This is a genomic window from Flavobacterium arcticum, assembly GCF_003344925.1.
Classification (GTDB): Bacteria; Bacteroidota; Bacteroidia; order Flavobacteriales; family Flavobacteriaceae; genus Flavobacterium; species Flavobacterium arcticum.
In genome coordinates this window covers 1-430,000 of the sequence record NZ_CP031188.1, presented here as the reverse complement: position 1 = coordinate 430,000, position 430,000 = coordinate 1, and the positions used below count along the sequence as shown (strand labels likewise).

373 protein-coding genes, 8 tRNA genes and 2 pseudogenes (1 of these 383 cut by a window edge) are annotated in these 430,000 nt (G+C 34.9%); 228 read left to right on the top strand and 155 right to left on the bottom strand.

From position 1 onward, the window contains the following. On the top strand, nucleotides 1-3,089 hold the 3' portion of the coding sequence (locus tag DVK85_RS01905; RefSeq protein WP_114676817.1) for a T9SS type B sorting domain-containing protein. Its footprint begins 208 nt before the window's first position; 3,089 of the gene's 3,297 nt are visible here — the last part of the coding sequence; its start codon lies beyond the left edge, outside the window; its stop codon occupies nucleotides 3,087-3,089. Between the two features lie 115 nt (nucleotides 3,090-3,204). On the opposite strand, the gene DVK85_RS01900 is transcribed toward DVK85_RS01905, so the two are convergent. Then, a complete protein-coding gene (locus DVK85_RS01900; protein ID WP_114676816.1) occupies nucleotides 3,205-3,543 on the bottom strand; it encodes a helix-turn-helix domain-containing protein in 339 nt (112 codons plus the stop codon). A gap of 308 nt (nucleotides 3,544-3,851) precedes the next feature. On the opposite strand from DVK85_RS01900, the gene DVK85_RS01895 reads away from it, so the two are divergent. Continuing rightward, nucleotides 3,852-4,220 (top strand): hypothetical protein, encoded by a 369-nt coding sequence (locus DVK85_RS01895; protein ID WP_127960538.1) that lies wholly within the window; start codon nucleotides 3,852-3,854, stop codon nucleotides 4,218-4,220. 11 nt (nucleotides 4,221-4,231) lie between these two features. Here the strand turns inward: DVK85_RS01895 and DVK85_RS01890 are convergent, their stop codons facing one another. Beyond that, nucleotides 4,232-5,374: an acyl-CoA dehydrogenase gene (locus DVK85_RS01890; protein WP_114676814.1), complete on the bottom strand. Its 1,143-nt coding sequence runs from the start codon at nucleotides 5,372-5,374 to the stop codon at nucleotides 4,232-4,234. Nucleotides 5,375-5,461: 87 nt separating this feature from the next. Between DVK85_RS01890 and DVK85_RS01885 the strand changes: the two genes are divergently transcribed. Continuing rightward, nucleotides 5,462-6,553 (top strand): anhydro-N-acetylmuramic acid kinase, encoded by a 1,092-nt coding sequence (locus DVK85_RS01885; protein WP_114676813.1) that lies wholly within the window; start codon nucleotides 5,462-5,464, stop codon nucleotides 6,551-6,553. Here the strand turns inward: DVK85_RS01885 and DVK85_RS01880 are convergent. After that, nucleotides 6,531-7,211 carry a response regulator gene (locus tag DVK85_RS01880; RefSeq protein WP_114676812.1) on the bottom strand — a complete coding sequence of 227 codons (681 nt, stop codon included), beginning with the start codon at nucleotides 7,209-7,211 and terminating at the stop codon, nucleotides 6,531-6,533. The genes DVK85_RS01885 and DVK85_RS01880 overlap by 23 nt on opposite strands. A 103-nt stretch (nucleotides 7,212-7,314) precedes the next feature. Here DVK85_RS01880 and DVK85_RS01875 point away from each other — a divergent pair, with 103 nt between their 5' ends. The 7 genes from DVK85_RS01875 (at nucleotide 7,315) to DVK85_RS01845 (ending at nucleotide 13,942) form a co-directional block, all read left to right on the top strand. Further along, nucleotides 7,315-8,040: a LytR/AlgR family response regulator transcription factor gene (locus DVK85_RS01875; RefSeq protein ID WP_114676811.1), complete on the top strand. Its 726-nt coding sequence runs from the start codon at nucleotides 7,315-7,317 to the stop codon at nucleotides 8,038-8,040. A 195-nt stretch (nucleotides 8,041-8,235) separates the two neighbouring features. After that, nucleotides 8,236-8,418 (top strand): hypothetical protein, encoded by a 183-nt coding sequence (locus DVK85_RS01870; RefSeq protein WP_114676810.1) that lies wholly within the window; start codon nucleotides 8,236-8,238, stop codon nucleotides 8,416-8,418. A gap of 66 nt (nucleotides 8,419-8,484) precedes the next feature. Continuing rightward, on the top strand, nucleotides 8,485-10,521 hold the full coding sequence (locus tag DVK85_RS01865; protein ID WP_127960537.1) for a tetratricopeptide repeat-containing sensor histidine kinase: 2,037 nt from the start codon (nucleotides 8,485-8,487) through the stop codon (nucleotides 10,519-10,521). A gap of 69 nt (nucleotides 10,522-10,590) precedes the next feature. After that, a complete protein-coding gene (locus DVK85_RS01860; RefSeq protein ID WP_114676808.1) occupies nucleotides 10,591-11,817 on the top strand; it encodes a Glu/Leu/Phe/Val dehydrogenase dimerization domain-containing protein in 1,227 nt (408 codons plus the stop codon). Between the two features lie 64 nt (nucleotides 11,818-11,881). Then, the gene (locus DVK85_RS01855) at nucleotides 11,882-13,096 is read left to right on the top strand and encodes a bifunctional folylpolyglutamate synthase/dihydrofolate synthase (protein WP_114676807.1); all 1,215 of its coding nucleotides are present in this window, start codon (nucleotides 11,882-11,884) and stop codon (nucleotides 13,094-13,096) included. Nucleotides 13,097-13,189: 93 nt separating this feature from the next. Beyond that, a tRNA-Val gene (locus DVK85_RS01850) sits at nucleotides 13,190-13,264 on the top strand. 114 nt (nucleotides 13,265-13,378) lie between these two features. Further along, nucleotides 13,379-13,942, top strand: coding sequence for a DUF6642 family protein (locus tag DVK85_RS01845; protein WP_114678955.1), 564 nt, complete (start codon nucleotides 13,379-13,381; stop codon nucleotides 13,940-13,942). 85 nt (nucleotides 13,943-14,027) lie between these two features. Here the strand turns inward: DVK85_RS01845 and DVK85_RS01840 are convergent, their stop codons facing one another. Further along, nucleotides 14,028-15,311 carry a UDP-N-acetylmuramoyl-tripeptide--D-alanyl-D-alanine ligase gene (locus DVK85_RS01840; protein ID WP_114676806.1) on the bottom strand — a complete coding sequence of 428 codons (1,284 nt, stop codon included), beginning with the start codon at nucleotides 15,309-15,311 and terminating at the stop codon, nucleotides 14,028-14,030. A gap of 63 nt (nucleotides 15,312-15,374) precedes the next feature. After that, nucleotides 15,375-17,048: a gliding motility lipoprotein GldJ gene (gene gldJ, locus DVK85_RS01835; protein WP_114676805.1), complete on the bottom strand. Its 1,674-nt coding sequence runs from the start codon at nucleotides 17,046-17,048 to the stop codon at nucleotides 15,375-15,377. Between the two features lie 209 nt (nucleotides 17,049-17,257). On the opposite strand from gldJ, the gene porU reads away from it, so the two are divergent. From porU to DVK85_RS01785, 10 genes are all read left to right on the top strand, one after another. Beyond that, entirely contained in the window at nucleotides 17,258-21,091 is a 3,834-nt protein-coding gene (gene porU, locus DVK85_RS01830; RefSeq protein WP_114676804.1) for a type IX secretion system sortase PorU, read from the top strand. A 41-nt stretch (nucleotides 21,092-21,132) separates the two neighbouring features. Continuing rightward, entirely contained in the window at nucleotides 21,133-22,374 is a 1,242-nt protein-coding gene (gene porV / locus DVK85_RS01825) for a type IX secretion system outer membrane channel protein PorV (RefSeq protein ID WP_114676803.1), read from the top strand. 3 nt (nucleotides 22,375-22,377) lie between these two features. After that, entirely contained in the window at nucleotides 22,378-22,860 is a 483-nt protein-coding gene (cdd, locus tag DVK85_RS01820; RefSeq protein WP_114676802.1) for a cytidine deaminase, read from the top strand. Between the two features lie 201 nt (nucleotides 22,861-23,061). After that, a complete protein-coding gene (gene pdhA / locus DVK85_RS01815; RefSeq protein WP_114676801.1) occupies nucleotides 23,062-24,060 on the top strand; it encodes a pyruvate dehydrogenase (acetyl-transferring) E1 component subunit alpha in 999 nt (332 codons plus the stop codon). Between the two features lie 5 nt (nucleotides 24,061-24,065). Then, nucleotides 24,066-25,727: a pyruvate dehydrogenase complex dihydrolipoamide acetyltransferase gene (locus tag DVK85_RS01810; protein ID WP_114676800.1), complete on the top strand. Its 1,662-nt coding sequence runs from the start codon at nucleotides 24,066-24,068 to the stop codon at nucleotides 25,725-25,727. A gap of 165 nt (nucleotides 25,728-25,892) precedes the next feature. Next, the gene (locus DVK85_RS01805) at nucleotides 25,893-26,834 is read left to right on the top strand and encodes a M20/M25/M40 family metallo-hydrolase (protein WP_114676799.1); all 942 of its coding nucleotides are present in this window, start codon (nucleotides 25,893-25,895) and stop codon (nucleotides 26,832-26,834) included. Beyond that, nucleotides 26,834-27,511: an SDR family NAD(P)-dependent oxidoreductase gene (locus DVK85_RS01800; protein WP_114676798.1), complete on the top strand. Its 678-nt coding sequence runs from the start codon at nucleotides 26,834-26,836 to the stop codon at nucleotides 27,509-27,511. Before DVK85_RS01805 ends, DVK85_RS01800 begins: the two co-directional genes overlap by 1 nt. Nucleotides 27,512-27,526: 15 nt before the next feature. Further along, the gene (locus tag DVK85_RS01795; RefSeq protein WP_114676797.1) at nucleotides 27,527-28,123 is read left to right on the top strand and encodes a SprT-like domain-containing protein; all 597 of its coding nucleotides are present in this window, start codon (nucleotides 27,527-27,529) and stop codon (nucleotides 28,121-28,123) included. Nucleotides 28,124-28,201: 78 nt separating this feature from the next. Then, nucleotides 28,202-29,263 carry a mannose-1-phosphate guanylyltransferase gene (locus tag DVK85_RS01790; protein WP_114676796.1) on the top strand — a complete coding sequence of 354 codons (1,062 nt, stop codon included), beginning with the start codon at nucleotides 28,202-28,204 and terminating at the stop codon, nucleotides 29,261-29,263. Nucleotides 29,264-29,387: 124 nt separating this feature from the next. Then, nucleotides 29,388-33,164, top strand: a complete 3,777-nt coding sequence (locus DVK85_RS01785; protein ID WP_114676795.1) for a gliding motility-associated C-terminal domain-containing protein — start codon at nucleotides 29,388-29,390, stop codon at nucleotides 33,162-33,164. 12 nt (nucleotides 33,165-33,176) lie between these two features. On the opposite strand, the gene DVK85_RS01780 is transcribed toward DVK85_RS01785, so the two are convergent. The 3 genes from DVK85_RS01780 to DVK85_RS01770 all read right to left on the bottom strand — a co-directional run bounded on the left by DVK85_RS01780 (nucleotide 33,177) and on the right by DVK85_RS01770 (nucleotide 35,627). Beyond that, complete coding sequence (locus tag DVK85_RS01780) at nucleotides 33,177-33,959, bottom strand: ABC transporter ATP-binding protein (protein ID WP_114676794.1); 783 nt, start codon at nucleotides 33,957-33,959, stop codon at nucleotides 33,177-33,179. Further along, a complete protein-coding gene (locus DVK85_RS01775) occupies nucleotides 33,959-34,699 on the bottom strand; it encodes an MlaE family ABC transporter permease (RefSeq protein WP_205431335.1) in 741 nt (246 codons plus the stop codon). Before DVK85_RS01775 ends, DVK85_RS01780 begins: the two co-directional genes overlap by 1 nt. A gap of 79 nt (nucleotides 34,700-34,778) precedes the next feature. Continuing rightward, nucleotides 34,779-35,627: a glycosyltransferase family 2 protein gene (locus DVK85_RS01770; protein WP_114676792.1), complete on the bottom strand. Its 849-nt coding sequence runs from the start codon at nucleotides 35,625-35,627 to the stop codon at nucleotides 34,779-34,781. 61 nt (nucleotides 35,628-35,688) lie between these two features. Between DVK85_RS01770 and DVK85_RS01765 the strand changes: the two genes are divergently transcribed. Beyond that, the gene (locus tag DVK85_RS01765; protein ID WP_114676791.1) at nucleotides 35,689-36,573 is read left to right on the top strand and encodes a glycosyltransferase family 2 protein; all 885 of its coding nucleotides are present in this window, start codon (nucleotides 35,689-35,691) and stop codon (nucleotides 36,571-36,573) included. Continuing rightward, a complete protein-coding gene (locus tag DVK85_RS01760; RefSeq protein WP_114676790.1) occupies nucleotides 36,566-38,035 on the top strand; it encodes an oligosaccharide flippase family protein in 1,470 nt (489 codons plus the stop codon). The genes DVK85_RS01765 and DVK85_RS01760 overlap by 8 nt, the downstream gene beginning before the upstream one ends. Nucleotides 38,036-38,043: 8 nt before the next feature. Here DVK85_RS01760 and DVK85_RS01755 read toward each other — a convergent pair whose 3' ends face one another. The 3 genes from DVK85_RS01755 to gcvP all read right to left on the bottom strand — a co-directional run bounded on the left by DVK85_RS01755 (nucleotide 38,044) and on the right by gcvP (nucleotide 42,498). After that, nucleotides 38,044-39,102: a 3-oxoacyl-ACP synthase III family protein gene (locus DVK85_RS01755; protein WP_114676789.1), complete on the bottom strand. Its 1,059-nt coding sequence runs from the start codon at nucleotides 39,100-39,102 to the stop codon at nucleotides 38,044-38,046. Between the two features lie 124 nt (nucleotides 39,103-39,226). Further along, nucleotides 39,227-39,595, bottom strand: coding sequence for a group III truncated hemoglobin (locus tag DVK85_RS01750; protein ID WP_114676788.1), 369 nt, complete (start codon nucleotides 39,593-39,595; stop codon nucleotides 39,227-39,229). Nucleotides 39,596-39,648: 53 nt separating this feature from the next. Then, nucleotides 39,649-42,498 carry an aminomethyl-transferring glycine dehydrogenase gene (gcvP, locus tag DVK85_RS01745; protein ID WP_114676787.1) on the bottom strand — a complete coding sequence of 950 codons (2,850 nt, stop codon included), beginning with the start codon at nucleotides 42,496-42,498 and terminating at the stop codon, nucleotides 39,649-39,651. Nucleotides 42,499-42,633: 135 nt separating this feature from the next. Between gcvP and DVK85_RS01740 the strand changes: the two genes are divergently transcribed. Then, nucleotides 42,634-43,452, top strand: a complete 819-nt coding sequence (locus tag DVK85_RS01740; protein WP_114676786.1) for a UbiA prenyltransferase family protein — start codon at nucleotides 42,634-42,636, stop codon at nucleotides 43,450-43,452. Here the strand turns inward: DVK85_RS01740 and DVK85_RS01735 are convergent, their stop codons facing one another. The 8 genes from DVK85_RS01735 to alaS form a co-directional block, all read right to left on the bottom strand. Continuing rightward, nucleotides 43,453-44,355 carry a TIGR01777 family oxidoreductase gene (locus tag DVK85_RS01735; RefSeq protein ID WP_114676785.1) on the bottom strand — a complete coding sequence of 301 codons (903 nt, stop codon included), beginning with the start codon at nucleotides 44,353-44,355 and terminating at the stop codon, nucleotides 43,453-43,455. It lies immediately after the preceding gene. 458 nt (nucleotides 44,356-44,813) lie between these two features. Continuing rightward, on the bottom strand, nucleotides 44,814-44,972 hold the full coding sequence (locus tag DVK85_RS13530; protein WP_162845315.1) for a hypothetical protein: 159 nt from the start codon (nucleotides 44,970-44,972) through the stop codon (nucleotides 44,814-44,816). Nucleotides 44,973-44,981: 9 nt separating this feature from the next. Continuing rightward, nucleotides 44,982-45,851, bottom strand: coding sequence for an SAM-dependent methyltransferase (locus tag DVK85_RS01730; protein WP_114676784.1), 870 nt, complete (start codon nucleotides 45,849-45,851; stop codon nucleotides 44,982-44,984). A 2-nt stretch (nucleotides 45,852-45,853) separates the two neighbouring features. Next, nucleotides 45,854-46,285, bottom strand: a complete 432-nt coding sequence (locus DVK85_RS01725; RefSeq protein WP_114676783.1) for a hypothetical protein — start codon at nucleotides 46,283-46,285, stop codon at nucleotides 45,854-45,856. 4 nt (nucleotides 46,286-46,289) lie between these two features. Beyond that, nucleotides 46,290-46,598 (bottom strand): hypothetical protein, encoded by a 309-nt coding sequence (locus DVK85_RS01720; RefSeq protein ID WP_114676782.1) that lies wholly within the window; start codon nucleotides 46,596-46,598, stop codon nucleotides 46,290-46,292. A gap of 55 nt (nucleotides 46,599-46,653) precedes the next feature. Then, a complete protein-coding gene (locus tag DVK85_RS01715) occupies nucleotides 46,654-47,160 on the bottom strand; it encodes a GbsR/MarR family transcriptional regulator (RefSeq protein WP_114676781.1) in 507 nt (168 codons plus the stop codon). Between the two features lie 69 nt (nucleotides 47,161-47,229). Beyond that, nucleotides 47,230-48,186, bottom strand: a complete 957-nt coding sequence (locus DVK85_RS01710) for a GSCFA domain-containing protein (protein ID WP_114676780.1) — start codon at nucleotides 48,184-48,186, stop codon at nucleotides 47,230-47,232. Between the two features lies 1 nt (nucleotide 48,187). Further along, on the bottom strand, nucleotides 48,188-50,815 hold the full coding sequence (gene alaS, locus DVK85_RS01705; RefSeq protein WP_114676779.1) for an alanine--tRNA ligase: 2,628 nt from the start codon (nucleotides 50,813-50,815) through the stop codon (nucleotides 48,188-48,190). A 164-nt stretch (nucleotides 50,816-50,979) separates the two neighbouring features. Between alaS and DVK85_RS01700 the strand changes: the two genes are divergently transcribed. From DVK85_RS01700 to DVK85_RS01680, 5 genes are read left to right on the top strand one after another with little or no spacing between them, the layout of a single operon-like run. Beyond that, nucleotides 50,980-51,957 carry a M23 family metallopeptidase gene (locus DVK85_RS01700; RefSeq protein WP_114676778.1) on the top strand — a complete coding sequence of 326 codons (978 nt, stop codon included), beginning with the start codon at nucleotides 50,980-50,982 and terminating at the stop codon, nucleotides 51,955-51,957. After that, entirely contained in the window at nucleotides 51,957-52,286 is a 330-nt protein-coding gene (locus DVK85_RS01695) for a MerR family transcriptional regulator (protein WP_114676777.1), read from the top strand. Before DVK85_RS01700 ends, DVK85_RS01695 begins: the two co-directional genes overlap by 1 nt. Nucleotides 52,287-52,300: 14 nt before the next feature. Continuing rightward, nucleotides 52,301-52,888 (top strand): LemA family protein, encoded by a 588-nt coding sequence (locus tag DVK85_RS01690; protein WP_114676776.1) that lies wholly within the window; start codon nucleotides 52,301-52,303, stop codon nucleotides 52,886-52,888. A 3-nt stretch (nucleotides 52,889-52,891) separates the two neighbouring features. Further along, nucleotides 52,892-53,332, top strand: a complete 441-nt coding sequence (locus DVK85_RS01685) for a TPM domain-containing protein (RefSeq protein WP_114676775.1) — start codon at nucleotides 52,892-52,894, stop codon at nucleotides 53,330-53,332. Then, nucleotides 53,333-54,124, top strand: coding sequence for a TPM domain-containing protein (locus DVK85_RS01680; RefSeq protein WP_114676774.1), 792 nt, complete (start codon nucleotides 53,333-53,335; stop codon nucleotides 54,122-54,124). It abuts the gene before it with no gap. Nucleotides 54,125-54,206: 82 nt separating this feature from the next. Here the strand turns inward: DVK85_RS01680 and DVK85_RS01675 are convergent, their stop codons facing one another. From DVK85_RS01675 to DVK85_RS01655, 5 genes are all read right to left on the bottom strand, one after another. After that, nucleotides 54,207-54,590, bottom strand: a complete 384-nt coding sequence (locus DVK85_RS01675; protein ID WP_114676773.1) for a nuclear transport factor 2 family protein — start codon at nucleotides 54,588-54,590, stop codon at nucleotides 54,207-54,209. A gap of 14 nt (nucleotides 54,591-54,604) precedes the next feature. Then, nucleotides 54,605-57,385 (bottom strand): outer membrane beta-barrel protein, encoded by a 2,781-nt coding sequence (locus tag DVK85_RS01670; protein WP_114676772.1) that lies wholly within the window; start codon nucleotides 57,383-57,385, stop codon nucleotides 54,605-54,607. A gap of 65 nt (nucleotides 57,386-57,450) precedes the next feature. Further along, nucleotides 57,451-58,761 carry a ribosome biogenesis GTPase Der gene (der, locus tag DVK85_RS01665; RefSeq protein ID WP_114676771.1) on the bottom strand — a complete coding sequence of 437 codons (1,311 nt, stop codon included), beginning with the start codon at nucleotides 58,759-58,761 and terminating at the stop codon, nucleotides 57,451-57,453. A gap of 116 nt (nucleotides 58,762-58,877) precedes the next feature. After that, complete coding sequence (gene era / locus DVK85_RS01660) at nucleotides 58,878-59,762, bottom strand: GTPase Era (protein WP_114676770.1); 885 nt, start codon at nucleotides 59,760-59,762, stop codon at nucleotides 58,878-58,880. A 114-nt stretch (nucleotides 59,763-59,876) separates the two neighbouring features. Continuing rightward, nucleotides 59,877-60,644: a M90 family metallopeptidase gene (locus DVK85_RS01655; protein WP_114676769.1), complete on the bottom strand. Its 768-nt coding sequence runs from the start codon at nucleotides 60,642-60,644 to the stop codon at nucleotides 59,877-59,879. A 343-nt stretch (nucleotides 60,645-60,987) separates the two neighbouring features. Here DVK85_RS01655 and DVK85_RS01650 point away from each other — a divergent pair, with 343 nt between their 5' ends. The 3 genes and pseudogenes from DVK85_RS01650 (at nucleotide 60,988) to DVK85_RS01645 (ending at nucleotide 67,179) form a co-directional block, all read left to right on the top strand. Continuing rightward, complete coding sequence (locus DVK85_RS01650) at nucleotides 60,988-65,349, top strand: BspA family leucine-rich repeat surface protein (RefSeq protein ID WP_114676768.1); 4,362 nt, start codon at nucleotides 60,988-60,990, stop codon at nucleotides 65,347-65,349. Between the two features lie 555 nt (nucleotides 65,350-65,904). Continuing rightward, nucleotides 65,905-66,057 (top strand): annotated as a pseudogene (locus DVK85_RS13625) (Arm DNA-binding domain-containing protein); the annotation flags it as partial. 18 nt (nucleotides 66,058-66,075) lie between these two features. Beyond that, entirely contained in the window at nucleotides 66,076-67,179 is a 1,104-nt protein-coding gene (locus DVK85_RS01645; RefSeq protein WP_240339589.1) for a tyrosine-type recombinase/integrase, read from the top strand. A gap of 623 nt (nucleotides 67,180-67,802) precedes the next feature. Here the strand turns inward: DVK85_RS01645 and DVK85_RS01640 are convergent. The 10 genes from DVK85_RS01640 to DVK85_RS01590 form a co-directional block, all read right to left on the bottom strand. Continuing rightward, nucleotides 67,803-68,102 (bottom strand): hypothetical protein, encoded by a 300-nt coding sequence (locus tag DVK85_RS01640; RefSeq protein ID WP_114676767.1) that lies wholly within the window; start codon nucleotides 68,100-68,102, stop codon nucleotides 67,803-67,805. An 11-nt stretch (nucleotides 68,103-68,113) separates the two neighbouring features. Then, complete coding sequence (locus DVK85_RS13710; RefSeq protein ID WP_394338173.1) at nucleotides 68,114-68,266, bottom strand: zincin-like metallopeptidase toxin domain-containing protein; 153 nt, start codon at nucleotides 68,264-68,266, stop codon at nucleotides 68,114-68,116. Between the two features lie 41 nt (nucleotides 68,267-68,307). Further along, entirely contained in the window at nucleotides 68,308-68,463 is a 156-nt protein-coding gene (locus DVK85_RS13705; RefSeq protein ID WP_162845316.1) for a zincin-like metallopeptidase toxin domain-containing protein, read from the bottom strand. A gap of 340 nt (nucleotides 68,464-68,803) precedes the next feature. After that, entirely contained in the window at nucleotides 68,804-69,070 is a 267-nt protein-coding gene (locus tag DVK85_RS01625) for a hypothetical protein (RefSeq protein ID WP_114676765.1), read from the bottom strand. 7 nt (nucleotides 69,071-69,077) lie between these two features. After that, the gene (locus DVK85_RS01620; protein ID WP_114676764.1) at nucleotides 69,078-71,393 is read right to left on the bottom strand and encodes a zincin-like metallopeptidase toxin domain-containing protein; all 2,316 of its coding nucleotides are present in this window, start codon (nucleotides 71,391-71,393) and stop codon (nucleotides 69,078-69,080) included. Continuing rightward, nucleotides 71,386-71,736: a nucleotidyltransferase domain-containing protein gene (locus DVK85_RS01615; protein ID WP_114676763.1), complete on the bottom strand. Its 351-nt coding sequence runs from the start codon at nucleotides 71,734-71,736 to the stop codon at nucleotides 71,386-71,388. The genes DVK85_RS01620 and DVK85_RS01615 overlap by 8 nt, the downstream gene beginning before the upstream one ends. Further along, nucleotides 71,733-75,800 (bottom strand): hypothetical protein, encoded by a 4,068-nt coding sequence (locus DVK85_RS01610; RefSeq protein ID WP_114676762.1) that lies wholly within the window; start codon nucleotides 75,798-75,800, stop codon nucleotides 71,733-71,735. The genes DVK85_RS01615 and DVK85_RS01610 overlap by 4 nt, the downstream gene beginning before the upstream one ends. 1,908 nt (nucleotides 75,801-77,708) lie before the next feature. Beyond that, entirely contained in the window at nucleotides 77,709-78,656 is a 948-nt protein-coding gene (locus DVK85_RS01600; protein ID WP_114676760.1) for a hypothetical protein, read from the bottom strand. A gap of 148 nt (nucleotides 78,657-78,804) precedes the next feature. Further along, a complete protein-coding gene (locus DVK85_RS01595; protein WP_114676759.1) occupies nucleotides 78,805-79,014 on the bottom strand; it encodes a hypothetical protein in 210 nt (69 codons plus the stop codon). A gap of 16 nt (nucleotides 79,015-79,030) precedes the next feature. Then, entirely contained in the window at nucleotides 79,031-79,609 is a 579-nt protein-coding gene (locus tag DVK85_RS01590) for a tyrosine-type recombinase/integrase (protein WP_114676758.1), read from the bottom strand. Nucleotides 79,610-80,184: 575 nt separating this feature from the next. Here DVK85_RS01590 and DVK85_RS01585 point away from each other — a divergent pair. Continuing rightward, the gene (locus tag DVK85_RS01585) at nucleotides 80,185-80,631 is read left to right on the top strand and encodes a hypothetical protein (protein ID WP_127960535.1); all 447 of its coding nucleotides are present in this window, start codon (nucleotides 80,185-80,187) and stop codon (nucleotides 80,629-80,631) included. Here DVK85_RS01585 and DVK85_RS01580 read toward each other — a convergent pair. Then, a complete protein-coding gene (locus tag DVK85_RS01580; RefSeq protein ID WP_114676756.1) occupies nucleotides 80,614-81,369 on the bottom strand; it encodes a hypothetical protein in 756 nt (251 codons plus the stop codon). The two genes, DVK85_RS01585 and DVK85_RS01580, sit on opposite strands and share 18 nt — an antisense overlap. 289 nt (nucleotides 81,370-81,658) lie before the next feature. Here DVK85_RS01580 and DVK85_RS01575 point away from each other — a divergent pair, with 289 nt between their 5' ends. From DVK85_RS01575 to DVK85_RS13700, 9 genes are all read left to right on the top strand, one after another. Then, nucleotides 81,659-81,973 carry a hypothetical protein gene (locus DVK85_RS01575; protein WP_114676755.1) on the top strand — a complete coding sequence of 105 codons (315 nt, stop codon included), beginning with the start codon at nucleotides 81,659-81,661 and terminating at the stop codon, nucleotides 81,971-81,973. A 52-nt stretch (nucleotides 81,974-82,025) separates the two neighbouring features. Next, nucleotides 82,026-82,460, top strand: a complete 435-nt coding sequence (locus DVK85_RS01570) for a DUF7222 domain-containing protein (RefSeq protein ID WP_114676754.1) — start codon at nucleotides 82,026-82,028, stop codon at nucleotides 82,458-82,460. A 3-nt stretch (nucleotides 82,461-82,463) separates the two neighbouring features. Further along, nucleotides 82,464-82,931, top strand: coding sequence for a JAB domain-containing protein (locus DVK85_RS01565; RefSeq protein ID WP_114676753.1), 468 nt, complete (start codon nucleotides 82,464-82,466; stop codon nucleotides 82,929-82,931). 323 nt (nucleotides 82,932-83,254) lie between these two features. Then, nucleotides 83,255-83,524: a hypothetical protein gene (locus DVK85_RS01560; protein ID WP_127960534.1), complete on the top strand. Its 270-nt coding sequence runs from the start codon at nucleotides 83,255-83,257 to the stop codon at nucleotides 83,522-83,524. A 66-nt stretch (nucleotides 83,525-83,590) separates the two neighbouring features. Further along, on the top strand, nucleotides 83,591-84,496 hold the full coding sequence (locus tag DVK85_RS01555; RefSeq protein ID WP_114676751.1) for an ArdC family protein: 906 nt from the start codon (nucleotides 83,591-83,593) through the stop codon (nucleotides 84,494-84,496). Continuing rightward, a complete protein-coding gene (locus DVK85_RS01550) occupies nucleotides 84,489-85,040 on the top strand; it encodes an N-6 DNA methylase (protein ID WP_114676750.1) in 552 nt (183 codons plus the stop codon). The genes DVK85_RS01555 and DVK85_RS01550 overlap by 8 nt, the downstream gene beginning before the upstream one ends. 240 nt (nucleotides 85,041-85,280) lie before the next feature. After that, complete coding sequence (locus DVK85_RS01545; protein ID WP_114676749.1) at nucleotides 85,281-85,544, top strand: ribbon-helix-helix domain-containing protein; 264 nt, start codon at nucleotides 85,281-85,283, stop codon at nucleotides 85,542-85,544. After that, nucleotides 85,545-85,895: a type II toxin-antitoxin system RelE/ParE family toxin gene (locus DVK85_RS01540; protein WP_114676748.1), complete on the top strand. Its 351-nt coding sequence runs from the start codon at nucleotides 85,545-85,547 to the stop codon at nucleotides 85,893-85,895. A gap of 351 nt (nucleotides 85,896-86,246) precedes the next feature. Next, nucleotides 86,247-86,441: a helix-turn-helix transcriptional regulator gene (locus DVK85_RS13700; protein ID WP_114676747.1), complete on the top strand. Its 195-nt coding sequence runs from the start codon at nucleotides 86,247-86,249 to the stop codon at nucleotides 86,439-86,441. A gap of 5 nt (nucleotides 86,442-86,446) precedes the next feature. On the opposite strand, the gene DVK85_RS01530 is transcribed toward DVK85_RS13700, so the two are convergent. Then, on the bottom strand, nucleotides 86,447-87,640 hold the full coding sequence (locus tag DVK85_RS01530; protein WP_114676746.1) for a tyrosine-type recombinase/integrase: 1,194 nt from the start codon (nucleotides 87,638-87,640) through the stop codon (nucleotides 86,447-86,449). A gap of 859 nt (nucleotides 87,641-88,499) precedes the next feature. Beyond that, nucleotides 88,500-90,935, bottom strand: coding sequence for an ankyrin repeat domain-containing protein (locus tag DVK85_RS01520; protein ID WP_114676744.1), 2,436 nt, complete (start codon nucleotides 90,933-90,935; stop codon nucleotides 88,500-88,502). 213 nt (nucleotides 90,936-91,148) lie between these two features. Between DVK85_RS01520 and DVK85_RS01515 the strand changes: the two genes are divergently transcribed. The 14 genes from DVK85_RS01515 to DVK85_RS01450 all read left to right on the top strand — a co-directional run bounded on the left by DVK85_RS01515 (nucleotide 91,149) and on the right by DVK85_RS01450 (nucleotide 108,932). Next, complete coding sequence (locus DVK85_RS01515) at nucleotides 91,149-91,475, top strand: hypothetical protein (protein ID WP_127960533.1); 327 nt, start codon at nucleotides 91,149-91,151, stop codon at nucleotides 91,473-91,475. A gap of 7 nt (nucleotides 91,476-91,482) precedes the next feature. Next, nucleotides 91,483-91,788, top strand: coding sequence for a hypothetical protein (locus DVK85_RS01510; RefSeq protein ID WP_114676742.1), 306 nt, complete (start codon nucleotides 91,483-91,485; stop codon nucleotides 91,786-91,788). A gap of 8 nt (nucleotides 91,789-91,796) precedes the next feature. Next, complete coding sequence (locus DVK85_RS01505) at nucleotides 91,797-92,990, top strand: hypothetical protein (RefSeq protein ID WP_114676741.1); 1,194 nt, start codon at nucleotides 91,797-91,799, stop codon at nucleotides 92,988-92,990. 42 nt (nucleotides 92,991-93,032) lie between these two features. Then, a complete protein-coding gene (locus DVK85_RS01500) occupies nucleotides 93,033-93,752 on the top strand; it encodes a hypothetical protein (RefSeq protein WP_114676740.1) in 720 nt (239 codons plus the stop codon). A gap of 69 nt (nucleotides 93,753-93,821) precedes the next feature. Further along, nucleotides 93,822-94,310 (top strand): relaxase domain-containing protein, encoded by a 489-nt coding sequence (locus DVK85_RS01495; RefSeq protein ID WP_114676739.1) that lies wholly within the window; start codon nucleotides 93,822-93,824, stop codon nucleotides 94,308-94,310. After that, nucleotides 94,277-96,601, top strand: coding sequence for an AAA family ATPase (locus tag DVK85_RS01490; RefSeq protein ID WP_114676738.1), 2,325 nt, complete (start codon nucleotides 94,277-94,279; stop codon nucleotides 96,599-96,601). Before DVK85_RS01495 ends, DVK85_RS01490 begins: the two co-directional genes overlap by 34 nt. After that, complete coding sequence (locus DVK85_RS01485) at nucleotides 96,537-96,941, top strand: hypothetical protein (RefSeq protein ID WP_114676737.1); 405 nt, start codon at nucleotides 96,537-96,539, stop codon at nucleotides 96,939-96,941. The genes DVK85_RS01490 and DVK85_RS01485 overlap by 65 nt, the downstream gene beginning before the upstream one ends. 26 nt (nucleotides 96,942-96,967) lie before the next feature. Next, complete coding sequence (locus tag DVK85_RS01480) at nucleotides 96,968-97,435, top strand: hypothetical protein (protein WP_114676736.1); 468 nt, start codon at nucleotides 96,968-96,970, stop codon at nucleotides 97,433-97,435. 31 nt (nucleotides 97,436-97,466) lie between these two features. After that, nucleotides 97,467-97,736, top strand: a complete 270-nt coding sequence (locus DVK85_RS01475; protein ID WP_114676735.1) for a helix-turn-helix domain-containing protein — start codon at nucleotides 97,467-97,469, stop codon at nucleotides 97,734-97,736. Between the two features lie 29 nt (nucleotides 97,737-97,765). Further along, the gene (locus tag DVK85_RS01470) at nucleotides 97,766-99,286 is read left to right on the top strand and encodes a type IV secretory system conjugative DNA transfer family protein (protein WP_114676734.1); all 1,521 of its coding nucleotides are present in this window, start codon (nucleotides 97,766-97,768) and stop codon (nucleotides 99,284-99,286) included. 133 nt (nucleotides 99,287-99,419) lie between these two features. Beyond that, a complete protein-coding gene (locus DVK85_RS01465) occupies nucleotides 99,420-103,652 on the top strand; it encodes an NACHT domain-containing protein (protein ID WP_205431341.1) in 4,233 nt (1,410 codons plus the stop codon). Nucleotides 103,653-103,871: 219 nt separating this feature from the next. Continuing rightward, nucleotides 103,872-104,702 (top strand): Hachiman antiphage defense system protein HamA, encoded by an 831-nt coding sequence (locus tag DVK85_RS01460; RefSeq protein ID WP_114676733.1) that lies wholly within the window; start codon nucleotides 103,872-103,874, stop codon nucleotides 104,700-104,702. Beyond that, on the top strand, nucleotides 104,699-108,100 hold the full coding sequence (locus tag DVK85_RS01455; RefSeq protein WP_114676732.1) for a DEAD/DEAH box helicase: 3,402 nt from the start codon (nucleotides 104,699-104,701) through the stop codon (nucleotides 108,098-108,100). The genes DVK85_RS01460 and DVK85_RS01455 overlap by 4 nt, the downstream gene beginning before the upstream one ends. 19 nt (nucleotides 108,101-108,119) lie before the next feature. Next, a complete protein-coding gene (locus DVK85_RS01450; RefSeq protein WP_114676731.1) occupies nucleotides 108,120-108,932 on the top strand; it encodes a hypothetical protein in 813 nt (270 codons plus the stop codon). A 265-nt stretch (nucleotides 108,933-109,197) separates the two neighbouring features. On the opposite strand, the gene DVK85_RS01445 is transcribed toward DVK85_RS01450, so the two are convergent. The 9 genes from DVK85_RS01445 to DVK85_RS01405 form a co-directional block, all read right to left on the bottom strand. Then, nucleotides 109,198-110,145: a Wadjet anti-phage system protein JetD domain-containing protein gene (locus DVK85_RS01445; protein ID WP_114676730.1), complete on the bottom strand. Its 948-nt coding sequence runs from the start codon at nucleotides 110,143-110,145 to the stop codon at nucleotides 109,198-109,200. A 35-nt stretch (nucleotides 110,146-110,180) separates the two neighbouring features. Continuing rightward, nucleotides 110,181-113,432 carry a coiled-coil domain-containing protein gene (locus DVK85_RS01440; RefSeq protein WP_114676729.1) on the bottom strand — a complete coding sequence of 1,084 codons (3,252 nt, stop codon included), beginning with the start codon at nucleotides 113,430-113,432 and terminating at the stop codon, nucleotides 110,181-110,183. Beyond that, nucleotides 113,429-114,076, bottom strand: coding sequence for a condensin complex protein MksE (locus DVK85_RS01435; RefSeq protein WP_114676728.1), 648 nt, complete (start codon nucleotides 114,074-114,076; stop codon nucleotides 113,429-113,431). Before DVK85_RS01435 ends, DVK85_RS01440 begins: the two co-directional genes overlap by 4 nt. After that, the gene (locus tag DVK85_RS01430) at nucleotides 114,049-115,371 is read right to left on the bottom strand and encodes a hypothetical protein (protein WP_114676727.1); all 1,323 of its coding nucleotides are present in this window, start codon (nucleotides 115,369-115,371) and stop codon (nucleotides 114,049-114,051) included. Before DVK85_RS01430 ends, DVK85_RS01435 begins: the two co-directional genes overlap by 28 nt. 835 nt (nucleotides 115,372-116,206) lie before the next feature. Further along, nucleotides 116,207-117,937, bottom strand: coding sequence for an ATP-dependent nuclease (locus tag DVK85_RS01425; RefSeq protein ID WP_114676726.1), 1,731 nt, complete (start codon nucleotides 117,935-117,937; stop codon nucleotides 116,207-116,209). 22 nt (nucleotides 117,938-117,959) lie between these two features. Then, nucleotides 117,960-119,372, bottom strand: a complete 1,413-nt coding sequence (locus DVK85_RS01420; RefSeq protein WP_127960532.1) for a restriction endonuclease subunit S — start codon at nucleotides 119,370-119,372, stop codon at nucleotides 117,960-117,962. Beyond that, entirely contained in the window at nucleotides 119,372-121,693 is a 2,322-nt protein-coding gene (locus DVK85_RS01415; protein WP_114676724.1) for an N-6 DNA methylase, read from the bottom strand. Before DVK85_RS01415 ends, DVK85_RS01420 begins: the two co-directional genes overlap by 1 nt. A 104-nt stretch (nucleotides 121,694-121,797) precedes the next feature. Next, nucleotides 121,798-122,133 (bottom strand): hypothetical protein, encoded by a 336-nt coding sequence (locus DVK85_RS01410; RefSeq protein ID WP_114676723.1) that lies wholly within the window; start codon nucleotides 122,131-122,133, stop codon nucleotides 121,798-121,800. A 120-nt stretch (nucleotides 122,134-122,253) separates the two neighbouring features. Continuing rightward, nucleotides 122,254-122,619, bottom strand: coding sequence for a helix-turn-helix transcriptional regulator (locus tag DVK85_RS01405; RefSeq protein ID WP_114676722.1), 366 nt, complete (start codon nucleotides 122,617-122,619; stop codon nucleotides 122,254-122,256). A 92-nt stretch (nucleotides 122,620-122,711) separates the two neighbouring features. On the opposite strand from DVK85_RS01405, the gene DVK85_RS01400 reads away from it, so the two are divergent. From DVK85_RS01400 to DVK85_RS13525, 7 genes are all read left to right on the top strand, one after another. Then, complete coding sequence (locus DVK85_RS01400) at nucleotides 122,712-122,933, top strand: hypothetical protein (RefSeq protein ID WP_114676721.1); 222 nt, start codon at nucleotides 122,712-122,714, stop codon at nucleotides 122,931-122,933. A gap of 31 nt (nucleotides 122,934-122,964) precedes the next feature. Next, the gene (locus tag DVK85_RS01395) at nucleotides 122,965-123,183 is read left to right on the top strand and encodes a hypothetical protein (protein WP_114676720.1); all 219 of its coding nucleotides are present in this window, start codon (nucleotides 122,965-122,967) and stop codon (nucleotides 123,181-123,183) included. A gap of 356 nt (nucleotides 123,184-123,539) precedes the next feature. Further along, complete coding sequence (locus DVK85_RS01390; protein WP_114676719.1) at nucleotides 123,540-125,237, top strand: hypothetical protein; 1,698 nt, start codon at nucleotides 123,540-123,542, stop codon at nucleotides 125,235-125,237. Nucleotides 125,238-125,239: 2 nt separating this feature from the next. Beyond that, nucleotides 125,240-125,476 carry a hypothetical protein gene (locus DVK85_RS01385; RefSeq protein ID WP_114676718.1) on the top strand — a complete coding sequence of 79 codons (237 nt, stop codon included), beginning with the start codon at nucleotides 125,240-125,242 and terminating at the stop codon, nucleotides 125,474-125,476. Beyond that, nucleotides 125,473-125,817 (top strand): hypothetical protein, encoded by a 345-nt coding sequence (locus DVK85_RS01380; protein ID WP_114676717.1) that lies wholly within the window; start codon nucleotides 125,473-125,475, stop codon nucleotides 125,815-125,817. The genes DVK85_RS01385 and DVK85_RS01380 overlap by 4 nt, the downstream gene beginning before the upstream one ends. A 33-nt stretch (nucleotides 125,818-125,850) precedes the next feature. Further along, nucleotides 125,851-126,084: a hypothetical protein gene (locus tag DVK85_RS01375; RefSeq protein ID WP_114676716.1), complete on the top strand. Its 234-nt coding sequence runs from the start codon at nucleotides 125,851-125,853 to the stop codon at nucleotides 126,082-126,084. Nucleotides 126,085-126,088: 4 nt separating this feature from the next. Continuing rightward, nucleotides 126,089-126,244, top strand: coding sequence for a hypothetical protein (locus DVK85_RS13525; RefSeq protein WP_162845318.1), 156 nt, complete (start codon nucleotides 126,089-126,091; stop codon nucleotides 126,242-126,244). A gap of 20 nt (nucleotides 126,245-126,264) precedes the next feature. On the opposite strand, the gene DVK85_RS01365 is transcribed toward DVK85_RS13525, so the two are convergent. Continuing rightward, nucleotides 126,265-127,746 carry a glycosyltransferase family 32 protein gene (locus DVK85_RS01365; protein WP_114676714.1) on the bottom strand — a complete coding sequence of 494 codons (1,482 nt, stop codon included), beginning with the start codon at nucleotides 127,744-127,746 and terminating at the stop codon, nucleotides 126,265-126,267. A gap of 256 nt (nucleotides 127,747-128,002) precedes the next feature. On the opposite strand from DVK85_RS01365, the gene DVK85_RS01360 reads away from it, so the two are divergent. From DVK85_RS01360 to DVK85_RS13520, 23 genes are all read left to right on the top strand, one after another. Then, the gene (locus DVK85_RS01360) at nucleotides 128,003-129,448 is read left to right on the top strand and encodes a hypothetical protein (RefSeq protein WP_114676713.1); all 1,446 of its coding nucleotides are present in this window, start codon (nucleotides 128,003-128,005) and stop codon (nucleotides 129,446-129,448) included. After that, entirely contained in the window at nucleotides 129,445-130,383 is a 939-nt protein-coding gene (locus DVK85_RS01355; protein ID WP_114676712.1) for a hypothetical protein, read from the top strand. The genes DVK85_RS01360 and DVK85_RS01355 overlap by 4 nt, the downstream gene beginning before the upstream one ends. Before the next feature lie 24 nt (nucleotides 130,384-130,407). Beyond that, nucleotides 130,408-130,917, top strand: coding sequence for a hypothetical protein (locus tag DVK85_RS01350; RefSeq protein WP_114676711.1), 510 nt, complete (start codon nucleotides 130,408-130,410; stop codon nucleotides 130,915-130,917). A gap of 59 nt (nucleotides 130,918-130,976) precedes the next feature. Continuing rightward, nucleotides 130,977-131,549, top strand: coding sequence for a hypothetical protein (locus DVK85_RS01345; RefSeq protein WP_114676710.1), 573 nt, complete (start codon nucleotides 130,977-130,979; stop codon nucleotides 131,547-131,549). Nucleotides 131,550-131,625: 76 nt separating this feature from the next. After that, nucleotides 131,626-131,997, top strand: coding sequence for a hypothetical protein (locus DVK85_RS01340; protein ID WP_114676709.1), 372 nt, complete (start codon nucleotides 131,626-131,628; stop codon nucleotides 131,995-131,997). A gap of 3 nt (nucleotides 131,998-132,000) precedes the next feature. Continuing rightward, nucleotides 132,001-132,297 (top strand): hypothetical protein, encoded by a 297-nt coding sequence (locus DVK85_RS01335; protein ID WP_114676708.1) that lies wholly within the window; start codon nucleotides 132,001-132,003, stop codon nucleotides 132,295-132,297. Nucleotides 132,298-132,300: 3 nt separating this feature from the next. Next, the gene (locus tag DVK85_RS01330; protein WP_127960531.1) at nucleotides 132,301-133,089 is read left to right on the top strand and encodes a hypothetical protein; all 789 of its coding nucleotides are present in this window, start codon (nucleotides 132,301-132,303) and stop codon (nucleotides 133,087-133,089) included. Nucleotides 133,090-133,092: 3 nt separating this feature from the next. After that, nucleotides 133,093-133,299 (top strand): hypothetical protein, encoded by a 207-nt coding sequence (locus tag DVK85_RS01325; RefSeq protein ID WP_114676706.1) that lies wholly within the window; start codon nucleotides 133,093-133,095, stop codon nucleotides 133,297-133,299. A 6-nt stretch (nucleotides 133,300-133,305) separates the two neighbouring features. Beyond that, the gene (locus DVK85_RS01320) at nucleotides 133,306-133,812 is read left to right on the top strand and encodes a hypothetical protein (RefSeq protein WP_114676705.1); all 507 of its coding nucleotides are present in this window, start codon (nucleotides 133,306-133,308) and stop codon (nucleotides 133,810-133,812) included. 2 nt (nucleotides 133,813-133,814) lie between these two features. Beyond that, nucleotides 133,815-134,237 (top strand): hypothetical protein, encoded by a 423-nt coding sequence (locus tag DVK85_RS01315; protein ID WP_114676704.1) that lies wholly within the window; start codon nucleotides 133,815-133,817, stop codon nucleotides 134,235-134,237. 4 nt (nucleotides 134,238-134,241) lie between these two features. After that, nucleotides 134,242-134,667 (top strand): hypothetical protein, encoded by a 426-nt coding sequence (locus DVK85_RS01310; RefSeq protein WP_114676703.1) that lies wholly within the window; start codon nucleotides 134,242-134,244, stop codon nucleotides 134,665-134,667. Next, nucleotides 134,667-135,134 carry a structural protein gene (locus DVK85_RS01305; protein WP_114676702.1) on the top strand — a complete coding sequence of 156 codons (468 nt, stop codon included), beginning with the start codon at nucleotides 134,667-134,669 and terminating at the stop codon, nucleotides 135,132-135,134. Before DVK85_RS01310 ends, DVK85_RS01305 begins: the two co-directional genes overlap by 1 nt. Before the next feature lie 64 nt (nucleotides 135,135-135,198). After that, nucleotides 135,199-136,530 (top strand): hypothetical protein, encoded by a 1,332-nt coding sequence (locus tag DVK85_RS01300; RefSeq protein WP_127960530.1) that lies wholly within the window; start codon nucleotides 135,199-135,201, stop codon nucleotides 136,528-136,530. Then, nucleotides 136,530-137,339: a hypothetical protein gene (locus DVK85_RS01295; protein WP_114676700.1), complete on the top strand. Its 810-nt coding sequence runs from the start codon at nucleotides 136,530-136,532 to the stop codon at nucleotides 137,337-137,339. Before DVK85_RS01300 ends, DVK85_RS01295 begins: the two co-directional genes overlap by 1 nt. Continuing rightward, complete coding sequence (locus tag DVK85_RS01290) at nucleotides 137,336-137,653, top strand: hypothetical protein (RefSeq protein ID WP_114676699.1); 318 nt, start codon at nucleotides 137,336-137,338, stop codon at nucleotides 137,651-137,653. Before DVK85_RS01295 ends, DVK85_RS01290 begins: the two co-directional genes overlap by 4 nt. Nucleotides 137,654-137,655: 2 nt before the next feature. Continuing rightward, complete coding sequence (locus tag DVK85_RS01285; RefSeq protein ID WP_114676698.1) at nucleotides 137,656-137,907, top strand: hypothetical protein; 252 nt, start codon at nucleotides 137,656-137,658, stop codon at nucleotides 137,905-137,907. Then, nucleotides 137,873-138,487 carry a hypothetical protein gene (locus tag DVK85_RS01280; protein ID WP_114676697.1) on the top strand — a complete coding sequence of 205 codons (615 nt, stop codon included), beginning with the start codon at nucleotides 137,873-137,875 and terminating at the stop codon, nucleotides 138,485-138,487. The genes DVK85_RS01285 and DVK85_RS01280 overlap by 35 nt, the downstream gene beginning before the upstream one ends. Before the next feature lie 29 nt (nucleotides 138,488-138,516). Continuing rightward, nucleotides 138,517-138,948 (top strand): M23 family metallopeptidase, encoded by a 432-nt coding sequence (locus DVK85_RS01275; RefSeq protein WP_162845319.1) that lies wholly within the window; start codon nucleotides 138,517-138,519, stop codon nucleotides 138,946-138,948. Then, a complete protein-coding gene (locus DVK85_RS01270) occupies nucleotides 138,948-139,412 on the top strand; it encodes a hypothetical protein (RefSeq protein ID WP_114676695.1) in 465 nt (154 codons plus the stop codon). Before DVK85_RS01275 ends, DVK85_RS01270 begins: the two co-directional genes overlap by 1 nt. Nucleotides 139,413-139,414: 2 nt before the next feature. Next, nucleotides 139,415-141,661 carry a zincin-like metallopeptidase domain-containing protein gene (locus tag DVK85_RS01265; RefSeq protein WP_114676694.1) on the top strand — a complete coding sequence of 749 codons (2,247 nt, stop codon included), beginning with the start codon at nucleotides 139,415-139,417 and terminating at the stop codon, nucleotides 141,659-141,661. Between the two features lie 12 nt (nucleotides 141,662-141,673). Continuing rightward, a complete protein-coding gene (locus DVK85_RS01260; RefSeq protein ID WP_114676693.1) occupies nucleotides 141,674-142,054 on the top strand; it encodes a hypothetical protein in 381 nt (126 codons plus the stop codon). 17 nt (nucleotides 142,055-142,071) lie between these two features. After that, nucleotides 142,072-142,350 carry a hypothetical protein gene (locus DVK85_RS01255; RefSeq protein ID WP_114676692.1) on the top strand — a complete coding sequence of 93 codons (279 nt, stop codon included), beginning with the start codon at nucleotides 142,072-142,074 and terminating at the stop codon, nucleotides 142,348-142,350. Between the two features lie 10 nt (nucleotides 142,351-142,360). Then, complete coding sequence (locus DVK85_RS13520; protein WP_162845320.1) at nucleotides 142,361-142,522, top strand: hypothetical protein; 162 nt, start codon at nucleotides 142,361-142,363, stop codon at nucleotides 142,520-142,522. 35 nt (nucleotides 142,523-142,557) lie between these two features. Here DVK85_RS13520 and DVK85_RS01250 read toward each other — a convergent pair whose 3' ends face one another. Further along, entirely contained in the window at nucleotides 142,558-143,781 is a 1,224-nt protein-coding gene (locus DVK85_RS01250) for a tyrosine-type recombinase/integrase (RefSeq protein ID WP_114676691.1), read from the bottom strand. A gap of 57 nt (nucleotides 143,782-143,838) precedes the next feature. After that, a tRNA-Met gene (locus tag DVK85_RS01245) sits at nucleotides 143,839-143,911 on the bottom strand. 378 nt (nucleotides 143,912-144,289) lie between these two features. Between DVK85_RS01245 and DVK85_RS01240 the strand changes: the two genes are divergently transcribed. From DVK85_RS01240 to DVK85_RS01215, 6 genes are all read left to right on the top strand, one after another. Further along, nucleotides 144,290-144,736 (top strand): Vps62-related protein, encoded by a 447-nt coding sequence (locus tag DVK85_RS01240; RefSeq protein ID WP_114676690.1) that lies wholly within the window; start codon nucleotides 144,290-144,292, stop codon nucleotides 144,734-144,736. 580 nt (nucleotides 144,737-145,316) lie between these two features. Then, on the top strand, nucleotides 145,317-145,934 hold the full coding sequence (locus DVK85_RS01235) for a hypothetical protein (protein WP_114676689.1): 618 nt from the start codon (nucleotides 145,317-145,319) through the stop codon (nucleotides 145,932-145,934). Between the two features lie 4 nt (nucleotides 145,935-145,938). After that, entirely contained in the window at nucleotides 145,939-146,604 is a 666-nt protein-coding gene (locus DVK85_RS01230; RefSeq protein ID WP_114676688.1) for a hypothetical protein, read from the top strand. 101 nt (nucleotides 146,605-146,705) lie between these two features. After that, nucleotides 146,706-147,320: a hypothetical protein gene (locus DVK85_RS01225; RefSeq protein WP_114676687.1), complete on the top strand. Its 615-nt coding sequence runs from the start codon at nucleotides 146,706-146,708 to the stop codon at nucleotides 147,318-147,320. Between the two features lie 174 nt (nucleotides 147,321-147,494). Next, complete coding sequence (locus DVK85_RS01220; RefSeq protein ID WP_114676686.1) at nucleotides 147,495-148,268, top strand: sensor histidine kinase; 774 nt, start codon at nucleotides 147,495-147,497, stop codon at nucleotides 148,266-148,268. Further along, nucleotides 148,261-148,935 carry a response regulator transcription factor gene (locus DVK85_RS01215; RefSeq protein ID WP_114676685.1) on the top strand — a complete coding sequence of 225 codons (675 nt, stop codon included), beginning with the start codon at nucleotides 148,261-148,263 and terminating at the stop codon, nucleotides 148,933-148,935. The genes DVK85_RS01220 and DVK85_RS01215 overlap by 8 nt, the downstream gene beginning before the upstream one ends. A gap of 973 nt (nucleotides 148,936-149,908) precedes the next feature. Here DVK85_RS01215 and DVK85_RS01210 read toward each other — a convergent pair. From DVK85_RS01210 to DVK85_RS01160, 11 genes are all read right to left on the bottom strand, one after another. Next, nucleotides 149,909-150,709 (bottom strand): TIGR00266 family protein, encoded by an 801-nt coding sequence (locus DVK85_RS01210; RefSeq protein WP_114676684.1) that lies wholly within the window; start codon nucleotides 150,707-150,709, stop codon nucleotides 149,909-149,911. A gap of 70 nt (nucleotides 150,710-150,779) precedes the next feature. Continuing rightward, the gene (locus DVK85_RS01205; protein ID WP_114676683.1) at nucleotides 150,780-151,775 is read right to left on the bottom strand and encodes a sodium:calcium antiporter; all 996 of its coding nucleotides are present in this window, start codon (nucleotides 151,773-151,775) and stop codon (nucleotides 150,780-150,782) included. Nucleotides 151,776-151,908: 133 nt separating this feature from the next. Then, nucleotides 151,909-152,199, bottom strand: coding sequence for a SemiSWEET family sugar transporter (locus DVK85_RS01200; protein WP_114676682.1), 291 nt, complete (start codon nucleotides 152,197-152,199; stop codon nucleotides 151,909-151,911). Nucleotides 152,200-152,225: 26 nt separating this feature from the next. After that, nucleotides 152,226-153,317 (bottom strand): DUF748 domain-containing protein, encoded by a 1,092-nt coding sequence (locus tag DVK85_RS01195; RefSeq protein ID WP_114676681.1) that lies wholly within the window; start codon nucleotides 153,315-153,317, stop codon nucleotides 152,226-152,228. Nucleotides 153,318-153,392: 75 nt separating this feature from the next. Then, a complete protein-coding gene (locus DVK85_RS01190) occupies nucleotides 153,393-153,653 on the bottom strand; it encodes a hypothetical protein (RefSeq protein WP_114676680.1) in 261 nt (86 codons plus the stop codon). A 184-nt stretch (nucleotides 153,654-153,837) separates the two neighbouring features. Next, on the bottom strand, nucleotides 153,838-155,169 hold the full coding sequence (locus DVK85_RS01185) for a glycoside hydrolase 5 family protein (protein WP_114676679.1): 1,332 nt from the start codon (nucleotides 155,167-155,169) through the stop codon (nucleotides 153,838-153,840). 12 nt (nucleotides 155,170-155,181) lie between these two features. Further along, nucleotides 155,182-156,417, bottom strand: coding sequence for a glycoside hydrolase family 26 protein (locus DVK85_RS01180; protein WP_114676678.1), 1,236 nt, complete (start codon nucleotides 156,415-156,417; stop codon nucleotides 155,182-155,184). Between the two features lie 47 nt (nucleotides 156,418-156,464). Next, nucleotides 156,465-157,640 carry an AGE family epimerase/isomerase gene (locus DVK85_RS01175; protein WP_114676677.1) on the bottom strand — a complete coding sequence of 392 codons (1,176 nt, stop codon included), beginning with the start codon at nucleotides 157,638-157,640 and terminating at the stop codon, nucleotides 156,465-156,467. Then, nucleotides 157,640-158,833 (bottom strand): glycoside hydrolase family 130 protein, encoded by a 1,194-nt coding sequence (locus DVK85_RS01170; RefSeq protein ID WP_317048256.1) that lies wholly within the window; start codon nucleotides 158,831-158,833, stop codon nucleotides 157,640-157,642. Before DVK85_RS01170 ends, DVK85_RS01175 begins: the two co-directional genes overlap by 1 nt. A 38-nt stretch (nucleotides 158,834-158,871) precedes the next feature. Then, on the bottom strand, nucleotides 158,872-160,266 hold the full coding sequence (locus DVK85_RS01165) for an MFS transporter (protein ID WP_114676676.1): 1,395 nt from the start codon (nucleotides 160,264-160,266) through the stop codon (nucleotides 158,872-158,874). Nucleotides 160,267-160,271: 5 nt separating this feature from the next. Then, nucleotides 160,272-161,462 carry a glycoside hydrolase family 26 protein gene (locus DVK85_RS01160; protein ID WP_114676675.1) on the bottom strand — a complete coding sequence of 397 codons (1,191 nt, stop codon included), beginning with the start codon at nucleotides 161,460-161,462 and terminating at the stop codon, nucleotides 160,272-160,274. Nucleotides 161,463-161,651: 189 nt separating this feature from the next. Here DVK85_RS01160 and DVK85_RS01155 point away from each other — a divergent pair, with 189 nt between their 5' ends. From DVK85_RS01155 to DVK85_RS01130, 6 genes are all read left to right on the top strand, one after another. After that, nucleotides 161,652-162,527, top strand: coding sequence for an AraC family transcriptional regulator (locus DVK85_RS01155; protein WP_114676674.1), 876 nt, complete (start codon nucleotides 161,652-161,654; stop codon nucleotides 162,525-162,527). Between the two features lie 297 nt (nucleotides 162,528-162,824). Then, entirely contained in the window at nucleotides 162,825-166,019 is a 3,195-nt protein-coding gene (locus DVK85_RS01150; protein ID WP_114676673.1) for a SusC/RagA family TonB-linked outer membrane protein, read from the top strand. Between the two features lie 12 nt (nucleotides 166,020-166,031). Next, a complete protein-coding gene (locus DVK85_RS01145) occupies nucleotides 166,032-167,633 on the top strand; it encodes a RagB/SusD family nutrient uptake outer membrane protein (RefSeq protein ID WP_114676672.1) in 1,602 nt (533 codons plus the stop codon). A gap of 20 nt (nucleotides 167,634-167,653) precedes the next feature. Further along, the gene (locus DVK85_RS01140) at nucleotides 167,654-168,676 is read left to right on the top strand and encodes an IPT/TIG domain-containing protein (protein ID WP_114676671.1); all 1,023 of its coding nucleotides are present in this window, start codon (nucleotides 167,654-167,656) and stop codon (nucleotides 168,674-168,676) included. A 112-nt stretch (nucleotides 168,677-168,788) separates the two neighbouring features. Beyond that, nucleotides 168,789-170,030: a glycoside hydrolase family 27 protein gene (locus tag DVK85_RS01135; RefSeq protein ID WP_114676670.1), complete on the top strand. Its 1,242-nt coding sequence runs from the start codon at nucleotides 168,789-168,791 to the stop codon at nucleotides 170,028-170,030. A gap of 2 nt (nucleotides 170,031-170,032) precedes the next feature. Then, nucleotides 170,033-170,989, top strand: a complete 957-nt coding sequence (locus DVK85_RS01130; RefSeq protein ID WP_114676669.1) for a glycoside hydrolase family 5 protein — start codon at nucleotides 170,033-170,035, stop codon at nucleotides 170,987-170,989. 279 nt (nucleotides 170,990-171,268) lie between these two features. Here DVK85_RS01130 and bglX read toward each other — a convergent pair whose 3' ends face one another. From bglX to DVK85_RS01110, 4 genes are all read right to left on the bottom strand, one after another. Continuing rightward, the gene (gene bglX, locus DVK85_RS01125; RefSeq protein ID WP_114676668.1) at nucleotides 171,269-173,551 is read right to left on the bottom strand and encodes a beta-glucosidase BglX; all 2,283 of its coding nucleotides are present in this window, start codon (nucleotides 173,549-173,551) and stop codon (nucleotides 171,269-171,271) included. Nucleotides 173,552-173,555: 4 nt separating this feature from the next. Continuing rightward, entirely contained in the window at nucleotides 173,556-174,950 is a 1,395-nt protein-coding gene (locus DVK85_RS01120; protein ID WP_114676667.1) for a sialate O-acetylesterase, read from the bottom strand. Continuing rightward, on the bottom strand, nucleotides 174,940-176,037 hold the full coding sequence (locus tag DVK85_RS01115) for an SGNH/GDSL hydrolase family protein (RefSeq protein ID WP_114676666.1): 1,098 nt from the start codon (nucleotides 176,035-176,037) through the stop codon (nucleotides 174,940-174,942). The genes DVK85_RS01120 and DVK85_RS01115 overlap by 11 nt, the downstream gene beginning before the upstream one ends. Before the next feature lie 170 nt (nucleotides 176,038-176,207). Continuing rightward, the gene (locus DVK85_RS01110; protein ID WP_114676665.1) at nucleotides 176,208-176,468 is read right to left on the bottom strand and encodes a hypothetical protein; all 261 of its coding nucleotides are present in this window, start codon (nucleotides 176,466-176,468) and stop codon (nucleotides 176,208-176,210) included. A gap of 240 nt (nucleotides 176,469-176,708) precedes the next feature. Here DVK85_RS01110 and DVK85_RS01105 point away from each other — a divergent pair, with 240 nt between their 5' ends. Then, nucleotides 176,709-177,218: a hypothetical protein gene (locus DVK85_RS01105; RefSeq protein WP_114676664.1), complete on the top strand. Its 510-nt coding sequence runs from the start codon at nucleotides 176,709-176,711 to the stop codon at nucleotides 177,216-177,218. A gap of 100 nt (nucleotides 177,219-177,318) precedes the next feature. Then, on the top strand, nucleotides 177,319-178,188 hold the full coding sequence (locus DVK85_RS01100; RefSeq protein WP_114676663.1) for a hypothetical protein: 870 nt from the start codon (nucleotides 177,319-177,321) through the stop codon (nucleotides 178,186-178,188). Here the strand turns inward: DVK85_RS01100 and DVK85_RS01095 are convergent. Next, the gene (locus tag DVK85_RS01095) at nucleotides 178,171-181,896 is read right to left on the bottom strand and encodes a metallophosphoesterase (RefSeq protein WP_114676662.1); all 3,726 of its coding nucleotides are present in this window, start codon (nucleotides 181,894-181,896) and stop codon (nucleotides 178,171-178,173) included. The two genes, DVK85_RS01100 and DVK85_RS01095, sit on opposite strands and share 18 nt — an antisense overlap. A 26-nt stretch (nucleotides 181,897-181,922) precedes the next feature. Here DVK85_RS01095 and DVK85_RS01090 point away from each other — a divergent pair, with 26 nt between their 5' ends. Further along, on the top strand, nucleotides 181,923-183,110 hold the full coding sequence (locus tag DVK85_RS01090; RefSeq protein ID WP_114676661.1) for a Pycsar system effector family protein: 1,188 nt from the start codon (nucleotides 181,923-181,925) through the stop codon (nucleotides 183,108-183,110). Nucleotides 183,111-183,113: 3 nt separating this feature from the next. Here the strand turns inward: DVK85_RS01090 and DVK85_RS01085 are convergent, their stop codons facing one another. Beyond that, nucleotides 183,114-185,504, bottom strand: coding sequence for a GAF domain-containing protein (locus tag DVK85_RS01085; RefSeq protein WP_114676660.1), 2,391 nt, complete (start codon nucleotides 185,502-185,504; stop codon nucleotides 183,114-183,116). Nucleotides 185,505-185,845: 341 nt separating this feature from the next. On the opposite strand from DVK85_RS01085, the gene DVK85_RS01080 reads away from it, so the two are divergent. From DVK85_RS01080 to DVK85_RS01045, 8 genes are all read left to right on the top strand, one after another. Beyond that, nucleotides 185,846-188,230 carry a heavy metal translocating P-type ATPase gene (locus DVK85_RS01080; RefSeq protein WP_114676659.1) on the top strand — a complete coding sequence of 795 codons (2,385 nt, stop codon included), beginning with the start codon at nucleotides 185,846-185,848 and terminating at the stop codon, nucleotides 188,228-188,230. Between the two features lie 76 nt (nucleotides 188,231-188,306). Next, nucleotides 188,307-188,480, top strand: a complete 174-nt coding sequence (gene ccoS, locus DVK85_RS01075; protein ID WP_114676658.1) for a cbb3-type cytochrome oxidase assembly protein CcoS — start codon at nucleotides 188,307-188,309, stop codon at nucleotides 188,478-188,480. A gap of 11 nt (nucleotides 188,481-188,491) precedes the next feature. Then, nucleotides 188,492-190,696, top strand: coding sequence for a cytochrome-c oxidase, cbb3-type subunit I (ccoN, locus tag DVK85_RS01070; RefSeq protein WP_114676657.1), 2,205 nt, complete (start codon nucleotides 188,492-188,494; stop codon nucleotides 190,694-190,696). 6 nt (nucleotides 190,697-190,702) lie between these two features. Further along, a complete protein-coding gene (locus DVK85_RS01065; protein ID WP_114676656.1) occupies nucleotides 190,703-190,900 on the top strand; it encodes a CcoQ/FixQ family Cbb3-type cytochrome c oxidase assembly chaperone in 198 nt (65 codons plus the stop codon). 12 nt (nucleotides 190,901-190,912) lie between these two features. Next, complete coding sequence (locus DVK85_RS01060; protein WP_114676655.1) at nucleotides 190,913-191,878, top strand: cbb3-type cytochrome c oxidase N-terminal domain-containing protein; 966 nt, start codon at nucleotides 190,913-190,915, stop codon at nucleotides 191,876-191,878. Nucleotides 191,879-191,890: 12 nt separating this feature from the next. Next, complete coding sequence (gene ccoG, locus DVK85_RS01055; RefSeq protein WP_114676654.1) at nucleotides 191,891-193,309, top strand: cytochrome c oxidase accessory protein CcoG; 1,419 nt, start codon at nucleotides 191,891-191,893, stop codon at nucleotides 193,307-193,309. Nucleotides 193,310-193,321: 12 nt separating this feature from the next. After that, nucleotides 193,322-193,777: a FixH family protein gene (locus DVK85_RS01050; protein ID WP_317048251.1), complete on the top strand. Its 456-nt coding sequence runs from the start codon at nucleotides 193,322-193,324 to the stop codon at nucleotides 193,775-193,777. Between the two features lie 33 nt (nucleotides 193,778-193,810). Continuing rightward, the gene (locus DVK85_RS01045; protein ID WP_114676653.1) at nucleotides 193,811-194,524 is read left to right on the top strand and encodes a sulfite exporter TauE/SafE family protein; all 714 of its coding nucleotides are present in this window, start codon (nucleotides 193,811-193,813) and stop codon (nucleotides 194,522-194,524) included. 71 nt (nucleotides 194,525-194,595) lie between these two features. Here the strand turns inward: DVK85_RS01045 and hemN are convergent, their stop codons facing one another. Beyond that, complete coding sequence (hemN, locus tag DVK85_RS01040) at nucleotides 194,596-195,960, bottom strand: oxygen-independent coproporphyrinogen III oxidase (protein ID WP_114678950.1); 1,365 nt, start codon at nucleotides 195,958-195,960, stop codon at nucleotides 194,596-194,598. A gap of 115 nt (nucleotides 195,961-196,075) precedes the next feature. Here hemN and DVK85_RS01035 point away from each other — a divergent pair, with 115 nt between their 5' ends. Beyond that, nucleotides 196,076-196,462: a rhodanese-like domain-containing protein gene (locus tag DVK85_RS01035; protein ID WP_114676652.1), complete on the top strand. Its 387-nt coding sequence runs from the start codon at nucleotides 196,076-196,078 to the stop codon at nucleotides 196,460-196,462. Nucleotides 196,463-196,546: 84 nt separating this feature from the next. Here DVK85_RS01035 and DVK85_RS01030 read toward each other — a convergent pair whose 3' ends face one another. Next, nucleotides 196,547-196,822, bottom strand: a complete 276-nt coding sequence (locus DVK85_RS01030; RefSeq protein ID WP_114676651.1) for a GNAT family N-acetyltransferase — start codon at nucleotides 196,820-196,822, stop codon at nucleotides 196,547-196,549. A gap of 5 nt (nucleotides 196,823-196,827) precedes the next feature. Beyond that, nucleotides 196,828-197,724 (bottom strand): pirin family protein, encoded by an 897-nt coding sequence (locus tag DVK85_RS01025; protein WP_114676650.1) that lies wholly within the window; start codon nucleotides 197,722-197,724, stop codon nucleotides 196,828-196,830. Between the two features lie 232 nt (nucleotides 197,725-197,956). Here DVK85_RS01025 and DVK85_RS01020 point away from each other — a divergent pair, with 232 nt between their 5' ends. Together DVK85_RS01020 and DVK85_RS01015 are read left to right on the top strand one after the other, a co-directional pair. After that, entirely contained in the window at nucleotides 197,957-198,787 is an 831-nt protein-coding gene (locus DVK85_RS01020) for a hypothetical protein (RefSeq protein ID WP_114676649.1), read from the top strand. A 2-nt stretch (nucleotides 198,788-198,789) separates the two neighbouring features. Then, nucleotides 198,790-200,073, top strand: coding sequence for a flippase (locus tag DVK85_RS01015; RefSeq protein WP_114676648.1), 1,284 nt, complete (start codon nucleotides 198,790-198,792; stop codon nucleotides 200,071-200,073). Between the two features lie 87 nt (nucleotides 200,074-200,160). Here the strand turns inward: DVK85_RS01015 and DVK85_RS01010 are convergent, their stop codons facing one another. The 9 genes from DVK85_RS01010 to DVK85_RS00970 form a co-directional block, all read right to left on the bottom strand. Further along, a complete protein-coding gene (locus DVK85_RS01010; protein ID WP_114678949.1) occupies nucleotides 200,161-202,593 on the bottom strand; it encodes a DUF4114 domain-containing protein in 2,433 nt (810 codons plus the stop codon). 118 nt (nucleotides 202,594-202,711) lie between these two features. After that, entirely contained in the window at nucleotides 202,712-203,446 is a 735-nt protein-coding gene (locus DVK85_RS01005) for a LytR/AlgR family response regulator transcription factor (RefSeq protein ID WP_114676647.1), read from the bottom strand. A gap of 14 nt (nucleotides 203,447-203,460) precedes the next feature. Further along, on the bottom strand, nucleotides 203,461-203,778 hold the full coding sequence (locus DVK85_RS01000; protein ID WP_114676646.1) for an Hpt domain-containing protein: 318 nt from the start codon (nucleotides 203,776-203,778) through the stop codon (nucleotides 203,461-203,463). Continuing rightward, entirely contained in the window at nucleotides 203,765-204,808 is a 1,044-nt protein-coding gene (locus tag DVK85_RS00995; RefSeq protein ID WP_114676645.1) for a sensor histidine kinase, read from the bottom strand. The genes DVK85_RS01000 and DVK85_RS00995 overlap by 14 nt, the downstream gene beginning before the upstream one ends. Continuing rightward, nucleotides 204,809-205,942: an FIST signal transduction protein gene (locus tag DVK85_RS00990; protein ID WP_114676644.1), complete on the bottom strand. Its 1,134-nt coding sequence runs from the start codon at nucleotides 205,940-205,942 to the stop codon at nucleotides 204,809-204,811. It lies immediately after the preceding gene. 4 nt (nucleotides 205,943-205,946) lie between these two features. Next, a complete protein-coding gene (locus DVK85_RS00985; protein ID WP_114676643.1) occupies nucleotides 205,947-207,872 on the bottom strand; it encodes a PAS domain-containing protein in 1,926 nt (641 codons plus the stop codon). Between the two features lies 1 nt (nucleotide 207,873). Then, on the bottom strand, nucleotides 207,874-208,413 hold the full coding sequence (locus DVK85_RS00980) for a heme NO-binding domain-containing protein (RefSeq protein WP_114676642.1): 540 nt from the start codon (nucleotides 208,411-208,413) through the stop codon (nucleotides 207,874-207,876). A gap of 22 nt (nucleotides 208,414-208,435) precedes the next feature. After that, a complete protein-coding gene (locus tag DVK85_RS00975) occupies nucleotides 208,436-208,849 on the bottom strand; it encodes a response regulator (protein ID WP_114676641.1) in 414 nt (137 codons plus the stop codon). Between the two features lie 140 nt (nucleotides 208,850-208,989). Then, a complete protein-coding gene (locus DVK85_RS00970) occupies nucleotides 208,990-211,062 on the bottom strand; it encodes a tetratricopeptide repeat protein (RefSeq protein ID WP_114676640.1) in 2,073 nt (690 codons plus the stop codon). 327 nt (nucleotides 211,063-211,389) lie between these two features. On the opposite strand from DVK85_RS00970, the gene DVK85_RS00965 reads away from it, so the two are divergent. Both DVK85_RS00965 and DVK85_RS00960 read left to right on the top strand, forming a co-directional pair. Beyond that, nucleotides 211,390-212,652 (top strand): MATE family efflux transporter, encoded by a 1,263-nt coding sequence (locus DVK85_RS00965; protein WP_114676639.1) that lies wholly within the window; start codon nucleotides 211,390-211,392, stop codon nucleotides 212,650-212,652. Nucleotides 212,653-212,733: 81 nt separating this feature from the next. Then, on the top strand, nucleotides 212,734-213,936 hold the full coding sequence (locus DVK85_RS00960; RefSeq protein WP_114676638.1) for a glycosyltransferase: 1,203 nt from the start codon (nucleotides 212,734-212,736) through the stop codon (nucleotides 213,934-213,936). Here the strand turns inward: DVK85_RS00960 and DVK85_RS00955 are convergent. Genes DVK85_RS00955 through DVK85_RS00945 form a run of 3 tightly spaced genes read right to left on the bottom strand, consistent with a single transcriptional unit; the run spans nucleotide 213,919 to nucleotide 219,777 of the window. Next, a complete protein-coding gene (locus DVK85_RS00955; RefSeq protein ID WP_114676637.1) occupies nucleotides 213,919-215,469 on the bottom strand; it encodes a glycoside hydrolase family 2 TIM barrel-domain containing protein in 1,551 nt (516 codons plus the stop codon). The genes DVK85_RS00960 and DVK85_RS00955 overlap by 18 nt on opposite strands. Continuing rightward, nucleotides 215,456-216,688, bottom strand: a complete 1,233-nt coding sequence (locus DVK85_RS00950; RefSeq protein ID WP_114676636.1) for a hypothetical protein — start codon at nucleotides 216,686-216,688, stop codon at nucleotides 215,456-215,458. Before DVK85_RS00950 ends, DVK85_RS00955 begins: the two co-directional genes overlap by 14 nt. Next, a complete protein-coding gene (locus DVK85_RS00945) occupies nucleotides 216,688-219,777 on the bottom strand; it encodes a hypothetical protein (protein WP_114676635.1) in 3,090 nt (1,029 codons plus the stop codon). The genes DVK85_RS00950 and DVK85_RS00945 overlap by 1 nt, the downstream gene beginning before the upstream one ends. 175 nt (nucleotides 219,778-219,952) lie before the next feature. Between DVK85_RS00945 and DVK85_RS00940 the strand changes: the two genes are divergently transcribed. From DVK85_RS00940 to hemL, 4 genes are all read left to right on the top strand, one after another. Beyond that, nucleotides 219,953-221,134 carry a glycosyltransferase gene (locus DVK85_RS00940; RefSeq protein ID WP_114676634.1) on the top strand — a complete coding sequence of 394 codons (1,182 nt, stop codon included), beginning with the start codon at nucleotides 219,953-219,955 and terminating at the stop codon, nucleotides 221,132-221,134. Between the two features lie 212 nt (nucleotides 221,135-221,346). After that, nucleotides 221,347-222,246: a 1-aminocyclopropane-1-carboxylate deaminase/D-cysteine desulfhydrase gene (locus DVK85_RS00935; protein WP_114676633.1), complete on the top strand. Its 900-nt coding sequence runs from the start codon at nucleotides 221,347-221,349 to the stop codon at nucleotides 222,244-222,246. Beyond that, nucleotides 222,243-223,109, top strand: a complete 867-nt coding sequence (locus DVK85_RS00930) for a glucosaminidase domain-containing protein (protein WP_114676632.1) — start codon at nucleotides 222,243-222,245, stop codon at nucleotides 223,107-223,109. The genes DVK85_RS00935 and DVK85_RS00930 overlap by 4 nt, the downstream gene beginning before the upstream one ends. Before the next feature lies 1 nt (nucleotide 223,110). After that, complete coding sequence (gene hemL / locus DVK85_RS00925) at nucleotides 223,111-224,400, top strand: glutamate-1-semialdehyde 2,1-aminomutase (RefSeq protein WP_114676631.1); 1,290 nt, start codon at nucleotides 223,111-223,113, stop codon at nucleotides 224,398-224,400. A 46-nt stretch (nucleotides 224,401-224,446) separates the two neighbouring features. On the opposite strand, the gene DVK85_RS00920 is transcribed toward hemL, so the two are convergent. Further along, on the bottom strand, nucleotides 224,447-224,809 hold the full coding sequence (locus DVK85_RS00920) for a hypothetical protein (protein ID WP_114676630.1): 363 nt from the start codon (nucleotides 224,807-224,809) through the stop codon (nucleotides 224,447-224,449). A gap of 80 nt (nucleotides 224,810-224,889) precedes the next feature. Continuing rightward, nucleotides 224,890-225,321 carry a Spy/CpxP family protein refolding chaperone gene (locus tag DVK85_RS00915; RefSeq protein WP_114676629.1) on the bottom strand — a complete coding sequence of 144 codons (432 nt, stop codon included), beginning with the start codon at nucleotides 225,319-225,321 and terminating at the stop codon, nucleotides 224,890-224,892. An 89-nt stretch (nucleotides 225,322-225,410) separates the two neighbouring features. Between DVK85_RS00915 and DVK85_RS00910 the strand changes: the two genes are divergently transcribed. The 4 genes from DVK85_RS00910 (at nucleotide 225,411) to DVK85_RS00895 (ending at nucleotide 228,813) form a co-directional block, all read left to right on the top strand. Beyond that, nucleotides 225,411-225,797: a hypothetical protein gene (locus DVK85_RS00910; protein WP_240339590.1), complete on the top strand. Its 387-nt coding sequence runs from the start codon at nucleotides 225,411-225,413 to the stop codon at nucleotides 225,795-225,797. Between the two features lie 143 nt (nucleotides 225,798-225,940). Beyond that, entirely contained in the window at nucleotides 225,941-226,765 is an 825-nt protein-coding gene (locus DVK85_RS00905; RefSeq protein ID WP_114676628.1) for an MbnP family protein, read from the top strand. Between the two features lie 53 nt (nucleotides 226,766-226,818). After that, nucleotides 226,819-227,868, top strand: coding sequence for a cytochrome-c peroxidase (locus DVK85_RS00900; protein WP_114676627.1), 1,050 nt, complete (start codon nucleotides 226,819-226,821; stop codon nucleotides 227,866-227,868). A gap of 6 nt (nucleotides 227,869-227,874) precedes the next feature. Beyond that, complete coding sequence (locus tag DVK85_RS00895; protein WP_114676626.1) at nucleotides 227,875-228,813, top strand: transporter family protein; 939 nt, start codon at nucleotides 227,875-227,877, stop codon at nucleotides 228,811-228,813. Nucleotides 228,814-228,899: 86 nt separating this feature from the next. Here the strand turns inward: DVK85_RS00895 and DVK85_RS00890 are convergent, their stop codons facing one another. Together DVK85_RS00890 and DVK85_RS00885 are read right to left on the bottom strand one after the other, a co-directional pair. Beyond that, entirely contained in the window at nucleotides 228,900-229,196 is a 297-nt protein-coding gene (locus DVK85_RS00890) for a putative quinol monooxygenase (RefSeq protein WP_114676625.1), read from the bottom strand. Between the two features lie 6 nt (nucleotides 229,197-229,202). Then, nucleotides 229,203-229,802 carry a nitroreductase family protein gene (locus DVK85_RS00885; protein WP_162845321.1) on the bottom strand — a complete coding sequence of 200 codons (600 nt, stop codon included), beginning with the start codon at nucleotides 229,800-229,802 and terminating at the stop codon, nucleotides 229,203-229,205. 115 nt (nucleotides 229,803-229,917) lie between these two features. Between DVK85_RS00885 and DVK85_RS00880 the strand changes: the two genes are divergently transcribed. Then, nucleotides 229,918-230,271: a winged helix-turn-helix transcriptional regulator gene (locus tag DVK85_RS00880; RefSeq protein WP_114676624.1), complete on the top strand. Its 354-nt coding sequence runs from the start codon at nucleotides 229,918-229,920 to the stop codon at nucleotides 230,269-230,271. Between the two features lie 125 nt (nucleotides 230,272-230,396). Here the strand turns inward: DVK85_RS00880 and lysS are convergent, their stop codons facing one another. Beyond that, a complete protein-coding gene (gene lysS / locus DVK85_RS00875) occupies nucleotides 230,397-232,091 on the bottom strand; it encodes a lysine--tRNA ligase (protein ID WP_114676623.1) in 1,695 nt (564 codons plus the stop codon). A 135-nt stretch (nucleotides 232,092-232,226) separates the two neighbouring features. Between lysS and lipB the strand changes: the two genes are divergently transcribed. Next, nucleotides 232,227-232,940 (top strand): lipoyl(octanoyl) transferase LipB, encoded by a 714-nt coding sequence (gene lipB / locus DVK85_RS00870; RefSeq protein ID WP_114676622.1) that lies wholly within the window; start codon nucleotides 232,227-232,229, stop codon nucleotides 232,938-232,940. Nucleotides 232,941-232,960: 20 nt separating this feature from the next. On the opposite strand, the gene DVK85_RS00865 is transcribed toward lipB, so the two are convergent. After that, nucleotides 232,961-233,578: a ribonuclease HII gene (locus DVK85_RS00865; RefSeq protein WP_114676621.1), complete on the bottom strand. Its 618-nt coding sequence runs from the start codon at nucleotides 233,576-233,578 to the stop codon at nucleotides 232,961-232,963. Between the two features lie 171 nt (nucleotides 233,579-233,749). Here DVK85_RS00865 and DVK85_RS00860 point away from each other — a divergent pair, with 171 nt between their 5' ends. From DVK85_RS00860 to DVK85_RS00715, 30 genes are all read left to right on the top strand, one after another. Then, entirely contained in the window at nucleotides 233,750-235,633 is a 1,884-nt protein-coding gene (locus tag DVK85_RS00860) for a S8 family serine peptidase (protein WP_114676620.1), read from the top strand. Nucleotides 235,634-235,832: 199 nt separating this feature from the next. Further along, the gene (locus tag DVK85_RS00855) at nucleotides 235,833-238,910 is read left to right on the top strand and encodes a SusC/RagA family TonB-linked outer membrane protein (protein WP_114676619.1); all 3,078 of its coding nucleotides are present in this window, start codon (nucleotides 235,833-235,835) and stop codon (nucleotides 238,908-238,910) included. 10 nt (nucleotides 238,911-238,920) lie between these two features. Beyond that, complete coding sequence (locus DVK85_RS00850) at nucleotides 238,921-240,435, top strand: RagB/SusD family nutrient uptake outer membrane protein (protein WP_162845322.1); 1,515 nt, start codon at nucleotides 238,921-238,923, stop codon at nucleotides 240,433-240,435. Between the two features lie 11 nt (nucleotides 240,436-240,446). Next, nucleotides 240,447-241,304, top strand: a complete 858-nt coding sequence (locus DVK85_RS00845; protein ID WP_114676617.1) for a hypothetical protein — start codon at nucleotides 240,447-240,449, stop codon at nucleotides 241,302-241,304. Between the two features lie 27 nt (nucleotides 241,305-241,331). Continuing rightward, nucleotides 241,332-242,192, top strand: coding sequence for a hypothetical protein (locus DVK85_RS00840; protein ID WP_114676616.1), 861 nt, complete (start codon nucleotides 241,332-241,334; stop codon nucleotides 242,190-242,192). Nucleotides 242,193-242,302: 110 nt separating this feature from the next. Continuing rightward, complete coding sequence (locus DVK85_RS00835; RefSeq protein ID WP_114676615.1) at nucleotides 242,303-244,261, top strand: putative porin; 1,959 nt, start codon at nucleotides 242,303-242,305, stop codon at nucleotides 244,259-244,261. 85 nt (nucleotides 244,262-244,346) lie between these two features. Further along, entirely contained in the window at nucleotides 244,347-245,708 is a 1,362-nt protein-coding gene (locus DVK85_RS00830) for a pyridoxal-phosphate dependent enzyme (RefSeq protein ID WP_114676614.1), read from the top strand. 51 nt (nucleotides 245,709-245,759) lie between these two features. After that, complete coding sequence (locus tag DVK85_RS00825) at nucleotides 245,760-246,272, top strand: 3'-5' exonuclease (RefSeq protein WP_114676613.1); 513 nt, start codon at nucleotides 245,760-245,762, stop codon at nucleotides 246,270-246,272. Between the two features lie 53 nt (nucleotides 246,273-246,325). Continuing rightward, nucleotides 246,326-247,594 carry a DUF2851 family protein gene (locus DVK85_RS00820; protein ID WP_114676612.1) on the top strand — a complete coding sequence of 423 codons (1,269 nt, stop codon included), beginning with the start codon at nucleotides 246,326-246,328 and terminating at the stop codon, nucleotides 247,592-247,594. 71 nt (nucleotides 247,595-247,665) lie between these two features. Then, the gene (locus DVK85_RS00815; protein WP_114676611.1) at nucleotides 247,666-247,893 is read left to right on the top strand and encodes a PspC domain-containing protein; all 228 of its coding nucleotides are present in this window, start codon (nucleotides 247,666-247,668) and stop codon (nucleotides 247,891-247,893) included. Nucleotides 247,894-247,904: 11 nt separating this feature from the next. Next, a complete protein-coding gene (locus DVK85_RS00810; RefSeq protein ID WP_114676610.1) occupies nucleotides 247,905-249,206 on the top strand; it encodes a helix-hairpin-helix domain-containing protein in 1,302 nt (433 codons plus the stop codon). 16 nt (nucleotides 249,207-249,222) lie between these two features. Next, the gene (locus DVK85_RS00805; protein ID WP_114676609.1) at nucleotides 249,223-250,365 is read left to right on the top strand and encodes an acyl-CoA dehydrogenase family protein; all 1,143 of its coding nucleotides are present in this window, start codon (nucleotides 249,223-249,225) and stop codon (nucleotides 250,363-250,365) included. 163 nt (nucleotides 250,366-250,528) lie between these two features. Continuing rightward, nucleotides 250,529-251,893 (top strand): alpha-amylase, encoded by a 1,365-nt coding sequence (locus DVK85_RS00800; protein WP_114676608.1) that lies wholly within the window; start codon nucleotides 250,529-250,531, stop codon nucleotides 251,891-251,893. A 70-nt stretch (nucleotides 251,894-251,963) separates the two neighbouring features. Next, entirely contained in the window at nucleotides 251,964-252,158 is a 195-nt protein-coding gene (gene rpsU / locus DVK85_RS00795; RefSeq protein WP_114676607.1) for a 30S ribosomal protein S21, read from the top strand. Nucleotides 252,159-252,232: 74 nt separating this feature from the next. Beyond that, nucleotides 252,233-253,135, top strand: a complete 903-nt coding sequence (locus DVK85_RS00790; RefSeq protein ID WP_114676606.1) for a tyrosine-type recombinase/integrase — start codon at nucleotides 252,233-252,235, stop codon at nucleotides 253,133-253,135. A 26-nt stretch (nucleotides 253,136-253,161) separates the two neighbouring features. After that, a complete protein-coding gene (gene hpf, locus DVK85_RS00785) occupies nucleotides 253,162-253,464 on the top strand; it encodes a ribosome hibernation-promoting factor, HPF/YfiA family (protein WP_114676605.1) in 303 nt (100 codons plus the stop codon). Nucleotides 253,465-253,558: 94 nt separating this feature from the next. Then, a tRNA-Thr gene (locus DVK85_RS00780) sits at nucleotides 253,559-253,632 on the top strand. Nucleotides 253,633-253,667: 35 nt separating this feature from the next. Continuing rightward, nucleotides 253,668-253,748: transfer RNA gene (locus tag DVK85_RS00775), tRNA-Tyr, on the top strand. A 32-nt stretch (nucleotides 253,749-253,780) separates the two neighbouring features. After that, nucleotides 253,781-253,852 (top strand) — tRNA-Thr (locus DVK85_RS00770). A gap of 55 nt (nucleotides 253,853-253,907) precedes the next feature. Further along, nucleotides 253,908-255,095: an elongation factor Tu gene (gene tuf, locus DVK85_RS00765; RefSeq protein ID WP_114676604.1), complete on the top strand. Its 1,188-nt coding sequence runs from the start codon at nucleotides 253,908-253,910 to the stop codon at nucleotides 255,093-255,095. A gap of 72 nt (nucleotides 255,096-255,167) precedes the next feature. Further along, nucleotides 255,168-255,238 (top strand) — tRNA-Trp (locus DVK85_RS00760). A gap of 16 nt (nucleotides 255,239-255,254) precedes the next feature. After that, on the top strand, nucleotides 255,255-255,449 hold the full coding sequence (secE, locus tag DVK85_RS00755) for a preprotein translocase subunit SecE (protein WP_114676603.1): 195 nt from the start codon (nucleotides 255,255-255,257) through the stop codon (nucleotides 255,447-255,449). 10 nt (nucleotides 255,450-255,459) lie between these two features. Next, nucleotides 255,460-256,011 (top strand): transcription termination/antitermination protein NusG, encoded by a 552-nt coding sequence (gene nusG, locus DVK85_RS00750; RefSeq protein WP_114676602.1) that lies wholly within the window; start codon nucleotides 255,460-255,462, stop codon nucleotides 256,009-256,011. Between the two features lie 65 nt (nucleotides 256,012-256,076). Next, nucleotides 256,077-256,514 carry a 50S ribosomal protein L11 gene (gene rplK / locus DVK85_RS00745; RefSeq protein WP_114676601.1) on the top strand — a complete coding sequence of 146 codons (438 nt, stop codon included), beginning with the start codon at nucleotides 256,077-256,079 and terminating at the stop codon, nucleotides 256,512-256,514. A 21-nt stretch (nucleotides 256,515-256,535) separates the two neighbouring features. Continuing rightward, a complete protein-coding gene (gene rplA / locus DVK85_RS00740) occupies nucleotides 256,536-257,225 on the top strand; it encodes a 50S ribosomal protein L1 (protein ID WP_114676600.1) in 690 nt (229 codons plus the stop codon). A gap of 22 nt (nucleotides 257,226-257,247) precedes the next feature. After that, nucleotides 257,248-257,769 (top strand): 50S ribosomal protein L10, encoded by a 522-nt coding sequence (gene rplJ / locus DVK85_RS00735; protein WP_114676599.1) that lies wholly within the window; start codon nucleotides 257,248-257,250, stop codon nucleotides 257,767-257,769. A 61-nt stretch (nucleotides 257,770-257,830) separates the two neighbouring features. Further along, nucleotides 257,831-258,208, top strand: coding sequence for a 50S ribosomal protein L7/L12 (rplL, locus tag DVK85_RS00730; RefSeq protein ID WP_114676598.1), 378 nt, complete (start codon nucleotides 257,831-257,833; stop codon nucleotides 258,206-258,208). A 127-nt stretch (nucleotides 258,209-258,335) separates the two neighbouring features. Continuing rightward, the gene (rpoB, locus tag DVK85_RS00725) at nucleotides 258,336-262,148 is read left to right on the top strand and encodes a DNA-directed RNA polymerase subunit beta (RefSeq protein WP_114676597.1); all 3,813 of its coding nucleotides are present in this window, start codon (nucleotides 258,336-258,338) and stop codon (nucleotides 262,146-262,148) included. A gap of 75 nt (nucleotides 262,149-262,223) precedes the next feature. Then, a complete protein-coding gene (gene rpoC / locus DVK85_RS00720) occupies nucleotides 262,224-266,525 on the top strand; it encodes a DNA-directed RNA polymerase subunit beta' (RefSeq protein WP_114676596.1) in 4,302 nt (1,433 codons plus the stop codon). 13 nt (nucleotides 266,526-266,538) lie between these two features. Beyond that, on the top strand, nucleotides 266,539-266,850 hold the full coding sequence (locus DVK85_RS00715) for a DUF3467 domain-containing protein (protein WP_114676595.1): 312 nt from the start codon (nucleotides 266,539-266,541) through the stop codon (nucleotides 266,848-266,850). A 40-nt stretch (nucleotides 266,851-266,890) separates the two neighbouring features. On the opposite strand, the gene DVK85_RS00710 is transcribed toward DVK85_RS00715, so the two are convergent. Next, nucleotides 266,891-268,321 carry a DUF4041 domain-containing protein gene (locus tag DVK85_RS00710; RefSeq protein ID WP_162845323.1) on the bottom strand — a complete coding sequence of 477 codons (1,431 nt, stop codon included), beginning with the start codon at nucleotides 268,319-268,321 and terminating at the stop codon, nucleotides 266,891-266,893. Between the two features lie 138 nt (nucleotides 268,322-268,459). On the opposite strand from DVK85_RS00710, the gene mutL reads away from it, so the two are divergent. From mutL to DVK85_RS00690, 4 genes are read left to right on the top strand one after another with little or no spacing between them, the layout of a single operon-like run. Continuing rightward, nucleotides 268,460-270,331, top strand: coding sequence for a DNA mismatch repair endonuclease MutL (gene mutL / locus DVK85_RS00705; RefSeq protein WP_114676593.1), 1,872 nt, complete (start codon nucleotides 268,460-268,462; stop codon nucleotides 270,329-270,331). Continuing rightward, entirely contained in the window at nucleotides 270,328-271,077 is a 750-nt protein-coding gene (locus DVK85_RS00700; RefSeq protein WP_114676592.1) for a rhomboid family intramembrane serine protease, read from the top strand. The genes mutL and DVK85_RS00700 overlap by 4 nt, the downstream gene beginning before the upstream one ends. A gap of 4 nt (nucleotides 271,078-271,081) precedes the next feature. Then, nucleotides 271,082-271,984, top strand: a complete 903-nt coding sequence (locus DVK85_RS00695) for a rhomboid family intramembrane serine protease (RefSeq protein ID WP_114676591.1) — start codon at nucleotides 271,082-271,084, stop codon at nucleotides 271,982-271,984. Between the two features lie 33 nt (nucleotides 271,985-272,017). Continuing rightward, nucleotides 272,018-273,061 carry an endonuclease/exonuclease/phosphatase family protein gene (locus DVK85_RS00690; protein WP_114676590.1) on the top strand — a complete coding sequence of 348 codons (1,044 nt, stop codon included), beginning with the start codon at nucleotides 272,018-272,020 and terminating at the stop codon, nucleotides 273,059-273,061. 13 nt (nucleotides 273,062-273,074) lie between these two features. Here DVK85_RS00690 and DVK85_RS00685 read toward each other — a convergent pair whose 3' ends face one another. The 8 genes from DVK85_RS00685 to DVK85_RS00650 form a co-directional block, all read right to left on the bottom strand. Continuing rightward, the gene (locus DVK85_RS00685) at nucleotides 273,075-273,686 is read right to left on the bottom strand and encodes a WbqC family protein (protein WP_114676589.1); all 612 of its coding nucleotides are present in this window, start codon (nucleotides 273,684-273,686) and stop codon (nucleotides 273,075-273,077) included. A 58-nt stretch (nucleotides 273,687-273,744) separates the two neighbouring features. Next, entirely contained in the window at nucleotides 273,745-275,301 is a 1,557-nt protein-coding gene (gene lepB, locus DVK85_RS00680) for a signal peptidase I (RefSeq protein WP_114676588.1), read from the bottom strand. Nucleotides 275,302-275,350: 49 nt separating this feature from the next. Further along, entirely contained in the window at nucleotides 275,351-276,049 is a 699-nt protein-coding gene (gene dapB, locus DVK85_RS00675) for a 4-hydroxy-tetrahydrodipicolinate reductase (protein WP_114676587.1), read from the bottom strand. Nucleotides 276,050-276,055: 6 nt separating this feature from the next. Further along, nucleotides 276,056-276,628, bottom strand: a complete 573-nt coding sequence (locus DVK85_RS00670) for a DUF5683 domain-containing protein (RefSeq protein ID WP_114676586.1) — start codon at nucleotides 276,626-276,628, stop codon at nucleotides 276,056-276,058. Beyond that, nucleotides 276,628-277,530 (bottom strand): ParB/RepB/Spo0J family partition protein, encoded by a 903-nt coding sequence (locus DVK85_RS00665; protein ID WP_114676585.1) that lies wholly within the window; start codon nucleotides 277,528-277,530, stop codon nucleotides 276,628-276,630. Before DVK85_RS00665 ends, DVK85_RS00670 begins: the two co-directional genes overlap by 1 nt. Further along, complete coding sequence (locus tag DVK85_RS00660) at nucleotides 277,527-278,303, bottom strand: ParA family protein (RefSeq protein ID WP_114676584.1); 777 nt, start codon at nucleotides 278,301-278,303, stop codon at nucleotides 277,527-277,529. The genes DVK85_RS00665 and DVK85_RS00660 overlap by 4 nt, the downstream gene beginning before the upstream one ends. Nucleotides 278,304-278,437: 134 nt before the next feature. Then, nucleotides 278,438-279,712 carry a T9SS type A sorting domain-containing protein gene (locus DVK85_RS00655; RefSeq protein WP_114676583.1) on the bottom strand — a complete coding sequence of 425 codons (1,275 nt, stop codon included), beginning with the start codon at nucleotides 279,710-279,712 and terminating at the stop codon, nucleotides 278,438-278,440. Between the two features lie 142 nt (nucleotides 279,713-279,854). After that, nucleotides 279,855-280,736 carry an SDR family oxidoreductase gene (locus DVK85_RS00650; RefSeq protein ID WP_114676582.1) on the bottom strand — a complete coding sequence of 294 codons (882 nt, stop codon included), beginning with the start codon at nucleotides 280,734-280,736 and terminating at the stop codon, nucleotides 279,855-279,857. 127 nt (nucleotides 280,737-280,863) lie between these two features. Here DVK85_RS00650 and DVK85_RS00645 point away from each other — a divergent pair, with 127 nt between their 5' ends. Next, entirely contained in the window at nucleotides 280,864-281,376 is a 513-nt protein-coding gene (locus DVK85_RS00645) for a hypothetical protein (RefSeq protein ID WP_114676581.1), read from the top strand. A gap of 75 nt (nucleotides 281,377-281,451) precedes the next feature. On the opposite strand, the gene DVK85_RS00640 is transcribed toward DVK85_RS00645, so the two are convergent. From DVK85_RS00640 to udk, 10 genes are all read right to left on the bottom strand, one after another. Continuing rightward, nucleotides 281,452-281,525, bottom strand: a tRNA-Pro gene (locus tag DVK85_RS00640). Between the two features lie 74 nt (nucleotides 281,526-281,599). Continuing rightward, a complete protein-coding gene (locus DVK85_RS00635; RefSeq protein WP_114676580.1) occupies nucleotides 281,600-282,058 on the bottom strand; it encodes a GyrI-like domain-containing protein in 459 nt (152 codons plus the stop codon). Nucleotides 282,059-282,123: 65 nt separating this feature from the next. After that, complete coding sequence (locus DVK85_RS00630) at nucleotides 282,124-282,240, bottom strand: 30S ribosomal protein THX (RefSeq protein WP_114676579.1); 117 nt, start codon at nucleotides 282,238-282,240, stop codon at nucleotides 282,124-282,126. A gap of 66 nt (nucleotides 282,241-282,306) precedes the next feature. Then, nucleotides 282,307-284,814 carry a cation-translocating P-type ATPase gene (locus DVK85_RS00625; RefSeq protein ID WP_114676578.1) on the bottom strand — a complete coding sequence of 836 codons (2,508 nt, stop codon included), beginning with the start codon at nucleotides 284,812-284,814 and terminating at the stop codon, nucleotides 282,307-282,309. Between the two features lie 61 nt (nucleotides 284,815-284,875). Next, entirely contained in the window at nucleotides 284,876-285,505 is a 630-nt protein-coding gene (locus DVK85_RS00620; RefSeq protein ID WP_114676577.1) for a carbonic anhydrase, read from the bottom strand. A 15-nt stretch (nucleotides 285,506-285,520) separates the two neighbouring features. Then, the gene (locus DVK85_RS00615) at nucleotides 285,521-286,633 is read right to left on the bottom strand and encodes an acyltransferase family protein (RefSeq protein ID WP_114676576.1); all 1,113 of its coding nucleotides are present in this window, start codon (nucleotides 286,631-286,633) and stop codon (nucleotides 285,521-285,523) included. Nucleotides 286,634-286,705: 72 nt separating this feature from the next. Further along, complete coding sequence (gene scpA, locus DVK85_RS00610) at nucleotides 286,706-288,844, bottom strand: methylmalonyl-CoA mutase (protein WP_114676575.1); 2,139 nt, start codon at nucleotides 288,842-288,844, stop codon at nucleotides 286,706-286,708. Between the two features lie 17 nt (nucleotides 288,845-288,861). Beyond that, nucleotides 288,862-290,238 carry a methylmalonyl-CoA mutase subunit beta gene (locus DVK85_RS00605; protein ID WP_114676574.1) on the bottom strand — a complete coding sequence of 459 codons (1,377 nt, stop codon included), beginning with the start codon at nucleotides 290,236-290,238 and terminating at the stop codon, nucleotides 288,862-288,864. 13 nt (nucleotides 290,239-290,251) lie between these two features. After that, a complete protein-coding gene (locus tag DVK85_RS00600) occupies nucleotides 290,252-290,605 on the bottom strand; it encodes an FtsB family cell division protein (protein WP_114676573.1) in 354 nt (117 codons plus the stop codon). Between the two features lie 48 nt (nucleotides 290,606-290,653). Further along, the gene (gene udk, locus DVK85_RS00595; protein WP_114676572.1) at nucleotides 290,654-291,262 is read right to left on the bottom strand and encodes a uridine kinase; all 609 of its coding nucleotides are present in this window, start codon (nucleotides 291,260-291,262) and stop codon (nucleotides 290,654-290,656) included. Nucleotides 291,263-291,516: 254 nt separating this feature from the next. On the opposite strand from udk, the gene DVK85_RS00590 reads away from it, so the two are divergent. The 4 genes from DVK85_RS00590 to DVK85_RS00575 all read left to right on the top strand — a co-directional run bounded on the left by DVK85_RS00590 (nucleotide 291,517) and on the right by DVK85_RS00575 (nucleotide 299,943). Further along, entirely contained in the window at nucleotides 291,517-292,641 is a 1,125-nt protein-coding gene (locus tag DVK85_RS00590) for a helix-turn-helix domain-containing protein (RefSeq protein ID WP_114676571.1), read from the top strand. Between the two features lie 87 nt (nucleotides 292,642-292,728). After that, the gene (locus DVK85_RS00585; RefSeq protein WP_114676570.1) at nucleotides 292,729-293,277 is read left to right on the top strand and encodes a DUF3575 domain-containing protein; all 549 of its coding nucleotides are present in this window, start codon (nucleotides 292,729-292,731) and stop codon (nucleotides 293,275-293,277) included. Nucleotides 293,278-293,515: 238 nt separating this feature from the next. Then, a complete protein-coding gene (locus tag DVK85_RS00580) occupies nucleotides 293,516-295,051 on the top strand; it encodes an alpha-amylase family glycosyl hydrolase (RefSeq protein ID WP_114676569.1) in 1,536 nt (511 codons plus the stop codon). 119 nt (nucleotides 295,052-295,170) lie between these two features. Beyond that, on the top strand, nucleotides 295,171-299,943 hold the full coding sequence (locus DVK85_RS00575) for an Ig-like domain-containing protein (RefSeq protein ID WP_114676568.1): 4,773 nt from the start codon (nucleotides 295,171-295,173) through the stop codon (nucleotides 299,941-299,943). An 86-nt stretch (nucleotides 299,944-300,029) separates the two neighbouring features. Here DVK85_RS00575 and DVK85_RS00570 read toward each other — a convergent pair whose 3' ends face one another. Beyond that, nucleotides 300,030-301,619 (bottom strand): peptide chain release factor 3, encoded by a 1,590-nt coding sequence (locus DVK85_RS00570; RefSeq protein ID WP_114676567.1) that lies wholly within the window; start codon nucleotides 301,617-301,619, stop codon nucleotides 300,030-300,032. A gap of 186 nt (nucleotides 301,620-301,805) precedes the next feature. Here DVK85_RS00570 and DVK85_RS00565 point away from each other — a divergent pair, with 186 nt between their 5' ends. The 8 genes from DVK85_RS00565 (at nucleotide 301,806) to DVK85_RS00530 (ending at nucleotide 313,291) form a co-directional block, all read left to right on the top strand. Then, nucleotides 301,806-302,738 carry a PorP/SprF family type IX secretion system membrane protein gene (locus DVK85_RS00565; RefSeq protein WP_114676566.1) on the top strand — a complete coding sequence of 311 codons (933 nt, stop codon included), beginning with the start codon at nucleotides 301,806-301,808 and terminating at the stop codon, nucleotides 302,736-302,738. Between the two features lie 11 nt (nucleotides 302,739-302,749). Further along, on the top strand, nucleotides 302,750-304,681 hold the full coding sequence (locus DVK85_RS00560) for an OmpA family protein (RefSeq protein WP_114676565.1): 1,932 nt from the start codon (nucleotides 302,750-302,752) through the stop codon (nucleotides 304,679-304,681). Nucleotides 304,682-304,854: 173 nt separating this feature from the next. Beyond that, nucleotides 304,855-306,828, top strand: a complete 1,974-nt coding sequence (locus DVK85_RS00555) for a peptidylprolyl isomerase (protein WP_114676564.1) — start codon at nucleotides 304,855-304,857, stop codon at nucleotides 306,826-306,828. A 1-nt stretch (nucleotide 306,829) separates the two neighbouring features. Next, nucleotides 306,830-307,684, top strand: coding sequence for a hypothetical protein (locus tag DVK85_RS00550; protein WP_114676563.1), 855 nt, complete (start codon nucleotides 306,830-306,832; stop codon nucleotides 307,682-307,684). Continuing rightward, a complete protein-coding gene (locus tag DVK85_RS00545) occupies nucleotides 307,668-309,083 on the top strand; it encodes a peptidylprolyl isomerase (protein WP_114678947.1) in 1,416 nt (471 codons plus the stop codon). Before DVK85_RS00550 ends, DVK85_RS00545 begins: the two co-directional genes overlap by 17 nt. A 106-nt stretch (nucleotides 309,084-309,189) precedes the next feature. Further along, nucleotides 309,190-310,143 (top strand): AAA family ATPase, encoded by a 954-nt coding sequence (locus DVK85_RS00540; protein ID WP_114676562.1) that lies wholly within the window; start codon nucleotides 309,190-309,192, stop codon nucleotides 310,141-310,143. A gap of 175 nt (nucleotides 310,144-310,318) precedes the next feature. Then, the gene (locus DVK85_RS00535) at nucleotides 310,319-310,708 is read left to right on the top strand and encodes a hypothetical protein (RefSeq protein ID WP_114676561.1); all 390 of its coding nucleotides are present in this window, start codon (nucleotides 310,319-310,321) and stop codon (nucleotides 310,706-310,708) included. A gap of 315 nt (nucleotides 310,709-311,023) precedes the next feature. Then, nucleotides 311,024-313,291 carry an aconitate hydratase gene (locus DVK85_RS00530; protein ID WP_114676560.1) on the top strand — a complete coding sequence of 756 codons (2,268 nt, stop codon included), beginning with the start codon at nucleotides 311,024-311,026 and terminating at the stop codon, nucleotides 313,289-313,291. 216 nt (nucleotides 313,292-313,507) lie between these two features. On the opposite strand, the gene DVK85_RS00525 is transcribed toward DVK85_RS00530, so the two are convergent. Continuing rightward, nucleotides 313,508-314,956: a glyceraldehyde-3-phosphate dehydrogenase gene (locus DVK85_RS00525; protein WP_114676559.1), complete on the bottom strand. Its 1,449-nt coding sequence runs from the start codon at nucleotides 314,954-314,956 to the stop codon at nucleotides 313,508-313,510. A gap of 297 nt (nucleotides 314,957-315,253) precedes the next feature. Between DVK85_RS00525 and DVK85_RS00520 the strand changes: the two genes are divergently transcribed. Continuing rightward, nucleotides 315,254-318,202 carry a T9SS type A sorting domain-containing protein gene (locus DVK85_RS00520; RefSeq protein WP_162845309.1) on the top strand — a complete coding sequence of 983 codons (2,949 nt, stop codon included), beginning with the start codon at nucleotides 315,254-315,256 and terminating at the stop codon, nucleotides 318,200-318,202. A gap of 34 nt (nucleotides 318,203-318,236) precedes the next feature. On the opposite strand, the gene DVK85_RS00515 is transcribed toward DVK85_RS00520, so the two are convergent. Beyond that, nucleotides 318,237-318,602 (bottom strand): hypothetical protein, encoded by a 366-nt coding sequence (locus DVK85_RS00515; protein WP_114676557.1) that lies wholly within the window; start codon nucleotides 318,600-318,602, stop codon nucleotides 318,237-318,239. Between the two features lie 163 nt (nucleotides 318,603-318,765). After that, complete coding sequence (locus DVK85_RS00510) at nucleotides 318,766-320,154, bottom strand: S1C family serine protease (protein WP_114676556.1); 1,389 nt, start codon at nucleotides 320,152-320,154, stop codon at nucleotides 318,766-318,768. Between the two features lie 122 nt (nucleotides 320,155-320,276). On the opposite strand from DVK85_RS00510, the gene dapF reads away from it, so the two are divergent. The 4 genes from dapF (at nucleotide 320,277) to DVK85_RS00490 (ending at nucleotide 323,559) form a co-directional block, all read left to right on the top strand. Next, nucleotides 320,277-321,059, top strand: coding sequence for a diaminopimelate epimerase (gene dapF / locus DVK85_RS00505; RefSeq protein WP_114676555.1), 783 nt, complete (start codon nucleotides 320,277-320,279; stop codon nucleotides 321,057-321,059). Further along, a complete protein-coding gene (locus DVK85_RS00500) occupies nucleotides 321,053-321,583 on the top strand; it encodes a GNAT family N-acetyltransferase (protein ID WP_114676554.1) in 531 nt (176 codons plus the stop codon). Before dapF ends, DVK85_RS00500 begins: the two co-directional genes overlap by 7 nt. A gap of 12 nt (nucleotides 321,584-321,595) precedes the next feature. Continuing rightward, a complete protein-coding gene (mltG, locus tag DVK85_RS00495; RefSeq protein WP_114676553.1) occupies nucleotides 321,596-322,636 on the top strand; it encodes an endolytic transglycosylase MltG in 1,041 nt (346 codons plus the stop codon). 275 nt (nucleotides 322,637-322,911) lie between these two features. Next, nucleotides 322,912-323,559, top strand: coding sequence for a peptidoglycan-binding protein LysM (locus DVK85_RS00490; protein WP_114676552.1), 648 nt, complete (start codon nucleotides 322,912-322,914; stop codon nucleotides 323,557-323,559). 35 nt (nucleotides 323,560-323,594) lie between these two features. Here the strand turns inward: DVK85_RS00490 and DVK85_RS00485 are convergent, their stop codons facing one another. Further along, entirely contained in the window at nucleotides 323,595-323,993 is a 399-nt protein-coding gene (locus DVK85_RS00485) for a hypothetical protein (protein WP_114676551.1), read from the bottom strand. Between the two features lie 349 nt (nucleotides 323,994-324,342). Between DVK85_RS00485 and DVK85_RS00480 the strand changes: the two genes are divergently transcribed. The 5 genes from DVK85_RS00480 to DVK85_RS00460 all read left to right on the top strand — a co-directional run bounded on the left by DVK85_RS00480 (nucleotide 324,343) and on the right by DVK85_RS00460 (nucleotide 343,176). After that, a complete protein-coding gene (locus tag DVK85_RS00480; protein WP_114676550.1) occupies nucleotides 324,343-326,802 on the top strand; it encodes a T9SS sorting signal type C domain-containing protein in 2,460 nt (819 codons plus the stop codon). Between the two features lie 248 nt (nucleotides 326,803-327,050). Next, nucleotides 327,051-330,293, top strand: coding sequence for a T9SS sorting signal type C domain-containing protein (locus DVK85_RS00475; protein WP_114676549.1), 3,243 nt, complete (start codon nucleotides 327,051-327,053; stop codon nucleotides 330,291-330,293). A gap of 446 nt (nucleotides 330,294-330,739) precedes the next feature. Next, nucleotides 330,740-335,326 (top strand): T9SS-dependent choice-of-anchor J family protein, encoded by a 4,587-nt coding sequence (locus tag DVK85_RS00470; protein WP_114676548.1) that lies wholly within the window; start codon nucleotides 330,740-330,742, stop codon nucleotides 335,324-335,326. A gap of 266 nt (nucleotides 335,327-335,592) precedes the next feature. Continuing rightward, nucleotides 335,593-338,223, top strand: coding sequence for a T9SS sorting signal type C domain-containing protein (locus DVK85_RS00465; protein ID WP_114676547.1), 2,631 nt, complete (start codon nucleotides 335,593-335,595; stop codon nucleotides 338,221-338,223). A 168-nt stretch (nucleotides 338,224-338,391) separates the two neighbouring features. Next, the gene (locus tag DVK85_RS00460) at nucleotides 338,392-343,176 is read left to right on the top strand and encodes a T9SS type B sorting domain-containing protein (RefSeq protein WP_114676546.1); all 4,785 of its coding nucleotides are present in this window, start codon (nucleotides 338,392-338,394) and stop codon (nucleotides 343,174-343,176) included. A gap of 23 nt (nucleotides 343,177-343,199) precedes the next feature. Here DVK85_RS00460 and DVK85_RS00455 read toward each other — a convergent pair whose 3' ends face one another. The 3 genes from DVK85_RS00455 to DVK85_RS00445 form a co-directional block, all read right to left on the bottom strand. Further along, nucleotides 343,200-343,934, bottom strand: a complete 735-nt coding sequence (locus tag DVK85_RS00455) for a DUF434 domain-containing protein (protein WP_114676545.1) — start codon at nucleotides 343,932-343,934, stop codon at nucleotides 343,200-343,202. Between the two features lie 240 nt (nucleotides 343,935-344,174). Beyond that, nucleotides 344,175-345,017, bottom strand: a complete 843-nt coding sequence (locus DVK85_RS00450) for a DUF5694 domain-containing protein (RefSeq protein ID WP_240339580.1) — start codon at nucleotides 345,015-345,017, stop codon at nucleotides 344,175-344,177. A gap of 314 nt (nucleotides 345,018-345,331) precedes the next feature. Beyond that, nucleotides 345,332-345,406 (bottom strand) — tRNA-Pro (locus DVK85_RS00445). A 176-nt stretch (nucleotides 345,407-345,582) separates the two neighbouring features. On the opposite strand from DVK85_RS00445, the gene trxB reads away from it, so the two are divergent. After that, entirely contained in the window at nucleotides 345,583-346,539 is a 957-nt protein-coding gene (gene trxB / locus DVK85_RS00440; protein WP_114676544.1) for a thioredoxin-disulfide reductase, read from the top strand. Between the two features lie 68 nt (nucleotides 346,540-346,607). Here the strand turns inward: trxB and DVK85_RS00435 are convergent, their stop codons facing one another. The 6 genes from DVK85_RS00435 to DVK85_RS00410 form a co-directional block, all read right to left on the bottom strand. Continuing rightward, complete coding sequence (locus DVK85_RS00435; protein ID WP_114676543.1) at nucleotides 346,608-347,438, bottom strand: GIN domain-containing protein; 831 nt, start codon at nucleotides 347,436-347,438, stop codon at nucleotides 346,608-346,610. Nucleotides 347,439-347,555: 117 nt separating this feature from the next. Then, nucleotides 347,556-348,314: a head GIN domain-containing protein gene (locus DVK85_RS00430; protein WP_114676542.1), complete on the bottom strand. Its 759-nt coding sequence runs from the start codon at nucleotides 348,312-348,314 to the stop codon at nucleotides 347,556-347,558. 26 nt (nucleotides 348,315-348,340) lie between these two features. After that, nucleotides 348,341-350,107 (bottom strand): PspC domain-containing protein, encoded by a 1,767-nt coding sequence (locus tag DVK85_RS00425; protein ID WP_114676541.1) that lies wholly within the window; start codon nucleotides 350,105-350,107, stop codon nucleotides 348,341-348,343. Between the two features lie 2 nt (nucleotides 350,108-350,109). Beyond that, the gene (locus DVK85_RS00420) at nucleotides 350,110-350,442 is read right to left on the bottom strand and encodes a PadR family transcriptional regulator (protein WP_114678945.1); all 333 of its coding nucleotides are present in this window, start codon (nucleotides 350,440-350,442) and stop codon (nucleotides 350,110-350,112) included. A gap of 61 nt (nucleotides 350,443-350,503) precedes the next feature. Then, nucleotides 350,504-351,253 (bottom strand): GIN domain-containing protein, encoded by a 750-nt coding sequence (locus DVK85_RS00415; protein ID WP_114676540.1) that lies wholly within the window; start codon nucleotides 351,251-351,253, stop codon nucleotides 350,504-350,506. 84 nt (nucleotides 351,254-351,337) lie between these two features. Continuing rightward, the gene (locus DVK85_RS00410) at nucleotides 351,338-351,790 is read right to left on the bottom strand and encodes a DUF4870 domain-containing protein (RefSeq protein WP_114676539.1); all 453 of its coding nucleotides are present in this window, start codon (nucleotides 351,788-351,790) and stop codon (nucleotides 351,338-351,340) included. 158 nt (nucleotides 351,791-351,948) lie between these two features. On the opposite strand from DVK85_RS00410, the gene DVK85_RS00405 reads away from it, so the two are divergent. From DVK85_RS00405 to DVK85_RS00360, 10 genes are all read left to right on the top strand, one after another. After that, nucleotides 351,949-352,401, top strand: coding sequence for a DUF4442 domain-containing protein (locus DVK85_RS00405; RefSeq protein WP_114676538.1), 453 nt, complete (start codon nucleotides 351,949-351,951; stop codon nucleotides 352,399-352,401). Nucleotides 352,402-352,494: 93 nt separating this feature from the next. Then, complete coding sequence (locus DVK85_RS00400; RefSeq protein WP_114676537.1) at nucleotides 352,495-353,406, top strand: TIGR01777 family oxidoreductase; 912 nt, start codon at nucleotides 352,495-352,497, stop codon at nucleotides 353,404-353,406. 285 nt (nucleotides 353,407-353,691) lie between these two features. Further along, the gene (locus tag DVK85_RS00395; RefSeq protein ID WP_394338158.1) at nucleotides 353,692-354,255 is read left to right on the top strand and encodes a nucleotide exchange factor GrpE; all 564 of its coding nucleotides are present in this window, start codon (nucleotides 353,692-353,694) and stop codon (nucleotides 354,253-354,255) included. A 34-nt stretch (nucleotides 354,256-354,289) separates the two neighbouring features. Beyond that, the gene (dnaJ, locus tag DVK85_RS00390; RefSeq protein WP_114676535.1) at nucleotides 354,290-355,420 is read left to right on the top strand and encodes a molecular chaperone DnaJ; all 1,131 of its coding nucleotides are present in this window, start codon (nucleotides 354,290-354,292) and stop codon (nucleotides 355,418-355,420) included. 185 nt (nucleotides 355,421-355,605) lie between these two features. Then, nucleotides 355,606-356,532, top strand: coding sequence for an ABC transporter ATP-binding protein (locus DVK85_RS00385; RefSeq protein ID WP_114676534.1), 927 nt, complete (start codon nucleotides 355,606-355,608; stop codon nucleotides 356,530-356,532). 1 nt (nucleotide 356,533) lies between these two features. Beyond that, the gene (locus DVK85_RS00380; protein ID WP_114676533.1) at nucleotides 356,534-357,832 is read left to right on the top strand and encodes an ABC transporter permease; all 1,299 of its coding nucleotides are present in this window, start codon (nucleotides 356,534-356,536) and stop codon (nucleotides 357,830-357,832) included. 78 nt (nucleotides 357,833-357,910) lie between these two features. Further along, nucleotides 357,911-359,074, top strand: a complete 1,164-nt coding sequence (locus DVK85_RS00375; RefSeq protein ID WP_114676532.1) for a sigma-54-dependent transcriptional regulator — start codon at nucleotides 357,911-357,913, stop codon at nucleotides 359,072-359,074. Between the two features lie 25 nt (nucleotides 359,075-359,099). After that, nucleotides 359,100-359,747: a DEAD/DEAH box helicase gene (locus DVK85_RS00370; RefSeq protein WP_114676531.1), complete on the top strand. Its 648-nt coding sequence runs from the start codon at nucleotides 359,100-359,102 to the stop codon at nucleotides 359,745-359,747. 23 nt (nucleotides 359,748-359,770) lie between these two features. Next, a complete protein-coding gene (locus DVK85_RS00365; RefSeq protein ID WP_114676530.1) occupies nucleotides 359,771-359,974 on the top strand; it encodes a putative signal transducing protein in 204 nt (67 codons plus the stop codon). Nucleotides 359,975-359,987: 13 nt separating this feature from the next. After that, nucleotides 359,988-360,503, top strand: a complete 516-nt coding sequence (locus DVK85_RS00360) for a GNAT family N-acetyltransferase (protein WP_240339581.1) — start codon at nucleotides 359,988-359,990, stop codon at nucleotides 360,501-360,503. Between the two features lie 7 nt (nucleotides 360,504-360,510). Here DVK85_RS00360 and DVK85_RS00355 read toward each other — a convergent pair whose 3' ends face one another. Both DVK85_RS00355 and DVK85_RS13490 read right to left on the bottom strand, forming a co-directional pair. After that, the gene (locus DVK85_RS00355) at nucleotides 360,511-360,702 is read right to left on the bottom strand and encodes a hypothetical protein (protein ID WP_114676528.1); all 192 of its coding nucleotides are present in this window, start codon (nucleotides 360,700-360,702) and stop codon (nucleotides 360,511-360,513) included. 1 nt (nucleotide 360,703) lies between these two features. After that, nucleotides 360,704-360,898 carry a hypothetical protein gene (locus tag DVK85_RS13490; protein WP_127960527.1) on the bottom strand — a complete coding sequence of 65 codons (195 nt, stop codon included), beginning with the start codon at nucleotides 360,896-360,898 and terminating at the stop codon, nucleotides 360,704-360,706. Nucleotides 360,899-361,014: 116 nt separating this feature from the next. Between DVK85_RS13490 and DVK85_RS00350 the strand changes: the two genes are divergently transcribed. Next, nucleotides 361,015-362,646 carry an ABC-F family ATP-binding cassette domain-containing protein gene (locus tag DVK85_RS00350; RefSeq protein ID WP_114676527.1) on the top strand — a complete coding sequence of 544 codons (1,632 nt, stop codon included), beginning with the start codon at nucleotides 361,015-361,017 and terminating at the stop codon, nucleotides 362,644-362,646. Between the two features lie 75 nt (nucleotides 362,647-362,721). On the opposite strand, the gene DVK85_RS00345 is transcribed toward DVK85_RS00350, so the two are convergent. The 5 genes and pseudogenes from DVK85_RS00345 to DVK85_RS00330 form a co-directional block, all read right to left on the bottom strand. Further along, nucleotides 362,722-363,675: a hypothetical protein gene (locus DVK85_RS00345; protein WP_114676526.1), complete on the bottom strand. Its 954-nt coding sequence runs from the start codon at nucleotides 363,673-363,675 to the stop codon at nucleotides 362,722-362,724. Nucleotides 363,676-363,839: 164 nt separating this feature from the next. Then, nucleotides 363,840-365,933 (bottom strand): YfbK domain-containing protein, encoded by a 2,094-nt coding sequence (locus DVK85_RS13690; RefSeq protein ID WP_449403990.1) that lies wholly within the window; start codon nucleotides 365,931-365,933, stop codon nucleotides 363,840-363,842. 198 nt (nucleotides 365,934-366,131) lie between these two features. Then, nucleotides 366,132-366,488: pseudogene (locus DVK85_RS13735) on the bottom strand (carboxypeptidase-like regulatory domain-containing protein); the annotation flags it as partial. A 388-nt stretch (nucleotides 366,489-366,876) separates the two neighbouring features. After that, entirely contained in the window at nucleotides 366,877-367,389 is a 513-nt protein-coding gene (locus DVK85_RS00335) for an RNA polymerase sigma factor (protein ID WP_114678944.1), read from the bottom strand. A gap of 176 nt (nucleotides 367,390-367,565) precedes the next feature. Then, the gene (locus tag DVK85_RS00330) at nucleotides 367,566-368,408 is read right to left on the bottom strand and encodes a DUF6929 family protein (protein ID WP_114676524.1); all 843 of its coding nucleotides are present in this window, start codon (nucleotides 368,406-368,408) and stop codon (nucleotides 367,566-367,568) included. Between the two features lie 73 nt (nucleotides 368,409-368,481). Between DVK85_RS00330 and DVK85_RS00325 the strand changes: the two genes are divergently transcribed. Beyond that, nucleotides 368,482-369,366, top strand: coding sequence for a PPK2 family polyphosphate kinase (locus DVK85_RS00325; protein WP_114676523.1), 885 nt, complete (start codon nucleotides 368,482-368,484; stop codon nucleotides 369,364-369,366). A gap of 109 nt (nucleotides 369,367-369,475) precedes the next feature. Here DVK85_RS00325 and DVK85_RS00320 read toward each other — a convergent pair whose 3' ends face one another. Further along, nucleotides 369,476-370,009 (bottom strand): hypothetical protein, encoded by a 534-nt coding sequence (locus DVK85_RS00320; RefSeq protein WP_114676522.1) that lies wholly within the window; start codon nucleotides 370,007-370,009, stop codon nucleotides 369,476-369,478. Nucleotides 370,010-370,208: 199 nt separating this feature from the next. Here DVK85_RS00320 and DVK85_RS00315 point away from each other — a divergent pair, with 199 nt between their 5' ends. Then, on the top strand, nucleotides 370,209-371,585 hold the full coding sequence (locus DVK85_RS00315; protein ID WP_114676521.1) for an MATE family efflux transporter: 1,377 nt from the start codon (nucleotides 370,209-370,211) through the stop codon (nucleotides 371,583-371,585). A gap of 42 nt (nucleotides 371,586-371,627) precedes the next feature. Beyond that, the gene (locus tag DVK85_RS00310) at nucleotides 371,628-371,858 is read left to right on the top strand and encodes a hypothetical protein (protein ID WP_114676520.1); all 231 of its coding nucleotides are present in this window, start codon (nucleotides 371,628-371,630) and stop codon (nucleotides 371,856-371,858) included. Between the two features lie 126 nt (nucleotides 371,859-371,984). Here DVK85_RS00310 and meaB read toward each other — a convergent pair whose 3' ends face one another. Further along, complete coding sequence (gene meaB / locus DVK85_RS00305) at nucleotides 371,985-373,073, bottom strand: methylmalonyl Co-A mutase-associated GTPase MeaB (RefSeq protein ID WP_114676519.1); 1,089 nt, start codon at nucleotides 373,071-373,073, stop codon at nucleotides 371,985-371,987. A gap of 197 nt (nucleotides 373,074-373,270) precedes the next feature. On the opposite strand from meaB, the gene DVK85_RS00300 reads away from it, so the two are divergent. The 3 genes from DVK85_RS00300 to DVK85_RS00290 all read left to right on the top strand — a co-directional run bounded on the left by DVK85_RS00300 (nucleotide 373,271) and on the right by DVK85_RS00290 (nucleotide 376,427). Beyond that, complete coding sequence (locus DVK85_RS00300; protein WP_114676518.1) at nucleotides 373,271-374,182, top strand: AEC family transporter; 912 nt, start codon at nucleotides 373,271-373,273, stop codon at nucleotides 374,180-374,182. A gap of 330 nt (nucleotides 374,183-374,512) precedes the next feature. After that, nucleotides 374,513-374,947 carry a DoxX family protein gene (locus tag DVK85_RS00295; protein ID WP_317048245.1) on the top strand — a complete coding sequence of 145 codons (435 nt, stop codon included), beginning with the start codon at nucleotides 374,513-374,515 and terminating at the stop codon, nucleotides 374,945-374,947. 70 nt (nucleotides 374,948-375,017) lie between these two features. Beyond that, nucleotides 375,018-376,427, top strand: coding sequence for an FAD-binding oxidoreductase (locus tag DVK85_RS00290; protein WP_162845310.1), 1,410 nt, complete (start codon nucleotides 375,018-375,020; stop codon nucleotides 376,425-376,427). A gap of 2 nt (nucleotides 376,428-376,429) precedes the next feature. Here DVK85_RS00290 and DVK85_RS00285 read toward each other — a convergent pair whose 3' ends face one another. The 5 genes from DVK85_RS00285 to DVK85_RS00260 all read right to left on the bottom strand — a co-directional run bounded on the left by DVK85_RS00285 (nucleotide 376,430) and on the right by DVK85_RS00260 (nucleotide 383,202). Beyond that, nucleotides 376,430-377,671, bottom strand: a complete 1,242-nt coding sequence (locus DVK85_RS00285; protein ID WP_114676516.1) for a cation:proton antiporter — start codon at nucleotides 377,669-377,671, stop codon at nucleotides 376,430-376,432. A gap of 383 nt (nucleotides 377,672-378,054) precedes the next feature. Next, nucleotides 378,055-381,423 (bottom strand): preprotein translocase subunit SecA, encoded by a 3,369-nt coding sequence (gene secA / locus DVK85_RS00275; RefSeq protein ID WP_114676514.1) that lies wholly within the window; start codon nucleotides 381,421-381,423, stop codon nucleotides 378,055-378,057. Between the two features lie 96 nt (nucleotides 381,424-381,519). After that, nucleotides 381,520-381,741 carry a DUF2795 domain-containing protein gene (locus tag DVK85_RS00270; RefSeq protein ID WP_002986941.1) on the bottom strand — a complete coding sequence of 74 codons (222 nt, stop codon included), beginning with the start codon at nucleotides 381,739-381,741 and terminating at the stop codon, nucleotides 381,520-381,522. Nucleotides 381,742-381,882: 141 nt separating this feature from the next. Next, a complete protein-coding gene (locus DVK85_RS00265) occupies nucleotides 381,883-382,455 on the bottom strand; it encodes a cob(I)yrinic acid a,c-diamide adenosyltransferase (RefSeq protein WP_114676513.1) in 573 nt (190 codons plus the stop codon). A 45-nt stretch (nucleotides 382,456-382,500) separates the two neighbouring features. After that, entirely contained in the window at nucleotides 382,501-383,202 is a 702-nt protein-coding gene (locus tag DVK85_RS00260) for an ABC transporter ATP-binding protein (protein ID WP_114676512.1), read from the bottom strand. 280 nt (nucleotides 383,203-383,482) lie between these two features. Here DVK85_RS00260 and DVK85_RS00255 point away from each other — a divergent pair, with 280 nt between their 5' ends. Next, the gene (locus DVK85_RS00255; RefSeq protein WP_114676511.1) at nucleotides 383,483-384,145 is read left to right on the top strand and encodes a hypothetical protein; all 663 of its coding nucleotides are present in this window, start codon (nucleotides 383,483-383,485) and stop codon (nucleotides 384,143-384,145) included. Between the two features lie 68 nt (nucleotides 384,146-384,213). Here the strand turns inward: DVK85_RS00255 and DVK85_RS00250 are convergent, their stop codons facing one another. Both DVK85_RS00250 and DVK85_RS00245 read right to left on the bottom strand, forming a co-directional pair. Next, nucleotides 384,214-384,846, bottom strand: coding sequence for a hypothetical protein (locus tag DVK85_RS00250; protein ID WP_114676510.1), 633 nt, complete (start codon nucleotides 384,844-384,846; stop codon nucleotides 384,214-384,216). A gap of 21 nt (nucleotides 384,847-384,867) precedes the next feature. After that, entirely contained in the window at nucleotides 384,868-386,742 is a 1,875-nt protein-coding gene (locus tag DVK85_RS00245) for an ABC-F family ATP-binding cassette domain-containing protein (protein ID WP_114676509.1), read from the bottom strand. 174 nt (nucleotides 386,743-386,916) lie between these two features. On the opposite strand from DVK85_RS00245, the gene DVK85_RS00240 reads away from it, so the two are divergent. The 14 genes from DVK85_RS00240 (at nucleotide 386,917) to DVK85_RS00175 (ending at nucleotide 399,480) form a co-directional block, all read left to right on the top strand. Further along, a complete protein-coding gene (locus DVK85_RS00240) occupies nucleotides 386,917-387,354 on the top strand; it encodes an Hsp20/alpha crystallin family protein (RefSeq protein WP_114676508.1) in 438 nt (145 codons plus the stop codon). A 105-nt stretch (nucleotides 387,355-387,459) separates the two neighbouring features. Beyond that, complete coding sequence (locus DVK85_RS00235) at nucleotides 387,460-388,614, top strand: glycosyltransferase family 2 protein (protein WP_114676507.1); 1,155 nt, start codon at nucleotides 387,460-387,462, stop codon at nucleotides 388,612-388,614. A gap of 106 nt (nucleotides 388,615-388,720) precedes the next feature. Continuing rightward, the gene (locus tag DVK85_RS00230) at nucleotides 388,721-390,028 is read left to right on the top strand and encodes a dihydrolipoamide acetyltransferase family protein (protein ID WP_114676506.1); all 1,308 of its coding nucleotides are present in this window, start codon (nucleotides 388,721-388,723) and stop codon (nucleotides 390,026-390,028) included. 368 nt (nucleotides 390,029-390,396) lie between these two features. Then, nucleotides 390,397-392,655: a lectin-like domain-containing protein gene (locus DVK85_RS00225; protein WP_162845311.1), complete on the top strand. Its 2,259-nt coding sequence runs from the start codon at nucleotides 390,397-390,399 to the stop codon at nucleotides 392,653-392,655. 61 nt (nucleotides 392,656-392,716) lie between these two features. Further along, nucleotides 392,717-393,376, top strand: coding sequence for a M15 family metallopeptidase (locus DVK85_RS00220; protein WP_114676504.1), 660 nt, complete (start codon nucleotides 392,717-392,719; stop codon nucleotides 393,374-393,376). A gap of 98 nt (nucleotides 393,377-393,474) precedes the next feature. Then, a complete protein-coding gene (locus tag DVK85_RS00215) occupies nucleotides 393,475-394,251 on the top strand; it encodes a 3'-5' exonuclease (RefSeq protein WP_114676503.1) in 777 nt (258 codons plus the stop codon). A gap of 19 nt (nucleotides 394,252-394,270) precedes the next feature. Then, nucleotides 394,271-394,882, top strand: a complete 612-nt coding sequence (locus tag DVK85_RS00210; protein ID WP_114676502.1) for a fumarylacetoacetate hydrolase family protein — start codon at nucleotides 394,271-394,273, stop codon at nucleotides 394,880-394,882. A gap of 71 nt (nucleotides 394,883-394,953) precedes the next feature. Beyond that, on the top strand, nucleotides 394,954-395,226 hold the full coding sequence (locus DVK85_RS00205) for a histidine kinase (RefSeq protein WP_317048244.1): 273 nt from the start codon (nucleotides 394,954-394,956) through the stop codon (nucleotides 395,224-395,226). 7 nt (nucleotides 395,227-395,233) lie between these two features. Beyond that, nucleotides 395,234-396,481: a CinA family nicotinamide mononucleotide deamidase-related protein gene (locus tag DVK85_RS00200; RefSeq protein ID WP_114676500.1), complete on the top strand. Its 1,248-nt coding sequence runs from the start codon at nucleotides 395,234-395,236 to the stop codon at nucleotides 396,479-396,481. Between the two features lie 79 nt (nucleotides 396,482-396,560). After that, nucleotides 396,561-396,797, top strand: a complete 237-nt coding sequence (gene rpmB, locus DVK85_RS00195; RefSeq protein ID WP_114676499.1) for a 50S ribosomal protein L28 — start codon at nucleotides 396,561-396,563, stop codon at nucleotides 396,795-396,797. A 28-nt stretch (nucleotides 396,798-396,825) separates the two neighbouring features. Then, nucleotides 396,826-397,008, top strand: coding sequence for a 50S ribosomal protein L33 (gene rpmG, locus DVK85_RS00190; RefSeq protein WP_011963553.1), 183 nt, complete (start codon nucleotides 396,826-396,828; stop codon nucleotides 397,006-397,008). 7 nt (nucleotides 397,009-397,015) lie between these two features. Continuing rightward, on the top strand, nucleotides 397,016-397,168 hold the full coding sequence (locus DVK85_RS00185) for a DUF4295 domain-containing protein (RefSeq protein ID WP_114676498.1): 153 nt from the start codon (nucleotides 397,016-397,018) through the stop codon (nucleotides 397,166-397,168). A gap of 96 nt (nucleotides 397,169-397,264) precedes the next feature. After that, nucleotides 397,265-398,218: a signal recognition particle-docking protein FtsY gene (gene ftsY / locus DVK85_RS00180; RefSeq protein ID WP_114676497.1), complete on the top strand. Its 954-nt coding sequence runs from the start codon at nucleotides 397,265-397,267 to the stop codon at nucleotides 398,216-398,218. A 23-nt stretch (nucleotides 398,219-398,241) separates the two neighbouring features. Further along, nucleotides 398,242-399,480, top strand: a complete 1,239-nt coding sequence (locus tag DVK85_RS00175) for a hypothetical protein (protein WP_114676496.1) — start codon at nucleotides 398,242-398,244, stop codon at nucleotides 399,478-399,480. A 60-nt stretch (nucleotides 399,481-399,540) separates the two neighbouring features. On the opposite strand, the gene DVK85_RS00170 is transcribed toward DVK85_RS00175, so the two are convergent. Further along, complete coding sequence (locus DVK85_RS00170) at nucleotides 399,541-400,611, bottom strand: serine hydrolase domain-containing protein (protein ID WP_114676495.1); 1,071 nt, start codon at nucleotides 400,609-400,611, stop codon at nucleotides 399,541-399,543. Nucleotides 400,612-400,730: 119 nt separating this feature from the next. Here DVK85_RS00170 and DVK85_RS00165 point away from each other — a divergent pair, with 119 nt between their 5' ends. Together DVK85_RS00165 and DVK85_RS00160 are read left to right on the top strand one after the other, a co-directional pair. Then, the gene (locus DVK85_RS00165; RefSeq protein ID WP_114676494.1) at nucleotides 400,731-401,147 is read left to right on the top strand and encodes a lipocalin family protein; all 417 of its coding nucleotides are present in this window, start codon (nucleotides 400,731-400,733) and stop codon (nucleotides 401,145-401,147) included. After that, the gene (locus DVK85_RS00160; protein ID WP_114676493.1) at nucleotides 401,147-401,443 is read left to right on the top strand and encodes a DUF721 domain-containing protein; all 297 of its coding nucleotides are present in this window, start codon (nucleotides 401,147-401,149) and stop codon (nucleotides 401,441-401,443) included. Before DVK85_RS00165 ends, DVK85_RS00160 begins: the two co-directional genes overlap by 1 nt. A 54-nt stretch (nucleotides 401,444-401,497) precedes the next feature. On the opposite strand, the gene DVK85_RS00155 is transcribed toward DVK85_RS00160, so the two are convergent. From DVK85_RS00155 to DVK85_RS00140, 4 genes are all read right to left on the bottom strand, one after another. Continuing rightward, a complete protein-coding gene (locus DVK85_RS00155) occupies nucleotides 401,498-401,917 on the bottom strand; it encodes a nucleoside-diphosphate kinase (RefSeq protein WP_114676492.1) in 420 nt (139 codons plus the stop codon). 91 nt (nucleotides 401,918-402,008) lie between these two features. Next, nucleotides 402,009-403,598, bottom strand: coding sequence for a bacillithiol biosynthesis cysteine-adding enzyme BshC (gene bshC, locus DVK85_RS00150; RefSeq protein ID WP_114676491.1), 1,590 nt, complete (start codon nucleotides 403,596-403,598; stop codon nucleotides 402,009-402,011). 73 nt (nucleotides 403,599-403,671) lie between these two features. After that, nucleotides 403,672-404,517: an alpha/beta hydrolase gene (locus DVK85_RS00145; RefSeq protein WP_114676490.1), complete on the bottom strand. Its 846-nt coding sequence runs from the start codon at nucleotides 404,515-404,517 to the stop codon at nucleotides 403,672-403,674. A gap of 42 nt (nucleotides 404,518-404,559) precedes the next feature. Next, the gene (locus tag DVK85_RS00140; protein WP_114676489.1) at nucleotides 404,560-405,339 is read right to left on the bottom strand and encodes a zinc ribbon domain-containing protein; all 780 of its coding nucleotides are present in this window, start codon (nucleotides 405,337-405,339) and stop codon (nucleotides 404,560-404,562) included. Between the two features lie 170 nt (nucleotides 405,340-405,509). Between DVK85_RS00140 and DVK85_RS00135 the strand changes: the two genes are divergently transcribed. Further along, on the top strand, nucleotides 405,510-406,043 hold the full coding sequence (locus DVK85_RS00135; protein WP_114676488.1) for a DUF6584 family protein: 534 nt from the start codon (nucleotides 405,510-405,512) through the stop codon (nucleotides 406,041-406,043). A 1-nt stretch (nucleotide 406,044) separates the two neighbouring features. Here the strand turns inward: DVK85_RS00135 and DVK85_RS00130 are convergent, their stop codons facing one another. Next, on the bottom strand, nucleotides 406,045-407,139 hold the full coding sequence (locus tag DVK85_RS00130) for a Nif3-like dinuclear metal center hexameric protein (RefSeq protein ID WP_114676487.1): 1,095 nt from the start codon (nucleotides 407,137-407,139) through the stop codon (nucleotides 406,045-406,047). Nucleotides 407,140-407,291: 152 nt separating this feature from the next. Between DVK85_RS00130 and DVK85_RS00125 the strand changes: the two genes are divergently transcribed. From DVK85_RS00125 to DVK85_RS00115, 3 genes are all read left to right on the top strand, one after another. Continuing rightward, on the top strand, nucleotides 407,292-407,717 hold the full coding sequence (locus DVK85_RS00125; protein WP_114676486.1) for a lipocalin family protein: 426 nt from the start codon (nucleotides 407,292-407,294) through the stop codon (nucleotides 407,715-407,717). A 95-nt stretch (nucleotides 407,718-407,812) separates the two neighbouring features. Then, nucleotides 407,813-408,838, top strand: coding sequence for a tetraacyldisaccharide 4'-kinase (gene lpxK, locus DVK85_RS00120; protein WP_114676485.1), 1,026 nt, complete (start codon nucleotides 407,813-407,815; stop codon nucleotides 408,836-408,838). Then, on the top strand, nucleotides 408,810-409,622 hold the full coding sequence (locus DVK85_RS00115) for a purine-nucleoside phosphorylase (RefSeq protein ID WP_114676484.1): 813 nt from the start codon (nucleotides 408,810-408,812) through the stop codon (nucleotides 409,620-409,622). The genes lpxK and DVK85_RS00115 overlap by 29 nt, the downstream gene beginning before the upstream one ends. On the opposite strand, the gene gap is transcribed toward DVK85_RS00115, so the two are convergent. From gap to recF, 8 genes are all read right to left on the bottom strand, one after another. Continuing rightward, a complete protein-coding gene (gap, locus tag DVK85_RS00110; RefSeq protein ID WP_114676483.1) occupies nucleotides 409,619-410,662 on the bottom strand; it encodes a type I glyceraldehyde-3-phosphate dehydrogenase in 1,044 nt (347 codons plus the stop codon). The two genes, DVK85_RS00115 and gap, sit on opposite strands and share 4 nt — an antisense overlap. A 141-nt stretch (nucleotides 410,663-410,803) precedes the next feature. After that, nucleotides 410,804-411,694 (bottom strand): lipoyl synthase, encoded by an 891-nt coding sequence (gene lipA / locus DVK85_RS00105; RefSeq protein ID WP_114676482.1) that lies wholly within the window; start codon nucleotides 411,692-411,694, stop codon nucleotides 410,804-410,806. A 102-nt stretch (nucleotides 411,695-411,796) separates the two neighbouring features. After that, nucleotides 411,797-412,660 carry an energy transducer TonB gene (locus DVK85_RS00100; RefSeq protein WP_114676481.1) on the bottom strand — a complete coding sequence of 288 codons (864 nt, stop codon included), beginning with the start codon at nucleotides 412,658-412,660 and terminating at the stop codon, nucleotides 411,797-411,799. A 163-nt stretch (nucleotides 412,661-412,823) separates the two neighbouring features. Then, nucleotides 412,824-413,399 carry an RNA polymerase sigma factor gene (locus DVK85_RS00095; RefSeq protein WP_114676480.1) on the bottom strand — a complete coding sequence of 192 codons (576 nt, stop codon included), beginning with the start codon at nucleotides 413,397-413,399 and terminating at the stop codon, nucleotides 412,824-412,826. Continuing rightward, the gene (locus DVK85_RS00090; protein WP_114676479.1) at nucleotides 413,390-414,496 is read right to left on the bottom strand and encodes a glycosyltransferase; all 1,107 of its coding nucleotides are present in this window, start codon (nucleotides 414,494-414,496) and stop codon (nucleotides 413,390-413,392) included. Before DVK85_RS00090 ends, DVK85_RS00095 begins: the two co-directional genes overlap by 10 nt. Nucleotides 414,497-414,565: 69 nt before the next feature. Further along, complete coding sequence (murB, locus tag DVK85_RS00085; protein ID WP_114676478.1) at nucleotides 414,566-415,579, bottom strand: UDP-N-acetylmuramate dehydrogenase; 1,014 nt, start codon at nucleotides 415,577-415,579, stop codon at nucleotides 414,566-414,568. Nucleotides 415,580-415,613: 34 nt separating this feature from the next. Next, entirely contained in the window at nucleotides 415,614-416,285 is a 672-nt protein-coding gene (locus DVK85_RS00080) for a DUF2461 domain-containing protein (RefSeq protein WP_114676477.1), read from the bottom strand. A gap of 46 nt (nucleotides 416,286-416,331) precedes the next feature. Next, nucleotides 416,332-417,411 (bottom strand): DNA replication/repair protein RecF, encoded by a 1,080-nt coding sequence (gene recF, locus DVK85_RS00075; protein WP_114676476.1) that lies wholly within the window; start codon nucleotides 417,409-417,411, stop codon nucleotides 416,332-416,334. A 145-nt stretch (nucleotides 417,412-417,556) separates the two neighbouring features. Here recF and DVK85_RS00070 point away from each other — a divergent pair, with 145 nt between their 5' ends. The 3 genes from DVK85_RS00070 (at nucleotide 417,557) to DVK85_RS00060 (ending at nucleotide 420,338) form a co-directional block, all read left to right on the top strand. Beyond that, nucleotides 417,557-418,336: a tetratricopeptide repeat protein gene (locus tag DVK85_RS00070; protein WP_114676475.1), complete on the top strand. Its 780-nt coding sequence runs from the start codon at nucleotides 417,557-417,559 to the stop codon at nucleotides 418,334-418,336. A 1-nt stretch (nucleotide 418,337) separates the two neighbouring features. Next, on the top strand, nucleotides 418,338-418,829 hold the full coding sequence (gene ribH / locus DVK85_RS00065; protein WP_114676474.1) for a 6,7-dimethyl-8-ribityllumazine synthase: 492 nt from the start codon (nucleotides 418,338-418,340) through the stop codon (nucleotides 418,827-418,829). Nucleotides 418,830-418,985: 156 nt separating this feature from the next. Next, a complete protein-coding gene (locus tag DVK85_RS00060) occupies nucleotides 418,986-420,338 on the top strand; it encodes a TIGR00341 family protein (protein WP_114676473.1) in 1,353 nt (450 codons plus the stop codon). Here the strand turns inward: DVK85_RS00060 and nhaA are convergent. Further along, on the bottom strand, nucleotides 420,335-421,531 hold the full coding sequence (gene nhaA, locus DVK85_RS00055; RefSeq protein ID WP_114676472.1) for a Na+/H+ antiporter NhaA: 1,197 nt from the start codon (nucleotides 421,529-421,531) through the stop codon (nucleotides 420,335-420,337). The two genes, DVK85_RS00060 and nhaA, sit on opposite strands and share 4 nt — an antisense overlap. A gap of 143 nt (nucleotides 421,532-421,674) precedes the next feature. On the opposite strand from nhaA, the gene DVK85_RS00050 reads away from it, so the two are divergent. Beyond that, a complete protein-coding gene (locus tag DVK85_RS00050) occupies nucleotides 421,675-422,130 on the top strand; it encodes a GNAT family N-acetyltransferase (protein ID WP_114676471.1) in 456 nt (151 codons plus the stop codon). Beyond that, the gene (locus tag DVK85_RS00045) at nucleotides 422,130-423,233 is read left to right on the top strand and encodes an alanine racemase (protein WP_114676470.1); all 1,104 of its coding nucleotides are present in this window, start codon (nucleotides 422,130-422,132) and stop codon (nucleotides 423,231-423,233) included. Before DVK85_RS00050 ends, DVK85_RS00045 begins: the two co-directional genes overlap by 1 nt. On the opposite strand, the gene DVK85_RS00040 is transcribed toward DVK85_RS00045, so the two are convergent. Further along, a complete protein-coding gene (locus tag DVK85_RS00040) occupies nucleotides 423,223-424,767 on the bottom strand; it encodes a SulP family inorganic anion transporter (RefSeq protein WP_114676469.1) in 1,545 nt (514 codons plus the stop codon). The two genes, DVK85_RS00045 and DVK85_RS00040, sit on opposite strands and share 11 nt — an antisense overlap. Nucleotides 424,768-425,008: 241 nt before the next feature. Here DVK85_RS00040 and DVK85_RS00035 point away from each other — a divergent pair, with 241 nt between their 5' ends. The 4 genes from DVK85_RS00035 to arsB are packed head-to-tail and all read left to right on the top strand — an operon-like array spanning nucleotide 425,009 to nucleotide 427,356. Further along, the gene (locus DVK85_RS00035) at nucleotides 425,009-425,341 is read left to right on the top strand and encodes an ArsR/SmtB family transcription factor (RefSeq protein WP_114676468.1); all 333 of its coding nucleotides are present in this window, start codon (nucleotides 425,009-425,011) and stop codon (nucleotides 425,339-425,341) included. Between the two features lie 20 nt (nucleotides 425,342-425,361). Further along, on the top strand, nucleotides 425,362-425,832 hold the full coding sequence (locus DVK85_RS00030) for a DUF6428 family protein (RefSeq protein ID WP_114676467.1): 471 nt from the start codon (nucleotides 425,362-425,364) through the stop codon (nucleotides 425,830-425,832). A 34-nt stretch (nucleotides 425,833-425,866) separates the two neighbouring features. Further along, entirely contained in the window at nucleotides 425,867-426,283 is a 417-nt protein-coding gene (locus DVK85_RS00025) for an arsenate reductase ArsC (RefSeq protein ID WP_114676466.1), read from the top strand. Then, nucleotides 426,283-427,356, top strand: coding sequence for an ACR3 family arsenite efflux transporter (gene arsB, locus DVK85_RS00020; protein ID WP_114676465.1), 1,074 nt, complete (start codon nucleotides 426,283-426,285; stop codon nucleotides 427,354-427,356). Before DVK85_RS00025 ends, arsB begins: the two co-directional genes overlap by 1 nt. Before the next feature lie 14 nt (nucleotides 427,357-427,370). On the opposite strand, the gene DVK85_RS00015 is transcribed toward arsB, so the two are convergent. From DVK85_RS00015 to dnaA, 3 genes are read right to left on the bottom strand one after another with little or no spacing between them, the layout of a single operon-like run. Further along, complete coding sequence (locus DVK85_RS00015; protein WP_114676464.1) at nucleotides 427,371-428,090, bottom strand: SAM-dependent methyltransferase; 720 nt, start codon at nucleotides 428,088-428,090, stop codon at nucleotides 427,371-427,373. Beyond that, complete coding sequence (locus DVK85_RS00010; protein ID WP_114676463.1) at nucleotides 428,090-428,554, bottom strand: low molecular weight protein-tyrosine-phosphatase; 465 nt, start codon at nucleotides 428,552-428,554, stop codon at nucleotides 428,090-428,092. Before DVK85_RS00010 ends, DVK85_RS00015 begins: the two co-directional genes overlap by 1 nt. Beyond that, nucleotides 428,554-429,981: a chromosomal replication initiator protein DnaA gene (gene dnaA / locus DVK85_RS00005; RefSeq protein WP_114676462.1), complete on the bottom strand. Its 1,428-nt coding sequence runs from the start codon at nucleotides 429,979-429,981 to the stop codon at nucleotides 428,554-428,556. The genes DVK85_RS00010 and dnaA overlap by 1 nt, the downstream gene beginning before the upstream one ends. Between the last annotated feature and the right edge of the window lie 19 nt (nucleotides 429,982-430,000).

The following is a 430,000-nucleotide window of genomic DNA, read 5'->3' as shown; positions in this document are numbered from 1 at the left end:
CAGTTACTAATTCTTTTTCGGTTTCTAATCTTGATTCAGGTACTTATACCGTTATAGCAGTACAGTCTTTTAATGGTGAATCAAACTTAGAAGAAGCTATTGTGACTATTAATAATATCATAGAGCCTTTGCAGTATGATATAAATTCCGTTAATCAAAATTGTTCCGTAGGTGGTCAAATAGAAATTATTACGACTAATGGTACGGCTGCAGAGTATGAAATTATATCTGGTCCTGAAACGAGACCTCTCCAAACGTCTACTATTTTTGAAGGTTTAGCTCCAGGTACTTATAATATACGTGTTTTTGATATTTGCGGGCAGGGTGTAGTGACTACTTATACATTAATACTACAACCCGCAAGCCCCACAATATCTATACCTACCTATGACGAGTCAATTACTACTGATTGTGATTCTGTTATTATAACTAATACTATTACTTATCCAGATGGAATTGTTATCAGTTATCCATTAACTATTATTTATACTATATATCCTCCAAATGGAATTCCTGAGATTATACAAACTCAGGTGTATAATGAAGGTGTTCCAAATATGTTAGAATTGATTAATGAGTTTCAGTTATATGATGGTACACCGTATACTTATGATATTTCTATAACGAATGGTTGCGACATAGCGTATGGAAACTCAGGTATGGCAGTTAACCCTCAGCCTACACTAGCTTATACTATTGAGGAAATGGATTGTGGTACTAAGTATTTTATTTTAGATGCAGGTCATTATAGTCCTCCTTTTACATTGTTATTTGATGTAGTTCCTGAGAATGATGTTTTTAATCCTATTTTATTTAATCCAGAACATCCTGGACCATTTGATGATAATAATGCTATAAATGGTATTGTGGCTTATGGTGATATAAATACACCTGTCCCTGAGGGGAACTATTCTGTAGTTTTAATAGATGCTTGTGGTCGTACATCTGCTGTAGCTTTTGAGGTTGCAAATAATCTTCCTAATCCTACTGTTATTGGTAGAAATAATGGTTGCTTTTCAGATTTAGGTAGAATTATAGCTTTTATAGGTGAAAGAGATGTGGTTTCGGCAGAAATATTGGACGCGCCTCTTGCTTATGTAGAAACACTTAATGAGACTGAGTCATTACCACAAGATGTATCTTCTTTTATTAACAGTAATGGAAGATTAAATTTAACTAACCTTCCTCTAGGTACTTATTTAATTCGAATAATTGATGAATGCGGACAGGTTTATGAGAAAGAAGTAACAATTCCGCCATTTGTAGAGCAAGATTTTACCATAAGTACATTAATTGATTGTACTATAGGCTTAGGCTCTATAGAAATGTCGAGTGGTAACGGTGCATTAACATCTGTTATGTTACTATCTGCTCCTATGGGATATGAAGGTACTATTCCTTCAGATTTATCTGCAAGTATAGATTCGGGAGATTTATATTTAGATAATTTACCCGAAGGTAATTATACATTTCAAGGTATTGATATTTGTGGTCTTCAAAGAGAGCTAACCGTTACGGTAGAGGGGTATCAACCATCGGATAATCCATTTACTTTTATACCAAATTGTGGTTCTTTTGATATAATGATGACTGATGATGCTGTATCTTCTGGAGAACCTACTTATTGGCTGCAAAAGTTATTAAATGCAGATACAAATGAATGGGGACACCCTGATACAGCTGTTATATATCCAGACGATAGTATACCCACTGAAGATAACTCATTATCATTGCCTAATAATACTACAATATTCAATCTAACTTTTTCGGGAGATTTTAGAATTATTAAAGCTTTTGAAAGTTTTGGTAATGGAAATGAAGTAAAAAACTGCCTAGAAGTACTTGGTACATTTAATTATCTTAATCAACCAAGAATTAATGGTTTGTATAAACTATCATGTACTATTAATCCGGATGATATTTATATAGATGCAGATGGTATAGCTCCGCTTCATTATAGAATAGAGAACTCGGTAACTAATGAAGTCATTCTTGATAATGGTACAAACAATATATTTTCTAATCTTGCATCAGGTACTTATCAATTTGCGATAGAAGATGATTGTGGGAATATATCGCGCTTAACACAAAATATTGATGTATTACCTGATTTGGTAGTTGCCAATGAACCTAATTATGTTTTTGATTGCTTTGATGTTAATAATGAAATAGGTATCTCTCATGATTTTGATTTATCAGAATTGAATAGCATTATTCTAGGAGATCAGAATGAGAGCTTATATATACTTACTTACCATATTTCTCAAGCAGATGCAGATGCAGGAGTTAATGCATTACCAGAGTTATATACAGCAACTCAGTTGGCAACTACTATTTACGCCCGTCTTATTCATAATTATATATCTATTTGTTATGATGTTGTTTCTTTTCAATTATTACTTGCCCCAAATCCTGTATTACAATTACAGGAAACATATTATTTATGTGACGAAGATGCTATAGTGACATTATTTGCAGGAAACGGATATGATAGTTATTTATGGTCAACAGGTGAAACTTCATCTTCTATTACAGTAAGTGAACTCGGAAACTATACGGTTACTGTTACACAAGGATCATGTGATGCGAGTGGCGAGATTACAGTAGCATTATCATCTGTTCCAACTGTAATAGATATTGATACAGAGGACTGGACGTATAATAATAATACAATTATAGTATCTGTAATAGGCGATGGAGAGTATGAATATTCTATAGATGGTTTTTTATATCAAAATGAAAATGTTTTTACAGGTCTTGAGGCAGGAGTGTATACTGTTTACATTCGAGATATAAATGGTTGTGGTGTAGTAGAAGAGCAAGTAGTACTATTATACTATCCGAAGTTTTTTACTCCTAATGGCGATGGTATAAATGAGACTTGGAGAATACCTTTTTCTTTTTTCGAACCTGAATTAGATGTGTTTATATACGATAGGTATGGTAAACTTATTACGGGCTTTGATGCACAAAGCCAAGGGTGGGATGGCACATATAATGGTAAAAGATTACCTTCTACTGATTATTGGTTTGTGGTGAACCGTCAGGATGGAAGGGTACATAAGGGGCATTTTTCTTTACTTCGTTAATAGGCTCTTTACTATTTAGATAGTAACAATTTTTAAACACATAAAGCCCTGCTATTAAAAAATAGCAGGGCTTTATAAAGTTATACAGTTTTGTGTTGTATAAGATGTAGTAGAATTAGTTTTTTACAATTACCCTAAGAAAGTTTATTTCTTCTTTAAGATGTTGTATCTCTGCTCTAAGACTTTCTACAAGTATATCATATACTTCTTTGTTAGTACTACTAAGGTTTGCATTACTTTCTGTAATGTTGTTTTCTGTTTCATTAAAAACATAAGAGATATTTGTGTTTAATATTCTTACTATTTTTAAGAGTTTAACAACATTAAGCCTGCGGTCATCTTTTTCAAGTCTTCCGTAATTACTTTGCGTTACATCTAGTTGCAACGCCATTGCTTCTTGCGTGATGCCCTTCTCTTCTCTTAGCTTTTTTATTTTTTGCCCAATTACATTCATAATTTATTTAGTTTTAGATGTGTATTAATTTAAAAAATAATTAATTGTTAAGATTATAATTAAATAATTAATCTTAAATTTGAATAATTAATTGACTTATTATAAAGAATATAAGCTCTTTTTTAATTCGTTTTTTAATTACTTATTGAATTTCTATCGTAAAAGTAGCAAAGTGTAAATAATTACCGGGGGGCAGATTATTTTTTTCGACATACAGCTGTTTTTTTTCGATTAAAAACAAATAAATAATAGCTATATAATTATTTTTTAATAATTATTTTTTAAATCTTAAAAAAATGACAACTCTTATGAAGATTTGGATTTATGACAATCAATTAGGGTATTTTGATTTGTTAAAAAACAATACCCCCCAAAACTGTCAACTACAACACTTTAATGTGAATAATTGTAGTGAAGAAGATTCGAAAGATGGAGCAGACTCTCTAGTCTTTTTTCTTAATGATGAGCTAGAGTTATTGGACTATATGAAACTGCAACGCCCTGGTATGAAAACAATACTTTGTTCTCCGCTAGAAAGCGGTGCTATACTACAAAGAGATGGCGACTTTATACATATAGATGTAAACTTAAATAAAAATGATTTAGTAAACTCTATCCTTAAGCTAATTACTCCTATAAATTTAGCTTCGGAAGAGATACAAAAAAAGCCGGTATAACCGGCTTTTAATTATTGAGAGATAATAGATCTCGATATTACTATTTTCTGTATTTCAGATGTTCCCTCATATATCTGAGTTATTTTAGCATCACGCATTAAACGCTCAACATGGTATTCTTTAACATATCCGTTACCACCATGTATTTGTACAGCCTCTATAGTGGTGTCCATAGCTACTTGCGATGCATATAATTTTGCCATAGCTCCGCTGATGTCATAGTTATTATGGTTGTCTTTATCCCATGCTGCTTTAATACAAAGGTGACGAGCAGCCTCAATACTTACAGCCATATCAGCTAGTTTAAAAGCTATAGCTTGGTGGTTACATATCTCTGTGCCAAAAGCTTTACGCTCTTTAGAGTATTTAAGGGCTAATTCATAAGCTCCTGAGGCAATACCCAAAGCTTGTGAAGCAATACCAATTCTACCACCAGAAAGAGTTTTCATGGCAAATTTAAAACCAAACCCATCTTCGCCTATACGGTTTTCTTTAGGTACTTTAACATCAGTAAACATTAATGAGTGTGTATCAGAACCTCTAATACCTAGTTTTTGTTCTTTAGCGCCAATTTCAAAGCCTGGCATACCTTTTTCTATTATAAGGGCATTAATTCCTTTATGTTTTTTTTCAACATCGGTTTGTGCTATTACAAGATAAACATCGGCAGTATTACCGTTAGTTATCCAGTTTTTAGTACCGTTAAGTAAGTAATGGTCACCCTTGTCTATAGCAGTTGTTTTTTGTGATGTAGCATCACTTCCTGCTTCTGGTTCAGAAAGGCAGAAAGCTCCTATAATTTCGCCAGTAGCAAGACGTGTAAGGTATTTTTGTTTTTGTTCTTCTGTACCAAATGTTTGTAGTCCCCAGCAAACAAGTGAATTGTTTACAGACATAACTACTGAAGCTGAAGCATCTATTTTAGAAATTTCTTCCATAGCAAGTACATAAGATATAGTATCTAGCCCACTACCACCATATTTAGGGTCAACCATCATTCCTAAAAAGCCAAGCTCCCCCATTTTCTTTATTTGTTCAGTAGGGAAAGTTTGTGTTTCATCTCTTTCTATAACACCCGGCAGTAATTCTGTTTGTGCAAAATCTCTAGCTGCCTGCTGTATCATCAGGTGTTCTTCAGTAAGTTTAAAATCCATAAGTATCTAGCTTTGTTTTTTGTTTTATTGTGCTCAAATGTAATTATTAATTGCCAAATTTTCAACTAGAATAAGTAATTTTAGCCCATGAATAAGCAAAACTATAACGTTTTAGGGATTATGTCGGGTACATCACTCGACGGAGTCGATTTGGCGCATATTTCTTTGATCAAAGAAGGGGCACAATGGAGTTATGTAATACACGAATCGCAAACTGTTCCCTACAGCTCAGCATGGGTAAGGAGGTTGCAAGTAGCAATAGATTTTGATACTGATGCTTTGAAAATGCTTAATCAAGATTATACTGTTCTACTTACAGGAGTTATAAATGATTTTATAACTAAAAATAATATTAACAATCTTGATGCAGTTTGCTCGCACGGGCATACTATATTGCATCAGCCTAAAAATGGTGTTACATTGCAAATAGGAAATCTTCCATTTATAGCTAATATGGTAAGAAATACTGTGATTTACGATTTTAGAGTGCAAGATGTTGCTATGGGAGGGCAGGGAGCGCCCCTTGTACCTATAGGTGACAGGTTATTGTTTAGTGAATATGATTTTTGCCTTAATTTAGGTGGTTTTTCTAATATTTCTTTTGAGGAAGATGATGATAGAGTAGCATATGATATTTGCCCTGTAAATATAGTATTGAATTATTATGCAGGTATTTTAGGGTATGCTTATGATGATGGTGGTGCTATAGCAGCAACAGGTAGGGTAGTGCCCGAATTATTAGAATTACTCAATAATCTTGATTATTATAAAATGCCCTATCCTAAGTCATTAGGGTTTGAGTATGTAAAAGAGGTAGTATTACCTATTATGGAGCATAGCAATGGTGCTATAAAAGATAAGCTGTGCACATTTGCTACTCATAGTGCTGCTCAAATAGCGAAAGCGATTTTGAATAAAAAAGCAAATGGTAGTTTATTAGTAACAGGTGGCGGAGCTTATAATGATTTTCTAATTAATAAGCTTAAATATTTTTTACCATCTACAACTATTACTATACCAGACGATAAAACAATACAGTATAAAGAGGCATTAGTATTTGCCTTGCTAGGTGTTCTTAAATTGCGGAATGAAGTTAATGTTTTATGTAGTGTAACAGGAGCTAAAAGTAATCACAGTTCGGGTATTGTTATACAGCCTACAATACGCCCATTTTCTTAATGGCTTCTATAAGTTCATAATCATCACCACTTTTTCCTTGTAATAACATGTTTTTCATGCGCGCTTTTCTTTTCTCTATAGTACTTAATGATAATGGCACATAGTTGGGTATGTTTTTGGTAAGTATCCCTTCAGAGAGGCGCATGAGTATTTGCTTATCATAATTGTCAAGGTTGTAATTATCAAAAACTTGATCTTTTATTGATTTTACAATTTTATTACTAAAGTAAGTTTCATTGTTTTCAAAAATAACTTTAAAAGCATTAAGAAACTCATCAATATCAATGTCGCTTTTACATAATATACCCTTTGGGTTTATTTCTTTAATAAGCCTATCTACTAGCGTAGCTTCACTATGCATAGTAAGTATTATAATGGTACACTCAGGAATTGTGTTTTTAATGAGCATACCCAAGTCGAACCCTGAAAATATATTTTTATCAGGATATGGTGGTAAACTCAAATCTAAATATGCAATATCAAAAGGACTATTTTTGTTTGCAGATTCTACTATAAGTTTATATGCGTCTTCACAATTCAATGCTTTTGTGAAAACTAAATTATACCCTTCAAACTTTTCTTCAGATAGCACATTTGCATATCCGTTAACCGTCATAGGGTGATCATCAACGATTAAAATATTTAAATCTTTTATCATGAAATTAAGATATATACAAAATTAACAAAAATTACGGGAAAACCGTAAAATAGACAAAATGATTATTTTTAAATTGCCGAAATAATTTGCCTAGATTTTTTAGATGCAATATTCGTACCTAATTATAGATGATAATGACAATAATGTAAAGGAAATTTTATCTTCATTCGAAGGTTTCCCTGAATATTACTGTGCAGGTATAGCAACTAATAAAGATGAAGCTATAAATAAAATATTAGAACTTGAACCTCAAATTGTTTTTATAGAAGTAGCTTCAAAAAAAAGAGGTAGTAAATTATCTTTATCTATTATAAGCGACTTATATCAATTTTTAGATATATTGCCTTATTTTGTGGTACTTACTAGTACCCCAAAATATGCTTTTGATGCTATAAAAGCTGGAGTTTCAGATTATTTATTGAAGCCACTTAGCACAATGGAGTTGCGAAAAACATTATTGAAGTTCCAGAAAACAAATCCTGTAATAGCCAATAATACAATTTGTATACGCTCTTATGGTGATTATCAATTTATTTCATTGCATGATATTGTTTATTTAAAAGCAGATAATAATACTACCGATTTCTATTTGCAAAATGGGAGGAAACTTACTGCTTATAAAACATTAAAACATTATGAAGCAAACTTACCTTTATTCTTTTTCCGTATTCATAATAGTTATATTGTAAACAGTAATTACATTTCGCGTATTAATACAGGAAAATCATTATGCTACCTAAATCATAGTGATGTTTCTATATCGTTTTCCAAAACCTTTAAGGAAAATGTTGATGCTATAATAAAAAAAATAGCACCTGAATATTTGTAATATAACTAATTACCCTTAAAATCGGTCGAGTTACTCACAGACTCATGCACTTTACCAAACGTATTGTAAATCATTATGCTACGGTGTTTTTTGCACCTATTTTTGTATCAGAAATAATCGGAATAACGATTGTTTTTCTAAAGAAATTAATTTAAAAGAAATACACATCCTTACAATTAAAAAAATTTGATTATCATGAAAAAAAATCTTCTTATCTTAGGTTTAGTAGCATTTTTAGGTCTAACCGCTACATCTTGTTCTACTGATGACAGCGATATGAATACAGAAACTCAGGCTGATGGTATACCTTTTCCAAATACTGGTACCCCTGTTGATAATGGAGATAAAGATCTTCCATTACCTCCTATGAAGCCATAATTATAAAGTTAACATAAAATATAGTATTTTTGAGGGCATTAGTATAAAACTAATGCCCTCAAAAATTTGAATATACTTCGTGAAATAGTCCTTGTTTTTAGTCTACTGTTTTTAGTTACATCTTGTAATTCGCCGAATGATAGGATGTTGTCTAAAACCAAGGCGGGTGAATACCTTGATAAGTCTGATGATGCTATATTAGGATCTGATGAGCGTCAGAAATATGTTGACTCTGCATACTCTAAGCTACAGTCGAGTAATCTAAACGATTCTGTTGCTCGATATCTATATACTCGAACAATAGCAGCTTACTATAACTTAGATTTATATGATAAATCACTTTCGGTAAGTAAAGATGTGCTTAGGATGGCAACAGAAGCAAATGATACTTTGGGTATGGCAAATACTATGTATAGAATAGGATATACATACTATACTAAAGCCAATAATGATACTGCTTTTTATTATTATGATCAGGCCGAAAAACTCTATTTAAATCTTAATGAGCCAGGAACACTAGGAGAAATTATTTTATATAAAGCTTATATTTATTATAGTATTGGCGAGTATCTCTTATGCGAAGTAGAGGCTGTTAAAGCATTAGAATTGCTTAAAAAAGATAATAAAACAGTACATATATATAATTGTCATAACCTTATTGCGGCAGCCCTAGAAGAACAGAGTGATACAGAAGAAGCTTTAAGGTATTATAATGATGCTTTAAAATATCTTGATAATTTTAAAAATGAAGGCTATTCAGATGCTAGTATTGAGTTATATAAAGCTTCATGTTATAACAATATGGGAGGGGTCTATGTTGAAGAGAAGAATTATAAAAAGGCCATAAGTATTTATAATGATGCTTTAAAAATTAATGATTTAAAAAACAGAACAACCTCCTTGTATGCCAAGCTTTTAAATAACTTGGCTTATGCTAAGTTTAAAGCAGGTGACGATTTTATGCTTCCTGAGTTGTTTTATGAATCATTACATATTAGAGATAGTATTAACAATCAGTCTGGAATAGTAGCAAGTAATATTCATCTCGGTGAATATTTTGCTTCAAAACAAGATACTGTACAGGCTTTAAAGTATCTTAATGCTGCCTATAGTACTGCTAAAGATATTAAAAGTCATTTTGATATACTTAACAGCTTAAAGCTACTTGCGGAGCTGGATAAAGATCAGAGTCTTTATTATTCTAATCGATATATTACTGTAAATGATAGTTTACAAACTAAGGCTCGTGCTAATAGGGAAAAATATGCTAGGATAGAATATGAAACAAACAAGCTCCAAGATGAAAAAGAAGCCCTAGTTAAAAAGAATAGTTTTATAATAGGGGTATCTGCTATAGTATTATTATTTGTAGCTGCTATTTTTATCATTTACTATCTAAATTCTAAAAACAAAGAATTATTACTTGTACAAGAACAACAAAAAGCAAATGAAGAGGTCTATCATTTAATGAATGAGCAGCAAACTAAAATAGATATTGCTCGTAAAGATGAAAAGAACAGGATAGCTATGGAGTTGCATGATGGTATACTTAATAATATTTATGCAGTACGACTTAATTTAGAATTCATCAATAAAAAATCTGATGATGAGTCTATATTGAAGAGAAAAGAGTTTATAAAAGAGCTGCAAACTGTAGAAACAGAGATACGAGCAGTATCGCATGATCTTAATAAAAATGCTATGTTGCAGCAAGAGAAGAGTTTTGAGAGTATACTAGAGTATATGATATCTAGTCAAAAAAACTCATTTAATACTATATTTGAGCCAGAAATAGCCAGAAATATAGATTGGGATTCGTTATCTAATATACTTAAAGTTAATATATATAGGGTTATACAAGAGGCGCTTCAAAACATAAATAAGTACTCTAAAGCTGATTATGCAAAAGTAACTGTAAATAAAGACAGAGATAATATAGTTATTATAGTAACTGATAACGGTGTTGGGTTTGACACACAATCTACAAAGGGAGGTATAGGTCTTAAAAATCTTAATAAACGTGCATTAGCATTGAATGGTAATATAGAAATTACCTCACAGCCTGGTGATGGGTCAATAATTAAAGTTACATTTCCTATCTAATACAAAAAAATACGATATTCTCATTTATATGTTTTATATATTTGTGTCGATTTAAAAAATACACAACAAATGAAAGATTTATTAAACAAATTCGAAAATAAAGAACCTGAAATAGTATTTAACTGGAAAGACAGCGAAACCGAAGCTGAAGGCTGGACAGTAATAAACTCTCTTCGTGGTGGTGCAGCCGGTGGCGGTACTCGTATGCGAAAAGGTCTTGATATGAATGAGGTACTTTCGCTTGCTAAAACTATGGAGGTAAAGTTTAGTGTTTCTGGTCCTGCAATAGGTGGTGCTAAATCAGGAATAAACTTTGACCCTGCCGACCCTCGTAAAAAAGGGGTGTTACAACGTTGGTATAAAGCTGTTTCTCCATTGTTAAAAAGTTATTATGGAACAGGAGGCGACCTTAATGTAGATGAAATACACGAGGTTATCCCGATGACAGAAGAGTGTGGTGTGTGGCACCCACAAGAAGGTGTTTTTAACGGACACTTTAAGCCTACCGAAGCTGATAAAATAAATAGAATAGGTCAATTACGTCAAGGAGTTGTTAAGGTTATAGAAAACCCAACTTTTTCTCCAGATGTTGATAAAAAATATACCATTGCCGATATGATTACAGGTTATGGTGTTGCAGAGGCGGTTCGTCATTTCTATACTATATATGGAGGTGATGTAAAAGGTAAAAAAGCTATTGTACAGGGCTTTGGTAACGTAGGTTCGGCAGCGGCATTCTATCTTGCAGAGATGGGGGCAAAAGTTGTAGGTATTATAGACCGCGATGGTGGTGTAATGAATAAAGACGGTTTTACATTTGAAGAAATAAGAACTCTTTTCCTTAATAAAGATGGTAACAAGTTAGTTGCCGAAAATATGATTCCGTTTGAAACGATAAACAAAGAAATTTGGAATATTGGAGCAGACATATTTGTACCATGTGCAGCATCAAGACTGGTAACTAAAGATCAAATTGATAATATGATTGCTTCAGGACTTGAAGTAATATCTTGTGGTGCTAATGTGCCTTTTGCAGATAAAGAAATCTTCTTTGGTTCTATTATGGAAGCTACAGATAGTAAAGTGAGTTTAATTCCTGACTTTATTTCAAACTGTGGTATGGCACGAGTATTTGCTTACTTTATGGAGAAAAAAGTAAGTATGACAGATGAAGCTGTATTTAAAGATACGTCTGAAACGATACAAAGAGCAATACAAAATGTACATGCACAAAATAGTTCTAAAACTAATATAAGTCATACGGCTTTTGAAATTGCATTAAAACAACTAGTGTAATTATAGAAATAGAATAAAAAAATAGTAATTTTAATGGCAGATGGTATTCTGCCATTTTTTTGTTATGAACTATAAAGAAACTACAGCATGGATGTTTAATAAACTCCCCATGTACCAGCAACAAGGCGCTTTTGCTTATAAAAAAGATCTTACTAATACGCTATTGTTGGCAGATCATTTAGGCAACCCAGAACGCAAAATAAAAACTATTCATATAGCAGGGACTAATGGTAAAGGCTCTGTGTCAAATATGCTTGCATCGGTATTACAAGAAGCAGGCTACAAAACAGGATTATACACCTCGCCCCATTTAAAAGATTTTAGAGAACGCATCAAGATAAATGGGCAAGATATACCTGAAGAGTATGTATGTCGCTTTATAGACGAAAATAAACCTTTTTTTGAGGCGCAACAGTTAAGTTTTTTTGAGATGACCGTTGGACTTGCTTTTGACTATTTTGTGAAAGAGGAGGTAGATATTGCGGTTATAGAAACAGGAATGGGAGGTAGGCTCGACTCTACCAATATTATTAAGCCATTAGTGTCGGTAATAACTAATATAGGGTTAGATCATACCCAGTTTTTAGGTACTACAGAGGTGGCTATAGCTGGGGAGAAAGCAGGTATTGTTAAAGAGGATATTTCAGTAGTTATAGGCGAATATACAAATGATACTAAACCTGTTTTTGAAAAAGTGGCTCATACAAACAATGCACCTATTTATTTTGTACAAGATGAGATTCATGAGTTGTACCCTTCCGATTTATTAGGTAGTTATCAGGAGCAAAACCAAAAAACAGTTTTACAAACTCTTACTGTATTACAAAAGCATTTAGAAATTTCAGAACAAGCTATTAAAGAAGGATTGCTTAATGTTGTTGCTAATACTGGTTTCATGGGTAGATGGCAACAGGTGCACACTAATCCAGTAGCTATTTGCGATACTGCACATAATAAACATGGGTTAACGTTAGTAATGCAACAAGTACAACGGCAGCAATTTGATGTTTTAAGAATTGTTTTTGGGGTAGTAAATGATAAAGACTTAGCAGAGATATTACCACTATTGCCTAAAAAAGCGCAGTATTATTTTTGTAAGCCTAATGTGCCAAGAGGTCTCACTGCCGAAGAACTACAAGCCGAAGCACACCTTTTTGGGTTAGAAGGAAGAGTATATCATTCTGTAACAAATGCTTATGATGCTGCGTTGTCTGATTCGGCTGCGACTGATTTTATTTATGTGGGTGGAAGTACGTTTGTAGTAGCAGAAATTTTATAATTTTTTAAAATTATGTTTGCAAATATCAAAAACTAACCTATATTTGCACTCGCAATAACAAACAAGATTACTCTTGAAAGTTAAGCGGCATAAGGGCAATTAGCTCAGTTGGTTCAGAGCATCTCGTTTACACCGAGAGGGTCGGGGGTTCGAATCCCTCATTGCCCACAAAAAAACTTCTTAATTTTTTAAGGAGTTTTTTTTATGCCTATACTTTTCCTGTTACTTTTGTTGTTTTTAATTTCTTCTACAATATATAGTATAGAAACAAAACATAATTGTATGGATTATGACAAATTTATTTTCTGCCTCGAAGCTGTAAATGATGTAGAGAAAGAAAGTGCAACTGATGTGCTAGAACATTTAGAACAATTAGCTTTTCAGCAGCATATTGATAGTATTTATAAAACATGCGATACTATAGAGGGGCTAGAAGAAAGCTTGAATGCATTGCTCTATGATGATCATAATTTTAAGAATTATGAAATTATCTATTTAATAATGCAAGGTGAGGAAAATAATATTTGTCTTAATGGGTATTATTATAGTTTAGAAGAAATTGCTGAGCTATTTGATGGTAAAATGCGTGGTAAAGTTATACATTTTGCTAATGCTAAAATATTAGATTTGACGGAGGACGAAGCGCAATATTTTTTAGATATAACAGGAGCACGCGCTATTTCGGGTTATGGCGAAGCAGCATATCATAAAGTAACGAGTACTGCTCTAGATAAACTTTTCTTTAGCTTGTGTCAGGATGAAGATGATGTAATAGAAATTGTAGAGGAGTTACACCAAAAACAATATGCGTTATGCAAATTGCTTGATTTTAGGTTGTACTATTAATGCTACAAGTATTTTTATTAGGTTTTATATATTTTATTATGAAACTTCAATAGACATCTATTTTATATTACTTATGAGTGAGTGTCTATAAAACTTCTAAAACTCTTTCTAGTGCCATGCCTCGAGATCCTTTTATAAGGAGAGTGTTGTTTTGGATATTTTTGTTTGCGAACTTCTTACTGAAGGTGTCAAAGCTTTCAAAAAAGTGTATGTTTTCTTTTTCAATTTTATTGGCAAAAAAGGCTTTACCTACAAAGTAAATGGCTACAGTATCTACATTTGCTAGCAAATTAATTATTTTTTTATGCTCTTCCATGCTTTCGATGCCAAGCTCGAACATGTCGCCAAGTACAGCAGTTTTGTTCTTGCCTTCAAGCTGTAAAAAATTGTTTATAGCAGCGCTCATACTGCTTGGGTTCGCGTTATAGGCATCGAGGATTATTTTATTGCTGTTTTTGTCAATTAATTGGGATCTATTATTGTTTGGTGTATAACCTTCAAGAGCCTTTTTTATTTTTGAATCGCTAACTTTAAAATAAGAGCCTATAGCAATTGCTGCGCTTATATTTGGTGCATTATAGCTGCCTATAAGGTTAGTTTGTATCTCTTGAGAGTTGTATACAACTTTTACCATAGGGGTTGCTGTTACGGCTTTAATATTAACGTCCCCGTTGGGGTTATTTATAGCAAATGTATATCGAGAAATAGTTGCTGTTTTCTCTTTCTGAATTGTATCATCAAGATTTACAAATGCAGTTTTTGTATTATTTTTAAGGTAAGTATAGAGTTCGCTTTTACCTTTTATTACACCTTCATATCCGCCAAAACCTTCAAGATGTGCCTTCCCAAAATTAGTGATATACCCGAAATTTGGTTCGGCTATAGAGCAAAGGAATTCTATTTCTTTTTGATGGTTAGCTCCCATTTCTACAATACCTATCTCGGTTTCTTTGGTGAAAGAGAGTATTGTGAGTGGTACACCAATATGATTGTTGAGGTTTCCTACGGTTGCTCTAGTGTTATACTTTGCCGAAAGTACAGTGTTGATAAGCTCTTTAGTGGTTGTTTTTCCGTTACTACCTGTTAGTGCAATAACGGGTAGTCCTAGGGTTTTTCTGTGAAAATTAGCTAGCTCTTGTAATGCGGTAAGAGAGTTCTCTACAAGTAGTATTCTTTCGTTAGTTTTATATTCAGGGTCATCAACTACGGCATATTTTGCTCCTTTTACTAAAGCTTCTTCTGCAAAAGTATTAGCATTAAAATTATCTCCTTTAAGAGCGATAAACAAGGTGTCAGGTTCAATTTTACGAGTGTCTGTAGCGACAGAGGTACATTGATTGAAATAACTGTAGAGTTGTGCTATATCCATATATAAAAAAAATAAAGCCCTAAGATAGGGCTTTATTAAATATTTGTTATGCTGAAATTATGTTTAATTTCTAGCTGTTTTTCTGCTAGATTTTGGTCCTACTTTAGACATTGCACATCTAAATCCAATGTAATCTGTAGCCATATCTTGTGGGAAATATCTTCTTTGTGAAGGATCTAACCAGTAAGCTCTATCTCTCCATGAACCACCTTTAAATACTCTTACATTATCATTTACAAGTGTAGTTCTAGTAGATGAATCGTCCCATTCACGCTCCATGTTGCCAATACTATCAGCGCCTACATAATGCTTAGGAGAGTCATACATTTTTTTGTTATCATCAAGTCCGTCTTCCTCATTTGCATCATAACTAAAGTATCTAGATGATTGTACATCACCATCTCTATAGTTTCTGTTATCACTTCTAGTATAGTTTTGTCTTAAGAAAACATCATCAGCTGTGATTTTCTCTTGAGCAATTTGACCTGGTAGGTTTCTGTATTGTATACGTCCGTTACTTAGCGTGTCATATTCTATAGTTTCGGCAGTTACAATTTCGGCTCTTCCGTCGTCGCCAATTTTGTTTTTCATGTATACGTTACCTCTGTAGTAGTTGAAGTCGTTACCTTCATCATCTACTATTGGGCGATATACATCGGCAACCCATTCTGCTACGTTACCAGCCATGTCATAAAGACCAAAGTCGTTTGGTGGGTAACTTTTAACAGGTGCAGTAATATCTGCATTGTCATCACTCCATCCAGCAATTCCACCGTAATCACCTTTACCTTGTTTAAAGTTGGCAAGTTGGTCACCTTTGGTTTGTCTTTTACCATTACGGGTATACTGACCTCTCCAAGGGTATTTTTTATTACCTCTGTATAAGTTATACTCACGGTTACCTACAAGGGCAATCGCTGCATACTCCCATTCTGCCTCAGTAGGAAGTCTGTATTCTGGTAAAATTAAACCAGAAGTTCTTTGTGCATAAACGTTTTTAGCTTCTTCGTTTCCTGCTAGTCTATTTCTTTGACCTTTGTAAACGATTTCTTCATTACCGCCATAACTTTTACTTGGACTTTCAAGGTAAGCTTCTGTGCTAAATGTACTTTCAGCAGTAACATCAAGTACTTTGGCATCTCTTTTAAGATATCCTTCTCTTTCAAGTACCGATTCGTTTACACGGTCTGTTCTCCATTTACTAAACTCTACAGCCTGTATCCAGTTAACACCTACTACAGGATAATCACCATAAGCAGGGTGTCTTAGGTAGTTGTTAGTCATTGTTTCGTTGTAGCCAAGTGCACTTCTCCATACTAATGTATCAGGCAAAGCTCCAACATAAATGTTTTTATAGTTTTCTTCACTCGGAGGGTATACTCTTTTTAACCAGTCAAGGTATTCCATGTACATTACATTGGTTACCTCAGTTTCATCCATGTAGAAAGATTGTACGTGTTGTTGGGTTGGGGTGTTGTTCCAATCGTGCATAACATCATCAGATACCCTACCCATCGTAAATGTTCCTCCTTCAACTTCGACCAATCCTGGGGCAGTTTCCTGCTGCTTGTAATTAGAGTTGTGCTGGAATCCACCTTTCTTATCATTGATTTTCCAACCTGTAGCAGAAGAAGTGTTCCCGCTACCGCCAGATCCTTTTTTACTACAACCAGTAAAACCAACTGTTACGGCTACAGCCATAAACAATTTTAAAGCAGTGTTCTTGTTAATTCTCATCTTTGTGTAGGTAATAAATTTCGTGGCGCAATATAATAATTAACCATTAAACCGCAACACGATTTTAATATTTTTAATAAAATTCCAAATTTATGTTATATCTGTCTTTCTAAAACGGGCTTTTTAAAGTAATATTGCATTCTACTACGCTAAAAATAAATTTAGCTTTTTTTGTAATATATTTTTTCTATTCGCGTTCTCTCAAAGTGATGAAATACCGATTATTTTTATACATATTATTATATAGTTTATTTTCTATCCCTTCTTTCGGACAGCAAAGTGGTGTTTTTACTTTGGAGTGGAAAGATAATGTACCATCATTTGTGGGGGATGTGCCTGTAGTATTACCAGAATTCCAATCGGAATATATGTATTATGATGCAGATAATAGACAGCTTTATTTTTCAACTAATATACCTGTTACTGCAGCGGTAGATCCAAATTCACTACGAATTACCAATATTGTTTACGAAAGTATTACGTCAGCTCAGTTGGGAGATCTTTCTTCGGGAAAACAAAGTAATGCTCCTAATGCTAAAATCGCACCCATAAAATCTCGTGATGACTGGTATGCTCACCTTAAATTATCACCTATTATTAAGGAAGGTTCAGGTTATAAACGTATTAAGTCTTTTTCATACTCTTTTAGATTAGATGCGCAACAACGAATAATAAAAAGCACTAACGATTTTACTTCAATATCTAACTCGGTACTTGCTTCAGGTGCATGGTATCGTTTTTATGTAAAAAAATCAGGAGTTTATAAAATTACTAAAGGTTTTTTAAAGCAATTGGGTTTTGATACAAATACCGATCCTCGAAATATAAAAATTTATGGTAATGGTGGACGAATGTTGCCATTGCTTAACGAAGTAGAGTACCCTGCTGATCTTGCCGAAAATGCGATACGATTTGTAGGAGAAGAAGACGGGAGTTTTGATAATAGCGACTATATATTATTTTATGCCGAGGGTGTAGATAACTGGAATACAGATAGTCGTACACATAATAATATGTTTGCAGATAAATCATATTACTATGTTACATCATACGGAGGTGTAGGTAAAAGAATTGCTGCAATGCCTGAGCCTGTGGGGGCGCCCGATATTACCACTGTTAGTTTTGATGATTATGTATATCATGAGGAAGACTTGGTTAGTATTGCTAGGCTGGGCAGAAAATGGCATGGTGAGCAATTTAATATTGAAAACGTACAGGATTTTGAGTTTCAAATACCCGATGTGGTTGCTACTACCGATGCTACAATAATAGTGAGTGCTGCAGCTGCTTCTATAAACCCTACTAGTATGGGGGTTAAAGTAAACGGGCAAGATGTAGGTAGTTTAACTTTTCAGTCGCAAGGTCAGTATGACTCTGGTTATGACGGTTACCTTAGTACTACATTTACGCCTTCTAGCAGTATGACGGTTTCATTAAATTACAATAATGGAGGTGTGCCAACCTCTAATGCATGGCTTGATTATATTATAATAAAAGCCAAAAGAAACCTAAAAGGTACTAACGACCAGTTTAGGTTTACATATAATGATGCTGCTAGTAATATAGGGGTTATAGAATATCAATTTTCTAGTGCATCTAGTATTGATGCTGTATGGGATATTACCGATATATATAATGTTGCTAAAGTAGCAGATAACGATGCTTCGCAGTTTTCGTTTAAAGCAACTATGGGGGAGGCTCGAAAATATATTACAGTAGTATCTTCAGATTATTATACACCATCAAGAGATTCAAATGCCCGTGTTGCTAATCAAAATTTAAAAGGAACAATATTCAATAATTCACAAGGACAGTTTCAGGATGTTGATTATCTTATTGTAGCGCCAGAGTTTTTGCTTTCGCAGGCAGAATCTTTAGCTAATATACATAGAACGCAATCAGGCTTAAATGTAAAAGTTATAACACTCGATAAAATTTATGAAGAGTTTTCTTCTGGTAAGCAAGATATTGGCGCAATTAGAAATTTTGTAAAGTATATATATAACAATGCGTCGTCTAGCGAAAATAAGATAAAGTATGTTAATCTTTTCGGAGATGCCTCATTCGATTTTAAAGATAGAATACCAAACAATACTAATATAGTTCCTATTTATCATGATTTTTCTCCTACAGATACTGGGAGGGGTAACTATAGTATAGTGACAACCTATGTGTCTGATGATTTTTTTGTGATGATGGATGCAGGAGAGGGAGCAGGAGATGGGGCTGCTGATATTGCTGCAGGGCGTATGGTGGTGAGCACAACAAGCCAAGCAGAAGAAATGGTAAATAAAATCACCGAATATCTAAGCGAGGAAGCCTATGGTAGATGGCGAAATGAGTATCTTATGATTGCTGATGATGCCGATGCAACAAGCGATGTTGATTTTGTGCCAGATCAAGAAGATCTAGTGGCGACTATTGTGGCTAATAGACCTTTTATTAATATGCGAAAGGTATACATAGATTCGTATGTTCAGCAAGCATCATCTGGAGGTGAGCGTTATCCTGATGCTAAGGAGCAAATAATACGCTCTATAAACTATGGTACACTAGTAGTTAATTATCTAGGACATGGTAGTGAGAACGGTATGGCGAGTGAGCGACTTTTAGAGGCAGATGATGCAAAAGCGTTTACTAATAGGTTTAAATACCCTTTATTTATAACAGCTACTTGCGATCTTACTAGGTTCGATAATCCTTATCGCCCTACAGCAGGAGAGGAAATATTTTGGAATCCTGCGGGTGGCGCTATTGCAATGATGACTACAACACGTGCTATTTTTATATCGGCGGCTATTAGTTTTAATACTACGCTTGCTTCTAAGCTCTATGCTTTTGAGGATGGTGAATATCCTTCTATGGCAGAGGCGTTGCGACAAGCAAAGTCAAATCAGGAAACCTATAGGTTAATAGCATTTGTAGGAGACCCCGCATTAAAACTTGCTGTGGCAGAGCCAGAAATTGTACTTACTAAAATAAACGATATACCTGTTGCAGATGTTACTGAGCCTATAAAGTCGTTAGAATATGTAAAGCTTACAGGTAATGTTACTACCGAAGGAGGTAGTGTTATAGCCAATTATAATGGCGAGATTGAAGTGACTGTTTTTGATAAAGATATTAAGAGAGAGACCTTAAATAACGATGGGCTGCTTGATGTTATAACAGAATTTAATACACTTGGTGAAACAGTTTTTCGCGGTAGTGCAACCGTTACAAACGGACAGTTTGAAGTTGGTTTTGTAGTGCCAAGAGATATTCGTATACCTATAGGTAGTGGGCGTGTTAGTTTTTATGCAAAACGCAATAATTTATTTCAAGATCAAACAGGATACGATAATGATATACAAATTGGAGGTATTAACACTGATGCAGCCGAAGATAGAACAGCGCCTACTGTAAGGCTTTATATGAATGATGAATCATTTGTGTCGGGAGGTATAACTAATGATTCGCCAATATTACTTGCATATCTTCAAGACGAACACGGAATTAACACGGCGAGTGGTATTGGTCATGATATTATAGGGGTGCTCGATGGTGATGAGACCAATCCGTTTTTGATGAATGACTATTATGAAGCTAATTTAGACGATTATACTAAAGGAGAAGTTCGTTTTCCTTTTTCTGATCTCGAAAAAGGTTTACATACTTTAACCTTTAAAGCATGGGATGTGTATAATAACCTTGTTACTGCCGATATACAATTTGTAGTAGCAGGAGATGATGCGTTAGAGTTAGAACATGTGCTTAATTACCCTAATCCGTTTGTGAGTTATACCGAGTTTTGGTTTAATCATAATAGACCTTTTGAACCGCTCGATGTACAAGTACAAGTGTTTACGGTTACAGGTAAAGTGGTAAGAACAATAAACAGAACTGTAATTACGGATGGTTTTTTGTGTAGAGAAATAACATGGGACGGACGCGACGATTTTGGCGATAAAATAGGTAAGGGAGTTTATATATATAAACTCACTGTTAAGTCGACAACAACAAACAAAACAGCTCATAAATATGAAAAGATTGTATTGCTATAAAAAACACTATATTTGTTACCTTTAAATTTTTAAAAATAGAAATGAAAAAGATTATTTTATTTGCTTTGTGCCTGTTAGGAGTTCAGCTTGCAAAAGCCCAAAACAATAACAGAGCCATTACTACAGGAGTGCCATTTTTATTAATAGCTGCCGATGCAAGAGCTGCTGGTATGGCAGACCAAGGGGTGGCAACATCTACGGATACTTATTCTCAGCAATGGAATCCTGCGAAATATGCTTTTGCTCTCGATGGTCAAGGTGTAGGTGTGAGTTATACACCATACCTTACAGAGATAGCAGGCGATATATCGTTAGCGCAGGTTAATTATTATAATAGATATAGCGAAAGAAGTGCATTTGCAGGTAGCTTTCGTTATTTTGGGCTAGGGGATATAGAGCTTAGACAATCTCCAGATGATCCTGGGGTAATAAGAACTCCAAATGAGTTAGCGGTCGATTTGTCTTATTCACTTAAACTGAGTGAGCGTTTCTCTATGGCTGTAGCAGGTCGTTTTATAAGTTCAAACTTAAGAATACCTGAGGCTTCTGGTGGTGGTGATGCTAGTGCGGCAAATACATTTGCTTTTGATGTAGCAGGTTTCTACCAGTCTGAAGAGATAGCATATACTGATTTTAACGGTCGTTGGAGAGCAGGTTTTAACTTCCAGAATATGGGACCAAAAATCAACTATAATAACGATGAAGATACTAACAGTAGTAATTCAAATTACTTGCCTGCTAATATGAGGCTTGGTGCTGGTTTCGATTTTATATTTGATGAATATAATAAAGTAGCTGTTAATTTAGAGCTAACAAAACTATTAGTGCCAACACCACCTGCAACAGTAGCGCCTGTATATGTAGATTTAGATGGGAATGGTGAAATTGACAATAATGAGATTGATACAGCAGAAGACATAGCTGATCAACAATATAGTGATGATTTATTAGATTATAATAAAACAAGCTGGGTATCGGGTATTTTTGAATCATTTGGTGATGCACCCGATGGTTTTAGAGAAGAGCTTAAAGAGATTACTTATTCGTTAGGTGCTGAATATACATATCAAGACTCTTTTGCATTTCGTTTAGGTTATTTTAATGAAGATGATGCAAAAGGAGCGCGTAAATTCTTTTCACTGGGAGCAGGTTTTAAATATACAGTAATAAAAGTAGATTTATCATACCTTTTCTCAGCGTCAAAAGTAAGAAACCCGCTAGAAAACACATTGCGTTTTTCGCTAACGTTTAACTTTGGTGATAACACATACGACGAATATTAATAAATGGAAAATATTAGTATAATTTCAACCTTTACAGCATTCAACTCAATTAATGAGCTTCCTGAAGATGTAAAGATGTTAATGCAACAAGCAGTTGCAATACGGCAAAAATCATACGCACCATACTCTAAGTTTCATGTAGGTGCCGCATTGTTGTTAGATAACGGAGAAATTGTATTAGGTTCTAATCAGGAAAATGCAGCCTACCCATCAGGGCTTTGTGCCGAGCGTGTAGCTGTTTTTTATGCAGGAGCCATGTATCCTGATGCTAAGATTTTAAAAATTGCAATCTCGGCAGCTTCAGAAGAAAAAAAAGTTGAAGACCCTATACCACCTTGTGGTGCGTGCAGGCAGTCTATAGCAGAATATGAAATGAAACAAGATACTCCTATTGAGATTTATTTTATGGGAGAAGTAGGGAAAGTCTATAAGTCAGATTCGCTCAAAAATCTACTTCCAATGGTTTTTGAAAGTAAATATTTGTAAAAACAAAAAAAAAGGATTTCAACGAAATCCTTTTTTTTGTTTTTCTTTCATCTAAAGTGCTATAAAAATAGAAAATACTTCATTTTATTTTTTTAGTTATAAAACGTAAGTGTTATTTTTGCGTTTCGCAAATTTGTGTGAGGAAACTTTTTGCGGCGTAAGTAAATTTTTTAAAATCACATTAGTAACAATTATTCAGAAATGAAAGAAATTACAAAAGAAGTTTATCTGAAGTGGTACGAGGATATGCAGTTTTGGAGAAAGTTTGAAGACAAACTTGCAGCTTTGTACATTCAGCAGAAAGTTAGAGGTTTCCTTCACTTATATAATGGTCAGGAAGCTGTACTTGCAGGTGCATTACATGCCATGGACCTTTCTAAAGATAAAATAATAACAGCTTACCGTAACCATGTACAACCTATAGGTATGGGTGTAGACCCACGTAGGGTTATGGCAGAGCTTTTAGGTAAAGCAACAGGAACATCGCAAGGACTTGGTGGCTCTATGCACATATTCTCTAAAGAACACGGTTTTTATGGTGGTCACGGTATCGTGGGTGCTCAAATTCCTGTGGGTGCAGGTATAGCATTTGCCGACAAGTATTTTGAAACAGGTGGTGTTACCTTAACCTATTTTGGTGATGGTGCAGCACGTCAGGGATCATTACATGAAGCCTTTAATATGGCTATGTTATGGAAACTTCCTGTGGTGTTTATAGTAGAAAATAATGGTTATGCAATGGGTACATCTGTAGAGCGTACGGCTAATCATACAGATATATGGAAGCTAGGACTTGGTTATGAAATGCCATGTGGTCCTGTTGATGCTATGAACCCAATAAAAGTAGCTGAGGCAATGCACGAAGCTATTGAAAGAGCTAGAAAAGGAGAAGGTCCTACTTTTCTTGAAATGAAAACATATCGTTATAGAGGTCACTCTATGAGTGATGCGCAACATTACCGTACTAAAGATGAGGTAGAAGAGTACAAGAAAATAGATCCTATCACTCAGGTGCTTGATGTTATTAAAGAAAATAACTATGCTACAGATGAAGAGATTCAGGCAATAGATGACAGAGTAAGAGCTTTAGTAAGCGAGTGCGAACAGTTTGCAGAAGAGTCTCCATATCCAGACCCTAGCGTAATGTATGACGTTGTTTACTCTCAAGAAAATTATCCATTTTTACCACATAAACTATAATAATCATGGCAAAAATTATAAACATGCCCCGCCTAAGCGATACTATGGAAGAAGGCACTGTAGCTACGTGGCTTAAAAGTGTGGGTGATACAGTAAATGAAGGCGATATTCTTGCAGAGATAGAAACAGATAAAGCTACTATGGAGTTTGAAGCATTTGATGCGGGAACTCTATTATACATAGGGGTTAAAGAAGGAGATAGTGCTCCTGTAGATTCTGTTCTTGCTATTATAGGTAAAGAAGGCGAAGATTACCAAGCATTACTTGACGGGAAAGGCGATACATCATCTGATGAATCAAAAGAAGAAAAACCTGCTCAGGAAGAGAAAAAAGAAGACAAGCCTACTGCTGATAAAAAAGCACCATCAAAATTACCAGAAGGTGTAATAGTAGTTACTATGCCCCGCCTTAGTGATACTATGGAAGAAGGTACAGTTGCTACTTGGTTGAAAAAAGTTGGAGATAAAGTTGATGAAGGCGATATACTTGCAGAGATAGAGACTGATAAAGCTACAATGGAGTTTGAGTCGTTTAATGCAGGTACACTTTTATATATTGGTGTGCAAGAAGGTGAAAGTGCTCCTGTAGATACTATTTTAGCTATTATAGGTCCAGAGGGAACAGATGTTAGTGGTGTAGCTGAAAACTACAGTAAAGACGGTGGTGATGCTTCTGATTCTTCTTCTGAAGAAAGCAAAAAAAAATCAGACAGCACTACAAGTACTAATGAAGAGCCTAAAGAAGCTGATACACAAAATGTAACTACTGATAATGATGGAGGTAGAATCTTTGCTTCGCCATTAGCGCGTAAAATAGCAGAAGAAAAAGGTATCAATCTTAGCAATGTAAAAGGTACGGGCGAAAATGGTCGTATCGTTAAGAAAGATATTGAAAATTATACGCCACAAGCTGCACAGCCTGCACAACAGCAAGCTACTTCACAACAAGCAGAATCGGGAGTGAAACCATTTGTACCTGCCGGAGAAGAAAGTACAGAAGAGGTTAAAAACTCACAAATGCGTAAAGCAATAGCGCGTAGCTTGGGTAATTCTAAGTTTACAGCACCAGAATATAGCCTTACTATAGAGCTAGATATGGATGCTGCTATCGCATCGCGAGGTGTTATAAATGCATTGCCAGATACTAAGGTATCGTTTAACGATATGGTTATCAAGGCAAGTGCTATGGCATTGCGCAAACATCCGCAGATAAATACACAATGGAAAGAAGATGTTACTGTATATAATAAACATATTAGTATTGGTGTAGCGGTAGCAGTAGATGAAGGGTTGGTAGTACCAGTGCTTAAATTTACTGACCACATGAGTCTGTCTCAAATAGGAGCTAACGTTAAAGATCTTGCTGGTAAAGCAAGAAACAAGAAACTACAGCCTAAAGAAATGGAAGGTAGTACCTTTACAGTATCTAACCTTGGTATGTTTGGTATAACAGAATTTACTTCTATTATAAATCAGCCTAACTCGGCTATACTATCGGTAGGTGCTATTGTACAAAAACCAGTAGTTAAAAACGGAGAAATTGTAGTAGGTAACACTATGACAGTTACACTTACTTGCGATCACCGTACTGTAGATGGTGCTACAGGTGCGCAGTTTTTACAAACACTAAAACAATATATTGAGAATCCTGTTACTATGCTTGCTTAATACTTAAGTAGTATTCATGCAGAAATAGGTTAATGGGTTTATGTTATATTATAATCCCGATTGCAATTTGCAATCGGGATTTTTCTTTTTTATATGTCTAGATGCTTTGTCATGACAAGGAGATGTGGTTTTATTTTCCTATTTTAGCTACACAAAAGATATACTATGAAAAGAAGACTACTTTTATTGTTTATTGCCCTTGGTTGTATAACTACATCATTTGCTCAAAAAGAAAACTATACCGTTAGTGAGCAGCAAATTGCTAAAACGTTAAAGTTTTTATCTTCGGATGAGTTACAAGGGCGAGATAGCGGTAGTGAAGGTTTAGAGAAAGCAGCTCTTTTTTTAGAAGATATTTTTAAAAAGAATAGTGTAGAGCCTTACTTTACTACCTACAGGGATACACTTTCTAACTTTGATAAGCCAGCCTATAATATTGTAGGCTATCTTGAGGGTAACGACCCAAAACTAAAAGATGAATATATAATTATTGGCGCGCATTACGACCATATTGGTATTGCTGGTACTATGCAAGATGATGATGCGGTGTACAATGGTGCCGATGATAATGCATCGGGTACTACGGCGGTTACTGAGTTAGTAAACTATTTTGCCAAAACAAAAGCTAATAAACGCAGTATCTTATTTTGTTTTTTCTCAGCAGAAGAAAAAGGATTACTGGGGAGCTATCACCTTGCAGCCAAGTTAAAACAGGCAAATTTTATTCCTTATGTAATGTTGAATTTTGAAATGGTAGGTGTGCCGTTGGGAATGGATATAGAGGCTTATGTTACAGGGTATAGCCGCTCTAACATAACAGAGAAAATGAATGAATATGTGGGGGCAAAATTATTTGGTTATACTGATTTTGCAGTAAAGTATCAGCTTTTTAAAGCATCAGATAATTATCCCTTTTATTTAGAAATGGATGTGCCGGCACATACTATATGTACTACTAATATGAATACGTTTAAATATTACCATCACCTTGACGATGAGTTCGAGAATATGGATACGGCACATATGGCAAGTTTTATCCAAACTATGTTGCCAGTAGTTACAAAAATGGTAAATGCTAACACACACGAAATAGTCCTTAAAAAATAATGAAGAACATAATAATAACAGGAACGAGCAGGGGTATGGGCTACGAAATGGCTTTGCAGTTTGCCGATGCTGGACATCAAGTGCTAGCGTTGTCGCGTAAAGTACCTCAAGTATTGCAAGCGCATAAAAATATTACCTGTCTTAGTATTGATATTTCGCTCGCTGCTGATTTAGAGCAAGTAAGTGATTTTGTAAGGACTACTTGGTATAAAGTAGATGTATTATTACACAATGCAGGTGCTTTATTATTAAAACCTTTTGGTGAAATAACAGCCGATGAGTTTGAGTATATCTATAAAGTTAATGTGTTTGGCGTAGCAGCTTTAAACCGTGCAGTATTGCCTTATATGAAAGCAGGTAGCCATGTGGTTACTATAAGTAGTATGGGCGGCATACAGGGCTCTATGAAATTTGCAGGATTATCGGCTTATAGTTCAAGTAAAGGTGCTGTTATAACGCTTTCAGAGCTTTTGGCAGAAGAGTATAAAGAAAAAGGTATTGCCTTTAATGTATTGGCACTAGGTGCTGTAAATACCGAGATGTTGCAAGAAGCATTCCCAGGGTATGAAGCACCACTTTCGGCAAAGGACATGGCAGATTATATTTGCAATTTTGCCCTTACAGGAAATAGATATTATAATGGTAAAGTGTTGCAGGTATCATCTAGCACACCTTAGAGAATTAATTGTATTTTGAAGCATATTATAGCCCCATATTTACCCGAACACGCCGTTGATGATATTTTTGAGATGATTAAGCGCTATGGCGTTAATCTTAAAATAGTTAATGAAAGGGTTACAAGACATGGCGATTATAGGAAAGATGCGCGAGGTTACCATCAAATAACAGTAAACGCAAACCTTAATAAATATCGCTTTTTAATAACACTAGTACATGAGATAGCGCATCTTGCCGCTTTTGAAAAGTATGGACGCAATATAAAGCCACATGGGCAGGAGTGGAAACTCACATTTCAGCAATTGATGGTGCCATATATACGTCCTGAAATTTTCCCAAATCAATTATTACCATTGCTTGCAAGACACTTTAGAAACCCGAAAGCAAGTAGTGATACTGATGCGACATTGTCTATTGCATTGAAGCAATTCGATGAAAAGTCGGAAAAGAATTATATCTTTGAGATACCGTATGGTAGCAATTTTCGTATCCATAACGGGAAAATTTTTAAAAAAGGCGCGCAACGAGTAAAACGTTTTGAGTGTCTAGAAGTAAGTACGGGTAAAATTTATTTATTTAGCCCAAATGCAGAGGTAGAGTTACTGCCTTAATTATGCTAAAGAGAGAAAAATCCGTTTTTAGCTGGATGGATTTATAAAATCTTTACTAACATTTTTAATGACTAAGCGATGAAAGATAATTATTATGCAGTAATAATGGCTGGTGGTGTAGGATCAAGGTTTTGGCCTGTAAGTACAGAGCAATTTCCTAAACAGTTTCATGATATGCTAGGAACGGGCGAAACACTTATTCAAAAAACATTTAGCAGACTGGCTAAACTTATACCGCACGAAAATATATTTATTCTTACTAATGAGAAGTATAATGATTTAGTATTAGAGCAACTACCTCAGGTAAAGCAAGATCAGGTAGTACTAGAACCTGCTATGCGAAATACTGCTCCATGTATATTATATGCATCATTAAAAATAAAAAAACTAAACCCCGACGCGGTTATGGTGGTGGCACCCAGTGACCACTGGATAGAGAATGAAGATGCTTTTGTAGATAACCTTAGTCATTCTTTTGATTATGCCGAGAAGGAAAATGTATTGATGACACTAGGTATACAGCCTACTTTTCCTAATACAGGTTATGGGTATATAGAGTATAATAAAACAGATATTAATGCTATAAAAAAAGTATTGCATTTTAGAGAAAAGCCAGATTATGAAACGGCTAAAACATTTTTGAGTAGTGGTAATTTCCTTTGGAATGCAGGAATTTTTATATGGAGTGTAAAATCGGTAACGACTGCTTTTCAAAAATTTCAACCTTCAATGTATGCTCTTTTTGAAAGCGGATATGATACTTATAATGCTCAGGGAGAAGAAGCTTTTATAGATGAAAACTATGTAAAAGCAGATAATATATCTATAGATTATGCAGTTATGGAAAGTGCCGATAATGTATATGTAATACCTGCCACTTTTGGTTGGAACGATTTAGGTACATGGGGTTCGCTTTATGATAAACTTGACAAAGATGAAAATAGCAATGCTGTAGTTAATGCTAAGGTTTTTATGGAGAATACCACGAATAATATTATTCGTACAGATAAGGGGAAAACAGTAGTAATAGACGGTCTTGATAATTTTATAGTAGTAGATAGAGGTGATATACTTTTAATTTATCCTAAAGATAAAGAGCAAGAAATAAAAAAGTTTATGACTATTGTTCCTAAACAATAATGTTATAAAAAGTATGGTTGCGAGGTAGGGTATAGCTTGTTTTAAATGTTTATGTTAATTAGTCTATGATCTTATAGCATGATTAACATATATATTTATCTTTATCAGGCTAAAAAAAACCTATATGATTAACCACCTACCAATTAATAAAACAATATCAGTATTGATATTGTTTTTCTGTACATTGCTTTCTTATGGGCAACTTCCCGATTTTACGTTAACAGTTGCACCTACTCCACAAACTTGTTTGGGTAATGGTACACTAACATTTACTATTACAGGTAACGATCCAGCTGCCTCTATAGACTATGCGGTATATTTACTGCCAAACACCACTACACCCGTAACGATTGTTACTGCTAATACTGCTACTGGGCTTTCGGCAGGAAATTATCTTGTGGTAGCAACGCAGTCACTTGGTGCATTATCAAACACCAGTTCGGCAAATGTTACTATTATTAACCAAGTAATTCCGCTTACTTATAACCTTGCAGTAGTAAAAGTTAAGTGTGGTAATGATGGAGAAATTACGGTTAATGTAGCTACTGGTAATGCAGTGTCTTATGAAATATTAACAGGGCCCGTAACTGTACCACAACAAACTTCAAATGTTTTTAATAATTTACCTATTGGGCTTTACACTATTAGGGCTTACAATAATTGTGGTGAAGCCGTAGTAAATACCACTCAAGTAATTCAGGAAAATACAGGTATAACAATTAATGCTCCTGTATTTATAGGTGGTGAGTTACCTGATTGTAATACTATAACTGTTGGTAATACATATGAAGTCTCTACAAGTGGTAATAATATTTTTTGGCCACTTTCATTTCAATATACTGTATACCCACCAAGTGGAGGTACACCCACAATAGTTACAGGAACTGCATTAGGCGGTAGTATTACAGCACCCAATGCAAAATATACTAATATACCTTTTTATCATGATCAAGAATATTATTACGATTTAACGATAACAGATGCTTGTGGAAATGTTTTTACTAGGAATAATAATATTGTTGATCAAAAATTTCAGTTTAACGATCAGGTAAATAATTTTGGGTGTAATGATAATTCACTAACTATAGAACCTTCAAATTTTGTGGGTCCTATTACAGTTGAATTTGTTTCATTTCCTGATGGTTTTATTCCGGAAGATTATAACATTAATCACCCTGATTTTAATGGTAGCGCAGTATATTTTTTAGATGACAATCCTGTTCCAGAAGGGAGCTATACTGTAACGGTAAATGACGCATGTGGAAGAAGCTATACAGCAGATTTTGATATTACACCACCAGAGCTACAACCTCAGGTAACTGTAACAGCGATATGTGGCTCTGATGTAGGTGGTGTAGAAATAGAAATTAATACTAGAGCAATAACCAGTGTACTAATAACTAATGCCCCTGTAGATTATGCAGGTATTATTCCAGACGATGTTAGTGATTTGGTAAATATGTTAGGCATCTTTACGATGGCAAATTTACCTTTGGGCGATTATACATTTGAAATAATTGATTCTTGTGGTGATGAATATACAGAAGATGTCGCCGTTGAAGTTACGGGAGGAAGCCCTGATATTACCGTGTTGCAACGTCCTGGTTGCGAGGAAGATTTCGGTTCAATACGTCTTAATGCTGCGGGTGATTTTGAAAGCGTAATTATAACAGCTGGTCCTGCCGAATATAGTGATACATATCCTGTAGATATGTCAGAGAATATTACGGGTAATGGTAGTTTTTATATGAATTCGTTGCCTGCTGGCAGCTATGAGTTTACTACCAATGATGTATGCGGTATAGAACGTATTAAGATGGTAAATGTAGAAGGGTATGCTTTACAAATTAATGAGGTAGAAATAATACCTTATTGCGGTTCTTTTCAATTAGATATAGATCATTTTAGTAATGGTAATTATGTACAGTCGTTTTGGTTACAACGTTATGATGAGGCTACCGATACTTGGGGAGACCCAGTTACGGGATCGCCATATACTTCTGGCTTGCCTAATAATACTAATGCTGATTTTATTAATATAAACCTTGATCCTGACGAATCACCCTTTTATTCTACAATAGGCGATTTTCGTATAGTAAAAGCTTTTTATACTTATGCTAATGGTAGTTCGGTTAATAGTTTTTGTTTCTCTGTTATAGATACTTTTACTTTTACAGGTGCGCCTGTTATAACAGATGTGTTTAGCTTTCCTTGTGCAGGCGGACTTACAGAAGTAGCTGTAGCTGTAGAGGGGGTAGCACCTTTTACATATAAAATTACATCTAAAGATGGTGAGCCTTTTTTAATTGATAATGGTGACTCTAATGTGTTTTCGAGCATAGAGGCTGCTTACTATAATTTTCAAGTAACAGATGATTGTGGTAACATAGTTAATTCTCAGTTTAATATAAACGCTACAGATCCTATTACTGTTTCGGCTTCAGGATTTTGTGAGGGCGAAGAAAGTATACTTACGGTACAGCTTTTCTCATTTCTTAATTATGAATGGTATAAAGGGTCAGATCCTGATACTATACTTAGTACTACAAATAGTTTGACATTTGTTGATTTTGACTCAGCAATAAATTCGGGCACATATTATGTTTCTATAACGACTACTACCGAGAGTTCGTGTATGAACCAAGTGTTAGAATATGAAGTTATGCCCAATGTTATGCCTAATGCAGGAGAAGATGTAAATAGTGTTTTATGTAACGAAGCAAACACAATTAATCTTACAGACTATCTTACTACGCCACATGATAATGATGGTGTATGGGAAGATATTGATGCAAGCGGTGCGCTTACAGGGAATATACTTGATACAAATGGTTTAACAGCGGGAACATACAGCTTTAAATATACTGTAAATGGGCTTTGCGATCTTACTGATGAGGCTACTGTAACACTTACAATAAACGATATACCAGTAGCTCCTGTTGTAACTTCGGTAAATGCAGTTTGTGAAGGCGAAAATATACAGTTTTCAATCACTACACCACAGGCAGGTGTTACTTACCAATGGACAGGACCTGATAATTTTACGGCTACAGAGGCTAATCCGCTTATTACAAGTGCAGGGGTAATGGCTACAGGAGTTTATAGTGTTACTGCAATAGCAAATGATTGTATATCGCCTGCTACTACAGTTAATGTAACAGTTAACGCAATACCTGATTTTGAAATACAGGGCGAAACAGCTTTATGCGAAGGGCAGAGCACAATAATAGGTGTTGCTCCGCAAAATTTTGATATAGGAGATGTAACTTACGAATGGTATTATGAAAATGAACTACTACTTGATGTTAACAGTAGCGATATTGAGATTTTTGAAATAGGAACTTATGAAGTTTTAGTAAATAATAATGGTTGCGAAACATCAGAAATGGTAAATATTACTGCAAATACAGCAGGATTTATAGTAGAGCTCGAAGCAGGATGTGACGATTTTGAATATATTATTTCTATATCTAATATTGATGAGATGAATGGCTCTCTGTTTCAATGGACAGGTCCAAATGGTTATAGCTATGCGGGTGAAGAGGCAGTGATAACAAATCTTGAAGGTGGTGAGTATTTTATAACAGTTACTAACCCAGAGGGCTGTAGCGTGTCGGCTTCTATAATGATAGAAAATACGGGATGCATTATACCAAGGGGTATTTCGCCTAATGACGATGGGTATAACCAAACGTTTGATTTGTCTAATCTAGATGTAAGAGATTTGCAAATATTTAACAGGTATGGACTACAGGTATATGAAAAACAAAATTATATAAATGAATGGTACGGTCAGAGCGACAAAGGTGACTTACCTACAGGTACATATTTTTATGTAGTGACATTGTCAGCTGGTAAAAGAGTAACAGGCTGGGTATATTTACAAAGAGAAATACATTAATTATAGGGTTAGTTATCTATTTTCCTCCTCGTCTTCTTCGGCGAGGAGATTTTCTCTTACCTTTTTAAACAACTCAGACGAGTAAACAAACTCTACTATAGATTTGTTTCGGGTTTCAAGTATTTCTTCTTTATTACCTTCCCATTCTTTAAGACCGTTTTGCAGGTAAATGATTTTTTCGCCTATTTGCAAAACAGAGTTCATATCATGGGTGTTAATAATAGTAGTTATATCATATTCTCTAGTAATTTCCTGTATCAACTCGTCAATAACAATAGAAGTTTCAGGATCAAGACCAGAGTTAGGCTCATCACAAAACAAGTATTTAGGGTTGTTTACTATAGCTCTTGCTATAGCTACCCTTTTTTGCATACCTCCTGATAACTCAGCGGGAAATTTTTTATTAGCATCTTTAAGGTTTACTCTATCGAGTACTTCATTTACTCGTTCCTTAATTTCGGCATTTTTATTCTTGGTAAACATTTTTAACGGGAAAGCTACATTCTCTTCTACCGTCATAGAGTCGAACAGTGCACTTCCCTGAAACACCATACCTATCTCTGTACGCAAGGTTCTTTTTTCATCTGCGCTTAGTTTAGAATAGATTCTTCCATCAAAAGATATAGTACCTGAGTCTTGCTTGTGTATACCTAGCAATGTTTTAATCATTACGGTTTTACCCGATCCACTTCGCCCGATGATGAGGTTTGTTTTCCCAGTTTCAAAAACGGTAGATATACCCTTTAATACTTTTGTGTCTCCAAACGATTTTTCTATGTTTTTTATCTCTATCATTAGCTTAAAAGTAATTGGGTAATAATAAAATTGACCAAAATAATAACTACACTAGTCCATACAAAGGATGTAGTACTGGCTTTACCAACTTCGAGTGCGCCACCCTTCATGTAAAATCCATGAAATGATGGTATTGTTGCCAGTATCATACCAAAAAGGAATGTTTTTAAAAAAGCATAAAAAACATGAAAGGGTACAAAATCGGTTTGAATACCTGTAATAAACTCGTCAAACCCTATAAACCCACCATATACGCCCGCCATAAGCCCCCCAAATATGCCAAGGAACATAGATATTGCAATAACAAAAGGGTATAGTGAAAGGGCTACTATTTTAGGAAAAATAAGATAGTTTATTGCATTAACACCCATTACTTCAAGGGCATCTATTTGCTCGGTTACCCGCATAGTACCTATACTCGATGTAATGTATGAACCTGCACGTCCTGCCATAATTATAGAAATAAATGTAGGTGCAAATTCAAGGATTACTGATTGTCTTGTAGCAAATGCTATAAGTTGTTTTGGTATAAGCGGATTGGTTAAATTAAGTGCTGTTTGTATGGCTACAACCCCACCTATAAAGAAAGATATAAAAGCGACAATACCTAAAGAGCCGATTATAAGATCGTCTATTTCTTTAAATATCAGGGGCTTCATAACCCTCCATTTAGTAGGCTTATTAAATACTTCTTTTATCATTAAGAAGTACAATCCAATTTGGTGTAAAGCTTTTATCATTAAAATTAAAATATCTGCTAAAGTACCTAATTAAGGGCACTTTTCAGTAACTGTTAATAGTTTTTTAATACTTGGTATGCTATAGTAACTTGTCTTTTATTTTCTTCCATCGGTAGTTTCTTATAAAACTAGCCTGTTCTTTGGTTACTAATAATGCTTTGCGTTCACTTTTGGCTTTCAGGAAACCATTAATATAATCGATAAAAAGCAAAGGTTTTTTTTTGCGCATAGCCAGTTTAGCTCCTGCAATAGCAGTTATTATAAACCCGTACCCAAGTGTGTAAAATGCCTCACCTTGTTTATATCGAGATGCCTTGGTATAGCTAGCTCCTGTAGGTTTTAAATGTTTTACTTTAAGATTGTTTATTGTTATTATATCCCATCCGTAAAATTTTGCCAAGAGCTCATCAACAGTGTCCCACCCCATAGCAGGTTTTAGTTTGCCTATTTGCAAAAAACAATTTTTTCTATAAGCTTTAAAAGCACCTCTAACGTGGTCTTTATTAGTAAGGTTTTCTAATATCCATTTGCCATTATTTTCTATATAGGCAAATCCGCCTACTATTCCTGCTTTATTGTTTTTAGCGAAAGTATCGAGTATTGTCTCAAAATAATTAGAGGGTAATATCAGGTCGGCATCCAGTTTTACAATCACATCATAGTTTTCATTTACAGTAGTATAACCAGTCATGAATGCTTCTATGACTTTGCTGCCCGGCATATGTGAAGCGTCAGAAGATTTATTTACTAGTGATAACCATTGGTGTTTTGTACAAAATGATTCAACAATTTCTGCTGTGTTATCAGTAGAATTATCATTTACTACCACGGCTTTTGCAGGTAATACAGTTTGCTGTACAAGCGATTGCAGCATAGTACTTATATATGCAGCTTCGTTATAAGCGGGTATGATAACGTAATATTTCATATTTGTGCAGAAATGGATGCAAATATGGCTATTTTTGTGCTATTAGAAAAACCGTACAGCCTTGAATAAGAAAGTTTTTGTAGTTATTGTTACTTATAATGGTGCGCATTGGGTAGATAGGAATATAAGTTCTTTACTCCAGTCTGATTACCCTGTTACTATTATAGTTATTGATAATTGTTCAACTGACAATACTGTTGCTTTATTAGATAAATATGAAGAGGTTAGTTTAATACAAGCTAATGAGAACTTAGGTTTTGGCAAGGGTAATAATATTGGTATTCAAAAGGCTTTAGCGCAGGGTGCAGATTATGTTTTTCTACTTAATCAGGATGCATGGGTTTTTAACAATACCATTAGTAGCCTTATCGCTAAAATGGAGAAAGATTCAAAGCTGGGTATTTTAAGCCCTATGCATTATAGTGGTAACGGTAAAAGTTATGATACGGCTTTTAGTACTTATTTGTCCAGATCTTATTCTGATTTACAATATATAAATTCAGTTGCAGTACCTTTTGTAAATGCGGCAGCCTGGATGATGAGTAGGAAGTGTATAGAACGAGTTGGTTTTTTCGAACCGCTATTCGGACATTATGGAGAAGATAGAAACTACTGCGACCGTGTAAAATATCATGGCTTTTTGATAGGTATAGACCTTGATGCTAAAATAATACATGATAGAGTAATAACAAGAAACCTAAAAAAGGACATAATACAGTCGAAGTACAAAATATTAGCTACACTGCTCGATATTAATCACAGTTTTTCCAAAAGTCGTTTATTGGCATTGAAAGAAGTTGTAGGCTTGCCAAAATATTTTAGCAAATTTTATGGTGTTAACGGGGCTATAAATTTGTTTTTAAAATTGATAACCTATTATTTTAATAATATATTTAACTCCAGTAAAATAAAAAAAGCTCGACGAAAATCAGCCGTAAATGGATAAAAAAGCATCATCAAAACAGGTATTGTTGTTTACGCTTATCAATTATATTGGTACAGCTATTGGCATAGTGTCTGTATTGTTTATTTACCCTAATAATAAAGCTTTTCTGGGTACGGTGCGTTATATTGATAATATAGCACAACTGTTATACCCTATAATGGTACTTGGGGCTTCGCAGGCGCTAATAAAATTTTACCCTTCGCTTGATGAGAACCTTCGTAAAAAACTGTTTAATTACAGTATTTTTTCTATTTTATTTATAAGTGTTGTTGTACTGATTGCAATACCATTATTTGTAAATATTTCTAGTTTTGATAATGCTCAAATACTCTATTTTGCATTCCCTGTTGCTGTTTCTCTTGCTTTTATAGAGCTTTTTAAAAGACAAGCTCAGGATATGCAGAAAATTGCAGTGCCTACACTTTATGAGAAACTGATTCCTAAAATTGTACTCCCTATACTTTTTTTGTTATTAATCAATGATATTTTAGAGGTTTACACTTCGTTATACTTTTATATTTCAGGCTATCTTCTCGTTTTAGTTTTAACAGCAATATATCTGTTTAAAAGGTTTAAACCAGGGATTAACTATGAGTTTAAGACGCTTTTTGAACAAATACCGCGTAAAGATTATTTACGTTATAGCCTGTATGCTTTTGCAGGTAGCCTTGGTTCATTACTGGCATTCCGTATAGATGGTATAGTAATACCAGAACTCATTTCGATGGAAGCAAATGGTAGTTTTAGTATTGGGGTAACGCTTGCTAGTACGCTGCAAATACCAGCTATAGGTATGTTTGCTATATATGCGCCTATAGTATCAGGTTATTTGAAAAATAATAATATACAGGAACTTAACATGAAATATAAAGAAGTAGCACGCCTATTGTTTTTTATTGGTGCTGTTTTATATAGTTGTATATTTCTAGGTGTTAACGATTTATTTTCACTTTTACCTACAGGCGATAGTTTACAAGCATCTTTGCCAATTATTCTTATTCTTGGTTTTAGTGTACTTATTAATATGGCTACAGGTTTTAATTCTGAAATTATTACGTATTCAAGCTATTATAGGTTTAACCTGATTGCAGTAGTATTACTTACCGTTTTAAATGTGTCACTAAACCTGTGGTTTATATATTATACAAACTTAGGTATAGCTGGCGTGGCTTATGCTTCACTTATAGCAATGACGATATTTAATATTGCTAAACTATGGTTTATTTATAAAAAGTTTGGGTTATTACCCTTTGATAGGGCTTTTTTAAAATTGGCTGTAATATTCTTATTGTCAGGAGTTATAATATTTTTATTGCCTAATACAGGTTCAAATTTTATTAACCTCATTTATAAAGTAGGACTTTCTTTATTGATGAATGTAATGGTTATATATAAATTAAGGCTCGTCTACCAAGTAAATATATGGATAGACAAAGCCTTAAAAATTATTAAGCTAAAATAAGTTAACTGTTATACTCTATAGGTAATAGCATTAATATTCATTCCTCCACCAACTGAAGCAAATAATACTACATCACCTTTATTAAGTTCTTGATGCTCAACTTCGCCTTTTGTTAGTAGGTCATATAGTGTAGGTATTGTTGCTACACTGCTATTTCCTAATTTTTGTATGCACATAGGCATAACCCCTTCTGGCGGAGCTTGGTTGTATAGTTTATAAAAGCGCTGAATAATGGCTTCATCCATTTTTTCATTTGCTTGGTGTATAATTACTTTCTTAAGATCTTTAATGTCGATGCCACTCTTGTCCAAGCACTCTTTCATGGCTAGAGGTACTTGGCTTAGTGCAAATTCATATATTTTTCTGCCATGCATTTTTATATAGCGTACATCTGAATCATGGTCTTGATTATAAGATTTTCCGAAAAATAAGAAATAGGCTTCTTCGTGGGTGAATGATGCGGTTTCGTGTGCTAGTATGCCGCCTTCATCATTAGTAGCTTCTATTACAGTAGCACCTGCACCATCAGAATATATCATGCTATCGCGGTCATGCGGATCTACTACACGTGATAAAGTTTCTGCACCAACAACTAAGCATCGTTTTGCCATGCCAGCTTTTATGTAAGCTTGTGCTTGTATAACGCCTTCTATCCATCCAGGGCATCCAAAAAGAATATCATAAGCTACACATTTAGAGTTTTTAATGCCTAAACTATGTTTCACTCGTGCAGCAATGCTTGGTAACATATCCGATTGTATAGCTCCTTCTTTTACATCGCCAAAGTTATGGGCGAGTATTATATAATCTAACGATTCTTTGTCGATACCAGCATCTGCAATTGCTTTCTCTGCGGCAAAAAATGCAATATCCGAAGTTACAAGTTCAGTCTCTACATAACGACGTTCTTCAATGCCTGTTATTTTTTTAAACTTACTAGTTATAACGTCGTTAGTGTATTGTAGTGGGCTACCATTTTCTTCGAGGAATACATGTGCTGCAAAGTCCTTATTGGTAACGGCGCGGTTGGGAATATAACTTCCACACCCCGTAATCTTTATGTTCATGTTATCCTATTTTTAGAGCTAATATACTGAAATAAAAAGAAATGTTAAAGAAACAAAGCTATGCATGCATACGAATTGTTGTATTCTTTTTTTTAGGGTATTTTTTTAAGAAATAAGTAGTATTTTAATTAAATATCTTTATTTTCATAACCGATGCTATAGATAGTGCTCTTGTTTTTATTTTCTCGGCATTGGTTCCAGAGAAAAGAGTATCTGCTGTATTGTTAAAATGGCTCAACCATATTTCAAAATGTAAGTCGGTAATGGTTTCTTTATCATTCAGTTCGTGGTGTATCTGTAAAACATTTTTGCGATATATACCTTTATGAAATAAAGTCTGTTCCCAAAAATCAGTGAGGTGGGGCAGATGCTCTTCAAGGTTTATTTTGGCAACATCAGTAAACATATAGCTTATAGCAGAGTCTGTAAGCAATCTGTTATAAAACTCTCGCATAAAAAGTTCAATATCGGCTCTTGTTTCTATATCTTTCATTTTAAAATTTATTTGGAGTATAAATAAAAATGGCTGCATTAGCAGCCATTTTCTTAATTTTCCATATAAGCCTCTATAGGCGCGCAAGAACATATTAAGTTTCTGTCGCCATAGGCATCATCAACTCTTCTTACGGCAGGCCAAAATTTATTATCAGCAATATAATCTAGCGGAAATGCTGCTTTCTCTCTGGTATAAGGTAGTAACCATTCGTCAGCAGTAAGCATTGCTAGTGTGTGCGGTGCATTTTTAAGCACGTTGTTTTTATCATCAGCATCAACTTCTTCAATTTCTTTTCTGATGGCTATCATAGCATCACAAAAACGATCAAGTTCCTCTACGTTTTCACTCTCAGTAGGCTCTATCATTAGTGTTCCTGCTACTGGGAAAGATACCGTAGGAGCATGGAAACCATAATCCATTAAACGTTTTGCAATATCAGTAACCTCAATACCTTTTTGTTTAAAAGGTCGGCACTCAATAATCATTTCGTGAGCAGCTCTACCCATTTCACCAGTATATAGTGTTTGGTAATGACCTTTTAGCTTTTCTTTTATGTAATTGGCGTTTAATATCGCATATTTAGTCGAATCGGTAAGTCCTTCTTCGCCAAGCATAGTGATATAGCCATAAGATATAAGGCAAACTAATGCCGAGCCCCATGGCGCACCTGATATAGCTGTAATGGCATTGCTACCGCCAGTAGGTACTATTGGGTTAGTTGGTAAAAACGGAACTAAATGTTCTGCTACACAAATAGGACCAACACCTGGACCACCACCACCGTGAGGTATAGCAAATGTTTTGTGCAGGTTAAGGTGACAAACGTCAGCACCAATGGTTGCAGGGTTAGTAAGCCCAACCTGAGCATTCATGTTAGCACCATCCATATATACTTGTCCGCCGTTATCATGAATTATTTTAGTAATCTCTTTAATGGATGCTTCATATACACCATGTGTAGATGGGTAAGTAACCATAAGGCAAGACAGTCTGTCTTTGTATTGTTCTGCTTTAGATCTAAGATCTTCTACATCAATATTACCATTTTCAGAAGTTTTAGTAACTACTACTTTCATTCCAGCCATAATAGCTGAAGCAGGGTTAGTACCGTGTGCCGATGCTGGTATTAAAGCAATATCTCTATGGTCATCACCATTAGACTGATGGTAAGCACGAATAACCATAAGTCCTGCATACTCACCTTGCGCTCCAGAGTTTGGTTGCAGTGTAGTACCTGCAAAACCAGTAATAACATTGAGTTGCTCTTCTAGTTTTTTAAGCATTATTTGGTAACCTTCTGCCTGCTCCATTGGGGCAAACGGGTGAATGCTGTTCCAGTAAGGTAAACTCAATGGTAACATCTCGGTAGCAGCATTCAGTTTCATAGTACAAGACCCTAAAGATATCATCGAGTGGTTTAAGGCAAGGTCACGACGCTCTAATTTCTTGATGTAACGCATTAAAGCAGTTTCTGAATGGTATTTGTTAAATACTTCATGTTGCAAGAAGTCGCTTGTACGTTGTATTTCGTGAGGTATTGTACTCTCGCCAGATAGCTCTGTTATAGGGTCAATTTCTCTACCTATTGCTTCGGCAAATATTTGTACAATATTATTAATGTCTTTTAGAGAGGTTGTTTCATTAAATGAAATTGAAACCGTTTCTCTGTCGATATAATAAAAGTTAATCGATTCTGCTTCGGCAGCAGCCTGTACTTTAGCTACATCGGTTTTAACAACAATAGTGTCAAAGAACGATGAGTTTGCTTGATATACACCAAGCTCGTTAAGTGCTTCGGCTGTAGTTACTGCCGAGCGGTGTATTTTATTAGCAATATATCGTAACCCTTTAGGACCATGATATACAGCATACATACCTGCCATAACAGCAAGTAGCACTTGTGCTGTACATATATTTGAAGTTGCTTTTTCACGCTTAATATGTTGTTCACGTGTTTGCAGTGCCATACGTAATGCACGATTACCATTAGCATCTACGGTTACCCCAATAATTCTACCTGGCATACTACGTTTGTATTCTTCCTTAGTAGCAAAGTAAGCAGCATGAGGGCCTCCGTAGCCCATAGGGATACCAAAACGTTGTGTAGTACCTACTACCACATCCGCACCAAGCTCTCCCGGAGGAACTAGTTTTACAAGACTCAATATATCGGCAGCTACGGCTATTTTTATATTGTTTTCTTTTGCTTTAGTAATAAAACTAGCATAGTCATATACTTGTCCGAATTTGCCTGGATATTGTAATAAAGCTCCGAAAAATTCATCTGAAAAATCAAACTCTTCATGATTACCTACAACAAGTTCTACACCAATAGGAATAGAGCGTGTTTCTAATACCGAAAGGGTTTGTGGAAGTATCTCCTCAGATACAAAAAATTTATTTACGTTGTTTTTCTTTTGCTCGCGTGTGCGAACATCAAAAAGTAGTGCCATAGCCTCGGCAGCAGATGTACTTTCGTCAAGTAACGATGCATTGGCTATTTCCATACCAGTAAGCTCTATTATAGTAGTCTGGAAGTTAAGTAATGCTTCAAGACGACCTTGTGCTATCTCTGCTTGGTATGGTGTGTAGGCAGTGTACCAACCTGGGTTTTCTAGTATGTTTCTTTGGATAGGTCCTGGCACTATGGTAGCGTGGTAGCCTAAACCAATGTATGATTTGTATATTTTGTTTTTAGCTCCCAACTCCCTAATGTGATTCATATACTCATATTCGGTCATAGCAGGATCTAACTGTAATGGCTCTTTTAGGCGAATATCATCTGGTAGTGTTTCGTATATCAGTTGTTCCATAGATTCTGTACCTATGGTTTTCAACATATGCTGCAAGTCATTTTCTCTTGGGCCAATGTGTCTTAAAGCAAAAGCATCTGTTCTCATGTATATTTTATGCGTTGTTTTTTAGTGGCACAAAAGTAATTATTTATATCCGAATTAAAATGCTTTTTTAAGCTCGATTTTGTGAATTTTTCATCTTAAACGTATTACTTTTAGCAGATTGATTATTTTTGCTGAATGAAGGCACTCAAGGCGATATTTCATTTTTACATACACGGTAGCATACATGTTGCTTTTTCAGTATTGTCATTATTGCTCATGACCTTGCATATGTTTCATATACCTTTTGATGTGCCTATGCCAGCTTTTGCTTTTTTTGGTACTATAACGGGGTATAATTTTGTGAAATACGAAAGCCTTTTCCGTAATAAGAGGCATATTACCCCCGAAATAAAAGCTATTGCTATAATGAGCTCTTTAACGTTATTAGCCGCAGGTGCTAGTTTTTTGTTTTTGGAACGTAAAACCCAACTTGTTAGTCTTATATTTTTTGCACTTACGTTGCTTTATACCGTGCCTTTTTTTCCGAAAAAGAAAAATATGCGCAACTGGGTGGGTATTAAAATTTATATGGTTGCACTGTGCTGGGCAGGTATTACTACATTATTGCCTTTGTTTGATGCAGGAATAGCAGTATCGACTGATGTGGTGCTTAAATTTATTCAGCGTTTTTTATTGGTTATTATTCTAATACTTATTTTTGAGATTATTGACTCTAAAGACGATGATCCTGAGCTTATGACTGTTCCTCAAAAAATAGGAGTACAGAAAACAAAATGGTTAAACCTTGCTCTATTATTACCATTTTTTTGTTTAGAATTTTTTAAAAGCGATATAGATTTAAAACAACTAGGGGCAAATATTACGCTTGTAATAGCTACCGCATTATTTACTATTTTTGCTACTCCTAACCGACCGAAATACTATACACTTTTTTGGGTAGAAAGCATCCCGATATTTTGGTTGGGGTTAGTACTTTTGGTATCAACTTTTTAATTAAAGGTCTTTCAAAGCATTTTCTAAATTTTCATATTTAAATGTAAAGCCCTCTTCTTGTAATCGGGCAGGTATTACGTTTCGGCTTTTTAATACGAGTTCAGTTTCTGTGCCTACAATTGCTGCGCCTATTTTAAGCAATGTTTTACTGATAGGGATAGCTATTGGCATACTAACCCTGTGTTGTAATGTTTTCATAAAATCTTTATTTCGCACAGGAGCTGGAGATACAATGTTTATTTTGCCTTCCAGTTCTTTTTCGATTATAAATGCTACGGCACGGGCAAAATCCAGTTCGTGAATCCAGCTTACAAACTGCCTGCCGTTACCCTGCTTGCCGCCAAAACCAAGTTGTGTTAACTTTTTCAGCATGGGGTAAGCTCCGCCATTTTTACCTAAAACAATAGAAGTACGTAATGCCGTTTTTTTAGTTTTCGGAGTTTCTGTCTGAAAAAAAGTGCGTTCCCACATTTTTGCTACATTCATAGAAAAGTCAAAACCAATGTCGCCTGTTGTTTCATCCATTTGTTTGTCGAGGCTGTGGCGGTAGATGGTGGCAGTAGATGAGTTTAACCAATGTTTTGGCGGATTGATACATTGTAAAACAGCTTTGTTGAGTACCGCTGTGCTGTCAATACGCGATGTTATAATTTTGTTTTTGTTACTTTCATTATACCTACAATCGACTGATTTTCCTGCAAGGTTAATGAGTACATCAGCGTCTTCCAGCTCCGTTTCCCAACCTGTCATGGTTTTGGCATCCCAGTTTACATAGTATATATTGTTTTCTTTACGTGATTTGCCACGTGTAAGAATTACTATTTCGTCCGTTTTATCTTTAAAATGGGTGATGAGTACTTTACCTAAAAAACCTGTGCCTGCTGCTATAATTAGTTTTTTCATGATTAGATTTTTTTGAAGCTTTTATTAATGATGTACGTAAGATATACAAAATAGCATGCTGTAGATATGGGATATATAAACAATAAAACTAGCGATAAAAATTGAAAACCAAAGTTGTCATAGTGCCTAGACGTGTATACGAGAGATAAACATAATAAGACATTAAGCCAGTAAATAATCAACAGTTTTTTTGTTTTTGAAATTAGTTTTTTACGGTAAAAAAGACTTATAATTATAGCTGGAATTAATTGTAATGCTCCTAAAAATAGTTGAGCGTACATTCCGTAGATAAAATATATAACGGTGCAATATAGTATTAAAGTAATACCTAAAGCGAGTGAATTGATTATGTGAAGTATTTTCATACAGTTAAGATAATTATTGAGTTGTATATTACAACACTCTATAGAGTTTCCGCTAAGGTTAATTAATATATCAGTCCCTTCAAGCTCTTTTTGTCAATTACTACTAGGAATCCAGTTAATATATTTTATGGTATTTAGTGTTTCTGTTTTACCAGTAGTAAATACTACAATTTCGTGAGTAATGCTTTTAAATTGATTGATGAGTATTTTGCCCCAGAAATTAGTTTCTGTAGCGATGGCTATTTTTGTCATGATTATAATTTATTTGGTACAGGTAATAATATAGTATCCGAAATTGTTCATTTGTATTCCAGATAACAGAGCGTAGAATGAACCTTTAAGATTTTGGATACTCTGTTTACCTATTTCTTGATTTTTAAGGATTTTTTTTAATAAAAAGCCTGAAATAACAAAGGGAACATGTAATACAGAAGGTGCAACACGTAAAGAAATATCTTCAATAATAATGTCTTTAAACCCGATTCTTTCGAGTGTTCGCTTGACCTCGGGTATATTGCCTAGTTTTTCAAGACTCCAGCCGTTACATAGCCCTTTATAACAATAACTACCACCTGGGCACAAGTTTTTTATCTCTTTTTTAAGGAAGGCGTCGGTTATTACCATTTTTCCTCCATTTTTCAATATCCTGTAAGCTTCTTTAAAAGATGCTTCGCTGTGCCCTGCATGACAAAAGCTTTCTATCGCCATTGCACTATCAAAGGTATTATCAGAAAAAGTAGTATTATTGTAATCTTCTTTAAGAATGAGACCATTTAGCCCAGTAAGTCTTTTGTTACCTTCTGTAGCCTGAAATTCTGATAGCGTTACGCCAAGTACACGTAATTCTTTATTTCTTTCAAGTCCATACTTCATGGTGCCACCCATACCACAACCTAAGTCACAAATCAATTTTGAATCTCCTATTCGCTTATACACTTGCCTGTTCATTTCATTTAGCATGGTGTCGCGCATAAACGGATTGTTTCGTGAGGGATTATAATAACCAAAATGCATATTAAAGTCGCGACTCCAAAATTCATAGTCTTCTGTTGCTTCATTATAAAGTTCTGCTGTTCTATGATTATTATCTTCGTGTAATGTTTCGCTAAATAATCGTTGTAATGTAGCCATGGTTATATTATTTTTAAATTATTTAATAGTAATAAAGTATATATTGTGGCAAAGAATATAAAAAGGATATTCATACAATAGCTACCTATTTTAAAATGTAGTTTTTGTGGTATTTGATACATGGGATAATATGCTATTTGAGTCGCCACTTTACCCACCCAGTATGCTCCAATTAAACCTGTTAAAGCAACAGCAAGCGGTGTTTGGTTTTTCAGTTCTTCGGGTAACCATAAAGCAATGAGACCAAAGCTGAAATTGAGCCCTTGTATGTAGCGACCATAGGTTTTTGCAATTTCTTGGTTTAGAGGTTTTAGTTGCTTTACATCGTTATACCAATCAAATACTTGATGCCTAATATAAGGGTAGATAAGTGCAGTAAATATCTGACCAATACCTCCTGCTATTATGACGTAGTTAGGGATAGTTAAGTTCATAGTTTTACTCTTTAAATTTGTAGTTAAGTATTACTGTATAATATATTGCAATGAACGTTGGCATAGCCCATATCCATTGCCATTCGGTAAATGCCAACATCAGGAAAAATGATATTGTAAGTAACCAATAAATTCCTAATAACTTACTTTTATAACCCTTGTCTATAGTTAGCCAGATTGTCGCAGTAAGAACCTGAACCAAACCTGTTAACATCATAAAAAGTATAGCGATTGCCCATAGTTCTCCCCACAAGAAACCTAACAGTCCTAAAGCGAGAGGAAAGCTAACAAAGAAATTATTAAGTTTTTTCATTTTTATTGATTATTTTAAACTTTCAGTAATATTTGAAATATATAATTAAATTTTTTTACTTCATTATTTTCATGACTAACCTGCCTATCCAGTTCTCTTTCATTTCGGTAACTTTCTCTATCATATTGTCGGCTTTTAGTACAAAGTCATATAATTTTTCGGTTTGTGCAGTAAAATGTTTTGCTTCTGCAGATGTGTCGTTTTTTACTCCTGTAGACACATCTTTTAGGACTCTTAATGCAGGTTTGATTTCTCTTTTACTACGTTCTTGTGCTATTTTTACAGCAAGTTCATCAAGGTCTTTTTCTGCAATGAAAAACTCTTTCCGTTCGCCTGCTTTATATTCTTTAAATACAATACCCCAGTCCATTAGCGCACGTAAATTCATACTGGCATTACCACGCGATATTTGTAATTCGTCCATAATGTCTTCCATAGAAAGTGCATCAGGAGCTACCATAAGCAAGGCATGTATTTGTGCCATAGTTTTATTAATACCCCATTGCGAGCCAAGTGCCCCCCATGTTTGTATAAACTTATTTTTTGCTTCGCTGAATTCCATAGTTCAAAGATAGAATAATATTTTCAAACTTTCAATAAACATTGAAAGTTTATTTTTTTAAAAAACATATTAGAACGTGATGTAAGGATACTGAGCTTGCAATTTATTAATACGTTGTTGTAGTTTTTCCAAAAACTTTTTGTGTTGTTCAGCTTCGGAGTTAAAAGAACGATGGTTTAATCCTTTTTGTATGGCGTTAACCTCTTTCATTGTAGGATAAGCATTCTCTGCGATATATGTTTCGGTAAAGCGTTCCCAAATATAATCTATCGCTACGTTATTAGGGTGAATCATATCAGGTGCATAAAACCTATAGTCCCGCAATTCGTCCATCATAATTTCATACGAAGGGAAGTAGCCAGTATTTAGTTTGTAGTTTTCAGTATTCAGGGCTTCATGCAAAGCAGCTATAAGGTTTGCTTTACTCCATTGGTTTTCGATAAAACCATCTTTACTATGACGAACAGGAGAAACGGTAAATGTAAATTGCAACTTGGGGTTTACTTCCTGTAGCATATTTATAATGCGTTGTAAGCTTTGTTGTATAATAGTAATAGATAATAACTCTTTTCTAAACTCTTTTTGCGGTACTTTGTGACAGTTGGCTACAATATTTCCAGACTGATTATGGCTATATACCCAAGCTGTACCCAGTGTAATGATGAGGTGTGAGGCTTGTAGTAATGCTGTACCTGTATTGGTAACAGCAGCGTTTAGGTTATCAAGAAGCTTATCTTTATCAGGATCACTCAGGTCGCTATGCGCATCAAAACAATGCCAACGCTCATTGTGGTAAAAAATATCCGTTTCAGTAAATTGCTTTTGCTGTATACCATAGCTAATAAACTTTTCGATAGCTAACGGATGAAACAATATACCGAAAGGGTTAATAGTATTCCTGAATTTAAAATAATTCAGCTTTTCTCCCATGTTTACTGCAAAGCAAGAACCCAAAGACACTACCTGAGAGTTATAATCAATGGGTCGATTACTTTTCTTGATAGGTATTTGGGTTCTAAATTGCATTTTATTGTATATAGTTTTTAGCTGCTGCTAATGCTTCGTTTATACCGCTTACATTTTTTCCGCCAGCTGTAGCAAAAAATGGCTGTCCGCCACCGCCTCCCTGAATGTGTTTACCTAGTTCGCGTACCACCTGCCCAGCATTGAGTCCTCTTTCGGCAACCAGCTCTTTAGATATGTAGCATGTAAGCATTGGTTTGTTATCTTGTGCTGTGGCAAGTACCAAAAATAAATTGTCACCTAAATTACCCAACTCATAAGCTAAATCTTTTGCGCCTGTAGCATCAAGATCTACTTGTTTTGCAAGGAATTTTATACCGTTTATCTCTTCAATATCTCCTGCTAGTTCCCCTTTTAGGTTCTTAGCTTTGTCTTTTAATAATGCTTCCACTTGTTTTTTAAGCTTTGCATTTTCATCTTGTAAAGATGCTACAGCTTTTAGTGTATCTTGTGGATTTTTAAGTGCCGATTTTACCTCTGCAAGTGTTTTTTCTTGATTAGCAAAATAGGTTTTTACTGCTTCATTTGTAATTGCTTCTATACGGCGTATGCCTGCTGCAACAGCTCCTTCGTTTACAATTTTAAAGTACCATATATCAGCAGTATTCGTTACATGAATACCACCACAAAGCTCCATGCTTTCGCCAAATTTTATTGCACGTACATTATCGCCATATTTCTCGCCAAATAGTGCCATAGCACCTTCCTCTATAGCCTGAGCGAAAGGAATGCTCCTACGTTCTACTAATGGTAATTGTTCTTGTATTCTTGCGTTTACAAAGTCTTCTACTTGCTGTAATTCCTCATCGGTAACTTTAGAGAAATGTGAAAAATCAAAACGCAGGTAGTTAGGACTAACTAATGAACCTTTTTGCTCTACGTGTGTACCCAAAATAGTGCGTAATGCTAAGTGCAGTAGGTGGGTAGCGGAGTGGTTACTTGCCGAATCGCTCCTTAGCTTTTCATTTACTTTTGCTGTAAATGTTGCTCCTGTATTTTCAGGTGATTTTTTAGTAATATGTAGTATAAGATTGTTTTCCTTTTTGGTGTCTAGTACCTCAATAGTTTCATTCGCTGAGGTTAATGTCCCTTTATCGCCAACTTGTCCTCCACCTTCGGGATAGAATGGCGTGTTGTCTAAAACGATTTGGTATAGTGTACCATCTTTTTTAGACTCGACCTTTCTAAAACGAGTGATTTTTACATCGTTTTCTAGTTGGTCATATCCTACAAAAGTTTCAGTATTTCCTTCTATAATTATATTCCAATCGCCAGCAGCTACTTGACTAGCAGCACGCGAACGATCTTTTTGTTTTTTCAGTTCAGCATCAAACTCTACCTTGTTATAACTGAACCCTTTTTCTTTCAAGATTAAGGCTGTAAGGTCTTCAGGGAAACCGAAAGTATCATATAATTCGAATACTTTAGCTCCTGATACTTCTTTACCTTTAGTTTCAGAAACTACATTTTCAAGTAATTGCAACCCTTGATCTAGTGTACGAAGGAAAGAAGCCTCTTCTTCTTTAATGACATTAGTAACCAAGCCCTGCTGCGATTTTATTTCTGGGAAAAATTCGCCCATTTGCTCGCTTAGTATTGCTACAAGTTCATTGATAAAAGGCTCTTTCTTGTCAAGGAAAGTAAAACCATAACGAATGGCACGTCTTAATATTCTACGAATAACATATCCCGCTCCTGTATTACTTGGTAACTGACCATCGGCAATAGCAAAAGCCACTGCACGAACGTGATCTACAATTACACGTATCGCGATATTGGTTTTCTCCTCGGTGTCATTACTAGCTTTAACGGTATATTTTTTACCCGTAAGTTGTTCTACTTTTTGGATTAGCGGTGTAAATACATCAGTGTCGTAATTAGACTGCACGTTTTGTAATACCATACAAAGTCTTTCAAAGCCCATACCGGTATCTACGTGTTGCGAAGGTAATTTTTCTAACGATTTGTCAGCTTTACGGTTAAATTCCATAAATACGTTATTCCAAATCTCTACTACTTGTGGGTGATCTTCGTTTATCAAGTCTTTACCTGCAACTTCCGCTTTTTCCTCAGCAGAACGGATATCCACATGAATTTCCGAGCAAGGTCCGCAAGGCCCTTGCTCGCCCATTTCCCAAAAGTTATCTTTTTTGTTACCCATTAATATACGGTCTTCATCTATCAGTTCTTTCCATATATCATAAGCCTCTTGGTCAAAAGGCACATTGTCTTCTTTGCTGCCTTCAAATACGGTTACATATAAGATATCTTTTGGTATTTTATATACTTCTGTAAGTAGTTCCCAAGCCCAGTTGATAGCATCTTTTTTAAAGTAATCGCCAAAACTCCAGTTACCAAGCATTTCGAACATAGTGTGATGGTAGGTGTCAAAACCTACATCTTCTAAGTCATTGTGCTTACCCGAAACGCGAAGGCATTTTTGAGTGTCGGTTATACGGTTGCTTTTAGGTATGGCATTGCCTAAAAAGTACTCTTTAAACTGCGCCATGCCCGAGTTGTTGAACATAAGCGTAGGATCGTCTTTGGTTACTATAGGTGCCGATGGGACTATTAAATGTCCTTTTGCTTCAAAAAAATCTAAAAACTGTTTCCTTATATCCCGAGATTTCATATTAGGGTATGATTTTATTTATTTTGTCAATATTAAACGTGCCTGAAAGTCTTAAAACTGAAAAAAAGTTACAAAAAACCGTAACAATCACTAACTTTGTACGTCTATTAGTTTTCGCTCTACAGGCAACTGTATATAGTGCAAAAATAGAATAAATTAGCAATATGTCGAAGGTAAAATATTATTACGATTCAGAAACACTTGCCTATCATAAAATAAAGGCTAAAAAGGGCAAGAAAATTGGCTTTATGCTTTTGTTTTTGGTAGCCTCTGCTTTGTTTGGTTTCTTGTGTTTTATAGTATTGCTTAATACCCCTTTTTTCGAAACTCCTAAAGATAAACTACAGGCGCGCGAAATTGAAAATTTAAGAATACGCTATGAGTCATTAAATCGTAAGATGGATCAAGTAGATGAGGTGCTGGCAAGTATAGCAGAGCGTGACAACAACTTATATCGCACCTACTTTAATACATCTCCCATACCCGAAGAGCAGCGTAAAGCAGGGTTTGGTGGGATAAACCGTTATAAAGAACTGGAAGGTTACAATAATTCTGATATAATTATTACTACTACAAAACGACTCGATGTAATATCTAAAGAGCTTGTAGTACAGTCTAAATCGCTTGGCGAAATCGCTAAACTAGCAAAAGATAAAGAAAAATTACTTGCAGCTATACCAGCAATACAGCCCGTAAAGAATGAAGATTTACGTCACGTAGCGTCAGGTTTTGGGTATAGGAGTGACCCATTTACTAAAATACGTAAATTTCATGCTGGGATGGACTTCTCTGCTAAAACAGGAACGCCTATTTATGCTACAGGTGATGGTGTAGTAAGACGAGCCGACAATAGAGCCTCTGGTTATGGTAATCATATAGTAATAAAACACGGTTATGGCTACGAAACACTATATGCTCACCTTAGTAAATATAAAGCAAGAGTAGGGCAAAAGGTAAAGCGTGGCGATATTATAGGCTATGTAGGTAGTACAGGAAGATCGGAAGCGCCGCACTTACATTATGAAGTGCATAAAGGCGGAAAGGCGATTAATCCTATTAATTTTTATTATGGTACTATTTCGGCTAAAGAATATGTTTTAATTTCTAAATTAGCTAACCAAGAAAACCAATCGCTAGACTAATGCATTTAGACCTTCCTGAAAAACGATATTATAGTATAGGCGAACTCGCAAAAGCATTTGATGTAAATGCTTCGCTCATTCGTTTTTGGGATAAAGAGTTTGATATTCTTAAACCAAAGAAGAATGCTAAGGGTAACAGGATGTTTACACCAGATGATGTGAAAAATTTACAGTTAATATATCATTTAGTAAAAGAGCGCGGTTTTACACTAGAAGGTGCCAAAGTGCACCTGAAAGAAGGACAAAAGAAAACAATGGATAAATTCGAGATAATTCGTAAATTAGAAACTGTAAAAACAACATTAATCAATATTAAAAACGAACTTTAAAAAGACAAATGAATATGAAAAAATGGATCATTCCCGTAGTAATTATTGTAATTCTCCTTATTTGGTCAGTATCATCCTATAACGGATTAGTAGGGGTGCGAGCTGATGCTAAAACAGCATGGGCAGATGTAGAGAGTAGCTACCAACGCAGAAACGACCTTATTGGCAATCTTGTAAATACTGTAAAAGGAGCTGCTGATTTTGAAAGAGGTACACTTACTGATGTTATAGAAGCACGATCTAAAGCAACTTCTGTAAATATAGATCCTACTAATATTACCCCAGAACAATTAGCGCAGTTTCAACAGGCGCAAGGTAATGTGTCGAGCGCATTATCAAGATTATTGGTAACAGTAGAGCGTTATCCAGACCTTAAAGCAAACCAAAACTTCCTTGCACTGCAATCGCAAATTGAAGGTACAGAGAACAGAATAAATGTAGCGCGTGATCGTTATAACGAAGCTGTAAATAAGTATGACAAGAAGAAACATACTTTTCCTACGGTAATTTTTGCTAGTATTTTTGGTTTCGAAGATATGGCACGTTTTAAAGCAGATGAAGGTGCAGAGAAAGCACCAGAAGTAAAATTTGATTTTAACTAAGATATGTCAAAAAACAAAGAATTTTTAACTCCCCAAGAAGAAAAAGAAGTAGTAGCAGCTATTGCTACTGCCGAGACGAATACCTCGGGAGAGATAAGAGTACATATTGAAAACCATACCGAAAAACCTCCACTCGAAAGAGCTCAGGAGGTTTTTCAACTTTTAGAAATGGATAAAACTGCTGCTCGTAATGGAGTGTTGTTTTATGTAGGTGTTACCGACAAAACTTTTGCTATTGTTGGCGACGAGGGCATTGATAAAGTTGTAGAAGATGGTTTTTGGAATAGTACTAAAGATGCTGTGATTTCTCAGTTTAAAACAGGTAAGTTTAAAGATGGACTTGTAAATGGTATACTAAAAGCAGGAGAGCGATTGAAAAAATATTTTCCGTATGATAATGAAGGTGATGTAAACGAATTACCAGATGAAATTTCTAAAAGCTAAATGAAAAAAATAAAAAATATACAGCAGTATTTATTACTATCATTATTATTCGTTTGTTTTTCAGCATTAGGGCAAACGGTAAATATTCCTGAAAAGCCATCTGAGCAAACCAGTTATTACGATTATGGTACTAATATCTTAAATGAAAGCGAAAAAAAGGCGATAGAACAAAAGCTGATTAACTATGCCGATACTACTTCTACTCAAATAGTTGTAGTAGCTGTAAAAACTACAGGAGGCGAAGCTACATGGAAGTATGCTTTTGATATAGCAGATACTTGGGGTATAGGGCAAGAAGGTAAAGATAATGGGATATTATTGCTTATTGCTGTAGACGATAGGAATATGTTTATAACTACGGGTAAAGGGACTGAGCATCTTATGACTGATGCTGTTTCTAAACTTATTATTGAAAATGATATTAAGCCTGGGTTTAAAGCTGGAGATTATTATGCAGGTATAGATAAGGGAACTACTGCTATAATGAAGGTAATGCAGGGCGAGTATAAAGGCGAAAGAAAGAAGGATAAAGGTTTCCCTTTTGGGGCAATAGTATTTTTTATTATTCTTATCATATTTATTATATCATCTATTTCTAAACGTGGCGGCGGTGGTCGTGGCGGAAGAGGAGGAGGCTCTACACTTGCTGATATTCTTATACTAAGTAGTCTAGGTAGTAGTGGTGGTTTTGGCGGTCATTCTAGAGGCGGTGGCGGCTTTGGCGGCGGCGGTTTCGGAGGAGGCTTCGGCGGCGGCGGTTTTGGCGGCGGTGGAGCAGGCGGAAGCTGGTAATTTAGTATAATAACAAACATATATAAAACAAAGGCAGTTTACTTATAAGTAAACTGCCTTTGTTTTTATGCTATATTTATGATTAATACATTGTATTACCGTTTTTAGACGATTTTGGTATTTGTTGTATAGCATCCCAATGTTCTATAATTTTTCCGTTAGTATCAAACCTAAAAAAATCCATGGTAATATACTGGTCATTATCAGGCCAAGTTTGGTGCGTGTGTAATGCTACTAAATCATCTTCGGCTATGCAACGTACAAATTCAATAGATTTGTTAGGGTATTCTGTCTGCATCCGATTGAAATAATCAATAAAGCCATCAAATCCATTTTCAACATCAGGATTATGCTGAATGTACTCGTTGCCCACATAAAGCTCAACGGCTTTTTTCGGGTTGCCTTCATACGCCATTTTATAAAAAGCAATGGCATTTTGTTTGTTTTGATCTAAGTTATTTGTCATTATCATCTTAGATTTTAGAAGTACCAAAAACGTCTTCCTTCATTTTCTTTTTTCTTACCACCAAATTTTTCGATTTTATAAGTAAGAGAGAACATCATATAGCGTTTAAGTACAGTGTTTTGCTGATCGTAAACAGATGTAGGTGTTATGTTTCTAGAAGTACCTAAGTTTTGGTTAAGTACGTCATAGACTTTTACTTTAAAGAGTAACTTGTCATTAAGGAAGTTGTAACCAAGGCTGGTATTCCAAAGGTAGAAATCTTTTTTAAACCCATCGCCTAAGTTGGAGTTGTAGTTGTACCCAAAGTCGTTACCAAATACAAAATGATTTGGCCAGCGCGATGTGGTTTCTAGGTTAAACCTATGGGTGCTATAGCTTGCGCCATCTATAGTATAGTTGGTGTAATTAGTTTCGTTATAACTAAAGTTATATGATGGGTTAATGGTAAGTATATCGCCATACTCCCAAGTAAAGTTTACACGTGGTGAAAGCCGTATGCTATGTGCTTCATAAGATTCACTATTTGTAAATCCTTTGTCTAAGTTGAGACCTCCACTAAACCCAATATTGTATCTAAATTTATGTTCTTCTCTTTTTACTGATTTGCTCCAGTAACCCCCAAACCAAACGTTATATGTTCCTGATACATTAGTATAAGTAGTGTTACGCTTGGCTGTATTACTAATTTCGGTGGTAGAGACTACTCTACTATCATAAACGTTACCGCCTCCATAAAAATTATAACCAGAACGTGTGGCATAATCAAAGTTTCTATAACTAGCATAAAAGTAATGACTTTTATTCGGGTCTAAATCAGGGTTTCCCGTTTGAGTATAGAGTGCATTGCTTACATCTTCTATAGGTAATACTTGACTGGCTTGAGGGAAGTCTACATTATAGTTATAGAATATATAAGTCGACTTTGATTTTGTGAATCTATAGCTTAAATATCCATCTATAGACGGTAATATGTATTGTTTGTTTACTTTATAATCAACCTCTCTATAACTTCCTTTATTATTAAAGTTTGTAATACTTGTACCTCCTGATATTGCCATACTGTACTTACTCTTGTTAATCTCTATTCCTACTGCTGGAGTGACATTATATGTATTAGAAGCCAAATAATTGGTAAGCGAATCATTTAGTCGTGTATATGCATTTGTTGTTGCGTCAAAGTTAAAGCCATCACGATTTCCTATATTACGTTCTATACCATAATTTAACTGTGTTACAAGCTTTAACGAATCAGTAATAGGTTCGGCATATTCTACAGCTATACCATACTTGTCTGTGGTTTGTTTATTATAACGTACTTGGTCTCTATTATCGTTAGTAGTGTCGCCCGTTTCATTATCATAAAAAGTAGTTATAGATTTATTAAATGCTGCGCCATCATCTACTACATTTTCGTTTTCTAACGATAGGTTAAAATAACGTCCTTTTTTATTAAAAGATTTATTATAATCTAGCGAACTGCTAAAATTTTTATTATCGCTATCGCTAAAAGTAGCGCCTTCACTTTCGTTAAGTAATATATTATCTTGGTCACGTGTTGATTGTTGTGATGTGTTTTTTGCTTTTGAATTTGATACAGCAAATTTCGGGTCGAAATAAATGGTAGAAGTAGAGTCTATTTTAAACTCAAACTGTGTGTTAAAGTTGTGGTTATATTGTTCGTTATCAGTACTCGATGACGACTCGGTAATTAAACTGTTTTCGGTATTACCATCATTATTTGTAAGGTAAGTAATTTGTTTTGTTCTGTTTTCATTTTCAGTATCAGCAGTAGTATAAAAGTAGCTTATGTTAGAATCTAGGTTCTCAATCCATTCATCGGCATAATTAACGCCTAACATATTTGAAGTTGTAATACCACTACCATTATTTCTTATGCCACTCACAATACTATAGCTGTCATTACGCCCACCGCCCATACTATCGAATATTTCGTTCATAGAGAAACCAGTAGAGTTAATATTATTGCTAGATGCAAGTACACTTATTTTACGTTTATCTTTAAAATAGTTAATAAGACCGCTACTTTCATACCTCTCGTCAGTACCATAGCCCACCATAAATTTACCAAAGAGACCTTTGTTTTTATCTTTGTCTATTGTAAGGTTTATACTAGCATTATTACCGCTTGCAGCCTGTCCTGTAAGTTCTTCTTTTTTAGTTTTAGTATCGGTTACTTGTACTTTGTCTATAATTTCGGCAGGAAGGTTTTGCAAAGCAACTTTTCCATCCTTATCAAAAAAGGGTTTCCCGTTTACTAATATTTGGTTTACCTCTTTACCATTTACTGTTATTTTCCCATCAGAGTCTATTTCTACTCCAGGGAGTTGTTTAATTAAGGCTTGTACATTGGCATCGGGTAATACCTTAAATGACGAAGCATTAAACTCTAGCGTGTCCGATTTTACTCTTATAGGTGGTACTTCACTTTCTATTACTACTTCACTCAGCTCAGTAGATAAATCTGTCATTTTTAGTGTACCAAAGTCTTTGTCTTCGGCTATACTTTCTAGCCTTTGTTTGTAATCAGTAAACCCGACAAACGATATTTTTAAATCTATAGGCTCATCTTTAACTCTTGCTCTCATTTCCCAGTTACCATTCTTATCAGAAAGCGTGTAGTTGATAACGGTTGTATCTTTTACAGAGGTTAGGTAAATGGTAGCCGATTCTAGTGGTAAATTATCAGGATCGCTTACTTTTCCTGTAAGTGTTACGTTTTGGCTGAAGCATAAAGTGGTGAATAATAATAGCAGTAAGGATAAGCCTTTTTGCATAAATGTATCATTTAGTTGGTTAGATAGTAAGGATATACCTATAAACCGCTAAATAACTTTTTTTGTTATTTCTGACGGAAATATATATCTATCGGTACACCCGAAAGATTATATATGTCTCTCATTTTATTTTCAAGATAGCGTTTGTAAGGTTCCTTTACATACTGTGGCAGGTTGCAAAAGAATACAAACTGCGGAGTAGGGGTAGGTAACTGCATACAGAACTTAATTTTTACATATTTACCTTTTAGTGCTGGTGGCGGGTTATGTTCTATAATAGGTAACATAACTTCGTTAAACTTAGAGGTAGCAATACGTTGTTTTCTGTTTTCAAAAACTTCAACAGCTGTTTCTAGTGCTTTTAGTAAACGTTGTTTGGTTATAGCAGAGACAAAAAGAATAGGCACATCGTCAAATGGTTGCAATTCTTCACGTATTTTTAGTTCATAATCACGTGTAGTCATGGTTTCTTTTTCTACCAAATCCCATTTGTTTACTAGTATAACTACACCTTTACGGTTTTTTTCGGCAAGCCAAAAAATACTTTGGTCTTGTCCTTCAAATCCGCGTGTAGCATCAATTACTAATATACATATATCACTATGTTCTATAGCTCTTACAGATCGCATTACAGAGTAGAACTCTAAGTCTTCTTTTACTTTAGCTTTACGGCGTATTCCTGCTGTATCTACTAATTTAAATTCAAACCCAAAACGATTATAGGTAGTGTCTATAGCATCGCGAGTAGTACCAGCAATATCAGTAACCACGAAACGTTCTTCGCCAATAAGAGCATTAATAAATGATGATTTACCAGCATTAGGACGTCCTACTACAGCAAAGCGAGGAAGTTCTTCGGCATTTTCATCAGGCTCTTGCGCATCAGGTAATAATTCAACTAGAGCATCTAGTAAATCTCCTGTACCAGAGCCACTCATTCCAGCAAAAGTATAGTAATCGCCAAGCCCAAGGTTGTAAAATTCTATGGCATCTTTTTCGCGCATAGCATTATCTACCTTGTTTACGGCAAGTAGTATAGGTTTAGTAACTTTGCGAAGCAGTTTAGCAACTTCCTCATCCATTGGGGTAATGCCTTCTTCTACATCTACTACAAATACAATAACATCAGCCTCGTCTATAGCAAGCTCTACCTGTCTGCGTATTTCGCCTTCAAAAACATCATCAGACCCTTTTATGTATCCTCCGGTATCTATAACCGAAAATTCTTTTCCATTCCATTCACTCTTACCATAGTTTCTGTCGCGGGTTACTCCGCTAATAGAATCTACAATAGCTTCACGACGCTGTATCAGACGGTTAAAAAAAGTCGATTTCCCTACATTGGGGCGTCCTACTATGGCTACGATATTATTCATTAACTTGTTTTAAATTTTTGCAAAAGTACGCTTTTAAGTTGTAAAGTCGAAAGTTATAAAGTCTTAAAGTTCAGTTCTAAAGGACTTTTAATTTTATGTCGATACAAACTTTAAGACTATTTATTATTATATCCGAAACGTTTTAGCTGATAGCTATTGCTTCTCCAGTTTTTATTTACTTTCACAAACATTTCTATATGTATTTGTTTGCCAAAGAATTTTTCGAGGTCTTCACGTGCTTGTATGCCTATTTTTTTTATAGCAGCACCTTTATGTCCTATTATAATTCCTTTTTGAGTATCGCGCTCTACCATAATTATGGCACGTATGCGAATGATATCGTCATCTTCTAAAAACTCCTCTGTCTCTATTTCTACAGCATAAGGTATTTCTTTATCATAATTCAATAAGATTTTTTCGCGAAGTGTCTCGTTTACAAAAAAGCGCTCTGGTTTATCTGTTAGAGCATCTTTAGGGTAAAAAGGAGGTGAATCGGGTAGTAGCTCTATAATACGGTTAAAAACTTCTTTTACATTAAAGTTTTCGAGTGCCGATATAGGATAAAGCTCTGCATTAGGAACTTTTTCTTGCCAAAGCTGTACCTGCTCTTCTAGCTGTTCTTGGCTGGATTTATCTATTTTATTAAGTAATAGTAGTACGGGTATTTTAGAATGAATTATTTTATTGAAAAAGGCTTCATCTTTAAGCTCTTTCTCTCCAATTTCTACCATGTAGATAAGTATATCTGCATCCTCAAAAGCCGATTTTACGAAATCCATCATGCTTGCCTGTAATTCATAGGCAGGTTTAATGATACCTGGAGTGTCGGATAATACTACTTGAAAATCTTCTCCGTTTACAATACCTAGTATACGGTGACGTGTGGTTTGTGCTTTACTCGTAATAATAGAAAGGCGTTCGCCTACAAACGCATTCATTAAGGTAGATTTACCTACGTTTGGATTACCAATGATGTTTACAAAGCCTGCTTTGTGTGCCATAATTCAAAAATTAAAAAACCTCTCGCTTGAGAGGTTTAAATATAATGCAAAGGTAGTGAAAAGATATTTTTAATAACCTTTCTATTTGTTTTTAAGAACTTTGATCTGTTTAAATTATTTTTTTAGACTAAAACAGTCCATCATCATCTTATAAAGTTTAGGATGTTTCCTTTTTAATAAATCAGGACGCTCGAAAAAATATTCTGAAGCTACAGCAAAAAATTCGGCTTGTTTTGTTCCGCCATACTCTCTTATGTCTGATTTGTCATTATTTATAGCTTCCATTTTTTCATGAATTATATTTAACCAAGGAATTGCATATTGATGAGTCAATAATATTTTGGGTACACCGTCAATACTACCGTCCATCTTGTCAATTAAATGTACAAACTCATGAATACCAGTGTTATTTTTGTCAGTTGTATTCATAAATCCATGATGTAATGCTTTTCTAGATAGTATCATTTTATTCTCAAATCTACCATTGCCCACCAGTCCACCAATATTTCGTGATTCGGCAGTATCAGCAAAATCAAGGTCTTTATTAAAATAATCAGGATATAATAAAACACCACTTAAATTATTATAATGCCAGTCATCGAAACCAAAAACAGGAATTACGGCACTAGATGCAATTAGTATTTTATCTAGGTCGGTTATTTCGAGTTCTACACCATCAATATAAACTTCACTGAGAAATTTCATAATACGCTGCTGGAATACAATTTGTTTATCTTTTGGTAGCTTACGGTAGTAAATTACGTTGTCGAGTAGCAGGTTATGCCAAGCTGCTGGAAAAGGTTGTACAGTTTGACGTTTTGTGTTTTTATAAATATAAACTCCTAAGAGCAGGAATGCTCCTAATGATATATAGAATTCCATGTGGTAAATTATTAGCTTGTAAAGGTAGTAATAGCATTATTTTTTAAGAGCTATGTGTAAAATAAAAAAAATACTGAAATCATAATAATTTCAGGTTTTTCCTTAGTAGTGAGAGCTGGAATCGAATCAATAGTCTTTGGTTATGAGTTTTATAAAGTCTTAGAGTATGGTTCTTATTGTTAATTTTTAGTAAAAACACTCAAGATTATATTCAGCTAAGATGAGGTATATGTGCTGGTTTTCGATAGATTACATTTTTATTTCTAAAAATAATAGATAGGCTAGATGCGATAAATAACTATTTTTGCACAAATATCTAAAAACTATAAAAATTACAGTTACAATGAAAAAGAATTACTTATTATTTATTTTTTCTTTTATAGCCTACTTTGCTAATGCCCAAGCACCTTTTATAACTACTTGGCAAGTGCAAGATGATAATTTAACTATTTATGTTCCAATATTAGAAGATGATGCTATACCTGATAGTTATACTATTGACTTTGGAGATGGTAATGTATTAACCAATCAGTCAAGTACAACTTCTCATACTTATACTAGCGAAGGGATTTATACAGTAACTATTTCAGGAGATTTTAGCAGAATAAGATTTTACCAAGGTAATGAGAATTCTTATTCTAATGAAATTTTGACAATAGAGCAATGGGGCGATATACAATGGACTAATATGGAAAACGCTTTTTACGACTGTACTAACCTAACCATTGCAGCTACAGATATACCTGATTTAAGCCAAGTAACTGATATGGGTTCTATGTTTTATAACTGCCACTCTCTTAACCAGCCTTTAAATGATTGGGATGTCTCTAATGTGACAGATATGTATGGTGTGTTTTATAATGCTAGTTCCTTTAATCAACCCTTAAACAATTGGGATGTTTCTAATGTTACTAACATGTGGCGTATGTTTAAAGAAGCTAGTTCTTTTAATCAGCCTTTAAACAATTGGGATGTATCTAGTGTGACCAATATGTCAAGTATGTTTTGGGAAGCAAGTTCCTTTGATCAACCCTTAAATAATTGGGAGGTTTCTAGTGTAACTAATATGGGGAATATGTTTTATAAAGCAAGTTCCTTTAATCAACCCTTAAATAATTGGGAGGTTTCTAGTGTGATTGATATGTCAGGTATGTTTTCTAGAGCGACTTCTTTTAATCAATCCTTAAATAATTGGGATGTTTCTAATGTAACTAATATGATGGTGATGTTTTCAGGAGCAACTTCTTTTAATGGATCTTTAAATGATTGGGATGTGTCAAATGTAATTTATATAAGCCTTATGTTTGAGGAAGCAACTTCTTTTAATCAACCTTTGGATAGTTGGGATGTTTCTAATATGACTAATCTGTCAAGTATGTTTTGGGAAGCACAAGCTTTTAATCAGCCTTTAAATGATTGGGACGTGTCTAATGTAACTAATATGTCAAGTATGTTTTCTGGCTCGGGTATTTATGAAATGTCTTTTAATCAACCTTTAAATGATTGGGATGTTTCTAATGTAACTAATATAAATAGGATGTTTGAGGGGGCAACTTCTTTTAATCGACCTTTGGATAGTTGGGATGTTTCTAATGTAACTAATATGACAAGAATGTTTTATAATGCGACTAGTTTCAATCAAGATATTTCAAACTGGACCTATAATCTGAATGTAGACTTGTCTAATATGCTTAAGGATAGTGATTTAAATGTTGATAATTATGATGCACTATTAAATCAATTTGCTCAGTTAGCTTTAGAAAACAAGAATATTGGTGCAAATGGATTAGAATATTGTGATTTTGGAGTACGTGACTATTTGATTAATGAATTAGGATGGGAAATTTCAGGAGATAGCTTAAGTGAAGATTGTGATAATAATACTCTTTCAGGAACAGTTCTTTTTGATGACGATAATAATGGCTGTGATACTGACGATATTGCTGCAGTCCATCTTATGGTTAATGCTAATAACGGAACATACAACTACGCTACAACCATTAATAGTGATGGAACATATAATTTAAATCTTCTTGAGGGTACTTATGATGTTACCCTATTAAATATACCTGACTATTTTACAGTTTCAACTGATACAGATACCGTTAACTTTACAGGTTCTGATCTTACCGAAGACTTAAGTTTCTGTTTAACTGCTACAGAAATGATCGAAGATTTAAAGGTAACCTTGTTACCTATTACAGAAGCCCGCCCAGGCTTTGAAGCCCAATATCAATTGATTGTAGAAAACATGGGGACACAAACTGTAGCCAATGCAACAGTTGCTATGATTTTCGATGATGCTATGCAAACTTTTGTAACAGCAACTCCAACAGCTACAGCGGTAACAATTAATCAGCTGACATTTACTATTGAAAATCTGCTTCCGCTTGAAAATAGGGTAATCGATATTACTATGCAGATTTTTACACCGCCTACGGTAAACGGTGGGGATATAGCTAATATTACGGCTACTATTATACCAAATGCTAATGATAATGTACCATATGATAATACATCTGCTTTAAAACAAGAAATAGTAAATTCATTTGACCCTAATGATAAACGAGTAGTACAAGGCGAACAAATTACAATTGACCAAACCGGCCATTATTTGGACTATATTATAAGATTTCAAAATACAGGTTCGGCAAGTGCTATTGCCGTAAGAGTAGAAGATGACCTGCACGAAAAGTTAGACTGGACTACTTTTAAGCCTATAAGTTCAAGTCATGACTATCGTGTAGAAATTACCGATGGTAGCCATGTTGAATTTATCTTTGAAAATATTAACTTACCTCATGAAAACGCTGATGCTGAGGGGAGCAATGGATTTATAGCTTATAAAATAAAACCAGTCGCCGATATCGCTGTAGGTGATATAATAAGTGGAGATGCAGAGATATACTTCGATTATAACCTACCTATCATCACTAACGATGCTACTACCGAAGTAATACTACCGCTTACTGATCCTCAAGATTTTTTTATTACTACTTGGCAGGTTACAAGTAATGATTTAGCTATCGAGTTTCCGATAGTAGAAGATGATGATATACCGGATAGCTATACTATTGATTTTGGAGATGGTACTGTATTAACCGGTCAATCAGGCACAGCTACTCACACCTATTCCGGTGAAGGGATTTATACAGTAACTCTTTCAGGAGATTTTAGCAGAGTAGTTTTTGGGAATTTATTAGTAAGTAATAGTTCAAAATTATTAACAATAGAACAATGGGGCGATACACAATGGACAAGCATGGAATTGGCTTTTCGTTTTTGTATTAATTTGAGTTTAAATGCGACTGATGTTCCTGATTTGAGTATGGCTACGACCACTGAAGGGATGTTTTTGAACTGTCAATCTCTTAATCAACCCCTCAATAATTGGGACGTGTCCAGTATAACAGATATGTCATATATGTTTAATTCGGCAAGTTCTTTAAATCAGCCTTTAAATGATTGGAATATTTCTAATGTAACCGATATGTCAGGTATGTTTAATGGAGCAAGTGATTTTGATCAACCATTAAATGACTGGGATGTTTCGAGTGTAACAAATATGTCGAAAATGTTTAATGGAGCACTTGATTTTAATCAATCTTTAAATGACTGGGATGTTTCTAGCGTAACAGATATGTCAGGTATGTTTGAGTTAACTATTTCCTTTAACCAACCTTTAAATAACTGGAGTGTTGCTAATGTAACCGATATGTCGGAAATGTTTAATGAAGCTGGGGATTTTAATCAATCTTTAAATGACTGGGATGTTTCGAGTGTAACAGATATGTCATATATGTTTAATCAAGCAGGTAGTTTTAATCAGCCTTTGAATAATTGGGATGTTTCTAATGTGACCAATATGGTGTTTATGTTTGGTAGGGCCTATAATTTTAATCAACCTTTGAGTAATTGGAATGTTTCTAATGTAACAAATATGTCAGAAATGTTTTATATGTCAGAAGCTTTTAATCAATCTCTGAATGATTGGGACGTGTCTAATGTTACTACTTTAGAGGGGATGTTTAGAGAAACAGCTGCTTTTAATCAGCCTTTAAATAACTGGGATGTTTCAAGTGTAATTAATATGATAGCAATGTTTTTTGAAGCATCTTCGTTTAATCAGTCTATAAATAATTGGGATGTTTCAAATGTGAAAGATATGTCATATATGTTTACAAGAGCCTATATGTTCAATCAAGATCTATCCGACTGGACTTTTAATAATAATATAAAGTTTACTTATTTTGGTTCACCGGGTCACTTTTTAGATGATACGGACTTAAATATTGATAATTATGATGCGTTATTAAATCGATTTGTAGAGTTAGGCTTAGAGAATAAGACAATAGGAGTTGATGGGTTAGAGTATTGTGATATAGAGACCCATAATGAATTAGTTGATAATAAAGGTTGGACTTTTGTAGGAGATAGTGTGGCTGAAGATTGTACGGCTAATACAGAAATTTTTGTAAATAATCAGATAGTAGTATACCCTAATCCTGTAACAGATTTCGTTTATATACAATCGTATAACTTAACAGTAGAAGAAGTGATTATATATGACCTACAAGGAAGTCAACTTATTGCTACTAAACAAAACTTAGAAACCATTAACACGGCTAATCTAAGTGCAGGGATATACCTACTATACATAAAGACAAACAAAGGGTTAGCGAAATATAAACTAGTAAAAAATTAAACAATATAAATACGATTACTCAAGAAACAAAAAGGCTTCACATATTGTGAAGCCTTTTTGTTTGGTATAGGAACAACTTTTAATTATCGTCGGGTTCGTTATATTGTGTGTGTAAAGCGTAATGTGTTTGTTTTTTAATGCTTTATAATTAGTGTGTTGTAGTTAGATACATCAAAATGTGTTCAGAATCGTGTTCAATTGATAAAAAATCACAAAGTATTTTTATCATAAAAACAACGGCTTTAGAGCAATCTAAAGCCGTTGTTAATTAAGGGGTTACCTTTTTTTACTTAGTATCGGGAACTGGACTCGAACCAGTGACCTTCGGGTTATTAGCTTTGTGGTTTATGTATTCATGAATTGTTAAATGGTTTTAAATTAATGATTTAGTGTTTTTTATGATTCATATAAATCCATTTTAAATCATTAAAAATACCAAAATGTTTAACCAATTTAACTATCTTTGATATATTCTAAACGTAGTTGTTATATGGCTTCAATTAAGGTTGTGTTAAGAAAGGAAAAAAGAAAAAAAATGGAACTTACCCTCTTGCAATTAGAATTACTCAAAATCGTAAGGTACAATACATTCACACTAATCAATCTATAGCATTAAAATATTGGGATTCTAACGAACATACTATTAAAAAATCGCATCCAAATGCTAATCGTCTAAATAGTTATTTACTCTCAAAACTAAAAGAAGCTCGAGATATTTCTCTTCAATTGGAAGAAAAAAATAATGGTGTTTCTACTCAAGATATTAAAAAAAAAGTTAAAAGAGCATCTAACAATGTTTCATTTTTTCAATTGGGAGCTGAACGTATTGAAAATAAAAATACCGCCGGAATATTTTCAGTAGCTAATGCTGAGTTGTCTATCCTATATAACATCGAAGAATTTTTAAACCATAAGAAAACAGCAACACGCCAATCTATTATAGATGATATTAAGAAGCGTAGAAGAGAACGGCTGTCGCATGCACGTAAGTACGGCAGAAATATTCCTCAAGAGATTAAATATTTCTATGGGCTTAAAAGACTAACATTTGATGAAATTGACACAGCTTTCATCACAAGATTTAAAATCTTTTGTACTTCTTATTTAGGTCAAAAAACACGTACAGTCACTAATCAACTTATTTTTATAAGGACATTATACAATCTTGCTATCAAAGAACAGATCACGGATGGTAAAAATTATCCGTTTGCTGGAGACAATGAAAAAATACGTATTGGGTCAGGGAATAAAATAGGTTTAATCAAAGCTGAAATCACCTCAATAGAGAACTTAGAATTGGAAAGAAACACAAGTATTTGGCACACCAAAAATGTATGGCTTTTCTCTTATTATTTTGCAGGAGTACGTATTTCGGATGTTCTAGAGTTAAAGTGGAATGATTTTGTTGATGATAGACTTTACTATCAAATGAACAAGAATGAAAAGCCAGTAAGTTTAAAAATTCCTGATCAAGCATTGGTGATTATAGAATATTATAAAACAGATATGTCTTCAAATGAAGATTTTGTATTTCCATTTTTGAAGAAAGCCAATCTTAAAGATCCAGAGGATGTTTTTAGAAAGAGTAGAAATGCTACAAAGCTTTTGAATAAAAACCTAAAACAGATTGCTTCCTTATGCAATATTGAGAAAAATTTATCAAATCATATAGCAAGACACAGTTTTGGAAACATTGCAGGAAGTAAAATTCATCCTAGAAAATTGCAAAAGTTATATCGACATGGAGATCTTAAAACCACATTAAATTATCAGGCTAATTTCATTCATGACGAACTGGACGAGGCTTTGGATAAGGTTTTGAATTCATAAAAATTGAATATCTGAAATGGTTTGGTGATAGTTACGTTTTCTATATGTTTTAATCGTCTAAAATACTATTTAAGTGTGGTAGGTATTACTGTGGTTTAAATAAACTTCTGAAAACAAGAATGTTATCGAAGGGTTTTCTGTTTTACATCGGAAATCATATTTCAAAAAAATGATATTAAATGGTTCATTTTGAATTAATTTGACTTTCTTTTTTTTAAAATTTGATATTTGTGAGTATAGATATTATATATAGGCTTTTTGTTTTGTAACGTACTTTCAGCATGCTTTTTTAACATACGTTTCTGGCATTCTTTCAAGAAGATTTTTACTATATTTTGTTACTTTAACAACTTTCTTACTTTCATCTATCTGCTTTGTAAGTTGTTTGTTATCCTTTATCTGTTCTTTAAACTTTGTACTATACTTAATAACACCCTTTGCAAGATAGTAAGAAATTGTGCCCGCGCTAAAACATAAATCGATAATTGGCCAGTTGGTTAAAAACCATCGTCCACCTTCTGTTTTTTTCAGTTCTTTTCGTAAAGCAGGTAAAGAGCTTGCTGTGTTTTTTATAAAAAAAAAGCTATCATTTGATAGCTTTTATATCGTTAAAATTATTCTGATTAAAACGTACCATCCGTTTCTAAATAACCGTTATTTTTTAATATATATAACAACTTTAAAGTCTCAGCATCATAATATGCAAATGCACGTTTTCCTTCAATATAATCTGCAATATTACCTTTAGAATCATATTCTATATAGTCTGCGAAAGAAAATGATATGACATATACTTCTTTTGAAACACCATCTCTTAACTCTTCGGTTTCTTTATCATAAAACTCAAATCGAGCGTCAATACTATAATCATGCTTTTCTAAAAACTTTTTTATATCATCTATTAATTTTTCTTTTATATTCATGATTTTAAAATTTAAAGTTTATCAATGTTGATGCCATTCATTTCACAATCTTTAATAATCTTATTTATATATTTTCTTGCGTTGTCTAATTCTTTTTGACTAAACTTATTCTTATTTTTAAAAATTTCGTGATAAACATAATTTTCCCTTTTATATTCTCTTATTAGTTGCTGCTCAGGACTTCCTCCTAAAGCTTTTGAACCTTTTATGATTCTTCTTTACCTAATTTTGTATATTCCTCTAGATGTTTGTATTCATGAAAAATCTCATATTCTGTCATTCCTTTTTGAACATATATCTTGTTTGTAAACGCATTAAATGCGGCCCTGTTTTCTTCCAGTAATTCATGACTTTTAGGCAAAATTACTAATTCGGTTTCCTTATTTAATGCCTTAATTTATTTATACCAGTATTGAATTCTACTTCTTCTAAGCGTAGGACTACCTAAATAACCTTTTCTACTCACAGGGACATCATCTCCCCATTTAGCTAAAAAGTCTAATTTATCAATTTCATCTGCAACTTTTCTACTCTCTTCTACTAAATCATCTATTTGCTCTACAAACTTATTATTTTTAACTTTCTTAAGTTGATTACTGTACTTTATAATACCTTTTGCGAGATAATAAGAAATTGCACCTGTATTTTATAAACACAAAAGCCCCAAATTTGGGGCTTCTTTAGGATCATAGCTTTTTTGACTATTCAAATTTTTCCCAAGATTGTGGTCCAATTATTTCTACTAACTTATGTGTATTTTCATCGAAATTAGCAAAGTAAAAGGTATTACTATCATATTTCTGTTGGGAGGTATTAACAAGATAAGATACTGTATGTAACATCCTAAAACTACCATCTATCTGTTTAGTATTTCTTAAGCCTGAATATTCAATAGATCTTTCTTGATATTTTCTGCCATTTTCTTCGAGAAAATCTTTTAGCTTTTTTGTTAATTTTTCTGCTATCATAATTTTATTACTTTGAGATTGGAATATTTCTTCTCTCTAATTGATACATAATATAATCAAAATATCTAAATGCATGAAACATTTCTTCTTGATTTAAATTGTACTTCTCTGAATTCTCTATAAGTTTATCGTAAACATATTTTTCTCTTTTGTAAACTCTAATCCAGTTTTCTGGAGTATAATCCTCCATACGAACACCTAAAAGAGCTGCATCTTTAACAAATTCGTCAAACCCTAATTTATACATTTCTTCGGCATGAAAAGACTCATGAGCCATAAAATATTCTGTAACGTCATCTTTATATTTTATAGTATTTGTATTAGGATCAAATTGTGCTAAGACTTTGGGATCATCAAAACTATCAACTCGCTGTAAATTAGTTCTATATTTTTTCTTTAGGAAAACAGCCCAATCTTCCAAATCAACTTTAGATAAAACTCTTCCTCCATACAAACCTTCTCCTACTATATTATCAACTACTTTTCTACTCTCATCAATTAACTCATCTATCTGCTCAACAAACTTATTATTTTTAACTTGTTTAAGTTGATTACTATACTTAACAATACCCTTTGCAAGATAGTAAGAAATTGTTCCCGCGCTTACACACAAACTTATAATCGGCCAATAAGAAAGAAACCATCTTCCTCCCTCAGTTTTTTCAAGCTCTTTTCGTACGGCTGGTAAAAAAGTTGCTATATTAACGGTACTTATAGTAATATCTGCTATTGCAAATAAACGGGCAGCACCTTTTGCTCCGGCGGTTAATGTTCCCCCACTTAGCGCAATACTAATAACATCGGCAGTAATGGAGGCTGCTAATTTTACATCATCCCACTCGGCTTTATCGCCTAAATATTTACCGTAAAGTGCTATGGTTGGTTCAGCCTCTGTTGCGCCGATAGCCGGGTTATACCTTTTAATATAAATAAGGTCTAACGGATGAAATTGGTTGGACTGGTTACCATTATTGTTAATTTCAACATCATTAAACAAAAAAGATATAGCACTCGGGTTGGGTACAGGTCCTGAAAAAGCCAATCCTGACAGGTCGATTTCATTAGTCAGCTCTACCTTTCCTTTCTCATCACCATATAATATGTTGGTTTCTATATGGGCCTCATCTTTAATTTCAAATACCCTGGCATTTTTAATGGCTTTTTCTACTTCCTGAATAGAATTATACCTATACTGTATAGTAATAAAGGTAAGGTACAGGCAAAACTGCGTAATTAAACCTTCGTTATCAAAACCTCTGTAAAGCGTAATAAGCCTGCCGGGGGTAGCGTTGAAATAGTTGTAAACCTGTTCAGAATTTAATTTTGATAGTACATTAATTATCGCCTTGGTTGTATCATGCCCTACGGGCAGCCTTGTGTCCCAATAACTAAGTTTAAATATATTATCAATAGTCTGATTAAAGTCTAGGCTTACTATTACAAATGCAGGCATATTTTCATACAGCCAATCCAGTTTACGGAACTTCGGATGGTTATCCTCATATTCTCCATCTACATCGCTTTCCTTGCTTATTTTTTCCAGTGCATTTATAAAAGTTGATCTTACTATGTCATAAAGTTTTTGAGGAGTTTCATATCCGCAAAGCTTCAGCATCGATTGAAAATCTTCAAAACTTGAAGAAGAAATAGTAAAAGCAATTTCTCCGTTATTATTGTCTTCTTTAACCCGCTCTTCGCCTACATAATAAAAATGAAGTTTGTAATATATTGATTCGTCAAGATTAAATTTAAATTCAACTCTCCCCGTAAAATCCTCCTCCGAATCAAATCTGATATTAACAATGCCTATTTCTTCGTTTAGTTTTCCTTCAAGTCTCAATTCTTTTTCAATAAATCTACCCTCATTTATCTTTAAAGGAATCTCTGTTTCAAATGTTTTTTTTGTAGTCAAGTCAGGTGAAGATTCCGGCAATCCCGCTATAGGGATATATTCTTTAAATTTAGGATATATAAGGTCAGCTATAACACTGATTGGGTTTACTACCCTCCTTGTAATAGTACCAATGAATTTCCTGGCATCAAATTCCGCATCTCTATTAGCTTCAATAAAGTCAATTAGCTTTGGAAAATCTATATTTTTAGAAGTATATACTGTTGAATGAAATATACTTTTTTTACCAAAAGGGGAATTGTTTAGAGCATGCTCATTAGTTGTCTCCCGAATACTTCTATAACCTTGTGTATCCTCGAAAGGGTTATTACTGCTAAGTCCTAAGCCCAAACTCTCGAATGAAGGGAACTCACTACTGGAATTGAAAAAAGACTGGTTTTCTCCGCTAAAAATATCATCAAAATTACTCACTGTTCATTAAATTATTTTCCGGATATATTTCAACCCAGTGTTTTTGATATTTAAAAAATGTATCCGCTCCCTTGTTATCAGTTACTTTAAGGTCTATATGATAACCAAGCTCTGTAGTCCATACTTTAGTATTAACAATAGGGAAACGGCAAACAATTAATATATCCCAGTCTTTGCCATCCAGTGCAGTACCCCATTGGCTATAAGGAGTGCGTGCCCTGCTGCCGTAAAGGTATATATTATATACAGGGGATATTACTTCTATTTTCTGTTTAAGTTCGCCAAAAAGGTATGGCAGCACCTTATCGGGCTGCCATATTAAATCATTTCTTTTCAGGCTCATATTTTAAACTTGTCTATTGGTAATAAGGTGTTTAGTTCAAAATCCTGTATCTGAACTCCTGACTTGTCCATTAGTCGTCCCGTTACGTTATAATCACCATATATTATCCTCACATTTCCATTACTTGTAATAACCCTTAATACATCATAAGGAACATCAAAACCACCATATGAGTCTTTTTTGGTAAATACAAAGTCGGGTATAATGGCAGTATCTATTGTAAACTTAATTCCATCAGGATTATTAAAACCATCAGAGTTATCAACAAATACCTGTTGTGCTTCTACACCGTTTATAGCCGAAAGCTGTTGGGCAAGTTGCTCGTAAACTATTGATACGCTATCTTCTGGCTGCCACGAGGCATCGCGATCTATAGCTATATTTTGTCCCATACATTCATATCTTCTTGGGAAGTAACCATCGTCATCATAAGTACTAACCCTATAAGCACTACCATCAGCTACATTTAAATGGTCAAGGTCGTGAAATATAAATTGTATTTTTGCGGTTTGCTCTTCATTACCCAATTGTGCATTGGTAATTTCAAAGTTAGAATTGCATGGTATTACAGTACCTGGTTCAAATTCATCTTCTTCACCACAATTACAAGGCAATGCTTTTTCTACCTTTAAGCCAATACTGTCAGCTTGCAGTATAGTAAGTGTAGTAGGCAGCCTTGTTATCCATGCTTTCCCTTCTTTTTTAGGAGGTTCCTCTCTTGTTACTTCATCTACCAAATCCAGATACAGAGGGTCTCCAATAGTAGGTACTGTACCACCGTTCCAGATAAAACCTGTAGTCAGGTATAGAGCAGCCGCCTTTTCAAAACCGGGTCTTACTGTAACCACAACCCTTGCCATACCCGCCTGCATGAAGCTGCGGTAGAGAGGATCGTCACTTTTGTCAAATTGGTACATTTTAGACCAGTTATCGCGTTTGCCCCAAAAATAAGGATAGAAGTTGTATGAAATTATATCCCACTCAAATGCCTGTTCTAAGAATTTAACCGTATTCGTATAAGTATCCAGCCCCTGGCTAAGGTTTACTTCAAAGTTTCCGAAAGAATCTCCTGTTGTCATACTAGCACCATAGGAAAATCCTCCTCCTATTTGTCTTATAAGATAGGATATACAATTTTTACGTAAAACTAAATTTTCGATTTGTCTGTAAAATCCTGGATTGGTTTTTATTTCCTCTTGAACTACATTTTTGTTTTTTTCAATTCTTTCGTTATATTCAGCTAATTTAGCTTCATAAGCATCCATTATAGCTTTAAAAGTTCTCATTTCCCAAGCTTCCTTTGCTTCTTGAGTTAGATAACAGCTCAGGGTAACAGAAACATCTCCCGCGACATGGTTTCCTAACGTAAATGAAACAGGAACTTCATTGACATAATTAGAATTTATGAAAGAATCAGTATTTGCTGCGAAATTTACATTGCTAAGTATCAGAAGCTTGGTTGGTGAAATCAATGCATTATAGTTTGTACTATTACCAACTGTAAGAGATATTAAGCTACCGCTCCTATCACCATCTTTTATTGCATTATATATACCCTTGGCAGATGAAACTTTATAGCCTTCGGGAACAGTAATTTTACCATTACCGGAACTACCTTCTGTACTTGATATTTTACTTTCCCCTGTATTATATTTTACACTAAATGATTCTCCTACGGTTATATTTTCTGCCGGTACCGGTTCAATAACAGCATTATAGTATTGAGCCCAATATTGGGCATAAGTCCAAAAATCACTGAAATTAACTGAAGGGCCATACTTCAATGTTGTTCTAGGGTCTGGAGGAGTCTGAAGTATACCTTCACTATTGCTACCTTCTCCATTAGTTGGAATTAGACCCAATGTGTGTAATTCAGCAGGGTCTGGTATCATGAATTCAAGCATCATACGCTTGCCGTAATTCCATATCTGATTTTTGTATAATTTATCTACCCAACGATAAACTCCCACAACATGTTGACTCCCAAAGCGATTATCAAACCCATGCTTATTGTTCTCTTCATACTCTTCTATAATCTTAGAAATCCGCTCTTCTTTCACTTTGGAAACTATTCTATCCGTAGCGCGTTCTGTAATCTCCTGGGCAGTTGTTTCGGCGATACGGGTACTATCAGTCTGGGATGTATTAGTAGCATAAGAAAGACCTGCAGATACTGAAAAGCCACCTTTCCCATCGTATCTGGAATTTACAGAGGTACCTAAATCTTGAGATTCAGAGATTACTTTGCTTATTTCTGATTGTAACTCATGACGATTTGTAGTAGTTGTGTCAGTTAGTCTTTCCTGTTCCGTTTCATTACTAATCGTAGTCGTATCTTCAGTTCTCCTCAACATTCGGGTAGCTCGCTCTTTATATTCACGCGCCATAATATTTTCTATGTGCGAGATTTCTCCTTCAACATAACACTGGACAGTTTGTTCTACTTTTAGGTAGTCTGCCACCCCGAGATCTCTAAATCCAAACTTACTAGGTACAAAAGGTGGATTAGTATTTACCTCATTATACGCAGGATCAGTACCCAGAGCGGTACCTGAAGTACAGACTGTCATTTCAGCATCAATATTTTCAATATTTCTTATACTCCCATTAGTGAAAACAATTTTGAAATCAAGAACATCATTATCATCTCCTCCAAGTTGAGATATTGGATAGTTGTAGAAGCTTTGTAATGATAAAACCCCATTATTATAAGTCGCTGCTGGTGCATTAATAGATACCTGATATGTACTATCACTAGGCTTTGTAACCGTTACTACAATTTTGAGTACTTGCCACGTATTATTGGGTACACCAATGGTTAATGTAAAGATATTATATATTTGATGTACCCTTGTAGCACATAAATTAAAGCTGTCAGGAGTCATTCGCGAGCCTTTGTTTATGGAGTAATCATAGCCTGCAAAATTAACTGTCGTATTAAGAGGGTAAATATTTCCGACAAGCTCTGTGCTTGCATTTCTTCTTGCAGATTCTACTTCAGGATAAATACTATTATATGTTGGATAGGATTTTAAGATATCACTTCTTCCCTCGGGTGTATCATTCTCAAAATCATATCCTAAAACATCCAATAGTACATTAAAGCTTTTTTCAGTCAATTCCTCCTCCATTTTAGCTGAAGTAATTTCATCTTCATGAGAGAACGAAAATTCCGGTAATGATGGATAAGGCACATAAGCAGGTTGGTGGCATGGGTTTTTAGGATCGTAAGGAATATCAGAACTCTGAGCCGAACAGTAAGCCTGTTTGGCATCTTCAAGATCTTGATGGTACTTTTCGAGTGTAGGGGCTATATTTTCTTCATATTGTTTATATGCCTGACCATAAGCAGCTGAATAGGACTCTCGATATTTACTTTCTGAACGATTCAGTTCTTTGGTTAATCCATCATAATTTTCAATTCTCATTTTAGCACTACCAACTATTATTTGGGACTTTAAAAAGCCCATTGGTATATTTGGTTGATTTTTTTTTGGTGTCTCTGAATCTGAATCTGCTTTAATATAATCTGCAAAAAGCTCAGAAGGTAATGTCAATTTTGCATTTACCACCTCTCTGTTATAATCTGCAGCGTGTTCAATATCAGTATCTACTAATCTGTAAGCATGATCAGCAAGCAGCATTTGCGAAATAGCTTCTTTTACATAAAAAGATTTTTGGGTTACAGCCTGATAATAAAGGTTGTCCCACATTGTTTCCAATTCCTGAGAAGTTAACCCTTTCGATACTTTATCATATTCATTAACTAGGTCTGTATCGTTATAACTTTTCTTATTTCGTGCCAGCCATTCTGAAAAATTATATAAACTTTCGGACATGCTCTTAACCCTCTCTACTGATTCATAAGGAGAAGGAAAACTTTCGGCAGCTTGCCTCATTGCGAGGGCTTTAATTGTCCCTGAGGGTTCATTTCCCAGGGCAGTAAAAAAATAGCCTTGGTTCGGCGAAGTTGGATACTTTGTGGCTCTTTCCGGTTCTTTCTGAAGTTGTGGGCTTCTATGCTTAACAAACCTGAACAGTGTACTAGTGATCGGATGTTCCATAATTAATTAATTAGTTATTAAATAAAATATAACTTCTATATGTTAGATTTTATTGCTATTAATTACGAGTGTATTATTCTTTTATAAATTACATTTTTGATCTGTTATGTTAATGTTAATTTATTTAAATTAAGCGTTATACTACTTTAGAAAAGTAAAGTTTAAAAAAATACCCAATAGCAGGTATTTCTACATATATATGTTTATTTTTTGTTAAGATAATTAATATTAAAAAACAATTAATTAATGATAATGGATTGTATGAAAATAAAATTTTTAATGCCTAGTTTGAATTCTCTATAAAAGTATTCTATCTTTTCTAGAAAAGAAATATTGTTAGTATTCTTACCTGTGTTAAGGTCTTTTTTCAGCATAGATATGATATACATCTTGGACTAATACTTTTAGATAAAAAAAGTATTAAAACTAATTTCATTTTGCGAAAAAATGAGTCGGTACTTATTGAAGTGTAGAATATTTTAAAAACAAAATACATATACTCTCCTAGGAGTTTATAGAAATTCGGAAATAAGTGGTTTTGATAAGCTGATTATGAAGTGCTGGTATAAAAGAGTTGAATCTAAACTCTTCTTTTAAAATGTTGGTCTTTCAAGCCTTTGGAGTTTGATATAATATCTTGTTACAAATCTAGTCATTCCATTAAGATAGATTTCTGTCTCAGCTTCAAGAAATTCATTTTCTACAGCCTTATGAAGAGCTTTTTAGTTACTTCATTTCTCTGGTTATTTGATAGAAATCCGCCTTAATTGAGGGTGGCTGGAGGTACCACTTTAATTTAAATAACCCTTTGAAAACAAATAAGTTATCAAAGGGTTTTATTTTTTACGTCGGAAAATACGTTCTAAAAATTTGACCTTAAATGGTTCATTTTAAACTAATTTGACCTTATTCAAAAAAAATCTTGACATTTGTAAATGGATGCTTTATAAACTCAATAGAATTTTATTTACAATTCTCATAGTTTCCACAATCTTCAATTATATATAGAGCTTATATTTGCCTCAATTGTTTTATCGACTTTATCAGAGCTCTTGCACTTTTCGAAACCCTCTTCTGCCTATTTCTAGTGAAATTGTCTTCGAAGTAAAAACCTTAAAAGCATCTATTCACCTCTCATTGGGCAAGATGGGTTTTAGTGGTTGAACTTTTATATAAATTCATTCTTATAATTTATGTCAGTTGTCAATTTCTGTAATACATTTCGTTGGTATCAATTAGTTTTGGTTAATGAAAAATTTAATCTCTCCATCACTGCAATTAATGAATATCCTTTTGCAAATTCACTATTAGGATTGGCGTCGGTTTCCCCTGAATTATGGAGGACTAGTCCTTCCATTGTATTTGGATCATACCATAAACAACCCGAATCACCTCCATCACTAATTTCTTGATTATTTGGATTTCCTTCTTCTATCGGCTTAATATGAATTCGATCCCCATTTATCTCTACAATTTTTCCTCTAGTTACTCCAGTTCTTGTTCCCGATTTTTCAACTATATCTCCTTCTTGTGGCAGTCGAGCTTTTGTTATTAAAACATTAGATTCATATTGTTTTAATGTAAATTCACGGCTTACAATTTCTGCAATAGCTGAATCGGTATGCCTGTCGTGTCGGGGGTTAGCCTAGCTACAATATTAGAGTTTCGCTTACCTTGAAATAATCTGCCAGGCTGAAAAATTGGCTTTCCAACTCTGAATGAGGTTCTAGGTAAAAAACTACTCTTTGCGAGTACATGCCAATTACTTAAAATACATGGTTTATTATTTGTATTGTCAAAAACAATCAAACCAAGGGTTCCATTGGTACTATACTTACTGGAAATACTTATTCCAGGCTGAATTGTTTCGAACCTTTTTTCTCTCTCTGAAGACATATTTTTGAAACTTTAATAAAAATTAGTTTTTAGACGCTCTGTATTAAGATCAATTACAGGTTGGTATTTTTTACCATAACTAGTTAGCAAATTTAATGATGACTCAACAAGCATTCTATTTGTTAAAGAACGCTCATTAAGTATTGATTTATTCAAATCATTATTCAGCCAATCTAAATTATAAGAATTTTTTGTAATTTCAGGTTTTTCAACATCATCTATTGCAGCTTGCACTCTTTCTCTTAGTTTTTTAGCTGTTTCAGCATATTTACTATCCAATTCGATATACTCTTCCAATGTCAATTCACCTTTAGTAAGACGGTCGACCAATAAAGCTTGTAAAGTAATAAAGTCCTTATAAGCTTTTAGAGCAGCTTTGATAGTACATTGAATAGTTTCAATATGTTTGGTTTGAGCAAAATCTTGATTACTTTCAATTAATGCATAATGCAGTGCAGTCGCAGTTATAGCTTCAGTTCCAAAAGTTTGAATTTCTTCGATTGTTACTGAAGTTGTGTAAACAAATGCTATTATGCCTGGTGCTAATCTGGTTGCAGAAAAACTACCAATAGCTGCTGTTGATGAAGATGATTTTGCTGCTTCTCCTATCGACACAACTACTTCTGAATAAGAATCTGCTGCATCAGAACTTAACAATGCAGTAGGGTTTGTAGCTACTGCTGAATCAGCTGCGGCTTGTAAAGCACCTTTTACTACTTCAACAATTTTATCTAAACTAAACTCACTCGCATATTCTACTTTTATATAAGTATTCTCTTGTATAAACCTTTCATCATTTACGCCAGCGAGACTTAAATACTCATCAATTCTTTTGAGAAATTCTTGTTTTCTGATATTCTCCTCTGACTTAATTTGATTTTCAAGTTTTTTAACTTGTTCGATTGCGGCTGAAGCATCATTAACTACTTCTTCAATTTTAGCTGTTCTGCATGCTTTCATAATTGTTTTAAATTTAGTTAGTTAGATATAAATTTCTATGTAAAACTACTAATTTTGAATACTTAAAAAGTCCCTATTAATAGGTGTTTTTTAAGTATTTAAATCTAATGAATCAGAACTTATTTAAATTGTCAAAATGACAAAACCATCAAGAACTTTCTTCTTTCCCCTCAACCGCCACCCCCTCCCAATACTCATAAAAATGCTGTTGTAATAAAGCTAACCTTTTTTCCAACGCATTCAACACACAATCATGTGCAGCCCCATCTGGTAAAAGCAATTGCAACGCTTTCAGCAACCCCTGTAGCTGAATAAGATCCTCCTCCATTTCATGCAGTTGCTCATACTTAGGCTTCATAGTTACCTTCTCCCTTCTACCAAATCCTTTTCGCAATTTCCCGCTCTTCTTCTCCAAAAATATCCAGATAAATAGCCGTAGTGGTCAGCGAAGCATGCCCCAGCCATTTCTTTACCATCGTAAGCGGTACCTTATTCACCGCATGTACCGCAAACCCATGCCGAAGCCCTCGCGCACAACTTCTGACCCCGCTTATACCCGCCTTTTTCATCGATGCTTTTATCAATCGGGAACCCGTACGCAACGAAAAAGTCCATAAACAATGTCCCTGTTTCCCCTGAGCACCCAAAACACCAACATACCCCTGTAAATCATTTAATAATGGCTCCGGTAAAGGAATTTCCCTATAAATACCCCGTTTCCGCTTTTTAAGCGTTTCCAGTACTACCGTACCATTCGCCAAATCAATACTGTCCGTTTTCAGGTTGTGTACCTCCGCAATACGTGCTCCGGTATAGAATAACAACTGGCAGAATAATCGTTTGGAAGTATCGTATTGTTGTGTCACTTCAAAGAACCGTAACCGTTCCTCTTGGTTTAAATACTTTCGCTGTCCTTTATCATTGTGTAATGACACCACCACCTTATACATCATCCGACCTTTATCGTTTCTCTCCCCTAATAACGGTCCGATTATTAGATATTATCGGACAGTTATGCAAGTAAAAAACATGATTTTTAGGGATTTAGAGAAATAATACCCGATTCAGCTTAAAAAAGCAACCTGTATTACCCCTCAAACCGGAAGAAAAATAACCCTCATGGCACAATATATCTAATTTTCGGACATATTCAGCACCGGGCTTTACACCCCTTTCAAAAACAAGCGCTGTGACCGCTTATAAGCGTTACATAACGCAGCGTCAGCGTGCTGAGTGATGACAACCGCAGTTGTCGCGTTACATCATTTTCAAGACTATCCTTAAAACTAAAAATTATGGCGAAATACGAAAAAGTAGGCGAAATCTACCGAAAGAAAAAAGACAATAACCCGTGGGGCGGCATTATTGGCGTTATCATTCTTCTTATCATTATTGCCAAGCAATGTAATTCCTAAACGTGATTTCAAAACATTGTTAAGACACCACAAACAGCACCCCCCCCCCCATAAAGGACTGTCTGTCCCCTTTTATTCAAAATCCTTACAAATTTAAAACCAACGGAGGCATTATGAACATTCACAAAAGTATCCTTCTGTTCAGTTTTATGACTGCAAGTGTGTTTACCGCACAGGCACAGGAAAAACCCAGAAGCATCACAGCGTTAAGCGATAAAGAAATTCAAGCATTAAGAGATCGGAAAAGTATTCAATTTGAGGCTTCCGAGTACACCGAAAACTATCCGGTATTAGGCATCACCATTATGCGCGACACCGTAAATGAAAAAGCGTTTTATATTTTTAAAGAAGCCTTATCCAAGAAACTTACGGAGAAAGGCATACCGCATAAATATTTTATTGAAGTGTTAAACGATGACAAAGGGGCTGCCTTTGCTTATTTCATAAAAGGCAGGCAACATGGCATTTTTACTTTTGATGAGTTTATTGCTTTACTTCCAGAAGCTGTACGTGATTACAGGAGAGTCTTCCCAAAGCACCCATCAGAAGTTCAGCCTTGAAACATCGTAAGTTAAGTCACTTCTTTGATTTTCAAAATCATGCTTAGCAACCACTTCAGCATCTGATTTTTGCTCTTGGTTTTCTGTATCTCTTGATACAATGATGAGATCAGCTTTACTCATTTCATTATTAAGATTTTCATAGGCAGCCAATTTTTGATGACTATCCAAGCTAGTATCATTCGCAATATCCTGCGCTTGCTGCTGCATCATTTTATACTGCTGTTCCTGTTGTTCTAACTTCCTGAAATCCCTGTCCAACACTTCAATCTGTTCCAGATCCTCCGTTTTAATAGCCACAAGAAGGTTGTAATACGCTGCGTTGTCTGCATCCGGTGCAATATACCTCCCTGTACTGTTGATAATATGCTGTGCTTTTTCTTTATCCAGTGGTTTACCATCTTTGACTGGTTCCAACACATCATCAATAGCATCCAGTCGGTTGGCACGTGTTTCCCATTCCTTACGGTTTTGCTCCATCTCCAACTGCACAGCTTCCAATTTCACATCAATTTGAAATAGCAAATCCCTGTAAAACTGTTCGTATAATTCTTTATAGACGTTATTCTTTTTCTTCTCCTGCGCAGCCTCTTCACGGCGGTCTCTCGGTGTTTCCATGACACCGTCCAATTTCATATGGCTCTCCCCATAGACTTTTTCAGAGCGCATCGTAGGACTGTCATTGAGGTCAAAGAAGTTTTCTTCCGCAGCTCCTAACGTTGTTTTGTCCGTTCTCATTTCAGTTACCCCACATCGTCCTTGTTTACTCGTACAACCTCTATCCTTTAGCTTTCAGTATACAACCGATAGATGAACATAACCTTAACAAGAAATGTAAACCTCAGTCTTTTTTGCTGTTGCAATACCGCTGTAAAAACCTATGTACAATCTTAGGTTGCATACTGCAGTATGAATATATATTCCTATTTTCTTGACTATCCATAAGTAGTGCTTTACAGACCCCAATTAGTCATAACCATCAAATTTTCAATCCCAATCATTACCCTATAAGAAAGGAAAAATTATCATGCCCAAACCTATTTATTATGCTGAAATCAGAAACAAAATTGCTACTGAAATGCTTAACAACGCTGAGTTATTAGCCGTATTTGAAAAAGACGCTGCTTTAGTCTGTGAGGAGAATATGTATACACTATGTTCCGAGGCAGCTCAGATCTTTGAGACCATTCAGCAATTATCAAAAACGGACAATCTGATCCCTATAAGCAGGGCTGTTTCAGTATATACCGATACGTTTTTACAACAACTGCTTCGCGGTGAAAAACCACTTATCATTGATCTTATTGTAATGGCTTCACAGACCATTCAACAATTCTGCTAATTCCTCGGCACTACTTTTCTTTGCAATCCTCAACTTTTTTAACCCACTTTGAATGGGGCAAATCATCACACCCAAAAATGATGATGCAGCTCCATTCTATTCAACGATCTACAAAGGAGGTCTTATGACCGAAAAACACTTACGAAACGCTTTACATCTTATCATAAAAAACAATCCCAATACTATTGGTGCTTTTGTTGCCAAAGAAGCAATGAAACGGGAGGTAGTAGCAGCCTTTTTTCATGATTTGAGAACATTGGGCTGTATTTCAGGAATGGTATCCGCACTTAATCAGTATCCCCCAACCCATCATTTCTTCGAAACCTATTATGAGGAGATTGAACAGCTTCGGTTGAAATACCTGAAACAATCTACCGCTTTACTCTGTGAAGTAGCCTATGACCTAAAAACAGCTCTGGCTTGGTTTGCCTTTGAGCAAACAGCATTGGAGTTAGCCTTTACGCTGAATATTGAAGAAGGAGTTTAAAATATGACGAAACAAAAATGTATTCAACATGTACAACTGATATCCAGGAATACAACCAAGATAAAACCCGAAGACAAACCTAAATCCGACACACCCGAAGCGGCGTATCAAATTTTAAGGAAGGATTGGGATAACAACACCATCAATCTTATAGAGGAATTCAAATTGATTTCTTTGGACAGTCAAATGAGAGTAAACACTATTTCTACGCTATCCAAAGGTGGAACAGATTGTACCATTGTAGATTTAAAGATTTTATTTGCGACAGCATTATTGTCCAAAGCCCATAGTGTAATCATTGCGCACAATCACCCCAGCGGTTCGCTAAAACCCAGTACGCAGGATATTGCTTTAACTGAAAAAGTCAGAGAAGCCGGAAAAATTATTGATATCCCCTTACGGGATCACATAATCGTGACCGACGATGGGTATTGCTCACTTAACGAAGCGGATTTTGTAGCATTCAATTAAGTATATATTGCTATTTACTATTGAGTTCGCAAAGCGAACAACTCCATCTTACTTCCTCCTGAAGCAAGAAACCCCTTAACCAGCTTATTTTAAAATCAAGAACGCGCTGCTGTTTTTCAACACTTGCGAAACACAACGTCATCATCGACAGCAAAGCTGCCGTGATTCCCTAGCATTTCGGTGCATTGAAAAATTCCCGATTTCAAACGAGGTCACTAAACCCCAACACGTTGCGGTTTTAATTCGTGACGCTCGCCGCTTGGCAAGGGTTCATGCGCAGGGACAATTCCCTAATGGTCATTTTAAAAAGAAAGGAAACGATCATGACTAACACTACACAAAACACCAACACTAACATCAACAATGAAAACCGTCCCAACTGGAGACTGGTTCAGGAAAAGGCATACTTCAAAACAGGCAGAAATGGACAAAGCACCAAAGAAACCAAAACGATTGAACTTGCTGTGGGCTGGAAAAAGACAAGTGAAAAAGGTGTCCATTATATTTCTTGGTCAGACAGCGTAATCCCTGTTTTACCGGATGTTGACGGTCGCATTGTAACGCGTGCCTTTGAAATCACTTATGACGACTAAAACAATTCAACACCAAGACAGGGGAATAATCCCCTGTCTTTTTTTTCCATAAATGAGGGAGTCACTATGACCCGTACAGACATTCAACAAGAGATTACCGATACTATCATTCAGCTTTTAGATCAAGTCGATGAAAATGACTATGAACCTCCTTTTGCCAGTTTAGCGGCTTTGGGTATTCCTGAAAATCCGATTACGCAAAATCAATACCATGGGGTTAATATTCTGGCACTTTGGTTCAACCAAAAATCCAGAGGATTAACGTCCAACCAATGGGCGAGCTATCGCCAATGGCAGAAAGTTGGCGCAAAAGTAAAAAAAGGAGAAAAAGGCGCTCGCATCATTTTTTACAAGACATTGACTGTTGACGGAAAAGAAGATGATGGAAAGACAGAAGCATTGAAAATTCCCATGCTCAAGCAGTATACGGTTTTTAATGCAACTCAAGTAGAAGGCTATGAAGATACTACCCAACAAGCAAAAGTTCCGGAAATTGACAAGGTTACACGGCATAACCTTATTGAGGCATTTTGCAAGAATACTAAGGCAGACATTCGAGCGGTTGCCAATGAAGCGTTTTATAATCCCAGTGATGATTATATCAATATGCCAAAACCGTCTTTGTTTGTAGACACTAAACAGGCTAGTACTACGGAGAACTATTACGGAACATTGCTTCATGAATTGACGCATTGGACGGGGCATAAAAAACGGTTGGATCGTAAAGACAACCCGAATACAAAGTACATTCAGAATTATGCGTATGAAGAATTGATTGCAGAACTGGGAGCCGCTTTTTTATGCGCGCATTTTAACACCAAGCAAACACAGCCCATACATCATGCTTTGTATATCAAAAGTTGGTTAAAAGCGCTTAAAAATGACAAAACAGTACTATTCAGAGCCTCCGCACAAGCGGCTAAAGCGGTAGCCTATTTAGAGGGCTGTCAAAGTGAGATGCAACATGACTGATCTTGTTAAAGCATTTTCGAAACATCTGGAAGCAGTAGGGCGTAAACAGGGTTTGGCTAAAGTGTTTAATGACGTATTGACAATGGGTATTTGTTCTTTTCACAGGGTAAATATTCAAAGTCGATTAACGGAAAAGGATGAAGCCAACGAGGCTTTGTATTTTGAAATAATCAAACCTTACAATAAAGAAGAATTGACGGAACTCGCCAAAGCTTTAGGGGTATTACAACTCAATGTATTAAAAAATCCGTATTCGGATATTTTGGGTGATTATTTTACGTTGCACATCACTCGTGGACAAAATGGACAGTTTTTTACGCCTGATCCTGTTTGTGAGTTTATGGCAGCGATAACTCATGGGGATAAGAATAAAAAAGGGGCTAGGGTTTTTGATCCTGCTTGTGGTTCTGGACGTATGCTTTTAGCGGCGGCCAAAAACAGTCCTGATAATTTATTTTTTGGTGCGGATAATGATCAGACTTGTGCGCATATGGCTACGCTTAACTTTTTCCTAAATGGTTTACGGGGGAGGTGGCTTGGATGAATAGCTTATCGAATGAATGGTATGGGGGTTGGCAGATAAATTTGAATGGGCTTGGTATTGTGCCTATTGAAAAGGAACAATCGTCTATCTGGCTGAAAGAACCATCGAATAAGAAAGATACAATGCCTGACAACGGACAACAGTTTACTTTGTTTTAGTTTTTTTCAGTGCTATAAAAACAAATATTGACGATATTTGAATAATGTTGTATCTTTGAAGTATAACAAAAGCGTTAATAGCATGGCACGAAATTCATCTTTAAATATTCCTTTAACAGAGGAAATGAAACAGTTCATTACCAATCAAACGGGAGAGGGTACGATGTATTCCACACCAAGCGAATATGTACGGGACTTAATTCGTCATGCAAGAGACAGGCAAGAAGCTGCTAAAATTAGAAATTCAATTTTAGAAGGCTATCAAGATGCTATTGCCGGTAACATGACTGATTTTTCAGGTAATCTTTTAGAAGATATCAAATCCTTTAAAGCATCCAATTCTTAAATGGCGCATATCAAATTAACCCGCAGGGCAAACTTTGATTTAGTAGCCATTTATGACTACTCCATTGAGCAATGGGGTGAACACGTTGCCGATGAATATATTAATGGATTACAAAACGTTTTATTGTTACTACAGGATAACCCAAAGCTCCTTACCTACAATCCTACTATTTCGTCTCGTTTTCAATGTTTCAGGCATCAAAAGCATTGGCTCATCTGTGAAACCATCGGTGATGTCATTATTGTTTTAACCGTTTTGCACAGTGCTATGAACTTGTTGGAAAACCTAAAGAAGTATGAACCTTCTCTGGAACAAGAAGCGGAAACACTATACAAACGATTGAAAAATTAAACTTCCAAAAAACAATGCATCGGTAACGTGAAAAACTCTTGTACGTACCGTTACTATCTCACTTATCCCATACATATAAACTATCAAAATTCTTAGAACGCTTCGGTGTTTTTAAGAGGGTTGCTGTAGGTAGAGCAATAGAGCAATACAAATCGCCTTACAATCAGACTTTAGGTAAATTTCGCATCAAAAAATGAACCTATAATAGCAGTTCATACCCATACCGAAAATTCAATAATTTCTATCAGACATCACGTCAGGGGAGATCAATCCCCTGAATTAGGGTTGGTTCAATGCACCTGAATGATGTCTTTGTCAATCACCACCAAACCATAATGAAGGAGTAATAAAATGCAGCATAATACCGTACCCGAAATCGGTTTTGTACGACTATCCCACATCTTAAAAATATACCCGGTGAGCAAATCAACATGGTGGGCGGGGGTTAAAAGTGGACGATACCCTAAGCCCGTAAAATTGAGTCCAAAAATCACAGCATGGAAGGCAGAAGATATTCGTTCCTTATTAGATGAATATCAAGAATAGTACTCCTAACATTCATCTAAATAATCTGCCCAGTCTTGCATCATTAATGTCCGTTGTTCTATGAATTGCGCCCTATCATAGGTGCTACCCAGATTATTACTAGGAACATGCGCAAGTTGCCGCTCAATAACTTCACTGTCCCAATTCAACTTTTCCCTAATAGCTGTCCGTGCGAGTGCTCTAAAGCCGTGAGCAGTATGCCTACCCTGAAACCCTAAAGCTCTCACCGCTTTGGACAAAGTATCCCTGCTCATATGTTCTTTGAGCTTCCTTTGCTTTACAAAAACATACCTACCATTACCCGTTGTCACTCTCATGTTCTCTAAAAGCTCAAGTGTTTGATTTGCCAATGGTACAATATGATCTCGTTTCATCTTCATTTTTTCCGCAGGAATAATCCATCGCTTGTCCGTAAAATCAATCTCAGACCATTCTGCTGATGCTAATTCAATGGGGCGAACAAAGGTCAACATAAGCATTTTAAGGGCTAAACGTGTCTGAGCGTATAAACGTACATCATTATTTTCTAAGGCTTTTAGAAATTCAGGGATTTCATGAGGTCTTAAGGCAGGTTGGTGTTTAACTTTTCGAACAGCAAAAGCCTCGCGAATATCAGCCGTAAAGTCCCGCTCGATTTTTCCATGTGCAACGGCATATCTCAAAATCTGACCGCAATACTGTCTTGACCTGCGAAGCAATTCATAAGTACCTCGTTTTTCGATATGTTTAAGCAGGGTTAAGAAATCGCTCGTTGAAAGTTGACATAGTGCTACATTGCCAATTTGTGGGAAGATGTATTTTTCTAAACGCATACGAATACCTTCTAACGTCTCGGAATTTACCTCCAATTTTTTCTTTTCCAACCATTCCCTTGCGATTTCTTCAAAACTAATAGGCTTATTTAAGAAGGACAAGCGTTCTTGCTCCTTTTTGTGCTTGTTGGGGTCTATGCCTTTTGAAACCAGTGCTTTTGTACTCAGATGTGCCTCACGAGCTTCTTGCAGGCTCATCTGGGGATATAGCCCATAAACATATGTCCCATTCTTATATTTATCTACATAGACCTTCAATTTATAGTCATAACGCCAACTTTGGCCACCGGACTTCATTACAAAGAGATAAAGCCCTTTTCCATCCCGCTCCTTGTAGCTTTTATTACGGGGTTTTAAATTCTTTAATTTTAAGTCAGTTAGCTTCATTTTCGGGTATCTCCTTTCCAAGCAAACGGGATACCTGAAAATGTACCCGAAAAAGCGTTGGATTTAGTTAGGTTGCTCTGGACGGTATCGGAATGAATAACTACCGAAAAGCCGCAGAAATGCTATAGTTTTGGATTATATAGGATGATGTGGGATAAGGGAAGTGGTGATCGCGCAGGGATTCGGTTATTTTTACTATGTATTTGATTTTGTTCAGAAAAAAAATGTGTAAAAAATTTAATACCCGAAAATATACCTGAAATCAGCTTGGATTAGGTTGGACGTACCTATATTGTGTGAACCTAATTTTGAAGAAAAAAATTGACATAAAGCCCAGAATAAAATAACATTCCCCAACTTTAGAAAATAAGGAGCAAGCCATTGTTATCGCAAAAACTAAGAAACTACTTCCATCACGTTGATAAATTATCATTTGAAATAGGTGACTTAACTTGTGAAACTAAATATAGAACCGGAGTAGAAGGATATAATATTTACAGTAGTCATAATGGTGATTTAGCTTCAATGACGCTAACGTTTAAGTTGGATCAACTCTCTCGAAACTGTTTTATTAGTGGAGACGAGCTTAATGACCTTTATGAGCAAAATATAGCAAAAACTAAAACTATTGTTAGACCGTGTCATGGTGAAATTGAGTATGTAAATACTCTTAGAGCTTATTGGAGATCGATAATTGACTATCAACGACACACAAAACTTTATAATGAGGATTATGAAATGGAATTGAACGACTTGAACATATTAGATCAGGTGTATATCAATTGGTGTGAAAGTGATTTTCAAAAGCCTAGTTTTTAATTTCACAAACAATCAATACAGCTTAAAAGCTTAATGAGATTTACTGAATATTTAAACTTTTCAAGACATCTGGGTTATTATCAAAAAGGGCTAAATCTAATGCACTTTTCCCCTCATTATTTTTAATATTTATGTCAGCATTATATTTCAATAATATCTCAATTAATTCCGTATTTGCATTCCTGACAGCAAAATGAAGTGGAGTAGAGCCGTCTTCTGATTTAACATTGATAAAAGCACCTGCTTTGCACGCAGATTCTGCTAAATCTACATAGTCCTTCTCACATGCTATAAGTAGACTTTCACTTACTTCAATTTCTTCAGAAGTAAGTTCCTCAATTTCATTGATTAAATTATTTAAATTCATTACATAAGAATCGCTACCAACTGTGTATTTGTATTGCTCTAAAATAGGAGATATCTCATTAATAAAATCAATAATTAAATTTCTACCCTCAGTGCTTGGAAAAACATTCATTATTTTTTTAAATTCACCTAGTTTGAAAAAGGCTGTTGTTAAAAAATAAACGTAGTAAAAGTGAGTGTTTTTATCAGTTATCATGCTTAAGCTGTTAAGTCCTATATCAGCCAAATAAAGTAATAACTCAAATCTTTTTTGAACATATTTTACAGACATCAAATATTGAAGAGATTCTATTAGCTGTAAAATATCTTGTATCATACTTCCAGAACTTTGTAGTTCTTTAATCAAAGAAATAGATTTTAGCGCAATTTCGTTAACTACGGGCTCTCCATAGTTTAATTTTTCATAGCAAAAAGCTAAGGCAGATGTTATAGCAATTGTTTCATTTGATAAATTTATGTTAGTGGTTTCCTCTAATATATCTAATAATTTTATACAACTTCTAAGAAAATTTGCTGCTTCACTAAAATTATTAACCTCAATTAATATTTTGCTCAACTTTAAGTAAGTCTTTAATTCATTAAGTTCTAAATTAGTTTCAGAATCAAAATGCATGGTATAAGGACGAGTACCGCGAGTTAGGAGGTCATCCTCGGAAAAATGAAATTTTATGTTAAAAAAAATGAAACTTAATCTAAGATCATTGAATAAAAGAAAAACTCTGAAGTTATCTTGATAATTCAAGGGATCTTTTTTTGATTGCATTAGATCAATCAAATTAAATAGCTTTTTTTCTGCAATAGAGAAGTCATTTTTATAAGTATCGATCAAAATACTTATAACTTCAGTTCTTACGGAAATTGAAAAATATTTATCATCTAAATTAGTGATAAATTCCTCTTTAATTAAGTCAATGAGATTTTTTGAATGTTGAATTGACCCACTTTTTAAACAAAACTCTGAATAATTTAGCATTGAAATAACTATTAAATGTTCTAAATTATAAAACTGAAAATTGTCTATAAACTGAATACGACTTACAACCTTCTTAAAATAATGTGTCATTTTCTCAGTATTATTTATAGAAAAATAATATATACTTAAAGAGGCATTAATTAGGGTAATGGTTTCAAAATTATTAGAGAAGTTATCTGTTTCTAAAACAATCAAGTAATTATCAATAGTTTTTAATAATTCATCTACTTGACTTTGCATATTAAAAAAAGAACAATACTCGATTAATTCATTATAAATTATAATTTTATGATGTAAACTATTACTTTTTTTTGCAAAATTTATTAGTATTTCATATACCTCTGTTTTTTTTTCATTTATAAAAAGTAGATATCCATAAACACATGCCAATTCAAAATTTTCGGAATAATAGCTATATGCCTCCTTAATAGTTTCAGTTGCTTTTTCTATATTTCCATTAACTAATTCGAGGTTAGCTATAAGAATATATGTTTCAATTACTTCTTCTTCCTCATTCTTATTTCTATGCTGTATAGACGAGTTCTCTTGTGCTCTTATCCCTAAATTCTTCTTTTTTAAGATATCTAACGCATTATTATAATCACCAATTTCATAGAAATATCTTACATCATCAAATTCTAAATTATCTTTTAAGTATTCTAAATTCTTCTCGATAGTTTTTAATAAATCCTGAAGGTTAGAGTTATGTTTATTTACTTTAAGATTAAATTCGTTAATAAATCCGTCTTGGTTTAACCCAGTATAAATATTATGACTTTTTTTTAATTTTTTTTGGATAAAATAGCTCTTATCTCCTTTCATAAAAGCTTCGGCGGACTCATACCCTAAATAAATAGCAAATGAATTAGCACTTTGCTTACCAGATGTACTTCCTGTTCTGAAAATTTTCTCAAAAGTTGTACTATCTACACATTTCCAATGATTAGTTTCTTTTGTCTTAACCCTACTACACATCGTAATCAAATATTCATCTCCAGCTATTATTTCTTTTACTTCTTTTTCAAATTTTAAAAGAAACTCATCAATAGTTTTTCGTTTCCAAGTACTAGGTAACCCATAAAATTCATCTTCTAATTGCAAATTTATTTGCTTCCAATATTCTTTAAGATCCATCATCTATGAATTAAAATACGTCATGATTTTTTTGGCGAACATTATTCGAAAGTCATTCGAATAATTGGCGAATTTTTTATGAGAAGCATGGCTGATATTTGCTTCAACAAATATTAAACGTCTAAAAATAAACAAAATATTATGAAGGAAAAAATCAACACACGCAGAAATTTGAAAATCGATCACGACTACTTCAAATTAGAACGATACGCTTTTATGAAGAAGTGGAAAAAAATAGCCCGACAAAATAAAAGAGGTAAAATTTCTCAGCAAGAAACGGTACAACAACTTTTACATGAGCTACAGGCAGCCCGATTATACATTGAGTTGGAACATAGCCTTATTAAAGAACAAGAACAGCAAATTCTTGAAGAGCAAACTCAGAAGTTAACAGTATTGACAGCGAATTTCGACCAGTATGTAGAGGCAGAAAATGCAAAACTTCCTGAGAGTGTGTTTACCAAAATAGACCTTTTAAAAACTCCATTAGACAAAATAAAAGGCAAGATCGAAGAACTAAAAAATGCAATAACATTTAAATAATTTATATATGAAACTTTTTAAAACCACTAATGTAAACCTGCTTAAAAACTTTATAATAAGTAAAAAGGTTTTGTTCTTACTAACCCTTGCGCTATTCGTCATCGACTTTAGCCTATCCAAACCCATTTATGTTAACGTACTGGATATGCCTGAGCTAGGTGTACCAATTGCAGCCGTTTTTGCCTTCATCATCTCATTGCTTCCAAAAGTAACCGCAAAATTATTAGCCAAAAAGCAATACATTCTTTCCGTAATAGCTATTCTATTTGGTATAGGCTTGATGGCTTTCATCTATGTAGGCAACACGAATTAACCCTAGAAATGGCAAATGATCCACTGGCTGCTATCTTGAATGAAGGTGCTATTGTACCGGAAACACCCTCTCACCGCCATCAAATCGCCACAGGGCTTACTTGTCTATTATATGCAATCGCCACATTTGCGAGCTTTTTATACTACTCTGATTACGAACGTAAAAATCCGAAGTCAGGTTTTCAATACCTACAAACCGATTTTTTAAGAAACCTCATGGGGCAGTTAACCCTATTACAAGGGCGTTTTGACAGAGCCTTTAGGACACCTACGGCATTAGCCGAAGCTGCCGTCCATAAACAAATGGAAGCTTGTGAAAAGGTTATCTACGAGCAAGAACTAAAATTGGCTAAGGAAGTCACTTTTTACAACTATCAATTGGCACAACTAGCGAATACCGAGAAGCAAATCAAAGCTACTATCCAACAAACCTATAACCAAAAATCATTTTTAAATCGTACTATCATGAAAGTAAAAACTTTTTTTAATCGTAAAGCTATTCTATTAGCAATAGGTCTATTACTAGCCTCTAATGCTGTAAATGCACAGAATTTAGACGAAACATTTTTAATCAATGACACCAGTTTGAGTAACAATTGCCAACTGGATGCCAAAACACTATTTGTGAAACTTATCAGAGGTTTTAACTTACAACAGGACACTAAAAAAGGCGTAGTACTCCGCACGAGCACTTGCGGAGAGGGGCGCATTGCCAACGTAAAAACAGCATCGCTACCAAAAGCCCAGTCTTCATTTTTAGGAGGTGGTAGTATTTCAGAGCGAAAAAAAGCATTGGGATGGTTTCTAGCCAAAGCGAAAGCCAATATTGATGCCTTAGCAGCGCAGCCTTGTGACGAGCGTGAAACGAACCTATACCGCACCATCGTTTACCTAAGTAAACTTTATAGTAGTACAGCCAGTAAAAAACGATTGCTGCTGTTTAGTGACATGGCTGAAAGCTCGAGTGTGTTCAATACCGCTACTCCTGCCTATATAAACAATCCAAAGGCTTTATTAAAAGAGTATGATCGGATAATAGCCTCATTTAAAAAGGATAGTCCATACCCGAATTTAAAAGGGGTAGACATTGTAATCATCAACCCGATGAATAACGATTTTTTGTTATACCAATACCGCTTTTGGGAAAAATTCTTCCTTACCGAGTGTGGCGCTTCTTCTGTACAAATACGCACTGCTTTATAGCAGTGCTTTTTCCCCTAATGTTTCATTTAAAATTATAGAGGTATGACACCTGAATCTACACGCACTATTTCAGCAAGAAAAACAGCTAAATTTTCAGATTTGGCTATTGTATATGGAATGACGCAAAGATCTGTATGGCACTGTTTTGTAACCAAAGACTACGGGAAGATTATACGGCTATGTTTCATCTATTATTTTCGTTTTAACAAGGCCTTATATGCTTTTATCTATTGGTCGCCGATACACTATCGTGCAGGGTCTCAAACCATGGGATTATTAGTCCTATTGGCAGCAACCAGTACTATACTGGGCTATAACAGTACCCATATCCCTGACTACTTAAAACCACTATCGATAGTTATTACGCCGTTCCTGCTGTTAGGACGATCCAAAGAGGATTGGTACGCGTTTGTGTGTATCGATATTCAGTCCCCATTTTTATTGGTTTATGGCGGTTTTGTCTTCCTCAGTGGATTAATTCACTTACTACTGATTTGGCTAGGAAAAGGCAATTCAAGTAGGAGTAAACGGGGCAATAGTTACATTGTCTTATGGCTCTCGAAACATATGAAAGTCAACGAATACTTTATTTGTGGTGTCTTAGAGCCATTACTCTTCATTGGTATTGCGCTGTTATTGTGGTTGCAGTGTAACGATACCTACGGAGCGGTATTTCTGGGAATGGCAACCCTGAGCGAAGCCCTTCAGCAATTGCTCGATGAGGCAAACCGACAGCACCTTTCATCACAAACCCATTTTTAAAACCACCATGTGATTTAGCATATCAAAAACACCTTTCTAACACTAATCGTTTAATTAAACCGACTGATTATGATCCGTATTACGACTTCATCCAATCCACAGGCAGCAATAAGCTACCATAAGTCTTCTTTGCAACGACAAGGCGAATATTACCAAGAAAATATTCCAGCCTATTACCATGGTAAAGCAGCACAGCAAATGGGCTTGTATGAAGTCACTACGGATAATTATAGGGATTTGGCACATAACAGACACCCCATTACCAAAGACAAACTCACGCCCTTGAACGTAGCCAACAGACGTGTAGGCTGGGATATTACAGTGTTGCCGCCTAAAAGTTTTAGCATCATGACGGCTTTAACGAATGACCCTGAACTGGAAAAGGCACTTTTAGAAGCCAATCAGGAAATGATGTTGGAAGCGGAAAGGCTAATTCTTGCGCAAAACAACACCCAAAAAAACCGTTTTTTGAAAAAACAGGGAATGCTATATGGGCATCCTTTCACCATACCATCGGGCGCCCTGTGGAACATACCTACCAAGGGAAGAAAGTGTTAGCCGGACAACCCTTACAACACATTCATAATTTTCTGTTTTCGGTTACCTACAGTCCCAACCGTCAAAAATTCTTAGCTCTGGATCCGTATCTAATTTTTAAGTCAGCTCCGTATTTACAAGCCTATTTTCATACACAGCTTACGAATAAATTGGTCAAATTGGGGTATGCTATCGAACGTACCCCCGACGCATGGGAAATCAAAGGGGTGGTATCCCGGGAACTCATTAAACGCTTTTCGGAACGTACCCAAACCATTGAAAAAATCAGCAAAGAAAAAGGGATTACAAATACCAAAGTAAAGGCGCAACTTGGCGCTAAAACCCGCCTCTCCAAAAGTAAGTCGGTTCCTGAAAAAGAATTGTTGGAGGTCTGGAAAACACTACTGAGTAGTGAAGAATTAAAAGCCCTACAACAGCTTAAAAGTAGTAAAACGCTGAAAGAGGCTCCTGTTCTGTCCCTTGAAAATGCAATAGATCGAAGCTTAGCCCATTTTTTAGAAAGACAATCCGTAGCGGAAGAGAAGAAAATACTAGGACACGCTATGCAACTTTGTTTTGGCAGTGGCTATGCCCCCAAAGACTTTGAAGCGGAATTAAACCGCAGGAGCAACATTTTAAAAGCTACCGAAAACGAGGTGTCACTCATTACCACCCAAGAAATGGTACGGCATGAAAATGCCCTGATTGACAAGGCGGTTTCCCTTAAAGGCAAATTCCCTGCCTTACATGCTGATTATATCCCGAAACGTGATTTTCTCAATAGCGACCAGAAAAATGCGGTAAAGGAAATCCTGACTACCCATGACGGGGTGATCGCTTTGGAAGGAAAGGCAGGTGCCGGAAAAACGACCATGCTGCAAGAATTATCTGATGGGTTAAAAGCGGTACACAAAAAAATGGTGGTTATCGCCCCTTCTTCTAAAGCGGTGGATGTCTTGCGTAAGGAAGGTTTTCAATCGGCAAATACCATTGCTTCATTCCTGATCCAGCCGCAATTACAGGAAAGTATACGCCATCAGGTCTTGTGTGTGGATGAAGCCAGCTTATCAGGGGTACCGACACTATCAAAGCTATTAGATATTGTTCAGCAGAAAAAGGCACGTCTGGTACTTAGCGGCAATATTCGCCAGCACAACAGTCCCGGGGAATTTGGGGATGGCTTGCGTATTCTGCAACAACAAGCGCAAATCAAAACGGTACACCTCCAACAAAACATGCGGCAAAGAGAAGTACCGGAGTATAAAGAAGCGGTGGATTTTATCGCAAGGGGAAAGACCTTACAGGGGTTTCAGGTACTGGATCAAAAGATGAAAGCCGTTGTAGAAATTCCGGAACAGGATAAAAGGATGGAATTCTTAGCGGAGCAATACATCCAATCCCTCAATACCAAAAGAACAGCTCTTATTGTTAGTCCTACTAATGCAGAAAAGGAGCAACTCTCGGAAGTAGTTCGGAAAAAGCTTAAAGCCCAAGGAACATTGCAGGGAAAGTCTAAAGTTTTTGAACAATTAAAGAATATATCCTTTACCGAAAGTCAGAAAAAAGATCCGAGTAATTATCAGTCGGTACAATACATCCGATTCATCCGCAACACCAAAGGCGGGTTTCAAGCGGGGCAACACTATGAAGTTATGCCGTCCAAGGCTGCTACTCAAAAGGGGCAAAAGGAAACCGAGATTACGGTCAAAGACCTTCAAATAGGGCAAATACTTTCCCTGCCCTACCAAAACCCGAAACCATACAGTGTGTTTCAAAAGTCAGCTATTGAATTGAATAAAGGAGATTTGGTCAAACCCACGCTGAACTTAAAATCGATGGAAGGGACGAAAATTAATAATGGAACGGCACAAAAAATTAAGGGCTTTTCCAAGTCAGGAGATATTCTATTAGAAAATGGAAAAACCTTAGCTAAGGATTGCTACCATATTGCGCACAATTATGTGTCTACGAGCCACGGCGCACAAGGAGCTACGGTCAAAGATGTGTATATCAGCATGAGTGAAGCCTCCTTGGGAGCCGTCAATCAACAGACTTTGTATGTAGCGGTCTCTCGTGGGAAATCCAAAGTACAACTGGTTACGGATAATAAACAAGCCTTGAAAAGGGCGATTGCCAGAACGGGGGAACGGAAAACCGCCCGTGAGCTTGAAAAGCAACAGCATCGGGATTTTATAAGCCGACAACAACGAGAACAGTACAAAGCATTAACCCGAGAACCAAAAACCCATGCAAAAACTATTCAAAAGCAATCCACCCTTACAAAAGGCTTTTCACAACGCACCCGACACTAAGTCCACTGATGGAAGTACAGATACGGGTACGCTTTGTTATGCCATTGCGGAGGAAGGGCAAGTGGTAAAGCGGATGGAACTGATACAAAGCAATGGCTGTCGGTATAGCTTTTCGTATGCCTTGTTGCCTGTCTGTATTCAAAAGGACAGTGGTTTACTGTTTTTAAAGGCGTACGAGCTATTAATCCGCATTTCGGGTTACAATCTCGATCCCATTCGCGAGTATATTAATACAGAACAATTGATTTGGGCTAAAGCTAGCGTAAAACCCGATGGCACTGCCGAAACTTTTATTCAGGAAATTACGATTGAAGGAGAAAGTGTCAGCACTGTGCTCTAACGTATAACCTCTAAAAAAAAGGAGCTATGGAAGATGGAAAATCTTTATCAGAACGACACGTAAAGGAGCGTATCTCATTATACAGCCGTATGGGTAATGAACGGCAGTATTTCGACATTCAAAAGCTGCAAAAATCGTATGAGAACCGACAGCAAGCCACCCAACATAACAGAACCCAAGGGGATCTTTATTATGCGCAAGGGGTACGTACGGGATTACCACATGCTTCCTATGAAACGATTGCTTACCAACGGGAACAGGAAGACCATGACAATCGCAGCAAACTTCTAGCGCAGGCTAAAGCCGTTTACAACAGGGGACATAATTTATCCCGTTGGTTGAATAAGGAGGCTATCAATACGAATGTGTCTATAGCTCCTGTAACCCCTACGAGACAACTGCACAAGGCTAACAGGCTGAGTCCGTATTTTAATGCCCCTGTTACTATAAAACGCGATTTTAATAAGGACATACAAAAAGACATTCCTAGATAGTAATACTATTTCACCATTTAAACTTACGCTTATGAAAATAATAATGATAGATGAAGAAGCTTTTTTTGAGTTGTTTGAACGGGTAATCAAACACGTAGAAGAAAATAATGCGCAGCAGAAAAAAACGTGGCTCACTACCCCTGAAACCCTGAAAGCATTAAATATTACCTCAAAGACCACCTTACAAAAGTACCGTGACGAAGGAAAGATTCGTTTCACGCAAATCAGTCGCAAAGTCATACTCTACGATGCCAGCTCGGTTGAGGACTTTCTACAACAACACGCCCAAGAAACATTTTAACATTTTTATTCATCTTTAATTCAATACCTATGCGATTTTTTAAAACGAAAAGCCACGAGGATATTTTAGATACGACGTTATATGAACTGCCAGACAGCAAAGATAAAATCAGCTATGCCGACGCTAATGAAGGTACGGCGGTTTTTGGGGCTACGGGCAGCGGGAAGACAAGTGGTGTTGCCAACTATATTGCTAAGGCGATGCTGCAACAGCAATTCGGTATGTGTATTTTATGTTCCAAAAAAAAGGAACGGGCAGATTGGATACAACTCATTGAGAAGCATGCGCCTGAACGAATGAAGGATGTAGTTGTCCTGAACAAAGAGAGTCATTTCCGTTTTAACTTTTTGGAATACGAGATGACTCGTACTGGTGAAGGTGCTGGAGATGTACTCAATGCTATTGAAGCTTTGATGGGGTTAAACGAACTGAACCGAGTGTATTTATCAGGGGGTGAAGGTGGAAAGGATGAGCGTTTTTGGGATTTGTCATTGCGCCAATTCATAAGTCGTATTATTGCGACACTTCGTTTGGCTGGGGAAGCGATTAGTATTATCAATATGCGGCGTTTGGCGGCGGATAGTTTTAAAGGGGATGAGGCGGAACAGTACCAAAGTTTGGAAGCACAAGCGTTCAATGAAAAAATTGATCCTGTGAAAAGGGAGCTGGCTTCAGCGCAATTACAGGAATGGATTGGCCGTAATTATTTTTTAAGGGTGTTACTTTCGATAGTGCCTAAAAATGAGGAAGAGCAAGAGGAAATGAGCTTAATTACCAATTACTGGTTAAGGGAGTTTCCGAAAATTGGGGAACGTGCCAATAGTATTATTCTGACTAGTTTTATGGGGATTGTGCAACCGTTTCTGAATAAAGGGATTTTGAAATCGCATTTTTCTTCGGGTTTGAGTGAGGCTGTTTTGCCTGAAAATTGTTATCTAAAGAATAGTATTGTGATTTTGGATTTTCCGGTGAAGGAGTTCGGGGTGGCGGCATTGTATGCGGCGATGATTTACAAAACGACTTTTCAAACGTGTATGGAGCGTAGGGATGTGGAACTGGAAACTGACCCTAAGCCGGTAGGGTTGTTTATTGATGAATACCAACAGTTTTGTTCGTACAAATCGGATGTGCAGTTTCAGGCTACGGCGCGTAGCTCGTGGGTGGCTACGGTGTATATTTCGCAAAATTTGGATGGGATTGTGAATGTAATGGGGGGTACTAATGCGCAGGAGAAGGCTAAGAGTTTACTGGGGAATCTGAACTTGAAGTTTTTTTTTAGCAATGGAAATTATAGTACGAATACCTGGGCGGCTAATATGATTGGGAAACATCTGGTTGATTATGAGAATTTCTCTATGGATGCGGATCATAAAATTACTAAGTCTAAAAATCAACACAGGGAATATCGTATTACTCCTGATTATTTTACGACGCTCAAGACGGGAAGAAAGGTTAATAAATATATTGTGGAGGCTATTGTGTTTAAGGCGGGGAGGACGTGGGGACGGGAGCAATTGAATTTTGCGAAGGTGGGGTTTAGACAGGGGTGAGTAGATAGTATTTTGAAATGCTTATATCACGAAATACTCTAATTCTTTTCAAAAAATACCCATCATTAGGTATTAAAAGTAAGGTTGCTTATATCTATATTTAGAAAATAAGATAGACTATAAAAAAATATAAATGAATTGGAGTAATATACGACCCCTACAAGGCTCTCAGCAAGAAGGGTTTGAAGAACTTGTTTGTCAGTTAGCCCGAAAAGAAAAAATTGAAAATCAAAAAACATTTATTAGAAAAGGAAAGCCGGATGCTGGAGTAGAATGTTATTGGGTTCTTGAAGATAGTACTGAAATTGCGTGGCAAGCAAAATATTTTTTAACAAGTCCTAATCCTAATCAATGGTGGCAAATAGATAAATCTGTAAAAACAGTATTGGACAAACATCCTAATTTAAAAAAATACTACATCGCTATTCCTAACGATCCAGCCGATGCAAGATTAGAAAATAAGGAATCTATGCTCGATAAGTGGAACGAAAGAATTGAAAAATGGAAAGGCTGGGCTCAAGAAAGAGAAATGGAGGTTGAATTTTTGCCATGGTGGTCTTCTGACATGATTGAAAAATTGCAGCATCAGGAGAATGCGGGACTTACGTATTATTGGTTTAATAGAGAAGAATTTACTGATGAATGGTTAAAAACCAACAATGAATTAGCTATTAAAGCGCTTGGAAAGCGATATACACCTGAAATCCATGTTGAATTAGAAATTTCAAAGATATTTGATGGAATTTCTCGTGATGAACATTTCGAAAAACAAATAACAAATCTTTTAGACACGCTTCTTATTCGATATGGTAAAATATACAATAAAAATGAAGGTGAAGAAAAGCTTTTAAGAGTCCTGGAGGAAAATATTATAGAGTTCCGAAAGCTTTTCGATAGCAATAGTTTTCAGGGCATATCTACAATTGATTACTCAATATTTTTGGAAAGTATTAAAAATATTTCTGAGGCTTCAGATAAACTTTATGAATTTTATACTACGATACAGAACAATAATGAAGGAGAAAAACACTCAAATAAGTTTGGTAATGAGATTAATAGGCTTAATGAGTTTGATTCTTCTTTAAATGCTTTAAAAAGCTTTTTTTTAAGTAAGACAGCAAAATTATCTAACTTACCTATATTGCTTATTGAAGGTGAAGCTGGAATCGGAAAGTCACATTTATTGGCTGATAAGGTTGTAAAAAGAACACAAGGAGGAAAAGGAAGTCTTTTGTTATTAGGACAACATTTTGTGACAGAGGGAGACCCTTGGGTACAATTATCAAATAAACTTCAGCTTAAATGTAACAAACAAGAGTTTCTGGGGGCGCTTAATGCAAAAGCACAGGTTTCAGGAAATCGTTTTATTATTTTTATTGATGCTATTAACGAAGGAAAAGGGAGATATTTTTGGGGTGATAATTTAGCACCATTCATACATCTAATATCCCAATATGAATGGTTGGGATTGGTACTTTCAATACGCTCCTCTTATGTCGACCTAATAGCACCAAGGGAACAAGGCTTAGATGAAAACTTAGTACGTTATATACATAGGGGCTTTTTGGATATTGAATATGAGGCTTCAAAACTATTCTTTGACAATTTTGGAATCGAATTACCTAGCGTGCCTCTTTTGCATCCTGAATTTCAAAACCCTTTGTTTTTGAAACTTTTTTGTGAAGGCTTGCATAAAGCAGGATATACCAGAGTACCCGGTGGTTTTCAAGGTATTAGTGCCATTATTGACTTCTTTATAAATAGTAGTAATGATAAATTACAAAAACCTTCAGAATTAGATTACCCTAAGAATATTAATATTGTAAAAAGAGCTATTGAAGCTCTGATGAAAGAAAAACTTGAGAATAACCGACAATATATCGAATATGAGAAAGCTTATGGTATTTGTGAAATAATACTCAAGGATTTTTCTTCAAAGAGGAATTTAGTTGATGCCCTTATATCGGAGGGTGTGCTCTCTAAAAATATCTTTTATGTTCAACAAGGTAAGCATGAAGAAGGAGTGTATCTTGCCTATGAACGCTTTGAAGATCATGCTTCAGTGTCTTATCTGTTGAATCGAGATATTGACTTGGAAACAGAGTTTTCCAAAGAAGGTAGCTTATTCCAGTTTATCAAGGACGATAGTTCCTGCTATACAAATAGAGGAATAATTGATGCTCTTTCTATTCAACTACCTGAAAAATATTCTAGAGAGCTATACGAGTTCACTAATCATTTAGGCAACGGTGGAAAATATGTTATTGCAGAATCTTTTGTAGAAAGTTTGCTGTGGCGTAAAATTGAAACGATGCACGATGGATTGCATGATTATATAAATGAAGTTGTGCTCTCTTTTCAAGGTACAGGCGATCAATTCTGGGATACTATGGTTGCAGTTTCAGCAATACCAAACCATCAATTTAATGCGTTAAGCTTACATAAGAACCTTTTTAATCGATCCATGGCAGATAGAGACAGCTGGTGGTCTTCTTCTTATTTGAGTCGACAAATGGAGTGGTCGGGTTCAGTCAAACGTTTGGTTGAATGGAGTTGGAGTATTGAAGACAGAAAATATATCTCCGATGATTCGATTCTTTTGGCTTCAATTGCTCTCACTTGGTTTTTGTGTTCCCCTGACCGGGTACTCCGGGATTCTTCAACCAAAGCACTGGTATGCTTACTGAAAAACAGGCTGTATTTAGTTGTAGAGCTGCTGAAAAAATTTGAAGGGATAAATGACCCCTATATCTATGACAGACTTTTTGCCGCTTCCTATGGAGCTAGTTTAAGAACTGATGATACTAAAGCCTTGCCAGAGTTATGTAATTATATATTTGAAACAATATTCAATAAAAAAGAGGTGTATCCGCATATCTTATTACGGGACTATGCTAGGAGTATAATTGAATATGCCAACCATATTGGAATTAAATTGGATTTTGATATTGTAAAAGCACGTCCCCCTTATCAAAGTGTTTTTCCTGAAGAAGCGCTTACTAATGAAGAACTGGATACTCGTTACAAATTAGATTATGATAGTAAAGAATATAAAGACTATCATAGAAGTCAAAATGTTATATTACATTCGATGACAACTGAATATGGACGAGGCACCGGAGGATATGGCGACTTCGGGAGATATACTTTTCAAAGCGCCCTTAGAGCGTGGAATATTAATCCAAACGTACTGAGTAATAAAGCCGTAGAATGGGTGTTTGAAAAATATGGTTATGACGTTGAAAAACATGGCAGATTTGATAATAATATTCCTTGGACAGGAAGGAGAGCAAACGGACTTGAACGAATTGGAAAAAAGTACCAATGGCTCGCCCTCTATGAAATTTTAGCAAGAGTCGCTGATAATATACCAGATTTTAGTGATAGAGGAAGATATTGGGATGATGAGGAAGAAAGTGATAGAAAGTATGATGGACCTTGGGAGCCCTATATCAGGGATATTGACCCTACTCTATTAATCAAAGACACGGGGTCTGTAAATGAGGACATACCAACTGATTTTTGGTGGATAAATACAGCTCCGATAGAAACAGAACTTTCCGATGACCAATGGATTTCTAATGAAGGGGATATTCCTGACGCAGGAGAAATTATTTCTGTAAAAGATAATGATGGTAATGAATGGTTAATACTTGAAGGATATCCCGAATGGGCAGAAAAGAGACAGCTTGGTGAAGAAAAATATGATGTCCCCCATAAGCGTATGTGGTGGCAAATTAGAAGTTATCTGGTGAAGGAAGAAGATTATAAAGAATTTATTGAATGGACAGATCAACAAAATTTTTGGGGTAGATGGATGCCCGAGAGCAGAGATCGTTATGAACTCTTTTATAGAGAATCATATTGGTCTCCGGGTTATAAATTTTTCCAACAAGATTATTATGACGGGATCCCTTGGAAGAAAATCCGTAATCAAAATTATCAGGAAGAAGAATTTGAAGTAATGGTAACAACGGATAGCTATATGTGGGAGAAAGAATTCGATTTCTCAAAAGAGCAAACTATACGAATATTTAAACCGACACAACATATCTATGAAAAAATGAATTTGTTCCATTCTGAAAAAGATGGAGAGTTTATTGATGAGAATGGTCATTTAGTATGCTTTGACTCTTCTGTATATAACAATAGTAAGCAATTTCTTTTAATAAAAAAAGAAGCATTTTTAAAATACCTTGAACAAGAAAAGTTGAGAACTGTATGGACAATGATTGGGGAAAAACAAATAATTGGCGGTTCACTTGGAAGGTCTCATGGTCGAAAATTCAATCTTATGGAATTAAGCGGAAGTTTTAGATTAGAAGCAAAAGCAATTACTGGGAATGTTCAGACTAAACTAGAATAGTTATTAACATCATAAGTGTTTATTTTCCTATAGTGAAGACCAGGTTTGAACCTGTGACCTCAGGGTTTTATAATTTTATGATATCACGAAAATTTATCTATAGGTGAAGATCATAAAATTACTGAATCTAAAAATCAGCATAGTGAATATTGAGGTAATCCACATTTTGTCAATACATTGTGTTTTATCTTTAGGGATTTAAATATATATAATTGAGATATGCCAAGACAAGAAGATTTAATAGGTACGCATCCCACACCTCCAAATATTTTTGGAAAATGGTTGGCAAGTACAGACCATCCAGAAACAGATAGCCAGTGCCACCGTAGTTTAAGTCCAACTCCAGATTTGTCTGAAGACGAACTTATCGACTGGCTGGCTGATAAAATAATTCTTCATCATTACAACGATAACAAAGTTGAGCGACTCAAGAACAAATATGGACAGTTAGGTTTTGCAGAATATGCTGAAAATATTCGTATGATTCCTAATGTAGACAAAGTCCGTAAGGGAAATATGACTGAAATTATTTTGTGTGAATATGTTTTAAGTTCTACCAATAAGCCACTCATTAAAACTTTCAGATTTCGGTACAGTACCAATGTCGATCAATCAATGAAAGGAGATGATGTTTTGATGGTCGATTATGATAATGAAGCAAATGATATTGAGGTGTATCTTGGAGAAGCAAAGTTTCGACAAACCCCAACGCCACAGGTTGTCAAAGATATTGCCAAGGCACTTTCTACCGATACCAAACCTTTATCCTTTACCTTTTTGGTTGATCGCCTTTTAGAATCTGATGCTACAGCAGAAATGGGAAATCGTTTAGATCAATTCGTTGTTGAGACAGTAAAGCAGCAAGGCAGAATAACCTATTCAGGATTGCTTCTTAGTAAAGAACCCTGCGCAACGACAGTGCAAAACCACTTGGATAGCGATAATCAAAAATTGGTATTTCTCTCTTTGGGTGTCGCAGACCCAACTGATCTTATGAATAAAGTCTTTACCAAAGCAGAAGAAAAATTAGCTAACCCTGATCAGATATGAGTATAGAGAATACATTAGAATCAGTTGCAAAACTAAACGAGGACAAGTATCTCCAAAACCAGGTAGCACAGCTCAATGCACGATACATTCTGCTAAATACCGATGAAGAAAAGCAAAACTTCCCAAACTATAGTGTCAAAGATGAAGAGATGACATTGTTGGCATTTCATTATTTAAATCTTGGTTGTAGATTAGCAGAGCAACAAGCAATTCTTGAAGCTTCTCAACCTCTTGAAAGAGGTGCGCAAATTTTGGAGTACATCTATGGCTCCAAAAACAATGAAACTAATTTTAGGAATTACCATGTACTTATTTCTGGTCTTGCTTACTACTCAGCATTTCAATATTCCAAGTCATTTATTCTGATAAAAAAGGCAGAAAACGAGACCACTATCGCCAAACTATTAAATATGTTTTTAAGTCGCCGTTTTAACGAACTTCAAAACGATATCAATACTATTATCATTAACAAAGATTACATTAACTTGAATCGTAGTGATCATGAGGACGAGACATCTTCAAGGATATATGAGATTGTAATTGCACGTTCTTTATCTAAAGTTATTAGCTACTTAAACTTTGGTAATCAAACCTTATTGGAGCAAGCAAAGGAAGAGTTGGAAACTCTAAAAGATATAGCTAGCCTAAAAGAAGATGTAGATGTTTGGTGGACGATACGATTGATCCTTATTATCCTCGGAGGTGTTGAACGCGCTTCTTTATGGAGTGTGTTAATCCATCATTATAAGGAGTTGCCTCCTTTGGTTTCAAATTTCATTTTTTCACACGTTTTTGCAAAGAGAACCAAAGTCCATGAGTTCTTTACTACACAACGAAGTGCATTAGAAAAGGTAATCAATAAGGATGATGGAGTTGTTATTAGTATGCCAACAAGTAGTGGTAAAACACGTATTGCAGAAGTAGCAATATTAGATACTAAAGTAAAAGACACAAACTCTAAAATCCTGTTTATTGCTCCCTATAAGTCTCTGGCTTTTGAAATAGAAAATGATTTAGGTAGAATCTTTACACCGATAGGAATAACAGTCTCACAACTCTATGGTGGTAGTTTATTTAGTAAGATCGATGAAAAACTTATTCAGGACACTGATGTAATTATTGCTACCCAAGAAAAAGCAAAAGCCTTATTTAGAAGTGATAATGAACTTATTAAAACTATCAAACTCGTTGTTTTAGATGAAGGACATCTTTTAGGAGGTGGAGAACGAGATACAAGAAACGAATTGTTTATGGAAGAACTTCGCTTTCATATTCATAAAAAAGGAGGAAAATTTATTGTGCTTTCAGCAGTTTTACCAAATCCAGAAGACCTTTCTTTTTGGCTTACTGAGTCTGACGATAATGTTTTTGACAGTGACTGGAGACCTTCAGAAGAGCGGATGGGTATATTAGAATGGACAGGAAAGAGCGTAAACCTTAATTGGCTTAGTGCCGATGATGAAAGAAACTCATTCAACAATAGGTTTGTCATAGCAGAAAAACAACCGAGAAAGCCTCGTGAACGAACTGATAAATATATCCCGGGAGATAAAAATGAGGCCGTTGCAGCTACTGCTATAAAGCTATTCAAATTTGGGCCTGTGCTTATTTATGTTGGATTGAAAGCATCAGTCTTTACTATGGCAAGAGCATACAAAAAAGTACTTGCTAACGACACTCCATTCCCGTGGAAGAATCAAAATAATTGGCAGGCATTTGAACTTGCTTGCATAGAGTTTGATGGGGATGACAGTATTTGGCTTCATTACGCAAGGTTGGGCATATTGTGCCATAACGCTAATCTTCCATCCGATGTAAGAATCCCATTAGAAAGATTAATGCGTACCGAAAGACCACGAGTTATTATTGCTACGTCTACTTTAGGGCAAGGAGTAAATTTAGGGGTATCATCTATTATTTTTGCCACGCTTCAAAAAGCTGCTGAAAAACTATCTTATAGTGATTTTTGGAATATTGCGGGACGAGCAGGAAGAGCATTTGTTGATCAAGAAGGGAAAATTCTGGTTGCACTGGATAATTCTAAAAGAAGAACTTTAAGAGAGCGTCATAAGGTAACTAGAACTCAAAGGTCAATTGAAAAGTACTTCAACAAATCTAATTTACAAAATGCTAAAAGCGGACTCCTATGGTCTATAAGAACCATAAAATATTCATCAGCATTTTCAGAAGGAGTTAGTTTTGAGCGACTCTTGGAGCTTGTTGCGGAAAATGACTTTTCAGAATTAGAACATAGTGACGCTTTTATCAATGAATTAGATATTATTGATGATACTTTACTTGCTTTACATCAATTAAACCATAATGAAATTGATCCTACTGATGTTGTTTGGGTTGAAGAGTTCTTTAAAAAGTCCCTAGCTTATTTGCAATGCGCCAAAGACGAAGAGGATACTTTTATCAAGGAAGAACAGATCATCACTTTTATAAAGGCTCGTATAGGGGGGATTTTAAAAGCCGTGGGGCAGGATTCAAAAGATTGGGATGCACATATACGCTCTGGAATTCCGCTCCAAAGTGACCTTATTCTTGAGGCATCTTTACAGGAGATTATAGAATTAATTGATGAGTTCTTTTTGGAAGAGGATTATTCAATTGGAGCGAAAACTGGATTGCTTTCTTTTATAGAAAGCATTGTAAATCAGACACCAGTTCTACAAGAAGAGTATCTCCAAAATGAACGATTAAAAGAGATAAGAGAACTTTGGTTGGCAGGGAATTCTATGACCGAAATTAAAGCCATTCAGAATGCTTCTGTGGTTGTGAACCAACACTATTCTTTTAAGTTACCTTGGGTGTTAAATGGAATTGCAAAAAAACTTCAAGCCTTAGAATTAGAAAGTCACTCACAACTGTTACAAGAGCTATCTATACTTAGTGAAACTGGGCTACCAAATTTAGTTGCTGTTAAGGTATATCAAGCTGGCATTAGGTCTCGTCAAGTAGCGATTGAAGTAGCCTCTATGTACGATGATGATTCTTGGGATAAAGGAATTTCATATTACAAATATGACATTATTAAAAATGCAGATTTCTATAAACTACTTTTATCTGACGATACCGCAAAATGGATTGATTTGTTCTTACAATATAATGAGAGGGAACATATAGTGATAAACGAAATACCTCCATTCTATTCTGAGCATTTATTAGGTTTAGGGAACGTCATTTTATTTCCTAAAACCATTAATAAAGAACATCATTTAGTAAGTTCGGATTTGACTGTTATTGTACCAGTCAAATCTGTAGAGGGACTTTACTTGGCAGAAGTAATTGATAAAGAAGGGGTGTATTTTATCCAAACTGAAGATGGTTATTGGCAGTTAAATGTTGCCAACCCTAACATAGAGATTAATAGGATTGAGGAGGAGGAGTTTTAAATAGTAATTAAATTTAGTTATGAATTTTAGAAATCAAACAATAGAAGAAAAACTTGGTAAAGCATATACAGAACATGAAGCCTTTAAAAGGCTTGATAAGTATATTTCTTTTTACAAGTCACTATCATTTAGTATTATGAACTGGGTTACTCAAGGTACTAGGGCAATCATAAATATCGACACCTATGCATACTCATCTATTCAAGGGACTTTGGAGTCTATTAAAATAATTTTAGCAAAAGGTCGAATTAATGATTCGTATGCCTTGCTTCGAAAGTATTATGACTCCACTATTATAAATGTTTATACGAATCTCTACCTAGAAACAAAATATAGCTTTGATAATTTTATTGTAGAAGATATTGACCAATGGATAAAAGGAGAAAAGAGTATTCCTTCATTTAAAGCTATGTCTAATTTCATCAAAAAAGAAGCGTCTATATCCGTTTTTACGGAAATGATATATAAGGATAATAGATATGTTTCTATTAGGAAAAGATGCAATGAAAATATGCATTACAACTCCTATGCGAATCTATTATTAAATGATAATGAAATTTATCGTCTGGACAGGATTAAAAATCTTGATGTGTTTTTGAAAGATTTGAATAATTTGTTCATTCAACACTTCATGTTTGTATTTTCAATTAAAGAGCATTATATGATGTCGAGTGAATATATTGACTACAGAGATATGGGAATGGAACCACCAGATGATTCTCAATATGGGGTAGCATCATTTATTCAAGATATATTTGATAATGTGATTAAAGTAAATAGAAACGATATTGCAGAATTGATGGCGCAACATACTTCGATGAAGTTAAAATAACGACTATTTTTTCTTCTTATCTGGATATTGGCAGATAAAGATTATGAGATTTTCAAACTCTTCAATTGGTAATATAGTCACTTTTTACCCTTCTGAGAAGAGATGCACTATTTACATTAAAAATGTGTTTGATTTTAAATGGAAGTTGCTTTTCTAGTTTCTTATCCAACCATTCCGTAGGCTGATAATCAGAATAGTATTTTAATACAAGTTTTGAATATATTTTTTCTATCTCTACCAAATCTCAATATTTATTAGTTTTAATTCAATTTATCTCAGAAAGGAGCTCAATCAAGTCCATCGACTCTTCCTCTAGCCAAATATCATCTTGAATTAAGATATTGATTATTTCTTGTTGTTGCGCAGAAAAGTCTTCACTTTTCAAACCTGAAAATTCCTTTTTACGCCATTTACTTTTATGGTGTGGCGAGTTTACGGGTAATGCATCATCTAATGTAGTAGGTGCGATTAAGGTTATTTTTTCCCCTTTTTCTTTAAAGATGTCTTTTATTCTCGAAAAAATAGATAGTCCGTGATGATCCCAATCGCAAAAGTAAAATAGAGGTAATTCTATTTTTTTGGCAGGAATTTCTTTTAAAGGGTTAGTATTGTTACCACCTACGTACCATAATTCTATATTATTCTGCTTGTATTCGTAGGGTACTTTTAAGCAGGCTATATTTTCGCAAATAACAACTAATTTAGGATTTTCACAGTCTACTACAAATCGCCATTGAGCATTCTTAGGGTCTTTCTCTGGGAACTCGTCAATATCTAGAAGCTGTAAAACTGCATTGCGTAAACTGGGCTTATTCGCTAAGTACTTTGCACCTTTGCCTTTAAAAACTCTTGCTGAAAAAGTATATTCAGTTGTAAGGTTCTTTTTAAGTTGGTCTTTCTGATAATAAATAAAAGCCAAACTTTTTAAGTCATCTTCGTTATAGGTTTTGTGCGCATTACTTTCTAATCCGGCTTTTTCAAAGAAGTTGGAATAGTATTCAAAATAGTTCAAAAATTCTTTTTTGTAATATGCCTTAAAACCACATTTGGCTTCTAAAACCTTCGGATTACCCATTTTGGGTTTTATCAGCTTTTTTTGCTTCATTAGTATTTGTTTAATGAAGCTATTATTACCAATCTTCAAGTTGGTCTTTTCGTTTTTATACAGTTGGTTAAGACCAATCAGATATTTCCATTCAACATCTTTTTTCATTCTTACTTAAACTAAACATATTAGCGATTTACGCATTAATTGCTATTATTCTCAAAATCTCCAAATATTGGAACTGGCTCATAATTTACCTTGTTAGATTCTTCCAGATTATTATGAAGCAAATAGATATACTGGTTCAACATATCTACTTTATATGGCTGTATTGACAACGATATAATCTGGTAATCATTTTCCTTAGCAATGTCGTAAAGCATATCGAAGTTACTTCCTAGTCCTGCTGCTTCGTCAATAGGCATAAACCTAATGCCATTCCTAACTTTATCCTTAGCTCCTCTATTAATTAAAGAGAGTCTAGCAATACACAAAAGGGCAATCGCTGCATAGGTTTGGCTTGTACTTCCAGGGTTAGTTTTTCCGTGGAAGGATTGAATGGTAAAGTTCAATCCATAATATGATTTTGGATTGAGTAATTCTAAAACTTTAGGTTTTAGGTTTCTAGAACCACCGCATCGATAAAAAGCTTCTTGCATTTTCTCTTCTAGAGAGGTGTACTTTTCCAGTTCGTTTGAAACACCTTGTAAATCATTAAATAGATTATTCTCACTCGAAACTCTAATATCCTCACGTATTTTATCAATAAAGTCTTCCATCCAACCTCTAGGATAGCTGTTTTCAAAATTGATGGACAGTTTTGCTCTGTGACCGCCAGTAATTGTCTTATCATCGGCATCGATGAAATCCCTAATCTTTCTTGAGTAATATATCTGTTCGCTTACCTCGGTATTGACTTTATCAACGATGCTCGTTAGCTTTTGAAGCTTTCTAATATTGAGTTTTTTATTCTTGATATTGATATCGTCAAGCAACTTTTTAATACGTGGAATGATCTCATCATCCTCTAAATCTTTTTCCGAAAAAATTTCTGGTGGTAGAATTTCTGAGCATATCTGTTTAAAATCATCTGTTTCTATATAGCGATTTGCCTTTTCCTTCAAAAACTCCTTAATGACTAAAACGTATTTATGATCGTACTGTCTTTGACACTTTACATTAAGTTCATCTTTTGCGTCTAATACTTCGACGGTTATTTCACTCTCATCCGTATTAATTTCTGAACTGATTTTTGGGTGTTCATCAATTAATTTCTGCAAATCTGTTTTAAAGACATCTATAGATTTATCTTCAGATTTTAAATCTTCAATAGCAATTTCATTTTTTGACTCTTTATGCAGAGTCGCAACAAAAGCGTTGTAGAAATTTTCTTGTTGGTTAAGTGTTGTTTTTAAACTCTCAAAACCATCCGCGTCTTTTAATTGATAATTATACTTGGTGATTAACTGTTTGACCTCATCATCGATTTCAGGAATTGAAATCGTTTTTAGATTTGTTTTTAGCCCATTAATTATAGAAGAGTTGTCAGAACGCTTTTTATCAATTTTCTTATAGGTCTTGTTTGCCTTTTTGAATCCCTCATCTATCTTTTCGTCTTCATCAAGTAATTTCAAATAACGCTTTATGGCATCTGCTGTTTCCTTATACAACTCGTGCTTATCAAACTTAGAATTAACACCTTTCAATTCCCAAGACAAAAGGTATGCCGATGGGTTTTCTAGATTATTTAGCAATTCTTTTAAAATCTTCCAATTTTTAAATTCCTTTTCTAAATCCTTGATATCATTATCCAAAGTTTCCTTTTGATTTGAAAAATATTCCTTGATTTTATCTGAGTTTCCAGTATCAAATATTGGTTCTTGCACATAAGGAATGTACTCACGGACACCTCCCAAATCCAACCAAAAACCATCATCTTCATCTTTTGTGACTTGCAGGTTTTCAATCAACAATTGTGGATCTGGAATGTACCTTGACTTTATACCATTTATGGGTTCTTTGGTGGTAATATTATCGTTTTGATATTTGTGTACTACACTTTCCTCTTTAGGGCTCAACACCCTTTTAAGATTTAACGCCCAATGCGCAAGTGACGAAGTATCATCTAGATTATTGAGAACCTTTAGTTTCTTTTTCTCTTCAAGTGACTTCTCGATTGTGTTGACCGTTTCCGCTATATTTAACAAGGAACCCCTATTGAGTTTATCATTTTTTCCAAAGAAATTGTAAATACCACTATCTTTTAAAAGCACCTCAAACTCTTCTATTCGCTCAATGTCCTGCTTGTTTTTATGATAATTGTAATAATGCTCTGATAGTTCCTTGCCCGTTTTTTCAAAGTGCTGCATCCAAGAAAAATACTTTTTCAAGTCATTGCTTTTTCCTTGCCATAACATTCTTGCTGCATAAGCTTCCTCAAATTCTTCGTCCAAAGCAGGTATATTCAATTTCAGTTCTTCAACTTTGGTTTCGGCAAAATTTTTAAGCCCAGTTAAGATGTTTCGATTAATGAAAAAGGAGTTTAACCTTTTGGTCATTTTTAGGGTGGACTTTTCAATTTGCTGATTTAAGTAGTGAAATTTTGTGTTTACAAAATCGCTTTGAGCCTCGTCTCTATCTTTTTTTAAACTAAGAAGTTCTTGTAGTTCGGTCTGTTTATGGGTTAACCTGTCAATCTCATTTCTATTAGATTCAAACTGGCGTATATCGCCACTCAATTCTTCAACAGCCTTGTCAAAATCTAACTTAAGCTCTTTTTCCTTATCATTTCCGAAGAGAAATTCCTGAATTTTATCGCTTTTTTTGATGTCCAATGATTCCCTAGAAAAAGCCTGAATAATTTTAGCATAGCTTTTTAAAGACTCTTGGTTAATGGATAAGTCAACCGGAATGATATAATTTTCAAACAATAACTTGTGGAACTTATCTAATCGTGTCCAAGATTCGCAGACACATCCTTTAGTATCGAATATGTGATTTTTTAAATCCTCTATTGGTAAAATGTTGTCGTCCTTCAGAAAATCCGAAAAACTAAGAGCCTTATTAAATGGAAGCAATTCATCTTCTGGTTCAAAATTCTCGCCTTGTTGAATAATAAAAGAGCGTGAGCTTCCGGTACTTTCAAGATATATACCAATAATTACAAATGCATCTTTGTTGATCTCCACATTAATAAAGGCATAACCCATATCTGTTCCTTTGCCATCAGTCCTTAATACCATTGTTTTAGGCTTTCTTGGCTCACTACTATCAGTTGGCGAATGAAATGCGGCAGAACCTACAAAAATGAGTTGCAGAATATCTGCAATCATACTCTTACCAGAACCACCTTCGCCAACAAAGTCTGTTCTAAATGGGTTGAAATCATAGTCAAAGGATTGATGATGTACGATGCCCAGAGTGGATAATCTTTTTATTCTAGGGTATCTTTTCATTTCAATTCATTTAGGGTTTCGTCTATATTATTTATGTGGTCTTCGTATATGGCAATCAATCTATCAAAAGCCGGCAATAGGTCGAACTCGTCATCATTTAATGTCACCCAACCTATTTTTTTGAATTCTCTTAGCGTTGATTCCACAGTTGAGTCTATGGTGTCATCGTTTAAATTTCCGGGGTTGGTATTTCTAGATTTTGCAATCAATCTGTAAATACCAGGCTTTAAATCTTCATAGTCAGTTCTAATCTTCTTTTGCAGATCTTTTACAGAAACCACATCTATTTGATTATCAATGAAAAAAATCTTGTAAATAACGAAGCCGATTATAACGTGTTCGCTCTTCATATGATATCTATGTCCGGCGTCTATTTGACCCCTTGTATTACCTATAAAATCCAAAAAGTAATATCCTCTTATTTCCGTTCCACCAAAAGTCAATTCAACATTGAATAAAGACTGGTAGTAAGCTTTTAAGCTATCTATGTTAGAATAAATGTAGTTGTAGAATCTTGCTTGGCTTCCTTCCCTTTGAAAATGAACGCCATCTTTTAACATATAGTCCAAAGGGGCAAATAATTCTTCTGTGTCAAGGTGGTCTAAAAACTTTACTCTTATATCTTTTGTATGTTCATCTTCCATAAACTTATATGCTCTATTTTGCTATTGGTCTGTTTGGTCTTATTCATTTTGAAATCAAAATTTTTGGATTTACGTGCTTGTTGTATTGAGCTGTAGATTGCACTTACAGCTATCTGTCCATCATTTGTTTCTTCCATAATCTTGAAAAATGTTTCGGACAAATCAATGCTGCCCCTTAATTCTATTTCGGCAATGATGTATTGTTCCCATTTTTTAATCAAATCCTGTTGAGTGAGCACCTTTAAAATACTTTGTGTGTTTTCCTCAATCTTCACTTTGTTTGATTTATAGGAAACTCTCTTTTTGGGTTTAGAAGGGAATAATTCTCGTTCTCTCTCAACTATGGTAAAATTGGGTGTGTCTATATGTAAAATCGGATTTTCAACCACCTTTGGAAGAAGGGTTTCCTTTTTGCTGGTCACGGTACTTTTATCCAATAGAAAGTGTAGAAATTTTTCAATTTTACTATTAAATTGAGGTCTATTTAAAATAGAGAACAAATGCCTAATCTTTGGCTGAATTCTATCGAGTTTTCCATCGATAGAATCTAACCTTTCGTTAAGATATTTGATAAAGAAATGAACGTCCGCAATTAAATCGTCAGCTTCAGAATCTGTGTCCTCTCTTTTTTCTAGAATTGAGCGTATCACTTTAGTTTCAGAATAGGCTGCCGCTAATTCTCTACTCTGTTCTTGGGCTTTATCTAAATTACTTTCTACCTTTCGTAAAAGGTCAATAAATTTCTTATCGGAATTGGTAGTATTGTTTTTGAGCTTATTTACAGATTCTATAATTTGTCTATCTAAAAAATCTACCTGTTCTCTAAGGTCTGGCTTATATTTTTTGAACTCAGATTTGAGCCAAAATTTTAAATCCTCTAAGGATTCCCTTTGTTTTAATGAAGCGGTAAGATGACTACAAATCTTTTCAATGTGTGTTGGACTAAAGTTACCTTTTAAAGTTTCTTTTGCATAGGCATAGAACCTATGTGCATAATCCTTAAAATAATATTTCTGAGTTTCTTGGTTGTAGTCTAAAAAATATTCCTGAAGGTCTTTTATGTGTTCGCTATAAATCTCTTTTGGATATCTTTCGTTGGGTTTACTTATCTGGGCGAAAGCATTGTGAAGATCTTTTTCGACAAACTTTCCGTCAGGTAAAGATTTGTCTTCAATTTTCTCAAATAAAACCATAACGGCTAACCCAACTTCTTTCTTTGGGAAGAGTAGTTGGTAAACACCAGGTTCATTAATCTCTTTTACAAAGTCAAAATTTATTTTATCGTTTTCGTTCAATTTTTATATCAGGAATTTAAAAAAATTTCTCATAAAGATAATTAATTCATATTGTATCAATTACGGTTATCCATATTTTTATAAAATAGACCTTTTTACGTAAACACAACATTTGGGAATGACTCCTTTTAATTGCCACTAAATAGATTTTGTTTTTATATTGTTTTTACAACAGAATAAGGCTTCACATTTCTGTAAAGCCTTGATAATACCAGTGGTGGGAGCTGAACTCGAACCAGTAACCCTCGGGCTATGATCCTCTAGTATTAAAGTAATTCCCCCGATTATAGAAAAATCACTATGAATCGATAGTAATAAGTACAATCTAAAGAAACTACTACAAAAGTGTATCAATCATTAAAAGTACAACTCTACGGGTACATTTTTTTTAGACCACAACCTTCCCTACAAGCAGAAATATATTAAGCGATATTATGGCTAAAATTGTTGTACCAATGTTGTACCTAAAAAAACAACCACACTCTAAATACAGAGTATGGCTGTTTTTTTTGGAACTTAATGTGTTTTATCCTAGTTTTTCATCATTCGAAAGGTTTACGAGAGATCACAAAAACATACCAAATAACTACATTTAAAACCACGTTTTGTTTAACCATTGTTTAACCCCAGTAATCAAAAAAGGCTTCTGATTTCTCAGAAGCCTTGATTTTCCTAGTAGCGGGAACTGGACTCGAACCAGTGACCTTCGGGTTATGAGTTTTATAACGCAGTTTTACTAAAATTCAATTTCTTTATTAACAAAGTCTTAGAGTATTGTTGTTATTGTTGTTTATTTAAAAAAAATACTCAGAACTGTACTCAATAATTATGGTTGTTATTTGGAATGAAAAGCTGTTTGCTTTTCAATAAATGTGTCTAATAATGATTCAAAGTTTTCAAAATCAGCATCATTGAATTTCTTATAGTTATTGTTTATAATCGATTTTACTGTATCTTTTGATAATTGTATAAAATCTTTAATTTTTGTTTTTTTATTAATATCCTCTAATAAGATATTTCTATAAACATCGATAGGGAAATAATCTTCCATGAAAAACTCCTTATTTTCTTCCCAATTTTGCGGTGTTGTGTGTGTCATTGTCTCTACATTAGTCATTGGATTTTTTTTTAAGTATTTCTGAATACCACTTACGCCATCCTTACCAGATTGATCTTTATCAAAAGTTGCTATACAAAACTGTGTTGGTTTTAAGTTTGGGGCTACAATTTCTCTAAATATTGCGGGCACATTTCCTGCACCGCCACAATTGATGATTAAAAAATTAAAATTAGCATATTTATTTCTCTTTAGCTTATTTAGTCTGTCTATTGCTTCGTTAATATAGAGTAGATCATTTTCACCCTCCACTAGTAATATATCTTTTGCTGTACTTAAAGCTAATGTTGCATCTGTTATAGAGAACTCACCATTTGTAAGTTCTGTTAATGCTTTTACTTTATCCAGTATTATTGCCTCTACACCAGTATCTTGAGATTTCTTTATAAGTCTAATATTATTCTCGTCGATACTATTTAATATTTTGGGAGAATGTGTAGTAAACAGCGTAAAGCAATTTTCTTTATCAATTATATCAATAATATCTTTTTTACGCTCAATGTGTATATGTGCATCGGGCTCATCCAGTAATATTAATGTTTTGTCGTCTGCTAATAGATGAGTAATAGTATAAATTAAGATGAGCTTTTTTTCTCCTTCGCTTAGTTTTTTAACATCAATATCATTAAATTTTATTTCAGTATTTGTAATAATTTTTTCGGTATATATTTTTGCAGATACATTCTTTACAGGCATTCCTGTAATAAATAGAGCGTAAAACATTTCTTTAATTATATTTGTACTTGTAAATGTTTTATAACTACTTAACTGGATTTTATCTATAGATATACTTCCATTGCTGGCAGATTGTGTTTTAACCAATTCTTGAATAAATTCGATAGCTTGATTAGTAGGATATGTGTTAATATTTTTAAGGTCAAATGTAAACTCTATCCTTAAATTTTCTACATCTATTTTTAATATATTCTGTATGAAGTTTTCTATTATCGGATCTTCAAGGCATAGCAATGCTATTAAAGCGAATTCCCAAGTATATTTGTTGATATATAATAATTTAGGCGCGGCAAAATCATGTTTTTTAAGATCTCGAAAAAAGCTAGAATAACTATCAAAATATATATCTCCCCACATTCTAAGTTCTTCGCCACTATAAGAAGCTATAACATTTGTGGGTAAGTGATTATAATGTGATTTTTTAGGTACATCGGTAGCAGCTTCACTACCTTCATTAGTAAAGGACATTTTACCATTGTCTACAGTTACTATTTTATCATCAATCTTATACGATATATTATACTTAAAATTAATTTTTTTATCATGATATAGGCTAGAGAAAATAAGACTTACGGCCTCCAGTATATTACTTTTTCCTGTGCCATTTAAGCCCATTAAAGCAGTATAGGTAGTACAGGAATTAAAATCAAAAGAAACTTTAGTTTCGTCTAAGAGGTTTTTATAACCTTTTATTTTTAGGGTTAGTAATTTCATTGTTTAGTAATTTGTTGTTAGATTATTTTTTAAATATTATATTCTCAAAATCGATAATTGCTTGTTCTCGTAAGTTTTCATATTGTTTCTTCAGTGTTTTTATCTCCTTACGTAAGTTTTCTATATTATCTATAATCGTTTTCTGAGTATTAATGTCTTCAATTATAGGGAAATGTATTTTTTTTAGATTAGTTAAACCTAATTCTGTTTGTTTTGTAGATTGTGCAGATTTGACTGTTTCAATTTGGTTTTGACCATAACTAGAGTTAAATATTTCTACAAAATATTCAGGAAGAATATATTTTTTGTTTAGACGTAATAAAAGAATGTGGCTATCATACAATAAATTATTTTCGGTATCTCTTACAACTGTTGATCTTCCGATTGTACCATCCCCAGTTGAATTAATTAATATATCCCCAGTTTTTGTTAAGAATTTTGACTCAATTTTTTCTAACCATTCTTTTTTGACTGATTTCATATATTGAGTATCAATATAATTCCATCGGATACATTTTTGATTCAAAATATAGCTTTCGGATTGATCGTATTTTGGACTTTTACCTCTAAATAAATCGATATATAAAAACTCATTTTTGTTTAAACTAATAACGCTGTATTTTGTGGATTTTAAGGATAGAAGTTCAGTAGATCTGCCATAACCCCACTCTTCCATATCCTTAAACTTTACAAAATGTAACCCTTTCTTAGTCTCTTTTTTCTCCGTTTTTTGTATTCCTAGCTCGTTATATAAATAGGTTTCTACTTCAATTTCTTTGGCTAAAGCATCCTGTTTTGCTTGTGCAGCAGTAGCTATTTTTTGGTTATAGGCAGCTACTAATTTTTCTTGAGTTATAATGTTAGGTAAGCCTTGCTTTTTAGCATCTGCATCATTTAATGGGGGTAGAGGTATCTGAACATCTAAAAATTTTTTAAGATCTATTCTTTGCCTATTTGTTGTACCACTACTACAACTCTGTGCAAATTCTGTGAATTTTTTAGTGGTTGTAATTAATAATAAAAATTGCTCTAGAATAGTATTAGTGTCAATTTCATAGGTCGGGAAATCGTTAGTAACTATAGCTCCATCAAGTTCTTCTGGAATTATTCCCATAGCACCATTTCTGGCATCTATTTTAGATATAATGAACTGTCCGCCTTTTACTAGAAATTGTCTTTTTGTACCTATGTTTTTTCCTATTTCTGTATTTCTTAATATAACGCCACCATTATTAATTTTTACAGTTACTCTCTTATAGGTTTTATTATCCTCTATAACGATGATATTATTGCTTTTTTTAAGAAATTTTCCAATTTTCATTAAAGGAAATTCCTTATTATAATTAAAATGATTCCCAATTAAGTGACTAGGACTCCAATTATATAATTCAGAAAATTTTATAAAACTGATATTTTGCTTTGTTGTAGCTGCCATTACCATTCTATAATTTGAATTTCGGCACTGTTTTTAACACGCTCTACTTTACCTGTTTTACTACTCCATACATATTTAAAGTTTGGTTTTTGTTCTTTCCATAACTCATTTTTAATACGGTAAGGGGTATACTCTTTTTCTATATCTATCAGCTCATTTTCTATTATACTACCTGTACTGCTAATACCTGCTTTTTCTACTGTTGCAATAGGAATTTCATAGTCAAATTTTTCTTTTACTATTGCCCTTATTTCAACTTCTATCTGCTCTTCAATTTTCTTTTTTTGCTGGCGTAGTTCTTTTTTAGTAGTTGTATTTAGGGCTTCAGCTCCTTTTAGCATAAGTTTTTCTTTAATACTATTTAACTCAGGTGCATGTTTTGCCTTTACATCTTTAGTAGCTTGGGTAGTATAGTTTTTCCATAGCCTATTTTCTTCATCAGTAAATTTCTTTAAAAATACTAAGCTCGATTTTACTGTAGCACCACTTTTCATAAATACATCTTGTGGTATAGAGGTTATGAGTATAATTTTTGCTGTACTTTCAAAGTATTCTCGCACCTTAGCTAGGTTTTGAGTATTTAAAACTCCTTCTGGGAGTACGATACCTAAACGCCCTCCTGGTTTTAATAGGTTAATGCAACGCTCTATAAACAATACCTCTGTAAGCCCACTCATGCCTTTTTTACCTATGTGTAAGGTGTTAAGTAACGGTTCGTCTATGTTATTGTTAATTTGTTGCATAGCTTTAGTATAAGTGCTATCGCCATACATTTTTTTGTAACGAGCTATACGGTTTTCATCTGTAATTTGATCGGCTTTGGTAATTATCGAAGACTTTTCTACCCTCGAACCAAAAGGAGGGTTGGTTAAAATAACATCAAACCGATTTTCGAAAATACCATTAATGTTCAGCAAGCCATCTCTATGATGTACACCACCATGACCATCGCCATGCATTATCATGTTCATTTTTGCAGTACGTGCCATGCGGGGGTTAGCATCTGTGCCAAAAATACAGGTAGATGAAAGCTTTTCTAACCTTGAAATATACATATCGGTTCTCCTTGCCCTATCTTGTTCTTCTCGTTTTCTTATTTGGGTTTCATAGCTTAGTTTATGTATAATCTCGTTAGAAACTTCATTTAGTGCCTCAACATCTTTTGTGGCTTCTGCTATTTCATCAAAAGCTGCGTTTACCTTATCTTTTTCAATTTTTATTTCTTGCTCAATTTTATCTCTTACGTGTTCAAAGGCTTTAATAAGAAAACCACCCGACCCACAACATGGGTCGCATATTACTTCATCTTCTTGCGGGTCTAAAACCTCTATAATAAAATCAACTACCGTTCTCGGGGTAAAAAACTGACCGAGCTCGCCTCTAAAAGTTCCTCCCAAAAACTCCTCAAATGCTATACCTTTAACATCGTCTGAAGTAGTAGAAAGGTTATACTTCTGTAGCTTTTTTACAATTTCTTTAAATGAGCCTTGTTTAATCCTTATTTTATCATTTTTATCAAATAGCTCATCATCTTCAAATTCGTCTTTGGTTAACTCAAACCAATAATCCATATAAGGAATATCGTCTTTAGGACCATTCCTTTTTACATTAACAGGGCGTATGTTTTTTTCGTAGTTACGCTCTTGCTTTTCAAATTGATTAAGGGTAAAAATATTATCTTCATCAGGGTTACGTTCGTACCTTATTTTCATAAACAATATTTTGCTTATTTCATCAAATGCAGCCTCTGGAGATAATTTATCGTTATTTCTAATAACATTATGACACTGAAAAAGTAGTTTAGAAAACTCATCTCTTTCAAAAGCCTTTGTTTTTGCTAATAGTTTAAGGACTTCGTTATTACTGTTAGCTTCTGTAGCATTAGGTATATCTAAAATTTCGTCACTCAACGTTTTAGGAGTGATTTCTAAGTTTACCTTAAATACTTTAGTTTCTTTTTCATTAGTAGTAACAAAAAAAGGAGCGTTGGCAAATCGGGCATAATTTTGTCCCTGATAATAGTCTTCAGTTGATATGGTTATATAATCGGCTTTACATTCTACTACAATAATGGGGTTAATGTTTTTTAATCGATCCTCTTTACTTCGCCATATAACAATATCGGCACTGGCACGCCCTGTACCTCTTTTAGAACCCGTTAATGTAACTTCTTGTTGCATTTGGTCTAAAGAGTAACCGTAGTGGTTTACTAACCTACAAATATATTTTTGCCTAATACGTTCTTCGGGGGTTAGTATTAACTCTTTGCCTAAAAGGGGAGCATATATTTTGTTTCCCGTAATTTGTATTTCTAACTCCATTATGTATATCTATGAGTATTCTTATTCATGTTCCGGTTTATAAATCTTCCATGTTATGATGTTTGACTCAGTTGTCTTAATATGTTGGTCATTAACATTTTTGATTAGATATGTTTGTTTTCTAATGACTGAATTAATTCAATCAATTTTTCTATAGTATCATTGTTATTGTCACTGAAATTTATAGAGTTTCTTAATACTCTTATAACCTCTTTTGAAGAGTAATGAACAATATGAGTATCTCGTGAGGGGTCATAATTAAATCCTCGAGCTCTTAAATCCTTATATTCTATTTTTTGTGAAAATGGTTCATTTAAATAAATACAACAATATTCTATTTTAGATAGTTGTATTTTTATTTCATTTGTTTTGTCATGTTCAGGTTCTACGATATATAGTTTAGTTGCTCTACGTAGTTTTTGCTTTGTTTTCCAATGCATTATAATTATTTAGTATTTTTTAGTTCTTCAGTTGCAACAATAGTTGGGGTGGGGTGTTGTACTGGTATTCTTATTCTTATTCTTATTCTTATTCATGTTCAGGTTTATACACCGTCTATGTTATGATGCCTGACTAAGTTGGCTGCGCAGGCTTGCTATCAGTTCCTTTTGGGTTTCGATAGTTTCGCGCTGTGAAGCAATTATTGCATTTTTATTGTTATTTATTGTTTCTGTTGCAATGTTTTGTTGCAATGCTTCTTTATTATTGTTTGCTGACTGTGAAAGATCTGAATTAATAAAATCATCAATTGACAGTTCAAAGTGACTACATATCTTCTGTATTAAGTCTATTGGTGGGTTACTTCTGCCCCCTGTATATGTATTAATTGTAGATAGACTAACGCCAAAAAGGTCTGCAAATTCTTTTTTTGATAAAAAATTTTGTTTGCATAAGTTATTGATATTCAGACCTATTTTATTGCTCATGTGTACAGTTTTTTATAAAATATGTACAGATTGTTTGTTTTGTGTACAAATTGTATTATGTTTGTATCTATAAATATAGACAATAAATTATTATGGCAAAGCTGAAAGAGACTACACGAGAGCGAAAATTGCGACGTAATAAAAGCATATTGCAACAGTACAATGACTTAAAGCAACGCATGACGTGCCGAAAGGCGCAACCTATTTTGGCAGATATGTATAATGTCTCTGAAGGTACAATCAAAAAAATATTGTTTGACCCTACTTATTCCTGTTCGCCCCTTGCAACTACCGTTGCAACGGTACAGGAATAAAAATCATGCCAGTTTAAGTCACTTTTGAATAATGCACGCAGAAACAGCATATAACGTAATCCAAGCACTCCCAGAGGAGGAGAAAGCGCGATTATATGAAATGCTCGATAAAGTGCGTAAGCCTACATTAAAAGTAGAGAAAGAAAGTAAACACTGGAGTGTAGAGGAGTGTATGGATGCGCTGCTAATGAAATTGACTAAAAGAAGAGAAACGATGCTTAAAAATAAAAGACAAGCAGAAACTGAATAAAAAAGGGGTGGGAAACCATCCCCACCCATCCTAAAAAAACCAAATACACCTGCGGCAACAGGTGTATAGATTTTAAGTAAAACAAATATAATAAAATACGCTTACAAACCATTGCAATGGTTGTTGCAATAATCCTAAAAAAACCAAATAAATATGAAACCCAAAAACTTCACACCCATTAACGGCTCTTAGTAATTGCTAGATAAACAACGGTTTATCGTCAATAAGTATTCAAATTAATGTATAACAATACTGGATGCAAGTAATTGCAACTCTCCCTTGATGCTACCCCCGTATTGGCGGGGTGGCGGATAGGTTAACCTGCAAGTTATTGCAACTATTAATACTATAACGGTATGAGAAATACTAAATCGAATAGTATGGCAGACCATTTAAAGGCTGCAAACCTTTTTGGCTACCAAGAGCAAGCTCCAAAACAAGAGCCAACCCTTGTTGCAACACCACCGCAAAACCCTACTATTATAATGGCAGTTTACCCAGCTATTATAGATACAGCCTTTGCACAAACAATGGATAATTACAGGGTGCATATAGCAGCCTATAATTATCGTACACAAGCCGAGAACGATCTTATTAATAAGCACAATTCGGCAGTTAAGCAATATATTTTAAACAACCCATTATCAGAACTCGAAAGGGAGTATGTAGGCTTTTTTAGAAAGCGATATAATAACCTACCTGCTCGCGAATATAATACCGAAGTAGATAATGCTTGTAAAGCACATGGGATGATTGTTGCAAAGCGCAAAATTCAGAAAGTGAAGTATGCAACAGAGCAAGTATTTCAAAACCTCTTATCGCTTTACAATTCCCAATTAATGAAACGCAATAGCGAGTATATACGCTTAGGAGTGCGTACACCGCGACCTATTCAGGAAATGGATATAAATGCTTACTTGGTTACAAAAATGAAGCGTAAAGAGGTTACAAGCCTTGATGTATGTAGTAAAACGGTGCGCAACCATCGTAAACGATTACAAGAGGCAGGAGTATTCTCTGAGTTCATTTTTTGTGGCAGTACACGAGGGGTAAAAGTGCAAATTAACCCCGAAATTTTAACCGTTCTCGACCTCCAAACCAATAAATTAACTGTTGCTGAAAATCAGCTCGTTACCTCTGGGAGTGAGAAAGTTTTACCTGATAACAATGATACTACTAGAACTTTTAAAGAACAGTATAAGAATAGAAATGATGCTACGCAGTCATTTGATGATAAGGAGTTCCCTGCGGTCACATCCTCTTCGCATTACAAGAACAATTTTTACAAGAACACTGGAAGCAAGCTAAAAAATTCACCTGAGGGCGCGCCAGCCGAAACCTCGAAAAAAGAAAAAACATTGAGCGAGAAATTAAGAGACCTCATTTTGCACCCACAGGAACTAGCCGAACGACTTGCACAAGGATTATTTAATAACTATGTACCTATTGATGTACGGCTATTGTACAAAGAGGCTTACAATGGTACACTAACCACAACAGAGTTTCAGCAGTTGGTAATACAAGATTGTTTTTGCAATGCTGCTAAGCTCTACCGCGATACTACCCCATATACAGGCAGTTGGAAAAATGCGATTAACTGCTGGTTGCAAAACAAGTTTATGAATTATAAAGGCATAGTGTTTAATAAAACCAACATTGTAGATGATGTGCAACAGTTGCGCTGGCGACTGGAACACGCCCGAAAGTGGTTTTCTCGTACAGGTATAAAACCACTGTACCCTTCAAACTATTTTGATATAACCCGTAAAACCTCAAAAGAAATTGGCTTTGAGTTTACCCGTAAAGCATGGGAGCGTCATGTGAAGTATATGGAGAACCAACCCGCCAAAAAACGAAAACTAGAACGCAATGCCGAAGCCAGACTAAAAACCATAAATCATGCTAAGAAGTTTGAAAATGAGATAAAAAGGTTTTTAAGAAATAAAATTACGTTACCACAATTGTATGACTATGTAAGGCGCAATCTACCAACAGAGTTTTACAGTAAACTACCCGAAACTATAGATAAAATGATGTCTAACACTAAACTTTAATTATGCCAGTATTTGACAGAGATACCGCCCGTATAAAAATGGTAGCACTTACTAAGCCAGGAAAGCCAAATATTACTTGGTACAGTTTAGACAAGTACACCAATAAGAGCAAAGCAGACAGTGATATTATAACAGGTATGATGCGTAGGCTTAAAGAGAAACCAAGTATTGCCGATGTGCAAGTAGTACAGTTTTATGATAACAAGACTAAAGAACTATTAGAAGAGTATAGAGCATGAAAGATGTAAGATTAATAAAAGTAACAGAAGAAGAGGTGCAAGTACTCCAGAGCGAATTGTACAGTTACTCAGAGTTGCAACGGTTGGGCATACATCATTGGGGTAACGAAGAGTTTTATACAGCATTAGTTACTATTGATATTGCTTTTAGGTTATGGGTAACCTTTCGTAGAAAAATAGAGTCCGCCCAAAATAGTTTTACAGTAAGACTCAAAGTAAGTGAGGCAGTTGTAGTATTAAAATGCTGTTACTGGAATAGAGACGGGCGCAACGATTATGAAAAACACGTTGCCGAAAAGTATAAGAATTTAATAGACCAGCAATTAAAATCTATTGTGTAAAAAGTATTCAATAACCGATTATCAGAGTAGTATATGAACGATCAAGAAACTTTACAAAAACTTCCTTATTGTGTAACGAAAAGTCAGCTAATGTATCTCTATCGTAATGATTTAACAGATAGTGATATACGTAAAGGGATAAATACAATAATTGCCGATAATCGAAAATTACCCAATGACAAACCTGTTTGTGTAAAACGGGTGCGTCATACCGAATTTATAGAATTTGTAGAAATATATGGACTGCCAGAAGGCTATAAACTTTAAAACTATGCTAAGAATTGTAAAAACAGTAGTTGCTATTTCAGCCATTGCAATAGTAATTTCAACAGCTTATATGCTAAATGATGTATTAATAGGTATATGGACAGGTATTAGTGTACTTGTAGGTTATGCACTCGCTGAATTATCACGATTGAAAAAATAGTGTTAAGAGAGCTATTTTGATTAATTTTCACTTTCAGGAGTTAAATGTTCTAGCCTTAATAGGTAAGGAGGTACTGATTGTTTCATACCTGTATTAAGTTTTTGAGTATGCTCAGGGGTTCTCCCTCCAGTTAGCATTTCATAACTAGCCCCCATTCCGCTACTAAATTCGGGATTTTGATCTTCTTTTTTAGGTCTTAAGGTTTCCATTGTTTTATCAATGGCAGCTTTAATATGGTTAGTTTTCGGTCTAGAGGCTATTAATGCATTATACATAGCAGATCCAGTAGTAGCTTTGTCTGCTAAATCTTTAACATCTGTTAAGTATTGTTGCTTGGCTTCCTCAGGCTTATAGGGGTTGACTTGATGTTCTGTTGTTCTTTTTAGCTTTTCTGATACCTCTTGCCCACCTCCAGCTGGAGTCATATCTCTAGCCAAAGTACCCATAAGAGGCACTTCACCATTAGGATCATTATGGCTATATTGTTTGTGCATGTCCATATCGCCTAAACCAATGTCAACATCCATATGGTGACCACCTTCGGAGTGTAAATACATAAGGCGTGCTATATCTGAAAAGTATTTTAAATTATCCCATGCTCCTTCGCCTCCTTTTTTTGCAGATGTTGCAGCGATATCGGTAGATAGATCTAATTCTTTAGTTGTAACACCATGTTCTCCATCTGCTAAATCTTCAATGGCTTTTATATCATAACCTTTTGCCTTTAACTCTGCTCGTTGATCTTCTCGAGCTTTGATTTTAGCCTGATCATTTTTGTAATCTGTACCTTTTTGACCAAACCTTTCAAAGAATGATGGTTCAGCTTTTTTAATTTTATCCTCAAATTTTTTAGAATACCACAACTTGTGTTTCCACGGTGTTCCTTCGGTTTTTTTTGCAGAGTCTATTAGTGTTTTCATAGCAGATTCAGATAATGATCCTCCAGACCAAAACCGATGTATTGTTTGAGGAATTTGATGCTGTGTTCCTTGTCCAATGGGTGTTTCTAATGCATCACTCATTTTGGTAGCATCATCATCTTGACTTAAAGGTTTTGACAATTGATGCATATAAGCATTTCTGTATTCTAAAAGCTCAGGAACTTTCATAGAATCATCTTCACCTAATTGATTTAATTTTTCAACCAAATTACTATACCCTCCAGTATTATGTTCATCTACCAATTTTTTAATATATGATTTTATTGCGGTCATGCCTTCTTGGTCTGTGTCTAAAGGTGCACCTTCATAACCATCTATATTAATTATAGCCCGCTGTACAACCTTAGTATTAGTGCTGTTAGGTAAAGTATTCTTTTTTTGTATGGGTTGTTGCTGATTAGAGTGATTGTTAATTACGTTAAGTAGTTTCTTCTGGACGATTACACCAGGGCGATTGTCTTCAAAGTGCATAGGAGAACTTGCGCTACTTTGATTTTTTGAAATCGTATTGGCAACGGATTGAAGTTTAGTTTCACTTTTTTTATCAGCGTGTGTCTTCATATAATCAAATATATAGAAAATAATAGGCTTAAAATCAAGTAGAAATACCTGAATTTTTCATTTGTTTTCTCTCCTTGCAATGATTTTTATTTATGATGAATTTACTTAAAAACACCTGAGAATGTTTTCAATAATTACTAATAGTTATTTAAGATTAATAGTAATTGAATGAAATTATTTGAAGTTTAAAGGTTTGTAATCATCTGGTTAATCTTTGCACTACAGTTTTGAAACTAAAACGAGTATAAGTGGTACAATGACAGACTTCAATACATTATTATATCGCCCATTGCAACGCGGTAAACAGTATAAAAAGCTGATACCGCAAAGTGATTGCAATGTAGTTGTTACAGGTAATGGTATGACGGATTACTCGGTAAAGCAAATGGCTTATACTGTAAACAAGTACCATAGTCATATGGCTAAAGTAGCCCCTTTGCTCGATAAAGGTTCATTGCAACAAACGTGCAACGCGATACATGATTTTTGTTACAACCATTTTCAGTACAAAATTGATGAAGTAACTCAAAAACTCCGTTCGCCTGCCTGTTCTTGGAGCGTTAGGCAATTGGGTATAGACTGTAAGAGCTACAGCATCATTGCAAGTAGCATTCTGACAGAGTTAGGCGTAAAACACTATATAAGACGCATTAAAAACTTGGCGTATAAACCTGATTTATGGACACACGTATATGTAGTTGCTCCAATAGATCAGGAAAGCGGAAACCTTGACAATGGATATTATGTTATTGATGGTACAGTTGCAATGGCTATAGAACCTGCTATAGCAGAAAAAGACGATTATTATATGGAACATGAAGTACTTGCAGGAGCGCATCCAAACGCTTTAGGGTTTAACTTGAGCGACCTTCAAAACCTTGAGAAATTTAAACTAGACGATGTTAAAGGGCTTGTTTCTAATATAAGCTGTTGGGGTGGCACATCGTATGATAAAAATGATGTTGATAAAAACATAGGTATCATTACCGACTATTTCAATGAGCTTGTAATAGCCATAAACCAAGCAGTACAGCAAAAAAACATGAATGCCCTGCGTGATAGGGTAACAGAATTTAAAGGTACAGCAAACTTGATACGAATGTGTTTTGATACAAAACGCTATCGTGATAACGATTGGAATTCCTGTACAGATAAAAACCTTGAGGCATCTATAAAGGTAATGGATTTCTTTAAAGATACCTGCGGTAAAGCTCTTGATGCTTGGCTAAATGACAATTTTAATATTGTTGGTTATGCAGGTACACAATCTTTTCAATCGACACCGCAAAACAGCATAGAGCATACAATGGGTATTAATTTCACTTATCTAGGTGTCACAATTACACGTACCCAGAAGATGTATAACTATTCTGCTAAACCAAAAAATATTCCAGCATTTGAGATTACCGACTATGTGGTCCAGGCAAACAACGGATCTTTTAATGCATTGCAATTTATACAGGGATTAACCAATACAGTAGCAAATTTCACTGCTACCAATGCAAATAATACAGGAGGCAGTAATGTAGTAGATAGCAATGTGGTTGACTATAACAACCCAAACAATGTTACTCAAAATGGGGGTGGTGTAGTAGGGTGGCTTCTGTTAATTGGCGCACTTGGTTATGCAGGCTATTCCTTTACACAAATGCCCGATACTGGAACAAAAAAACAACCATCCAATAAAAAGATAACAATATGAGTGTAGTACGATATAGACCAAATAATTTACCTGTAGCACATGAGCATGGTTTGGGACTGTTTAAGAAATGGCGCAAATGGGCAAAAAAGGCAGTATCGGCAGTAGGTGGTTTTATAGCCGATCAAATTGAAGCTCGTATTCCTTTTTTAGGAAAAATAATAGCAGATGAGTTAATACGTCCTGCTGTTGGGCGAATACTTCTAGCAATAGATACCTCTTATCAACAATTGAATGCTCCTTTAAGCATTGGGGATGATGAAGATTTAAGTGCAGCAGATAAAGCAATTTTAGATGCTTGGGTCGAAACCAAATACAAGCCGTTTATTGATAAGCTGATAAAAGATATAGCAGCCGCGAAAAACTTATCGGGCAATGCTGCTAAACTGATTGCACTAAATGAGGTGCTAAATAAAATAAACGCTATTCAGGATCATTACGAGAAAGTAAAAATTTCGGGAGTAAGTGATGATGCTCAAGAGGGAGTGCAAGATTTGCTTTATGATACCATGAAGTTTATTAATGATACTGTTATCGCTGTTATTAAAGAAGTAGGTATTGATGCAGAGCCAGTACAAGTAACATTTCCTATGAACAGCTATAGTTACAGTCCATTATTTACATCGTCGCCTGTTGCAATGGTTACGGTTCTTAACTACAGGATTAAAGGTACAGGTACAAGTCCCGTTTTTACAGGAGGTACGCTAGACCCTACAAAGACATCAGTTCCCACTACAAAATACCCTACGCAAACAACAGGCGATACTGTAAAACAAACCCTTACCGATGATACAACTACTACAGATGTATTGCCTACTACAAACGATACGACAGAAAACAAAAGTAATACGGCTACCGTAATAGGTATTATAGGGTTAGCGAGTTTAGGGCTTTATGCTGCTACTCGAAAGCCTAAAAAGAGGAAAGCCTCAAACTAAGTATAATTTAAACAATCATAGAAAATGGAGTTAAAAAAACCATCAGGAAAATCATTTCAGGACACTGCCCTCTTAGCTGGTGGTGCATTTGCAGGCGGTTTTGCATCGAGGGTTGCAATAGGTCTTATTCATAAGCCTACAGCAAACAGTGAAGATGCAGCAGCCTTGAAAAAAGAAGAAAATATGTTACTAGCAAAGCGTGGCGGTATTATGCTTGCTTCCCTTGTCGCTATGGCATCTGTAGGCGGTAAGGACGAAGGAGCAACCATTGTAAAAGGTACATTCTTAGGAATGGCTGTAGTACAAGGCTTAGAGGCTATTAAGTCGCTTGCTTCAAAAAGCAGCGTAGCCACAAAAAGCGGTATTGTAGCCGATGCTTTGGGCTTGGGTTGTAGTTGCAATAGTGTAAATACACTAAACGCACCTTTTACACCACGATATACCCCACAAGTTATAGAGGCAAAGCAAGTAGATTTTACAAGCTCTATCCTTTCAGACCCAATGTTGCAAGCCATTAAAAAGCACGCAGCATAAGAGCTTGCTATACAAAGAATCATAAAAATTAATTAAGAACAAAAACAAAATATATTACGATGAAAAATAGATTTGCGCTATATGCACTAGCTCTTGAGAGGTTTGCGACTTTTGCAGATAAAACTCAACTTCAAGTAAAGAATGGTTACACGCTTCAAGATAAAAACTTTTATCTGAATGTTGACCTAAAAGGTAAGGGAGGAGCAATACAATTAGTAGATGCTAACACTAAAAAAATAGATGGTATAACCAACTTTGACGGTAACCGTCTTAATGGAGGTAGGCATATTATTATTGATGGTATTCGCTTACAACCAGAAAACACAGCTACTACAATAGGTGCTGCAAAATGGGATGGTACAGCTACTCCAGCAGTTAAAAACTCAGTATTAAAAATCAGTCAGGGCGAAGAGATACTTTTTGTACCAGTGAGTGATTTGCTTGCAAAAGATACAGCAACATCAAATAGTGATGATTTCAGAGAAATATCACATCTACCGATCATTGCGCCAGATGTTGACTACAAAATAGAGTGGCAGTTCCCTGATGGCGTTGCTGTACCAGGTGCTGCCGAAGATGCCCCTTGCTTTGCTCGTTTAGAGTTCCACACGCATGAGGTTTTCGTAAAGTAATAATTGGTTAGTTAGGTTAGTTGTTAATTGAAAAAGCCAAAGGCAGTGCTTTTGGCTTTTTTTAATTCTAAAAAGTATGATAAATCAATATGAATACGCAGTTCCATTTGTAGTAGCAGCAGGTTCTAACGGTAAGATATTTCCATTTAAGCCAGAAAAAAATGGCATTATAACGGGGTGTGCCATATTTAAAGAGGGTGGTGCTAATACAGGAATGGTTACTGTTGAAATTACAACAGATACTGGAGAAGTTATATCTCCTGAAAGTCACATTTCAAATTACAGAGATCGTGAAGCAGCCTACTATGACGGTAAAAAGCCCGTACATTTTGAAAGTGGAGGTAAGACCTTTCATTTAAAAATAAGAGCAACCGAAGCTTTTGATACAGCTCTTGTAGGACAACTTGTCCTTGTTTATGCACAGGATTTCACTAACAAAAACTGTTAGAAAATGGTACAGTCAGGTTTTGTTTCACTCCCTTTTACTGAAGATGATAGTACAACAATAGAAGACGTTACGAGTTTAACGATTTCTAATTACGGTACAACCGCATTAACGGTTAGTGTGAATGGTGTACCTCGTACTGTTCCTGCCTTTAATGCTGATATAGGTGTTCCTTTTGGCAGCTTCAACATACCAGGCGATGGCACGGCAACGGCAAAACTAGAAATAAAGTTTGCCTTTGTAGGAGGTACAGGCAACGCCATTTTAGACTATAGAAAATTAATTCACCCTTTAAATTGTTAAGATATGTCGCCGCAACAGAAACTTAATGAGATAATCACAAAATTAAAGACGGATCAGTATTACGCTGTACAGATTTTTGATAGTGATACGCTAACTAATATATGTAATAATATGTTAGGTGCAGAGATGGAAGCCGAAGCAGGAAGTGTAGATAAATACTTTGATGAAAAAATATACCATGCAAATATTAAAAAGTTTGGTATAAAAATAAAGCGTAAAAATGGTTCAGGCTGGAAAGTAGTTGAGCCTGTACATTATTTTAATCTTTCCAAAAACAATAATCAGCCAATGCATAACCAACCTGCACCAGTCCATAATACTCAACCCAACCCTTTTGATATGGGGCAGTTAATGGGAGGGCTTAATATACCAGATGTTCTTTATAAAACGCAACATTACCCTACACTCTTATTAGAGAATCAAGACTTAAAAGTCGAGAATAAAGAGTTAAAAAAAACTGTTGCCGATTTGGAGCGAGAAGCCTTGAAAAAAGAGTTTGATATAAACCAAAAGGCAAATAATGGCGATATGTGGTTGAAAGCTCTTGATTATGCCCCTGCGCTTATGGCAGCAATGAAAGGTAGTGTACCTGCTATTGAAAGCGATGCTGGTCTTGCCTCTGCTTCTAATCTATCAGCAGTAAAACAACAGTTGATACAAGAGGTACAAGGTACAAGTGATGGTGTGAGTAGTTATATACTACTTGCATTGAAAGGAATCAACACTAAAGAAGGGTTTGGAGAAGCCTTAGAGCAACTATTAGTCAATCATAATTTAATACCTAATACATAAGCCATGAGTACAAAAATAGAACATACAGTAACAATAGCTGTTACAGCAGGTAACGTGTTTGATGCAAGAAAGAAAGCAGCTAACCTTACCAAGTTTGCCAGTCTTGCTATGGAAGATCAGGAGCGTATCGAGCAGCTTATTAATTCGCCCAAAGCATTAACAGCAATGAAAAAGAACTGGAAGATGCTAAAAACAATGTTTAGCGTATAGAACACTATGGAAACAACTACAGAAAATACAAATAGCCTCAATAATCCCGCTTTGATTGCTGCGGCACAATCTCCAGCGGGAAAAGGGGCTATTACCCAAATTTTAGACACTCAAAAAAAGGTAACCGAAGAGGGAATTAAAATAGCTAAGGTTGTAGGTGTTGTTGCTGTAGTTGGTATTGCTTGCTATTTTGGATATAAAGCCTATCAAAACCGATTTATAAGTCAAGGTACAAATACCAATACTACACCTGCTAATATAACTAACGGTCAGGCACAAGCCAAAGCCGATGCTATTTATGAAGCGATGTATGGGTGGGGTGTCGATTTCGATACTATCAAAAATAACCTTGCAGGGCTTAATCAAAATGCATGGTCTAAAGTGTTTAATGCCTTTGGTAAGCGTAAAATGTGGGGTGGTTTTAGCGATATGAACCTTACGGAATGGTTAACCGATCAGCTTAGCGATTCGGAAAAAGACGAAATAAGATTTTTAATAGGTAATGTGATATAGCGATGGATGTAAGCCAAAAATATAAGAAACCATTATTGATTACTGGAGGTGTTTTAGCTGTCTTTATTCTGTATAGGGTTATTGTAGGTAAAATTGATAATTCAGGATCACAATATGATACTACAGGGAATGGTAATAGTGCGCCTATTGATGCTCAAGCTATAGCCGAAACCTTGTACAATGCTATGAAAATTAGCGGTACAGATGAGCAAGCTATTAAAAATGCCTTACAACCTGTAAATGCAACGCAGTTTAAACAAATTGTTACTGCTTTTGGGCAGCGTTCCTACAATAAAACTATGGGGAATATTTACGAATATTTCGGGAATACTTTAAATAAATACGGTTTAAAGGAATGGCTTAAAAATGAGCTTAACGCCTCTGAATACGAAACACTACGATTAAAGTACCCAACTGAATTATAAGATTATGCCAATAGTTATAAGCGGAAAAGTTACCGATGCAGAGGGTAACCCAATATATCAAATAGCTCAGATAAGCGAGGTAGCAACAATTTTGCCTATCAACGGTATTTTACCTGTAGTGGGCATGAATGCTTGGAGTAACCCTGAAACTGGAGACTTTGAATTTATTGCAATGCATCCCTCCAGTATTATAAAAATAGCTGCACATGGGTATAAAGAAGTTCATTTTCCTGTTAACGCCGTTCCAGCAGTTATAAAGTTAGAAGAGGCTATTGTTATTGAGGGTAAGACCAAAAAAGATAACAAATTATTAGTTGTGGGTATTGGTGTAGGCATATTAGCCATAGCGGTAGTACTAGCGAATAAAGCTAAAAAGAGTAGCAGTACAACCACAACAGGATTAGCAACACGTAAAACGATAATAATATAATGCCAAAGAGTTATTTAAATAGAACCGAGTTAGCCCGTGGATTACGCAATAATAATCCTGGTAATTTAATCCGCACCTCTATAGCATGGGAGGGTAAAATCCCTCATAGTAATAGTGCCGATGCAAAGTTTGAACAATTCTATGAGTTGCGCTATGGCATACGTGCCATGATGCGTAATCTGATAACGCACATAAACAAAGGTACAAACACTATAGAAAAGCTGATAAGCAAGTATGCACCAAGTTTTGAAAATAATACTACTGCTTATATCAATAGTGTTGTTAGTGCGCTTGGTATTCCTAAAACAGCAACATTAGATCTAAGCGAAGAAACGATAATAGCCCTTTGCAAAATCATTGCAATGATAGAAAACGGCAATGATTCGTATGCTATAACCAATCAGGATTATAAAGATGCCATTGCAATACTGGGCATACCCTTAAAAAAAAAAGTAATAACGGCTTAATAATTATCCTGTTACTAGTATTAACAGGGGTTGTGGCATATAAATATCATAAAAGCAAAAAACAATGATGATAGGTACAGGTATAGAAGCATATATTTCATTGGGCAGCGTAGCTACGCAAGTAAAAGCTAACGAATACTTTTTGGGTTATATATCCAATACTACATCATTACAGGATGTTTTAGGCATTTTCAATTTAACAGTACCTACAGGGCAATTACCTGTAATATCGGTAGCCGTTAGTGATGTTGTTACGGGCGGATATATTGTTAAAAAATATTTAGTTCAGTTACCCTCTGGTACTACCTATGCACCTCTTGGGGATTATGCTACAGAAAAAACATTGATAGAGATAGATCGTTTGTACCCCAATGAGCAAACTACCGATGTTGCACTTTCGGCAGTTGATGCAGTTGTATTTCCTGAATTTGTAATAGCATCATTACCTGACCTTTTTACCTATTTGAATACAAGTGCTGCACCTATAGATGTAAGCGACGAAAGCAAAATCTATTATTTCAAGTTTACAGCAGGCACAGATAGCTATGTATATGTGCTTTCTCCAGATGCAACACGCGGTAGTTATGGCGATGGTTTGTTGCAGTTTGTAGATACTGATTTGGTATTGTTTTACAGTAGTGTATTGTCTAATCAAAGCGAGCTTGACAAAAAAGCCAATAAGGGCAACAATATAGAATTTGAAAACCTTTCGGACACGTCCGATGTTTATGGTGTCGCCTTTTTTTCGCGCTTAGGTGCATTCTTTAGAAGCTCTAATGTGTTTTGGAATGAACAGCTAAAAAGACTAACCATAAAAGGTACGCAGGCAATATGGGAAGCCTACCAAGATGTTACGGACGGTAACATGGGGATAAAAGTATTACCTGATTCATTAGAAGCCTTTAAGCTTTTTGATGCAGTAGGAAACTTCTTGAGTGTAGGAACGGTAGCGAGCAAACGTGTAACAAGAATATTCACAGCCTTGCGGTTGGTTAGCGGTTCAGATTATAATGAAACCGAGTTTATTGCTATAGAATGCGCGGGAAGTGTTACCACACCCATAAAAGCAATAACACTACCCAATAACAGCACTATCACTATAGATGTTGCCAATATTACGGTAATGAATATCGACGGCAATTATATCAATGGCAGGGCGCAATTTTTACTACAAAATATTGGAGGCGTTGTTACCGATGTGAGCCGTGATACCGAAAGGTATAATAAACAATATTCGTCAATTATTTCAGACTATGTTACTAATACAGATACACGAATTGATGTATCAATTTCGGGCGATGTTGTAACCGTTGGCTTTGTAAATACGATTAATAAGTTGACAAATGCGAATATAGAGATTAAGCACACGATAACCTCTTTACCCATAGCAGAATAATGAATGTACTAAGCGGACTAAATATAACAGGGCTAATATTAAATACAGAAGAGAATTTTAATTCTATACCAGGTCTTGTGCAATGGAATGATGCACGGGAGCGTGTAGAGCTTCAAGAGGGGCAAGTCAAATCATGGGGCGACAAGTCGATTAACCCAACCACAGTAAAACAAGGAAGAACGGAAAGAATGCCAGTCTATGAAAATGGGTTGTGGGTAAAGTCAGAATCTAACCTCGTTAGTTTAGGTTCTAATAGTGTTGACGATTATCGCTTTTTACATAATGGCTCAAAATTCGGCATTTATGCTATTATGAAAAATACGTTTGCTGATGGCTCAATTACGGCTAACAGTCCTTTTAGGACAGGATCAAACGGTACTACAGGCATTGTTATAACGACAGGGGCAGCATCTTTAGGTAGGTTTGAGGCAAGTATCAGAGGTGGTGCAACCGTTCCTAAACGAGAATTAACAAACCTACTTAATCCTGAAAGCTCCAACCATAACGAAAATGAAAGTATAGTTACAGCAGGGGTTGTGAATATGGGGCAGGATTTGGGTGTAAAAATGAAGTATGGTAACGCTGTAGGTTCATTTTCGCCCTTTTTCCCAGTCATTGAAGAGTACCCTATAGGAGCGGAGGATTATTTTATTATTGCTCAGGGGCAGGTTGGAATGTCTATTAGGTTAGGACTATTCTTAATTTACAACTGGACGGGCTACACTGGGGCAGAAGTACAAAATTTCGACCAACGTGTAACGGCATTGCTTAACAAAGAAAAATTAATTTTTGAAAACCTTGATGCATGATACTAACAGCCAAAAACGGAAAGCAATATACTGTTACTAATGGCAGCATTGAAAATTTAGAAATCCAATGCGATAACAAAGTTTTTGTATTTGAAGATTTATCAATAGGTAACTATAGCAGCCGTAAAAAAGAAGCGGTTTTTTACAGTTATGATATTGTAGAGGGTGAACGCATTAACAAGGCGAGGCATAGCGTAAAGGACTTTAACAGCGAGTATTTAGATTTTTTAAAATCGAATGTTTGGGAGAGCTTACAAAATGATCTTGTTACCGCCCTATTAAAGAAAGTAGAATTTACAGAAATACAGGAATAATTATGTCAGTAGCAGAAATACTAAATTATATACTTGGCGGAACATCATTAGCAAGTGCTTATGTTGCTTGGGTTTCTCGCAAATCTCAGGTGCAATTGGCTGAAACTAATGTTTTGGTAAAAATGCAGGCAGCTTATAAAACATTTGTTGCAGACCAGCAAAAAGAGTATGAAGAGCTAAAAAAGGAATTTGAGCTAGTCAAAAAGAAACTAGCTGAGTATGAAAGCAAGTGTAAACATTGTAACAATTTATAAGATGAAAAAGTGCCGAACGCTATATTTAGTTTTTTGTCTGCTTGCAATACTCTCAGGTTGCAAAACGCGGCAAGTAGAAAAACAAGATAAAAAAGTACGCTTAGATAGTTTTGATACTTATTTACGAAACACAACAACTACCGATAAATCTACTGTTGATGTAAAGCAGGAAAATGAAATCATAAGAGCTACCAATACAGTTAGTAGTATTACTAGCAACGATTTTACCTTAACCCCAGTAGATAGCACTAAAGCTATTGATATTGTTACGCCTGATGGTACAGTAAAAGTTACTAATGCAATAATAAAGGTTAGTAGTAAAAATGAAAATACCACTATTAATGAGCAGCTAAACGAAAGTAAAAACACGAATACAGCCCGTCATAATGATATAAAAGCAAGCGAAAGTGAGGGCGGTTCTAGGCGTACGAAAGCTACTATTGCTATAAAAGGCAAGAGTGTAGTGTCAGAGCCTTCGGCTTCTTTGAGTTGGTGGTGGTTGCTTATTGCGGTGCTAGTTGCAATACTACTTTTTAGAAAAAAAATTATTTCATGGGTACTAAGAAAATTCTTTACATAATCGGCGGAATAGCCATAACATATTTATTTATGAGTACAGGAAAAGCATTTGCAAAAATAGTTAACGGGCAAAAAATAAGAGGTTTAGATGGTTGGGGTAGTGGTGCATTTGGTGCATCGCGTTCGGGCGGTTCGCGTAAGCATAGCGGGGTTGATGTTATAGCTGCTCCTGGGCAGCCTGTGTTAGCTCCATTTTCGGGTACAATAAAAAGAGTAGCTATGCCTTATGCTGATGATTTTAGTTATAAGGGTTTTGTGATTGAGAATGATACGTATGAAGCAAAAATATTTTATGCGCTCCTTACTGTACCTGTAGGTAGTACTGTAGTTGCAGGTGCTCCAGTAGCAACGGCGCAAAATATCGCTGCCAAGTATGGTAGTACAATGAACAACCATGTACATTTTGAAGTACGTAGCAAGAGTACAGGAGCTTTAATAGACCCTACTAATCTATTTGGATAATGAAGACTAAAAACGTACTCATAGTAACAGGTTTTTTGCTTACGGGCATAGCTTTAGTTGCTTATGAAAAGATCAAAAAAATGCAAGCTGTTTTTGACCGTATGAGTATCCAGCCTTCGGGGTTGTCGAACCTTAAATTCGGTTTAAAAACAATAAGCTTCAAGCTTGGGCTTAAAATAAACAATCCTACAAATCAGGGGTTTTATGTGTCGGGTGGTTCGCTTGTTACATTAAAGAAAGTAGATATTTATTTTAAAAATCAGTTTCTAGGTACAGCTAATGTAAACGTAACCAGTATAGCTATACCAGAACATTCTAGTATAGAAATAACAGGCATTCCCATTAGTATGTTAACTCAAAATGTATTGGGTAATGTAATAGGAAATCAAAATTTAGACTTTAACGAATTAACCATCATTGCAACACTATCAGTATTGGGCAATGAATATATAGTAGAAGGATAGCGATGAGTGCAGTAGATACATTTAACGGATTAAACGGTGCTACAGTTTCAAGAGCAATGGTACAAGAATTAATTGCAGTAGCGAAAGAACAAGAACAATACGAGCTTGTAAAAAGACTTACTAAAGCTTTAGAACATATAGCTGAGGGCGAAGAAGTTGATATTGAATTAGAGCATCCTGCTATAGAGGTTGTTCCTGAAAGCCTTTTACATTGTTTGGATTGCGAGCATGATACAGATGATACTATTGAGGGCTTAGGCAAAGCAGTATCGCCCGATCAGATTTATCAGATGATAACGGATAAGATGTTGAAAAAGATAGAGGATGCAAATTCATCGGATTATGTTAAAAGATGGGAAGCTGAAGGTTATTCTTTACCGTTTAATTTTATTAGTAAAAAAAGATATAGAGGTGTCAATCTATTTTTATTGACAGAATTACAACTTTTAGAAAATCCTTTTTTTCTAACTTTTAAGCAAATAGAACAACTAAAAGGAAAGCTAAAGAAAGGGGCTAAAGCAGAAAAGGTTATATACTTTACAAAATTATATACTTATAAAAATAATGCTGTTAATATATCTAGCTATGATGCGAAAAAATTTATAGGATTATTAGAGAAAAATAGAGAAAAGATTCCAGGATTAAAAACTGATATTTCTATTGAAATGATTTCTAAGTATTATTTACCAATCTTAAAATATTATAATGTTTTTAATGGTAAAGATATTACAGGGATTGATTTTGATTTAGATAATTTTAAAACGGGGTTTGTAAAAAAATCATTGCCTGCGCTTGAGGAGAATAGGAATAATATAGCTGAAAGTATTATTAATAATTACCCAACACCTGCTCCCGATTTTGATTTTGGTGGTGATCGAGCTTATTATAGACCTGATATTGATCATGTTCAGATTCCTTTTTATAAAGATTTTAATACAAATTCCGATTATTATAGAACGGTTTTTCATGAATTAGCTCATAGTACAGGGCATGATTCTCGTTTAGCACGCGATTTAAAAAATGGTTTTGGTACTAAAGAGTATGCTTTTGAAGAGTTGATTGCTGAATTTTCGGCTACATTTTTAAGTGCAGAGGCAGGTGTTTTATGGCATACCAATAAAAACCATGCAGCATATTTAAAAGGATGGCATGGTTTAATACCTCACTTGGAGGGGGATAATAGATTTTTGATGCGTGCTGCCACTCAAGCACAAAAGGCAGCCGATTATATACTACAGCCTGATGAGGATGGCAACCCGAAATATTTTGAAGATTTAAAGAAAGCGGTAGAAGCACCAAAAGAGCCAAAACCAACGAAGCGACCTAAAAAAGCAACACCGAAACCAAAAACGGTAAAGCCTACTAAAGAAGCTCCAGAAAAGAAAACCGTGGCAAAGCGAACTCGTAAATCAAAAGTTGCAGATACTAAGCAATTAACCTTAGCCCTTAACGGGAGAAAGAAGCAAGCAGCACGTAAAGCTCCAGTTAAGAAACAAAGCTTAAATAGCCCAACACCAATAGCAGTTAAGAAACAGTCTCCAGTATCGAATAATGCACTGGTTATGTCGTCAGAAGATCTTATGAATATGGAGTTTGAAAGTCTTAAAATGGATGGGGTTTGGTCTGAATTTATGCAAGAGCCTGCAAAGAACATGAAAATTGCCATTTGGGGTAAACCTAAAAATGGTAAAACATCGGGAGCTGCGCAGTTTGCCAATTATCTTACCAAGTTTGGCAATGTACTATACAATTTTGTCGATCAGGGTTTTAATAAGTCGACACAAGATATTTGGAGAAACTCAGGTATGGAAGACAACCCGAATGCCTTTGCAACGAAAGCAGACAGACTGGAGGATTTAGAGAAATTGTTACAAACGGGAGATTATCAGTTTGTTTTTATTGATATGATAAACGACTATATAAACAAGACAGGTATTAAGCCTCATGAGTTTAAAGAGCGTTTTATTAATGGGTTTCCTGAAATTTCTTTTGTGCTAGTATTCGAGGTAACCAAAAGCGGAAATTTTAAAGGCGATCAAGGTTGGACACATATTGTAGATGCGATATGTACCGTAGAAGACTTTTTAATGGAGAATAGAGGGCGATATGGTGACGGGCATTTTGTAGTATGGGAAGAGGGCTTAAAAAAGCATAATCCTAAAAAACACGAAGAGATTTTTGCAAATGAGCCTGAACCCGAACCAGCTCAGGAGGTAGCAGCACCCCAAATAAGTTTTACAGTAACATAAAGATAAATAATTATGAATAAAAAAGTAGTAATAGGGCTTACGGTTGCAGCAGCAGCTACAGCTTATTTAATGCGAGATAAGATTTTTGGCAGTAGTGGTGGAAACAATGCATTACAGCAAAATAACAATTATAATGACTTTGATGTTGTTCGGCACTTGCCAAGCGGTCAACCCGCTACAGTACCCTTGTCTTCTCTTGAAGATAAAGTGGTTTTAGCAATTGGGAATCCTGGTAAATATAGAATAATGAAAGGGCAACGTGTAACCTATCAGGAAGAGCAAGCTTATATTAATGATGGTTCTCGCGAGCTTGTATGGATGCCACTTGCCGAAATGGAAAAAATACCTGGAGCAGCTTATTATATTTCTGTTACTGGAATTAAATCTTTTTAATAGTAATAAAGTATAACATGGAAGAGATAACGATACAAAACGAGATTGCAACACTTGAGGCTAAAAACAGGGCTATTGCAATGAAAACGGGGGCATTCTCGGCAGCAGGTTCTACAGTAGGGGTGCTTATTGCCCGTAACAAAAAGTTAGGGTTTTGGGGTAAAGTTGGGTTTTTTGTAGCTGGTGGTACACTGGCAAGGTTACCAATGGCTTTTTTGTACTCGGAAGAGTTGACCCAAAACACCACCCGAATAGAACAGTTGCAACAACAACTGGAGGTAATGAATAATAGTTAAAATTTGAAATATGGCAACAGCAAGAAAAACAACAAAAAAGGCATCCGTAAAAAAGTCTTGCCGAAGACTAGTAAAACCAACAGGCGTAAAAGCCGATGGTACACTCAAGAAGGATTATCGGTATGCGAAAGGCGGTAGGGTAGTGAAAGCAAAGCCCAAAGCCAAGAAATAATAGCAAAAAAGCCACTCGTAACAGAGTGGCTTTTTTTATTCTAAAAGATTGGAATAATCTTCAGGTAATTCGGCATCAATATCCCTAAGGTATTTTTCAAGTGCTGTCATTGAAGTGTGCCCTGTTATGAGCATTAGTTTACTCTTGGTTTCAAAAGGGCTTAATGTCTTTCGTAGTTCTCGGTATATTTTGGTTATATAGGTATGCCTAAAGCTGTACAGTCCGTAATTGTCGTTTAGGTTTAGTTTTTCTTTTATGGTTTTAAAGCGTGCCGAAAAATAATTTCTTCGGTTCACTTCTTTTGTTTCCCATGCACCTGGACCCATTGGTGTAAATAAAAAATCTGTAGCGTTTGATGTACTGAGGTCTGGGATGTTACGCAACATTATTTCAGGAATTATCTTGGTCTTTAAAGGCTGATTTTTAGCACGCACTTTAAGAATGCGCTCTTTAATGCTGATGTCACTAATTTTAAGTCGGCATACTTCAATTGGGCGTAGCATATTGAATGATATAAACTGCACAAAAAGCAACATTAACGGGTCTTCTTTTTGTAGTAATTGCAATATTTTCTCCTCCTGTTCTACGGTATAGGTTTTGTTTTTTTGAGGGGTACTTTTTATTTTATCAATACCTTCAACAATATTGATTTTTACAATTTTATTAGCTAATAAAATTTTATACATAGAAGCCAAAGCTGTTCGTGTGTTGTTTCTATTTCTCGCGCTGGAGCGTTGCAATACTTCGTTTAAAAAATCCATGACCGTCTCATGCTCAATGTCAGCCATTTTATGATTGCCTAAATTCTTTTTTATCAACCAGTTTTTAAACTGTGTAACCCTGCTTTGGTGATCGGTATAAGATGATTCTGCTAATACCTTTTTTGATATGGTTAATGAGAATGATATAGCATCATTTACCGACTTATTACTATTACTAGTTTTTGCATTTTTGGGAGTAGGAGGGTTTTCGTCATAAGGATTAAACCCTTGTTTCAATAATCGCTCCAATGATTCTTTAACAATTTTAGCAGCTCTAGTACGTTCCCGTAGCGTGTCAAAATCATTAATGTTCATATATACATTGGGTTGTCTTTCAAGATAACCTGTTTCGGGATTTCTGAAAGAGTAATAAATGTACCATCGGGCAGAAATATTGCCCTTAGCATCATAGATATTTACTTTACCGTAATTCTTTTTCGTTGCAAAATCGTGTTCAGAATTATGTTCAATTTGTAAAAGCTCGCGAAGTGTAGCCATAAAAAAACGGTCTTAGATTGCTCTAAGACCGTTGTAAATTAAGGCTTTGCCTTTTAGTAGCGGGAACTGGACTCGAACCAGTGACCTTCGGGTTATGAGCCCGACGAGCTACCTACTGCTCTATCCCGCGTTGTTTCGAGTGCAAATATACGACCATTATTTACATTTGCAAGATAAATAAGGATAAAATGTTTGATTTTTTAGTAGTTATTGTTGATAGGTGGGATAATAAACCTTTAAGTTGCTGTTATCGTGTTGGTTTAATTCAAATTTGTTTTTATAGAGAGAAAGATAGTGTTTAAATTATATTAGCATTTATTTATGAAAGTATGATTGTTCAATTTTAAATGTATTCTTGAAATAAAGCTAGGTGTTTGTAATATTTCAAAGTCAATGGTTTATATTCTTTTTTGGTCTGATTTGTTGTAAGATATTTGATAAGTAATCAAGACAAAATAATTCGATTGAGTAGCTACAATTAGTTTTGATAACAATGCTAGAATGATCAATTTTAAAAATTAAAATTAGTATTGTTAATTCATTTGAATTAGCTTGGTGGGATAAAGGAAGTGGTGGTAATATGGATGGAGCTTTCTATAACCCTATCAATATTCCAATTGGTTTTCATACAATTGATTCTTATGGTCAGTCGAATTATGATTTTCCTTCTGGTTCAATACTCGTAGTTAAAGATAATGTACCAGATGTTTTAGCTCATCCTGTCGATTTTAAACTTATTTATAAAGATACAGGCTCTAGAGCTAGTATGGATGGATCTTTCTGGGAGCCAATAGCCCCTGAAGGATATGTTGCAATGGGAATATGTTGTATTCCTGGATATGATAAACCTGATAAGTCTTTAGTAATGTGTCTGCGAGATGATTTAGTTAATGCTGCAAAGGTTGGCAACCTTATTTGGAACGATAAAGGTACAGGAGCTAATTATGGACGGTAGTTTTTGGGATATAGAGATTCCTACGGGCTCTATTTTAACAGGAACTTTTGCTGGTCCAAGTAATTATGAAACGCCTCTTGTTGCGCCTCTCTTTGGAATAAAGCATGAGGTTGTATAACAACAATTAGCTAGAAATATTAAATTGTATTAATCAATAAAAAGGATGTCTAATTTAGGCCTCTTTTTTTGTTAAATAAATAATGTTAAACTATAACTAAAAATGACATTATGGGGTAGTTGTTTTAAAGTTTTTAACAGTTATATAGCGTCATTATATTGATGTGTTTATATGTTTATTTTTTATATATTATTCTTATAATCAATTATTTAAATTTACATTAATAGTATTTAAACTTTAATTAAAATAAATAATACTATTATTATATAAAAACCTATTTATAATTGTTTTTAGCCTGTTTTTAAGGTGTGCTAAGGTTCTGTTTTTCCCAATATTCTACTCTATTGTTGAGTTATAATATAAATAAGGATAATTATATTTGTTAATACCTTCTTATATTTGCTTACCTTAACACACACAAACACAATCTAAATAATTTTTTTAACCTAAACGAATATAATTATGACACAGAAGCCATTTAGTATGACAAACGAAGTTATTAAAGAAAGTATAAATAAATGGGGAGATATAAGCAGGGATGGTGCAGCCCTTGTAAGTTATTTTGAACAAGGGAATAGCTTTTTTTTTGATATAAACAGATATGAAGAAGAGATTCTTGAAGACATACATGCTTATCCTGGTATATATGATGGACGATTGATTTTTATGCTAATACCTAGCCAATATGATAAAGAAGAGTATGCGGCAGATATATGGAAATATGTTACTCCTAGTCCTGTAATATGGAGTTTAGGAGGAGGTAGAATACCTGAGGGTATAGCAAAAGACAGGATAGAACGATGGAATAAGAATTATAAAATATGGACGCCAAAACAAGCAGCAACTACTGATGGGATGTTTTTAGCATTTAAAATTGATGCAGAAGATTTTGAACTGCCAGACTCTCAAGTGAATTTTGCACTTCGCAAAGATACTACTGATCCTCTTGCCCTTTCTATTATTGATTTAGTAATAACTAATAAAGATGAAAGTAAGGTGTTTTATGATGATTTTGTGACCCCTGTACCGCCATATAATGCCTCGGCTGTCCCAGAAAGTTTCTTTTTATTGAGTTTGTAATAGAATGTCAATTTTTGAATTTTCTCGTTTATTAGGTCAGTTATCTCCTGTGTTTTTGATTCTTGGTGTCTTGTTAGGGATGCTATTGTATAAAAGATTAAATGCTATCCATAAGAGTATTATTTACTACTTTTTAGCTATGCTATGTGTAGATTTGACAGGTAGATTTTTAGCACAATATGGTAATAACCATGTTGTATTAATAGTTTATAGTCTTGTTGAAGTTATGGGAGTAGGATACTTTTATTACAAATTTTTATTAAGTAAAAGATATGTGCCTATTTTTATTGTAAATATACTTGCAATATTATACATTAGTTGGGAGTTATTTAGTTATCTTTTCTTTAAAACAGATGTTAAATATTTCCAGCCTTATGCCAAAGTAGTAGATAATTTTGTTGTGATACTATTGGCATTAACTTTCTTGTATGAGAAGATGAACGACTTTAAGGAGTCAAGATGGGATAATTTTAAGTTAAATATAGTAGTGTTAGTTTTCTTTACCTTAAACACCTTGATTTTTTTACCCTTTAATTTTTTGGTTAATGAAAGTACAGGAATTAAGTTTTATTTTTGGATGGGTAATTTATTAATAGTTCTACTTTTTTATGGATTTTTAATTAATGAAGTATGGAAAAATGGAAGACAAAGTAAGTTAACACCCCAATAAATTTAATAAAACAATAAAATAATGAGGTAAAAAGAATTAATTTTATATACTGTTAACTATAAAAGTATTTTCAGTTTAGGTAACCTTTAAAAAAATATGATATGGATAAAGATAGTATTGTTAATAGTCTTCAAAAATGGCAAGACATACGCCAAGATAGCTCAGAACTAGTTAATTATTTAGGTCAAGGCAATTGTTTTACATTTATGAGTCACAAATATAAAGGTATATCAAAATACTGTCATGCGTATCTCGGTATTCATGCAGGCTGCTTAAAATTATTTATGATACCTTCTACTTATGATAATAAAGATACCATTGATATAGCTTCGTATGTAGAAGTGTGTAAAGTGTTTCCTGACCCAATACCTATGACTGCTCCTACACCTATGCATTTAGATAGGATACCCTCTGCAACAGCAGTTACTAGGGTTGATAGGTGGGAAAAAGATTATACAGTATGGGTGCCTAAAAAAGTGACAACTACCGAAGGTGTTTTTACAGCTTTTGCAATTCCCACACAAGACTTTGTCACTCCAGAGGTAAAGGTGCGTTTTGCATTACAGACAGAAACGGGGCAGCCGATGGGTTACAATGCAGATTTAGTGGTTGCTTGTAAAGAAATGAAAATAATATATGAAGATTTTGTTACGCCAGTACCTCCGTATGGATCAGGTATTACACAAGCGAGTTTTTATCTATTATCATTACTGTAATTAATACTGAAATTTTAATATTAATGACCTTATAGGAGGTAATCAGTTATAATTCTATAACTGATTACCTCCTTTTTTTTGCGATGGATAATAATTATAAACAAGATTTTTAAAACATAGAAATTAGCTTTAATTCCTGTATTTTTGCTTTACATATCTAAATTTATCGTGTTTATGGAAAAGTGGCAGGATCCGAAAGTAATAGCCCTATGGATTGCAATTGCACTGATACTGGTTTTTACCATATTATTATTTGTTGTAAAAATAATGCATGCTGGTTATAAGCGAATGACAGAAGCCAACTTACGTGAGGCTCGCATGCAACTAGAACACCAAAAAAAGCTTATAGAAACTAACTTGCAAGCACAAGAAAAAGAGCGTATGCGTATTGCATCTGATTTACATGATAGTCTTATAGGAAAGCTTACAGTAATGCGAATGAAAAGCCAGATAGGACTGCCTATAACAGAAATAGATACAATGCTAGGTGAAGGAATTGCTGAGGCTCGCAGAATATCGCATGACTTAACACCTCCATTACTAGAGCATACACCATTACAGGAATTGATAGCCGATTTACTTAACCCTTGGGGAGAAAAGCTTAAAATTGATTACTTTAGCGATGTTAGGCATCAAGACTCTTTACCTGTGGGTATTAAAATACAAGTAGTGCGGATGATACAAGAGTTAATGACTAATATTAATAAGCATGCTAAGGCTACTGAAGTAAAAGTACATTTACGTCATACGTCAAACTACCTTACTCTTTTTGTAAAAGATGATGGTTGTGGTTTTGATACCTCGGTACTAAAAAAAGGATTGGGACTCAATAGTCTTGAAATGCGTATACAGTACCTTAATGCAAAATACAGGGTTGATTCAACTATAGGAAAAGGGACTACAACCTTGTTTGTTGTTCCTAAACAACAAACAATTGCTAATGGATAAAATTATACTAGGTATTACCGATGATGATGCTTTAATAGTAAGCCTCTTACAATCTTTTTTACAAAACACAGCCGATATACAAGTGCTATTTACAGCAAATAGCGGGCAAGAACTCTTAGATAAACTTACAGAGCAAGATGTTCGTCCACAAATATTGCTTCTAGACCTTAAGATGGAGGGTATGGATGGTATTGCAGTAACAGAGCATCTTAAAATAAACTATCCTGATATAAAAATTATAGTGATTTCATCACACTATCAAAAATCGTTTATGGGGTTTATGGTAAAGACAGGCGTTTCGGCATTTTTACCAAAAGGAATATCTCCTGTAGAACTAGTAGATATAATTAGAATAGTACATAAACAAGGCTATCATTTTAAAGAAGACCAACTTGAAGTTTTGAGAGGGCAAATAGCTGTAAAAACACCCAAACCTATATTAAGTGATGATGCAGCACTATCTGAAAGAGAGATAGATGTACTACGCCTTATTTGTAGACAAAAAACTGCCAAAGAGATTGGTGATATACTTTTTATAACCCAACGTACTGCCGAAGGTCATAAAAATAATCTGTTTGTAAAAACAGGAGCAAAAAACATTGCTGGTTTAGTAATATATGCCATACAGCAAGGTATAATGAAAGTAGAAGAACTACCACTTATTTAATTCATAAGTTATTAATTTTTAAGGATATGTAAAACTACCTGTTTTTTAAAAACAGGTAGTTTCTACCTGTGCTATGCGTTTTTATTTTACCAAATTTGTATCAGGATAAGAGATAAAAAAAACAAGAAACTATTGCTTTTATATATAGATTAGTCCTGAAAAAGAGGTCTGGCGGGAGATGTAATTCTCTTTTATAGCCCCCCGAGCGTTAATAAAACTTGAATTGCTAATTGGGACCCGCCTACTTCTTAAATTAAGGATAAACGACATTGAGCTTTTTGCCCCCCGGCTAACTCGATTTAATTAATAATTACTAAACGTATTTTATTCAAAATTTTTAGATGTGTAGAAACAGCGAGCTTTATGCTCGCTGTTTTGTTTATATCCATAATATTTAGGTGCAATATTATTTTTTGAATACTACTAAAATGTTTTCTCAAGAGATTGAACATAATAATAAGAAATATTAAGAGTAGAGGAGCTACGTCTTACCCTCAGATAATCTATCAACTTTTAAGAATACGTAAAATTACCTAATCTTGTAAAACAGGTAATTTCTACCTATACTACATCTCTTCATTTCACCAAATTTGTATCAGAATAAGAGACGATAAAAACAAGAAACTATTGCTTTGTATATAGATTAATCCTGAAAAAGAAGTCTGGCGGGAAAAGTAATTCTCTTTTATAGCCCCCCGAGCGTTGATAAAACTTGAATTGCTAATCGGGACCCGCCTGCTTCTTGATTACAGGATAAAAATAAGCTTTTTGCCCCCCGGCGAAATCGATCCAACTAATTATTATTAAGCGTATTTTATTCAAATTTTTTTTTAGATGTGTAGAAACAGCGAGCTTTATGCTCGCTGTTTTGTTTTATATAAGATATAAATCCGCTATTGATATTACTACTATATCAAAAAAAACAGCAAACCTTTGTCTGCTGTTTTTTGAATAAGTGTTAAGGGGTATAACTTTAATAACGGTTATCGCCATCTAATAGGTTACCTATCCCGCCTAAAATACTACCCTCGCCACGCTGATTTCCGCCACCTTGTGGTGCCGAGGCATATATTCTTCCAGCAAGTCTACTAAAGGGTAAAGACTGTATATATACTGTACCTGGACCACGTAATGTAGCATAGAATAAACCTTCGCCGCCAAATAATGTGTTTTTAATGCCACCTATAAATTCAATGTCATAATCTATATCTTTAGTAAAACCTACTATACAACCAGTATCTACTTTTAATACCTCGCCTGCTGCTAGCTCTTTGCGTGCTAGTGTACCACCTGCGTGTACAAATGCCATACCGTCGCCTTCTAGTTTTTGCATAATAAAACCTTCGCCACCAAAAAGTCCGCGTCCCATTTTTTTAGAAAACTCAATGCCTATCGTTACTCCTTTGGCAGCACATAAAAAAGCATCTTTTTGGCAAACAAAACGTCCACCATATTGTGTAAGGTCTATAGCTAGTATTTTGCCAGGGTAGGGCGATGCAAAACTAACCCTACGCTTACCGTGAAATTCGTTTAAAAAAACAGTCATAAAAAGACTTTCTCCTGTAAGTAAACGTTTACCTGCCGAGAAAAGTTTTCCCATAACGCCTTTGTCTTGGTTGCCACCATCGCCAAAAATGGTTTCCATCTTAATGCCATTATCCATCATCATAAAACTACCAGCTTCGGCTACTACAGCCTCTTGCGGGTCAAGCTCTATTTCTACATACTGCATTTCTTCGCCAAATATTTCGTAATCTATTTCATGTGATGTCATGTTATATATAATTTTTGATTGATACTTATTAGTTAGCAAATAATGTTTTTTGTTACACTATTGCGCACATTTAAGACAACTTATATAATAATATCATATTTGCAATATAGAGTAGGAGTATAGCTAGTGTATCCCAAGCTAAGAATATTTTTTTGCTTCGCCCAGGTGCTATAAAACCTATAATAGCTACCGCAGTCATGATAATCACTGCGAAAACCGATATAAGGTTGGCATCTGATGCGTCTTTTAATAATAAGCCTTTGGTGTAGAAAATATCACCAAAGAAGAGGATAAAGACGTTAAATATATTGCTGCCTAATAAGTTACCCACAGCCATATCTGCCGAGCCTGTGCGTATGGCTATCATAGATATTGCAATTTCGGGGAGTGAAGTAGAAACGGCTAAAAATAATGTTCCTACAAATGATTCGCCTAAGCCTGTATGTATGGCAATACCTTCTGCAAAATGAGGTAATACGGAAGCCGTAGCGATAATAACTAAAGCAAAAGCGGCATATTTTAAGCCTACGCTTCTCAAAGTTACTTCGGGTGACTGTTCAATGGCTTCTGCTACTTTCTCTGCTGGGTTTATTTTTTGATAATTGTATATAGAGCGTACAGATAATAAATAAATAACCCCAAAGGAAAGGCTTATGAGTCCCATAGATGGCGATATAATAATATCGTCGAGGTACAGCCCTAAGCCTACTAAAACAATTAATATAATACCAAAAGAGGCTGCGAGTATATGACTTTGTGATACCTGACTAAAAAGCGGTTTGTTTCTAGGTGTAAATACATCCATTAACGATAGTATTCCTAGGTTAAAGGCACAACTCCCTACAATATTTCCCACGGCTAAGTCGGCAGAACCTACTATTGATACAGAGCTTATGCCTACCATAAGCTCTGGTAGCGATGTTACTGTAGACATGAGTATAAAACCTATCCAAGCTTTCCCCATACCAGTAAGTTCGGCTAAAAGATCGCCATAAAAAGATAACTTTTTACCTGCAAAAAATATTATGACTGCACATACCGTAAACCCCAAAATGTCGATATACATATAAACTATTCGTTAACGATTATTAATAATAAAGCTAATGCGGTAAAATTATATAAAAGTAATGGAAACCTGAAAAAGCAACAGGGGTAATGTTGTAATTTATAGGTTTACTATAATTAGATTTTTACTCCTGTTATTCTGATGGTTTATTTATAGTTTTTCGGTTTTTATAGAGTTCAATTAGCTTTAGGGTGAGTATAATACCACATAATGATCCTGCGATAGCATTGGTTATTATAATAGGCATATCTTTTAGCCCAATGCCATATAATACCCATAGTGTCATGCCTATAAAAAGAAAAGAATAGGTTATTGCCGAAAGGCTTTTTGTTGATCTAGTGCGAATTACTTTAACGGCTTGTGGTATGTTTGCAACTGTAGTAAAAATTGCAGCCAGTACACCTATTATTTCTATGTAGTTCATAATTGTTTTTCTATACTTGGCAGTATTTATTTTTGCGAGGTTTTCTCAGCTTTAGCATCAGTAAAATTAATAGAACCTTCTATATTATTATCAAAAGCTTTTATAAAACCATTACGAAATACATTTGTAATAAGCGCCCAAGTAAAAGGTTCTCCGCCTTTAACATCACCTTTAAGCGGTACTCTGGTGGCAAGTCTGTCTTCAGATTTGTTTTTAACAACAGCTACAGTTCCGCCTACAATAAGTTCCCATACTTTTTTAAAAAAACCTTTTTCTTTTTCTCTTTCAGAGTCAGGTGTAAGATCTATAATCTTGATATCATCAAGCACAGGTTTTAGATAACCATTATAGTTGCCGTCATCCATTACTAACTCTGACGATACTCCTAATGTTCCTTTCTTAAAGGTAAATTTTGCATAAGCATCGGTAAAATCTTTAAGATAGGTAAGATCCATCTTTTCTAACTTAAAACTAAAATCAAAGTCAGGTGTTTCTTTAAGAATATTCATTTTTAAATGACTATTAATACGACCATTACCGCTTGTGTTAGCGCTAAGTGTAATGTTAGATGGTAGCGGGGTGTCTTTATTGTCTACGTTAGTAAGGTTTGTAGCTAAGGCGTTTAAGCTAGTAGCTGCGATATCAATATTAGGTGTAGTGGCATAGTCAATATAATGTACTTCGCCATTATTTATCTCAAACCTATTTATGGTTATTGGCGATAAGTCTTTTATAGTCTGTATAAAATCGTTATCGCCACCAGTATCAACATTATCGCCTCTTTTTATAAAATTAATAACGGGGTGTTCTACATAAAATTCGCCTGTAATAGCTCCTTTGAATATAGATTTCCACTCGATAGAAATATCCATGGCATCAATAGCAACAAAAGGTTGAGAGTTACCATTGTCAATTTTATTAATTACTAATGAGTCTATACGATAAGCCCCTCTATATAAGTGTATGTCTATATCTTTTATACTGCCTTTGTAACCTTCTATTTCGCTTAAGGCTTTGTTGGTATAATGTAATGCAACAGACTCTAGCGCAAAATTAGCAATTACTAAAAAGGCTATGATAGAGCTAATGGTAATCCAGAGTTTTTTGTGTTTTTTCATGTATATTTCTATTATGTTATTATGGAAAAGAAGGAGCGTATAGCTCCTTCTTCTTATCGAAATAAAATAATCTATTTACATGAATCCGTTTTCATCTGGCATGGTACCTGTTTTGGTAATATTACGCCCCCTTCTTTCTTCTGATCTTACCTTGTTAGCCAAATGACTGTCTCGCTCTTCATCAAGATCAGGATTTTCGGTTTTTTTCTCCTTAGGAAATGTAGCTAACTCTTTAGGGTTTATTATTGCAGGGTCATCTGATGGTGGGATGTTATTTTTTGGTTTGCTGTTTCCTACAGAAGCGTTTTGTTTATTGTTTTCGTTCTCAATAGCCATAATAGTATTTTTGTAGTTAATAAAATTGTTATTGTAATAGCATAAAGTTACTAATATACTATTACAATAGATAGACGTTTAACGCATGATTAACAGCTGTATTAAATATGAAAACCCTTCTAAAAAACATCAATTAAGATGTTTTTTAGAAGAGTTTTGTCTTTTAAAATCTCTAAATGTATACTTATTTATTAAGCGTAATATTGTATTCTTTTATCATAGTAAGGGTTGAGGTATCAGAAGCAAAAACCGAGTTAAGACCTTGTGGTTCTTGTGGTGGGTCGGTAGTATAATCTTCTCCTTTATCCCACTTGCCATTGTTAGGGTCGTTTTTGCCAGTACCAGCAAACCCCCAAAAGTTTACAGCAGCGAAAGCCTCTTTGTGTGCTGCACTCTGTTCTAACCTATCAAAAATAGCTTTATAAAAAGTATCTCTTTCTTTAGTAAAAGATTGCCTATCTAAGCTTTCTCCTGTTCTAGGTAGCCCAAACTCTTCTAATACTATAGGCTTGTTCATTTTTTCGGCTAATGTAATATGATTATTTATATACTCTAATGCATTATCAATAGCTACTGGTAAGGTTGACTCTGCGTTATTATGGTCATACCAGCCCCAGTTTTTTGGCCAAGTATGCATGGTAAGGTAATCTATTTTTGGGTTGTTGTGGGTGCGTTCAAAAATAGCAATATCATCTGCCGATCCTGCTTTACCTTCACTACCTGTAGAGATAAGGTGGTAGCTGTCTAAACTATCTATTAGGTTAACTACACCCGTAAGCCATTTGGTAAATTTCTCCTCATTATCGGCTGTAAACACCCTTGGTTCATTGGCTACCTGCCAAGCCATAATAGTATTGTCTTTTGTATATTTTACGTTATTGTAGGCGTTACTACGACCAAGTATAAACTTAATATGATTGTTAAAAGCTTCTATACAAGGCTCGCAACTATGAAACTGCTTAGTATATTCCATAAACTGTGGCCATGTATTAGGCGCAATGTTAGGGTTTGGCAGTTTGCCTTTCCCGTTCCACTCTAAATATTGTGCCATACCGCCACTCCATTCCCAGTTATTGGTAAGGTAAAGCACAGCATGCATATCTCTTTTACGCATTTCGTTAAGTAAGTAATCTAGCCCATCAAGCAAGTTATTGTCATACTCACCTTGTTCTGGCTGTAGGGCAGGGGTAACAGTGTAATCTTGCTTACCCGATTCTGCACCCACCATTATACGAAGATTATCAATACCATTGGCTTTCATTATATCTAACTCTTCGGTAAGACGTTCACGGTTTCCACCTTCTTTAGCTCCTAATAGTGAACCATACCAATAGTTAGTACCTATATAACGATAGGGTTTGTCGCCTTTATAGAACTCTGTTCCTTTTACAGTTATTCTTTCTATAGTAGCCTGTTCGATTTTATTTTCAGTAGATTCTTCTTTCTTTTTATTATCTCCGCAAGAGGTAACAAGCTGAAGAGCTACAAGACAGACTAATAGTTTTATGTTTTTCATGGTTGTATATATTTATTCTGAAATAGTGTACATATTAGGTAAGGTATTTACCAATAATGATTCTGTTTTAGTTGTAAAATCTATAAAATCTTGCGTGTTAGGCTGCCCAGCAGGAGGTACATAATAACCATCTTGATTGTTGCTCCAAAACATTACAAAAGCCAGCTCTACATTATTATCGGTCATCGATTTGTAAATATTATTAGCAAAGAAACCATCTATGGGGCTAGTAGAAGTTGTAACTCTGTAACCTGTTTCGGTCATTGCAGCAATTTTCACTTTTTCTTTAGCAAGGTCAGATACCATTTTTAGTTTATTGTTTGCTGCTGTTACACCATCAGTACCATTAGCAAGGTCGCCGTAGTTATCCATTCCTAAAACATCAATATATTCATCACCAGGGTAACGGCTCAGGTATTGTGCATCGGTAGTATAAGTCCTGTCTGGAGAAAAAGCATATAAAACGTTATGTACATTTTTAGTATCACGCAGGTACTCAACGGTAAATTGCCATGCTTCTTTATATTGCTGTGGTGTACAGTAATTAGCGCCCCACCAAAACCAGTTACCATCAAACTCATGCCATGGTCTAAAAATTACAGGAATTAATTTATCATCTGTGCCCTTAAGATTATTTAAAACATCGGCTACTTTGTCTAGTTTTGATTTGTAATACTCATGATTTTCACCATTAGGTAAAATACTTGCAAATGCATTTTGTTTCTGGAAATCGGTCATATCATCTGCATAAAAAGTAACACCTTCATAAGGCTCTCTTAAATGCCATGCAAATATGTTTACCATACCTTTATCATAGGCTTCTATGGCATCGGCTGCTATTTGTAGCTCTTGTTGGTAAAACCAGTTAGAAGCTTCGTTATTATTTTGATCATCTGTTATAAACATAAAATCTGACCCTAAAAGTGCAGGGTCGTGCCCCGTAGCTTTCTTAATATCAGACTCGCCTGCAACATCATTATAAAAACTCGAAAAAGCATCTTGCTGTCCTACTAGGTATTTTGTTTTTTGTAATTTTTTCAGGTTGTAAAAAAGTGCAACGGTTTCTTCTGTAGCATTAGGGTCTGCCATATAACTACGCACATTTTCGGGAGTTAATACCTCTTCTGTGGGGTCTTCGGTAACAGGGTCAGTAGTTGTTATGCCAGTATAACCACTATCACTAGAAGAACAGTTTGTAAAAGAAATAGATATAGCTATTGCGGCTATCTTGATAAAATTCATTTTCATAATCAACATCAATTAAATAAGGTGAAATTTGCAACAGTTAAAATGCGCTATACAAGTCGTTGTATTAATTCTATACAAGCACGTGAATTATGATAAGGACATTTCCAGAAACCAGCTTTGTCTTTTTCAATTTTATTATAGTTGGCATCTATCCCCCATATCCATTCGCCATTCTGTTTGTCTAAAATATATTTTTGAACAAATGCCCAGTTTTTTTCTGCTATTTCTAGGTAGTTTTTATCTCCGGTAAGTTGCCATGCATTAACCAACCCAATCATAAATTCCGATTGTGGCCACCAATGTTTTTCGGCAATCATTTCATTGGTATGTATGTCAAGCTCATACCAAAGTCCGCCATCTTTATCAACACCTTCTAAACTGCCCTTGGTTAAATTAATAGCGTGTTTTTTATAAATAGCTATAAGGTTAGTATCCTCAATAACTTCAGCACACCATTGTAGTAGCCAAGCTGCCTCAATATCGTGCCCGTAGGATAGTACATCTTTTTTTTCTATCCAGTCTTCACTAAAAAACAGTCTTAAATGTCCTGTTTCAGTATCAATAAAGTGTTTGTCAACTATAGTTAAAAGTCCTTGGATACTCTTTTTTAACCCATCGTCTTTCCATACTTTATATAGGTTAGCATAGGCTTCTACTATATGTAGGTGCGTATTCATTGTTTTTTTCTCGTTGGCATCTTTATCACTCAAGCGCAAATCTTCAATAGGTTGCCAGTCTTGAGTAAATGCTTCGAAATATCCTTTTTGTATAGGGTCAAAACTATGTTCTTCTATTTTATGGTATAGTTTTATAGCCAGTTGTAATGCATCTTCATTTTTTGATATTGCATAAAACTCTGATAACCCATAGATAACAAAAGCTAAGGCATATATTTGATTTTTGGTGTCTTTTGGCGTGCCATTATGATTTACACTCCAAAAAATACCGCCATGCTCGGTATCGTAAAAACTACTGACGATGTATGCATATGCTCTTTCGGCAATGGCAAGATGTTTAGCATTTTTAGTAATAGGGTAAGAGGCAGAAAATGCCCACAGTATGCGGGCATTTAATACTGAACCTTTTTCGGCTGTATAATCTTTATTATCATTATAATCTATTGTACCTATAAAACCTCCATTTTTATCATCAACGGTATTGCTACTCCAGTAATCTAAAATAGAAAGCAATTCGCTGTACATATCTGGCTTTAGGTTGTCCATTATAATAATTTTTTGTTGTTTTCTACTTGTTTTATAATGGTTTGTACTGAGCCTGCCGATGTAAAAGTATCTTTGGGTGTATTGATGCAATAATCTACCAATTTATCTACAGTAGATACTGCTACGTGCATACGCGTATCAGATGATGCGTAGTAAATATAAACAGTACCGTCTTCATCTGCAATCCAACCATTACCAAACAATACATTAGAAACATCGCCCACACGTTCTTCATTTTCAGGAGCAAGGAAGTAACCAGCAGGTTTATGAGTAACCTTGGTAAGATCTTCTAAATCTGTCATAAAAAGATATATAGTATAGCGTAATCCTGCGGCAGTATTACGCACGCCATGTGCTTGGTGTAGCCATCCTTTTTCAGTTTTTATAGGCGCAGGACCTAAACCGTTTTTAAGCTCGTATATGGTGTGGTATTCTTTACCAAAAATAATTTTCTCTTCATTTACTACTGGGTTTGTCATATCGTCGATATAACCAAGACCAATTCCGCCACCGCTACCTACATCAATAAAACCATCTTGCGGACGCGTGTACATAGCATATTTACCATTTACAAATTCTGCATGCAATACCACATTACGTTGCTGTCCTGTATTAGATATTAAATCAGGTAGTCTTTCCCAGTTTACTAAATCTTTAGTACGTACTATACCGGCATTAGCTATGGCAGCACTAGTATCGCCTGCGGGAGCATTAGGGTCTTTACGCTCCGTGCAAAATATTCCGTATATCCAACCATCTTCATGTAGTGTAAGACGCATATCATATACATTAGTGTCTGGCTCTTCTAACTGAGGTATTACACATGGCTTATCCCAAAACTCGAAGTTATCTACTCCGTTAGGGCTTTCGGCAATAGCAAAAAATGACTTTCTGTCAACCCCTTCTACACGAACCACTATAATATATTTTCCATTCCATTTTATAGCACCTGCATTAAAGGTAGCATTCATTCCTATACGTTCCTGAAAAAACGGATTGGTTTTTTCATTAAAATCAAATCTCCAATTTAAAGGAGTATGAGCAGCAGTAACCACCGGGTTTACATAGCGCTTAAAAATTCCATTTCCTGCTTCTGCAACTGGATTGTTTTTCTTCCCTAACAACGCTTCATGCTGTGACTGAACAGTTTGTTTACGAGTTTCGAATAACGTGGCCATTGTAGTATCTTCCATTGATTAGTTATATTTTTCTTCTATAATTTATTTTTCCATTAATTGGATTCTTTTGTAGCCCTGCGTTCATCTAGTTCGCTAGATATTACTTTCAGTTTTTCTTCGCTAAGTGGATATAAAAACATAAAAAGCATAGATATAATTGCTCCTGCTGCAGGTAGAAAGCTGAGCATTAGTTGTATGCCTGTTTTTGTGAAAGCAGTTTGAACGACATTAGCTTCAAAACCATAATAAGCGAGTAGCCATCCTGTTACAGCGCCCCCAACAGCCCATCCTAGTTTTTGTGACATGGATGATGCAGAAAAAAGCAAGCCCGTGGCTCTTCGTCCTTCTTTCCATTCACTAAAATCGGCACTATCTGCATACATAGACCACAATAGAGGAAATACACATCCGGCACAAATACTTATGATAAATTGAAATATCATAATAAACATTATACCAGTTGATGGTAATAGATAGAATGCAGCGCTAAATACAGCTGCTAAAAACATTGCCGACAAAAAAGTGCGTTTTTTACCTATTTTATTAGCAATTGGAGTGGCAATTATTACTCCTATAATATTAGCAGCTTGTCCTATTACCAAGTATAAACCCGTTAATGACATGCCTATGTTTTTAAAAAATGATAAGTACTTTTCTTCAGGAACAGTTACTACATATTTAAAGTAGTATATGGCAGCACCATCTCTTATTGTGTTAAAAAGTATAGTAGCAACTCCCGCACCTACAAGAACCAGCCATGCTTTATTTGAAAGAAGGTCTGATATGTCTTGCTTGAGTGATGATTTTTCTTCTTTAATTTGTTTTACGCGTTCTCTTGTCCCAGCAAAGCAGCCCCAAAATAGAAGTGTAGCTACTACCCCAAATACTATGAGTGTATAAAACCATCCGGTAGGGGAGGTTAAACTTCCTCCAAATAAAATAACTAATGGTTCTATAGCCCAAAGTGCTACTAGACTTCCAGCAAAAGCAAATACCATACGGAAAGTTGCTAATGTGGTACGCTCTTTACCATCGGACGACATTACTCCTAAAAGTGATGCATATGGAACATTAACAAGCGAGTATGCCATCATCATAGCAGAGTAGGTTACATAGGCATATACTAATTTACTTTTAGTATCTACATCTGGGGTATAAAATGTAAGCATACCTATTACTGCAAAAGGTACAGCCATCCATAATAAAAATGGTCTGAACTTACCCCAGCGCGATTGTATTCTATCTGAAAATACACCTACAAAAGGATCAAAAAGTGAATCCCAAATTTTAGTTACCAAAAACATAGTACCTACCGTAGCGGCTGCAAGCCCAAATACATCAGTATAGAAAAATAATAGATACATACTGAATATCTTCCAATACATAGAGGAAGCTGCATCACCAAACCCGTAAGCAATTTTTTCGCTTAATTTTATTTTTTTCTGCATTTGGTTTAAGGTTTGGCTGTGTTATAAAGGTTGAATTTAGTTACATTACTTTGAAACAACGTATTGTCAAGATTATAAAAGTCTTTAAAATCAGGAACTGATGGGTGACCATCGTAAGGTGCATAATAATGCATTTTTGGAGGATTCATCCATTCGTTCCAACCATGATTTCTCCATACTAATACAAATGATATTTTATGATTGCCTATTGATTGTGCTAGTGTTTCTGTCCACCATTTTTCATAGGGTATTTGCTCAAAACCTGTCTCGGCAATAGCCGAAAGTTTATTGTGTTCTTGGGCTACTTCGTCTATAATAGCCGTTAGTTTTTTAGTATCTGTAATAAATTTTTCCGTTTTTTCAGCACTTTCGCCACCTTGATATATGTCATAGCTTACCATATCTGCCCATGTGTCGCCAGGGTAATATTCCATAAAATCTGCCTTAGAATTTACATTAGCACTCGAAGTATTGTATATATATATAAGGTTATGTACTCCTTTTTCTTCAAAATAGGTAATTGTAAACTCCCATAGTTGTTTAAACTGTTCGGGACTTGTAGTATTTTTACACCACCAAAACCAATCACCCGTAAATTCATGATATGGACGATAAAGTATAGGTACTAATTTATCATCGCTTCCTTTTAAAGAAAGGAAAAAATTAGAAGCATTATTTAACCAGCCTTTATATTTTTCATGTTGCTCACCACCAGGTAGTATAGCTGCTACAGTACCAGGAGTATTATCCCAAGAGTCACCATCAGTAAACGGGTTGTTTACATGCCAACTTATGGTGTTTACGCCACCCCTATCATACACTTGCTTTATAAATTCGCGCATTTTATTAAAAGGAACACCGTCAAGGTTTTTCTCTGCATTATCCTCAATACGACCTATATCCCAGCCATATATAGCAGGGTAGTCGCCTGTTACATCTTTTACATCACTTCTACCTTCTTCATATTTCCAGTTCACACCATAGGCAAGGTCATCTTGATGTCCAAACATATAACCTTTTTCACGTAGCTTAAATAAGTTTTGGTATAATGAAACGGTCTCTTTGGTAGCATTTTTATCAATGGGTGCTATTTTGGTTGTAGCCTCTTCTTTTTTCTGTTCTTCCTCTTGTGTAGCTTTTTTACAACTAAAAAGAAGAGATAGTGCTAATAAGAGTATAGGGATGTTTTTTTTCATATTAATTGTATCTGCTTTATATAGAAAGTGCTATTGTTGTGAAATGTTCAAATAATTTCACGATTAATTTTTAAGTGTGTAATTTTATAAACACTTTTTTGATAATGTCAAAGATAAATTTACTCTTAAATTTAACTTAATATTATTTTATCAAAATTATATCATATAATTGCAAAGAAAAACCTTAAAATGAGTACAAATAAGTTTCATAGAGAGATACCGCCCTTAACTAAGGGAGATAGTTTCCTTGTTTTTGACAGGGTTAAAGACAGTTTTGATTTCCCTATACACTATCACCCTGAATATGAGATTAACTTTATACTTAACGGAAAAGGTGTGAAACGTATAGTGGGCGACCATATAGATGAAATAAATGATATTGAACTTGTATTGGTAGGTCCTAATCTCTATCATGGTTGGGAACTTAATAGATGTATAAATAAAAAAATACATGAAATAACAATACAGTTTCATAATGATTTATTTAATGACTCATTATTATCACGTAGAATAATGATGCCTATAAAAGACATGTTTAATAGGGCTAATCATGGAATACTGTTTTCTGAAAAGGTTGGTGCCGAGCTTGCTGATAGACTTGTGCGTATATCTAAACTAGATGGTATGGATTATTTTCTTGAAATAATTTCGATACTACATGATATGGCAAATTCGCGCAATCAGCAATTACTGTCTACCTACACGGTGGATTATGATACTTTTGAAGATGACGATAAAATGAAGCTAGTGTATGAATATATACAAAAGAATTTTTCTGAAAAAATAACGCTTGACGAAGTTTCGGATGTTGCTAGTATGAGTCCTGTATCATTTAATCGTTTTATAAAAAAACGAACAAGTAAAACATTTGTAAATTATCTTAATGATATAAGGGTAGGCTATGCTGCCCGATGGCTTGTAGAGAAAGATCTGAGTATTTCGGAGATAGCATTTAAGTCTGGATTTAATAATATTGCTAATTTTAATAGAATATTTAAGAGCGTTAAAAATACTACTCCTAGCCAATATAGGGAAGAGTTTTATGGTATGAAACGATTTTTATAGTATAATAAGTGTAAAAAAAATACAACTAAGTTATATAGTTAAATTATAGCTTTAATGCTTAAAAATCCTTGCTGTTTAATGGTTTATTAAGGTTTTTTTGTAAAAAAATAATGAGTAGGGTAATATCTCCGAAAACGTTAGAGGAAATATTATCAATAAATGATAAAATAATATTAACAAACACTTAACATCTCCTATAAATTTGTTTTTGTCAATAAATGAACTTTAAAATTGTTGATTGTAAAATTTAATGCGTCATTTATTTAGGAATTAGTAACTAACAAACACAAATTTATTATGGGGAATACACTACATTATTTCACTTCTTGGATAACACGGGGAAAGACCCTGTTTTACCTCCTGTTTCTTTTCGGGATAACCTCCGCACAGGCACAAAGTATTGTTACAGGGGTTGTGTCTGACAATAGTGGTATGACTATACCGGGGGTAAACGTTACGGTAAAGGGTACAGCTACGGTTGTGTCTACTGATATTGAGGGTAAATACTCCATCAGCACAGCTACTGATGCTACTCTTGTTTATACGTTTATTGGTTTTTCTACTCAGGAAATAGCAGTAAATGGAAGAGCGATTATAAATGTAACTCTTGCCGAAAATGTAGAAGTTCTAGACGAGGTAGTCGTAATAGGTTATGGGACTCAAAGGAAAGACGATGTAAACAGTGCGGTATCTACAATACGTACTAAAGATATAGAGAATCTAAAACAAACTACTGTAGACCAAATGATACAGGGTAAAGCAGCAGGTGTTTCTGTTAGTAATAACTCAGGACAGCCAGGCGGAGCAGTATCTATAAGGGTTCGTGGTACTACTTCTATATCGGGTACTAATGAGCCACTTTATATTATTGATGGCGTGCCTGTATCTGGTGATGCTACTGGGAAATCGATGAGTGGGAGACCAATGGCAAGTGACGGGTTTGATTCTAGTGGAGGAGCAGGTAACAATGCTGTGAGCCCGCTTTCTATGATAAATCCTAACGATATTCAGTCTATAGACATTCTTAAAGATGCCTCGGCAACTGCTATTTATGGTTCTAGAGGTGCTAATGGGGTTATTATTATAACAACTAAGTCGGGTAAAAAAGGCGATGGAAAATTACGTTATGAAGGGTATACCTCTGCACAGAGTATTTATAAAAAGTTAGATGTAATGAACTTGCGTCAGTATGCTCAGTATCAAAATGAGTTGAGCTTGCTTTTTGGAGTCGGAGAAGATCAACTTCGACCTGAATTTGCTAATCCTGAATTATTAGGTAATGGTACTGACTGGCAAGATGAAGTATATAGAACGGCAGTCTCTACAAGTCACCAGCTTTCATTTTCAGGAGGTAGCGAAACTACATCATACTATCTTTCTGGAGGTTTTCTAGATCAAGAAGGTGTATTGCTAGGTTCTGGTTATAAGAGGTATACAACACGTTTAAATCTTGACTCTAAAGTTAAAGACTGGTTAAAGGTTGGTGCTAATATGAATGCAGGTATTACTAATGAAAAACTAACGGTAAACCAAAGTTTTCAGGGAGTTATAGCTAATACTTTACTACAAGCACCTGATATACCAGTAAGAAATGCAGATGGTTCTTTTGCCGGGCCTGAGGATACTAGTCAAAATGTAAACTACTTTAATCCTGTGGCTGAGGTACTTTCTAAAGATAATAAGTTAGTAAGAAAGAACTTTTTAGGTAATGTTTTTGCAGAAGCAGAAATAATAAAAGGATTAAAATATAGAGTAGAGCTTGGTGCTAATACGGAGTTTTCTGAACATACTGATTTTACACCATCATACAATTGGGGAGCACAAACAAACACTTCTGCCGACCTTATTGAAAGAAGACAAAACTGGTACTCTATTAACTTTAAAAATTTACTTACTTATGATAGAACAATCAATAAACATAAGTTTACAGTACTTGTAGGGCAGGAAGCTAATGATAGCCACTGGGAAGGTATAACGGCTACAGCAACAGGTTTTCAAACAAACTCTGTGTACGGACTTAACCTTGCAGACCCTTCGCAAAGTAAAGTAACAAGTTACCAAGGTAGTGCTGCTCTATACTCTTTCTTTGGTCGTATTATTTATGATTTTGATAATAAGTACGGATTATCTGCTTCATATCGTGGTGACCGTTCTTCTAAATTTGACCCTACTACTGATAATCAATGGGGGTATTTTCCATCAGTAGCAGTATCATGGAAATTATCTAACGAAGACTTTATGGAAGGTACTCGTAAATATATAGATAATATTAAATTCAGGCTTGGTTATGGAGAAACAGGTAATCAGCAAATCCCGAATAATCAATATAGCGCACTTTTAGCACAGCAAAACTCAAGTATTGGTTCAGGATTCTTACCTTCAAACTTCCCAAATCCTAATTTGACTTGGGAGTCTATGAAGCAAACCAATCTTGGTATCGATTTTACCGTTTTAGATTCACGTCTTGCAGTTAATCTTGATTTTTATAAGAAAGTATCAGAAGATTTCTTGTTTCAGGTACCATTCCCTGATTATCTTACAGGTGGCGGAGGTCAGTACGGCGGTCAAGATGCCCCCTACTCTAACATTGGTGAGATGGAAAACAAAGGGGTTGATATCACATTAAACTATAGAACAAAAGGCACAGGTGATTTTTCTTGGAATTCCACCCTTGTTGTTTCAAAATATAAAAATGAATTAACAGCAATACAGGACGGCTTAAACCTAGTACAATCTACAAATATTAATGGATATATATCGTATGATGTGACTAATACTGAAGTTGGTTCGCCAATCGGAATGTTTTATGGATATATAGCAGAAGGAATATTTAACGATATAGATGATTTGAATAGTGCTCCAATACAATTTGGAAATAGTGTAGGTCAGGCTGCTGGACAAACTTATCTAGGAGATGTTAAGTATAAGGATGTTAATGAGGATGGTGTTATAGATGCTAATGACAGAACATTTATTGGTAACCCACACCCTGACTTTACCTTTGGTTTTACGAATAACTTTAAGTATAAGAATTTTGACCTTTCTATATTCGTGCAAGGATCTTACGGTAATGACCTTATGAACCTAACAAAAAGAAATGGCACTGCAAATTCAGGTTTATACCAAAATGCTTTAGCAGATGCGATGAATTATTGGACTCCTGATAACACAGATACTAATATACCAAGACCGGTAGCAAGTGTAAGTGCAGCAAATAATCAAATATCTACTCGTTATATAGAAGACGGTTCGTATCTAAGAATACAAAACCTAACACTAGGATATAGCTTACCAAGCGAACTTATATCTAAAGCAAAGATGTCGAGAGTAAGAGTTTACGGAAGTGTACAAAACTTACTTACACTAACAAACTATAGTGGTTATGATCCAGAAGTAGGTTCGTTTAACCAAAACCAGCTGCTAACAGGTATTGATAACGGAAGATACCCTACACCAAGAACATATTCAGTTGGTATCAATGTAGAATTTTAAAAAATAAAAAAAATGAAAATGAATAAATTCCTTTACACATATAAAGTGCTAACATTGGTACTAATATGTACAGTTTTTACCTCATGCTCCGAAGATTTTACTGATCGACCACCAGAAGATCAGATTAGCTTAGATAATTATTACACTTCTAATGCACAAGTAGAGTCAGCTACAAATGGTATGTATTCTCGTACATGGTTTCAGTTCAACAACAAGTTTTTCTATGCCGTTGCCGAAGTAGGTTCGGGTAATATGTACACTAATTCTAGTGATGTGAACGCCATGCGTAACTTTTCAATTAATGGTAGTGATGGTGAGCTTGCAAACGGATGGCGCTCACTTTGGGCAAACGTAGGTCAGGCAAACTCTATTATCAATTTCCTTTCAGACCGTGTTAGTGGTGATATAGATCCAGAAATACTAGATAATACAATTGGTGAGGCTTATTTTATGAGAGCTACAGCCTATTTTTACTTAGTAAGGCTTTGGGGAGATGTACCTATTATAGAAAACAATCTTGATTTTGTTGATAATCCTATAATCAATAAGAATAGGATAGAAGACATATATCAGTTAATAGAAAGTGATTACCAAAAAGCAACTGAATTACTGTATGATAAAGTAAGAACAGCTAACTATTCGACTAATAAGCGTGTGTCTAAAGGATCGGCAAAAGCAATGCTCGCAAAAGTGTACCTGTATGAGAAAAAATATACAGAGGCTAGACAAATGGCAGAGCAGGTTATAAACAGTAACGAATTTAAGTTACTAGGAGGCGATCAACTTCCTGCCAAATCATTTGGAGATTTATTTACCTATCCTAATAATGATAACGAAGAGTCAATATTTGCATTAGAATGGATAACAGACGGTAACTATGGTTCTGCTAATAACTGTAATACACAGTTTGGTATAAGTAATGCCTTGGTAACTACATCTAATGCTAGTTATGGTGGTGTGTTTGCTCCTTCTCAAGACGTTCTTGACCTTTATGAAGCAGGTGATGTAAGACGAAAATCAACCATTATGCTTCCAGGTGATGAATACCCTAATATAAAAGTATTATTAGACGGTGCAACTACTCCGGCTGTAGGATTTACAGTACCAGCTGCTGAAGATATTGGTGGGCAAGGTGCAGGCGCAGCTATTAAAAAATACTGTATTGGTATAGTAAATGGTGATCAAACTGGAAGTGTAGATGCATGGGCAATGATGGAAAATAATACTTATATAATGCGTTATGCAGATTTATTACTTATTCATGCCGAAGCTATTATGGCAGGAGGTGGTAGTACATCTGATGCTGCTGCACTAGCATCATTTAATGCAGTAAGAACAAGAGCAGGATTAGCTGCGGTTACCAATATTACATTTGATGAGTTATTTACAGAAAGAAGACGTGAGCTTTGCTTTGAAGGTGATTATTGGTTTGACTTAGGTAGATTACCAAGAGCACAAGCAATAGCTATTATGGGGGCACAAAACAGAGGTAATATGTTTACTGCTGAATATTTTACGCCTGATGAGTCTGATTTTTACTTACCATACCCTGATAATGATGTGGCTAAAAATCCTTTATTACTAGAACCACCCGTACCATATACATTTGAATAATTTTTAAAAAATTAATTAGTATGAAAAAATTTAAATTAAAAGCAATATTGGGTGTACTTACGGTATTCGCAATAGCATTATTTGCATCATGTAGTGATGATGATGCAGCAACGGGTGGACAACCTGTTATAGAGAGTGTTAGTCTTGCTCAAAACGATTCTCTTGTAGGGCAGGGGTATGCTAACAACATGTACATTGTTAGGGGTAAAGGTTTTACTGGAACTCAAAAAATATATTTTAATGAGACCGATACTTATTTTAACCCAACACTAGTTACAGATGAAGTGATTTTAGTAACTATTGATAGAGATACACCTTATGCAGATACTGTTGATGAACTAAAAGTAGTTACAGATGGAGGTACAGCGATATATAATTTTGTAGTAGCGCCACCAGCACCAGAGGTTTTAAGTTTTAACCCTGTAAATGCTGCCGAAGGTGAAGAAATTACGATTTACGGATCATACTTTTTAGATCCTGTAGTAACTGTTGGAGAAGTAGAGGCACAAATAGTTTCTAGTACCTTAACCGAAATTGTTGCTATAATGCCAGCAGATTCGAATTTAAAGTATTTAACAGTAACAACTATTTCTGGAGATTCACAATGGGGTACTGCTGTAGGAACAGCAATTTATGATGATGCTTTTTATGCACCATGGGATATAGAAGAATGGAATAACCATGAGTATATAACTGACTTGGCTAAAGCAGCTCAGGGAACAACATTTATCAAGAAAGAGATATCAGGCTGGGATAATATACAAGGAAATTGGGGTTGGGATGATCAGATTTCGCAATATTCAGGTATTCATTTCTCAGTTCGTTCTGATGATGCTGGTAAACTAGTACTTATTTTTAATGGTAACAACTGGGGAGATGATAACTTTTCTTTTGAAACAGGTACTGAGTGGGTAGACTACACTTTTACTTGGGAAGAACTAGGCGGTATGCCAGAAGCGTTGCAAAATATTTCATTCCAAGAATTTAGTGGCGAAGCCCATAACTACTATTTTGATAATATAGGGTTTACAGTAGCCGAATAATAAATTTAAATCTTAAACTTTATAAAGTTGTTTTTTGTATAACATTCCCTAGACTTTTAGTTCGGGGAATGTTTTTACTGTTAACTACATAAAATTTGAGTAACAAGTACACATGAAAAAAATTATAAGTACTCTTTTTTGCATAATTCCTATAATTGCTGTTTTAGCACAGGGTAATGTTTATAAACAAGAACCAACAAAGTTTGAAGGGCTTGCCATGACACCACCTATGGGCTGGAATTCATGGAATACTTTTGAAACACATATAGATGAAAAATTGGTAAAAGAAACTGCTGATATAATGGTAGCCTCTGGTATGAAAGATGCAGGGTATACTTACATAGTATTAGATGATGGATGGATGACCCGCGAAAGAGATATTGATGGTAATTTAGTACCTGATCCTGAGAAATTCCCTAACGGAATGAAAGCGCTTATAGATTATGTACACTCAAAAGGGTTAAAGTTTGGCTTATACAACTGTGCAGGTACAAAAACCTGTGCCGGATATCCTGGTACTCGTGGATATGAATATCAAGATGCACGATTTTATGCTTCACTAGGTATAGATTTTCTTAAATATGACTGGTGTAATACTGAGGGTATAACAGCAAAAGAAGCATATACTACAATGAGTAATGCATTAAAAAAAGCAGGAAAGCCTATTGTTTTTAGTCTTTGTGAATGGGGAGATAACGACCCGTGGGAGTGGGCTGAGCCTGTAGGTAACCTTTGGAGGATATCTGGCGATATATACCCTTGTTTTGATTGTGAGTACAAGCATCCAGAAAATTGGTCGTCTTGGGGTTTTATGAAAATTGTAGAGATGCGAAAAGGCATCCGCAAGTATTCGGGACCCGACCATTGGAATGATTTTGATATGCTTGAAGTAGGTAATGGTATGACTGCTGCCGAAGATCGTTCGCACTTTACCATGTGGAGTCTTATGGCTTCTCCGCTTATTGCAGGAAATGATTTCAGAAGCATGAGCGAAGAAACATTGAGTATTCTTACCAATAAAGATATGATAGCCATTAATCAGGATAAACTAGGCATACAAGGTTTTAAATACTCTGCTGAAGATGGTATCGAAGTTTGGGTAAAACCTTTAAGTGATGGTGATTGGGCTGTAACGTTCCTGAACCGCAGCGATGCCGAAAAGAAAATAAATTTTGATTGGGCAAAACATATCATAAAAGACGATTTAAGCGGTCTTACTGCCGATTTTAGTAATATAGCTTATACTATTAAAAATATTTGGAAAAATAAAAAAGCGAGTACTACTAAAAAAGCATTTAAAGACAAAATAGCTTCTCATGATGTAGTAGCTCTTAGACTTACAAAAAAGAAATAATTATGTTACAACTTTTTAAAATAACCTTTGCTGTACTATTGCTTACAGCTATCGGGTATGCACAGCCTGTAAAAGAGCATGGGCAACTAGGTGTAAAAGGCACACAACTGGTAGATAGAAATGGAGAGCATGTAATGTTGCGTGGCATGAGTTTTGGATGGCATAATTTCTGGCCAAGATTTTATAACAAGCAAGCAGTACAATGGTTAAAAGATGATTGGAATGTAAATGTTGTGCGTGCTGCAATGGGTGTTGATGCAGATGATAAATGCTATAATAGTAGTCCTAAAGATAGTAAGGCTAAAATAAAAACTGTAGTTGATGGTGCTATTGAAAGTGGTATTTATGTGATTATCGATTTTCATAGCCATAATATAAACCTGAAAGAAGCTAAAACCTTTTTTGATGAAATGTCAAAAGAGTACGGCGATACACCCAATGTTATCTACGAAGTTTTTAATGAACCTAACGATGAAAGCTGGGCAGATGTAAAAGCCTATAGTGAAGAGGTAATAAAAGTAATTCGTAAAAACGACCCTAATAATATAATATTAGTAGGTTGCCCACATTGGGATCAGGATATTAACCTGCCTGCCGAAGACCCTATTATAGGTTTTGATAATTTAATGTACACCGTACACTTTTATGCAGCTACCCATGGTAAATACCTTCGCGACCGTACTGATGCCGCACTGGCAAAAGGATTACCTGTATTTATATCAGAAAGTGCAGGTATGGAAGCTACAGGCGACGGACCACTAGACGAAGCAGAATGGGACAACTGGGTAAACTGGATGGAAGATAGAGGACTGAGCTGGATAACATGGTCAGTATCTGATAAAGATGAGACGTGTAGCGTACTCAAAAAATCGGCTAAGTCTATTGGGAATTGGAAAGATAAAGATATTAAAGAGAGCGGCTTAAAAACCCGTGCTTACTTAAGAAAATTGAATAAATAGATTAAGTTGAGTTAGTTTTGTAATTTTGGGCGGAACCCTGTACGAATGCGTACGGGGTTTCTTTTTGTATATAACATAAGTTCTTTGGTTGTATGAGATAAGTAGAGGTAAAAGGGACTGGCTCAAAAAGTGTCATTCTAAACGAAGTACAATGAGGTTAATAGTTTCAATTATTTGACAACTAATAGGTTGTTGGTTTGTCAAAATAATAGTAATAAAAAAAAGCATTGAATAATAATATCCAATGCTTTTCAAAATAAAATAGATGTATGAAAAAAATTACCTCAATTTAAAAGTTGTTTCTTGTACGTTGTTAGAACTTGTCCCTACAAATACTTTGAATGTACCTGACTCTACAAGATACTCTCCTTCGTTATTATAAAAACCAAGTTCTTTATCGGTTAATGTAAAGGTTACGGCTTTGGTTTCTCCTTTCTTAAGCGAAACCATTTCAAAGCCTTTCAGTTCTTTTACAGGGCGCGACAGGCTGGCTGCAATATCTCTTATATAAAGTTGTACTACCTCTTTACCATCATAGTTACCTGTGTTGGTAATGTCAACGCTTACTTTTACAGGTTCTCCTTTACTGTATTCTTTCTTATCAAGTTGTATAATGCCATACTTAAAAGTAGTATAACTAAGCCCATGACCAAAAGCAAATAGAGGTGTTTTCTCCACATCGCTATAATGTGACCAAAATACATTGTTATCACTATTTATAGGGCGTCCTGTGCTATGTTGGTTATAGTAGATAGGTACTTGCCCCACATTACGCGGAAAACTCATAGGGAGCTTACCACTTGGGTTATAATCGCCATACAGTACTTGTGCTACTGCATTACCGGTTTGTGTACCCAATTGCCATGCCTCTACAATGGTAGGGATGTTTTCGGCTGCCCAAGGCAGCGCTAACGGACGACCGTTGTTTAATACCAAAACAACATTTGGATTTACTTTATATATTTCTTCTAATAGTTCTTGTTGTAATCCCGGTAGGTCAAGGTTAGTACGGCTACGCCCTTCACCACTCTGGAAACCGTGCTCGCCCAGTACCATAACTACTACATCTGCCTCCTTAGCTGCTTTTTTAGCAGCTTCAAAACCACTTCTGTCTGTAGTATTAAATACTAACTCATCAAGAAAAGTAGTTTTGCCTACCGTTAAATCAGCACCTTTTTCATATACCAGCTCGTTACCTTTGTATTGTTGCATTCCTTCTAATACCGATACTGCGGTATTATCATCAGAGGCTATTCTCCAGCTGCCTAACGGGCTTGTTTTATCATCGGCTAAAGCACCAATAAGTGCAATTTTTTGCCCTTTCTTTTTAAGTGGTAATAATTGATTTTCGTTTTTAAGTAATACAATAGATTTTTTAGCCATATCCAAAACGGACTCGTTATTGGCTTTGCTACCAATAGTGGCTTTTTCACGCTTCTCGTCGCAATATTTGTATGGGTCGTCAAATAATCCTAACTCATACTTAACACGCAGTATGCGGCGTACAGCATCATCTACTAAAGCAATATCGACCTTACCTTCGTATACCAGTTTTACTAATTCGGCAATGTAAAGATGCGATTCCATGTCCATATCAGAACCTGCTTTTACCGCTTTAAGTGTAGCTTCGGCGCCGTCTTCGGCATAGCCGTGTGCTATCATTTCTCTGATAGATGCCCAGTCGCTTATTACAAAACCATCAAAACCCCATTTACCTTTTAATATGTCACGCTGTAAAAAACTGTTGCCTGTTGCAGGCACACCATTAAGTATATTAAAAGCGTTCATAAAAGTACGCACACCAGCATCTTTAGCTGCTTTAAATGGTGGCATTACAGTATTGTATAATGTGGCATTACTAATATCTACAGTGTTATAATCACGACCTGCTTCGGCAAAACCATAAGCGGCAAAGTGTTTGGCACAGGCAGCAATAGTAAGAGGAGAGCCTAAATCACTACGGTTACTACCCTGAAAACCTTTAACACGGGCTTCGGCTACTTTACTACCCAAAAATGGGTCTTCGCCTGCACCTTCCATAACGCGCCCCCAGCGGGCATCACGAGATATATCTACATTAGGACCAAATGTCCAGTTAATTCCGCTTGCAGCAGCTTCTGAGGCTGCTGTGGTGGCAGAGTTTTGTATCGCTCCCATATCCCAGCTTGCAGCTTCGGCAAGGGGTATAGGGCTTAATGTTTTATAGCCATGTATTACATCAAAACCAATGATAAGCGGAATGCCCAATCGGGTTTCTTCAACCGCAATTTTTTGTACGGCACGTACTTCTTTTACACCACGCACGGTAAGCATAGAGCCTACCCAGCCTTTGCGAAGATGCTCATATTTTAAGGCAGCATTACCCTCTTTTGGCGATGGTCCTGTTACATCCCAAAAGCCATTATACTGATTCATTTGCCCTACTTTTTCTTCAAGGGTCATTTTAGCTAAGAGCGCATCTACTTTTTGCTCTATTTCCTGTTCTTTATTCATTGGTTTGTTTTTTTGTGCCTGTGCCGAACCTAGGGTTAGCATAGCCAACAATAAAAATGTTTGTTTCATGTGTTTATTTTATTTGTGCCATAAAAGATGAGGCAGGTAAACCTGCTTTATTGAAAAGGTCAGCCTGTGCTACGTTATGCCATGCAAAGCGTATCTTTTTAGGTGTTTTTACTTCTTTAGAAGATACAATTATAGTATCGCCTTTTAGTTTAGCTTTTGCAGGATGAAAAACACCATCTTCGCCAGCTACTTCAAAAAGTGTTACTTTTTTGTTTTTAGTATGTAAGCCTTCATTATTTTTAAAATGAACCGTTATTTTTTTACCATTTGCAGTAGCACTTTCGAATAAAGGACTACTAACAATACCTTTATCTTTTTTATAATTTTTGCTCAACGCTAAATTAGCCAAGCGTTCTCCTACAGGTTTTTTATTGCGAGGGTGTATGTCTTCATTAGTACTTACGTCGCTTATAACTACCATTCCAGTATTGGTAGATTCATTTAGTAAACGGCGTTGTGCATCGCGCACAATTACACCTTGATATTCGCCACCTTCATATTTAAAAGGAGCTATTTGCACATAGTAAAAAGAGAAATCATCTGCCCAAGCAGTACGCCAAGACTCTATTAGTCCGCCCAGCGTTTTGTTATATACTGCTGAATTTGCGTTAGTTTCGCCTTGATACCATAACACACCTGCAATTTTAAAGCCTGCCAGAGGGGCTATCATAGCATTATAGGTACGTCCTGGTTTAGTAGGGCACCACTCTGATTCCTGAGGTATTTTTGTGGCAGCTTCTGCCAATATATGGTCATTTGCTATATAATTGGCAGGTATCCATACTTCGGCTGCCGTTGCTCCCCAACTGGAGTTGATAACTCCAATGGGTACATTTTTTAAATCTTCGCTTAGCGTTTTAGCAAAAAAGTAACCTACTGCACTAAAATATTGCATGGTTTCGGGCGTACATACCTGCCAGTTTCCTTTAACGTCAAGTTGAGGATATTCACTACTCATTTTACCCACCGTAAAGAGGCGTATGTTAGGGTAATTGGCAGCAGCAATTTCGGCTTCGGCATTGTCGAGTCCAGCACTGGCTGTCCACTCCATATTCGATTGTCCCGAGCATAACCAAACTTCGCCAAGCATTACATTATTTAATGTTACTTGGTTATATCCTTTTATGTTGATTGTATAAGGACCTCCGGCCTTGGTAGTAGGTATTTCTATTTCCCAATAGGCTTCATTATTGCCGGTAGTAGTGTAGGTATCTTTAATCCAGCTTGCTGTTAATGTAATTTCTTCTTTTGGGTTTGCCCAACCCCATATTTTTACGGTGGTATTGCGTTGCAATACCATGTTATCTGCAAAAAAAGCGGGCAAGGTTATATTTGCCATAGCATTACCTGTTATAAGCAGGGTAATTATTGCAAATAGGTATAAACTATTATTCTTCATTCAAAGTGTTTTTTAGGTAAGGTACAAGCTGCGATGCCATAATAGCATGATCATTGATATCTGGGTGATAACCACAACCATGTGGAGTAACTGAATTAAAATGGAATATTTTAATCGCTTTGTACTCTTTATCATCTTTAAAAGCGTCTTTTACACGGTTAAGGCATTTACGGAAAGTGTCCAGTTTTTCGCCGTTTACCATTGGGCTGTCCAGTAATACTATTTGTGTATCAGGATTATGGCTGTACAGCATTTTTACAAATACGATATAATTGTTTACATACTTATCTTCATTAAAAGGTAAACGGGGTTTTGTGCCATCACCATCAGAAAAATCGTTTGTACCCAGCGCTATACAAGTAACATCAGGGTTAAAACTAAAGTCGTAAGGTTTTGTGTTTTCTCTGTTTAAGTATAGGTTTTCATATACATCGGGCATAATTGCCTCATCTTTATGTTCATCGTTCCAGTTACGGTACATACCAATACCCGAAACAGAACTCAGCATATAATCAACATCGAGCTTTCGCGACGCGACAGGGCCATAGGCAAAGTAAGCGTTATGCTGATCATACCATTCGGCTGTATCGCAGGGAATCTCTTCAGTATCGTTCCCCATACCACAGGTAATAGAGTCGCCTATAAACTCTATTTTTTTCTTAGTGACTACTTGGGTTGCCATAAGTTTGGCATCAGCACCCGAAAAAATAATATTGCCGTTAGCTGCTTCTGTAGCTTTATAAACAGTTAGTGTATGACTGTCGTTGTCGTTACTTTTTACAGTCACGGGGTAGGTTCCTGCTCCGTTTTCTATGCGCTGTCTACCAATATATTTGCCATCGAGTACCAATGAAATATAATTGTGATGTTCAAAAGTATCTTGAGCCTCTAAGTGTAAGATACATTGCTCTCCGCTAAAGCTAAATGATACTGATGAGGCTGAACCGATAAGTATGATTTTATCGTCTTGTTTCTCTATTCGACCTTTTACAACATAGGTTTCTTTTTCTGAGTTATCTTTTTCAATACAAGCTATAGCTATAGCAGATGCTAAGAAAAGAAATGTGATTTTTTTAAAATAATGCATTTTGTGTAGTTAAAAAAGTAAATGTACTTAAAAACGAAGTTTACGCTTTGTATTATAATGTCAAAAAACGATATGATTTTTAGTTTAAATTATAACATATTTCTATTGTTAAACAAAAAAGCAGGAGATACTAATTAGTATCTCCTGCTTTTTATTATGTTTTTCTTTTTTTAAATAAAACCGTTGCTTTCAGCATGGTTATCAGTACGTGTTATGTTTCTTCCATCCCGTACAGGTGTTGCTTTACTGTGTAATGAATGATGTTGATGGCGATTGTGATATACATCATCTTTTACAATCTGTTTCGGAAAGGTTGCAAGTTCGTTTGGATTAACGATTGCAGGATCTTCATATGGCATTATATCGCCATAATAATTTTGCATTGCATTGCTGTTTAATGGTAACCCATTATTAGAAGTAATTTCACCCATAATCTTTTGATTTTGAATTAACTAAAGTTAGTGTTTTTTTATTGTTTAACCTAATTTTTACATTTAAAATTAGAGAGTTAAGAATATTTATATAATTGTTTGACGTATATAATTGACTATTGATCTTCTCTTTCCTGTATTTCATCGAAAATAAAAGTCTTTTAAACGTTTTTTTAGGGTTTTATTTATTATTTGAATTATGCTGTTTTACATTTGTCTCAATATCAAACATTTATAATAATGAATAAATTTTATCTACTTTTAGCGACCATGTTATTTTTTGTATCTTGTTCTACCGATGATACAATTCTAACAGAAGAGCAAAATATATTAACTGCAAATGATACTGAAGCATCCTATCAAATGAGGTTAGGTAAAAATTCAGACGACAGTTGCTTTAATTTTGTTTCAGGTACGTTAAGTATAGATATGTCTGGCGGACTTAACAATCAAGTTCTTAATTTTGGATTAAAAGCTATTGACTTAAATAAGCCTAATAAACCTTATGTAGTAGAAGTTCATCTTCAGCCTATAGACGACTGTGAAGATTTAAATAGTGATATTGGGAGTCCTACCATTATAGCATTGCCAAATGTTATAACAAGCGCTACTAATATTCCTGCAATAGAAGTTAACCCATCGCAGCTACCATCAGTATGTTTTAAATGGAAAGTTGTAATTCATACAGCAAAAGGATATTATCCTTCTTGCTCGTCATCATCCGATTGGTATGATGCGCCTGTACTATAAATTTTTAGTTTTTTAGTAGTTTAAAAACCACCATTAATTCGGTGGTTTTTGTTTTTTATTGTACTTTTAAATAATAAGAAGTTATTAATTAAAAGCATACATGAAAAATTTAATATTGTTTTTATCTGTCTTGTTGTTTTCTTGCACTGCAGATAATGGGAAATATATAAAAATAATAGGCGAACTAGACAAAGACGAAACTTCGGGTATAGAATATGTAGAAGGTAGTAAATGGCTTTGGACTATTGAAGATAGTGGGAATAAAAATAAGATTTACGGATTAGGGAAAGATGGTAAAACAGAACATGCTATTACTATAAAAAATGCCGAAAATGTAGACTGGGAAGATATTACATCTGATAAAGAAGGAAACCTGTATATAGGCGATTTTGGTAATAATGATAATGATAGGGAAGACCTAGTTATTTATAAAGTTAACAGTAATGACCTAGAAAAAAAAGAAGCTGTTGCAGACTATAAAATTTCGTTTTATTACCCTGAACAGGATAAATTTCCTCCGAAAAAATCAAAACGCTTTTATGATGTAGAAGCCTTCTTTGAGCTAAATAGTAGTTTCTACCTTTTTACTAAAAACAGGAGCGCTCGTTTTGACGGTAGCTTTAGTATATATAAAGTGCCTAATGTTGCGGGCAACCATAAGGCAGAGTTACTCGCTACTCTTAATAGTTGTGATGTGTACAGGAAATGTGCTATAACCGCAGCAGATGTTAGTCCTGACGGTACAACAGCCGTATTATTATCTGGAGATAAGATATGGTTACTAGAGGGGTTTGCCGAAAAAGGTTTTAGTCAAGACATGATGCAAGAATATAAAATAGATCATTACTCCCAAAAAGAGGGTATTTGTTTTACAGATGATGATACCTTGCTCATAGTTGATGAAAAACATAAAAAAAACGAAGCTTTTTTATATAAGTTAAAAATATCTGACTTAAAGTCCAAATTGTAATCCAAAAGCAACTCGTCCTCCATCAGTACCATGAAAGTAAAACACTTTTGCAGTAATGGTATCTACGCCATTTAACCAAAAACCACCACCAACGCTTTGGTGCCATTTGTCAGAATCTTCATTGTCAATCCATACACGACCATAATCATACCCTCCAAAAAAGCCATAGGTCATTGGTATAAAACTGCTTTTCCATTGCCCTACAGTAAGCCTTAAATCAGAGCTATGATATGCCGATTGTTTTCCTGTATAACGTTCTCGTCTATAGCCTCTAAGGTCAGTACCACCACCTAAAGTAGCTGCTTGGTATATCTCGAAGTTATTGTTAAATAAAATTTTTGCTTTTGCTCTCGAAACAAATACAAGTCGATCATCGGAGGTTATTTTGTGTACAAAGTCTATAAATGCTTCTGTTCTGGCAAAGTTTCTTTCAAACTGGTCAAGGCTTGCTGTCCAGTTTAATGATAATGAAAATGCCATGCCTAGTGCAGGAAGTGAAGGGCGATCATAATTTTCGTAACCGTATTTAGCGTTTACACTTCCATATTGTCGGTGTTCAAATAAACTTTCAGATACAACTCCAGGTTCATTTATAAAGCGCCCGTTAGACTCTTCAATTTCTATGGTTTCAAAAACCGACTGAAACGCTATGGTACTGCCATTTCTAGTATTTTTAAATATTGATGGTGCTACACTAAAGTTTTGCAGTTTGACTCTATTATAATCTAATCCAAGATCATCATCATTATTAGATACTTCATTACCGTACCCAAAATAGTTAATACTATAGGTTGGGCTAGTAAACCTCGCGTCAAGCCCAATGTTCCATTCACTAGCAACGTTTACAAATACTCCTTTATACTGTAACTCAAAACCGGTAGTTGCAAAAAAGTAATCTGCCTGAAATGAGTGTTTTTGTGAGTAGGGTCTTCTATTAAAATTGTTTATAGTATAGTTAAGTTGTGCACCTAGTTTTAAACCATCATCGGGGTTATATCCTGCTGAGGGGTACCCTGCAAAAACATTATAATAAGGTTTATGCATATCATAACTGTTAGTCTCATATTCATCAGTTAATACAAGTCTTGTTTTTTTATCTGCATTAAAAGTGTTTTCTTTGCTTTTAAAATCATGAATAGTAATTTTTTTGCCATTCTCTATAGTATATATATCATGGTTTTGACCGCCTAAGAGTCTAATTTGTATAGGTTTTTCTGGTTTTCCTTTCACTTCAAACTCATCATCATCATCTAACCCATATATCCATATTTCTTTTGTTTTCTTTCTATTGTATGAGTGCGAATGCATTAATGTTTGTTTATCTTTTTTCAGGCTATAGACCTCTATTTTTGTTTCTCCTTTTGGTAAGCGGGTTATTACAAACTTTTCTTTATCATCAGTACCAGTAAGTATTACTGTTTTTAGTAGTACGTTATGATATTCTATAGCATACTTTTGTAAGTTATCCCTTCTTGCTTTAAAATTCATTTTAATATTTTCCAGAGTGCCGTCCTGTACTTCTTTTGGTAAACCTTTAAAAGCAGCGTCTATAGCTTCGTTAGTAAGTTTGGCTTGTAAAATATCGGCCTCTTCAATCCATACCTTTACTGTTGCATTACTTGTTAAGGCTAGGTCAAGCGGATAAGCTTCTCGATTCATCCATTTTACATTACTTATGTGGTCTTTATAGCTTTGCATATGGCGCAAGGCGGGTATATTCATTACTATAGATAGTAGTGTACCGTCATATATACTAAAGGCTTGGTCATGGTCGCGCGGAATGGGTTTATATAATGTCGAGTTTTCATCCTTAAATTTTGCCCATCGCCATTGGTCTTCATGCCTGTCCCAGTCACCTATAAGCATATCAAAAAGTCTTGCTCTTATATAAGCCCGTTCATCAACGGTATATTTCTTATCTTTTCTTAAATCTTCTAGCATCTTGTCTGTGCCTTCAATATCATCGGGCTTACCAAAACTTGCTAGATTATAATGTTCTTTGCCAGGGTGTTCTTCTATCATATATAGCTCATCGCCATAGTCTTTATTATACTTTACAAGACTATCTTGTTTAGGTACATAATACAGCTTTGGGTTGGTGTGATATATACCTGCGGTTTCTGCTAAATCATCTAATATAAAGGGGGTATAAGGATGTGCTGTGGTATAAAAATCTAAAAGAAAACTCTCTGCAAAAGTATTTTCGAAAGAGTTACCCATGTATTTTGTTTTAAAAGCCACCGATTGTAAAAATCGAGTAGCGCTTTTTTTAAGTCCACGCATTACAAACTCTTTACCATTTTTATCTGCTAGTCGTAATGACTTCGATTGATGCCCGCCGCCTGCTTTAACAGGTGTAAGTCCTCCGTATAGTGTGTCTACCATTACTGTATTTACAGTAAGTAACTCACTATAATAAGACCTGTAATGCTCCCCGAAAAAGAAACGATAAACACTACTTTTTTTAGTCATCTCTGGAGTATATATAGATTTTTTTACTGTTGCAGGAAAACTATTAGGATATTTTTCGATCAGTGTCTTTGGCTTTAAATCAATACTGGTTTCAAAAAGTTCCCTTTCTCCATCAATAGAAGTAGCAAAGTATTTTACTGTTGCTTTTCCATTTTTGAAAAAATCGAGTACTGCATAGCCCGTACCGCCATATGAAAAATCGTTAGGATATATGGCTCGTGCTGCTTCTACTTTAGAGCCAGAACCACTTATTATTTGATGGATATTATCGTGACTAATATATTGAAGGTTGTGGTCGTGACCCGATGCCACTATAATATTGTTTTTCCCTTGTATAAGGGTTTTTATACGATTTACTAGAGTGCTGTATATTTTGTTTTGCCTATCCTGAGAGCTTAATCCTGATGTTTTTCGAGCAAGGTTTATAAAAGACCCTAGTATAGGTAAAGGGACGTTGTTTTCTAATGGGAATAGTTGTTTTTTTAATGAAAATTGCCCTCCGTGCGACCCGTTACTCATTAAAGGGTGATGTATAGCAAGTAAAATTAGTTTTTCTTGATTATCATTAATTATGTCCTCTAATTCTACAAACATAGCTTCGCGCGTTTTTATATCGCAATCATCGTTTATAGTAGGGTACTTGTTCCAGTTCTCTATATACCACTGGCTATCTATGGCTATAAGTGTTATGCTGTCGTTTATTTCAATATCATATATTCCGCAGCCTTTACCAGGTATAAACGATTTGTTGTCATCCAGTTTCTCCTCTATATAATCATTTTCTCTTTCTAGCCCTTCTAGCCCGTAATACCAGTCGTGATTACCAGGTATAAAATAGGTTTTACCTTTAAAGTTTTTTGAGATTTTTATTTGGTTATCAAGACTATTTTCGGCTTTTTTGCGTTCTTCTTTTTTTTCTTTTGGAGGCATACCTAGTGGGTATATATTATCGCCTAAGTATAGTAAAGAGGTGTTTTTACCTTCGGTACTTAGTTTTTTACTTACAGTATTAAGTAAAGCTTGTGCACTTGGTTTTTCGGCATATCCGGCATCACCTATAAGATAAAAACGATGTTGTAGTGTTGAGTCTGTTATTACAGTATTAATATCTCTGTTATTTACAGCTTTACCATATTGAGGGTGGTTTGTAGCACATGATATGAGTAAAAGGCTTATACAAAAAACTATTATGTACTTATTTGCCGTAGTAATATTATAAACCCAAAAGAATTTCATAATTTGGTATAGTTAAATTTTGTATAATGATTATTGTTAAAAAAGCCGAAGATTTCGTATTCAATTTATTCAAAGATAAACTATCTTCGGATTATATTTATCATAATTTTAATCATACTTTACGTGTTGTTAATGCAGTAATAGTATTAGCTAGTAAAGAAAATGTTGATGAGGTAAATACCGAAATACTACTTGTAGCAGCATGGCTTCATGATGTAGGTTATGTAAAAGACGAAAAGGACCATGAAGAGGTAAGCTGTACTATTGCAGATGAATTTTTAAAGAAACAAGGTTATCCCCCTGAAAAAATAACATTGGTGTGTAACCTTATACGTGCTACAAAAATTGGGATAGAACCTAAAACACTATTAGAAAGCATTATTAAAGATGCTGATTGCTCTCATTTTGCTAATGAAAATTATATTGACTTGGCAGAGTTGTTGCGTGAAGAATGGCGCATTACTCATAAAAAAGAGTTTACTGACTTAGAGTGGGCTATGGCGAACAGAGATATACTGATGTACAAACATCGTTTTTATTCTGATTATGCAAAACGAGAGTTACAGCCTATGAAAGAACATAACATAGTTATTTTACAAGCTGCTATAAAAGATTTACAAAGCCCTAAGAAGAAAAAAGTATCTAAAAATAAAATAAATAAAAAGAAACTAGAGCAATTATCACGACCTGATAGAGGTATAGATACTATGTTTCGAGTAACGCTTAGTAATCATACACGGCTTAGCGATATAGCCGATAGTAAGGCTAATATTATGATATCTGTCAATGCTATTATAATTTCGATAGCATTAACTACGCTTATACCTAAGCTTGATAGTCCTAATAATGTACACCTTATTATACCTACCTTAGTACTATTATTATTTAGTGTAACCTCTATAATTTTTGCAATTTTATCTACTAGACCCAAAGTTACCGAGGGTACATTTACTAGAGAAGATATAGATAATAGAAAAGTAAACCTGTTGTTTTTTGGTAATTTTTATAAGATGCCATTAACAGAGTATAGCTGGGCAGTAAACGAAATGATGAAGGATAGAAAATATCTATACGACTCGATGATAAAAGACCTTTACTACTTAGGTTTAGTGCTTAACAGGAAATATAAATTACTACGTATAACTTATAATATTTTTATGATAGGTATTCTCGTTTCGGTAGCCGTATTTATATATGCCTTTAGCCGTATTTAACAATTATTTATTTATCTCAACATCTGCTAATTCTTTAAGTAAATCATCATAACTATAAGTTGTTTCAGATGTTTTTTCTAGGCTATATATTAGAGAGATTCGCAAGGCTTTAAGTCCTGTAACGCCTTGTAAATCTTCTACTTCAAACTGTTCTATAGCGGTGTCAACAAGGTTTCGGTGTTGTAAAAATTTTATATAGCGCCTGTATTCTATTTCTTCTTGTTTTTGCGAATATACAATAGTGATTTTGCCTTTTTCTGTAATACGTTCATTAGTGCCTTTTATATTCGATTTGTCTATACGTTTTTTTACTACCTCATAGCGTGCGTTATAAGTACCGTCTACATCAAAACGTTTTTCGTCCATCCTGAAACGTATAGATATAGGTGAACTAAAGACTAATATTAGTGAAGTTACATCAAGCTGATATGGTAATATAGGGTTTAACTTGTAGTATTCATTCTCCATTTCGCACATGGCTTGTAGTTGCCATAGCCTTAAATTTTCGAGATATAAAGGGTTATAAGGTTGCTTTGGTGCTATAGAGGCACCTATGTAAAGGTTGTGCTCTACACCATCTGTTTTAAAACGCTCGTAATAGTGCGGATAGAATTTTTGTGCTTCTATTTGTTTTTTGTCCAGTACCTCAGCAAGATGTTTGTTTATTATAGAAAGCGCTTCGTCAAAGTTTTTCCTACTATCATATACCATTTTAACCTTACCATCTAAGGTTTTAAAATAGTTGTCAATATGCTGGTGTATTTCTGGTTTTACAGAGTCGAAATGTTCTAATAGTGGGTGTACTTCTAGTTTTATATAGTTTTGTATTATAGCTTCAGAGTCGGCTTGAAGTCCATCTTTTATTTTATCTTCCATGTTTTCAAGTTCATAAATATGCTGCTCCATAAGCGGCAATTTTTCAATCTTAAAAATATAACGGAAAAGAGATAGTAATCGTTCTATTTGTTTTACAAGATCTTGCTCTGTAGACTCGTTTCGAGCGGTAGAAGAACCTTTAACGTCTATTTGTCCATAAAGCGGATAGATTTCTTTAAAAACAATTTCTTTATAAGTACTGTTTTTATCGTTCCCGTTGTTTATGTGGCGTAATGCTTCTTCACGAAACTTCCAGTAAACACTATGGTGTATTGCTGTATATTCTTTTTGAATAATTGCGTCTACTTGGTTTTGCAACTCAGAGTAGTAGCTATCTATCTTGTCTGTAAGAAAAGGTAATATATAAGCCAGCTTGTTAGCATTAATACTATTGAGCTCGCCTGGTCTAGAAGATACTAGCTCTATGATACCCATAAGGGTGTCATTTTTTATAAGCGGAGCTAATATGCAACTTTTTATACCTTGTGAGAGTAAATGCTCTGCAAAACCTATATCGCCATTATTATTGCATATATAATTTTCTACATCAGATATTACAAAATAACTATGGTCTTCAATAATTTTTTTTAATGAGTTACCACAAAAAACAGCACTACAGTTTATTTCGGTACCATCTTTTAATATATAACTTTCAATACCATCAAAAGGAGCAACTTTAAAAATATTATCTTCAATATTTGCTTCTGTAAACCCAATTTTTAAATCGGGAATTTTATATATAGATCGAAATATGTCTTGCTGATTTCCTTTCATATTGTCTTTATCAAGGTCATCTGCTTTAAGTAAGTTGCTTTTTAAGTTAGAGATAGCGCTCTCTATAGTAGCATCAAAAAACGATACAATACCAAAACCTTTTAATGTCCAGCTTTTTTCAGGAAACTTTTCTTTCCATAACTCAAGGTTACTAAAGTTATCCATTAATAACTTTACATCTTCTTTTGTTATTTTCACCGATTTTTCGGTAGGTAAAATTTCAACAAAATCAGCATTATATAAAATTCTGTAATGTTTCATAATGCCTTCGGCATCTGGAATGTCATAAAAAAGAGGTCTATTAAAATCAAAATGATAACCATAATAGCTATTAAGAATAAGACAGCATCCCATTATATAAAACTCATGATCATTAAAGTCTCTTATACTCATATCGAAATCCGTTCCGGCATTATCCATAATGCTACGTAGTCTTTCGGTATAATTAAAAGTAATATTATAAAAAGGTATTGTCGCGGCTTTAATTTCATTTTTGGTAAGCGCAGTAGGAAAAAGATCTGCTAATAAATTTTGTATTAACACTTTGTGCTTGTCAAGTTCTTTCGGATCGGTGATACCTTCACGTAGCTCAGGGAAAGGCTCTGTATGGCGGAGTAATGCTTTTGCATAGTCAGATCTATAATCAATATCCGACGCAGCAATTTCTTCAAGATTTTCTAAAACCTTATGAAAAGAAATTTTTATGTTAAATGGGCTGCTTTCAAAGTGCTCTATATCATTCATGGTAGTCCTACTTCTAAGTGTACAAAGTTACAAAATATATACGATTACAACTTGTAAATGTTACCAGTAAGCTTGTATGTTTAACGTTGTGTTATGACATATTGTTCGTTTTTATTAATATTTACTGTTATGTAATTACACCCTTAGTCTGAATTTATAATTTATTGAATGATTTAATTCTTAATAGATGAGTATTAGCAATTAAGAAACTTTTTTAAATTTTATTTTTGGCTCTTTTTATAATCATCATACAATTCTATATTTAATTGTCAACATGACAATTGTCATATTTTATCATTTCATACTATCGCACCTTTGTATTAGGTAAATGAGCAGATACTATGGATACTAAAAATTGTTTCCATTGTGGGTTAAATATAGATGTTAAAGAAGAAATTATTTTTGACGAAAAGTCGTTTTGTTGTAACGGTTGTAAAACTGTATATGAAATATTTAGTACCAACGGACTTTCTTGTTATTATGATTTTGAAAATGCACCTGGAGCAACTCCACAGGATATAAAAGGCAAATATGATTTTCTTGATAACGAAGCTATAGCAGCAAAACTTCTTGATTTTAAAGAAGAGGACACTCATATAGCTACCTTATACATTCCGCATATACATTGTAGTTCTTGTATATGGATACTCGAAAATTTAAATCAACTTCAAGAGGGAGTAAGCAGTTCTCAGGTAAATTTTTCTAAGAAAAAAGTACGCATTGTATTTAACCCCAATCAAATTACATTAAAAGCTATAGTTCATGTACTAAGTTCCATTGGTTATGAACCTTATATAAGCCTTGAAAATTATGAAGGTAAAAAGAAAGATGTTAACCGCGAACTTACATACAAATTAGGTGTAGCATTTTTTTGCTTTGGTAATGTAATGTTACTTTCTTTTCCTGAATATTTTGATGTAGATGATTTTTGGCTAGATAAATATAAAGGCTTTTTCCGTTGGCTTATTTTCGGACTATCATTACCGTCATTCCTGTATGCTGCGAGTGGCTATTATGTTTCTGCATGGAAAAGTATCCGTTCTGGAATGCTTAATATAGATGTACCTATAGCGTTAGGGCTTATAGTAATGTTTATAAGGAGTACCGTTGATATTGTTTTTGGTTACGGGCAAGGTTTTTTTGATAGCCTTACAGGGCTGGTGTTCTTTATGCTACTAGGAAGACTGTTTCAACAAAAAACATATAATTTCCTCTCATTCGAGCGTGATTTTAAATCATATTTCCCTATTGCAGTAACTAAAATTACCGCTGATAAAGAAGAGGTTTCATGCCCTGTATATGATATTGAGAAAGGCGATAGACTACTTATTCGTAATCAGGAGTTGATACCTGTAGATGGTATATTAATAAGCGAAGAAACTGCTATTGACTACAGTTTTGTAACGGGCGAAGCTATACCGATAAGTAAAAAATCGGGCGATAAGATATTTGCAGGTGGTAGGCAAACGGGTAAAGTTATAGAAATGGAAGTACTAAGCTCGGTATCTCAAAGCTACCTCACACAATTGTGGAGTAACGATGTGTTTGCCAAAAAAGACAATCATACCTATAAAACCCTTACCGATACTATTAGCAGATATTTTACCCCTGCTATACTTACATTAGCAATAGCTACTTTTTTATACTGGATTTTTATAGATGTAAATACTGCTTTTACTGTATTTACGGCAGTGCTTATTGTGGCATGCCCCTGTGCATTAGCACTAAGTGCACCTTTTACTTTGGGTAATGTGTTACGTATTATGGGTAAGCGAAAGCTGTACTTAAAAAACGCCACTGTAATAGAACAAATGGCAAAAATAGACACTCTTGTTTTCGATAAAACAGGCACTATTACTACTAATAAAAAATCATTAATAGTTTTTGAAGGTTCGCCGCTTAACGATATGGAGTTCATAGCACTTAAAAACTTATTGCGAGGTTCTAATCACCCTTTAAGTAGACGACTCTATGACTTTTTGCCAGCACAAAGTATAATACTTGTTCATGATTTTGAAGAGATAACAGGACAAGGTATACAGGGCAGAGTAGGAGATTATTTTATAAAAATAGGATCGGCTCATTTTGTGGGGCAAGATTTAGCGCCATCATTTCAAACTAATGTACACATTGCTATAAATGGTAGTTATAAAGGCAAATATGTATTTAATAACCAATATCGTGAAGGTCTTGAAACACTTTTCGAAACACTAAGTAAAAACTATAAGCTAAAAATATTATCGGGAGATAATGAAGGAGAACGAGAAGCATTAACAAAGTTACTGCCAATAGGGACAGAGTTGATTTTTAACCAAAAACCCGAAGATAAGCTTGTTTTTATAGAAAACCTGCAACAACAAGGTAGTAATGTAATGATGATAGGCGATGGGCTTAACGATGCTGGAGCACTGGCACAAAGTGATGTAGGGATTTCTATTTCAGAGAATGTAAATGTTTTCTCTCCTGCCTGCGATGGCATACTCGATGCAGGAGAGTTTAGTAACCTGAGTTATTTTCTGGATTACTCTAAAAAAGCAGTAAAAACCATCAAAATGAGTTTTGCACTTTCACTACTGTATAATGCTGTGGGGCTATCTTTTGCAGTGGCCGGGAAGCTATCGCCGCTTGCAGCAGCTATACTTATGCCGCTTAGTACCATTACCATAGTGAGCTTTGTAACGGTGACCAGTAATTATTATGCAAAAAAGTGTAAAAAAGCAGTATAGAAACCTGAAGTATGACAAATATCATATTTTAAGAAGCAGGGCTGAAGTAGCTTTGTTAACATAAATTTAGTAAGGTATGAGCGTAATCTATTTATTAATTTCCATCAGTATCGTAGTGGCTGTTGGTTTTTTGTTAGCCTTTATAAAGGCTGTAAAAAGCGGACAGTATGACGATGACTATACCCCTTCCGTCAGAATGCTTTTTGACGATGAATTAAAGAAAACAAAAACAAAAACCAAAATTAAATAACGACACATATTATGGAAGTGCAGCAATTTTATTACGACAATAAAATAGTTAAAAAGTTCCTCTATGCCTGTATTGTATTCGGCGTAGTAGGAATGTCAGTTGGTTTATTGATAGCAACAATGTATTTGTTTCCTAATTTAACCGACGGTATATCATGGCTTAGCTATGGTAGGTTAAGACCTTTACATACTAATGCAGTAATATTTGCCTTTGTGGGTAATGCTATTTTTGCAGGGGTATATTATTCTTTACAACGTTTGCTAAAAGCACGTATGTACAGTGATTTTTTAAGTAATGTAAACTTTTGGGGTTGGCAGCTTATTATTGTCGCCGCAGCTATATCACTTCCGTTAGGATATACTTCTTCTAAAGAATATGCCGAGTTAGAATGGCCTATAGATATTGCCATTGCTATTATATGGGTAGCCTTTGGGGTAAACATGATAGGTACAATATTAAAAAGAAGAGAGCGTCATATGTATGTCGCTATATGGTTCTACTTGGCTACGTTTGTAACGGTAGCAGTACTACATATATTTAATAGCCTTTCTATTCCTGTAAGCGGAATGAAAAGTTACTCAGTATATGCAGGTGTACAAGATGCATTAGTACAGTGGTGGTATGGGCATAATGCAGTAGCGTTTTTCCTTACAACACCATTCTTAGGGCTTATGTATTATTTTGTGCCTAAGGCGGCTAATAGACCAGTATATTCATATAAGCTTTCTATTATTCACTTTTGGTCGCTAATATTTATTTATATATGGGCAGGACCTCACCATTTATTATACTCTGCTTTACCAGACTGGGCACAAAACTTAGGAGTAGCATTCTCTATAATGCTTTTGGCGCCATCTTGGGGTGGTATGATTAACGGACTGCTTACGCTTAGAGGATCTTGGGATAAAGTACGAACAGACCCTGTTTTAAAATTCTTTGTAGTAGCTATTACGGGTTATGGTATGGCAACTTTTGAAGGCCCTATGCTTTCACTTAAAAATGTGAACTCTATTGCTCACTTTACCGACTGGATTGTTGCTCACGTACACGTTGGTGCATTGGCTTGGAATGGTTTCTTAACCTTTGGTATGATATATTGGTTAATACCGCGAATGACAAAAACCAGTTTATACTCTATAAAGTTAGCTAATTTTCATTTCTGGATAGGTACACTAGGTATTATACTTTATGCATTACCTATGTATGTGGCAGGATTTGCACAAGCAAGTATGTGGAAACAGTTTAACCCAGATGGAACGTTAGTATATGGTAACTTTTTAGAAACAGTACACGCTATTATGCCAATGTATTGGATGCGTGCCATAGGAGGTACATTGTTTATAATAGGATTATTTGTATTAGTATATAATATTATAATGACTATAAGACAAGGTCAGGCCATAAAAGATGAACTTGCCGAAGCTCCAGCATTACAAAAAATAAGTAAGAGAAGACTTAAAGGAGAGAAATTCCACCCTTGGTTAGAAAGAAAACCAATACAGCTTACTATACTAGCTACTATAGCTATACTTATAGGAGGTATTATACAAATTGTACCTACTATAATGGTAAAATCTAACATACCAACCATATCTAGTGTTAAGCCTTATACACCACTAGAGCTTGAAGGTCGCGACTTATATATAAGAGAAGGTTGTGTAGGTTGTCACTCTCAAATGATCAGACCTTTTAGAAGCGAAGTAGAACGTTATGGAGAGTACTCTAAATCTGGAGAGTATGTATACGATCACCCATTCTTATGGGGCTCTAAACGAACAGGTCCCGATTTAATGCGAATAGGTGGTAAGTATAGCGATAACTGGCACTTTAACCACATGTGGGATCCACAAAGTACATCTGCTGGGTCAATAATGCCAGGTTACAAATGGCTGTTTGATAATGAGAAAATGGATTACTCTGATACTCAAAAGAAAATGGAAGTAATGGTACAGCTTGGAGTACCTTATACTGATGAGGATATTGCTAATGCTCTGAAATCTATCGACGAACAGTCAGCCAAGATAGAAGCTAACCTGCATAACGATCCTGATTTTGTAAAAAGCTACGAAGACAGTAAAAAAGCTGCTATTGCAAGAGGTGAAGAGTTTGTACCAATGAAAGAGAGAGAAATCACAGCGCTTATTGCTTACCTGCAACGCTTAGGTACAGATATTAAAATAAAACACACAACTACTGATAATGATAATTCTAAATAACGAGCTATGCTAAAGTTTATAAAACATAATATGGATACTATCTCTGGTATAGAGATTTATCCGATAATATCGCTACTTATATTCTTTATCTTTTTTGTAGGGCTATACACTTGGGTGTTTACTTATAAAAAAGAAAAAATAGATGAGATGAACCATTTACCTTTTTCTGACGAGAAAGATGATAACCAAAAGTTTAACCATTAAAAAACTGGAATCATGAAAAAATTAATTCCTGTATATGTAAGGGTACCTGTTCTTTTTACCTTGGTATTTCTGGCTTTAGAATATTTTATAGACTCAGGAGATAAACCTGCATTCTTAAAATATCCAATGGTATCAATATTCCTGTTTGTATTTCTATTCATACAAATAGCTATAGAAATTGTTATTAGTGCTATGGATAAGATAACCTATGCTATACTTACTGATGAGCAGAAGAAAAAACTGGCAGAAGAAGAAGCTAAAGGGATAGAGGATAGCGAATGGTATAAAAAATTAAAAATATTTTTCGGGAAACCTAAACAAGAAGAAGATGAAGGCGCTCTTTTATTAGATCATGACTATGATGGTATTAAAGAGCTCGATAATGTGTTACCGCCATGGTGGGTGTACCTTTTTTATGGTACGGTACTATTTGCAGTTATCTATTTAGTACGATTCCATATCTATGGCGATTATACTCAAAAAGAAGAGTTTGAAACAGAAATGGCAGAAGCTAGACTTGCTGTAGAAGAGTATAAAAAAACTGCTAAAGATCTTGTTGATGCCAATACAGTTACACTGCTTACAGATGCTGGAGACTTAGCACAAGGTAAAACCATATTTGAAACAAACTGTGCAGCTTGTCACAGAGCTGATGGTGGTGGTGGTATTGGTCCTAACCTTACAGATGAGTTCTGGGTGCTAGGCGGAGGTATTAAAAATGTATTTCACACAATTTCAGAAGGCGGTAGAGATGGTAAGGGTATGGTGGCATGGAAAGGTACTCTAAAACCATCTGAAATACAACTGGTAGCAAGTTATGTACTCTCTTTACAAGGTACAAACCCAGCAGATGCTAAAGCTCCTGATGGAGAAATTTGGAAAGAAGAAGGTGTAGAAAATACTGAAGAAGATACAGAAGAGACTAATGCTACAGAAGAAGTTAAAACTGAGCAAGGTGCTGATGTAGCACTAAACTAAAATTGTATAACAATGGCAGCACAAATGGATGAGGGATTTCGTGACACGATAGGCACGATTGATGAAGAAGGTAAACGATCTTGGCTTTATCCTAAAAAGCCATCGGGAAAGTTTTATAAGTACAGAAAATGGGTTAGCTATTTTTTATTAACCTTTTTAGTTTTAGCCCCTTTTGTTAAGATAAACGGTAACCAGTTCCTTATGTTTAACATATTGGAACGTAGGTTTAATATTTTTGGATTTCCATTTTGGCCACAAGATTTTCACCTTTTTGTTATCTCTATGATAATAGGGGTGGTATTCGTAGCCTTATTTACAGTAGCCTTTGGGCGTATATTTTGTGGTTGGATATGTCCGCAAACTATATTTCTAGAAATGGTTTTTAGACGTATAGAATACTGGATTGAAGGCGACAGAAATGCACAAATAAAGCTCGAAAAAATGGAGTGGAATGCCACTAAGATTAGAAAAAAGGCATTAAAATGGAGTATATTCTTTGTCATCTCATTTGGTATAGCCAATGTGTTTCTTGCTTATCTTGTAGGTAGTGATAAACTCATAGCAATGGTAGAAGATGGTCCTACAGAGCACTGGGGTAATATAATAGCTTTATTGATATTTACAGGTGTTTTCTATTTTATTTTCGCTTGGTTTAGAGAGCAGGTTTGCATCATTGCTTGTCCTTATGGTAGGCTGCAAGGAGTATTACTCGATAATAAATCGATTATTGTAGCTTATGATCATGTAAGAGGAGAAGCAGAAGCAGGGCGTGGCAGAATTGTTAAAAACGAAGATCGTGCAGCAACTGGCAAAGGCGATTGTATAGATTGTAAATTATGTGTACACGTGTGTCCTACAGGTATTGATATAAGGAATGGTACTCAACTGGAATGTACTAACTGTACTGCTTGTATAGATGAGTGCAACACTGTAATGGAAAAAGTAGGTTTGCCTAAAGGACTTATACGCTATGCGAGTGAAGATGAAATAACCAAGAAAGAAAAATTTAAGTTTAATGCCAGAATGAAAGGCTATACAGCCGTATTGTTTATTTTGTTTGGGGTGTTCTCTGGAATGTTGTTTTTAAGAAATGATGTCGAGGCAACAGTTTTGCGACTTCCAGGACAACTATATCAGCATAAAGGCGAGAATATAAGCAATGTATTTACTTATAAAATAGTAAATAAGACAACTAAAGATTTTGATGATGTTTACTTTAAACTGGTAAAACCAGATGGTGAAATAAAAATGGTAGGTAATAAAACATTTACTGTGCCTAAAGAAGGGTTAGCGCAGGGCACACTTTTTATAGAAATAAATCCTGCTTTCTTAAAAGGGGATAAAACAGTAATTACGCTTGAGGTATATAATGGAGATAGGCTTATAGAAACAGAAACAACAAACTTTTTAGGACCTCGCACATTTAATTAAAACGATAACATTATGAAAATTAAGATAAATTGGGGAACAGGAATTGTTATTGCGTTTACGCTTTTTATCAGCTTTATATTATTTTTTGTTATAAAAGTTCAAACAGATAATCAGTATGACAACGAGCTTGTTGTAGAAGACTATTATAAGCAAGAACGCATATTACAAGCAAAATTAGATAGAGAGCAAAATGCTGCTGACTTGAACGATAGAGTTACTGTAGCACAAGATGATGAATTTATAAAAATTAATTTTCCTGAAGCTTTTGATGCTTCCAAGATAACAGGTAAAGTGTCCTTATACCGACCGTCTAACCAAAAACTGGATTTTGAGATTCCTATTTCAATTTCAGTGCCTTATCTGCTCATACCTAAAAGTGATATGGCAGGCGGTCGTTGGGACATTGCTATAGAATGGCAATATAGTAATGTAGGCTATCAAAATAGTGCAATGCTTACTATAGAATAGATTTTGTAATGTAAAACCTTATATAATATACAAATGTTATATTCAGCTTTCATATTAGGTTTACTTTCTAGCTTACATTGTATAGGCATGTGTGGTCCTATAGCCATGATGCTACCTGTAGATAGAAATAACCCTGCAAAAAAAGCATTCCAAATAATGTTATACCATTTGGGTAGGCTTACTGCATATGGTAGCTTGGGGCTTGTTTTTGGTATTATTGGTAAAGGTTTATACTTGGCAGGTATGCAACAGCAATTATCTATAATTGCAGGGATTATAATGATAGGTATTGCAATGATTCCTGAGAGAGTATTTATGCGCTACAACTTTTCTAAACCTGTATATAGATTAATAGCTAAAGTAAAAACTAGTCTAGGTAACCAGTTTAAAAAAAGAAGCTATAAAGCACTGTTTATAACAGGACTTTTAAATGGCTTTTTGCCTTGCGGAATGGTATATGCTGCTTTGTTTGGTGCTATTGCGATGCAAAATGCTACATTAGGTGTAGGTTATATGTTACTCTATGGCGCAGGTACTATACCAATGATGAGCGCAGTAGTATATATATCGGGTTTTATGTCGGGTCATTGGCGTAATAAAGTTTCTGGTCTTGTTCCTTATGTAGCTGTTTTTATAGGAATGTTATTTATAGTGAGAGGACTTGGGCTTGGCATACCTTTCATATCTCCTTCCGATGCTAGTCTTTTTGTACAAAGCAATCCAGACTGTGTACTTATAAATCCATAAATAAAAAAAGCCTCTAATTAATTAGAGGCTTTTTTTATGTTTAGTAAGAATTAAGAATAGACTATAATTTTTTATATTGTCATCGAGAACAGTTTTGTTTGTGGTGCTTTGCGTTTTAGTCTTAGGTCAAATGCCATACATATATTCCTTACAAATGCTTTTCCTTTTTCGGTTACTGTTAAGGTATCTTTTCCTATAGTAAGCAGTTCATCATTTTCCATTTCATGAAGGCTTAGTAATACTTCGGGCAATTCGGTAAAGTATTGCGACTCTTCTTGCCATGATGTTTTAAAGCTACACATTAGATTTAGTATATGTTTGCGTATTACAAGATCTTCATCGGTAAGTAAATGTCCTCTAAATACAGGTAGCTCATTCATCTCTAGTTTATGGTAATAATCTTCTAAGTTTTTTTCATTTTGCGCAAAACTATACCAGCTATCACTTATAGACGATACACCTAAACCTATCATTAGTTGTGTTTTACTGGCACTATACCCCATAAAGTTACGGTGCAGTTTACCTTTTGTAAAAGCTTCATGCATACTGTCGGTTTCTAAAGCGAAGTGATCCATTCCTATTTCATGAAATCCTTTTTGAGCTAGTAATTTTTTACCTTCTTCATACAGCATTCGTTTCTCTTCATCTTTAGGTAAGTTACTTTCATCAAAACCGCGTTGTCCGTTGCCTTTTATCCAAGGCACGTGTGCATAACTGTAAAATGATATTCTGTCGGGGTCTAACGATTTTGTTTTTTCTATAGTATCAGTAATGTTTTCTACAGTTTGGAAAGGTAACCCAAATACTAAATCATGGCTTATAGAGGTGTAACCTATTTCTTTTGCCCAAAAAGTTACTTTTGCCACATTATGAAACGATTGTAGTCTATGTATAGCCCTCTGAACGGTTTCGTTATAATCCTGTACGCCAAAACTAACCCTGCGAAAACCTAAGTCGTATAATCTTTGTAAATGCTCTCTAGTAGTATTGTTGGGGTGTCCTTCAAAACTAAATTCATATCCCTCAGCTTTTTTACTATGTTTTAAAATGCCTGCAATTAGCTTTTCTAGATTATCAGGGCTAAAAAAAGTAGGTGTGCCACCCCCAAGATGCAATTCTTTTATTTTTGGTGTTTCGGGTAACATTTCGCAATATAATGCCCATTCTTTTAGTACTGCATTTATATATACCTCTTCTACGTCATGACGTTTAGTTATACGTTTATTACATCCACAAAAAGTACACATACTCTCACAGAATGGTAGGTGTATGTATAGGCTAATACCTTCGGTAGCATTACTTTCATTAAAAGCCTGTTGCATGGTTTGTATCCACTGCCCAGTTGTAAAAGAATCTTCTTCCCAATACGGTACAGTAGGATAGCTTGTGTAGCGAGGTCCAGGTACATTATATTTTTGTATAATCGAATTTTCCATAACAGTACTATTTTCAATGTTCAAAAATAGTAGTACATAGACCGTAAAAAAATGATAATTGTCATACTACCGTTTTTCATTGTTTTTTATACCTTAGTACCTAATAATTATAGTCATGAAAAAAATAATATACTTCTTTACATTATTATTAATAATAGTGTCTTGTAATGAACCGAGAAAGCAAAGTGTAACCCTTGTAAAACCTACTGTTTTTTATGAAAAAATGGCAGAACATAAAGGTCAGGTAGTAGATGTGCGCACTACCGAAGAATATCAAAGAGGACATCTTAAAGAGGCGGTTAATATACATTTGTATGATAAAGATTTTGAACAGCGTATAGAAGAGTTAGACAAGGAAAAGCCTGTTTATGTATATTGTAAAGTAGGGGGGAGGAGTGCTGAGGCAGTTAAGATTATGAAAGAGAAAGGATTTAATAGCATCGTAGAGCTTGATGGCGGTATAGATGCATGGACAGATGCCAAGAAGCCTGTTATAAAGTAAAGTGTAATATACAAAAGAAAAGCGCAGTCAAATTGACTGTGCTTTTCTTTTGTATGGTTTTTAATGTATTGGCTACTATAGCTGTTATGCAAGTACATCTCGTATTTCTTCTTTACGGTCGAACATTTTTTTAGCAAACGGGCATAACGGAATTATTTTTACTCCTTTTTCGCGTGCAAAAGCTACTGCTTTGTCAAGTAGTTTCATGCCTATTCCTTTAAAAGCTGGATTCCCAACAGTATGCTCTATAATAAATTTTTCTTCTCCTGCCCACACATAGGTCATTAATCCTGCTTCTGTTTCTCCATCTGTAGCTTTAAAAGAGCCTTTTTTTCCATCATCAAAATGTTCAATAGTCATATAATTTAATTTTTTAGTTTAAAGTTTGTGTTTTGTTCTGGTAGCGGTACATATCCTGTTTCATTAGGTATGGTTGGGAATTTTTGAGCTACCCACCGTTCTTTAGCTTCTTCTATGGCCGCTCTTGTAGAGGCGACAAAATTCCAATATATATGTCTAGGTTCAGCAAAAGGTTCGCCACCAAAAATGTATATAATGGTGTTTTCATTCATTGTAAACTCACAAAGAGATGTTTCTTTAGCGACTAATAACTGTTTTGGAGAAAAAGTAGCGCCTTCAATTTTTATACTACCATCTAGTATGTAGATTGCGCTTTCGCCATATAGTTCATTACCAATGCTTATTGTTGTTTTATCGGTGCTTTTTAGCTCGATAAAATAAAGAGGACTATATACAGGTACGGGCGATTTTTTTCCGAAAGCTTCTCCTGCAATAAGTTTTGCTTTTATACCATTAATATCCCATACGGGCATTTCATCTTCATCTATATGGGTAAAAGAGGGGGCTATGTTTTCTAGATGTTTGGGTAGTGCTACCCATATTTGTAAACCGTGTAGCATTTTTTCGGAAGTTCTGAGATAATCAGGTGTTCGCTCAGAGTGTACTATACCATTACCTGCTGTCATCCAGTTTACTTGTCCAGGCTTAATTTCTACTACTGTACCCAAACTATCACGGTGCATAATGCTACCTTCAAACAAGTAGGTAAGGGTAGAGAGCCCTATATGTGGGTGTGGTCCTACATCAAGATTTTCATGGTCGTTAAGTGCTACTGGTCCCATGTGGTCTATAAAAGCAAAAGGACCCACCATTCGTTTTTCTCTAAAGGGTAGTAATCTGCCAACTAGAAAATTTCCTATATTGCTAGGACGCTCTTCTATGATTAAATTAATATTAGACATGCATATCTTTTAGAGTGTTAATTTACAATTTTTTTAGAACCTGTTTATGGTCAAAAGAGATTAATTATAAACAGATATACCTTACTATTACGTTTAATAGTATCTACAATAAAAGTTTCATTATATACTTTTACATAACAGTTGTAACCTTAAATTTTCATATTGTGTTTTTTAGACTAATTTTACGTCTTTATTATTTTTAGATATATTTCTTTAAGAGTTAAAAATTGATATGAACGTAGCAGGAGCAAACCCCAAGATAAATATTATTTTTAGATCATGCGATTTGGTCAATGCAGTTCATAATGCACCAAGACCTTTTAATCTTGATAAAAAGACTCTTATAAAATTGTGTTTCAAGAGTCTACATAATGCTTTACAGGGGTTTAATTATCATATTGTAGTACTTGGTGATAACCTTTCGCCAGAGATGAAAGCCTTTTTTTTAAACTTTGATATAGAGTTTGTAGAAGGTGTATTTGGGAATGATAATTCGATAAGAGAAACTATTAAAATAGCCGAACGATTTAATGATGATGAGTGGGTTTATTTTTGTGAAGATGACTACTTGCATACTAAAGATGCGATGCAAAAAATAGTAACGCTTATTTCTGAAAAAGAGACTATACAGCCTAGTAGCATAAAAATAAAACAGCTTTTAAGAAAACGAAAAATAAAGTTATTTTCTATACCTAGATTTTTTACAAAACCTAATATTGTTGTTTTTCCTACGGACTACCCTGATCGTTATGAACAGGAGTATAGTAATCGTGATTTTATATTTCATACTACCAATAGCCACTGGAGGCAGGTATATGATACTACTTTTACATTCTTGATGCAGGTAAAAGATGTAAAAAGAAAAAGAAGAACTTTATGGAAGTCAGCAAATAAGGCTAATGACCGCTACCTGAGTAATAACTTATATGGTAAGTCTTTCTTTTTTAATAAATTATTATGTCTTTCGCCTATGCCATCAGTTGCTACACATATGCATATAGAAACTATGTCGCCCTTACAAGACTGGGAGGGAATAGTTAACGAACTGAAAGCGGAAATATAATCATGATAAAAAAACTACTTGCTGATAAAGAGGCTTTGCACTATGTACTTTCTAAGGGAGGTGTAAACTTTTTATTCCGAATGATCGCTATGCTTTTTAGTTTTATAGTCATGTGGTTTATGACCAATTACTATGGCGAAACGGTTTGGGGTAGATATTCGCTAGCGCTTACTGTTATGCAAATAGCTGCTATGTTTTTTGCATTAGGTTTACCCAATGCTTTTGTAAGTTTTTCTGGAGCATTTAAGAATACAGAGGAATCAAAGGGGTTATTAGTAAAATCAATAAAACTAGTACTACTGTCATCTTTAGTTCCTATCTTACTTTTTTCGGTAGGAGCAGGTTTTATCTCGTCATATATTTTTGAGAAAGAATATATGTACAATTACATCCTTATTATTGCTCTAGGCACACCCTGTATGATAGTTCACGAAATTATTTGTTACTATTTTATGGCAATAAAGAAGTTTATATTTTATGGGCTTTCAATATTCATTTTGCCTAATGTATTTTTTATAACCGCATTATTGTTTTTGTACTACAATGATATAGGTGATTATTTTACCTTTTATGCCTATATAGGGGCTTACCTGCTTACACTTCTTCTTGGGCTTATTTATATTTTCGGTAAGAGATCTAAAGTTATTTATCCTGATATAACAAAACGTGATATTTTTAAGAAATCGTTCCCGATGATGATGAGCGGTATTTTTCTACTATTGTTAAACTGGACAGATATGCTAATGCTAGGGCGTTTTGAAACCGAAGCTCAGATAGGTATTTATAATACAGCTTTTAAAGTAGGCTATTTGTCACTCTTTTTTGTGGTATCTATGAATGCTGTAATACTACCCAAAGTATCAGAACTGTACCATCAAAAAAATGTATTGGAGATGCGAAAGGTAATAAATCGTTCTACACAGCTTGTTATAATATTAACATTACCGTTAGCTTTCGGGCTTATTTTTTTTAGAGATATAATACTTAGTGTGTTTGATGATCATGCTGGGCTAGGAGGTGTTACTTTAATACTTATTACCCTTGGTGGTTTGTATAATGCTATGACAGGAAATGTAGACCAAATACTAAATATGACTAACAATCAGAAGAGCGTTAGTGTAATTTTCTTTTCGGGTTTTGTGGTCAATGTAGTACTTAATATCTTCCTTATTCCTACTTATGGTATAGAGGGAGCTGCGACAGCAAGTTTAGTCACTAACATTTATGTAAATACTGTATTTGTAATTATTATCCGTAAAAAACTGGGCTTTTACACTTTTATGTAAATAAAAAACCGAGAAAGAATATATATCCTTTCCCGGTCAGGGTTTAGTAGCTGTGTTTTCCCTAAGTTGTATATTACTACTAATTCTTTATTGTACCGCACATCGTGTTTGGTAGGTCTTGTTCTCTTCTGTTGTTACCATCATAATATATATTCCTTTTGGTAATCCGTCGGCTGTTACCGCTATCTCATTATTGCTAGAAACAGTATAGTTGTTATTCATTACAACTCTTCCTGTCATATCTACCAGTTGCACATTAGCTTTGCTTGTTTGCTGTGGTAGCACAATAGTTGTGTTCCCAGAGAAAGGATTAGGGTAGTTAAACATTTTAGTAGTAGATAGTGCTTCAAATGTATTTGTATTAAGTGCTGCCTGTGTTCCTAATCTAAGAGCAGATACACTAGCAGTAAAAGGCTCAAATGAAGTATAGTTACCAATGATAGAGAAAACAAACTCTTTTATGTTACCACCTTCATAACTTTCTGTACCGTTAGAAAAACTACTTAGTGTGATGCTGTATTCTGTCATGTTTTGGTTAGCAGGAATTTGAAACCTTAAACGGTTATTCCAGTCACTCAGTCCTTCGGTTACCATTACTACCTCTATAGCGTGCGAGCTTTGATAGTTAAAGTTTACAGCTTCATATTCTGATGCATCAAATGTAAGCTCACCGGCAAGTATGTTTCTAAAAAGGTTTACTGTACCATATAGTGTTCCTGATACTGTTGCATCTCTTTCTATATTATAAACGCCATTTTCTGTTTCAGTATTTGCAATGTATGGCTCTACATTAAATGCTGATACTGATGCTTCAGTTTCGTTATAATCCACCCCCCAAGGTCCATCTGCCATATATAATCCATCATTTCTTACAGAGGTGTTTGCATTTATAGAGAACCCAATATCAAATATACCATTAGTATTTACCTGTATTGTTTGATTAAAGTCAGTATTTAGAGTAATTTCTTCAGTAAAGTTTTCGGTATCGGCTAGTTCAGTAACTTTCTTGTTCCCTTCAAAAGTTAGTGTAGATGCCATTGTTTTATTTACAATTTCAAGAGTAAGCATTCCGTTTCTATATACTCCGTTTTTTACAAATACCGATGGTATTCTATCCTCCATTTCGGTAGCTATTACAGGGTTTTCATCTTCTAATTGATTTAATACATGGTTCGCTACACTACATACTTGCCCCATATTAGCACCCCAAAACTGGAAGTTAGTATAGTTAGCAGTAGGATATTGTGCAATATTCCAGTAACTGTGTAAAATATTTTGAGAAGCATTTTCTTCTATAGAAAAACTAAGTGCATACTCTATAATACCATTGGCTCTTTTTAATTTTACCATTATTATTTCATGTCCCTGTAGCTTTATTGTTCTTACATCTTCTAATGATGAACCATTAAGCCTGTCGCATATTACTTTAGAGTGGTCATAAACAGCATCTGTAGTTTTTGTAGCTAATGCAGCAGCAACTCTTTCGCTACCATTATAATAATCTATAGAAAATATCTCATCTGCATTTGTAATACCTATTAAGTCTTCAGGGCTAGAAATAAAAGCAGTTTCGTTACCAAACATTCCTGTATCAGGAAATAAACTCTCTATAGTTGTCATTGTGCTTTTCATCCCCATATTAGATATTGTAAAAGGAGATTGAAGCGATTTTTTATTTAAAAAACTGTTTGTTTGTACTCTTTTAAAATTACGTTTGGCTATAAGTCTTGCAAGGTCACCATTACTTTCTAACCCGCCATCATTACCCGAAGACACATCTGCAGCGGTACTTACATCTGCAACATTAGCTACTCGCATAGCAGTATAAGGGTTTGATGTGATATAGAATACGGCATCGTTAAAATCGTTATCACATGAAGAGTAATCTCTTCTTATATCTTCAAAACCAAGAATTAGTCTTTCGTTATCAGGATCGGCAAGTAACACGTTATGGTTTCTTAAATCTTCATCAGCTTCTGGGTTAAAATCAGGATTAGAAAACAACTGCCATTGTCCGCTTGTAACAGATCCGTTCCAGCCGTTAGCTAAAAGTACCCAACCAACTCCTGTTCCAGCTTCAAAATCGCCAATTTTTACCTTATCACCAGCTAATAGTCCTCCGCCAGAACCAGAGGCAGATATATTAGGGAATACTATAGTAATATCTTCTGGTTGTGGTGTACTTGTAGGTGGGTTGTTAATATCGTAAGTGTAAAAACCAAGTATATTTCTATATCCGGCACCTTCTTGTACAAAAGTTACCCATACTGCCGCACTGGCATCAATAATAAGATCAGTATCATACCCAGCAGATATATATTGAGGGTTATAAACAGGTACAGGAAATCCTTCGGGTATAGAGTTACTAACTAGATCTAAAGTAGCTTGTGTAACCACATCGCCAGGTTGTTCTAAATATGCAGGAACTCCTTGACCGTTATAATTTCCTAAAAATTGATAATCTTGAGCAAAGAGGATGGTATTTAGCAATAGTGTTGTAAGTAATAGTAATTGTCTCATAATCATTTAATTTTTGTTTATGAAGCAAATTTAAGTACTTACAAGGGTGTATATTGTATACTTTCGTTTATCTTGATTGTTAGTGTGTTGAAAAGCAGTTATGTGTCGATAAGCTGATTTACAGCATGTTTAACCTCTTCATTAATTCAGGTCTATTAGCTCTGCTTACAGGTATTACATCTTTGGCAATCAATACACTATTGTCCTCAATATCAATTATCTTTTTGATATTAATAATGTAGGTACGGTGTACTTTTAAAAAGAGTGATGTGGGTAATTTCTCTTCTATTTTTTTTAGGGTAGAGTGTACAGTGTAGTTTTTGGTTTCGGTTTTAATTTGTATGTAATCGCCTTTTGCCTCTACGAGATTTATAGATGCTACATCAATTTTAATGAGTCTTCGGTCTATATTTACATAAAACTCTGTTGTGGTATCAACAGGTTTTTCTTGCTCTACAGATGACGGTGCAGTAGTAGCTACCTGCTGCAAGTCTTGTTTTTTAGCATGAGCTTTACGCACTGCTTTTAAAAAACGATCTTCTGTTAGTGGTTTTACAAGATAATCTACAATACATTCATATTCAAATGCCTCTATTGCAAAGTTTTTATCAGATGTTATAAGTATTACTGCTGGTGGGGTTTTTATGGTTTGAATAAAATCAAACCCTGTAAAACCTGGCATGTGAATATCTAAAAAAATAAGGTCTATATTTTCACTATTACCATTAAGATATTTTATTGCTTCTATTGCATTAGAAAATTCTGCTGCTAATACAAGCGATGGGTCTTTAGATATCATTTGGGCTATAATTGCCCTTGCCATAGCTTCGTCGTCTATTATTATACAGTTCATATACAGTACACTGTTTACAAACCATTGGCGAAATTTTGCATTATCAGAAGTATGTTTTCAAAATCCGATTGTAATTGTGCCGAATGGTTTTTAAGGTTATTCTCAAACTCTTCAGCAAGATAATAACTTTTTTCCATTCCCATAACACTTATTTTATGTTTCAGCTTATGTACAAGGTTTGCCGCCTCTATGTAATTACCGTTTTCTATTTCATTTTGATACTCTGCGATTTCTAATGGTAATTCTTTTTTTACAGTAGCACATAATTTAGCTTTAAAAGCTACATCGTCGCCTGCTAATTCATTTATATAGTTAAGGTTAGGTTGTTCCATTTTTTTTTAGTGTAAAGAAAAAAGTTGTTCCTTCTGTAGGGGTGCTTTTTAGCCATATTTCGCCTCCATAGAATGAAACAATTTTTTTTGCGATTGATAATCCCATTCCAGAAGAATGATTTTCACTGCTTAATTTTGTAAATACATTAAATATTTTATCAAAATAAGCTTCGTTTATTCCCTCTCCATTGTCTTTTATATAAAACTCAATTTCATCATCCTTATGCCTGCAGCCAATATTTATTAGTCCTTCATCTTTATCATTATACCTAATGGCATTGTCTATAAGGTTCTGGAATAATTGTTTAAAACGTGCATAATTACCATACATACTAGGCAGTTTATTGTCTATTTTAAGACTAATGTTTCCTGGTAGAATAGTTGTCCGTAATATTTCGGAAATTAAAATATTAAAATTAATATTTCGGTTTTCATATTCTAGTTTATCTATCGATGAGTAATCGAGAATACCCTTAATAGTTAAGTCCATTTTCTCAACATTAAATAAAACAAGACCTAATGATTTTTTGCTTTCATCGGTTAATGTTGCGCCATCATCTTCTAACATCCAGTTTATTAGAGTGTTTACATTTCTTAATGGCGATTTTAAATCATGTGATACTACATGAGCATATTCATTAAGCTCTTGGTTTTGAGTCTCTAAGTTTTTAAGTAACTCTTCTCGTTGTCTGTTTATTTCAATAATCTCTGCCGATTGTTTTTTAATATATTCGGTAGCATTAAATCCTTCATTAGGCTTGTCGTTGCCTTCAGGACTCATGGAGCTCAATATAAACTCAAGATTTTTGTTTATTTCTTTAAGGCTTTTTGCTTCTTCTCTTAGTTTTTTATTGGCTTCAAAAAGTTCTTCTGAGCTAATTCTCATAGCTCTTTGCAACATAACTATTTGTGCTTCAAAATTAATATAAGAATCATTAACGGCTGCTAAAAAAACATCATTATAGTCGTGGTCTTGATGCCTTTCGGTATCAAGATACTTTTTTATTTGTCTTTTTAGTAAAGAATTCATTTATTCACTAATTAGGGTTAGTGTCATAGTTTGATTATGAAATTCGCAGGATGTATTGCCATAAAATGGAGCAATTTCTCCATAAGAGTAAAAGCCTGATATGGCAGTACCTTCACCTACAAGTTCTCGTATTAATTCAGCCTCTTCTTCCATACGCTGACCTAGCACCAATTTACGACCAATACAGCTTACAGGTATTACAAGTTGAGGTTTATTATTACGGTTTTGCAAAGCTAATTTTGTAGCATTGTGTGCTCCTTGAGAAATACCATCGGCAGATGCCATCATTAGTTGTACTCGCGAATTTTCGGGCACATCATCGGCAAACGTCATAGATTGTTTTTCTTCGTCTATAGATAATACAGTACGCACAACAGCATCTTTTCTTCCTGGGGCTATAACGTTAAGAGGGTAAAAAAGAGTAGATTCTGCAAGTTTTTCTACTTTGCCTCCAAGGTATTTTTTATAAAGCTCCAATGCTGGTTGATCATCTATTTCATACAGTATATTACCATCTGATTTTGTTATTATCCTTTCAGGACCAAAGCCTAACCATCCTCCATGGCTAGCAAAGCTAATTTCTAACGATTCTCCGTAAAATCCAATGAGTATTATTTCACCTTCTTTAGGATCTTCTTTATATGATGCTAATGTTTTTTCAAATCTTGAGTCATCACCACATAGTCCCCCCGTCATGGGTATACTTTCATCAAACCCATTTTGAACTCCTTTTATTAGCGATGTACCGCTCATAAAACTTCCTTCAGATACAATAAATAAATGTTTAAGGTTTTCTTTTGGCATTTTAGCACTCAATGATGTACCCAATGCTAACGTACTTTTGTCGTGATCTAGTATATTATCTCTTTTTATAACGAAACTACTTTTTTCAAGTTCTATAGCAAGTACGGTTATAGATTCTTCTACTACAGTTATATCTATAATTTCGCCTGCTGTAGAGCCAAAAACAATATGCTCATACGGGAACTCTTTTCTTATATCTGCAAGTATAGCTTTGTCTTCTAACAATAATCGGTTACCAAATACTAAAACAAGCGGGTTGTTTAGTAGTTGTTTTTCGTTATGATAGTTCCATTCTTTATTAGCTAATTTATAGGCTTGTACAATTTTCATAACATTATTGTTTAGGAATTTTTATATAAAATGTGGTTCCTGTACCAACTTCGCTTTCTAGCCAAATTGAACCATTATATTTTTCAGTAATTTTTTTTACAATACAAAGACCTATACCTGTCGATTTCTCACTATTAGTAAGTGATTGGAATATTTTAAATATTTTTTCCTGATTCTCTTTAGCTATACCAGGACCATTATCTTTAACAAAAAAGGTGTTATAGTCTTTATGCTCCTTAACACCAATTTCTACTATTCCTTCGGGCTTGTCAATATAGTTTACAGCATTACCTATAAGGTTTTGAAAAAGCTGTTGTATTCTGTATTTATCAGCATTTATAACAGGTAATGTGTCTTGAATAGAAACTTTTATATGCGTAGGGATATCAATAATACTTATAATACTATTTACAATGTCATAAGTATTTACACTTTCTGAACGCATATTTACCGTATCAATTTTAGAGTAGGTAAGTATTCCTTGTATAAGGTGATCCATTTTTTCAATCTTACCTTCAATCATGCTAAGGTACTGCTCTGTTTCTTCAGATAATTTATCAATATTATCTTCTCTTACCCATGCTATAAGTGAGTTTATACTTCTTAATGGCGATTTTAAATCATGCGATACTATTTGAGCATAATCTTCTAGTTCATTATTACTCTTTTCTAGACTAGCAAGCAATTCTTCTTTTTGAGTTTCCATTATCTTTTTTTCAGTAATGTCTTCCTCTATGGCAAAATACCGCGATATTTCTCCAAATTTATTATATAATGCTTGTCCTTGTATTTTTATCCAATATTCTTTGCCACTTTTAGTATAGTTAATAATTTCGCAGTTAAAAGGCTCTGCCTTTTGTATTTGCATTGCAAGATATTTTATTGTTTCGGGATCAGTTTTTGGTCCCTGTAATAAATGTCCTGGTTTTTTCCCTATAAGTTCTTCAATACTATACTCAGATATTTTAGTAAAGCTAGAGTTTACCCATTCAATTCTACCATCGTTATCGCATATTACTACGGCATTAATGTTCTTTTCGGCAATAAGAGAAAGTAATATAAGCTGTTCTTCTCGTTCTTTCTCTTTAGTCATGTCTTCTATTACTGCAAAATATTGTAGTAATTTTCCATCGTCATCATATATAGGCTGTCCTTTTGTTTTTGACCAAAAGTAAGTACCATCTTTGCGTCCGTGTGCAATTTCTACATCAAACGCTTCTCCTTTATAGAACAGCTCACTCATTTTATCTAGAGCTTCTTTATCTATAGCATCACTTTTGCCTACCTCTATAGGGCTTTTACCTATTATTTCTTCTTTACTAAACCCTGTTATAGCAAGATAGGCGTCATTACACCAAAAAATTTCGGCATTAGGGTATGTAAAAACAATAGCATTTTTATTAGCACTTGCTACAAGTGATAACCTGTTAAGCTCTACTCTATCTTTTTTTAGCTCTTCTTTTTGAGCTGTATTAATAGCAAGTAAATCTTTAAGTTCGTGAGTAGTAATTTCCTGCTTTTTTAATATTTGCAGTAAATCAAGTTGAGGGTCGTAGTTAGCAAAATCAAATATGGTAAGGTTTCTTTTTTTTACATCTTCTATAGATGTTAACCATGGTGAACCTACAAATACATACATATCATCCATAGCCTCAAATTGCCCTCGCATTAAAGACTCTGCATTACCTACATATTCTAAAATTACAAGTTGGTTTAAATTATCAGCTATTACCTCTATAGTTATGCTCTCTGAAAACGGTCGTTTTGAGTGAAAAAATTGAGATAATTTTTCATCTTTTTTTAAAGAAGGATATACGTTTTGAATACTTTTTCCGTACGAGCGTATTACTAAGTTATTATCTAATAATATATAGAAGGGGAATATTTTATTAAAGCTTTCTTCGTTAAAGGTAAAGTTATATAATTGCATATTACCAACATATTTTGAAAATAGATTCTTTATCTGTTTTGTCTTCTGGGGTAATAACTTCTACATTAGGGTTTTCTTTAAAAATATTCATTAACCCAGTAAGATACCCTTTTATGAAAAATAACATTCCTGGTGTAGTAGAAATATAATGTAAAAGTATACAGTTATTTTCGATACTGCTAACCCTAAATTCAGGTGGCGTAAGTTCAGGATATATTAGCATTATCCTATTATGAAAGTTAGGCAGGTTAATTAAATAATTCCTTAAGTTATTACCTCTAGATTCCATAAATACACTATAGTTTTCACTAGTAGCTTTAATAATATACTCTCCGAAATCAAAAAGAACCTCTTCTAAAGGTTTGCCTGTATGTTTTGTTGTTAATACAGCAAGTTTATAATTAGTAGCATCACTATAGGGCTGTTCCATTAAAGAAAAATCTATGGTGATATTACCATCTTTCTCTATTGTTTCCCATTTTGCGATACCATAGCTATTAACTATATATTCTTTTATAGATTTATAAGTGATTCCGTACATTGTAATATTTATAGTTGTTTAATTACTGAGAAATTAACTCATTGTTACTCCAGTAGTCAATTAATTTTTTTATGCGATTTACATAATCTTCGTACTTAAGGGGTTTTATTATATAACCCGCGATGCCTATTTTGTAGCACTCCATTAAGTCTTTATGATTATCTGATGTTGTTAATATGATTGCAGGAATGTATTTAAGCACATCATCTTGTTTAAGAATAGTTAAAAACTCTATTCCGTTAATTTTAGGCATGTTAAGGTCAAGCACTATAATATCTGGTACAATAAGCTGTTCTCGAAGTATTACTAATGCTTCTTCTCCATTATTGGCTTCAACTATTTTATGATTCGATTCCATGTTCTTTAGAACTCGATTGAATTTCATCACTTCGATAGCATCATCCTCTATTAATAATATATTTAACGATGTTGACATAAGGGTGGATTTAATCAAATGTAAAGGTACAGTACACATATTTTTTGGGGTATTGTTTATCGACGATATAACGCCAGCTGTCGACGAATGGTTAATTAATGGCGTTGAGTAGTTTTTCGAGTAATTTTCTTATAAAACAACTACTCTTTTATAGTTTTAAATAAAGGGGTTCCAGTTATATTCCATTTTAATCGAAACCCGAACTCAGTATAGGTAAAGCCTGCTGCTGTTGCCGAAGCAATGTTACTATGGAGCCCATATATATCGGCAACTAATCTGCTAGAAAATTTATAGCCTAGTTTTGCTTGTAATCTATAAGTTCCTTGCTTTTCATCTTTCTCTATATATTGGTATCCTGCAGCAACATTTAGTCCGTAATAAATACTTTTATTTTCTGCGGCTTGTTCATCTTTTAAGAAATCTACAAACACCTCAGCAAGATTAAATCGTTTTGGGCTAAAGTAAATTTCAGGTACTCTTTCTTTAAACGAAATATACTGATAGTTAATACCACCTTTTAATACTGGTTGAGAGAAAAAACTGTAGTACAATGACGTGAATAATAAATTACGCTGGTTACCATCAGATTGTGTTGTGAAAAAATACTGAGTAAACCATCCTAACTTAAAATTAGTACTAATGTTATAGTTCATGTATAAATTATCAGCGGTAATTTCTTGGTCAGTAAGATCGGCATTAAAGTTCTGAACATCTCTTTTATAACCTGCCTCTAAGTCTTGCAGTTTAAAAGGTTTTGCTTTAAAAAAGGCTTCTACAAGTACTTGGCTGTAACTATTATTAAATGAACTTACCGATGTTGTACCCAATACAGCATTAAAGCTAACCTTTGGGTGAAACTGGTAGTGTACAGCTCCTTTAGCATCATTAGATTCGGCACTGCGTCCTGTTATGTTATTTTCTGTTTTCCTGTAGCGATAATGTACCGCAGCCGACCATTTGGTGCTTAACGGGAAATGTAGGCTAGTAGTACTAAAATAAGCTTTGTTATCGCCATTATCATACGAGTATCCTGCTTTTTCTTCTATGTAAGGAGAGTATATAATATTTAATTTTTCTAAAAATGTTACTGCATCTTTTTGACTTTCAAAAATATCTAATGTTTTATTTACGGCTATATAAGCATTATCAGGATCGCCATCAGCAAAGTGAGCATTGGCAATACCTAGGTTACCATCAAAGGAAAGCGAATCATTAACCAATATGTTTTGATAATCAGCAATACTTTCTTTAAAATCACTTCTATACATGCCTAGTGTTGCCGATAGGGCTAACATACCATTATCATTAGGATATTTTAATTTTTCTGTTGCAATAGCTTCCTCTGCAGCTTTATATTCTCTATTCCATATCAATGCTTGTATATAGCGTTCATTTGTTTGTTTTATCAATTTTTCATCACCGTGTTTTTGTGCTAGTGCTACAGCTTTTATAGCCCATAGCATTGCTTTTTTATCATTAGTGTCTATATGGTCTGCCAGCGCATATCCGCTAAAAGCCACTATACTATCGGCTGTATTAGTAGCCATTTGTTGGTAAGCTGCTTTGGCTTTGTCACCTTCTTTTGTAATAAGGTATATATTAGCCTTATTAAGTAGTGTGTCTTTATCATTAGGAAAATCGACAAGATTATCATCGAGTAAATTTATAGCGCTTTCATAATCGCGCATCTGCACCATCTTTGCAGCATAGCCTAATCTAATGTATTTTCTAGAAACCATTGCATTAGGGTTCTTTGGTGATACTGTTAAGGCACGATTCACATAGTCTAAAGCTTCAGGATACTCTTTTAAGTTAGATAATGTATTAGCATAACCTAACAATGCAGGGAAGCTCTCGGGGTGCTGTGTTACCAGTGTGTAATAATAACTTTTAGCATCGGTATAGTTTTTATTCCAGAGTAAAGACTCGGCATAGTTAAGTTCTATTTCAAAGTCGCCTGGATATTGTTCTAGCATATCACTAAATAACTCATTTGCTTTCTCGGGGTCGTTATTTAACCCTAAAGCACGAGCATAGCACAAATTGGCTGTTTTATTGTCAGGATATGTTTTTAATACTTCTTTAAAGAATACTTCTGCTTTTGCAAATTCACCTTTTTCAAGATTGGTAAACCCTTCCTGCATATTTTGTGCTCCTATAGTATAGCAGTACATAAAAGCAATTAAAGTGTATATGTTTATTAAATATTTCATAGTAGTTGGATTTCTTACTTTTTAACTATTGCAATTTACTCACAAAGTGCGAATATTTCATCTACAGTAAAGTGCCGTTCGGCAGATATAAGCTGTGTTTGATAGAAACCACGAGATTAATTTTTCCTAAACTTGAGTGTTTGCTGCTAAAAAGCGAACTATTTAGCGGTGTATCTCAGTATTTTTATGCTTTAAGTTGTTACATACTCTTACCTATAGTTATAAGCAGCTCATCTATAGTTAAATGGCTTTTAACGAAGATATTACAGAATAATAGTTGTCTATTGGATATTTGCAGTATAAAATCCAAACTAAAACATTTCTGTGATGAAAGCTATTCAAACCTTTTTACCAACATTGCGAAACCTTACTAAAGAGCAGTCATTCATGTTAACTATACTTGTAGTGAATGGCGGTAACTACTTATATAATTTACTATTGGGGCGTATATTAGGTCCTGCCGCATTTGCCGATGCTGCTGTACTTATCACGTTTTTGCTTATAGTATCGTTTATAGGTATGACATTTCAAATAGTAACGGCAAAATATGCAGTACTATTCCACGAAAGTAAGTTTACCTTATTTATGCGATGGATGTCGAAAAGAGCAATTATAATAGGTACGCTGGCAGGGATAGCCATAGCGGTATCATCGCAGTATTTACAAACTGTTTTTAATACAAAAAGCTCTTTAATGTTTATCATATTTGGGGCGGGACTCCCTATCTACTTTATTATGAGTATAAACAGAGGAGGGTATCAGGGAAAAGATGATTTGAAAAAATTATCAATAACCTATCAGGCAGAAATGATTAGTAGGCTCTTTATTACATTAGCGCTACTATTTGCTGCCAGTTTTATAAACACCTCTGTACTGGTTTCGGTAGGTATTTTATTATCCCTGTTTTTCGGACTTATTCCTTTTAAGCGAAGAGTGATTATAAACACAACAATAGCACAAGCTGAAAAACTGGATACAAAACCAATAGTCACTTTTTTTGTACTTACAGCTTTTTATGAACTTACACAGATAATAATAAATAATAGCGATATACTATTAGTCAAACATTATTTTGAGAGTGAAGAGGCAGGATTATATGCTTCGCTGGCACTCATAGGCAGAGTAGTCTATTTTGTAGCTTGGATGTTTGTAATGCTATTACTCCCTAAAGTAATACGCTTAAAGAAAGAAGGAGTTGATACAAAACCCATTTTGTTAAAATATGTGGGTTATATAACAGTGCTGTCAACAGTTATAGTGCTAGGAGCATTTTTATTCCCTACACTAGTTGTGCAACTTATGTTTGGTAACGATTATATTGCTATAGCACCTTTATTATGGCAGTATGCACTGGCAACTTCAGTTTTTGCAATAGCTAATATTTTTGCTTATTACTTCCTTTCTATAGGGCAATATTTCCCTGTAGTAGTATCAGGTTTACTGGGCTTAACCCAAATAGGGCTTATTGTGTTTTTTCACGATAGTTTAGAGCAAGTAGTACAAGTTCAGATTATGGCTATGCTTATCCTTTTTTTATTTCAGTTATGTTTTTTCTTTTATCACGGTAAAAAGAACACTCACCTTAACTAAACTTCCACTCATCGAAAATACACCCATAACACTCTATAGGTGAATTAAATTTGACCTAACAAACTTAAAAAATTACCAATTATGAAAGTAGCAGTAGTAACATCGTTTCCGCCAAGTAAAGTGACGCTAAATGAATATGGTTATCACTTGGTAAAGAATTTTGTAAATGAAGAAGAGGTTAGTGAGCTGGTTTTACTTACCGATAAAACAAAAGCTCCTAAAGAACTCGATTTTGAGAATAGTGATAAAGTAAAGGTAAAAGAATGCTGGTCATTTAATAGTTATAAGACCATAGTATCTGTTTTTAGAGCAGTACTATCAGAAAAGCCCGATGCTATACTTTTTAACCTACAATTTGTGAAATTTGGAGATAAAAAAATACCAGCAGCTTTAGGGCTATTATTACCAATGTTATTACGTTTTGCAGGTTTTAAAACCGTAGTGTTATTACACAATATAATGGAAACGGTAGATCTTGAAGAAGCAGGTTTTTCAAACAATAAGTTCCTGAAAAAAATATATTCATTTATAGGCTCATCTATAACACGTTGTATCCTTAAGGCCAACGTTGTGGCAGTTACTATTACAAAATATGTAACAATACTAAATGAAAAATATAAATCGAATAACGTGGTTTTAATTCCACATGGCTCTTTCGAAACTGTAAAAGCCCCAAATTTTACGTTACCGGAAGGGCCTAAAAAAATAATGGCTTTCGGTAAGTTCGGAACCTACAAAAAAGTTGAAATAATGATTGAGGCTGCCAAAATATTGCGTGCCCAAGGCATGAATGATATAGAAATAGTTATAGCTGGTACCGATAGTCCTAACACACCAGGATATCTAGAAAGTGTAAAGCAAAAATATAGCGATGTAAAAGGACTTGTATTTACAGGTTATGTAGAAGAGCATGATGTAGAGCGTATTTTTACAGAGAGCACAGTGGTAGTATTTCCTTATACAGCAACTACAGGTAGCTCAGGGGTGCTGCATCAGGCAGGTAGCTATGGTAAAGCAGTAGTAATGCCAGATCTTGGTGACCTTGCACACCTTGTTAAAGATGAAGGTTACAGAGGGGAGTTCTTTAATCCTGATAATACTGCATCATTAGCCTTAGCAATAGGAAGTATATTAACAAATGATACTTATAGACAGGAAATTGCTATGGCAAACTATAATGCTGCACAGGCACTATCTATGGATAAAATAGCAGCTATGTATTTGCAACAGTTTAAAGCGTTACAAGGCAATAAAATGGAGAAAGAATTAGTAAGTGATATGTAAGTAAGAAGGTTTTTTATTGCCTTTAACATCTATAAACCCGAACTCTTTTTGTTTGTTTCTTACCCATGGTTTTTTTCCTACTACAGCAGTGGGTACGCTACCAAAGTCATAAAGCGTCCAGGATATAAATGCAAGTTGTTTTTCTTTAAAAATAGCTTGCATTTTTTTATGGAATTCGGCTTGGTCATCTTCATCTTTACCAAACCAATTCCAAAACCCGTTATAAGATGATACTCCAAACTCTTGTAATATAACAGGCTTTTTGGTTGCATCTTGCAACACATCTTGTTTATCAGAAAAATACTTAATATCCTGGTAGTAATGGTAGGAAACAAAATCGACCAAGTCATTAAGGCGTATAGCATCATCCGTATTCGACCAGCCTATAGTTACTAAGTGATTAGCATCCCATTGTTTTACTAACGGAATTATATTTTTTAACCATGCTAAAACATTATTTTGCCCTCTGCTTTCAAAATCAAGATCGGGTTCATTTTTTATATCCCAAGCCAATATTGCTTTATGGTCTTTAAATGTGGTTATAATTTTTTCGGCATGACGATGGGTAAGTGTCCAGCTTTCTATAGAATAATCACCATAAAAATCGAATAGAGTAACTACTACTGCTAGTTGTTGTTCTTCAGCTAAGTCTAATACTTTTTCTAGCTTCTCTATCTTTTCAGGGATGATATCTGCTTTTCCAAAAGCTTCATAAGGCACAAAAATACGTATGGTATTTAGTCCAGCATTTTTAATAATATCAAAGTCTTGGGCTATGGTATCAGTATTAAACTTTTCGCCATACATATCCCATGGCGAATTTTTAGGGTAATAGTTTATTCCTTTAATGGTAAACTCATTATTGTTATTTAGTATTTTTTTACCTGATACCGTATATATTGGCTTAGCAATAGCTGCGTTATCTGTCACGGTTTCTTTGTCTATACGCTTTATATGGCGTATGCGCCAAAAGCCATCTTCTAGTAGCATCAATACTTTGTAAGTAGCCGTGTCTTTTATAGATGAAATTAATTTCTTTTCCTGAAATATATTTTGATATTCCACTACATTTTTATCGGTAAATACCACCAGTTGCCCATCAGCACTATAAAACTCCAGCTTAGGGTTGTGAGCGATGGTAGTACTCTCTATTGTAGTATTTTGTTTTGTGTTATGGTCTATAATTTTATAGAGGTTTACTCGCGAACTATCGGTGTAAAAATCGGCAATGCCTTCTTTACTATTTGTCTTAAAAGCATTATTCCTAATGTGCCATGCAAAAAGATAGTCTTTCTCTATTTCAGAGAGGGTTTGTTGCTCCATCTTACGTCCAGGGTTCTCAAGGCTTGTCCATTTTACTTTAGGCAAATAAGTATTTACCGTTTCTTTTTCCAAGTGTAGCATCGAGGTTCTTTCTGCGCCTGTGTTCAGGTAGCCCAGTATATTACTCAAACCAAAAAGTAGAAGTATATTAATCCCTACAAAAGAGGCGAGCAATAGTATTTTATATATGTTTTTATTATTTACCTGCATTGTAATGTATTATTTCCGTTGTGACTGTATTTCCTAAAGCGGTAATGGCAAAACTGTATTCTTTCTCTTTATACACTTCTTCCGATAGTGTAAACGCTGCCATACCCTTGCGGGTATATTCGTTACTACTGTCTACGAGCTTACCTTTATGATATACCTGTAGTGTTACCGTTGTACCATCGGGAGCAATTTGGTTCATAAAACTATTAATAGCTCCTACTGTAACAGTACGTTTATCGTCAGATAAGGTATAGTCTATCGAGGTCTTTACCTGTTTATATTTTATATTTACGGTATTACTTTCTGCCATACCGTTTATGTAAGCTTTCACGGTATAAACATCGGCGTGTTCAGGGCTTAGTATATCTGCTTGTGCAATACCTTGCACGGTATTCCCGTATGTTTTTAAAACAGCATTTTCGGTAGTAGTAGCTATATAAGTAACCATCGTGCCATCGCCTACCGTGTTACCAAATTTATCTTTTATAATTGAAGAGGTTAGTGTAGTAGCTTGATTACCATCGGAAAAGGCGTGATTTCTGGTGTAATCAATTGTAAAGTTGGTGGGTATGGTGGCATATACATCTGTTTCGGTTTCCTTAGTTTCTTTACCCATACACGCTACCGATGTAATTATCTTTCCTGCTTTTTCGGGCGAGTAGATGCGTTTCCAACTTATAAAATCTTTAGTAGGTATGCTTTGCTCTGTAATATTTTCTAAAAATTGTGTTTTTATGATAGTAGGAGTGTCATCGGGTTTTGGGTTGTCATAACGGTCAGTCGGTATACTCACCATCATAGTATAATGACCATCTCCGGCAGGCATACTCCGTGGTCCTAAATAATTTTCTATACGTATATCATCTTCAGGAATAATATCAAAATTACCTTTATGTATGTGCTTATCATTCCCTATAAGCACCCACGATATATATCCTGCCTTTTGGATATAGAATTTAGGGACTATATAGTTGAGTGTGTCATTACTTTTTGTTGCATTTAGCAAAACGCTTCCGTATGATGATTTTAGTAATAACGAAGTTACTACATTAGATGATGATTTGAATGTAAGCATTATTGGGCTACCTGCTTTATACGTTTTTTGTTGAGTAAGTAATGAGAAAGTAGTGACATTATTTTTTTCTCTCTTATTTATAAAAGAGAGCAGTAAGACACAGCAGCCTACTAAAAAAAATGTTATGTATAGTTTCTTTCTCATTATCTGGGGTTGCCGATAAAGTTGTTTAACTCTGTTTTTATGTACGAATAGCCTTTACCATCTACCTTTTGCAATCCTATTTTTTGATGTTCATTAATTCTATCGGGAACAATAGTATTTGCCAATTCTTTATTTTGTAAACCATTTACAAAACATTTTTCTAACGATTCGTTTAATATGGTCGTATCAGTAAGGTCTAGTAAAGGGTAGGTAAAATGTTGCTTGCGCTGTATACGTACACCTTCTTCAATATAAAAATGATCAATATATATCAGTTCCTTATTTTCATTATAGTACGAAACAAGTAACTCGGGTACTGTTACCTCTTGCAACCCGAAGTTATATAATGTTCCTGTAAGTTTGTTATCCGTAATTTTTAAGTTGGTAATACTCACATCAGTATAAAGGTCTTTAGTAGCCACATTACCTGCACTCTGTATATTAAAACTTTGTGGTACACTATCAATAGTAGCAGGAGCATACTCATCAGGATTAAACGTTTCGGGTTTAACAGATGTTTTATCAATCCAAGCTATATCTTCAAAGTTGACTTTAAAGCCTGTAACTTCTTTAGGTAATAATTTATGCTTAATCACATTTTTAGCATTAAATGTAGCTACTTTATTATTGTATTTATCATATAATGTAGCTTTCAGTACCACGTCGGCAGGTATATTATCAATATTCTGTATTTCGCCTATAATCATGTACTCATTATTATATTGTATCAGTTTAGCCGAAAGTATTTCGAGTTCAGGCTGTTTCAAAACATCTTCATGATGCGTTTGCTGTGTGGTTACTCGTCGTCTTCCTTGCTTGTAGTACAACGTTTTATTATCACTTATAAACTGATCTGGCGGAATATCGGGGTCTTTTTTATTAGGTACTATATACCACTTTCCTTTTATTTTTTCGACAGAATGAATATTCTCAGTATTAATTATTTCGAGAGGGGTTATCCATTTTATTTTGGCTTTAAGTTTTACTTTTTTACTACTAGACTCTATCATTTCTATGGTAATGCCATCAATTTTGCCATACGAGTTTAATATCCCATCAGATACTGAAAATTCTAGTAAGAACTGTGAAACAGGGTAATTTTCATCGGGTACAATATACGAATATGCTTTATTGAACTCTTTAAAGTCTAATGCGTCATAATATGCCTTTACTACATTTTTAGCACTAACTTGCGATGCATTGTGCAGGTATATAAAGTAAAGACTTATACCCGTAATAATTAGGACTATTACTATCCATAATTTATTAATCCATAGTAAAGGTTTAGAGAAAATATTGTAAGACACACTATACTTAAAAAAAGCAGGCTGGGGGAGTATTCGTGTTTTTAAAGCCTGTAGCCATATTAATTGAATATTCAAGAAAAAGGCAATAACCACAGTGAGTAAGGGTATAATGCCCCACATGAGCTTTAAATATACAGGAACTTCATCTTTTGGGAGTGTTTTGGGCAGGGGTTGTACATTTAGTTTTTCCCACACCATAAGCCCGTTTTCAAGTTGGCTAAGTCTATGCCATCCGCAAAAGTAGAGTATAGGGTCATAAAATTTATCGTTAGAGAAAACATACTTCAAGTTATACTTTTCGGGTACGGTTAAAAATTGCTGTAATGAGCCAATACCTTCCAGGCCTCTAAATTTAGAATTTTCTAATCGTTCTACTGCGCGCGATGTCAGCTCGGGCAATCGTCTTGCCGAGTGGTAGTTACCATCTACCGTCATGGCATTGGTTTGGGTAGATAAATATGCCATTTGGTCGCCAAAGCCCAATGGTAAAAATCGCCACTTATCATGCTGGTCTTGGCTCAGGAAATTAACTATGGGCAGCATATTTATTTTTTGTGGCTGAAACGGTCGGAAATAGCCAAGACTTACTGTAAAAAATGCCATAAAAAGGAAAGCTCCTGCAAATAAGCCTCCTACAATGCGGTGGTATAGTGTACCGAAACGTTTTTGCAAGGTCTCTTTAAGATCGCCTTCAGAGAGGCGATATACAAACTCACCCATCATGGGTAGGCTCATAATAGAGCCCCATAGGGTAAAGCGGTCTAGTGTAAGTATATTAAAAGCGGTTTCACCTAATATTTTTAGTGGTATTGGGGTAGTTCCTCCTGTACCTAATACGGTAAGTAATGCTAGAGATAGCCCAAAAAAGATATATCGTTTACTAAAGTACCTATAAAAAATATAGGGTAACAAGAATAGTATAATACCCCAAGGGATAATAAAAAACATTAACCCCGATGAGGTTACCTCTATAAAGTTATCACGACTGCCATGCGGTATGGGTACTTGGGTAATCGGGTTTTTTTTAGAGTTTACCCAATACGGTAAAATACAAAATACGATTAAAAATAGAGAGCTTCCGCCAAATAGTATAATACGCTTTAAAGAACCAAAGAGGCTTTTAAAAAATAATCTAAGAGTAACTTCTTTATAACTGTTTACTTTATCGCGTGCGCCGTCCATTACTGCCATTCCAATAAGCGGAAATATAAAAAATATCATCCCAAATATAGGGGTGACATGATGCGATGTAACCGTTACTGCTATAAGAGAGAGCGATGTAAACAAATATCGCTTTCTACCTGAGCGCAGCCAAAGATAAATTTCGGGCATGGCGTGCATGAGTACCGATATGCCTATAATACTGGGCAATTGCCCAAATATATGTAGTGTTTCGACAAAAGAGGAGGAGAATACTGCTATTATAGATGCATATCCAGCAACAGTTCTATTTCCAGTAAGGAGTAATGTAAATCTAAACGCACCAGTAATAAATAGTATTACTCCTATAATAGCAACGCTAAACAAGCCAAATTTTAACCCACCTATGTAAGAAAATAAGGCAATAGCTTGATGTGCTAAGGGCGGATAGCCCATTACTGTAAAGCCCGTATACCAACTATAGCTCCATGGTTCCCACCAGCTATTGGCATAATGGTTGGCAAAAAACATATGTATTAGCGCATCATATGTATTCTCTAATGTAAAGAGTATCAATACAGAATGGAAGATAACCCCTATTAAGAGAGCCGAAAGTAAATATTTATTAGTGGTTTCTTTCACGTTGCAATTATCGTATAGAGTAAAGATAACAAATATAAGATGTTAACATAAAATGATACGTCTAAAGAATATGACCATTCATCGACATAAAACAGGTTATAGTCTAAATTTGAGATTAACTACTTGTTATTCAGTGTATATTTGCATCAGAAATCATAACTAAAAAATACCAACCATGAAAATTTTAATTGTAGATGACCAAGAATTAGTACTTCTGTCTTTAGAAAAAGCCCTTACTGATCAAGGGTATGAAGTAGAAAGAGCTAATAATATAATTGATGCCGTAACAAAGTTTGATGATTTTGCTCCAGATTTATTAATTGCAGATATGAATATGCCTTCTGCTCCCGAAGATGAAAAAGGGTATATGAATATTACATTTGATGAAAAAGCACCAGGATTAGATCTTATTAATTATTTAAGAAATATAAGAAAAGATGCTACCCCTATAATGATATTATCAGGTAACCTTGATGAAGAAATTATAGAAAGAGGCTTTGAACTTGGCGCTAACGATTACATGAAAAAGCCATTAAGTCTTAACGAGATTGCTATTCGTGTAAAAAGATTAATAGGTGGTGGTAGTAATATAAAGCGTGCTGATACAAAAGAAAAATTTATACAAGAAACATGTATAGGTGTGGTTATACCATGCTATAATGAGGAAGAGCGTTTGTTGGGAGATGATTTTAAACGATTTGTAAATAAAAATTTAGGGTATCATTTATGTTTTGTAAATGATGGTAGTAAAGATAATACACTAGAAGTGCTTAAAGAATTACGAAAAGGTAATGAAGATCACATAAGCATATATGACTGTGAGAAGAATGGCGGTAAAGCAGAGGCGGTAAGACTTGGTATGCTACATCTTGCAGAACAAAGCCAGTTTGACTATATAGGTTTTCTAGATGCCGATCTTTCTACAGATTTTGCTGATTTTCAGGATTTGGTAAAAACAATTTCAAACTCAGACTATCAAGTAGTAAGTGGTTCTCGAATTTCACGCATAGGTGCCGATATTACAAAAGAGTCAGCACGTAAAGTAATTAGCATGAGTATAAATTTCATAATCAGGAAAACATTGGGTATGGAGTTTAGAGATACCCAATGTGGAGCTAAAATTATGACCAGAAAAGTGGTTGAAGAAACTTTCCAAAAAAAGTTTTTAACCAAATGGCTTTTTGATGTTGAGATTTTTATGAGAATGAGAAATATATATGGGCTTAAGGAGGCACAAGCAATGCTTTGCGAAAAACCTCTTAATCGTTGGATTCATGCCGATGGTTCTAAGCTATCGTTTAAAGATTCGTTAAAAATAATAGGGCAAATAGGACAAATAGCCTTTCATTATAGATAATATTTCATGATGTTTTTTTAGTTGGTAATTTTGAAAACGCTCGGATGGTAACCGAGCGTTTTTGCGTACATACTGTTTTTCTACTTGTTTATATATTGAGTGAAAACTATGGTTTTAGATTATTTTTCTATGAGTGATATAATCTTTACACTCTAAATAAAAATGCATAAAGGGTTATTATAGTACTTTTGTTGTTTTAGAATAGTATAAAAATGAACCAGCCCATACCTCTAAACTTTCCTAAAAACATAAAACTCACTATAAAGCGAGAAGATTTGTTACACCCTCACATTTCAGGTAATAAATTTAGGAAACTAAAATACAATATACTCGAAGCACAAAAGCAACATGCAACGCAGTTGCTTACATTTGGAGGAGCATATTCTAACCATATAGCTGCTACAGCTGCTGCAGGAAAAGAGTATGGCATTAAAACCATAGGCGTAATAAGGGGTGAAGAGATTGAAGATAAAATAAACGATAACCCTACATTGTGTTTTTCAAGAGAGTGCGGTATGCAATTTCACTTTATAAGTCGCGAAGATTACAGAGACAAAACTAACCCAGAGTATATAAAATCGCTCAAGCAGATGTTTGGCGATTTTTATCTTGTCCCCGAAGGAGGTACTAATCAATTAGCCATAAAAGGTTGCGAAGAAATATTAACAGCAACTGATAATAATTTTACTCATATAGCTTGTGCGGTAGGTACAGGAGGCACTATCTCTGGGATTATTAATACAGCATTACCACATCAAAAAGTTATAGGATTTCCAGCTCTTAAAAATGCAGGATTATCGGTAGATATTATTAAATTTGCGCAACAGGATAACTGGCAGCTTATTGAAGATTATCATTTTGGTGGTTATGGTAAAGTAAATACCGAATTAGTAGGCTTTATAAATGATTTTTTTCAAAAAACAGACATTTCACTAGACCCTGTGTATACAGGAAAGATGGTTTTTGGCGTTATAGATTTAATTAACAACAATTTTTTTCCTGATAATGCCGAAGTTTTATTAATTCACACAGGAGGGTTGCAAGGAATTTCAGGAATGAACAGGGAGTTAACAAGAAAGAAACTCCCTCTAATTAAAACCAGAGATAAATGATAAAAAAGATTTTAGCACTTATAGTTTTAAGTTTAATGGTTAGTTGTGGTTCGTCTTACACCAGTAGAAAGAAAAGCGGCACTGCCAAAACACGTACCTCACGAAAAAGTAAAGTAGCAACTAAACGCAGTGCGGTAACAAGTAATAAAGACAATAGTAACAAGAAACAATCGGAAGTACTTGAATCAACATCAAAAACAGTAGTATATGCCGATGTTGTAAAACAATATATATATGATTTTAAGGATATAGCCCAAAGTAATATGCGTAATCATGGTATACCTGCTAGTATTACATTGGCACAAGGTGTATTAGAATCTGGCGCAGGTAGAGGTACACTATGTGTTACCGCTAATAATCACTTTGGTATTAAATGTCATACAGGTTGGGAAGGCGAAGCAGTGTATCATGATGATGATGCAGAGCAAGAATGTTTCAGAAAATATAATGACCCTGCCGAATCGTATAATGATCATTCGCTATTTTTAACTACACGAGGCAGGTATGCATCCTTGTTTAAATTGGATAAAGACGATTATAAAGCATGGGCGCGTGGGCTTAAAGCAGCGGGTTATGCTACTGACCCTAAATATCCTAATAAGCTAATATCAATTATAGAACGCTATGAACTTGATAGGTATGACGCTGAAGTATTAGGTAACAATTATACACCTAAACCAAGTAATAATGATAATCAAGTAGCCGAAAATACATCTGTGGGAGCAGGTTCACACAGGGTAGAAAAAGGCGATACACTATACTCCATATCACGAAAACACAATTTGAGCGTAGATGAGCTTAAACAGCTTAATGGTCTAAATAGTAATGCCCTTTCTATAGGTCAAGTATTAAAAGTAAAATAAAATGTTATATCAAAGAAGTAGTCGCCTGTTTGCCGAAGCATCTCAGGTAATTCCTGGCGGTGTTAACTCTCCTGTACGTGCATTTAAAGCCGTAGGCGGAACCCCAATTTTTATAAAAGAAGCTAAAGGTCCTTATCTTTATGATGAAGATGATAATAGATTAATAGATTACATTAACTCATGGGGGCCTATGATATTAGGGCACGCCTATGGGCCTGTTGTAAATGCTGTTATAGAGCGTGCTAAGAAAGGTACATCTTTTGGAGCACCTACAGCTTTAGAAACCGAAATTGCAACGCTTGCCGTAGCAATGGTACCAAATATAGATAAAATTCGATTTGTAAATTCAGGTACAGAGGCTTGTATGAGTGCAGTACGTTTGGCACGAGGCTATACAAAGCGCGATAAAATAATAAAATTTGCAGGTTGCTATCATGGTCATTCAGACTCATTCCTAATACAAGCGGGTAGTGGAGCAGTTACTTTCGGTACACCAAATAGCCCTGGTGTAACACAAGGTACAGCACAAGATACACTACTAGCTAAGTATAACGACTTAGATAATGTAGCAGCACTATTTAAAGCAAATCCTAATAGTGTTGCAGCTATTATTATAGAACCTGTTGCGGGTAATATGGGTTGTATTCCTCCTAGTAAAGGTTTTTTAGAAGGGCTACGCAGCCTCTGCGACGCTAACGGTACTTTATTAATATTTGATGAGGTAATGACAGGTTTCCGTTTAGCAAAAGGCGGAGCGCAGGAATTATTTGGCGTAAAAGCCGATATTGTAACCTTTGGAAAAGTTATAGGAGGAGGACTTCCTGTAGGGGCCTTTGCAGGACGTCACGAAATAATGGATTATCTCGCACCGTCAGGACCCGTTTATCAAGCGGGTACATTATCAGGTAATCCGTTAGCAATGGCTGCTGGACTTGAAATGTTGAAAGCTTTAAACACTGATAGTGCCATATACCAAAGGCTTGACGAAAAAACAACTTATTTAGAGAAAGGTATTAGAGAAAAGCTTGATACTACGGGTGTAGTTTATACTATTAATAGAGTAGGTTCTATGATATCAGTTCATTTTGATGCAACTCCTGTAACCGATTTTAGTACCGCAGCTAATGGAGATAACGAAACCTTTAAAAAGTTCTTTCACGGTCTTTTACAAGAAGGTGTTTATATTGCACCATCGGCATACGAAACATGGTTTATTACCGATGCCCTCACTTATGAGGATATTGATTATACTATAGAAGCTGTTGGTAAAGTAGCTAACAACCTTAAATAAAAAAAGCTCCCAATTGGGAGCTTTTTAATTATTGATCTATTAACTATTAATGAGTAAGTATATTCATTAACTTAGGATTCTTGTTTAATTTCTCAACTCTATCGCTAGATATAGTTGCTTCAATTTTTAATTTAATCTGCTCAGCAAGAATGTCTTTACGTTCTTGACTTAAGTTTTTATCAGCAAGAGTACGGTGCTTGTATTCAAAAAGACCTTGAAAAGCTGTTTTTTCATCGGCACTAAGTTCTATAAACTCAGCTAATGCTTTAACATCTTTTGTTCCAGCTTGTTTGATAGCAGTTTCATCTACACTTGTCTGTTGTACAGCAGCTGTAGCTTTTCTCTGTTGTGCATTGGCAGTATAGCCAAAAGCCAGCATCATGGCAAAAAGAGCAATTATTTTTTTCATAGTAACTAATATTTGTTTAGTGTTTATGAAACCAAATCTAATTAAATTTTGAAACAACACAAAACTTTAACATTAAAAAATTACTCTCTATCGTGCTTTTTAAGATTTTTACTTCTTTTTGTTATTTTTTCTTGTTTCTTTTCGCCTATCTCTTCAAATTTTTCAAATTGCTCAGGAGTAAGTATCTTTTTCATCTCTTTTTTCATAGCAATTTTTTCGTCAAGCATAGTACTCTGCATTGCAAAACGCTCATCTGATGTAAGTCTTTCACCTTCTTCTTTTTTTGCTTTGCGTTCTTCCATAAGTTCTTCACGATCGTTACTCTTTTTAGTAAGCAGTTGCTTCACTTCTTTTTGTTGTTTTTCAGTAAGGTCTAACTCTAGGGTCATTTTTTTTGTTTGTAACTCTACTCTTTGTTCAGGAGTTAGTTTTTTTTCTCTTCTAGAATCTCCAGGTTGTGCTATTGCAGATAATCCCATCATCATAACTGCTGCTAAAATCCATGTTCTCATAATATTATTGTTTTAAAGTTTATAAGTATAAGACGTCATATAAGTAATAAGGTTTAATTTATGAAATATTATTTTTTTTAAAAACTTTTGTGAAGTACTTTTGCAAAGTGAAAAAAGCATTGTTCATAGTCGCGTTATTATTGTTGTTAAAGCCGGTTTTACCAGTTTTTGACTACATTGTTAATTATGATTATATAGCCAATGAATTATGTGAGAATAAGGCAGAACCAGAACTTAAATGTAATGGTAAATGTCACTTAATGAAAGAGCTTGCCAAAGCATCAGAGGAAGAAACACCGATATCTGAAAAAAAATCACTACACCACGAAACAGAAGTGCTTTTTTATCAACCGGTTTTTGCTTTTACTTTTAAAAGCGACTTCTCTGCTACTGATTATGTTCAGTCAACGGCATACGCTAATTTCTATTCACACTTGGCTGTAGTATCCGTTTTTCACCCTCCCATTTTTATTTAAGTTAACCTTTATTTTTTCGCAAAATACATTTAGTGTTTTGCAGTAATTGTGTGCGCATTTTTATATTGGGCAACTTAATGTTGTGCCTTTATAAAAGTATCATACCTCATATTTTAAATTAACTTAAATAATAAAAAAACAAAATGAAATTTCAATATATAAAATTCGCTGCATTGTCAGCACTAGCTTTCTGTACCCTTTCATGTAGTAATGATGATGATACTACCGAAGTAATAGGCGGTACTTATGGTGAAGTAGAACTTTACTTTGATAACGGTGTGGCAGGCGATGCTCTTATTTTAGGAAACACCTACACTAATTCTAATAATGAAAGCTTAACGATAAATCGTTTTAATTATATCGTGAGCAACTTTGTACTTACTGATTCCGATGGTAACGAATTTACTTACCCTAAAGAAGAAAGCTACTTTGTAGTAAGCGAAGAAAACGGACTTAAAACTATTCATTTAGAAAATTTCCCAGCAGGAGACTATAAAACTATAAAATTTGGTATCGGAGTAGATGCTCAGCGTTATTTACAAGGCGAAACAGCGCAACAAAGTTTTTGGGATTTAGCTGCTGCCAATGATTTAACATGGACATGGAGTACAGGTTATCGATTTATTAATTTTGAAGGGACTTACACTTCATCACATAACACAGAGGCGCTAGCATACCAAGTACACCAAGGTAGTAATACAGCTACAGATAACTATAGAGAAGTTACTTTAACGCTGCCTACTACGGCACGTGTAAGACAAACAGAAACACCAAGTATACACTTTAAAGTTGATGCTAATGTATTGCTTGATGGTGATGCTAAAATCTCTCTGTATGATAACATTAACCAAGCAGGTACAGCAACTGCAATAATGGGTGGCGAAAACTTAATTACTATTGCAGGTAATTCGCTAAAAATGTTTACGGTAGACCACGTTCATAATGGTACGGGTAGCCACGACGAATAATTTTTTTTAAGAACAAACCTGCCCTTGTATGGGCAGGTTTAAATATTTTATATATGAAAAAAATTATTACGGTCGTGCTCGTGGCATTGTTTGCCATGTCTTGTGCTAATGATGAGGGTTATGAACCTGTAGCCGCTAATGAAAAACTTGATTTTAAAGTTCCTGCTAACTTCCCTGCTTTAGCACAGGATATAGAACATAATTATCCTACGCAAAAAGGATTTGAGTTGGGTAGAAAGCTATTTTATGATGGTCGTTTATCTGGCGATAATACTATCTCTTGCTCTTTCTGTCATGAACAAGCAACCGCATTTACACACCACGGGCATACGTTTAGCCACGGTATATATGACCAAGAAGGTACACGTAATGCACCTGCAGTGCAAAATATGGCATTTCAGTCAGAATATTTTTATGACGGAGCTTCTAATACTATAGATATGCTCTCTATAGCACCCATTCATAATCCTGTAGAAATGGATGAAGATTTAGAAGATATTGCAACTAAGTTAATACAGGATAAAGAATATGTAAAGTTATTTAATGAAGCTTTTGAAGGAGGGCAAATAACATCTGGTAATATACTGAAAGCTTTAGGGCAGTTTATGACAATGATGGTTTCGGCGGATTCGCGCTATGATAAATATGTGCGTAATGAACTAGGCGGAGATCTTAATGAGCAAGAGTTGTTTGGGATGGATGTTTTTCAGCAGAAGTGTGCTTCCTGTCATATTACCGATTTATTTACCGATAGTACTTTTCGTAATAATGGATTACCTCCCAACCCTAACCTTAACGATTTAGGTCGTGAAACTGTTACGGGCTTTGCAACAGATAGATACAAATTTAAAGTACCTAGCTTGCGTAATGTAGAGCTTACAGCACCATATATGCACGATGGACGTTTTGGTTCATTACAATCAGTACTTAATTTTTATGATATGGGAGTAGTGCATTCCGAAACACTTGATCCGATACTTAACAATAACGGAACATTGGGTATATCACTATCAGATGAAGAAAAAGAAGCACTTATTGCTTTTTTAAAAACACTTACTGATGAAGAGTTTATTAATAACCCACTGTTTTATTATCAAACATAATTTGTAATGAAAAAATATATTATACTATTTATAATATTGGTTTCTCAGTTTATGAGTGCCAATACACCACCACCTAATTTTAAGCAATACTTAGACCTCTTTGATGATTGCGATGCTTGTGGTTGCTCAGCAAGTGGTGGGGGTATGGGGTTTAGCTCTATGCTAAATCAAAACTTTGTTGGAGTGCGTTATTTTTATCAAAGTTATACTAGTCGCGATGGGGTTTTTAATAACTCTCCATGGGTAGATGAGAACTTTAATACCATGCAACTTTGGGCGCGCATTCCGCTCTCTGAAAAGTTTCAGATATCAGCACAAGTGCCTTACCATTTTCATACTAGAGAACTTTCTACAGGGCACCAAGAGATAAACGGACTGGGTGATATTACCATACTAGGCTTGTACACGGTATATAGAACTCAAAAGGACTCTACGGTTTACAATCATACGTTACAAGCAGGAGGAGGGCTTAAAATGCCTACGGGCGAATATAACGGAGCTAATAATGGTAGTGTAAACCCGAGTTTTCAGTTAGGTACAGGTAGTTGGGATTATGTGTTGGCAGCTGAGTATGTTTTGAAACGTAAAAAACTAGGTTTAAACACAATGCTAAATTATTCTATTAAAACAGAGAATAGTGATAACTATCAGTTTGGTAACCAATGGAACTATGCTACTACGTTGTTTTATGTAATAGAGCAGCCAAAATATACGCTAGTGCCACAGCTAGGCTTGGCAGGAGAAGATTATGCCGCTAACAAGCAATTTGGAGAAGAGTTGCCCAATACCAAAGGCGATATACTTTTTGGTAAAGCAGGGGTAGAGGCAGGCTATGGTAGTTTCTCGGTAGGGCTTAATGCTATGGTACCTATAAGTCAAAACCTTACAGGTGGTAAAGTTGAGGCTAATTATCGATGGTCAGTTAATCTTAATTATAGTTTATAAATAATTAAAGGCACCAATTTCATTAAAAGAACACTAGTTGTAGTATAAATCTATGAAATTGATGTCTTTTTTTCTAAAAACGTTTTTCAATTTATTAGCGTCATTTCATTTATAGTAAACTCTAGTACAGCACCTTCTGTTGCTTTTATATAGTCTGCTAAATGTGGGGTATTCATATGTTTTTGCCATAATTCTTTATTTGCCCAATTTTCATAGAATAGAAATAAGTTCTTATTTTCATTATCTTGATGTAAATTATAATTTATACATCCTTCTTCTGCTTTTGTAACTTCAATTAATTTTAGCAACTCGGTTTTCACGAGTTCTCTTTTTTCTTCTTTAGCTAAAATTTTGGCTACGATTGTTAATTGTTGATTTGACATAGTTACTTATATTGAATATATTATTTTGTTTTTTGCTATCCTCGCTTTAGGGTTTTTATCAACTTGGTTAGAATCTTCAGTATCTCTATACCCAATAGCAACAGCTACTAGTGTATGATAACCTTTTAACCCTAATATTTTATTGTATTTCTCAGGCTCAATGCCCTCCATTGGGGTAGAGTCAATTTCCATCTCTGCACAAGCACTTAAAAATACACCTAATGCCAAGTAAACTTGTTTGTCAAACCATCTTTTTATTTGTTCATCAGGATTTGGCTTTAAAACCTGATTATAGTAATCAACAGCACCTTGGGGTAGTGTTTCTGCAATTTGATCTTCAAATAATTCTGTGCTATCTATTCTACTAAATACAACTACTGTGTCACAATTAAGAATCTTTTTATCATTAAAAAAAGAGGCTTTTGCGAGTTCGTTTTTAGTCTCTTTATCAGATATAAACGAAAATTTCCAAGGCTGGCTATTTATAGAAGAAGGACTTAGCCTTAAAATCTCTTTTAGCTCTTCGATTTTTTTAGGATTTATTTTTTTTGTGTTGTCATACAGTTTAGTTGTATAACGGTGTTGCATAGATTGAATAAAACTCATATTTTTGTTTTTAAATTAAACTATCCTTTTTATAGCTACAAAACTAATTATAGTTTATTTGCTGTGCAAGAACGGTTAAAAAGTATAGTTTAATTTTTAACTAAATTTTATGAGTATGTATAAAGTAAACGGAAAAGAATATCCTTGTTGTACAAGTGTTACAATGGGAATTATTGGCGGTAAATGGAAAACCGTTATTTTGTATTATTTAATAGATAAGCCTTTGCGATATAGTGAATTAAGAAAAAAAATTGATGGGGTAACCGAAAGAACTCTTAGTTTGCAACTAAAGGATTTAGAAGAAGATGGTGTAATTCAACGAAAGGTGTATACCACAAAACCACCTTTAAAAGTAGAATATTCATTAACTGATTTTGGAAAAACACTAATTCCGTTATTACACACAATTGCAGATTGGGGTGTTTTTGTAGTTGAAAATTATACTGAAGAAGAAGTGAGCGAGGTATAAGGTTCTGTTTTTTACTGTAGTATCTATTAAGTCATAGAGAGTAGATTAAATAAAAAAACAGGTTGTCCAAAGGATAACCTGTTTTGGTATTAATAATATAATATTCTCTAGGATTACTATATTTATTAGTTGATTTCTATAAACAAGCCTTCATCCGTTTTACTAACCTTTACGATGCTTTTAGCAGTCATAGCTTTAATTGTGTTGTCCCATTTCTTACCGCTATAACCAGTTTTTTCTTTTACTTCGCTTAGTAGCATTTTTTCGCTTGCACTATCAATTATTGAGTAGATATTCAGTTCATCAGCAGACATCTCAGGGGCTTTCTTCTCCGGTCGCATTTGCGGGAAGAATAGTACCTCTTGTATCGATGGGTTGTTGGTTAAGAACATAATAAGCCTGTCCATACCAATACCAAGCCCAGATGTAGGCGGCATACCATATTCTAATGCACGAAGAAAATCATTATCTATAAATTGTCCTGCTTCATCATCGCCACGCTCGCTTAGTTTTAACTGAGCTTCAAAACGTTGTCTTTGGTCTATAGGGTCGTTAAGTTCACTATAAGCATTGGCTATTTCCTTACCGCACACCATAAGTTCAAAGCGCTCAGTAAGCTCTGGGTTATCACGGTGCTCTTTACATAGTGGGCTCATCTCTTTAGGGTAATCTGTTATAAAAGTAGGTTGTATAAAGTTGCCCTCACACTTTTCGCCAAATATTTCATCTATCAATTTACCTTTACCCATAGTATCATTTACATCGATACCCATGCCTTTGGCAGCCTCAAATAATTCTTCTTCTGTTTTTCCTGTAATATCAAACCCTGTAAATTGCTTAATAGCATCGGTCATAGTTACCCTTGCATACGGCGCTTTAAAGTTTACTTTATGCTCGCCAAAAGTAGCTTCAGTAGTGCCGTTAACAGCTGTTGCACAGTGTTCAAGCAGGTTTTCGGTAAACTCCATCATCCAGTTGTAGTCTTTATAGGCTACATATATCTCCATTGCGGTAAACTCAGGATTATGCGTCCTGTCCATACCTTCATTACGAAAGTTTTTACTAAATTCATAAACACCGTCAAAACCACCTACTATAAGTCTTTTTAGGTATAGCTCATTGGCTATACGCATATATAGCGGAATATCTAATGAGTTGTGGTGTGTTTCAAAAGGGCGTGCTGCTGCACCACCTGCTATAGGTTGTAATATTGGTGTTTCAACTTCGAAATAACCTTTGTCGTTAAAAAAGTTGCGCATAGCATTAAAGAGTTTTGTTCTTTTTACAAAAACATCTTTAACCTGCGGGTTAACCACAAGGTCTACATAGCGCATACGGTAACGTAACTCTTCATCAGTAAAACCATCAAATACGTTACCATCGACATCTTTTTTAGGTAATGGTAATGGTCTAAGTGCTTTGCTTAATACTGTAAAATCGTTTACACGTACTGATTTTTCGCCAACTTTTGTGGTGAAAAGCTCTCCTTCTACACCTATAAAGTCGCCAAGATCAAGTAGTTTTTTAAAAACCTCATTGTACTTGGTTTTGTCTTCATCGGGGCATATTTCATCTCGGTTAATATACACCTGAATACGACCTTCGCTATCCTGTAACTCTGCAAATGATGCTTTACCTTGTATACGGAAAGACATGATACGACCTGCAATGATAACCTTCTTACCTTCAGTAAAATCATTCTTTACCTGTTTACTGGTATGGTTTACAGGATAAAGGTTTGCGGGATATGGATTGATGCCGAGTTTTCTCAGCGCATCCAGTTTTTCTCTACGAATGATTTCTTGTTCTGAAAGCTGCATGATTATATGAGTTTTTTAAGCTCGCAAAGATAATGATTATTAGTAAATAAGCAATCGGGTTTGTTTGCTTAAGCTTCATGAGAGTTGCTATATAAAAGTTTTGTAATTTTGTATTATAATATATAGATACATATAATGAATAAAAAAGTACAGCTTCTGGATCTTGGAGTGATGGATTATAAAGAGGCATGGGATTACCAAGAGCAACTTTTTAAAAAGATACTTGATATAAAAATAAATAATAGACGAGAGGGGTTAGAAACCGAAACGCCAAACTATTTATTGTATGTAGAGCATCCGCATGTATATACATTGGGTAAAAGTGGCGATATAGAAAACCTCTTGCTTAATGAAAAACAGTTAGCCGAAAAAGGAGCTACATTTTATAAAATAAATAGAGGAGGCGATATTACTTACCACGGTCCAGGGCAAATAGTAGGCTACCCGATACTAGACTTGGAGAATTTTTTTACAGATATACATAAGTACCTGCGACTGCTTGAAGAAGCAATTATATTAACTATGGCAGAGTATGGTGTTGCTGCTACCCGAAGTGAAGGGGAAACGGGGGTTTGGCTTGATGTAGGTACTCCGTTTGCGCGCAAAATATGTGCTATGGGAGTAAGGGCATCCCGATGGGTTACTATGCATGGCTTCGCATTTAATGTAAATGCTAACTTGGGGTATTTTGATAATATCATTCCGTGCGGAATAAAAGATAAAGCAGTAACATCTTTAAACGTAGAGCTTGGCGTAGATAGGGTAGATGAAAGCGAGGTTAAAGCAAAAATCCTAAAACATTTTTCAACTCTTTTTGAATCAGAAGTTCTTATTAGTGCAGAACTATAGTTAGGTGTAGGTATAGAGAGTTATATGTTTTCGTGATATTTAAAATCGAGTTCTAATTGTTCTGGTAATAGCCTAAACGATTTTCGGTGGTATTTTGTAATACCATATTTTCTTATAGCCTCTCTGTGTTCTTTAGTAGGGTAACCTTTGTTTTTCTTCCAATTATACATTGGATATTCTTCGTGAATTTTCGCCATATACTCATCTCTGTATGTTTTTGCGAGCACAGATGCTGCGGCAATACTCATGTATTTACTATCTCCTTTTACAATACAACTATAGGGTATGTCTTTAATAGGTTTAAAGCGATTACCATCTACTATTATATAGGATGGTTTTGGGTCAAGTTTCATGATGCATTCTTGCATTGCTTTAATTGACGCATTTAAAATGTTTATCTCATCTACTATTTTCGGCTCGATATTTGTTACGGAATAAGATACGGCTTTCTCCTCTATAAGAGGTTTTAGTAAGTTACGGGTTTTTTCGTTTAACTGTTTAGAATCATTAAGTAATTCTATTTCAAAATCTTCAGTTAGTATAACTGCTGCTGCTGTGACAGGTCCTGCAAGACAACCTCTTCCGGCTTCGTCAGTACCTGTTTCATAATAAATTCCCGAAAAATTAGATAATAACATTAAACGCATTTTTGTTAATTATTATACAAATGTATATACCATATGCTAAAATAAAAAATTAACATACATAGAATGATTTTAATTTATATTTTTGCTAATCTTTTTTTTAGAAAAATGTAATTAATTGAATTTTTCTAACCAAATACGCTATTAACTATTAATAATTAAGAAATGAAAAAAAATACTGTAAAACTTTTTGTTTTGGCTTTGGCGCTAGGAAGCAGCTTAACTGCTCTAGCACAAACACCAGAACAAAGGGCAGAAATTGTAAAGCACTATGATTTACAAAAAAACAAAGAGTTATACGAGAGGTTAAAACTTCAAGAAGATGAAAGCTATGAAAGAGCATTAGAGCTTGCAGCTATTAAAGGCTGGCCTCTAGAGATGAAGAAAAAAGGGTATACTTCTACATTAGTGGGGGTGACTGAAGATGATCAGCCAATTTATATAATGCCTTATAATGATGGTGCTAGAAAAACAGCACGCGTTCCTGCTGTTCAGCCAGGAGGTATTTTTGCACTTAATATAACTGGGCAAAACATGATAATAGGGGTTTGGGAGCCTGGTAGTGTAAGAACTTCACATAATGATTTAAATGGAGCTGTTACTGTTATGGATGGTGCAACATTTAGTGGTCCTAGTGATAATAACGGACACGCTACGCATGTGTCTGGTACGATGATAGGTCGAGGGGTTTCAGATCCTGCAGCAAAAGGACTTGCTTATTCTGCAACACTTTGGGCGCATAATGCTCAAAATGACCGATCTGAGGCAAGTGCAAGAGCAGATCAAGGGCTTTTAGTTTCTAACCATTCTTATGGTGTAGATTTTGATATTCAACCAGCTTGGAAAAAAGGTGCTTATGATGTTGAGGCAGCATCGTGGGATGATATGTTGTTTGATCATGATTATTATTTACCTGTTTTTGCTGCGGGTAATGATAGGGTTAACGAAGAGAATAATATAATAGTTGGAGATGGTAATGCAAAAAATGTTGTTACAGTAGCTGCTTGTAATGAGGTTGATCCTTATTCAGGTCCTGGTTCTGTGCAAATGTCTTCATTTAGTAGTTATGGTCCAACAGATGATTATAGAATTAAACCAGATATAGCGACTCAAGGTGTTGGTGTTTATTCTTGTTATGATAATAGTAATAGTGATTACGCAACATTACAGGGTACTTCTATGGCTGCGCCCGGTATAGCAGCTTCACTTACTTTAATGCAGCAACATTATAATGAGCTTAACGGTAATTTTATGATGGCTGCAACTGTAAAAGGTTTAATGATTCATACCGCAGATGAGGCTGGTACGGCTGCAGGTCCTGATCATCGTTTTGGTTGGGGGCTTGTAAATGTTACTAGCGCCGTTCAACTTATTTCGGCAGATAATTCAGCTACTACTGCTGTAATCGAAGAAAATACATTAAGTCAGAGTCAAGTATATACTAAAACTGTTACTGCGGCTAATTCTGATATGTTAAAAGCAACAATCTCGTGGAGAGATTTAGCTGGACCTATAAATAGTGGTGTCGAAAATTTGGCTACCCCTGTTTTAGTGAATGATTTAGATATTAGAATTACTAAAGATGGTGAAACTTTCTTTCCTTGGAAACTTACTAGTGGTTTAACTGCAGTAAAAGCAGATAATATTGTTGATAATGTTGAGGTTATAGAGATTGATAACCCTACCGCAGGTGAGGTGTATACAATAGAGGTTACCCATAAAGGGGTTCTTGAGAACTTTATTCCACAAAAATATTCTTTAATAGTAAGTGGTGTTACTGATTTAGCAAGTGTTTCTGATAAGCAAATTGCTAAATTTGGAGTATATCCTAACCCTGCTCAAGATATCCTAAATATAACTCTTGATAATTCCTTATCAAATTCAGTAACTCAAGCTGTTCTATATGATATTCAAGGAAGAGTTGTTAAAGATTTTGGTGCTTCTAAAACAAATTTAGATGTTTCAAGTGTTGCTTCGGGAGTATACTTGTTAACGGTAAATGTTGATAATGGGGCTTATACAGAGTCGAAAAAAATAGTAATAAAATAACAAACGTAAAGTTTGTTATTTCTTCAGAATAAAAAATTTATACGCAACCTTTCTTAATAATTTGTATCTATTTAAAACAAAGGCTTTAGATTTCGTAATAATTTAGGCTATTGATTTAACATTATTATTCCGAAGTAATATTTGTTTTATTAATAAATTATTAAGAAGTTTGCGGTTAACTAACTCAAATTAATAAAGTATGAGATCGAAGTTTACTTGGATTATGACGCTATTATTAGCGTTTTCATTTGGTTTCTCTTTTGCGCAGGAGAAAACAGTATCAGGTACAGTGTCCGATAAGATTGGTCCACTGCCTAATGCAAGTGTTCTCGTTAAAGGAACACCACGAAACGTGCAGACAGATATTGATGGTAAATACTCTATCAAAGTGTCTAAAGGAGAAGTTTTAGAATTCTCCTATGTGAGTTTTAACGCTCAAAGTGTAACCGTTGGAGATTCCAACGTTATAGATGTAGTGCTTAGTGCAGAAGAACTAGAAACGGTTGTTGTAGATAAGTATCGTAGTACGACACAACGATCAACTGTTGCTGCTATTACTACTCTCTCTGTAGCAGAGGTAGAGGATAGGGCTAATGCATCGCTTATTCAAAATCTTCAAGGTCAGGTTGCTGGTCTTAACATTGGTACTGGATCAGGTCAGCCTGGAGCAGATAGTACAATCATCCTTCGTGGTGTTGGTACTATTAATGGTAATGTTGAGCCTCTATTCGTAGTCGATGGTATTCCTGTTGATGAAGATGGTTTTAGAAGTATAAGCCAAAATGACATTGCTTCTTACAGTATATTGAAAGATGCTGCGGCGACTTCAATTTACGGTAACAGGGGTGCTAATGGTGTAATTGTTATAACGACTAAAAAAGGAGGGTATAATCAAAAACTTAAGTTTAGATATACTACTCAATTTGGTTATACTGAACTTCAAAACCTTAATATGGACTTGATGAGTTCAAAACAACTTTTACAATTCCAGAAAGATAATGGAGTAGGGTATGGTGCTGAATTAAGTGATGCTGAGCTTGATGCTAGAGCAAAACAAGCAAATACATACTGGACAGATATTTTCTTTAGAAAAGGGGTTACTAAATCTCATGATTTAGCTATTACTTCAGGTTCAGAAAACTCTAACAATTTTACTTCGTTAAGTTACTTTGAACAAGATGGTACTTTCTTAAATACTAACTTTAAGCGTTTTACTGTTAGAAATAACTTTGCAGGAAAGTCTGAAAATGGTAAATTTAATTATTCATTAAATCTGAATATTAACTTTTCAAGATCTAATGGTATAGATGGTGCAGGTAGTAATGCTGTGTTCTTTGCTCCTTTTAGAGCTGCACTACACGGTCTTCCATATTTGTCACCTTATAACGCAGATGGTAGTGTTACAAGTGATGGAGGTTTAACTCCTGGAGATCCAAATGCAATTACAGTTGACATGGTTCCTTACGTTTTGCTTAATTCGGCAAAAATGAATAAGGATACAGAAGATGAACTGAAAATGCTAGGTGGTTTTTCTGCGGATTATAACTTCATGAAAAACGTTACTGCTGCTGTTCAGTTAGGTATAGATTATTCAGCTTATCAAACATTAGAAATATTAGACCCAAGAAGTCTTTTAGGTCCATTTCAGGTAGATCAAAATGCTGAATATGGTGGTGTTCATACAGAGACAGCAAGTAGAGATTTTAGATTTAATTCTACTTTTAGTCTTAACTATAATAATACTTTTGCAGAAAAGCACACTGTTGATGCATCAGCATTTATAGAGTATAATAAATCACATTATAATGCGATAAACTTTGAACAAAGAGGTATAGATCCAAGACTTGTGGGTACAGGTGCTGGTTTTGTTGATTCTGGTATTTTTGAAGATTTAGATAATAATACTAATACTAATGCTACACAGCCTTATATACCAACTATTGGTTCGGTTAAGTATACAGAGGGGTTATTTTCATACTTTACCAATGTAGATTATAGCTACGATGATAAATATGGTATTTCTGCAACGGTAAGACGTGATGCTTCATTTAGATTTATAGATGACAATCAATGGGGTACATTCTGGTCAGTAGGTGGTCGTTGGAATATCGATAGTGAAAACTTTATGTCTGGTTCTGAGATTAATATGCTTAAGCTTAGAGCTTCATATGGTACTTCAGGTAACCAACGTATAAATAATGCACAATACTCTGCTCTTAACCGTTATCGTAACCTGTATACATCAGGTAGTGGTTATAATGGTACAAATGCTACTTACCCTGCACAGATTGCTTATACTGACTTGCGTTGGGAAGAAACAGAGCAAACGAATGTAGGTGTTGACTTTGGTGTTTGGGATAATAAACTAACAGGTAGTGTAGATGTGTATAAGAAATTGACAACACAACTTTTCCAAGATACTCCTATATCTCCTATAAATGCAACTTCATCTATAGATACAAATATTGGTGCTATGGAAAATAAAGGTCTTGAAGTGTCATTAAAATATGTTGTATATGATAAAGGAGACTGGAGAATTTCAGTAAACGGTAATACTTCATACAACAAAAATAAAATTAGAGAGTTACCTGAAGCATATGATGGTGTAGTTACAAGTGGAGGATCTACTGCGTTAATTGAAGGTTCTGCGGTTGGTACATTCTATATAGTGAATTATGCAGGTGTTAACCCAGCAAATGGTAACCCATTATTCTATAAAGCTGATGGAGGTCTAACAGAGACACTTACAGATGCAGATAGAGTAGATACAGGTAAATCCATCTACCCTGTATGGCAAGGTGGTTTTGGTACAAACGTGAAGTATAAAGGATTTGAATTTAATACACAATGGAGTTATTTTGCAGATCTATACAGAAACAACCTTGATTATGCAGAGCTTGAGGAAACTAACGTAATTGATGATGGTTCTAACAGAGTTGTTAGTACTGCAACTGCATGGACAGCTCCTGGAGATATAACAAGTGTTCCTCGTGTAGGTAACCCTTATGGTGCTGTAGATTATGTTAACTCTACAGATAGATATCTTGAAGATGCTTCTTTCCTTAGACTTAGAAATATTCAATTTGGATATAGCTTTAATCAAGATATGTTAGCAGATCTTCCTATTAGCGGATTAAGATTCTATGTTCAAGGTGAGAATCTTTTAACTTTTAGTTCTTGGAGAGGCTGGGATGCTGAAGGTGGATTTAGAGCTACTGATAGAGGTAACTATCCAACACCTAGAATTTACACATTTGGTGCCGTTATTAATTTTTAAAAAATTGACTATGAAAAAAATATTTAAATTTAGCTTATTAGCTTTATTTTTAGGATTTGTTTCCTGCGACGATGCTATTGATATTAATCAGGCAGACGAATTAACTGAAGACAATGCATACCAAACCGTAACAGATTTACAAACAGGTTTGAACGGAGTGTATGCTGCTTATACTCCCGATGCGGGAAGCAATGGTACTGCAGATATAATACTTTTTAACGAGCTTTTTACAGATGGAGTAAAAAGAGGAGTTAATAGTTCAGGCCAAGGTAACCAAGAGTATAGTTTTATAATACAGCCAGGTACTCAGTTCCCTGGTACTCTTTGGTCTTCAAGGTATGCTTTAATTAATTATTCAAACAGGTTATTAAAAGCATGGGATAGAATATTCCCAACACTTGAGAGTGCTTCTGAAATAGAGCAAGCAAATCAAATAAAAGCACAAGCATTAACATTAAGAGCTTTAGCTCATTTTGAATTATTGCAGTACTTTTCTCCAGATTATCAAAACCCAAGTGCTCCAGGCGTTATTATTATGGACTTTGTTCCTGAAATTGTAGATGTTTATCCTAGAAATACTACAGGAGAAGTTTTCGAGTTTATTAATAATGATTTGACTGAAGCTTCTGACCTTATAGGTGATTTCTACTTAAGAGAAACAGCTGTATCTTATGAAGCATATTATATTAACGAAAGAGTAATTAAAGCTATTCAAGCTCGTGTTGCTCTATGTGAGGGTAATTATACACTTGCAGGAACATATGTTGATGCAGTAGGTGATGACGGATATTATGATTTGGTATCAGGTGATAATTATAGAACTATGTATACTGAAGATGCTCTTACAGTAGAAAATATATGGACACTTGCAAGAAAAGATGGTGATAATCCAGTTGTTTCATTATTTTATGCTAATGGTGCAACTATAGACGGTAGTCCTTTCTTTGAATTATCTTATGGTTTGTATGATTCGTTTGATGTTGATGGAGATGGAGATGCTGATCCTGATTCTGACATAAGATTAGGTGGTATTCTTTTACAACCTACATCTGTAGTGAGTAATGACGGTAATGATATTTTACTTATAGGTAAATATCCTGGAGGTCAATTTGGTCAAAGTATAAATGATATTAAAATTATACGATGGGCAGAAATGTTGTTGATTCGTGCAGAAGTTCAAGCTCGTGCAGGTCAGCTAGAAGATGCAGCTGCTACAGTTAGAGATCTTCGTTCAAATAGATATACAGTAAATGTACCTACTTTTAGTTACGGTACTATAGATATAGCTCTAAGAGATATATTAAAAGAAAGACGTAAAGAGCTTGCTTTTGAAGGACATAGATATATAGACCTTAAACGTCTTGGTGCAGAACTAGGAATAGGTATAGATCGTGATTCTCGTGACTGTGCATCTTTTGCAGCACCATGTAACTTGCCAGCGGGTGATTATAGATTCACTATGCCAATCCCTCGTAGCGAGATTAATGCGAACCCTAGTATAGAACAAAATCTAGGTTATAATTAAAAAAAAAAAAAATGAAAACATTATTTAAATTATTAGCTATAGCGTTTATTTTCGCTTCATGTGAAGATACCGAGCCAATTATCTATAACGGTAATTATGAGCAAAATGATACTTATATTTCTTTTTCAAGATCTGTATATCTTTTGCCAATAGTACAAAATTCTACAGGAGAAGTTAATGTAGTTTTTAATGCCAGTACAGTTACTGATACTGATAGAGTATATGATATAGAAATAGGATTCCCTGATAACTCATCAGCTGCAAATCCAGCAACTTTTACAGTTCCTTCTACCGTTACTATACTTGCAGGTTCATATCAAGGCTTTTTTACAATTTCAGGTGTAGATAACGATCTTGTAGATGAGACAAACAAGACTTTTACAATGACTATTACTAATGCCGATGAGACTTTCGAATATTCTGATAGTCTTACTGCTACAGTAAATATTTACGAAGTTTGTCCATTACAATCAGATTTCACAGGTACGTATTATATGGAAGTTGCAGAGAACTATTTCACTGATCTTCCTGGTTTTGAGGCAGGTGAGGTTGTTCTTGCTGAAGGTAGTACTCCATATGAAAGAGTATTTGCTGCAACCGCTTACCCTGGTTACGGTGGTAGCGAAGAAGTTATTATAGCTTTTGCATGTAATTATCTTAACTTAGGAGAAAAAGTTGCTAGTGGAGTAGCGTGTGCAGATGATCCTGATGATAGCTCACTTACCTTTGCTCCAGCTGACCTTGAAGATAGATCTGCTTATAATACCAATGATGATTCGTATTTTGAAATGACTGTTATTGAAAATTCAACGTCTAATTGTGGCGGTGGACCACAAAATACGATCATTAAGTTTACTAAAGTAAATTAGTAATTAGTTTAAAAGATACAATCACTTATGAAAAAAATATTTTATAGTTTTATAGTAATTGCTGCTCTTTCTTTAGTAGGATGTAGTGGTGATAATGACCCAAATGACGGAAGGTTTTTTGATGATCCAGAGAGTGGATGGGTTACATTTAATTTAGGATCAATAGCTGAGCCATTGCCGAATTTTGCTTATGGTATAGCAGGTTGCGAAGTAGAATCTCGTCAAATAATTGTGCCACTTTTGCTTGATGCTCCCACTAATAAAGATGGGTTACAAGTAGAGTATACAATTACTGATTTTGAAGGGACTTCTGAAGGTGTTATTAGTCATTCAGGGTATGCTGTTTTTCCTAAAGGTAGTCTTGAAGGTACAATAACAATAGACTATCCAGAGACAATTGAATCTTCGATAGGATTTGTAATCACTTTGACAGAAACTAGCCGTAATAATGTTGTTATTGGTCATCCAGATGATACGGAGCCTGTAACTTATATTGTTAGAATCAATAAAGGTAACAGAGACTCTTTACTAGGTATCTCTGAAGATACTTTTGTAGAGCTAGAAGAAGAAGATGAGTTGACATACTTAATATCTCAAGGAGCAGCTTCTAACGAAATAATAATCTCGAATATTAGTAAATTGTTTACTGATGACTCAGTATCTGAAACTCGTGTTTTTATAAATGAAGACGGTACGATAAGTGGTCCTGATTTTTCAGAAAATTTCCTTTACTTTAATGGTGATGTTGCAGCTGATTTTTATGTAGGAGATATTGAAGGTACTTATGATGCTTGTGAAGGTGTTATTGATCTTTCTTTTAAATTACGTTTTGGTACAACAACAACTGGTGTCCAAAATGTAGTTCTTAATAGAATATATCCTAACTAATATATATTTATATATTACCAGTTTTAAATTAAACCCGCTTATATAAGCGGGTTTTTTTATGCGCTTTAACGTATAAAAAATTATCTTTGCTATGTATTATAAGGCTATTCATGTATAAGAAGTTTATTTTAGTTTGTTTTTCTTTATTACTACCCTGTATAGTTTTTAGTCAGGTATTGCAAAAAAGAAACTCCAGAAACATTACAGATACTACTAGTGTATCTAAAAATAATAGAACAACTACAGTACCTACTGTTTCAGATAGTATTGCTACTATTGATATGTATAAAATTATCAGTATTGAGCGAGATACTACTTATATTGATACGTCGTTAACAATACAAAAGGAGTATACTGAAAACTATTTACGTAAAGATATATTCGGTTTATTACCATTTCATAATATAGGACAAACCTATAATACCCTTGATTATGGCTTAAAGGATTATTCTCCTTTTCCTGAGTTTGGTTTTACAGCAAAACATTTTGCATACATGGAAGTTAATGATATAAATTACTATCATGTTGCCACACCGTTTACCGATTTGTTTTATCGTTCAGTTTTAGAGCAAGGTCAAATACTAGACGCTTCTATAACAGTAAATACATCCGAGAATTTAAATCTAGCTATTGGTTACAAAGGTTTGCGCTCTATAGGTAAATATATAAACTCGCTATCTAGTAACGGTAACTTTAGATTTATTACCAGTTATAATACTACTGATAGACGTTATATACTAAGGCTACACATGACAGTTCAGGATTTTTCTAATCAAGAAAATGGAGGTATTGTAAATACCGAAAATTTTGAGAGTAGTGAAGCTCCATATGATGAACGCGCTCGACTTGAAGTATATCTCAATGATGCAACATCATTGCTTAAAGGTAATCGCTACTTTATAGATCACACTTTTAGACTTAGTAAAAGTAATCCTAATAGCATAGTGCTACACCATAGATTTAATTACGAAAATAAATCTTTCGAATATACCCAGCCAACACCGTCTGATCGTTTCGGACGTGCACTTACATCATCTATCAACGATAAAACTAAGTACAACAAAATGTATAATATGTTTGGAGCGGCTTATTCTAACGAAACTATAGGTGATCTTGAGTTTTATGTAGAAGATTATAATTATAATTATTACTATAATAGTATTGTGTTATATCCTGATGGTACTATTGATATACCAAATAAAGTAAGTGATAGAATTAATACTTATGGTGCCCGTTATAGCTATCAAAAAGACAAATGGAAAGGGAGCATTTTAATTTCTAACTCCATTACCGACCAATCGCTTGCCAATATCGATGCATCAGCACGATATACTTTTGATGAAAGGAACAGTGTTTTTCTTCGATATCAAAACATGAATAAACTGCCTAATCTTAATTTTAGACTTTTTCAAAGTGATTATGAGGAATACAATTGGAGTGAGAATTTCAATAATGAAAAAATAAACAACTTTGAAGTAGAAGCAAAAACACAATGGATTTCGGCATCGCTACAATATAGCGTGTTGAAAGATCAGTTATATTTTAGTGATGATGTTGTAAATACAGAGGATGACGAAGTTACTAGATTAGAAGTGAGTCCTAAACAATATGATAATACTATTAACTATTTATCATTAAAAATAAATAAAGAGTTTAAGTTTTGGAAACTTGCTTTAGATAATACCGTATTGTATCAACAAGTTGATCAATCAGAGAATATTCTTAATGTGCCAAAATTTGTGACAAGGAATACGTTATACTTCTCAGACCATTTCTTTAAAAATGCACTATACATTCAAACAGGTATTACTTTCCAGTATTTCTCTAAGTATTATGCGAATGATTATAATCCAGTTATTGGTGAATTTTATATACAAGAGAAAAAGAAAATAGGCGATTATCCGTTAATGGACTTCTTTATTAATGCCAAAATACAAACGTTTAGGGTGTTTTTAAAAGCAGAACATTTTAATTCAGGCTTTTCTGGGTATAACTATTATTCGGCGCCTAACCAACCTTATCGTGACTTTACAATAAGGTTTGGCGTAATATGGGATTTCTTTACATAACAGTTAAGACAGGAAATTCATTATTTTCTTTGCAAGAGATATAATATCTTTGCTTAAATTTTTTATAAAGACAATAAAATTACAAATGAAATACGCAAAAAACATACTAGAAACCATAGGTAATACACCACTTGTACAACTTAATAAAGTTACACAAGATGTAGATGCTCTGGTACTGGCAAAAGTAGAAACTTTTAACCCTGGCAACTCTGTAAAAGATAGAATGGCGGTTAAAATGATAGAAGATGCAGAGGCAGATGGCAGGTTACAACCTGGAGGTACTATAATAGAAGGAACATCTGGTAATACAGGTATGGGGCTTGCGCTTGCTGCTATTGTAAAAGGCTATAAACTTATTTGCGTAATTTCTGATAAACAGTCTAAAGAAAAAATGGATATATTAAGGGCAGTAGGAGCTAAGGTTGTGGTGTGCCCAACCGATGTAGATCCTACCGATCCACGTTCGTACTATTCCGTGTCAAAGCGTTTGTCTACAGAGACACCAAATTCTTGGTATGTAAACCAGTATGATAACCCATCGAATGCTACAGCACACTATGAGCAGACAGGTCCTGAAATTTGGGAACAAACAGAGGGTAAAATAACTCACTTTATTGTAGGTGTTGGTACAGGAGGAACGATATCAGGCGTAGGGAAATATCTTAAAGAGAAAAACCCGAATATTAAAATATGGGGTATAGATACCTATGGTTCTGTATTTAAAAAATATCATGAAACTGGTGTTTTTGACGAGAACGAAATTTATTCTTATATAACCGAAGGTATTGGCGAAGATATTTTACCTAAAAATGTAGACTTTTCTTTAATAGATGGTTTTACAAAAGTAACCGATAAGGATGCTGCTGTATATACGCGTAAAATAGCAATGGAAGAAGGAATCTTTGTGGGTAACTCTGCGGGTGCTGCAATTAAAGGATTATTGCAATTAAAAGAGCAGTTTAAACCTGAAGACGTAGTTGTAGTATTATTCCACGATAGTGGTAGTCGTTATGTAGGTAAAATGTTTAATGATGACTGGATGCGTGAGCGTGGTTTTCTTGAAGACGAGCCTACAAAAGCAGAAGACTTAATTAAAGAGCATGTAGATACCCCACTTGTAGTAGTACGTACAGAGGAGTTAGTGTCACACGCTATTGAAAGAATGCGTAAATATAAAATATCGCAAATTCCTGTTATGGATATTACAGGTTTTGTAGGATCTGTAGATGAAGCAGATTTATTTAGAAGTTATGTGGAAAACAAAGACATTGCCGAGAAACCTATAAAAGAAGTAATGGGTAGACCTTACCCAATAGTAAACGCTAATGCAGCTATAGAAGAAATAGCGAAGCTAATAAATAAAGATAACCAAGCTGTATTGGTAGATTTAGGTAATGGTAAACACCATATTATTACCAAATATGATATTATTGGTGCTATCAAATAAATAATAATTTATTATATTTAAAGAGCCTTAGGGCTCTTTTTCTTTTTATACATGACATTTACTGCTATAGACTTCGAAACCGCAACAGGGCATTCACATAGTGCCTGTGCTGTGGGTATTGTGACTGTAGAGGATAGTATTATCACTGAAGAATACTATACCCTCATTCAGCCACCTAATAATGAATATTGGTATCGCAATATAATGGTACATGGTATAAAGCCTGTTGAAACATTAGATAAGCCTATGTTTGATGACTTATACCCCGAAATACACAAGCGTTTGTTTGGTAGGAAAATTGTGGCTCACAATGAAGCTTTTGACCGTAATGTACTTGCTAAAACCATGCGCTGGTATGGCTTGTATTATGACGAACTAGAAATAGCTGACAAGTGGGAATGTACCTGCCGAATATATAGAGCCAAAGGGTATAAACCCGCTAACCTTAAAGCCTGTAGCGACCGTAACGGGATAGCTTTAAATCACCATGAAGCATTATCCGATGCACGAGCGTGTGCTAAGTTGTATATATTGCATGATAATCAGATGAAATTACATTTATAAAATTACGGAGTATTTTATAAATTTCTTTATTTTAGCTGCAATCCAACAGCAAAATGAAAGAAGACTTCCTCCACCATATCTGGCAGTTTAAAAAATTTGATATACAAAATTTAACCACTGTAAAGGGCGAACCTATCGAAATTATAAACTCGGGGCAATATTTACAGCAATCGGGTCCTGATTTTTTCAATGCACAACTGCGTATCGGTAGCCAAACTTGGGCAGGAAATGTAGAAATACACATCAAGTCATCCGACTGGTATTTACACAGTCACGAACGCGATGCCGCTTATGATAATGTAATACTACACGTAGTGTGGGAACATGATACGGAGGTAATACGTCAAGATACCACCGAGATACCCGTTTTAGAATTAAAAAATTATGTAGAGGCTCAGGTACTCAATAATTACAATGCACTATCATCAGCTAAAACTTGGATTTACTGCGAAAAAGAACTAGAAACACTTAACAGTTTTGTATTAGAAAATTGGAAAGAACGTTTATTTTTTGAACGGTTAGAACGCAAAGCATTGCCTATAGTACAGCTCGCGGCAGCAACTAATGGCGATTGGGAAGCGGTATTGTTTTGTTTTCTCGCAAAGAACTTTGGGTTAAATATTAATGGTGATACGTTTTATGCTATGGCAAAATCATTGCCTTTTAGTGTAGTACGCAAAGAAAGTTTTGAAGTAGAGAATTTAGAAGCATTACTAATGGGGAGCACAGGGCTTCTGGATGATAAGTGCGAAGATTTTTACCCAAAAGATCTTATTACAAGATATAATTATATAGTTACCAAGCACCGTTTAGAATTAGTACACATTAATAAACCTGAGTTTTTTAGACATCGCCCAGATAATTTCCCTACGATACGATTATCACAATTGGCGCAACTCTACCATGTTCATCAAAATTTGTTCTCGAAAATTATAACGCTCAACACTGTCGAGGATATTTATAAAATATTTTCTATAACAGTATCATCATATTGGCAAACCCATTACACATTTGATAAAGAAAGCTCAAAAAAGCGAAAAGCACTTACCAAATCGTTTATCGACCTTTTGATTATAAACACTGTTATTCCATTTAGATTTGCCTATGCCAAAAGCAGGGGAGAAGAAACGAGTGAAGAGTTATTGCAGTTGTTACAACAACTGCCACCCGAAAAAAATTCTATTATAGAAAAATTTAAACACTATAAAATACCTGTTACCTCGGCGTATGATACACAGGCTTTGTTACAGCTTAAAAATGAATATTGTAATAATAAACGCTGTATGCAATGCAGTATAGGGCTGGAGTTACTGAAAAAGTAATTTTTTTTTGATGTACCCTAAACAGGATTGTGTAAATTTGAAAACGTAATTTATAATATAAAAAACAAGTAATGTCATTTGTAACTAAAATACGTCACTTTTTTGAGCGCAACGGCTTTCATGTATCGTCGCGCCTTGCCGATAGGTTAGGTATGCGAGCTACTAATGTGCGTTTGTTTTTTATCTATATCTCGTTTGTAACGGTAGGGCTTTGGTTTGGCGTGTATCTAACACTGGCTTTTTGGCTGCGCCTGAAAGATATGGTTTACACAAAACGAACTTCAGTATTCGACTTATAAAATAGACCATAATGCAGCCATTCCGTTTTTTCTTTCACTATACAAAAGGGCAGCGCAAAGGCATCGTAGCATTATTATTACTTATAATAGTTGTACAAGCTACTTATTTTGTTACAACTTCTCGCAATTGGCAGAGTGAAGCAAGACAATCTGAAGAACAAAAAGAGTGGTTAGCCTTACAAACTCAAATAGATACTCTAAAAGCCCGAAAAGCTAAAGCAGCCTATAAAATATACCCTTTTAATCCCAATTATATTACCGATTATAAGGGCTATACATTAGGGATGAGTAATGCCGAAATAGACAGGCTTCACAAATTTAGGGAAACGAAAAAGTATGTAAATAGTGCCGAAGAATTTCAGGAAGTCACAAAAGTATCGGATAGTCTTTTAGAAAAGATAGCACCTTATTTTAAATTCCCCAGTTGGGTTAAAAATAAGAAAGGGAAGAGGGGGGCAAAGATATATCCATTTAACCCAAACTATATATCGGACTATAAAGCAAAGCTAATAGGTTTATCAAAACAAGAACTAGCACGTATTCGTAAATTTCGTAAAACGAATAAATATATAAATAGTGCTAAAGATTTTCAGGAGGTTACAAAAATATCGGACAGCCGCTTAAAAAAGATAGAACCCTATTTTAAATTCCCCGATTGGGTAACAGAAAGACAGAATAAGACTGTAGAGATTTATCCTTTTAACCCTAATTACATATCCGATTTTAAAGCACAACTGATTGGTTTATCTTCAAAAGAGTTAAAGCGAATTAGAGATTTTAGGGCAAAAAACAAGTATGTAAATAGTGCTGAAGAATTTCAGGAGGTAACAAAAGTATCTGATAGCTTATTGAAAGCGATATCACCTTACTTTAAGTTTCCAGATTGGGTAAATAAAAAGAATAATGCGGCAGTAATAGATATTAATAAAGCTACTGCCGATCAGTTAATAGCTATTTACGGAATAGGTCCTGTATATTCAAAACGGATATTAGAAAGAAGGGAACAGCTTGGTGCTTACGTAAGCATGGAACAAATGGACGATTTTGATTTTAGAGATTATACACCTAACACTAACGAAGAGCTTAAAAAACGTTTTACAGTTGTAGGGAAACCAAGGGTTAAAACAATAAATATCAATACAGCATCATTAAATGAATTGAGCTCTTTTCCTTATTTTAATGAAACTATTGCAAGTAATATAATTGCAAAAAGAAAGGTACAAGGAAGAATAGGTAATATTGAAGAATTAACAAAAATTAATGGTTTTCCTGTTGAAAAAGAAAAAATAATTGCCTTATATTTGAAATTCTAAAATAAAAGGTATAAAAATGAACTTCGACTATAGCGAAACACAGACAATGATTGCACAGTCAATCAGGGATTTTGCAGAGCAGCATATCCGTCCATTTATGAGAGAATGGGATGATACACAATTTTTCCCAGTAGATTTATTTAAAAAATTAGGAGAAATGGGCTTTATGGGTGTTCTTGTACCCGAAGAATTAGGTGGTTCAGGCTTAGGTTACCATGAGTATATTACCATAGTAGAAGAGATATCAAAAGTAGATCCGTCTATAGGGTTATCAGTTGCGGCACACAACTCGCTTTGTACTAACCATATTCTTACATTTGCTAACGAAGAGCAAAAAAAGAAATGGATACCAAAATTAGCAACTGCCGAGCATATTGGTGCTTGGGGATTAACAGAGCACAATACAGGATCTGATGCAGGTGGTATGAATACTACAGCTGTAAAAGATGGTGATTACTGGGTAGTAAACGGAGCTAAAAACTTTATTACACATGCAAAATCAGGAGATATTGCAGTAGTTATAGTGCGTACAGGAGAAAAAGGAGATTCTCGCGGTATGACTGCTTTTGTTTTCGAAAAAGGAATGGAAGGTTTTACCAGTGGTAAAAAAGAAGATAAATTAGGTATGCGCGCCAGCGAAACTGCCGAACTTATATTTGACAACTGTCGTATTCCTGATGCTAATAGACTTGGCGAAGTAGGAGATGGTTTTATTCAAGCTATGAAAATATTAGATGGTGGTCGTATATCTATTGGGGCTTTATCATTAGGTATTGCTAAAGGAGCTTATGAAGCAGCTCTTAAATACTCTAAAGAGCGTCACCAGTTTGGGCAACCAATAAGCAGCTTCCAAGGTATAGCATTTAAACTTGCTGATATGGCTACTGAGATAGAAGCATCAGAATTGTTATTACATAAAGCAGCTTATCTTAAAAATAATAATAGAAAAATGACTGTTGCTGGAGCAATGGGTAAAATGTACTCATCAGAGGTATGTGTGCGTGTTTCTAACGAAGCAGTACAAATACATGGTGGATATGGTTATACCAAAGATTATCCAGTTGAGAAGTTCTATAGAGACTCTAAACTATGCACTATAGGTGAAGGTACTACAGAGATACAGAAACTTGTTATATCTAGAAATCTATTAAAAGGATAGGATATTTAAAATATAAATGTCTAAAAAAGAGCAACTTAATCTAAGTTGCTCTTTTTTGTTTTAAGTTGTTAACATTACAACGTTGTAGTATTGTGTGTTTTGAAGAAGTGTTAATTATAGTGTTATTATTTTATATATTTAATCAACTAAAACATTATTAATTATGAAATATACATTTACATTATTTGCCTCAGTTCTGTTTTTATGGGGGTGTAGTAAAGATTCAGATGCTCTATATCAAGAAGAGCAAACCGCACAACTTCAAACACCTTTACATCAAGAAACAGCAAGCCGCTCCATTGGTTCAAAAGTAATGATGCAAGCATTCTATTGGGATGTTCCCGGTAATGGTGTTTGGTGGAACACGGTTTCGAGTAAAGTCCCTTCGTGGGCAAGTGCCGGTATTGATGCCATTTGGTTACCACCTGCCACTAAAGCTGCTGGTGGAGGATACTCTATGGGGTATGACCCTTTTGATTATTTTGATTTTGGAAGCTATAACCAAATGGGTAATACTGAAACGCGTTTTGGTTCGCTTAGCGAAATCCAATCATTAATCAGTACTGCGCATACTAATGACCTTAGTGTTATAGCTGATATTGTTGTTAATCATTGTAGTGGTGGTGCATCGCAATATAACCCATATACAGGAGGAAATACTTATACTGACTTTCAACCCGCCTCAGGATTGTTTGTACGCTCTTACAATGATTTTCATCCTAATGATGTACATGCTAATGATGCGGGTGCTTTTGGAGGTTACCCAGACATCTGTCATGATAAAGTATATGTGCAAGACTGGCTTTATAATAACAGTAACTCTATTGCTAAATATTATAAAAATGTAATGGGTTTTGATGGTTGGCGTTTCGACTATGTGAAAGGGTTTGAGCCATGGGTGGTAAAAAACTTTAAAAATGCTGTAGGTGGTTTTGCAGTAGGAGAGTACTGGGATGGTAACGCTGCTTTATTGGAAACGTGGACAGGACAAGCAGAGGCGAGTGCTTTCGATTTTGCGTGTTATTATAAAATGCGCGATGCTTTTAACAATAACGATCTTACGCAGCTTAATGGCGATATGTTGCTAAAGCGTAATTCATATAGAGCAGTAACGTTTGTAGCGAATCATGATACTGATGAAATATATACAAATAAATTATTGGCTTATGCTTATATATTAACTCACGAAGGATACCCATGTCTTTTTTATAGAGATTATGAAGATTGGTTAGATAAAAACAAATTAAATAACCTGATATGGATACATAACAACAAAGCATCAGGAGGTACAAGTTACTTGTATGCTGACAACGATGAGTATGTTGCTCGACGTGACGGAAGCCCTGGGATTATTGTGTATATAAATACTAGTAATTCATGGCAAGAGCGCTGGGTAGATACCAATTGGTCTAGTACCATAATTAAAGATTACACAGGTAATTCGGGGTGGGAGCCTACCACACAAGGCGATTCTTGGGTTAAAATACAAGCACCGCCAAACGGTTATACAATATGGTCGGTAAAATAAATAGATAAAAGCTTGGTGGGTTAATAGAAATTTGTAAATTTGCACCCTTAACGAGAGGAGGTGTTATATTATGTTAATTATACCAATTAAAGACGGAGAAAATATCGATAGAGCATTAAAGCGCTATAAAAGAAAGTTTGACAAAACTGGAGTTGTACGTCAACTAAGAAAACGTCAACAATTCACAAAACCATCAGTTGTAAGAAGGGTGCAAGTACAAAAAGCATCTTACATACAAGGTTTAAGAGATGCAGAAGAAAATTAATCCTTAATTTTTAGGATCAATAATACTAACCGTTACCAGTAAAAGTTTACTTTTGTTGGTAACGGTTTTTTTATATGATTAATTCTAAACAAGCATATGTTGATTACCTGTTAAAGGAAAAAAATTACTCCCCACTTACTGTTAGGGCGTATAGTGATGATGTTGTTTCTTTTGAAAAATTCATAAATGAACATGATTCTGATGCTGTGCTTGAAGAGGTTAATTATAGCCAAGTAAGAGGTTGGGTAGTTTTTTTGGTAGAACAAGAGGTGTCTAATACCTCTGTGAATAGGAAAGTATCTTCTTTAAAATCGTTCTATAAATTTCTTTTGCGATCTAAGCAAATTACTGTAAATCCGTTGCAAGAACATAAGTCGCTCAAGACAGAGAGAAAAGTTCAAGTTCCTTTCTCTGAAAAAGAATTGCAGGATGTTATAGAGAAAATAGAATATCCAGATGATTTTGAAGGAGTGCGGAATAGGCTTATTGTCGAATTGTTTTATACTACAGGTATGCGTCGTGCAGAGCTTATAGGGCTTAAAATGAATAGTTATAATGCTGTTACTAAAACGTTACGTGTTTTGGGTAAACGTAATAAAGAGCGGGTATTACCTGTATTGGGGTGTACGGCAGAACTTATTAATATTTATTTAGAAAAGCGTAAAGAGCTCAGCCTTGTGGGAGATTCTGAAATATTAATGTTAAATAATCGCGGAAATAAATTAAGCGAATCTTTTGTTTATAGGTTAATAAATAGTTACTTTAGTATTGTCTCTGGTAAGGTTAAAAAGAGCCCACATATTTTGAGGCACACTTTTGCTACACACCTTCTTAATAACGGAGCAGATTTAAATTCAGTAAAAGAATTATTAGGTCACGCGAGTTTAGCTTCTACCCAAGTTTACACGCATAGCAGTTTAGCTGAGCTTAAAAAAGTGTACGGGAAGGCGCATCCGCGTAATCAAAATAATCCATAATTTTTAACCATAAATAAGTATTGATTATGCAAGTAAATGTTCATGCGGTTAATTTTAATGTCGATCAAAAATTGATTGGCTTTGTTCAGGCTCGATTAGATAAGCTTGAGAAGTATTACGACAAAGTTGTTTGTTCAGATGTTTTTTTTAAATTAGATAACACAAGTGCAAAAACAAATAAAATAGCAGAAATAAAAGTTAATGTGCCTGGTGATGAGTTTATAGTTAAAAAGCAATGTAAAACATTTGAGGAAGCTGTAGAGCTTGCTGCTGATTCTATGGAGCGTTTGCTTGTTAAGAGGAAACAAAAGGTGAGAGCGAGCGCATAATGATAAAAATTTTATAAAAAAATGTTTTGATTAAAAAATAAATTATATACATTTGCAGTCCGTTAGAAATAGCGGACTTTTTTTATTGTAAGTCGCCGATGTAGCTCAGCTGGCTAGAGCAGCTGATTTGTAATCAGCAGGTCGTGGGTTCGAGTCCCTCCATCGGCTCAATATTTTTTGAAAAACTGAAGTTTAAAAAGAAAGGGGAGATACTCAAGCGGCCAACGAGGGCAGACTGTAAATCTGCTGGGAAACCTTCGCAGGTTCGAATCCTGCTCTCCCCACTAACTTTGAGCTAAGGCTTAAGGTTTTGCAGGCCGGTGTAGCTCAGTGGTAGAGTGCTTCCTTGGTAAGGAAGAGGTCACGGGTTCAAATCCCGTCATTGGCTCAAGTTTAGAAAAATTTGAACACTAATTATATAACTAAGATTAAATTATTAAATCATGGCAAAGGAAACTTTTGATCGTTCCAAACCCCACTTGAATATTGGTACTATTGGACACGTTGACCACGGAAAAACAACTTTAACTGCAGCTATTACTAAAGTATTATCTGACGCAGGTTTCTCTGAGGCAAGATCGTTTGATCAGATTGATAATGCTCCCGAAGAAAAAGAAAGGGGTATTACAATTAATACTTCTCACGTAGAGTATGCTACTGCTAACCGTCACTACGCTCACGTTGACTGTCCAGGTCACGCGGATTACGTAAAGAACATGGTTACGGGTGCTGCTCAGATGGATGGTGCTATCCTTGTAGTTGCTGCTACTGATGGTCCTATGCCACAAACTCGTGAGCACATACTTTTAGGTCGTCAAGTAGGTGTGCCTAGAATGGTTGTGTTTATGAATAAGGTAGATATGGTTGATGATGCTGAGCTTCTTGAGCTAGTTGAAATGGAAATCAGAGATCTTCTTTCTTTCTATCAGTATGATGGAGATAACGGACCAGTTATTCAAGGTTCAGCTCTAGGTGCACTTAACGGTGAGCAAAAATGGGTTGATACTGTACTTGAATTAATGAATGCTGTTGATGAGTGGGTTGAGTTACCTGCTCGTGATATCGAGAAACCATTCCTTATGCCTATAGAGGATGTATTTACGATTACTGGTCGTGGTACTGTTGCTACAGGTCGTATAGAAACAGGTATTGCTAATACAGGTGATGCTGTTGAAATTATTGGTATGGGAGCTGAGAAATTAACTTCTACTATTACAGGTATTGAGATGTTCCGTCAAATCCTTGATAGAGGTGAGGCTGGAGATAACGCAGGTATCCTTTTAAGAGGTATTGCTAAAGAAGATCTTAAGAGAGGTATGGTAATTGTTAAGCCAGGATCTGTTAAGCCACACGCTCACTTTAAAGCAGAGGTTTATGTTCTTAAGAAAGAAGAAGGTGGACGTCACACTCCATTCCATAATAACTACCGTCCACAGTTCTACGTTCGTACAACTGATGTAACAGGTACTATTTCTCTTCCTGCAGGAGTAGAGATGGTTATGCCTGGTGATAACCTTACTATTGAGGTGCAATTACTTAGCCCAATCGCACTTAGCGTAGGTCTTCGTTTTGCTATCCGTGAAGGTGGTCGTACAGTAGGTGCTGGTCAGGTTACTGAAATTCTTGACTAATTTCAATATTAGATAGATAAAAATAAAAAGCCAGCTTGGCGCTCAAAAGTGTCAGCTGGCTTTTAATAACAAACGGGTGTAGTTCAAGGGTAGAATACCGGTCTCCAAAACCGTTGATGGGAGTTCGAATCTCTCCACCCGTGCAAAAAACGTAATACAATGAAGGTTACTAATTATATATCAGAGGCATTTACAGAGTTAAAGGTTAATGTTACGTGGCCTGAATGGGCAGAAGTGCAGCGTTTAACTGTTATTGTTGCTGTTTTTTCGATATTATTCGCGTTATTAACATTTGGTATAGACCGTGGTTTCGAGGTTCTTGTTGCGAGAATATATGAGTTTTTAAATAAATAATTTTATTGTGATGACTGATAATAATGTCAATAAGTGGTATGTAGTAAGAGCGGTAAGCGGTCAGGAAAATAAAGTTAAAAACTATATTGAAACGGAAATAAGTAGACTAGGTATGTCAGATTATATTTCGCAGGTGCTTGTTCCTACTGAGAAAGTAGTGCAGGTTCGTGACGGAAAAAAAATCGTTAAAGATAGAGTTTATTTTCCAGGTTATGTAATGGTTGAAGCTAACTTAACGGGTGAGATACCTCATATTATAAAATCTATTACAGGTGTAATTGGTTTTCTTGGAGAAACAAAAGGCGGCGATGCTGTTCCTTTACGTCAATCTGAAGTAAACAGGATGCTAGGTAAAGTAGATGAGTTATCTGTAAGAACAGATACAATGTCCATTCCTTTTACAATGGGCGAAACTGTAAAAGTTATAGATGGTCCTTTTAATGGATTTAACGGTACAGTAGAAAAAATAAATGAAGAGAAGCGTAAACTAGAAGTTATGGTGAAGATCTTTGGTAGAAAGACTCCGCTAGAGCTTAGTTTTATGCAGGTAGAGAAAGTATAATTTTTGTTACATATATAAATCACATCATTCGCTTCCAATGAAGATGTGCTAAATCTTTTAAAGAAATGGCTAAAGAAATTAGTAAAGTAGTTAAACTACAAGTTAAGGGAGGTGCCGCGAATCCATCGCCACCGGTTGGACCTGCTTTGGGGGCTGCTGGAGTTAATATCATGGAGTTCTGTAAGCAATTTAATGCTAGAACTCAAGATAAACCCGGTAAAGTTTTACCAGTACAAATTACTGTGTATAAAGACAAATCTTTTGATTTTGTCGTTAAAACGCCACCAGCTGCAGTACAATTGCTGGAAGCTGCCAAGCTAAAGTCGGGTTCGGGAGAACCAAACCGTAAAAAAGTAGCAAGTGTTACTTGGGATCAAATCAAAGGTATTGCTGAAGACAAAATGGCCGACCTAAACGCTTTTACAATAGAGAGCGCAATGAGTATGGTTGCTGGTACAGCAAGATCTATGGGGATAACAGTATCAGGAGAAGCTCCTTTTTAATCGCAAAAAGACAAAAAAGAAATGGCAAAATTGACAAAAAAACAAAAAGAGGCTGCTTCAAAAGTTGAGAAGAATAAATTATATTCTTTAAAAGATGCATCTGCATTAATTAAAGAAATTGCTTCTGCAAAATTTGATGAGTCAGTTGATATCGCAGTACGTTTGGGTGTAGATCCAAGAAAAGCGAATCAAATGGTAAGAGGTGTTGTTACGCTACCACATGGTACGGGTAAGGATACAAAAGTACTTGCTCTTGTAACTCCAGATAAAGAAGCTGAAGCTACTGCTGCTGGAGCTGATTATGTAGGATTAGATGAGTACTTACAGAAAATAAAAGACGGATGGACAGATGTTGATGTTATCATCACTATGCCAAGTGTTATGGGTAAACTAGGTCCTTTAGGTAGAATATTAGGTCCTCGTGGCTTAATGCCAAACCCTAAAACTGGTACTGTAACTATGGATATTGCAAAAGCTGTTCAAGAAGTTAAAGCTGGTAAAATTGACTTTAAAGTTGATAAAACTGGTATTGTTCATGCAGGAATCGGTAAAGTATCTTTTGATGCTAATAAGATTCAGGAAAATGCAAACGAGATATTACAAACATTGCTAAAATTAAAACCAACTGCTGCAAAAGGTACTTATATTAAGAGTATATATCTTTCTAGTACCATGAGCCCAGGTATTGCCTTAGATCCTAAAGCGGTATAATTGGTAGTTAAAAATATTTATTATGACCAGAGAAGAAAAATCAAGAGTTATTGAAGATTTAACTGCACAGTTAGCCGGGACAAACGTAGTTTACGTTGCTGATATTTCGGGACTTGATGCAGATACTACTTCAAACTTAAGAAGAGCTTGTTTTAAAGCTAATATTAAGTTAGAGGTTGTTAAAAATACCTTGCTTGCAAAAGCAATGGAGTCTTCTGATAATAATTATGGCGAATTGCCATCAGTACTTAAAGGGAACACTTCTATAATGATTGCAGAGAACGGTAACGCTCCAGCAAAAGTTATTAAAGAGTTTCGTAAGAAAGCTGATAAGCCTATTCTTAAAGGGGCTTATATTAATGAAGCAGTATTTATTGGTGATGATCAGATTGATTCTCTTATCACTCTTAAATCTAAAGAAGAAGTTATTGGTGAAATCGTCACTATACTTCAATCTCCTGCTAAAAATGTTATCTCTGCCCTTAAATCAGGTGGTGGTAAAATTGCAGGAATCATTAAAACATTATCTGAAAAAGAAGGATAATATTTTCGCGAGTACGCACTTAATAAATTATATATTACAAACTATTTAAAACGATAGAAAAATGGCAGATTTAAAAGAATTCGCAGAGCAATTAGTTAACTTAACAGTTAAAGAAGTTAACGAGCTAGCTACAATATTAAAAGATGAGTATGGTATCGAGCCTGCAGCTGCTGCTGTAGCTATGGCTGGTCCTGCTGCAGGTGGTGAAGCTGCTGCTGCTGAAGAACAAACAGAATTTACTGTAGTACTTAAAGAAGCTGGTGCTTCTAAACTTGCTGTAGTAAAAGCTGTTAAAGAACTTACAGGTCTTGGTCTTAAAGACGCAAAAGACTTAGTAGACGGTGTTCCTGCAAACGTAAAAGAAGGTGTATCTAAAGATGAGGCTGAAGGTCTTAAAAAATCTCTAGAAGAAGCCGGAGCTGTAGTTGAGCTTAAATAAGCCCTCTTAGGTTAAGAATTCCAGGTTTAGGCCTTGAGAAGTACTCTCAAAGGCCTAAACCATTTTTCGTATAATAACATTTTATACGTTTCTATATATATTATTTTAATCAAAATTTTGTCCATTGATGATAACAAATCAGACTGAAAGATTAAATTTTGCCTCAACAAAAAATATCCCAGATTACCCGGATTTTCTTGATATTCAGGTGAAATCGTTTAAGGATTTTTTCCAGCTTGAAACAAAGTCAGATGAAAGAGGCAACGAAGGTCTTTATAACACCTTCATGGAAAACTTTCCGATTACTGATACCAGAAATCAGTTCGTACTGGAGTTCCTTGATTACTTTGTTGACCCGCCACGCTATACAATTGAAGAGTGTATTGACAGGGGGCTTACTTACAGCGTGCCGTTAAAGGCAAGATTAAAGCTGTATTGTACAGATCCTGAACATGAGGATTTTGAAACTATTGTGCAGGATGTTTATTTGGGTACTATCCCATATATGACTCCGAGTGGTACCTTTGTTATCAACGGTGCAGAGCGTGTAGTTGTATCTCAACTTCACAGATCGCCAGGTGTTTTCTTTGGTCAGTCCTTCCACGCAAATGGAACAAAATTGTATTCTGCAAGAGTTATACCTTTTAAAGGTTCTTGGATAGAATTTGCTACTGATATTAACAGTGTAATGTATGCTTACATTGACAGGAAGAAAAAACTTCCTGTAACTACACTATTCAGAGCAATAGGGTTTGAAAGGGATAAAGACATTCTAGAAATATTTGACCTTGCCGAAGAAATAAAAGTTTCTAAAACAGGGCTTAAAAAATATATTGGCAGAAGACTTGCTGCACGTGTACTTAATACATGGCATGAGGATTTTGTTGATGAAGATACAGGGGAAGTTGTGTCTATAGAGCGTAACGAAATTATATTAGATAGAGATACTGTAATTGACAAAGAAAATGTTGAAGAAATTATAGACTCTAATGTAAAAACGATACTGCTTCATAAAGAGGATAATAATCAAGCAGATTATGCTATTATCCACAACACGTTACAAAAAGACCCTACAAATTCAGAAAAAGAAGCTGTAGAGCATATTTACCGTCAGTTGCGTAATGCAGAACCGCCTGATGAAGAAACAGCTCGTGGCATTATAGATAAATTGTTCTTCTCAGATCAACGTTATAACTTAGGTGAAGTTGGTCGTTATAGAATGAATAAAAAACTTGGTCTTGATATAGCTATGGATAAGCAAGTGCTTACCAAAGAGGATATCATTACTATTGTAAAATATCTTATTGAGCTTATCAACTCTAAAGCAGAGATTGATGATATTGATCACTTATCTAACCGTCGTGTAAGAACAGTTGGTGAACAGTTATCAGCTCAGTTTGGTGTAGGTCTTGCTCGTATGGCAAGAACTATAAGAGAGCGTATGAACGTTAGAGATAACGAGGTGTTTACACCAATAGACCTTATCAATGCTAAAACATTGTCGTCTGTTATCAACTCGTTCTTTGGTACTAACCAGCTTTCTCAGTTCATGGATCAAACAAATCCATTGGCAGAGATAACGCACAAAAGAAGATTATCTGCGCTTGGTCCAGGTGGTCTATCTAGAGAGCGTGCAGGTTTCGAGGTTCGTGACGTTCACTACACACACTATGGTCGTTTATGTCCAATTGAAACACCTGAAGGACCAAACATTGGTTTGATATCTTCTCTTGGTGTATATGCAAAGGTAAACGGAATGGGCTTTATAGAAACGCCTTACCGTAAAGTAACTGAAGGTAGAGTAGATTTAGAGTCTACTCCAATATACTTAAGTGCAGAAGAAGAAGAAGGTAAACTTATAGCGCAGGCTAACATTGAAATGGATGAGGATGGTAACATCACACCAGAAAAAGTTATTGTGCGTGAAGAAGGTGACTTCCCTGTTGTAGAGCCTAAATCTGTAGATTATACGGATGTAGCGCCTAACCAGATTGCATCTATATCGGCATCGCTTATTCCGTTCCTAGAACATGATGATGCGAACCGTGCATTGATGGGATCTAACATGATGCGACAAGCAGTACCATTATTGCGCCCAGAAGCGCCTATCGTGGGAACAGGCTTGGAACGTCAAGTAGCTTCAGATTCAAGAGTACTTATAAATGCCGAAGGCGATGGTACTGTTGAGTATGTAGATGCTAACAAGGTTACTATTAAATATGACAGAACAGATCGTGAGCGTACAGTAAGTTTTGATCCTGATGATAAAACATATAACCTAATTAAGTTTAGAAAAACTAATCAAGGTACAAGTATTAACCTAAAACCGATTGTAAGAAAAGGTGACAGAGTTAGTAAAGGACAAGTACTTTGTGAAGGTTATGCTACTGAAAATGGTGAACTTGCTCTTGGTCGTAACCTTAAAGTGGCGTTTATGCCATGGAAAGGGTATAACTTTGAGGATGCGATTGTAATCTCTGAAAAAGTTGTTAGGGATGATATCTTTACTTCGATACACGTAGATGATTACTCATTAGAAGTAAGAGATACTAAATTAGGAAATGAGGAATTAACCAATGATATACCTAACGTATCAGAAGAGGCAACTAAAGACCTTGATGAGAACGGTATGATTAGAATTGGTGCCGAGGTTAAACCAGGTGATATTCTTATTGGTAAAATTACTCCTAAAGGAGAAAGCGACCCAACACCAGAGGAGAAACTGTTAAGAGCCATATTTGGTGATAAAGCAGGAGATGTAAAAGATGCTTCATTAAAAGCATCGCCATCACTTAGAGGTGTTGTTCTTGATAAAAAATTATTTGCACGTGCCGTTAAAGATAAACGTAAGCGTACAAAAGATAAAGATGATTTAGGTAAACTTGAACTTGAGTTCGAAGTAAAATTCAGCGAGCTTAAAGACAGGCTTATAGATAAATTATTTAATATAATAAATGGTAAAACATCTCAGGGTGTAATGAACGATCTTGGCGAAGAAGTACTTCCAAAAGGTAAGAAATTTACACAAAAGATGCTTTATGCTGTTGAAGATTTTGCTCACTTAACTAAAGGACAGTGGACTACAGATGATGAAACCAATGCTATGGTTAATGATCTTATCCACAACTATAAAATTAAGCTGAACGACCTTCAAGGAGCATTAAGAAGAGAGAAGTTTACTATTACAGTAGGAGATGAACTTCCTTCAGGAATATTAAAACTTGCTAAAGTTTACATTGCTAAGAAACGTAAACTAAAAGTAGGTGATAAAATGGCAGGACGTCACGGTAACAAAGGTATTGTTGCAAGAATTGTACGTCACGAAGATATGCCATTCCTTGAAGACGGTACTCCTGTAGATATTGTACTTAATCCACTTGGTGTACCATCTCGTATGAACATCGGGCAGATATATGAAACCGTATTAGGTTGGGCAGGTATGAACTTAGGCAGAAAATTTGCTACTCCTATTTTCGATGGTGCTACGCTAGACCAAATTAACGGATTTACTGATGAAGCAGGAATACCAAGATTTGGGCATACTTACCTATATGATGGAGGAACGGGAGATCGTTTCCACCAGCCAGCAACAGTTGGGGTAATATATATGCTTAAACTAGGACATATGGTTGATGATAAGATGCACGCACGTTCTATAGGGCCGTACTCACTTATTACACAACAACCTCTTGGAGGTAAAGCACAGTTTGGTGGTCAGCGTTTTGGAGAGATGGAGGTTTGGGCTCTTGAGGCTTATGGTGCATCTAGCACGCTTAGAGAGATACTAACCGTTAAATCAGATGACGTTATAGGAAGAGCTAAAACTTACGAAGCTATCGTTAAGGGAGAAGCTATGCCAGAACCAGGATTGCCAGAATCGTTCAATGTATTGATGCATGAACTGAAAGGGCTTGGGCTTGACATCAGATTAGAAGAATAAAAATTTCCACGGGAGTGGCACTACTGTGCTACTCCCTTTTATAGTGTTTTTAATAAATCGATAGATCTATATCACATGACGAGATTAAAAGATAAAAATACCGTTAAAAGATTCAATAAGATATCTATAGGCCTTGCATCGCCAGAGTCTATACTTGCTGAGTCAAGAGGTGAGGTTCTTAAACCTGAAACCATTAACTATCGTACACATAAACCAGAAAGAGATGGCTTATTTTGTGAGCGTATTTTTGGTCCAGTAAAAGATTTTGAGTGTGCCTGTGGTAAGTACAAACGAATCCGATATAAAGGAATTGTTTGTGACCGATGCGGTGTAGAAGTTACAGAGAAGAAAGTTCGACGTGACAGAGTAGGGCATATTAACCTTGTTGTGCCTATTGCACATATATGGTATTTCCGTTCGTTACCTAACAAAATAGGTTATATACTTGGTCTTCCTTCTAAGAAATTAGATATGATTATATACTATGAAAGGTATGTAGTTATACAGACAGGTATTGCCAAAAATGTTGATGGCGAATCGCTTAATAAAATGGATTTCCTTACAGAAGAAGAATATCTAAATATATTAGATACCCTTCCTCAAGAAAATCAATATTTAGACGATACAGACCCGAATAAATTCATCGCTAAGATGGGTGCGGAATGTATTATGGACTTGTTGGCAAGAATAGATCTTGATGAACTATCTTACAACCTGCGCCATAGTGCTAATACAGAAACGTCTAAACAACGTAAAACAGAAGCACTTAAGAGACTACAAGTTGTAGAATCTTTCCGTGAGTCTAATAAAAACAGGGAGAACCGCCCTGAGTGGATGATACTTAAGGTAATACCAGTTATTCCACCAGAGCTTCGCCCATTAGTGCCACTTGATGGTGGTCGTTTTGCAACATCAGACCTTAACGACCTTTATAGAAGAGTTATTATACGTAATAACCGTCTAAAAAGGCTTATGGAGATAAAAGCACCAGAAGTTATCCTTCGTAATGAGAAGCGTATGCTACAGGAATCTGTAGATTCACTTTTTGATAATACTAGGAAAGCATCTGCTGTTAAAACCGAATCTAACAGACCACTAAAATCATTATCAGATTCATTAAAAGGTAAACAAGGACGTTTCCGTCAAAACCTTCTAGGTAAACGTGTTGACTATTCTGCACGTTCGGTAATTGTTGTTGGGCCAGAAATGAAACTTTTTGAATGTGGTATTCCTAAAGATATGGCTGCTGAGCTGTACAAACCATTCGTTATCCGTAAATTGATAGAGCGTGGTATTGTTAAAACAGTAAAATCAGCTAAAAAAATTATAGATAAAAAAGAGCCTGTAGTATGGGATATCCTTGAAAATGTAATTAAAGGACACCCTATATTACTTAACCGTGCTCCTACGCTTCACCGTTTGGGTATCCAAGCATTTCAGCCAAAACTTATTGAAGGTAAAGCAATACAGCTTCACCCATTAGTATGTACGGCATTTAATGCGGATTTTGATGGTGACCAGATGGCGGTACACCTTCCTTTAGGGCCAGAGGCTATACTAGAGGCACAATTATTAATGCTTGCTTCGCACAATATCCTTAACCCTGCTAATGGTGCACCTATTACAGTACCATCTCAGGATATGGTACTGGGTCTATATTATATGACCAAAGAACGTTTATCTACAGAAGAGGTTAAGATTAAAGGTGAAGGTTTAACATTCTACTCTGCCGAAGAGGTGAATATTGCCATTAACGAAGAAAAACTACACCTGAATGCTCGTATAAAAATACGTGCTAAAGATTTTAATGAAGAAGGTGAACTTGTTTATAAAATTATACAAACTACAGCAGGTAGAGTACTCTTTAACGAGGTTGTACCAGAAGCTGCAGGATTTATAAATGAAGTATTGACTAAAAAGTCATTAAGAGATATTATTGGTAAGATATTAAATGTTACCGATGTTCCTACTACTGCGGCATTCCTTGATAGTATGAAGGATATGGGGTATAAATTTGCATTCCGAGGTGGACTATCTTTCAGTCTTGGAGATATTATTATTCCGCCAAGAAAGCAAGAACTTATTGCCGATGCAAATGGGCAAGTAGACGCTATCTCTGTAAACTATAATATGGGTCTTATTACCAATAACGAACGTTATAACCAAGTTATTGATGTATGGACTTCTACTAATGCAATGCTTACTGAGCTAGCAATGAAAAACATTCGTGAAGACCAACAAGGGTTTAACTCGGTGTTTATGATGCTTGACTCTGGAGCTAGGGGTAGTAAAGAACAAATTCGTCAGCTTACAGGTATGCGTGGTTTGATGGCTAAGCCTAAAAAATCGACTGCCGGTGGTGGTGAAATTATTGAAAACCCGATTCTTTCGAACTTTAAAGAAGGACTTTCGATTCTTGAGTACTTTATTTCTACTCACGGTGCTCGTAAAGGTCTTGCGGATACGGCTCTTAAAACGGCAGATGCTGGTTACTTAACAAGAAGGCTGCATGACGTTTCTCAAGATGTTATTGTGAACTCTGTAGATTGTGGTACATTAAGAGGAATTGAAGTTTCTCCATTAAAGAAAAACGAAGAGATAGTAGAAACACTTGGCGAAAGAATATTGGGTCGTGTAGCATTGCAAGATGTTATTAATCCATTAACGTCAGAAGTGATTATACACGCAGGTGAACAAATAACCGAAGCTGGTGTAAAAGCCGTAAATGCTGCTCCTATCGAAAGAGTAGAAGTACGTTCTCCGTTAACTTGTGAGGCTACTAAAGGTATTTGTGCTAAGTGTTACGGACGTAACCTTGCAACTGGTAAAATGACCCAAAGAGGTGAAGCTGTTGGTGTAATCGCAGCACAATCTATTGGTGAACCAGGTACACAGCTTACACTTCGTACTTTCCACGTTGGGGGTACTGCAGGTAACATTTCTGAAGAATCAAGTATCACTACCAAATTTAAAGGTAAACTTGAAATTGAAGATCTTAAAACTGTTGTGGGCGAAGACAGCGATGGTAATAAAGTAGATATCGTGGTATCACGTTCTACCGAGTTGAAATTGGTTGACGAAAACACAGGAATATTATTAAATACACACAATATACCATACGGTTCTAGTATTTATGTAAAAGATGGCGAAGTTGTAGAACAAGGCGCTGTAATATGTAAGTGGGACCCTTATAATGGTGTAATTATATCTGAGTTTACAGGTAAGATTGCTTATGAAGATATCGAGCAAGGACAATCGTTCATGGTTGAGATTGATGAGCAAACTGGATTCCAAGAAAAAGTAATTTCAGAATCAAGAGCTAAGAAATTAATACCTACATTATTAATCTACGGAAAAGATGGCGAGCTTATTCGTTCGTATAATCTTCCTGTAGGTGCTCACCTTATGGTAGATAATGGAGAGAAAATTAAGGCTGGTAAAGTACTTGTTAAGATACCAAGACGTTCATCTAAAGCAGGTGATATTACTGGAGGTCTACCAAGAATTACAGAGCTTCTAGAAGCACGTAATCCTTCTAACCCTGCTGTAGTATCAGAGATTGATGGAGTGGTTTCATTTGGTAAAATCAAAAGGGGTAACCGTGAGATTATTATCGAATCGAAATTTGGCGAAATCAAGAAATATCTTGTAAAACTATCTAACCAGATATTGGTACAAGAGAATGACTATGTGAAAGCTGGTTTACCACTTTCTGATGGTGCTATTACTCCAGAAGATATATTAAGAATACAAGGACCATCTGCAGTACAGCAGTATCTTGTAAACGAAATTCAGGAAGTGTATAGACTGCAAGGTGTGAAGATTAATGATAAGCACTTTGAAGTAGTTATTCGTCAAATGATGCGTAAAGTGCGTGTTCAAGATCCAGGAGATACTCTTTTCCTAGAAGATCAACTAATACACACTAGAGACTTTATCGTAGAGAACGATAAGCTTTACGGAATGAAAGTAGTAGAAGATGCAGGTGACTCTGAAAACCTTAAAGCAGGGCAAATTATTTCGCCACGTGAGTTAAGAGATGAGAATTCATTACTAAAACGTACTGATAAAAACCAAGTAGTAGCAAGAGATGTAATTACAGCTACAGCTACGCCAATACTTCAGGGTATTACAAGAGCATCGCTACAAACTAAGTCGTTTATCTCTGCTGCATCGTTCCAGGAAACTACTAAAGTACTTAATGAGGCTGCGGTAGCTGGTAAAATAGATACATTACAAGGTCTTAAAGAGAACGTTATTGTAGGACACAGAATACCAGCAGGTACAGGTATGAGAGATTATGATAGCATTATTGTAGGTTCTAAAGAAGATGTAAATGATTTATTAACCCCTACTACGGAGGAAGTAAACTATTAAATACTAAAATACAATGAGTGACCAAAAACAACAACCAGGGCAAATAAATATTGAACTGGACGAGAAAACAGCCGAAGGAACGTACTCTAATCTTGCTATAATAAACCATTCCTCATCAGAGTTTGTGGTCGATTTTGTAGCGATGATGCCAGGTGCACCTAAAGCCAAAGTAAAATCGCGCATTGTGTTAACGCCACAGCATACCAAAAGATTGCTAAAAGCCTTAGGCGAAAACATTAATCGTTTTGAAACTGCCCATGGCAAGATAAGCGATACTGAACAGCCTTCGATTCCGTTAAGTTTTGGTCCTGCAGGACAGGCGTAATATAAAAAGCAAAAGCCCACTCGAAAGAGTGGGTTTTTTTTTATATAAGACTGTCTGGAAATTTCATTTCTGTAGTAATTTGATTAGATAAGTGATTCAACTGCTCAATCATCTTGACAGTTTCTCTATACTCTTTTGCTTCTGCAAGTTTTGTGAATTCAATTTCTGCATCAGTATGTTTTTTAATAAATTCTTCAATTTCTTGTAGACTTACATTAAAAAATTCTTTTCTTAAATTTACTTTATTTAATCTTCTGTCGTGAAATTTTAAATGTAACTCTCGCTCAAGTTGAGGGGCATTTTCTGAATGAATAATTGCATGCACATCGAAACGAAAAGGCACAGATGCATCTCCAAGTTCTCTTACTCTATCATGGGGATTTAATCGTCTAGTCATTCCTATTTTATAGATGTCATTACCAAAGGAACCCAAATTTGAAATAACATATATATGTCCGATTTTTGTCAATTGAGCCATCGCAATAGCTCTCTCTCTCTTTTGTTGAGCATCTATTAACTGCTGCTCTAAACTCGCTATCTGCTCATTCAATGATAAGATGTCTTGAGGTGAAGCAATTCCTAATTCTAACCTTGCCCTATCTAATGCTTTTTTGAACTTTGCCTCTTCTTCTTCTGCAATTTTTTTTGCTCTATCAAAATCACGTTGTGCTTTTTCTTCCTCACGTATCATTTCTCTTATTTGCCTTTGCTCTTCTTTTTCTTCATTTTTTTTCTCTTCATATTCATGTGTAAGTAATAGCTCCTCAATTTTACAATTTAAATATTCAGATGAAATATTTATGTTATGAACACTTCCAAGTTTATTTATTGATTCGAAAGTTTTTAAAATTCTTTCTTGACTCTTAGTCGCATTATTCCATCTAACTTTTGCAATTATTGCATCACATTCTCCATTAAATGCATATAACATTAGTTTTTTATAATGATTTGTTTGTTTTCTACCTTCAACTCTACTACCGTTAACAGTCCATTCTGTATGGCAATAGACTGCTTTATCTTCTTTAACTAACTTTTTTTGAGAATTGTAATTCTCTTGAATACTTAGTTTATAGGTCTCGGAAGTATCAAAATTAAATTTACGTTCATATAAACCAAAAGAACCTATTTCTATATCATCTTTATAAATAGATATTTGGTTTTGAAGTTCTTCATAAACCTTAAAAGCGGACTTATAGTTTTCGTTTAAATCTTTTAATCTATCATCTGCCTTATTAATTGATGCTTTTCTAATATCAATTTCTTCCTCTAAATTAATTATATCCGAATATTTCTTTTTCAATACATCAAGTAAATCTTGACTATTCTTTAATTCATTACTTACTGAGTATAGATTTTTTTTAGTAGCTTCTAACTCATCTTTAATTGATGAAAGCTCAATAATTTTATCTTCGAGTAATTTTTTTGATCTATTGAAAAACATATTCAAAGTTGTTAAAACAATTATATTCATAAATATATAAATTTCATACGATAGTACCTCTGATTTTATGTTCAAATTATTGAGATTAAGTGACATGGGGTATTTAGCTTTTCCACAATATTTCCGTAACTTTGATGTCCGTCAAAAATCACACATCAATCATTATTTATGTCCAGTATCATTCAATTACTTCCAGATCATGTTGCCAACCAAATAGCTGCCGGAGAGGTAGTACAGCGTCCGGCTTCGGTAGTAAAAGAATTGCTAGAAAACTCGGTTGATGCTGGTAGTACCGATATTAAACTTATCGTTAAAGACGCTGGTAAAACTCTTATACAGGTTATAGATAATGGTAAGGGTATGAACGTTACTGATTCTCGACTGTGTTTTGAGCGTCATGCTACCAGTAAAATTCGCCATGCCGAAGATTTATTTGCACTGGCTACCAAAGGTTTTAGAGGAGAGGCTTTAGCCAGTATTGCAGCTATTGCCCATGTAGAGATGAAAACCAAGCAAGAGCAGGAAGAACTGGGAACACACATAGTGATAGAGGGCAGTAAGTTTGTAAGCCAAGATGTGGCAGTATTGCCTAAAGGCACTTCTTTTTCAGTAAAAAACCTGTTTTTTAATATCCCCGCGCGTCGCAATTTCTTAAAATCTGATACAGTAGAGTTTCGACATATTGTAGATGAGTTTGAGCGCGTAGCATTGGCACACCCTAATATTAGCTTTGTACTCTACCACAACGGTAGTGAGATGTTTAACTTGCCTATGGCAAATCAACGTCAGCGTATAGTAGGTATTTTTGGAGGGCGTACTAATGAGAAATTAGTACCCGTAAACGAGAGTACCGAAATTGTACAGATACAAGGTTTTGCAGTTAAACCTGAGTTTGCCAAGAAGAGTAGGGGGGAGCAGTTCTTTTTTGTAAACAACCGTTTTATAAAAAGTGGTTACTTACACCATGCCGTTATGGCAGCCTATGAGGGGTTGTTGAAAGATGGTTGTCAGCCAGGTTATTTTATTTACCTCGAAGTGCCACCCAATACTATTGATATTAATATACATCCTACCAAGACAGAAATAAAATTTGACGATGAGCATGCGCTATATGCCATATTACGCTCATCGGTAAAGCATAGTTTGGGGCAGTTTAATGTAGCTCCTGTACTCGATTTTGAAAGGGATGCTAATCTCGATACTCCCTACACCTACGAGGGTAAAGAGGCGATATTACCTACCGTAAATGTAGATAGAAACTTTAACCCGTTTGCAGATGAAAAACCTGTAAAAACATCGGGAGCATCGTCGTCGTCAACATATGCTTCGCCTGCTTTTCGTAAAACAGATCGTAGTGCATCATGGGAAAGTCTTTATACAGGACTGACAACGGCTACAGATGAGACAGAAGGCATAGATTTTGAAAAGGATGAAGTAACGGGTTCGCTATTTAATGATGGTGATGTTGAGCAAACGATACATAGAACATATCAGATACATAAAAAGTACATTGTAAGCCCTATAAAGTCGGGTATGGTTATTATCGATCAAAAGCGTGCACATCAGCGTATATTGTATGAGCAGTTTTTAAAGAACATAACGGTACAACAGGGTGCAAGTCAGCAGTTGCTATTCCCGCTAGTATTGCATTATAATAAAACAGAACTTGACCTTATAAAGGAGATGCAAGCAGCATTAGAGAATACAGGTTTTGTTTTTTCTGAAATTAAAGAAGATCAAATTGTGGTTTCGGGGCTACCTGTAAATACACCAGAAAGTGAAGTGTCGATACTTTTAGAAGAGCTGATAAACGATTTGCAACAAGAAGTACCCGATAGTAGCTTTAGCCAAACAGACAGCATAGCTAAGTCGATGGCGCGTAGCCTTGCGGTAAAAACGGGCACACTACTTAGCGAAAAAGAACAAGATAATATGGTAAACTCATTGTTTGCTTGTAAAGAGCCTGATGTGTCACCTTTTAATAAACCAACTTTCATTACAGTAAGTGTGGAAGACTTAGATAAACGATTTGCAATATGATGCAGGTAACAGAGACTGTAAAACAGTTAATTATTATAAATATTATATTTTTTGTAGGTACTCTAATTGTTGGGCAGCCAGCATATGATATACTTTCACTTCATTTTCCTGCAAATGAAAAATTTCAAGTATGGCAAATAGTGACACATATGTTTATGCATGGTGGTATTACCCATATTTTATTTAATATGCTTGGTCTATGGATGTTTGGTAGTCAGTTAGAACAAAAGTGGGGGGCTAAAAAGTTTTTATTCTTTTACATGTCTTGTGGTATTGGTGCTGCGTTGCTTAGTATTGGTATTAGCTATTATATGTTTAATGATGCTGTAAGCATACTTGTCGAAAATGGTTTTGAAAAAACTGCAATTCTTGATGTTTTATCTCACCAAAAAATAGATACACGTTGGAAAGATATCATTGGTCCGCTTAAGTTACAGAATATGACTCAAGCTTATTTTGGGCAAGCTGTAGGAGCTTCTGGGGCATTATATGGTACTCTTATAGCTTTTGCCTTTATGTTTCCTAATGCTTCGTTAATGATGTTGTTTATACCTATTCCTATAAAGGCAAAATATTTTATACCTGCACTTTTAGCATACGATCTTTTTTCAGGATTAAGAGGGCATTCAGTACTGGGTGGTGGTGATGGTATTGGTCACTTTGCCCACCTTGGAGGTGCATTAATAGGTTTTTTAATGATGTGGTACTGGAAAAAAAATCAGTTTAATAATAACCGTTGGAATTAGCGTTATGGGATTTATAGATGATTTAAAATTAGAATATAAAATAGGAGGTATAACCCAAAGGCTTATTTTTTGGAATGTAGGCTTGTTTGTTATTCCCTTTATTATATTTAGTCTTTTAAAGTTAGGTGGTATTTTAGTACCTGCTCTAGACTGGACTATAGGTGGAACTCAAAATTTATTGAGTTTATCATCAGATCCTGCTGATTTGTTATGGAAGCCTTGGACACTTATTACGTATGCATTTTTACATAGTGGCTTTTTGCATATTTTTTTTAATATGCTATGGCTTTATTTTTCAGGAAGAATGTTCCTGACATTTTTTACCCAAAAACAACTTTTCGGACTTTATATTCTATCAGCAATATTTGCAGGCTTAGTATTTATTCTTGGTTATGAAATACTACCTATTGTAAAAGGTATTAAATCGCCTATGGTAGGAGCATCTGCTGCAGTAATGGCAATACTTGTTGCATCGGCAGTATATTCTCCTTATTACCCAGTACGGCTCCCTCTTATTGGCACTATCAAGCTATGGCATGTTGCTGCTTTTTTCATACTATCTGATTTAATATATGTTTCCGCAGAAAACACAGGCGGGCATATTGCTCATCTTGCGGGTGCATTGTTCGGGTATATTTATATAAAATCACTTCAAAACGGTACCGATTTGAGTAAGGGAGTTTCTAACATAATTATTTTTTTTGAAAACCTTTTTAAACCTAAAAAGAAGAGACCTTTTAAGGTGCACCGAAATAAATCGAAATCTTCTACCCCGCAACGCCCCATGGGCGAACCGAAAAATTTTACACAAAAACAAGTAGACGAGATACTCGACAAAATAAGTAAATCAGGATATGATAGTCTTACCAAAGAGGAAAAAGAATTTTTATTTAAAGTTGGCAAATAAATAAGTAGCTTTGGGCTTGTAAAGGCTATTGTAATGAAAAAACTTTCGGGGTTTAATAAGGTTATGTTCTTCTTTAATATGGTATTAACCGTATTAACGTTTGTAGCTTATATATTACCCTTTTTAGCGCCTAAAATTTTCCCTATACTATCGGTGTTTACACTGCTTTTACCATTAATGTTGGTCTTCAACTTTTTGTTTTTTATATACTGGCTATTGCAGTTTAAAAGACAGATGCTACTTTCGGGCATCGTACTGCTTTTAGGAATAACATTTATTAGCAAATTCTATAAATTTTCTCAGGATGAATCTCCCATTCATAAAGACGATTTTACATTGATGAGTTACAATGTAAGAATGTTTAACTTATACAAATGGATGCCAGATACTAATGTAACTGACAGTATAAAAACTTTTGTACGTAAGCAAAATCCCGATATAGTATGTTTTCAAGAATATGCACCATTAGATAAGGTACACTTTAATCGTTATAAGTATAAGTATGTTTTTTCTAGTGGAGATAGTCATAAAACAGGGCAAGCTATATACTCTAAGTTTCCTATTGTAAATAAGGGAGATATTGAATTTCCTGAATCTAGTAATCATGCTATTTATGCCGATATTAAGAAGGGTAATGATACTATAAGGATATATAGTATGCATTTACAGTCTATACGTATAAGCCCTGATTTAAATGAAACAATAGACGAAGAAAAATCGAAAGTTATTATTAAACGCCTTAGTGAAGCTTTTACTAAACAACAACTACAAGCAGAATTGATAGAAGCGCATAAAAAGGAGTGTAAGTATGCTATTATTATTTGTGGTGATCTTAATAATAGTGCTTTCTCTTACGTGTATAGAAGTGTAAGAGGGGATATGAATGATGTTTTTGAAGAAGCAGGTAATGGGTTTGGAAAGTCGTATAATTTTAGATATTATCCTGCAAGGATAGATTATGTTTTTGCAGATGATAAATTTGCTGTAAAATCATTTACTACTTATGATACTGTAGTAAACTCTGACCATTTCCCTATAATGGCTCGTTTGGCAATTACTTCAAAAGTGGAGAAGTAGAAAAGATAATTATTTACAGCGTCTGACTTTTTAGATAATCTACCGCATGACGCCCTTCGTTAAAGAGTAAATCGAGTATGCTGAGATTGTTTATAAAACCATGTTTTTCTCCAAATACTTGTGTATAAGGTTCAAAAACGGAAGTGTCTTTCTTACCGTTTACAAGATGACGATAATCATCAGCGTTGCTTACTTCATGAAAATATTCTGTAGTTTTATCATAAGATAGATCTATACCTAAACACTCAGTAACAATTTCTATTGCCTCAAAGTTAAGATCCATCATATAAGTGTGCTTTTTCTCAAATAATGGGCGTATATCATCTTCAAAATACTCAAAGAAGGGAGATGCCCTATAAGCAGCTTCAAGCGACTTAAAATGCTGTTTCTGCCAGTCAAAAGCAGGTTCTATTTTAATATCTTTAAATTTTTGATGCTTAGTCTTACTGTGCTTTATAGGGATATTAAGTAACTGAATACCGTTAGGGCTATAGATGTACATCCTATTCCTGTTGGTTTGCTTTTGGAAATTATCTTCAACTTCAAAAGTTACCGAATCAGTTTTTATCATTGCCACAAAATGACTAATGGGAGGGAAATATGCAGGATGTAGGAGAATAGACATCTTTTTAAAATTGACTATTTAATTATTTATAAAATTATCAGATTACCTCAAAAACAGATTAATTATCTTTTGCTTTCTTTTTGTTTTTTCTTAAATAATCATAAGTAAACCATGCTACAAGAATAATGATGAAATACTTAAAGTAAGAAACTGGCTCACCTTCGCCACTTACAGTAGTAAACATCCTATCCCAACGTACTTTTTTACCGAAATTACTCCAAGGCTCGTTTTGATCGACACTCATCCATATAAATACTGGTTTACCTACAATATGGTCTTCGGGTACATAACCCCAATAACGGCTATCTTCAGAGTTATGACGGTTGTCTCCCATCATCCAATAGTAATTTTGTTTAAAGGTGTAATTGTCAACAACCTCTCCGTTAATTCTTATTTCATCGCCATTTACTTTAAGGTCATTCTTTTCATATTCCGTAATAATCATTTTGTAGAATGGTAGAGTCTCTTTGTTTAATGCAACCGTTTTTCCTTCTTGCGGAATATAGATTGGTCCCATATTATCTACACTCCAAGTTGATTGGGTATGAGGGAAAATAGACAAATCGCCTTCTGTGTAATGATTCTTTTTAACGGATATTATACCAGCATTATTTCTTAGTTTCTCCGCATTTTCTTCGGTAAGAGCTCTAAATAAATATGTTTTTTCATCCATTCTCCCATAAGGGTCACTTATATTCAGTTGTTTCTGAAGGTATACATCATTTAAAAGACTTCCATCAGTAGTTACTGTATAAGAATATTGAGGTTTTGCTCTATCAGAAAGTATTAGTTCTTTACCATCAATATAAACTATTCCATCTTTAATGCTTAATGTGTCGCCTGGTCTGCCCACGCAACGTTTTACGTAATTCGACTTTTTATCAATAGGTTTGCGTATGCCAATACTGTTTTTATCTCTAAAAAATCGTACGGTATCTACAGGCCAGTTAAAAACTACAATATCATTTTTTTCAGTTGTTTCAAATCCTGGAAGCCTAAAATAAGGTAATTGAGGCCACTTAGTATATGATTTTATATTGGCAATTGGTATAGTGTCATGAACCATTGGTGCAGCTACGGTAGTCATTGGTGGTCTTGCTCCATAATGAAACTTACTAACAAAAAGGAAATCGCCTACAAGTAGTGTTTTTTCAAGAGAAGAGGTTGGTATGGTAAAGGGCTGCATTACATAGGTATGTACTAAAGTAGCAACTACTATAGCAAACAGTAATGAACTTACGGTATCACCTGATTTGCTTTGTGCTTTTAGCTCCCTTTCAGGTCGATACTCTACATTTCCTGCATAATTTATATAATATGTATATAAACCTAATGTAAAAACGCCAAGTAGCGTATCTGTAGTTGAAGTTTTACCAAAACTCCTCAAAGTTTCTACCCATACCACAGGAAACATTATTAGGTTGATAATAGGGACAAATAATAATAGTACCCACCAACGTGGCCTACCAATAATTTGCATTAAAACAACACCATTATAAATAGGTACGGCTGCTTCCCAAGGTTTCCTGCCTGCTTTTTCATAAAGTTTCCAAGTCCCTAAAAAGTGTACTACTTGTACTGCTAGGATAAATATAAACCATTCTAATAGTGTCATCTTTTATATATTTGTTATATAGGTATCGTTTTGTACTAATTTGTTACGGCTATATGCCTAAAACATCTTTCATGCTGAATACACCTTTTTTACCAGTAAGCCATTCGGCAGCAACAACGGCGCCCAATGCAAAGCCTTCGCGGCTGTGGGCTGTATGCTTAATTTCTATGCTGTCAACCTCAGAATCGTAGGTCACTGTATGTGTGCCAGGAACATTCTCTTCTCGTTTTGCAGTAATAAAAATATCGTTTTCTTTTGGTGTATCAATAGTCCAGTCATTATAATTACTGTTTGCAATAATATCTTTGGCAAGTGTTATAGCCGTACCGCTTGGCGCATCGAGTTTTTGTGTATGGTGTATCTCTTCCATCGAAACGTTATATTGCTCTAGTTTCGACATCATTTTGGCAAGCTGTACATTAAGCTCAAAAAAAATGTTTACACCTAAGCTAAAGTTAGAGCCGTATAAAAAAGCTCCGTTATTAGCGTTACATAGCTTTTTTATTTCATCGTAATGCTCTAGCCATCCTGTAGTGCCACTCACTACGGGTATGTTTTTAGTAAAACATTCATTAATATTATTTACGGCAGCACTAGGTACGCTAAATTCTATGGCAACATCGGCATTTTCTAAACCATCAAAGCTATCAGCACTTTTTTTACGCAATATTATTTCATGACCTCTTTCTTGCGCCACGCGTTCTATTACCTTGCCCATTTTTCCGTAACCTAAAAGTGCAATTTTCATACTATTTTAAAATTGGTAGTTGAGGGCAAGACCCATGTGGTAGTTGTTGTCTATTTCATTTCTATCCAGTTTAGGATAAAGTGAAAGGTTTTCATTTACATTAAACTGTCCTAAATGTGCATTAACGTTAGCTTCAACTATATTAAGTACATACAGTCCTACAGTTATTAGCATCGAAAGATCGCGATTACGTTGATGAAAGGTCTGCCCGCTTATAAGACGGTCTTCAGTAAGTGAAGACAATTGCCCAGTTACCTCGCGTCCTGCTAGTTTATCTCTGTAAGCATCTCTATACTCGTGGTATTTTTTATTATTAAAGTTATAATAATAAAGGCTAAGTCCCATAGCTCCATACACAATAGGTACTTTCCAGTACTTCTTGTTGTATACTTGACCAAGCCCTGGTAGTACTGCCGAATAGAAGGCGGCTTTAGAGGGGGCAAGTGGGTCTATGGTATAAGGTTTCATATCGACAGAATCTTTAACCACAATGTTGGTTTTTAATTCGTCGTTCTGTGCCAATAATGGTACAGATGAGAATACTAAGAGTAGGATGAATATGAAAAGCTTGTTTTTCACTAACGCTGTATAAGTTTTATAATCCTATTGAAATCTTCTTCTGAGTGGAAAGGTATAGTTATTTTTCCTTTTCCTTTGGTATCTACTTTTACATCTACTTTTGCTCCAAAAAACTCAGTAATAGTTTTTTGCTGAGTTTCTTCTACATTAAAAGCATTTGATTTTGCTGTAGTTTTAGATGTAGCAGGTTTTAGGCTTTCTTGATAGTTTTTTACTAATGCCTCGGTTTCTCTTACCGATAAGTTTTGGCTTACAATTTTTTGATATATATCTGCCTGTGCATCATGATTTTCTATAGTAATTATAGCACGACCATGTCCCATTGAGATAAAACCATCACGAATTCCTGTTTGAATTATAGGGTCAAGTTTTAGTAATCGCAAATAATTAGCAATTGTAGAACGTTTTTTACCTACACGCTCACTCATTTGTTCCTGAGTAAGTTGTATTTCGTCAATAAGCCTTTGGTAAGAAAGTGCTATCTCGATAGGGTCTAGGTCATGACGTTGAATATTCTCTACCAATGCCATAACTAACGATTCGTTATCGTTAGCAATACGAATGTAAGCAGGTACATGTGTTAATCCTGCCATTTTAGAAGCGCGCAAACGGCGCTCTCCCGATATTAATTGGTATTTATTATACTCAAGCTTTCTTACGGTAATAGGTTGTATTACCCCAAGTTCTTTTATCGAGGTACATAGCTCTGTAAGCGACTCTTCGTTAAAGTTAGTTCTCGGCTGAAATGGGTTTATTTCTATAGCTTCAATATCAAGCTCAATAATATTACCTACTACTTTATCTGCATTTTTATCCTCTACCGATTTAATATCGTTTTCAGGATCTTTTAATAATGCCGATAATCCTCTACCTAGTGCTTGTTTTTTTATTGCTTTTGTCATAAACCTACAGTACTGTTTTTCTTTATTATCTCTTCTGCCAAGTGAAGGTAATTGCTCGCTCCTTTACTTGTAGCATCATAGTTTATAATGCTTTCGCCATAACTTGGCGCCTCGCTTAGTTTTACATTTCGTTGTATAAGCGTTTTAAACACCATATCGCTAAAGTGTTTTTGTACCTCTTCTACTACTTGGTTACTAAGGCGCAATCTAGAGTCGTACATAGTAAGAAGTAATCCCTCTATATCTAACGCAGGGTTGTGTATTTTTTGTACACTTTTTATAGTGTTTAATAATTTGCCCAAACCTTCTAATGCAAAATATTCGCATTGTATAGGTATAATAACAGAGTCGGCTGCTGTAAGCGCATTAAGCGTTAGTAACCCTAATGAGGGGGCACAATCGATAAGTATATAGTCATACTCATCTTTTATACTCTCTAATGCTTGTTTTAGCATATACTCCCTGTTTTCTTTATCTACAAGTTCTATTTCTATAGCTACCAAGTCTATGTGTGCTGGTATTATAGAAACATTAGGTGCCGTGCATGGTATAATAGCCTCTTTAGGCGTGCTACTGTGTTCTAGTATTTGATAAGTACCAATTTCTACAGTTTCCACATCAATACCTAGACCAGAACTCGCATTAGCTTGCGGGTCAGCATCTATTAAGAGTACTTTTTTTTCCAATACACCTAGCGAAGCCGCTAAGTTTACCGAAGTTGTTGTTTTGCCCACGCCTCCCTTTTGGTTAGCAATAGCGATGATTTTACCCATTAGCACTTATAAATTTTGAACCGTAAAAATACAATTATTTATGGTTTCTGAAAACGGAATTTGTTAACATTAGGAAATAAAAAAACCAGAGAATATTTCCTCTGGCTTCGTTATTTAAAAAATGTTGTACTGCCTTAGCGTATCACTAATTTTTTAGATTCGGTATAATTACCCGATTGCATTTGTACAATGTATATTCCGGATGTTAAAGATGAAAGGTTTACCTCTTTAGTATAGAAACCAGAATTGCTAGTAACTTCTGTCTCAAATACTTTTGCTCCTGTTACACTGTATATCGTTACAGTGTTTTTCTCAGCAACTGAGTTTTTAAGATCATACATTAAAGTAATTCTTTTATCAGTAGTTGGGTTAGGGTAAAAGCCAAAACTCACATTACTATTAAGGTCTTCTAAATCTGCTGTTGCTGAAATGTTTTTGTAGTTAAAACTTAAATTACCTGTAGATGAACCTTCGAAAGAAGTAAAGTATAATCTGTAAATAGTACCTTCATCAACATGTTTTACATAGTAAGTTGTTTCAGCATCAATATCATAAGTAAAAGTATTCATGTTAAATGCCTTCCAGTCATCGCCAATAGTATTGATGTCCGTTGAGTAAGCTTCTCCAGCAGGAGCTGTTGGCTCTTCTTCAGTAACTCCAGTTTCATCTATTTGAGCTACAAGTACGGTAGCAGAATTATTAAGGGCACCGCTAACTAAGTACATAGTAGGTTCTTCATCAGTACCTATATTTCCGTAGTATCTACCAAAAGCAAGATCCCAGTCTGTATCTTCAGGAGATACTGTTACAGTTTCATCAGTGTCAAGTGAGAAGAAGTTAAAAGTATAATTAGAGTCTCCATTAGGTATAACACTTGTTACATCATCTCCCCATGCAGTGCTATTCCATGTTGCATATTTAATAGTATATCCACCAAAATAATCTTCTATAACCAGTTTTTTATACGACCCGTCAGTATATTTTAGTACAAAAACAACAGCTCCTGTAACATGGTGGTTTGCAGGGTTGTAGTTTCCCCATCCATATTCTGCAGAACCAGTATCAAAAGCTCCTGTTAACCAAGTTGTTTCTGAATTGTATAGTTGTGTCCAGTTAGCCTCCTCAGTTATATCAATAGTAGCCCAATCGTTAATGTCATTAGAAGCTTCAAAAACTTGTGTGCCTTGGCTATCGTTAATACGAATACCTATTTCCTGTACAGAATATCTTAAAAATGCAAGATCCCAGCTATCAACAGCAACAGCTGTTTGCGTGTTAGAGGAAAGCTGAAAAAATACCTGATCGGTATAAGCGGGTTGTAAAGGAATTGTTACTGCTGTATAATCCTCTTGTGCGGATGTAAATAATCCGGTAAATAATGAAGCGAAGAGAAGTAAATTTTTCTTCATGATAATTGTTTATTTAGATTTATTAAAAATAGTATTACGGGTGCAAATATATTATTTTTATTTATATCAAGTCTAAATAAAAAGCAAAAAAAATAGCCAATACTTTTTTTAGTATTGGCTATTAAGTAATTTTTAAATCTAATTATTTGTTTTTCTTAGCTTTAATCATTGCTTCAAGCATGTCCCACATCTCTTCTGGTATATCTTCTAGTAGGTTAAACTGCCCTGCGCCTTTAAGCCATTCTCCACCATCTATGGTTATTACTTCGCCATTTACATAGGCTGAAAAATCAGATACCAAGTAGGCAGCTAGGTTGGCAAGTTCTTGATGGTCGCCCACACGTTTTAATGGAACTTTTTTAGCAAGGTCAAATTTGTCTTTAAGGTCACCTGGCAATAATCTGTCCCATGCGCCTTTTGTAGGAAAAGGACCTGGAGCAATTGCATTAGAGCGTATACCATATTTTGCCCATTCTACAGCAAGACTTCTTGTCATTGCCAGTACTCCTGCCTTAGCAGTAGCACTTGGTACTACATATGCCGATCCTGTCCATGCATAGGTAGTAACAATATTAAGGATACTTGTATTTTCTTGTTTTGTGTCTATCCAATGTTTACCAAAGGCAAGTGTACAGTTTTTAGAACCTTTTAATACGATATCTATGATAGTATCGAATGCATTAGCCGAAAGCCTTTCGGTAGGAGATATAAAGTTACCTGCTGCATTGTTAAGTAACACATCTACACGTCCGTATGTAGTGAGTACTACTTTTAGCATATTTTCGACTTCCTCATAGTGGCGCACGTCACACTTTACAGCTAGACATTTACCATCTGTTTCTTCTTCCAGTTCTTTTACGGTAGTTTGTAGTTTTTCTAGATTACGCGATGTAATGGCAACTTTAGCACCAAGTTCCATAAAATATTTTGTCATGGCTTTACCCAGTCCGCTTCCGCCGCCTGTTACCACTATTACTTTGTCTTGCAACGCATCATCGCGAAGCATTTTATCAGTATAGCTCATTTTTCTTTGTATGATTTGTTATATCGTAAAGATAACAATTAAAGTGTTATGCTTACATAATGTTTTGCAAGGGTGGTTTTTAAAGAAAAAAATCTATATTTAATTTCTTTTATATAAACCTAAAGAGATGAACGAAGTTTTTGCCGAAATCGCTAAGCAGGAAAATGGCGAATTTGAAGTAATTGATACAAAGTATAGCGGAGGGAGAGGTACAAGAGTTTTTGTATCATACTATTCGTTAGTAATAAATTATAAAGGTTATTGTATAAATGTTAGTTATGAACTGGGAAATCATAATTTAGCAAAAATAGAGATGCAGCTACAATTGGGAGAAACTATTCCTGAGTTCTTGATTACAAACAGAAGCCATTATTATCGATTATTTTATCGTAAAGCAAATATTTTAAAAGTTGAAAGCCCTAATAATGCTTTTAAGAAGAATCTTGAGAGTTTATTGATTTCGACAAATTTAGAATTGCTGGCAAGAGAAAATTTATTTGAACCTAAAATAATCACTTCATTAAATGAGGATAATATTAAAGTACTTGTCACCGAGTTTCACTTAGTATTTGAAAATAAAAAGGGTGTACTTTATGCTCTTATTACTTTTTATAAGGGTATTGTAGACCAGTTGGGATAATGATAAGATTGAATTTCATTTTTAGATTCGATTTTAAAATAATAAAGCCAAACAATAATGTTTGGCTTTTTATAGTCGGGATGACTGGATTCGAACCAGCGACCCCTAGCACCCCATGCTAGTACGCTACCAGGCTGCGCTACATCCCGAGTCCTTCTTTACAAAGGTGTAGCAAATATATTAGTTTTTGAGAAAATAGATAAACAGGAACTTAAAATTATCTTTACATACTAATAAAGATATCTACTTCTGCATTGTTCCAGTCATGACTACGCTCATCATATACTTCAAAGTCGGCTTTATAGGCTCTTTTTAATTCTGAACTCCATATTGTTTGCCATGCTTCGCCTATACAGTCAGGCATTTTGCCCTTCGCCGTAAATTTTATAAAATCGCCTTGAGGAATTACTATATTTTCCATTTCTTCGGGTATAGGTGCGCCAGCAGCAACCCTGCATCCAATGAAAAAAGAATAGGGCTGGTTATGGTCGCCTTCATAATCATAATAAACCGCATATACTTTATCTTCAATTCTTTCGGGTATTTTTACAAACCAACTACCTTTTTGAAACTCTTGCCATAAGTTACCGCAATCTTGTGCTGCTTGTCCGTTAGCATTAGTCGTTTTGTGTGGTAGTGTAATACCCGTAAGGTAAATAGTTTCAAAATGCTGTTTTTCCATTGTTATATGTTTTATATTATTAAAAAAGGTAGCTATGTTTTATGCTACCTTCTCTAAAATTGTTTTTAATTATCAGAAGATTCTGAGTCGCCGTTTCCTGAACTTTTCTCTTTAGGTCGTCTTACACCGTGAGTGCCACGCCAAATTTTTCCTCTTTTTGTTTTTACATCTCCTTTTCCCATAAAAGTTTGAAATTTGAATATTAGTACTAATCTCAAATTTACAAAAAAGATATAAAAACTGAAAAATTATGCCAAAGGATTACGCTTTCGGTTCATCCATTTTACAACTTCAAACCACACTACTGTTATAAAACCACTTGCAATACTAATAGCCATTTGTGGTATGGTAAGTGTTTCAAAATTGAAAAATTGTTTAATAGGTTCAATGTATAATAAAAGCATTGTCAAAATAACAGTTATACCAATAATGAGCGGTATAAAATTGTTTTTGTATCGCAATGTGGTGATCACCGAATAGTAAAATGACCTATTAACCAGAGTAAGAAATATATTTGCCGATACTAATACCGTAAATACCATAGTACGTGTTTGGGCTTCGTTGTAGTCGCAGTTTACGGCATAAAGGTAAACTCCTAGTGTTCCCACTGTTATGGCTATACCTTGTATAATACTTGTAATAATTTCCTTAAAGCTAAAAAAAGTATTTGTAAAAGGTCGTGGTTTTTGAGACATAGCATTTTTCTCCATAGGCTCATTTTCATAAATAACAGAGCAGGTAGGACCCATAATAAGTTCGAGAAAAATAATATGTACTGGCGAAAAAATATCGGGGTATTTCCAGCCGAGTGCTACAGGAATAAAAACGGTAAGTATTATAGGGATATGAATAGAGATAATATACTGTATCGCTTTTTTTAGGTTGGCATATATTCGTCTGCCCATCGCTATAGCATCTACCATTTTTACTAGGTCATCATCAGGTAGTATAAGTGATGCGGCTTCTTTAGCTATTTCAGTACCTTTATTACCCATAGCAATGCCTATATGGGCCGCTTTAAGTGCTGGACCATCGTTAACACCATCGCCAGTCATGGCTACTATTTGTCCCTGAGCTTTGAGTGCATTAATAATCCTTAGTTTGGCTTCGGGGAACATTCGGGTAAAGATTGCTGTATCCATTACTTTTTGTTGTAGTGTAGTATCATCTAAAGCCATTAATTCATCTCCCGAAATATGATTTTCAGACCCTCTAAAGTCAACTTGCTTTGCAATGGCAGTTGTTGTAGCTTCGTTATCGCCTGTAACAATTTTAATAGCTATACCAGCTTTATAAAAATCTTCAAAAACTGATTTTATATTGTCTTTTGGAGGATCGTAAAAAGCGACTAACCCCAAGAAAGTGAAATTATAGTCTTGTTGTTTTTCGAGAAAGTTATTTCCATCAAATTGTGCACTACCTACACCTAAAACTCTATAGCCTTTGCTTGCCATAGTAGTGATAGCATCTTTCACTTTATTTTTATTAGCCTCATTAAGCCCCGATACATCTATTAAAGCTTCGGGAGCACCTTTTGCCGCTATAATTCGGTTACCACTTTTATTTTCAAAAAGATGTGTCATCATAGGAGGCTTCCCATCTAGCGGATACTCGTGCATCATAGTATATTCGGGTCTCTCATCATGATGCGCCATTTTTTTATATGCAGCGTGTAGTGCTGCTTCCATAGGGTCAAACGGTATTGGTTCGCTTGCCCACATGGCTGTAGTTAAAAGTTGTCCTGATTCTTGATTAGTAATGCTATCAGCATTTATTATTGCGTCATCGGCAAAAACATATAATTCTGCCAATGCCATTTTATTCTGGGTTATGGTTCCTGTTTTGTCGGTACATATTACAGTAGCACTCCCAAGCGTTTCTACAGTTTTCATTTGTTTAACCAAAATACCTTTTTGCATCAAGCGCCAAGCACCGAGTGCCATAAAAGCGGTAAAGGCAACAGGTATCTCTTCGGGCAATATACTCATAGCAAGTGTTAGTGCTTTTAGCAAACTCTCAACTGCTTTACCTGACTGATAAAAATGAATGCCCCAAACCGCTGTAAAAACAATAGCACCTATAATTACCATTATTTTTACAAAATGGGCTATTTGTATTTCAAGAGGTGTTTTTTCCTCTTTTATGCTGTCAAGGCTTTCACCAATTTTACCCAGTTTTGTGCTACTGCCTATTGCTGTAACTTTTGCAATAGCAAGTCCTCCGGTTACTATAGTGCCTTGAAAAATAGAATTATTGTTTTCTCTCTCATTTTTGGATACCGACATGGCTTCTCCGGTAATAACCGATTCATTAACCGAAAAGTCATTGGAGTGCACAATATTACCGTCGGCAGGAATATAGCTGCCTTCTTCGGTAACCATAAAATCGCCAATAACTAGCTCTTCATTTTCAATACTAATTATTTCACCATTTCTGATGACACTGCAATGGGGCTGTGTATAATTTTTAAGGTCGCGCAAGGCGTTACGGCTTCTTCTGTCCTGATAGAGTGATATTGTAGCAACGAGTAGTATTGCAAATAGCATAAATATGGAGTCGCCCGTGTCGCCACTTATAAAATAAATTATAGCAGCAACCAATAATAACAATACCATTGGTTCGGTAAAAAGGCTTTTTACAGCATCAAAAAACCAGTACTCTTTTTTATAAGTAATGGCATTACTACCATGCTGTTCTCTCGATTCTAGTACCTCTGCATCGGTGAGTCCTTTTATTCCGAAATTACTATGTGCCATTCCTAATATTTATATCTGATGTAAATATAGGTAACTGAAAATTATGATTGGATTAAATTTATCAGGAGCGAATGCGATAGATGCTAACGATATCTTGCGTTATTTTTTCGAAATCGATATTAAGATCGATAAGTTTACCTGATTGTAAGTCAAAAATCCATCCGTGTACAGTAAGCCCAGTTTCGGTGGCTGCTTTTTGCACTTCGGCAGTTTTAATAACATTAATACACTGTTCTTGTACATTGAGTTCTACAAGGCGGTCATATCGATCTGTTTCGTTTTCAATAGCGTCAAGCTCATTACGATGCAGACGATATACGTCTCTAATGTTACGCAGCCAAGGGTTTAATATCCCCATATCGGTATGGTGCATGGCAGCTTTAATACCACCGCAATTAGTGTGTCCGCATACTATGATATGCTTTACCTTGAGGTGTACTACCGCATAGTTAATCACCGACATACTGTTAAGGTCAGTATTAGGAACCATATTAGCAATGTTACGATGTACAAAAATATCTCCAGGTCGTACGCCCATCAATTCCTCAGCAGCAACTCTACTGTCAGAACAGCCTATATATAATATTTCAGGCGATTGTCCTTGCGATAAATTATTAAAGTATTCAGGATCTTTTTGTAACTGTTGTGCTACCCAGTTTTTATTGTTTTCAAAAACTTTTTTGATGTTCATTATTTGTAATTGCTTTTATGGTTTTACAATAAAAGAAGATTCTTTCCTTTTAAAAGGGTAAAAGTTTTGAAGGAATTTTTTGCCTTTAACTTCTATAAAAATATAAGTAAAATAAGAATAAATGACAATAAAAAGCAAGTAGGCTATTATTGTTAAAGATACTGCAAGTTCGGTTACAGGAACTTTAAGAAAACCGAAAATAAATTTTGTAAATATAACCATCACTATCGCATGATTTAAATATAACGAGTATGATATTTTTCCTAAGAATTGAAAAAAACTATGACACATTAACTTTACAATATATCCATTACTTAATGCAAATACAAAAATGGAAATTCCGAAAAATAGAGGTATTATAAAAAGGCTGTATAGCTCAATATTGTTAACATAATAGTATCTTATGTATAAGACAGATACTAACAATATTGGGACTAAATATTCTAAGTATTTATTAAGTGTAATATTCTTGTTTTGTTGGTATAGCTTAAATGTATAAAATCCTGTCATAAAGCAAACCAGCCCTCTTACAAAACCCCATTTCATAGTTTCCATATAACTATTTAAGTATATAATAAAAGCAGCAGATGCTAAGAGTATAAAGCCAATAGCATATTTTTTACTACGATTAAACCATAATAGTGCCAAACCAAAAATAATGTAAGATATCATTTCGGATGAAATAGACCATGATGGGAAATTCATCCCCACCATATCAATAATAGGGGTAGAATTAAGAAATAGTAATGAGTTTAGCGTTTGTAAAAATAATACGCTTATAGGTTCTGGGTTGGTTAAAAGATGAGGTAAAAAGAGATTAAATACCAACTCGAAACCAAGATAGATGATTACTGTATAAAACAATAGTGGATATAGGCGTAAAAATCGCGCTTTAAGATACTTTATAAAATCGTCTTTTTCATTTATCCTATTGGTATAGTTAAGACTGATAACAAAACCAGAGAGTACAAAAAAGAAATCGACAAACAAATCTCCCTGCCTTATCATAAAGTTAGAAAGCAGGGATATAGTACTAAAATCACCATCAGAAGGAAAATGAAATAATGCTACCATTAAGGCAAATAAACCTCGTAGTCCGTCTAATTGCGATAAGCGAGTGTCTTTCATTTTTTCTTTTAATGATTAAGTTAAGGTTTCAAATGTAAGAATTGAGACTAAAAATATTACTTTTTAATCGTGTTATTCTTCAAAACCTTTAATCAAGACCTCTAAAATTTTAATGGCAGCTTCACTTATTTTGGTACCAGGACCAAACACGGCAACAGCACCACAATCAAAAAGATATTGGTAATCTTGGGCAGGGATAACCCCTCCTACAATAACCATAATATCTTCGCGACCATATTTTTTAAGCTCTGCTATAACTTGGGGTACTAACGTTTTATGTCCTGCTGCAAGAGACGATACACCAAGAATATGCACATCATTTTCTACCGCTTGTTTTGCAGCTTCGGCAGGTGTTTGGAATAACGGACCTATATCTACATCAAAACCTACATCGGCATAACCTGTAGCTACAACTTTTGCACCACGGTCATGACCGTCTTGCCCCATTTTAGCAATCATGATACGCGGACGACGTCCTTCTAGCTTTGCAAATTCATCGGCAAGCTGCTTGGCTTTTTCAAAGCTCTCATCGTTTTTTATCTCTTTACTATACACACCGCTAAATGATTTTATTTGTGCTTTGTACCTGCCATATACTGTTTCGAGGGCATCACTTATTTCACCCAATGTTGCTCTATAGCGGGCAGCTTCTACTGCTAAAGCTAATAAGTTGCCTTCGCCCGTTTTAGCCGATTCGGTTAGTTTCTCTAAACACTCAGTTACTTTTTGGTTGTCACGGCTTGCTTTTATCTGTTCTAAACGTTCTATCTGCTGGCGACGTACCATTTGGTTATCTACATCCAGTATATGTAATGGGTCTTCTTTTTCAAGACGATATTTGTTTACACCTACTATTATATCTTGTCCGCTGTCTATACGTGCTTGTTTACGTGCAGCAGCTTCTTCAATACGCAGTTTAGGTATACCTTCTTCAATAGCTTTGGTCATACCTCCGAGTTCTTCTACCTCTTCAATTAGTGCCCATGCTTTATCGGCGATTTCTTTAGTAAGGCTTTCTACATAGTAGCTGCCTGCCCAAGGATCGACAGTTTTAGTTATTTTGGTTTCTTCTTGTAAGAATATTTGTGTATTACGTGCTATACGTGCCGAGAAATCAGTTGGTAGCGCAATAGCTTCATCTAATGCATTAGTATGTAATGACTGTGTTCCGCCAAAAGCTGCTGCCGCAGCTTCTATACACGTACGTGCTACATTGTTAAAAGGGTCTTGTTCTGTAAGACTCCAACCACTGGTTTGACAGTGGGTACGCAGTGCTAACGATTTTTGATTTTCGGGATTAAATTGTTGTAACAGTTTTGCCCACAACATACGCCCTGCACGCATTTTGGCAATTTCCATAAAATGGTTCATACCAATAGCCCAAAAGAAAGAAAGACGTGGTGCAAATTTATCTATTTTCATACCTGCTGCAAGCCCTGTACGGATGTACTCAAGACCATCGGCAAGGGTATAGGCAAGCTCAATATCGGCAGTAGCTCCTGCTTCCTGCATGTGGTAGCCCGATATACTAATAGAGTTAAACTTCGGCATGTTTTTACTGGTATATTCAAATATATCAGCAATAATTTTCATTGATGGTGTAGGAGGGTAGATGTACGTATTACGCACCATAAACTCCTTTAATATATCATTTTGTATCGTTCCCGAAAGTAATTCAGGTGCTACGCCCTGCTCTTCGGCAGCTACAATATAGAATGCCATAATGGGTAGTACTGCACCATTCATAGTCATAGAAACCGACATTTCGCCCAATGGAATTTGGTCAAAAAGTACTTTCATGTCTTCTACACTATCAATTGCTACACCTGCTTTACCTACATCGCCTACTACGCGTTCGTGGTCGCTATCGTACCCTCGGTGTGTGGCAAGGTCAAACGCTACAGATAGTCCTTTTTGTCCTGCTTCAAGATTACGTCTGTAAAACGCATTACTCTCTTCGGCGGTAGAGAAACCTGCATATTGCCTTACTGTCCATGGGCGACGCACATACATAGTGCTGTAAGGTCCACGAAGGTTTGGTGCAAAACCTGCAGCAAACCCTATGTGCTCCAGATTTTCAATATCGTTATGATTATATTCTTTTTTTATCTCAATACCTTCGGCAGTAGTAAAGTTATTTTCTTCTGCTGAGGAGGTAGTATTCTTAGGAGTATCTTTAAGTTGAATATGTTGTAGGTCTTTTCTCTTCATCATGACTTTCTTTGTAATTAACAACCGTTTTTATCTTCTCCGTTTAGTCTTTCCTGCTCTATTTGCTCCGCTAGGCGTTTTTCTATTATCGGAGTAATGAGTGTTTTTCTAGGATCTTTTTTTACAAACGGATATAATTCCAGTTCGCCACTCATTCTGTCGTTCTTGTTAGGGTATTTATTGGTACCTAGTAGTACTTCTTTACCACTATCAAAAAGTTCTTGTTCTTTAGTAGCACTTTCTTGTATTTTTCGTTGTATAGTACCGTCTTTTAGCTGATGTAAAAAACCACCATTAGCTTCTATATCTTTAAAAATAGCCAGAGCTTTCTCTGCCATTTGTTGTGTTAGTTCTTCAATGTAATAAGCACCATCGGCAGGATTGTCTACTTTATCAAAATAACTTTCGTGTTTTAGTACAAGTAGTTGATTCCTTGCTATTCTATCGCCAAATTCATTGTCTTTATGATATAGAGCATCATAAGGGAGGTTGGTAATCGCATTAGCACCGCCTAGTATAGCACTCATACATTCGGTAGTAGTACGTAGCATATTTACATTATAGTCGTATAATGTTTTATTTCGTTTTGATGGTGTGGCAATTATATGGCAACCCTCAGTATGGTTATACTCATTAGCAATAAGCCTAAACAATTTTCTTAATGTACGTAATTTTGCAATCTCAAAAAAGTAGTTTGTACCAACGGCAACCTGTAATACTATAGGTTTGTTTATAGTCGCTATTGAATTGAAATATTCATTAGCATGAGCTACTGTATAGGCTATTTGTTGTACAATATTGGCTCCTGCATTTTGATAGAGGCTTCCATCTACACTTAAAAAGTTGATGTTGCTACAAGCTATAGCAATAGTATTTAAGGTATCAATATCTTTTTGCATACCACCAAACCAGTTTCCTTCTTTGGCAAGGTTGCCAATAGGATCTAGTTGAATATATATTGTTGTGCCTTTTTGTTTTGCAAAGACGTCAATACGTTTTACGAAATCGATTGAAAGGAAACTCAAATTTATATAAACAGTAGTCTCCTTTAAAGGAATTCCATTAAGCAGTTTTTCTACGTCTGTTTTGTCATTTTCTATAGTAAAGCGTAGGCTTTCGGCACCACGTTTTAAAGTGTCATTTGCTCTTGAAATAGATTTTTCTATATCGAAAACAAATATATTCTGACATATACTGAAGTTAGCAGCTTTTGTACCTGTGGGTGCGGTAGGGGTAAACTCGTCATTATGGTAAAAAGGTTTTACCTTAATACCTTCGGGGCTTTCCCATACAAGTGTTTCGTTATAATCTGCTCCTTTAAGCTCAAACTGTATCTGTTGTTTCCATTGTTTGGATGATACAGGTTCAAACCCGTTAAATAGATGTTCGCTCATGTACAAAAATTTTTTATAGTGATTTGTTGGTTGTTACCTCTTCGGGCACATCCTCTTCAAATTCTATTATATATATATCTTCATTTTCGCGTTTCATGTAATATTGTTCACGCGCATATTTTTCAGTCTGGTCAGGATTATTCAGATGCTTTATACTGGTACTATCTTTTTTTATTTCCTGAATGTAGTATGCTTTATTTTCTTCGAGTTCTTTAATCTCTTTATCTAAAACAGGATGATCAAAATAAAGGGAGTAATTATCTATAAAAAACATCCATACAGCAAAAAAAATTATAACCAGTAAGTACCTGTTTCCTATGAATTTTAGGAAAGGATATTTTGTGGTTAATTTGCTGAAAGCTTTCATGTTGAAAATTTATAAACAATTACAAAGTACTACTTTTTTTGATATTTTTTATGCAAGACGTTGGTTTATTACTGCTCGTACTACATCAATAGCTACCGTATTATATTTATCATTAGGAATAATGATGTCGGCATGTGTTTTAGTAGGTTCTATAAATTGTTGATGCATAGGTTTTAGCGTAGTTTGGTATCGGTTTAGCACCTCATCCATATCACGTCCTCTCTCTGCAATATCACGCTTTAGTCTTCTTATCAATCGCTCGTCAGAGTCGGCATGTACAAATATTTTAATATCAAACATCTCCCTAAGCTTAGGGTCGGAAAGTATAAGTATGCCTTCTACTATCATTACCTTTCTGGGGTGAGTTATCACAGTATCATCTGTTCTATTATGAGTTACAAACGAGTATACAGGTTGTTCTATCGTTTTTCCTTCTCGTAACTCTTTTAGGTGCTGTGCCAGTAATTCGAAATCAATAGCTCTAGGATGGTCAAAGTTTATTTTTGCCCTATCTTCAAAACTAAGTGATGAATTATCTCTATAGTATGAGTCTTGAGATATTATACCTACCTCTGTTAGTGGTAGTTCGTTCATTATCTGGTGTACAACAGTTGTTTTTCCGCTTCCGGTACCGCCTGCAATTCCTATGATAAGCATTTGTAAATTGTATTGTTTTATGTTTTGCAAAAGTAGCAATTCTCGATAGGCATTTTATATTAAATCTCATTTTATGTAAATATTTAATGTGTGATTGGTGTTTTTGTGTATCATAACAGTGGGTTATGTGTTTGCTATTTTCTAGTTTTTCATCGGAAAACCATCGTATACAAATAAGCAATATTTTCTATGCCATCACGTTATAAAGCATATTTACTTGTACTGAAAGATAATTTATTAATGCATATTCATTTTTGATTTATACAACACTTCTAAATATTGCAATTTTTCAAGGGATAATTTTAGGAATAATTATTTTAAAATCACCTTTATTTAAGAGTATTGCAAATAAATATTTGGCCTATGCCATATTTACACTTTCCATACTTCTGTTAAATCTTGTTTTTGAAATCTCAGAAGCATTTAATACCATTTCTTTCCTGCGATTTTTTGATCATATAGAATGGGCATTTCTTTTTCCAGTTTTTATTTTTTTGTTTGTTGTAAACCAAGCAAATCATCCTGTAAAGAATTCAAAAAAATTACTATGGTTTTTCGTTCCTTTTAGTTATTCGGTCATTATCAGTATTCTTAATACCTCTTATACTGTTACTGATATGTATAATATCACAGATTTGGGTATTAAATTATTTGAGATTCTAAACTATATAGAACTTTTTTTAGTCTTAACATTTATTCCTGCTATTTTAATCTACACATATAGTTTTATAAAATTTTCAAAAGATGAAGAAGAAAAACAATGGTTAACGCTCTTATGTATAATTGTTTCTATACTATTGTTTTCTTGGGTAATCGCTATACTTTTAGCTATATTTTTACATTATGATATTTTGTATGTCATGAAAATTATAGCACTATTTGCAGCATTCTTAATACATTGGACAGCATATATTGGGGTTTATAAGTATAAACTAGCTAAAGATAAAGGAGGTATTAACATATTGCTGAATAATAGCTTATTAATTCTAAACAACGATATGTCAACTGAGGTTATTATTAAAAAGGAATCTTTTACGCCAGATAATCAGTATTTTAAAAAACTTGAAGAACTTTGTGAAAACCAAGAGATTTATAAAGATAGCACATTAAATAGAGAAAAAATTGCTGAAAGATTAGGTATAAGTACAGGTTATGTTTCTCAACTTGTAAATACTGTTACAGGAGAAAATTTTGCAAACTACATAAACCAATATCGTGTAGAAGCTGTTAAGAAAATGATTGTAGATCCAGAATATGAGAACTACAATATATTAGCCTTAGGATTAGAGTCAGGTTTTACTTCAAAAACTACCTTTTATAAAGCATTTAAGAAAGTTACTGGAATGACCCCAAATAATTATCGTAATAGTCAAAAATAAGTACCGATTTCTTCAGTTTTAAGATGTTGAAACCTTTTTATACTAGCTTAATTTACTTTTGCCAATGAAAAAATAAATAAACTTTTTATGAAAAAAACATCTTTAATAATCGTGTTTTTGTTTTCTCTTTTTACGGCTAAAGCACAAAACCAAAGTGAAACTATCAAGAATCAATTTGAAAAGAAAAATGATGTAAAAATCAATGTGTATTTTACAGCATTGGGACTTTTTGAAGGAACTTATGAAAGGAACTTAAATAAAAAATCTTCACTAGGAATAACTGGTATGTATGTCTTTAGCCAAAAATATGACGAGGATGCTAATTTTCAAATTTCTCCTTTTTATAGGAGATACTTTGGTAAAAAGTATGCTTCAGGGTTTTTTATTGAAGGATTTGGTACATTAGGCTCAACCGATGGAAAACAATTAATGGATGTTAATGGAAATATTACTTTAAACGAAGGTCCTGATGTGATTGATTTATCACTTGGTTTAAGTTTTGGGTGTAAATGGGTTACTAAAAGCGGAATCGTTTTTGAAGTATTAGTTGGTATGGGAGGAAACTTATTTAATGCTGATAAAACAGATCATGATGTTATTAATCGTCGCGCAATAAGTGTAGGTTACCGCTTTTAGTCTAAATAGAAAAAGTGTCTCCAAGCAAAACCATAGCAATTGTAGATTTAAATTTTATTTAAAAAAGCCTTTTAGAGCAATGAAGAATGCAAACGTTTAGGTAAGATTAGTAGAGGTAGAAGGTAATTATATTGGTAAATATTTTGTTTTAACTTAACTACTCGATATATAATGGAAGATGGTATGCAAAAAAAGAAATAGCCTTATATTTGAAACAAAATGTTACAATATATAAGCTATGAAAAAAATAGTATTACTGTTTTCATTATTTTGTTTATCAGCCCCACTTTCGGCACAAGAGGTAATGTATGAAATTTTTACCCGAAGTTTTTTTGATAGTAATAATGATGGGTATGGCGACCTTAAAGGAGTTGAGCAAAAACTAGACGAGTTGTATAAACTAGGGGTAACCAGTATAGTGCTTTCTCCTATATATCAATCAAGTTTTTATCATAATTATTATGCTGATAGTTTTGAAAAGATAGATACTACCTATGGCAACTGGGCTGATTATAAAGCTTTGATAAAAGCGGTACATTTAAGACGTATGAAAATATACCAAGATGTGCAGCTTAACTATGTTTCGGGGAAACATGTATGGTATAAAGACTCTTATCGTAATCCTAATTCTCAATATTCAGGATATATATCTTATACAGATAAGCAAAATAAAAAGCCTATTTTTCTTAAAAATATAGAGTTACATAGTACATATAACGATAATAAAGAACAAGTAGTAGCTGTAAACCTTACTAGTCCCGACGTGCAAAAGTATTTTCTAAAACAGCTATCTGATTTAATATATATTAACGAAGATGCTATGGGGAAAGACGGGGTAGATGGTTTCAGGTTTATAGGTATGGGGAACGGATATCCTTCACAAGGTGCTACAGGGCAAGGGTTAAAAACATTTTGGAAACCGCTTATAGAAGGTTTGAAAAAAGTAAACCCTAAATTAGAAGTTATAGCTCTTCAATCGGGTAAAGATAAGTATGGTTCAGATTGTTTTACAGTAGCTAATGCTGATAGGGTATATGCTAATCCGCTTCGCGAAGCAATAACTACATTTGATAAAAAGAAAATTATTGCAGCTGCCGATAGTACATTTACAACATTACCTAAAGATAAACAACCGATTGTATTTCTAGAAATTCCCGAAACTGATAGGTTCTCTTCGTTAGAAGGGATTACTATAGATAAGCTTAGAGTTGCGGCGGCATTAAATCTTCTTATAGGAGGGGTGCCATCTATATATTATGGTCAAGAAATAGGGATGCACGGAAGACAATTTGAGGTAGAAGTTGATGGGCAAATTATTCCTGTAAGACAATCATATAAATGGTATGCTGATACGATAACTAAAGGAGCAGCTTTATGGTATTTAAATAATGCCCCATGGAAAGACAAAGACCCAATGATACCCAATGATGGGTTTTCTTTAGAAGAACAGCAAAAAACACCTAATTCACTATTCGATTTTTATAAAGAGTTAATAAAATTAAGACGCAGGCAGCCTGCTATTGGCTTGGGCAACTATAGCAGAGTAGCTAATACTAATGATAATGTGATTGCTTTTACTAAAATAGGAGGTAATCAAAAAGTATTAGTTATGATAAATTTGTCAGGATCGCAACAGGTAGTTTCTATTGCCGATGATTCATTGCCATTAAATAAACTACAGCTAATTATGGGGTCTGCTAATTATAACTTCCCAAAGGGAGGACGTACCCTAATATTACCACCTTACTGGGTTCAGGTATGGAGGATGATGTAATAATGTTGATTAACAATAATTTAATGTTTACTTTAATTCTGAGACATCTTGTTTTAAGTTAAGATTTATACATTTGCTTGCAATGTTTATAAGCAAAATTAATATATCAATTTAAAGCTATGATTAAAAAAGTACAAAGAAAAATTAAAAACCTATTACTCGTCGCGTTTATGCTTTCTGCTGCCATTTCTTTTGGTCAGCCTATTGCTACAAGTGCAACAGATGTAACAACAGGAGAGTTTACAGCAACTTGGCAATCAGTTACAGGTGCAACAGGTTACTACTTAGATGTAAGTGAATCATCAACTTTTGGGACTAATGTAGTTGCCTCTAACCTAATTATATCAGAGTATGGAGAAGGTAGTGGAGGTAGCAAAAAGTATATTGAAATTTTTAATGGTACAGGTGCTACAGTAGATCTTTCAAATTATGAACTCTGGATAATATCTAATGGCGGAAGCTGGCCAGAATCAGATATAACACTTTCGGGTACACTAGCCAATGATGCTACTTATGTTATCGCAAATAATTCTACAGATGTATATAATGCAGATATGTACACAGGGAGTCTTTCTCATAATGGAGATGATGCACTTGGTATAGCGTGGAATGGAGGTAGTGGTACTGATTTTAATTTGATTGATGCTATAGGTGATGGTATTGATCCTGGATCAGCATGGAGTGTTGCAGGAGTGAGCGGAGCTACTAAAGATAAAATTTTAATTAGAAAGTCATCTGTTTTTGATCCGACTACTGATTGGGGAACGGCAGCAGGTACAAATGCTACTGATTCAGAATGGATTGTTTCTTCTTTTACATATAATAGTGTTACTCAACCATTAACTTCTTTAGGAAGTCATACTTTTGATGGCGGTTATGATCCATCATTTTTAACAGGATATGACGGTTTAGATGTTGGTAATGTAACATCATATAATGTAACAGGTCTTCAACCTAACACAACTTATTATTTTAGAGTTAGATCATATGATGGCGTAACGGTTTCAGGTAATTCTAATGTAATTCAGGTTACTACTACTGTATGTGGTTCGGTAGCTTTACCAACAGCAGAATCACAGTCATTATGTTCTGGTATTGCTACAGTAGCAAATTTAACAGTAACGACAGGCGAAATGCCAAAATGGTATGAAGCAGAAACAGGAGGTACAGCATTAGCTCCAGAAGCTACTGTAACAACAGGTACATATTATGTTTCACAAACCGTAGATGGATGTGAAAGTGCAAGAGTTGCAGTTGCAGTAAGTGTTAACACAATAGCTGAAGCCCCAGAGGCTGAAGCTCAGGTGCTTTGTGGTGCTGCTACTATTGCTGACTTAACCTCTTCGATACTTGTACCGCCAGCACCAGAACAAGAAGATTTCTCAAGTTTACCTAGTGGTACACTTTCAGCCAACTATGACTTAAGTTTAGGTTCTTGGGAGCTTAATAGTGTTCTAGCAACAGCAGGACAATACTTAGTATTATTCAATTCAAATCCAGGCGGTGCACATATAACCTCTCCTTCTTTCGATGGTTTACAATCAATAACTTTCGATGCGGTATCATTAGGAGGGGTAAGTACAATATCTGTAATAAAAATAGTAGGTGGTATAGAAAGTCTTGTAACAACAATTAATCCACAACAAGGGGTAAATGTTGGAGATGAAGCTTCATATAATACATATACTGTAGATATAAATGATTCAAGTAGTAATATACAAATAAAACTTGAATCTAGTAATGTTACTGGTGAGGCTTCATTTACTGAGGCTGTTCAAAATATTAGTTTTACGGGATATTCTAGTAATATATACAATTGGTATGACGTAGCAACAGGAGGTACTCCACTAGCTACAGATGCCGCACTTGTAACTGGTACATATTATGTTTCACAAATAGTTAGTGGGTGCGAGAGTGTAAGAACAGCAGTTGCTGTAACAATAAACGAAGCACCTGCTGCTCCAACAGCAGCAAGTACACAAACGTTTTGTGGAGCTGCAACTGTAGCTGATTTGATGGCAGAAGGCATAAGTGTGTTTGAAACTACTTTTGAAGATAATTTTGATAACCTTTCTAACTGGAATGTAATTAGTATTAATGGAGATACAGTATGGGAAACCAATACCTCTGGTAATCCATCTAATAGTGCAGCTATAAACGGTTATCTAGAAGATAATGAAGATTGGTTGGTTTCTAATCCTATTACAATACCATCTAGCGTTATTGGAGCAACTTTTAGTTTTGATAGTGCTTACAATTATAGTGGTCCAGATATAGAAGTTTACTATACAACGAATTATACAGGAAACGTTACAACAACATCTTGGCAATTGTTATCTCCTGTATTAAGTTCTTCAGGTGGGTATAGTTGGGTTAATTCTGGGGATTTAGATGTTTCAGAGGCAGTTGGTTCAGATCTTGTAATTGCTTTTAAATATACTTCGGAAAATGGTACTAATACTGCTAAATCTTGGAATGTTGATAATGTACAAGTTATAACAGAGTATGAAAATATAAACTGGTATGATGCAGATGATAATATGTTGGCTAACGTTGATGCTCTTGCAACAGCAACCTATTATGTATCACAAACAGTAAATGGCTGTGAAAGTACAAGAACAGAGGTTACTGTAACCGTAAACCCAATACCAGATGCACCAACAGCAGATGCACAAGCATTCTGTGGTTCAGCTACAGTAGCAAATCTTGCTGTAACAACAGGAGACAACCCAATGTGGTATGATGTTGAAACAGGCGGAACTGCTCTTGCAACAGATGCAACTCTTGCAACAGCAACCTACTATGTATCACAAACAGTAAATGGATGTGAAAGTACAAGAACAGAGGTTACTGTAACAGTAAACCCAATACCAGATGCACCAACAGCAGATGTACAAGCATTCTGTGGTTCAGCTACAGTAGCAGATCTTGCTGTAACAACAGGAGACAACCCAATGTGGTATGATGTTGAAACAGGCGGAACTGCTCTTGCAACAGATGCAACTCTTGTAACAGCAACCTACTATGTATCACAAACAGTAAATGGATGTGAAAGTACAAGAACAGCAGTTAGTGTAACTGTAAACCCAATACCAGATGTACCAACAGCAGATGCACAAGCATTCTGTGGTTCAGCTACAGTAGCAGATCTTGCTGTAACAACAGGAGACAACCCAATGTGGTATGATGTTGAAACAGGAGGCACAGCTCTTGCAACAGATGCAACTCTTGCAACAGCAACCTATTATGTATCACAAACAATAAATGGCTGTGAAAGTACAAGAACAGCAGTTACTGTAACAGTAAACCCAATACCAGATGCACCAACAGCAGATGCACAAGCATTTTGTGGTTCAGCTACAGTAGCAAATCTTGCTGTAACAACAGGAGACAACCCAATGTGGTATGATGTTGAAACAGGCGGAACTGCTCTTGCAACAGATGCAGCTCTTGCAACAGGTTCTTATTATGTATCACAAACAGTAAACGGATGCGAAAGTACAAGAACAGAAGTTACTGTAACAGTAAACCCAATACCATCTGTACCAACAGCAGATGCACAAGCATTCTGTGGTTCAGCTACAGTAGCAGATCTTGCTGTAACAACAGGAGACAACCCAATGTGGTATGATGTTGAAACAGGCGGAACTGCTCTTGCAACAGATGCAACTCTTGTAACAGCAACCTACTATGTATCACAAACAGTAAATGGATGTGAAAGTACAAGAACAGCAGTTAGTGTAACTGTAAACCCAATACCAGTTGCACCAACAGCAGATGCACAAGTATTCTGTGGTTCTGCTACTCCATTAGATCTTACCGCTACTACAGAAGGGGCAGCAATATGGTATGCCGATGCAACTACTATGACTACACTTCCTATAGATACAGCTTTAGCAACAGGTTCTTATTATGTATCACAAATAGTAAACGGATGCGAAAGTACAAGAACAGAAGTTAGTGTAACCGTAAACCTTATACCAGTTGCACCAACAGCAGATGCACAAGCATTCTGTGGTTCAGCTACAGTAGCAGATCTTGCCGTAACAACAGGAGACAACCCAATGTGGTATGATGTTGAAACAGGCGGAACTGCTCTTGCAGCAGATGCAGCTCTTGCAACAGGTTCTTATTATGTATCACAAACAGTAAACGGATGCGAAAGTACAAGAACAGAAGTTAGTGTAACCGTAAACCTTATACCAGTTGCACCAACAGCAGATGCACAAGCATTCTGTGGTTCAGCTACAGCAGCAGAACTTATGGTTACCGTTGAAGGAGCAGCCATATGGTATGCCGATGCAACTACCATGACTACACTTCCTATAGATACCGCTTTAGCAACAGGTTCTTATTATGTATCACAAATAGTAAACGGATGTGAAAGTGCAAGAACAGAAGTTAGTGTAACTATAACAGAAGTAGCAATACCAGTAGGTGAAGCTACACAAGAATTTACAACAGGTGAAACTATTGCTGATCTAGATGTTACAGGTGATAATATAGTATGGTATAGCGATGCTGAACTTACTACAATTGTAGATGCTACTACAGTACTTGTAAATGAAGCAATTTATTATGCAGTTTCTGTTAATGGTGATTGTTCAAGTGAAGCACTTGCAGTAACTGTAGAAGAAGTGTTAAGTACTCCTGTACTTGCAGATGCTAAGTTTACACACTACCCTAACCCTGTTAATGATATCTTGAATGTAGAGTTTAAAGAGAACATAACATCGATAATAGTATATAATTTATTGGGTCAACCAGTAATAGAAAGAAATACTACGAGTAATAATGTACAAGTAAATATGTCGGCATTATCAGCAGGTACTTACATAGTAAGAGCTACTAGTGATAACAAAACGACATCGTTTAAAGTAGTTAAAAACTAAGTAATATAAGTTTTATATAATCAAAAGCCCCGTGCATTGCACGGGGCTTTTTCTATTACTGAGCTTTTAGTTAAGCTTTAATCTTCTTAATCAAACTCTGATGTAAACATTAGTTTTACGCTTGGAAATTTTTGGGCAGCCATTTGTATTGAAAACTCAGAGTCGGCAAGAAATACAAGTTGTCCGTATTTATCTTTTGCCATAAATTTTTGTTTTATTCTTTTAAACTCGGCAAACTCTTCATTTTTAGGGTCATCAGGTTTTACCCAACAAGCCTTGTATGCAGGGAAGTTTTCGTAAGAACATTTAGCACCATATTCATGTTCCAATCTATATTGTATAACTTCATATTGTAGTGCACCCACTGTACCTATTACTTTACGGTTGTTCATTTCAAGGGTAAAGAGCTGTGCAACACCTTCGTCCATAAGCTGGTCGATACCTTTTTCAAGCTGTTTAGCCTTTAGTGGATCTGCATTATTGATATATCGGAAATGCTCAGGAGAGAAACTAGGAATGCCTTTAAAGCTCATTTGTTCTCCTTCGGTTAGTGTATCACCTATTTTAAAGTTTCCTGTATCATGTAGCCCTACAATATCGCCAGGATAGGAGATGTCTACAATCTCTTTTTTCTCAGCAAAAAATGCATTAGGACTAGAGAATTTTAGGTTCTTTTTCAGTCGTACGTGTAAATACGGTTTATTTCTTTCAAATGTACCCGATACAATTTTTACAAACGCGATTCTATCACGGTGCTTAGGGTCCATATTGGCATGTATTTTAAATACAAACCCCGAAAATTTTTCTTCTACAGGAGATACTGTTCTAGTATCAGAATCTTTAGGTCGTGGAGTAGGAGCTATTTCTACAAAGCAGTCTAGTAATTCACGTACCCCAAAGTTATTTAATGCCGAACCAAAAAACACGGGCTGTAAATTTCCTTCAAGATAAGCTTCTCTATCAAACTCAGGGTAAACTTCATTAATTAGCTCTAGTTCTTCTCGTAATGTTTCGGCAGGTTTAGCACCTATCAGTTTTTCTAGTTCAGGGTTGTCAATATCATCAAAGGCAATAGTCTCCTCAATATTCTTACGGCTGTCGCCACTAAACAAGTTGATATTCTTTTCCCAGATGTTATAAATACCCTGAAAATCGTAGCCCATACCTATAGGGAAACTAAGCGGAGTAACGGTAAGCCCTAGTTTTTGTTCTACCTCATCCATAAGGTCGAAGGCATCTTTACCCTCACGGTCAAGTTTATTGATAAAAACTAGCATAGGTATCTTTCGCATGCGGCATACCTTTACCAGTTTTTCAGTTTGTTCCTCAACACCTTTTGCTACGTCAATAACTACAATAACGCTATCTACTGCCGTTAGGGTACGAAAAGTATCCTCAGCAAAATCCTTGTGACCAGGTGTGTCGAGTATGTTTATTTTTTTATTTTGGTAATTAAAAGCCAGTACCGATGTAGCTACCGATATACCTCTTTGGCGTTCTATTTCCATAAAGTCACTCGTAGCACCTTTTTTTATCTTGTTGCTTTTTACAGCACCTGCCTCTTGTATAGCACCACCAAAAAGAAGTAATTTCTCAGTAAGTGTTGTTTTACCCGCATCGGGGTGCGATATGATTCCGAAGGTGCGCCTTCTTTCAATTTCTTCCGTAAAACCCATTATATAATTATCCTTTTACATTTAAAAATCGTGCAAAAATAGCTTTTAAATTCATTATATTGGTAAAAAATTGGCAGTAACTCTGTAAAAACTCTTAGATGTAATGCTTTGGATATAGCTGAAAATGTTACTTTTACAAAAGCTGTTTACAGTCGCTATATAAAAGAAAAATAATATGAAAAGAAAATGAAGTTCTTTTTTGTCACTTTAAAAATAGGTTTATCACTATTGTTTGTTCTTGCAGTACAGGGCGTTACAGCACAGCAAGACCCACAGTATACCCAATATATGTATAATACCCTTACAGTTAATCCGGGCTATACAGGATCTACAGAGGGTATAGATGCGATATTACTACATCGTTCACAATGGATAGGTATAGATGGAGCACCTCGCACACAAGCGTTTAGTGTACACTCGCCTATATGGAATGATAAAGTGGGGCTGGGGCTTAGTGCTATTAACGAGAGAATAGGTCCTGTAGATGAATTTTATATAGATGGTAATTTTTCATATACATTATATTTAGGAGAGCAAGGTAGGTTAGCTTTCGGATTGAAAGCAGGTGCAAGAGTACTAAATATTGACTGGTCACGAGGGCGATATTATCAGGCAGGAGATCCTTTACTTAATACAAATATTAATAATAGTATAGCGGCAACCATTGGTTCGGGTGTGTATTATTATACCGATAAATGGTATGCGGGTGTCTCGATACCTAATTTTATAAAGGACAATTATTATGATGATATACAAGAAACGGTAGTTTCGGGCAGGTTACATTATTATGTAATGGGGGGGTATGTATTTGATGTTTCTGATAGCGTAAAGTTTAAACCTGCTATTTTGAGTAAAATAGTAACAGGTTCACCTATTACTATTGATGGTTCTGCTAATTTTTTGTTACAGGAAAAATATACATTAGGTGTAGCTTACCGATGGGATGACGCTGTGAGTGCTTTAGCAGGTTTCCAACTTACTAAACAATTATTTATTGGTTACTCCTACGATTATTCAACAACCGAGTTGAGTAAGTATAATGATGGTTCGCATGAAATATTATTACGTTTTCAGTTGCAGCCAAAAACTACCCGTATTAAATCGCCAAGATTTTTCTAAATGAAATAATCATGAAAAGAATACTACTTATAACCTTTTTGTTTTTCAGCATAACAGTTTGTTTTGGTCAGTATAAACTAAAGAAAGCTGATAAGTTGTTTAATGAAATGGCATATATAGATGCTGCCAAAGCCTATGAGGCTTATATAGCAGCAAAATATAAACCAGCAAAACATACAAAACTGAATATTGCTGATACCTATTATTATATCGGTAAATATAAAAATGCCCAAAGTTGGTATGAAAAGTATGGGGATGATGCTCTTGATGAAGTTCATTTTAACCGCTACATACAAACGCTGAGAATTACTGAGCTTTATGAAAAAGCAGATGATTTGATGCGAAAACATCTAGCAGGTAATATTGAAAAGTTAAAACAATTTGAAGCTCAAAAAGCACACCTTAATAGTATTAATAATATAGAATCGTTATATATCATAACTAATCTTGAGAGTAATACCAATAAAGCTGATTTTGGTACTGCTTTTTATGGAAATAAAATAGTGTATGCATCAGGTAAAGACATGAGCCATTTGGGTGGTAAAATATACCAATGGAACGAACAGCCTTTTTTAGATTTATATGTAGCAGAACGCAATACAGATGATGGCTCATTTATGACAGAAACAAAGTTTATGCCCAAAGCCCAAACACGATATCATAATGCATCTTTGGTTTTTACACCCGATTTGCAAACGGTATATTATAGTACAAATACTGTAAAAAAACATGGTAAGCTGGACAGCGCAGAAGATGGTACTAATAATATACGCATTGTAAAGGGGACAATAGCTGATAGCACTATAGTAAAAACAAAAGCACTGCCTTTTAGTAAAATCAATTATTCGGTAGCGCATCCTGCACTTAGTACCGATGGTAAATGGATGTTTTTTACGAGCGATATGCCGGGTGGTTATGGCGAAACAGATATTTATGCAGTAGCAATAAAAACTAATGGTACTTTTGGTAAGCCTATAAATTTAGGCGATAAAATTAATACATCGGGAAAAGAGATGTTTCCGTTTGTGAATGGCGATAAACTTTATTTTGCATCAAATGGTCATTATGGGTTAGGCGGGCTTGATATATTTGAAAGTGATATAAAAGACGAAATTAATTTTAGCGAACCTAAAAACTTAGGCAAACCTATAAATAGTAACCTTGATGATTTTGCTTATATAATTGATTCAGATAATAATTATGGCTACTTTTCTTCTAACCGCACAGGAGGTAAAGGAGATGATGATATCTATTATTTTACAAAAAGAGAACCTGTTTGCATACATATTCTTACTGGTGTTGTAACCGATGCTACAAGTGGGGCGCCTATTGAGGGGGTTACAATAAAAGCAAGCGATGTTTATGGAGAAGTAGTTGGAACAGGCGATGTAATTACTGATGCAAGAGGAAAATATACACTAGAACAAGTGCCGTGTAACTATTATATTATGGTAGGTGCTTTTAAAAAAGGGTATAGTACCGACACTGATGATGTTACTACACCTGATGCACCATCTGGCGAAGTAAGGATGGATTTTGAATTGATTAGATATGATAATCTCATAACTAAAGAGGACAGTATAGAAAAAATTAAAATAGAACCTATTTATTTTGATTTTGATAAATACGACATCACACCGCAGGCAGCTACTGAGTTGGATAAAGTGGTATTTGTATTAGAAAAATTCACTGATATTATTATAAAAATAGAATCGCATACCGATTCTAGAGGAGAAGATGATTATAACATATTACTTTCTAATAATAGAGCTAAGGCTACTTATGCCTATATTTTATCGAAAGGTATAGCTCCTGAGCGTATAGAAAGTGTGAAAGGTTATGGTGAGCTACAATTGAGGAATAAATGTAGTAATGGTGTAAAGTGTACTGAAGAAGAACACTTGTATAACAGGCGATCTGATTTTATAATTGTAAAGAAATAAAATACATTATCATTATCATACTTTTTTATTTTAATGTTTTAGGGCTTAAATTGTTGTATAATCTTTGTGAATTATTACTTTTGTTGGTCGCAAAAAAGCGGCTAATAATTTATACTAACATATAGTTATATACGTTTACTAACCGAGTTTAAGTGTTATAAATTTTAACGACAATGAAATTAAAAAAGGTTCTTTTAGGTTTATTCTTATTTATTGCAGCAACTTCGTTTGCTCAACAGGAAAAAAAAGAGGTTTTATTTACCATAGACGGTAACCCTTATTATACTGAAGAATTTGTAAGAGTGTATAATAAAAACCTCGATTTGGTAAAAGATGACTCTCAAAAAGATTTAGATAATTACCTCGACCTTTTTATAGGTTATAAATTGAAAGTGAATAAAGCAAACAAACTTGGTTTGCAAGATGGTAAAAAATACCAAAGCGAGCTAAAATCATATCGTACTCAGCTTGCTAAAAACTACCTTACCGATACAGAGGTAACCGATGAACTTCTTGAAGAAGCCTATGAACGTTCTAAAAAAGAAATAAACGGTTCACATATACTGTTTATGGTAAGTGAAAATGCAACGCCTGCCGATACACTAAAAGCATACAATAAGGCTATAGATGTGCGTAAAAAAGCATTAGCAGGTCAAGATTTTGGTCAACTTGCTGTGCAATATTCCGAAGATCCTTCTGCTAAAGATAATAAAGGAGAGTTAGGATATTTCTCTGTTTTTAGAATGGTATATCAGTTTGAGAGTGGAGCATATAACACACCTAAAGGAGAGGTTTCTATGCCTGTGCGCACTCGTTATGGATATCATTTAATAAAAGTAAATGATGTAAGAGATAATAGAGGTGAAATTAGCGTTGCACACATAATGATATTAAAGCCAAGGAAAGAAGATGCTGCCGAAGAAGCTAAAGCAAAGCAAACTATAGAAGAGATATACCAAAAATTAAAGCAAGGAGAAGACTTTGAAAGCTTAGCTAAGCAGTTTTCTCAAGATAAATCTACTGCACCAGCAGGAGGTAAGCTAAATAAGTTTAATTCAGGAGAACTAAGCTCTGTTACATTCGAAGATCATGCATTTGCATTAAATACACCAGGAGAATATTCTGAACCATTTCAGTCAGAATACGGTTGGCATATTGTTAAACTTATAGAAAAACACGCTGCTAAACCTTTCGAAGATGTAAAAGATGAATTTGAAAACAGAATAAAGAGAGATGACCGCTCTAAGCTTATAGCTGCTTCTATGAATGAGAAACTTAGAGTTAAATATAAGGTAGATAGAGATGCTAAGGTGTATGCTAAAATGCTAAAGATGCTTAACGAAAAAGTATATGAAAAATCTTGGGCTGTACCAGCAGAGAGCGATATTTATGACAAAACCTTACTTACTATTAACGGAGAAAAGGAACTTAAAGTAAAACCGTTTTTAGATTACCTTGCTTCACACCAAACAAGTGTTGCACCACTAAAACCACTATCTAAATATGCAGATGCTGTTATAGATAAATATTTAGATGAGCAAATTGCTATTTACTATAATGATAACCTTGAAAGAGAATATCCTGAGTTTGGTATTGTAATGGAGGAGTATCGAGATGGTTTATTGCTTTTTGATCTTATGGAAAAAGAAATTTGGGAAAAAGCAAAAATTGATACTACTGGGCTTGAGCAATTTTATAAAAATAATATAGCTCACTACCAGTGGAAAGAGAGAGTAGATGTAGATATATATTCTTCTACTGACGAAAGTGTTATAAAGAAAACAAGAAAATACCTTAAAAAAGGTAAAGACGCTACATATATTAAAGAAAAACTAAACACAGCAGATAAAGTTGCTGTTATAGAAAAAGTAGGTGTTTTTGAAACGGATAACGAAGTATTACCAAAACAAGATAAGTATAAAGAAGGTGTTTCTGGCATTATAGAAAAAGGTGATTATTATTATGTAGTAAAAACTAATAAAATATTGCCTGCTGGTTCAAAAACTCTAGAGGAGTGTAAAGGACGTGTAATAAACGATTATCAGCAGTACCTTGAAAGTACTTGGGTAGATAGTCTTAAGTCTGAATTTACTGTAAAAGTAAACAAAGATGTATTTGGAAAAGTAAAAAAACAGCTTCATCAATAATATGATAAAAAAGGCTATTCTGTTTCTTGCAGTACTCACCCTTTGGTCTTGCGATTTTTTCAAAAAAGAAGAGCAAAAACCAGAAGCAGTAGCTAGGGTTAATAATTCGTACCTTTACCCCAATGATATTAAAGGTATAGTTCCTATAGGTACTTCAAAAGAAGATAGTATTGCAATAATAAAAAGTTTTATAGATCGTTGGGCTTCGCAAAAACTAATGTATAATGCCGCAGAGGTAAACCTTAGTCAAGATAAGCAAAAGGAGTTCGATAATTTAATAAAACAATATAAGACAGATTTATATACCAAAGCTTATATAGAAGAGCTTGTAAAGCGAAGTGTAGATACTTTAGTAACAGATGAAGATATTAAAGCCTATTATAACTCATATAAAGATAATTTTAGGACTGCCGAAACACTTGTAAGGTTAAAATACATAAAGCTAGATAAAGATCATCCTAAATTTTCGGTTGTTAAATCGAAGTTTTTAAGTAATAATAAAAAAGACTTTAAAGCACTTAATGATATATCTATACAGTTTAAAAGTTTTGCATTCAATGATAGTACATGGGTAAATATGAATCAAGTATACACCAAGTTACCATTTATTACTCCTGACAATCGTGATACATATATTGCTGATGGGATGTCATACCAATATCCCGACTCGACTGATGTATATATGGTAAAGGTGGCAAAAGTGCTTAGCAAAAATAGTATATCTCCTTATGAGTATATTAGACCTACACTACAGCAGCTTATAATAAATAGCAGGAAACTGGAGTTAATAAAGAAGTTAGAAAAAGAAATAACAGACGATGCGATTAAAAACAACAAATATGAAATTTATAAATAGCAAGATATACCTTGTACTTGCTTTTACATTCCTTGCTTTTGCACCTATAAAAGCTCAGGAAATTATTAAAGAAACAGAAACAGATACTGTAAAGCCAGTTACTGTAAAACCAACTGGTAGAATAAAAGTAGATGGCATTGTAGCAGTAGTAGGAGATTATGTAGTACTAGATTCTGATATTGATTTAATGTATAGAGAGCTGCAAGCTCAAAATGTGCCGGTAAAAGACGTTAAACGTTGTGAGCTTTTAGGTAAGCTGATGGAAGATAAACTATATGCCCACCAAGCAATACAAGATAGTATTATTGTTACTGATGCTGAGGTAAACGAGACTATGAGTAAGCAAATAGATTATTTTGTAGAGCAAATAGGATCTGAAGAGAAAATGGTATCTTATTTTAAAAAGAGAGATATGGAATCTTTTAAGACCGAACTTTTCGAAATGATAAAAACGCAAAAGCTTACTGAGCAAATGCAAAAGAAAATAATTGATGAGGTTACCATTACTCCAGAGGAGGTAAGGATATTTTTTGCTAAATTTAAAGGCGAAGAAATACCCGTATTTGGTGCCGAAATGGAGGTAGCACAAATTGTAATAAAACCCGAAATTTCTCAAGAAGCAAAGCAAAGAGTAATAGATAGACTCAACGAAATAAAAAATGATGTACAGCAAAATGGTGCTAGTTTTTATAGTAAAGCAGTATTGTACTCTGAAGATCCAGGTTCGAGGTCTAATGGCGGATATTATAAAATGACTAGAAAAACACCTTTTGTAAAAGAGTTTAAAGATGTTGCTTTTAGTCTTGACGAAGGAGAGATTTCTGAGCCAGTAGAAACAGAGTTTGGTTACCACCTTATATATGTAGAGAAAATTAGGGGGCAAGAATTAGATGTAAGGCATATACTAATGAAACCAAAAGTTAGTAATGAAGCATTAAACAAAGCTAAAGAAAGAATAATACAGATAAGACAACGCATACAAAACGGTGAAATATCATTTGCCGAAGCAGCAAGGTCAGAATCTGATGAAAAAGAAACAAGAAATAGTGGAGGGTTATTGTTGAACCCAAGAACATTAGAAACTCGTTTTGAATTAACCAAGCTTCCGCCAGAAATATATAGCGATGTAGTCGATCTTAAAGAGGACGAGATATCGCCAGCTTTACTAAATGATGATGAAAGAACAGGAAAAAGTTGGAAAATAATGACTGTTATTAATCGTTATGACGAGCACACAGCAGATTATGCCTTAGATTATACTAAGATAAAAGACCTTGCTCTTAAAGAAAAACAAATACAAGCAATAGCCAAGTGGAGCAACGAAAAAATTGAGGAAACCTACGTAAAAGTAAGTCCTGAATATCGTGAGTGTAACTTTGCTAATAACTGGGTTAAATAATTTTCTTATGCCATACAAATAAATGTTAGGTAAAGAGTAAAAATATTTTTAAGTTTGAAGCTAAGGAATTTTCCTTAGCTTTATTTATATAAACAAGAGTACATCAATGTCAGACGTAGCAGCTATTCAGCATTTAGTGCAAAAACAAAAAGACCTTAAGAAAGAAATTGCAAAAATAATTGTAGGTCAGGATGATGTGATAAACCAAATAGTGATAAGTATCTTCTCTGGAGGGCATGCACTGCTTGTAGGTGTGCCAGGTTTGGCAAAGACACTTATGGTAAACACCATATCGCAGGCTCTTGGTCTTGACTTTAAACGTATACAGTTTACCCCAGATCTTATGCCTTCGGATATATTAGGGAGTGAAATACTAGATGAGAACAGGCAATTTAAATTCATAAAAGGACCTATATTTTCTAATATAATATTAGCAGATGAAATAAACCGTACACCACCAAAAACCCAAGCAGCCTTACTTGAGGCTATGCAGGAAAAAGCGGTAACTATTGCGGGACACCACCATAAGCTTTCTTTACCTTATTTTGTTTTAGCAACACAAAACCCAATAGAGCAAGAGGGTACATATCCGTTACCAGAGGCACAGTTAGATAGATTTATGTTTGCTATTAAGCTAGAGTATCCTTCTTTTGAAGAAGAAGTGCAAGTAGTAAAAAGCACTACGGCAGATGTAAAGCAAATAGTATCGCCACTATTTACAGCACAAGAAATTCTTGATTTTCAAAATCTGATACGTAGAATACCTGTTGCTGATAACGTTATTGAATATGCTGTAAAGCTTGTGAGTAAAACAAGACCAGGTAACCCTCTAACAGATGATTTTGTAAATACCTACCTCGATTGGGGTGCAGGGCCACGTGCATCACAAAACTTAATTTTGGCAGCAAAAACTAATGCCGCACTTAATGGTAAGTACTCTCCCGATATAGAGGATGTGCAGGCTGTTGCTACGGGGATATTACGACATAGAATCATTAAGAATTACAAAGCTGATGCAGAGGGTATTACTGAAGAAATGATAATAACAAAACTTTTTTAACAGCTCTTATAATCATAAAAGTAATTTTAGTTAAATATTAAATTAGATGTAATAATAATTTAAATTTATTCTCTTTTTATTGACATTTTGTTAATAATATCTTCATAAAATTTTCATAAACAGAATAAATCAGTAATTTCTACGTTATATATTTGTTATATAATCTAAAAAAGAAATGAAATCACTCCTAACTAATCTACCCGAAATCTTTTTTATAGGTTTAGGCGGGTTTTGGCTACTTGAAAATTTATATTCTAGTAGCAATATCAATTACGTTGCGCTTTTAATCGTTTGGTTATTATTTTTGCAGCTTGTTTATAAAAACAGACTTACAGGAATTATATATGGCAATATATTAGGCTTATTTTCTCTATTTATGCTAGGTGCTGTATATTCAGAGTTTCTAGAGTTTGAAACAATTACTACCAATGCTATAATGCTACTTGTTATTGGAGGTCTAATATTTGGTACTGGTGTTTTTATGTCAGGAAGAATGTTATACAACTATCTTACTACAGATAAAAGTTGTGCTGATAACGAGTTTACTATATCATTCAAGTTATAGCGGTATAAATAAGATATAACTATATCGTTTTAGATGTTTTTACAAAATAGCACAGCCATTTACATAGTGTTGTAAATGGCTGTGCTATTTTGTAAAACATAATATGTTTTCAAATTCTCAAAATATCAATTGTATTTTGAGAATTCACAAAAAAAAGGTTGGCTTATGTGAGTTTATTGCATTATTTGTATCAAAATAGAATGTTTATAAATAATAATTCCAGTAAATTAAAGAAACGCTAAAAATTTTTTAATTGATTTAAGAATTAGTAATTTTACGCCACATTTATACAAACGAACATTAATACAATTTACTATGGCTTTTGATATTGATATGATCAAAAAGGTGTATGCTAATATGGCTGAACGTGTTGATAAGGCACGCGAACTTGTTGGTCGTCCGCTTACACTTTCGGAAAAGATTTTATACTCACACCTTTGGGACGGAACACCCTCTCAAGCTTTTACCCGCGGTAAAGACTATGTAGATTTTGCTCCAGATAGAGTAGCTTGTCAAGATGCTACTGCACAAATGGCACTACTACAGTTTATGCATGCAGGTAAACCACAAGTAGCTGTACCAACAACAGTGCATTGTGATCACCTTATACAAGCAAAAGTAGGCGCTAATGCCGATTTAAAAAGAGCTAAAGAACAGAGTAATGAAGTATTTGACTTCCTTTCTTCTGTATCTAATAAATATGGTATTGGTTTCTGGAAACCAGGAGCAGGTATTATACACCAAGTAGTTTTAGAAAACTATGCTTTCCCTGGCGGAATGATGATTGGTACTGACTCTCATACTGTAAATGCAGGAGGTCTTGGTATGCTTGCTATTGGAGTAGGTGGTGCCGATGCTGTAGATGTAATGAGTGGTATGGCTTGGGAACTTAAATTCCCGAAACTTATAGGTGTAAAACTAACAGGTAAACTATCTGGCTGGACAGCTCCTAAAGACGTTATTCTTAAAGTAGCTGGTATCCTTACTGTAAAAGGTGGTACAGGTGCGGTTGTAGAATATTTTGGAGAAGGTGCTAAGGCAATGTCTTGTACTGGTAAAGGTACTATTTGTAACATGGGTGCAGAAGTTGGAGCAACTACCTCTACTTTTGGATATGACGAGTCTATGGATCGTTACCTACGTGCTACAAACAGAGCTGATGTAGCCGATGCAGCTAACGAAGTAGCATCTTACCTTACTGCAGATGATGAAGTATATGCTAATCCTGAGCAATATTTTGATCAAGTTATCGAAATAAACCTTAGCGAACTAGAACCATACCTTAATGGTCCTTTCACTCCAGATTTAGCTACACCTATCTCTAAAATGAGAGAAACAGCTATTAAGAACGATTGGCCATTAAACATTCAAGTAGGTTTGATAGGTTCTTGTACAAACTCTTCTTACGAAGATATTTCACGTTCGGCTTCACTAGCTAAGCAAGTTGCAGATAAAAATCTAAAAACAAAATCTAAATTTACGATTACTCCAGGATCTGAAGTAGTACGTTATACTATAGAGCGCGATGGTTTTATTGATACTTTCGATAAAATTGGAGCTACGGTATTTGCTAATGCCTGCGGACCGTGTATTGGTATGTGGGATAGAGAAGGTTCTGAAAAAGAAGAGCGCAACACAATTGTTCACTCATTTAACCGTAACTTCTCTAAGCGTGCCGATGGTAACCCTAACACACTTGCATTTGTAGGCTCTCCTGAGCTTGTAACAGCACTGGCTATTGCAGGAGACTTAGGATTTAACCCATTGACAGATAAATTAATAAACGAAGATGGTGAAGAGGTAATGCTTGATGAGCCAACAGGTAACGAACTACCACCTAAAGGATTTGATGCTGAAGACCCAGGTTTTCAAGCTCCTGCAGTCGATGGATCTGGAGTGAAAATTGTTGTAAGCGATAGTTCAGAGCGTTTACAATTACTAGCTCCGTTTACACCATGGGATGGCGAAAATATTATAGGTGCTAAATTGCTTATAAAAGCTTTTGGTAAATGTACTACCGACCATATTTCTATGGCAGGACCTTGGTTACGTTTTCGTGGTCACCTAGACAATATATCAAACAATATGCTTATAGGTGCTATTAATGCATTTAACCAAAAAACAAACAACGTTAAGAATCAGCTTACAGGCGAGTATGATGCTGTACCTGCTACAGCGCGTGCTTATAAAGCTGCGGGTGTACCTACAGTAGTAGTGGGAGACCACAACTATGGCGAAGGTTCTAGCCGTGAGCATGCTGCTATGGAGCCAAGACACCTTGGTGTAAGAGTAGTACTTGTAAAATCGTTTGCACGTATACACGAAACTAACCTTAAAAAACAAGGAATGTTAGGGTTAACGTTTGCTAACGAAGCTGATTATGACAAGATACAAGAAGATGATACCTTTAACTTTATAGATCTTAAGGAGTTTGCACCAGGTAAACAACTTACTATTGAGGTAGTACATGCAGATGGTACTAAAGAGGTTATTATGGCTAACCATTCGTATAACGAAGGACAAATAGGCTGGTTTGTTGCAGGTAGTGCACTAAACCTTATTGCTGCTGCAAGCAATGCTTAATTAGCACTAAACGCTTATAGTTTATATAGTAAAACTCCCTAGTGAAAGCTGGGGAGTTTTTTTATTTATTGGTTTCGCAAGTTTAGTATATTAATTAGTTTTATAATTAAATTGTTTGCTGTGTTAATGATTATACAAACAAAAAATCCGACTCAATTGAGCCGGATCTTGTACAGAAAATAGGTTAAGTTTTCTGTCCGCATCTATTACTGTCTACTAGTAGTAAGTATATCTTCTTACTTGCGCTATATATTTTGCAAGACGTATTACTTGATGGCTATAACCATACTCGTTATCATACCATATATATAGTACTATGTTTTTACCATCGGCACTCACTATAGTGGCATGGCTATCAAAAATAGCAGGCTGAGCAGTCCCTACAATATCAGATGATACTAGTTCGTTACTAAGCGAATATTTTATCTGCTCTACCAGTTGCCCCTCTAAGGCGTAGTGCTTCATAATATCATTTACCTCAGCTACAGTAGTGTTTTTTTCTATTTCTAGGTTTAGTACTACTAATGATCCGTTAGGTACAGGTACACGAATAGCGTTAGAGGTTAACTTACCTGCTAATGATGGTAATGCTTTAGCAACAGCGCTACCAGCACCAGTTTCGGTAATAACCATATTAAGCCCTGCAGCTCTACCACGGCGGTATTTTTTGTGCATATTATCAACCAAGTTCTGGTCGTTAGTATATGCATGTATTGTTTCTAGGTGTCCTTTTACTACCCCTAGTGTATCTTCTACAGCTTTAAGTACTGGAGTTATCGCATTAGTAGTACATGATGCTGCCGAGAAAATATCAACTTCATCAGGGTTATACTCATTTTGGTTTACACCATATACTATATTAGGTACACCTTTACCTGGTGCAGTAAGTAATACTTTTTCTGCTCCGTTAGAAGTAAGGTGACGTTTTAAAGCTTCTTCGGTAGTAAATGCCCCTGTGTTATCAATAATAAGCGCATTGTTAATACCATATTTAGTATAATCTATCTCCTCTGGGCTTCCTGCACTAATCATGTGTACAGTAGTACCATTTATGATAAGCGCATTATTTTCAGGATCGGCAGATACCGAGCCTTCAAAATCACCATGTATAGAGTCATAACGCAATAATGAAGCTCTTTTTTCAAGTAAGTCAGTATTGTTTTTATCACGAGTAACAATGGCTCTAAGGCGTAGCTGGTTGCCTTTACCTATTTTCGACATCATTTCTCTTGCTAATAACCTTCCTATTCGTCCAAAACCATATAGTACTACATCTTTAGGTTCAATATTTCGGCTTGCTTTGGCATCTTTAAGTTTATCTAGTACAAAAGCTGTAGCATCGTTATATTTATCATCTTCAAGATGGTACTCATAAGTAAGCTTACCTATATCTACACGAGAAGGTGGAAGATCTAACGACTGTATGGCTCTTGCGATTTCTACAGAGTCGAATATATTTATGGGTTTGTTTACAAACTCAACAGCATATTCATGCAAGTTAATAATGTCGCTTACGTTTCTGTCTATAAGCTGATTTCTAAATAGTACAAGCTCTATAGATTTATCATACCATAGATCGCTTACAATTTTAATGAATTCTACCCCTGCTCTCCTTCGGTCAGCTTGGAAAGACAGTTCCTTTTCGTATAAAACATTATTGTTCATGAATGTAAAAGATTAATTAGTGTTGTTATTACGGTGCAAAAGTATATATTTCAAACGTTTTCGTAAAATAAATTTCACTTTTTTTACGCTGATTATGTATAATATAATTATTAGATGATAAAAATATTAAAGAAGAACATGTTTATATTAAAATTAATTCTCTTTTTACTCATAAATGAAAATTGCAAATCTTTAACTGTTAAATATGTCATAAAATTTTGTTATAAATGTGATTAAATGGGTTTAAATACATAAAAAATGTTAATTTTATTATCTAACCAATTAAAATTGTTCGAAATGAAAAAACATTTACAATGGACTATTTACAGTCTTTTAATTAGTATACTCTTTATTCCTGAAGCGTATTCTCAAGTAAATTTCTCTGAAGATTTTGAAAGTTTCCTTCCTTATGATTACCCTGGTTCGGGAACTGACTTTTGGACGAGTGATGAGTCTTCTTGTGGAGGAGATATATCATTGGCTACAAACTTATACTATGACCCATGGTGGGGTGATGGTCTTGATGTGGCCGAAACAGTGACTCCATCTATAGGTACATCTAATGGAGGAGTAATTACGCTGAGCTATGATTACAAATTACTAACGTATGGAGACCTTGATCCTGTAGAAAACTCAGATGACTGGGGTTTTTTCCAAGTATTATATGCTACTTCCGAGTCAGGCCCATTTACATTACTTGAAACGGTAGACACAAGTAACCATATAGTTTCGGGAGACTGTGCTACACGAATAGTTGATTTTTCAGCGTCTGTAGGAGCTGAGGTGTATCTTAAATTATATGCAGAAATTGATAATTACGACAATGATTTTTACATTTTTATAGATAATATAGAAGCTACTCAAGCAGAACCTGTTGAGTGTGTTGGTACACCAACAGCTTCTGTAGCACAAGCATCTTTAGTAACAGTATGTAATACAGAGACTGTGACGCTATCATTATCTCCAGGTTATACTGATGATGGACTTAGTATTCAATGGCAAACTTCGACAAATGGCGTTGATTATACAGATGTTGAAACAGGTGGCGATGGTCCTAATTATACTACAACGCAGTTAGAGAATACTTGGTATCAAGCTATAATTACTTGTATAGCTAGTTCAGAGTCTGTAACGAGTACACCTGTTATGGTTACTTCTACTGGTTTACCGTGCTATTGTGATATAGAGTTTGACTCAAATGTAGAACCAATAACATATGTAGGTTTTGCAGGTATTGATAATACTACATCTGCTACGGTTGATGGTACACCTGGTGTAGAAAATTTTACGTCATTAACTCCTGCAGAAGTAATTGCAGGTCAAACTTATACTATTACCTTAGAAGGTAACACTAATGGTACTTATGAAACTCCTTTTACAGTTTATATAGATTTTAATCAAAATGGAGTGCTTGATGATGAAGGTGAAGTTTTCTTAGCAGGTTCTGTTGATAGTTCTAGTGGAGAAGATGGAGAACAAGCTATTACAGAAATCGAAATACCTGTTACAGCTATGGAGGGTGTAACCTATATGAGAGTATTAAAGCTTTTTGATGAATATTCTACAGATCCATGCTCTAGTGAAGACGGCGTTGGTTACGGTCAAGCAGAAGATTATTTAATAAATATAATGCCATCGGCACAGTTAGATTATGTGAATCTGCAATACCCTAGTACTATGGATCTTGAAGTAGGGAACACAGGTACTGTATATGCGCAAGCTTATGAGCCAGGTGTTACCGAAGGACCAGGCGCAGGTACAGGTGTTGTAGCGTGGATAGGGGTTAATGATGAAGATACTGATCCTTCTACTTGGACAACTTGGATACTTGCCGAATACAATACTTCAGTAACAGGAAATAACGATGAGTTTATGGCCGATATAGGCGATGGTCTTGCAGCGGGTACATATTATTATGCTAGTAGATTTCAACTTGAAAGTGGTTCTTATACTTACGGCGGTTATACAGCAACAGGAGGAGGTTACTGGGATGGTGTAACTAATGTGAGTGGTGTACTTACTATTACTTGTGATACCGAAGCTCCTATTGCTGATGCTGAACAAACATTTTGTCTAGATGCATCAGTACAAGATCTTGTTGCAGATAGTGCAGAAGGAGATACCATATTGTGGTATGCTGATGAAACAGGAGGAGAACCTCTTGAAGCAGCAACACTATTAGTTGACGAAGCTATGTACTATGCATCATTAACGCCTGATGAGGGATGTGAAAGTGAAACTCGTACCGCTGTTGTTGCTCATGTAGTTACTGTAGAGAGTGCTACTGTAGAGAGTGTTCAGCCAACTTGTGTCGAATCATCAGGTACTATAGAGGTTACTGCTCCATTAGGAACAGAATATGAATATAGTATAGATGGGATGGTATACCAATCATCACCCATATTTGAAGGCGTTTTGTCTGGTACTTATGATGTATATGTAAGTGAAGAAGGTTGTTTTGCTGTAGCTACAAGTGTAGTTATAGAATTAGCACCAGAAGCACCAGAAGCACCTACAGTGAGTACTATTGTACAGCCTACTTGTATTGCACCAACAGGTTCATTAGAAGTGACTTCGTCTGCTGGTATAGATGCTGTTTATTCTATAGATGGTGTTAATTATCAATCTTCTTCAACATTTGAAGATTTAGATCCAGGTTCTTATATGGTTTCTGTTCAAAATAACGAAGGCTGTATTAGTGAGTCAATTGCAGTAGTTATTGATGCTGTACCAGTAGTTCCTGCACCAACAGGTTCATCTACACAGCAGTTTGACTATGATTCAGATATGTTGGTTTATCCTATAGTAGGGCAAATTGTAGTTGAAGGAATTGATGATGCTATGTATACATGGTATGCCTCTGAAGCAGATGCATTAGCAGGAGAGAATGCTATTTCTCTTAATACTGAAATGACAGAGAGTGCAACATATTATGTAACGCAAACCGTAGATGGTTGCGAAAGTGAGCCTTTTGCAGTTACTGTTGATATAGTATTAGGTAGAGAAGATTTTGCTACAGGTACTTTTACATATCACCCTAACCCTGTAAATGATATTTTAAACCTTTCTTACACAAATGTTATAGAGAGTGTTGAAGTATTTAACCTAATAGGACAAAAAGTAATAGGACAATATGGTAATCAAAAAGAAATGACAGTTAATATGGCTGAGCTTTCAGCAGGTACTTACCTTGTTAAAGTAACTTCTGATGGAGCTTCTAAAACTATTAAAGTTGTTAAGAAGTAGATAAGTATTTACTTGAAATATAAAAGAAAGTCGGCTATGCAGCCGACTTTCTTATTTTCTTGAATTTTTTAGAAGAAATAAAACCCATTGCCGGATACATTATTGCAGCCAGCAAAAATATATGAGGCATAAACTCTTTCTTTTCGAGATGTAACATATATGATGTTACCAAAAGAGCAGGAGACTCAAGATACCAACATATAATGCGCGCTTGTTTTGGTTTTATATTGAGGCTGCGCCAAAAAAAAGCAATAACTAACACAATAGCTGCTAATCCTATTATAATAAACCCAGGATAGTAGAGTTCTTTAATTATTTCATCAACTCCTTTTAAAATGAGTAGTAGTGCAGTAATAAAATGTAAAAAGTATTCTAGCTTTCGTGCAGTTTTCTTTTTCATTATCCGTATTTCGTAGTTTTGCTCAAAAATACCTAAATCAAAACCACATAATATTTATCCTAATGTTATCATTAAGTTGCGTTTTGTCATATCTTTTACCTTAAAATAAAAATCCCTGTACATATATGTACAGGGATTTTTTGGGTAAAAAAGTAAGTTTTTTTTAGATTAAAAATCGTACTAATTCACCATTTTTAGTTAACATTTCTACACGAGTTTTTTGATTAGGATTTTTACCCGAAAGCACGTTAGATACTGTTTCTATATCCTTAGCCTTTACGTTGTCAATGCTCAGTATAATACCGTCTTTTAGTTCATCATAGTAAGGCATATAACGCTCATCAGTGATATTTTTTATTCTTACGCCATAGTTAAGTTTCATTTTATTCTTTTCGGCAGTACTCAAGTTTTCAAGTTCGAGACCGCTGTAAGAGTATATTTCATTTTTAGTAAGACGTACAGGAATGGTAAGCTTATCGCCATCTCTATTAATACCTACTTTTACTACATCATTAGGTCTTTTAGTAATTATAGCAGCATTCAGGTCAGAGAAGCCGTATACAGGCTTATTATCTATTGCAGTAATAATATCACCTTTTTTAATACCTGCTTTATCAGCTCCCGAGTCTTTCACAATACTATTTACATAGAATCCTTGTGTTTCGGCAATACCCAGCTCTTTTGATACTGAGCTGTTAAGTTCGCCACCTTGTACACCAAGTACACCACGCTGTACATTGCCAAACTCCATAATGTCTTCTATAATTTTTCGAGCAATATTAGAAGGTACTGCAAAAGAATACCCTACATAAGATCCTGTTGTAGATGATATCATGGTATTAATACCTACAAGTTCGCCATGTGTGTTTACTAATGCACCACCACTGTTACCAGGGTTAACGGCAGCATCTGTTTGTATAAAAGACTGTATACCATCTTTACTTAGATTACGTGCTTTAGCCGAAACAATACCTGCTGTAACAGTAGAGGTTAAGTTATAAGGGTTACCTACGGCAAGCACCCATTCGCCTACTTTAATATCATCTGAATTGCCAAAAGTTGCATAAGCCAGCTTTTCATCAGTATCAACTTTAAGTAAAGCAATATCCATTTTAGAGTCAGTGCCTACTAAGCGCGCTTTATACGACCTGTTATCATTAAGTGTTACCTCAAGTTCTGATGCATTTTGTATCACATGGTTATTGGTTACTATATAACCATCTTCGGTAATTATAACCCCAGAGCCTGTACCTACTTGAGCTCGCTGCTCGCCACCACGATAGCCGTAAAAATATTCCATAATAGGGTTAGAGGGAGTTTTGGAGTACGAAACGTTCTTGACGTGTACAACAGTATGTACTGCCTCATCGGCAGCTTTAGTAAAATCTACATTTTCGGCACCTAATGCCACTGTTTTAGTATAGTTTGTTTGTGCTGGAGCAACTGATAGGGAGGTGTTTGCAGTATCCTCATCAAATACCAGTTTGTAAGCTCCAAGCGTAGTAGCTCCACTTAGTAATGCTACAATAAAAAGGCTTGAAATTCTCTTCATAATCTTAAACAGTATTTAATATATTAATGGTTTATAGTAAAAAATATTTTTTTTTGAGGGTAAGATATTTACAATGGTTACCCAGCCATTTATTTGTATTTTTGCTTAATAGTTAAAAAATAATGCAACACACATTTTATAAATATCAAGGCACAGGAAACGATTTCATTATGGTTGATAATCGTACTGATACCTTTTCCAAAAATAATACCAAACTGATTGAAAAACTTTGCGATCGTAAGTTTGGCATTGGTGCTGACGGGTTAATACTATTAGAGAACGATAGTGATACCGATTTTCGTATGGTATATTTTAATGCCGATGGAAATGAGAGTAGTATGTGCGGTAATGGGGGCAGGTGTATAGTAGCGTTTGCTAAGAAACTAGATATTATAGATGACGATGCTACTTTTAAAGCAATAGATGGTAGGCACTATGCTACTATAGATGAAAATGATATTGTGTCTTTGCAAATGAAAGATGTTAATGCTGTTGCTGTATATGAAAATTATGTGTTTCTCGATACTGGTTCGCCACATCATGTGGAGTTAGTAGACGAATTAGAAACTTTTGATGTAAAAACTATAGGCGCAGGTATTCGTTATAGTGGTTTGTATGGCGATAAAGGTTCTAACGTTAATTTTGTAAAACAGGGAGAAACTGACAAATTTTCAGTGCGTACCTATGAGCGTGGAGTAGAAGATGAAACGCTTTCTTGCGGTACAGGGGTAACAGCAGTAGCTATAGCCATGAAAGTGCTTAATAAAACAGAGAATAATACAGTTTTACTAAATACAGAGGGTGGGGAGCTTGAAGTTTCATTTAAACAAAACAACAAACAATTTACAGAGATTTATTTAACAGGTCCTGCAACATTTGTTTTTAAAGGTGAAATGAAATGGTAACATTACAGGGCGAAAATATATACCTAAGAGCATTAGAACCCGACGACTTGGAATTTGTTTACCAAATGGAGAATAACGAAGTGGTGTGGGAGGTAAGTAATACCATAACACCTTACAGTCGCTTTTTAATAAGACAATATTTAGAGAATGCACATCAGGATATATTTGAAGCCAAACAACTGCGTCTTGCCATTTGCAAAAATGACAGTTTTGAAGCTATAGGGCTTATCGACCTTTTTGATTTTGACCCGGTAAACAAAAGGGCAGGGGTAGGTATAGTAATAAAAGAAACAGCCAACAGAAATATAGGTTTTGGAGGTCAGGCATTAAAGCTTTTAATAAATTATGCTTTTACACGGTTACAGCTTCATCAGTTATATGCAAATATTAATACTGAGAATGTACCGAGTATAGCTCTTTTTACTAATTTTGGTTTTGTATGTACGGGTATAAAAAAAGACTGGAATAAAAGAGTAAATAAATATACCGACGAAGCAATGTACCAATTAATTCATCAATCTTAACATCATATTATTTTGAAATTCAGAAGATTTGTAGCACTTTTCTCTTTAGTAGTTATAACAGCAGGTACAATATATGGCTACCTAATATATAAAGATATATTTTCTGAGAACACATCGTTTTCACAAGATAGAATAGCCATATATATTCCTTCGGATGCAATATATGCACAAGTAGAAGATAGTGTAAAGCCTTTTATACAAGATATGGAGCGCTTTAGAATGGTGGCGCAAAAAAAATCATATCCGCAATATGTAAAAGCTGGAAAGTTTATACTTAAGAGAGGAATGAATAGTAATGATATTATTAATGCGCTGAGGCAGCCTGTACCCGTAAACGTATCATTTAATAATCAAGAAACATTAGAACGTGCTGTAGGCAGAATTGCTGTACAGGTAGAGGCTGATAGCGTAGCTTTACTAAAATCATTTACTAATAAAACTTTTCTAGCAGAGAATGGTTTTACCGAAGATAATGTGTTGAGTATTTTTATACCTAATACATACGAGTTTTTTTGGGATACCTCTCCACGAAAGATACGAGAAAAGCTTGCAAAAGAATACAGGAAATTTTGGACACCAGAACGTATTGCTAAAGCCGAAGCATTAAATCTTACACCGTTACAAGTATCATCATTAGCTGCTATAGTTCATAAAGAAACAGTAAAGGCAGACGAACGCCCAAGAGTGGCAGGGGTTTATTTAAATAGGCTTAAAAAAGGAATGAAGCTCGAAGCCGACCCTACGGTTATTTATGCCATGAAAAAAGAATCGGGTGATTTTGACCAAGTAATAAAACGAGTTTTATATAAAGACCTTACTATAGATTCGCCTTATAATACTTATATGCATCAAGGAGTACCGCCTGGTCTTATTGCTATGCCCGATATTTCGGCACTAGAGGCAGTACTAAATCCAGAACAGCATAATTATATTTATTTTTGTGCAAGTGTAACCAATTTTGGTTATCATGAGTTTGCTGTTACCGGAGCGCAGCACCAAGCTAACAGCAAAAAATATCATGCTTGGGTAGAAAAAATGGGCATAAAACGATAATTACACTTGTTCATATTTGTTAAAAAACACTGAGAATATTCTTTTTATAAAGTTGTTTTTTGTTAAATTTCACTGCGAGAATAATATTTTATGCAATGTCTCTTTAGTATCAATGTTTGCAAGAGCTTAGCGAATTTTAATGATGTTTTTGAGGTGCTCAAAAATGTTAAAGATTATAATTAAAGTTAAACCACTGTATATCAGGTTAAAAAATTTTTGTACTTTTGCGCCCTGTAAATTTCATCAGGGTGACAGACTATGAGAAATAAAACTTTATGATTAAAAAACAATGGATTTATTTTATGGGCTTAGCCCTTATTATTTCAATTGTAAGTTCGGGTTTTAGACCCAACGAAGCAAAGCAATTTGGTAAAATAGAAGGATTTCATTTGGCGGAGGATGAAGTTTTAAATTATACTGTTCCGGCAGTAAGCGAAACCGCAAAAATATCAGTTCCTTTTACTGGAAAATCGTTTATCGGTTTTAAACAAGCAGTAGCTACTAAAGAGTCTCAAGGACTATATAAGTTAGTTAATCCATACGGTTATATGGGTAAGTACCAATTTGGTAAAGTTACATTGCGAGCAGTAGGAATAACCGATACTCAGGCATTTTTAAATAGCCCTAAGCTTCAAGAGAGAGCTTTTAAAGCACTTTTAGCTAAAAATAAGTGGGAGCTCCGTAGAGAGATACCTAAGTATGAAGGTAAGGTTATTAATGGTATTAAAATTACCGAATCAGGACTTCTTGCTGCAGCACACCTTGCAGGTGCTGGCTCTGTAAAAAAATTCTTAAGAAGTAATGGTACAAGAGGCTTTAAGGATGGTTTTGGTACATCGCTTAGAAGCTACATTAAAAAATTTGAAGGTTATGACACCTCGAATATTGTTGCTGATCGCTCTGCGAAAGTAAAATTGAATTAATATAATTAATTCAATAATATATTAAATGCCCTGTTCTAAACAGGGCATTTTTCTTTTAATACTGAAATTTTCTCTTCTGTTTCTTTTAAACGCTGTTCTTGCATTTGCAATACTTTTTCGTTTTTTCCTATAAGTATTGGGTTACGTCTTAACCTTTTATATCTTTTTTCAGAGAGATAGGCCGAATGATGTTTTTGAAGCTCTTTTAGTAATTGCCCGTATGTAATTCCTGGGATAATTATTTCATTTTGAGCATCATTCTTAAGTATATAAGTACTTAGCTTATCTTGATAATATAAAGACCTACTTCTTGCTCTACGGTACTTTGCAAGAAGTCTTGTTTTCTTTCTTTTATATTTTGATGCGGTAAATAGGTAGATTACAATAATGCCTAAAAGTACAGCAAGTATTGAGAATTCCGGTATGAAATCCATGTTAGGTTGTGTGTTTGTTGATTTATTAGTAGGTTTCTTCTTTCTTATTGTAAAGATAATGCAAAATATTTAGAAAAATACTTGTTGGATATTATGATTTCTTTAAAACGATGTATTTTATCGATTAACTACATCTTTTTTTAATTAAAAAATACATAAAAGCATGATTTTTTGGCTTCATGTTAAATAAGATAAAACCGCACTAGAAGCTCTGAATATCTGATAAATATAGGCTTAAAAATAATTATTTATCAACACGAAAACGTTATAGTTGTTGTTTTTCATTTTTATGTTATTAACAAAACAATTAAATAGTTTATTTTTAATTAAAATTTTAAGAATTAAACTTATGAGAATCAAATTATTTTTATTTTTCGTATTTATAAGTGCGTTCTGTTCACAAATATTTGCGCAGAGTGCAGGACTTTACGAAACATATATAGTTTTTGGAGTGAATGGTAATGCTGATTTGTATTATGATCTTAATGCAGATACTGGAAATTATGATTTCGATGGGCAATTCCTAGGTACTTTTTGTCAAGGGAATACTAACGGTCTTATATTTAAAGGAGGCGAACATAAAATATACAAGTGTGGCGGTTGCGATTTAACAAGTACTCGTATTTATTATAGAGTATACCCTACAGGTAGCCCATCAGGTAGTTATGTGAGTAATACTCTTAATTATAGTAGTGGATATGATAATGGTTGTGGAGGGCAAAACCAAACATGGGAGAGTGTTGCTTATAGTACAGATGTGCTTAATGGTCTCGATGCGGGTAATTACACGATGGAGGTGTATTCAGATGCTACTGTAACATGTGAAGGAGGAACTGTTTATGCAGGTAATAACGGTAGTAATTACAAAGCTACTTTTACTATAACACCAACAACCGTTGGTGGATCAATATCAGGAGATAATGAGTTTTGTAGTACTGTAAATAGTGGTTTACTAAACCTTTTAGAGCATACAGGCAACGTTATACGATGGGAATCCTCATCTGTCTCTGATTTTAGTTCATTAGTTACCGAGATAGAGAATACAACAACATCACTTAGTTTAAGTAATGTAGCAACTACTACCTATTATAGAGTAGTGGTACAAAGTAATGAATGTTCAGAGGAATATTCCTCAATACATACTGTGACTATAAATCCTAATTCTTGGACAGGTGCGGTAGATGACGATTGGAATAATGAGCTTAACTGGTGTGGTGGTGTTCCTGTAATTACAGATGCTGTGACAATAGACGGTCAGAGTATTACACCTATAATAGCTTCGGGAGATGCTGTTGAGGTAGAGAGTCTTACTTTGCTTTCAGGAGGTAATTTAGTTATAAATAGCGGAGGTAATCTTACTGTTACTAATGCAGTTTCAGTGGCATCAGATGCGGTATTCATGATAGAAGATAATGCTAACTTGATACAGATTAACGATGTGGTAAATAGTGGCGATGTTATTGTAGAGAAAAATTCATCTCCTTTATATAGATTAGATTATACATTATGGTCGTCACCTGTTGTGGGGCAAAATTTACAAGAATTTTCTCCTTCAACATTATCTAATCGTTTTTATGATTATGACGAAGCTGCAGATCTTTACTCTGCTATAGTACCAAGTGAAAATAATTTTATACCAGGGGCAGGTTACCTTATTAGAACACCTAATAATCATCCTGCTTATGTAAATGAAGAAAGCCCGGGTACAATATGGACAGGTACATTTACAGGAACACCTAATAATGGCGATATAACTGTGGCGACGACCAACTCGCTTAATGGTTATAATTTAGTAGGTAATCCTTACCCTTCGGCAATTAATATCCATGATTTTTATGATGCTAATACAGGTGTTATAAACGGGGCTTCGGCACTTTATTTTTGGAGGAAACGAAACGATCCTAATGCTACTACATATGCACTAGTAACCAAGTCTGCTTATACTATGAATGCTGCTTCGGGTGGCGATACAGGGTCTAGTACTTTTATAGGCGATTCTTCTAACTGGGTAATAAATCCTGGACAAGGATTTTTTGTGCAAGTAACGGGTAATAGTATTGAGTTTAATAATGATATGCGTGTAGGGGTTAATAATGGGCAATTTTTTAGAACTACACAGGATCAGCAAGAGGAGTCGTTAACTTCTAGATTATGGCTTAATATTACAGGAGATGAAGGTGTATTTAAACAAATGGCTATAACTTATAGTAATCAAACTACATTAGGGTTAGATTACGGATGGGATGGTAAGGCATTTATTCACGATGGCGTTGTAGCGCTATATTCGGTTGTAGAAGATGTACCACTTGGTATACAAGCAAGACCTCAGTTTGAAGTAAACGATGTAGTGCCTATAGCTTATGGCACAAGTATCTCTGGCAGCTATACTATAAGTCTAGACCATTTTGATGGTGTTTTCCTGCAAGGTCAAGATATTTACTTAAAAGACAATGTAGCAAATCAAACAATAAACCTTAAAGAAGCAGATTATACCTTTACTACCGAAACAGGGCAGTTTACTAATCGTTTCGAGATTATTTATACCATACAAGCCTTAGATGGTAATAATTTTACTATAACGCCTAATGACGTAGTAGTTTACCAAAAAGAAGGGGTTGTAACTATAGATGCTGGTAATTTAGAATTAAAAGATGTAACAATCTATGATGCAAGAGGTAGTCTTATTTATACAAAAAAAGATATACAAGATAGTACTATTGTGATATCTAATATTCAATTGCAGCAACAACTTTTAATTATCAATATTATCACCGATAAAGGAAAAATATTTAAAAAGATAATTCTCTAAAGACAATTTTTAGTTGTAAAAAATAATAAAAAAAACAGCCCTTACGGTACGTAAGGGCTGTTTTTTTGGGCAGTGTTGAAAATGTGTGAGCTGTAACGTTCTGGTTTTTAGTGGTTTATTTTTGATGTTGATTTTATATTTCGTATATTTATATCTGATTATCAATGTTTTAGCTATTTGTGAGTTAAAAATTGAATTTCAAATCCATCTAACACGATTATTAATATTAATTACTAAATTTTTTCACTATGAAACAAGGTCAACTTAAATTAGCATTACTATGTATATGCTGTTTCTTTCCCATTCTTGCTGCTTTTTCGCAAGTTAAAGTTTATGCAGAGTCGGTTTCGTCTTTTGCATCAGACCCTAACCCTCCTAATGATTCGTATGTAGATAATGTTGCCCAAGCTGTAGATGAAAATCTTTCTACGGCAGCTACTGTACGAGCTAATTCTGGTATTGCAGGTGGAGCAGGAGCTTATTCGGGTTATATAGAGCTTGAGTTTGCTTCAACACTTACAGCAAACACTACGTCTTATGTTAAAATAGATATGGAAGATGATATACTTTCTTATTTATTAGGTGGTAGTCTAGGAGAATTACTTTCTGATATAGCAGGCGGGGTTTTGTCGGGTAATCAGCGTATCTCTGTAGAGGTTAAAAATGATGATACAACTATATTTACAAAAGATAGTTGGGTTGTGTCAGATTTTTCAAGCTCAGAACTTAGGGTTGTTATAGACGATTCTGGAGATTATTTTTTAAAGATAACACCGCAAAGTTCCTATAATAGAATACGTATTACAAATTCATTAGGATCTCTTGTGGGGGTAGATACACAAAAAGACCTTAATGTGTATGACGCATTTTATATTACAGGTAGTGCAGATTGTGGCGTTGCTAATTATACGTCATATAATAGTACAGGGTTAACAGTAGGTTTACTTAATCTTGGTGGAACAGCAGTGACTAATCCTGAATTCCTTATAGATGCTAATATTACTAATTACTCTGAACTAGATATTGGTATATTAGGTGTTGCCGCGTCAGTATCTCAAACAGTATATTTTGAAGGGGCATCGGCAGTTGATGATGAGTATCAAATTAAATTTCTCGTACCGCCTGCATTACTAGAGGTAGGGGTTTTGAATAATATTCAAATCATAGCATACAACGGAACATCTCAAGTAGCATCATACAGTCTTGTTTCATTACTCTCTGTAGATGTTTTAGGTTTATTATCTACTAATACTCCTGTATCTGTAAGTATAACTCCAGGTATTGTCGATAGAATTACTGTTAGACTATCTACATTGGTAGATGTATCTGTAGGACAGAATTTAAACCTATTTAGTGTAGTAAAAGGTGATTTTGATGTAGATGTTACAGGAGAAGGAAGCTATGCTATTGATGATGATGCAACACTTACAGCAGAAGCTACAGGTTGTAATGGTCCTTATACTTATTCGTGGTCAGGAGATGGTACAGCCACAGGAGATGAAATATCACCTTCTACAGCCGTAGCAGGAACATATAATTTTTTAGTAACAGCAACAGACAAATTTGGAGCAACTAAAACTGTTCCTGCACAAATTGTAGTCGAGCCAATGCCAGTAGCAGGTACAATAACAGGAGCACAAGATGTATGCGAGGGTACACTACCGCCTGATTTGGTTTTAACGGGGTTTACAGGAAATGTGTTGTCATGGGAGCGCTCTACAGATCCTACTTTTACAACATTTACAACAATAGCTGTTACAAGTAGTACATTAGATAGTGCAACTATAGGTGTTATAAATGAGACAACTTATTTTAGAGCAAATGTAGGAAATCATACATATTCAGATGTAGTTACTGATGCAGTAGCATTATCAATAAAAGAAACAACATGGAATGGTGCTACATGGAGTAATGGTGTGCCAGACATAAATACTACTATATACTTTACAGGAGATTATAACGAAGAAGCAAACCTTTTTGGTTGTACTGCTAATATTGATAATAATGCAGAGGTTGTTATACCGTCCGGTTATAATATAACTTTAAATGGAGCTGTTACTGTTGTAAGCGGAAACTTTTTGGTAGAAAATAATGCTAACTTGGTTCAAATTACAAATGCGGTTAACTCAGGTGCAATACAAGTACAAAAAAATACCTCATTAATATATAGGTTAGATTATACAATATGGTCTTCGCCTGTTGCTGGGCAAAACTTAAAAGATTTTTCTCCATCAACATTGTCTAATCGTTTTTATGAATATAATGAAACTACAGATTTATATAATGCAATATCACCTGAAATAACTGATTTTACAGTAGGGCATGGTTATCTTATACGTGTTGCAAACAATCATCCTGCGTATGTAGATGATGAAACGCCAGGGGTAGCGTGGACAGGTACATTTGAAGGTGTACCAAATAATGGTACTGTAACTGTACCTGTAGCATCAGTTTTTAATGGATATAACCTTGTAGGTAACCCATATTCATCAGCCATAAATATCCACGATTTTTTTGATGGAAATGTTAGCGTTATCGACCCAGGTTCATCATTATATTTTTGGAGAAAAAGAAATGATTATAGTGTGAGTTCTTATGCTACAATAACCAAGGCGGCATATACTGCTAATGCGGCTGCAGGAGGCGATACAGGATCAGAAACCTTTGTGGGTGCCCCTTCAAGTTGGGTTATTAACACTGGTCAAGGTTTCTTTGTGCAAGCCAGTAGCGGTGGTACACTTGTATTTGAAAATAGCATGAGACGAGCAGTAAATAACGGACAGTTTTTTAGACAAGCAGAAGAGCAGCAAGAAATATATAGACTATCGCGACTATGGTTAAATATTACAGGAAGCCAAAACGAATTTAAGCAAGCAGCAATAGCTTATACTGGTCAAGGTACAATAGGTATAGATTATGGCTGGGATGGTAAAGCACTTATAGATGATGGTCCTGTAGCATTATATTCTATTGCAGAGGATATGGAGTTAGCTATACAAACACGTCCAGAGTTTGAGGTCGAAGATATGGTTGTTATAGGGTATAAAGTGACTACTCCTGGCAGCTATACTATAAGTCTAGACCATTTTGATGGTGTTTTTCTGTATGGTCAAGATATTTACTTAAAAGACAATGTAACAAATCAAACAATAAACCTTAAAGAAGCAGATTATACCTTTACTACCGAAACAGGGCAGTTTACGAATCGTTTCGAGATTATTTATACCATACAAGCCTTAGATGGTAATAATTTTACTATAACGCCTAATGACGTAGTAGTTTACCAAAAAGAAGGAACCATAACTATAGATGCTGGCAACCTCGATATAGATCAAGTTACTATACACGACCTTAGAGGAAGGCTTATTTATACCAAGCCTAGTATAAATGCTACAGTAACTACCATTACAGACTGTAATGTGCAGCAACAAGTAGTGCTACTACATATTACTACTGCAAAAGGTGTGGTGACCAAAAAAGTAGTACTGTAAAATAGAGATACTCTAAAAAAATAGTTATTACCACAGTAAAGCCTATACCTAATAGTATAGGCTTTATTATGTTATAAAAGATTATGAGTGTTAAGGGGTTTAAATAGAGTGGTTTAAATAAATGTAAAGGCATGGTGTAGTAGCCTCTCTTTTTCTACATAAACAAGAAGCTTTTTTTGTAACGCTTATATAATTGTAGTGTAAACAAAAATAGTATATATAATCAATTGATAATTAAACAATTAGCATCCTTAAAGGTGGTTTTTTATTAATTTTATATTACTTAAATATTAATTATTTGTTAGGTTAATGTTAAACGGCTTAACATTAAGTTAATGATAATGTGATGAATAGGTAAAGAATTTAATTTGTAGGTATTAATATTATGAATATATTTGCACATTGAATAAATATCGTACAATTAGTCATAATTTAATTTATTTTAGATGCTAAAAAATCTACAATTACACGTAACAAAAATCCTCCTTACCACGGCATTCTTGCTTATGGGGGTAATGTCTTGGGGGCAAGGGTCAGAATCTTTTTCTAATCTAGGATCTAGTTCTGGCAGTTATTCTACAAGAACTTGGACTGGAGACGATGGAATAGGTTGGACTGCTAATGATGCCAGAACAGATCAAAGCCTTAATGGTAAAGCCATAGCCCTTCGTACTAGTATATTAACAAATACTACAACAATAGGAGGTATAGGAACATTAAGTTTCAAATATGCTCGTGTGTTTAGTGGAAATTCTACGCTTAAGGTATATGTAAATAATGTGCAATATGGTAGTAATATAACAGTATCAAATACCATTGCTACCACTTTTAGTGTAGATGTAAATATAACAGGGGATGTTACAATTAAATTAGTGAATAGTGGTGGGAATAGAACTATTATTGATGATATATCATGGACAGCAGGAGCACCTGCTGGTCCATCAGTAACAACAGAAGCTGTTAGCGATGTAGATACAGATTTGGCAATATTAAATGGTAGTATAACTAATGGAGATGCTACAGCAGTATCGTTTGAGTATGGTACTACAACAAGTTATGGCAGTACAGAGGCGGGAGATCCTGCTACAGTAACAGGAGATGCTGCTTTTGAAGCGATTGTTTCTCTAGATGTAAATACACAATACCATTATAGAGCCGTAGCCGGTACAGAGCTAGGCGACGATGTTGCCTTCTGGACATTGGCAGCAGTGCCTACTACACCAGTAGCAAGTAACGTGAGTGTTACTACTGCCGATATAACTATAGGAGCAGCAGATGGTAACCCTGCCACTACACAGTATGCAATATATGAGTTATGGAATGATGTTTATGTTCAGTCTGACGGTACACTAGGTGCTACAGCAGTTTGGCATACCGCTACAGAGTGGAGCGCAATAACAGTAAATGGACTTACCGCTGAAACAGAATATGCTTTTTATACAAAAGCAAGAAATGGTGCTAATGTAGAAACCACAGAAAGCGCAGATGGTGCCGAAATAGAAACACTACCTAATACAGCACCAACTACATCGGCAGATGCGCTTACAGCTTTTGGCGATATATGTATTAATACAACAGCAACAACAAGTTCTTTCGGTTTATATGGAGAAAATCTTACTACAGCTAATGTTGTGGTAACGGCTCCTACAGGATATACACTATCTACCACAACAGATGGTACATATACCACAACACTTACTTATACTGCCGATGGTGCAGGTGAGCTGCTAGAAGAAGTTTTTGTACGCTTTACACCAACAGTGGTACAATCGTATAACGATAATATTACAATAACAGGTGGTGGTACAAGTGCTACTACAAATGTTGCTGTATCGGGTACGGGTGTAAACACAGGCGCAACAGTAGCTACAAGTACAGCTTCTGATGTTGCTACGGCTTCAGCTACACTAGGCGGAGATGTAACAGATGAAGGTTGTGCTACAGTAACGGCACGTGGTGTAGTAATAGGCACATCATCTAGCCCAGTAATAGACGGTTCTGGTGTTACTAACTATACAGCAGTAGCAGGCGGTTCGGGTACCTATACTGTTTCGGTTACAGGGTTATCATCAAGCACACAGTATTATGCAAGAGCCTATGCAACGAGTGCAGGAGGTACAGTATATGGTAACGATGTAACATTTACAACACTTTGTGGAGAGTTTACATTACCATTCTCAGAAGATTTTGAAGATGCAACATTCCCAGCTAACTGCTGGTCAACTTTTAGAGGTACAAATAATTTAGGTACAAGTGAAGATTGGAAGCGTATAACATCGGATACTTATAACGGGTCAGAAGGTACAGCTTATGTACAATATGAAAATGTTTCAGGCGGATTAGCCGAAGACTGGTTAGTAACTCCAGGTATTGTGCTTCCAGAAACAGGTGGTACTATAGAACTTAAATTTCAAGAGAGTCAAGACTATAGTAGTGACTATGATGGAGAATATTATATAAAAATAGCAACGAGTAACCCAACAGATCATAACTCTTATACTACGGTAATAAATTATGGTGAATCTGATTTTTCGAATAGTTATAGCGAAAGAACAGTTGATTTGACAGCTTATGAAGGACAAACCGTATATGTGGCTTTTGTAATGCAACAAGATGATGGGGATAATTGGTATATAGATGATATTTCTATAACAGAAGTAGCACCACCACTTTATGCACCAGTAGCTACTGCTGCTACAAGTATTACAACTACTGGTTTTACAGCAAACTGGAATGCTGTAGATGACGCTACAAGCTACAGACTTGATGTTACTACACAAACTGAGGGTACTGACCTTTCAGATCTTATCATATCTGAATATGTAGAGGGAGATAACCCAGGGAATAATAAGGCTATCGAAATTTATAATGGTACAGGTAGTAGTGTAGATTTATCACAATATGCTATCAGTAGAGGTAATGATACTAAATACCTTCTTTCAGGTACATTAGCAAATGGTGCTACTTATGTAGTAGCGAGTAATGGAGCCTCAGCAGCAACACTAGCTGCAGCAGATGTTTTATTACCATATAGTTCTGCAAATACAGCGGTGTATTTTACAGGAAGTGAAGATGTAAACTTATATAAGAACTTTATATTAATTGATAAAGTAGGTGCAGGAAATGAAGATGTTACGCTAAGAAGAAAAGCAACAGTAATGGGGCCGTCTACATCATATAGTAATAGTGAGTGGGATAGTTATCCTGTAGATAATGTAGACGATCTAGGTAGCCATACTTCCGAGGGAGGTACTACTACATCATTTGTTACAGGGTATGAAGACCTAAATGTAGGCGATGTAACTAGTTATGAAGTAACAGGATTAGAAGACGATACAGATTATAAATATGTGGTAAGAGCAGTTTCTGTATCAGAAACATCTGCAAACTCTAATGAAATAGAAGTAACTACAGCTGTAGAGAATGTATGGAATGGAGATGCTTGGACAGCAGGTAGTGCACCAGCCATTATAGACGCAGCCATTATAGAAGGAGCATATAATACAGCCGAAGATGGTACATTTACAGCTGCTACACTTATAATAAATGAAGGTGGTAGTCTTGTAATTGCCTCAGGTGATAACATTACTATTACAGGAGCGGTAGTAAACAATATAGATGCTTCGGCATTCATTGTAGAAAATAACGCTAACCTTATACAGGTAAACAATGTAGAAAATACAGGAGATATACAAGTACAAAAAAATAGCTCGGCATTATACAGGTTAGATTATAGCTTATGGTCAGCTCCAGTAACGGGTCAAAATTTACTAGCTTTCTCACCACAAACATTAACCAATCGTTTTTACGATTATGATGAGTCAACCGATTTACTTACGGCAGTAACGCCTGGGTCAAATAACTTTCAGCCAGGTTATGGTTACCTAATACGTATGCCAAACAATCATGTGTCTTTTGTAAATGAAGAAACAGCAGGAGAGACTTGGACAGGAACATTTGAAGGAACGCCTAATAATGGTACTGTAACTGTACCTATGGAGTCGGCTTTTAACGGATATAACCTTGTAGGTAATCCTTACCCATCACCTGTAAATATAGCTGCTTTTTATGCAGCCAATTCAGGTACACTTGAATTAGGTTCAGCATTGTATTTCTGGAGAAAACGAAATAACCCTGATGCAACGACTTATGCTTCAATAACTCTAGCTGCTTATATTGCTAATAGTGCTGCAGGAGGAGACACAGGTTCAGGAACTTTTACAGGAATTTCAGATGAGTGGGTTATAAACCAAGGACAAGGATTTTTTGTAAAAGCAACAGGAGGATCTTTAGTGTTTAATAATGCTATGCGTATGCCTGTAAACAATAATCAGTTTTTTAGAACTACAGAAGAAGCACAACAACAAAGTTCTCGTTTATGGTTAAACCTTGTTACTGAAGGTAAATTTAGTCAAACTGCAATAGTATATAATCCTAATACAACCTTAGATTTAGATTACGGATGGGATGGTAAATCTATTATAGGTGATGGTCCTGTTACAATATACACAATGGCTCAAGATATTACTCTTGCTATACAAGCAAGACCTGAGTTTGATACAGAAGACCAAGTAGCTTTAGGTATCTATGTTGAAACAGCAGGTAATTATACAATAAGCTTAGATCATGTAGATGGATTATTTACAGAAGGTCAAGATGTTTACTTAAAAGATAATGTAGCAGGGCAAACAATAAACCTTAAAGCAGCAGATTATACTTTTAGTACTGAGGCTGGACAGTTTAATGAACGTTTCGAGATTATTTACACTATACAAGCTTTAGATAGTAATGATTTTGCTATAACACCTAACGAAGTTGTAGTATATCAAACTAACAGTGATATAAACATTAATGCAGGTATACTTGATATTACAGCAGTAAGCGTTTATGATATGAGAGGTAGAACATTATATTCTAATAATGATGTAAATGCAAGCGAATTGATAGTGAGTAATTTAGAGTCTGCACAGCAAGTGTTAATCGTTAATATTACTACTAATAAAGGTATTGTAACCAAGAAAATTGTTAGATAATTATTATCATAATATTCGGAATAACTTTTCTGTATAATAAAAAAGCCTGCGCACTAGCGCAGGCTTTTTATGTTTTTAGGAGTATAAGTTTAGTTTAAACCGCAAGAGTATTACGGTGTTTATTTAGCTTAATACTAAAATAGGCACTTATTATAAACTATTTAAATATGGTTTTTTGTTTTTGTTAAGTTAATGTAAAAAATGATTTTATTTGATTGATAATGAGTTAATTTAGAGTCCAACTTAATTACTAAACATTATATACCATGTTAAAAAAATCACTTTTCAGGAAAATTTTATTTTCCGCAGCGTTGTTTTTATCTGGAGTAACCGTATGGGGACAAACAGATGACTTTACTGATGGTAATTTTACCTCAAATCCTACTTGGTTAGGCGATACATCTTTTTTTACTGTTATTACCGATGGTGTAGTTCCTGAAGGAAGTGCAACTACCGATGGTTCTTTTCTTGCAGCAAGCGTAAATCAAGGTAATATAACTTTAATGACGGCAAGTACAGAGGTTAGCGAATGGGAATTTTCTTTAGCAACAGGAGACTTTAACCCTAGTAACTCAAACTACATTGCAGTTGTGTTAATGTCTGATGTAGCTTTTTCGGGAGATATTGCAGCAGCAGAATGGTCTGGTTATTATTTAGAATTAGGAGTAACAGGTTCTAGTGATAAGATTGAACTATGGAAAAAACCTGGAGCTGGAGAAGCTATTGAATTAGGAGAATTATCTACTACTTCTTATGGGAATGGTGCGCTAGAAGCAGGCTTAAATATTAGAATTACAAGAAGCGAAAGCGGAGAATGGCAACTATATACTTCAGAAGGTTTTACATATGATGCTACCCCTACAATTGCTGCGGGTAGTACAATAACTGACAATACCTATACAGCATCATCATACTTTGGAGTAGCACAACATTTTACTAGTACAAGTCAAGCATCAAGAAGAGTATATATAGATAATATTTCTTTAGGGGGCGATGTTGCGCTTACTACACCCGTAACTACCGCAGCTACCTATACTTCTAGTGCAAGCTTTACTGCTAACTGGGGTTTAGTTGTTGCTGCTACAAGTTATAGGCTCGATGTTAGCGCAACCTCTGATTTTAGTACGTATGTTACAGGCTATGAAGACCTCAATGTAGGTAGTGTAACAAGTTATGAAGTAACGGGTTTAAACCCTGAAACTGATTATTATTATAGAGTAAGGGCTGTTTCAGATTCTGATACCTCTGAAGACTCTAATATTATAATGTTAACAACGGGGATCGAAAATGTTTGGGATGGCGCTGTTTGGACAGCGGGTTTTGTACCTAGCGTAATTGATAAGGCTATAATAGAGGGGGCTTATAATACTGCAACCGAAGGAGAGTTTACCTCATCTACCATGTTAATAAATCCAGGAGGATCTGTAGTAATAGCTTCGGGTACAAATCTTATAGTAGCCAATGAGATAAACAATACACAGTCGGCAGCAGCATTTATAATAGAAAATAATGCAAACCTTATTCAAACCAACCCAAACGCAGTTAATAGTGTAGCGTTACAAGTACAAAAAAATAGCTCACCATTATATAGACTTGATTATTCTTTATGGTCTGCTCCAGTAACAGGTCAAAATTTATTAGCTTTTTCACCACAAACATTAACCAATCGTTTTTATGATTATGATGAGTCAACAGATCTTTATACAGCAATAGCACCAGGGGCAAATAGCTTTAAACCTGGGTACGGATACCTAATACGCACACCAAATAACCATGTTGATTTTGTAGACGAAGAAACACCCGGTGAAGTTTGGACAGGTATCTTTGAAGGAGAGGTAAATAACGGTACAATAACTGTACCTATGGAAACAGCATTAAATGGTTATAACCTTGTAGGTAATCCATATCCGTCACCTATAAATATTGCAGCTTTTTATGCGGCTAATACAGGTGTAATTGATGAGGGGTCAGCGTTATATTTCTGGAGAAAACGAAATGATCCCGATGCAACTACTTATGCTACAATAACCCTTGCTGCTTATACTGCTAATGAAGCAGCTGGAGGCGATACAGGTTCGAGCACATTTATAGGGGATTCAGACGATTGGGTTATAAATCCAGGTCAAGGCTTTTTTGTTCAAGCAACGGCAGGTTCACTTGCTTTCAACAACGCTATGCGTATGCCGGTAAACAATGGTCAGTTTTTTAGGGTAGAACAGCAAGTACAAAAAAGTTCTCGTATTTGGTTAAATCTTACCACTGAAGGTGAATTTAGTCAAATGTCAATTGTTTATAATCCTGATATGACTTTAGGTCTTGATTATGGTTGGGACGGTAAAATGCTCCTTGTAGGTAACCCTGTAGAGCTATATACAATAGCAAACGATGTTAATTTAACTGTACAAGCAAGACCTGAATTTGCTATAACAGACAGTGTAGCTGTAGGTTTTTATGCCGAAAGGGCAGGTAACTATACTATAAGCCTTGATCATGTAGATGGATTGTTTACAGAAGGTCAGGATATTTACCTTATCGATTATGTAACAGGGCAACTTATCAATCTTAATGATAGAGGGTATAGTTTTACTACACAAGCAGGTACTAATAATAACAGGTTTGCAATAGTATACAATCAGGCATACCTTAGTACTAAAAATTCAGGCTTTAATCCTAACGAAGTAGTAGTTTACCAAACTAACAATGATATAAACATTGATGCAGGTACACTTGATATTACAGCAGTAAATGTTTATGATATGAGAGGAAGAACATTATATACTAATAATAATGTAAATGCAAGCCAATTAATAGTAAGTAATTTAAACTCTGATCAGCAGGTGCTTATCGTGAATGTTACTACTAATAGAGGTACTGTAACTAAGAAAGTAGTTTATTAAAAACTAAAAGAGATACTTATAGCAACTCCCTTTTATCAATTTGATAAAGGGAGTTTTGTTTTTTATGAACATAAAACTATAACTTTTTAAGATTTATTTGTTAATAGAGGTAGGGTATTTTGTTTATGTTATGTTTTTAACATAGTTTTAATACCAAATTGCCTAACCATGAATAAAAATACTTTGTTTTTATATACTCTACTTCTTATAGTAGGGAATACTTTTTCCTATGCAACAACTTTTGTTCCTGTAAATGATGAGTGTGGTAATGCTACAGTACTCACAGTAAACTCTGGGCAAAGTTGTACAAGTATAGCTACAACATCTTTTTCTGCTGCCACAGTTTCACCAGAGGGCAATACATGTACTGTTGCTACAACAGGCGATATTTGGTATCAGTTTGTGGCAACATCAACATCACATACAGTATCTCTTTCTAATTTTACTGGCACACCCCAACCAGTAGCAATGGTAATTTATGAAGGAGCAGATTGTAGTACTTTTACTCAGGTATATTGCAGTATTAATAATGTAATAAATGCTACTTCACTTACTGTAGGAGAAACATATAAACTAAGACTTTATTTCAATACAACAACTCCTTCGCTTACAGCAACAACATTTAGTGTGTGTGTTACTACACCGCCGCCGCCATCAGATAATAATCAGTCTGACTGTGTTATTACGACAATTAATTTTGATTTTGAGTCCCCAGCCCCTCCTCCTGTAACTAATTACCCTATTTTTCTTAATCATAATGTAGTACAGGGTTGGCGTACAACGGCATCAGACCAAATGATGGAGTTTTGGCCTGTTCCTAATTATGAAAATGTACCAGCTTATAGTGGTAATCAGTTTATAGAACTTAATGCAAATTTAGTGTCAGGTGTATATCAGGATTACCAAACACCAGAAGTTACAACCTTTTCTTATGGTTTTGCCCATCGCGGTCGTCAGGGTACAGATACTTGTCAGCTTTTAGCAGGACCACCAGGCGGTCCTTATACTCCAGTAGGAGCCTCTGTAACTACAAGTAATACCGCATGGAGTTATAATACAGGTACATATGATGTGCCTGCCGGACAAACCGTGACTCGTTTTATATTTCAATCAGTTTCTAGTGTAGGAGGCGCGAGTGTAGGTAATTATCTTGATGCTATAACCTTTACAGCTAACAATGGTATACTTTCGCCTAACCCGTATTATATGGATTGTGGAGATTTAATAGCCAGTGTAGAAGCAGCAGGTACAGGTACATGGATGGCACATAGTGATAACCCGTCAACTACCACAATAACCGATGCATCAAGTAATAGTACAACTATATCAGGTTTTACTTCAGAAGGACTTTATTATTATGATTGGGTTACACAATATTGTGTTACTACACTCGAAATATCATTCTCAGGAGACTCTGTACCACCACCTGTAGTAGCAAACGTAGTGTATTGCCAAGGCGAAACAGCTACTGCACTTACAGCAGAGGTATTACCAGGAAATACTGCTAGTTGGTTTGCAGGCGCTCCACCTGTACCTAGTACCGCTGTAGTAGGAACTACTAATTATTATGTAAGTCAGGTAGCACCCACTGGATGCGAAAGTATTGCAGCGCTTATAGTTGTTACAGTAAATGGTCTTGGTGACCCTGTTACCGATTTTACATTGCCTGCATCAGTATGTTTTGGCAGTACCGAAGTGCAGCCACAGCCCGCAACAGGATTTACTGCAGGAGGTACTTATACCGCCGAAAGTGGTCTTACTATAGATGCTGTAACGGGAGAAATAGATCCTGCTACAAGTACCCCTGGTGATTATAACGTAGTTTATACAGTTGTTGCTAACTCTTGTAATACAGCTGGTAATAGCAGCGTACCAATAACTATAGATCCAGTACCAGGTACACCTGATTTTACATTAGTGCAGCCTGATTGTTTTATAACTACAGGTACTATAACTATAAACAGCCCATTAGGAGCAGACTATACCTATAGTATAGATGGAACTAATTATCAGCCAGAAGCTGTATTTACAACAGTACCATCGGGTACATATACGCTTTATGTGCAAAATGCTACAGGTTGTATCACAGAATATGACTCTGCAATTATAGATCCTGTATTGGTAACACCTATTGTTCCTGATGTAGCTATAGCACAACCTACTTGTACAGTAGCAACAGCAACAGTTACTGTAAACGCTCCGATAGGAGCTCAATATACCTATAGTATTAATGATATAGATTATCAGTCTAGTACAGTGTTTAATGATGTTGTATCAGGTAATTATACTATAACAGTACAAAACACCGATGGTTGTATGAATACTACTAATATATTAGTTAACCCACAACCACCTACACCACCTACACCAGACGTAGTTATAACACAACCCGATTGTGATGTTCTCTCAGGCATATTAACAGTAAGCTCGCCTATAGGTACAGAGTTTACTTATAGTATAGATGGTATAAATTATCAGGCGAGTACTGTTTTTTCTGGACTTTCTCAAGGTAGTTATTCGGTAACAGTAATGAATAGTTTTGGGTGTTCCTCTACTTCAGGAAATTTCGATATAGATTTAGCCCCCGTACCAGTACCCACACCACAAGTTTCGGTAATACAGCCTACTTGTACAGTAGCTACAGGAACGATTACTATAGATGCTCCTGTAGGTACACAATATACCTATAGTATTAACGGTATAGATTATCAGTCTAGTACTATTTTTAATGATGTCTTGCCAGATACCTATACCATAACAATACAAAATACAGATGGCTGTATGGCTACGACCAGTATACAGGTTAATTCGCAGCCGCCTACACCGCCCGTACCTAATGTAGTTGTAACACAACCTAGTTGTAGCGCACTTTTAGGAACATTAACGGTAAACTTTCCAGTAGGAGCAGGTTTTACATATAGTATAGATGGTGTTAATTATCAGGCAAGTAATGTGTTTTCTGGACTTTTACAAGGTAGTTATTCAATAATAGCAATGAATAGTTTCGGATGTTCCTCTACTTCTGCTACTTATAATATAGATGCACCATTAACACCTGTACCATCGCCACAGCTTTCGGCAGTACAACCAGACTGCTCTACAGCATTAGGTACTATAGCAGTGAGTTCGCCTTTAGGAGCATCATATACTTATAGTATAGATGGTATTACTTTCCAGAGCGGAATATTATTTACAGGGCTCATACCTGGCACATATACTATTTTGGTTAAAAATGCAGATGGCTGTATAGCAGGTTCTTCTATTAGTGTATATCCTGCACCTGATATGCCAGCGATAGCTGATGTTACAGTATCGCAACCTGATTGTGGTTCGGCTACGGGTACAATTACAGTAAACAGTCCTACTGGAGTAGGTCTTACTTACAGTATAGATGGTATTAATTTTCAACCAAACCCTGTAATTTCAGGTTTAGCACAAGGTAGTTATACTCTAACTGTAAAAAATAACGTTGGTTGTATCTCTGTAACTAACCCTATAATTATAAGCTCTTCGCTAACGATACCACAACAACCTGTTATTACTGCAATACAACCTACTTGCGATACGCCAACAGGTACTATTACAGTTACATCGCCAATAGGGGCGGGACTTACTTATAGTATAGACGGAATAAATTATCAATCGAATACTGATTTTACAGGTTTAACACCTGGAATGATTTACAATGTAACAGTACAAAATGCTGTGGGGTGTACAGTAATGTCATTGCCTTTAACGATACATAACGCTCCCGAGGTACCAGCTGTACCTACCCTAAATGTAGTGCAGACTGATTGCGATAATTCGAGAGGTCTTATAACGGTAGATGCACCAGTAGGAGAGGGGATTAAATACAGTATAAATAATATATCTTTTCAGCCAAGTCCTGTTTTTACTAACCTAGTACCAGGAATATATACTATAACAGTAAGAAATTTAGATGGTTGTACTGCTAGTGATACTGTAGAGATATACCCTCAGTTAGCAACTTCAGACCCTGGTATAATAGATGGACCTTTGCAGGTTTGTGAAACAAGTACAGCACAGTTTACAAATGCCACTATAGGAGGAACGTGGTCAGTAAGTAATGAAGATAGAGCTACCATAAGCGATACGGGCGAATTAACAGCTATTTCATCGGGTAATGTAATTGTATATTATACAGTACAAAATCCTAATGAATGTGCTGCAGTAGCCGAGTTATCTGTTTGGATAGTAGGTGCACCAAGACCACAACTTTTTGATACTTTTATATGTCTTGATATAGAAACAGGAGAATATGCTAATGCTGAATTAAATACAGGACTCTCGATAGACCAATATAGTTTTGTTTGGTATAATGGCAGTACAGAGTTGCCCAATACAGATGGATATATTACGGTAACTGAACCAGGAGAATATAGTGTAGATGTAACCAATATAGCATTAGGGTGTACGGGTAGTGCTACAGCAATTGTATCGGTATCTTCTCAGGCAATAGTAAATGTAGTAGTAGGCGAAGACTTTAACCGTAGGCAGTCAATAACCATTACTGTTTTAGGAGGTTCAGGTGATTATGAATATCAACTGAATGATGGTGCTTTTCAAGACGAAGCTATATTTACAGGTATAGAACAAGGAGAGTATAGTGTAACTGTGAGAGATAAAAACGGTTGTGGCTCTTCTACTGAAGTAATATATGCACTAAATTATCCACGCTTCTTTAGCCCTAATGGCGATGGTGTTCGCGATACTTGGTTTATAGAAGGGTTAAGAGGTAGATCAAATACTAATATTTATATATTTGATAGATATGGTAAAGTAGTAGGGTCTGTTATACCTGGTACAGTAGGTTGGGATGGCACATTTGATGGCGAAATTCTCCCAGCTACAGATTATTGGTTTACCATTTCTTATATTTCATCTGATGGTAACAGTAAAGAGTTTAAAGCTCATTTTTCTTTAATACGATAAACTATAGTTAGCTATATATACACTTATATAATAATATTAGAAGATTTACTTTCAGGGTATATATTATTTATGATATAAGCTCCTAGGTTAAACCATTGTGAGCACTCATTTAATATCCATGCATCCGAACTGCATATTAACTTATTCCCTTGCACTAGAAATTTATCAGGATTATACTCCAGATAGGTATCCCATGAAAAATGATACTTTTCAGCTAATTCGTAAGCCAATGTTTTTAGTTTACCACTATTGGAAACTGGGGTGTCAAAAACCCAGACTACTTTTTTGATCTCTAATTTTTCGAGTGTTTTTCCAACTAACTGTAAGACTTCTTCTGTTTGGTTTACTTTCCTGTATGTACCATGTACTGATGATACATCGCGGTAACATTCATCAAGTCCTTTAAAAACAAAACCTCCAGATAATACTGTTTCTAATAGTATTAAGATATTAAAACCATCTAAGTAAATTGTCTTGTTTTTTAATTCGGGAGGAGTTAATTCTTTCTGCTTTCTATTTTGAATATCACTTTCTGAACACGACATACCTTGTAGCGCAAGTAACTGTCGTTTAGTAAGTCGGTATCGATTGCCAACTAATGCTAGTGAAGATTTTGCAGGATAATCTCTACTTAATAAGTAGTGCATGTCTATCAGTCCTTCTTGTAGCTTATTTTGTTCTTTTAGCGTACCAAATGCTTTTTCATCTTCAGAACTTTTACCTCTGTTTTTTCCAGTTTTTGGAGATTTATCTTCCATAGTCTAGGATGTTTTTTCAAACTTCTAATAAGTTACTTTATGGGGCTAAACTTTCGAGTAATTTTTCTTTGTCTCTTTTTAATAATTCATTATCAGTATTGTAGTTAGAAAGCTTTTGGGTAAAACTGAGTGTAGCCGTTAACTAAGAATATTAATTTGATATTTAGATTACCAATAGGTATGTTTTGTATAACTAAACAATAAAAAGCTAATAAAATTAGTTCTAAATTTTATATTAAATTATTTAAGATAGTCTAACACATTAACGGTTTCATATTTAGGACTTCGTTTTAAAAATTCATTTAAAAAAGCAGCATGTGCAGTACCCATTATAATAAAAACCCTATCATTTTTAGATAATGGTATTTGGTTGAGATTTGAGTATATTCTAAGATTTCTTCTGTAAAACTTAGCAGCTTCATCGGCTCCTTCAAAATGATTTTTGGTAGCCGTATATGAAAGAATATCAGCATTTAGATTGATAGATAAATCATAAAATTCTTGTGTGTTAAAGCTTCTTAGTTTTTCTAGAGTAGATAGTTTATCTGTTTCGGCTAAGTTAGCAAAAGTATGTTTTAGGTACATTTTAGAAGTAATACTATCAATAGGGTTTTCAAGCTCATTAGTAATATTATAGTTGTATTGTGCGGTTTCTTGTTCATCAATGCAGTAGATTTTTTTTACATTAGTAAGTTTACCTACTTGATATGCAATTAGACCTATCTCTCCAGGGTAATTTGGCAAGTGCTTATCATTGTTTAAAAACAACTGATAATCTTTATTCATGTTTTCGTTTTCTGAAGGTTCTCTTTCGACACATATTACTGTAGGCTTAAATTTGGCAATCATTTTTGCAATTTCGTATGTCTCAGATTTACTTTTTACATCATTTTCATCAAACTCTGTTTTATGAGCATCGGAGGTACCAGCCATATGAAAAGTCCCAAAATTAAACACCTTGATTTTAGAAGAATTAGCATCTTCAGTAACGATATTATTTTTGGACACTGGCATTTTCTGTGTCTTGGTATTACAGCCTATTACAAGTAATACCGTAATAAAAAGTAAATTAAATTTGTTCATTTTATAGTTTTTAAATTTTCATCAAAATGTATCGCTCTAAAATATAACTATAGATAAAGTTGAGTTTATAGAAAAAATCTCTAATAAGCATTTTGAAAGCTAAAGATAAATGTAATCTTATTGTTTGAAATTATTACATTTTTTGTGGCTATTCTGTATGTTTTATCACAGTAAATTTTTTGTTGAAATAAAATTAACTTTTTAAGGAGGTATCGTGGTATAATTTTTTTTTAGATCTTACATACCGTTCTTCTATAGTATTGTATGAACAATCTAAAAACAAAAAAAGCTGAACACTAAGTGTTCAGCTTTTGTCGGGGTGGCAGGATTCGAACCTGCGACCTCCTGCTCCCAAAGCAGGCGCGATGACCGGGCTACGCTACACCCCGAATACATTACAATTATATTGCTGTTGTAACGAGGGTGCAAATATACTATTAATATTTATTTTACAAAACAATAGCATTATTTTATTTACAGATAATCAAAACTGATACTTTTGGGTAGGTCTTATTTAATTAAAAACTTACATTTGCAGTAATACAAACATTAGCAACAAAATACTATGTCTGATACAACTATAGAAAAAATTAAATGCCTTATTATAGGCTCTGGTCCTGCTGGTTATACAGCAGCAATATATGCTGCTAGAGCAGATATGAAACCTGTAATGTATACAGGAATGGAGCCTGGAGGACAACTGACTACTACAACCGAAGTTGATAACTTTCCTGGATACCCTGAAGGTATTGATGGTCCTACAATGATGTTGCATTTACAGCAACAAGCAGAACGTTTTGGTACACAAGTGCGCATTGGTATGGCTACCAAGGTTGAGTTTAGTAAAGAAGTAGGTGGGTGGCATAAGGTTATTATAGATAATAATAAAGAAGTACATGCCCATACAGTAATAATTGCAACAGGTGCAACAGCCAAATATCTTGGTTTACCAAGTGAGCAACGCCTTAGAGGTGGTGGTGTTTCGGCATGTGCTGTTTGTGATGGTTTCTTTTACAAAGGGCAAGATGTAGCTATAGTAGGGGCAGGAGATACTGCTGCCGAAGAAGCAACATATTTGGCTAACATTTGTAAAAGTGTTACTATGCTAGTACGTAAAGATTATATGAGAGCATCTAAAGCAATGCAACACCGTGTAGAAAACACACCAAACCTTACGGTACTTTATAACAGTGAGGTTGATGAAGTACTTGGCGAGCAAGTGGTAGAAGGACTTAGAGTTGTAAATAATCAGACCAATGAAAAATCAGAGATTGCTATAACAGGATTATTTATTGCGATAGGGCATAAGCCTAATACCGATATCTTTAAAGGGCAACTAGATATGGATGAAACAGGGTATTTATTTACAACAGGAAAAACAACCAAAACTAATATACCAGGTGTTTTTGCATGTGGTGATGTTCAAGATAAAGATTACAGACAAGCTATTACAGCAGCAGGATCAGGCTGTATGTCTGCACTTGATGCAGAGCGTTATTTAACAACGCTTGGCGATCATTAATAGCTAACTTAAACTATAAAAAAAAGCAGTACCAATTTGGTACTGCTTTTTTTATGACTTAAGGTTATTTAGTCTTTTTTATATAAGGTTGCATTTTCGGTAAAAGACTTTATTTCTATTTTCGGTGTTCCGTATAGCTGAATTTCTGTTTTTCCACTTGCCGAGATACTTATAGTTTCAGTTGCCAGTACATTACAATTACTGTATCCTTCTGCTAAAATATCTAGCGATTTTATTGTGAATTTTTTACTATCTAACTCAGCGTTATTATCAAGACGTATTTTTGCTTTTGTAGCATCACCTTCTATATCAGCAGCAGCTTTTTGGTATAAATCTATTTTAGCATCTTTTGTAACTACTAGTGCTTTTAAGTCGGCATTTTTACTAAGTATAATAGCAGTACTATCTGCTTGTATGTTTACTTCAGCTTTGGTTTTATCATCCATTATTAAACTAAAGTTTTTAGATTTTACGTTGAGGTACGATTTTGAGTAGTCTAAATTTTTTACAGTAATATTATCAAGTTCTAGGCTTGTAAGTGCATTAAGTACTACCTCATGTTTGGCGGTAATATTTGTTAGCTTCTCAGTATAAGTAATCCTTACGCTTAGTTTTTTAGAGTTAGTTACATTTTTAGTAGTTGTTATTCTTAATGTGCTACCATACATTTCAGCAGCAACTATTTCATGCAAGTTATCATCAGCATCTACTTCTAGTGCTTCTACATCACCTTTTACTAAAAAAACTTCAAAATTATCTTCTATCTCTAGGTTGTCAAACGCACCTACTTCTTTCTGGGTAACTGTTACGGTTTTAGAGCCTTTTATTCTTTCTTTTTTCTGCGCGAGTGTTGCTGTAGAACAAAGTATTGCGAGTAGTACTATAAATACATTCTTCATTATATATGTTTTTGGGTGTCGGATGTCGCAAATATATAAAAAAACACCAGCGTATGCTGATGTTTTTTGTTATTAGAATATATGCTGTTTTGGCAAGGCATGTTATAAGGGTAATTTTTAGCCTTTATAAACACTCCCTCCAGAGGATGTATCTCTATCAAGACGTTTGGGAGTATTTATATATTTAATACTACCTCCACTCGAGGCTTCTGCGTCAAGACTTTCTTGCGGATTAACACTTGTACTACTGCCGCTAGACGCTTCTGCTATAACATTTTCAGCAGTAAGCTCTTTTGCATTTAATGAGCTTCCGCTAGATGTATCTGTTGTAAGCTGGTTGGTGTTACCAGACACCACAATTTCGCTGCCACTACTAGCTTCACAAGTAACATTTTTAGTATCTATAGTAATATTTATGCTACTACCACTACTAGAAGAAAGATTAAGTGTCTCTGCTTTTAGAGTCATATTAGTTGTTATTGACGCACTACTAGAAGAGGATATACCTTTTATTATGGGCATACGCACTATTATTTTTTTTATACTGGCATTAGTTATACTAGCATCGGTATAAATTTTTAATTCATTGTCTTTTACTTCTGTTTTTATATGCTCTTGTAAATTTTCATCACTTTCTACAGCTACACTTGTTTGATTACTTTGTTCTATTATTACCTCAAGATCATTGCTAGCAGCTATGTAAGTGAAATTTTGGGTAATATCGCGGTCTTGCGTTACTACATTACCAGTACCTTTAACTTTCTCATAAAAAACGCCGCTATTACCACTTTTATCACTAAATATACATGAGCTTAATAGTAGAGAGGTTATTAAGGTAATTATTATTTTGGCTACATGAACTATAATTTTTATCATGATTATCTTTTTTTGATTAATAACTCCTATAAGTTAAATTTTTCAGGCTTTTCACGTTTCTCTGGCTTTTCAGGCTTTTCAGGCTTCTCTCGTTTTTCAGTACGTTCTATTCTTATAGCCTCTTCTATTTGTTTAGGTATTTCTAATTGACCATGTACTTCTATTTTTACTCTTTCTGTTTCTTTTATTTCTTCTGTTTCTTCTTCATTCTCATTACAAGTAATACATTCTACCTTGTTTTTATCCATACGATAAATGTTTTCAGAGTCATACCAAAGGTCAAAGAATGAGTTTCTTGTAGCATCATAATGTTTTACACTACTGTCTGGTTTAAAGTGAATACCTTCTGGTAGGTAAAGAAAAATCTCAATACTTTGATTTCTATATTTTTGGCTAGTCTCTGTAGTAAGGTAATTATCAAGAACTAGATTATTACCTTCTATCTGAAAATTATAGTTTATAAATTCGGCTCTTTTTCTTGCTTCAGATATAGACTTGCCTAATGATATTTTTTCTACTTGTAGGTAAGGTTCTGCTTCATCTGTTTTCATTACATACAGTCTAACATCGTTAGAGTATATAATGTCATTACCTTCTATGTCTTGGGTAATACGGAAGCCATCTCCACTATGCCATGACTTATCAAAGTAATTATTATACTTAAATTTTAAATTAAGAGTATCGTTTTTAGTAATATTTATATCTTCTCTAACAAAGGTTTTGCCTTCATGGCTAATTTCATTTCCTACAGATATACTTATGTAAACAATACCCGCTATAGAAGTAATCCATAGTGCTAGTAAAGTATATTTTGCTAAGCTTCCTATAGATCTTAGATTTTCTATCAAAATTTTAAGACCAAGTAATAATAAGCAGAACAATGGTATTCCTACGGCTAAAAGACCAAACAAACCTGCTAACCATATAGGTAAATCGGTATAATTAACTCCATCAGCATACGGGTAAAATAATGATGTTTGCATAGAAGAGGTAAATAGCATAGTAAAAAATGCTATAACAAGACCTACTAATGATAAAGCAGAGAATATAGTAATTAATGCACCTATTAGTTTAGAGAAGCCTTTAAAAATACCCATCAAAACTTTTTCGAAACCGTTTCCCAAATTTTCTGCTCCTGATTTTGCATTAGCACCTAATTTGTCATAATCTACATTTTTTATTTTTTTGCCTAATGCATCAAATTCCTCACGCACCTTACGTTCAATGTTCGATATGTTTATAGGGTCGCCTGTCATTTCAAGCTTTTCAGTAGTAGTTATTGCCTTAGGTATTAGTATAGATAGTATTATATAAATAATAACACTAGTACCAAATGATATAAATAACGATAGGATGAAAATAATTCTAACCCATAATGGGTCGATTCTAAAATAATGAGCAATACCAGCACAAACACCGCTAATTATAGACTTTTCGCCATCTCTAAAAAATTTTCGAGTACGCTTTGAACTATATCCTGGAGGCACATAATAGTCATTATCTTTTTCAGCTTTTTCTGTAGTACCGTCATCATCTAACCTGTAATCTTCAGGTTGCCCCATTACTTCGATAACTTCTTCTACTTCACGCATACCCACTACTTGCTTATCATTTTTAAGCTTCTCTATTAAAAGCTCTGCAATCCTGCTTTCGATGTCATTCATTATCTCATCTTTACCATCAGGTAATAGAGAGCTTCTTATAGCATCAAAATAGTGATTTAATTTTTGATAGGCATTCTCATCTATATGAAAGAAAAGACCTCCTAAATTTATACTTACTGTTTTGTTCATGGCTATGCTTTTTGGATAGTTATGATATTTACTGCATCGGAAAGCTCCGTCCAGGTTATACTCAATTCTTTTAAAAATTCTTTTCCTTCATCAGTAAGTCCATAATATTTTCTTGGTGGTCCTGATGTCGATTCTTCCCAGCGATAACTGAGTAATCCGTCGTTTTTCAATCTTGTTAGTAGTGGGTAAACGGTACCTTCTACTACAAGCAGTTTAGCGTTTTTAAGGGTATCTAATATTTCTGATGTATAAGCGTCCTTCTCTTTAAGTACCGAGAGGATGCAAAACTCTAAAACCCCTTTACGCATCTGTGCCTTTGTGTTCTCAATATTCATAGGCTTTATATTTACTATCGTTTCATTATATCTGTAAGTGGCTGTTTCCATAACCACTGTTTTAGTTTTTTCTTAAAGCAAAGGTATCATCTCCAAAGTATATTTCATCAGGATGTCCAAAATAAGTAACTGCAGATGTTTTATCTGTATCTATTTTAATACTGTCTTCTACATTTATAGCTATAGCCGACATTCGTCTTGCCCATATCTCTACATTATCGCAATTAAATTTATCTGCTGCTAGTGTACCACCACTACAAAATACTGATGCTTTTTCGGCATGCCCATTTAACTGTACATAAGCACCCTCTGTAATATCTGTTTTAAGTTTACCTGTTATAATACTACCCTTAAATCCTGAGCCCGAATATGCTTTAATAGTACATTTTTCGGTAGTATTTATTTTTCCAGAAAATGTAGCTCCTGTTTTTAGTATTACCGTAAGCTGGGGAACATTAATTTGGTTTGAAACCTTTACTACAGCACCAGATGAAGCTGTTATAGCCGAGGTGTTATTGTCAGAAATATAGACTATTATTTTTTCTGAAACTTTAGATGTTGCATTCTCTGCCTCTTCATTAATGTAAACTTTAAGCACCTTTCCTTTACATTTTGTAACTACATAATTTAAGTTGTCTTTCTCTGAAGAAGTTACACTTACCAACTCTGTATCGCTGTGGGTAAAAATTACCTCGATACCATTTTGAACCTCGATGTTAGTAAAGTTTTTCACGTTTCTTGTTTCTTCATTTTGGGCTGATGCACTTACTCCTGTAAAGGCTAATACAGCCATAAATAACATTGTTTTCATAATTGTTCGTTTTTGATTGATGATTGATGATGATTAATTTGATTGATGATTGAACTTGCCTATAATAGGCGATTGATTAACTGATTATTTTATAAATTTTATAGTTAAAGGAAAATTATATACTTCTCCATTACTGTTTTTTACGGCTGCATATACTATAAGAAAGAACTCCATTACTTTTAATGCTGCAAAAAGTAGTACTGTTACTACAGCTATTGCTACTATACTTGTTATTTTTCCTGCTGTAAACTGTTCTATGACCCAGTCTTTTTCACTTCCCAGCGTTAAGCTTACACCATCAAGAACACTATATACTATAGCAGGTATAGAGATTATTAATAATAGCATAAAATAAAGTAGTAGGCTCAACTGAAAATTTATAGCTTGTTTTCCACTCTCATCTATAAATTCAGACTCTTTCTTTTCTAAACTCCATAATAAAGTAGGGAAAATCAAGTTGCCAAATGGAATAAAATATTGCGATAATGCACTGATTTGCATTAATGTTGCTGCGTTCTTATCTGCTGTTGTTACCATAGTATATTATATTGGCTATTAATATTCTATGCAAATATATGTTCTAAAAAAGGTATTATGCAATACAAAGTACTAAATATTAACATAATTTTAACAAATTGAAATTATGAGAGAAATTGGTGTAATATGCTTATATTAGCAGTAAAATCAGATGCTTTATGGAATTTACACCATCAAAATTAAATACATTTCTCTTTTTTAAACTTCCCTCGGCTTACTGGAGTGGGGTAAGGGTAAAGCAAATTACTACTAGAAAATGCGTTGTTACAGTAAAGCACAAGTGGTTTAATCAAAATCCTTTTAAATCAATGTATTTTGCAGTACAGGCTATGGCTGCCGAGCTTACTACAGGTGCACTCGTAATGTATCAAATAAAAAAAAGCGGAAAAAAAATATCGATGTTAGTAGCCAATAATAAAGGTAATTTTACTAAAAAAGCCACAGGGCGCATTACTTTTACTTGTAATGATGGTCACAAACTAGAAGAAGCCATACAAAAAGCAATTGCTACAGGTGAGGGGCAAACCTTTTGGATGACATCTATAGGTGTTGATGAGAAAGGCGACCAAGTATCGCAAATGGAATTTGAGTGGAGTATAAAAGCTAAATAGGCTATAATTAAAACAAATCACAAACAATAGTTAAACATTTTTTTTGATAACTAATTGTAATTTAGTGGTCTTATCTTTGTATAAAAATAATTTATGAGAGTTTTAATCACAGGAGCTACGGGACTTGTTGGTACCGAATTGGTATCACTGTTGCTTAAAAACGATATTCATATTAATTATCTTACTACTTCGAAAAGTAAAATTCAAAGTAAGCAAGAATACCAAGGCTATTACTGGAATCCTGCAAGCGGAGTTATAGATGATAATTGTATAAATGATGTAGATGCCATTATACATCTAGCTGGTGCTTCGGTTGCTAAACGATGGACTAAAGCATACAGACAGGAAATAGTAGAAAGCCGAGTGTTATCTACAAAAATTTTATATGATTTACTTAAAAAGAAAGAAAATACAGTAACTCACTTTATAGCGGCTTCTGCTATAGGTATATATCCAGATAGTTTAGATAAAGTTTACTCTGAATCGGATACTGAGGTCGATAATTCTTTTTTGGGTCGTGTAGTCGAAAAATGGGAACAAGCTGTAGGTGAAATAACAACATTAGGGATTAAAGTTGCCAAAATGCGAACAGGTATAGTGCTTTCGGGTAAAGGAGGTGCACTTATAGAAATGGCAAGACCTGTAAAATATGGGCTTGGTGCGGCACTTGGTAGCGGAAAACAAATGCAGTCATGGATACATATACACGATTTAGTAAATATGTACATGCTCGTGCTAGAAAAAGAGTTAAATGGTGTGTATAACGCTGTTGCGCCTTATCCTGTTACAAATAATGAGTTAATGAAAACTATTGCAAGAGTACTCGATACTCCTTACTTTTTGCCCAACGTGCCAAAATTTATGCTTCAGCTTATACTTGGTAAAATGCATATAATATTACTTAGCAGTCAGAATGTCAGCGCAAAAAAAGTAATAAGCGAAGGCTATCAATTCGAATATCTTTCTCTAGAAAAAGCAGTACGACAAGCTTTAAAAAAGGATTAAATAGGTGTTTTTTCATGATGTTTAGCAGTATTTTTACTGCAAAATATTTCCTTGTTTTTTACTTCAGTAATATTCCTCTTTTCTATATTATCTTTTTATAAAAATCAAGATACCAAATGGTACATTTGCGCTCATTCTATAGATCGTAGTAATATTGGTTATTATATATCTTTAAGAAAGTAAATAATACCTGTGACAATTTGACATTATTACACTTTTGGCAATACTTTTGCAATCCCGATATAACAATATGAAAAATAAATGTTCAAGAAAATATTTAAAAATATGAGCCAAGATAATTCTGAAAGCAAAGAGAAAGAAAGTATAAACGAAAATATAGCCGCAGAAAACGAAACAGTAACAGAAAACGAAGCGGGTATACCGTCGGCAGAGGAACTTACTGAGGAAGAGAAGTTGAGAGAAGAACTGGCTAAAGAGAAAGATAAGTTTTTACGCCTTTTTGCAGAATTTGAAAACTACAAAAAGAGAACCTCTAAAGAAAGAATGGAGTTGTTTAAAACAGCCAATCAGGAGGTGCTTTTAGCATTACTTCCTGTAATGGACGATTTTGATAGAGCGCTTGCAGAGATTGCAAAATCAGAAGATGAGTTATTGTTAAAAGGTGTAGAGTTGATACATAATAAATTTAGCGATACGCTTAAATCTAAAGGGTTAGAGCAAGTGGAGTTAAAAGCAGGCGACAATTTTGATGCTGATTTTGCTGAAGCTATAACACAAATACCAGCACCTTCGGATAAGTTAAAAGGGAAGATTGTAGATGTTATAGAAAAAGGATACAAACTTGGCGATAAAATAATACGTTTCCCTAAAGTAGTATTGGGTAACTAATTGTTAATTTCTAAAGTGTAAGCAAAACAAAGCAATGAAGAAAGATTTTTACGAAATATTAGGTATAGATAAAAGTGCAACCCCTGAGCAGGTGAAAAAAGCCTACAGGAAAAAAGCAATTGAGTATCACCCTGATAAAAACCCAGGAGATAAAGAAGCAGAAGAGAAATTTAAGCTGGCAGCAGAGGCTTATGAAGTACTGAGCGACTCTGACAAAAAAGCACGTTATGATCAGTATGGTCATGCAGCTTTCGAAAATGGCGGTGGAGGCGGAGGTTTCCATGGAGGTGGTATGAATATGGATGATATATTCAGCCAGTTTGGCGATATATTCGGAAGCGCTTTTGGTGGCGGAGGCGGATTCGGAGGCTTTGGCGGCGGAGGTGGTCAACGCAGGATGAAGGGAAGCAATCTTAGGATAAAGGTAAAACTAACTCTTGAGGAAGTTGCCAATGGCGTAGAGAAGAAAGTAAAAGTAAAAAGAAAGGTACAAGCACAAGGTGTTAATTATAAAACTTGCTCTACATGTAATGGTAGTGGTCAGGTAATGAAAATAACTAACACTATATTGGGTAGAATGCAAACAGCATCTACTTGCCATGTGTGTGGAGGTACTGGTCAAATTATAGAAAGCAAACCACCACAAGCCGATGCACAAGGTATGATTCTGCAAGATGATGCAGTGTCAATAAAAATACCAGCAGGAGTGACAGATGGTATGCAATTGAAAGTATCAGGTAAGGGTAATGATGCGCCAGGTGGTAATAGTATACCTGGAGACCTTATTGTAGCAATAGAAGAAGTAGAACATGATTCACTAAAGCGTGAGGGTGAAAATTTACATTTAGACCTTTATATAAGCTTTGCTGAAGCAGTATTAGGAACATCTAAAGAGATAGAAACTGTAGGCGGAAAAGTAAGGATAAAACTAGAAGATGGCATACAATCGGGCAAAATATTAAGGCTAAAAGGAAAGGGTATACCAAGTATAAATAGCTATGGTAGTGGTGACCTTTTGGTTCATGTTAACGTGTGGACTCCCAAAGCATTAAATAAAGAACAACGTCAGTTTTTCGAGAAATCACTTACAGACGAAAACTTTATTCCGCATCCTGAAAAATCGGATAAATCTTTTTTTGAAAAAGTTAAAGATATGTTTTCTTAATTTAAGAAAATTTTATATATTTGGTTTTCACTAGTTAACTAGTGGATTTTTCTTTTTCATAGCAATTTTTCCCATCCTTATGTAAATAAGGATGGGTTTTTTTATTTTGATTACTTTAATCTGTAACATTATCGGTATTTATACGCCATATAATTGTTATTTTTACCAATCACAATACAAACTGAATGAAACCAATTTTAGAAGTAAACAATGTTGTAAAGCAGTATGGCAATTATACAGCGCTTAACAATGTTTCGCTGCAAGTTCCCAAAGGCAGTATATATGGATTGCTTGGTCCTAACGGAGCAGGTAAAACCTCACTTATACGGATTATAAACCAGATAACAATGCCAGATAGTGGTGAGATATTACTAGATGGCGAAAAACTAAACCCAAACCATATAGGTCACATAGGGTATATGCCCGAAGAACGAGGGCTGTATAAGAGTATGAAGGTGGGCGAGCAGGCACTATACTTAGCGCAACTTAAAGGCTTGTCTAAAGCTGAGGCAAAAAAGCAATTGGAGTACTGGTTTGATAAACTGGAGATAAAAGGTTGGTGGAATAAAAAAATACAGGAACTCTCTAAAGGTATGGCGCAAAAAATACAGTTTGTAGTAACAGTATTGCATCAACCTAAGTTATTAATATTTGACGAACCTTTTAGTGGTTTTGATCCTGTTAATGCCAATCTTATTAAGGATGAAATACTAGAGTTGCGAGATAAAGGAGCTACAATTATTTTTTCTACCCACAGGATGGAAAGTGTAGAGGAACTTTGCGATGATATTGCGTTAATACATCAATCGAACAAACTTATTGAAGGTAAGCTACACGATGTAAAAAGACAATACAGAAGCAACACCTTTGAAGTGGGTATTGCACCACATAATTTTCAAGGACTATTGGCTGATATCAGTACTAAATACACTACAAAAAAAGCCGACTTTAAAACACTTGATGATGAACTTAAACTTGAGGTGTCGTTACCACAAGGCGGTACATCGCGCGATTTACTTAACTATCTTATGCAACAGGGTAACATAACTCATTTTGTAGAGAAAATACCGAGTGTAAACGATATATTTATTCAAACCGTAAGCCAGAAATAGTATGAGTCTTTCCCTTATTATAAAACGAGAGTTTAACTCGAAGGTGCGCAATAAATCATTTATTGTAATGACGTTTCTAAGTCCCCTGCTCATAGTAGCTATGGGTACACTAGTTGCTTACCTTGCCAATGTAAATAAAGATGAAGTTAACAAAATAGCTATACACGATGTGGCGGGTGTTTTTAAAGATGACTTTAAGGATACAAAGAATGTAAAATATACCGATCTTTCTTTAATGCCGCTCGAAACAGCAAAAAAAGAAGTTGCTGAAGGCGAAAGTTATGAAGGGTTAATTTATATACCTCAAACTGATAGTATAACAGAGCTTGCCACCAAGGTGGAATATCTTAGTAATGATAGCCCTAACCTCGATTTTGTTTCTAATATAGAAAGTGTCGTTAATGATAAGATAACAAAATATAACCTTAAAGTGTTAGGTTTTGATTATGACAAAATTGAAAAGGCAAAAACAAGAGCTACCATACACCTTAGTAAATTTTCGGGAGAGGAAACCTTTAAAGAAGGAAGTATTATTAAAATAATAATAGGCGGACTGTTTGGTTACCTTATCATGATGTTTGTAATTATTTATGGTAATATGGTAATGCGTAGCGTTATCGAAGAAAAAACCAATCGTATTATAGAAATCATCATCTCATCAGTAAAGCCATTTAAGCTAATGATGGGTAAAATTATAGGTACTTCATTTGCAGGAATATTGCAATTTCTTATATGGACGGTGTTAGGGCTTGGGTTGTTTTTTATACTCAGTAATGTATTTGGTGTTCAGGTAGGTGCAGCAGCACAACCAGAGGCAGCAGCAATGTCGCAAGAAGCCATGAGTAGCGCGCAACTATACCTTAGCGAGATATTAAAACTACCATTGTTTACCATATTTATTTCGTTTATTATATTTTTTATAGGCGGATTCTTTTTATACAGTTCACTTTATGCTGCTATTGGGGCTGCTGTAGATAGCGAAACCGATTCACAACAATTCTTACTGCCTATTATCATGCCTTTAATGCTTGGTGTATATGTAGGGTTCTTTACAGTAATAAGCGACCCTCATGGTACTGTAGCAACTGTTTTTTCTATGATACCGCTAACATCTCCAATAGTAATGATGATGCGAATACCATTTGGTGTGCCACTATGGCAAATTATAACATCTATGGTGCTGCTTTTCGGAACGTTTTTTGGTGTAGTATGGTTTGCTGCCAAAATATACCGAATAGGTATCTTGATGTATGGTAAGAAACCAACATATAAAGAGATATTTAAGTGGCTGAAATATTAATTTTAATAACAGTTTTTGGTTGGTAAAAGTGACTAATCTGTATGTTAAATAATCTAAAAATCAATAATCTAAATAAGAATGCCTAAAATATTAATTATAGAAGATGAAGCTACCATCCGCAGGGTATTAGGAAAAATACTTGCAGAAGAAAGCGATACTTATATTGTTGAAGAAGCTGAAGATGGTGTACAAGGGCTTGAAATGATAAAAAATGATGATTATGATTTAGTACTATGTGATATTAAAATGCCTAAAATGGATGGTGTTGAGGTACTAGAGGCTGTAAAAAAGATAAAGTCCGAAATACCATTTGTAATGATATCTGGGCATGGCGACCTAGAAACAGCGATACAAACCATGCGTTTAGGAGCTTTTGATTACATATCCAAACCACCTGATTTAAATCGCTTACTAAATACCGTACGAAATGCGTTAGACCGTAAAGTACTGGTAGTAGAAAATAAAAGACTGAAAAAGAAAGTAAGCAAGAATTATGAGATGGTAGGTAATAGCGATCCTATCAATCATATAAAAGAAATTATAGAGAAAGTAGCTCCAACCGATGCCCGTGTACTGATAACAGGACCTAACGGAACAGGTAAAGAGCTTGTAGCGCATTGGTTGCACGAAAAAAGTGAACGTTCTGATGCATCCTTTGTAGAAGTTAATTGCGCAGCAATACCTTCAGAGCTTATAGAAAGTGAGCTTTTTGGTCATGTTAAAGGCGCGTTTACCAGTGCTGTAAAAGACAGAGCTGGGAAATTTGAAGCTGCCCATAAGGGCACTATATTTCTTGATGAAATAGGCGATATGAGCTTGCCAGCCCAAGCTAAAGTATTACGTGCTTTACAAGAAAGCATGATACAAAGGGTAGGGGCAGATAAGGATATTAAAGTTGATGTTCGTGTAGTAGCAGCTACTAATAAAGATCTTAAAAAAGAAATTGAAGAAGGACGTTTTCGTGAAGATTTATACCACCGTCTTGCTGTGATATTGGTAAAAGTACCTGCACTTAACGACAGACGTGATGATATTCCGTTACTGATAAATCATTTTACCGAAAAGATAGCTACAGAGCAGGGAACAGTACAAAAGCAATTTACTGATAATGCTGTAAAATTATTGCAGGAATATGATTGGACAGGTAATATTCGTGAACTGCGTAATGTGATAGAGCGCCTTATCATTTTGGGAGGTGCCGAAATTTCTGAAAATGATGTTAAGCTTTTTGCAAGTAAATAATATACACTACTAATTTTTATACCACGTGTTTTTAAAAAAGATAAATACTGACCTATTGGAAGGTCTTAAAGAAGCAGGGTTGACAGAGCCTACTATAGTACAGAAAAAAACGTTTGGCACTATAAAAAGCGGTGCTGATTGTGTAATATCTGCTCCTGACGGAATGGGTAAAAGTACGGCTATTGTTATTAATGCTATACAACGATTAGAAAAAGCTTTTGAGCAATCGCCGCGTGCACTTGTAATAGTGCAGGATAAAGCCAAAGTACTCGAAATGGAAGGATTATTTAAACAATATGCTAAATATACCGACTTGAGAGTTTATGGTGTATATGAACAAGGTGATATCGATTATGATAAGAATCAAATATCAGTAGGTATTGATGTACTTATTGGTACACCAGGCACACTTAGCGATATGTTTTCTTCGGCAGGATTTGATGTAAACCGTCTCAAAATGTTTATATTAGATGATGCTAATGTAATACTCAAAGTAAGGCATGATACTAAGGTGATGCGAATGTCAGATGGGATTGTTAAAACACAACGTATCTTTTTTACAGATGATATTACCGAGCGTGTAGAGTCTTTAGCTGATAGAATAATGATAGAACCATTATTTTTTGAATTTGAAGAAGAAGATAATAAAGAAGCTCAAGAAGAACAAGAGTAATAATCCTAATAAATTACAACAATATGGCAATGGTAAAAGTATATGGTGGCAGCGAAATTATGGCACAGTCTGTACAAGCTAAACTAGAAGAAGCAGGTATAAGCACTATTATAAAAGACAATATCGAGTCGGCTACACTAGCAGGGTTTGGTTCTTTTGGACAAACGGTACAAATATTTGTAAATGAAGAAGATGTTGCAAAGGCAACAGGTATTATAGGGGCTTAAGTTTATATTACTAATGTTACAGTCTGAACGCTTATACTATCGGGAGCTTCTCCCAAGGGATGACGAAGCTATGTTTTCTTTAGATTCTGATCCCGAAGTACATCGTTATTTGGGTAATAATCCAGTAACGAATATAGAACAGAGTAGAGATTATATTAAAAGCATCAGGCAACAATATCAAGATAATGGTATTGGGCGTATGGCTGTTATCCTGAAAGAAACGAATGAGTTTATAGGCTGGGCAGGTTTAAAATTAGAGCATAATGTAAATGATTATGCTCAGTTTTATGATGTAGGGTATCGTTTCATGAAAAAATACTGGGGTAATGGTTATGCTACCGAATCAGCTTTATTTTTTGTAGATTATGGTTTTAACAAACTAAAATTAGAAAAAATAAACGCTTGCGCAATGGTAGAACATATTGCCTCTCGTCGTGCACTCGAAAAATCGGGATTGAAGTTTATAGAAAATTTTGATTATGGAGAAGGAGAGATGTGTGCATGGTATGAAATAAATAATTCTAATTAAGATTTTCTTATTTACGATCTTTTTTATTCTTTTTATTAAAAAGATATTCAATACTAATTCCTACTACAACCCATACCGGAATACCTATAAGTAATTTATAGTAAGAAAGCTTTTCTCCATCAATTAGCGGGAATACAATCATAGTTACTATATATAACAGTAAACCCCAAAGTATTCCTAACCATATTTGTTTTATCATTTCAATTTTTTTTCTTTGGTTTTCGGTGCATTATATAAGCAAATGTAAATCCGCTAAACCCTACCCAAATAAGTAAACCTAAAGCGAGTTTTTGAATAGTCATCTCTTTACCATCCAGTAAAGGGAAAATAACACCATTTATAATAAACATGCTTAACCCGAAAAATATAGCCGTTTTATAAAAACCTTTCGTCACAATATTATTATTTATAACCTAACAAATATAATTGTTTTTCATGGCTTTATCAAAGCAATTCCAATTGCTTAGTAGGCTAATTATTCTATCTTTGCCGCTTTAAAAAATTGATGTAAATGATTACAGCAGATTCACTTTCGGTACAGTTTGGAGGTACTACACTTTTTAGCGATGTTTCTTTTTCTATAAACGAAACAGATAAAATAGCCCTGATGGGTAAAAACGGTGCGGGAAAATCGACCCTGCTGAAAATTATAGCAGGCGTTAGCAAACCTTCGTCGGGAGCTGTCTCTGCGCCTAAAGGTACGGTTATAGCCTATTTACCACAGCATTTGCTGACAGAAGATAACGCTACAGTGTTTGAAGAAACTTCAAAAGCATTTGCGGAAATCTTCAAAATGAAAGCTGAGATTGATGCTTTAAATGAAGAACTTACGGTACGTACTGATTATGAATCGGACGAGTATTATAAAATTATAGAAAGAGTATCAGAACTTAGCGAGAAATTTTATGCCATAGAAGAGGTAAATTATGAGGCAGAGGTAGAAAAAGTACTAAAAGGTATGGGCTTTACTCGTGAAGATTTTACTCGGTCAACCTCTGAATTTAGTGGAGGATGGCGTATGCGTATCGAGCTTGCAAAGATATTATTACAAAAACCCGACCTGATATTACTAGATGAGCCTACCAACCACATGGATATTGAGAGTATTCAATGGCTGGAAGACTTTTTGGTAAATGATGCCAAAGCTGTAGTGGTTATTAGTCATGACCGCGCTTTTGTAGACAATATTACTACACGTACTATAGAGGTTACTATGGGGCGCATTTATGATTATAAAGCCAAATATTCGCATTACTTAGAGTTGCGTAAAGACCGCCGAGCGCATCAGCAAAAGGCATATGAAGAGCAGCAAAAGATGATTGCCGAGAATACGGAGTTTATAGAACGTTTTAAAGGAACGTACTCTAAAACTTTACAAGTACAGTCGCGCGTAAAAATGCTTGAAAAATTGGTAATGGTTGAGGTAGATGAGATAGATACATCGGCATTAAAGCTTAAATTTCCACCTGCACCACGTTCGGGGCAGTATCCTGTTGTGGTTAACGAGCTGTCTATATCATACGGCGACCATGTAGTATTTAAAGATGCTTCTATGGTTATAGAGCGAGGGCAAAAACTTGCTTTTGTAGGTAAAAATGGCGAGGGTAAATCGACTATGGTAAAAGCCATAATGAGCGAAATTGACTTTGAAGGTAAGCTGGAAGTAGGACATAACGTACAGATAGGTTATTTTGCCCAAAACCAAGCAGCCATGCTTGATGAGAACCTAACTGTATTTGAAACCATAGACCAGATTGCAGTAGGTGATATACGTACACAAATAAAAAACCTGCTAGGTGCTTTTATGTTTAGTGGCGATGATACTACTAAGAAAGTAAAAGTACTTTCGGGTGGAGAGAAAACAAGACTAGCCATGATAAAGTTATTGCTTGAGCCTGTTAATGTTTTGATACTGGATGAACCTACCAATCACTTGGATATGAAAACTAAAGATATTATTAAAGATGCTCTGAAAGCTTTTGATGGCACATTGATATTAGTATCGCACGACAGGGATTTTCTTGATGGGCTGGTAACCAAAGTGTTTGAGTTTGGTAATAAGCGCGTTAAAGAACACTTTGAAGGTATTAAAGATTTTCTTGAACATAAAAAAATGGAAAACTTGCGAGAGATAGAGAAATAAAGATCAGTTTATAGTCGCAATAATAATAAAAGGGAGTACAATAACATGTAGTCCCTTTTGTATTTACTATAAACTCTATTTTTTGATTATAGAAACTATTGTTATACTTCGCCTCTCAGATAAGATATCATCTTCAACAAAATCTTCAGATCTTTTATTTTTAATTCGTTCTAATTTTTTCATTATGATATAGGTGTCATTATTATAAAACTTAACTCCTTCACTACTATTTGAGGTAAATCCTAACTGTTTAAGCTCATCATCAAAAAGTTCTACTTCATATTTCGAATGAATGTAAGTAATTTGATTACTATCTATTTCTATACTAATATCTCTAACCAAATTATAATAAGTTCCATTCAAACCATCATATGTTTCATTTGTCCAATTTAGATTTATTGTATTAAGATACTCAGTAACTTTTACGTCTGAATCAAATTCAAATAATTTTACAAGATCATTTAAGTTCAAATCTCTGGATGCATTATTAGAATATTCGCTTAATTCTTTATCATTTTTTAGAATCTTTACAATAGAAAAATATTTTTTAGAATATACGATCGGAACTTTCTTATTTTTATAGTATTTAGGGAGTTCGTCGGCAGAAACATCTACTTTAGCAGTATATTTAGAACCATTTTCTAACAAAAACTCAAGTTTTATATATTCTTCGAAAGAAATTACGTCAGTAACTGTTGCAATAACAAGCTTGCCATTTTTTTGCAGCTCTTTCTCCTTTACATTTATTGAATTTGCAATTTGAAAAGCTCCGAAACCAAACAGAAACAAAATAATTAGTCCAAAGAAAGCTAATCCACTATCATCATTGCTGTCATTATTATCAGGTTTTTCTTCAATTTTCTTTTGGAAAAAATATAATATGGTATAGGCAAATAGTATAGTACATATAATAGTACTGATTAATGTTAGGAGTGTACTGTTTTTGGATAAAATATCGATAGGGATACCAAATACAAATAGGCACATAGAAAACAATGTTATGACCATAAATAGTAAACCTTTTTTCATTTTTATTGTATTTTCTTAGTAAAAGTATAACTTTTTTACAAAGAATAAATTATCCTATTTGTTTTGCAAATCATAGTTTAATTCCAACATAAAAAGCAAAAACCCCTGCAAGGAAACGCAGGGGGCTTTTTCAATTTAACTAAACCTACAACTAAAATTATTGATTATTCTACTCTATTTACGAGTCGTATAAATTCTGCTCTATAGTCTTCGGGATCATTATATAAACCTTCTTTTGCCAGTTTTTTGATAGCATCAGATTCCTTATTCTGTATCAATTCGCTATCCCTTAGTTTTAACCCGAACCATGCTACTGCAGCAGCAAACTTAAAGTCGCCTGAAGCATTGTATAATGGTACAGCAACATTAGGAATTACCTTAACCGTTTCTTTACTCACATCTTCATCTGGTTTTTTATGACGGAATTTTATTGTGGCAAGCTCATCACTATAATTACCTGCTACTGCATTCGGCTGACTGTATTTTAGTTCAGGGGTAGGGGTGAAGAAGTTGCTATTTACTCCTACAGGAATTATTTCGTATAGCGCAGTAACGGTATGACCGCTTCCTAATTCTCCCGCATCAATGGCATCGTTAGCGAAGTCTTCATCGCGTAGTTTACGGTTTTCATACCCTATAAGGCGGTAGGATTGTACGTGCTTAGGGTTAAACTCAATTTGTATCTTTACATCTTTAGCGATGGCATACATAGAACCTTTAAATTCTTTTTGAAGAAAACGGTCGGCTTCCTGCATAGTGTCTATGTAGGCATAGTTACCATTACCTTTATCGGCTAATATTTCCATTTTAGAATCTTTATAGTTACCCATACCGTAACCCAAACAGGTAAGAAATACTCCACTTTTACGCTTTTCCTCAATAAGTGTTTGCATATCACCGTTAGATGATGCTCCTACATTAAAGTCGCCATCGGTAGCCAATATTACGCAGTTGTTTCCTTTTTTAATAAAGTTCTCCTGCGCCGTTTTGTAGGCAAGTTCTATACCTGCGCCACCTGCGGTACTGCCTCCAGATTCTAACTCATCTAAGGCTGCTATAATTTTACTTTTCTCTGCTCCACTTGTAGATGGTAATACTAAACCTGCTGCGCCAGCATATACCACAATTGCAATCCTGTCCTCCTCGCGCATTTGGTTTACCAAAAGTTTCATCGATTCTTTTAGTAAGGGTAGTTTATTACTACTGTTCATTGAGCCTGATACATCAATTAAGAATACAAAGTTAGAAGCAGGTAGATCTTGTGTTGGTATATCAACACCTTTTAAACCTATTTTCAATAATTTGTGTTTCTTGTTCCAAGGCGCATCACTATACTCGGTATTGATAGAGAATGGTTCATCGCCTGTTGGTTGCGGATACTGATATTTAAAGAAGTTAATCATTTCTTCTATACGTACTGCATCTTTAGGAACAGTTTGCCCGTTATTCAGGAAACGGCGTACATTGGTATAAGAAGCATTATCTACATCTATCGAGAATGTTGAAAGCGGTGCTATAGCAGGGTTTTCAAACTCATTTTCTTCAAAAGACTCGTAGTCTTCTTGGTCTATCTGAATTTTAGCATTTGGTTTAATTTCTTGTAGACTATTAACATCTTCTTCATTGTCAATATTATGTTTATGAACAATTATTTTGTTAGTATTAATTATCACTACACCATTTTTACCTTTGCTACCATATACCGCCGTTAGATAAGGGTCTTTTAATATTTTGAGATCAGAAATCTCATCGCTGTTTAAGCTATTAAAAGTTTCCTCATCAACAGGGACTCCGTCTATTATATACAGCGGTTTGTCAGTACGTGGTGTCGTGTTTATTTCGCGAATTTTTCTCCTTATCTCCTCACGGTCTCCCTGTACTTGCTGTATATTGTAGTTTCCATCTCCACTATAATTTCCGCTTTTAGTAGTAATAACAATTACACCATTTGCTCCGCGGTTACCATATATAGAAGTTGCTGCAGCATCTTTTAGAATGTTATAGGATGCTATATCGTTTTGACTAATACTCCTAAAACCATCTTCATCTACAGGTATTCCATCTACAACAAACAATGGTTCTATAGTACCGTTTATAGTACCCACGCCACGTAGTATTATAGTACTATCTGCACCGGGTTGTTCCGAGTCTGTGCCAATATTAAGCCCAGCTACCTGTCCTTGGAGATTTTGAATTAATGAGGCATTGGCTCTGTCTTCCACTTCTTCAACAGACAATGTTGTTATAGCTGCTGCCACACGTCCATCTTGTTTTTTATCAGCTTCTACAGGATAACGATTAGAAGTAACCGCAGGATATTGATTAGAAGCATTAGGACTTATAATCGCAGAGTTGTAATATGATTGGTTATTAACATATCCTTGCGAAGATAACGTTGTAATCTTTTTAGCTTTCTTTCTTTGAGTAGTCGAACGGTATTTATCTACAATTACTGACTCTAATTCTACACCTTCTAAAACGACATTAGTATTATTATTTGATAAGTCAGCTACTACCTCTTTTGAATCGAAACTAACATATGAAACAATTAACATATCGCCAGACTTAACATTTATTGAAAATTTACCATCTATATCTGATTTAATTGTATTGTTGGTTCCTTTCACGACAATTGATGCTCCAGGTAAAGGACCTATTTTATCAGCTACAGTACCTGTAAATGTAATTGTACCATCAGGATTAAGTTGTTTAGTATATGATTGTATAACGCTTTTTTCTTTTATCGCTTTTGTTTTAAGAGCGTACTCAGGATTATCTATTTCTTTAGCAGTTGTAAACCGCGCTGCCTTCATCTTATATACCGAATCTGAAACATTTTTATTACCAGATGTAGGTGTAACGGCAGGTTGAGTTACAACAACCTCTTCTTCGATTACTTTTTCATGCTTAGGATTAAAAGTTTCATTTATTTTTTGAGTATCTATAACCGTTACATTATTTTCGGGTGTTGTGTTAGGGTTTATTATAACATTAGGGTTATTATTTATAATAAGATTCCCTATGCTAATGAACAACAGGAGCAGTGCAGCTACGCCAGTATATTTCCACCAAGCTATGGCGCGACGTTTCTTTTTGTTGTCCAGTTTTTCCTCTACACGGTTCCATACGGCTTCCATACGATCAAAGCTTTTTTGTTCGGCTTGTTCCGCAGCTTCTTTAAACTGTTCGTATATTTTATCTTTATTTTCCATTGCTGTTCACGTTTTGATAATAAATAGTGTTTACCAATTCTTTGAGTTTTGTTCGGGAGACATTTAATTGTGATTTCGAAGTTCCCTCACTAATGTTCAGCATAGTGGCTATTTCTTTGTGCGAATAGCCCTCGATGGCAAAAAGGTTAAATACTGTTTTGCATCCTTCGGGTAAGTGTGTGAGTAATTTCAGCAGATCTTCTTCTTCCAGCCCGACCGATTGGCTTTCAGATGGTTCTGCTCCCACAGCCATGTCTTCAATATAAATATTAAAGTTCACGTTACGCTTTAAGCTCAGTAAGCATTGGTTTACGGCAATTTTGCGCGCCCATGCTTCAAAGGCTTTACTTTCTTTCAGTTGATCCAGTTTGGTAAAGATGGTATAAAAGGCATCGGCCATTGCCTCCTCTATCAGTTCTTCCCGTTTTAAGTACCTTTTGCATGTATGGTACAGCTTGGGTGCCATAAGTTCATACACCTGCCGTTGGGCATCTCGGTGCATCTTCTTGCATGCTGCTATGAGTTTTTCGTCTATCACAATAATGTCTCTTTGTTTATATAGAGCAGCAAATGTTACAAAAGGTTGGGAGAGGGAGTGAAAAGTTTTCAGCCGCAGTTAATATTCTCAGTTAGCAGATTTTTACCGTGACTGAACACTGCGACTGTAAACTTTACGTCTTACTTATCAATCGTTATTTTATAAATATCAGATACAGCTTCGTCGCTGTCTTTATCTTCACAAAGTAAAAACTCTAATGTTTTATCATTATCGTTATAAAGGGTAATACCTTCAAACTTGTTTTTCCCTATAATTTGGGTATCGCCCAGCTTCATGGTTTCAATATCTATAGTCCCTATGATTGTTCCGGTTACTTCACCATCAAGATAGGTAGAACCTGATTTTTCGGCAGCAGCTATAAAGTAAAGTTTATCGCCCACTTTAACGGCATCAGTAAAACCTGTTTGCGCTCCGCCAATTTTGGGTAACTTGATAGGGTTATAAATAATCTGGAAAAACATATCAGATATATCACCTTCAAGCGTAAAAATTCCGTTTTGCCCCGATGTGCCATTACCGCGTTGCAATAAGTACCAAGTGTTACCATCATTAACAGTAGCTTCTATATTAAAATTATCAGGACTTATTTCGCCAAAACTTTGCATGGTAAGATATAAGTCAGTGGCATCAAGGTGCGGAAAAACTTCTTTAGTTTCGATATTAATATGCCCTATACTATTTCGGTTCTCTGTAGAGCCTGACCCAAATAGGTATAAGTCATTACCTTTTACCGCCAATGCTTCATAGTCTGCTTTATCTTGTTTGGGTATATTTTCTAGAGGTCCGGTATATTCTTTAGATACAAGTGCTGTTTTGTCTAGCTTTTTACTGTCAATGTGGTATTCATAAAGTATATGACTGTTATCTGATATTAGAAACAATGAATTGCCATTAAAGAATAGTCCTGAAGCCGAACCAATACCAATAATGCGGAAAAGTAGTTGCAACTGAAACTTTTGCATAATATTAATTTTATAGATAACGGTGTAAGGATATAAATTCTTACATTTAGGATAAAGATAAAATATTTCACTTATGAAACATGTGGATACTAGAGAATTTAAAGTAAGTAAAACTACATCGCTAAAAGAACAACCAACTTTAATAAATAACGATACTAAGGATGATGAAAAGAAAGATGCGCTTAAGGAGGTAAGTAAAGATCTTAGTAAATTGCAAGAGGCTATGTATGCTAATAATCGTTATAGTGTACTGATATGCCTTCAAGGAATGGACACTTCGGGTAAAGACAGTCTTATTCGTGAAATTTTTAAATATTTTAACGCCCGAGGGGTAATGGTATACAGCTTTAAGCAACCTACATCGCAAGAGCTTCGTCATGATTATTTGTGGCGACATTATGAAGCATTGCCACAGCGCGGTAAATTTGGGGTGTTTAACCGTTCGCATTATGAAAATGTAATTGTAACAAGAGTGCACCCTGAGTATTTGTTAAAAGAAAATATGCCTGGTATTGAAAAAGTAGAAGACGTAACTGATGATTTTTGGAAGAACCGAATAGAATCGATTAATAACTTCGAAAAGCACCTTGCTGAGAATGGTACAATAGTTTTAAAGTTTTTCTTGCATCTTAGCAAAGAAGAACAAAGACAAAGATTACTACGTAGGCTTGAACTGAAAAGTCATAATTGGAAGTTTTCGCCTGGTGATCTTCAAGAGCGTGAATTGTGGGATAAATATCAGGAGTATTATGAAGATGCTTTAAAAAAAACATCAACACCACACGCCCCATGGTATGTAATTCCGGCAGATGATAAAAAGGCTTCTCGTTATTTTGTGGCTAAAATAATTCTTGATGAATTACAAAAATATGATATTCATGAACCAGAAGTTGATGAAAAAGTATTAGAGAATATAAATATTTATAAAAGAAAACTGGCGAGTGAAGAGTTAGATTGATTAGTATGTGATGTTATAACAAAAATAAAAAACCTATACCAGTTTAAAGGTATAGGTTTCTATAAAACGAGTTATTGTGTTTTAGTTTTTGGTGTTATTTATCAACCTGTTATAACTTGAAACCATAAGCTAGTCGAAGTGCCACTTGGTCAGTTTTAAAATCATTCATACCCTCATAACGTACGCTCAGGTCTATGTATTCATTAGCATACCCTACCCCTGGAGCCCATATAAAGGTAGTTTCATTATAATCATTAGTTACCGCAAATCCGGCACCTACTTCACCTAATACATAAAAGTTATCTTCTAATACAAAAGCCTTAAAACCTGCTTTTACAGGGATATAGCCTAAATCGTCAATATAATCTTCTTCACTAAATAAATGAGTGTACCCTGTAGTAAGTGTTAATGATGTTCTTTGGGTAAGATCATACTGCAATCTTACGTCGCCACCTAAAGCAAGATTAAAATAATCGCCTATTGCTGGACCTGCATTAAGCCCAAACCCTAAACGGAATTTTTGGTCGTAATTATTGATTGACTCATTAGATGTTCCGTTAATTTCCTGTGCAAAAATGTTACTTGTACCTAAAAAGAATAATACTCCAAGTATTAAACCTTTAAAAATCATGTTTTTTTTCATATTAATTGTGTTTTTGATAGAGTAAAATTACTAGGTATAATTTGAATGTATTTCTAATTTTATGTTAATTATTTGGGAATAATTTATTAAAATACGAAAAAATAGCTATTAATTTGCTGATTTTCAAATTGATAAACAAATGAGATTAAGAGTGTTGATTCGTTTCTTCTGCTTACATTTGCCAAAAATTGCAGAAATAGTGAAATTATCCACTTACACAAAAGAATTTCAATACAATATACGCTTGGCTTGGCCTGTAATACTAGGTATGCTAGGGCATACTATAACGGGTATTATAGACAATATTATGGTAGGTAAGCTTGGGGCAGCCGAACTTGCTGCAGCTTCGCTAGGTAATAGTATGGTGTTTATAGCTATGTCAGTAGGTATTGGTTTTTCTACTGCTATAACACCCATAGTAGCACAGTATGATGCTGAGAAAAATACAGGTAAAGTACGTACTGTTTTTCATCACGGATTATTTTTATGTACCATATTAGGGGTTTTTCTTTTTGGTATAGTGTGGTTTGCTAAGCCATTAATGTACTTAATGAGTCAGCCTGAAGAAGTAGTTACACTTGCTGCGCCTTATATAGATTGGGTGGCATTCTCATTATTACCAATGGTTATATTTCAGGGGTATAAGCAGTTTGCCGATGGTTTATCGCTTACTAAATATGCTATGTATGCGGTAATTATATCTAATGTTATCAATGTAATAGTCAATTACTTCCTTATATATGGTATATGGATTTTTCCTGAAATGGGTATTATTGGTGCTGCTTTAGGTACAGTAGTATCAAGAATATTTATGCTAGTATATATGCACTATATACTAGCTAAAAATGAGCAGCTAAAAATATATTTTACCAACTTTAGTTTTAGCGAAATTAAAAAATCAATGTTACGCAGAATTACTGCATTAGGACTACCATCGTCTATGCAAATGTTTTTTGAAGTAGCCTTGTTTACTATGGCAGTTTGGTTATCAGGTTACATAGGTAAATCTAGCCAAGCAGCCAATCAAATAGCACTTAGCTTAGCTAGTATGACATTTATGTTTGCTATGGGATTAAGTGTGGCTTCTATGATACGAGTGGGTAACCAAAAGGGATTGAAAGATTATAAAAAATTATTATTGGTAGCACGATCTATTTTTTTACTGTCTGTAATAATAGAAATTGTGTTTGCTTTATTGTTTGTTATTTTTCATAACTATCTACCACAGTTTTTCTTAGACATGACTGACGAGGCATTGCTTGCAGAGAATGCCGTAGTAATAAAAATAGCAGCACAATTACTGCTTGTTGCAGCTGTTTTCCAAATATCTGATGGTATACAAGTGGTAGTACTTGGCGCATTACGGGGCTTACAAGATGTAAAAATACCAACTATACTTACATTTATATCCTATTGGATTATTGGTTTCCCTATATCATTATATTTAGGCTTATATACTTCATTAGGAGCAGCAGGAATATGGATAGGATTACTTGCGGGGCTTACAGCTGCTGCATTATTTTTGTATATTCGCTTTAATTATTTAACTAAGAAACTTATTAGTCAAGGGGCGTAGTTTTTACTTTACGACTTTAGACATTCAAACTTTATAACTATTATGGAATTACCAAAATTTGTACTTGCCGATAATACTGATCATCCTGAAGATATATTTATCATTCATTTAGATTATCCTCGTTTTATAATTAACCTTAAAGATGATGAGGTAGAGATAATGGAAGAAGCCGATGATTTAGATGAGAATGAATTAGAGGTTGAAATGGAAAAGCTTATAGAACAGTCTAATGCTTTTTATGATCGCGAAATGGAGCGCTACGAGAAGCAATAAATAATAATCAGTTTACAGTTGCAGTATTCAGTTTGTCATTCTGAACGAAATGAAATGTAGTGAAGAATCTCTTATTTATTTTAGATTCTTCATTCTGCTGCGCTACATTCAGAATGACAAAATAACTTACTTCTCAAAATATTTTTCCAATAAAAATTGTGCGGCTGCAAACGGCGAAAGTTCGTTGTTTTGCACTGCTTTTTTATATTGTTCCAGTAGCGGAGTGATATCTTCACGAGCATAAAAACTACTTTTTAGTTGTTCGTTAATTGTTTCGGTAAGCCAGTAACGGTTTTGGTCGGCACGTTTTGCATCAAAATAATGATTGTCTTTTACCATTTCAAAATACTCGTTTACTACTTGCCATACATCGGCTATACCATCATGAGTAATGGCACTACATGTACTCACTTTAGGCTGCCACCCCGAACTCTTGGCGGGGAATAAATGCAATGCCCGATTAAACTCCGTTTTCGCTAATTTTGCTTTTTTAATGTTATCACCATCGGCTTTATTAATAACTATCAAGTCTGCCATTTCCATAATACCACGCTTAATGCCTTGCAACTCATCGCCTGCACCAGCTATTTTTAATAATAGGAAAAAATCGACCATGCTATGCACGGCAGTTTCGCTTTGTCCTACACCTACAGTTTCAATAATTATAGTATCAAAACCACAAGCTTCGCAAAGAATAATGGCTTCTCGGGTTTTTCGTGCTACACCGCCTAGTGTATCGCCCGATGCCGAAGGTCTAATGTAGGCATTTTCATCTTTAACCAGTTCTTCCATACGGGTTTTATCGCCTAGTATACTACCATGCGACATAGAGCTACTGGGGTCTACAGCCAGCACAGCTACTTTTCGCCCTAAGCTTGTAAGGTGTTTCCCAAAAGCTTCTATAAAAGTACTTTTACCTACTCCTGGTACTCCTGTAATACCTATTCGTACAGATTTATTAGCATAAGGAAGACATTGATTTATAACCGCCATTGCTTTTTCAAGATGGGTAGGGTTGGTACTCTCTACAAGTGTTATGGCACGGCTTAGTGCTGTTTTATTATGTTCTAGTATACCTTTAACTAATTCGTCAGCAGTAGGTTGCTTTTTTCTTAGCTGTGTAATATTTGCTATAGATGTTACACTAACGCTTTCAGGACGGCTAATGCCATCTTTTTCATGTAGTGCGGTATGGTGATTTTTGTGTTTAGTCACTGTATTACTTTAAGTACAGTAAAAATAAGGATTTTGATTGGGATGATTAAAATTCTATAACGTATATTTAGTATTCATATATTGTGCTATAAGATATAGGGTGTTGCATTGTAACAATTCTCACATTTATTCTCTTTTTGCTTAGCATATTGGTTAATAACTGTAAATTTGACAGCAATTTATAATAACACCTTCCTTTGGACAGTATTATCCTAATATTCGTTTGTATGCTAGCAGGCGTAGGCTTGCAACGCGTAAAAGCATTTCCACCTAATGCTTATGTAGCACTTAACCAATTTGTAATTTATATATCATTACCAGGTTTAGCTTTATACTATATTCCAAAAATAGAAGCAAGCATAAAACTGTTGTACCCTTTAGGTGTGGCATGGGTTGGTTTTTTACTAGCTTTTATATTCTTTGTTGTTTTAGGTAAAATTTTTGGATGGTCGCGAAAGCTTACAGGCTGCCTTATACTTACAGGAGGTTTGGGTAATACTTCTTTTGTAGGATTTCCTGTAATAGAAGCATTATACGGAAAGGAAGGACTTGAAACGGCTATTATAGTAGACCAGCCAGGTACATTTGTGGTAATGGCTACGCTAGGTATAATTGTGGCAGCAGCCTACTCTAAAGGCGCAACAGGTACAGCGGCGATGGCAAAAAAAATACTGTTTTTCCCTCCTTTCATTGCTTTTTTTTTAGGGGTATGTATGAATACATTTAATTATGATTTTATAACCGATGTACAGTCTGTATTATTAAGACTTGGTAATACGGTAACTCCCGTAGCACTCGTTGCTGTAGGTATGCAACTTAAAATAGATGTTAAAAGTAAACATTGGAGTTTTCTTGCACTAGGTTTGTTCTTTAAACTGATACTAATGCCAGCTTTCTTTTTTGTTTTATATAAAGTATTCTTAAAAGGACAGGGTATAGAAACTGAGGTTTCTATTATGGAAGCTGCTATGGCACCCATGATAACAGCATCTATATTGGCTTCTTCACATGGTTTAAAACCACGACTCTCGGGTATGATGGTAGGAGTAGGTATACCACTCTCATTTATAACACTTGCATTGTGGTACTGGTTGTTATATAATTATTAATTTTTTAAATAACTAACATTCAGTTGTTTATTGTTTTTTTTGCAATACATACTTATAATACCTTTTAATTGTTGGGTTTATTGTTTAATGCATAATAAAACTTTTTCTTTTTATTAATTTACTAATTAAGTAAGGCTTTGCAATATTTTAACTGCTTTTCGCTGTATTTTTCTTAATTTTATAGGTCTAAACCAAATCCTATAAAAAAACAGTACAAATTATGACTACACTACAATGGTCTTCACCCCAGGAGCATTCAGAAGTTTACTTTAAAGTAAAAGTATTACGACTAATATTTAGATCTAGTTTTAATCTACAATTTTCTGCACAATGATGATGCGATTTTTTAATACATCATACAATCAGAATTTGTATGATCTTGCGATTCTTTTATTACGTATCACAGTAGGGTGTTTTATGATGACCCACGGATTACAAAAATTAGATATGCTTATGGAAGGAGGTCCTATTAAGTTTGCCGACCCTATAGGTGTAGGTGCACAAGCTTCGTTAATTCTTACTGTTTTTGCCGAACTTATTTGTTCTTTTCTTATCCTTATGGGTTTTGCCACAAGACTAGCAACTATACCTCTTATTATAACCATGTTTGTTGCTGTATTTATAATACATGGTAAAGATGATTTTGGGAATAAAGAGCTTCCTGGGCTTTACCTTGCCGTATATATTTTGTTATTAGTAATTGGAAGTGGGCGTTTTTCTGTAGATAGGCTTATTGCAGGAAAGAAAAGAAAAATTAATTATTAAAGATTAAAAAGCATTACTATAAATTATAGTATTTTTGAGAATTAGCAGTAATGCAATTTTAGTAAATACTATGGATACTATAATAATACCACAAGAAATGATTGTACAACTTGAAAATATAGTTGGGCAGTCATTTCTTTTTTTAGATATGGCGACCCGTACTCATTACGGGCATGATGAAACCGAAGATTATAATTTTCCGCCATCGGTGGTTGTAAAGCCTGCCGATGCAGCCCAAGTATCGGAAATTATAAAACTTGCTAACACTTATAAAGTACCTGTAGTACCTATAGGTGCCCGAACGGGGCTTAGTGGTGGTGCACTTAGCATTAATGGTGGGATAGGTCTTTCTATAGAGCGATTAAATAGCATAACGATTGACGAAAAAAACTTACAGGCTATACTTGGTCCCGCAGTGATAACACAGGAGTTTCAGGAAGCGGCGTTGAATAAAGGACTTTTTTATCCGCCAGATCCTAGTAGTAGGGGTAGTTGTACCATAGGTGGTAATGTTGCCGAAAATGCTGGTGGCGCAAGAGCTGTAAAATATGGAGTAACTAAAGATTATGTGCTAAATCTTGAAGTGGTTTTGCCTACGGGCGAAATTATTTGGACAGGTGCCAATACTTTAAAGAATTCGACAGGTTATAATCTTACACAACTCATGGTGGGCAGTGAAGGTACACTAGGTATCATTACTAAAATTGTCATGAAGTTATTACCTAAAAATACACATAATGTATTGATGCTTGTGCCTTTTTTTAAAGCGGAACAGGCTTGTGAGGCTGTTGCTGCTATATTTAGGGCGGGAATTGTACCTAGTGCATTGGAGTTTATGGAGCGCGATGCTATAGACTGGGGTTTACGATTTCTAGATAGTGTGAGCTTAACTGTTAAAGATGAAGTACAGGCACACTTATTAATAGAGGTAGATGGTAATTATCCCGATGTGCTTTTTGCCGAAGCCGAAAAAATAATGGAAGTGGTAGAGCATTTTGTTATTGATGAAGTATTATATGCTGATACCGAAGATCAGAAAAATGCTTTATGGAAACTACGTAGGGTAGTAGGCGAAGCTGTAAAATCGAACTCAATATATAAAGAAGAAGATACTGTTGTACCTCGTTATGAATTACCTACACTTTTAAAGGGCGTAAAAACAATAGGTGATAAGTATGGTTTTAAGTCAGTGTGTTATGGTCATGCAGGCGATGGTAACCTACACGTTAACATCATTAAAGGTACTATGAGTGATGAGATGTGGGAAAATGAAGTGCCTAAAGGAATTAGAGAAATATTTGAATTAACAGTATCTTTAAAAGGTACATTGTCAGGTGAACACGGTATAGGCTATGTCCAGAAAAATTATATGGATATTGCTTTTAGTACACAACACTTGCAATTAATGAAGAGTATTAAAACGATATTTGACCCTAACAATATTCTAAACCCAGGTAAAATATTTCCTGATAGTATATAGGTTTATGATTTTGCCAATACCTTGTTGGCTACTTTACCAATGGTAAGCCCTTGTACTATAATAGAGAATACTACTACAAAGTAAGTTATGGCTATAATTGTTTTGGTATAAGGGCTATCTCCTATAGATAACGCTAGCGCAATGGATACTCCTCCGCGCAAGCCACCCCAAACTAATATTTTAATAGTTCCTGCTCCAAATCGTTCTTTTAGTTTAATAAACTTACCAGGTATCCATATCGAAATAAATCGCGAGGTAAGTACTATTACAATACTAGCAATCCCCGGAACCCAGTATGCATTAAGATCAGGTATTAGTAAAAGATCAAGCCCTATAAAAAGAAAAAGAATAGCGTTTAATATCTCATCATTTAACTCCCAAAATTTATCAAGATAATCTTTTGTAGTCGCCGACATGGTAGAGGATTTTCTGTTGAAATTACCTATAATTAATCCTGCAAACACCATAGTAAGTGGTCCCGATACGTGTAGCTCATGAGCAATAAGGTAGCCACCCATAACTACCGATAGCGTGATAAGTACCGATACTTTATAATCATCTATTTTTCTCATCGCTTTAGAAGCAGTTACACCTAATATGGCACCAAGAATAAAACCACCACCAGCTTCTTTTATAAATAGCCATATTATATTAAAAATATTCAGGCTTGCATTTTCATTTTCTGCTAATTGTAATATTACGGCAAATACCACTACAGCCATACCATCGTTAAAAAGTGATTCGCCTGCAATTTTTGTTTCGAGTGATTTTCTAACATTTGCGCCTTTAAGTATACTAAGCACCGCAACAGGGTCTGTAGGAGATATTAATGCCCCAAAAAGCAAGCAGTATATATAAGGTATTTCTAACCCTGGCATGGGTATAAAATAGACTAATGTGCCTACTACCAAAGTTGATATAATAACACTAACGGTAGAAAAGGTCATTATAGGAGTACGTTGCTCGTTAAGGTCGCGCAAGTTAATGTGTATAGCTCCAGCAAAGAGCATAAAGTTAAGCATGGCACCCATAAGCACCTCGGTAAAATCGAAACTATGGAGTAATGATGAAATTCGACTTTCTATATTCGGTATAGAACTACCAAATGTAACAATCATTATAGAAGCTGCCATCGCGATAATCATAACACCTATTGTAGAAGGCAGTTTTAGGAAACGCACATTTAAATAAGCAAAAAATGATGCTATAACAATCATTACAGAAAGCGAGTAATACAATTCCATAGGTTAGCGGAGTGGCTTTTAAGATAGGGGTAAAATTACTAAAAAAATAATGGAAGCTTTATGTAATAGGGATTCCCATTATGTTAAAAGCTCCTTAAAGAAGAAGCTTTTTGTAAGATTAACTAAAATCTTTTTTATTATTTTTTTTGTCCCGTTTTTCTTCTTTTTTCTCTTTAGCAGTTTTTAAAGGGACTTTTTTACCGCTTTTTTTTGAGTCTAGGCTTTTTGACATTTTACTTTATTTATGTTCAAGTAAGGTAGTGATAATAAGCTAGCCTTAATTTTAATTAACATATCATGTAAAAAAATAATCAAAAAGGTATAAATATAAAAATCCTCCAGAATAATGGAGGATTTTTATATAATCTATAACAGTATAAATTTTAGTCGTTAGCTATAATCCATTCTCCTGTTATAAGCATACTTTCTGCCTTTTTAAATTTCATGGTCTCCGTTTTTCCACTCATTACATGCTTAATGGTAACAGTGTCATTACGGTTTATTTTTGGCGTTTCTCTAGTTATAGTTTCGGTTACTTGTGGTCTACTTTGTCCTTGGCTTTGCTGTGCTACTTCACGAGCTTGTGCTGCCATTTCATCAGTATTTAAAACCTCTTCTTTACTTGTTTTATAGCTTTCTTTAGGTTTTTGCACCTGCTTTGCTTCCTGTATGTTGTTAGGGTTTTGCGAAGGTAAATCCCCTTTAAATAAGAATGAAACTACATCTTTATTAATACCGTTTACAGTTTTCTTAAACAAGTTGAAAGCCTCAAACTTATAAATAAGTAATGGATCTTTTTGCTCGTGTACGGCTAATTGTACCGATTGTTTTAACTCATCCATTTTTCGAAGGTGCTTTTTCCAAGCTTCATCTACAATAGCAAGAGTAATGTTCTTTTCGAAATCAGCAATTAACGACTTTCCTCCTGTTTGATATGCTTTCTCGAGGTTAGTAACTACGTTAAGCGTTTTTACACCATCGGTAAAAGGTACTACTATACGCTCATATTGTGAGCTTTCGTCTTCGTAAACATTTTTAATTACAGGGAAAGCTTCATGCGCATCACGCTCGTTTTTAGCTTGATATGCTTCCATCACAGCTTTGTATACTTTACCTGTCAACTCTGTTTCAGACATTTTCTTGAAATCAGACTCACTAACTGGAGAGCTTATAGAGAAATAACGGATAATTTCAAACTCGAAATTTTTATAATCGTTAATTTCTTTATTCGAACTGATGATGTCTTCAGCAGTATCATACATCATGTTAGCAATATCTACTTTAAGACGCTCGCCATGCAAAGCATGCTTTCTACGCTTATATACTACTTCACGTTGTGCGTTCATTACATCATCATACTCAAGTAGCCTTTTACGAACACCAAAGTTGTTCTCTTCTACTTTTTTCTGTGCACGCTCTATAGATTTTGTCATCATAGAGTGTTGTATAACTTCACCTTCTTTAAGTCCCATTCTATCCATAACCTTCGCTACTCTTTCAGAACCGAATAAACGCATTAGGTTATCTTCAAGTGATACATAGAATTGTGAACTTCCTGGGTCTCCTTGACGTCCTGCACGACCACGAAGCTGTCTGTCAACACGTCTTGAATCGTGACGCTCTGTACCGATTATGGCAAGACCACCAGCATCTTTAACTTCTTTTGATAGTTTAATATCCGTACCACGACCTGCCATATTGGTAGCTATGGTTACTATTCCTGCTTTACCAGCTTCGGCTACAATTTCGGCTTCTCTTGTATGCAATTTCGCATTCAATACGTTATGCGGAACATTTTTCATTTTCAGCATTCGGCTAAGTAACTCAGATATCTCTACCGAAGTAGTACCGATAAGTACTGGTCTTCCTGCTGCAGATAGTTTATTAACGTCTTCTATAACGGCATTAAACTTCTCACGAGTAGTTTTGTATATCAGGTCATGCTCATCTTTACGAGCAATAGGTCTATTTGTAGGTATTTCTACTACATCTAGTTTGTATATTTCCCAGAATTCACCCGCTTCGGTAACCGCAGTACCCGTCATACCCGCAAGTTTATTGTACATCCTGAAGTAATTTTGTAGGGTAACAGTTGCAAATGTTTGAGTAGCTGCTTCAATTTTTACATTTTCTTTAGCCTCAATTGCTTGGTGTAACCCATCAGAGTAACGACGCCCGTCCATTATACGACCCGTTTGCTCATCTACAATCATAACCTTGTTATTCTCGATAACATACTCTACATCTTTTTCAAAAAGCGTGTAGGCTTTTAGTAATTGTGTAAGGGTGTGTATGCGTTCACTTTTTATAGAGAAATCTCTAAAAAGTTCTTCTTTGCGTTCTGCTTCCTCTTCTTTTTCTAATTTTTGCTTTTCTATATTGGCTATACCTGTTCCAATATCTGGTAGTACAAAAAATTCTTTATCAGTATCCTGCGATAGGAACTGAATACCATTATCTGTAAGCTCTACCTGATTGTTTTTTTCTTCGATTACAAAGTACAGTGCCTCATCCACTTTATGCATTTCACGGTTGTTGTCCTGCATGTATTGGTTTTCGGTCTTCTGTAATATTTGCTTTACGCCTTCTTCACTAAGGAATTTTATAACGGCTTTACTTTTTGGTAAGCCTCTATAAACGCGTAGTAGTAAGAATCCACCATCTTTAGTGTTTCCTTCTCTTATAAGTTTTTTAGCTTCTGCTAATACTCCATTAAGTAATGTTCTTTGTAGGTTTACTAGGTGGTCTACTTTTGGTTTAAGTTCATTAAACTCATGACGGTCTCCTTGTGGTACAGGACCAGATATAATAAGTGGCGTACGAGCATCATCAATAAGTACAGAATCGACCTCATCTACAATGGCAAAATTGTGCTTGCGCTGTACTAAATCTTCAGGCGAGTGTGCCATATTATCTCTAAGATAATCAAAACCAAACTCATTGTTAGTACCATAAGTAATATCGGCAGCATAAGCTTTTCTTCTTGCATCAGAATTAGGTTGGTGGTTGTCTATACAGTCAACCTTCATACCATGAAACTCAAACAAAGGAGCTTTCCAAGTACTATCTCGTCGTGCTAAGTAGTCATTCACGGTTACAAGGTGTACACCATTGCCTGTAAGCGCATTAAGGTACATTGGTAAAGTAGCTACAAGCGTTTTACCTTCACCAGTTTGCATCTCGGCAATTTTACCTTCGTGTAGTACTATACCACCTATAAGCTGTACATCATAATGTATCATGTCCCAGGTAATTTCTTTACCTGCGGCATTCCATGAGTTTGCCCAAACGGCAGTATCACCATCAAGCTCAACATAAGTTTTTGTTGCCGATAACTCTCTGTCATAAGGAGTAGCAGTAACGCTTATGCTTGTGTTTTCTTTAAAGCGACGTGCTGTTTCTTTAATTACAGCAAATGCTTCTGGAAGAATATCCATTAATACTTTTTCAGAGATATCATAAGCCTCTTTTTCAAGCGCATCGATAGAAGCATATATATCTTCTCTTTTATCAATATCTTCTGTTCGCTCTATCTCTTCTAGATACGATGCTATTTTAGTGTCTTTTTCGGCTCTAGCTTCTTTTATTTTTTCTTTAAAATAAATAGTTTTTGCTCTTAGCTCATCATGAGAAAGACCAGCCAAGGCAGTTTCAAAAGAATGTACCTTTTTAATAATAGGCTGTATGGCTTTTATGTCTTTTTCAGACTTATCGCCTACAAAAGCCTTAAGTATGTTATTTATTAAACTCATTATATATAATTTCTTATTGTTTATTTTAACGTTTACAAATTTAACCAAAAAAAAAGCCTCGTGAAAGAGACTTTTCAATTGAAAATTTATTTTTTGCTAGTATTCATCCTCATTCCAAAGATAATCTTCATCAGTAGGATAGTCTGGCCATATTTCCTCCATAGATTCATAGATCTCGCCTTCATCTTCTATGGACTGAAGGTTTTCTACCACCTCTAGTGGTGCTCCGGTCCTAATGGCATAATCTATAAGTTCGTCTTTTGTTGCCGGCCACGGGGCATCACTTAAATAGGATGCTAATTCTAATGTCCAATACATTTCTAAAAGGTTTAATTTTATGCAAAAATAATTTTTCTGCTGAAATTGTCAAGCAAAAAGTTGTTTATTTTCTTAAAAAAGTCAAGAACGTGATTTTTTGCCTTTAAATACCGCTTAATCAGTATGTTTATATGAGTGCTATTAATACTTTTCAGGTATCCATTTTACCTCATCGGCGTTCAAATCATATGACAACTTCCGTGCCAGTACAAAAAGGTAGTCAGAAAGTCGGTTAAGGTACCTTAAAACCATGCCATCTATACCTTCTAGCTCATCTAAATGTACTGCAAGGCGTTCTGCACGGCGGCATACACAGCGTGCTATGTGACAATATGACACTGTAGTGTGTCCTCCTGGTAATACAAAATGCGTCATTTGCGGTAGTGCAGCATCCATACTGTCGATTTCGTTCTCGAGCAGTTCAATATCTTCGTCAGATATTTTCGGAATGTTAAGACGTTCTTTTCCGTTTTTTAATATCTCTTTTTCAGGTGGTGTTGCCAATATGGCACCAAGAGTAAAAAGTCTGTCCTGTATGCGCTCCAATGTTTTTTTATACATCGGGTTCATTTCTTGGTCGCGAATAAGCCCTATGTGTGAGTTTAGCTCATCTACAGTACCGTAACTTTCTATGCGTATGTGGTGCTTGGCTACACGTGTACCACCAAAAAGTGCAGTAGTACCTTTATCGCCGGTTTTGGTATATACTTTCATTTTTTTTCAGATTTCAGATAATAGATTGAATGCTGCGACTGCTAACTACACAACAGGGTTTAAATTTACATTGTCGCTTTCAACGATACCATCACGTAGCCTAATGACGCGGTGGGCATAAGCTGCAATGTCCTCTTCGTGGGTTACGAGTATTACAGTGTTACCATTGGCATGTATATCATTAAATAAACCCATTATCTCTAACGATGTTTTACTATCTAGGTTACCTGTAGGCTCATCGGCAAGAATTATAGAGGGGTTGTTTACTAATGCTCGCGCTACAGCTACTCTTTGTCGTTGCCCTCCCGATAACTGATTGGGTTTATGATCCATTCTGTCAGCAAGTCCTACTTGTTTTAATACTTCGGTAGCGCGCTCGTTACGTTGTGGTTTTTTATAGCCTGCATATACCATTGGTAATGCAACATTGTCTAATGCGGTAGTGCGGGGTAGTAGGTTGAATGTTTGGAACACAAAGCCAATTTCTTTGTTTCGTATGCCTGCAAGCTCATCATCACTCATTTGGCTTACATCTTTACCGTTAAGGGTATATGAACCTCCTGTTGGGGTATCAAGACAACCTAAAAGGTTCATGAGTGTACTTTTGCCAGAGCCCGAAGGTCCCATAAGAGCTACATATTCGCCTTTGTTTATAGTGAGGTCAATGCCTTTTAGTACTTTAACAATTTCGTTGCCCAAAGGGAAATCACGGGTTATGCCTTTTATATTGATGATTGGTTCTGCCATAGCTTTATTTTGAGCCTTAAAAGTAGTGAAATTTTTTTAGTAACAGCGGCCTGTGCGCAGTAGTATATTATACTATGTTGATTATAAAAACGACGATTTCATATACTAATGTTTGACTTATAAAGTGTATGATGTTGTTGTTTTTCTTAATACATTCTTAATAATACTTAATGATATGTTATAATTATTAAAGTATTCCTAATGTTTGAGCTTTAATTTTGAGCTTTGATTAGTTAGAGATAGCTTTGTCTCATCAAAGTAACATAAAAACAAATCAATTATGAAAAAATTAAATTTAGTACTGGGAGCTGCTTTACTTGCAGCAGGACTTACATCTTGTAAGAATGATGCCGAAATGACTGCTGAAAGAAATGTAGATAATTATGAGTCTTATGTTGATTCTGTGCAGGGACTTGACGATTCAGAGAAAATGGCTAATTGGGAAGCTATTGAGGCAAAGTACCAAACAAGGCTTGCTGAGGCTGAAGCTACTATAGAGAGCCTGAAAGATAAAGTTAATGCACAAGACAGAATAGATGAAACAAAGCAAGAGTATGTTGAGCTGAAAGCAGATGTTTCTGAAAAAGCAGAAGAGGCAAGCACACGAAATTTGTTTGTTAGCTATTTTGGCGATGCCAATGCTGTGGGTAACGACATGAAGTTTGCTTGGGTAAATAAAGATAACATACTTAGTGTTTACCAAAAATTTGTGAATACTTTTGAAGCAAATCATGAAAGCTATTCACGTCAAGATTTTGATAAAATTAAAGCTTGGTATGAAGCGCTTGATGCTAGGAAAAATACGGTAGAGAAAGAAGGTTTATCTACAGAGGATAATAATAAAATTGCGGGTCTTAAATTAAAATTTGCGCCTAAATTTAGTTGGGAACGAATGACAGCAAAAGGTGATGAGAACGAAGCTGCGAAAGAAGCTGCTGAATAATAAAGCAAAAATAGTTTAGAGGTTAATTATTTTGCACAAAAAAGCTGCCCTATATGAGGTGGCTTTTTTTACGCTAAAAGCCCCCATAGATTTTTAATACCTAAAATAGCATCGATAATACTGTTTTTAAAAGGGCGTATTATAAAATGCTGTTTTGTTTGTTCTGGCCTAAAAAATACCAAACCTAGATAGTAGGTGTCTATAGTCACGGTTACGTTAGGGTGTTGTTTTATTGCTTCCCATGCCTTTTCTGTTGCTTCGGTAGTATGAATATCTCCTACAACACATACTGTGTTGCTATTTGCATTGGGTAGTATATCTTCGAGTAAGGAGAGTAATTCTGCTGTGTTTTTCTCCGCTATATATGCCAAGTCTATAACACTGGGTATAGGGGCTAATGTAGAAAAAAACCAAGGTCGGGTATTGGCTTCTTCGCCCGAAATGCGTAGTATTTCAGTTATCTCTGTACTCTTATCTCCTAGTACATATAGTTTAGAGGTTTGTAGCCCTGCGACTATTTTATGTAGTGTATTTGCACTATTCAAGTTGATGTTTTGTACTGGTATGTCTTTCTTTTTGTTATATAGTTGAGGTATCTTTCTATAGAAACATTTATTAATTATCCCGTATACAAAAGGAGAGTGTACGCCATGTGCGTTTTTAGAATTCCAAAGGAATTGTATGTAAGGCTGTACACTCATAAAAATAGTTATACTACTTTATTATTCTTCTAGTTTTGCGCTTAGCTCAAACCAGCGTTCTGTTTTATTCTCTATTTTATTTAAAACAACCTGTAGCTCTTCTGCTTTTTTTGCAATATTAGCATCGGCAATTTTACCTTCAGAAAATAAGGCTTCTATAGCTTCTTTTTCGCGCTCAAGATCTTTTATTTCTTTCTCTATTTTGTTGTATTCTTTTTGCTCGTTAAAGTTTAAGCCTGCTTTAGTATTATTTTGTTTCCAGCTTTTTTTGGCTGGAGCTTCTCCTGCGGGTTTTAATGTTTCTTTTGTAGGTTCGCTACTGTCTTCATAGGTGCGGAAATCGCTATAGTTTCCTGGGAAATCTTCGATAACACCTTCGCCTCTAAAAACAAATAAGTGATCTACAATTTTATCCATAAAATACCTGTCGTGGCTTACTACTAATAGACAGCCAGGATAATCGAGCAAGAAACTTTCTAATACATTAAGCGTTACAATATCAAGGTCGTTGGTAGGCTCATCGAGTATCAGGAAGTTTGGGTTTTGTATTAATACGGTACACAGGTAAAGACGTTTTAATTCGCCACCACTTAGTTTTTCTACAAAATCATATTGTTTTTTACGGTCAAAAAGAAAACGCTCTAATAATTGTCCTGCCGATATTATTTTTCCTTTTGCCAGAGGTATGTACTCACCATATTCTTTAATAATATCAATAACTTTTTGTTCGGGCTTCGGGTTAATGCCGCTTTGCGTGTAGTAGCCCATTTTAATAGTATCGCCTACTATAACTTTACCACCATCAGGCGGCATAGTTTGGGTCAATATGTTCAGGAAAGTCGATTTTCCTGTTCCGTTTTTACCAATAATACCGATACGTTCTCCTTTTTTAAAGTTGAAGCTAAAGTTATCGAGTATGGTTTTGTCTTTAAAGTTTTTAGATACGTTGTGTAGCTCTACAATTTTGCTACCCATACGTTCCATGTTTATTTCTAGCTCAATTTGATGATCTTTACGACGGCTATTGGCTTTTTCTTGGATTACATAAAAATCATCTTGCCTCGATTTTGACTTAGTAGTACGTGCTTTCGGCTGACGGCGCATCCAAGCAAGTTCTTTTACTAATAGGTTTTGTGCTTTGTCTATACTGGCATTCTCGGCTGCAATGCGTTCTTCTTTTTTAGTAAGATAATAAGAGTAGTTCCCTTTGTATTGATATAGTTTGCCGTTTTCTAGCTCTATAATTTCGTTACACACACGCTCTAGAAAGAAACGGTCGTGAGTAACCATAAATAGGGTCATGTTTTCTTTAGCAAAATAATTTTCGAGCCACTCTATCATCTCTAGGTCAAGGTGGTTGGTAGGCTCATCTAGTATTAGCAAGTCTGGCTTGTTAATCAGGATTATAGCAAGTGCTAAACGTTTTTTTTGCCCACCCGATAGACTTTTAACTTTTAGCTTTAAGTCATCTAGTTTTAACTTGGATAGTATTTGCTTGTATTGTGTCTCAAAATCCCAAGCATTGTGTATATCCATTCCTTCAAAAGCTTTTTGATACACTTCCTCATCTTCGGGGTTTTCTAACGCTTTTTCATATCGCTCAATAACTTTCAGTATTTCGTTATCTGAAGCAAAAATACTTTCTTCAATCGTAAGTTCAGGATCAAGATTAGGTTCTTGAGGTAAAAATGCCATCTTTATATCCTTACGAACTACTACTTGCCCTGTATCAGGCATATCTTCGCCTGTAATAATTTTTAAGATACTTGTTTTTCCTGTACCATTTTTGGCTACAAAGGCGACTTTTTGGTCTTTGTTGATGCCAAAAGAGATGTTCTCAAAAAGTGTACGTTCGCCAAATGATTTGGATATGTTTTCTACTGAAAGGTAATTCACTATGTTGCTTTTTTTGCAAAAATAGGCTATTTATAATTACTTACAATTATTATCTTAAAATGACAAAAAGTCACTATAAGTGACAAAAAGTCTTATTTCTGTCTTTGGAATAGAACTTGACTATTAGTAAAGCGTAAAACAATATTTCAATTTTAATTAAAAAATATAGCGAATATGAATGCAGTAAAAAGAAACAACAGTAATGTAAATGGTTTATTTCCATCTATTATGGATGAAATTTTTAAAGATTGGGCAGGGGGGACTCAAATGGTAAATAAAATTGTACCTCCTGTAAATATTAAAGAAACCGACAAAGCTTTTTCGGTAGCGCTTATGGCTCCTGGATTTAAGAAAGAAGATTTTACTATTGAAGTAGATAATGAATTATTAACAATTTCATCTGAACTTAAAAGTGAGAATACAGAGCAAGAAGAAGGTAAGTTTACCAGAAGAGAATTTAGTTATTCTTCATTTAAGCGAGCATTTACCTTACCAGAAAGTGTAAATACAGAGAATGTAAATGCAGCTTATACAGATGGTATTTTAACAATAATACTGCCTAAAAAAGAAGAAGCATTACCAAAAGCAAAAAGGTTAATAGATATTTTATAATGATGTTTTGAGTTGGTTAGTTGAAAAGCGTCCTATTTATAGGGCGCTTTTTTTGTTTTCTTTATATAGTTATTATCAAATAACCAAATTATATATCTTTGTGCAATGCAATTATCAGTAATAATTCTTAATTACAACGTTAGGTATTTTCTAGAACAGTGCGTACTTAGTGTACAGAAAGCGCTTGAGGGTATAGATGGTGAAATTATTGTTGTAGATAATAATTCACCCGACGACAGTTGTGCTATGATGGCACAACGTTTTCCTGATATAAAACTTATTGTTCAAAAAGAAAATGCAGGTTTCCCTATAGGGAATAATGTGGGTGTTGCAGAGGCGCAAGGTAAATATGTATGCATATTGAATCCTGATACAGTAGTAGGAGAAGATACATTTCATAAACTACTAGTGTTTGCGCCTACGCAAGAAGAATTAGGTATTACAGGAGTGAAAATGATAGATGGTACGGGTAACTTCTTGCCAGAGAGTAAACGTGGCACACCTACGCCTTGGGTAGCTGTTAGTAAAATAGCAGGGTTGTATAAGGTGTTTCCTAAATTTACATTATTTAATAGATACTATGCCCAGCACCTCGACGAGAATACTATAGGGCAAACTGATATATTAACAGGAGCTTTTATGTTTATGGATCGTGAGTTATATATTAAAGTAGGAGGGTTTGACGAAGATTATTTTATGTATGGCGAAGATGTAGATCTATCATATACTATACTGAAGGCAGGGAAGAAAAACATTTACTATCCCGAAACTTCAATACTACATTATAAAGGAGAAAGTACTGTTCGTGACGAAACATATATGAAGCGATTTAATGATGCAATGCAGGAGTTTTACCGTAAGCATTTTAAAAAATCAGCAGCTTTCGATTTATTCATGAAGGCGGGTGTGTCGTTTTTTGTTGTTGCGAAGAAAAATAAAAAAACAACAGTAATAGAGCCTGAGGAGTATTTGTTGTTTTCTAAAGAAGTGGTGTTAAAAGAACAGCTTGAAAAGACTACAGGTAAAAAAGTAACTCGTTTGGCTGAATATAAACAAACCATGTTATTTTCTGCTAAAAATTCGCATAAAAAAAGAATAGAGATTATCTTTGACAACGAACTTCTTTCGTTTGCCGAAATTATAGCAATAATGCAGCATCATAAACAGGACGGGTACACTTTTAAGATAAAACCCAGAGGATGTAGTTTTGTATTAGGTAGTAATAACAGTAACGGAAGAGGTAGTGTATTGGTCTTATAAAAATAGTTCTAGTATATTATGAATAATTATTAAGAGTGAAGTAATAAGTCGTTTTTTTTATTAATTTCGCAAACAGAAACATTAATTTTACCTTTAGGTTAACGATATGGCAAAATTTGAACTAAAATTACCCAAAATGGGTGAGAGTGTTGCAGAGGCAACTATTACAAATTGGTTAAAAAACGTGGGTGATACCATTGAAGCAGACGAAGCAGTTTTAGAAATTGCTACCGATAAGGTAGATTCTGAAGTGCCATCAGAAGTTTCAGGAGTTTTATCAGAAATACTTTTTCAAGTTGATGATGTTGTTCAGGTAGGGCAAACCATAGCCTTAATAGAAACCGAAGGCGATGTAGTTTCGGATGCAACAAATACAGCAGAGCCTGTAAGTGCTAGTGTTGCTGCTGTTGAACAATCAGTAGAGGTAGCTAAAGAAACGGTTAATACACCTGTTGATTTTTCTGATTCAGAAAAATTCTTTTCACCATTAGTGAAAAATATTGCTAAAGAAGAAGGTATTTCTCTTGCTGAGCTTGAAGCTATAAATGGTACAGGTAAAGACGGTAGAGTAACTAAGACGGATATATTAGATTATATTAAAAATAGAACAAGCCAGCCAGTAGCAGCTCCTGCTAAAGCAGTACAGCAACCTGTGGCAAAAAGTCAGCCAGTAGCGGCTAAAGCAGCTCCGGTATCAGTTAATGGTCAGGATGAGGTTGTAGAGATGGATCGTATGCGTAAGCTGATTTCGGGCTATATGGTACAGTCAGTACAAACATCGGCGCACGTACAGTCGTTTATAGAGGTAGATGTTACTAATATTGTAAACTGGAGAAATAAAGTAAAAAGCACTTTCGAAAAAAGAGAAGGCGAAAAGCTAACTTTTACCCCAATATTTATGGAAGCTGTAGCGCGTGCGCTTAAAGACTTCCCAGGGATGAACATATCTGTAGAGGGTGATTATATCATCAAAAAGAAAAATATAAACCTTGGTATGGCAGCAGCTTTACCAAATGGTAACCTTATTGTGCCTGTTATTAAAAATGCCGACCAGCTTAATATGGTAGGTATGGCAAAAGCAGTAAACGATTTAGGTAACCGTGCAAAAGCTGGTAAATTAAAACCAGACGATACACAAGGTGGTACATATACTGTTACTAACGTAGGTACGTTTGGTAGTGTGTTTGGTACACCAATTATCAATCAGCCACAAGTAGGTATTCTTGCGCTTGGTGCTATTAGAAAAGTGCCTGCGGTTATCGAAACTCCTGAGGGAGATTTTATCGGAATTCGTCAAAAAATGTTCCTTTCGCACAGTTATGATCATAGGGTTGTAGATGGTGCACTAGGAGGTTCATTCGTTAAGCGAGTAGCAGAATATCTCGAGGCTTTTGACCCAAATAGAGATATATAATAGTATTCTATTATAAATTTATAATAAAAGATCCTGTCAGAAATGGCAGGATTTTTTTATGGTTTAAATAGCCAAAATTTTACTGTAGATAGCGAGTTTTTTGAGTGTTATATATAGTTTTTTAAAAAGCAATATTCATTATTTTTTAACTTTTAAAGTGTTTGTTGTTAGGTTTTTATGTGTTTTGTGTATGTGATAAAATTATAATATAAAAAATATAATTTTATTGAAGAATAGTTATATATTTAACACTGTGTGTTTGTGGAGCTTTAGTTAAATTATTGATCTATAGCGATTTTTTTAATCTAGATGTTTTCCGAAATTCATAAACCAATAAAAAATAAAACCAATAAAAATTAATGATTTGTATGAAGAAAAATTTACTTAAAACATTAGTTCTAGTATCGGGGCTTTTGCTTTCAACAAATGGTTGGGCTCAGTTAGTGCCATCATACGTTGGAGATGCCTACTCTACGGGAGATGATTGTTATGTTATTACCCCAAACCTTCAGCAGCAGGCGGGTGCTTTGTGGTATGATAACCCAATAGATCTTAATGCTGATTTTGATATTGTATTTAATGGGTTTTTTGGTTCAAATGATGGAGGAGCAGACGGAATGAGTTTTGTATTAAAGACCACTTCTGATCCTATTATAGGAATTCCAGGAGGAGGTCTTGGTTATCAAGAATTACCAGAAACACCTTCTCTTGCAGTAGAATTTGATACCTATCAAAACTCAGGTGGAGTTATTAATGACCCGTATTATGATCATGTAGCTTTGCAAAAAAATGGGAATACAAACCATAACTCTCCTAATAGCCTTGTAAGTTATGTACAGGCATCTGCTACCTCTACAAATATTGAGAATAATATTGAGCATCAAGTTAAAATACAATGGCGTGCAGCTGAACAGACTTTTACGTTAGTTTTTGACTGTTCTGAACGATTTACGTATACGTCCGATTTGATAAATACAGTTTTTGAAGGAGCTTCTACTGTTTACTTTGGTTTTACAGGCTCTACAGGAGATGCAACAAATTTACAATCTATTTGTTTTGAATATCTTTCGTTTTTAGAGTCTTCATTGCAAGATGAAACCATATGTGCAGGAAGTTCAATTACAGATATTGATGGCACTTATGTAGGGGCGCTTAATTATCAATGGTCTCCTGCAACAGGGGTTAGTGATCCTGATATTCCTAATCCTGTTTTTACACCAAGTGTTACAACAACTTATACACTTACTACAACAGATAATTGCGGACAAACAATGGATCAGGATGTTACTATAACGGTAGTGCCTAATCCAGACGTTACTGTTGTTGCTGATGATTCATCTGTATGTAGCGGGGAGGATGCTGTTTTTAACTTTACTGGTACTCCAGGTAGTGAGGTAACATATACTCTTAATACTGGAGATGAGCAAACAATTCTTCTTGATGCTGCTGGTGTGGCTAGTTTATCGGTAGTAGCTTCGTCACAACAAGTATTACAACTTGTAAATGTAGCTCTTCTAGAAGCTCCGTTTTGTGAAGCTAATGTTACAGATAGTGTTACAGTTGATATTACGGCTGGCGATGCTTCTTTTTCTATGGATCCTGATTGCCAAGGGGCTACAGCTACAATAACAGGAGATGTGGGAGGTGTATTTACATTTAACCCCATACCTACGGATGGAGCTGTGATTGATATCGCTACAGGAACAATTTCTAATGGAGTTCAGGGTGCTACTTATTTTGTAGAATATTCTGTAAGTGGTAGTTGCTCAGCTAGTAGTATCGAGCAGGTGACTTTATTTCCTGCTGTAAGCTACAATGAGCCTTTAGCTTTATCAGTGTGTGAGAGCGATATTTTAGAATTTGATTTGAGTATGGCTATTGACCAGATTGAGGGAGGCAACACCGATTTAGTTATTACGTTTTATGAAACAGCAACCGAAGCAGGAACAGGTAGTACTATGGCACAGTTACCGTTGCTTTATGCTACAACAGATCAAGAAAGTGAACTGTGGGTGCGCATTGAAAATACTACAACTGGTTGTTATAGTGTGGTGGCTTTACCATTAGGAATAAAACCACTACCAGTGCTTGTTCAGGTTAATGATATAGAGGCTTGTGATGACGATAATGATGGCTTTGCAATTTTTGATTTAACTACCGTAGCAAGCCAAGTTGCAGGCAGTCCAGATGTTGTGCTTACCTATGCTTATGAGAATAATGGAGTGTTTACTACTATTATTTCTCCTGAAGCTTTTCAAAATACAACAGCCGATGTTCAAACTATACAGGTTACTGGAGAGAATAGTTTAGGGTGTAGTTCTTCTGTAAGTTTTAATATTATTGTCAATAAATGTTTTATTCAAAGAGGTATTTCTCCTAATAGTGATGGTATGAATGATTCTTTCGATCTTACGGGATATAATGTAAAAGAATTGTCTGTATTTAATCGTTACGGTGTAAAGGTTTATACAGCTTCAAATTATACCAATCAATGGCATGGGCAGTCTGATAATGGTAATGAACTACCAACAGGCACCTATTTTTATAGCATTAATGTTGCTAATGAAAACCAAATGTCTGGACAACAAAAAACAGGATGGATCTATGTAAATAGAGAAATTAATTAAAGAAGTATATACCGTTTTTTTTAACTAAAAGTCTGTCTGTCAATTTATATATTTGTTTTATATGAAATTGATAAGCAGACTTTTCTTTTATTCTTTTCTTGCACTAACAGGTATCGTGTTATTTGTTACAAGTACTAGTATGGGTAAAAGTAAAACATTAGTAAAAAATTCTATTCAAGATCAATTTTCCGAAATAGACTTTGAAGCATTGACTATTATTAATAAAATGGTATATGCTGATACGACTAATTTTATGCATCAAAAAATTTATCCCTGCGCACGTTGCTTTTTGCGTCCCGAAGCAGCCGAAGCGTTAGCTGAAGCAAATCAAATAGCTAAAACAGAAAATTTAAAACTAGTTATTTACGATTGTTATCGCCCTTATCAGTTTCAGTATAAAATGTATGAGATAGTAAATAATCCGCGCTATGTTGCCAAACCAGATAAAGGATCTAATCATAATAGAGGACTGGCAGTAGATGTTGCATTGGCAGACCAAGAAGGTAATTTGTTAGATATGGGGAATGAATTTGATGATTTCTCAAAATTATCACATTATGCTGCGATTGATATTACAGAAGAAGGGAAAAAAAATAGAGGGGTACTGCGAAAGATTATGACAAAGGCAGGCTTTATACCCTATGATAATGAATGGTGGCATTTCGATTATGTGAAGAAGCAATATCCTGTGGCTAATTTTGTATGGGAGTGTGATGAATAGGGTGTTTTTAGTTTGTAAATAGAACGATAATAAATTCTTGATACTGTTTCTTTTTAAAATATACTAAGGCTATATTTGTAATTATACAATATTTAGATATGGAACTTAAACTACACAGACCCATTTGTTTTTTTGATCTTGAAACGACGGGAACTGATATTAGCAAAGATAAAATTGTTGAAATATCGATACTAAAAGTATATCCTAATGGGAATAAAGAGAGTAGGACATGGCTAGTAAACCCTGAACGACCTATACCACCCGAAACGATAGCTTTTCATGGTGTTACTGACGAAAAAGTAGCTAATGAGCCTACATTTAAAGAGCTTTCGAGTCAAATATATGCTATGATGAAAGATTCTGACTTAGGAGGGTATAATTCTGATAGGTTTGATATTCCGTTATTAGCAGAGGAGTTGTTGCGTGCTGGTGTTGATTTTGATATGAAAAATCGTGTATCGGTAGATGTGCAAACTATTTTTCATAAAAAAGAAGAACGAACTCTTAGTGCAGCATATAAGTTTTATTGCGGTCAAATATTAGAAAATGCACATAGTGCAGAGGTTGATACTAATGCTACCTACGAAATATTGAAATCGCAATTAGATCATTATGATGATTTACCAAATGATATAAAAACACTTTCAGAATATACTACTCGTAAAGTAACGGTAGATTTTGCAGGCTTTATAGTGCTTGATAAAGATGGTAATGAGGTGTTTGGTTTTGGTAAAAATAAAGGTGTTAAGGTAGAAACAATTTTAGAGCAAGAGCCAGGTTATTATGGTTGGATGCAAAATGCTGATTTCCCATTATATACTAAAAAAGTACTAACAGCAATTAAACTGCGAAAATTAAATAATAAATTAGCATAAACGAATTCAAGCGTTAAGAATGAAGATTATTTGTATAGGTAGAAATTATGCTGATCATATTAGCGAACTACAAAACGAAAAACCAGATGAGCCTGTTATTTTCATGAAGCCAGATACAGCTATAGTGCTAAAAAAGTTTCCGTTTGTAATACCTGAGTTTAGTAATGATGTGCACCATGAAGTAGAGGTGCTTGTAAAGATTAATAAAGTAGGAAAGTATATAGATGCTAAGTTTGCTCATAAATATTATGATGAAATAGGGCTTGGTATTGATTTTACAGCACGCGACCTTCAGGTGAAGCTAAAAGAGAAAGGGTTACCTTGGGAAAAAGCAAAAGCTTTTGACGGATCGGCTGTAATAAGTGAGTTTATTAGTAAAGCAGAACTGGGAGATGTAAACAATCTTAATTTTGAATTAACTAATAATGATAGTGTGGTGCAAAAAGGAAACACACAGCAAATGCTCTGGAAAATAGATGAGTTAATTGCTTATGTTTCGCAATATTTTACGCTAAAAAAAGGCGATATTATATTTACAGGTACACCAAAAGGTGTAGCTAGAGTTAACCATAACGATGTGTTAGAAGGATATTTAGAAGGGAGAAAATTATTTAGTATACACGTAAAATAATGGCATTAAATTATAATTTATCGAAAGTATATGCGATTTCTGACAATGATTTAGACTTCGCTAGGCAAATAGTGATTCTTTTTACCGAAGAAGTTCCTGTTGAGATACGAAATATGAAAGAAGGATTGAATGAAAAAGATCATAAAAAAGTGTATTATGCCGCTCATAAGATAAAACCTACACTAGACTTATTAGGAATGGATATTGCCTACAATGATGTGTTAACAATAGAAGAATGGACTAGAGTAGAGGGCAAGAAAAAAGAAATAAAAGAGGTGGTTAAAAGTCTTAAGGATTATGTAAACCTCACATTAAAAGAACTTAAAAAAGATTTTAATCTTTAATTGTTATATGAAAGCAGCCATTGTAACGGTAGGCGATGAAATACTTATAGGGCAAATTACCGATACCAATTCGGGTTATATAGCTAAAGCATTAGACAAAATAGGGATAGCCGTACACGAAATGCTCTCTATAAGCGATGAGCAGCAACATATACTCAGCACACTTTCTGCATTGCAAAATAATGTTGATATTGTAATTATTACAGGAGGACTAGGACCAACGAAAGATGATATTACAAAACACACACTTTGCGAATATTTTGATGACGAATTAGTAGTTAATCAAGACGTACTTATACATGTAGAAACACTTATAAAACAGGTTTTACAACGCACAGCTTCGCAAATGAATAAAGACCAAGCTCTTGTTCCGTCGCGCAGTACTGTATTGTTTAATAGTGTTGGTACAGCGCCAGGTATGTGGATGGAGAAAGAAGGAACTGTTTTTATATCGCTTCCTGGAGTACCTTATGAGATGAAAGATATAATAGTAAAAGAGGTGTTACCAAGGCTTATAACTAAGTATAAGCGTCCTTATATACTACACAAAACAATACTTACTTACGGGGAAGGAGAAAGCATAATAGCCGAGCGGATAGAGGATTGGGAAAACAACTTGCCCGAATTTATAAGACTAGCCTATTTGCCAAGTCCAGGTAGGGTACGTTTACGTCTTAGCGCTAGAGGACTTGATGAAGTTATTTTGCGCGATGGTATTGTTGCTGAAACAGAGAAATTAAAAACCCTTATAGATGATATTATAGTAGGGTATGAAGAAGATGAAACACTAGAAGTTGTAGTAGGAAAACTACTTATGCAGCAACAAAAAACAATTGCAGTAGCTGAAAGTTGTACAGGTGGTAAACTAGCACAAATGCTTACAGCTACTGCGGGAGCTTCTAATTATTTTAAAGGAGGGGTGGTTACTTACTCTATAGAAAGTAAGGTTAATTTATTAGGAATTGAAGAAGCTTTTATAAAAAAGCATAATGTAGTTAGTGCTCAGGTTGCCGAAGCTATGGCGGCAAAAGCAAAGGCTATTTTTGGTACTGATTATGCATTGGCAACAACAGGTAATGCAGGACCAACGAAAGAAGAAGGTAGTGCTGATGTAGGGACTGTTTTTATAGGTTTAGCAACTCCTAAAGGCGTTTTTAGTGAGGAACTTAAACTAGGACAACCACGTGAAAAAGTTATAGACAGAGCATCGAACAAAGCGTTAGAAAAAATTTACAAAGAATTTTTGAAAAACTAACTGATTATGTTTGTGTAATAGATTTATTTTTTCTTTCTTTGCACCCTGATTTTGAATAACGATATAAAAGCGAAATATAATGTCAAGAGTTTGTGCCCTTACAGGTAAAAGAGCGATGGTAGGAAACAATGTTTCTCACGCAATGAACAAGACTAAGAGAAAGTTTAGTGTAAACTTAATGAAGAAGCGTTTTTATCTTCCTGAAGAAGACAGGTGGATAACTCTTAGGGTGGCTGCTTCTACTATCAAAACAATTAACAAAAAAGGTATTACTTCAGTTTTAAAAGAAGCTAAAGAAAAAGGATTTATCAAGTAATCTGTACCAACTAATATATTAGAAAAAAATGGCAAAGAAAGGTAATAGAATCCAGGTTATTTTAGAGTGTACCGAGCATAAAGCTTCTGGTGTAGCTGGAACTTCTAGGTATATAACTACCAAAAACAAAAAAAATACTCCAGATAGACTAGAGATTAAAAAGTTTAATCCTGTTTTGAAGAGAGTAACTGTTCATAAAGAAATAAAATAATAGAGTCATGGCAAAGAAAACCGTAGCAACCTTACAAACATCTTCAAAAAGACTTACCAAAGCTATCAAAATGGTAAAATCACCTAAATCTGGTGCTTATACTTTCGTTGAAAGCGTTATGGCTCCTGAAGAAGTGGATACTTTTCTTAAGAAGAAATAATAATCCTTATCATATATAGAAAAGCTACTTTCCGTTAAGGAAAGTAGCTTTTTTATTTTCTATCTTTACGGTCGGAATAAATAGACTATTTATATTATGAGTTTCTTTAAAAAAATATTTTCTTCAGAAAAAAAAGAAACCCTTGATAAGGGGCTTGAAAAAACAAAAACTTCTTTCTTTTCTAAACTTTCTAAGGCTGTAGCAGGGAAATCTAAAGTAGATGATGAGGTATTAGATAACCTTGAAGAGGTTTTAGTATCATCTGACGTAGGTGTAAATACTACACTTAAAGTTATAGGACGCATTGAAGAGCGCGTATCTCGTGATAAATATTTGGGTACAGATGAACTGAATCAAATATTAAGAGAAGAAATTGCTGCATTGCTATCTGAAACTAATTCGGGTAATGCAACCGATTTTGAAATCCCGAAAGATAAAAAACCATATGTACTTATGGTGGTTGGTGTAAATGGTGTTGGTAAAACAACTACTATTGGTAAACTTGCCTATCAGTTTAAAAAAGCAGGACACAATGTAGTATTAGGTGCAGCCGATACTTTTAGGGCTGCTGCTATAGATCAACTGCAAGTATGGGCAGATAGAGTAGGAGTACCTATTGTAAAACAACAAATGGGTAGTGACCCTGCATCTGTGGCATTTGATACATTAGAGTCTGCTGTTACACAAAATGCAGATGTTGTTATTATTGATACAGCAGGTCGACTACATAATAAGGTAAACTTAATGAATGAGCTTACCAAAGTAAAAAGGGTAATGCAAAAAGTAATAGGCGATGCTCCGCACGATGTATTATTAGTACTAGATGGTTCTACAGGACAAAATGCCTTTGAACAAGCTAAGCAATTTACTGCTGCAACAGAGGTTACCTCGCTTGCTGTTACTAAACTTGATGGTACAGCTAAAGGTGGTGTTGTAATAGGTATTTCAGATCAGTTTCAAATTCCTGTAAAGTATATTGGTATTGGCGAAGGTATAGAGGATTTACAGGTGTTTAATAAACATGAATTTGTAGATTCTTTCTTTAAATAAATCACTAATCAATAAATTAATTTATGAAATTTGTTACTTTTCTTGCAGTATTATTAACTGCATTTTCAATGTATGCCCAAAATGAAAATCAACAACAAGGTTACTACATTACTAATGATGGACAACGTGTTGATGGCTATTTTAAAACAACAGATTTTTATGATACCGAATCTTTAGGATTTAAAGAACAAAGTACAGGAGAGTCATTTTCGGCTATTGATGTTAATGACATTTCTGAATATGGTATAGGTAAAGAGTTTAAGTTTATAAAGAAAATATTTGAAATAGACAATTCTGAAACAAATTTTAAGAGACTAAGTAGTATCTCAGAACCAGATTGGGTTGAGACTACTGGTTTCTTAAATGTAATTTTAGAAGGAGAGGTTTCGTTATACTCTTATAGTAATAGTAAAGGAACAAAGTTTTTTTATAGCACCCCTTCAAAAGATATTCAGCAATTATTATACAAACGTTATCGCCCTTCGGAAGCTATTGTTGCTGAGAATAACCTTTATTTACAACAGCTTTTAAATAATGTTAGATGTGAAAACGAAGATCGCAGCTTTTTTGCAACTATAAGTTATGGAAAGAAAGATCTTATACGAGTTTTTAAAAAGTATAATGAGTGTAACGGTAATTTATATACTGTTTATAACAACAGTACGAGTAAAGGATCTAAAATTAATTTTACAGTATTTGCTGCGGCTAATTATTATAGTTTTGGGATTAAAGGTTCAGGCTCAGATTCTGAAGTTGAAAACGTTATTGCACCAACTTTAGGTCTTGAAGTTGCTCTAGTTTTACCTTCGGAAAAGTGGGAATTTTTCGGAAAAGTTGAATTTGAGAGCCTTTCTGCTAAAACAAAAGCTGTTTATGATCGTGGATTTGGTGGTTTTACTGTTGAAAACTATGATATTGATATGCAGGCTATTAATTTACAGTTTGGACTGAGATATAATGCTATAGTTAAAGGTTATAATAAGTTTTTTATAGATGGTGCTTTGGGAGTAACAAAGCCATTTGGAGATTTGAATATAGAAACTATTTCATCTACAACTGATGGAAGTGCCTCTACTACCCAGTTAAGAAAACGTGAATTAGGGTCTAGCTTTTGTGGTAATATAGGCGTTGGCTATATGTATAAAAATAAATTTGGAGCAGCGATACGATATGAAACTGCTAGAAATCTGTTTTCTAATGGAGGAATGTTAACTACTGATATTAGTAGAATAGGTCTTAATCTAAGGTATACTTTAAATTAAGAATAAAAATATAATATATATGGTTAAACAAAGCCCCTTCTTAAAGAAGGGGCTTTGTTATTAATTAATAACAAAGTTTATTTTTACCCATAGTTCTTCATCAAAATCAGAAACTGCGAAATTTTCATCATCAGCGGTATTACCCATACGGATTATAACCATTTTTTTAGAAGGGATAACATAAATTTTTTGGTCATTTTTACCAAGAGCCATATACATATCGGCAGAACCTGAAGGTATAATGCTGCCTTGAAATTCAAACTGTGTTTGTGGCAAGTGGTAGCTTTGCTCTCCGTTTATCCACCACAGGTAACCGTATGACTTATTAATACTTTGTGACGGAGTAATAGCATTATTAAAATAGTTACTATTTATTATTTGTTGCTCTTTCCATTTACCATTATTAAGCGCCAGTAGCCCAAAACGTGCCATACTTCGTGTAGTGCTCCAGTAAACATTAAGATCGCCAGTTGGTATCCATGCCCCCGTCATTCCTGTTGGGCTTTTTAGTTTATTGTTAAAGTAGTCATTCCAGCTTTGCGCTGTAGCTTCGGCAACAATATCTTGCAACTTTACATATACATTATGGTATGCCCATCGTGTTCCTGCATCGGCTACATATTGTAAATTGGCAGGTGATACATTATCTCCTAATGCATCATCAAGCCCCGATGTCATAGTGAGCAAGTGTTTAGATGTTATAAGATTTTCTTTTTCAACGGGTGCATTCGTCCATCCTATGCCTAAATAATCACTCACTTTACTATCTATATCGAGGTAACCTTCTTGTTCGGCTATACCAGTTAGTGCTGTAGTAAGTGTTTTACCAGCACTTGCCCAATACCAAGGAGTAGTAGCAGTATGTCCGTCAAAATATTCTTCCATTACTATGCGTCCGTTTACTAATATCATAAACGATTTAGAATTTTTTGTTTCTAAAAAAGTAACTAATTCGCTTTTTGCACTTTCGTTCCATCCTAGCTCGGCAGATGATTTTGTTTCCCAAATATCAGTATTATTATCGGGAAAATACATAGTCTCCGTTTCTTCTGCTATAGGTGGAGTATCATTGTTATCAGAATTACAAGATATTATAAAAAGAGTACTAAATGCTAATAGAATATTTCTCATTTATATTTTATTTGTTTGACTATAAATGTATTGAATAGTTTAATAGATATTCATTCTATTTTTAATTTTAAGCCATTTTATTTTCAGTAAATTTGTAGCTACCAAAAAATAATAGAGGAATGAAGAAGTGTATATTACTTTTATTGGCAATAATAACTATTTCATGTGGTAATAATATTGCAGATGAAGACTTAGTATATTTAAACGGATATTGGGAAATAGAAGTAGCTATAATGCCCGATGGTATTGAGAAAGAATATAAAGTAAATCCTATAATTGATTATTTTGAACTTAAAGATAATAAAGGAATTCGTAAAAAAGTGATGCCGCAGTTTGATGGTACATATCGTGTAAATGATACTTCGGAGGAAATGGCGATAACTAAAGAAGATAATAAAACTTATATTAGCTATACTACTGATTTTTCTAAATGGAAAGAACAAATACTTGAAATTGATGAGGAACATCTTGTATTAAAGAATGAACAGGATATAGAATATCACTATAAAAAACCACAACCTTTTAGTATTAAATAATGGCAAAACGATTAAATGACAATAACTCAATAGGCGATGTGCTGAAAGAGTTTATAGGAGCTAATAGATTACAGCCAGGTATTGATAAAATAGAGGTACGCGATGCATGGAAAAACCTTATGGGGAATGGTGTAAATAATTATACTAGCGAAATAATGCTAAAAAATGGCACACTATATGTCGCACTTACATCGGCAGTGTTGCGTGAAGAGCTGAGTTATGGTAAGGAAAAGATTGTAAAAATGATTAATGAAGATTTAGGTCGCGAAGTAGTCAAAGAAGTAATATTACGATAAACAAAAATGCCGCTATATAGCGGCATTTTTTATATAAAAAGAGTGTTTCTTTTATTAGAATTGCTCTCTACCTGCAAAATGGAATGCACCTTCTATAGCTGCATTTTCATCGCTATCAGATCCGTGAACAGCGTTTTCACCTATTGACGTAGCATATTTTTTACGGATAGTACCTTCTGCAGCTTCTGCTGGGTTAGTAGCACCAATTAAAGTTCTGAAATCTTCGATAGCGTTATCTTTTTCAAGAATAGCAGCTACGATAGGACCTCTAGACATAAACTCTACAAGCTCACCATAAAATGGTCTTTCGCTGTGTACAGCATAAAACTCTTTAGCATCAGCTACTGTAAGTTGTGTTAATTTAAGAGAAACGATTCTGAAACCTGCTTCAGTTATCATTGATAAAATACCACCGATGTGTCCGTTTGCAACAGCATCTGGCTTAATCATTGTAAATGTTCTGTTTGTTGCCATGATTTTTTTTAATTTGCTGCAAAAATAGTAGTTTTTAAATTAATAACTTTAATTAATTATTAATGTTTCTATTTTTTTATTGCTTCTATAACTAAAGTACAATTATCGAGAATTCTTGTTCAAGTGGTTTTAAGTCTTTTAATAACTTTTCAAATAACTGTTCTTTATGGTCAAGATAAAATTCAGAAAAATTTGTTTTCCGTTCCTGAAGGCTTTGCGACGGGAAAAGCTCATTTTGCAAAATAGCAATACGCTCTAACTCATCTGCATGATTGTGTTTCTCTGCTTTTAATAATCGTTTTTCAAGATTTTCAAGACCTTTTAGTTGCTTAGTTTCCTGAGCTTTTACTGCCCCTATAAAAGAAGCATCTGTTTTTACAGCTATAGCTCTCAGCTTTTTAAACTGCTCATTCAAAAACATTTTTTGCTCTGTAAAGTCTAATTGAAATTCTGAGAAAACATGAATTTTATTATTCATGAGTTCTTGCTGTTTCAAGAAAATATCAGCCCAGCTAAGGTTGAGCTTGTCTAGCTTTTTAGCTTGTTTTTGCGTGGCTAGCAATACAGAGTTACGCAATAATAATATAGGGAACGTTACATTTGAAGCTTCAAAAAAAGTTTTGAGTTCTAACCAATAGGCAATTTCGCCACCACCACCTATGTAGCAAAGATTAGGCAATATAACCTCTTGATATAGTGGGCGCATAATAACGTTAGGGCTAAATTTTTCGGGATGCTTGTCTAGTGTTGCGAGTAATTCATTTTCGGTAAACTGTAGTTCAGTATTGTTAATGTGGTATATACCATCTTGCAAAATAATGCGCTCCCGAAGGTTATCTTCTATATAAAATAAGTTTATTTCTCTTGGGTTTACCTGTATATTATATTTGCTAAGACTTTCAGTCGTTTCGGCTACTTTAGCGTGCGACGTTTGGTGGAGTAACTCTTCTTTTATGTGAGGTGTAAAAAGTTGTTTTAAATTGGCATTATCAGCGTCCATAATTACCATACCTTCATTGCCAAATAATTCATTTGCTAAGTATCGCGTAGCATGGGCAAGATTATCGTGATTAATATAGGCAGCCTCAAAAAGTGATTTTAATGTTTCGGCATTATTACCTGCACCAAGCTCTTTACTAAAAAAATTTAATACCGCATCAAGACCTTCGGTAGAAAGCCTACCTACAGGACCAGTACTTTCACGACACCATTTTATTTTTTTATCCTTAAAATTAAAGTAGTTTATTTCTTCAAAATCATGATCTTCTGTAGCCATCCAGTAGATGGGTACAAAGTTATGGTTAGGGTAAGCAACTTTTAATTCTTTACAAAGATTGATTGTTGATACTATTTTATAAAGAAAATAAAGAGGACCTGTAAAAAGGTTTAGCTGATGTCCTGTAGTAATGGTAAATGTAGTGTTTTCTTTTAGTAACTGTATGTTATGCAGTGTAGAAGCAGAGGTCTCAATATTTTGATATTGCTCTGATAAAGTATTTACTAATACATCACGAAATTCAGAAGAGTAACTTTGTTGTTTTTCTTCAAGCTGCGCTTTAAAGTTTTGGAGCGTAGGGAAACGATGGTATAGCGATTTCAGGTTTTTCTTTTGATTAAGATAATCTACAATTAGTGGTGTGAAATATCCTGAATTTTGATAGCTTATACAGTCTGATGGCATTGAATGGTTATTTTCCTGTAAAATTACGGAAAAATTTTAAGTAGAATTCTTAATGCTTTGTTATGATGTAAAACTATTCTGTTTTTAGAAACGTACAAATTTTATTGTACAAACTATCATCATGCATACTGTGCTTAAGTCCGTTTGTTACTAAAAATTCTGCGCTCTCCCATGCTTTTGCAATTTTTTCGCCCTCAGTAAAATCAACTACTTCATCTTCTGTATCATGAACAAGTAGTCCCTGTATTTTTATACTCGCAGCAAACTTACTTCCAGAAAAATCTTCGGGGTTTATTTTAAAGTGTTCTGTAAAGTGATTTTTAAGTAACATCGAAACATTATTATTAAGGCTTAGTAAACCTCTATAATTTGTAAGTAATGTGTTAAGGTCACTTGGCGCACCTAGTACTACCATTTTTTTGATAAAATTACTTTGGTAATGCGACTGGTAGTATAATGATGTTGCACCACCTATAGAGTGCCCTACCATATAGTCTGGTTGTACTCTATTAACTATTATATCTATAAACTCGGCATATTGCGGAATATTAAATTCTTGTCCAGATGAAAGCCCATGTGCAGGTGCATCGAGGGCAATAATAGTATAATTTTCTTTTTTGAGATAAGGGATAAACAGTTCCCATCGTGAGGCATTGCTTTCCCAGCCATGTACTAGTAGTATTTTTTTACTACCTCCCAGCCATGTGTATGTTTGGAAAATAAATTCGTTGTGCGTAACCATTTCGGCTTCGGCTTCCTGTAAAATTTTTGGTAATTGTGCTTGTGTAAGCCTTCCTTCGCGTGGCTCACTAAAAAATTTATAGGCAAGCTTTTTTGCCTTGTTAGGCGAAATGTAGCTTACTATATTAATATATAGCCCTATTGTTTTTGTAAGTATGTAGGTGAAAATTTTTGACATAATAGCAAAAAAAAGCCCCCGTTTTGGCGGGGGCTTCACGTATTATATTTTAGCAAATAATTGCTCCATTTTTTCTTTTTCTTCGTCAGCTAGTGCGCTATCGACTAATATTCTTCCGCTATGCTCATCAGTAATGATCTTTTTGCGAGAAGCTATTTCCATTTGCGTTTGTGGCGGTATAGTAAAGAAAGAACCTGCCGAAGCTCCTCTTTCTATAGATACTACCGCAAGACCGTTTCTCACACTACCTCTTATTCTTTTATAAGCTGCCATAAGTCTTGGCTCGATACCTGCTTCATATTCAGCAGATTTTTGTGTTAAGAAAGTTTCTTCTTTTTCAGTTTCAGACATAATAGCGTCTAATTCTGATTTTTTATGCTGTAAGTGATTTTTCTTAGCTTCAAGTCTTTCGCTAGATTGCCCTATAACTTCTTTCTTGTGCTCTATAGTAGCTTTCATTTCTTTAATGTGCTTTTCAGCAAGCTCTATTTCAAGCTCTTGAAATTCAACTTCTTTTGTAAGCGAGTTGAACTCACGGTTGTTACGCACATTTTTTTGCTGCTCTGTATATTTCTTTATAGCAGCTTTGTGGTCATCAATACCGTTCTTCTTTTCTTTAATCTGATCTTCGATAGATTCAAGGTCGGTTTTCAGTTTATCAAGCCTTGTAGTAAGTCCTGCTACTTCATCTTCTAAATCTTCCACTTCAAGCGGAAGTTCGCCTCTCACATTTCTTATCTCGTCTATTCTTGAATCAATTAACTGTAAATCATAAAGTGCTCTTAGCTTCTCTTCAACACTTAACTCCTTGGTATTCGCCATATTTATAAGTACTTAACTGGATTTGTATTTTCTTGCGATAAAATAATTGCAAAATTAATGATTTTTTTCGTAAGATAATCAAGTATGTAATGTTTTGTGAGGTATTTAAGTGAAATGTTTATAGTTGCTTTTTATATATTTACACTAGATAATAATTAAAATACTATATAATGTATCTTAATGTACAGCTTGAAAAAGCTCAAACTGAAATAAACAAAGGTTTAAAGCAAAGGGCTATCAACAGGCTCAAAAATGTTCTTAATACCTACCCAGATGCTACCGAAGCAAGAGAGGTGCTAGCATTACTATATTATGAAAGTGGATTTTTAGATATGGCAGGACTGTATTGGGTATTAACAGAACCTACTCATGACTATATAAGGAAAAGTGTTAAAGTGTATCAAGAATCAGTAAATAATTCTCCTATTCAAATATTAAACGATTTAAAATATCGAGGAGATAAATCAGGACTTCCAGAATATGCTCGTAAACGACTTTTGAGTATAGAGAATGAGGTTAAAAGTATGGGGCACTCTGTTCGGTATAAACCTAAAAAATATAAAGAACTTGATAATATTAATTACAAAGAAACTTTCAAGGAAAAATTGATAACTAAACTACTTATTGGGATATTCTTTTTATGTATATTATTTTTTATTACAGGTATAGTCACAGCTATATCATGGATTATAAGCCTTTTTTAAATTAGAAATACTTTACAGGATTAGTGTTTTTTTCAGTTGATATAACATTAATGTTTTTAATTCGAGTTTTAAGATAATCAACTATATAATCTTTTGTGTAACGTTCGCTTTCAAAATGCCCAATATCAGCTAATAATAATTTATTTTCTGCTTCATAAAAATTATGATACTTTAAATCGGCAGTAAGATAGGCATCGGCTCCTGCTACTATGGCATTTTTTATAGCAAAACTTCCTGAGCCGCCTAGTACAGCAACTTTTTTTATTGGTTTACCTGTATATGCACTATGCCGGATGCCGCCTGTTTGCATTTTATCTTTTACAAATAGTAAGAACTCTTCTTCGTTTATTTCAGTTTCCAGTTCTCCTATCATGCCTAAACCTATATTTTGATGACTATTTTCTAAACTGTATACCTCATAGGCTACTTCTTCATAAACATGATTGTTAAATAATGCTTTCAGGATTTTACTTTCAAGATGTTTTTCGAAAGTTACCTCAAGTTTTATTTCGCTTTCTTCCATAAAATCGCCTGCTATACCTATAGTTGGGTTACTATCGTTAGTACCTTGATAAGTACCTAACCCTTGCGAACTATAACTGCAATTTTCATAATTACCTATGTTTCCTGCTCCTGCATTAAATAATGCATTGCGAAGTTTTACAGCATTCTCTGGTGTGGTAAATGTTACTAGTTTACGAATAAAGTTTTCTTTAGGTATTAGTGTTTTTGTATTAGTCAAGCCTAAAGCGTTACAAAATATTTTGTTTACACCTTGTTTGTGGTTGTCTAATGCTGTGTGTACTGCATATATAGCAATGTCATTTTTAATAGCTTTTATTACAGCGCGTTCTACATAGTTTTTGCCTGTAATTTTTTTTAACCCCGAAAACAGTATCGGGTGAAAGCAAACTACTATGTTGCAGTTTTTGGCAATAGCTTCGTCAATTACACGCTCTAAAGCATCGTGACATACTAATACTCCTGTGGTTTCATCATCAGGATTCCCAGTAAGCAAACCTACATTGTCAAAATCTTCGGCATAGGCTAGTGGAGCCATTTCTTCTAGTATATCGAGTATTGCTTTAATTTTCATGAACTTTTTATTTTAAATCAAATATAGTTATAACTCGTTATAGCCCAAAATAAAACAAGTATACAAAAGCAACGTTGTTTGTGATTTTTATTTAGATTTTTAAAAAAAAACACTTATGTTTGCTACAAACTTAACATTAACATAGTCATTTTATGAAAAAAGTATTATTATTTGGTTTATCCATCGCAGCATTAACATTTGTATCATGTAGTGATGATGATGGAGATAGCTCATCAACATCAGCATCTATTGAAGGAAAATGGTATATTTCTAAAGAGGGAGTTTCAGTTAACGGACAGGAAGTTCTTCAAGATTATGATGATCATGAGCCTGGATGTGAGAAAGATTACGTAGAGTTTTTAGCAAACGGGGATTACAAATATGTTGATTTCTATAATTCTGACTGTGATTCTTATGTAGAGGAAACTACTTGGACTAAAAGCGGAAATTCAATCAACACAGGTGATGGAGAAGATGGAACTATTGTTATACTTACAGCTTCTACTCTAAAAATAACTTACGCTGAAACATTTGAGGGACAGACTGTTAATTATGTAGATGTGTTTACAAGAGAATAAGCAATTTTTGCTTTTTAAATCTAAAAGTGCCCTATTGGGGCACTTTTTTTTATTCTATTATCTATGATATATAACTAAGCAGTACATTTGTGTTTATGAAAAACCTACGACTATTACTATTGCCTTTTAGCTTACTATATTGGTTTATAGTGAGTATTAGGAATTTATTTTATGATATAGCGATTTTTAAATCCTATACATTTAATAAACCTATAATAGTTATTGGTAATCTTAGTACGGGTGGTACGGGTAAATCGCCCCAAACAGAGTATCTTATCCGCCTGTTGAATAATGTATATAGAGTAGCTACACTGAGTCGTGGCTATAAAAGAAAATCTAAAGGATTTGTATTGGCAGATGAAAAAGCTAATGCAGATATATTAGGTGATGAGCCGTACCAGTTTTACAAAAAATTACAGCAAGCTACTATTGCTGTAGATGCTGACAGAAAAAATGGTATCGAAAATTTATTAGCATTATCATCAAAGCCACAAATAATATTACTTGATGATGCTTACCAACACCGCCGTGTAAAAGCAGGATTTTATATATTACTTACTGCCTATGGCGATCTCTACGCAGATGATTTTGTACTACCTGCTGGTAACTTGCGCGAAAGTAGGAGTGGTGCTAAGCGAGCTAACATTATTATAGTTACCAAATGTCCGTCTAACTTATCGCTACAGGAGCAGGAGCGTATTAGAAAGAAGTTACGACTACAATCAGGACAAAAAGTCTATTTTTCCTATATCGCTTATGATGATAAAGTGTATAATACTACTACTGCTGTTGCTTTAGAAACGCTTAGAAACACTAATAAAATTATTGTAGCAGGTATAGCCAAACCCCAACCATTTTTCGAGCATGTAAAGCAAGATGATGATGTTTGCCTTACGTACCCAGATCATCATTATTTTACAGAAACAGAACTAAAGGAGTTAGAAACAATTTCAAGAAATAAAATTATAATAACTACCGAAAAAGATTATATGCGCCTTGCAGGAAAACTGCCTGAAGACAGGTTGTTTTACCTGCCTATAATGACTACCTTTATAAATGAAGGCGATAATTTTGATAAAACTATTTTAGATTATGTGGGAAAAAGTACAACAAACCGTTGATTATATAAATAATATAATAGGTTTTAAACCTGAATATGGTGTAATACTTGGTTCAGGACTTGGAGGTTTTGCTAATGATATAGAGGTGCAATTTTCATTATCCTATAGCGATATACCTAATTTTCCTGTTTCTACTGTAGAAGGGCATAAAGGAGTATTACTGTTTGGTACTATCGGTACTAAAAAGGTAGTAGCTATGCAGGGGCGTTTTCATTATTATGAAGGATACAATATGCAAGAGGTTACGTTTCCTGTAAGAGTAATGAAACATTTAGGGGTTGAAAAATTAATAGTTTCTAATGCTTCGGGAGGTGTAAATCCATCTTATAAAGTGGGTGATATTGTACTGATATACGACCACATTAATATGATGCCAGAACACCCATTACGTGGTAAAAACGATGAGCGGTTTGGTCCTCGGTTTCTTAATATGAGTGAGCCTTACAACCGAGATATGATAGCTAAAGCCAAAGAAATAGCACGTAATTTTGAGATAGAGGTGAAAGATGGCGTATACCTAAGTTTACAAGGCCCTACATTCGAAACATTATCTGAGTACCGTATGGTAAAAGCTTTGGGTGGCGATTGTGTGGGGATGTCTACCGTACCCGAAGTTATTGTGGCACGACACATGGATATGAAATGTTTTGGAGTTTCTGTAATTACCGATATGGGCAATGAAGAGGCTATTGAAGCGGTGAATCATCAAGAAGTTTTACAGGCTGCTCAAAAAGCAGAACCGAAAGTGCGTAAACTAATAAAAGAATTTATAGCAACCGCTTAATCAATACTTGCAGTTGCTTCTTGTTTTTTTATAGTATTGATATCTTTTTCTATATAGGTTATTAAGTCTATTATTCGAGATGAATAACCAATTTCGTTATCATACCAGCCTACTACTTTTACCATTTTATCGATAACCGAAGTTAATAAAGCATCAAACAGGCAAGAATTAGTATTACCTATTATATCTACCGATACTATTGGGTCTTCGGTATAGGCAAGTATGCCTTTCATTTCATTATTGGCAGCAGCTTTAAAAGCAGCATTTATTTCTTCAATACTCACTTCGCGTTTTACATAGCAGGTAATATCGGTAAGCGAACCATCTGGTACTGGAACACGAATACCACCACCACCTATTTTTCCGTCAAATTCAGGAAATATTTTGGTTAATGCTTTAGCAGCTCCTGTAGTTGTTGGTACTATAGATTGCGATGCACCACGCGCCCTGCGTAAATCTTTATGCGGCTGGTCATGCAAACTTTGGTCAGTAGTGTAGGAGTGTACCGTAGTGATATAGGCTTGCTCAATACCACATAACTCATTAATGATTTTCATCATTGGGGCAGCATTATTAGTGGTACAACTCGCGTTAGATATTATCGTTTCATTCCCATCTAGTATATGTTCATTTACACCTAGTACAACTGTTTTTATACGGTCGTCTTCAGGTGGTGCAGAAAGAATAACTTTTTTAGCTCCCGATGTAATATGTTGCTCTGCTTCTTCAAGAGTTTTAAATTTTCCTGTCGACTCTATTACAATATCAACATTGAATTCATTCCAATTGATATCCGCTATATTTCTATGCCTTATGTAAGAATAGCTTTTACCATCTATTATAATACTGTTCTCGGTATGCGAAACCTCAAATGGAAGTACGCCGTGTATGCTGTCATATTTTATCAGATGCGCCATAGTGGGAGCATCAGCAATATCGTTAATAACGGCAACCTCTATTGCAGGGTGATTTATTAAAAGTCTAAAAAGGTTACGACCTATACGACCGAAACCGTTAATAGCAATTCTTGTCTTTTTCATATCAGTAATAAAGCTGTTTTTTATTCTGAGTACTATGTAACTTTAACGAAATGAAGAATCTAATATGATAAAATCATAAAAAATATTCTTCATCTCGCGATGCTACACTCAGAATGAAAAAAGGTAACATTAAAAATGTTATTATAATAAGTGCTTTTGTGCTTTGTATGACGAACGTACTAAAGCGCCACTTTCTACATGGCGGAAACCAAGATCGAGACCTATTTCCTCATATTTTTTAAACTGATCTGGGGTAATAAACTCTTTTACAGGAAGGTGTTTTTTACTTGGTTGCAGGTATTGCCCTATGGTAAGTACATCTAGTTTTACATCGCGCAGGTCATGCATGGTTTGTATTACTTCTTCTTCTGTTTCGCCAAGCCCAAGCATAATACCCGATTTTGTACGGTTAATGCCATTGTCTTTCAGGTAGCGTAATACCTCAAGACTACGCTCGTATTTTGCTTGTATGCGCACCTCTCGAGTAAGTCTTTTTACAGTTTCCATGTTATGCGAAACTACTTCGGGTGCTACCTCAATAACACGGTCTATGTTTCTTTCTATACCTTGAAAATCAGGTATAAGTGTTTCAAGTGTAGTGTTTGGGTTCATTCTTCGGATAGCTTTAACGGTTTCTGCCCAAATAATAGAGCCACCATCTTTAAGGTCATCACGATCTACACTGGTAACTACTGCGTGTTTTATGTTCATAATCTTTATAGAACGCGCCACTTTTTCAGGCTCATCCCAATCTACTGTTTCAGGTCTTCCGGTTTTAACACCACAAAAACCACACGAACGTGTACAAACGTTACCCAGTATCATAAAGGTTGCAGTACCCTCGCCCCAGCATTCGCCCATATTAGGACAACTACCCGAGGTACATATAGTGTGTAGGTTGTATTTATCTACAAGCCCGCGAAGTTCAGTATATTTTTTACCTGTAGGGAGTTTTACTCTTAACCATTTTGGTTTTTGAGTATATTGTCCTTTTACGGCAGTTGGTTTTACGGTATCTAAAATGCTTTCCATGCTCAAAACTTTAGAAGGCAAAGATAACGTTTATTTATGGATTTGCCGAAAACTTGCTTTTTATGTAAGGCTTAAAAAAAGCTCCCTTTTGGGAGCTTTTTGTTATTTTATATTAAGAGTTATCGGGAGGTTATAGGCAGTTCTTACTGCTTGACCTTTCATTTTACCCGGTTTCCATTTTGTTCTAATTGATTTTAAAACGCGTATAGCTTCTTTACCAGCTCCATAACCAGGGTCGCGCAATACTTTTATATTAGACATAGTTCCGTCTTTTTCTACTACAAAAGATATATATACTTTTAGTGTAGTCGCATTTCCTGTTTCAGGTATATTAAATTCTCTACCCACTTTTCTATAAAACTTTTCGATACCTCCAGGGAACGAAGGTGCTTCATCAAGAATTGCCAGATTAACTGCTTCGCCTGTTCCGTTAGGGTCTGTTCCTGTTCCAGTACCGCCTTCTATACCATTATGGCTTGTTACTCCTGTAGAAAAGTTACCACTACCATCGCCCTCACTTGTAACGGATGAAGTTTGTGTTGTATTTACTTGCTCAGTAGTAGGTGTTTGAATTACAACAGGTGTAGAAACCGCTTCAACAGGTCGAAACCTTATTGTTGGCTCAGGTGTTACGGGTGCAGCTGCTGCGGGCTCCTCGATTATTGGCTCAGGTTTAGCCGGTTCGGGTTTAGGCTCTTCAGGTATTTTATATATGCTTTCATCTATGATTTTAGGCTCTATCAGCGTTGGTCCTGAATTATCGCTAACAATAGGTTCTTGAGGGTTAAAATAATTTATAGCAGCAGGTATGCTTACTAATGCTAAAATTAACGCAATACCTGTAATTAGTGCAATAATGGTAGTTCTTGATTCTTGTTGGCGTAGCTGATAGGCACCATATTGTTTATTTCGACCTTCAAATACAAGGTCAATCCATCCTTGATTGAAAACGTTTACTTTTGACATAATAATATGATTTAGGTTGATTAATAAAAGATATATTACTAAAACGTTGTAGTGGTTTAATTTATTGTAAGTAAAATCATAAAATACTGAAAAGTAAGGATGCTGTATTTTTATTAGATAATTATGTATAGTGTGTTTTAGTTACACTATATAAAAGGAGTGTTTAACAATCTTCTTTTTTATTTTTGATAATCTCGGCAAGTAATTTTTTGGCTCTTAGCAGCTTTACTTTTATGTTATTAAGTGGTTCGCCCACCTGTTCTGCAATTTCCTGATAGCTCAGTTCTTGAAAATAACGAAGCTGTATTACTTCTTGATATTGTGGTTTTAGTTTTTTAATACACTCTAATAAACTAGAAAGGTTTTGTTCTTGTATTAGTTCATCTTCTGCCGAAAGTGAATCGTCAGCAATATTATAGGCTCGCCTGTCGTCATCTTCGCTAATGTCTATAAATAAAGAGGATTTCTTTTTGCGAAGCATATCTATATGTGCGTTTTTCGCAATAGATATTAACCATGTATTAAAAGCATAATCAGGATTGTAAGTTGCAATCTTATCAAAAGCTTTAGCAAAAGTTTCTATAACAATGTCTTCTGTATCGGTTTCATTATGAGTGCGTTTTAGCATAAAACCATATACTTCATTCCAAAAAAAATCAAGCAGATAGGTAAAGGCAACTTGATCGCCTTTTTGGGCTTTTTCTATGTTGCTTTGTATAAGTTGTGAATTTATTTCCAATGTACTGGTTTTGAAAACAGATTGGTAAAGAAAACATTAATCTTTGTCAAGATAAGGATTATTTCTATAATAGGAAACCAGTATATTACATCTTTTTCTTTTAGTTTAGAGGCACTATAGCCTATAGTTAACCAAGCAACTAAGTAGCGAAGGGCAATTACAGGGACTAAAAATTCCCAGTCGAATTGAAAAGAGAGTAACACAACTAGTAATGTAAAAAACAGTACCTGACTTATAGTATAAAGTCTTAGTTGTAATTTATCGAATGTCTTAAAGAATGTAGTGGTATAGTTATGCCTGCGCTTTTGTGCAAACCACTCTTTAAATGTTTTTTTAGCTTCACAATACGTAAAACTCTCGGGAGAAAAACAAACGGTAGTATTTTTTTTAATTGCTGCTTGGTTAATAAATAAGGCATCTTCTCCTGTACGAACATTCATATGTTCTATAAATCCGTTTACTTTAAAAAAATCTTCACGCTTGTAAGCAAGGTTTCTGCCTTCGCCTGTATAAGGTTTGCCTAGTTTTGCCCAAGCAAAATATTGCGTTGCCATAAGCACAGAGTCAAATCGGATAATTTTATTAAGGAAAGAGTTTTTTACTTTTTCATATCCTCCATAACCTAGCACTATAGTTTTATTTAGGGTAAACTGCGAACTCATTTGTGTAATCCAGTCAGTAGTGGCAGGGTAGCTGTCAGCATCGGTAAAAAGTAGGTATTCTTTACTTGCTGCTTTTATGCCTAGCGTAAGGGCATATTTTTTATTGCCCCAAAAGGCTTCGTTGTTTTCTACTTTTACGAGCTTTATATTACTGTATTGTTTTTCAAATTCCTCAAATATATCGAGTGTTTCATCGGCAGAGGCATCGTCTATTAATACAATTTCAAAATCAGGATAGTTTTGCGCAGCTAGTAGTGGTACAAACTGTTTTACCTTTTCGGCTTCATTTTTAGCACATACTATTACCGAAACGGGTATTTTCTTTGGGGTTACAGGTTTAGATTTAGCAAAAGCAAATTTTCCGAATATACCTAAGTAATACATCAGTTGTAGTGCAGTAACACCAACAAACACATAAAAAATAATGGTTAGCATATAGGCTTTTCCTGTTTGAATTGTATCGGCAAATTTACATCCAATTATTAATTTGTGCTATAAAAACTTTTAAATAATATTAACTTCTGCTTCTATATTGATGCCAAAGTTTTTATATACAGTATGCTGTATTTTTTTGGATAATGCTAAAAGCTCCTGTCCTGTAGCCCCACCATAGTTTACTAATACTAATGCTTGCTTGGCGTGTATACCTGCATCGCCAAAGCGTTTTCCTTTAAAGCCGCTTTGCTCTATAAGCCAGCCCGCAGGTACTTTTACCTCGGTATCCGATAGTATATAATGTGGCATTAACGGGTGGTTTATATATACTTTTTCAAATTCTTCTTTAGCTACTATAGGGTTTTTAAAGAAACTACCACTATTACCTAGTTCTTTTGGGTCGGGTAGTTTATTTTGCCTTATGGCTATAACGGCATTACTTACATCTTTAATGGTAGGTACTATTATACCTTTATCAATTAATTTATCGGTAATATCGCCGTATGATGTATTTATCTTATGATTGGTTTTGGTAAGTTTAAACGTAACCGAAGTGATGATATATTTACCTTTTAGCTTGTTTTTAAAAATACTTTCACGATAGCCAAATTCACATTCTTCTTTAGTGAAAGTAACAAGTTCTTGGGTTGTAATATTCATAGCTTGACACGAAACAAAAGTATCTTTTATCTCTGTGCCATAAGCCCCAATATTCTGGATAGGGGTAGTACCTACATTACCAGGTATTAACGATAAGTTTTCTAGCCCACCATAATTATTGTCTATACAGTACAATACAAACTCATGCCAGTTTTCGCCAGCCATAGCTTCGACATATACATGGTTGTCATCTTCTTTTACAATTCGTTTACCTTTTAAATTTACGTGAATAACAAGCGCATCAATATCTTGAGTTAGTAGCATATTGCTACCACCGCCTAGTATAAATAGTTTTTTATTGCTACTTTCTTTTAGTACTTGGCTAAGTGCTGCTATGGTATGTGTTGCTACAAATTCTTTAGCAAAAGCACTAATGCCAAATGTATTGTATGATTTAAGTGGGTGGTGTGTAAGTATCTCCATTAGATGATTTTTGCAATGGCGCAAAAGTAAAGTTTTATTCGGTAGTTAGTGCACGGTTTATAAATTCGACTAATGGTTTTAATACCAGTAGTTTTTTTGATGTATTTTCTATAAAATTATTACTCATAAGCTCTTTGTCGTCTAGCTTAGAAACGGCAACAAAACTTTTTAGTTTTAGAAATTCTATAGCAGGGTGATTTTTATCATAATCTTTGGGCGATGTTTTCAAGCTGTTATTCTCAGTGCGTTCTAGTTCGTTATATAATTTTTTAAATTCTTTATTACTGATTATTGCTTCAAGGTCTTCATGAAACCCGTCTATTTCCCTACGTACTTTTTTTAAATCAGCACTGTCAGGAGAGTGTATGCCTCCAGCTATAAAACTTGCTCCTTTTTCGATGTGTATATAATATCCGCCTAAATTGGTGTTTTTACTACCTGCCGAAAGCCAAATACCCATATTGGTTTTGTAAGGTGATTTGTCTTTGGCAAAACGGATATCTCTATTAATTCGAAATGAACAGTTCTTAAATTCAAGATGTTGTAACGATTCATCGCCTTTACTCATCTCGGATATAAAAGCCTCAACAGTATTTTTATAAGCTTTTTTATATTCGGCATAACGATCTTGATGTGATTGAAACCAATCGCGATTGTTATTTTTTTTCAGGTCTTCGAGAAACTCAAATACGTGTTGTGGTAGCATAGTTTTAAATTTTATTTAAAAATAAATATTTAATCTTAGATACTTGTTAAAAATTAAAAAGTGTATAACTCTGGTGTGTGGCTTTTACAATTTCTTCAGTTCGCTCTGGGTGTGTATCAGTAATAAATATTTGCCCAAAGGTTTTATTATTTATCATCTGTACTATCTTGGCAACACGGGTTTCGTCGAGTTTGTCAAAAATATCATCAAATAGTAGTATGGGCGACACTCCGCTTTGTTTTTTTATAAATTCAAATTGCGCTAATTTTAGTGCAATAAGAAATGATTTTTGTTGTCCCTGCGAACCAAACTTTTTTATAGGGTGCTCATCTATTTCGAACGAGAGGTCATCTTTATGAATACCTACACTTGTATATTGTAAAACACGGTCGCGTTGCAGGTTCTCATCAAGCAATGTACTAAGACTTTTATCGTGTAATTGACTTTGATAGCCTAGGTTTACATTTTCTGCTTGTCCTGTAATGGTTTCATGATGATGGTTAAAAATGGGTATAAAATCTTCTAAAAACCGTTTCCGTTTTTCAAAAATACTATGTCCTAGTCCGTTTAACTGCTCATTGTATATTGAGAGCGTATCTTTATCAAAAGTATGGTTTAGCGCAAAATATTTTAGTAAAGCATTACGCTGCGAGAGTACTTTTTGATAATTAATGAGTTGTTGCAAGTAGGGTGCATCGAGTTGCGATATAACACTATCTATAAACTTACGGCGTGTTTCGCTGCCCTCTAAAATAAGGTCGTTGTCAGATGGCGATATTATTACGAGTGGTATAAAACCAATATGCTCAGAAAGTTTGTCATAAGGTTTCCCGTTTCGCTTCAATACCTTTTTCTGCCCTTTTTTTAAACTACATACAATATTTTCTGTTCTGTCGTTTTTTTCGAAGGTACTATCTATCACGAAGAAATCTTCGCCATGCCTAATGTTTTGTACTGCTAACGGATTAAAATAGCTCTTACCATAAGCAAGATGATAAATAGCATCGAGCACATTAGTCTTGCCTACGCCGTTTTTTCCGACAAAACAGTTTATCTTAGCGTCAAATTCATAATCTGACTCTACAATATTCTTATAATTAAGGAGGGATAATTTCTTTAAGTACATTTGAAAAATGGCTTCTGATTGTGAGAACCTTGTATAAAAAGGAGGTGTTTTTTAAAGAACGTGCAAATTATCGAAAAATAACGACAAAAAGATATTTTAATTTTCAATAAAAATTTTATTTTTGCGACTCACTAAAATAATATAAATGGCAACTTACAACAAAAGAGGATATAAAGCTCCGAAACCGAAAGAGGTAAATGATGTAGAACCTACAGAAGAAGGTTTTGATGGTCACAGCACAACGGAAGAAGTTTTTGATTCGTTAGACCAAGGTGCGTCAAAAACTGAAGAATGGGTTGAAAAGAACCAAAAACCAATCTTCATTGTAGTAATTGCCATAGCAGTTGTAACAATTGGTTATATGTTATATAGCAAAATGTTGGTAGAACCTAAAGAAGATGAAGCTGCTAATGAAATGTTTCAGGCAGAACAATACTTTGATCAAGCAGTTAATTCTCAAACTGCAAAAGATTCACTATTTAACCTTTCTCTTAATGGTGGCGAAGGTAAATTAGGCTTTTTAGGAATTATAGAGAACTATTCAGGGACTGATGCGGCTAACCTTGCACATTATTTCTCTGGTATGGCTTACCTTAATACAGGTAAATATAAAGATGCTGTAGCTCAGTTTGATGCTTTTAGTACAGATGATGATATCTTGAAAGCAATGGCTACAGGTGCTACAGGAGATGCTTTTGCACAACTAGGGCAAAATGAAGATGCGCTAGAGTATTACGTGAAGGCTGCAAATGAAAGTAAAAATGAACTTACTACGCCACGTTTTCTATTTAAAGCAGGCGAAGCAGCATTAGCGTTAGATAAAAAAGCTGAAGCTTCAAAACACTTTAAAGAAATTAAAGATAACTATAGTACATCTCAAGAAGGTGTTAGTATAGATGCTTATATTGCAATGACAGAAGATTAGTATGGCAACAGCAAATAAAAATTTATCATACTACGATAAAAACACAATCCCAAGCGCGAAAAATTTTCGGTTTGGGATTGTTGTTTCTGAGTGGAACAGTAACATTACTTATGCACTCTGTAACGGTGCTATTGAGGCATTGTTAGAAAATGATGTTAATGAAGCTGATGTGATTCGATGGGATGTACCAGGTAGCTTTGAACTTATTTATGGTAGTAAACGCATGATAGAGACTCAAAATGTAGATGCGGTTATAGTTATAGGTAGTGTTATACAGGGCGAAACCAAGCATTTTGATTTTGTATGCGAAGGTGTAGCACAAGGTATTAAAGACCTTAATGTACAAACAGATGTTCCTGTTATTTTTTGTGTACTGACAGATAATAACTTACAACAAGCTATAGATAGGAGCGGAGGAGTACACGGTAATAAAGGTACAGAGGCTGCTATAGCTGCGATAAAAATGGCTTACCTGAGACAGCAAACAGCATAATAATAGATACATATACTATAAACCCCTCTCCAGATTAAGGAGAGGGGTTTGTGTTTATAGCAAAAACTGATAAATATTTTGCTGATGTAGTGTTATATGGTTGTAGCTATGGTATAATTTTCTATTTTTATAACGACTAGACTAGCTTAATTATATATGAACAGACTGACATCATTATTTAATCTTCATGATGGTGAAGACGACAGAGAAAAGGTTTTTGAAAGCGTAAAAAAGAACATTAGTTATAGAGGTGCTAACCTTTGGATACTTGCTTGTGCTATTATTATAGCGTCGGTAGGGCTTAATGTAAACTCTACAGCAGTGATTATAGGAGCGATGTTAATATCGCCACTTATGGGGCCTATTGTAGGGGCGGGTTTCGCATTAGGGGTATATGATTTTCATTTGCTTCGAAAGTCATTAATTAACTTACTTACTTCTACAGCGGTTAGTTTAACGGTGTCTACACTTTATTTTGTGATGAGTCCGTTTAAAGATGTACAGTCCGAAATGCTTTCTCGTACATCGCCTAATATATATGATATTCTTATAGCTTTTTTTGGAGGTATAGTTGGGGTTATTGCCGTTACCCGTACTGAGAAAGGTAATCCTATACCTGGTGTAGCAATAGCCACAGCGTTAATGCCTCCGTTGTGTACGGCGGGTTATGGTTTGGCAACCTTACAATGGTCATACTTTTTTGGTGCTTTTTACTTGTACTGCATCAACTGTGTATTTATAGGTATATCTACATTTCTTATTATTAAATACCTTAATTATGCACCGCAAAAACAAGTTGATGAGCGTCAGCAAAAACAAGTAAGAATTGTTATAAGTGCACTTATCGTGGTTATGCTAGTTCCTAGTAGTTATTTAGCCTACTCATTATATAGCGAACAGCAGTTTAATAATAATACCAACACATTTATAGAAGACCATTTTACAAATAAAGGATGTACTGTAGTATATAAGAAAACCAGCTATAAGCCTAAAATTATAGAACTTGCTTTTCTCTCTACCCGATTTGAGAAAAATCAAATTGCAGGATTTAAAAAAGAGATGAATGATAATAAATACCTTAGAGGGGCAGATCTTATAATAAGACAAGATACTACCGATAGGCTAAGTGTACTGAAAGGAGATATCCTCAACGAAATTAAAAGTGATAAAAATGAAGTAAATCAAAAAGACCTTCGTATAATTCAGCTTGAAAATGAAATAGCTAAGAATACTTTTGATAATAAACAGATGCTGAAAGAAGCTCATGCTATATTTCCTGCTATAACATCGTTATCAGTATCTAATCATACTATGGTAACAGAGAAGGACAGTGCTGTAGCTGTTACTGCCGTTATTTATGAAAGTATAAATAATAAGAATTTGCCTATAGAGCAAAAAGAAAAGCTCACTAATTGGCTTAATGAGCGATTATCTGTTAGGAATGTAGCAATTTTCAGGCGAGAGGAAATTATACCTACCCCGCCCGAAATTACAGTACCACAAGACTAAGCTATAGCTGCGTCTTTTTTCTTTTTCTTTTTGTTGTACATATTTAAAAGTAGGTAACCACAAACACCCGAAATTACAGACGCTATTAATATTGCAAATTTAGCTTCGTTTTGGTAGGCAACACTTTTAAAAGATAGTAGAGCTATAAATATAGACATTGTAAAACCAATACCTCCTAAAAGACCAAGACCAAGTACATGTGTCCAGTTTGAACCAGATGGTAACTGGGCTATTTTTAGTTTAACAGATAGCCATGACATTAAAAAGATACCTACAGGCTTACCTAAGAATAATCCTAATATAATACCTAATCCAAGGTTGGTACCCAACCCTTCTAGCATACCATCTTCAAAAGTAATGTTAGTATTGGCTATTGCAAATATTGGCATTATTAAGAAGTTGACAGGTTTAGCAAGCATGTGTTCTAGTTTTTCTAGTGGCGATTCCTTATCATCTGGTGTGGTAGGTAATGTAAGTGCAGTAAGTACCCCTGCAATTGTAGCGTGTATACCTGAATGGTGTATTAAGTACCACATAACCATACCAGGAATAATATAAAAAGCGATATGTTTTAGTCCCATACGGTTAAATGCAATAAGGAGTACAAAAACACCTCCTGCATACATAAGGTAGGTAAGGTCTAAATGGCTGGAGTAGAATATAGCAATAACCAGTATTGCCATAAGGTCATCTACAATAGCAAGTGCTGCAAGAAATACTTTAATACCTGGTGGTACTTTGTTACCTAACAGCGAAAGGATTCCCAATGCAAAGGCTATATCGGTAGCCATAGGGATACCCCAACCGTGTACAGTATCGGGTTCGGAGATGTTAAAGAATGTGTATATAAGTGCAGGTACTAGTACACCCCCTATAGCAGCCAAAACGGGTAGTGATGCTTGTTTTAAAGAAGAAAGCTCACCTTCTATTATTTCCCTTTTTATTTCGAGTCCCACTAAAAGGAAAAAGATAGCCATAAGCCCATCATTTATCCATAATATAACAGGGTAGCGCAAGTGTACAGTATCGCTGCTATATCCTATTTTAGAACTTAGGAAGTTAGTAAAATTGTCTGCTAAGCTAGTATTTGCAATAGTAAGTGAAATTACTACACAAATAAGGAGGATAATACCCCCTGCTGATGAAGAACTGAAAAATTCTTTAAACGTTCTGAGATTGATTAGTTTTGCCATGTCGCAAAAATACGAAATCAAAATATTTTTCCACCCCTAATTTTAGTAGGTATAATCTCATTTAAGGAGATTTTAACAGTTATATTTTTATATTAGGTTATGAAAGGGCTAACTTGCATTTTTTGTAAAATTAAATCTTAAAAATGATAAAAATTCAAAAATATTCCGTAAAAGAGCCAATGTCGATTGAAGAGCAGGAAAATGTGGTCAATTTTCTATTTACAAGCCTTGAGGAATATGGAGACCCTAAAAATGACATTAATAAATGTATTAATTATGCTATGAATAAACTTTCTGATGATAGAGAAACAGGAGGTGCTGTTATAGTGGCAACAATTGAAGAAAAATTAGTAGGTGCTGTTATACTTAACGAAACTGGTATGGGAGGATATATACCCGACAATATTTTGGTGTATATTGCTACAGATGCTAACCATAGAGGGCAAGGCATAGGTAAAAAACTAATGCGTGAGGCTATTGATAGCGTTAATGGAGATATTGCCTTACACGTAGAACCAAATAACCCTGCAAAAAAATTATACGAAAGTCTTGGGTTTACTAATAAATATCTCGAAATGAGATTTAAACAGACAAAATAATGGCTTTTATAACACTTGATGCTGTCAAGCTAAAGAAGAACTTTGATTATTTAAACAATTTTTTTAAACAAGAAGGAATTGATTGGTCTGTTGTAACCAAAATACTATGTGGCAACAGGCAGTATTTATCTGCACTTTTAGAGATGGGTATAAGTCAATATTCTGATTCTCGAATAAGTAACCTAAAGGTTATTAAGAACATAGATAAAAACGCGCAGACAATTTATATAAAACCACCTGCTAAAGGGGTAATAGGAGAAGTTATTAAGTATGCTGATATTAGTATGAATACTGATTTCCGTACCATAAAAATGCTCTCTAAAGAAGCACAGAAACAAGGTGTTACCCACAAGATTATTATAATGATAGACCTTGGCGAACTACGCGAGGGAGTAATGCGTGAGGACTTTGTCGATTTTTATTCACGAGTTTTCGAAATGAAAAATATCGAAATTATTGGCTTAGGGACTAACCTTTCTTGCCTGTACGGTATATTACCTAATAATGATAAACTGATACAGCTTAGTTTGTATAAACAACTGGTAGAGGCTAAGTTTAATGTTAAAATTCCTTTTATATCTGGAGGTTCATCAGTAACAATACCTCTAGTTTTACAAGGACTTATGCCTAAAGGTGTAAACCATTTTCGTGTAGGCGAAACATTATTTATGGGTACAGATGTTTATAACAGTACCAAGTTTGAAGATATGGAAAATGATATTTTTAAACTGTATGCCGAAATTATTGAGCTTTACGAAAAACCAATAGTGCCTACAGGAGAACTGGGTACCAACCTAGAAGGTGAAACCTATAGCTTTGAAGAGGAAGATTATGGTAAAACTACCATTCGTGCTATTATAGATATAGGTTTGCTAGATATAGACATGAAACACCTTGACCCAACAGATGAAGCTATAAAATATTCAGGAGCTACATCTGATATGGTAGTACTTGACTTGGGTGAAAATGACAAAAAATATAAAGTAGGCGACTTAATAGAGTTTACTATGGATTATATGGGTATTGTAAGAATAATGAATTCTAAATACATAGAAAAACGTATAATCAATATGGAAAACGAAGAATCGCCTGTTACTGCTTAACCTTGTTTGTAACTACCCTATAAGTAGGGTCTTCCATAATATTTACATCAATTACAGCTTCGGCATTAGTAAGTAAACGCCTGCAGTCATCACTAAGATGGCGCAGGTGTACTTTTTTGCCCACATTACTATATTTCTCTGTAAGGCTATTTATTGTTTCTATGGCCGACATATCTGCAATACGACTCTCTTTAAAATCAATTATAACTTCATCAGGATCGGTTGCGATATCAAACTTGTCTGTAAATATTTTTGTAGAGCCAAAAAACAACGGACCATATATTTCATAATGCTTTACACCTTGCTCATCTATAAAATGGCGAGCGCGTATGCGTTTGGCACTTTCCCAAGCAAATACAAGTGCTGCTATAACAACACCTATTAATACAGCTAATGCAAGGTTATGTAGCCATACAGTTATAATAGCTACTAGTGCGCCTGTTATAATATCATGTTTTGGCATTTTGTTAACTATAGAAAAACTAGCCCATTCAAAAGTGCCTATAGCTACCATTATCATTACACCTACAAGAGCAGCAATAGGAACTTTACCAATTATAGGAGCACCAAATAGTATTATTATTAGTATGGTTAATGCAGCGATAATCCCCGCAAGTCTTGCTCGCGCCCCTGCCGAAAGGTTTACTAGTGTTTGCGCTATCATAGGGCAACCACCCATACCAAAAAAGAATCCGTTAAGCATATTGGCACTACCTTGAGCAATACATTCTTTGTTACTGTTGCCACGTGTGCCTGTCATTTCGTCTACAAGGTTTAGTGTAAGTAAACCTTCAGTAAGCCCTACGGCTGCCATAATAAGCGAGTAAGGGAATATTATTTTTAATGTTTCGATGTTAAAAGCAATATCGGGTACATGAAAAGGAGGGAAACCTCCGCTTACTGATGCGATATCTTCTACTGTTTTAGTTTCTATTCCAAAACCAAATACTACCGCAAAAACTACTATAATAGCAACTAATGATGCGGGTACAGCTTTAGTAATTTTAGGCAATAGTACTACTATACCTATAGTAAGTGCTACAAGTCCTGCCATGATATAAAGAGCTGAGCCTGATAACCAAGTAGATTCGCCATTTACAACAGTTTTAAACTGTTCTATTTGCGACATAAATATAATAACAGCAAGCCCGTTTACAAAACCATACATTACAGGGTTGGGCACAAGACGTATAAACTTTCCTAGTTTAAATATACCTACCAGTATTTGCAGTACTCCTGCTAAGGCTACTGCGCCAAATACATACTCTATACCGTGCGATTGCATAAGGGCGATAAGTACTACTACGGTTGCACCTGCACCACCTGATACCATTCCTGGTCTACCCCCAAAAACTGCGGTAACAAGCCCCATAATAAAAGCAGCATATAGACCTACAAGTGGAGGGAATCCAGCAAGGATAGCAAAAGATAAAGACTCAGGTATCATGGTCATAGCTACAGTAAGCCCCGCTAATATTTCGTTTTTATAATTTACTTTTTGAGAAAAATCAAAGAGGTTTATTATTTTATTCATGAATGCTATTTTATTTAGAATAATGCTATATGCTTAATTTTATTAAAATCAGATTAGCTTCCTGATTTCGGAGGGTATAAGTTTGATCATTACCCCTCACTTTTAATAATCGGCAAAAGTAGGGAATATATAATAAATGAGATGTATACTGTTATCTAGTTTTCTTTTATAACTAAAACTTAATATTTTGTTTTGCTGTTATTTCTTTTTATCGTAATATTGCAATATAATAATATTAGTTATGGGGATTACAAAATCGGATAAGTTTACAGAGAAGCAAAATGAGCTGGCTATTATGGCAAAAGCATTAGGGCATCCAGCACGTATAGCTATTATAGAGTACTTGCTAAAAGTGAATGCTTGTATATGTGGAGATATTGTTGGTGAGTTGCCACTCGCACAGCCTACGGTTTCACAGCACCTTAAAGAACTTAAAAATGCAGGACTTATAAAAGGGAGTATAGAGGGTACTGCTATTTGTTATTGTATTGATGAAGAGGGTTTTGGTAAAATAAAATCGTTCTTTGATTATGTACAAGACACATTGATAGAGAAGAAAAATAATTGTTGTTAAATAATAAAACTATTATAAAGATGAAATTATCAGAGATAAAAGAATATTTGGCTACAGCCGAAGCGGTAAATTTTAAGTTAATTGATGGTAGTTATGTACCAGAACATTTTCATGTTACAGAAGTGGGAGAGGTAAGTAAAAAATTTATAGACTGCGGTGGTACAGTACGCGAAGAAATAGTAGTTAACTTTCAGTTATGGGATGCGAACGATTTTGAGCATAGGTTAAAACCTGCTAAACTTCTCAATATAATTAAATTATCTGAAGATATTTTAAATATACAAGATAATGAAATAGAAGTAGAATATCAGGGTGATACTATTGGCAAATATAGTTTAAACTATGATGGTAAAGATTTTATATTAATGCCGAAGCAAACAAATTGTCTTGCGCCAGATAATTGTGGAATACCAAAAGAGAAACTAAAAGCACCTCTTGGCTATCTAAGCAAGAAGGATACATCGTGTACGCCAGGCGGAGGTTGTTGCTAATAAGTACAAATCATAATTAGTATATATAATAGTCATGAAAAAAATTTTAGTCTTGTGTACGGGCAATAGTTGTCGTAGTCAAATTGCCGAGGGATATTTAAAACATTTTGCAGGTAATAAAGCCGAAGTATATAGTGCGGGTATTGAAACACATGGTGTAAACCCTAAAGCTATTGCGGTAATGAGTGAAGATGGTATTGATATTTCGAACCATACCTCTAATAACATTGATGAGTATAAAGATATTGACTTTGATTATGTAATAACGGTTTGTGATAACGCAAAAGAAAACTGCCCATACTTCCCCTCACAAGCAGAAAAAATTCATTACAACTTTCCTGATCCTGCCAAAGCCCAAGGTACTCCCGAAGAGGTAATGGATGAGTTCCGTAAAGTAAGAGGTATGATAAAAGATTATACTAATAATTTTGTAAAAGAAAACTTAAGTTAATGAATAATTGTAACCCAACAGTTAATAGAAAAAAACTAAGTTTTCTCGATCGCTATCTTACGCTGTGGATATTTATAGCTATGGCAGTGGGTGTAAGTATTGGATACTTTTCAGATAGCGCAGGAAATTTTATCAATTCTTTTTTCAGTGGTACTACCAATATTCCATTAGCAGTAGGACTTATCATTATGATGTACCCGCCTTTGGCAAAAGTACGTTATGAGAACATTGGTAAAGTGTTTAAGAATACCAAAATACTCGGAGCATCGCTTTTACTCAATTGGGTTATAGGTCCTATATTAATGTTTGCTTTGGCAATACTGTTTTTAAAAGGTTATCCTGAGTATATGTCTGGGCTTATATTAATAGGTATTGCGCGTTGTATTGCAATGGTTATGGTTTGGAATGAACTCGCCGAAGGTAATAGAGAATATGCTGCAGGCTTAGTTGCGCTAAATAGTATTTTTCAGGTATTGTTGTATAGTGTATATGCTTATGTGTTTATTACTGTTTTACCACCGCTTTTTGGTGTAGAGGGACTTACGGTAGATATTACTATGGGGCAAATTGCTGAGAGTGTTCTTATTTATTTAGGTATTCCATTTTTTGCAGGAATTATATCGCGCTATGGGTTAATAAAGCTAAAAGGGGAGCAGTGGTATAATGAAAAGTATATTCCGTTTATATCGCCATTTACATTAATAGCACTACTTTTTACTATAGTACTAATGTTTAGCCTGAAAGGTAAATTAATAGTAGAAATACCTCTGGATGTTTTGCGCATAGCAATACCGCTTGCTATATATTTTGCTTTGATGTTTGTTATCAGTTTTATTATTGGTAAAAAAACAGGAGCAGACTATTCGCAGTCAACAGCCATATCATTTACCGCAGCAGGTAATAATTTTGAGTTAGCAATTGCTGTAGCTATAGGGGTATTTGGTATAAATAGCGGACAAGCTTTTGCAGGTGTAATAGGACCACTAGTAGAAGTACCTGCTTTAATAGCTTTGGTTAACTTAGCATTTTGGATAAAACGAAAATATTTTGGTAATGAAGTAACACCTGAGTAGTTAAAACTAAGCTTCTAATTAAACTTATGGATGATAAAAATACACGGCCTGTTATGCAGGTCGGTTTTTTCTTTCTTCCATTGCGCAACGGTTTTTGTTTTAATATACTCTGTAGGTAGAGTAATATCGGCAGCTATACACAAGTGTGTAGAAGGTTGTAAGGTATTTAAAACATCTTCCAGTAATTTATTATTTCTGTAAGGGGTTTCTATAAAAAGCTGCGATTGATTTTTACTATGCGATAATTGTTCAAAATTTTTCAGTGCACTTTTCTTTTCTCCTTTTTCGATGGGCAAGTAACCGTTAAAAGCAAAACTCTGCCCGTTCATACCACTTGCCATGATAGCTAGTAATATAGACGATGGACCTACTAAAGGGACAACCTGTATTCCTTTTTCGTGTGCTAGTTTTACAATAGCAGCACCAGGATCGGCTACACCAGGGCATCCTGCTTCGCTCATCAAACCTACATTTTTGCCTTCAAGACAAGGTTGTATAAAACCACTATGTTCTGATGATTCTGTGCGTTTATTGAGTGTAAACAGTTTTAGTTCGGGTTGTTTTTTGGTAGGGAGTATCGCTTTTATAAAACGACGTGCCGTTTTTTCATTCTCAACAATATAGTAATCTATAAACTCAATAGAACGTGCTACTGTATCGGGCAATACCGTTGTAGGATCAGCATCTGGTCCTAAAGGAACAGGAAGTAAATAGAGTTTACCTATAGTTGTCATTAGTGTTTTTTTAATAAATTATTAGCAACAATAGTGCAAGCTTCATCAAGCATATCATATACTTTTTCGAACCCATCGTTACCACCAAAGTATGGGTCGGGTACTTCTGTACCTTGTTCTGGGTATAAGGCATCCATCATTAATGATATTTTGGCTTTGGTAATATTATTAGGAGCAAGTTTTGCTACATTATTATAATTAGATGTGTCCATTACATAGATGTAGTCAAACTTTTCAAAGTCCGAAACTTTAATTTGTCGTGCTCTTTGATGAGTAATATCTAAACCACGATTTTTTGCGGTAGCTATAGAGCGTTTATCAGGTTGTTGCCCTGCGTGCCAATCGCCTGTACCTGCCGAATCTACAATAAATTTTTCTTTAGGTAGTTTAGATTGTAATATGCCTTCTGCCAATGGAGAGCGACAAATATTACCCAAGCATACCATTAAGATATTGACCGCCATTATACCGAAAGTTTCTTGTTGATATCTTCAACAAATTTTTTGAATTGTTTATCTGTAGAGACTAAGTTATCTACTGTTTTGCATGCATGTAGTACTGTAGCGTGATCACGAGAACCTATTTGAGAACCAATGTTTGCTAATGATGATTTGGTGTACTTTTTTGCGAAAAACATAGCAAGTTGTCTTGCCTGTACCACGTGGCGTTTTCTGGTTTTAGATTGTAATGTATCTACATCGAGTTGGAAATAATCTGAAACTACTTTTTGTATATAGTCTATAGATATTTCGCGTTTTATGTTTTTTACAAATTTTTCTACTACCTGTTTTGCAAGATCAATAGTTACTTCGCGGTGGTTGAAAGAAGATTGCGCTATAAGCGATATAATAGCACCTTCTAGTTCACGAACGTTACTTTTTATGTTTTTTGCCACATACTCTACAATATCATCAGGTATCTCTACACCATCTCTAAACAATATATTGTTTAGTATTGATACTCTTGTTTCATAATCTGGCTGATGTAATTCGGCAGAAAGTCCCCATTTAAATCGAGACAATAGTCGTTGTTCTATATCCTGCATGTCTACAGGAGCTTTGTCTGATGTAAGGATTACCTGTTTTCCGTTTTGGTGCAAGTGGTTAAAGATGTGGAAAAATACATCTTGTGTACCTGTTTTACCCGAAAGGAATTGTACATCATCTATAATTAGTACATCGATAAGCTGATAGAAATGAATAAAATCATTTCGTGTATTACGCTTAACAGAGTCTATATATTGTTGTGTAAATATCTCTGCAGAAATATAAAGTACTGTTTTGTTTGGGTACTTGTCTTTTATCTCTACACCTATAGCATGGGCAAGGTGGGTTTTACCCAAACCTACGCCTCCAAATATAAGTAGCGGGTTAAATGACGTTCCGCCAGGTTTATTGGCAACAGCCATACCTGCCGATCTGGCCAACCTATTAGAATCACCTTCAAAAAAATTGTCGAAACTATAATTAGCGTTAAGTTGCGATTCTATTTTAAGATTCCTTATACCAGGAATAATAAAAGGGTTTTTTAGCTCTGGATTTTTATTGTGTAACGGAACATCTACCTCCTGTGGTTTTACGGGAGAACGATGGGCACTTGGCAACTGCTCTGTAAAGGGCTGTTTGTTACCATAAGTGTTTTCCATTTTAATTTTATAGAGTAACTTCGCACCAGTTCCTAGTTCTTTTGTTAGTGCAACTTTTAAAAGTTTTACGTAGTGCTCTTCCAGCCATTCATAAAAAAATTTGCTGGGTACTTGAATATACAATGCGTTGTCAGTAAGCTCAACAGCACGTATCGGTTCGAACCAAGTTTTGTATGCTTGATCCTGAATATTGTCCTTTATGAAAAGTAGACAGTTTTCCCATACCGATTGCGCAGTTTTAGTCATAAATCCTGATTATTAAACT

Bases quoted from the DNA above. Each gene is read 5' to 3' on its own strand.
- DVK85_RS01260 (WP_114676693.1), top strand. From the start codon at position 141,674: ATGAATAAAAAAGTAGTAATAGGGCTTACGGTTGCAGCAGCAGCTACA.
- DVK85_RS01050 (WP_317048251.1), top strand. From the start codon at position 193,322: ATGAAAATTAAGATAAATTGGGGAACAGGAATTGTTATTGCGTTTACG.
- DVK85_RS01315 (WP_114676704.1), top strand. From the start codon at position 133,815: ATGGATGTAAGCCAAAAATATAAGAAACCATTATTGATTACTGGAGGT.
- DVK85_RS00890 (WP_114676625.1), bottom strand. From the start codon at position 229,196: ATGTCAAATCAACAATTAACAATCGTAGCCAAAATTTTAGCTAAAGAA.
- DVK85_RS00030 (WP_114676467.1), top strand. From the start codon at position 425,362: ATGAAATTATCAGAGATAAAAGAATATTTGGCTACAGCCGAAGCGGTA.
- DVK85_RS00645 (WP_114676581.1), top strand. From the start codon at position 280,864: ATGAACGAAGTTTTTGCCGAAATCGCTAAGCAGGAAAATGGCGAATTT.
- DVK85_RS01410 (WP_114676723.1), bottom strand. From the start codon at position 122,133: ATGCATTGGAAAACAAAGCAAAAACTACGTAGAGCAACTAAACTATAT.
- DVK85_RS00555 (WP_114676564.1), top strand. From the start codon at position 304,855: ATGAAATTAAAAAAGGTTCTTTTAGGTTTATTCTTATTTATTGCAGCA.
- DVK85_RS01610 (WP_114676762.1), bottom strand. From the start codon at position 75,800: ATGGAACATCCGATCACTAGTACACTGTTCAGGTTTGTTAAGCATAGA.
- dapB (WP_114676587.1), bottom strand. From the start codon at position 276,049: ATGAAAATTGCACTTTTAGGTTACGGAAAAATGGGCAAGGTAATAGAA.
- DVK85_RS01450 (WP_114676731.1), top strand. From the start codon at position 108,120: ATGAATTTTAGAAATCAAACAATAGAAGAAAAACTTGGTAAAGCATAT.
- nhaA (WP_114676472.1), bottom strand. From the start codon at position 421,531: ATGGCAAAACTAATCAATCTCAGAACGTTTAAAGAATTTTTCAGTTCT.
- DVK85_RS00560 (WP_114676565.1), top strand. From the start codon at position 302,750: ATGAAAAGAATACTACTTATAACCTTTTTGTTTTTCAGCATAACAGTT.
- DVK85_RS00470 (WP_114676548.1), top strand. From the start codon at position 330,740: ATGCTAAAAAATCTACAATTACACGTAACAAAAATCCTCCTTACCACG.
- DVK85_RS01290 (WP_114676699.1), top strand. From the start codon at position 137,336: ATGATACTAACAGCCAAAAACGGAAAGCAATATACTGTTACTAATGGC.
- DVK85_RS01035 (WP_114676652.1), top strand. From the start codon at position 196,076: ATGAAAAAAATAATATACTTCTTTACATTATTATTAATAATAGTGTCT.
- DVK85_RS00825 (WP_114676613.1), top strand. From the start codon at position 245,760: ATGACATTTACTGCTATAGACTTCGAAACCGCAACAGGGCATTCACAT.
- ftsY (WP_114676497.1), top strand. From the start codon at position 397,265: ATGAGTTTCTTTAAAAAAATATTTTCTTCAGAAAAAAAAGAAACCCTT.
- DVK85_RS01895 (WP_127960538.1), top strand. From the start codon at position 3,852: ATGAAGATTTGGATTTATGACAATCAATTAGGGTATTTTGATTTGTTA.
- lipB (WP_114676622.1), top strand. From the start codon at position 232,227: ATGAATAAAAAAGTACAGCTTCTGGATCTTGGAGTGATGGATTATAAA.
- DVK85_RS00135 (WP_114676488.1), top strand. From the start codon at position 405,510: ATGTATCTTAATGTACAGCTTGAAAAAGCTCAAACTGAAATAAACAAA.
- DVK85_RS00425 (WP_114676541.1), bottom strand. From the start codon at position 350,107: ATGAACAAAACAGTAAGTATAAATTTAGGAGGTCTTTTCTTTCATATA.
- ccoS (WP_114676658.1), top strand. From the start codon at position 188,307: ATGAGCGTAATCTATTTATTAATTTCCATCAGTATCGTAGTGGCTGTT.
- DVK85_RS01435 (WP_114676728.1), bottom strand. From the start codon at position 114,076: ATGGAAGATGAACATACAAAAGATATAAGAGTAAAGTTTTTAGACCAC.
- porU (WP_114676804.1), top strand. From the start codon at position 17,258: ATGAAATACCGATTATTTTTATACATATTATTATATAGTTTATTTTCT.
- dnaJ (WP_114676535.1), top strand. From the start codon at position 354,290: ATGAAGAAAGATTTTTACGAAATATTAGGTATAGATAAAAGTGCAACC.
- DVK85_RS01275 (WP_162845319.1), top strand. From the start codon at position 138,517: ATGAGTACAGGAAAAGCATTTGCAAAAATAGTTAACGGGCAAAAAATA.
- DVK85_RS01760 (WP_114676790.1), top strand. From the start codon at position 36,566: ATGGATAAAAAAGCATCATCAAAACAGGTATTGTTGTTTACGCTTATC.
- DVK85_RS01425 (WP_114676726.1), bottom strand. From the start codon at position 117,937: ATGAAATTACTAACCCTAAAAATAAAAGGTTATAAAAACCTCTTAGAC.
- DVK85_RS13530 (WP_162845315.1), bottom strand. From the start codon at position 44,972: ATGACAAAAATAGCCATCGCTACAGAAACTAATTTCTGGGGCAAAATA.
- rplL (WP_114676598.1), top strand. From the start codon at position 257,831: ATGGCAGATTTAAAAGAATTCGCAGAGCAATTAGTTAACTTAACAGTT.
- DVK85_RS00940 (WP_114676634.1), top strand. From the start codon at position 219,953: ATGAAAATTTTAATTGTAGATGACCAAGAATTAGTACTTCTGTCTTTA.
- era (WP_114676770.1), bottom strand. From the start codon at position 59,762: ATGGCACACAAAGCAGGCTTTGTAAACATCATTGGTAATCCAAACGTA.
- bshC (WP_114676491.1), bottom strand. From the start codon at position 403,598: ATGCCATCAGACTGTATAAGCTATCAAAATTCAGGATATTTCACACCA.
- DVK85_RS00975 (WP_114676641.1), bottom strand. From the start codon at position 208,849: ATGTCAACATCGTTAAATATATTATTAATAGAGGATGATGCTATCGAA.
- DVK85_RS00860 (WP_114676620.1), top strand. From the start codon at position 233,750: ATGAAAAAAAATACTGTAAAACTTTTTGTTTTGGCTTTGGCGCTAGGA.
- DVK85_RS01495 (WP_114676739.1), top strand. From the start codon at position 93,822: ATGATCCGTATTACGACTTCATCCAATCCACAGGCAGCAATAAGCTAC.
- DVK85_RS00330 (WP_114676524.1), bottom strand. From the start codon at position 368,408: ATGCAAAAGTTTCAGTTGCAACTACTTTTCCGCATTATTGGTATTGGT.
- DVK85_RS00635 (WP_114676580.1), bottom strand. From the start codon at position 282,058: ATGGAAAAACAGCATTTTGAAACTATTTACCTTACGGGTATTACACTA.
- DVK85_RS01095 (WP_114676662.1), bottom strand. From the start codon at position 181,896: ATGAAATTCTTTTGGGTTTATAATATTACTACGGCAAATAAGTACATA.
- bglX (WP_114676668.1), bottom strand. From the start codon at position 173,551: ATGAAACAAACATTTTTATTGTTGGCTATGCTAACCCTAGGTTCGGCA.
- recF (WP_114676476.1), bottom strand. From the start codon at position 417,411: ATGTACTTAAAGAAATTATCCCTCCTTAATTATAAGAATATTGTAGAG.
- DVK85_RS01105 (WP_114676664.1), top strand. From the start codon at position 176,709: ATGAATAAATTTTATCTACTTTTAGCGACCATGTTATTTTTTGTATCT.
- DVK85_RS01190 (WP_114676680.1), bottom strand. From the start codon at position 153,653: ATGGCTATTGAGAACGAAAACAATAAACAAAACGCTTCTGTAGGAAAC.
- DVK85_RS00580 (WP_114676569.1), top strand. From the start codon at position 293,516: ATGAAAAAAATAGTATTACTGTTTTCATTATTTTGTTTATCAGCCCCA.
- DVK85_RS01320 (WP_114676705.1), top strand. From the start codon at position 133,306: ATGGAAACAACTACAGAAAATACAAATAGCCTCAATAATCCCGCTTTG.
- DVK85_RS01805 (WP_114676799.1), top strand. From the start codon at position 25,893: ATGAAAAGAAGACTACTTTTATTGTTTATTGCCCTTGGTTGTATAACT.
- DVK85_RS01555 (WP_114676751.1), top strand. From the start codon at position 83,591: ATGACCCGTACAGACATTCAACAAGAGATTACCGATACTATCATTCAG.
- DVK85_RS00525 (WP_114676559.1), bottom strand. From the start codon at position 314,956: ATGAACAATAATGTTTTATACGAAAAGGAACTGTCTTTCCAAGCTGAC.
- DVK85_RS01570 (WP_114676754.1), top strand. From the start codon at position 82,026: ATGGGGCAAATCATCACACCCAAAAATGATGATGCAGCTCCATTCTAT.
- rpoC (WP_114676596.1), top strand. From the start codon at position 262,224: ATGACGAGATTAAAAGATAAAAATACCGTTAAAAGATTCAATAAGATA.
- rplK (WP_114676601.1), top strand. From the start codon at position 256,077: ATGGCTAAAGAAATTAGTAAAGTAGTTAAACTACAAGTTAAGGGAGGT.
- DVK85_RS01870 (WP_114676810.1), top strand. From the start codon at position 8,236: ATGAAAAAAAATCTTCTTATCTTAGGTTTAGTAGCATTTTTAGGTCTA.
- DVK85_RS00515 (WP_114676557.1), bottom strand. From the start codon at position 318,602: ATGAAAAAGAAAACTGCACGAAAGCTAGAATACTTTTTACATTTTATT.
- DVK85_RS01330 (WP_127960531.1), top strand. From the start codon at position 132,301: ATGTCGCCGCAACAGAAACTTAATGAGATAATCACAAAATTAAAGACG.
- DVK85_RS00850 (WP_162845322.1), top strand. From the start codon at position 238,921: ATGAAAAAAATATTTAAATTTAGCTTATTAGCTTTATTTTTAGGATTT.
- DVK85_RS01165 (WP_114676676.1), bottom strand. From the start codon at position 160,266: ATGCAGAAAAAAATAAAATTAAGCGAAAAAATTGCTTACGGGTTTGGT.
- DVK85_RS01000 (WP_114676646.1), bottom strand. From the start codon at position 203,778: ATGGAACAACCTAACCTTAACTATATAAATGAATTAGCAGGCGACGAT.
- DVK85_RS00285 (WP_114676516.1), bottom strand. From the start codon at position 377,671: ATGGAATTGTATTACTCGCTTTCTGTAATGATTGTTATAGCATCATTT.
- DVK85_RS01520 (WP_114676744.1), bottom strand. From the start codon at position 90,935: ATGATGGATCTTAAAGAATATTGGAAGCAAATAAATTTGCAATTAGAA.
- rpmG (WP_011963553.1), top strand. From the start codon at position 396,826: ATGGCAAAGAAAGGTAATAGAATCCAGGTTATTTTAGAGTGTACCGAG.
- DVK85_RS00665 (WP_114676585.1), bottom strand. From the start codon at position 277,530: ATGACAAAAGCAATAAAAAAACAAGCACTAGGTAGAGGATTATCGGCA.
- DVK85_RS00615 (WP_114676576.1), bottom strand. From the start codon at position 286,633: ATGAAAGACACTCGCTTATCGCAATTAGACGGACTACGAGGTTTATTT.
- DVK85_RS01890 (WP_114676814.1), bottom strand. From the start codon at position 5,374: ATGGATTTTAAACTTACTGAAGAACACCTGATGATACAGCAGGCAGCT.
- DVK85_RS00115 (WP_114676484.1), top strand. From the start codon at position 408,810: ATGTGGGAAAAAGTACAACAAACCGTTGATTATATAAATAATATAATA.
- DVK85_RS01770 (WP_114676792.1), bottom strand. From the start codon at position 35,627: ATGAAATATTACGTTATCATACCCGCTTATAACGAAGCTGCATATATA.
- DVK85_RS01380 (WP_114676717.1), top strand. From the start codon at position 125,473: ATGAAAGATGTAAGATTAATAAAAGTAACAGAAGAAGAGGTGCAAGTA.
- DVK85_RS01750 (WP_114676788.1), bottom strand. From the start codon at position 39,595: ATGAAAGATATAGAAACAAGAGCCGATATTGAACTTTTTATGCGAGAG.
- DVK85_RS01135 (WP_114676670.1), top strand. From the start codon at position 168,789: ATGAAAAAAATTATAAGTACTCTTTTTTGCATAATTCCTATAATTGCT.
- secA (WP_114676514.1), bottom strand. From the start codon at position 381,423: ATGAGTTTAATAAATAACATACTTAAGGCTTTTGTAGGCGATAAGTCT.
- DVK85_RS01115 (WP_114676666.1), bottom strand. From the start codon at position 176,037: ATGCATTATTTTAAAAAAATCACATTTCTTTTCTTAGCATCTGCTATA.
- DVK85_RS00235 (WP_114676507.1), top strand. From the start codon at position 387,460: ATGCAATTATCAGTAATAATTCTTAATTACAACGTTAGGTATTTTCTA.
- DVK85_RS00460 (WP_114676546.1), top strand. From the start codon at position 338,392: ATGAATAAAAATACTTTGTTTTTATATACTCTACTTCTTATAGTAGGG.
- DVK85_RS01180 (WP_114676678.1), bottom strand. From the start codon at position 156,417: ATGAAAATGAATTTTATCAAGATAGCCGCAATAGCTATATCTATTTCT.
- DVK85_RS00930 (WP_114676632.1), top strand. From the start codon at position 222,243: ATGATAAAAAAGATTTTAGCACTTATAGTTTTAAGTTTAATGGTTAGT.
- secE (WP_114676603.1), top strand. From the start codon at position 255,255: ATGAAGGTTACTAATTATATATCAGAGGCATTTACAGAGTTAAAGGTT.
- DVK85_RS00080 (WP_114676477.1), bottom strand. From the start codon at position 416,285: ATGCTACCACAACACGTATTTGAGTTTCTCGAAGACCTGAAAAAAAAT.
- DVK85_RS00200 (WP_114676500.1), top strand. From the start codon at position 395,234: ATGAAAGCAGCCATTGTAACGGTAGGCGATGAAATACTTATAGGGCAA.
- DVK85_RS00620 (WP_114676577.1), bottom strand. From the start codon at position 285,505: ATGAACATCAAAAAAGTTTTTGAAAACAATAAAAACTGGGTAGCACAA.
- DVK85_RS00970 (WP_114676640.1), bottom strand. From the start codon at position 211,062: ATGAAATATTTAATAAACATATACACTTTAATTGCTTTTATGTACTGC.
- DVK85_RS00050 (WP_114676471.1), top strand. From the start codon at position 421,675: ATGATAAAAATTCAAAAATATTCCGTAAAAGAGCCAATGTCGATTGAA.
- DVK85_RS01455 (WP_114676732.1), top strand. From the start codon at position 104,699: ATGAGTATAGAGAATACATTAGAATCAGTTGCAAAACTAAACGAGGAC.
- DVK85_RS01575 (WP_114676755.1), top strand. From the start codon at position 81,659: ATGCCCAAACCTATTTATTATGCTGAAATCAGAAACAAAATTGCTACT.
- DVK85_RS00520 (WP_162845309.1), top strand. From the start codon at position 315,254: ATGAAAAAACATTTACAATGGACTATTTACAGTCTTTTAATTAGTATA.
- arsB (WP_114676465.1), top strand. From the start codon at position 426,283: ATGAATAATTGTAACCCAACAGTTAATAGAAAAAAACTAAGTTTTCTC.
- DVK85_RS01720 (WP_114676782.1), bottom strand. From the start codon at position 46,598: ATGAAAAAACTTAATAATTTCTTTGTTAGCTTTCCTCTCGCTTTAGGA.
- DVK85_RS01265 (WP_114676694.1), top strand. From the start codon at position 139,415: ATGAGTGCAGTAGATACATTTAACGGATTAAACGGTGCTACAGTTTCA.
- DVK85_RS01215 (WP_114676685.1), top strand. From the start codon at position 148,261: ATGGATAAAATTATACTAGGTATTACCGATGATGATGCTTTAATAGTA.
- dapF (WP_114676555.1), top strand. From the start codon at position 320,277: ATGCAACACACATTTTATAAATATCAAGGCACAGGAAACGATTTCATT.
- nusG (WP_114676602.1), top strand. From the start codon at position 255,460: ATGACTGATAATAATGTCAATAAGTGGTATGTAGTAAGAGCGGTAAGC.
- DVK85_RS00835 (WP_114676615.1), top strand. From the start codon at position 242,303: ATGTATAAGAAGTTTATTTTAGTTTGTTTTTCTTTATTACTACCCTGT.
- DVK85_RS00865 (WP_114676621.1), bottom strand. From the start codon at position 233,578: ATGTTATTATCTAATTTTTCGGGAATTTATTATGAAACAGGTACTGAC.
- hpf (WP_114676605.1), top strand. From the start codon at position 253,162: ATGCAAGTAAATGTTCATGCGGTTAATTTTAATGTCGATCAAAAATTG.
- cdd (WP_114676802.1), top strand. From the start codon at position 22,378: ATGGAAAATATTAGTATAATTTCAACCTTTACAGCATTCAACTCAATT.
- DVK85_RS01860 (WP_114676808.1), top strand. From the start codon at position 10,591: ATGAAAGATTTATTAAACAAATTCGAAAATAAAGAACCTGAAATAGTA.
- DVK85_RS00895 (WP_114676626.1), top strand. From the start codon at position 227,875: ATGAAAAAATATATTATACTATTTATAATATTGGTTTCTCAGTTTATG.
- DVK85_RS01155 (WP_114676674.1), top strand. From the start codon at position 161,652: ATGAGTACAAATAAGTTTCATAGAGAGATACCGCCCTTAACTAAGGGA.
- DVK85_RS01085 (WP_114676660.1), bottom strand. From the start codon at position 185,504: ATGAATGATATAGAGCACTTTGAAAGCAGCCCATTTAACATAAAAATT.
- DVK85_RS00040 (WP_114676469.1), bottom strand. From the start codon at position 424,767: ATGAATAAAATAATAAACCTCTTTGATTTTTCTCAAAAAGTAAATTAT.
- DVK85_RS01310 (WP_114676703.1), top strand. From the start codon at position 134,242: ATGCCAATAGTTATAAGCGGAAAAGTTACCGATGCAGAGGGTAACCCA.
- DVK85_RS01100 (WP_114676663.1), top strand. From the start codon at position 177,319: ATGAAAAATTTAATATTGTTTTTATCTGTCTTGTTGTTTTCTTGCACT.
- DVK85_RS01305 (WP_114676702.1), top strand. From the start codon at position 134,667: ATGCCAAAGAGTTATTTAAATAGAACCGAGTTAGCCCGTGGATTACGC.
- DVK85_RS00490 (WP_114676552.1), top strand. From the start codon at position 322,912: ATGATTAAAAAACAATGGATTTATTTTATGGGCTTAGCCCTTATTATT.
- DVK85_RS00350 (WP_114676527.1), top strand. From the start codon at position 361,015: ATGATTACAGCAGATTCACTTTCGGTACAGTTTGGAGGTACTACACTT.
- DVK85_RS01145 (WP_114676672.1), top strand. From the start codon at position 166,032: ATGAAAATGAATAAATTCCTTTACACATATAAAGTGCTAACATTGGTA.
- DVK85_RS01205 (WP_114676683.1), bottom strand. From the start codon at position 151,775: ATGTATATCGACATTTTGGGGTTTACGGTATGTGCAGTCATAATATTT.
- DVK85_RS01505 (WP_114676741.1), top strand. From the start codon at position 91,797: ATGGCAAATGATCCACTGGCTGCTATCTTGAATGAAGGTGCTATTGTA.
- DVK85_RS00380 (WP_114676533.1), top strand. From the start codon at position 356,534: ATGAGTCTTTCCCTTATTATAAAACGAGAGTTTAACTCGAAGGTGCGC.
- DVK85_RS00320 (WP_114676522.1), bottom strand. From the start codon at position 370,009: ATGAAAAAAAACATGATTTTTAAAGGTTTAATACTTGGAGTATTATTC.
- DVK85_RS01045 (WP_114676653.1), top strand. From the start codon at position 193,811: ATGTTATATTCAGCTTTCATATTAGGTTTACTTTCTAGCTTACATTGT.
- DVK85_RS01810 (WP_114676800.1), top strand. From the start codon at position 24,066: ATGGCAAAAATTATAAACATGCCCCGCCTAAGCGATACTATGGAAGAA.
- DVK85_RS01790 (WP_114676796.1), top strand. From the start codon at position 28,202: ATGAAAGATAATTATTATGCAGTAATAATGGCTGGTGGTGTAGGATCA.
- lepB (WP_114676588.1), bottom strand. From the start codon at position 275,301: ATGACACTATTAGAATGGTTTATATTTATCCTAGCAGTACAAGTAGTA.
- DVK85_RS00855 (WP_114676619.1), top strand. From the start codon at position 235,833: ATGAGATCGAAGTTTACTTGGATTATGACGCTATTATTAGCGTTTTCA.
- DVK85_RS01710 (WP_114676780.1), bottom strand. From the start codon at position 48,186: ATGCAATTTAGAACCCAAATACCTATCAAGAAAAGTAATCGACCCATT.
- DVK85_RS01845 (WP_114678955.1), top strand. From the start codon at position 13,379: ATGGATTATGACAAATTTATTTTCTGCCTCGAAGCTGTAAATGATGTA.
- tuf (WP_114676604.1), top strand. From the start codon at position 253,908: ATGGCAAAGGAAACTTTTGATCGTTCCAAACCCCACTTGAATATTGGT.
- DVK85_RS01880 (WP_114676812.1), bottom strand. From the start codon at position 7,211: ATGATAAAAGATTTAAATATTTTAATCGTTGATGATCACCCTATGACG.
- DVK85_RS00215 (WP_114676503.1), top strand. From the start codon at position 393,475: ATGGAACTTAAACTACACAGACCCATTTGTTTTTTTGATCTTGAAACG.
- DVK85_RS00565 (WP_114676566.1), top strand. From the start codon at position 301,806: ATGAAGTTCTTTTTTGTCACTTTAAAAATAGGTTTATCACTATTGTTT.
- DVK85_RS00845 (WP_114676617.1), top strand. From the start codon at position 240,447: ATGAAAACATTATTTAAATTATTAGCTATAGCGTTTATTTTCGCTTCA.
- DVK85_RS01515 (WP_127960533.1), top strand. From the start codon at position 91,149: ATGAAGAAGTGGAAAAAAATAGCCCGACAAAATAAAAGAGGTAAAATT.
- DVK85_RS01220 (WP_114676686.1), top strand. From the start codon at position 147,495: ATGGAAAAGTGGCAGGATCCGAAAGTAATAGCCCTATGGATTGCAATT.
- DVK85_RS00905 (WP_114676628.1), top strand. From the start codon at position 225,941: ATGAAATTTCAATATATAAAATTCGCTGCATTGTCAGCACTAGCTTTC.
- DVK85_RS01230 (WP_114676688.1), top strand. From the start codon at position 145,939: ATGTCAATTTTTGAATTTTCTCGTTTATTAGGTCAGTTATCTCCTGTG.
- DVK85_RS01130 (WP_114676669.1), top strand. From the start codon at position 170,033: ATGTTACAACTTTTTAAAATAACCTTTGCTGTACTATTGCTTACAGCT.
- rpmB (WP_114676499.1), top strand. From the start codon at position 396,561: ATGTCAAGAGTTTGTGCCCTTACAGGTAAAAGAGCGATGGTAGGAAAC.
- DVK85_RS00255 (WP_114676511.1), top strand. From the start codon at position 383,483: ATGAAAAAATTAAATTTAGTACTGGGAGCTGCTTTACTTGCAGCAGGA.
- DVK85_RS00985 (WP_114676643.1), bottom strand. From the start codon at position 207,872: ATGCAATTATATAACTTTACCTTTAACGAAGAAAGCTTTAATAAAATA.
- DVK85_RS01585 (WP_127960535.1), top strand. From the start codon at position 80,185: ATGAACATTCACAAAAGTATCCTTCTGTTCAGTTTTATGACTGCAAGT.
- DVK85_RS00885 (WP_162845321.1), bottom strand. From the start codon at position 229,802: ATGAGTTTTATTCAATCTATGCAACACCGTTATACAACTAAACTGTAT.
- DVK85_RS00365 (WP_114676530.1), top strand. From the start codon at position 359,771: ATGGCAATGGTAAAAGTATATGGTGGCAGCGAAATTATGGCACAGTCT.
- gcvP (WP_114676787.1), bottom strand. From the start codon at position 42,498: ATGAGAACAGATGCTTTTGCTTTAAGACACATTGGCCCAAGAGAAAAT.
- DVK85_RS00405 (WP_114676538.1), top strand. From the start codon at position 351,949: ATGGAATTTACACCATCAAAATTAAATACATTTCTCTTTTTTAAACTT.
- DVK85_RS01465 (WP_205431341.1), top strand. From the start codon at position 99,420: ATGAATTGGAGTAATATACGACCCCTACAAGGCTCTCAGCAAGAAGGG.
- DVK85_RS00510 (WP_114676556.1), bottom strand. From the start codon at position 320,154: ATGAAGAGAATTTCAAGCCTTTTTATTGTAGCATTACTAAGTGGAGCT.
- lipA (WP_114676482.1), bottom strand. From the start codon at position 411,694: ATGGAAAGCATTTTAGATACCGTAAAACCAACTGCCGTAAAAGGACAA.
- DVK85_RS00800 (WP_114676608.1), top strand. From the start codon at position 250,529: ATGAAATATACATTTACATTATTTGCCTCAGTTCTGTTTTTATGGGGG.
- DVK85_RS00155 (WP_114676492.1), bottom strand. From the start codon at position 401,917: ATGGCAACAAACAGAACATTTACAATGATTAAGCCAGATGCTGTTGCA.
- DVK85_RS00160 (WP_114676493.1), top strand. From the start codon at position 401,147: ATGGCAAAACGATTAAATGACAATAACTCAATAGGCGATGTGCTGAAA.
- DVK85_RS00310 (WP_114676520.1), top strand. From the start codon at position 371,628: ATGGAATTACCAAAATTTGTACTTGCCGATAATACTGATCATCCTGAA.
- DVK85_RS00690 (WP_114676590.1), top strand. From the start codon at position 272,018: ATGAAAAAACTTTCGGGGTTTAATAAGGTTATGTTCTTCTTTAATATG.
- DVK85_RS00290 (WP_162845310.1), top strand. From the start codon at position 375,018: ATGGATACTATAATAATACCACAAGAAATGATTGTACAACTTGAAAAT.
- DVK85_RS01565 (WP_114676753.1), top strand. From the start codon at position 82,464: ATGACGAAACAAAAATGTATTCAACATGTACAACTGATATCCAGGAAT.
- DVK85_RS00710 (WP_162845323.1), bottom strand. From the start codon at position 268,321: ATGAATATAATTGTTTTAACAACTTTGAATATGTTTTTCAATAGATCA.
- DVK85_RS00950 (WP_114676636.1), bottom strand. From the start codon at position 216,688: ATGAGAAAGAAACTATACATAACATTTTTTTTAGTAGGCTGCTGTGTC.
- DVK85_RS00400 (WP_114676537.1), top strand. From the start codon at position 352,495: ATGAGAGTTTTAATCACAGGAGCTACGGGACTTGTTGGTACCGAATTG.
- DVK85_RS01225 (WP_114676687.1), top strand. From the start codon at position 146,706: ATGGATAAAGATAGTATTGTTAATAGTCTTCAAAAATGGCAAGACATA.
- gap (WP_114676483.1), bottom strand. From the start codon at position 410,662: ATGAAAAAGACAAGAATTGCTATTAACGGTTTCGGTCGTATAGGTCGT.
- DVK85_RS01545 (WP_114676749.1), top strand. From the start codon at position 85,281: ATGGCACGAAATTCATCTTTAAATATTCCTTTAACAGAGGAAATGAAA.
- DVK85_RS01255 (WP_114676692.1), top strand. From the start codon at position 142,072: ATGGAAGAGATAACGATACAAAACGAGATTGCAACACTTGAGGCTAAA.
- DVK85_RS00475 (WP_114676549.1), top strand. From the start codon at position 327,051: ATGAAACAAGGTCAACTTAAATTAGCATTACTATGTATATGCTGTTTC.
- DVK85_RS01405 (WP_114676722.1), bottom strand. From the start codon at position 122,619: ATGAGCAATAAAATAGGTCTGAATATCAATAACTTATGCAAACAAAAT.
- DVK85_RS01695 (WP_114676777.1), top strand. From the start codon at position 51,957: ATGCATTTAGACCTTCCTGAAAAACGATATTATAGTATAGGCGAACTC.
- DVK85_RS01345 (WP_114676710.1), top strand. From the start codon at position 130,977: ATGAAAAATAGATTTGCGCTATATGCACTAGCTCTTGAGAGGTTTGCG.
- DVK85_RS00295 (WP_317048245.1), top strand. From the start codon at position 374,513: ATGATGATGCGATTTTTTAATACATCATACAATCAGAATTTGTATGAT.
- ribH (WP_114676474.1), top strand. From the start codon at position 418,338: ATGGCAACAGCAAATAAAAATTTATCATACTACGATAAAAACACAATC.
- porV (WP_114676803.1), top strand. From the start codon at position 21,133: ATGAAAAAGATTATTTTATTTGCTTTGTGCCTGTTAGGAGTTCAGCTT.
- DVK85_RS00100 (WP_114676481.1), bottom strand. From the start codon at position 412,660: ATGTCAAAAGTAAACGTTTTCAATCAAGGATGGATTGACCTTGTATTT.
- DVK85_RS01090 (WP_114676661.1), top strand. From the start codon at position 181,923: ATGATTATTGTTAAAAAAGCCGAAGATTTCGTATTCAATTTATTCAAA.
- DVK85_RS01415 (WP_114676724.1), bottom strand. From the start codon at position 121,693: ATGGAGTTAGAAATACAAATTACGGGAAACAAAATATATGCTCCCCTT.
- DVK85_RS13700 (WP_114676747.1), top strand. From the start codon at position 86,247: ATGCAGCATAATACCGTACCCGAAATCGGTTTTGTACGACTATCCCAC.
- DVK85_RS00410 (WP_114676539.1), bottom strand. From the start codon at position 351,790: ATGGTAACAACAGCAGATAAGAACGCAGCAACATTAATGCAAATCAGT.
- DVK85_RS00140 (WP_114676489.1), bottom strand. From the start codon at position 405,339: ATGGCGAATACCAAGGAGTTAAGTGTTGAAGAGAAGCTAAGAGCACTT.
- DVK85_RS00360 (WP_240339581.1), top strand. From the start codon at position 359,988: ATGTTACAGTCTGAACGCTTATACTATCGGGAGCTTCTCCCAAGGGAT.
- DVK85_RS01010 (WP_114678949.1), bottom strand. From the start codon at position 202,593: ATGAGACAATTACTATTACTTACAACACTATTGCTAAATACCATCCTC.
- DVK85_RS00450 (WP_240339580.1), bottom strand. From the start codon at position 345,017: ATGAACAAATTTAATTTACTTTTTATTACGGTATTACTTGTAATAGGC.
- DVK85_RS13525 (WP_162845318.1), top strand. From the start codon at position 126,089: ATGCTAAGAATTGTAAAAACAGTAGTTGCTATTTCAGCCATTGCAATA.
- DVK85_RS01470 (WP_114676734.1), top strand. From the start codon at position 97,766: ATGCGATTTTTTAAAACGAAAAGCCACGAGGATATTTTAGATACGACG.
- DVK85_RS00465 (WP_114676547.1), top strand. From the start codon at position 335,593: ATGTTAAAAAAATCACTTTTCAGGAAAATTTTATTTTCCGCAGCGTTG.
- DVK85_RS01840 (WP_114676806.1), bottom strand. From the start codon at position 15,311: ATGGATATAGCACAACTCTACAGTTATTTCAATCAATGTACCTCTGTC.
- DVK85_RS01900 (WP_114676816.1), bottom strand. From the start codon at position 3,543: ATGAATGTAATTGGGCAAAAAATAAAAAAGCTAAGAGAAGAGAAGGGC.
- DVK85_RS01185 (WP_114676679.1), bottom strand. From the start codon at position 155,169: ATGAAAAACATAAAACTATTAGTCTGTCTTGTAGCTCTTCAGCTTGTT.
- DVK85_RS00025 (WP_114676466.1), top strand. From the start codon at position 425,867: ATGAAAAAAATTTTAGTCTTGTGTACGGGCAATAGTTGTCGTAGTCAA.
- DVK85_RS01460 (WP_114676733.1), top strand. From the start codon at position 103,872: ATGCCAAGACAAGAAGATTTAATAGGTACGCATCCCACACCTCCAAAT.
- DVK85_RS00090 (WP_114676479.1), bottom strand. From the start codon at position 414,496: ATGCTAACCATTATTTTTTATGTGTTTGTTGGTGTTACTGCACTACAA.
- DVK85_RS00375 (WP_114676532.1), top strand. From the start codon at position 357,911: ATGCCTAAAATATTAATTATAGAAGATGAAGCTACCATCCGCAGGGTA.
- DVK85_RS00810 (WP_114676610.1), top strand. From the start codon at position 247,905: ATGCAGCCATTCCGTTTTTTCTTTCACTATACAAAAGGGCAGCGCAAA.
- DVK85_RS01375 (WP_114676716.1), top strand. From the start codon at position 125,851: ATGAACGATCAAGAAACTTTACAAAAACTTCCTTATTGTGTAACGAAA.
- DVK85_RS00815 (WP_114676611.1), top strand. From the start codon at position 247,666: ATGTCATTTGTAACTAAAATACGTCACTTTTTTGAGCGCAACGGCTTT.
- DVK85_RS01675 (WP_114676773.1), bottom strand. From the start codon at position 54,590: ATGACAAATAACTTAGATCAAAACAAACAAAATGCCATTGCTTTTTAT.
- DVK85_RS01160 (WP_114676675.1), bottom strand. From the start codon at position 161,462: ATGAAAAAAAACATCCCTATACTCTTATTAGCACTATCTCTTCTTTTT.
- DVK85_RS01730 (WP_114676784.1), bottom strand. From the start codon at position 45,851: ATGGCTACATTACAACGATTATTTAGCGAAACATTACACGAAGATAAT.
- DVK85_RS00600 (WP_114676573.1), bottom strand. From the start codon at position 290,605: ATGAAAGCTTTCAGCAAATTAACCACAAAATATCCTTTCCTAAAATTC.
- DVK85_RS00225 (WP_162845311.1), top strand. From the start codon at position 390,397: ATGAAGAAAAATTTACTTAAAACATTAGTTCTAGTATCGGGGCTTTTG.
- DVK85_RS00575 (WP_114676568.1), top strand. From the start codon at position 295,171: ATGATTAAAAAAGTACAAAGAAAAATTAAAAACCTATTACTCGTCGCG.
- DVK85_RS00535 (WP_114676561.1), top strand. From the start codon at position 310,319: ATGAAATCACTCCTAACTAATCTACCCGAAATCTTTTTTATAGGTTTA.
- DVK85_RS01550 (WP_114676750.1), top strand. From the start codon at position 84,489: ATGACTGATCTTGTTAAAGCATTTTCGAAACATCTGGAAGCAGTAGGG.
- DVK85_RS00790 (WP_114676606.1), top strand. From the start codon at position 252,233: ATGATTAATTCTAAACAAGCATATGTTGATTACCTGTTAAAGGAAAAA.
- DVK85_RS01480 (WP_114676736.1), top strand. From the start codon at position 96,968: ATGGAAGATGGAAAATCTTTATCAGAACGACACGTAAAGGAGCGTATC.
- DVK85_RS01680 (WP_114676774.1), top strand. From the start codon at position 53,333: ATGAAAAAAATAAAAAATATACAGCAGTATTTATTACTATCATTATTA.
- DVK85_RS00145 (WP_114676490.1), bottom strand. From the start codon at position 404,517: ATGTCAAAAATTTTCACCTACATACTTACAAAAACAATAGGGCTATAT.
- DVK85_RS01060 (WP_114676655.1), top strand. From the start codon at position 190,913: ATGAAAAAATTAATTCCTGTATATGTAAGGGTACCTGTTCTTTTTACC.
- hemL (WP_114676631.1), top strand. From the start codon at position 223,111: ATGTTATATCAAAGAAGTAGTCGCCTGTTTGCCGAAGCATCTCAGGTA.
- DVK85_RS01445 (WP_114676730.1), bottom strand. From the start codon at position 110,145: ATGAAAAAAGATGTTGAATGGAAATATCTGATTGGTCTTAACCAACTG.
- DVK85_RS00695 (WP_114676591.1), top strand. From the start codon at position 271,082: ATGGGATTTATAGATGATTTAAAATTAGAATATAAAATAGGAGGTATA.
- DVK85_RS01785 (WP_114676795.1), top strand. From the start codon at position 29,388: ATGATTAACCACCTACCAATTAATAAAACAATATCAGTATTGATATTG.
- DVK85_RS01295 (WP_114676700.1), top strand. From the start codon at position 136,530: ATGAATGTACTAAGCGGACTAAATATAACAGGGCTAATATTAAATACA.
- DVK85_RS01285 (WP_114676698.1), top strand. From the start codon at position 137,656: ATGTCAGTAGCAGAAATACTAAATTATATACTTGGCGGAACATCATTA.
- pdhA (WP_114676801.1), top strand. From the start codon at position 23,062: ATGAAAGAAATTACAAAAGAAGTTTATCTGAAGTGGTACGAGGATATG.
- DVK85_RS00485 (WP_114676551.1), bottom strand. From the start codon at position 323,993: ATGGATTTCATACCGGAATTCTCAATACTTGCTGTACTTTTAGGCATT.
- DVK85_RS00625 (WP_114676578.1), bottom strand. From the start codon at position 284,814: ATGGCACATAGTAATTTCGGAATAAAAGGACTCACCGATGCAGAGGTA.
- DVK85_RS01365 (WP_114676714.1), bottom strand. From the start codon at position 127,746: ATGAAGACACACGCTGATAAAAAAAGTGAAACTAAACTTCAATCCGTT.
- DVK85_RS00165 (WP_114676494.1), top strand. From the start codon at position 400,731: ATGAAGAAGTGTATATTACTTTTATTGGCAATAATAACTATTTCATGT.
- DVK85_RS01080 (WP_114676659.1), top strand. From the start codon at position 185,846: ATGGATACTAAAAATTGTTTCCATTGTGGGTTAAATATAGATGTTAAA.
- DVK85_RS01395 (WP_114676720.1), top strand. From the start codon at position 122,965: ATGCACGCAGAAACAGCATATAACGTAATCCAAGCACTCCCAGAGGAG.
- DVK85_RS00265 (WP_114676513.1), bottom strand. From the start codon at position 382,455: ATGAAAGTATATACCAAAACCGGCGATAAAGGTACTACTGCACTTTTT.
- DVK85_RS01250 (WP_114676691.1), bottom strand. From the start codon at position 143,781: ATGGCTACACTTCGCGAGCTTTTACAAATTGAACATAATTCTGAACAC.
- DVK85_RS00685 (WP_114676589.1), bottom strand. From the start codon at position 273,686: ATGTCTATTCTCCTACATCCTGCATATTTCCCTCCCATTAGTCATTTT.
- DVK85_RS01700 (WP_114676778.1), top strand. From the start codon at position 50,980: ATGTCGAAGGTAAAATATTATTACGATTCAGAAACACTTGCCTATCAT.
- DVK85_RS01475 (WP_114676735.1), top strand. From the start codon at position 97,467: ATGAAAATAATAATGATAGATGAAGAAGCTTTTTTTGAGTTGTTTGAA.
- DVK85_RS00570 (WP_114676567.1), bottom strand. From the start codon at position 301,619: ATGGGTTTTACGGAAGAAATTGAAAGAAGGCGCACCTTCGGAATCATA.
- DVK85_RS00530 (WP_114676560.1), top strand. From the start codon at position 311,024: ATGGCTTTTGATATTGATATGATCAAAAAGGTGTATGCTAATATGGCT.
- DVK85_RS01590 (WP_114676758.1), bottom strand. From the start codon at position 79,609: ATGATGTATAAGGTGGTGGTGTCATTACACAATGATAAAGGACAGCGA.
- DVK85_RS01340 (WP_114676709.1), top strand. From the start codon at position 131,626: ATGATAAATCAATATGAATACGCAGTTCCATTTGTAGTAGCAGCAGGT.
- DVK85_RS01615 (WP_114676763.1), bottom strand. From the start codon at position 71,736: ATGAGCCTGAAAAGAAATGATTTAATATGGCAGCCCGATAAGGTGCTG.
- DVK85_RS00880 (WP_114676624.1), top strand. From the start codon at position 229,918: ATGTATAAAGTAAACGGAAAAGAATATCCTTGTTGTACAAGTGTTACA.
- DVK85_RS01065 (WP_114676656.1), top strand. From the start codon at position 190,703: ATGCTAAAGTTTATAAAACATAATATGGATACTATCTCTGGTATAGAG.
- DVK85_RS00015 (WP_114676464.1), bottom strand. From the start codon at position 428,090: ATGACAACTATAGGTAAACTCTATTTACTTCCTGTTCCTTTAGGACCA.
- DVK85_RS00830 (WP_114676614.1), top strand. From the start codon at position 244,347: ATGAAATACGCAAAAAACATACTAGAAACCATAGGTAATACACCACTT.
- DVK85_RS01740 (WP_114676786.1), top strand. From the start codon at position 42,634: ATGAAGGCACTCAAGGCGATATTTCATTTTTACATACACGGTAGCATA.
- DVK85_RS01235 (WP_114676689.1), top strand. From the start codon at position 145,317: ATGACACAGAAGCCATTTAGTATGACAAACGAAGTTATTAAAGAAAGT.
- rpoB (WP_114676597.1), top strand. From the start codon at position 258,336: ATGATAACAAATCAGACTGAAAGATTAAATTTTGCCTCAACAAAAAAT.
- rplA (WP_114676600.1), top strand. From the start codon at position 256,536: ATGGCAAAATTGACAAAAAAACAAAAAGAGGCTGCTTCAAAAGTTGAG.
- DVK85_RS00230 (WP_114676506.1), top strand. From the start codon at position 388,721: ATGGCAAAATTTGAACTAAAATTACCCAAAATGGGTGAGAGTGTTGCA.
- DVK85_RS01020 (WP_114676649.1), top strand. From the start codon at position 197,957: ATGAACGTAGCAGGAGCAAACCCCAAGATAAATATTATTTTTAGATCA.
- DVK85_RS00965 (WP_114676639.1), top strand. From the start codon at position 211,390: ATGAAAGCTATTCAAACCTTTTTACCAACATTGCGAAACCTTACTAAA.
- DVK85_RS00250 (WP_114676510.1), bottom strand. From the start codon at position 384,846: ATGAGTGTACAGCCTTACATACAATTCCTTTGGAATTCTAAAAACGCA.
- DVK85_RS00420 (WP_114678945.1), bottom strand. From the start codon at position 350,442: ATGAATATTGAGAACACAAAGGCACAGATGCGTAAAGGGGTTTTAGAG.
- DVK85_RS00125 (WP_114676486.1), top strand. From the start codon at position 407,292: ATGAAAAAAGTATTATTATTTGGTTTATCCATCGCAGCATTAACATTT.
- DVK85_RS01775 (WP_205431335.1), bottom strand. From the start codon at position 34,699: ATGATAAAAGCTTTACACCAAATTGGATTGTACTTCTTAATGATAAAA.
- DVK85_RS00960 (WP_114676638.1), top strand. From the start codon at position 212,734: ATGAAAGTAGCAGTAGTAACATCGTTTCCGCCAAGTAAAGTGACGCTA.
- DVK85_RS00385 (WP_114676534.1), top strand. From the start codon at position 355,606: ATGAAACCAATTTTAGAAGTAAACAATGTTGTAAAGCAGTATGGCAAT.
- DVK85_RS00185 (WP_114676498.1), top strand. From the start codon at position 397,016: ATGGCAAAGAAAACCGTAGCAACCTTACAAACATCTTCAAAAAGACTT.
- DVK85_RS00805 (WP_114676609.1), top strand. From the start codon at position 249,223: ATGAACTTCGACTATAGCGAAACACAGACAATGATTGCACAGTCAATC.
- DVK85_RS00540 (WP_114676562.1), top strand. From the start codon at position 309,190: ATGTCAGACGTAGCAGCTATTCAGCATTTAGTGCAAAAACAAAAAGAC.
- DVK85_RS00170 (WP_114676495.1), bottom strand. From the start codon at position 400,611: ATGAGAAATATTCTATTAGCATTTAGTACTCTTTTTATAATATCTTGT.
- DVK85_RS01390 (WP_114676719.1), top strand. From the start codon at position 123,540: ATGAGAAATACTAAATCGAATAGTATGGCAGACCATTTAAAGGCTGCA.
- DVK85_RS01110 (WP_114676665.1), bottom strand. From the start codon at position 176,468: ATGGGTGAAATTACTTCTAATAATGGGTTACCATTAAACAGCAATGCA.
- DVK85_RS01420 (WP_127960532.1), bottom strand. From the start codon at position 119,372: ATGGCAGCTACAACAAAGCAAAATATCAGTTTTATAAAATTTTCTGAA.
- ccoN (WP_114676657.1), top strand. From the start codon at position 188,492: ATGGAAGTGCAGCAATTTTATTACGACAATAAAATAGTTAAAAAGTTC.
- lysS (WP_114676623.1), bottom strand. From the start codon at position 232,091: ATGCAGCTTTCAGAACAAGAAATCATTCGTAGAGAAAAACTGGATGCG.
- DVK85_RS00935 (WP_114676633.1), top strand. From the start codon at position 221,347: ATGAACCAGCCCATACCTCTAAACTTTCCTAAAAACATAAAACTCACT.
- DVK85_RS00840 (WP_114676616.1), top strand. From the start codon at position 241,332: ATGAAAAAAATATTTTATAGTTTTATAGTAATTGCTGCTCTTTCTTTA.
- DVK85_RS01150 (WP_114676673.1), top strand. From the start codon at position 162,825: ATGGGGAATACACTACATTATTTCACTTCTTGGATAACACGGGGAAAG.
- DVK85_RS01595 (WP_114676759.1), bottom strand. From the start codon at position 79,014: ATGAAGCCTAAGTATGAGCAACTGCATGAAATGGAGGAGGATCTTATT.
- DVK85_RS00035 (WP_114676468.1), top strand. From the start codon at position 425,009: ATGGGGATTACAAAATCGGATAAGTTTACAGAGAAGCAAAATGAGCTG.
- DVK85_RS00260 (WP_114676512.1), bottom strand. From the start codon at position 383,202: ATGGCAGAACCAATCATCAATATAAAAGGCATAACCCGTGATTTCCCT.
- DVK85_RS01540 (WP_114676748.1), top strand. From the start codon at position 85,545: ATGGCGCATATCAAATTAACCCGCAGGGCAAACTTTGATTTAGTAGCC.
- DVK85_RS01360 (WP_114676713.1), top strand. From the start codon at position 128,003: ATGACAGACTTCAATACATTATTATATCGCCCATTGCAACGCGGTAAA.
- rpsU (WP_114676607.1), top strand. From the start codon at position 251,964: ATGTTAATTATACCAATTAAAGACGGAGAAAATATCGATAGAGCATTA.
- DVK85_RS00175 (WP_114676496.1), top strand. From the start codon at position 398,242: ATGAAATTTGTTACTTTTCTTGCAGTATTATTAACTGCATTTTCAATG.
- dnaA (WP_114676462.1), bottom strand. From the start codon at position 429,981: ATGACTAAAACTGCGCAATCGGTATGGGAAAACTGTCTACTTTTCATA.
- DVK85_RS01685 (WP_114676775.1), top strand. From the start codon at position 52,892: ATGTCAAAAAACAAAGAATTTTTAACTCCCCAAGAAGAAAAAGAAGTA.
- DVK85_RS01440 (WP_114676729.1), bottom strand. From the start codon at position 113,432: ATGAAAAGATACCCTAGAATAAAAAGATTATCCACTCTGGGCATCGTA.
- DVK85_RS00995 (WP_114676645.1), bottom strand. From the start codon at position 204,808: ATGAATTCTTTACTAAAAAGACAAATAAAAAAGTATCTTGATACCGAA.
- DVK85_RS01280 (WP_114676697.1), top strand. From the start codon at position 137,873: ATGAAAGCAAGTGTAAACATTGTAACAATTTATAAGATGAAAAAGTGC.
- DVK85_RS00700 (WP_114676592.1), top strand. From the start codon at position 270,328: ATGATGCAGGTAACAGAGACTGTAAAACAGTTAATTATTATAAATATT.
- DVK85_RS00060 (WP_114676473.1), top strand. From the start codon at position 418,986: ATGAACAGACTGACATCATTATTTAATCTTCATGATGGTGAAGACGAC.
- murB (WP_114676478.1), bottom strand. From the start codon at position 415,579: ATGGAGATACTTACACACCACCCACTTAAATCATACAATACATTTGGC.
- DVK85_RS01355 (WP_114676712.1), top strand. From the start codon at position 129,445: ATGAGTGTAGTACGATATAGACCAAATAATTTACCTGTAGCACATGAG.
- DVK85_RS00325 (WP_114676523.1), top strand. From the start codon at position 368,482: ATGAAACATGTGGATACTAGAGAATTTAAAGTAAGTAAAACTACATCG.
- DVK85_RS01800 (WP_114676798.1), top strand. From the start codon at position 26,834: ATGAAGAACATAATAATAACAGGAACGAGCAGGGGTATGGGCTACGAA.
- DVK85_RS01025 (WP_114676650.1), bottom strand. From the start codon at position 197,724: ATGTCTAATATTAATTTAATCATAGAAGAGCGTCCTAGCAATATAGGA.
- DVK85_RS00070 (WP_114676475.1), top strand. From the start codon at position 417,557: ATGGCAACTTACAACAAAAGAGGATATAAAGCTCCGAAACCGAAAGAG.
- DVK85_RS01005 (WP_114676647.1), bottom strand. From the start codon at position 203,446: ATGAACTGTATAATAATAGACGACGAAGCTATGGCAAGGGCAATTATA.
- DVK85_RS00210 (WP_114676502.1), top strand. From the start codon at position 394,271: ATGAAGATTATTTGTATAGGTAGAAATTATGCTGATCATATTAGCGAA.
- DVK85_RS00550 (WP_114676563.1), top strand. From the start codon at position 306,830: ATGATAAAAAAGGCTATTCTGTTTCTTGCAGTACTCACCCTTTGGTCT.
- DVK85_RS13520 (WP_162845320.1), top strand. From the start codon at position 142,361: ATGGCAACAGCAAGAAAAACAACAAAAAAGGCATCCGTAAAAAAGTCT.
- DVK85_RS00415 (WP_114676540.1), bottom strand. From the start codon at position 351,253: ATGAAAACAATGTTATTTATGGCTGTATTAGCCTTTACAGGAGTAAGT.
- DVK85_RS01560 (WP_127960534.1), top strand. From the start codon at position 83,255: ATGACTAACACTACACAAAACACCAACACTAACATCAACAATGAAAAC.
- DVK85_RS00990 (WP_114676644.1), bottom strand. From the start codon at position 205,942: ATGAAAATTGTACAAGCCTATAAATTAGCTAATAAAGAATGGAACTAT.
- DVK85_RS00500 (WP_114676554.1), top strand. From the start codon at position 321,053: ATGGTAACATTACAGGGCGAAAATATATACCTAAGAGCATTAGAACCC.
- DVK85_RS01210 (WP_114676684.1), bottom strand. From the start codon at position 150,709: ATGACATCACATGAAATAGATTACGAAATATTTGGCGAAGAAATGCAG.
- DVK85_RS01350 (WP_114676711.1), top strand. From the start codon at position 130,408: ATGGAGTTAAAAAAACCATCAGGAAAATCATTTCAGGACACTGCCCTC.
- DVK85_RS01015 (WP_114676648.1), top strand. From the start codon at position 198,790: ATGATAAAAAAACTACTTGCTGATAAAGAGGCTTTGCACTATGTACTT.
- DVK85_RS00650 (WP_114676582.1), bottom strand. From the start codon at position 280,736: ATGAGCTATACTGATAAAATGCTTCGCGATGATGCGTTGCAAGACAAA.
- DVK85_RS00455 (WP_114676545.1), bottom strand. From the start codon at position 343,934: ATGGAAGATAAATCTCCAAAAACTGGAAAAAACAGAGGTAAAAGTTCT.
- gldJ (WP_114676805.1), bottom strand. From the start codon at position 17,048: ATGAGAATTAACAAGAACACTGCTTTAAAATTGTTTATGGCTGTAGCC.
- DVK85_RS00430 (WP_114676542.1), bottom strand. From the start codon at position 348,314: ATGATAAAAATTATAGTTCATGTAGCCAAAATAATAATTACCTTAATA.
- DVK85_RS00010 (WP_114676463.1), bottom strand. From the start codon at position 428,554: ATGGCGGTCAATATCTTAATGGTATGCTTGGGTAATATTTGTCGCTCT.
- DVK85_RS00585 (WP_114676570.1), top strand. From the start codon at position 292,729: ATGAAAAAAACATCTTTAATAATCGTGTTTTTGTTTTCTCTTTTTACG.
- DVK85_RS01120 (WP_114676667.1), bottom strand. From the start codon at position 174,950: ATGAAGAATAATAGTTTATACCTATTTGCAATAATTACCCTGCTTATA.
- DVK85_RS01335 (WP_114676708.1), top strand. From the start codon at position 132,001: ATGGTACAGTCAGGTTTTGTTTCACTCCCTTTTACTGAAGATGATAGT.
- DVK85_RS01600 (WP_114676760.1), bottom strand. From the start codon at position 78,656: ATGAAAGCATGCAGAACAGCTAAAATTGAAGAAGTAGTTAATGATGCT.
- DVK85_RS01670 (WP_114676772.1), bottom strand. From the start codon at position 57,385: ATGCAAAAAGGCTTATCCTTACTGCTATTATTATTCACCACTTTATGC.
- udk (WP_114676572.1), bottom strand. From the start codon at position 291,262: ATGCTTATCATAGGAATTGCAGGCGGTACCGGAAGCGGAAAAACAACT.
- DVK85_RS00545 (WP_114678947.1), top strand. From the start codon at position 307,668: ATGAAATTTATAAATAGCAAGATATACCTTGTACTTGCTTTTACATTC.
- DVK85_RS01385 (WP_114676718.1), top strand. From the start codon at position 125,240: ATGCCAGTATTTGACAGAGATACCGCCCGTATAAAAATGGTAGCACTT.
- hemN (WP_114678950.1), bottom strand. From the start codon at position 195,960: ATGGAAAATTCGATTATACAAAAATATAATGTACCTGGACCTCGCTAC.
- ccoG (WP_114676654.1), top strand. From the start codon at position 191,891: ATGGCAGCACAAATGGATGAGGGATTTCGTGACACGATAGGCACGATT.
- DVK85_RS00915 (WP_114676629.1), bottom strand. From the start codon at position 225,321: ATGAGAACATGGATTTTAGCAGCAGTTATGATGATGGGATTATCTGCA.
- DVK85_RS00630 (WP_114676579.1), bottom strand. From the start codon at position 282,240: ATGGGAAAAGGAGATGTAAAAACAAAAAGAGGAAAAATTTGGCGTGGC.
- der (WP_114676771.1), bottom strand. From the start codon at position 58,761: ATGAATAATATCGTAGCCATAGTAGGACGCCCCAATGTAGGGAAATCG.
- DVK85_RS01780 (WP_114676794.1), bottom strand. From the start codon at position 33,959: ATGATAGAGATAAAAAACATAGAAAAATCGTTTGGAGACACAAAAGTA.
- DVK85_RS01400 (WP_114676721.1), top strand. From the start codon at position 122,712: ATGGCAAAGCTGAAAGAGACTACACGAGAGCGAAAATTGCGACGTAAT.
- DVK85_RS01325 (WP_114676706.1), top strand. From the start codon at position 133,093: ATGAGTACAAAAATAGAACATACAGTAACAATAGCTGTTACAGCAGGT.
- DVK85_RS00715 (WP_114676595.1), top strand. From the start codon at position 266,539: ATGAGTGACCAAAAACAACAACCAGGGCAAATAAATATTGAACTGGAC.
- scpA (WP_114676575.1), bottom strand. From the start codon at position 288,844: ATGAAGAGAAAAGACCTACAACATATTCAACTTAAAGATACTCCTAAG.
- DVK85_RS01650 (WP_114676768.1), top strand. From the start codon at position 60,988: ATGAAAAAGAATTACTTATTATTTATTTTTTCTTTTATAGCCTACTTT.
- DVK85_RS00045 (WP_114676470.1), top strand. From the start codon at position 422,130: ATGGCTTTTATAACACTTGATGCTGTCAAGCTAAAGAAGAACTTTGAT.
- DVK85_RS01625 (WP_114676765.1), bottom strand. From the start codon at position 69,070: ATGATAGCAGAAAAATTAACAAAAAAGCTAAAAGATTTTCTCGAAGAA.
- DVK85_RS00335 (WP_114678944.1), bottom strand. From the start codon at position 367,389: ATGCACCGAGATGCCCAACGGCAGGTGTATGAACTTATGGCACCCAAG.
- DVK85_RS01170 (WP_317048256.1), bottom strand. From the start codon at position 158,833: ATGGAAGATACTACAATGGCCACGTTATTCGAAACTCGTAAACAAACT.
- DVK85_RS01725 (WP_114676783.1), bottom strand. From the start codon at position 46,285: ATGAACTTAACTATCCCTAACTACGTCATAATAGCAGGAGGTATTGGT.
- DVK85_RS01875 (WP_114676811.1), top strand. From the start codon at position 7,315: ATGCAATATTCGTACCTAATTATAGATGATAATGACAATAATGTAAAG.
- DVK85_RS01885 (WP_114676813.1), top strand. From the start codon at position 5,462: ATGAATAAGCAAAACTATAACGTTTTAGGGATTATGTCGGGTACATCA.
- DVK85_RS00955 (WP_114676637.1), bottom strand. From the start codon at position 215,469: ATGCAGGTAAATAATAAAAACATATATAAAATACTATTGCTCGCCTCT.
- DVK85_RS01195 (WP_114676681.1), bottom strand. From the start codon at position 153,317: ATGAAAAAACACAAAAAACTCTGGATTACCATTAGCTCTATCATAGCC.
- DVK85_RS01530 (WP_114676746.1), bottom strand. From the start codon at position 87,640: ATGAAGCTAACTGACTTAAAATTAAAGAATTTAAAACCCCGTAATAAA.
- rplJ (WP_114676599.1), top strand. From the start codon at position 257,248: ATGACCAGAGAAGAAAAATCAAGAGTTATTGAAGATTTAACTGCACAG.
- DVK85_RS00355 (WP_114676528.1), bottom strand. From the start codon at position 360,702: ATGATAAAACAAATATGGTTAGGAATACTTTGGGGTTTACTGTTATAT.
- DVK85_RS00920 (WP_114676630.1), bottom strand. From the start codon at position 224,809: ATGAAAAAAATAATTGCTCTTTTTGCCATGATGCTGGCTTTTGGCTAT.
- DVK85_RS00345 (WP_114676526.1), bottom strand. From the start codon at position 363,675: ATGAAAAAAGGTTTACTATTTATGGTCATAACATTGTTTTCTATGTGC.
- DVK85_RS00480 (WP_114676550.1), top strand. From the start codon at position 324,343: ATGAGAATCAAATTATTTTTATTTTTCGTATTTATAAGTGCGTTCTGT.
- DVK85_RS01755 (WP_114676789.1), bottom strand. From the start codon at position 39,102: ATGAACATAAAGATTACGGGGTGTGGAAGTTATATTCCCAACCGCGCC.
- DVK85_RS00820 (WP_114676612.1), top strand. From the start codon at position 246,326: ATGAAAGAAGACTTCCTCCACCATATCTGGCAGTTTAAAAAATTTGAT.
- DVK85_RS01200 (WP_114676682.1), bottom strand. From the start codon at position 152,199: ATGAACTACATAGAAATAATAGGTGTACTGGCTGCAATTTTTACTACA.
- DVK85_RS01580 (WP_114676756.1), bottom strand. From the start codon at position 81,369: ATGAGAACGGACAAAACAACGTTAGGAGCTGCGGAAGAAAACTTCTTT.
- DVK85_RS01855 (WP_114676807.1), top strand. From the start codon at position 11,882: ATGAACTATAAAGAAACTACAGCATGGATGTTTAATAAACTCCCCATG.
- DVK85_RS00980 (WP_114676642.1), bottom strand. From the start codon at position 208,413: ATGTACGGAATCACTTATAAATCTATAAAAGAATATATAGTTAATAGC.
- alaS (WP_114676779.1), bottom strand. From the start codon at position 50,815: ATGAAATCTCGGGATATAAGGAAACAGTTTTTAGATTTTTTTGAAGCA.
- DVK85_RS00270 (WP_002986941.1), bottom strand. From the start codon at position 381,741: ATGTATTGGACATTAGAATTAGCATCCTATTTAAGTGATGCCCCGTGG.
- DVK85_RS01510 (WP_114676742.1), top strand. From the start codon at position 91,483: ATGAAACTTTTTAAAACCACTAATGTAAACCTGCTTAAAAACTTTATA.
- DVK85_RS01715 (WP_114676781.1), bottom strand. From the start codon at position 47,160: ATGGAATTCAGCGAAGCAAAAAATAAGTTTATACAAACATGGGGGGCA.
- DVK85_RS01690 (WP_114676776.1), top strand. From the start codon at position 52,301: ATGAAAAAATGGATCATTCCCGTAGTAATTATTGTAATTCTCCTTATT.
- DVK85_RS01300 (WP_127960530.1), top strand. From the start codon at position 135,199: ATGATGATAGGTACAGGTATAGAAGCATATATTTCATTGGGCAGCGTA.
- mutL (WP_114676593.1), top strand. From the start codon at position 268,460: ATGTCCAGTATCATTCAATTACTTCCAGATCATGTTGCCAACCAAATA.
- DVK85_RS00220 (WP_114676504.1), top strand. From the start codon at position 392,717: ATGAAATTGATAAGCAGACTTTTCTTTTATTCTTTTCTTGCACTAACA.
- DVK85_RS01640 (WP_114676767.1), bottom strand. From the start codon at position 68,102: ATGAATATAAAAGAAAAATTAATAGATGATATAAAAAAGTTTTTAGAA.
- DVK85_RS01500 (WP_114676740.1), top strand. From the start codon at position 93,033: ATGACACCTGAATCTACACGCACTATTTCAGCAAGAAAAACAGCTAAA.
- DVK85_RS00660 (WP_114676584.1), bottom strand. From the start codon at position 278,303: ATGGGTAAAATCATCGCTATTGCTAACCAAAAGGGAGGCGTGGGCAAA.
- DVK85_RS00240 (WP_114676508.1), top strand. From the start codon at position 386,917: ATGAATGCAGTAAAAAGAAACAACAGTAATGTAAATGGTTTATTTCCA.
- DVK85_RS01030 (WP_114676651.1), bottom strand. From the start codon at position 196,822: ATGACTATTGAACATTTTGATGATGGAAAAAAAGGCTCTTTTAAAGCT.
- DVK85_RS01175 (WP_114676677.1), bottom strand. From the start codon at position 157,640: ATGGACAACCTAAAGCCAGATATGTACAGCGAATTGCTTTCTATTTTA.
- DVK85_RS00655 (WP_114676583.1), bottom strand. From the start codon at position 279,712: ATGAAGAAAAATTTACTTCTCTTCGCTTCATTATTTACCGGATTATTT.
- DVK85_RS01270 (WP_114676695.1), top strand. From the start codon at position 138,948: ATGAAGACTAAAAACGTACTCATAGTAACAGGTTTTTTGCTTACGGGC.
- trxB (WP_114676544.1), top strand. From the start codon at position 345,583: ATGTCTGATACAACTATAGAAAAAATTAAATGCCTTATTATAGGCTCT.
- DVK85_RS00605 (WP_114676574.1), bottom strand. From the start codon at position 290,238: ATGAGCGAACATCTATTTAACGGGTTTGAACCTGTATCATCCAAACAA.
- lpxK (WP_114676485.1), top strand. From the start codon at position 407,813: ATGAAAAACCTACGACTATTACTATTGCCTTTTAGCTTACTATATTGG.
- DVK85_RS00435 (WP_114676543.1), bottom strand. From the start codon at position 347,438: ATGAAGAATGTATTTATAGTACTACTCGCAATACTTTGTTCTACAGCA.
- DVK85_RS01140 (WP_114676671.1), top strand. From the start codon at position 167,654: ATGAAAAAATTTAAATTAAAAGCAATATTGGGTGTACTTACGGTATTC.
- DVK85_RS00130 (WP_114676487.1), bottom strand. From the start codon at position 407,139: ATGAAAATTAAAGCAATACTCGATATACTAGAAGAAATGGCTCCACTA.
- DVK85_RS01655 (WP_114676769.1), bottom strand. From the start codon at position 60,644: ATGGAATTCTATATATCATTAGGAGCATTCCTGCTCTTAGGAGTTTAT.
- DVK85_RS01735 (WP_114676785.1), bottom strand. From the start codon at position 44,355: ATGAAAAAACTAATTATAGCAGCAGGCACAGGTTTTTTAGGTAAAGTA.
- DVK85_RS00395 (WP_394338158.1), top strand. From the start codon at position 353,692: ATGAGCCAAGATAATTCTGAAAGCAAAGAGAAAGAAAGTATAAACGAA.
- DVK85_RS00900 (WP_114676627.1), top strand. From the start codon at position 226,819: ATGAAAAAAATTATTACGGTCGTGCTCGTGGCATTGTTTGCCATGTCT.
- DVK85_RS01485 (WP_114676737.1), top strand. From the start codon at position 96,537: ATGCAAAAACTATTCAAAAGCAATCCACCCTTACAAAAGGCTTTTCAC.